This window comes from Candidatus Competibacteraceae bacterium (assembly GCA_016699715.1).
Taxonomy (GTDB): domain Bacteria; phylum Pseudomonadota; class Gammaproteobacteria; order Competibacterales; family Competibacteraceae; genus Competibacter.
This window is the reverse complement of sequence record CP065007.1, coordinates 2,982,672-3,444,044: the sequence shown is the minus strand read 5'-3', so window position 1 is coordinate 3,444,044 and position 461,373 is coordinate 2,982,672. Positions and strand designations below refer to the sequence as shown.

The 461,373-nt window shown below is 61.2% G+C and carries 418 protein-coding genes, 10 tRNA genes, 9 pseudogenes and 1 other annotated feature (2 of these 438 running past the window's edge); of the genes and pseudogenes, 270 read left to right on the top strand and 167 right to left on the bottom strand.

Features of this window, described 5'->3' with window-relative positions:
* The 3 genes in view from recA to alaS are tightly spaced (at most 52 nt apart) and all read left to right on the top strand, a layout consistent with a single transcriptional unit that may run on beyond the window.
* Positions 1-285 carry the 3' end of a recombinase RecA gene (recA, locus tag IPM89_15580; protein ID QQS54198.1) on the top strand. Its footprint begins 1,884 nt before the window's first position, so the window shows 285 of its 2,169 coding nt (coding positions 1,885-2,169); the start codon falls outside the window, past its left edge; it ends in the stop codon at positions 283-285.
* Entirely contained in the window at positions 263-772 is a 510-nt protein-coding gene (locus IPM89_15575) for a regulatory protein RecX (GenBank protein QQS55972.1), read from the top strand. The genes recA and IPM89_15575 overlap by 23 nt, the downstream gene beginning before the upstream one ends.
* Before the next feature lie 52 nt (positions 773-824).
* The gene (gene alaS / locus IPM89_15570) at positions 825-3,452 is read left to right on the top strand and encodes an alanine--tRNA ligase (GenBank protein QQS54197.1); all 2,628 of its coding nucleotides are present in this window, start codon (positions 825-827) and stop codon (positions 3,450-3,452) included.
* A 76-nt stretch (positions 3,453-3,528) separates the two neighbouring features.
* On the opposite strand, the gene IPM89_15565 is transcribed toward alaS, so the two are convergent.
* The 9 genes from IPM89_15565 to IPM89_15525 all read right to left on the bottom strand — a co-directional run bounded on the left by IPM89_15565 (position 3,529) and on the right by IPM89_15525 (position 13,178).
* A complete protein-coding gene (locus IPM89_15565; protein ID QQS54196.1) occupies positions 3,529-4,617 on the bottom strand; it encodes a hypothetical protein in 1,089 nt (362 codons plus the stop codon).
* A gap of 1 nt (position 4,618) precedes the next feature.
* Entirely contained in the window at positions 4,619-6,454 is a 1,836-nt protein-coding gene (locus tag IPM89_15560; GenBank protein ID QQS54195.1) for an ATP-dependent Clp protease ATP-binding subunit, read from the bottom strand.
* A gap of 60 nt (positions 6,455-6,514) precedes the next feature.
* Positions 6,515-6,784, bottom strand: a complete 270-nt coding sequence (locus tag IPM89_15555; GenBank protein QQS54194.1) for a PIN domain-containing protein — start codon at positions 6,782-6,784, stop codon at positions 6,515-6,517.
* A 67-nt stretch (positions 6,785-6,851) separates the two neighbouring features.
* Positions 6,852-7,811, bottom strand: a complete 960-nt coding sequence (locus IPM89_15550; GenBank protein QQS54193.1) for an IS1595 family transposase — start codon at positions 7,809-7,811, stop codon at positions 6,852-6,854.
* 155 nt (positions 7,812-7,966) lie between these two features.
* Positions 7,967-8,233: a hypothetical protein gene (locus IPM89_15545; GenBank protein ID QQS54192.1), complete on the bottom strand. Its 267-nt coding sequence runs from the start codon at positions 8,231-8,233 to the stop codon at positions 7,967-7,969.
* Between the two features lie 124 nt (positions 8,234-8,357).
* Positions 8,358-8,714 carry an endonuclease domain-containing protein gene (locus tag IPM89_15540; protein ID QQS54191.1) on the bottom strand — a complete coding sequence of 119 codons (357 nt, stop codon included), beginning with the start codon at positions 8,712-8,714 and terminating at the stop codon, positions 8,358-8,360.
* 79 nt (positions 8,715-8,793) lie between these two features.
* Positions 8,794-11,853, bottom strand: coding sequence for a serine/threonine protein kinase (locus tag IPM89_15535; protein ID QQS54190.1), 3,060 nt, complete (start codon positions 11,851-11,853; stop codon positions 8,794-8,796).
* Positions 11,854-12,015: 162 nt separating this feature from the next.
* Positions 12,016-12,537, bottom strand: a complete 522-nt coding sequence (locus IPM89_15530) for an FHA domain-containing protein (protein ID QQS54189.1) — start codon at positions 12,535-12,537, stop codon at positions 12,016-12,018.
* Positions 12,525-13,178: a radical SAM protein gene (locus tag IPM89_15525; GenBank protein ID QQS54188.1), complete on the bottom strand. Its 654-nt coding sequence runs from the start codon at positions 13,176-13,178 to the stop codon at positions 12,525-12,527. Before IPM89_15525 ends, IPM89_15530 begins: the two co-directional genes overlap by 13 nt.
* Before the next feature lie 965 nt (positions 13,179-14,143).
* Between IPM89_15525 and IPM89_15520 the strand changes: the two genes are divergently transcribed.
* From IPM89_15520 to IPM89_15505, 4 genes are all read left to right on the top strand, one after another.
* Positions 14,144-15,376 carry an aspartate kinase gene (locus tag IPM89_15520; GenBank protein QQS54187.1) on the top strand — a complete coding sequence of 411 codons (1,233 nt, stop codon included), beginning with the start codon at positions 14,144-14,146 and terminating at the stop codon, positions 15,374-15,376.
* Positions 15,377-15,512: 136 nt separating this feature from the next.
* On the top strand, positions 15,513-15,728 hold the full coding sequence (gene csrA / locus IPM89_15515) for a carbon storage regulator CsrA (GenBank protein QQS54186.1): 216 nt from the start codon (positions 15,513-15,515) through the stop codon (positions 15,726-15,728).
* 73 nt (positions 15,729-15,801) lie between these two features.
* Positions 15,802-15,894: transfer RNA gene (locus IPM89_15510), tRNA-Ser, on the top strand.
* A gap of 68 nt (positions 15,895-15,962) precedes the next feature.
* A tRNA-Arg gene (locus IPM89_15505) sits at positions 15,963-16,039 on the top strand.
* Positions 16,040-16,041: 2 nt separating this feature from the next.
* Here the strand turns inward: IPM89_15505 and IPM89_15500 are convergent.
* Together IPM89_15500 and IPM89_15495 are read right to left on the bottom strand one after the other, a co-directional pair.
* On the bottom strand, positions 16,042-16,449 hold the full coding sequence (locus tag IPM89_15500) for a hypothetical protein (GenBank protein QQS54185.1): 408 nt from the start codon (positions 16,447-16,449) through the stop codon (positions 16,042-16,044).
* Positions 16,450-16,539: 90 nt separating this feature from the next.
* The gene (locus IPM89_15495; GenBank protein ID QQS55971.1) at positions 16,540-17,826 is read right to left on the bottom strand and encodes an IS66 family transposase; all 1,287 of its coding nucleotides are present in this window, start codon (positions 17,824-17,826) and stop codon (positions 16,540-16,542) included.
* Positions 17,827-18,629: 803 nt separating this feature from the next.
* Here IPM89_15495 and rsmG point away from each other — a divergent pair.
* The 16 genes from rsmG to IPM89_15415 all read left to right on the top strand — a co-directional run bounded on the left by rsmG (position 18,630) and on the right by IPM89_15415 (position 31,426).
* On the top strand, positions 18,630-19,262 hold the full coding sequence (gene rsmG, locus IPM89_15490; GenBank protein ID QQS54184.1) for a 16S rRNA (guanine(527)-N(7))-methyltransferase RsmG: 633 nt from the start codon (positions 18,630-18,632) through the stop codon (positions 19,260-19,262).
* A 13-nt stretch (positions 19,263-19,275) separates the two neighbouring features.
* Positions 19,276-20,076, top strand: coding sequence for a ParA family protein (locus IPM89_15485; protein QQS54183.1), 801 nt, complete (start codon positions 19,276-19,278; stop codon positions 20,074-20,076).
* On the top strand, positions 20,073-20,939 hold the full coding sequence (locus IPM89_15480; protein ID QQS54182.1) for a ParB/RepB/Spo0J family partition protein: 867 nt from the start codon (positions 20,073-20,075) through the stop codon (positions 20,937-20,939). Before IPM89_15485 ends, IPM89_15480 begins: the two co-directional genes overlap by 4 nt.
* A 208-nt stretch (positions 20,940-21,147) precedes the next feature.
* The gene (locus IPM89_15475) at positions 21,148-21,528 is read left to right on the top strand and encodes an ATP synthase subunit I (protein QQS54181.1); all 381 of its coding nucleotides are present in this window, start codon (positions 21,148-21,150) and stop codon (positions 21,526-21,528) included.
* Positions 21,525-22,292 (top strand): F0F1 ATP synthase subunit A, encoded by a 768-nt coding sequence (gene atpB, locus IPM89_15470; GenBank protein QQS54180.1) that lies wholly within the window; start codon positions 21,525-21,527, stop codon positions 22,290-22,292. The genes IPM89_15475 and atpB overlap by 4 nt, the downstream gene beginning before the upstream one ends.
* Before the next feature lie 98 nt (positions 22,293-22,390).
* The gene (gene atpE, locus IPM89_15465; GenBank protein QQS54179.1) at positions 22,391-22,678 is read left to right on the top strand and encodes a F0F1 ATP synthase subunit C; all 288 of its coding nucleotides are present in this window, start codon (positions 22,391-22,393) and stop codon (positions 22,676-22,678) included.
* 52 nt (positions 22,679-22,730) lie between these two features.
* Positions 22,731-23,201 carry a F0F1 ATP synthase subunit B gene (locus IPM89_15460; protein QQS54178.1) on the top strand — a complete coding sequence of 157 codons (471 nt, stop codon included), beginning with the start codon at positions 22,731-22,733 and terminating at the stop codon, positions 23,199-23,201.
* Between the two features lie 17 nt (positions 23,202-23,218).
* Positions 23,219-23,794: a F0F1 ATP synthase subunit delta gene (locus IPM89_15455; protein QQS54177.1), complete on the top strand. Its 576-nt coding sequence runs from the start codon at positions 23,219-23,221 to the stop codon at positions 23,792-23,794.
* Positions 23,795-23,809: 15 nt separating this feature from the next.
* On the top strand, positions 23,810-25,366 hold the full coding sequence (locus IPM89_15450; protein ID QQS54176.1) for a F0F1 ATP synthase subunit alpha: 1,557 nt from the start codon (positions 23,810-23,812) through the stop codon (positions 25,364-25,366).
* A gap of 12 nt (positions 25,367-25,378) precedes the next feature.
* Positions 25,379-26,242: a F0F1 ATP synthase subunit gamma gene (gene atpG / locus IPM89_15445; GenBank protein ID QQS54175.1), complete on the top strand. Its 864-nt coding sequence runs from the start codon at positions 25,379-25,381 to the stop codon at positions 26,240-26,242.
* A 72-nt stretch (positions 26,243-26,314) separates the two neighbouring features.
* A complete protein-coding gene (atpD, locus tag IPM89_15440) occupies positions 26,315-27,691 on the top strand; it encodes a F0F1 ATP synthase subunit beta (protein QQS54174.1) in 1,377 nt (458 codons plus the stop codon).
* Between the two features lie 75 nt (positions 27,692-27,766).
* Entirely contained in the window at positions 27,767-28,195 is a 429-nt protein-coding gene (locus IPM89_15435) for a F0F1 ATP synthase subunit epsilon (protein ID QQS54173.1), read from the top strand.
* A 178-nt stretch (positions 28,196-28,373) separates the two neighbouring features.
* Positions 28,374-29,750, top strand: a complete 1,377-nt coding sequence (gene glmU / locus IPM89_15430) for a bifunctional UDP-N-acetylglucosamine diphosphorylase/glucosamine-1-phosphate N-acetyltransferase GlmU (GenBank protein ID QQS54172.1) — start codon at positions 28,374-28,376, stop codon at positions 29,748-29,750.
* 43 nt (positions 29,751-29,793) lie between these two features.
* Positions 29,794-31,191 carry a glutamate--tRNA ligase gene (gene gltX / locus IPM89_15425; protein QQS54171.1) on the top strand — a complete coding sequence of 466 codons (1,398 nt, stop codon included), beginning with the start codon at positions 29,794-29,796 and terminating at the stop codon, positions 31,189-31,191.
* 43 nt (positions 31,192-31,234) lie between these two features.
* Positions 31,235-31,310 (top strand) — tRNA-Ala (locus IPM89_15420).
* Between the two features lie 40 nt (positions 31,311-31,350).
* Positions 31,351-31,426, top strand: a tRNA-Glu gene (locus IPM89_15415).
* A gap of 243 nt (positions 31,427-31,669) precedes the next feature.
* Here IPM89_15415 and IPM89_15410 read toward each other — a convergent pair.
* Positions 31,670-31,819: pseudogene (locus tag IPM89_15410) on the bottom strand (PIN domain nuclease).
* 350 nt (positions 31,820-32,169) lie between these two features.
* On the opposite strand from IPM89_15410, the gene IPM89_15405 reads away from it, so the two are divergent.
* Complete coding sequence (locus tag IPM89_15405) at positions 32,170-33,276, top strand: IS4 family transposase (GenBank protein ID QQS54170.1); 1,107 nt, start codon at positions 32,170-32,172, stop codon at positions 33,274-33,276.
* 190 nt (positions 33,277-33,466) lie between these two features.
* On the opposite strand, the gene IPM89_15400 is transcribed toward IPM89_15405, so the two are convergent.
* The gene (locus IPM89_15400; protein QQS55970.1) at positions 33,467-34,021 is read right to left on the bottom strand and encodes an IS630 family transposase; all 555 of its coding nucleotides are present in this window, start codon (positions 34,019-34,021) and stop codon (positions 33,467-33,469) included.
* 194 nt (positions 34,022-34,215) lie between these two features.
* On the opposite strand from IPM89_15400, the gene IPM89_15395 reads away from it, so the two are divergent.
* Positions 34,216-34,767, top strand: a complete 552-nt coding sequence (locus IPM89_15395) for a hypothetical protein (GenBank protein QQS54169.1) — start codon at positions 34,216-34,218, stop codon at positions 34,765-34,767.
* A gap of 323 nt (positions 34,768-35,090) precedes the next feature.
* Positions 35,091-36,377, top strand: coding sequence for an IS66 family transposase (locus IPM89_15390; protein QQS55969.1), 1,287 nt, complete (start codon positions 35,091-35,093; stop codon positions 36,375-36,377).
* A gap of 114 nt (positions 36,378-36,491) precedes the next feature.
* Here IPM89_15390 and IPM89_15385 read toward each other — a convergent pair whose 3' ends face one another.
* Together IPM89_15385 and IPM89_15380 are read right to left on the bottom strand one after the other, a co-directional pair.
* Positions 36,492-38,144 (bottom strand): transposase, encoded by a 1,653-nt coding sequence (locus tag IPM89_15385; GenBank protein ID QQS55968.1) that lies wholly within the window; start codon positions 38,142-38,144, stop codon positions 36,492-36,494.
* A gap of 121 nt (positions 38,145-38,265) precedes the next feature.
* Positions 38,266-39,372, bottom strand: coding sequence for an IS4 family transposase (locus IPM89_15380; protein QQS54168.1), 1,107 nt, complete (start codon positions 39,370-39,372; stop codon positions 38,266-38,268).
* 177 nt (positions 39,373-39,549) lie between these two features.
* On the opposite strand from IPM89_15380, the pseudogene IPM89_15375 reads away from it, so the two are divergent.
* From IPM89_15375 to IPM89_15360, 4 genes and pseudogenes are all read left to right on the top strand, one after another.
* A pseudogene (locus IPM89_15375) lies at positions 39,550-39,765 on the top strand (haloacid dehalogenase-like hydrolase).
* Positions 39,766-39,793: 28 nt separating this feature from the next.
* Positions 39,794-41,053, top strand: coding sequence for a sulfatase-like hydrolase/transferase (locus IPM89_15370; protein QQS55967.1), 1,260 nt, complete (start codon positions 39,794-39,796; stop codon positions 41,051-41,053).
* A 287-nt stretch (positions 41,054-41,340) separates the two neighbouring features.
* Entirely contained in the window at positions 41,341-41,664 is a 324-nt protein-coding gene (locus IPM89_15365; protein ID QQS54167.1) for a hypothetical protein, read from the top strand.
* 23 nt (positions 41,665-41,687) lie between these two features.
* Entirely contained in the window at positions 41,688-42,395 is a 708-nt protein-coding gene (locus tag IPM89_15360) for a hypothetical protein (GenBank protein QQS54166.1), read from the top strand.
* Positions 42,396-42,775: 380 nt separating this feature from the next.
* Here the strand turns inward: IPM89_15360 and IPM89_15355 are convergent, their stop codons facing one another.
* Positions 42,776-44,392, bottom strand: a complete 1,617-nt coding sequence (locus tag IPM89_15355; GenBank protein ID QQS54165.1) for a putative DNA binding domain-containing protein — start codon at positions 44,390-44,392, stop codon at positions 42,776-42,778.
* Positions 44,393-44,826: 434 nt separating this feature from the next.
* Between IPM89_15355 and IPM89_15350 the strand changes: the two genes are divergently transcribed.
* The 3 genes from IPM89_15350 (at position 44,827) to IPM89_15340 (ending at position 49,946) form a co-directional block, all read left to right on the top strand.
* Entirely contained in the window at positions 44,827-45,705 is an 879-nt protein-coding gene (locus tag IPM89_15350; protein QQS54164.1) for a hypothetical protein, read from the top strand.
* A 103-nt stretch (positions 45,706-45,808) separates the two neighbouring features.
* The gene (locus IPM89_15345; GenBank protein ID QQS54163.1) at positions 45,809-46,828 is read left to right on the top strand and encodes an efflux RND transporter periplasmic adaptor subunit; all 1,020 of its coding nucleotides are present in this window, start codon (positions 45,809-45,811) and stop codon (positions 46,826-46,828) included.
* A gap of 19 nt (positions 46,829-46,847) precedes the next feature.
* On the top strand, positions 46,848-49,946 hold the full coding sequence (locus IPM89_15340) for an efflux RND transporter permease subunit (GenBank protein QQS55966.1): 3,099 nt from the start codon (positions 46,848-46,850) through the stop codon (positions 49,944-49,946).
* Positions 49,947-50,018: 72 nt separating this feature from the next.
* Here the strand turns inward: IPM89_15340 and IPM89_15335 are convergent, their stop codons facing one another.
* The 7 genes from IPM89_15335 to IPM89_15305 form a co-directional block, all read right to left on the bottom strand.
* Positions 50,019-50,381, bottom strand: coding sequence for a diacylglycerol kinase (locus tag IPM89_15335; GenBank protein QQS54162.1), 363 nt, complete (start codon positions 50,379-50,381; stop codon positions 50,019-50,021).
* A 5-nt stretch (positions 50,382-50,386) separates the two neighbouring features.
* Complete coding sequence (gcvPB, locus tag IPM89_15330) at positions 50,387-51,841, bottom strand: aminomethyl-transferring glycine dehydrogenase subunit GcvPB (protein QQS54161.1); 1,455 nt, start codon at positions 51,839-51,841, stop codon at positions 50,387-50,389.
* Positions 51,842-51,875: 34 nt separating this feature from the next.
* Positions 51,876-52,376 carry a thiol peroxidase gene (gene tpx, locus IPM89_15325; GenBank protein ID QQS54160.1) on the bottom strand — a complete coding sequence of 167 codons (501 nt, stop codon included), beginning with the start codon at positions 52,374-52,376 and terminating at the stop codon, positions 51,876-51,878.
* Positions 52,377-52,440: 64 nt separating this feature from the next.
* Entirely contained in the window at positions 52,441-53,796 is a 1,356-nt protein-coding gene (gene gcvPA / locus IPM89_15320) for an aminomethyl-transferring glycine dehydrogenase subunit GcvPA (protein ID QQS54159.1), read from the bottom strand.
* Positions 53,797-53,813: 17 nt separating this feature from the next.
* Positions 53,814-54,248, bottom strand: a complete 435-nt coding sequence (gene gcvH / locus IPM89_15315) for a glycine cleavage system protein GcvH (GenBank protein QQS54158.1) — start codon at positions 54,246-54,248, stop codon at positions 53,814-53,816.
* A 38-nt stretch (positions 54,249-54,286) separates the two neighbouring features.
* Positions 54,287-55,375, bottom strand: coding sequence for a glycine cleavage system aminomethyltransferase GcvT (gcvT, locus tag IPM89_15310; GenBank protein QQS54157.1), 1,089 nt, complete (start codon positions 55,373-55,375; stop codon positions 54,287-54,289).
* A gap of 340 nt (positions 55,376-55,715) precedes the next feature.
* Positions 55,716-55,792, bottom strand: a tRNA-Arg gene (locus tag IPM89_15305).
* Between the two features lie 341 nt (positions 55,793-56,133).
* On the opposite strand from IPM89_15305, the gene IPM89_15300 reads away from it, so the two are divergent.
* Positions 56,134-56,877 carry a cytochrome c5 family protein gene (locus IPM89_15300; protein QQS54156.1) on the top strand — a complete coding sequence of 248 codons (744 nt, stop codon included), beginning with the start codon at positions 56,134-56,136 and terminating at the stop codon, positions 56,875-56,877.
* Between the two features lie 77 nt (positions 56,878-56,954).
* Positions 56,955-58,775: an ABC transporter ATP-binding protein/permease gene (locus IPM89_15295; protein QQS54155.1), complete on the top strand. Its 1,821-nt coding sequence runs from the start codon at positions 56,955-56,957 to the stop codon at positions 58,773-58,775.
* 2 nt (positions 58,776-58,777) lie between these two features.
* On the opposite strand, the gene IPM89_15290 is transcribed toward IPM89_15295, so the two are convergent.
* Positions 58,778-59,026: a hypothetical protein gene (locus IPM89_15290; GenBank protein QQS54154.1), complete on the bottom strand. Its 249-nt coding sequence runs from the start codon at positions 59,024-59,026 to the stop codon at positions 58,778-58,780.
* Positions 59,027-59,066: 40 nt separating this feature from the next.
* The gene (locus tag IPM89_15285; protein QQS54153.1) at positions 59,067-60,038 is read right to left on the bottom strand and encodes a type II secretion system F family protein; all 972 of its coding nucleotides are present in this window, start codon (positions 60,036-60,038) and stop codon (positions 59,067-59,069) included.
* 183 nt (positions 60,039-60,221) lie between these two features.
* On the opposite strand from IPM89_15285, the gene IPM89_15280 reads away from it, so the two are divergent.
* Positions 60,222-60,554 carry a hypothetical protein gene (locus IPM89_15280; protein QQS54152.1) on the top strand — a complete coding sequence of 111 codons (333 nt, stop codon included), beginning with the start codon at positions 60,222-60,224 and terminating at the stop codon, positions 60,552-60,554.
* Here the strand turns inward: IPM89_15280 and IPM89_15275 are convergent.
* Positions 60,478-61,113, bottom strand: coding sequence for a hypothetical protein (locus tag IPM89_15275; protein ID QQS54151.1), 636 nt, complete (start codon positions 61,111-61,113; stop codon positions 60,478-60,480). The two genes, IPM89_15280 and IPM89_15275, sit on opposite strands and share 77 nt — an antisense overlap.
* 149 nt (positions 61,114-61,262) lie before the next feature.
* Positions 61,263-62,393 (bottom strand): helix-turn-helix transcriptional regulator, encoded by a 1,131-nt coding sequence (locus tag IPM89_15270; GenBank protein ID QQS54150.1) that lies wholly within the window; start codon positions 62,391-62,393, stop codon positions 61,263-61,265.
* Positions 62,394-62,576: 183 nt separating this feature from the next.
* Between IPM89_15270 and IPM89_15265 the strand changes: the two genes are divergently transcribed.
* The 5 genes from IPM89_15265 to IPM89_15245 all read left to right on the top strand — a co-directional run bounded on the left by IPM89_15265 (position 62,577) and on the right by IPM89_15245 (position 70,100).
* Positions 62,577-65,747: a hypothetical protein gene (locus tag IPM89_15265; GenBank protein QQS54149.1), complete on the top strand. Its 3,171-nt coding sequence runs from the start codon at positions 62,577-62,579 to the stop codon at positions 65,745-65,747.
* A 195-nt stretch (positions 65,748-65,942) separates the two neighbouring features.
* The gene (locus IPM89_15260; GenBank protein ID QQS54148.1) at positions 65,943-67,043 is read left to right on the top strand and encodes an AI-2E family transporter; all 1,101 of its coding nucleotides are present in this window, start codon (positions 65,943-65,945) and stop codon (positions 67,041-67,043) included.
* 9 nt (positions 67,044-67,052) lie between these two features.
* On the top strand, positions 67,053-68,393 hold the full coding sequence (locus IPM89_15255; GenBank protein QQS54147.1) for a cyclic nucleotide-binding domain-containing protein: 1,341 nt from the start codon (positions 67,053-67,055) through the stop codon (positions 68,391-68,393).
* 10 nt (positions 68,394-68,403) lie between these two features.
* Positions 68,404-69,192 carry an FkbM family methyltransferase gene (locus tag IPM89_15250; protein QQS55965.1) on the top strand — a complete coding sequence of 263 codons (789 nt, stop codon included), beginning with the start codon at positions 68,404-68,406 and terminating at the stop codon, positions 69,190-69,192.
* Positions 69,189-70,100 carry a RibD family protein gene (locus IPM89_15245; GenBank protein ID QQS54146.1) on the top strand — a complete coding sequence of 304 codons (912 nt, stop codon included), beginning with the start codon at positions 69,189-69,191 and terminating at the stop codon, positions 70,098-70,100. The genes IPM89_15250 and IPM89_15245 overlap by 4 nt, the downstream gene beginning before the upstream one ends.
* Before the next feature lie 48 nt (positions 70,101-70,148).
* Here the strand turns inward: IPM89_15245 and IPM89_15240 are convergent, their stop codons facing one another.
* The 4 genes from IPM89_15240 to IPM89_15225 all read right to left on the bottom strand — a co-directional run bounded on the left by IPM89_15240 (position 70,149) and on the right by IPM89_15225 (position 73,535).
* On the bottom strand, positions 70,149-71,285 hold the full coding sequence (locus IPM89_15240) for a hypothetical protein (GenBank protein QQS54145.1): 1,137 nt from the start codon (positions 71,283-71,285) through the stop codon (positions 70,149-70,151).
* A gap of 344 nt (positions 71,286-71,629) precedes the next feature.
* On the bottom strand, positions 71,630-72,067 hold the full coding sequence (locus IPM89_15235; protein ID QQS54144.1) for a CBS domain-containing protein: 438 nt from the start codon (positions 72,065-72,067) through the stop codon (positions 71,630-71,632).
* A gap of 142 nt (positions 72,068-72,209) precedes the next feature.
* Positions 72,210-72,404 (bottom strand): hypothetical protein, encoded by a 195-nt coding sequence (locus IPM89_15230; protein ID QQS54143.1) that lies wholly within the window; start codon positions 72,402-72,404, stop codon positions 72,210-72,212.
* Positions 72,405-73,459: 1,055 nt separating this feature from the next.
* Positions 73,460-73,535, bottom strand: a tRNA-Glu gene (locus tag IPM89_15225).
* Between the two features lie 80 nt (positions 73,536-73,615).
* Here IPM89_15225 and pcnB point away from each other — a divergent pair.
* The 4 genes from pcnB (at position 73,616) to IPM89_15205 (ending at position 77,276) form a co-directional block, all read left to right on the top strand.
* On the top strand, positions 73,616-74,968 hold the full coding sequence (gene pcnB, locus IPM89_15220) for a polynucleotide adenylyltransferase PcnB (GenBank protein QQS54142.1): 1,353 nt from the start codon (positions 73,616-73,618) through the stop codon (positions 74,966-74,968).
* 17 nt (positions 74,969-74,985) lie between these two features.
* Positions 74,986-75,483: a 2-amino-4-hydroxy-6-hydroxymethyldihydropteridine diphosphokinase gene (folK, locus tag IPM89_15215; protein ID QQS54141.1), complete on the top strand. Its 498-nt coding sequence runs from the start codon at positions 74,986-74,988 to the stop codon at positions 75,481-75,483.
* Between the two features lie 100 nt (positions 75,484-75,583).
* Positions 75,584-76,402 carry a 3-methyl-2-oxobutanoate hydroxymethyltransferase gene (panB, locus tag IPM89_15210; protein QQS54140.1) on the top strand — a complete coding sequence of 273 codons (819 nt, stop codon included), beginning with the start codon at positions 75,584-75,586 and terminating at the stop codon, positions 76,400-76,402.
* Positions 76,403-76,421: 19 nt separating this feature from the next.
* Positions 76,422-77,276: a pantoate--beta-alanine ligase gene (locus IPM89_15205; protein ID QQS54139.1), complete on the top strand. Its 855-nt coding sequence runs from the start codon at positions 76,422-76,424 to the stop codon at positions 77,274-77,276.
* Positions 77,277-77,717: 441 nt separating this feature from the next.
* Here IPM89_15205 and IPM89_15200 read toward each other — a convergent pair.
* Positions 77,718-78,599: pseudogene (locus tag IPM89_15200) on the bottom strand (IS1380 family transposase).
* Between the two features lie 151 nt (positions 78,600-78,750).
* Here IPM89_15200 and IPM89_15195 point away from each other — a divergent pair.
* The gene (locus IPM89_15195) at positions 78,751-79,131 is read left to right on the top strand and encodes a transposase family protein (GenBank protein ID QQS54138.1); all 381 of its coding nucleotides are present in this window, start codon (positions 78,751-78,753) and stop codon (positions 79,129-79,131) included.
* A gap of 10 nt (positions 79,132-79,141) precedes the next feature.
* On the opposite strand, the gene IPM89_15190 is transcribed toward IPM89_15195, so the two are convergent.
* Complete coding sequence (locus tag IPM89_15190) at positions 79,142-80,248, bottom strand: IS4 family transposase (protein QQS54137.1); 1,107 nt, start codon at positions 80,246-80,248, stop codon at positions 79,142-79,144.
* Positions 80,249-80,486: 238 nt separating this feature from the next.
* Between IPM89_15190 and IPM89_15185 the strand changes: the two genes are divergently transcribed.
* From IPM89_15185 to IPM89_15175, 3 genes are all read left to right on the top strand, one after another.
* Positions 80,487-80,825, top strand: coding sequence for a hypothetical protein (locus IPM89_15185; protein QQS55964.1), 339 nt, complete (start codon positions 80,487-80,489; stop codon positions 80,823-80,825).
* Between the two features lie 316 nt (positions 80,826-81,141).
* Positions 81,142-82,428, top strand: coding sequence for an IS66 family transposase (locus IPM89_15180; GenBank protein QQS55963.1), 1,287 nt, complete (start codon positions 81,142-81,144; stop codon positions 82,426-82,428).
* Positions 82,359-82,742, top strand: a complete 384-nt coding sequence (locus IPM89_15175; protein QQS54136.1) for a transposase — start codon at positions 82,359-82,361, stop codon at positions 82,740-82,742. Before IPM89_15180 ends, IPM89_15175 begins: the two co-directional genes overlap by 70 nt.
* Here the strand turns inward: IPM89_15175 and IPM89_15170 are convergent.
* Complete coding sequence (locus IPM89_15170) at positions 82,673-82,975, bottom strand: transposase (protein QQS54135.1); 303 nt, start codon at positions 82,973-82,975, stop codon at positions 82,673-82,675. The two genes, IPM89_15175 and IPM89_15170, sit on opposite strands and share 70 nt — an antisense overlap.
* A 444-nt stretch (positions 82,976-83,419) precedes the next feature.
* Between IPM89_15170 and IPM89_15165 the strand changes: the two genes are divergently transcribed.
* Positions 83,420-84,526 (top strand): IS4 family transposase, encoded by a 1,107-nt coding sequence (locus IPM89_15165; protein ID QQS54134.1) that lies wholly within the window; start codon positions 83,420-83,422, stop codon positions 84,524-84,526.
* Here IPM89_15165 and IPM89_15160 read toward each other — a convergent pair.
* Together IPM89_15160 and IPM89_15155 are read right to left on the bottom strand one after the other, a co-directional pair.
* Positions 84,518-85,063: a helix-turn-helix domain-containing protein gene (locus IPM89_15160; protein QQS54133.1), complete on the bottom strand. Its 546-nt coding sequence runs from the start codon at positions 85,061-85,063 to the stop codon at positions 84,518-84,520. The two genes, IPM89_15165 and IPM89_15160, sit on opposite strands and share 9 nt — an antisense overlap.
* A gap of 380 nt (positions 85,064-85,443) precedes the next feature.
* Positions 85,444-85,878 (bottom strand): annotated as a pseudogene (locus IPM89_15155) (transposase).
* A 649-nt stretch (positions 85,879-86,527) separates the two neighbouring features.
* Here IPM89_15155 and IPM89_15150 point away from each other — a divergent pair.
* Positions 86,528-86,914, top strand: coding sequence for an IS5 family transposase (locus IPM89_15150; protein QQS55962.1), 387 nt, complete (start codon positions 86,528-86,530; stop codon positions 86,912-86,914).
* On the opposite strand, the pseudogene IPM89_15145 reads toward IPM89_15150, so the two are convergent.
* From IPM89_15145 to IPM89_15135, 3 genes and pseudogenes are all read right to left on the bottom strand, one after another.
* A pseudogene (locus tag IPM89_15145) lies at positions 86,901-87,296 on the bottom strand (DUF2235 domain-containing protein). The gene IPM89_15150 and the pseudogene IPM89_15145 sit on opposite strands and share 14 nt — an antisense overlap.
* A gap of 51 nt (positions 87,297-87,347) precedes the next feature.
* Positions 87,348-88,409: a helix-turn-helix domain-containing protein gene (locus IPM89_15140; protein ID QQS54132.1), complete on the bottom strand. Its 1,062-nt coding sequence runs from the start codon at positions 88,407-88,409 to the stop codon at positions 87,348-87,350.
* A gap of 473 nt (positions 88,410-88,882) precedes the next feature.
* Positions 88,883-90,061, bottom strand: coding sequence for a linear amide C-N hydrolase (locus IPM89_15135; GenBank protein ID QQS54131.1), 1,179 nt, complete (start codon positions 90,059-90,061; stop codon positions 88,883-88,885).
* Between the two features lie 160 nt (positions 90,062-90,221).
* Here IPM89_15135 and IPM89_15130 point away from each other — a divergent pair, with 160 nt between their 5' ends.
* The 4 genes from IPM89_15130 to IPM89_15115 all read left to right on the top strand — a co-directional run bounded on the left by IPM89_15130 (position 90,222) and on the right by IPM89_15115 (position 94,294).
* Positions 90,222-91,763: an ISKra4 family transposase gene (locus tag IPM89_15130; GenBank protein ID QQS54130.1), complete on the top strand. Its 1,542-nt coding sequence runs from the start codon at positions 90,222-90,224 to the stop codon at positions 91,761-91,763.
* A 251-nt stretch (positions 91,764-92,014) separates the two neighbouring features.
* Complete coding sequence (locus tag IPM89_15125; protein ID QQS54129.1) at positions 92,015-92,539, top strand: transposase family protein; 525 nt, start codon at positions 92,015-92,017, stop codon at positions 92,537-92,539.
* A gap of 84 nt (positions 92,540-92,623) precedes the next feature.
* Entirely contained in the window at positions 92,624-93,730 is a 1,107-nt protein-coding gene (locus IPM89_15120; protein QQS54128.1) for an IS4 family transposase, read from the top strand.
* 36 nt (positions 93,731-93,766) lie between these two features.
* Positions 93,767-94,294, top strand: coding sequence for a transposase (locus IPM89_15115; protein QQS55961.1), 528 nt, complete (start codon positions 93,767-93,769; stop codon positions 94,292-94,294).
* A gap of 162 nt (positions 94,295-94,456) precedes the next feature.
* Here the strand turns inward: IPM89_15115 and IPM89_15110 are convergent.
* Positions 94,457-95,574 (bottom strand): annotated as a pseudogene (locus IPM89_15110) (helix-turn-helix domain-containing protein).
* A gap of 207 nt (positions 95,575-95,781) precedes the next feature.
* Here IPM89_15110 and hemF point away from each other — a divergent pair.
* From hemF to IPM89_15090, 4 genes and pseudogenes are all read left to right on the top strand, one after another.
* Positions 95,782-96,735, top strand: coding sequence for an oxygen-dependent coproporphyrinogen oxidase (hemF, locus tag IPM89_15105; GenBank protein ID QQS54127.1), 954 nt, complete (start codon positions 95,782-95,784; stop codon positions 96,733-96,735).
* Between the two features lie 102 nt (positions 96,736-96,837).
* Positions 96,838-97,568: pseudogene (locus IPM89_15100) on the top strand (IS3 family transposase).
* Positions 97,116-97,232, top strand: a sequence feature (AL1L pseudoknot). Its footprint overlaps the pseudogene before it by 117 nt.
* A 500-nt stretch (positions 97,569-98,068) precedes the next feature.
* Positions 98,069-98,503, top strand: coding sequence for an IS200/IS605 family transposase (tnpA, locus tag IPM89_15095; protein ID QQS54126.1), 435 nt, complete (start codon positions 98,069-98,071; stop codon positions 98,501-98,503).
* 123 nt (positions 98,504-98,626) lie between these two features.
* A complete protein-coding gene (locus IPM89_15090; GenBank protein ID QQS54125.1) occupies positions 98,627-99,172 on the top strand; it encodes a helix-turn-helix domain-containing protein in 546 nt (181 codons plus the stop codon).
* Here IPM89_15090 and IPM89_15085 read toward each other — a convergent pair.
* The gene (locus IPM89_15085) at positions 99,164-100,270 is read right to left on the bottom strand and encodes an IS4 family transposase (protein ID QQS54124.1); all 1,107 of its coding nucleotides are present in this window, start codon (positions 100,268-100,270) and stop codon (positions 99,164-99,166) included. The two genes, IPM89_15090 and IPM89_15085, sit on opposite strands and share 9 nt — an antisense overlap.
* Positions 100,271-100,464: 194 nt before the next feature.
* Here IPM89_15085 and IPM89_15080 point away from each other — a divergent pair, with 194 nt between their 5' ends.
* Positions 100,465-100,848: a transposase gene (locus IPM89_15080; GenBank protein QQS55960.1), complete on the top strand. Its 384-nt coding sequence runs from the start codon at positions 100,465-100,467 to the stop codon at positions 100,846-100,848.
* On the opposite strand, the gene IPM89_15075 is transcribed toward IPM89_15080, so the two are convergent.
* Complete coding sequence (locus IPM89_15075) at positions 100,836-101,897, bottom strand: IS1595 family transposase (protein ID QQS54123.1); 1,062 nt, start codon at positions 101,895-101,897, stop codon at positions 100,836-100,838. The genes IPM89_15080 and IPM89_15075 overlap by 13 nt on opposite strands.
* Before the next feature lie 28 nt (positions 101,898-101,925).
* Here IPM89_15075 and IPM89_15070 point away from each other — a divergent pair, with 28 nt between their 5' ends.
* The 4 genes from IPM89_15070 to IPM89_15055 all read left to right on the top strand — a co-directional run bounded on the left by IPM89_15070 (position 101,926) and on the right by IPM89_15055 (position 104,843).
* Positions 101,926-102,156, top strand: a complete 231-nt coding sequence (locus tag IPM89_15070) for a transposase (GenBank protein ID QQS54122.1) — start codon at positions 101,926-101,928, stop codon at positions 102,154-102,156.
* A 330-nt stretch (positions 102,157-102,486) separates the two neighbouring features.
* A complete protein-coding gene (locus IPM89_15065; GenBank protein ID QQS54121.1) occupies positions 102,487-102,741 on the top strand; it encodes a transposase family protein in 255 nt (84 codons plus the stop codon).
* Complete coding sequence (locus tag IPM89_15060; GenBank protein ID QQS54120.1) at positions 102,738-102,905, top strand: hypothetical protein; 168 nt, start codon at positions 102,738-102,740, stop codon at positions 102,903-102,905. Before IPM89_15065 ends, IPM89_15060 begins: the two co-directional genes overlap by 4 nt.
* A gap of 234 nt (positions 102,906-103,139) precedes the next feature.
* Positions 103,140-104,843 (top strand): DUF1254 domain-containing protein, encoded by a 1,704-nt coding sequence (locus tag IPM89_15055; protein ID QQS55959.1) that lies wholly within the window; start codon positions 103,140-103,142, stop codon positions 104,841-104,843.
* Between the two features lie 350 nt (positions 104,844-105,193).
* On the opposite strand, the gene IPM89_15050 is transcribed toward IPM89_15055, so the two are convergent.
* On the bottom strand, positions 105,194-105,700 hold the full coding sequence (locus IPM89_15050) for a beta-lactamase family protein (GenBank protein ID QQS54119.1): 507 nt from the start codon (positions 105,698-105,700) through the stop codon (positions 105,194-105,196).
* Positions 105,701-105,876: 176 nt separating this feature from the next.
* On the opposite strand from IPM89_15050, the gene IPM89_15045 reads away from it, so the two are divergent.
* From IPM89_15045 to IPM89_15000, 10 genes are all read left to right on the top strand, one after another.
* On the top strand, positions 105,877-108,492 hold the full coding sequence (locus IPM89_15045) for a type III effector HopL1 (protein QQS54118.1): 2,616 nt from the start codon (positions 105,877-105,879) through the stop codon (positions 108,490-108,492).
* Positions 108,493-108,602: 110 nt separating this feature from the next.
* Entirely contained in the window at positions 108,603-109,949 is a 1,347-nt protein-coding gene (locus tag IPM89_15040) for a hypothetical protein (GenBank protein ID QQS55991.1), read from the top strand.
* A gap of 492 nt (positions 109,950-110,441) precedes the next feature.
* The gene (locus IPM89_15035; GenBank protein ID QQS54117.1) at positions 110,442-111,494 is read left to right on the top strand and encodes a TAXI family TRAP transporter solute-binding subunit; all 1,053 of its coding nucleotides are present in this window, start codon (positions 110,442-110,444) and stop codon (positions 111,492-111,494) included.
* Between the two features lie 57 nt (positions 111,495-111,551).
* Positions 111,552-112,010, top strand: a complete 459-nt coding sequence (locus IPM89_15030) for a hypothetical protein (GenBank protein ID QQS54116.1) — start codon at positions 111,552-111,554, stop codon at positions 112,008-112,010.
* 61 nt (positions 112,011-112,071) lie between these two features.
* Positions 112,072-114,279 carry a hypothetical protein gene (locus tag IPM89_15025; protein QQS54115.1) on the top strand — a complete coding sequence of 736 codons (2,208 nt, stop codon included), beginning with the start codon at positions 112,072-112,074 and terminating at the stop codon, positions 114,277-114,279.
* A gap of 9 nt (positions 114,280-114,288) precedes the next feature.
* Positions 114,289-114,630, top strand: a complete 342-nt coding sequence (locus IPM89_15020; GenBank protein ID QQS54114.1) for a hypothetical protein — start codon at positions 114,289-114,291, stop codon at positions 114,628-114,630.
* Positions 114,631-114,714: 84 nt separating this feature from the next.
* Positions 114,715-115,167, top strand: coding sequence for an OsmC family protein (locus IPM89_15015; GenBank protein ID QQS54113.1), 453 nt, complete (start codon positions 114,715-114,717; stop codon positions 115,165-115,167).
* A 32-nt stretch (positions 115,168-115,199) separates the two neighbouring features.
* On the top strand, positions 115,200-115,547 hold the full coding sequence (locus tag IPM89_15010; GenBank protein QQS54112.1) for a type 1 pili tip component: 348 nt from the start codon (positions 115,200-115,202) through the stop codon (positions 115,545-115,547).
* A gap of 167 nt (positions 115,548-115,714) precedes the next feature.
* Positions 115,715-116,236 carry a L,D-transpeptidase gene (locus IPM89_15005; protein ID QQS55958.1) on the top strand — a complete coding sequence of 174 codons (522 nt, stop codon included), beginning with the start codon at positions 115,715-115,717 and terminating at the stop codon, positions 116,234-116,236.
* A gap of 129 nt (positions 116,237-116,365) precedes the next feature.
* Positions 116,366-116,602 carry a hypothetical protein gene (locus IPM89_15000; protein ID QQS55957.1) on the top strand — a complete coding sequence of 79 codons (237 nt, stop codon included), beginning with the start codon at positions 116,366-116,368 and terminating at the stop codon, positions 116,600-116,602.
* Between the two features lie 60 nt (positions 116,603-116,662).
* Here the strand turns inward: IPM89_15000 and IPM89_14995 are convergent, their stop codons facing one another.
* The 4 genes from IPM89_14995 to proV form a co-directional block, all read right to left on the bottom strand.
* A complete protein-coding gene (locus tag IPM89_14995; protein ID QQS54111.1) occupies positions 116,663-117,859 on the bottom strand; it encodes a L,D-transpeptidase family protein in 1,197 nt (398 codons plus the stop codon).
* Between the two features lie 208 nt (positions 117,860-118,067).
* Complete coding sequence (gene proX / locus IPM89_14990) at positions 118,068-119,099, bottom strand: glycine betaine/L-proline ABC transporter substrate-binding protein ProX (protein ID QQS54110.1); 1,032 nt, start codon at positions 119,097-119,099, stop codon at positions 118,068-118,070.
* Between the two features lie 79 nt (positions 119,100-119,178).
* Entirely contained in the window at positions 119,179-120,291 is a 1,113-nt protein-coding gene (gene proW / locus IPM89_14985; GenBank protein ID QQS54109.1) for a glycine betaine/L-proline ABC transporter permease ProW, read from the bottom strand.
* A complete protein-coding gene (gene proV / locus IPM89_14980) occupies positions 120,288-121,487 on the bottom strand; it encodes a glycine betaine/L-proline ABC transporter ATP-binding protein ProV (protein ID QQS54108.1) in 1,200 nt (399 codons plus the stop codon). Before proV ends, proW begins: the two co-directional genes overlap by 4 nt.
* A gap of 761 nt (positions 121,488-122,248) precedes the next feature.
* Between proV and IPM89_14975 the strand changes: the two genes are divergently transcribed.
* The 5 genes from IPM89_14975 to IPM89_14955 are packed head-to-tail and all read left to right on the top strand — an operon-like array spanning position 122,249 to position 127,389.
* Complete coding sequence (locus IPM89_14975) at positions 122,249-124,066, top strand: NAD(P)H-dependent oxidoreductase subunit E (protein QQS54107.1); 1,818 nt, start codon at positions 122,249-122,251, stop codon at positions 124,064-124,066.
* Complete coding sequence (locus tag IPM89_14970) at positions 124,063-124,803, top strand: (2Fe-2S)-binding protein (GenBank protein QQS54106.1); 741 nt, start codon at positions 124,063-124,065, stop codon at positions 124,801-124,803. Before IPM89_14975 ends, IPM89_14970 begins: the two co-directional genes overlap by 4 nt.
* Positions 124,799-125,338, top strand: a complete 540-nt coding sequence (locus tag IPM89_14965; GenBank protein ID QQS55956.1) for an NADP oxidoreductase — start codon at positions 124,799-124,801, stop codon at positions 125,336-125,338. Before IPM89_14970 ends, IPM89_14965 begins: the two co-directional genes overlap by 5 nt.
* 12 nt (positions 125,339-125,350) lie before the next feature.
* On the top strand, positions 125,351-126,865 hold the full coding sequence (locus IPM89_14960) for a Ni/Fe hydrogenase subunit alpha (GenBank protein QQS54105.1): 1,515 nt from the start codon (positions 125,351-125,353) through the stop codon (positions 126,863-126,865).
* A gap of 2 nt (positions 126,866-126,867) precedes the next feature.
* Positions 126,868-127,389, top strand: a complete 522-nt coding sequence (locus IPM89_14955; protein ID QQS54104.1) for a hydrogenase maturation protease — start codon at positions 126,868-126,870, stop codon at positions 127,387-127,389.
* 127 nt (positions 127,390-127,516) lie between these two features.
* On the opposite strand, the gene IPM89_14950 is transcribed toward IPM89_14955, so the two are convergent.
* Both IPM89_14950 and IPM89_14945 read right to left on the bottom strand, forming a co-directional pair.
* Positions 127,517-127,837: a DUF4102 domain-containing protein gene (locus tag IPM89_14950; protein QQS54103.1), complete on the bottom strand. Its 321-nt coding sequence runs from the start codon at positions 127,835-127,837 to the stop codon at positions 127,517-127,519.
* 50 nt (positions 127,838-127,887) lie between these two features.
* On the bottom strand, positions 127,888-128,094 hold the full coding sequence (locus IPM89_14945) for a hypothetical protein (GenBank protein ID QQS54102.1): 207 nt from the start codon (positions 128,092-128,094) through the stop codon (positions 127,888-127,890).
* On the opposite strand from IPM89_14945, the gene IPM89_14940 reads away from it, so the two are divergent.
* The 3 genes from IPM89_14940 (at position 128,093) to IPM89_14930 (ending at position 133,211) form a co-directional block, all read left to right on the top strand.
* The gene (locus IPM89_14940) at positions 128,093-128,692 is read left to right on the top strand and encodes a Spy/CpxP family protein refolding chaperone (protein ID QQS54101.1); all 600 of its coding nucleotides are present in this window, start codon (positions 128,093-128,095) and stop codon (positions 128,690-128,692) included. The genes IPM89_14945 and IPM89_14940 overlap by 2 nt on opposite strands.
* 185 nt (positions 128,693-128,877) lie before the next feature.
* Entirely contained in the window at positions 128,878-132,342 is a 3,465-nt protein-coding gene (glgB, locus tag IPM89_14935) for a 1,4-alpha-glucan branching protein GlgB (protein ID QQS54100.1), read from the top strand.
* A 257-nt stretch (positions 132,343-132,599) separates the two neighbouring features.
* Positions 132,600-133,211: a class I SAM-dependent methyltransferase gene (locus tag IPM89_14930; protein ID QQS54099.1), complete on the top strand. Its 612-nt coding sequence runs from the start codon at positions 132,600-132,602 to the stop codon at positions 133,209-133,211.
* Here IPM89_14930 and IPM89_14925 read toward each other — a convergent pair.
* The 3 genes from IPM89_14925 to IPM89_14915 form a co-directional block, all read right to left on the bottom strand.
* Complete coding sequence (locus IPM89_14925; GenBank protein ID QQS54098.1) at positions 133,208-133,849, bottom strand: DNA-3-methyladenine glycosylase I; 642 nt, start codon at positions 133,847-133,849, stop codon at positions 133,208-133,210. The genes IPM89_14930 and IPM89_14925 overlap by 4 nt on opposite strands.
* Positions 133,849-134,487, bottom strand: a complete 639-nt coding sequence (locus tag IPM89_14920; GenBank protein QQS54097.1) for a hypothetical protein — start codon at positions 134,485-134,487, stop codon at positions 133,849-133,851. Before IPM89_14920 ends, IPM89_14925 begins: the two co-directional genes overlap by 1 nt.
* Before the next feature lie 233 nt (positions 134,488-134,720).
* The gene (locus tag IPM89_14915; protein QQS54096.1) at positions 134,721-135,176 is read right to left on the bottom strand and encodes a hypothetical protein; all 456 of its coding nucleotides are present in this window, start codon (positions 135,174-135,176) and stop codon (positions 134,721-134,723) included.
* 250 nt (positions 135,177-135,426) lie between these two features.
* Here IPM89_14915 and IPM89_14910 point away from each other — a divergent pair, with 250 nt between their 5' ends.
* The 7 genes from IPM89_14910 (at position 135,427) to IPM89_14880 (ending at position 141,895) form a co-directional block, all read left to right on the top strand.
* A complete protein-coding gene (locus IPM89_14910) occupies positions 135,427-135,828 on the top strand; it encodes an HNH nuclease family protein (GenBank protein ID QQS54095.1) in 402 nt (133 codons plus the stop codon).
* 95 nt (positions 135,829-135,923) lie between these two features.
* Positions 135,924-136,247 carry a ferredoxin family protein gene (locus IPM89_14905; GenBank protein ID QQS54094.1) on the top strand — a complete coding sequence of 108 codons (324 nt, stop codon included), beginning with the start codon at positions 135,924-135,926 and terminating at the stop codon, positions 136,245-136,247.
* A 137-nt stretch (positions 136,248-136,384) separates the two neighbouring features.
* Positions 136,385-137,248, top strand: a complete 864-nt coding sequence (gene trxA / locus IPM89_14900; GenBank protein ID QQS54093.1) for a thioredoxin — start codon at positions 136,385-136,387, stop codon at positions 137,246-137,248.
* A 37-nt stretch (positions 137,249-137,285) separates the two neighbouring features.
* On the top strand, positions 137,286-138,428 hold the full coding sequence (locus IPM89_14895; protein QQS54092.1) for a hypothetical protein: 1,143 nt from the start codon (positions 137,286-137,288) through the stop codon (positions 138,426-138,428).
* A 7-nt stretch (positions 138,429-138,435) separates the two neighbouring features.
* Positions 138,436-139,953 (top strand): DEAD/DEAH box helicase family protein, encoded by a 1,518-nt coding sequence (locus IPM89_14890; GenBank protein ID QQS54091.1) that lies wholly within the window; start codon positions 138,436-138,438, stop codon positions 139,951-139,953.
* An 8-nt stretch (positions 139,954-139,961) separates the two neighbouring features.
* Entirely contained in the window at positions 139,962-141,140 is a 1,179-nt protein-coding gene (locus tag IPM89_14885) for a DUF790 family protein (protein ID QQS54090.1), read from the top strand.
* Complete coding sequence (locus tag IPM89_14880; protein QQS54089.1) at positions 141,137-141,895, top strand: FecR domain-containing protein; 759 nt, start codon at positions 141,137-141,139, stop codon at positions 141,893-141,895. The genes IPM89_14885 and IPM89_14880 overlap by 4 nt, the downstream gene beginning before the upstream one ends.
* A 32-nt stretch (positions 141,896-141,927) precedes the next feature.
* Here the strand turns inward: IPM89_14880 and IPM89_14875 are convergent, their stop codons facing one another.
* Both IPM89_14875 and IPM89_14870 read right to left on the bottom strand, forming a co-directional pair.
* Positions 141,928-144,150 (bottom strand): adenylate/guanylate cyclase domain-containing protein, encoded by a 2,223-nt coding sequence (locus IPM89_14875; protein QQS54088.1) that lies wholly within the window; start codon positions 144,148-144,150, stop codon positions 141,928-141,930.
* 26 nt (positions 144,151-144,176) lie between these two features.
* Positions 144,177-144,560, bottom strand: a complete 384-nt coding sequence (locus IPM89_14870; GenBank protein QQS54087.1) for a DUF2845 domain-containing protein — start codon at positions 144,558-144,560, stop codon at positions 144,177-144,179.
* Positions 144,561-144,964: 404 nt separating this feature from the next.
* Here IPM89_14870 and rarD point away from each other — a divergent pair, with 404 nt between their 5' ends.
* Positions 144,965-145,933, top strand: coding sequence for an EamA family transporter RarD (gene rarD / locus IPM89_14865; protein ID QQS54086.1), 969 nt, complete (start codon positions 144,965-144,967; stop codon positions 145,931-145,933).
* A complete protein-coding gene (locus IPM89_14860) occupies positions 145,930-148,866 on the top strand; it encodes an EAL domain-containing protein (protein ID QQS54085.1) in 2,937 nt (978 codons plus the stop codon). The genes rarD and IPM89_14860 overlap by 4 nt, the downstream gene beginning before the upstream one ends.
* Here IPM89_14860 and IPM89_14855 read toward each other — a convergent pair.
* A complete protein-coding gene (locus IPM89_14855; GenBank protein ID QQS55955.1) occupies positions 148,841-149,254 on the bottom strand; it encodes a DUF1499 domain-containing protein in 414 nt (137 codons plus the stop codon). The two genes, IPM89_14860 and IPM89_14855, sit on opposite strands and share 26 nt — an antisense overlap.
* A gap of 190 nt (positions 149,255-149,444) precedes the next feature.
* Between IPM89_14855 and IPM89_14850 the strand changes: the two genes are divergently transcribed.
* Together IPM89_14850 and IPM89_14845 are read left to right on the top strand one after the other, a co-directional pair.
* Positions 149,445-150,170, top strand: coding sequence for a TIGR00266 family protein (locus tag IPM89_14850; protein ID QQS54084.1), 726 nt, complete (start codon positions 149,445-149,447; stop codon positions 150,168-150,170).
* A gap of 4 nt (positions 150,171-150,174) precedes the next feature.
* Complete coding sequence (locus IPM89_14845) at positions 150,175-151,515, top strand: TIGR00266 family protein (GenBank protein QQS54083.1); 1,341 nt, start codon at positions 150,175-150,177, stop codon at positions 151,513-151,515.
* Positions 151,516-151,543: 28 nt separating this feature from the next.
* Here the strand turns inward: IPM89_14845 and IPM89_14840 are convergent, their stop codons facing one another.
* From IPM89_14840 to rplU, 4 genes are all read right to left on the bottom strand, one after another.
* Positions 151,544-152,674 carry a glutamate 5-kinase gene (locus tag IPM89_14840; protein QQS54082.1) on the bottom strand — a complete coding sequence of 377 codons (1,131 nt, stop codon included), beginning with the start codon at positions 152,672-152,674 and terminating at the stop codon, positions 151,544-151,546.
* A complete protein-coding gene (gene obgE / locus IPM89_14835; protein ID QQS54081.1) occupies positions 152,664-153,725 on the bottom strand; it encodes a GTPase ObgE in 1,062 nt (353 codons plus the stop codon). Before obgE ends, IPM89_14840 begins: the two co-directional genes overlap by 11 nt.
* A 75-nt stretch (positions 153,726-153,800) precedes the next feature.
* On the bottom strand, positions 153,801-154,061 hold the full coding sequence (rpmA, locus tag IPM89_14830; protein QQS54080.1) for a 50S ribosomal protein L27: 261 nt from the start codon (positions 154,059-154,061) through the stop codon (positions 153,801-153,803).
* Between the two features lie 4 nt (positions 154,062-154,065).
* On the bottom strand, positions 154,066-154,416 hold the full coding sequence (rplU, locus tag IPM89_14825; GenBank protein QQS54079.1) for a 50S ribosomal protein L21: 351 nt from the start codon (positions 154,414-154,416) through the stop codon (positions 154,066-154,068).
* A 172-nt stretch (positions 154,417-154,588) separates the two neighbouring features.
* On the opposite strand from rplU, the gene ispB reads away from it, so the two are divergent.
* A complete protein-coding gene (gene ispB, locus IPM89_14820) occupies positions 154,589-155,557 on the top strand; it encodes an octaprenyl diphosphate synthase (protein QQS54078.1) in 969 nt (322 codons plus the stop codon).
* A 13-nt stretch (positions 155,558-155,570) separates the two neighbouring features.
* Positions 155,571-155,647, top strand: a tRNA-Pro gene (locus IPM89_14815).
* 18 nt (positions 155,648-155,665) lie between these two features.
* Here the strand turns inward: IPM89_14815 and IPM89_14810 are convergent.
* Genes IPM89_14810 through IPM89_14800 form a run of 3 tightly spaced genes read right to left on the bottom strand, consistent with a single transcriptional unit; the run spans position 155,666 to position 161,156 of the window.
* On the bottom strand, positions 155,666-155,884 hold the full coding sequence (locus tag IPM89_14810; GenBank protein ID QQS54077.1) for a hypothetical protein: 219 nt from the start codon (positions 155,882-155,884) through the stop codon (positions 155,666-155,668).
* Complete coding sequence (locus tag IPM89_14805) at positions 155,860-157,734, bottom strand: DUF1998 domain-containing protein (protein ID QQS54076.1); 1,875 nt, start codon at positions 157,732-157,734, stop codon at positions 155,860-155,862. Before IPM89_14805 ends, IPM89_14810 begins: the two co-directional genes overlap by 25 nt.
* Positions 157,731-161,156 carry a helicase gene (locus IPM89_14800; protein QQS54075.1) on the bottom strand — a complete coding sequence of 1,142 codons (3,426 nt, stop codon included), beginning with the start codon at positions 161,154-161,156 and terminating at the stop codon, positions 157,731-157,733. The genes IPM89_14805 and IPM89_14800 overlap by 4 nt, the downstream gene beginning before the upstream one ends.
* A 144-nt stretch (positions 161,157-161,300) precedes the next feature.
* On the opposite strand from IPM89_14800, the gene IPM89_14795 reads away from it, so the two are divergent.
* Positions 161,301-161,564, top strand: a complete 264-nt coding sequence (locus IPM89_14795) for a hypothetical protein (protein QQS54074.1) — start codon at positions 161,301-161,303, stop codon at positions 161,562-161,564.
* A 10-nt stretch (positions 161,565-161,574) separates the two neighbouring features.
* On the top strand, positions 161,575-161,991 hold the full coding sequence (locus IPM89_14790; GenBank protein ID QQS54073.1) for a PIN domain-containing protein: 417 nt from the start codon (positions 161,575-161,577) through the stop codon (positions 161,989-161,991).
* Between the two features lie 26 nt (positions 161,992-162,017).
* Here IPM89_14790 and IPM89_14785 read toward each other — a convergent pair whose 3' ends face one another.
* From IPM89_14785 to IPM89_14775, 3 genes are read right to left on the bottom strand one after another with little or no spacing between them, the layout of a single operon-like run.
* Complete coding sequence (locus IPM89_14785) at positions 162,018-165,896, bottom strand: N-6 DNA methylase (protein QQS54072.1); 3,879 nt, start codon at positions 165,894-165,896, stop codon at positions 162,018-162,020.
* Positions 165,897-165,908: 12 nt separating this feature from the next.
* Positions 165,909-168,467 carry a UvrD-helicase domain-containing protein gene (locus tag IPM89_14780; GenBank protein ID QQS54071.1) on the bottom strand — a complete coding sequence of 853 codons (2,559 nt, stop codon included), beginning with the start codon at positions 168,465-168,467 and terminating at the stop codon, positions 165,909-165,911.
* A gap of 28 nt (positions 168,468-168,495) precedes the next feature.
* The gene (locus IPM89_14775) at positions 168,496-171,708 is read right to left on the bottom strand and encodes a DEAD/DEAH box helicase (protein ID QQS54070.1); all 3,213 of its coding nucleotides are present in this window, start codon (positions 171,706-171,708) and stop codon (positions 168,496-168,498) included.
* A 294-nt stretch (positions 171,709-172,002) separates the two neighbouring features.
* Between IPM89_14775 and IPM89_14770 the strand changes: the two genes are divergently transcribed.
* The 8 genes from IPM89_14770 (at position 172,003) to IPM89_14735 (ending at position 181,695) form a co-directional block, all read left to right on the top strand.
* Complete coding sequence (locus IPM89_14770) at positions 172,003-172,338, top strand: YfdX family protein (protein ID QQS54069.1); 336 nt, start codon at positions 172,003-172,005, stop codon at positions 172,336-172,338.
* Between the two features lie 227 nt (positions 172,339-172,565).
* Positions 172,566-175,772, top strand: coding sequence for a plasma-membrane proton-efflux P-type ATPase (locus tag IPM89_14765; GenBank protein ID QQS54068.1), 3,207 nt, complete (start codon positions 172,566-172,568; stop codon positions 175,770-175,772).
* 266 nt (positions 175,773-176,038) lie between these two features.
* A complete protein-coding gene (gene glnA, locus IPM89_14760; GenBank protein QQS54067.1) occupies positions 176,039-177,448 on the top strand; it encodes a glutamate--ammonia ligase in 1,410 nt (469 codons plus the stop codon).
* Between the two features lie 283 nt (positions 177,449-177,731).
* Positions 177,732-178,790 (top strand): nitrogen regulation protein NR(II), encoded by a 1,059-nt coding sequence (glnL, locus tag IPM89_14755; protein QQS54066.1) that lies wholly within the window; start codon positions 177,732-177,734, stop codon positions 178,788-178,790.
* Positions 178,787-180,184, top strand: coding sequence for a nitrogen regulation protein NR(I) (gene ntrC / locus IPM89_14750; GenBank protein QQS54065.1), 1,398 nt, complete (start codon positions 178,787-178,789; stop codon positions 180,182-180,184). The genes glnL and ntrC overlap by 4 nt, the downstream gene beginning before the upstream one ends.
* A 23-nt stretch (positions 180,185-180,207) precedes the next feature.
* On the top strand, positions 180,208-180,672 hold the full coding sequence (gene trmL, locus IPM89_14745; GenBank protein QQS55954.1) for a tRNA (uridine(34)/cytosine(34)/5-carboxymethylaminomethyluridine(34)-2'-O)-methyltransferase TrmL: 465 nt from the start codon (positions 180,208-180,210) through the stop codon (positions 180,670-180,672).
* A 70-nt stretch (positions 180,673-180,742) separates the two neighbouring features.
* Positions 180,743-181,225, top strand: coding sequence for a CYTH domain-containing protein (locus IPM89_14740; protein QQS54064.1), 483 nt, complete (start codon positions 180,743-180,745; stop codon positions 181,223-181,225).
* Positions 181,210-181,695 carry a L,D-transpeptidase gene (locus tag IPM89_14735; GenBank protein ID QQS54063.1) on the top strand — a complete coding sequence of 162 codons (486 nt, stop codon included), beginning with the start codon at positions 181,210-181,212 and terminating at the stop codon, positions 181,693-181,695. Before IPM89_14740 ends, IPM89_14735 begins: the two co-directional genes overlap by 16 nt.
* Before the next feature lie 28 nt (positions 181,696-181,723).
* On the opposite strand, the gene IPM89_14730 is transcribed toward IPM89_14735, so the two are convergent.
* From IPM89_14730 to IPM89_14715, 4 genes are read right to left on the bottom strand one after another with little or no spacing between them, the layout of a single operon-like run.
* Positions 181,724-182,233, bottom strand: coding sequence for an STAS domain-containing protein (locus IPM89_14730; protein QQS54062.1), 510 nt, complete (start codon positions 182,231-182,233; stop codon positions 181,724-181,726).
* Between the two features lies 1 nt (position 182,234).
* On the bottom strand, positions 182,235-183,416 hold the full coding sequence (locus IPM89_14725; protein ID QQS54061.1) for a SpoIIE family protein phosphatase: 1,182 nt from the start codon (positions 183,414-183,416) through the stop codon (positions 182,235-182,237).
* Entirely contained in the window at positions 183,413-183,802 is a 390-nt protein-coding gene (locus IPM89_14720) for a response regulator (GenBank protein QQS54060.1), read from the bottom strand. The genes IPM89_14725 and IPM89_14720 overlap by 4 nt, the downstream gene beginning before the upstream one ends.
* The gene (locus IPM89_14715; GenBank protein QQS54059.1) at positions 183,799-186,087 is read right to left on the bottom strand and encodes a PAS domain S-box protein; all 2,289 of its coding nucleotides are present in this window, start codon (positions 186,085-186,087) and stop codon (positions 183,799-183,801) included. Before IPM89_14715 ends, IPM89_14720 begins: the two co-directional genes overlap by 4 nt.
* A gap of 155 nt (positions 186,088-186,242) precedes the next feature.
* Here IPM89_14715 and nagZ point away from each other — a divergent pair, with 155 nt between their 5' ends.
* The 3 genes from nagZ to IPM89_14700 all read left to right on the top strand — a co-directional run bounded on the left by nagZ (position 186,243) and on the right by IPM89_14700 (position 188,700).
* Positions 186,243-187,289 carry a beta-N-acetylhexosaminidase gene (nagZ, locus tag IPM89_14710; protein ID QQS54058.1) on the top strand — a complete coding sequence of 349 codons (1,047 nt, stop codon included), beginning with the start codon at positions 186,243-186,245 and terminating at the stop codon, positions 187,287-187,289.
* Positions 187,290-187,329: 40 nt separating this feature from the next.
* Positions 187,330-187,884, top strand: coding sequence for a hypoxanthine-guanine phosphoribosyltransferase (locus IPM89_14705; protein ID QQS54057.1), 555 nt, complete (start codon positions 187,330-187,332; stop codon positions 187,882-187,884).
* A gap of 63 nt (positions 187,885-187,947) precedes the next feature.
* Complete coding sequence (locus IPM89_14700; protein QQS54056.1) at positions 187,948-188,700, top strand: S-methyl-5'-thioinosine phosphorylase; 753 nt, start codon at positions 187,948-187,950, stop codon at positions 188,698-188,700.
* A gap of 2 nt (positions 188,701-188,702) precedes the next feature.
* On the opposite strand, the gene IPM89_14695 is transcribed toward IPM89_14700, so the two are convergent.
* The 5 genes from IPM89_14695 to IPM89_14675 form a co-directional block, all read right to left on the bottom strand.
* Entirely contained in the window at positions 188,703-189,260 is a 558-nt protein-coding gene (locus IPM89_14695; GenBank protein ID QQS55953.1) for a Sua5/YciO/YrdC/YwlC family protein, read from the bottom strand.
* A gap of 14 nt (positions 189,261-189,274) precedes the next feature.
* Positions 189,275-191,638, bottom strand: coding sequence for a DNA topoisomerase I (locus IPM89_14690; protein ID QQS54055.1), 2,364 nt, complete (start codon positions 191,636-191,638; stop codon positions 189,275-189,277).
* A 146-nt stretch (positions 191,639-191,784) separates the two neighbouring features.
* The gene (locus IPM89_14685) at positions 191,785-192,255 is read right to left on the bottom strand and encodes a DUF494 domain-containing protein (GenBank protein QQS54054.1); all 471 of its coding nucleotides are present in this window, start codon (positions 192,253-192,255) and stop codon (positions 191,785-191,787) included.
* Between the two features lie 80 nt (positions 192,256-192,335).
* On the bottom strand, positions 192,336-193,418 hold the full coding sequence (gene dprA / locus IPM89_14680; GenBank protein QQS55952.1) for a DNA-protecting protein DprA: 1,083 nt from the start codon (positions 193,416-193,418) through the stop codon (positions 192,336-192,338).
* Positions 193,419-193,459: 41 nt separating this feature from the next.
* Positions 193,460-194,524: a LysM peptidoglycan-binding domain-containing protein gene (locus IPM89_14675; GenBank protein ID QQS54053.1), complete on the bottom strand. Its 1,065-nt coding sequence runs from the start codon at positions 194,522-194,524 to the stop codon at positions 193,460-193,462.
* Between the two features lie 249 nt (positions 194,525-194,773).
* On the opposite strand from IPM89_14675, the gene def reads away from it, so the two are divergent.
* The 11 genes from def to IPM89_14620 all read left to right on the top strand — a co-directional run bounded on the left by def (position 194,774) and on the right by IPM89_14620 (position 206,400).
* A complete protein-coding gene (gene def, locus IPM89_14670; protein QQS54052.1) occupies positions 194,774-195,286 on the top strand; it encodes a peptide deformylase in 513 nt (170 codons plus the stop codon).
* A gap of 91 nt (positions 195,287-195,377) precedes the next feature.
* Positions 195,378-196,325 (top strand): methionyl-tRNA formyltransferase, encoded by a 948-nt coding sequence (locus IPM89_14665; GenBank protein QQS54051.1) that lies wholly within the window; start codon positions 195,378-195,380, stop codon positions 196,323-196,325.
* Positions 196,322-197,635 carry a 16S rRNA (cytosine(967)-C(5))-methyltransferase RsmB gene (gene rsmB / locus IPM89_14660; GenBank protein ID QQS54050.1) on the top strand — a complete coding sequence of 438 codons (1,314 nt, stop codon included), beginning with the start codon at positions 196,322-196,324 and terminating at the stop codon, positions 197,633-197,635. Before IPM89_14665 ends, rsmB begins: the two co-directional genes overlap by 4 nt.
* Complete coding sequence (locus IPM89_14655) at positions 197,632-198,213, top strand: DUF4390 domain-containing protein (GenBank protein ID QQS54049.1); 582 nt, start codon at positions 197,632-197,634, stop codon at positions 198,211-198,213. The genes rsmB and IPM89_14655 overlap by 4 nt, the downstream gene beginning before the upstream one ends.
* 65 nt (positions 198,214-198,278) lie before the next feature.
* Positions 198,279-200,447: a HAMP domain-containing protein gene (locus IPM89_14650; GenBank protein QQS55951.1), complete on the top strand. Its 2,169-nt coding sequence runs from the start codon at positions 198,279-198,281 to the stop codon at positions 200,445-200,447.
* The gene (locus IPM89_14645) at positions 200,444-201,814 is read left to right on the top strand and encodes a sigma-54-dependent Fis family transcriptional regulator (protein QQS54048.1); all 1,371 of its coding nucleotides are present in this window, start codon (positions 200,444-200,446) and stop codon (positions 201,812-201,814) included. The genes IPM89_14650 and IPM89_14645 overlap by 4 nt, the downstream gene beginning before the upstream one ends.
* 9 nt (positions 201,815-201,823) lie before the next feature.
* On the top strand, positions 201,824-203,203 hold the full coding sequence (gene trkA, locus IPM89_14640) for a Trk system potassium transporter TrkA (protein ID QQS54047.1): 1,380 nt from the start codon (positions 201,824-201,826) through the stop codon (positions 203,201-203,203).
* Positions 203,204-203,316: 113 nt separating this feature from the next.
* On the top strand, positions 203,317-203,976 hold the full coding sequence (locus IPM89_14635; protein QQS54046.1) for a protein-L-isoaspartate O-methyltransferase: 660 nt from the start codon (positions 203,317-203,319) through the stop codon (positions 203,974-203,976).
* A 5-nt stretch (positions 203,977-203,981) separates the two neighbouring features.
* Complete coding sequence (locus tag IPM89_14630) at positions 203,982-204,302, top strand: sulfurtransferase (GenBank protein ID QQS54045.1); 321 nt, start codon at positions 203,982-203,984, stop codon at positions 204,300-204,302.
* Positions 204,303-204,409: 107 nt separating this feature from the next.
* Positions 204,410-205,822, top strand: a complete 1,413-nt coding sequence (locus IPM89_14625; GenBank protein QQS54044.1) for a TolC family outer membrane protein — start codon at positions 204,410-204,412, stop codon at positions 205,820-205,822.
* 50 nt (positions 205,823-205,872) lie between these two features.
* A complete protein-coding gene (locus IPM89_14620; GenBank protein QQS55950.1) occupies positions 205,873-206,400 on the top strand; it encodes an RDD family protein in 528 nt (175 codons plus the stop codon).
* Here the strand turns inward: IPM89_14620 and lptG are convergent.
* Positions 206,397-207,461: an LPS export ABC transporter permease LptG gene (gene lptG / locus IPM89_14615; GenBank protein QQS54043.1), complete on the bottom strand. Its 1,065-nt coding sequence runs from the start codon at positions 207,459-207,461 to the stop codon at positions 206,397-206,399. The two genes, IPM89_14620 and lptG, sit on opposite strands and share 4 nt — an antisense overlap.
* Entirely contained in the window at positions 207,458-208,564 is a 1,107-nt protein-coding gene (gene lptF / locus IPM89_14610) for an LPS export ABC transporter permease LptF (GenBank protein ID QQS54042.1), read from the bottom strand. Before lptF ends, lptG begins: the two co-directional genes overlap by 4 nt.
* Positions 208,565-208,812: 248 nt before the next feature.
* On the opposite strand from lptF, the gene IPM89_14605 reads away from it, so the two are divergent.
* From IPM89_14605 to IPM89_14595, 3 genes are all read left to right on the top strand, one after another.
* Complete coding sequence (locus tag IPM89_14605; GenBank protein ID QQS54041.1) at positions 208,813-210,339, top strand: leucyl aminopeptidase; 1,527 nt, start codon at positions 208,813-208,815, stop codon at positions 210,337-210,339.
* The gene (locus IPM89_14600) at positions 210,326-210,751 is read left to right on the top strand and encodes a DNA polymerase III subunit chi (protein QQS54040.1); all 426 of its coding nucleotides are present in this window, start codon (positions 210,326-210,328) and stop codon (positions 210,749-210,751) included. Before IPM89_14605 ends, IPM89_14600 begins: the two co-directional genes overlap by 14 nt.
* 205 nt (positions 210,752-210,956) lie before the next feature.
* Entirely contained in the window at positions 210,957-212,012 is a 1,056-nt protein-coding gene (locus tag IPM89_14595) for a ParA family protein (GenBank protein ID QQS54039.1), read from the top strand.
* A 188-nt stretch (positions 212,013-212,200) separates the two neighbouring features.
* Here IPM89_14595 and IPM89_14590 read toward each other — a convergent pair whose 3' ends face one another.
* Together IPM89_14590 and IPM89_14585 are read right to left on the bottom strand one after the other, a co-directional pair.
* Positions 212,201-212,977: a cobalamin-binding protein gene (locus tag IPM89_14590; protein QQS54038.1), complete on the bottom strand. Its 777-nt coding sequence runs from the start codon at positions 212,975-212,977 to the stop codon at positions 212,201-212,203.
* A gap of 28 nt (positions 212,978-213,005) precedes the next feature.
* Positions 213,006-214,022: an AraC family transcriptional regulator gene (locus IPM89_14585; GenBank protein ID QQS55949.1), complete on the bottom strand. Its 1,017-nt coding sequence runs from the start codon at positions 214,020-214,022 to the stop codon at positions 213,006-213,008.
* Positions 214,023-214,317: 295 nt separating this feature from the next.
* Here IPM89_14585 and IPM89_14580 point away from each other — a divergent pair, with 295 nt between their 5' ends.
* From IPM89_14580 to IPM89_14545, 8 genes are all read left to right on the top strand, one after another.
* The gene (locus tag IPM89_14580; protein ID QQS55948.1) at positions 214,318-217,557 is read left to right on the top strand and encodes a methylmalonyl-CoA mutase family protein; all 3,240 of its coding nucleotides are present in this window, start codon (positions 214,318-214,320) and stop codon (positions 217,555-217,557) included.
* A 218-nt stretch (positions 217,558-217,775) separates the two neighbouring features.
* Positions 217,776-219,329, top strand: coding sequence for a glucan biosynthesis protein (locus tag IPM89_14575; GenBank protein QQS55947.1), 1,554 nt, complete (start codon positions 217,776-217,778; stop codon positions 219,327-219,329).
* Positions 219,311-219,832, top strand: coding sequence for a hypothetical protein (locus IPM89_14570; protein QQS54037.1), 522 nt, complete (start codon positions 219,311-219,313; stop codon positions 219,830-219,832). Before IPM89_14575 ends, IPM89_14570 begins: the two co-directional genes overlap by 19 nt.
* Positions 219,829-221,907, top strand: a complete 2,079-nt coding sequence (gene mdoH, locus IPM89_14565; protein QQS54036.1) for a glucans biosynthesis glucosyltransferase MdoH — start codon at positions 219,829-219,831, stop codon at positions 221,905-221,907. The genes IPM89_14570 and mdoH overlap by 4 nt, the downstream gene beginning before the upstream one ends.
* 55 nt (positions 221,908-221,962) lie before the next feature.
* Positions 221,963-222,050 (top strand) — tRNA-Ser (locus IPM89_14560).
* A 387-nt stretch (positions 222,051-222,437) separates the two neighbouring features.
* Entirely contained in the window at positions 222,438-223,181 is a 744-nt protein-coding gene (locus tag IPM89_14555; GenBank protein ID QQS54035.1) for a hypothetical protein, read from the top strand.
* Positions 223,182-223,311: 130 nt separating this feature from the next.
* Entirely contained in the window at positions 223,312-223,458 is a 147-nt protein-coding gene (locus IPM89_14550; protein QQS54034.1) for a hypothetical protein, read from the top strand.
* A 196-nt stretch (positions 223,459-223,654) separates the two neighbouring features.
* Positions 223,655-226,276 (top strand): bifunctional DNA primase/polymerase, encoded by a 2,622-nt coding sequence (locus tag IPM89_14545; protein ID QQS54033.1) that lies wholly within the window; start codon positions 223,655-223,657, stop codon positions 226,274-226,276.
* 380 nt (positions 226,277-226,656) lie between these two features.
* Here the strand turns inward: IPM89_14545 and IPM89_14540 are convergent, their stop codons facing one another.
* Positions 226,657-227,544, bottom strand: coding sequence for an IS982 family transposase (locus tag IPM89_14540; protein QQS54032.1), 888 nt, complete (start codon positions 227,542-227,544; stop codon positions 226,657-226,659).
* Between the two features lie 556 nt (positions 227,545-228,100).
* Between IPM89_14540 and IPM89_14535 the strand changes: the two genes are divergently transcribed.
* The 12 genes from IPM89_14535 to IPM89_14480 all read left to right on the top strand — a co-directional run bounded on the left by IPM89_14535 (position 228,101) and on the right by IPM89_14480 (position 239,417).
* On the top strand, positions 228,101-228,442 hold the full coding sequence (locus IPM89_14535) for a hypothetical protein (protein QQS54031.1): 342 nt from the start codon (positions 228,101-228,103) through the stop codon (positions 228,440-228,442).
* Positions 228,426-229,754 carry a terminase gene (locus tag IPM89_14530; protein QQS54030.1) on the top strand — a complete coding sequence of 443 codons (1,329 nt, stop codon included), beginning with the start codon at positions 228,426-228,428 and terminating at the stop codon, positions 229,752-229,754. Before IPM89_14535 ends, IPM89_14530 begins: the two co-directional genes overlap by 17 nt.
* Positions 229,755-230,203: 449 nt before the next feature.
* A complete protein-coding gene (locus IPM89_14525; protein QQS54029.1) occupies positions 230,204-230,632 on the top strand; it encodes a hypothetical protein in 429 nt (142 codons plus the stop codon).
* 26 nt (positions 230,633-230,658) lie between these two features.
* Positions 230,659-231,003, top strand: coding sequence for a hypothetical protein (locus tag IPM89_14520; protein QQS54028.1), 345 nt, complete (start codon positions 230,659-230,661; stop codon positions 231,001-231,003).
* Entirely contained in the window at positions 230,993-233,020 is a 2,028-nt protein-coding gene (locus tag IPM89_14515; GenBank protein QQS54027.1) for a hypothetical protein, read from the top strand. Before IPM89_14520 ends, IPM89_14515 begins: the two co-directional genes overlap by 11 nt.
* A gap of 4 nt (positions 233,021-233,024) precedes the next feature.
* Positions 233,025-233,825, top strand: a complete 801-nt coding sequence (locus tag IPM89_14510) for a hypothetical protein (protein ID QQS54026.1) — start codon at positions 233,025-233,027, stop codon at positions 233,823-233,825.
* Between the two features lie 94 nt (positions 233,826-233,919).
* Positions 233,920-235,008, top strand: coding sequence for a N4-gp56 family major capsid protein (locus IPM89_14505; GenBank protein QQS54025.1), 1,089 nt, complete (start codon positions 233,920-233,922; stop codon positions 235,006-235,008).
* Between the two features lie 11 nt (positions 235,009-235,019).
* Positions 235,020-235,451 carry a hypothetical protein gene (locus tag IPM89_14500; GenBank protein QQS54024.1) on the top strand — a complete coding sequence of 144 codons (432 nt, stop codon included), beginning with the start codon at positions 235,020-235,022 and terminating at the stop codon, positions 235,449-235,451.
* Between the two features lie 159 nt (positions 235,452-235,610).
* Positions 235,611-235,859, top strand: coding sequence for a hypothetical protein (locus IPM89_14495; GenBank protein QQS54023.1), 249 nt, complete (start codon positions 235,611-235,613; stop codon positions 235,857-235,859).
* Positions 235,856-236,629: a hypothetical protein gene (locus IPM89_14490; protein ID QQS54022.1), complete on the top strand. Its 774-nt coding sequence runs from the start codon at positions 235,856-235,858 to the stop codon at positions 236,627-236,629. The genes IPM89_14495 and IPM89_14490 overlap by 4 nt, the downstream gene beginning before the upstream one ends.
* 9 nt (positions 236,630-236,638) lie before the next feature.
* Entirely contained in the window at positions 236,639-237,946 is a 1,308-nt protein-coding gene (locus IPM89_14485) for a hypothetical protein (protein QQS54021.1), read from the top strand.
* A 1-nt stretch (position 237,947) separates the two neighbouring features.
* The gene (locus tag IPM89_14480; protein ID QQS54020.1) at positions 237,948-239,417 is read left to right on the top strand and encodes a hypothetical protein; all 1,470 of its coding nucleotides are present in this window, start codon (positions 237,948-237,950) and stop codon (positions 239,415-239,417) included.
* A gap of 26 nt (positions 239,418-239,443) precedes the next feature.
* Here the strand turns inward: IPM89_14480 and IPM89_14475 are convergent, their stop codons facing one another.
* Positions 239,444-240,679 (bottom strand): hypothetical protein, encoded by a 1,236-nt coding sequence (locus IPM89_14475; protein ID QQS54019.1) that lies wholly within the window; start codon positions 240,677-240,679, stop codon positions 239,444-239,446.
* A 455-nt stretch (positions 240,680-241,134) separates the two neighbouring features.
* Positions 241,135-242,118: a site-specific integrase gene (locus IPM89_14470; protein ID QQS54018.1), complete on the bottom strand. Its 984-nt coding sequence runs from the start codon at positions 242,116-242,118 to the stop codon at positions 241,135-241,137.
* Between the two features lie 49 nt (positions 242,119-242,167).
* Between IPM89_14470 and IPM89_14465 the strand changes: the two genes are divergently transcribed.
* The 5 genes from IPM89_14465 to IPM89_14445 all read left to right on the top strand — a co-directional run bounded on the left by IPM89_14465 (position 242,168) and on the right by IPM89_14445 (position 246,512).
* Positions 242,168-242,298: transfer RNA gene (locus IPM89_14465), tRNA-Ser, on the top strand.
* Positions 242,299-242,386: 88 nt separating this feature from the next.
* On the top strand, positions 242,387-243,091 hold the full coding sequence (locus tag IPM89_14460; protein ID QQS54017.1) for a glutamine amidotransferase: 705 nt from the start codon (positions 242,387-242,389) through the stop codon (positions 243,089-243,091).
* A gap of 63 nt (positions 243,092-243,154) precedes the next feature.
* The gene (locus IPM89_14455; protein ID QQS54016.1) at positions 243,155-243,775 is read left to right on the top strand and encodes a class I SAM-dependent methyltransferase; all 621 of its coding nucleotides are present in this window, start codon (positions 243,155-243,157) and stop codon (positions 243,773-243,775) included.
* A complete protein-coding gene (locus IPM89_14450) occupies positions 243,772-244,689 on the top strand; it encodes a glycosyltransferase (GenBank protein ID QQS54015.1) in 918 nt (305 codons plus the stop codon). Before IPM89_14455 ends, IPM89_14450 begins: the two co-directional genes overlap by 4 nt.
* A 188-nt stretch (positions 244,690-244,877) precedes the next feature.
* The gene (locus IPM89_14445) at positions 244,878-246,512 is read left to right on the top strand and encodes an electron transfer flavoprotein-ubiquinone oxidoreductase (protein ID QQS54014.1); all 1,635 of its coding nucleotides are present in this window, start codon (positions 244,878-244,880) and stop codon (positions 246,510-246,512) included.
* A 134-nt stretch (positions 246,513-246,646) separates the two neighbouring features.
* Here the strand turns inward: IPM89_14445 and IPM89_14440 are convergent, their stop codons facing one another.
* Positions 246,647-249,487: a hypothetical protein gene (locus IPM89_14440; protein ID QQS54013.1), complete on the bottom strand. Its 2,841-nt coding sequence runs from the start codon at positions 249,485-249,487 to the stop codon at positions 246,647-246,649.
* Positions 249,488-249,752: 265 nt separating this feature from the next.
* Entirely contained in the window at positions 249,753-252,221 is a 2,469-nt protein-coding gene (locus tag IPM89_14435; GenBank protein QQS55946.1) for a sodium-translocating pyrophosphatase, read from the bottom strand.
* Between the two features lie 331 nt (positions 252,222-252,552).
* On the opposite strand from IPM89_14435, the gene IPM89_14430 reads away from it, so the two are divergent.
* Positions 252,553-253,017 carry a GIY-YIG nuclease family protein gene (locus IPM89_14430; GenBank protein QQS54012.1) on the top strand — a complete coding sequence of 155 codons (465 nt, stop codon included), beginning with the start codon at positions 252,553-252,555 and terminating at the stop codon, positions 253,015-253,017.
* A gap of 19 nt (positions 253,018-253,036) precedes the next feature.
* Here IPM89_14430 and IPM89_14425 read toward each other — a convergent pair whose 3' ends face one another.
* On the bottom strand, positions 253,037-253,534 hold the full coding sequence (locus IPM89_14425) for a copper chaperone PCu(A)C (GenBank protein ID QQS54011.1): 498 nt from the start codon (positions 253,532-253,534) through the stop codon (positions 253,037-253,039).
* A 110-nt stretch (positions 253,535-253,644) separates the two neighbouring features.
* Here IPM89_14425 and IPM89_14420 point away from each other — a divergent pair, with 110 nt between their 5' ends.
* The 9 genes from IPM89_14420 (at position 253,645) to IPM89_14380 (ending at position 262,546) form a co-directional block, all read left to right on the top strand.
* Positions 253,645-254,475, top strand: a complete 831-nt coding sequence (locus IPM89_14420; GenBank protein ID QQS54010.1) for a carboxylating nicotinate-nucleotide diphosphorylase — start codon at positions 253,645-253,647, stop codon at positions 254,473-254,475.
* 97 nt (positions 254,476-254,572) lie between these two features.
* Complete coding sequence (locus IPM89_14415; protein QQS54009.1) at positions 254,573-254,794, top strand: hypothetical protein; 222 nt, start codon at positions 254,573-254,575, stop codon at positions 254,792-254,794.
* Positions 254,795-254,910: 116 nt separating this feature from the next.
* A complete protein-coding gene (locus IPM89_14410) occupies positions 254,911-255,636 on the top strand; it encodes a DUF3108 domain-containing protein (GenBank protein ID QQS54008.1) in 726 nt (241 codons plus the stop codon).
* 85 nt (positions 255,637-255,721) lie between these two features.
* Entirely contained in the window at positions 255,722-256,144 is a 423-nt protein-coding gene (locus IPM89_14405; protein ID QQS54007.1) for an HIT family protein, read from the top strand.
* Positions 256,145-256,246: 102 nt separating this feature from the next.
* Positions 256,247-257,641 (top strand): nodulation protein NfeD, encoded by a 1,395-nt coding sequence (locus IPM89_14400; GenBank protein QQS55945.1) that lies wholly within the window; start codon positions 256,247-256,249, stop codon positions 257,639-257,641.
* Entirely contained in the window at positions 257,638-258,414 is a 777-nt protein-coding gene (locus IPM89_14395) for a slipin family protein (GenBank protein QQS54006.1), read from the top strand. The genes IPM89_14400 and IPM89_14395 overlap by 4 nt, the downstream gene beginning before the upstream one ends.
* Positions 258,415-258,657: 243 nt before the next feature.
* Positions 258,658-259,503, top strand: a complete 846-nt coding sequence (locus tag IPM89_14390) for an NYN domain-containing protein (protein ID QQS54005.1) — start codon at positions 258,658-258,660, stop codon at positions 259,501-259,503.
* Between the two features lie 44 nt (positions 259,504-259,547).
* Complete coding sequence (locus tag IPM89_14385; protein QQS54004.1) at positions 259,548-261,662, top strand: carboxy terminal-processing peptidase; 2,115 nt, start codon at positions 259,548-259,550, stop codon at positions 261,660-261,662.
* A gap of 5 nt (positions 261,663-261,667) precedes the next feature.
* A complete protein-coding gene (locus IPM89_14380; GenBank protein QQS54003.1) occupies positions 261,668-262,546 on the top strand; it encodes an ATP-binding protein in 879 nt (292 codons plus the stop codon).
* 5 nt (positions 262,547-262,551) lie between these two features.
* Here IPM89_14380 and IPM89_14375 read toward each other — a convergent pair whose 3' ends face one another.
* From IPM89_14375 to IPM89_14350, 6 genes are all read right to left on the bottom strand, one after another.
* Entirely contained in the window at positions 262,552-263,082 is a 531-nt protein-coding gene (locus IPM89_14375) for a TIGR00645 family protein (GenBank protein QQS54002.1), read from the bottom strand.
* Complete coding sequence (locus tag IPM89_14370; GenBank protein ID QQS54001.1) at positions 263,079-266,252, bottom strand: mechanosensitive ion channel; 3,174 nt, start codon at positions 266,250-266,252, stop codon at positions 263,079-263,081. The genes IPM89_14375 and IPM89_14370 overlap by 4 nt, the downstream gene beginning before the upstream one ends.
* Positions 266,253-266,283: 31 nt before the next feature.
* A complete protein-coding gene (locus IPM89_14365; protein QQS54000.1) occupies positions 266,284-266,739 on the bottom strand; it encodes a D-tyrosyl-tRNA(Tyr) deacylase in 456 nt (151 codons plus the stop codon).
* Positions 266,736-267,686 (bottom strand): prolyl aminopeptidase, encoded by a 951-nt coding sequence (gene pip, locus IPM89_14360; GenBank protein QQS53999.1) that lies wholly within the window; start codon positions 267,684-267,686, stop codon positions 266,736-266,738. Before pip ends, IPM89_14365 begins: the two co-directional genes overlap by 4 nt.
* Before the next feature lie 110 nt (positions 267,687-267,796).
* A complete protein-coding gene (locus tag IPM89_14355) occupies positions 267,797-268,549 on the bottom strand; it encodes a TIGR01458 family HAD-type hydrolase (protein QQS53998.1) in 753 nt (250 codons plus the stop codon).
* Between the two features lie 201 nt (positions 268,550-268,750).
* Positions 268,751-269,857, bottom strand: a complete 1,107-nt coding sequence (locus tag IPM89_14350) for a ferrochelatase (protein QQS53997.1) — start codon at positions 269,855-269,857, stop codon at positions 268,751-268,753.
* Between the two features lie 60 nt (positions 269,858-269,917).
* On the opposite strand from IPM89_14350, the gene IPM89_14345 reads away from it, so the two are divergent.
* From IPM89_14345 to IPM89_14300, 10 genes are all read left to right on the top strand, one after another.
* Complete coding sequence (locus IPM89_14345) at positions 269,918-270,877, top strand: 2-hydroxyacid dehydrogenase (protein ID QQS55944.1); 960 nt, start codon at positions 269,918-269,920, stop codon at positions 270,875-270,877.
* Positions 270,878-271,312: 435 nt separating this feature from the next.
* Positions 271,313-271,618, top strand: coding sequence for a hypothetical protein (locus IPM89_14340; GenBank protein ID QQS53996.1), 306 nt, complete (start codon positions 271,313-271,315; stop codon positions 271,616-271,618).
* Positions 271,594-272,169, top strand: a complete 576-nt coding sequence (locus tag IPM89_14335) for a hypothetical protein (GenBank protein ID QQS53995.1) — start codon at positions 271,594-271,596, stop codon at positions 272,167-272,169. The genes IPM89_14340 and IPM89_14335 overlap by 25 nt, the downstream gene beginning before the upstream one ends.
* A 100-nt stretch (positions 272,170-272,269) precedes the next feature.
* The gene (locus IPM89_14330; GenBank protein QQS53994.1) at positions 272,270-272,872 is read left to right on the top strand and encodes a MarC family protein; all 603 of its coding nucleotides are present in this window, start codon (positions 272,270-272,272) and stop codon (positions 272,870-272,872) included.
* Between the two features lie 67 nt (positions 272,873-272,939).
* Complete coding sequence (locus tag IPM89_14325) at positions 272,940-273,125, top strand: CcoQ/FixQ family Cbb3-type cytochrome c oxidase assembly chaperone (protein ID QQS53993.1); 186 nt, start codon at positions 272,940-272,942, stop codon at positions 273,123-273,125.
* A 188-nt stretch (positions 273,126-273,313) separates the two neighbouring features.
* The gene (locus tag IPM89_14320) at positions 273,314-273,724 is read left to right on the top strand and encodes a hypothetical protein (GenBank protein ID QQS53992.1); all 411 of its coding nucleotides are present in this window, start codon (positions 273,314-273,316) and stop codon (positions 273,722-273,724) included.
* A gap of 11 nt (positions 273,725-273,735) precedes the next feature.
* Positions 273,736-274,512 (top strand): hypothetical protein, encoded by a 777-nt coding sequence (locus IPM89_14315; GenBank protein QQS53991.1) that lies wholly within the window; start codon positions 273,736-273,738, stop codon positions 274,510-274,512.
* Between the two features lie 212 nt (positions 274,513-274,724).
* Positions 274,725-275,042 (top strand): hypothetical protein, encoded by a 318-nt coding sequence (locus IPM89_14310; GenBank protein ID QQS55943.1) that lies wholly within the window; start codon positions 274,725-274,727, stop codon positions 275,040-275,042.
* Between the two features lie 169 nt (positions 275,043-275,211).
* Complete coding sequence (locus IPM89_14305) at positions 275,212-275,691, top strand: hypothetical protein (protein ID QQS53990.1); 480 nt, start codon at positions 275,212-275,214, stop codon at positions 275,689-275,691.
* 137 nt (positions 275,692-275,828) lie between these two features.
* On the top strand, positions 275,829-276,281 hold the full coding sequence (locus IPM89_14300; protein ID QQS53989.1) for a DUF1134 domain-containing protein: 453 nt from the start codon (positions 275,829-275,831) through the stop codon (positions 276,279-276,281).
* A gap of 249 nt (positions 276,282-276,530) precedes the next feature.
* Here the strand turns inward: IPM89_14300 and IPM89_14295 are convergent, their stop codons facing one another.
* From IPM89_14295 to IPM89_14285, 3 genes are all read right to left on the bottom strand, one after another.
* Positions 276,531-276,797, bottom strand: a complete 267-nt coding sequence (locus IPM89_14295; GenBank protein QQS53988.1) for an RNA-binding protein — start codon at positions 276,795-276,797, stop codon at positions 276,531-276,533.
* Positions 276,794-278,137, bottom strand: a complete 1,344-nt coding sequence (locus tag IPM89_14290) for a DEAD/DEAH box helicase (protein QQS53987.1) — start codon at positions 278,135-278,137, stop codon at positions 276,794-276,796. Before IPM89_14290 ends, IPM89_14295 begins: the two co-directional genes overlap by 4 nt.
* A gap of 438 nt (positions 278,138-278,575) precedes the next feature.
* On the bottom strand, positions 278,576-279,046 hold the full coding sequence (locus tag IPM89_14285) for a protease inhibitor I42 family protein (protein QQS53986.1): 471 nt from the start codon (positions 279,044-279,046) through the stop codon (positions 278,576-278,578).
* Between the two features lie 204 nt (positions 279,047-279,250).
* Between IPM89_14285 and IPM89_14280 the strand changes: the two genes are divergently transcribed.
* Both IPM89_14280 and IPM89_14275 read left to right on the top strand, forming a co-directional pair.
* On the top strand, positions 279,251-280,516 hold the full coding sequence (locus IPM89_14280) for a sodium:proton antiporter (GenBank protein QQS53985.1): 1,266 nt from the start codon (positions 279,251-279,253) through the stop codon (positions 280,514-280,516).
* 39 nt (positions 280,517-280,555) lie between these two features.
* A complete protein-coding gene (locus tag IPM89_14275; protein ID QQS53984.1) occupies positions 280,556-281,023 on the top strand; it encodes a DUF4124 domain-containing protein in 468 nt (155 codons plus the stop codon).
* Between the two features lie 62 nt (positions 281,024-281,085).
* On the opposite strand, the gene IPM89_14270 is transcribed toward IPM89_14275, so the two are convergent.
* Positions 281,086-282,288 (bottom strand): VWA domain-containing protein, encoded by a 1,203-nt coding sequence (locus IPM89_14270; GenBank protein ID QQS53983.1) that lies wholly within the window; start codon positions 282,286-282,288, stop codon positions 281,086-281,088.
* A gap of 63 nt (positions 282,289-282,351) precedes the next feature.
* Here IPM89_14270 and IPM89_14265 point away from each other — a divergent pair, with 63 nt between their 5' ends.
* From IPM89_14265 to IPM89_14255, 3 genes are all read left to right on the top strand, one after another.
* Positions 282,352-282,918 carry an NUDIX hydrolase gene (locus IPM89_14265; protein QQS53982.1) on the top strand — a complete coding sequence of 189 codons (567 nt, stop codon included), beginning with the start codon at positions 282,352-282,354 and terminating at the stop codon, positions 282,916-282,918.
* A 23-nt stretch (positions 282,919-282,941) separates the two neighbouring features.
* Positions 282,942-283,142: a hypothetical protein gene (locus IPM89_14260; GenBank protein QQS53981.1), complete on the top strand. Its 201-nt coding sequence runs from the start codon at positions 282,942-282,944 to the stop codon at positions 283,140-283,142.
* Positions 283,143-283,216: 74 nt separating this feature from the next.
* A complete protein-coding gene (locus tag IPM89_14255; protein QQS53980.1) occupies positions 283,217-283,987 on the top strand; it encodes a hypothetical protein in 771 nt (256 codons plus the stop codon).
* A 65-nt stretch (positions 283,988-284,052) separates the two neighbouring features.
* Here the strand turns inward: IPM89_14255 and IPM89_14250 are convergent, their stop codons facing one another.
* Together IPM89_14250 and serC are read right to left on the bottom strand one after the other, a co-directional pair.
* Positions 284,053-285,216 (bottom strand): 3-phosphoglycerate dehydrogenase, encoded by a 1,164-nt coding sequence (locus IPM89_14250; protein ID QQS53979.1) that lies wholly within the window; start codon positions 285,214-285,216, stop codon positions 284,053-284,055.
* Between the two features lie 71 nt (positions 285,217-285,287).
* The gene (gene serC / locus IPM89_14245) at positions 285,288-286,367 is read right to left on the bottom strand and encodes a 3-phosphoserine/phosphohydroxythreonine transaminase (protein ID QQS53978.1); all 1,080 of its coding nucleotides are present in this window, start codon (positions 286,365-286,367) and stop codon (positions 285,288-285,290) included.
* 146 nt (positions 286,368-286,513) lie between these two features.
* Here serC and IPM89_14240 point away from each other — a divergent pair, with 146 nt between their 5' ends.
* Positions 286,514-287,365 carry a DMT family transporter gene (locus tag IPM89_14240; GenBank protein ID QQS53977.1) on the top strand — a complete coding sequence of 284 codons (852 nt, stop codon included), beginning with the start codon at positions 286,514-286,516 and terminating at the stop codon, positions 287,363-287,365.
* Between the two features lie 70 nt (positions 287,366-287,435).
* Here the strand turns inward: IPM89_14240 and IPM89_14235 are convergent, their stop codons facing one another.
* From IPM89_14235 to dusB, 12 genes are all read right to left on the bottom strand, one after another.
* Positions 287,436-287,780 (bottom strand): SUF system Fe-S cluster assembly protein, encoded by a 345-nt coding sequence (locus IPM89_14235; protein QQS53976.1) that lies wholly within the window; start codon positions 287,778-287,780, stop codon positions 287,436-287,438.
* A gap of 27 nt (positions 287,781-287,807) precedes the next feature.
* Positions 287,808-288,251: an SUF system NifU family Fe-S cluster assembly protein gene (locus IPM89_14230; protein ID QQS53975.1), complete on the bottom strand. Its 444-nt coding sequence runs from the start codon at positions 288,249-288,251 to the stop codon at positions 287,808-287,810.
* Positions 288,251-289,468, bottom strand: a complete 1,218-nt coding sequence (locus IPM89_14225) for a cysteine desulfurase (protein QQS55942.1) — start codon at positions 289,466-289,468, stop codon at positions 288,251-288,253. The genes IPM89_14230 and IPM89_14225 overlap by 1 nt, the downstream gene beginning before the upstream one ends.
* A 49-nt stretch (positions 289,469-289,517) precedes the next feature.
* Positions 289,518-290,825 carry a Fe-S cluster assembly protein SufD gene (gene sufD / locus IPM89_14220; protein QQS53974.1) on the bottom strand — a complete coding sequence of 436 codons (1,308 nt, stop codon included), beginning with the start codon at positions 290,823-290,825 and terminating at the stop codon, positions 289,518-289,520.
* 11 nt (positions 290,826-290,836) lie between these two features.
* Positions 290,837-291,607, bottom strand: coding sequence for a Fe-S cluster assembly ATPase SufC (gene sufC, locus IPM89_14215; protein ID QQS53973.1), 771 nt, complete (start codon positions 291,605-291,607; stop codon positions 290,837-290,839).
* Between the two features lie 41 nt (positions 291,608-291,648).
* On the bottom strand, positions 291,649-292,122 hold the full coding sequence (locus IPM89_14210) for a Uma2 family endonuclease (protein QQS53972.1): 474 nt from the start codon (positions 292,120-292,122) through the stop codon (positions 291,649-291,651).
* Between the two features lie 110 nt (positions 292,123-292,232).
* A complete protein-coding gene (gene sufB, locus IPM89_14205) occupies positions 292,233-293,681 on the bottom strand; it encodes a Fe-S cluster assembly protein SufB (GenBank protein ID QQS53971.1) in 1,449 nt (482 codons plus the stop codon).
* A gap of 33 nt (positions 293,682-293,714) precedes the next feature.
* Positions 293,715-294,191, bottom strand: a complete 477-nt coding sequence (locus IPM89_14200) for an SUF system Fe-S cluster assembly regulator (GenBank protein ID QQS53970.1) — start codon at positions 294,189-294,191, stop codon at positions 293,715-293,717.
* 162 nt (positions 294,192-294,353) lie between these two features.
* The gene (locus IPM89_14195) at positions 294,354-295,427 is read right to left on the bottom strand and encodes a 3-deoxy-7-phosphoheptulonate synthase (GenBank protein QQS53969.1); all 1,074 of its coding nucleotides are present in this window, start codon (positions 295,425-295,427) and stop codon (positions 294,354-294,356) included.
* A gap of 33 nt (positions 295,428-295,460) precedes the next feature.
* Positions 295,461-296,117 carry an HAD family hydrolase gene (locus IPM89_14190; protein QQS53968.1) on the bottom strand — a complete coding sequence of 219 codons (657 nt, stop codon included), beginning with the start codon at positions 296,115-296,117 and terminating at the stop codon, positions 295,461-295,463.
* 23 nt (positions 296,118-296,140) lie between these two features.
* On the bottom strand, positions 296,141-296,407 hold the full coding sequence (gene fis / locus IPM89_14185; protein QQS53967.1) for a DNA-binding transcriptional regulator Fis: 267 nt from the start codon (positions 296,405-296,407) through the stop codon (positions 296,141-296,143).
* Positions 296,404-297,390, bottom strand: a complete 987-nt coding sequence (gene dusB, locus IPM89_14180) for a tRNA dihydrouridine synthase DusB (protein ID QQS53966.1) — start codon at positions 297,388-297,390, stop codon at positions 296,404-296,406. Before dusB ends, fis begins: the two co-directional genes overlap by 4 nt.
* Positions 297,391-297,921: 531 nt before the next feature.
* Between dusB and IPM89_14175 the strand changes: the two genes are divergently transcribed.
* The 7 genes from IPM89_14175 (at position 297,922) to IPM89_14145 (ending at position 305,740) form a co-directional block, all read left to right on the top strand.
* Positions 297,922-298,050, top strand: a complete 129-nt coding sequence (locus tag IPM89_14175; GenBank protein QQS53965.1) for a transposase — start codon at positions 297,922-297,924, stop codon at positions 298,048-298,050.
* Positions 298,051-298,259: 209 nt separating this feature from the next.
* Positions 298,260-299,264 (top strand): MoxR family ATPase, encoded by a 1,005-nt coding sequence (locus IPM89_14170; GenBank protein QQS53964.1) that lies wholly within the window; start codon positions 298,260-298,262, stop codon positions 299,262-299,264.
* A gap of 64 nt (positions 299,265-299,328) precedes the next feature.
* Positions 299,329-300,360, top strand: a complete 1,032-nt coding sequence (locus IPM89_14165) for a DUF58 domain-containing protein (protein QQS53963.1) — start codon at positions 299,329-299,331, stop codon at positions 300,358-300,360.
* A 4-nt stretch (positions 300,361-300,364) separates the two neighbouring features.
* Positions 300,365-300,856, top strand: coding sequence for a DUF4381 domain-containing protein (locus IPM89_14160; protein ID QQS53962.1), 492 nt, complete (start codon positions 300,365-300,367; stop codon positions 300,854-300,856).
* Positions 300,853-301,896, top strand: coding sequence for a VWA domain-containing protein (locus IPM89_14155; protein QQS53961.1), 1,044 nt, complete (start codon positions 300,853-300,855; stop codon positions 301,894-301,896). The genes IPM89_14160 and IPM89_14155 overlap by 4 nt, the downstream gene beginning before the upstream one ends.
* Positions 301,893-303,905: a VWA domain-containing protein gene (locus IPM89_14150; protein QQS53960.1), complete on the top strand. Its 2,013-nt coding sequence runs from the start codon at positions 301,893-301,895 to the stop codon at positions 303,903-303,905. The genes IPM89_14155 and IPM89_14150 overlap by 4 nt, the downstream gene beginning before the upstream one ends.
* A complete protein-coding gene (locus IPM89_14145) occupies positions 303,902-305,740 on the top strand; it encodes a protein BatD (protein ID QQS53959.1) in 1,839 nt (612 codons plus the stop codon). Before IPM89_14150 ends, IPM89_14145 begins: the two co-directional genes overlap by 4 nt.
* A gap of 205 nt (positions 305,741-305,945) precedes the next feature.
* On the opposite strand, the gene prmA is transcribed toward IPM89_14145, so the two are convergent.
* The 6 genes from prmA to IPM89_14115 form a co-directional block, all read right to left on the bottom strand.
* Positions 305,946-306,851 (bottom strand): 50S ribosomal protein L11 methyltransferase, encoded by a 906-nt coding sequence (gene prmA / locus IPM89_14140; protein QQS53958.1) that lies wholly within the window; start codon positions 306,849-306,851, stop codon positions 305,946-305,948.
* A gap of 92 nt (positions 306,852-306,943) precedes the next feature.
* Positions 306,944-308,290 (bottom strand): acetyl-CoA carboxylase biotin carboxylase subunit, encoded by a 1,347-nt coding sequence (accC, locus tag IPM89_14135; protein QQS53957.1) that lies wholly within the window; start codon positions 308,288-308,290, stop codon positions 306,944-306,946.
* Positions 308,291-308,298: 8 nt separating this feature from the next.
* The gene (locus IPM89_14130; protein ID QQS53956.1) at positions 308,299-308,784 is read right to left on the bottom strand and encodes an acetyl-CoA carboxylase biotin carboxyl carrier protein; all 486 of its coding nucleotides are present in this window, start codon (positions 308,782-308,784) and stop codon (positions 308,299-308,301) included.
* 8 nt (positions 308,785-308,792) lie between these two features.
* Positions 308,793-309,245, bottom strand: coding sequence for a type II 3-dehydroquinate dehydratase (gene aroQ, locus IPM89_14125; protein QQS53955.1), 453 nt, complete (start codon positions 309,243-309,245; stop codon positions 308,793-308,795).
* 123 nt (positions 309,246-309,368) lie between these two features.
* A complete protein-coding gene (gene dsbD, locus IPM89_14120) occupies positions 309,369-311,258 on the bottom strand; it encodes a protein-disulfide reductase DsbD (protein ID QQS53954.1) in 1,890 nt (629 codons plus the stop codon).
* Positions 311,255-311,584, bottom strand: a complete 330-nt coding sequence (locus IPM89_14115) for a divalent-cation tolerance protein CutA (GenBank protein QQS53953.1) — start codon at positions 311,582-311,584, stop codon at positions 311,255-311,257. The genes dsbD and IPM89_14115 overlap by 4 nt, the downstream gene beginning before the upstream one ends.
* A gap of 272 nt (positions 311,585-311,856) precedes the next feature.
* Here IPM89_14115 and IPM89_14110 point away from each other — a divergent pair, with 272 nt between their 5' ends.
* Together IPM89_14110 and groL are read left to right on the top strand one after the other, a co-directional pair.
* Positions 311,857-312,147, top strand: coding sequence for a co-chaperone GroES (locus tag IPM89_14110; GenBank protein ID QQS53952.1), 291 nt, complete (start codon positions 311,857-311,859; stop codon positions 312,145-312,147).
* A gap of 62 nt (positions 312,148-312,209) precedes the next feature.
* The gene (gene groL, locus IPM89_14105; GenBank protein ID QQS53951.1) at positions 312,210-313,877 is read left to right on the top strand and encodes a chaperonin GroEL; all 1,668 of its coding nucleotides are present in this window, start codon (positions 312,210-312,212) and stop codon (positions 313,875-313,877) included.
* An 81-nt stretch (positions 313,878-313,958) separates the two neighbouring features.
* Here the strand turns inward: groL and IPM89_14100 are convergent, their stop codons facing one another.
* Positions 313,959-314,705: a class I SAM-dependent methyltransferase gene (locus IPM89_14100; GenBank protein QQS53950.1), complete on the bottom strand. Its 747-nt coding sequence runs from the start codon at positions 314,703-314,705 to the stop codon at positions 313,959-313,961.
* Positions 314,706-314,727: 22 nt separating this feature from the next.
* Positions 314,728-315,705 carry a hypothetical protein gene (locus IPM89_14095; GenBank protein ID QQS53949.1) on the bottom strand — a complete coding sequence of 326 codons (978 nt, stop codon included), beginning with the start codon at positions 315,703-315,705 and terminating at the stop codon, positions 314,728-314,730.
* Positions 315,706-315,898: 193 nt separating this feature from the next.
* On the opposite strand from IPM89_14095, the gene IPM89_14090 reads away from it, so the two are divergent.
* The 18 genes from IPM89_14090 (at position 315,899) to IPM89_14005 (ending at position 333,656) form a co-directional block, all read left to right on the top strand.
* Positions 315,899-316,168 carry an acyl carrier protein gene (locus IPM89_14090; protein QQS53948.1) on the top strand — a complete coding sequence of 90 codons (270 nt, stop codon included), beginning with the start codon at positions 315,899-315,901 and terminating at the stop codon, positions 316,166-316,168.
* Positions 316,169-316,297: 129 nt separating this feature from the next.
* Positions 316,298-317,182 (top strand): polysaccharide deacetylase family protein, encoded by an 885-nt coding sequence (locus IPM89_14085; protein QQS53947.1) that lies wholly within the window; start codon positions 316,298-316,300, stop codon positions 317,180-317,182.
* Positions 317,179-318,078, top strand: a complete 900-nt coding sequence (locus IPM89_14080) for a lipid A biosynthesis acyltransferase (GenBank protein ID QQS53946.1) — start codon at positions 317,179-317,181, stop codon at positions 318,076-318,078. The genes IPM89_14085 and IPM89_14080 overlap by 4 nt, the downstream gene beginning before the upstream one ends.
* A complete protein-coding gene (locus tag IPM89_14075; protein ID QQS53945.1) occupies positions 318,075-318,773 on the top strand; it encodes a YdcF family protein in 699 nt (232 codons plus the stop codon). The genes IPM89_14080 and IPM89_14075 overlap by 4 nt, the downstream gene beginning before the upstream one ends.
* A complete protein-coding gene (locus IPM89_14070; GenBank protein ID QQS53944.1) occupies positions 318,773-319,237 on the top strand; it encodes a hypothetical protein in 465 nt (154 codons plus the stop codon). The genes IPM89_14075 and IPM89_14070 overlap by 1 nt, the downstream gene beginning before the upstream one ends.
* The gene (locus IPM89_14065; GenBank protein QQS53943.1) at positions 319,234-319,794 is read left to right on the top strand and encodes an outer membrane lipoprotein carrier protein LolA; all 561 of its coding nucleotides are present in this window, start codon (positions 319,234-319,236) and stop codon (positions 319,792-319,794) included. The genes IPM89_14070 and IPM89_14065 overlap by 4 nt, the downstream gene beginning before the upstream one ends.
* On the top strand, positions 319,791-322,160 hold the full coding sequence (locus tag IPM89_14060; protein QQS53942.1) for an MMPL family transporter: 2,370 nt from the start codon (positions 319,791-319,793) through the stop codon (positions 322,158-322,160). Before IPM89_14065 ends, IPM89_14060 begins: the two co-directional genes overlap by 4 nt.
* Positions 322,161-322,175: 15 nt before the next feature.
* A complete protein-coding gene (locus tag IPM89_14055) occupies positions 322,176-323,366 on the top strand; it encodes a beta-ketoacyl-[acyl-carrier-protein] synthase family protein (GenBank protein ID QQS55941.1) in 1,191 nt (396 codons plus the stop codon).
* Positions 323,363-324,154, top strand: coding sequence for a beta-ketoacyl synthase chain length factor (locus IPM89_14050; protein QQS53941.1), 792 nt, complete (start codon positions 323,363-323,365; stop codon positions 324,152-324,154). The genes IPM89_14055 and IPM89_14050 overlap by 4 nt, the downstream gene beginning before the upstream one ends.
* Entirely contained in the window at positions 324,151-324,870 is a 720-nt protein-coding gene (gene fabG, locus IPM89_14045; GenBank protein ID QQS53940.1) for a 3-oxoacyl-ACP reductase FabG, read from the top strand. The genes IPM89_14050 and fabG overlap by 4 nt, the downstream gene beginning before the upstream one ends.
* Positions 324,871-324,879: 9 nt before the next feature.
* Positions 324,880-325,662 carry a glycosyltransferase family 2 protein gene (locus IPM89_14040; GenBank protein ID QQS55940.1) on the top strand — a complete coding sequence of 261 codons (783 nt, stop codon included), beginning with the start codon at positions 324,880-324,882 and terminating at the stop codon, positions 325,660-325,662.
* On the top strand, positions 325,659-326,048 hold the full coding sequence (locus IPM89_14035) for a hypothetical protein (GenBank protein ID QQS53939.1): 390 nt from the start codon (positions 325,659-325,661) through the stop codon (positions 326,046-326,048). Before IPM89_14040 ends, IPM89_14035 begins: the two co-directional genes overlap by 4 nt.
* Before the next feature lie 211 nt (positions 326,049-326,259).
* Positions 326,260-326,922, top strand: a complete 663-nt coding sequence (locus tag IPM89_14030) for a hypothetical protein (protein QQS53938.1) — start codon at positions 326,260-326,262, stop codon at positions 326,920-326,922.
* Between the two features lie 182 nt (positions 326,923-327,104).
* The gene (locus IPM89_14025) at positions 327,105-329,918 is read left to right on the top strand and encodes a valine--tRNA ligase (protein ID QQS53937.1); all 2,814 of its coding nucleotides are present in this window, start codon (positions 327,105-327,107) and stop codon (positions 329,916-329,918) included.
* Between the two features lie 42 nt (positions 329,919-329,960).
* Complete coding sequence (locus IPM89_14020) at positions 329,961-331,040, top strand: DUF2333 family protein (GenBank protein ID QQS53936.1); 1,080 nt, start codon at positions 329,961-329,963, stop codon at positions 331,038-331,040.
* 31 nt (positions 331,041-331,071) lie between these two features.
* Positions 331,072-331,827, top strand: coding sequence for a metal-dependent hydrolase (locus IPM89_14015; protein ID QQS53935.1), 756 nt, complete (start codon positions 331,072-331,074; stop codon positions 331,825-331,827).
* A gap of 102 nt (positions 331,828-331,929) precedes the next feature.
* Positions 331,930-333,120, top strand: coding sequence for a glycosyltransferase family 1 protein (locus IPM89_14010; protein ID QQS53934.1), 1,191 nt, complete (start codon positions 331,930-331,932; stop codon positions 333,118-333,120).
* Positions 333,117-333,656, top strand: a complete 540-nt coding sequence (locus IPM89_14005; protein ID QQS53933.1) for a phosphatase PAP2 family protein — start codon at positions 333,117-333,119, stop codon at positions 333,654-333,656. Before IPM89_14010 ends, IPM89_14005 begins: the two co-directional genes overlap by 4 nt.
* A 255-nt stretch (positions 333,657-333,911) precedes the next feature.
* Here IPM89_14005 and IPM89_14000 read toward each other — a convergent pair whose 3' ends face one another.
* From IPM89_14000 to IPM89_13980, 5 genes are all read right to left on the bottom strand, one after another.
* Positions 333,912-337,670, bottom strand: a complete 3,759-nt coding sequence (locus tag IPM89_14000; GenBank protein QQS53932.1) for a restriction endonuclease — start codon at positions 337,668-337,670, stop codon at positions 333,912-333,914.
* A 3-nt stretch (positions 337,671-337,673) separates the two neighbouring features.
* On the bottom strand, positions 337,674-339,302 hold the full coding sequence (locus IPM89_13995) for a hypothetical protein (protein QQS53931.1): 1,629 nt from the start codon (positions 339,300-339,302) through the stop codon (positions 337,674-337,676).
* Position 339,303: 1 nt separating this feature from the next.
* Positions 339,304-340,026 carry an OmpA family protein gene (locus IPM89_13990; protein ID QQS53930.1) on the bottom strand — a complete coding sequence of 241 codons (723 nt, stop codon included), beginning with the start codon at positions 340,024-340,026 and terminating at the stop codon, positions 339,304-339,306.
* A 6-nt stretch (positions 340,027-340,032) separates the two neighbouring features.
* Positions 340,033-342,684, bottom strand: a complete 2,652-nt coding sequence (gene zorA, locus IPM89_13985) for an anti-phage defense ZorAB system ZorA (protein QQS53929.1) — start codon at positions 342,682-342,684, stop codon at positions 340,033-340,035.
* 563 nt (positions 342,685-343,247) lie between these two features.
* Complete coding sequence (locus IPM89_13980) at positions 343,248-345,746, bottom strand: GNAT family N-acetyltransferase (GenBank protein QQS53928.1); 2,499 nt, start codon at positions 345,744-345,746, stop codon at positions 343,248-343,250.
* 217 nt (positions 345,747-345,963) lie between these two features.
* On the opposite strand from IPM89_13980, the gene IPM89_13975 reads away from it, so the two are divergent.
* Positions 345,964-346,383 (top strand): DsrE family protein, encoded by a 420-nt coding sequence (locus IPM89_13975; protein ID QQS53927.1) that lies wholly within the window; start codon positions 345,964-345,966, stop codon positions 346,381-346,383.
* A gap of 101 nt (positions 346,384-346,484) precedes the next feature.
* Here the strand turns inward: IPM89_13975 and IPM89_13970 are convergent, their stop codons facing one another.
* The 4 genes from IPM89_13970 to IPM89_13955 all read right to left on the bottom strand — a co-directional run bounded on the left by IPM89_13970 (position 346,485) and on the right by IPM89_13955 (position 350,692).
* On the bottom strand, positions 346,485-347,579 hold the full coding sequence (locus tag IPM89_13970; protein QQS53926.1) for an aminotransferase class I/II-fold pyridoxal phosphate-dependent enzyme: 1,095 nt from the start codon (positions 347,577-347,579) through the stop codon (positions 346,485-346,487).
* Between the two features lie 34 nt (positions 347,580-347,613).
* Positions 347,614-348,582, bottom strand: a complete 969-nt coding sequence (gene cobD, locus IPM89_13965; GenBank protein QQS53925.1) for a cobalamin biosynthesis protein CobD — start codon at positions 348,580-348,582, stop codon at positions 347,614-347,616.
* Positions 348,573-349,727: an adenosylcobinamide amidohydrolase gene (locus IPM89_13960; GenBank protein ID QQS53924.1), complete on the bottom strand. Its 1,155-nt coding sequence runs from the start codon at positions 349,725-349,727 to the stop codon at positions 348,573-348,575. The genes cobD and IPM89_13960 overlap by 10 nt, the downstream gene beginning before the upstream one ends.
* Before the next feature lie 221 nt (positions 349,728-349,948).
* Entirely contained in the window at positions 349,949-350,692 is a 744-nt protein-coding gene (locus tag IPM89_13955) for a phosphoadenylyl-sulfate reductase (GenBank protein QQS53923.1), read from the bottom strand.
* 304 nt (positions 350,693-350,996) lie between these two features.
* On the opposite strand from IPM89_13955, the gene IPM89_13950 reads away from it, so the two are divergent.
* The 7 genes from IPM89_13950 to IPM89_13920 all read left to right on the top strand — a co-directional run bounded on the left by IPM89_13950 (position 350,997) and on the right by IPM89_13920 (position 360,019).
* The gene (locus tag IPM89_13950; protein QQS53922.1) at positions 350,997-351,971 is read left to right on the top strand and encodes an ABC transporter substrate-binding protein; all 975 of its coding nucleotides are present in this window, start codon (positions 350,997-350,999) and stop codon (positions 351,969-351,971) included.
* Between the two features lie 5 nt (positions 351,972-351,976).
* Positions 351,977-353,875 carry a tRNA uridine-5-carboxymethylaminomethyl(34) synthesis enzyme MnmG gene (gene mnmG, locus IPM89_13945; protein ID QQS53921.1) on the top strand — a complete coding sequence of 633 codons (1,899 nt, stop codon included), beginning with the start codon at positions 351,977-351,979 and terminating at the stop codon, positions 353,873-353,875.
* 168 nt (positions 353,876-354,043) lie between these two features.
* Complete coding sequence (locus tag IPM89_13940; protein ID QQS53920.1) at positions 354,044-354,367, top strand: hypothetical protein; 324 nt, start codon at positions 354,044-354,046, stop codon at positions 354,365-354,367.
* A 49-nt stretch (positions 354,368-354,416) separates the two neighbouring features.
* Positions 354,417-354,791 carry a response regulator gene (locus tag IPM89_13935; GenBank protein QQS53919.1) on the top strand — a complete coding sequence of 125 codons (375 nt, stop codon included), beginning with the start codon at positions 354,417-354,419 and terminating at the stop codon, positions 354,789-354,791.
* Positions 354,792-354,799: 8 nt separating this feature from the next.
* Positions 354,800-356,896: a PAS domain-containing protein gene (locus tag IPM89_13930; GenBank protein ID QQS53918.1), complete on the top strand. Its 2,097-nt coding sequence runs from the start codon at positions 354,800-354,802 to the stop codon at positions 356,894-356,896.
* 89 nt (positions 356,897-356,985) lie between these two features.
* A complete protein-coding gene (locus IPM89_13925) occupies positions 356,986-357,294 on the top strand; it encodes a hypothetical protein (protein QQS53917.1) in 309 nt (102 codons plus the stop codon).
* Position 357,295: 1 nt separating this feature from the next.
* A complete protein-coding gene (locus IPM89_13920) occupies positions 357,296-360,019 on the top strand; it encodes a histidine kinase (GenBank protein ID QQS53916.1) in 2,724 nt (907 codons plus the stop codon).
* A gap of 41 nt (positions 360,020-360,060) precedes the next feature.
* Here IPM89_13920 and IPM89_13915 read toward each other — a convergent pair whose 3' ends face one another.
* Positions 360,061-360,876 (bottom strand): IclR family transcriptional regulator, encoded by an 816-nt coding sequence (locus IPM89_13915; GenBank protein QQS53915.1) that lies wholly within the window; start codon positions 360,874-360,876, stop codon positions 360,061-360,063.
* Positions 360,877-360,994: 118 nt separating this feature from the next.
* Between IPM89_13915 and thyA the strand changes: the two genes are divergently transcribed.
* Together thyA and IPM89_13905 are read left to right on the top strand one after the other, a co-directional pair.
* Positions 360,995-361,789, top strand: coding sequence for a thymidylate synthase (gene thyA / locus IPM89_13910; protein QQS55939.1), 795 nt, complete (start codon positions 360,995-360,997; stop codon positions 361,787-361,789).
* A 136-nt stretch (positions 361,790-361,925) separates the two neighbouring features.
* Complete coding sequence (locus tag IPM89_13905) at positions 361,926-362,279, top strand: hypothetical protein (protein QQS53914.1); 354 nt, start codon at positions 361,926-361,928, stop codon at positions 362,277-362,279.
* A gap of 32 nt (positions 362,280-362,311) precedes the next feature.
* Here the strand turns inward: IPM89_13905 and IPM89_13900 are convergent, their stop codons facing one another.
* From IPM89_13900 to xth, 3 genes are read right to left on the bottom strand one after another with little or no spacing between them, the layout of a single operon-like run.
* Complete coding sequence (locus IPM89_13900; GenBank protein ID QQS53913.1) at positions 362,312-363,070, bottom strand: M48 family metallopeptidase; 759 nt, start codon at positions 363,068-363,070, stop codon at positions 362,312-362,314.
* Positions 363,067-364,374, bottom strand: coding sequence for an AmpG family muropeptide MFS transporter (locus IPM89_13895; GenBank protein ID QQS53912.1), 1,308 nt, complete (start codon positions 364,372-364,374; stop codon positions 363,067-363,069). Before IPM89_13895 ends, IPM89_13900 begins: the two co-directional genes overlap by 4 nt.
* On the bottom strand, positions 364,364-365,137 hold the full coding sequence (xth, locus tag IPM89_13890; protein QQS53911.1) for an exodeoxyribonuclease III: 774 nt from the start codon (positions 365,135-365,137) through the stop codon (positions 364,364-364,366). The genes IPM89_13895 and xth overlap by 11 nt, the downstream gene beginning before the upstream one ends.
* An 89-nt stretch (positions 365,138-365,226) precedes the next feature.
* Between xth and pyrE the strand changes: the two genes are divergently transcribed.
* Positions 365,227-365,886, top strand: a complete 660-nt coding sequence (gene pyrE / locus IPM89_13885) for an orotate phosphoribosyltransferase (protein ID QQS53910.1) — start codon at positions 365,227-365,229, stop codon at positions 365,884-365,886.
* Between the two features lie 15 nt (positions 365,887-365,901).
* Here pyrE and IPM89_13880 read toward each other — a convergent pair whose 3' ends face one another.
* The 6 genes and pseudogenes from IPM89_13880 to IPM89_13855 form a co-directional block, all read right to left on the bottom strand.
* Positions 365,902-366,897, bottom strand: coding sequence for a zinc-binding alcohol dehydrogenase (locus IPM89_13880; GenBank protein QQS53909.1), 996 nt, complete (start codon positions 366,895-366,897; stop codon positions 365,902-365,904).
* A gap of 247 nt (positions 366,898-367,144) precedes the next feature.
* A complete protein-coding gene (locus IPM89_13875; protein ID QQS53908.1) occupies positions 367,145-367,774 on the bottom strand; it encodes an IS5 family transposase in 630 nt (209 codons plus the stop codon).
* Positions 367,775-368,310: 536 nt separating this feature from the next.
* Entirely contained in the window at positions 368,311-368,874 is a 564-nt protein-coding gene (locus IPM89_13870; GenBank protein ID QQS53907.1) for a helix-turn-helix domain containing protein, read from the bottom strand.
* A 225-nt stretch (positions 368,875-369,099) separates the two neighbouring features.
* Positions 369,100-371,904: an EAL domain-containing protein gene (locus IPM89_13865; GenBank protein QQS53906.1), complete on the bottom strand. Its 2,805-nt coding sequence runs from the start codon at positions 371,902-371,904 to the stop codon at positions 369,100-369,102.
* Positions 371,905-371,975: 71 nt separating this feature from the next.
* The gene (locus IPM89_13860) at positions 371,976-372,473 is read right to left on the bottom strand and encodes a prepilin-type N-terminal cleavage/methylation domain-containing protein (protein ID QQS53905.1); all 498 of its coding nucleotides are present in this window, start codon (positions 372,471-372,473) and stop codon (positions 371,976-371,978) included.
* 255 nt (positions 372,474-372,728) lie between these two features.
* A pseudogene (locus tag IPM89_13855) lies at positions 372,729-372,943 on the bottom strand (transposase).
* A gap of 112 nt (positions 372,944-373,055) precedes the next feature.
* Here IPM89_13855 and IPM89_13850 point away from each other — a divergent pair.
* The 3 genes and pseudogenes from IPM89_13850 to IPM89_13840 all read left to right on the top strand — a co-directional run bounded on the left by IPM89_13850 (position 373,056) and on the right by IPM89_13840 (position 376,072).
* Positions 373,056-374,441, top strand: a pseudogene (locus tag IPM89_13850) (IS1380 family transposase).
* Between the two features lie 380 nt (positions 374,442-374,821).
* Positions 374,822-375,265, top strand: coding sequence for a hypothetical protein (locus tag IPM89_13845; GenBank protein ID QQS53904.1), 444 nt, complete (start codon positions 374,822-374,824; stop codon positions 375,263-375,265).
* 48 nt (positions 375,266-375,313) lie between these two features.
* On the top strand, positions 375,314-376,072 hold the full coding sequence (locus IPM89_13840) for a CDP-alcohol phosphatidyltransferase family protein (protein ID QQS53903.1): 759 nt from the start codon (positions 375,314-375,316) through the stop codon (positions 376,070-376,072).
* A gap of 24 nt (positions 376,073-376,096) precedes the next feature.
* On the opposite strand, the gene IPM89_13835 is transcribed toward IPM89_13840, so the two are convergent.
* Positions 376,097-377,740: a hypothetical protein gene (locus IPM89_13835; GenBank protein ID QQS53902.1), complete on the bottom strand. Its 1,644-nt coding sequence runs from the start codon at positions 377,738-377,740 to the stop codon at positions 376,097-376,099.
* Positions 377,741-377,826: 86 nt separating this feature from the next.
* Here IPM89_13835 and IPM89_13830 point away from each other — a divergent pair, with 86 nt between their 5' ends.
* Positions 377,827-378,807 (top strand): cation transporter, encoded by a 981-nt coding sequence (locus IPM89_13830; protein QQS53901.1) that lies wholly within the window; start codon positions 377,827-377,829, stop codon positions 378,805-378,807.
* On the opposite strand, the gene gyrB is transcribed toward IPM89_13830, so the two are convergent.
* The 4 genes from gyrB to dnaA form a co-directional block, all read right to left on the bottom strand.
* Entirely contained in the window at positions 378,804-381,209 is a 2,406-nt protein-coding gene (gene gyrB, locus IPM89_13825) for a DNA topoisomerase (ATP-hydrolyzing) subunit B (GenBank protein ID QQS53900.1), read from the bottom strand. The genes IPM89_13830 and gyrB overlap by 4 nt on opposite strands.
* 36 nt (positions 381,210-381,245) lie before the next feature.
* Entirely contained in the window at positions 381,246-382,349 is a 1,104-nt protein-coding gene (gene recF / locus IPM89_13820) for a DNA replication/repair protein RecF (GenBank protein ID QQS53899.1), read from the bottom strand.
* A gap of 63 nt (positions 382,350-382,412) precedes the next feature.
* Positions 382,413-383,513 carry a DNA polymerase III subunit beta gene (dnaN, locus tag IPM89_13815; protein ID QQS53898.1) on the bottom strand — a complete coding sequence of 367 codons (1,101 nt, stop codon included), beginning with the start codon at positions 383,511-383,513 and terminating at the stop codon, positions 382,413-382,415.
* 572 nt (positions 383,514-384,085) lie between these two features.
* Positions 384,086-385,444 carry a chromosomal replication initiator protein DnaA gene (gene dnaA, locus IPM89_13810; GenBank protein ID QQS53897.1) on the bottom strand — a complete coding sequence of 453 codons (1,359 nt, stop codon included), beginning with the start codon at positions 385,442-385,444 and terminating at the stop codon, positions 384,086-384,088.
* 203 nt (positions 385,445-385,647) lie between these two features.
* Here dnaA and rpmH point away from each other — a divergent pair, with 203 nt between their 5' ends.
* From rpmH to IPM89_13765, 9 genes are all read left to right on the top strand, one after another.
* Positions 385,648-385,782: a 50S ribosomal protein L34 gene (rpmH, locus tag IPM89_13805; GenBank protein ID QQS53896.1), complete on the top strand. Its 135-nt coding sequence runs from the start codon at positions 385,648-385,650 to the stop codon at positions 385,780-385,782.
* 4 nt (positions 385,783-385,786) lie between these two features.
* Positions 385,787-386,149 carry a ribonuclease P protein component gene (gene rnpA / locus IPM89_13800; GenBank protein QQS53895.1) on the top strand — a complete coding sequence of 121 codons (363 nt, stop codon included), beginning with the start codon at positions 385,787-385,789 and terminating at the stop codon, positions 386,147-386,149.
* Entirely contained in the window at positions 386,134-386,364 is a 231-nt protein-coding gene (yidD, locus tag IPM89_13795) for a membrane protein insertion efficiency factor YidD (GenBank protein QQS53894.1), read from the top strand. The genes rnpA and yidD overlap by 16 nt, the downstream gene beginning before the upstream one ends.
* Complete coding sequence (yidC, locus tag IPM89_13790) at positions 386,364-388,151, top strand: membrane protein insertase YidC (protein ID QQS55938.1); 1,788 nt, start codon at positions 386,364-386,366, stop codon at positions 388,149-388,151. Before yidD ends, yidC begins: the two co-directional genes overlap by 1 nt.
* Before the next feature lie 89 nt (positions 388,152-388,240).
* On the top strand, positions 388,241-389,584 hold the full coding sequence (gene mnmE, locus IPM89_13785; GenBank protein QQS53893.1) for a tRNA uridine-5-carboxymethylaminomethyl(34) synthesis GTPase MnmE: 1,344 nt from the start codon (positions 388,241-388,243) through the stop codon (positions 389,582-389,584).
* Positions 389,585-389,609: 25 nt separating this feature from the next.
* On the top strand, positions 389,610-389,891 hold the full coding sequence (locus IPM89_13780; protein QQS53892.1) for a hypothetical protein: 282 nt from the start codon (positions 389,610-389,612) through the stop codon (positions 389,889-389,891).
* Between the two features lie 45 nt (positions 389,892-389,936).
* Entirely contained in the window at positions 389,937-390,248 is a 312-nt protein-coding gene (locus IPM89_13775; GenBank protein QQS53891.1) for a transposase, read from the top strand.
* Complete coding sequence (locus IPM89_13770; protein QQS53890.1) at positions 390,238-390,468, top strand: hypothetical protein; 231 nt, start codon at positions 390,238-390,240, stop codon at positions 390,466-390,468. Before IPM89_13775 ends, IPM89_13770 begins: the two co-directional genes overlap by 11 nt.
* Positions 390,469-390,477: 9 nt before the next feature.
* Positions 390,478-390,990: a DDE-type integrase/transposase/recombinase gene (locus IPM89_13765; protein QQS53889.1), complete on the top strand. Its 513-nt coding sequence runs from the start codon at positions 390,478-390,480 to the stop codon at positions 390,988-390,990.
* Between the two features lie 55 nt (positions 390,991-391,045).
* Here the strand turns inward: IPM89_13765 and IPM89_13760 are convergent.
* Positions 391,046-391,122: transfer RNA gene (locus tag IPM89_13760), tRNA-Met, on the bottom strand.
* 308 nt (positions 391,123-391,430) lie between these two features.
* On the opposite strand from IPM89_13760, the gene glyQ reads away from it, so the two are divergent.
* The 5 genes from glyQ (at position 391,431) to phoU (ending at position 396,722) form a co-directional block, all read left to right on the top strand.
* Entirely contained in the window at positions 391,431-392,354 is a 924-nt protein-coding gene (gene glyQ / locus IPM89_13755) for a glycine--tRNA ligase subunit alpha (protein ID QQS53888.1), read from the top strand.
* Positions 392,347-394,422, top strand: coding sequence for a glycine--tRNA ligase subunit beta (locus tag IPM89_13750; GenBank protein ID QQS53887.1), 2,076 nt, complete (start codon positions 392,347-392,349; stop codon positions 394,420-394,422). Before glyQ ends, IPM89_13750 begins: the two co-directional genes overlap by 8 nt.
* Positions 394,423-394,547: 125 nt before the next feature.
* Positions 394,548-395,219 (top strand): D-glycero-beta-D-manno-heptose 1,7-bisphosphate 7-phosphatase, encoded by a 672-nt coding sequence (gmhB, locus tag IPM89_13745; protein QQS55937.1) that lies wholly within the window; start codon positions 394,548-394,550, stop codon positions 395,217-395,219.
* A complete protein-coding gene (locus IPM89_13740; GenBank protein ID QQS53886.1) occupies positions 395,212-396,009 on the top strand; it encodes a 1-acyl-sn-glycerol-3-phosphate acyltransferase in 798 nt (265 codons plus the stop codon). Before gmhB ends, IPM89_13740 begins: the two co-directional genes overlap by 8 nt.
* A 23-nt stretch (positions 396,010-396,032) precedes the next feature.
* Entirely contained in the window at positions 396,033-396,722 is a 690-nt protein-coding gene (gene phoU / locus IPM89_13735; GenBank protein QQS53885.1) for a phosphate signaling complex protein PhoU, read from the top strand.
* 35 nt (positions 396,723-396,757) lie between these two features.
* On the opposite strand, the gene IPM89_13730 is transcribed toward phoU, so the two are convergent.
* From IPM89_13730 to IPM89_13720, 3 genes are read right to left on the bottom strand one after another with little or no spacing between them, the layout of a single operon-like run.
* Complete coding sequence (locus IPM89_13730) at positions 396,758-397,216, bottom strand: CopD family protein (GenBank protein ID QQS53884.1); 459 nt, start codon at positions 397,214-397,216, stop codon at positions 396,758-396,760.
* Positions 397,217-397,221: 5 nt separating this feature from the next.
* Positions 397,222-397,926, bottom strand: coding sequence for a nucleotidyltransferase family protein (locus IPM89_13725; protein QQS53883.1), 705 nt, complete (start codon positions 397,924-397,926; stop codon positions 397,222-397,224).
* Complete coding sequence (locus IPM89_13720; GenBank protein ID QQS53882.1) at positions 397,923-398,936, bottom strand: phosphotransferase; 1,014 nt, start codon at positions 398,934-398,936, stop codon at positions 397,923-397,925. The genes IPM89_13725 and IPM89_13720 overlap by 4 nt, the downstream gene beginning before the upstream one ends.
* A 73-nt stretch (positions 398,937-399,009) precedes the next feature.
* Here IPM89_13720 and lptD point away from each other — a divergent pair, with 73 nt between their 5' ends.
* Genes lptD through rsmA form a run of 3 tightly spaced genes read left to right on the top strand, consistent with a single transcriptional unit; the run spans position 399,010 to position 403,504 of the window.
* The gene (gene lptD / locus IPM89_13715) at positions 399,010-401,283 is read left to right on the top strand and encodes an LPS assembly protein LptD (protein ID QQS53881.1); all 2,274 of its coding nucleotides are present in this window, start codon (positions 399,010-399,012) and stop codon (positions 401,281-401,283) included.
* Between the two features lie 20 nt (positions 401,284-401,303).
* Entirely contained in the window at positions 401,304-402,719 is a 1,416-nt protein-coding gene (locus IPM89_13710) for a peptidylprolyl isomerase (protein QQS53880.1), read from the top strand.
* On the top strand, positions 402,716-403,504 hold the full coding sequence (rsmA, locus tag IPM89_13705) for a 16S rRNA (adenine(1518)-N(6)/adenine(1519)-N(6))-dimethyltransferase RsmA (GenBank protein ID QQS53879.1): 789 nt from the start codon (positions 402,716-402,718) through the stop codon (positions 403,502-403,504). Before IPM89_13710 ends, rsmA begins: the two co-directional genes overlap by 4 nt.
* A gap of 184 nt (positions 403,505-403,688) precedes the next feature.
* On the opposite strand, the gene ychF is transcribed toward rsmA, so the two are convergent.
* Entirely contained in the window at positions 403,689-404,780 is a 1,092-nt protein-coding gene (gene ychF, locus IPM89_13700; GenBank protein ID QQS53878.1) for a redox-regulated ATPase YchF, read from the bottom strand.
* Between the two features lie 22 nt (positions 404,781-404,802).
* On the bottom strand, positions 404,803-405,093 hold the full coding sequence (locus IPM89_13695; GenBank protein ID QQS53877.1) for a hypothetical protein: 291 nt from the start codon (positions 405,091-405,093) through the stop codon (positions 404,803-404,805).
* 127 nt (positions 405,094-405,220) lie between these two features.
* On the opposite strand from IPM89_13695, the gene IPM89_13690 reads away from it, so the two are divergent.
* Entirely contained in the window at positions 405,221-405,625 is a 405-nt protein-coding gene (locus IPM89_13690) for a hypothetical protein (GenBank protein ID QQS53876.1), read from the top strand.
* A gap of 24 nt (positions 405,626-405,649) precedes the next feature.
* Here the strand turns inward: IPM89_13690 and IPM89_13685 are convergent, their stop codons facing one another.
* Positions 405,650-407,755 (bottom strand): SEL1-like repeat protein, encoded by a 2,106-nt coding sequence (locus IPM89_13685; protein QQS53875.1) that lies wholly within the window; start codon positions 407,753-407,755, stop codon positions 405,650-405,652.
* Positions 407,756-407,922: 167 nt separating this feature from the next.
* Here IPM89_13685 and IPM89_13680 point away from each other — a divergent pair, with 167 nt between their 5' ends.
* The 6 genes from IPM89_13680 (at position 407,923) to IPM89_13655 (ending at position 413,052) form a co-directional block, all read left to right on the top strand.
* On the top strand, positions 407,923-408,525 hold the full coding sequence (locus tag IPM89_13680) for a TerD family protein (GenBank protein QQS53874.1): 603 nt from the start codon (positions 407,923-407,925) through the stop codon (positions 408,523-408,525).
* Positions 408,526-408,545: 20 nt separating this feature from the next.
* Complete coding sequence (locus IPM89_13675; protein QQS53873.1) at positions 408,546-409,772, top strand: TerD domain-containing protein; 1,227 nt, start codon at positions 408,546-408,548, stop codon at positions 409,770-409,772.
* A gap of 42 nt (positions 409,773-409,814) precedes the next feature.
* Entirely contained in the window at positions 409,815-410,270 is a 456-nt protein-coding gene (locus IPM89_13670) for a tellurite resistance TerB family protein (GenBank protein ID QQS53872.1), read from the top strand.
* A gap of 100 nt (positions 410,271-410,370) precedes the next feature.
* Complete coding sequence (locus IPM89_13665; protein ID QQS53871.1) at positions 410,371-410,946, top strand: TerD family protein; 576 nt, start codon at positions 410,371-410,373, stop codon at positions 410,944-410,946.
* 73 nt (positions 410,947-411,019) lie between these two features.
* Positions 411,020-411,598 carry a TerD family protein gene (locus IPM89_13660; GenBank protein QQS53870.1) on the top strand — a complete coding sequence of 193 codons (579 nt, stop codon included), beginning with the start codon at positions 411,020-411,022 and terminating at the stop codon, positions 411,596-411,598.
* A gap of 86 nt (positions 411,599-411,684) precedes the next feature.
* Positions 411,685-413,052 (top strand): TrpB-like pyridoxal phosphate-dependent enzyme, encoded by a 1,368-nt coding sequence (locus IPM89_13655; protein QQS53869.1) that lies wholly within the window; start codon positions 411,685-411,687, stop codon positions 413,050-413,052.
* Between the two features lie 66 nt (positions 413,053-413,118).
* Here IPM89_13655 and IPM89_13650 read toward each other — a convergent pair whose 3' ends face one another.
* Positions 413,119-413,718 carry a GNAT family N-acetyltransferase gene (locus IPM89_13650; GenBank protein QQS53868.1) on the bottom strand — a complete coding sequence of 200 codons (600 nt, stop codon included), beginning with the start codon at positions 413,716-413,718 and terminating at the stop codon, positions 413,119-413,121.
* A 96-nt stretch (positions 413,719-413,814) separates the two neighbouring features.
* On the opposite strand from IPM89_13650, the gene IPM89_13645 reads away from it, so the two are divergent.
* From IPM89_13645 to IPM89_13635, 3 genes are all read left to right on the top strand, one after another.
* Positions 413,815-414,252 carry a DUF4124 domain-containing protein gene (locus IPM89_13645; protein QQS53867.1) on the top strand — a complete coding sequence of 146 codons (438 nt, stop codon included), beginning with the start codon at positions 413,815-413,817 and terminating at the stop codon, positions 414,250-414,252.
* 324 nt (positions 414,253-414,576) lie between these two features.
* On the top strand, positions 414,577-415,446 hold the full coding sequence (locus IPM89_13640) for a squalene/phytoene synthase family protein (protein ID QQS53866.1): 870 nt from the start codon (positions 414,577-414,579) through the stop codon (positions 415,444-415,446).
* 36 nt (positions 415,447-415,482) lie between these two features.
* Positions 415,483-416,232 carry a YciK family oxidoreductase gene (locus tag IPM89_13635; protein ID QQS55936.1) on the top strand — a complete coding sequence of 250 codons (750 nt, stop codon included), beginning with the start codon at positions 415,483-415,485 and terminating at the stop codon, positions 416,230-416,232.
* Between the two features lie 26 nt (positions 416,233-416,258).
* Here IPM89_13635 and IPM89_13630 read toward each other — a convergent pair whose 3' ends face one another.
* The 6 genes from IPM89_13630 to IPM89_13605 are packed head-to-tail and all read right to left on the bottom strand — an operon-like array spanning position 416,259 to position 420,906.
* Entirely contained in the window at positions 416,259-417,125 is an 867-nt protein-coding gene (locus IPM89_13630) for a pseudouridine synthase (protein QQS53865.1), read from the bottom strand.
* Positions 417,118-417,720, bottom strand: a complete 603-nt coding sequence (gene scpB, locus IPM89_13625; GenBank protein QQS53864.1) for an SMC-Scp complex subunit ScpB — start codon at positions 417,718-417,720, stop codon at positions 417,118-417,120. Before scpB ends, IPM89_13630 begins: the two co-directional genes overlap by 8 nt.
* A gap of 9 nt (positions 417,721-417,729) precedes the next feature.
* Positions 417,730-418,515, bottom strand: a complete 786-nt coding sequence (locus IPM89_13620) for a segregation/condensation protein A (GenBank protein QQS53863.1) — start codon at positions 418,513-418,515, stop codon at positions 417,730-417,732.
* A gap of 48 nt (positions 418,516-418,563) precedes the next feature.
* A complete protein-coding gene (locus IPM89_13615) occupies positions 418,564-419,574 on the bottom strand; it encodes a tryptophan--tRNA ligase (GenBank protein QQS53862.1) in 1,011 nt (336 codons plus the stop codon).
* 27 nt (positions 419,575-419,601) lie between these two features.
* Positions 419,602-420,252, bottom strand: coding sequence for a site-2 protease family protein (locus IPM89_13610; GenBank protein QQS53861.1), 651 nt, complete (start codon positions 420,250-420,252; stop codon positions 419,602-419,604).
* 33 nt (positions 420,253-420,285) lie between these two features.
* On the bottom strand, positions 420,286-420,906 hold the full coding sequence (locus tag IPM89_13605) for a threonylcarbamoyl-AMP synthase (GenBank protein QQS53860.1): 621 nt from the start codon (positions 420,904-420,906) through the stop codon (positions 420,286-420,288).
* A 147-nt stretch (positions 420,907-421,053) separates the two neighbouring features.
* Here IPM89_13605 and IPM89_13600 point away from each other — a divergent pair, with 147 nt between their 5' ends.
* From IPM89_13600 to IPM89_13585, 4 genes are all read left to right on the top strand, one after another.
* Complete coding sequence (locus IPM89_13600; GenBank protein ID QQS53859.1) at positions 421,054-421,605, top strand: septation protein A; 552 nt, start codon at positions 421,054-421,056, stop codon at positions 421,603-421,605.
* Positions 421,606-421,608: 3 nt separating this feature from the next.
* A complete protein-coding gene (locus IPM89_13595; GenBank protein QQS53858.1) occupies positions 421,609-421,911 on the top strand; it encodes a YciI family protein in 303 nt (100 codons plus the stop codon).
* Entirely contained in the window at positions 421,908-422,186 is a 279-nt protein-coding gene (locus tag IPM89_13590) for a BolA family transcriptional regulator (protein QQS53857.1), read from the top strand. The genes IPM89_13595 and IPM89_13590 overlap by 4 nt, the downstream gene beginning before the upstream one ends.
* Before the next feature lie 66 nt (positions 422,187-422,252).
* The gene (locus tag IPM89_13585; protein ID QQS53856.1) at positions 422,253-423,263 is read left to right on the top strand and encodes a peptidylprolyl isomerase; all 1,011 of its coding nucleotides are present in this window, start codon (positions 422,253-422,255) and stop codon (positions 423,261-423,263) included.
* Between the two features lie 48 nt (positions 423,264-423,311).
* Here the strand turns inward: IPM89_13585 and ligA are convergent, their stop codons facing one another.
* From ligA to IPM89_13550, 7 genes are all read right to left on the bottom strand, one after another.
* On the bottom strand, positions 423,312-425,342 hold the full coding sequence (gene ligA, locus IPM89_13580) for an NAD-dependent DNA ligase LigA (protein ID QQS53855.1): 2,031 nt from the start codon (positions 425,340-425,342) through the stop codon (positions 423,312-423,314).
* Positions 425,343-425,357: 15 nt separating this feature from the next.
* Positions 425,358-426,188: a hypothetical protein gene (locus tag IPM89_13575; protein QQS53854.1), complete on the bottom strand. Its 831-nt coding sequence runs from the start codon at positions 426,186-426,188 to the stop codon at positions 425,358-425,360.
* A gap of 191 nt (positions 426,189-426,379) precedes the next feature.
* Positions 426,380-429,883, bottom strand: a complete 3,504-nt coding sequence (smc, locus tag IPM89_13570; protein QQS53853.1) for a chromosome segregation protein SMC — start codon at positions 429,881-429,883, stop codon at positions 426,380-426,382.
* Positions 429,884-429,912: 29 nt separating this feature from the next.
* Positions 429,913-430,389: a chemotaxis protein CheW gene (locus IPM89_13565; GenBank protein ID QQS53852.1), complete on the bottom strand. Its 477-nt coding sequence runs from the start codon at positions 430,387-430,389 to the stop codon at positions 429,913-429,915.
* 49 nt (positions 430,390-430,438) lie between these two features.
* A complete protein-coding gene (locus tag IPM89_13560) occupies positions 430,439-435,445 on the bottom strand; it encodes an Hpt domain-containing protein (GenBank protein QQS53851.1) in 5,007 nt (1,668 codons plus the stop codon).
* Positions 435,446-435,558: 113 nt separating this feature from the next.
* The gene (locus IPM89_13555) at positions 435,559-437,625 is read right to left on the bottom strand and encodes a type IV pili methyl-accepting chemotaxis transducer N-terminal domain-containing protein (GenBank protein QQS53850.1); all 2,067 of its coding nucleotides are present in this window, start codon (positions 437,623-437,625) and stop codon (positions 435,559-435,561) included.
* Between the two features lie 69 nt (positions 437,626-437,694).
* Positions 437,695-438,267: a chemotaxis protein CheW gene (locus tag IPM89_13550; GenBank protein ID QQS53849.1), complete on the bottom strand. Its 573-nt coding sequence runs from the start codon at positions 438,265-438,267 to the stop codon at positions 437,695-437,697.
* A gap of 269 nt (positions 438,268-438,536) precedes the next feature.
* Between IPM89_13550 and gshB the strand changes: the two genes are divergently transcribed.
* From gshB to IPM89_13510, 8 genes are read left to right on the top strand one after another with little or no spacing between them, the layout of a single operon-like run.
* Positions 438,537-439,487 (top strand): glutathione synthase, encoded by a 951-nt coding sequence (gene gshB / locus IPM89_13545; GenBank protein ID QQS53848.1) that lies wholly within the window; start codon positions 438,537-438,539, stop codon positions 439,485-439,487.
* A 21-nt stretch (positions 439,488-439,508) separates the two neighbouring features.
* Positions 439,509-440,573 (top strand): energy transducer TonB, encoded by a 1,065-nt coding sequence (locus tag IPM89_13540; protein QQS53847.1) that lies wholly within the window; start codon positions 439,509-439,511, stop codon positions 440,571-440,573.
* Positions 440,574-440,618: 45 nt separating this feature from the next.
* Entirely contained in the window at positions 440,619-441,182 is a 564-nt protein-coding gene (locus IPM89_13535) for a YqgE/AlgH family protein (protein QQS55935.1), read from the top strand.
* Positions 441,166-441,657 carry a Holliday junction resolvase RuvX gene (ruvX, locus tag IPM89_13530; protein QQS53846.1) on the top strand — a complete coding sequence of 164 codons (492 nt, stop codon included), beginning with the start codon at positions 441,166-441,168 and terminating at the stop codon, positions 441,655-441,657. The genes IPM89_13535 and ruvX overlap by 17 nt, the downstream gene beginning before the upstream one ends.
* On the top strand, positions 441,633-442,133 hold the full coding sequence (gene pyrR / locus IPM89_13525) for a bifunctional pyr operon transcriptional regulator/uracil phosphoribosyltransferase PyrR (GenBank protein QQS55934.1): 501 nt from the start codon (positions 441,633-441,635) through the stop codon (positions 442,131-442,133). The genes ruvX and pyrR overlap by 25 nt, the downstream gene beginning before the upstream one ends.
* Positions 442,130-443,110, top strand: a complete 981-nt coding sequence (locus IPM89_13520; protein QQS53845.1) for an aspartate carbamoyltransferase catalytic subunit — start codon at positions 442,130-442,132, stop codon at positions 443,108-443,110. The genes pyrR and IPM89_13520 overlap by 4 nt, the downstream gene beginning before the upstream one ends.
* Positions 443,110-444,393, top strand: coding sequence for a dihydroorotase (locus IPM89_13515; GenBank protein QQS53844.1), 1,284 nt, complete (start codon positions 443,110-443,112; stop codon positions 444,391-444,393). Before IPM89_13520 ends, IPM89_13515 begins: the two co-directional genes overlap by 1 nt.
* A gap of 2 nt (positions 444,394-444,395) precedes the next feature.
* Positions 444,396-444,905: a hypothetical protein gene (locus IPM89_13510; GenBank protein ID QQS53843.1), complete on the top strand. Its 510-nt coding sequence runs from the start codon at positions 444,396-444,398 to the stop codon at positions 444,903-444,905.
* Between the two features lie 20 nt (positions 444,906-444,925).
* On the opposite strand, the gene IPM89_13505 is transcribed toward IPM89_13510, so the two are convergent.
* On the bottom strand, positions 444,926-445,972 hold the full coding sequence (locus IPM89_13505) for a type IV pilus twitching motility protein PilT (GenBank protein ID QQS53842.1): 1,047 nt from the start codon (positions 445,970-445,972) through the stop codon (positions 444,926-444,928).
* A 139-nt stretch (positions 445,973-446,111) separates the two neighbouring features.
* On the opposite strand from IPM89_13505, the gene IPM89_13500 reads away from it, so the two are divergent.
* The 5 genes from IPM89_13500 (at position 446,112) to IPM89_13480 (ending at position 449,103) form a co-directional block, all read left to right on the top strand.
* Positions 446,112-446,798, top strand: a complete 687-nt coding sequence (locus tag IPM89_13500) for a YggS family pyridoxal phosphate-dependent enzyme (protein QQS55933.1) — start codon at positions 446,112-446,114, stop codon at positions 446,796-446,798.
* A gap of 92 nt (positions 446,799-446,890) precedes the next feature.
* Positions 446,891-447,277 carry a hypothetical protein gene (locus IPM89_13495; protein ID QQS53841.1) on the top strand — a complete coding sequence of 129 codons (387 nt, stop codon included), beginning with the start codon at positions 446,891-446,893 and terminating at the stop codon, positions 447,275-447,277.
* Positions 447,278-447,351: 74 nt separating this feature from the next.
* Positions 447,352-448,257: a pyrroline-5-carboxylate reductase gene (locus tag IPM89_13490; protein QQS53840.1), complete on the top strand. Its 906-nt coding sequence runs from the start codon at positions 447,352-447,354 to the stop codon at positions 448,255-448,257.
* Positions 448,258-448,310: 53 nt separating this feature from the next.
* Positions 448,311-448,808, top strand: a complete 498-nt coding sequence (locus IPM89_13485) for a YggT family protein (GenBank protein QQS55932.1) — start codon at positions 448,311-448,313, stop codon at positions 448,806-448,808.
* Between the two features lie 4 nt (positions 448,809-448,812).
* Positions 448,813-449,103 carry a YggU family protein gene (locus IPM89_13480; protein ID QQS53839.1) on the top strand — a complete coding sequence of 97 codons (291 nt, stop codon included), beginning with the start codon at positions 448,813-448,815 and terminating at the stop codon, positions 449,101-449,103.
* Between the two features lie 76 nt (positions 449,104-449,179).
* Here the strand turns inward: IPM89_13480 and IPM89_13475 are convergent, their stop codons facing one another.
* From IPM89_13475 to arsB, 5 genes are all read right to left on the bottom strand, one after another.
* A complete protein-coding gene (locus tag IPM89_13475) occupies positions 449,180-449,413 on the bottom strand; it encodes a TM0996/MTH895 family glutaredoxin-like protein (GenBank protein QQS55931.1) in 234 nt (77 codons plus the stop codon).
* An 18-nt stretch (positions 449,414-449,431) separates the two neighbouring features.
* On the bottom strand, positions 449,432-450,814 hold the full coding sequence (locus IPM89_13470) for a permease (protein QQS53838.1): 1,383 nt from the start codon (positions 450,812-450,814) through the stop codon (positions 449,432-449,434).
* Positions 450,815-450,829: 15 nt separating this feature from the next.
* Positions 450,830-451,213, bottom strand: coding sequence for a metalloregulator ArsR/SmtB family transcription factor (locus IPM89_13465; GenBank protein ID QQS53837.1), 384 nt, complete (start codon positions 451,211-451,213; stop codon positions 450,830-450,832).
* Positions 451,214-451,377: 164 nt separating this feature from the next.
* Positions 451,378-451,857, bottom strand: a complete 480-nt coding sequence (locus IPM89_13460; protein QQS53836.1) for an arsenate reductase ArsC — start codon at positions 451,855-451,857, stop codon at positions 451,378-451,380.
* 75 nt (positions 451,858-451,932) lie between these two features.
* Positions 451,933-452,979: an ACR3 family arsenite efflux transporter gene (arsB, locus tag IPM89_13455; GenBank protein ID QQS55930.1), complete on the bottom strand. Its 1,047-nt coding sequence runs from the start codon at positions 452,977-452,979 to the stop codon at positions 451,933-451,935.
* A gap of 301 nt (positions 452,980-453,280) precedes the next feature.
* Between arsB and IPM89_13450 the strand changes: the two genes are divergently transcribed.
* The 11 genes from IPM89_13450 to IPM89_13400 all read left to right on the top strand — a co-directional run.
* Positions 453,281-453,637, top strand: a complete 357-nt coding sequence (locus tag IPM89_13450) for a winged helix-turn-helix transcriptional regulator (GenBank protein QQS53835.1) — start codon at positions 453,281-453,283, stop codon at positions 453,635-453,637.
* Positions 453,638-453,908: 271 nt separating this feature from the next.
* Complete coding sequence (locus IPM89_13445; protein QQS53834.1) at positions 453,909-455,129, top strand: homoserine O-acetyltransferase; 1,221 nt, start codon at positions 453,909-453,911, stop codon at positions 455,127-455,129.
* Positions 455,119-455,712: a methionine biosynthesis protein MetW gene (gene metW, locus IPM89_13440; GenBank protein ID QQS53833.1), complete on the top strand. Its 594-nt coding sequence runs from the start codon at positions 455,119-455,121 to the stop codon at positions 455,710-455,712. Before IPM89_13445 ends, metW begins: the two co-directional genes overlap by 11 nt.
* A gap of 44 nt (positions 455,713-455,756) precedes the next feature.
* Positions 455,757-456,224: a type II secretion system major pseudopilin GspG gene (gspG, locus tag IPM89_13435; protein ID QQS53832.1), complete on the top strand. Its 468-nt coding sequence runs from the start codon at positions 455,757-455,759 to the stop codon at positions 456,222-456,224.
* Between the two features lie 27 nt (positions 456,225-456,251).
* Positions 456,252-456,791, top strand: a complete 540-nt coding sequence (gene gspH / locus IPM89_13430) for a type II secretion system minor pseudopilin GspH (GenBank protein ID QQS53831.1) — start codon at positions 456,252-456,254, stop codon at positions 456,789-456,791.
* Complete coding sequence (gene gspI / locus IPM89_13425) at positions 456,788-457,249, top strand: type II secretion system minor pseudopilin GspI (GenBank protein ID QQS53830.1); 462 nt, start codon at positions 456,788-456,790, stop codon at positions 457,247-457,249. Before gspH ends, gspI begins: the two co-directional genes overlap by 4 nt.
* The gene (gene gspJ, locus IPM89_13420) at positions 457,246-457,872 is read left to right on the top strand and encodes a type II secretion system minor pseudopilin GspJ (GenBank protein QQS53829.1); all 627 of its coding nucleotides are present in this window, start codon (positions 457,246-457,248) and stop codon (positions 457,870-457,872) included. The genes gspI and gspJ overlap by 4 nt, the downstream gene beginning before the upstream one ends.
* Positions 457,838-458,989, top strand: coding sequence for a type II secretion system minor pseudopilin GspK (gene gspK / locus IPM89_13415; protein ID QQS53828.1), 1,152 nt, complete (start codon positions 457,838-457,840; stop codon positions 458,987-458,989). Before gspJ ends, gspK begins: the two co-directional genes overlap by 35 nt.
* A gap of 6 nt (positions 458,990-458,995) precedes the next feature.
* Positions 458,996-460,192, top strand: a complete 1,197-nt coding sequence (gene gspL / locus IPM89_13410; GenBank protein ID QQS53827.1) for a type II secretion system protein GspL — start codon at positions 458,996-458,998, stop codon at positions 460,190-460,192.
* Positions 460,189-460,680, top strand: a complete 492-nt coding sequence (locus tag IPM89_13405; GenBank protein QQS53826.1) for a type II secretion system protein M — start codon at positions 460,189-460,191, stop codon at positions 460,678-460,680. Before gspL ends, IPM89_13405 begins: the two co-directional genes overlap by 4 nt.
* Positions 460,677-461,373: the 5' portion of a type II secretion system protein N gene (locus tag IPM89_13400; protein ID QQS53825.1), read on the top strand. The gene runs 65 nt beyond the window's last position; 697 of the gene's 762 nt are visible here — the first part of the coding sequence; its start codon is at positions 460,677-460,679; its stop codon lies off the right edge, out of view. The genes IPM89_13405 and IPM89_13400 overlap by 4 nt, the downstream gene beginning before the upstream one ends.

Below are 461,373 nucleotides of genomic sequence, written 5' to 3'. Positions count from 1 at the left end.
GGCGAGGGCGCCTCTCGGCTGGGCGAGATTATCGATTTGGGTGTCAAGGCGGCGCTGATCGAAAAATCCGGCGCCTGGTACAGTCGCGGCGGCACTCGCATCGGCCAGGGCAAGGACAATGCCCGTAACTATCTCAAGGAAAACCCGGAACTGGCTCGCGAATTGGAAAGCAAGATCCGCGATCATTTCCTGGTCCGTCCCGATGCGGTGCCGGTGACGGCCGAACGAGTCGAGGATGATGAGGCCCCTGGCGCGGCGACCGATGAACTGGACACGGATCTCTGAGCGGGCCGCCACCGACGACCCGGCGGCGGTTCGCGCCAAGGCGCTGGAACTGCTGGCCCGGCGCGAGCATTCCCGGCTGGAGCTGCGCCAAAAGCTAATCCAGCGTGGCTTTCCGGCCGATTGTATCGAACCGGCGCTGGACCAGTTAGTGGAAGAGCGCTGGCTCGATGAGGCCCGCTTCGCCGAACTCTACGCCCGCGGCCGGGCCGACAAGGGCTACGGACCGTTGCGGATCGGCCGCGAGCTACGCGAGCGCGGCGTGCCACGGGAACTGGTCGATACGGTGCTGGCGGAGCTGGAAGGCGACTGGCTGCCCAAGCTGCGGGAACTGCACCGCAAGCGCTTCAAGGCCCTCTTGCCCGCCGATGCCGCCGGACGGATGCGGCAAACGCGGGTGCTTCGCCAGCACGGCTTTACCCTGGACCAGATTAAGCTTCTTTTTGGAGGGTTCAGGGAACAGGGAACAGAAAATGCTCCCGAACCCTGATCTCCAAACCCCGAACCCTAAACCCCAAACCCTAGATTTTTGAAGCCCGACCATGACCAGCAGCGCCGAACTTCGCACCCTCTTTCTCGATTATTTCCGTGATCACGGCCACGAAGTGGTTGCCAGCAGCCCGCTGGTTCCGCTCAACGACCCCACGCTGCTGTTTAGCAATGCCGGCATGGTGCAATTCAAGGACGTGTTCACCGGCCGCGACCACCGCCCCTATCACCGGGCGGCCACCGCCCAGCGTTGCGTGCGGGCCGGAGGTAAGCACAACGATCTGGAAAACGTCGGCTACACCGCTCGTCACCACACCTTTTTCGAGATGCTGGGCAACTTCAGTTTCGGCGACTATTTCAAAAAAGAAGCCATTCATTTCGCCTGGGAATTTCTGGTCGATGTGCTGAAGCTGCCGCCGGACAAGCTGTGGGTGACGGTTTACCAAACCGACGACGAGGCTTATCAGGTCTGGGCCGACGAGATCCAGGTGCCCAGGAACCGCATCACCCGCATTGGCGACAAACCGGGCGGCAAGCGCCACGAAAGCGACAATTTCTGGGCGATGGGCGATACCGGCCCCTGCGGTCCCTGCTCGGAGATTTTCTACGACCACGGTCCCGGCATCGCCGGCGGTCCGCCCGGCTCGCCCGATGAAGACGGCGACCGCTACATCGAAATCTGGAATCTGGTGTTCATGCAATACGACCGCGACGCCGGCGGGGTGCTGACGCCGCTGCCGAAACCGTCGGTCGATACCGGCATGGGGCTGGAGCGGTTGGCGGCGGTCATGCAGGGTGTGCACAGCAACTACGAAATCGACCTTTTTCAACACCTGATCCAGGCGGCGGCGGTGGCGACCGGCGCGACGGATTTGCAGTCCAGCTCGCTGCGAGTGATCGCCGACCACATCCGCGCCACCGCCTTCCTGATCACCGATGGCGTGTTGCCCTCCAACGAAGGGCGTGGTTACGTGTTACGACGGATCATGCGCCGCGCCATCCGCCACGGCTATAAGCTGGGCGCCGAAGGCCGTTTTTTCCACACGCTGGTTGCGCCCTTGGTGGCGGAGATGGGCGGCGCCTATCCGGAATTGGCCCATGCCGAGGCGCAGGTCACGCGAGCCATCCAACAGGAAGAAGAACGCTTTGCCGAGACTCTTTCGCACGGTATGAAGCTGCTGGAGGAAGACATCGCCCGCTTGTCGGGCGCGACTCTTCCCGGCGAGACCGTGTTCAAGCTCTATGATACCTACGGCTTCCCGGTCGATCTCACCGCCGACATCGCTCGCGAGCGCGGCCTGCAACTGGATATGGCCGGCTTTGACCGGGAAATGGCGGCGCAGCGGGAGCGCGCCCGCGCCCATAGCCAGTTCGGCCAGCGCCAGACCGCTGACCTCGATGTTGCCGGCCGCACCGAGTTTCACGGTTACGACCGGCTGGAGGAGGAAACGACCGTGCTGGCGCTGTTCCGCGGCGGCACGGCGGTCGATCAATTGAACGCCGGCGACGAGGGTATGGTGGTACTGGACCACACCCCGTTCTACGCCGAATCGGGTGGCCAGGTCGGCGATAGCGGCTGGTTGCGCGCCGATGGTCTGGAGTTTGTGATCCGCGACACGCAAAAGCAGGGTGAAGGCGCTTTTATCCACATCGGCACGCTGCAACAGGGTCAACTGCGAACCGGCGCCACCGTGCTGGCGCAAGTGGACGCCGCTCAGCGTCAATCGACCGCGCTCCATCATTCCGCTACCCATTTGCTGCACGCGGCGTTGCGCCGGGTGCTGGGTCCGCATGTGACCCAGAAAGGCTCACTGGTGGACCCGCAGCGGCTGCGCTTTGACTTCTCCCATGCCGAGCCGGTGACCCCGGAACAATTGGAGACCATCGAGCGGCTGGTCAACGCGCAAATTCGCGGCAACGTGGCGGTGGACACCACCATCATGGCGCCGGAAGAAGCCATCGCCGCCGGCGCCATGGCGCTGTTCGGCGAAAAATACGGTGACCGGGTGCGGGTGCTGCGGATGGGCGATTTTTCCACCGAGCTGTGCGGCGGCACCCATGTCCGCCGGGTCGGCGACATCGGCCTGTTCAAGATTACCGCCGAAAGCGGCGTGGCCGCCGGGGTGCGGCGTATCGAGGCGGTGACCGGCGAACGGGCGCTGGATCTCGTCTCCGCCCTTCAGGATCGTGCCCGGCAAGTGGCGCAACTGGTCAAGGGCGACCGCGACAACTTTCCCGACAAGGTCCGGCAACTGGTCGAGCGTACCCGGCAACTGGAAAAAGAGATCGAGCAGGCCAAGGCCCGGCTGGCCAGTGGACAGGGCGCCGATTTGCTCGGCCAAGCGGTACAGGTGGACGGCATCAAGGTGCTGGCCGCCCGGCTGGATGGCGTGGACGCCAAGACCCTGCGCGAAGCGGTGGACCGCTACAAGAATCAGCTCAAGGTGGCGGCGGTGGTGCTGGCCACGGTCGAGGATGGCAAGGTGCGACTGGTGGCTGGAGTCACTTCGGCGGAAACCCGACGGCTCAAGGCCGGCGATCTGGTCAACATGGTCGCCCAGCAAGTGGGTGGTAAGGGTGGCGGCCGCCCCGACCTGGCCCAGGCGGGTGGCACCGACCCCTCGAAACTGGACAGCGCTCTGCAATCCGTGCCCGACTGGGTGCGCGGCCAACTTGCCTGAAATCCGCCATTCGGGGCTGGCGAACAACAACCGTTCGCTACCGGCGTGGGCGCGCCATACCAGCCAGCGCGCTGCCTTAAAGCTCTCGCTGTCGCCGGTGCAAGTCCTGCCGGCGATGTCGCGTCCGGCTCGGTTGCTGAATCGCGTCTGGCTGGACGGTCTGCACCGGTAATTCGCCGGCAGCGAGGGCGCGGGTTTGCCGGCTGGCGATGCCGCGTTCTTGCAGGCATTGCAGCAACTCCCGGTGCGCGGCGCACCACTGTTCTTCCATCTCCCGGTCGCGCTGAACCCGCTCGTTCGAGGCGGCGGCGCGGTCTTCGCTGACCCGGACGACGTTCAGGTTCAGGTCGCCGGCGTCCGGCTGGACCCGCAATCGCACGTAGTAGTCGCCCCAGTCCGGCTTTTGAATATGCGCGACGCCGCCTTCGACAAACAAGGTGGCAAAACCGGGTGCCACGTCGTAGCCCAGTTCCGCCAGGGTTTCGCCGATCACCTGTTGCGCGTAGCGGCGGGCCGCGTCCTGTTCTTCCTGTTGGCGATGCTGTTCGAGCGCCATCCGGTGGGCTTGGTTAAAAAGTTGAATCTGTTGGCGCAGTTCAACGGCCAGCACGTCAGCTTGCGGGGCGTGGGCAGTGGTCAGGAAGGCATCGCGCAGCTCGATCAAGGTCGCCGGAGGATGCAGTTGATCGGCGTCGTTCAGGCGGCTGAACAGGCGTTGCCATTCCGCCCGCCGGTCGTTGATGGGGAGTGGATCAAGGCGCGCTTGCAGAACCTCGGCGGCGCTGCGAATCGTGGCGGGTGCATCCTGACTGAGTTCCGCCAGCAGGGTTTTCGCGGCGTGGTTGGCAGCGGCGCGTTCGCTCAACCGTTGCAGATCGGCGTGGGCCTGGAGGAGTTGTTGATTCAGCCGGTCCCGATACGACCGGAGCACGTCCAGCGTGTCGTCGGTGGGCGATGCGGGCGGGATCAGGTCGATGGCGAAGGCTTCAGCGGGATAGCGCTGCTGGAGATCGGCCAGGGTCTGCGGCAGGGTGGACCATTCTGCGTGAATTTGGGCGATGGCCTGCCGGCATTGTTCCCGCTCCCGGTGCTGGCGTTCGGCTTCCAACTGTTGTTGCAATCGGGCGGAATCGACCGTGTAGCGATAGCATTTGGGGCCGCTCATCTCAGGTCAACTCCACGCGGTAAACATGGTCGTCAAGCCGCACCGCTATCACCGTGATCCGCCGGCGTTCAGGATCTTCTTCCAAATGGAACAGGGCGCGGGCCAGCGGGTTGACGAAGGTGGTTTCCAGACGGTTGCCGATACCGCGCCCGCCGTCGCTCAAATCCTGGGTACACCAGACCAGCAATTGTTGGCGCACCGGTTCCGGGATGAGCAGGATGAACTCATGCTCGTCGGCGATCCGCCGGGCGATGTGATCCAGCATCCCGGCGAAAATCTGTTCGGCGATGGCCGGTTGGATGAAGTCGAACACCACGATGTTGTCACCGATGCGGTTGAGGATTTCCGGGCGGCCCAAGGTGAATTTGAAGTAATCGGCGATGGCGGCGCGCACCTGGCGCTCGACCTGTTCATAGGGTTCGCCGGGTTGGACCCGCAGGCGGCGCTGGTCGGTGTCGTCCTGGACGGTGATGCCGAGATTGGAGGTGAAAATCAGGATCGCTTCCGAGAAATAGACGGTATCGCCGCGCCCGTCGGTCAAGCGCCCGTCTTCGAGGATTTGCAGGAATTTGTCGAGAATGCGCGGATGGGCCTTTTCGATCTCGTCAAACAGAATCACGCTGAACGGCCGGGCGCGGACCGCGTTGGTCAGTTCGCCGCCGGCGTCGTAGCCGACATAACCGGGCGGCGCGCCGAGCAGACGGGCGTCGGCGTGCTCGGCGGCGAATTCGCTCATGTCGAAGCGGATGTAGGCGCGTTCATCGCCGAACAGCAGCGCGGTCAGGGCGCGGGCCAGTTCGGTTTTGCCGACCCCGGTGGGACCGGCGAAGAACAGTACCCCGCGCGGGCGGCTGGAAGTTACGGCGGTGTGCGCGCCGGTCAGGCCCATCACTGAACGCATGAGGATGTCCACGGTTTTGATGATCGCCGGCTTTTGGCCCTTGACGCGCTGGCCGATGACCTCGGCGGCGTTCTGGATGCGTTCGCGCAGGTAGGCTTTCTTCCAGGGGTTGTCCAGCGCCCCGACCTGGAAACAGCGCACGGCGTCGCCGACCTCGGCCAGCGGCAGGTGTTGCGCCTCGGCCAGTTGAGCGATAGCGAACAGGCTGCGCAGGCTCAGCCCTTCGGTGAGTTGGGCGAAGCAGTCGGCGAACGTGCGCTGCTGTTCGGCGGTGGCCTGGGCGTGATCGGCGAAGGAGGACGCCAGCAGTTCGGCGGCGTGGCGACGCGCGTCGAAGTCGGGCGGTGAGAGCGTCAGGCGGTGGAGGGCTTCGTTGTCCAAGGTGAGCCAGGAAGGCAGATCGGTCTCGCGATGGCACAGCCAGAGCAGTGGATTGAACAGCGGAGGACGGTCCGGGGCGGCGATCACGGGATGCGCGACGTAGGCGAGTTTTTCGCAGGCGGTGAAGAATTCATGTTCGGCCTCGCTGAGTTGCTGGACGCTGACCGGCACCCGCGAGGCGTAGTCAATGACGGCGGCGGCGCGCACCGGGGCAGTGATCAGCGTGCGCAGGACGGTGGGCAGGCGGTTGAGACTGATGGGAACCGGGTGGCCCTGGAAATCCTGGTTGAGCGTGCGTTGCGCGAGTTGCCGAGTCGTGGGGGTGTCGGGATGGAGGCGCAGCCCGTCCACCCGGTCGTAGACCAGCAGGTATTGATAGCCATGAAGGGCCAGCCCTTCCCAGAGACCGTCCAGGATCGGCAGCAGGACGGTTTGCCCGTCGAGGGGCGTCAGGAACAGATCGCGGATCGGCCCGGCGAGCAGGAATTGCGGGCGAATGCCGAGCAGGCGGTGCAGGTCGGCGATCCAGCGGGGCCAAGGGGGCGCAGTGGTCATGGGAATGAGAGTCGGTGTGAACGGGTTTCCGTTCTTGTCTAAGGGAAAGATCAAAAGCGCCTACCGCGAGGGTTCTCCCGGTTCGAAGCGTTCGAGTCGAAGACCATCAACCGCGCTAAAATGCTTCGTATTCGCGGTCAGCAGGGTCAGTTGGTGTTCCAGTCCGGTGGCAGCAATCAAGGCGTCACCCAATTGTAAGCCATGAGATAGCCCTAACTGCTCCATTAAAACGATGGCGCGTTCGGTAATGGCCGGTGTGAGGGGTAAGCGTTCGGCTTTCCGTAAGGCAAGGCTTTTTTGCAAGGCCAGTAGCTCGGTGCGATTGCGCATCCCCTGTAACAATTCCATGTAGGTGACTGCCGATAAAGGGTTGTGTTCGCTTTAACCGTGTGAGGTATCACAGGTACGAGGTCCGGAGGGCGTGAAACAGGAATTGCTGAGGCGTGAGGGTATCCTTGAAGCGGTCGAGCAGGCGCCGCCAGCCCAGATAATTGGCGAGGTATTTGGTGGCGACGCCTCGGAAGCGGGTCATCCAGGTCTTGAGGCTGGAGTCGTAGCGGTTGACACTCTGCACGTGCCAGACGCCATCACCGCCGTGGCCGTGGTAGGCAGCGATAAAAGAGCCCGATGCCACGCCCAATTCCTGGGCCACGGTCCAGTAGGCCGCATTGCCATCCGTACTCAACACCGCGTCAGCGCTCAGTACCGGCCGCAACGCTTCGGTCAGCGCCACCGCCGTACCGTGGGCCAGCATCTGGTCGAACGCGATGGAGGTCCCGCGCTGCACCGCCACCACCACCGTGGTCTTCTCGGCGCCGGTGCCGTCCTGGGCCTTGCCACTCCGCTGCTTCGAGGGACGAGGCAGCCCTTGGCGTTGTCCTTTGTAAGAAACCGGGAAGACGGTTTCATCCACTTCCACGACGCCCGTCAGGAGTTCAGGCTTCTGCGTGCTCAAGAACTCCAGAAATTTATGTCGCCAGCGGAAGGCTTTTTGTGGAGAGATGGCCAAGCGCGCCGCCGTCTTGCGAACCGACAGGCCATCCACCATGCAAGCGGCGTTCTCCAGCAGCTGCGTTTTGCCTCGCAGCCGATGAAACGGCGTCCCGGTCAGCGCGGTGAAGGTCTTGCCGCAGCCTTTGCACCGGAATCGCTGCGATCCGAACTCGACGCCATGCTTGACCACCGTCGTACCCGCGCAGTGCGGGCAGCATTGGCGCTCCGCCAGGCGTGCCATCACCAGGCGCTGTACGCCGTCTGCGTCCTTCCGTTGCTGCATCGTCTCCAGCAGTGCTTCGAACTGCTCGTCCGTGAGCCCTTCCAGACGTGCAACGATCTGTTTGTATTCGGTTTGTTCCATGTTCAGCCTCCGGTTCGTTTCGCCATTGTACCGGATACACGGTTAACACGAACACAACCCGATAAAGTTAGCCCGGAAAGTTGATCGAGACGTTGTGTGGCTTTTGGATAACCTCGCAAATGCCAAATCAGTACATCGGTGTCGATGAGCATGGTTCAACCTGGATCACGCGAACCGTTACGGCGGTAGCGAGGAGCGCGTAGGCGTCTTACAAACGCGGCAACATCCGTGGTTGCATCGTAATCTCGCCAGATGCCAAAAGCCGGGTCGTCGGTCGTGAATGAAGGTTCTGGTTGAGTCGGCTTCCGATCTTCCATATCGATGCGCACGGTCACGGTTTGCTCTGGCTCTGCTTGGAGTCGTTGCGCCCATTCTGGTGGTAAGTCGCTGACTTGCAGATTTTCAATCGTTAAGGTAGTCATCGGTTAATCCTCATTCTGTTTTCAAAAATTGTATTATTTTGATTAAAATTATAGCCATCGATTTCAGTAATTCCCCTCCTTGGATAAGGAGGGGTGGCGCGCAGCGCCGGGGTGGTTCGATCTTTTACGCCCGTGCCCGCCGCCGAATCTCCGACAACACCCCCGCTAAATTCTCCATCACTTCACGATTTGCAAGCCGCACTACTCGCAATCCCAGGCTGACCAGATATGCTGTTCGTTCGGCATCCTGTTGTTGGGCAATTTCGCTATCGTGAACGGACCCGTCGAGTTCAATCACCAGTTTGGCGGCAGGGCAGTAAAAATCGGCGATAAAGGGGCCGATGCTGGGTTGGCGTCTGAATTTTAGACCGTCGAGTTGGCGGTGTTTCAAGGCTTGCCACAGGCGGATTTCGGCGGGCGTCATGGTCGAGCGTAATTCTTTGCGGTGCGGTTTGAGTGCTTGGACGTTGTGTAGCTGCATGATGTGGGCCTGTGCATCGAACCACCCCGGCGCTTCGCGCCACCCCTCCTTATCCAAGGAGGGGAAAAAGTCAGTACACTCACTCCACCAACCTAATCTCACTATATTGCCCGGCGTATTTCTTCTCCCAAGCAATCAATTCACCGATGGACATTTCAACAGAAACAGTCTGAAGGGGTTTCCATAAGAGCACTTCTCCTCTATCATTACTATAATAGTTTCTTCCTTTCCCTCCAGAAAAATTTGAATAACTGCCACTTACTATTAGTTTGCTATCGAAACTAATAGCAATAGTTCTTATTTCATTAGCATACCCCTGCAAGATCGCGACGCATTGCCGATCCTCCACCCGCCACAACCGCACAGTCTTGTCACCACTGCCACTCGCCAACAGCCGCCCGTCCGGGCTAAACGCCACGGCATTTACTGAACCCGTATGCCCCTGCAAGGTCGCGATGCATTGCCAGTCCTTCACCCGCCACAGCCGCACGGTACTACCATCGCCACCAACCAGCAGTCGCCCGTCCGGGCTGAACGCCACGGCATTGACCGAACTCGTATGCCCCTGCAAGGTCGCGACACATTGTCGATCCTCCATCCGCCATAGCCGCACAGTCTTGTCACCACTGCCACTCGCCAACAGCCGCCCATCCGGGCTAAACACCACGGCATTTACTGAACTCGTATGCCCCTGCAAGGTCGCGACACATTGCCGATCCTCCACTCGCCACAACCGCACGGTATTGTCACCACCATAATCACCACTGCCACTGGCCAGCAGCCGCCCATCCGGGCTAAACACCACGGCATTTACTGAACTCGTATGCCCCTGCAAGGTCGCGACACATTGCCGATCCTCCACTCGCCACAACCGCACGGTATTGTCACCACCATAATCACCACTGCCACTGGCCAGCAGCCGCCCATCCGGGCTAAACACCACGGCATTTACTGAACTCGTATGCCCCTGCAAAGTCGCGACGCATTGCCGATCCTCCACTCGCCACAACCGCACAGTCTTGTCACCACTGCCACTCGCCAACAGCCGCCCGTCCGGGCTGAACGCTACAGATAAAGTTTTCTGATCATATAATTTTGCCTTCTCGCACTCCCACTTGAATAACGCATCCGACTGTTCCCAACTTTCCGCAGTTATTTGCCAGCGGTAAGGCCGCACCAAATCTTCCTTCAAGAGCAACGTATCCTCATAGCGTGGGGTGGTCAAACGAGCTTGCCAGCGCTGCAATACTGGATAAACGGCGCTATTGGCTGGCGTCTGTTCCCACAGGGCGTAGTATTGCTTCAACACCTCAGCCAAGGCACTGATTCTTTCCCGCAAGGCGCTAAATGCCTGTTCCACCGCTTGCGTATTACCATAACCGCCTTCACGGATGTTGTTCTCAAAATCGTCCAAGTCTTTATTAAAATCCGGGCTGTGGTGCAAAATGGTAAATTCTTGCAACAGGGCTTGCAGTTGAGGGGTAATACATTGGCGAATTTCAGTGGCGATGGGCAACCACTGCATCACGATCCGCAACGCCAGCGCAGCGCCACCACTCAGCGGCAGTTTCAACAAATCCGCCAGCCACGTCGGGCAATGAATAAGTTGCTTCGCCAAGGTTTTTATTTCGGCTCGGAGTTCGACTGGCGACATCGCCGCCAACAGCAAACCAGGCATCACCACCGCTAATTCTGGCTTGAGCTTCTCCGGCACCCCATAGGCCAGCGCCGTTTGCCATGTCTTCTCATACTCCGTGATCATTCGCCACCAAGCGTCTTGTATCCGGCGGCATTCCGCATAATCGGCACTGGCGTAAATCCCCATTACATCAACCGGGCCTTGAGATAGCTCCCATAACAACTTCTGACTCACCGCATCACCGCGATTCGCCGCATGGGCCGCTGCCATCAAATCATCCTGCGCCAGACTCCACTGCTTCCACACGGGCGGCAAATCGGGCGCGAGCTTGAGCAACACTCGTAGCAACTGCTCATCGGCGCTCATGTTCTTGGCATCCAGCACATCCAGAACAGCCCGCGTTAAATCCTGATCGCCCCAATCATTGCGGAGCCAGTCGGTGATAAACCCTCGTTGCAAGTCCTTGCTGGCGGTCTCCCACTGCTTGGCCATTTGCGTCGCCAAATCGCGCGCCGTCCAACACTCCACCCCGCCCAAGCGATAGAACCGGCGAGCGCGGGACGCGCCTATTTCGGACAGCCCTGCATCCACCGGCAACCGCAACGTCGCATCCCCCGCCAGCCACCGTTCAATCTCCGCGTGGCCCCAGCGCTGTTTCGGATCGCGCAGCAACAACCCCCGGCACAGCGTCCGCCACGGTTCCGCCACCCCGCCGCAATCCACCGGCTGCGTCACCAACTGATAGCTCAACACCGCCTCCGACAGCCCGGCGAACGGATGCCGTCCGCTCACCGCCTCCAGCACCACCATCCCCAGCGACCAATAATCCGCCGCCATCCCAATCACCCCGGTCGCCGCCTCCGGCGCAGCATAGCGCAAGGTCCGCGCCGTGGTCGTGAAGTGCTGGGTCGCTTCCGTCACCGAGGCAATGCCAAAATCGGTCAAGGCAATCCGCAGCGGCTCCCACTGCCGAATCAGCACATTCTCCGGCTTGATGTCCCGGTGCAGAATGTCGTGTTGATGCAGCACCGCCAGCGCCGCGCTCAATTCCCGCACCAGCGCCCGCACCGATTCCTCCGCCAGCGGTCCCGCCGCCAGCCGTTGTCGTAACGACCCGTCCGCCACATACTCCAGCACCTCATAGCCGTGCCCCTCGGCCTGGCCATGCTCCACCAGCCGAATCACCTGCTCCGGGGCCACCGCGCTGATCCGCGCCAACACCTCGGGCTTAACCACGATCCCGTAGCGATAAATCTTGATCACGTACCGCTGCCCGTCGACTAACGCCTCGACCAGTAGCAAATCCGCCTCGCCGCCCGCCGCCGGCATCGGCTGCACGATCCGGTAGCGCGCCGCCAGCGTCGCGGGCAACTGCATCAGGGTGCGCGGCGACGGAGCATCATCGCGAACCGTCAGTGCGGGACCGTCCAAGCGGGTGACAGCCACATCATCATGCAAGGTCAGCGCGGGAAACGGTTGCGGGTCAGTGGGCTGCGACATGAAAAAAACTCCATGAATAATATTGAGACAGTGCCTTTCATTTTAGACGGTTTGCGCCATTCCAGAGAACGCTATAACCACTCAGACTGTAAAAATTCCCCTCCTTGGACAAGGAGGGGTGGCGCGCAGCGCCGGGGTGGTTCGATGGAGCGTCACCCAATACTATTTCATGATTATGACAGTCGCCACAAAATCCTTCGCCAACCGCAACCGCCCGCTTTCCGCCAGCAAAAAGGGTTGGTAAGGGATCAACCGAGTCTCGTTGACGAAAGTACCGTTGGTGGACCCCAAATCCTCGACCCACAATCCCTCGGCGGCGGGGCACAAGCGGGCATGGCGGCGCGAAAGGTTATCGTAACCCTGCACCTGCCCCGCCAGCGGCGAAGCGTCCGGGTCGCGGCCCAAGATCAACTCCCCGTCGAGCAAACGCGCCCCCCAGGGCCATTCCATGGTGATGCACGGGCCGGCGCGCAACGATTCGCCGCAGTACGGACACGCCGCGCGGTTCGAGGGAAGCATCGCCTCGCAATTCGGACAGGACGCGCCGGTCGCGGGGGATTCCGGAATTGGCGATACCGCTTCCGTGGGAGAAACAGCCGCGATGGACACCCCACATTGCGTACAGCGGATCATCGCCAGCACATTCTCAGCGCCGCAGGTCGGACAGACTCTCACCCGCGCCATGACACGCCTCCCAGCCGCAGGCCACGTTCGATGCAACGCTGCTCCAAGCGCTCCAGGTCACCCGCGCCCGGAATACCGATGGCCCAAACCCGCTCACCCTCCACCGCGATCTGAAACGGCCGATGTTCCGCTTCCCGATCCAGATAGGGCGCATAGCGTTCCTGGCCCAGCGGCGACAGGGGAATGAGGGGTTGGTTGGCTGAACCGCGCCAGAGCAGTCGGGTCGGACGCCGGGCCTGAAACGGTTCGGGAATGATGGCATCCAGCAAGGCCAAAATCGGCGCGAACTCGCTTTGCAAACGCCGCCAGGGCTGGCCGCTGTAACAAAGGATATCGAAATTTCGGCCGGTTTCATCCCGCCAGTCGCGCAAGGCTTCCAGCAGCGCCAACAGCGCCGCCGCTTGTTCGAACGGCTCGCCGCCGGAAATCGTCACCCCGTCCAGGCCGTCTTGCGCCATCTCCCGACACCAGGCCAGCAACACCGGCAGCGGCAACGCCCGGCCCGGCTCGAACGTCCAGGTATCCCGCGACACGCACCCGGGACAGGCCAGCGCACAGCCCTGTAACCACAGCCCGATGCGTCGTCCCGGACCTAATGTAGTCACAGGATAGTGCGCTTTGTTGAGGTATAACGTTCTCATATCGGTTATGAACGTTCCCCGCCTTGGCTAAGGCGGGGTGGCGCGCAGCGCCGGGGTGGTTCGCTTTCACCCCTCACCCCCGACCCCTCTCCCAAAGGGCGAGGGGAGACGTGGCATAAGAGGTGGTCTGGCCGGTCTTCGCCACCGGGAAGGGGCGGAGAAGCTTGCACCGGAGTAATACCCATTCTGAATAGGTGTTCGTCATTCCCGCGAATGCGGGAATCCAGGCCGCCGCCGAAAAACGGGAGACCCGCGTTCCCCGCGTTCGCGAGGACGGGCAGGACGAACAGGGTGGTTTTTGGCCTCCGAAAAGAACAAAACCGATCGGGAAACGGTATAACTGCCGGCCACGCCGAAGATCGTCGCCACGGATTCGATGTCGGTGGCGGTCAGGTCGGTATCAACTGTCGCCAAACCGAAGGCGGCGCAGGGTGTCCATGGCGCTGCCGGCGGCATTCGGCGCGGCGGGGACGTCGAGACTACCCGCCACCACCGGCCCCGCAAAAAGGTATGGTATCCACACGGCATTAACAGAGAGCGAGGGCTCATGCGACGTTCTCCATCCAGGGCGGATAACCAATAAATTTGCTGTAGTTATACGCCTTTTGGCCATACCAGAAAGATGCTCGGGGGGTTCTTGTGGAGCGGGTCTCCCAAGACGGATTTTGGCCCACCGAGCCGGCTCGTGGTTAGGTCGATGCCCTTGCAGATCAATCGATTATTGATGAGTCATTCATTGAACGTCTCTTTTATAATACATCGAACCCTGATTTCCACAAGACTCCTCGAACAACCCTCTTTTTTATTACAAATCCTGCTGGTGCGAGGGGCGTGCGCGTTGACGCATTGCGACACGGGAATTATTTGGAGATGGCCAGCCTTTCGTTATAATCGGCGGCCTTTAGACGACCCCGGCAGCCGCTACCGCCGTGGGCCGGATTCGCTTCTGAAAGGACGAGGGACACATGGGGCTTATCGTACAGAAATACGGCGGCACCTCGGTGGGCAACACCGAGCGGATCGAAAACGTCGCGGCTAAAGTCATCGATTGGCGCGGGCGCGGCCATCAGGTCGTGGTCGTCGTGTCCGCCATGAGTGGCGAAACGGATCGCTTGATCGGTCTGGCCAAGAGTATCGCCTCTCGTCCCGCCCCGCGCGAGCTGGACGTGCTGCTGTCCACCGGCGAGCAGGTTACGATTGCCCTGCTCTGCATCGCTCTGGAAAAACGCGGTTGCCCGGCCCGCTCCTACACCGGCGGCCAGGCCCGCATCCTCACCGACAACGCCCACAACAAGGCGCGTATTCAGGACATCAACGCCGATTCCATCCGCGCCGATCTCGACGCTGGTCGGGTGGTGGTGGTAGCAGGCTTTCAGGGTGTGGACGAGGACGGCAACATCACCACCCTGGGCCGGGGGGGTTCCGATACCACCGGCGTCGCGCTGGCCGCCGCGTTGAAAGCCGACGAGTGTCAGATTTACACCGATGTGGACGGCGTGTACACCACCGATCCCCGGGTGGTTCCCGAGGCACGCCGACTGGATCGCATCACCTTCGAAGAAATGCTGGAGATGGCCAGCCTGGGCTCCAAGGTGCTGCAAATCCGCTCGGTGGAATTCGCTGGCAAACACAATGTCCCACTACGAGTGCTCTCCTCCTTTCAGGAAGGTTCGGGCACCTTGATCACTTTTGAGGAAGCCAACGAGGCGAAACAGATGGAGAACGTGCTGATTTCCGGTATCGCCTTCAACCGCGACGAGGCCAAGCTCACGGTGCAGGGTGTCCCCGACCGGCCGGGCATTGCCTTCAGCATTCTGGGGTCGGTGTCCGCCGCCAATATCGAAGTCGATATGATCATCCAGAACATCGGTCGCGACGGCACCACCGATTTCACGTTTACGGTGCATCGCAACGACTACGAGCGGGCGCTGGAGATTCTAAACGAGCAGGCCACCCGACTCGGCGCGCGCGAAGTCTCCGGCGATGGCAAAATTGCCAAGCTTTCCCTGGTCGGCATCGGCATGCGCTCCCACGCCGGGGTGGCCAGCAAGATGTTCGAGGCGCTGGCGAGGGAAGGCATCAACATCCGCATGATTTCGACCTCCGAGATCAAGATTTCGGTGGTGATCGACGAAAAATATCTGGAACTGGGCGTGCGTGCCTTGCATGAAGCGTTCGGGTTGGAAAAAGCGGCTTGAAAACAGGCCCGTACCCGCGAGCCTCCGTGCTTGCGGGGTTGAATCCGTCGGACAAGTGGAGCGATTGCAGACGCGGACTGTTCAAAACCGCAAGATGCCCTGGGGGCTGTTGATGGAAAACAAGGAGTAGCTTGATATGTTGATTCTGACACGCAGAGTTGGAGAAACGCTGATGATCGGTGACGAAGTAACCGTGACCGTGCTGGGCGTGAAAGGTAATCAGGTTCGTATTGGGGTCAACGCCCCCAAGGATATTGCGGTACATCGCGAGGAAATTTACGAGCGGATCAAACGCGAGCAGGACGATTCCGCCCATGCGGTCGGCCAGCCGCAACCGGGTCAGGAAGCTTGAAATCGGGGCTTTACGCCGGTGGTTTCAACCGGTATCCTTAGCAATCCACGATGCCCGCTCGCGGGCATTCTTCGGAGAGATGGCCGAGCGGCTGAAGGCGCTCCCCTGCTAAGGGAGTATGGGGTTAAAAGCTCCATCGAGGGTTCGAATCCCTCTCTCTCCGCCAGTATTTTTCGAATCGTGCGAAAATTGACAAGGGTTGGCTCAGTCCGCATAATCCGCGTCCCTGCTTACGCGCCCGTAGCTCAGTTGGATAGAGTACCTGGCTACGAACCAGGTGGTCGGGAGTTCGAATCTCTCCGGGCGCGCCAATTCAAACAAAAAGCCCAGGCAATTTTGCCTGGGCTTTTTGTTTGAATCCTTGGATCTGGACGAAATGTGGACTTTGGCGGCCCATCCCCAACCGGGGATGGTTTAGCCATGACGGCCCTGTATCGACGTACCCGTCAGGTCGTGGTCCACGCACTGGAACCCGTGTGACGATGCCAGTAACCGTCTTTTCGTGACTCGCATCCTTCTTGCCCACGACCAAGAATCCTTTTACACCGAGCGCCAATGTGTCTTGGTTCTTGCTTAGTGGCAAGTCGCTTATTCGAGGCGCGACGGCATCAACCGCATTGGGCGGTTCAGCAACATCCTCTACCAGTGCCCGGACAGCGGGTCCGTAAAACGCTTTCATTTTCCAGAGATTCATAAAATTGTCATTCGTTTCTTCCTTCAATCATTAGAATTGAGAACGGTTGTTGTAATTCGATCCGCCACCAAAAATGGAGTTTGACGAGCTTCATCATTGGTAGCCGTTCTCCCCCCTCTACCGGGGCAAGGGGGCGAGAGGCAGTCCGGCGCGGCGGTCGGCGATGGCGCGTTCGAGAGTGCGCCAAGGGGAGTGGCCGCGCTGGCGGCAGGTATCGATGACGCTGGCGAGCAGAGCGAAGACCCGCGAACCCACCGGGGTGCGGGTACCGTGACTGATCTTGCGCGCGATCACCCAATGGCGTAGTGCCCGCTCTGCTACATTGTTGGTCAGTGGCAGTTCGGGATGACTCAGCACCTGGAAGATGGCTTCCCAGTCGTTGAGCAACTCCACCGCCAAGGCGTGGGTTTTGGCGTGGGCGTGACCCTGGCGCCGTTCGCAGGCCGCGCGCAACGCGGCCAGTACCATCATGTGTTGGGTCGGCGGCGCGACCGGCGGCGGACCTTCGCGGGCCGCGTAGACCGCCGCCATCAGCGCCTCCAAGGTCTCCAGCACGAACCGGCCAAAGACACGGGCCTCGCGGTCGCCACTCTCGGCCAAGCCCCGCGCCTTGCGAATCAGGTGTGCCCAACAGCGTAACCGGCGCGGGTGGTTGCGGTAGGCCATCCAGCCATCGCTCATCAGCCAGCCGCTAAAGCCGTCCAGCACGTTCTCGACCCGCTCCTTGCCGCGCCCGGCCACGTAGTACAGGGTCGCGGTCGCCGCGACAAACACCCACAGCCACAGCGGCCGGCCGTGTTCGGGCCAGGAGGTTTCGTCGGCGTGCAGCAGATGGCTGTCCAGAACCGCCTGGACGAGTTCGTCTTCCGCCGGCGCCACGGCCGCGCCGGCTTCGTGGAGCGTCCGATGGATCGTGCCGGTACTGAGCTTCAGGCCCAGCCACTCGTCCAGGAATTCGCGAATCCGCGCCCGCGACAGCCGGAACCGGAAAGCCAGTGCCACGATCAGCGCCGCCAACCCCGGCCCCACCAGCCGCCATTCGCTGAGTTCAATCCCCGCCAGCAGTGGGTCCACCACGCCCTGGCCGGCCACCGCCCGGGTCCGATGGCCACAGGCGCAGGGGGCTTCGTCATAGCGATGGTCCACGACCCACAGCGTCAACCCCGGCCGCGCCGGATCGCCCCAGTGCAGGTCGACCGCCTGAAACCCGGTGTAGGCCACCGCACCCACTGGGTCCAGCGGCCGGCCACAACCGGCGCAGGTGTCGGGGTAATGGGCCTGTTCGGCATTCGCCTGGAACACCTGAGTCCGGCCGATCCCCGGCGCCCCCGGCTGCTTACCCGGTTTACGGGCGGGTTTCGCGTCCGCCGGTTTCGCCTCGGCCGACGGCGGTTCCGCCGGCACCGGCTTCGCGTCTGCCGGTGCCGACTCGGGTCCCTCGTCCGCCGCATCGGCGGCATCCGATTCCGGCCCGTCACCCGGTCGGTCCCACGGCGCCCGACTGCTCGGCGGCCGCGAACTGTTGTCCGGTCCCTGATTCAACCGGTCCAGCGCCTCCTTCAAATCGTCCAGCAGCTTGCCCGACAGCGCACGCACCTCGGCCTCCCCAGCGAATCCAGGTAGGCGTGGTCTAATTGGCGCAGGCTATGTGGGCTGAGGTGCATGGCGGTTGATCGTGGGGCTGGACTCTAGTTTTCCATACCTACTCCCCGAGGGGAAGTTAGCCATTACCGGGAGGGGTGTGAAGAGTTACCATCATTGTTCTTCTTTTGTGGACTGTCTACATTAATATTGATGGATTCTTTGGTATTAAACATGCCACTCTATAAGTTATGTAAATCGATTTATCGATTACATTGAATACATGAGAAAAATTGCGGTAAGTTACCGAGGCATTCGATGATTGAAGTCTCGTTGAATTGAAAACGAAGCGGATCTGATTGAATCGAGCACGATAAAACCCTTGTCTACCATAAAATACCCGGTTTTTCGGTCTTTGTGGAAAGAGTCAGAACCGGATGGTCCAAGGCATGATTGGGTAAATCTTAGAAGGCGATGTCTGGGAGGACAGGCGTAGCGATGAGGATGAAGATTGTAGAATAGGGCTGGCCGGCACGTTTATTCCTGTAATGACCAATCAGCATGTTACAATAAACAACTCACTTTAAAACGGGCAGGCGCGCGGACAACGACGATAGCGGCGATTGATGAACATCGAACAATCCATCATTGAGGGGTGCGAGCGCTTGGAGGTGCGGTTGCTGGCGGGCGCTGGCGGGCGACTGGCGGTTTTTCTAAGCCTGCTGGAGCGCTGGAACCGCGCCTATAACCTCACCGCCGTGCGCGATCCAGAGGCGATGGTGGTCCGGCATGTGCTGGATAGCCTGTCGATTTTGCCCTGGCTGGAAGGCATGCGGGTGCTGGACGTGGGCAGCGGCGCCGGCTTGCCAGGTATCCCTCTGGCGATCGTCCGGCCGGATTGCGAATTTGTCCTGCTGGATAGCAACGGCAAACGTACCCGCTTCATGAATCAGGTCGTCGCCGAACTGAAGCTGGCGAACGTTAGCGTGGTACGCAGCCGGATCGAGGACTATCGACCGGCGATATTAATGAACAGCGTGGTGTCGCGCGCTTTCGCTACTCTGGCGGAGATGGTGGCGGAAGCCGGACGGTTGTGCGTGCCCGAGGGCCGATTGTTGGCGATGAAAGGCGTTTTCCCCGACGACGAGTTGGCCCGCTTGCCGCCCGGCTATAGTGTGGTCGGCGTTTACCCGCTGCGGGTCCCTGACCTGGATGCCGAACGCCATCTGATACATTTGACTCCCGTCCGCCGAGATTGAGTTCGCTACATTCATGGCTACCATCATTGCTATTGCCAATCAAAAGGGTGGGGTCGGCAAAACGACCACCGCCGTCAATCTGTCCGCTTGTCTAGCCGCGCTGCGGCAAAACGTGCTGCTGGTCGATCTCGACCCCCAAGGTAACGCCACCATGGGCTGTGGTGTGGATAAGCACACCGTCGCCGCCACCAGCTACGATGTACTGCTGGGCGAAGCCACCCTGACCGAAGCCCTGCGGTGGATCGAAAAAGCGCAGATACAACTACTACCGGCCAACGGTGACCTGACCGCCGCCGAGGTCAACCTGCTGAAAACGGATAATGCCCCGAACCGTTTGCGCGACGCTCTCGCCCCAGTGGCATGGAACTTCGATGTGATTCTGATTGACTGTCCACCGTCGCTGAACATGCTGACCGTCAATGCTCTGACTGCCGCTCAGTCAGTCATTGTCCCCGTTCAATGCGAGTACTACGCGCTGGAGGGCTTGTCGGCGCTGCTCGATACCATTGAGAAAGTACACCGCTCCACCAACCCCGGCTTACGCATTGAGGGAGTGGTACGAACCATGTTCGACCCACGCAACCGGCTGGCCAACGATGTTTCCGCCCAGATTGTCGAGCATTTCGGCGGGGCGGTGTTCGAGACGCTGGTTCCCCGCAATGTGCGCTTGGCCGAAGCCCCCAGCTACGGCCTGCCGATCATTCATTACGACGACAGCTCGCGCGGCGCGCAAAGCTACCGGGATCTGGCTCGGGAATTGAAAAAACGGTTGCGGCGGTCCGTCGCTCCCGCAATGAAGGGGGCGGGCGCATGATTAAGAGGAAAGGTGGCCTGGGTCGAGGTCTGGACGTCCTGCTGGGCGCGGCGCGCGGTGAAGCGCCGTCCGATTCGCCGCCAACCGAAACCCTGCGGCAGTTACCGGTCGAACGAATCTGCCGGGGTCGCTACCAGCCGCGATTGGACCTGCGCGAGGACACCCTGCGGGATTTGGCCGAATCCATCCGTGCCCAAGGAGTGGTGCAGCCGTTGTTGGTACGGCCGCTGGGAGAGGATCGTTACGAACTGATCGCCGGCGAGCGGCGCTGGCGGGCGGCGCAGCTCGCCGGTTTGCGCGAGGTACCGGCCGTGATCCGCGAGGTGCCGGATCAGGCGGCCATCGCCGTGGCCCTGATCGAGAACATCCAGCGCGAGGATCTCAATCCCCTAGAGGAGGCCGCTGCCCTCCAGCGGTTAGCCGCCGAATTCGCGCTGACCCACCAGCAGGCCGCCGAAGCGGTGGGAAGGTCGCGGGCGGCGGTCAGCAACCTACTACGGCTGTTGGAATTGACCGAGGAAGTGCAGCAGTTGGTGCGGGAGCGCAAGCTGGACATGGGGCACGCGCGCGCACTGCTGCCGCTGTCGCCCCCCCTGCAGCGGGAGGCCGCTCATCAAGTGTTGCTGCGCGGGCTGTCGGCGCGGGAGACCGAAAGTCTGGTGCGTCGCCTGCGGCAGTCCGTCATCGCGCCGTCCCCGCCGGCGAAGCCGTCCGATCCCGACCTGCGCCAGCTGCAAGACAATTTGTCGGAGCGGCTGTGCGCACGGGTGCAGGTGCGACACAACGCCTCTGGCAAGGGGCGCGTGGTAATCCACTACAACTCGCTGGACGAGTTGGATGGCATCATTACCCGCGTTAAATAATGTGGTAATTTTCGTTGACCCCGATACGGCAAATTCCCTATAATTCGTGCCGCTCCGCACTGTTGGGGAAAGGTTGGGGCAGCGGATGCCGAGAAGGCTGCGGTGCTGCGTGGAGAAAAGAATTTCATAATCAGAACAGACTAATAGCTGAATCACTAAAGATGCCCGGCGCACTGCGGTATCTAGACAATTAGAACCAATGCGAACCATGGGCGCAAAACAGGTCACCCGGAAAATTATTATCATCCAACTGCTCGTCACGCTGTTGGCCGCTGTTGTTTCATTTGCCTTCAACAGCCTTCAGGCCGCTTACTCCGCATTGGTCGGAGGCGGTATCAGCACTGTTGCCACCCTGTATTTTGCCAGTGCGGTCTTTGCGGTCCGTATTGGCGCACCCGCCGCTAAAATCGCCCGGGCGTTCTATGTGGGCGAAGTCGTCAAGATGCTGTTGACGATTGTTTTGTTGAGCGTCGCCTTGCTCTGGTTCGATGTTTCACCCCTTCCGCTCTTGCTGGCGTATATGGCGGCGCTGATGGCGTACTGGCTGGCATTACCCTTCACATACGACGCTTCGGTGAGGACGCTATGAGCGAAAGTGGTCATTCCGCAACAGGGTACATCGTTCACCATTTGACCAATCTCAAGGTTGGCGAAGGGTTTTGGGCGCTTCATATCGACACCCTGTTTTTTTCGGCCGGTCTAGGAGTGTTGTTCCTGTGGCTGTTTATGAAAGCCGCGAAATCGGCTACCAGCGACGTGCCGGGGCCGTTACAGAATTTCTGCGAAATCATGGTCGATTTTGTCGATACTCAGGTTAAGGATTCGTTTCACGGTCGTAATCCAGTGATTGCCCCGCTGGCCCTGACCATCTTTGTCTGGGTATTCTTGTGGAACGCCATGGATTTGGTGCCGGTGGATCTATTACCTTCCATCGCTAGTCTGTTCGGTATTCATTATCTGCGCTCGGTGCCGTCCACTGATCTGAATTCGACGTTCGGCATGTCGATCTCGGTATTGCTGCTGGTTTATTACTACAGCATCAAGGTCAAGGGTCCAATGCGTTTCACGATGGAAGTGTTGACCCATCCCTTCGGTAAGTGGCTTATGCCCTTCAATCTGTTGTTGCGGATTGTCGAGGATTTGGCCAAGCCCATTTCGCTCGGTCTGCGTTTGTTCGGCAACCTCTACGCCGGTGAGCTGATTTTTATTCTGATCGCACTGTTGCCTTGGTGGATTCAGTTTACGCTGGGCTGGCCGTGGGCGGTGTTCCACATTCTCGTCATCACCCTGCAAGCGTTTATCTTCATGGTGTTGACCATCGTCTATCTCAGCATGGCGCATGAGGATCACTAGACGGATCGTTCCGGAGCCGACCCCCCTGCGACAGGGCCGGTTTCGCCAACCAAAACTGGTTTTTTACCACACCCCAACCTCTAAACGGGAGACAATAAATGGAAGCTGCAAGCCTGATTGCTAACGTGCAGGGTATGACCGTTATCGCCGTGGCTCTGATTCTGGGCATGGGCGCGCTGGGAACCGCCATCGGTTTCGCCCTGTTGGGCGGCAAGTTTCTGGAAGGCGCCGCGCGTCAGCCGGAAATGATCCCCGCGTTGCAGGTCAAGATGTTCATCGTCGCCGGTCTGCTCGACGCGGTGACCATGATCGGCGTCGGTATCGCGCTGTTCTTCACCTTCGCCAACCCGTTCCTCGGCCCGGTGCAGCAGGCTCTGAGCCATTGATCTTCGGGGCTTTCCAACAATACGCCATCCGTATAGCTGAGGAGGTAACCGCGTGAACTTCAATGCCACGCTTATTGGGCAGATGATCACGTTCGGCCTTCTGGTGCTGTTTACCATGAAGTATGTATGGCCGCCGATCATCCAGGCCATGCAGGATCGCCAGAAGCGTATCGCTGACGGCTTGGCCTCCGCCGAGCGCGGTGTCCACGAGCAGGAACTGGCTCAGGCCAAGGCCGCGCAGATGCTCAAGGAAGCCAAACAGCAAGCCGCCGACATCGTTGCCCAAGCCAACAAGCGCGCCAACGAAATCATCGAGCAATCGAAACTGGATGCTCGTGCCGAAGGCGGTCGCCAGCTCGTCGCCGCCCAAGCGGAGATCGAGCAAGAGATCAACCGCGCCCGCGAGCAACTTCGCGGCCAAGTTGTCAATCTCGCCGTCGCTGGCGCTGGCAAGATTCTCAAGCGCGAGGTTGACGAAGCGGCCAACGCCGCCATGCTGGATGACCTGGTTGCGCAGCTCTAACCACACGGACCACGCCAATGGCTGAAACGACAACCGTCGTCCGACCCACCGCCGCCGCTCGGCCTTACGCCCGCGCCGCGTTCGAGGATGCTCAAGCCGCGCAGGAATTGCCGCTCTGGTCCGAGCTTTTGTGGGTGGCCGCCGCCATCGCGGCCGACCCCGCCCTGCATCGCCTGCTGGGGCCTTGGAACCCCGTGCTGCGCGGCGAGCAGAAAGCCGACTTGGTCGGGGGGTTATGTCGTGACGTTCGCGGCGGCGTGGAAGCGCCGGACGCATTCGTCACCTTCCTTAAGGTGTTGGCCGAGAACCATCGCCTGCACCAACTTCCCAGTATCGCCGTTCTGTTCGAGCGGTTGCGCGCGGAGGCGGAAAGCACCGTTCACGCCGAACTCGTCAGTGCCGCCGCCGTGACCGCCGCCCAGCGCAAGATCGTGATCAAGGCACTTAAGGCGAGGTTCAAGCGCGACATTGTGCTGGACTGCAAGCAAGATGAGTCGCTGATCGCGGGCGCGGTGATTCGGGTCGGCGATCTGGTGATCGACGGTTCGGCGCGCGGCCGGCTGGACAAACTCGCCACGGCCTTAAGCCAGTAGGGGGAAAACCGTTTTATGCAACTCAAACCATCCGAAATCAGCGATCTGATTCGGCAGCGTCTGCAAGGTTATCAGGCGACCGCCGAAGCCCGCACGGAAGGCACCATCGTCAGTCTGGCCGACGGCATTGCCCGGATTTATGGCCTCGACAACGCGATGCAGGGTGAAATGATCGAGTTCCCGTCACCACGGGAAGGCGACCCGGTTACTTACGGCCTCGCCATGAATCTGGAGCGCGATTCCGTTGGCGCCGTGATTCTGGGCGATTACGAGCACTTGGCGGAAGGCGACAAGGCGCTTTGCACGGGCCGCATCCTTGAGGTGCCGGTGGGCGAGGCGCTGTTGGGGCGCGTGGTCAATTCTCTCGGCCAGCCCATCGATGGCAAGGGGCCGATCAATGCCACGCAGACCTCGCCCGTCGAGGTCATCGCGCCCGGTGTTATCGAGCGTCAGTCGGTCAGCCAGCCGGTGCAAACCGGTTTGAAAGCGATCGACGCCATGGTGCCGATTGGCCGTGGTCAGCGCGAATTGATCATCGGCGACCGTCAGACCGGCAAGACCGCGGTGGCGATCGACGCGATCATCAATCAGAAGGGCACGGGCATCAAGTGTGTCTATGTGGCGATTGGCCAGAAGAACTCTTCAATCGCCAATGTGGTGCGCAAGCTGGAAGAGCACGGTGCGATGGATCACACCATCGTGGTCGCCGCCAGCGCCTCCGAGTCGGCCGCAATGCTGTATACCGCGCCGTACTCCGGCTGTGCGATGGGTGAGTACTTCCGCGATCGCGGCGGGGATGCCCTCATCGTCTATGATGACCTGTCCAAGCAGGCCGTGGCCTATCGCCAGGTCTCGCTGTTGCTACGCCGCCCACCGGGTCGCGAGGCTTTCCCCGGCGACGTGTTCTATCTGCACTCCCGTCTGCTGGAACGCGCTTCCCGCATCAATGCCGATGAAGTCGAGCGTCTGACTAACGGCGAGGTGAAAGGTAAAACCGGCTCACTGACCGCACTGCCGATCATTGAGACTCAGGCCGGCGACGTATCGGCATTCGTGCCCACCAACGTGATCTCGATTACCGACGGCCAGATCTTTCTGGAAACCGACTTGTTCAACGCCGGTATCCGGCCCGCCATCAATCCAGGCCTCTCGGTATCCCGGGTCGGCGGCGCCGCCCAGACCAAGATCATCAAAAAGCTGGGTGGCGGTATCCGGTTGGCCTTGGCGCAATATCGTGAACTGGCGGCCTTCGCCCAGTTTGCTTCCGACCTGGACGAGGCAACCCGCAAGCAGCTCGAACGCGGCCAGCGGGCGACCGAGCTGATGAAGCAGAAGCAGTACTCGCCGATGTCGGTGGCCGAGATGGGTATCTCGCTGTACTCGGTGGATCGGGGCTATCTGGACGATGTGCCGCTTAACAAGATCGGCGACTTCGAAGCCGGATTGCTGGCGTTCGCACGGGCCAACCACGCCGCCTTGATCGACCAGATCAACGCGACGGGCGACTACAACGATGAGATCGAAAGCGGCATTAAGAAGGTCGTGGAAGATTTCAGAGCCCACTTCGTCTGAACGGGGTGCAGCATGGCCGGTGCCAAAGAGATACGAACCAAAATCAAGAGTATCAAAAGTACTCAGAAGATCACCAAAGCCATGGAAATGGTGGCGGCGAGCAAAATGCGCAAGGCGCAGGAGCGCATGCGAGCGGCTCGGCCTTACGCGACCAAGATTCGCAACGTCATCTCGCACTTGGCTCATGCGCATACCGAGTACCGTAGTCCAGGACTGGTGGAGCGCGAGGTCAGACGTGTTGGGCTCATTGTGGTTTCGACCGACCGTGGTCTGTGCGGGGGACTCAATACCAACCTGTTCAAGACGACCATCGTCGCCATGCAGCAATGGCGAAGCCAAGGAGTCGAGATCGACATCTGTACGATCGGCACCAAGGCGTTTCAGTTTTTCCGTCGGCTGAAAGGCAACATTGTCGCCCATGTTTCCCATCTGGGCGATGCTCCCCGTTTCGAGGATGTGCTCGGTCCGGTCAAGGTCATGGCCGATGCGTTTGCCGAGGGGCGGGTGGACGCTATTCACCTGGTGTACAACGAGTTCGTAAACACCATGAGCCAGAAGCCCAAGATCGAGCAACTGGTGCCGGTCACCGCCGATGTGCAGGAAGCCGCGCCCGCTCATCGTTGGGATTACATCTACGAACCCGATCCCAAGGATCTCATCGAACTGCTGCTGCGACGCTACGGCGAATCCGTGGTTTATCAGGCACTGGTGGAAAATGTTGCTTGCGAGATGGCCTCCCGCATGGTGGCCATGAAGAGCGCGACCGACAACGCTGGCGCCCTGATTGATGAGTTGCAATTAATCTACAACAAGGCCCGGCAGGCGTCGATTACCCAGGAATTGGCCGAGATCGTGGGTGGCGCCGCGGCGGTGTAAGGTCACGGCGCGCGTCTGCTTCCGTTCTGGGGCGGACGCGCGGTGAAACAAGTTATAAGAGGAACCCAAAGCATGAGTTCTGGCAATGTTGTGCAAATCATCGGCGCGGTGGTGGACGTCGAGTTCCCCCGCGGGTCGGTGCCCAAAATCTACGACGCGCTGCGTCTCGATGAAAACGGGCTGATCCTGGAAGTGCAGCAGCAGTTGGGCGACGGCGTGGTCCGCACCATCGCCATGGGGGCGTCCGAAGGGCTGAAGCGCAACATGGTCGTCTCCAACACCGGGGCACCGATTTCGGTGCCCGTGGGTACGCCCACTCTGGGCCGGATCATGAACGTGCTGGGGATACCGATCGACCATAAAGGGCCGGTCGAGACCGATACTTACCGCGCCATCCATCAGCCGGCGCCCAGCTATGAAGATCAGTCGGGCGCGACCGAACTGCTGGAAACCGGCATCAAGGTCATCGACCTGCTCTGCCCGTTCGCCAAGGGCGGCAAGGTGGGTCTGTTCGGTGGCGCCGGCGTGGGCAAGACCGTCAACATGATGGAGCTGATCCGCAATATCGCCATCGAGCACTCGGGGTATTCGGTGTTTGCCGGCGTGGGCGAACGGACCCGCGAAGGCAACGACTTTTATCATGAGATGAAGGATTCGAACGTGCTGGACAAGGTGGCTCTGGTCTATGGTCAGATGAACGAGCCGCCGGGCAACCGGTTGCGCGTGGCCCTGACCGGTCTGAGCATCGCCGAGAACTTCCGTGACGAAGGCCGCGACGTACTGTTGTTCGTGGATAACATCTACCGTTATACCCTGGCCGGTACCGAGTGTTCCGCGCTGCTGGGCCGCATGCCCTCCGCGGTGGGTTATCAGCCGACCCTGGCCGAGGAAATGGGGGTGTTGCAGGAGCGCATCACCTCGACCAAGACCGGGTCCATCACGTCCATCCAGGCGGTGTACGTGCCCGCCGACGACCTGACCGACCCGTCGCCGGCCACCACCTTTGCTCACTTGGACGCCACGGTGGTGCTATCCCGCCAGATTTCCGAACTGGGCATCTATCCGGCCGTGGATCCGCTGGATTCCACCTCCCGGCAGTTGGATCCGCTGGTAGTGGGGCAAGACCACTACGATACCGCTCGCGCGGTACAGAGCACGCTGCAGCGCTACAAGGAACTGAAGGATATCATCGCCATTCTGGGCATGGACGAGTTGTCCGAGGAAGATCGGCTGGTGGTGGCGCGCGCGCGCAAGATTCAGCGTTTCCTGTCGCAGCCGTTCTTCGTGGCCGAAGTGTTCACCGGTTCGCCCGGCAAATACGTTGCGCTCAAGGACACCATTGCGGCGTTCAAGGGCATCGTGGCCGGCGAGTATGATCACTTGCCCGAGCAAGCGTTTTACATGGTCGGCTCGATTGACGAAGCCGTGGAAAAGGCCAACAAGCTGTAATGGAGTTGCGGCCCGGAGCGGCGTATCGTCTCCGGAACCGCCGTGCTCCATTCGCAACCGACAAGAGGACGCACCATGGCCATGACACTGCACGTCGATATCGTCAGCGCGGAGAAGGAATTGTTCTCCGGAGCCGTCGAGATGGTGACCGCGCCGGGTGAATTGGGTGAACTGGGCATCCTGCCGCGCCATAGCCAGTTGCTGACCCGGTTGAAGCCTGGTCAGGTTCGGGTTCGGCTGCTGGGCGGTGAGGAGCAGTTGTTCTACGTATCGGGGGGATTGCTGGAAGTCCAGCCCCATGTGGTAACTATCCTGTCCGACACGGCCGAACGGGCCAGGGATCTGGATGAGGTTGCCGCGCAGTCCGCCAAGCAGCGCGCCGAGCAGGTGATCGCCGATAGCCGGAGCGAGTTCGAGTTCGCCAGGGCTAAGGTCGAACTGGCCGAGGCGATCGCTCAGTTGCAGACCATCGCGAAGATGCGCAGGCAGCGCAAATCAGGTTAATTCCGGTTAACAACAACAATAAGTTCGACCCCCCTGGGCCGTGACGTTGTCACGGCCTTTTTTATTTTTCATCCACCAACGAGCGGTTCCGCCACCGGCGCGGTGGCCGGAACTGGCGATCTTAGGGACGACGTTCGCTACAATAGCCGGCAACCCGTTGATGAGAGGTCTACCCGTCATGCAGCAGCTTTCGGTCGTGATCCTTGCCGCCGGCAAGGGCAAGCGCATGGTTTCGGATTTACCCAAGGTGTTGCACGCGGTAGGCGGCAAGCCGTTGCTGGGCCATGTGTTGGCCACGGCGAGTGGCTTGGAGGCGGCTACCCGGATCGTGGTGTACGGCCATGGTGGCGAGGCCGTCAAGACCGCTTGCGCGGACGAGGAGGGAGTGCTCTGGGTCGAGCAAGCCGAGCAACTGGGCACGGGGCACGCGATGGCGCAAGCCTTGCCGCTGCTGGCCGAGGCTGATGTGGTGCTGGTGCTGTACGGCGATGTCCCTCTGACCCGCGCCGAGACCTTGCGGCCGTTGGTGGAAGCGGCCCGGCGCGGCCGGTTGGCGCTACTGACGGTCGAGTTGACCGATCCAGCGGGTTATGGCCGTATCGTTCGCGACGATGCGGGGCAGGTACAACGTATCGTCGAGGAAAAAGACGCGACTCCGGCGGAGCGCGATCTACGCGAGGTCAACACCGGGATTCTGGCGGCGCCCGCGGCGAAGCTGCGCGGATGGGTCACCGGGCTGGGCAACGATAACGCCCAGGGCGAGTATTATCTGACCGATGTGGTGGCCTTGGCAGTGCGCGACGGTGTGTCGGTCGAGCCGTTCACGGTGGCCGATCCGGCGGAGGTGCAGGGGGTCAACGATCGCCAGCAACTGGCGCAGTTGGAGCGTTGCTATCAGGCGCGGCAGGCCGAGGCTTTAATGCGCGGTGGCGCGACCCTGCTGGACCCGGCGCGCGTGGACGTGCGCGGTACGGTCAGCACCGGTCGGGATGTGGTAATCGACGCCAATGTGGTGTTCGAGGGAACGGTGCGTCTGGGCGACCGGGTTCGGATCGGGCCGTTTTGCCTGCTGCGGGATACGGTTATCGGCGACGATGTCGAAATCTTGTCGCATTGCCGGATCGAAGGCGCGGAAGTGGGTGCCGGGGCCCAGATCGGACCTTTCGCCCGGCTGCGGCCCGAGACCCAACTGGCGGCGGGCGTGCATATCGGTAATTTCGTCGAAACCAAAAAGACCCGCATCGGTCTGGGTTCCAAGGTCAACCACCTGAGCTATCTGGGCGATGCCGAGATCGGCACACGGGTTAATGTCGGTGCGGGCACCATTACCTGCAACTACGATGGGGCCAACAAGCACAAAACCCTGATCGGCGACGACGCGTTCATCGGTTCCAACAGTTCGCTGGTGGCGCCGGTGCGGATCGGCCAGGGCGCCACCGTGGGCGCGGGTTCCTCGGTCAGCCGCGACGTACCGGACGGTAGCCTGTGTCTGACTCGTGCCCCGCGCAAGGATGTGGCCCACTGGCAGCGGCCGGTTAAGCCGAAAAAGAGCTAGATCGCCCCTTTTCCCTTCGATTTCGCACCCTGGACAAGCCGCCATGGTTAAGACTCGCTTTGCTCCCAGCCCCACCGGCTATTTGCACATCGGCGGTGCTCGCACCGCCCTGTTTTCCTGGTTGTACGCCCGCCGGCATGGCGGCCCCTTTGTGCTGCGCATCGAGGATACCGATCTGGAACGCTCGACCCCGGAGGCGGTGAACGCCATTCTGGAGGGCATGAACTGGTTGGGGCTGGATTACGACGAGGGGCCGTTTTACCAGACCCAGCGTTTCGACCGCTACCGGGAGGTGTTGCGGCAATTGCTGCGCGAAGGCAAAGCCTACTACTGTTATTGCACCCGGGAAGAGTTGGATGCTTTGCGCGCCGAGCAGATGGCGCACAAGGTCAAACCGCGTTATGACGGCCGTCACCGTGATTATCAGGGGTCGCCGCGCGAGGGCGTGGAGCCGGTGGTGCGCTTCAAGAATCCTGTTGACGGCGAGGTGGTGGTCGAGGATCTGATTCGCGGCAACATCGTGTTCCAGAACGTCGAGCTCGACGATCTGATCATCGCCCGCGCCGACGGTACGCCCACCTATAACTTCTGCGTGGTGGTGGACGATATGGACATGGGTATCACCCATGTCATTCGCGGCGACGACCATATCAATAACTCGCCCCGGCAAATCAACATCCTCAAAGCCCTGGGCGCATCGCCGCCGCGGTACGGTCACGTACCGATGATTCTCGGGCCGGATGGCCAGAAGCTGTCCAAGCGCCACGGTGCCGCCAGCGTGATGGAGTACCGCGACATGGGCTATCTGCCGGAAGCGGTGCTGAACTATCTGGTGCGGCTGGGCTGGTCGCACGGTGATCAGGAAATTTTCTCACTGGACGAGATGATCGAATTTTTCGATCTCGATGGCTGCAACAAGGCGCCTTCGGCGATCAACCCTTCCAAATTGATCTGGCTTAACAAGCATTATCTGAAGACCTTGGACCCGATCCATGTTGCCCGCCATTTAAGCTGGCATCTGGGCCAGTTGGGCATCGATCCCAGTGAGGGGCCGCAACTGGCGGATGTGGTCCAGGCGTTCGCCGAGCGTTCCGATACGCTGCACGACATGGCCCAGGCCGCGATTTTTCTTTACCGGGAGTTCGAGCAGTATGACGCCAAGGCGGCAGGCAAGCATTTGACCGCCGCTGCCGGGGAGCCATTGCGGTGCTTGCACGAGGCGTTGGCGGCGCTGTCGGAGTGGCGGGCCGGATCGATCCACGAGGCGGTGAAGGCGGTGGCCGAGGCGGGCGGATTGGCGCTGGGCAAGGTGGCGCAGCCGTTGCGGGTGGCGGTGTCGGGCGCGGCGGTTTCGCCGCCGATCGACGTGACACTGGAGCTGTTGGGTCGGCACCGGACCCTGGCTCGAATCGCGCGGGCACAGGCGTTTATCGAGGGTTGACAGAATAGGGGAAGTGCTTTAAAGTTCGCGACCTTAGCCGATTGGGGCCATAGCTCAGCTGGGAGAGCGCCTGCATGGCATGCAGGAGGTCGGCGGTTCGATCCCGCCTGGCTCCACCATCATTATCCGTTACCTTTTATCGGCGGCATTTTTCTCTCTGTCCCCATCGTCTAGAGGCCGAGGACACCGCCCTTTCACGGCGGTAACAGGGGTTCGAATCCCCTTGGGGACGCCAAATTATCCAGTGGTCATCATTCAGCCCGTTCGGGTCTGGTGTCAATCTGGAATGCGTTTGCCGATTCGCCCCGCTGTTGTTGACTTCAAACCGGCATTCTTGCTGTTGCGCCGATCCGTTTGATCCAGATCGTTGTGGTCCGTCGCCCCCATTAGACACACAACTTCGCGCCTATCCCCACCCCCTCCAGTCGTCGTGTAGTTCTCTCCAGTTCGGTTTTGCCCAGCCAGTAGCACGCTGCGATCAGACCAGGATAATGGCATCGCTGTAGGATGCGACCCGCTCATCATGAGTGAGCAAGCGCATGGGTTCGGTCAGTGCCTGCGCCACCAGAAGGCGGTCAAAGGGATCCTGGTGATGGGGGGCGAGTTGTTCGACCGCCACCGCATGCTCGGCAATTCCCTCTCTCTGTTATTTAGAGCTATTTTTTAATAGAGTGATTAGTGATCATAGAATAGAGAAGTCCCCAAATAGTTATCTTTAATATTTTCAACCTGTTACGATTTAGTTATAAAAAATTATTTTATTTAATCAATAAGTTAGAGTTAATTTTTTTAAATTAGCCCATTGTACAGGACAAAAATAACTTGCTGAAAATTAAGATAAAAAATAACAGCTATTTTGAGGGTAGTAGGATCGCGAGGTTGCTGTTATCATAACTAATTGATTGATAACATTAATTCTAAAACAGGCGAGGTTAATTCCGTGAATTCCCCTTTTTTAATACCCGGCACTTTGCAGAAATGCTTCATCATCATTTTCACTGGAACCGAGCGCGTATCTCTTGCATTGTCTATTTAATTATCGGAATCATCCAGATGGGAACGGTCAATCTCGCAAAGATTGCTGTCACCTTTCCTGGGCGTGCGCAACCGGCCTCTCATTACAAACGCCTTCAACGACTTTTTTGTCAATTTTCTCTAGACCTGAATCAAGTCGCCCGGTTCATTGCCAGTCTCATTCCTGTGCTTCAGTTCAAATTGACACTCGATAGAACCAATTGGAAATATGGTGATGTCAATATCAATTACCTTGTTTTAGGAGTCGTCTATCGCGGATCTGCTTTTCCTATACTATGGGTTGCTTTAGATAAAAAAGGCAACTCAAATACCCAAGAAAGAATAGCATTAATGAATCGATTCCTTACGATTTTCGGCCCGCAAATGATCGCCTGCTTGTTTGCGGATCGCGAGTTTATTGGGATTCAATGGTTTGGTTATCTTATTGAAAATCAAATTAAATTCGTAATACGCATCAAAAAGAATACGCAAATCTCTAACTCCCGAGGGGTCCCCGTCTCCGCCGAAAATCTTTTTCGAGGCCTACCCCGTGGCAGCGCTCTGGTTTTATCGGGCCAACGAACCGTGTGGGGGCACTCTCTTTATGTGATTGGTCTGAAAATGGCCAACGGTGAATTCGTTATTCTCGCAACGCAAGAACAACCGGAAACCGCGTTGGAAAATTATAAGGAACGCTGGCCGATCGAAACGCTTTTCATTTGCTTAAAAACTCGGGGATTCGATCTGGAATCCACCCATATAACTGACCCCCAGCGACTTGAAAAATGGATGGCTTTTCTCGCTATTGCATTTAGTTGGGCGCATATTATTGGTGAATGGCGCCATGAAATTAAACCGATCAAGATCAAAAAACATGGCCGTCCCACCCAAAGTCTTTTTCGCTATGGATTAGATTATTTGAGAAGTTGTTTATTTCATCACCAAGAATCCGCCCGGCAATACGCTTTTCATCAGGCACTGGAGTCGCTCTTTAAACGGTTGGGATCGAGCCCTCAAAATCGCTGTTTTCTACCTCTAACCAATACGCCACCCGGCAGAATTTTAACGTAAATTCATTTGGTTAGATGATTTTGTCCTGTACAATGAAATTAGCCCCCATTTTGTTCAATGAGGATAGAATTATTAGGAGAACCGCCATGCGAAAATTTAAATTGATGACAGTCCGCAATGAAAGACAATTTAGAGCCTGTACTGGACTCTCTCAGAAAGAATTTGACCTTATACCGATTACTAATAAATTTTACTGCTTTAGTGCGGATAAGATAAAATCAAAACTGGTCAAAGAAACCACTTCGCTTGGGAGAAGCGATTGAATGAGTTCATCCACTTTTTTACGTAGTTCATCTAGGGTTTTTAAATTGATCCAACACAATTGATCTTTCATTGATTGCCAAACACGCTCAATGGGGTTCACATCGGGACTGTAAAGCGGTTGGAATAATAAGACGACATTATCGGGGATTACGAGTTTTTTGGCAGAATGAAAGCGACCGTTATCCAATTGAATTACGTTGAGGCTGTGCGGATAAGTTTTAGAAAATTCATTCAAAAACCACTGAAAGCAATCAGCATCTAAATGGGAAAATTCTAAAAAGAAGTTTTCGCCACTCAGTGGCTCAATGGCACCATAGAGCCAAAATGATTGAAAGGTCCATTGAACTGGACCAACTGGCTTAATCCCCAGTGCGGTGATGACCCGCCGGGTGATCGTTTTTAATCCAAAGCGACTTTCATCTTGGCACCAATACCGTAAAGGCCGGACCGCTTCATTTTCAACTTGCTGAAGAATATCAATTAATTCAAGTTGTCGTCATTGTACAGGACAAAAATAACTTGCTGAAAATTAAGATAAAAAATAACAGCTATTTTGAGGGTAGTAGGATCGCGAGGTTGCTGTTATCATAACTAATTGATTGATAACATTAATTCTAAAACAGGCGAGGTTAATTCCGTGAATTCCCCTTTTTTAATACCCGGCACTTTGCAGAAATGCTTCATCATCATTTTCACTGGAACCGAGCGCGTATCTCTTGCATTGTCTATTTAATTATCGGAATCATCCAGATGGGAACGGTCAATCTCGCAAAGATTGCTGTCACCTTTCCTGGGCGTGCGCAACCGGCCTCTCATTACAAACGCCTTCAACGACTTTTTTGTCAATTTTCTCTAGACCTGAATCAAGTCGCCTGGTTCATTGCCAGTCTCATTCCTGTGCTTCAGTTCAAATTGACACTCGATAGAACCAATTGGAAATATGGTGATGTCAATATCAATTACCTTGTTTTAGGAGTCGTCTATCGCGGATCTGCTTTTCCTATACTATGGGTTGCTTTAGATAAAAAAGGCAACTCAAATACCCAAGAAAGAATAGCATTAATGAATCGATTCCTTACGATTTTCGGCCCGCAAATGATCGCCTGCTTGTTTGCGGATCGCGAGTTTATTGGGATTCAATGGTTTGGTTATCTTATTGAAAATCAAATTAAATTCGTAATACGCATCAAAAAGAATACGCGTAACTCTTCACACCCCTCCCGGTAATGGCTAACTTCCCCTCGGGGAGTAGGTATGGAAAACTAGAGTCCAGCCCCACGATCAACCACCATGCACCTCAGCCCACATAGCCTGCGCCAATTAGACCACGCCTACCTGGATTCGCTGGGGAGGCCGAGGTGCGTGCGCTGTCGGGCAAGCTGCTGGACGATTTGAAGGAGGCGCTGGACCGGTTGAATCAGGGACCGGACAACAGTTCGCGGCCGCCGAGCAGTCGGGCGCCGTGGGACCGACCGGGTGACGGGCCGGAATCGGATGCCGCCGATGCGGCGGACGAGGGACCCGAGTCGGCACCGGCGGACGCGAAACCGGTGCCGGCGGAACCGCCGTCGGCCGAGGCGAAACCGGCGGACGCGAAACCCGCCCGTAAACCGGGTAAGCAGCCGGGGGCGCCGGGGATCGGCCGGACTCAGGTGTTCCAGGCGAATGCCGAACAGGCCCATTACCCCGACACCTGCGCCGGTTGTGGCCGGCCGCTGGACCCAGTGGGTGCGGTGGCCTACACCGGGTTTCAGGCGGTCGACCTGCACTGGGGCGATCCGGCGCGGCCGGGGTTGACGCTGTGGGTCGTGGACCATCGCTATGACGAAGCCCCCTGCGCCTGTGGCCATCGGACCCGGGCGGTGGCCGGCCAGGGCGTGGTGGACCCACTGCTGGCGGGGATTGAACTCAGCGAATGGCGGCTGGTGGGGCCGGGGTTGGCGGCGCTGATCGTGGCACTGGCTTTCCGGTTCCGGCTGTCGCGGGCGCGGATTCGCGAATTCCTGGACGAGTGGCTGGGCCTGAAGCTCAGTACCGGCACGATCCATCGGACGCTCCACGAAGCCGGCGCGGCCGTGGCGCCGGCGGAAGACGAACTCGTCCAGGCGGTTCTGGACAGCCATCTGCTGCACGCCGACGAAACCTCCTGGCCCGAACACGGCCGGCCGCTGTGGCTGTGGGTGTTTGTCGCGGCGACCGCGACCCTGTACTACGTGGCCGGGCGCGGCAAGGAGCGGGTCGAGAACGTGCTGGACGGCTTTAGCGGCTGGCTGATGAGCGATGGCTGGATGGCCTACCGCAACCACCCGCGCCGGTTACGCTGTTGGGCACACCTGATTCGCAAGGCGCGGGGCTTGGCCGAGAGTGGCGACCGCGAGGCCCGTGTCTTTGGCCGGTTCGTGCTGGAGACCTTGGAGGCGCTGATGGCGGCGGTCTACGCGGCCCGCGAAGGTCCGCCGCCGGTCGCGCCGCCGACCCAACACATGATGGTACTGGCCGCGTTGCGCGCGGCCTGCGAACGGCGCCAGGGTCACGCCCACGCCAAAACCCACGCCTTGGCGGTGGAGTTGCTCAACGACTGGGAAGCCATCTTCCAGGTGCTGAGTCATCCCGAACTGCCACTGACCAACAATGTAGCAGAGCGGGCACTACGCCATTGGGTGATCGCGCGCAAGATCAGTCACGGTACCCGCACCCCGGTGGGTTCGCGGGTCTTCGCTCTGCTCGCCAGCGTCATCGATACCTGCCGCCAGCGCGGCCACTCCCCTTGGCGCACTCTCGAACGCGCCATCGCCGACCGCCGCGCCGGACTGCCTCTCGCCCCCTTGCCCCGGTAGAGGGGGGAGAACGGCTACCGTCGAGGTAACACTTGAAAACCTTCGCCGGTTTTTTTCTTCTCAACGACTTCGAGTACACACATTGTACAGGACAAAATGTAACTTCTCAATAACTCACGGCACGGCCTCTGCCGCCGCCGCCCGTTCTCGAACGATCTCTGGCAAAGGGGGGATCGCACCAACCTGCCCGATCCGGTCGTTCAGGTAGTCCCAGAACGAGATCCCGAGTTTCCGGCAGGTCTTTTTCAAGCTGGCAAAGGTGTCGCGGCAGCGTCGCCCCAAGTCACTGCGCGTTCCGCCGCTGACCTTGCGCCATTTCACAAACCCCCGGATGTCGTTCTCGCTGCCATTGGTATGCAGCGGGACGTCGGGGCGCAAGAGCACCAGGAGCAACTCGGACTGATGGGTATACAGACGCTTGAGCGTGTTATTGAGGGTCGCAAAGGAGGTCTTCTGAGTGAAGAGGGCCTCGAAGCGCGCGCGCAGGGCGTCCATCGCCGCTGGATCGGGGTCGCGCTGGTACGCCTTGAGGTCGGCGTAGAGCGTCCAGAGTTCGTCGCGCACCCGTTCCTGGTCCTGGCGATGGTTCTCATCGAGCGGGATGAGTTTGTGAATCAGGCGTTCAGCATGCACCCAACACAAGGCATGCAGCAGAATGGCGAACTGCCCGGCACCGTCGCTCACGATCACCAAGTCGTGCGAGAGTCCTTTCGCGAACAGCCCGCCCACCAGGGCCCCTTCGGTGGCGATGCGGCGATGCCGTTCGGTGACCAGGCCCCAGTCGTCGAGCTGTTGCTCCCAGGCTGCGGTGGTGACCCCCTCCACCGTGGGATGCGCCATCAGGTTTTGGCAGAGCGCCTGGGGTAACCCCTGCTCGCGCCAATACGCCAACGCCTCGTCATTGAGCCGATAGACCGGTGTGCCCGCTTGTAGAAGTTGCAGAAAATTGATCCGGCTCTTGCTCTCGGTGCTGGAGAACCAGGCAAAGAAATCATTGCCAATCTGCGTGACGTAGCCGTTGCGGCCTTGATGGCGAGCCCCCGAATCATCGACCGAGATAAAGGAACTCACCGCTAGACCCACCGCAAGCAGCCGATCCTTTTCGGCAAAGAACGGCTCGTTGTGCCCGCTCAGCAGGGCATCGATCTGCCCCGCGGAGAGGTCGATGCCCCATTCCAGCAGTTGTTCGCGCAACAGCGGCTGGGTGACATGACACTGATGGTGCTGATAGAGCACGTAGGCACGTAACCCCGGACCAAAATGCCCGTCTTGCAGCGCCGGCGGCAGCTCGCCGTATAGATACTCGCCGTCGGGGGTCCGCCAAACTTCCAGCCGATAGCGGGTATTGTGCGGCTCGATCTTCAGATCCTGCACCACAAAATCCCGATACCCTTTAAAGCGGGCGCCCGCCGGCACGTCGCGGGGCGGAATCGGACACTCCTCGTGGATGATCAAGTCCTGGGTCTTGTGCCGCTTCGCCGAACCCGGCCGTTTGCCCTTCGATTCCCCGTCACCGTCACCGTCACCGTCACCGTCACGGCCGTCCGTCACGTTGGGATCGGTTTGCTTCTCCATCCCGCTCGGCTTGAACGTCGGCTTCGGCTTCTCGCCCTTGAGCACCGCAATCTCATCGCGCAACTGCTGAATCGTCTCTGCTTGACGATGGATGGTCTCGGCCATCGCTTCGATCAATGCCAACAACTGCTCGACCAGCGGGGTCCGTTCCGCGTCGGGGAGGTCGGGGAGTTGGATCGGGGGAGTCGGCATGCCGGGGGGTGATTCCAGGGTGAGGATGGGAGACTCGATGGGGTACTCTAACTGAATATCGTCAGCCAAGGCCGCCATGACTTATTGAGAAGTTACGACAAAATCATCTAACCAAATGAATTTACGTTAAAATTCTGCCGGGTGGCGTATTGGTTAGAGGTAGAAAACAGCGATTTTGAGGGCTCGATCCCAACCGTTTAAAGAGCGACTCCAGTGCCTGATGAAAAGCGTATTGCCGGGCGGATTCTTGGTGATGAAATAAACAACTTCTCAAATAATCTAATCCATAGCGAAAAAGACTTTGGGTGGGACGGCCATGTTTTTTGATCTTGATCGGTTTAATTTCATGGCGCCATTCACCAATAATATGCGCCCAACTAAATGCAATAGCGAGAAAAGCCATCCACTTTTCAAGTCGCTGGGGGTCAGTTATATGGGTGGATTCCAGATCGAATCCCCGAGTTTTTAAGCAAATGAAAAGCGTTTCGATCGGCCAGCGTTCCTTATAATTTTCCAACGCGGTTTCCGGTTGTTCTTGCGTTGCGAGAATAACGAATTCACCGTTGGCCATTTTCAGACCAATCACATAAAGAGAGTGCCCCCACACGGTTCGTTGGCCCGATAAAACCAGAGCGCTGCCACGGGGTAGGCCTCGAAAAAGATTTTCGGCGGAGACGGGGACCCCTCGGGAGTTAGAGATTTGCGTATTCTTTTTGATGCGTATTACGAATTTAATTTGATTTTCAATAAGATAACCAAACCATTGAATCCCAATAAACTCGCGATCCGCAAACAAGCAGGCGATCATTTGCGGGCCGAAAATCGTAAGGAATCGATTCATTAATGCTATTCTTTCTTGGGTATTTGAGTTGCCTTTTTTATCTAAAGCAACCCATAGTATAGGAAAAGCAGATCCGCGATAGACGACTCCTAAAACAAGGTAATTGATATTGACATCACCATATTTCCAATTGGTTCTATCGAGTGTCAATTTGAACTGAAGCACAGGAATGAGACTGGCAATGAACCGGGCGACTTGATTCAGATCTAGAGAAAATTGACAAAAAAGTCGTTGAAGGCGTTTGTAATGAGAGGCCGGTTGCGCACGCCCAGGAAAGGTGACAGCAATCTTTGCGAGATTGACCGTTCCCATCTGGATGATTCCGATAATTAAATAGACGATGCAAGAGATACGCGCTCGGTTCCAGTGAAAATGATGATGAAGCATTTCTGCAAAGTGCCGGGTATTAAAAAAGGGGAATTCACGGAATTAACCTCGCCTGTTTTAGAATTAATGTTATCAATCAATTAGTTATGATAACAGCAACCTCGCGATCCTACTACCCTCAAAATAGCTGTTATTTTTTATCTTAATTTTCAGCAAGTTATTTTTGTCCTGTACAATGTGGAATACACGAAGGCCGGCGATGGCGCGCGGCTGTCGATGCTGGTGCTGCACGACGATGCGACGCGCGAGTACGCCTACGGGCCGGCCCAGGGGCTACCCGACACCAAGGTCGGCGCCTTCACCCAGAAACTGTATGACGAGGCAAAGAAGCAGGGCTGGACGGTGATCAGCATGAAGAATGACTGGAGGAAGATCTTTGTGTTCGAGGAGTAGCGCCGGAGAGGAGGACTAAACGGGCAAGATTTTCATTGCATCCGCTGGCCCTGAGCCTGTCGAGTGGCCATTCATCGCTGAAAAACAGGGTTCGACAGACTCACTGGGCGACCGCGACTCGCACCTGCCGACCGTGCATGGCTTCGACGAATTCCTCGGCAACCTCTACCACCTGAACGCCCAGGAAGAGCCGGAGACCTACTATTATCCGAAGGACCCTGAGTTCAAGAAGAACTACGGTCCGCGTGGCGTGCTCCATACCTGGTCGGACGGCAAGGATGGACAGAGGATCGAGGATACCGGCCCGCTCACCCGTGAGCGGATGCAGACCGTGGACAACGAGATCTACGCCGCCGCGAACACGTTCATGAGCACCCAGGTGAAAGAGAAGAAGCCGTTCTTCGTCTGGTTCAACACCACACGGATGCACGTCTGGACCCATCTCAAGCCCTCGGCGCAGAGGCGGACCGGCATCGGCCTTTACCCCGACGGCATGGTGGAACACGACGACATGGTGGGCGCGCTGCTCAAACGGCTCGACGAACTCGGCATCGCCGACGACACCATCGTGGTGTACGGCACCGACAACGGGGCGGAGGAAGTGACCTGGCCGGACGGCGGCACGATGCCGTTCCGCGGCGAGAAAGGCACCACTTGGGAGGGCGGCTTCCGCGTGCCGATGCTTGTCCGCTGGCCGGGCGTGATCAAGTCGGGCACGATCGTCAACGACATCTTCTCTCAAGAGGACTGGCTGCCGACGCTGCTGGCGGCGGCGGGCGAGCCGAACATCGTCGAGAAGCTGAAGCAGGGCTATGAGGCCGATGGCAAGACCTGGAAAGTCCATCTTGACGGGTACAACTTCCTACCGTTCTTCAAGGGCGAGGTCAAGAAAGGCCCGCGCGAGGAAATCTTCTACTTCGGTCAGGGTGGCGACCTCAACGCCGTGCGCTGGAACGACTGGAAGGTCTCCTTCGCCGTCGAGGACGGCAACATCGCCACCGCCGTCCGCAACGTGACCGGCTGGCCGGTCATCACCAACCTCCGGGCCGATCCCTACGAGTGGGCATCGAGCCAATCGGGGATGTACATCCGCTGGTATGCGGACAACATCTGGCTCTTCATCCCGGTGCAGCAGCAACTCAAGGCATTTCTCGGCACCCTGTCGGAATACCCCTTCCAGCAGGGCAGTAGTCTGAACGCCGCTGGCATCAACTATAATTCCATCCAGGCGATGCAGGCCATGAAACGCCTGAAGGAATTGGAGAGTCTCCCGGCACCCAACAACTGATCTGAAGTTTGCAGGCCGGGTGTGCGAAGCGTAACCCGGTCATCGGTGCTGGGCTCGACCCAAAAGTTCATCGCCCAGCGCTATCACACGACCGCATCGAATCTGCACCACTGGCTCAAGAAGCATGGACTGAAGGCGGCCAAAACCGGCGCACGGGTGTAAGAATCGACGAGAAGCGATGGGATGAACGGATCAGAGCGGGATACCGGCGGCACTGCAGACAAGTACGACGAGATCGTCGCTCACGGATCTATTCTGCCAGCGGCATTTGACCGAAGCGTACCGGCTTGGCCTTGTACTTGATCATCGCCTGGCGGATTCAGTACCTGACCGTGCTGGGGCGGACCACCCCCGAGCTGCTCTGTGACGCCGTGCTGGACCCGGCCGAATGGCAGGCCGTTGACGTCGCCATCCACCGCCGGCCCCCGCCGGCGATCCCGCCGCCGCTGCCCGCCATGCTCGGCTGGATCGCCCGCCTGGGCGGCTATTTGGGGCGCAAGTGCGACGGTCCCCCCGGCCCCCAGGCCCTGTGGATCGGCTTGCAGCGCGCCCGCGACCTCGCTTGGGGGATGCACTTGGCTTCTGATCTCCATGCCCACTCAATCAGTTAGACGATGTGTGTAATGGACAGGTCTTGAACGCGGCGCAGGATGGAGATGAGGCTGCTCAAGACGTGGTGAACTTTGCCAACGCCTTGAGAGTTGTCAATATCGCGACCAAGGTCTTCGCGGTCGTGAGCATTCTGAGTGTGCTCGTGGACTTCTTTTTAGCCGTCTTCCACAAAATGACCTACACGTTCTCCATGTGGAACGAGACGGATGTCGATCTGGAGTGGTCCTTGACCTACACCGCGGATGATACGAGCTGGCTCAACAGTGATGGCAAGTCTGGTGGCAACTGGTATCCCTTCCCGAAAATGAACAATGTTGAGAGTGGTCTGATTCCGCTCGGAGGCGGCCTTGATTACGACAAGGTGGCGGCCGTAAACCTCTCGCTGGCGAACGGTAGCAAGTCGGCGGCTATATCGGCCGTGGGTATTCATGTCTGCATCGCGATACGCCAAAAAGGGGCCACCGAGAATGTGATGGTCGTGTTGATCGATGCACCATTGATCGGCGACAACAAGATGCTTTTAGATCAGGGAAAGGGTGATGAGTCCTATTATAACGACAACATCGACAGAGCGACGGAGAGCTTAAGTACAAGCTTCAAGTTCCAAGTGGCGGGTAAGACGCTTGAAGCGAAGTTATCGACGGACCAAAATTCCGGCGAGACCCATTATGGAGGGATTGGCGGATACAACTACAACGCGCTTTTGTATATCAAGAACGCCGGTAGTTGATCGAGAACTCTGTCGGATTTTCCTGATCGAAACCAGTAACAGGGGCAACACGCGAAAATGCCTGAGGGATGGTGTTCCTGATTGGATATACTGATACGCGACATGCTGAATAATATAATTAATTAACTTTATATCCACGTCTGAGGCACTACCGAGAAACCGTCAACCCGAGATGTTATTAACAGGCTCCCGCCTTCGGGCGGGGGTTGACTTAGCCGGTTACTCAACCGAAGTCCGAGAAGCCATCAAGGCGTTTTGGTACTGGGATACAAACCCGCGCCTTTCCGCTATTCACCGTACTGGTGACGACACGAATGCCAGCCGCCGGGTTGAAGCGACCGGAATCCGACTGAGCCCTGTTTTCTCGGATCACCCCCGGCTCAGTGCACGCTCAGATACTGCAACATCTGCCGGGGCGTGAGCTTGATGCTCGATGGCCCACTGCGGATATGAAACTCCTCGTTGCCACCGCCGACGATCAGAAACGCCGGTTCCCTGGCCTTTTCGCAGACCACCGCCACCAGTGTCTTGCCGGCGACAGGGCGGATTTCGGCGTGCAGATACTTGCTGAACTCGGCCCCGATGTGCTGATTGATCAGGTTCTTGAAGTGCAGCAGGCACTTGTCGTCATTCTCGAACTGGTCCGCCGCGATGCCGACCACCTCACCCTCGTCGTTGACGCCGATCAACAGCACGCCACCATCGGTGTTGAGAAAGCCCACCACGCTCTTGAGCCAGGCCAGTTCGATTTCCTTGCCCACCTTGCCGGTCTTGAGGTTGGTGCGCAGTGTGGATTTGAACTCCAGATTCGGGCTCTCGCCGTAACGGATCAAGGCCAGTACCTTTTCCTCGAATTCATCCGGATGGTCGGTCAGGGAGGGCAGCGCCTTGAATTGGCGGCCGTAGTGGCGGGTGAGCAGCAGGGTCATGAGCAAACCGGCGGCGAGCGCCAGCGCTCCCACCGTGAGCACCAGTGTCCAGCCACTTTGCAGGGCGCCGAGAAAATCCAGCTCGGGCACCGCGATACCTAGCCACAGCCCCTTGTCCGGATCGCCCAGCGGTTGCAACCAGGCCCACCAGTCGCCGTTGCTGCTCGGATAGGTCAGCGGTTGCCGCGCCGGGCGGCCGGCCGCCAGCCAAGCCTTCGCCGCGGCGAACACTGGTCCGGCATCCAACTGCTCGGGCGATAGGCTGACCGGGAAGGTGGAACTCGTACTCTCATCCATGGCCGGCGGCAACAGCACGGCGCCATTGGCTTCGGTGATGAACGCCGCGCCGCTTGAACTCACTTTCAATGCCGCCAACGCGCCGAGTACGTTACCCAGCGGCAGGTCCAACCCCAGCACGTAATTGCGGCCGGGTTCCTTCGGCTGTTGGAAGCGCACGGCCCCGGTGATGCCGGGCGCATGCTCGGTGAAAAACAGATAGGGACGGGTCCAGAAGACGCTATTGGCATCCGTCATCGCCAGCGCGCCCTTGAACCAGGGTCGGGCGCGCGGATCGTAGTCTTCCTGTCCCCGGCGTTCCTCGATTTGCACACCGGGACCGCTCCAGCGGTGCCAGACCGCGTTTCCCTGTGCGTCCACACTGCGGGAGAGCCACGCCTTGTCCTTCCGGGCCAGATAGAAAGACCGCCCGTCCGAATCGGCCAGCACCAGAGCGGATATCCGGGGCAGGTTTTCCAGGACCGGGATGAAGCGGTTGACCAGAGCCGGCGCGTCGTCCAGATCAAGAGCGCCCGCCGTACCCCAGCCCTGGGCCATGCGCAGGCTGTTTTCCGGGATTTGCAGAAAGCCGCTCAGATCGTTGCTGGTTTTCTGGGCCAGTGCCTGCAATTGTTCCTGGGCCAACTTGTCGCGTAGCGATTCACCGGCAACGAACACGGCGGCCAACAGGCTGCCGCTGGTCAGGACCAAAAGGAGCAACAAGTCGCGGAGCAGACGCTTGCGCGGACCGAGACGGGAAGATTTGCGGCGTTGGATGGAGGAGGTCCACATGGTGGTTGGCTGGTCCATTTTTGATGGAAACAAGACGGAAGGGACAACTTTCAGAATCGGTCGAACGCAACATGGAGTAAAATCACGGGAGATGCGTCGCCTTTCGTTCGATGAGCTGCTTGGCGCATGGCGATCAGACCCTTCGATCCAACGAGCTTATCCCGATGTGTATTCCCCAGCACTGCCCAAAACGCCACAGCGAGGAAGAGGATATCAAAGTCTGGCGTTGTGGCCGGTGTTGCCGGTCCAGCCTTCCTCATCCGAAACAGAGTGCTTGTCAAACCGAGCTTCCAAAACAAGGTATTGGCGAAACCGGGATCAAGATTCGGCGGCATTCCCGCCACCGGGCGGCCCAGCAACAGCCCGGCGGACGGTGTTCCAAAAACAGTTCACATTCTACTCCGGGAAGCGGGTAATCAAGGAGCCGTTGCCCAATGAGCGCGCCACTCGCTCAAGATTCTTCTCAACTTGATCGTTTGCTGAAAAAAACCTTGGAGCTGGCAACGGGCTATCTCGATTCGCTCGATAGCCGCCCACCGGCAACGGATGTTGCGCGAATCGATCCGTTAAATTTGCCGGACCATGGACTGGGCGCGGAATCGACGCTTGCGCTATTCGAGCACCGCTACGGTCAGGCGATGCCGGCCAGCAACGGTCCCCGGTTTTGGGGTTTCGTCACCGGCGGCGCCACCCCGGCCGCCCTGATGGGCGACTGGCTGAGCAGCGCTTACGATCTCAACCTGAGCAGCGCGGCAAACTCGATCGCGCCCAATATCGAACTCGAAGTCTTCCATCTGCTGCGTGAACTGTTCAGCTTACCGGTAGCCTTTGCCGGGACGTTCGTGACGGGCGCGACCATGGCCAATTTCACCGGCCTGGCGCTGGGGCGCGAATGGGTTGCGCGGCAGTTCGATCAGAGTATCGCCCAGGATGGCCTGCACGCGATTCCGCCGATTACCGTATTGAGCGGCGCCGCCCACAGCAGCATCTTCAAGGTCCTGGCCTTGCTGGGGCTCGGGCGCAATAGCCTGCGCGCCGTCGCCACCCAGCCCGATGATCGGGAAGCGGTCGATGTCGAAACCTTCCGCCTGCTGGCGCCGGTGCGCTTGAACGTGGTGTGCTTTACCCTGGCCGGCGAGGCGGATTCCGAGCGGGTACGGGATTTCCTGGCGCGAGTGCGCGATGACGGGCGCGTGTTCCTGACGCCGACCGTGTTTCGGGGAACGGCCGGGATTCGGGCGGCGTTCAGCAACTGGCGCACCCAGACGGAGGATATCGAAATCGCTTGGCGGGCGATGAACGATTGCCGGTAAATGCCACCGCAACCGCTTTCCAGAAGATAATCCGATCTGGATTGAGTGTTCTTGCCGTTCCTCGCAAAATTCGCCATTCGTCGCCATCTTGGAATACCTCTCCATGTCACGACTTTCCCTGCCAATCGTCGGCCTGCTCTTCTGCTCGATCGCGCTGGCCCAGGACGTCACGCCGGTCGAGGTCGGCGTCCGACTCGTGCGGGACGTCGCGTTACCCGATCGAGGCACCGCGCCGGCCCGCGTGATCGCCCCCAACGACAGCCGGATCGCCGCCGAGGTTACGGCCAAGGTGGCGCGGGTCCATGCCGAGGTCGGTGGCACGGTCAAGACCGGGCAACTGCTGCTGGAACTCGATGCCGCCGATTACCGGCTGGCGCTGGCCCAAGCCGACGCGCAGATCTCGGCGGCGCGGGCGCGGGTAGCGCTGGCCGAACAGCGACTCCGGCAGGCGCTATCGCTGCGCAAGAAACAGTTTGTATCCGACGATGCCGTGCTGGAACTGCAAACCGGGGTGCAAGCCGTCGAGGCCGATCTGGACGTGGCCCAGACGCAGCGAGCGGTCGCGGCGCGCAATGTCGAGAAATGCCGCATCCTGGCGCCGTTTTCCGGCGTGGTGCTGGAGCGTCAAGCTCAGGTCGGCGCGATGGCGACTCCAGGCATCATTTTGCTGCGGCTGGTGGATCTGGCATCACCCGAGATCGAGGCTCAGATCCAGGCAACCCAGGCCGACGAGCTACCGAAAGCACGCGAAATCGTGTTTGAGAATCAGGGCACATCCTACCCGGCGCGGCTGCTGCGACTGTCGCCAGTGGTCGATACCACGGCGCGCACCCGCGTTGCACGGCTGGCATTCACCGACCGAACGGCTCCAACCGGCAGCAGCGGCACCTTGCGCTGGCTTGCATCGCGTGTGTTGCTGCCGCCCGAACTGCTGGTCAAGCGCGACCAAACCCTGGGCGCGTTCATGGTGGAAAACGGCCGAGCCCGTTTCCTGCCGACACCCGCCGCCCAGGAAGGCCGACCCTTCGCCGTGGCCCTGCCGCCCGAAACGCCGGTGGTGGTGCGCGGCCAGCAAGGATTGACCGATGGCCAGCCGGTGACCGCGACCAACGGAACGCGCTGACGTGCGCTTCTTTCAGGCGCTGATCACCAACCACCCGCTGGCCAACATCGCCTTCGTGGTAGTGATCCTGATGGGCTTGCTGGCCTATACGCACATGCCACGCGAGCAGGACCCCGAAATCAACTTCAACTGGGTGAACATCTCCACCGTCCTGCCCGGCGCCTCCGCCGAGGATGTGGAAAAACGCGTCACCAACCCGCTGGAAGACTCGATCCGCAATGTCCAGGACGTGAAGTTCGTGGTCAGCTCCTCGCGCGAGGGCGTCTCCAACATCCTGGTGCGCTTCCGCGACATCCCGGCGCGGGTGTTCGACAAACGGGTCAACGATCTGCGCCGCGAAATCCAGAACAAGGCCAATGCCGAATTGCCGGTGGAGGCGCTGGACCCGGAAATCCTCGAAATCACCAGCTCCAACGGTTTTCCCACCGCCATGGTGGTGCTGAGCGGTCAGGCCGATGATGAGCCCCTGCGCTCCACCGCGCGCACGGTCAAGGAAGACCTGGAACAGATCCCCGGCGTCGATCAGGTACTGGCGCTGGGTTTTCAGGAACCGGAACTGCTGGTGGAATTCAGCCCGCCGGCGCTGGCCGCGCGCGGCTTGACCGCCACCGATCTGGCCGAGGCGCTGCGGCTGTGGTTTCGCGACGTGTTCGCCGGCAAGATCAAGATCGATGGTGGCGAGTGGCTGGTGCGGGTGAACGGCACCACCGCCGACCCGGAACTGCTAGCCGGTTTTTATCTGCAACCGCCGGGCGTGGCCGACGCCCGGGTGCCGCTGGACGCCGTGGCCAGGATACGACGCGGGCGCGACGATCCTCGGCAGCTTGCCAGCATGGCGGGCCGACCGGGGGTGATGCTGTCGGTAAGTAAGATCGGCTACACCAACACCCTGGATCTGGTGGGTAGCATCCGCGATTACATCGATCGCAAGAATGCGGTGCTGGCCGGTAGCGGCCTGAAACTGGTTCTGGCCGACGACCAGACCGTGGCAACTCGCTCGGCGCTGGGCATCATGCAGCAGAACGCCGCCATCGGTTTGCTGATGGTGCTGGGCGTGTGCTGGCTGTTCCTCGGCTCGCGCATCGCCACCATGGTGGCCCTGGGCGTGGTGTTTTCCGTCGCCGGCACCTTCGTGCTGCTGAACGCGGTCGGTTCGACGCTCAACGTCTCGGTGCTGCTGGGTATCGTCATCGTGCTCGGCATGCTGGTGGACGATGCGGTGGTGCTGGTGGAGGCCATGTATTTCCGCATGGAACGCGGAATGAAAGCCCTTGATGCCGCGCTGGATTCCATTCGCGAGGTGGGCTGGCCGGTGCTGGCGGCGGTGTCTACCACGATTGCGGCGTTCCTGCCGCTGATGTTGTTGCCGGGTATCGTCGGCAAATTCATGTTTGTGATTCCCTTCGTGGTGACGGTGGGACTCGTGGTCAGCCTGATCGAGGCGTTCTGGATGCTGCCGGCGCATGTCGTGGTGCTGGGGGATCGCGCCATCGGTCGCTCGCGCACTCAGGCGCTGCGCGAACGCTGGACGCACCGCATCCGGGTCAAGTACACCCGGCTGCTGATTCATGTGATGCGTTACTCGCTGCTTTATCTGGGATTGGCGTTTGTGCTGTTTCTCGGTGCGGCGGCCGCCGTGGGCGGTGGGCTGGTGAAATTCCAGTTCTTCGCCTTCGACCCGATCCGGCTGTATTACGTCAACGTGGACATGCCGCCGGACGCGCCCATCGAGGAAACCCTGCGCCAGACCCTGAAAGTGGAAGAGCGGGTACGCGCCGGGCTGCGTGCCGGCGAGGCGCGTTCGGTGACCTCGCTGGCCGGCATCAAATTCACCGAAATGGAACCGCTCTACGGCGACCAATACGGCCAGATCGCGGTCTCGCTCAACCCGGCCGCGCCGGGCGTGCGCGGGCTGGACGACATCATCGAAGACATGCGCGAGTCGGTGACCCAAACGCCGGGCCGGGCGGCGATTTCCTTTCTCAAGCTGTCCGGCGGCCCGCCGACCGCCAAGCCGATCAGCGTCAAGGTGCGCGCCGACGACCGCGCCGAGCTGCGCGCCGCCGCCGACGCGGTCAAGGCCATCGTGGCGAACATTCCCGGCGCCCGTGATGTAGTGGACAACGACACGCCGGGTCGCGACGAGCTAAATCTGCGGGTGGATGTGAACGCTGCTCGCAACGCCGGACTGGACCCCGGTACGGTGGCCCGGCTGGTGCGCTTGCATGTGGACGGCGAGGTGGTGGCCGACTTGCGCGACCGGGGCGAGAAGGTGGAACTGCGGGTCCGCGCGACCCCGCGCACGGTGGCGCGCGTGGGGAAGGTGTTGGACGATCCCATTGCCCTGCCCGGCGGCGGAACCACGACCCTGGGCGCGCTGCTGGTGACGGAGGAGCGCAAGAGTCTTGGCCTGATCCGGCATTGGAACCTGCGCCGCGCCATCACCGTGGAGGCCGATCTGGACAAGGAGGCGACCGATACCCTGGCGGCGAATAATCGGTTGCGCGCGGAGTGGGAAAAGATTCGGGCACGTTACCCCGCCACCAATCTCGATTTCTCCGGCGAACTGGACGATATCAACGAATCGCTGGAGGCGATGGGGCCGTTGTTTCTGCTTGGCGTGGGGCTGATCTATCTGATCCTGGCGACGCGGTTTCGCAGCTACTTTCAGCCACTGTTGATCCTGGTGACGGTGCCGCTGGCCTTTACCGGCGTGACGCTGGGCTTGTTGGTGTCGGGCAATCCGCTGTCGCTGTATACGCTGTACGGGATCATTGCCCTGACCGGCATCGCGGTAAACGCCGCCATCGTGCTGATCGATGCCGCCAACACTCGCCGCGCCGCCGGCATGTCCACTCTGCACGCCACGCTGTACGCCGTGCGCCGGCGGGTGATCGCCATCCTGATGACCACCGGCACCACGATTGCGGGGCTGTTTTCACTGGCGTTCGGGCTGGCGGGGAAATCGCTGCTGTGGGGTCCGGTGGCGGCCAGTATCGTCTGGGGTCTGGCCTTTTCCACCGTGCTGACGCTGTTTGTGATCCCGGTGCTGTACCGGTTCTTCATGCACCGGCGGCCAGCGGCTCGGCGGCGCTGGCCGTGGCGGCGCGGGTCGTAACGAACCAGGATCGCCGGGCTCGCCCCGAGACTCGGCATTCACGCCATGGGAAGTTCGTTCATGGACGCTGGCTTAGGTGAACAGCAGCAGCAGCCAGACCACGCCAGCGTTCAGCAGCGCCACGAACACCGCCGCCGAGCCGATATCCTTGGCCCGGCCCGACAGTTCGTGATGCTCCGAACCGATGCGGTCAATCGCCGCCTCGATGCCGGTGTTCAGCAGTTCGACGATCACGATCAGCAGCAGGCTGCCGATCAGCAGCACCCGCTCCACCGCGCCGTCGCCCAGCCACAACGCCAGCGGCGCGAGCACCGCGCACAGCAAACCCTCCTGCCGGAATGCTTCCTCGTTGCGCCAAGCCGCCTTCAGACCGGCCCAGGAATAGCCGGTGGCATTGACCAGCCGGCGCCATCCCCTATGGTTTTGAAAGGCCATCTCGATCAGGACTCGACCGGCCGCCAGGCCAGATCCATGTCGCGGGCGGCGCGCACCTCGTCCAGTCGCCGCACCGGCCGATGATGGGGCGCACCCTTGACCTGTTCGGGACTGTTCTCGGCTTCCTGCTGGATCTGGCGCATGGCGGCGACGAAGCCGTCCAATTCTTCCTTACATTCGGTTTCGGTCGGCTCGATCAGCAGGCATTCCGGCACCAGCAGCGGGAAATAGGTGGTCGGCGCGTGATAGCCGAGATCGAGCAGGCGCTTGGCGAAATCCATCGCCGTTATGCCGAGCGTCCTGGCCTGCCGCTTGAGGGTGATGATGAATTCGTGGCTGGCCCGCCGCTGTGGGAAAGCCGGATCGAAACCGGCTTTCGCCAGCTCCGCCAGCAGGTAGTTGGCGTTCAGGGTGGAATATTCGGCGACCCGGCCCATGCCGGCGCGGCCCAGCATCCGGGCATAGACGTAGGCGCGCAGGATGACGCCGGCGTTGCCCATGAACGCCGACAAGCGACCGATGCTCTGGGGCCGGTCCGCTTCGCTCAGCCAGCGATAGCGTTCGCCTTCCTTGCCGACGATGGGAATCGGCAGAAACGGCTCCAGCCGGGCGTTGACCGCCACCGGCCCCGCGCCGGGACCGCCGCCGCCGTGCGGGGTGGCGAAGGTCTTGTGCAGGTTCATGTGGATCACGTCGAAACCCATGTCGCCGGGGCGGGCCTTGCCGAGAATGGCGTTGAGGTTGGCGCCATCGTAATAGAGCAGGCCGCCGGCCTCGTGCACGATAGCGGCGATCTCGGTGATTTGACGTTCGAACACGCCCAGGGTCGAGGGATTGGTCAACATCAAACCGGCGGTCCGCGGCCCGACCGCCTGGCGCAGGGCAGCGAGATCGACATCGCCGTTGCCGTCGGTGGGAATCTCCCGCACGCTAAACCCGCACATGATGGCGGTGGCGGGATTGGTACCGTGAGCAGCGTCGGGCACCAGGATTTCGCGGCGGTCGCGGTCGCCGCGCGCCAGATGGTAGGCGCGGATCATCGCCACCCCGGCGAATTCGCCCTGCGCCCCGGCCATCGGCGTCAGCGACACCGCCTGCATTCCGGTTACTTCCCGCAACATCTCCTGCAACTCGTGCAGGCAGGCCAGAAAGCCCTGGCTGATGCGCTCCGGGGCCAGTGGGTGGCGAGCCAGCAAACCGGATAGCGAGGCCAGCCGATGGCAGATCCGTGGGTTGTACTTCATGGTGCAGGAGCCCAGCGGATAGAAGTGGGTATCGATGGAGAAATTCTTTTGCGATAGCCGGGTGTAGTGGCGCACCGCCTGGAGTTCCGATACTTCCGGCAACGGCGCGGCGCGGCGGCGGCGCAGGGCAGGGGGCAGGTCGGACAGGGCATCATCGGGCGCGGCGGCGGGGATGACCGCCTGCCGGCCGGGACGGGACTGGTCGAAGATCAGCATGAAGAGAGCACCGGGGCTTGAGGGATCGTCAGGATTATCCCAGCGCCGCCAGCGCCGCGTTGTAATCCGGTTCCTGGGCGATTTCCGGCACCAGTTCGGTGTGGCGCACGGTGTTGTTCCCGTCCAGCACCACCACGGCGCGGGCGGTCAAACCGGCCAGCGGCCCATCTTCCAGCAACACGCCGTAATCCTTGGCGAATTTGCGCGAACGCATCATCGACAGGGTCACCACGTTATCCAGACCCTCGTTGCCGCAAAACCGGCTCTGGGCGAAGGGCAGGTCGGCGGAAATGATCAGAACGACGGTATCGGGGTGGGCCTTGGCGTGTTCGTTGAATTTTTGGGTGGACAGCGCGCACACCGGGGTGTCCAGACTGGGTACGATGTTCAGCAGCTTTTTCTTGCCGGCGAAATCGGCCAGGGTGACATCGTTCAGATCGGCGGTCACCAGTTTGAGGTCGGGCGCGGTCGCGCCGGCGGCGGGCAGATCGCCGTTGGTGTGGATCGGGTTGCCTTTGAAGGTGATGATTGCCATGGGAAATTTCCTCCAGTTGCTGTCTTTTGGGATGGATTGTCGTTTGCCTGGCAATGGCTAATCTTTACACGATTTCCGCCAGTGCCGCCGCGTAACCTTGCAAGTCGGCTTCGTCCCGGGTTTCGGTGGTGCACACCAGCAGGGCGTTCCCCAATTCGGGGTAGTCGCCGCTCAGATCGAAACCACCGAGAATGCCGTGCGCCAGCAACCCGTCCAGCACCTCACCCGCCGGGCGCGGCAGGCGCAACACCGCTTCGTGGAACACCGGCCGCTCGAAAACCCGGCCGACCCCCGAAACTTGCGTCAGCCGCTCCATCAGCGCGCGGGTATTGGCATGACAGGCGGCGGCCACCTGCTCCAGGCCGCGCGGACCCAGCAGCGATAGATACAGCGTGGCGGCGGTGACCATCAGCCCCTGATTGGTGCAGATGTTGGAGGTGGCCTTGGAACGGCGGATATGCTGCTCGCGGGCTTGCAAGGTCAGGGTAAAGCCAGACCGACCATCCAGATCCACGGTGCGACCCACCAGCCGGCCCGGCATCTGCCGCACCCATTCCCGCCGGCAGCACAGAAAACCGAAGTAGGGACCACCGGACGATAGTGGCGAGCCCAGCGGCTGACCGTCGCCGCAGGCGATGTCGGCGCCAGCCTCGCCCCACTCGCCGGGCGGTTTGAGAATCGCCAGCGCGGTGGGATTGACCACCGCCACCGCCAGCGCGTTGTGCTGGTGCGCCCAGTCGGTCAAGGCGTCCACATCCTCCAGCACCCCGAAAAAGTTGGGTTGCGGGATGACCAGCGCCGCGAAATCCTGCCCAGCGTAGGGCGCGAGCGCCTCGACTGGAGTATGGCCGCCGCTCGGATCGTAGGGCAGTTCCACCAGTTCGATGCCCTGATTGTGCACGATGGCATGGGCGGTCCGTCGGTACAACGGATGCAGGGTCCGGGGGACCAGAACCCGTTTGGACTTGGATTTGCGGTTGGCGCGCACCGCCATCAGCAGCGCCTCGGCCAGCGCTGAACCACCGTCGTACAGCGAGGCGTTGGACACGGCCAGGCCGGTCAATCCCGCCATCATGCTCTGATACTCGTACAGCACCTGCAAGGTGCCCTGGCTGGCTTCCGGCTGGTAGGGCGTGTAGGCGCTATAGAACTCGCCGCGACCAACGATTTCCCACACCGCCGCCGGGATGTGATGCTCGTAGGCGCCGGCGCCCAGGAAGCACAGCGGATGGGGATAATCCGCCGCCCGTGCTTCCATCAGTTTCGTGACCTGCAACTCGTTCAGCGCCTTCGGCAGGGCCGGTAGCTCGCCGACTCGCAGCGCGGGCGGTATTTCCTCGAACAGCGTATCCAGATCGGGCGCGCCGATGGCGGCCAGCATCGCCCGGACATCGTCCGCGGTATGGGGGATAAACGGCATGACGATCTTACCCTGCCTTACTCGACCAGTCTGGGATTGGCCAGCGAACTGGCGTCTTCATCCTCGTCATCGGCGATGGCGATGGCTTCATAGGCGACCGCGTCCAACAGCCCATCCAGCACGGCGGCGGTTTTGAGCCGGAAAATCCAGCCATCGCCGTAGGGATCTTCATTGATCAGTTCGGGGGTGTCGGCCAGCGCTTCGTTGACTTCGACAATCACGCCTTCCAGCGGGCTATAAACATCGGAGGCGGCCTTGACCGATTCGACCACCGCGCAGCTTTCGGCGGCCGCCACGGCGCGACCCACTTCCGGGATTTCCACGAACACCAGATCGCCCAGCAGGTGCTGGGCATGGTCGGTGATGCCCACGGTAACGGTGCCGTCGTCGTTGGCGCGCACCCATTCGTGGGATTCGGTGTAACGCAGGTCGGTGGGGATATTGCTGCTCATGGGTTCGATTCCTCAACAACAATGGTTCGAAGGTGGGGTTATCCGATCAGGGCGCGGCCATGGCGGACGAACGGCGGCTGGACCACTCGCGCCGACAGGCGTTTGCCGCGGATTGCCACCTGGCAGCACGCGCCGGCGCCGGCTTCGACCCGTGCCAGGGCAATGGCGCGGCTCAGGGTGGGGGAAAAGGTGCCGCTGGTGATCTGACCGATCTCGCGTTCGCCGTCGAAGACATGCTGGTGGCCGCGCAGCACGCCGCGCTCCTCCAGCACCAGACCGACGAAGCTTTGCGGCGCGCCAGCCGCCCGTTGCCGTTCCAGCGCGGCACGGCCGATGAAGTCGCGCTCGGCCGGTTCCCAGGCCACGGTCCAGCCCAGTCCGGATACCAGCGGGGTGGTGCTTTCATCCATGTCGCTGCCGTATAGATTCATGCCGGCTTCCAGGCGCAGGGTGTCGCGGGCACCCAGCCCGCAGGGCGCGATGCCGGCGGCGACGATCCGGTCCCAGAGTTCCGGCACGGTGGTGGCGAGCGGCAGGATTTCCACGCCATCCTCGCCGGTGTAACCGGTACGGGCGATAAACAAGGCGTCGGTTTCCAGAGCATGAAACGGCTTGAGCGCGCGCGCGGCGGCCACGGCATCCACGCCCAGGACGCTTTCCAGCCGGGCTAGCGCTTCGGGGCCCTGCACCGCCAGCATCGCCAGATCGTCGCGCTCGCGCCAGGCAGCGCCGAAGCGTTCGGCGAGCGGCGCGATCCAGGCCAAATCCTTGTCGCGGGTGGCGGCGTTCAGGACCAGCCGGTAGCCGGCCTCGCCCCGGTCGTAGACGATCAAGTCGTCGATCACCCCACCGGCTTCGTTCAGCATGCAGGTGTACAGCGCCTTGCCGGGATACAGGCGGGCGACGTCGTTGGCCAGCAGGTGACGAAGCAGGGCGCGGGTCGGAGTGGGGTCGGCGAAATCGACCACCGTCATGTGCGACACGTCGAACACGCCGGCGACGCGGCGCACCCGATGATGTTCGTCGAGCTGCGAGCCGTAATGCAGTGGCAGGTCCCAGCCGCCAAAGTCCACTAGCTTCGCCCCCAGGGCGGCGTGGTGGGCATACAGGGGAGTACGTTTGGCCATGCGGAGAATCCCGGTGGGATTGGATGCGTCATGGTAGCCTGAAATCGTTCGGGCGGGGTATAGCGGAAACGATGAATCGTTCGATTGCATGGAGTTGGAATCGCGCCAAGCCGGTGCCAGCACGACCTGAAGCAGGCGACCATCCGATTAACGCATCAATGGCCGTTATGTTCCGGTCGATATGTTAACTAATTGTTTTAGCAACGAGGTTGATCGAAAAATCGGACCGGCGGAGACAGGAAAAACGGGGAGCAAGATCTGGCGGGATGGTTGGAGCAACGCAGCGCTTCGATACACTCTGGCGCAAGAGAAAGGTATTGGGGGTACGAGAGATAGTAATTGGCGCGCCCGGCGAGACTTGAACTCACGACCTTCGGCTTCGGAGGCCGACACTCTATCCAACTGAGCTACGGGCGCGTGGGGGATTGAGAACCGCCAAGATACCCCGATTGCGCACTCTCGTCTAGTGCTGGCGACGGTTTGGGTACTCGACCGACGTTCCAAGGGACTGGCTGCCCCGCTCTCTCCATCAGCCAACGATAACGTACCGGTTTCCAGGCAATTCCAAATAACATTATAATCGACATGCTTGGCCGTGCCCGAATCACAAGATAACAAACAAGCCCAAACCAAAACCTTCCCACCAACGGTGCTCCCGCGAAGACTCACACCTGGCAAACGGGTGACCGGTCGAATCGAGTCTGCCGCAACGCAGCCGGGGATGTGCAGGTTGACCATGCGTTCAATGAGGTGAGAGTGTGAACCCGCAAGTTGATAAATCCGTTATCACCACGACCGTCACCCTAGTTGCGGCATTAGTGCTGCTGGCAGCCGTGTTGTTCATGGCCGCCGCCCTTGTCGGCGTGGTCGACAACGTCGCCCCCGATGATGGCTCGCGAAAGCGATCCGCCGTACTCGAACGCATCAAGCCGGTCGCGCGGGTTTCCTTCGAACAACCCAAGCCGGTGGTTGCGGTGCAATTGTCCGCCAAGCAGGTCTACGACAAGGTCTGCGCGGCTTGCCATGCCACCGGTACGCTGGGCGCGCCCAAGACCGGCGACAAAGCGCAGTGGGAACCCCGCTTTGCTCAGGGGATGGATACTCTGGTGACTCACGCCGAGAGCGGCATCCGCGCCATGCCCGCCAAGGGTGGCGATCCGTCGCTGACCGAGGCCAATATTAAAGACGCCATCGTTTACATGCTGGAAGAGACGGGAATCAAGGTAGAAGCTGCTCCCGCCGCGCCCGCCGCCGAAGCCGCGCCCACCACCGAAGCCGCGCCCGCCGCCGAAGCCGCGCCCGCCGCGCCCGCCGCCGAAGCCGCGCCCGCCGCCGAAGCCGCGCCCGCCACCGAAGCCGCGCCCGCCGCCGAAGCCGCACCCGCCGCGCCCACCGCCGAAGCCGCTCCCGCCACCGAAGCCGCGACTGTTGAAGCTCCTTCGACAACCCCCGCTTCAGCATCTACTACTAAAACGGGCCCGGCGGCGCCCGAAGCCAAGTAATCCATCACGCTTCGGCATCGTTCCGATGCGAGGGCCATCCTGCTGGGATGGCCCTTAATTTTTTAGGCGAACCCGCCATGCCTCCCAACATCCGCTATACCGAAGCTCCTCACCGCGAGCGCCACGACTGGGACAATCTCCGTGCCCTGCTGCCGTATCTCTGGGAGTATCGTGATCGGGTGTTGATGGCGCTCGGTTGTCTGATCTTGGCCAAGGTGGCCAACATCGGCGTGCCGCTGGTGCTCAAACAGATCGTGGACAGTATCGACGGCAGCCGCCAAGTCATGATGGTGTTGCCGGTGACTCTTCTGCTGGCTTACGGCGCGCTGAAACTGGGCAACGCCCTGTTTAGCGAACTACGCGACGTGCTGTTCGCCCGGGTGCGTTACCGGGCCATGCGCCGGCTGACCCTGCGTACTCTGGAACACCTGCACAATCTGTCGTTGCGGTTCCATCTGGAGCGCAAGACCGGTGCGATCAGCCGCGATCTGGAACGGGGCGCGCGCAGCCTGAGCACCTTACTGAATTATCTGGCCTTCAGCATCCTGCCGGTGGTGGTGGAATTCCTGCTGGCGGCGGCGCTGCTGCTGAGTGGCTATCCACCGATTTTCACCCTGATCGTTTTTGGTAGCGTCGCCGTCTACGTCGTCTTCACCCTGGCGATCTCCAACTGGCGAATGGAGCATCGCCACCTCATGAATCGCCTGGAATCGCAAGCCGGCAACGAGGCGCTCGATAGCCTGATCAACTACGAAACGGTCAAGTATTTCGGCAACGAAAGTTGGGAATTGCGGCGTTGCGACTCGACCTTGGCGGGTTGGGAAAACAGCGCCGTGCTCAGCCAGACTTCGATGTCGGCGCTCAATTTCGGGCAGGGTGCGATCATCGCCGTCGGAGTCACCTTGATCCTGTTCGTCGCCGCCAGCCAGGTCGCCGCCGGGCAGATGACGCTGGGCGATCTGGTGCTGGTCAACGCCCTGCTACTGCAATTATTTATCCCCCTGAATTTTCTCGGCATCGTCTATCGGCAAATTAAATATGCCCTGGCCGACATGGATGATCTGGTACGCCTGTTCAAGCACATTCCGGAAATCCGCGATGCGCCCGCCGCGGCCAAACTGGCGGTGGCGCGGGGTGAACTGCGGTTCGAGCAGGTGGATTTCAGCTATCAGCCCGACCGACAGATCCTGTTCGACGTGAGCTTTACCGTGCCTCCGGGGCACAAGCTGGCGGTGGTCGGCGCGAGCGGGGCCGGTAAATCCACCTTGGCGCGGCTGCTGTTCCGCTTTTACGACGTGACCGGCGGACGCATTCTGATCGATGGCCAGGATATCCGCGACGTGACCCAGCACAGCCTCCGCGCCGCTATCGGCATCGTGCCGCAGGACACGGTGCTGTTCAACGATACGCTGTATTACAACCTGGCCTACGCCCGGCCCGACGCCAGCCGCGAGGAGATCGCCGCCGCCGCTCAGATGGCACAGTTGCACGATTTCATCGCCGCGCTGCCGGCCGGTTACGAGACCGTGGTCGGCGAGCGCGGCCTGAAGCTGTCGGGCGGCGAGAAGCAACGGGTGGCAATCGCCCGGACCATTCTCAAACGACCGCGCATTCTGATTTTCGACGAAGCAACCTCGGCGCTGGACAGCAAATCCGAGCGCGCGATCCTGCAAGCCTTGCGCGCGGTGGCCGCCGATCACACCACCCTGGTTATCGCTCACCGCTTGTCCACCATCGTCGATGCCGACCAGATTCTGGTGTTGGAGCACGGCCGGGTACGGGAGCAGGGCACGCATCGGGATCTGCTGCAACAGAACGGGCTGTACACCCAAATGTGGACCTTGCAGCAGCGGGAACAGGAAACGCAAGAAGAGGAACGGTTGCTGGGCTTGGTTTGAATTTACTCGTCGTCCCAGCCGTCCGTGCCAAAGGTCAACAGCACGCGCTCCGTTTCGCTCAGCACCACCAGGGCGCCAGCCTGTTGGCGTTGCAACCACATCAGGCGTTCGCGATGTTCGCTGTGTTGCTCGTCATCGATTTCCACCGATTCATGCAGAATCACCGTCAGTTCCGCGACCGCTTCTTCCAATTCATCCAACTCGTCCAGCAACTCCCGCCGCCGGAGCCGCAAATCGTGGAATGTCGCCATCGCCTTCTCCCGAGAAAACCATCCCCATCGTGAAACCGTTCTACGACGGTCTCGCTATTCCCAAAAAGCCGCTCACGATTCCCATGATCATGAACCCCGCCACCGCCACGTAAAACAGCCGGGGCGCCCATTCCGCCAGCGTATCCCATTGCAGTTCCAGCCGGGCATCCCACTGACGCAGTTGGTGACGGATGACCTCGTCCAGCCGGCCCGCCGCTTCGCCGCTGGCGAACAACGCCGTCGCGCCGGCATCGTCCACCACCCCATAGCGGTGCAAGGTTTCGGCGATTCCTGATCGGTCGTCGGCCAGCGCCGCCGCCGCGCCCGCGAATCGGGCGCGCAACAAGGGATCGGCGACGCTCTTGCCGGCCAATGGCAGCGCCTCCAGAACCGGCACGCCGGATTCCAGCAACAGCAGCAGGCTGAACAGTCCATCGCGTTGCTGCTGCCGGGCCAGCAACCCGCCGAGTACCGGTATGGCCAGCAGTAGCTTAGCCCATGCCGCGCCGGTTTCGCGGGCCAGTTGTTGGCGGTAGGCGAACGCCAGCAGGCGCAGACCGCCGTACAGCAACAGCGGTGGTGCAATGGCTCGCAGCAGATAGCCGCCCGCCCCGATGGCGCCTTGGAACAGCGCCGGAAAGGGCGCGACGAAGCTTGCCAGCGTCAAAATCAGGAACGGAAACACCAACCGCGACTTCAAGCGGCCAAACAACTGGGCGCGGCTGGCGTAGTGTTCGCTCAGACGGTTGAATAGGGATTCCAGCCGCCCACCTATTGCCGCTGGATGCACCAGTCGCGCTTCCCACGGCAGCAACACACCGCTGCTTTGCCCCGCTTTCGCCAGATCCACGCCCTTCGCGAGCGCGGCTGCGGTTTGCGCCAAGGCTTGCCGCGCATCGGCCGGCAAATCACGCCCGATCATGGTGAATGCTTGCGCCGGGAGAATGCCGGCGTGTTCCATCGTCGCCAGTTGCGAGAACAGTTGGGAGCGTTGGTGGGGGGTTAGCAGCATAGCGGTTGTTTCTCGCAGCTTATTTTTTTATCGAAGTTGTCCCGCAACCAGTCGGAGAGGTGCGTGCGCACCAGATTCTTTGAATTTGGTAACTACCTACTGTTCCACCCGACCTGAGTGGACTTTAAAGAGCGCCTGGATTTTCCTGGAGGGGTATCCTCGACCTGGAGCCTGATCATACCGTTGCCCAAACACAGAGTCCGTCTGACCGATGAAGAGCGCACCGAGCTGGAAGACCTGATTCGTACCGGGCAGCGGGCGGCGTCCGTGCTGACCCACGCCCGGATTTTGCGCAAGGCCGATGCCGGGGCAAACGGGCCGGGCTGGGATGACGACCGGATCGCCGAGGCGGTGGAGCCTGGGGCTTCGACGGTGTACCGGGTACGCCACCAGGCGTTCGTGGAGGACGGGCTGACGGCGGCGCTGTTTCGGAAAAAGCCTACGCACTTGTGGGATCCGATGGGCCGGTCTTTCTGGCGACCAGAACGATCGCTTGCCGCTGACTGGAAACCCTGACCTTGATGGACTCCAGAATGGTAAAGCCGCGGGATTCCAGCAGCGCGCTCAGTGCTTGTCGCGACCAGAACCGGGCATCGCTCCCATTCCAATAGTCCCACCAGGCGCGCGCGGTGATCCATAACATTTCCCAGGCGTCCCAGACCGGTAACGCGATCATCAAGATACCTTTGGGGTGGAGCGATTGGTCGACCGAATCGATCAGCTCGGATGCCTTCAGGTGCAGGTCGTTGACTTCGACGTCCACGACCAGATCGACGCCGCTCTCCTCGGCCAGGCAGGGACTGCCAAGCCGTCCTCCTGGGAATTCGTTCGCCGAGCTCCATTTAAACGAGTTGGCCGTGCCGTTCCCACTGCATTTCATGCCGACGGCACAGCCTGCCTCCTGCCTGTCATGGTCCGGTTTCTGGTTGCCGCACCTCAGGCAAAGAATACGGTGCGCTTGATAGCGGGCGCAGACATCCAAAATGACCGGCCGAATACAGAAATTTCCCTGAGGTTCTGGTCGACCGTGTCGGTTTGAGAAATTTACTCCCTTAACTACTTGGTTTAAAGCCATCTTGCCTCTCCCTCGTTGGTTAACCCACCCCGGTCACGCCACCGATGTGCTGGCGAGACCGCCAAGATGCTACTTTGGAAGCAAGGAATTTACAGATGGCTTACCCATTCGAGGATTTTCCACCGGAACACGGCGGAATCCGGAAGAAATCACGCCATCTTGATACTGGTCGGCGGGCGGGTTCGCAGTTTGTCGAGCAACTCCGCGCGATTGTGGACTTCGAGCTTGGCGTACAGGCGGCGCACATAAGTCACCAGGGTTTGAACGCTCACGTTCAACCGCGCCGCGATGGCGGTCTGCGAGAGACCTTCGGCCAGCGCCAGACCGACTTCCTGTTCCCGGGGGGACAGGCGCCAGCCTTGCAGCTTGCGATGGAGTTGCAGCCGCAGCGGTTCCTGATGCTCGATCAGCACACCCATCAAGCCGTCCTCGCTGGGAGGATGAGCCCGCGCATCCAGCCCCAGGTGAATCGTGGGTGGTTGCAGCCAGTAGGCACGGAAGACGAACCGACCGCTGCCGTTGGTGTGGGAAAAGCTCGGCGGAGGCGCATCCAAGCCCTGAAAAATTCCATCGAGATTGGCGCAGAGTTGCCGTAATACCGGCGGCACCGTGACCGCAAGGCCACCATGCTCTTGTCCTACCGGGACCGCGCCATAGGTGGCCAGGAATAGCAAGTGTCGGGCCGAATCACTGAGATGAACAACCGAACCGTTGCGCGTCAGGATCACTAACCCGGTTTGGCCACTATCCACATAATCCACAACTGGTTCGTTGCGCGCCCGCAAGCCATGTTCCACATAAGGCAGCAGACGCCTGAGTTGCTGGATATCTTCAGCGTCAAACGGTTGCTGGTGCTGGGAGCGGGCCAGTGAGATGCCACCGATCATGGCACCATAATCACAAACTTTCGCCTGCACTCTGTAATGGTGTTTATAGGGCCGGAACACTACATGATAAAAATCGCTTCGGTAAAACCGTTCGTCCAAGATGCGCATATCCGTCATCATGCGATGATGACGGTACCAATCGACCGACCGTGAGTGATAGGGCTTGACATAAAGCCGATTCCACTCGCTTTTGACGGCTTCCATGACCTCCGGGATCACATACTCGGGAATCACGAATGTCGGCAGTATGTGTTCGTTGACTCCTGTATACACATTACTTTCCGAAGGAATGAAGGCGTGCAAGGCGCGTAGCACTTCCGGAATCAGAATCTCCCGGCTCAGACCCAGGCAGCATAATTGACGCAGAGAGGCAAGGGCTTTGGCGCGTTTCATCGCCGACCTATTTAGTTACATTAGAATCATTAATATTGCATTATTATAAATGTCCCCTGTTAAGGGGACAGCATTCCCATAATTTTATAGTTAGCTTTTTAATCAGGTGCTCAAATTTTTTGAGTAGTTGATTGATTAGGTGGGATATCGCTGCCTACATTGCATCTGTCAAGGTGTCAGGTCGTGGAGTATCGAGAGGCAAACCGATTCATACCCTCCACCGCGTTGGCCAAACTGGACCAACCCTGGCTGCCACTGGTTTTCCCTCGTGGACGGTTGTTCGAGCGGCTGGACGCATTCGCCGATCGGCCCTGTGCCTGGATCGGCGCGCCGGGAGGTTACGGCAAGACCACGCTGGCGGCGAGTTACGTGGAGGCGCGTGGAATCCCCTGCTTGTGGTACCAGTTCGATGAAGACGATGCGGACCCGGCAACCTTCTTCTATTACCTTGGGATCGCGGTAACCGCGCAAGTCGCCAATGCAGCTTTACCGCTGCTCACCCCGGAGTATCAAGACAACTTACCCACCTTTACTCGCCGCTACGTGCAGGCGCTGGGTCAGTCGCTCCGTGCTCCCTTCGTCCTGCTGTTCGACAATTATCACCGTCTTCCGGCAGCGTCACCGCTGCATGCGGTCTGGGCGGAAGTGTTGGATCATCTGCCTGCCGGGGTGCGCTGCTTGATCACCAGCCGAGGAGAACCCCCGCCGGCACTGACGCGAGCCCGCTTGCACGGTCAATTGACAATCATCGCCGCCGAGGAATTGCGTCTCACCCAGGCGGAAGCTGAAGGGATTGCCGGGTTACAGACCGAACACCGCTTGACCGCGGCCGAGGTGCAATCGTTGAACGAACGGGCGCAGGGCTGGGCGGCTGGCTTGAATCTGCTGTTGCGGCGTTCCCACCCGACCCGGACCCCGCCGCCGCTGGCGACGACCGAACTGCTCTTCGACTACTTCGCCGTCGAGGTGTGGAACCAACTCGATCCAGCGCTGCAAAGCTTTCTCCTCAAGACTGCCCTGTTGCCAAAGATGACCGCCGCCATGGCCGAGCAACTGACCGGTGACGAGGGAGCAGAGACGCTGCTGGAGGCACTCGTGCGATGTCACTCTTTCACCTTCCGGGGTGAAATCGCTGGGTCCGATGCGGCGACCCGAATCACGACCTATCAGTATCACGATCTCTTTCGTGATTTCCTGCTGAATCGCGGACGCGAGGCATTCAGCGCCATGGAGCGCGAACAAGATCAGCGTCAGGCGGCGGTGCTTCTCGAAACGGCTGGCGAGATCAGCGCGGCGGTCGAACTTTGGCAGGCGCTGGGCGACTGGGAACGGCTCAGCCGACTGGTGATTCAACAGGCCGAACCGCTGCTGCGGCAAGGTCGCGGCCAATTGTTGGAAGTTTGGCTGAACCGTTTCCCGCCGGCGATTCGCGATCGGTCACCCTGGTTGCTGTTTTGGCTGGGGCAATGCCAGTTGCACCGCGATGCGGTCGCCGCCCGCACCACCTTGGTTCGGGCCTACCGTCGTTTCAAACACGCCGGCGACGTCGCTGGTCTGTGGCTGGCGTGGTCGGCCATCACCGATACCTACGGTTTGGCCTGGGATAATTTTCAGGCCGCCGGCGGTTGGATGGTGGAATTCGAACGATTGCGGACCCGCTATCCGAGCTTTCCCTCTACCGCCCTCGAAGCACGGGTCACCTGCGGGGTATTTAATCTCCTGGTCCACGCCCGGCCGGAGCACCCGGAATTCGCCGACTGGGAACGGCGCATCACCCGGCTGTTGCAAACCGACTGCCCGCCGGATTTGTATCTGGTCTCGCTAAATACGCTGTTGCTCCACTACATCTGGAACGTCGGCCAGCACGGTAAGGCCGCCTGGGCGCTGAGCATTCTACGCGCCGCCAACACGGATGCCACCCACGTCGAACCGGTACTGCGTTGCGCCTGGTATTGGGGAGAATTCTGCTATCAATACTGGTACGAAGGCGATTTGACGCAGTGTCTCGCCATTGCCGAGGTGGGGTGGTCCACCGCCGTCGAACACGGAGCCAACCTTTTTAAAGGCATCCTTTTATCGGCTTTTGTGCATGCCAACCTGAGTGCCGGACGGCTGGAGGCTAGCCGGGCGGCGCTGGAGCGGTACACGCGATTACAGAAGTCCTTCCGGCCTCTGGAACGTGTCCTCTACGATACTCTGACTGCTTGGGAAGCCTGGCAATCCGGACGCCTGCCCGAAGCCTTGGAGCTATTGGAGCAAACCCTGCGAGTGGCTCGTCGCATATTTTACCATACCACCGCAATCATCCATTTGGGCTTGGCGCAGGTACAAGCCAGCTTGGGCCATCGCTCGGACGCCTTGCGGCACTTGGCCGGCATGCGCCCCTGGATCAGGGCGACGCACAGCCAAGTCGCAACCTTCTTACGCGCCTTGGCCGCCGCGCAGTTTGCCCTGGCCTGGGGTCAGAAGGCCCGTAGCCTGCGACTGCTGCGCTTGGCGCTCGCGCTGGCGCGCGTGCAGGGCTACATTTTTTTCTCTTTCTTCAAGCCGGACGATGTGGCCCGGCTCTGCGCGGTGGCGCTGGACGCCGACATCGAAGTCGAATACGTCCAAACTCTGATCCGCAAGCGGGGATTGCTGCCCGATCTGACCGCCGCGATGTCGGAACGCTGGCCTTGGTCGGTGAAGATTTACACCCTGGGGCGCTTCGCGTTGCTGGTGGACGATCAACCGGTGACCTTCGGCCGAAAGGTGCAGCACAAGCCGCTGGAATTGCTAAAAATTCTTATCGCTTGGGGTGGGCGAGACGTCAGCCAGGCGCGCATTGCCGATGTGCTGTGGCCGGATGCGGAAGGCGATGCGGCCCAGCAAACCCTGGCCACCACGCTCCACCGGCTACGCCGCTTGCTAAGTCACGAACACGCCTTGAGCGTGCGAGACGGCCGCTTGTCCCTGGACTCGCGCTATTGCTGGGTCGACGTGTGGTGTCTGGAACGCCACATTAATCAAACCCTGGCGCGGGCTTGTGAAACGAATGGAGGAATTGCGCCAGCGGATTTAGCGACCGCGACCGATGTACTCCTTCGTGCCTATCATGGCCCGTTTCTAGGCCAGGACCCGGAGCCTTGGGCGATGCAGACTCGGGATCACTTGCGCAACCGGTATCTAAAGTGCCTGGATGAAATCGGCGACTACTGGGAAAAGATGGAGGATTGGTCAATAGCTCGGGCGTGTTATGAACGGGGCCTGGAAGTGGACGCTACGGTAGAGCGCCGCGCTCGGAATTTGAGGCGCTGTCACGAGCGATTGGGCCAACCCGCCGAAGCCGTGCGGCTTATCACGGGTTCTCAATAGCGTCGGGAAGTCCTGGCGACACATTGGGGGGCGTCTCCCTCAACACTTCACCAATACCCCCTTTACCACAACCCCGACCGACGAAGCCGCGCGGAACAGTGCTTATACTTACAAACTGTAATCCAACCCGTCGCCACCCGCGTGAACCGGCCGCAACCTCCCCTGCTTGCCGGTTCGCCGCCGGAGAGCCGCCGCATGAATACCGTCGATTCGTCCCCCGCCCTTTCCGAACCGGTTCGGACCGCCTTGCGGCTGGTCATCGTCGGTTCGCTGGTGCTTGCCGTGCTGTACATCCTGCGGCCGTTTCTGCCCAGCCTGCTGTGGAGCGCGTTCATCGTGATCTCGGCGTGGCCGGGGCTGGCGTGGTTGCAACAGCGTTTTCGCTGGAACCGGCTGGCGTGCACGCTGCTGTTGGCATTGATTCTGATCGGCGTGCTGATCGGGCCGCTGCTGGCCGGTATCGCCGCGCTCGTTACCCATGGCGAGACGCTGGTGGTCGATGCCAAGGCCGCCGTCGAAAAGATTCCCGACGAGCCACCGGCACTGCTGGCGGATCTGCCGCTGGTCGGTTCCGGGCTGGCGAAACAATGGCGGGAAGCCGTCGATAACACCCAAAGCCTGCGGGCGCGGCTCGCGCCGGAACTGCAAAAGAGCAGCCGCTGGCTGTTCCGGCAAGTGGGCACGATGGGCGCGCTGTTCCTGCAATTGCTGCTGGTGGTGGTGTTCTCGCTGGTGTTCCATGCCAACGGTACTGCCCTGGATGCGCTCACCGAACGGATCGCCCGCCGCATCGGCGGAGCACAGGCCCTCCAGGCCCGCGACCAGGCACGACAGGCCATCCGCTCGGTGGCGCTCGGGGTGGTGCTGACCGCTATTATTCAGTCGGCTCTGGCACTGGTGGGTTTGCTGCTGGTCGGCGCGCCGCTGGCGGTGCTGATCACCTTCATTTGCTTCTTGCTGGCCATCGCCCAGATCGGCGCGGCGCTGCCGTTGCTGGTGGTGGCGGGCTGGTTGTACTGGGGGCAAGGCGATACCGGTTGGGCGCTGTTCATGGCCGGCTGGAGCCTGGTGGTGGGTGGGCTGGACAACATCTTGCGCCCCCTGCTCATGACTCGTGGCATCCGCATGCCGCTGACGCTGGTGTTCGCCGGAGTGATCGGCGGCTTGCTGGCTTTTGGCCTGATCGGCATATTCCTGGGTCCGACCCTGGTGGTGATTGCCCACACGCTGCTGCTGGCCTGGCTCCAGGAGCCGAACTCCGGTCAGGGACCTTCCGTGCCGGCATCCCCCGAGTAAGCGCGACTCATGCCGTTCGATCCCTTCAGAATCCTCGGCGCCGCGCTGCTGGCCACGCTGGCGATGACCTCGTTGCTGATCGGCGTGGTGATCGGGCTGTACGGCCGACCGTCGCGGCGAACCAACGCCATCATCATGGCGTTCGGCACCGGCGCGCTGATCCAGGCCCTGGCGCTGGAGCTGGCGTTCGAGGGCGCGGAGCGCCTGATCGAGGAAAGCCACCTGAGCGGCCTCGTCAGTTGGTGTTGGGTCACGGCCGGCTTCGTGGCGGGCGGCGTGCTGTACTCCCTGGGCAACCGCTGGCTGGAAGGTTACGGCGCCGCCCTGCGTCACCCGGCGCTGACCAAGCTGTACCTGTTGCGCCAGAAACGGGAGCGGTCGGCCGATCTGCTGGGCCGGCTGGCGCGGGTGGATCTGCTGTGCTCGCTGCCGCCCGAGGAGATGGAGGAGGTACTGCTGTGCATCCAGCCGGTGCGGGTCGCGGCCGGTGAAACCCTCTTTCGGCAGGGCGATGCCGGCGATGCGCTGTATCTGATCGACCAGGGCGAAGTAGCGGTGCTAGTGGATTCCGAGCCTTCCAGCTCCGCTGTTCCCACCGCGATCCCGCTGGCGCGACTGGCGGCGGGCCAGTCATTCGGAGAAACCGCGCTGCTGACCGGCGAACCGCGCACCGCCACCGTCACCGCCATCACCGACGTCGCGCTGCTGAAAATCGACAAGGAGCATTTCGACGAACTGCTCGACGAATCGCCCCGCCTGCGCCAAGCGGTCGAAATCCTGAACTCGCAACGCCTGCTGCAAAACGTCGCCACCCTGCGCGAGCGGCCCGACGCCGCGGCCTGGCAAAAAATCGCGCTGGCCAATGTGCAGCGTCTAAGTCGCAAGGAGCAAGACCTGATGCTGGCCAAACAGGCGGCCACCGGTTCACCGCTGGCGCTGTTTCTCGGCGCCACGCTGGATGGCATCCCGGCATCGGTGGTTATCGGCGCCAATTTCGAAACACTGGACGCCTTTCGTTTCACCTTTCTGGTGGCGATCTTTCTATCGAGCGTACCGGAGGCGATCGGCAGCACGCTGGGCATGCGGCAGGCCGGTTTCAGTACGCGACGGATTTTTACCCTCTGGAGCCTGCTGGTACTGGCGGCGGCACTGACGGGGGGGCTGAGCAGCGCCTTTCTCGCCGAGGCGTCACCGGTGCTGCTGACCGTGATCGGCGCCATTGCCGGTGGCGGCATCCTGGCCATGGTGTCGTCGGTGATGATGCCCGAAGCCTATGAGGATGGTGGTCCGGCCGTGGGGTTGGCGACCATCGCCGGTTTTCTCGTTGCGCTCCTGTTCGCGTTCGTTTAGGACCGGTATGATGTCCAAAACCCGTTTCGTGCACCGCCTGGGGCTGTGGCGCTCCGTGCTGATGTACCACGCCATCCCGCTGCAGCGGCGTCGGCTGACCCGGTTCTACGCCCAGTTCATCCGGCCGGGCGATCTGTGCTTCGATATCGGCGCCCACGTCGGTAGCCGGCTGCGGGCCTGGACGCCGCTGGGCGCCCGCATCCTCGCCGTGGAACCGCAACCGGAATGCATGGCCCTGCTGCGCCGCTGGTACGGCGATTTGTCGCATATCACCCTGATCGAGCAGGCGGTGGGGGCCGCGCCCGGCATTGCCGAGCTGCTCGTCAGCGCCCGCACGCCAACCGTGACCAGCCTGTCACCGGCCTGGATCGCGGCGGTTCATCAGGATCGCGGGTTTGCTGGCGTGCGCTGGGACGAGCGGGTTCCGGTCACAGTGACGACATTGGATCGACTGATTGCCGAACACGGCTTGCCGGCGTTCTGCAAGATTGATGTCGAGGGATACGAACTGGAGGTGCTGAAGGGGTTGTCGCAAGCGATTCCGGCTCTTTCATTCGAGTACATCCCGGCCTGTCTGGATCTGGCGCGGGATTGCGTGACCTATCTGGCCCGACTCGGGCCGTACCGATTCAACGGGTCGGTCGGAGAGACGCAGCGCTTGCAGTCAGAGGAATGGCTGGATGCCCCGCAACTGCTGGAATGGCTGGATGCCGTGGCTCGGATCGGCCGGTCCGGGGATATTTACGCGCGCCTTGGCCCGACCATCGCGGGCAACGATATGGAGCCGGGCAGCGCATGACCGCTCAACAGCAAGACACCGAGACATCGCTCGGGCCGGAACGGATTTGGCTGCTGTTGCTGGAACTGCGCCGCGTGGTTCGAACACTGTCGGTGGTTCCCGGCTGCTTCGGTTTGGGGCTGGATGCCGGACAACCGGCCGTTCTGTCCGCCGACGATCCCGTCGCCTTGATCACCGTGAGCGCTGATGGTTTCTGGACCGCCAGGATTCCATTGAGCGAAACCGGCGCGGAATTACTGGATCTTTATCTGCCGGTTGCCTTGGCTGGCCGGAGCCGACCGCTGACGGTGGCACATCTCGGGCAAAGCCTGGACGGGCGCATCGCCACCACGAACGGCGCATCCTGCCCTATCAACGGTCCCGAAAACCTGACTCACCTGCACCGGATGCGCGCACTGTGCGATGCGATCATGGTCGGCGCCGGCACCGTGGAATGCGATGACCCACAATTGACCACTCGCCGGGTTGCCGGCCCGCATCCGGTGCGGGTGGTGCTCGATCCTCGCCGCCGCCTCGCCGCCGGATATGGTCTATTCCAGGATCGAACCGCTCCAACCCTGCTGATCTGCGACGAGGCGCTAGCCGAGAAACCGGGACCGGGCCAAGCCGAGGTCATCGGTGTGCCCCACGAGGGCCGCCGCCTGGATCTCCCGGAGATCGTGCGGCGGCTGCACGCGCGTGGCCTGTTCGGGATTTTCATCGAAGGCGGCGGCTTGACCGTGTCGGCTTTCTTGCAAGCGGGTTTACTGGACCGGTTGCAGATCGCGGTGGCGCCATTGATTATCGGTTCCGGCCGGCCGGGCATCACCTTGCCGCTCATCGAGGATCTGTCCCAGGGACTACGTCCGCGCCACCGCCGCTACGCGATGGGCGAGGACGTGTTGTTCGACTGCCGGTTGCCTTCCTGACCCTCAATCCCATTCTCGCTGGGGCGAGGGGACAAAACCGCGACCCACTCAGCGCGATTCCACCGGCACCCGGAAGTTGAAGCGCAGCAAGGCGCCGCGAGCCGTCGAATCCGTGCCTTGGGTGACCAGACCGGCCACGCTGCCCTCGACGCTGTCGGCGCTGGCAAAGCGGATCTTCTGGTTCTGGATTTCGCCGCTCAGCACGACTCCCTGGCGCGAGGCACTGGCGGACCCGGTGATTTCGGAACCGTCACCGGCCATCAGTTTAACCGGTTCGATAATGGAGCCCTCCGCCGAACCGTACACCACGAAGTGCGCGACCACGAACTGCGGCGCGTCTTGCGCACAGCTTTGAAAGCGCGCCACCACCACCAACTTGGCTCCAGCGGGTGAAGTGGCCCCGTCGCCCGGTTCGCCGAGGAGAGGCTGTCCCCAGTCGGTGGCGGAGGGCTGGTGCATCGCAACCCTGGAGAACCCGCTGCTTGTGCCGTCCGGGTCAACCTTGAAAAAAGCGACTACTTCGCTCACCACCGGTTGTTCGCTGCAAAAAGGCGAGCTCATGCCCGGCGGGTTATCGATTTGGATGGTGGCCATCCGCCCGGTTGGCGCGGCCAACGGGATGAGGTTCAGGGTGATGCCGGTTATCGACCGCAGATGATCCTCGGCGGCGGGGCACACCACCGGATCGTTATGGCAACCGGCATCGGTCGCAACCGAATAAAGCCGATCGAGGATTTGACGGCCGCGTTCCTCGCGCAGCGCGGCGCACACCGCCGGGCTGCTTTTGATCGTGTTGTCCTCGATATGTGCCTGTAGCGCGACCGGCGCGCTCGGCGCCGAATCGGCTGGATAGGTGAATGCCAGTGTGTTGTCGCTTTCCACCCGCGCGGCAATCCGCAGATCCTGCTCCAACCCCCGCCCGTTCCGCACCACCACGACCGGGTCCCCATAGCTCCGCAGGCCGATACCACGCACGACGACCTCCTGACCTGGGCGCACAAAGGTGGGCGCGGAGCCGGCGTAGAGTGCCGGACGGATGCCCATGCAGGCCGATGTATCCGCCGCCTGGGTCGGGACCGGCATCAATCCGACACCCGCCAGCATCAATCCGCCCAACAAGGCCGGCGGGGTACGCCACCAGGATGGCGGCGAAAGAAAGCGATGGGGGGCGTGGGCGGTGGTCATGGCAATCATTCTCCCGGAGTCGATGCGCGGCAACTCCAATTCTTTAGGAAAAATCATGCCATCATGTCCATACGGTTGTTTTTACGAATTTAATAATGATTGTTGCAACTACTGACCCGACTGATCGGGTCACCATGGCCGGCCTTCTGGCGCCATTCTGGTCCAAAGTCACCCGACAAGGCCCAAAGTGAACCGATCGAGTCTGGAAGAGGAAGTGGTCGCACGACCGGATGACGGAATTGTTTGCTGGGTCCCTTTCAGGACGGCACTAATAAAATAACCCCGGTGGGGCGTTGCGTCCCACCGGGGTTATTGTAGCAAAGCCTACAACATTGGCTGCTTTATCAGCCCAGAATCTCTCGCAGGTGTTCGCGTTGGTGCAAAGCCGCCTCGAATTCCTCCGCTTCCAGCGCCAGGGCGTCGCGAGCCGACACCATACCCAGCGGCCGGCCGTTCTCGGCCACCGGCACATGACGAAAACCGTTTTCGTACATCATGTGCAGGGCATGCGCGAAAGGTTTGTCCGGATGCACGGTCAATGGATCGGAGGTCATCACCTCGGACAATGGGGTGACATCGGGGTTAAGCCCTTCGGCGAGAACCCGAAAGAGTGCGTCGCGCTCGGTGAAGATACCCACCAGGCGACCGTGTTCCACCACCAGCAGGGCACCGACCCGGGTTTGTTTCATTAGCCGGGCGGCTTCGCTGACGGTGGTTTTGGTCGGCGCGGCAGTCAGAATTTTCTGGTTCTCGACAATCTTACGAAGCGTGCGATAAGGCATGGTATTTCTCCTGGTTACAAATGAAACTCAATGGACCTGTACTTCAAGAGTCATCGCATACACAAATTGTGCCATTGGAAAATAACTATTCCGGAAATAATTTGTGTTGCGTCGGTTATTATTGCTTTGTCAGTTTCACGCGTCAAAATGACGCATGTGGCAGTCGAAACGCCTTGAGTGCCGACGCGAACGGCCCGTTTCTCGATAAGGTGGCGCGCCAGCCATAGGAGCCGCAATGCGCGCAGCGCGCCTCGGCGGCGGTTGGCCACTGGCTGTGCGCCAGCACGGATTCCCGGGTGCAACTCAGGCACTGGATGATGGGGGTCAGTTTCAACATGGCTCGTATCCTCAAGGGTTGGTTGTGGGGATTGGGCACGCACCGTGCGCTTCCAATCGGCTAGCCGATCCAACCGCAATGTTCGGCAGGTTGAAAAAATCCCTTTGGAAGTGCGGAGTTGCAGATTGCCGAACGCATTTTGACCACATGACGATCGCAGATCTGGCACCAACCGTAGGCCGTCGATCCCTGATTGTCAGGATGCTCGGGCCTCAGTTCATAACGGCAATGAGGACAAACCAGAAATACGCGAGTACTCATACCACTTCTCCAAAATACCGCCTCTCCTCGAATTCACCGCCATCCTTGATGGCAAGATGGTTCCGCTCCTTATCTCTACTTCGGTGGAAAAAATCTTTATCATGGCCTTGCGAATCATTCAATTCCCGCGCCATTAAGACATGATGACTGAACGATGAAAAATTTGATCTTGGTTATTGCCTCATTTTTAGTGTGCGTTACTGATAATTTTTTTATTTTTTCGATGTACTAACTTGCTTTTAGTTCAATCCAGCCAATCGACACCGCTTATTCATGCCTATCATGAGCATCGATCTTTACGGGTTTTATCTGAACGGTAGATGAACGGTATCGCTGCGATAATATGCTCAACGATGATCGAAATACTGTATTTTTGCATTAATATGGAGCTGATCGATAATTTAGATGCACTCGATTAGAGCAATAACGCTCAGCATCTTACCGTTACAATTTAAAATCGACTCATATTATTAATAAGTTGCATCAAATGGCCGCCTAAAAATAAAGTGATTTCCACAATAGATCAGATTGTGGCAATGCGGGAGGAAAGCAGATGCGGAACCGCGGCCGGCGTCATACCAAGTGCACGGTTGATGGTTGTGATCGCCACCACGACCGGGCCAAAGTCGTCATGCCCAATTCGGGCAAAGATAGCTAGCAAGAATATGGCGAGAGAAACCCAGAAAACCCAGGATCAAATACCATCGCCTCGTGGCGGACGACGTCCGCTTCACAAGGATGCATGACCTGGAGAAATGGAGCATAACCTACTGAATTATTACGTAGGGCCATGCTGGCGCTCCCTAGGGGTTTCGAACCCCTGTTCCCGCCGTGAGAGGGCGGTGTCCTGGGCCACTAGACGAAGGGAGCGTAATGACTGGCGTCTTGGGAGGAAAGTAGTATTATACGAATGTTATAAATACATACAAGCAAGAGTTTGCGAACGTTCCTTGGAAGCAAGAAGCTCGAATTCCCAACCTGTCGTCATTCCCCGCCCCGCCCATAGTGTTTCGCGGGCTGATATCAGCCCCAGCGCGGTCAAGGTACTGTACCGGCTGCGCGACGCCGGCCATCGAGCCTGTCTGGTCGGCGGCGGGGTGCGGGATTTATTGCTCGGCCGCGAGCCCAAGGATTTCGACATCGCCACCGATGCCCGGCCCGAACAGGTTTATGCCCTCTTTCGCAATTGCCGGCTGATCGGCCGCCGTTTTCGGCTGGCCCACGTTCAGTTCGGCCGGGAAATCATCGAAGTCGCCACTTTTCGCGCCTGCGGCGAAATCGGCGATGAGGGCGACGGTCCCTCCGTGGAACGAGCCAAAGATGGCCGCATCCTCAGCGACAACGTCTACGGCAGCATCGAGGACGATGCCTGGCGGCGGGATTTCACCATCAACGCCCTGTATTACGACATCGCCGATTTCGCGGTGCTCGATTACGTGGGCGGCATGGCCGATCTCGAGGCCGGTCTGATCCGACTGATCGGCGATCCGGTCGAACGCTACCACGAGGACCCAGTACGGATGCTACGGGCCGTGCGGTTCGCCGCCAAGCTCGGGTTTCGGCTCGATCCCGCCACGGAGGCACCGCTACAGCGCTTGGGCCATCTGCTGGAGCAGATTCCGCCAGCTCGCCTGTTCGATGAGATCCTCAAGTTATTCATGAGCGGCAGCGCCATCCAGACCTTCGAACTACTGCGTCATTATCGCCTGTTCGGCTGGCTGTTCCCGGCGACCGAACGTTGTCTGAACCGCCAGCAGCACCATTACCCCAAAACCCTGCTGGCGCGCACGCTGGCCAACACCGATCAGCGGTTGGCCGAAAGCAAACCGGTCCATCCGGCATTCCTGTTCGCCGCCCTGCTATGGGAGCCTTTTCGGGAACGGCTGCAACATCTCGAAGCGGAAGATCCAGACGCGCAAGAGGCCCACCAGGTCGCCGCCGAAGCGGTGGTCCAGGCGCAAATCCGCCACACCTCCCTGCCACGCCGCTACAGCCTGCCGATGCGGGAAATCTGGGAAATGCAGCAGCGCTTAACTTGCATCACCGGCAAGCGCCCACTGCGGCTGCTGGCGCATCCCCGGTTTCGCGCCGCCTACGATTTTCTGCTGCTGCGGAGCGAGGCCGACGAATCCGCGAGAGAGCTGGCCGACTGGTGGACCCGGTTGCTGGCGCAGGACGAAAGCGGACGGAATCGGATGACTCAACCGACGGCCCAGGCGAAAAAAAGCAAACCCCGCCGCCGACGCAAGCCTCGCTCCGCCCGTAAGGGCGCACCGGCCGCGCCGCCGGTGCCAGAAGCCTGATCCCCGGCGGCAAACCCATGCGGCCGGCACGGGCCTATATCGGCATCGGCAGCAACCTGGGCCGTCCGCTCATTCAGATGCGCCACGCGTTTTTGGCCTTGCGCAAACTCCCCGCCAGCCACTGCATGGCCTGTTCGCCGCTATACCGCGGCGCGCCGGTCGGCGGTCCGTCGGGTCAACCCGATTACCTCAACGCCGCCGCCGCCCTGGACACCACGCTCGCGCCGGACGAACTGCTGACGGCACTGCAGGCGATCGAAGCCGCGCAGGGACGAACCCGAACCGTGCATTGGGGACCACGCACCCTGGACCTGGATCTGTTGCTGTACGATCAACTCGTTCTTGACGGGCCTCGGCTGACCCTGCCGCATCCTCGCCTGCACGAACGGGCGTTCGTGCTGTATCCCCTGTACGATATTGCGCCGGATCTGGAGATCCCCGGTCGCGGATTGTTGAGCGAATTGCTCATAAAATTCCCGCAAACGGCCCTTGTCCGTCTGGACAGCGCCGAATAAGCGATTACGATACTCCCGCCGGTTCTCCCGACAAAATCTCTCCCTTGAATTCGCCGTCGCCGCATTTTCCAAAGCGGCGCGGCCCCAGTCAGAGCACGTCATGTATAAAGACGCACCGACCCGAAAGCCGACCACAGTCACCACCCTGGCAAAGATGAAACGCGACCGGGAAAAATTCACGGTCCTGACCGCTTACGATGCCAGCTTTGCGGCGCTGCTGGAAGCGGCGGGCGTGGATGTTCTGCTGGTCGGCGATTCGCTGGGCATGGTCATTCAGGGCCAGCGCACCACCGTGCCGGTCACGCTGGAAGACATGATCTATCACACCCGCCTGGTGGCGCGTGGCTGCCATTCCGCCCTGCTGATGGCGGATATGCCGTTCGCCAGTTACGCCACGGTCGAACAGGCGGTCCACAACGCCGCCCGGCTGATGCGGGAAGGCGGTGCCCAAATGGTGAAGCTGGAGGGCGGTGGCTGGCTGGTGGAAACGGTGCGCCAGCTCAGCCGCAACGGCATTCCGGTCTGTGCCCATCTGGGTCTGCTGCCGCAGTCGATCCACAAGCTGGGCAGCTACCGGGTGCAGGGCCGCGAGGAAGCGACCGCCCGCCAGATCATCGACGAGGCGCTGGCCCTACAGGACGCCGGGGCCGACGTGGCGCTGGTGGAGTGCATCCCGGCCGAACTGGCGGCGCGGCTGGCCGAGGCACTGACGATTCCGCTGATCGGCATCGGCGCCGGGCCGGGCTGCGATGCCCAGGTCCTGGTCAGTTACGACATGCTGGGCATTACGCCCGGTCGCCGGCCGAGGTTCTCCAAAGATTTCCTAACCGGTCACGACAGCCTGCGGGCGGCGGTGGAAGCTTACGTGCACGCCGTTAAGAGCAGTGAATTCCCCGGTCCCGAGCACTGTCTCGCCTGATTCTCCAGGAGCGCGCGCCATGCAAAAAACCGCACACACCATCGCCGAGTTGCGCGTCCGGATAGCCACCTGGAAACGGGCTGGCGAGCGAGTGGCGTTCGTGCCGACCATGGGCAACCTGCATCGTGGCCATATCCATTTGGTCGAGCATGCCCGTGAGCTGGCGCCGCGCACTGTCGCCAGCATCTTCATTAACCCGATGCAGTTCGGCGCCAACGAAGACTATGCCGGTTATCCCCGCACGCTGGAGGATGACAGCCGCCAGTTGGAAGGCGTCGGCCTGGATCTGCTGTTTGCGCCCAAGCTGGCTGAAATCTACCCGCGCCCGCTGGCGGACATGACCCAGGTGACGGTGCCGGAACTATCCGAAATCCTGTGCGGGGTCAGCCGGCCGGCTCATTTCGGCGGTGTCACCACGGTGGTGGCCAAGCTGCTCAACATGGTGCGGCCGGATGTGGCGGTGTTCGGCGAGAAGGACTGGCAGCAACTGGTCATCATCCGCCGGATGGCGGTCGACCTCGACTTTCCAGTCGAAATCGTCGGTGTGCCGACCGTGCGCGAACCCGACGGATTGGCGATGAGTTCGCGCAACGGTTATCTGTCGGCCGAGGAACGGGCGCGGGCTCCCATGCTGTACTCGATCTTGCGGGCGACGGCGGAACGCCTGCGGGCGGGTGAGCGGGATTGCGCGGCGCTGGAGGCGGAGGCGAAGTCACGGCTGGCGGAGGCTGGCTTCCGTCCGGACTACTTTGAGATCCGCCGTTCCGACAATTTGCGGCGACCGACTGCGGAGGATGTGGATTTGCGGATTTTCGCGGCGGCTTGGCTGGGCCGGGCGCGGCTGATCGACAATCTGGCGGTGGCGCCGGCGTAATGCTCGGCCCAGGCTTCCGTTGCGCTGACGATTTGGCCAGTGTGGTTGAAAGGGCAGCCCTTTTAAGGTGTTTCAACACATTGTAAAATAAGCATAATTTTCACATCCAACCCGAAGGGTCGTCATGTTTGGTGAAATCTTACAGCGATTTGCGGAGAAGAGTCCCATCACGGTGATGGTTCGTGGGTTGTTGGAACATCTATTAACCCGAATGTTTCATAAATCTGTCATCGGTGCCAGAGGTCGCCCCTCTCGTAGTCAAATTCAAGGGATGACCGACCTGCTGGATGGGTGACCCGCACGTGGATCGGTGGCAGAGGCCGGTGTTGCCCGTGTTAACCAGTGTCGTGGCAGGTCATATGGGCGCGGTGGCGGCCAGACGGGCAGCCAGTTCCCTGTCCCGACGGGTGGGGTGTCCAGAATGGGGCTTGACCGCCAGGGTCAGGCGCGGAGCGGATGCGGCGGTCGCGTCAGGAACAGGATTTCCGTGATCCGGTGCAGGAGGTCTTTGACGGGACAACGGGTCGGCAAGTGCAGTTTGATCCGATCCTGATAGGCCACCACCCGCACGGCCAGCTTGAACAGCTTGAGGATGACGGTGACCGGTTGGGCCTTGGCCAGTTCGGTATGAACCCGCACCTCGGTCCGCAGCGCCTGATGCAAGACGTAGGCAGCGCAGGAAAAGAACAGGCGCAGGGGGTTGGCGAGGAAGCGGTGATCGGAGGTACGATCGCTGGCCCAGTCGTTCTTGACCATTTTGAGGAAATTTTCGTCTTGGCCGCGGGCGCTGTAGAGATCGCGGTACAGGCATTCCGAGGTGGGCAGGTCCAGCGAGGTGACCACGAACCGTGGGTTATCGCCCAAGGCCATCACCTCGGCCTTGAGGATCACCCGAAATGCCCGCGGCCAAGTAGCGGCGGCGTAGGCCACCTCATGATAGGTTCGGGTGTGGGTCGGCAGGGGTTGCCGGGCACGGCGGGCGTTCTCGATGCGTAACGCATGGCGTTGGCGATTGGCGACCAAGCAGGGCTCGGCCAAGGGCGAAAGCGCCCGGTTGCCGGCCAGCCCAAAGATAAAGTCGGTGTACGGATCGTCCAAGGCCAGTTGCATCAACTCGGGATTGGCGAAGTGGGCATCGCCGTGCAACACGAGGCGGGTCTGAGGCCAGGCCGCGCGCAGCCGCTCGACCACCCGCTTGACGATCATGGCGTTCTCCGCGCCGGTCGGGCGCTGGCCAGGGCGCAGCACGGCGGTGATGAACTTGCCCGAGAGCCCCTCGAAGAGGAACAGCGGTAGGTAGCAGTCATGGCCGTAATAGTGATTAGAGAAGTCCCCAAATAATTATCTTGAATATTTTCAACCTATTATGATTTAGTTATAAAAAATTATTTTATTTAATCAATAAGTTAGAGTTGATTTTTTTAAATTAGCCCCCATTTTATTCAATGAGGATAGAATTATTAGGAGAACCGCCATGCGAAAATTTAAATTGATGACAGTCCGCAATGAAAGACAATTTAGAGCCTGTACTGGACTCTCTCAGAAAGAATTTGACCTTATTCTACCTGAGTTTGCAAAGTGTTTGCAGTTGGCCCAACAACAGCGTTACCAAAAACACCGCTTGCAACGTCAAAGAAAGCCGGGTGGCGGTCGGAAAGGTGCATTATCCTCACCCGATTTAAAACTCTTTTTTATCCTGTTTTATCTCAAAAACTATCCGACATTTGATGTGCTGGGTTGCTTGTTTGACCTGAGTCCAGCCAAAGCCCAAGAAAATTTTGTTAAATTTATGCCTATTTTAAAGCAGGCTGAAAAACGCTTGCATATCTTCATTGTACAGGACAAAATCATCTAACCAAATGAATTTACGTTAAAATTCTGCCGGGTGGCGTATTGGTTAGAGGTAGAAAACAGCGATTTTGAGGGCTCGATCCCAACCGTTTAAAGAGCGACTCCAGTGCCTGATGAAAAGCGTATTGCCGGGCGGATTCTTGGTGATGAAATAAACAACTTCTCAAATAATCTAATCCATAGCGAAAAAGACTTTGGGTGGGACGGCCATGTTTTTTGATCTTGATCGGTTTAATTTCATGGCGCCATTCACCAATGATATGCGCCCAACTAAATGCAATAGCGAGAAAAGCCATCCATTTTTCAAGTCGCTGGGGGTCAGTTATATGGGTGGATTCCAGATCGAATCCCCGAGTTTTTAAGCAAATGAAAAGCGTTTCGATCGGCCAGCGTTCCTTATAATTTTCCAACGCGGTTTCCGGTTGTTCTTGCGTTGCGAGAATAACGAATTCACCGTTGGCCATTTTCAGACCAATCACATAAAGAGAGTGCCCCCACACGGTTCGTTGGCCCGATAAAACCAGAGCGCTGCCACGGGGTAGGCCTCGAAAAAGATTTTCGGCGGAGACGGGGACCCCTCGGGAGTTAGAGATTTGCGTATTCTTTTTGATGCGTATTACGAATTTAATTTGATTTTCAATAAGATAACCAAACCATTGAATCCCAATAAACTCGCGATCCGCAAACAAGCAGGCGATCATTTGCGGGCCGAAAATCGTAAGGAATCGATTCATTAATGCTATTCTTTCTTGGGTATTTGAGTTGCCTTTTTTATCTAAAGCAACCCATAGTATAGGAAAAGCAGATCCGCGATAGACGACTCCTAAAACAAGGTAATTGATATTGACATCACCATATTTCCAATTGGTTCTATCGAGTGTCAATTTGAACTGAAGCACAGGAATGAGACTGGCAATGAACCGGGCGACTTGATTCAGATCTAGAGAAAATTGACAAAAAAGTCGTTGAAGGCGTTTGTAATGAGAGGCCGGTTGCGCACGCCCAGGAAAGGTGACAGCAATCTTTGCGAGATTGACCGTTCCCATCTGGATGATTCCGATAATTAAATAGACGATGCAAGAGATACGCGCTCGGTTCCAGTGAAAATGATGATGAAGCATTTCTGCAAAGTGCCGGGTATTAAAAAAGGGGAATTCACGGAATTAACCTCGCCTGTTTTAGAATTAATGTTATCAATCAATTAGTTATGATAACAGCAACCTCGCGATCCTACTACCCTCAAAATAGCTGTTATTTTTTATCTTAATTTTCAGCAAGTTATTTTTGTCCTGTACAATGAATAGCTGTTATTTTTTATCTTAATTTTCAGCAAGTTATTTTTGTCCTGTACAATGGCATATCTTACCGCATCGCCATTTTAAGCCCGCCAATACTGATAAGCAACCTATTGATAATCATCAGAAGATTATTATTGATGCAACAGAAAGGCCTTGTTGCCGCCCCCACCATGCGCGTAAACAAAAACATTATTTTAGTGGCAAGAAACGCCACCATACTCTGAAAAACACGGTGATCGGGGACAGCAATAAAGGCATTCCAGTTGTTGGCCCAACAGTGGCCGGTAGCCGGCATGACTACGCGTTATTGAAAGAGGAATTAGATCCTCAGCAACCGGGTCTCTCCACCGTGGAAGCTTGGGTTGATGTAACTCTTCACACCCCTCCCGGTAATGGCTAACTTCCCCTCGGGGAGTAGGTATGGAAAACTAGAGTCCAGCCCCACGATCAACCACCATGCACCTCAGCCCACATAGCCTGCGCCAATTAGACCACGCCTACCTGGATTCGCTGGGGAGGCCGAGGTGCGTGCGCTGTCGGGCAAGCTGCTGGACGATTTGAAGGAGGCGCTGGACCGGTTGAATCAGGGACCGGACAACAGTTCGCGGCCGCCGAGCAGTCGGGCGCCGTGGGACCGACCGGGTGACGGGCCGGAATCGGATGCCGCCGATGCGGCGGACGAGGGACCCGAGTCGGCACCGGCAGACGCGAAGCCGGTGCCGGCGGAACCGCCGTCGGCCGAGGCGAAACCGGCGGACGCGAAACCCGCCCGTAAACCGGGTAAGCAGCCGGGGGCGCCGGGGATCGGCCGGACTCAGGTGTTCCAGGCGAATGCCGAACAGGCCCATTACCCCGACACCTGCGCCGGTTGTGGCCGGCCGCTGGACCCAGTGGGTGCGGTGGCCTACACCGGGTTTCAGGCGGTCGACCTGCACTGGGGCGATCCGGCGCGGCCGGGGTTGACGCTGTGGGTCGTGGACCATCGCTATGACGAAGCCCCCTGCGCCTGTGGCCATCGGACCCGGGCGGTGGCCGGCCAGGGCGTGGTGGACCCACTGCTGGCGGGGATTGAACTCAGCGAATGGCGGCTGGTGGGGCCGGGGTTGGCGGCGCTGATCGTGGCACTGGCTTTCCGGTTCCGGCTGTCGCGGGCGCGGATTCGCGAATTCCTGGACGAGTGGCTGGGCCTGAAGCTCAGTACCGGCACGATCCATCGGACGCTCCACGAAGCCGGCGCGGCCGTGGCGCCGGCGGAAGACGAACTCGTCCAGGCGGTTCTGGACAGCCATCTGCTGCACGCCGACGAAACCTCCTGGCCCGAACACGGCCGGCCGCTGTGGCTGTGGGTGTTTGTCGCGGCGACCGCGACCCTGTACTACGTGGCCGGGCGCGGCAAGGAGCGGGTCGAGAACGTGCTGGACGGCTTTAGCGGCTGGCTGATGAGCGATGGCTGGATGGCCTACCGCAACCACCCGCGCCGGTTACGCTGTTGGGCACACCTGATTCGCAAGGCGCGGGGCTTGGCCGAGAGTGGCGACCGCGAGGCCCGTGTCTTTGGCCGGTTCGTGCTGGAGACCTTGGAGGCGCTGATGGCGGCGGTCTACGCGGCCCGCGAAGGTCCGCCGCCGGTCGCGCCGCCGACCCAACACATGATGGTACTGGCCGCGTTGCGCGCGGCCTGCGAACGGCGCCAGGGTCACGCCCACGCCAAAACCCACGCCTTGGCGGTGGAGTTGCTCAACGACTGGGAAGCCATCTTCCAGGTGCTGAGTCATCCCGAACTGCCACTGACCAACAATGTAGCAGAGCGGGCACTACGCCATTGGGTGATCGCGCGCAAGATCAGTCACGGTACCCGCACCCCGGTGGGTTCGCGGGTCTTCGCTCTGCTCGCCAGCGTCATCGATACCTGTCGCCAGCGTGGCCACTCCCCTTGGCGCACTCTCGAACGCGCCATCGCCGACCGCCGCGCCGGATTGCCTCTTGCCCCCTTGCCCCGGTAGAGGGGGGAGAACGGCTACGGGTTGATTTAGGTTATCAAGGGATCAAAGATCACTATTCCTCGTTCCATAAAATTTATATTCCTCATAAAAAGCCTCGCCAGTCGAAAGCCAATCAATGCCCTGCATTAACTCCTCAGCAAAAGAGAGAAAATCGAGCGATCAGTCGCGTTCGTGTCGGAGTGGAACATTTGATTGGCGACCTAAAAATTTTTCAGATTCTTATACCGATTACTAATAGATTTTACTACTTTAGTGCAGATAAAATAAAATCAAAACTGGTCAAAGAAACCACTTCGCTTGGGAGAAGCGATTGAATGAGTTCATCCACTTTTTTACGTAGTTCATCTAGGGTTTTTAAATTGATCCAACACAATTGATCTTTCATTGATTGCCAAACACGCTCAATGGGGTTCACATCGGGACTGTAAGGCGGTTGGAATAATAAGACGACATTATCGGGGATTACAAGTTTTTTGGCATAATGAAAGCGACCGTTATCCAATTGAATTACGTTGAGGGCTGTGCGGATAAGTTTTAGAAAATTCATTCAAAAACCACTGAAAGCAATCAGCATCCAAATGGGAAAATTCTAAAAAGAAGTTTTCGCCACTCAGTGGCTCAATGGCACCATAAAGCCAAAATGATTGAAAGGTCCATTGAACTGGACCAACTGGCTTAATCCCCAATGCGGTGATGACCCGCCGGGTGATCGTTTTTAATCCAAAGCGACTTTCATCTTGGCACCAATACCGTAAAGGCCGGACCGCTTCATTTTCAACTTGCTGAAAAATATCAATTAATTCAAGTTGTCGTCATTGTACAGGACAAAAATAACTTGCTGAAAATTAAGATAAAAAATAACAGCTATTTTGAGGGTAGTAGGATCGCGAGGTTGCTGTTATCATAACTAATTGATTGATAACATTAATTCTAAAACAGGCGAGGTTAATTCCGTGAATTCCCCTTTTTTAATACCCGGCACTTTGCAGAAATGCTTCATCATCATTTTCACTGGAACCGAGCGCGTATCTCTTGCATCGTCTATTTAATTATCGGAATCATCCAGATGGGAACGGTCAATCTCGCAAAGATTGCTGTCACCTTTCCTGGGCGTGCGCAACCGGCCTCTCATTACAAACGCCTTCAACGACTTTTTTGTCAATTTTCTCTAGATCTGAATCAAGTCGCCCGGTTCATTGCCAGTCTCATTCCTGTGCTTCAGTTCAAATTGACACTCGATAGAACCAATTGGAAATATGGTGATGTCAATATCAATTACCTTGTTTTAGGAGTCGTCTATCGCGGATCTGCTTTTCCTATACTATGGGTTGCTTTAGATAAAAAAGGCAACTCAAATACCCAAGAAAGAATAGCATTAATGAATCGATTCCTTACGATTTTCGGCCCGCAAATGATCGCCTGCTTGTTTGCGGATCGCGAGTTTATTGGGATTCAATGGTTTGGTTATCTTATTGAAAATCAAATTAAATTCGTAATACGCATCAAAAAGAATACGCAAATCTCTAACTCCCGAGGGGTCCCCGTCTCCGCCGAAAATCTTTTTCGAGGCCTACCCCGTGGCAGCGCTCTGGTTTTATCGGGCCAACGAACCGTGTGGGGGCACTCTCTTTATGTGATTGGTCTGAAAATGGCCAACGGTGAATTCGTTATTCTCGCAACGCAAGAACAACCGGAAACCGCGTTGGAAAATTATAAGGAACGCTGGCCGATCGAAACGCTTTTCATTTGCTTAAAAACTCGGGGATTCGATCTGGAATCCACCCATATAACTGACCCCCAGCGACTTGAAAAATGGATGGCTTTTCTCGCTATTGCATTTAGTTGGGCGCATATCATTGGTGAATGGCGCCATGAAATTAAACCGATCAAGATCAAAAAACATGGCCGTCCCACCCAAAGTCTTTTTCGCTATGGATTAGATTATTTGAGAAGTTGTTTATTTCATCACCAAGAATCCGCCCGGCAATACGCTTTTCATCAGGCACTGGAGTCGCTCTTTAAACGGTTGGGATCGAGCCCTCAAAATCGCTGTTTTCTACCTCTAACCAATACGCCACCCGGCAGAATTTTAACGTAAATTCATTTGGTTAGATGATTTTGTCCTGTACAATGAGTTGTCGTGGAAGTTTTTTTTAAAAGAAACCACCGCCTCTTCATGGCGATGAACGCTCGTTGGCCGCGCCACTTTAAGTTTTGCTTTGAGTTGATAACGAACGACTTGATGCACTGTTGAATAAGGAATATCGACCTCGTATTCCTGGAGAAGCCACTGCTGGATTTGTCCGTAACTATGAAATCCATGAGTCGGATCGTCCAGACGGCGCTGGAGTGCCTCTCTCATAGCTTCGGTAATTCTCGAACGACGGCCGCCATGATAATTCCACTGCAATAGCCCGATTAAGCCTTGGGTACGATATACTTTGAGCCACTTGACAATGACGGATTTCGATCGCCCTAAATGATCGGCTAACTCTTGTAAAGAATGAAAAATCTCACTTTTAATCCAATATAGAATTTGTAATCGCTCTCGAAACTTGGCGTGAGTTTGTTCATTCATTATGCGCTTTAGTTCTTCGGAGGATTCGTGGATTTCGACTTGTAATGAGCGGCTCATGACTGGATCAATAAAAGTAGGTTAAATAAGTATGATAACAAAATCTAATCATAAATGGTATTACGAATAGATTCCGAAACCATTTCCATAATATGGCCGATCAGGTTATTTTATTGGTTGCCGGCTTGTGTAACCTTAAAAATAACTATGCTGTTCAATAGGTTATGAAATTTATTTGGGAACAGGTCTATTGTAGAAGCTGAACTCTTGCTGCCCGTGAGTGGGATCCTCGGAATGATCCAGATCCAGTACGATCACCGCCGGTGGCTTCGGGTAATACCAATTCCCGGTAGATTTTGACTTTTTAACTGGTGGGCCAGGATGAAGCGTAGCGCAATCCCAGCAGGCGCGTGGGAAGGTAAAACCTATCGAGAAACGGTATAACTGGCGATGAATTGATCGACAAAGGCTCGCGCCAGGCGATAGAGATCCTGGGTCGACACGGCGTTCTCCAGGCGGGAGAAGGTGGGGCCGCTGGCCAAATCCAGGGCGCGCGCCAAGGGATGACGGTCCACGCCGAGCTTAAACAGCGGGTCGGTCCGTAGCGTATTGGCGTCATGACCGTCCGCGTAGCCACAGGCGATCTGAAAGATCCGTTGGGCGAACAGATCGTGCAGGGGGTGCTCGATGTACGATGGATGGCGCCGGTCATCGACCGCTTGGGTGAGACGCTCGATCAGCCCGATCTGCGGGTCGACACCCCGCAGAATCAGGGGGCCAAAGTCCGACGACATCGCCCCACCGTCGAACTCGGCGCGCACGGTCAGGCCAGTGACCGGAGGAAATCGCAACTGCTCTGGGGTAGAATCGGACATGGGCGACCTCGTTTGGCTTCTCCGAAGCGTTATTGGAATAACACTCATTATATCAATGAGTTGAATGAGGTTCGCCCTTTTTTATGAATAATCCGGGCTAATTTGTATGCGAGACTGCTAGCTGTCATCCACGGCCAGAGACGTTGAGCATGGATCGTTTATATTCCCTCACGAACGAGCAATTTGAGCAGATCAACCGCCTGCCTGCTGCCGCCCGAACCGGGTCGCCGGGGACGACCACCGATGGTGAAGAACCGCGAGGCGTTGGAAGGGATTCTCCATGTACCGCGCACGGGCACACCTTAGCGGGATCTGCCGAACGCTTATACCGTTTCTCGATAGGTTTTACCTTCCCACGCGCCTGCTGGGATTGCGCTACGCTTCATCCTGGCCCACCAGCTAAAAAGTCAAAATCTACCGGGAATTGGTATTACGGTCCCTGGCACACGATCTACATGCGCTGGCAACGCTGGATCGCGCGAGGGGTCTGGGGGGACATTCTGGGGCTGCTGAAGCGACTCAAGGGCGTGGACCTGAGCCTCGTGTTTTTGGATTCCACCGTGGTGCGGGCGCATCAGCACGCGGCGGGCGCCGCTAAAAAAAAGGCGATCAGGCCCTCGGTCGCTCGCGGGGCGGATTCAGCACCCAAATTCATGCCGTGTGTGCCTCCGAAGCCGATGGGATCGAGATCCGCCTCACGGCGGGGCCGGCGGGAGACGCCCCGGTCGGCGAGGCGCTGGTCGATGCCCTCGATCCTTGCGACGGCATCCAGCACGCCGCCATGGACAAAGCCTACGACAGCAACGCCATCCGCGCCCAGCTCGACGCCAAGGGCATCACCCCGGTCATCCCGCCCAAGGCGCACCGCTGGGATCGTATCGGTTACGATAAGGAACGCTACCAACAGTGCAACAAAGTCGAACGCCTTTTTAATAAACTCAAACAGTTCCGCCGAGTCGCCACCCGCTATGAAAAACTCAAAGCCCACTTCCTGGCTTTCGTCACCCTCGCCCTCATCGTGATCATGCTCCGCTAGCAATTTTGTGAACACGACCTAGGCGCCCTTCGGAATCGATCTGACTCAGGTCGAGGATGCCGCAGTGGGCGATAAGGCCGGTGAGGAGGCGAACCGTAAAGGCGCCCCGACTGAAGCCAAAGAGGTAGATGCGGTCACCGGGCTCCCAATGACGCACGACAAAGGCGTAGAGGTCCCGCACGTTGCGACTCAGTCCTCATCCAAAGGCGCCGCCGACGGCCTTGATCAGCTTCAGGTCCTGGGAGCCGACACCGTCGTCGTAGCAGCAGAGCTGCTGATCGTCGTGGGCCAGCGCCCTGTACAGCCGCCAGACGTTGGTCTCGTATCCGACCCCACCACTCTGGCCTGTGCCGTCCGACAACAACACGATGTTCTTTCCCATCATCCACCCCCCGTTGGAACGTCATGGGACGCCAAAGCCCGGTAGTGTCCCTCAGTTTCCGTGATGAGCTTCAGGCCAACCGGGGAACAATTTTTCAAGATGGGGGCATTCTGCCCAATACAGCGGTGAGACCCGATACGATAACAGCTCCCGGGTGGTCCAGATGTGATGGGTCACGCCGGCCGCCATCGCAGGCGTGATGGAACACCATCGACGGGGAGAACCCGATCCGCGCGTCGGCTCGGTGACCGGCAACGAGCGGCGCAAGCTGTCATGGGGTAACACCAAATGGTAGTAGGCCAACGACAACCACAACTGTTTTTCGAACCAAGACAAGTTCTTGGAGAACCCGTTGGTGCGACGGGTCAGGCGGCGGTTCTGCTGCCGCTGGGTCAGGTTGTCCCGCTCGACGAAACTGGTATTGATGGTTTGACTGACGGGCGATTGGGCCAGTCGCGCCGCGACGGTCGCCCGGTCCCCAAAAACGACTTGAGTGGAGATCGCGGTGATACGCCCACCCCTTCGATGCTTGATCACTTGGGCATACAGCAGATCGGCATGCGGTCGCCGGCGGGGTTTGGGATGCGGGCCGCGCGTCCCGCAGCGGGGCGGACAGTACCATTCCCCATACATGTTCAACAACGCTTGCGTATAAGCAGGCCATTGATCGCTGGTAAAAAAGGGCACGGTTTCATCGGTCACCGACGCCACTTGTTCCACCAGCCGGTCGGCCTGGGTTTGATCATGTTTGCCGATGACAAACCCCAATATCAGGCGCCAGACCGGCGCAAACGCCAACCACACCCAAGCGTCGCCATAGGTCTCGACATACTCCTTGGCGCCAGGCAAGTTTTCTTGTTTGGTATGGATAAAGCTCCACAATTCATCCAATTGGCATTCGGTGACCGGCAAGTTTCGCCACAAGGACAGCACGACCGCCCGGCATTGCCGGGCACCTCGATCCAGCCAAGCGCAAACCGTGTCCTTATCCACTTCGACGATGCGCGCGGTGGCCCGCAGCGAATTCCCCTCGGCCAGCGCGCGCAGGGCGGTCTCAAATTGCACCGGATCGGCTTCCAGCCCATAGTAAGCCGTCCCATAACGCAAGGTCACCGTACTCCCGCAGCTCCGGCAGCGCGCCTGAGGTTCGCCTCGACTGCTGCCATTGCGTACTAACCCACCAGTTTTAAAAGGTTTTCCGTAGTGCTCGCACCGTTCATTCGGACAATACAACGTTTCCCAGTCCATGCCGACCTCCTCGATGGAACCATGACCGCCATCGAGAATGCCAACTTGTCACTAAAATGGGAAAGCTCATCACGGAAACTGAGGGACACTACCCAAAGCCCGATCCTGTACAGGAACTTAGCGGCCGGGCTCGGACCGGTCAAGGCCAGGCCCATGGAGCCGATATCCCGACGCCGACCCTTTAACGTAGAAACGGCAGTTGACCGCTTTATGAACTCTTCGCGCCTCCGCTTGGCTCGCACCTTGTAAAACCGATGCGCAACATCGTTCTCCGAAACCGCCACGGATCGGTTGCGGTGCTGTCGCAGCCTCTGGGGCAGCACTGCAGCCGGTTTCCGTCAGGGGGCCTTGGCTGCCGCCAACAATGCTTGGGTGCCGTCACCCACAAGCCCATTCAAAGTGTTCAGCGGAATCGAGGTTACAGCCGTCAGATCGGTCAGCCCGGTAATGTCGAACTTCGTATAGTTCATGCCATCGTAGGTACGCAGAAAGACATATCGCCGGTTCAGGTCCGACAGCGCGGTCCATGACGTGTACTCGCTGGTAAAAGCGGGCGCATCCTTTGATCTAGACACCTTGATGCCCTCATTGCCGCCACCGCTTTTGTCGATAGTGATGTCTTTCGGGCGGTCGAAGTTGTTCATGATGTGCGCCAGGGTCAGCACAGCATCATCGGGTTTGTCCACGACTTGGGCATATTGCGCGTAGTAAACGGCGCGGACAAAGCGGCCAACAGAGGTGTTGGAAGCGGGAAGCCCGGCCGTCGCAACGCCGGAATCCGGTTGCGCCACATCGAGGTTGCCGAATTTGCCGGTTGACTGATCAAGGTTGTTCAAAAACGTGTAATTGTTCAGGTTGGCCAAATGCCACGGCAACGCCGGACCATTGGTCATCACGCCAACCGGGTTGTCATAAACGGTTTGCGTCCCGTCAGAAAACTCGATCACGATAGATGCGCCGCTGCGATCATGCATCGCGTAGTGAAACGGCGATTTTGCGTTGCCAAGCGAGGCCAACGGCGACAGCAGAACCGGCTGATCGGCCAGCGCGGCCTTCACTTCGGCGACGGTGGAGAACTGTCCAAGGGTCCATGAGCCAAGATCAATGGCGGCAAGGGCGGCCTTGGTCTTGTTGAAGGAACCTTCCGGGCCAGAGGCATCGGCAAAAGCCAGCAGGCTGAAGGTCAGCCCCATTTCGTTCATGCCTTCAACGATTTTTAGGTCCTCTGGCGAGGTGTCCGGCACCGTCACGGCGAGAATGCCATAGCGGGTGGTCCAACCCAACGACGGACCACCCGCCGACGCTTTTGAAGCGTATTTCATACCCTTCGGGATGAAGGCGACCTGATAGGGCAACTCTGCCGCAAGTTCCAAAGTGCGCCCGAAGTAGATTGCGGCGGTGCTGTCATGGTAGATCAGCGAGGTGCACGCCTCTACCGGAAGGGCAAGGGCCGCTGCAAGGGTGATGCCTGCGGTAATAAGCGAGGTGCGCATCGATACAGTTTTGACAAGACGCATGATAAGTCCTTCTGATTTTCAGTTTGGGCGGAACGGGCGTAACCAGTCGAGCGCGGGGTAGCGCGCCGGGGTGGAAAGGGGCGGTGGGTCCCTTGCCCGGTTGACCCGGAGGTGGGTAGATTGATGTCACCCAACAAGCAATCACCCGAGGAACCCACCGATGTCGATGATGTGGCCGTTGACGACCGAAGGCAAGGGGTTGGACCTGTCGGCGCACTTGGCGGTGCTGACCGGGTTCGTGTACGACGCCGCCCGCGACGGCTTGCCGGCGCACGAACTGGAGCGCGGCCTGTGGTCGCGCCTGTTGCGACTGGGTCATGAGATGCAAGCGCAGTATTTTGCCTTGGTGGGCGACGGGGATTGCGGCAAAACCCTGACGCTGGCCGACGGGCGAGTGGTCAAGCGCTTGCCCGAACCCCATGGCCGACCCTATCGGTCGATCTTTGGCGACTTCACCCTGGTGCGGGTGGTCTACGGCACGCGGGAAGGCCAGGCGATCGAGGCGGCGCCGCTGGATGCCCGGCTGGGGTTGCCCGAGGGCCCGTTTTCCTATCTCTTGCAGGACTGGGATCAAGCGCTGGCGGTGGAGAATCCCTACGGTCAGGTCAACACGGTGCTGGCGCGCATCCTGGGTCTGAAACAGTCGGTGGCCAGCCTGGAGGCGATGACCCGGACCCTGGCCGGGGCGGTGGCCGGTCATGAAGCGGCCCGACCGCCGCCGGCCCCGGCGACGGGCCAGCAGCTCGTGGTGCTGAGCGCCGATGGCAAGGGGGTCCCGATCCGCAAGCCGGCCGACGCCCCGACCATCGCCGCCCACGACCACACCCGAGGGCCGAAGCCGGATCGTAAGAAGATGGCCGTGCTCGGTGCGGCCTATCAGATCGAGCCGCATCCGCGTACCGCCACCGCCGTGGTCGAGTCCTTGTTTCGCGATCCGACCGCCCCCACGGAACCCTCGGCGACGCCCCGACCGGCGCCTCGACAGAAACGGCTGTGCGCGGTGTTGCCGGTGGCCGCCGCCGTGGCGGCGGCGCTCGCCGCACCGCGCCCGGTCGAGGTGGTGTTCCCCTGGTTGCGGGCTGAGGCTCGCCAGCGCGACCCCGACCACCGGCAAACCTGGGTCCTGCTGATGGACGGTCAGCCGGCGTTGTGGGACGCCGCGGCGGACACCTTGGGCGACACCGCGCGGGTCGAGATCCTCGATCTGCTCCATGCGACCGGCTATTTGTGGGACGCCGTTCACCTGTTTCAGCCGTCCGGTAGCCCGCTGGCGACTAAACTGATGAAGGTGCTGGTGCATGCCCTGCTCGACGGGGTGGGGACCGGGGTGATTCGCTGGCTACAGGACCTGGCCGAGCAGGGCCACCTGTCCGCCGCCGCCCGCGCCCGGCTGGAACAGATTCACGGTTATTTCGACCGCCACCGCGACCGCATTCATTACGATCGGTATCTCGCCGCCGGCTATCCCATCGCCTCAGGGGTGATCGAAGGGGCCTGCCGCCATGCGGTCAAGGACCGGATGGAACGGGCCGGGATGCATTGGACCCTGCCCGGCGCCCAGGCCCTGTTGAACCTGCGCTGCGTGGCGCTCAACGACGAATGGGAGCCGTTCATGAACCATTACATCCAAACCGAAACGGCGCGCCTCTATGCGAACATCCCGAGCCAACCCCCATCCACCCGGCTTCGACTCGTCGCCTGAACCAAGGGCGCGCTCGACTGGTTACGCCCGGGCGGAACTAAAGTGGACCCCATGTCCAGGACAGTTTCGGCCTGAATTTAAAATGTTAACATTAGCTAAAAGAGAAGTCCCCAAATAATTATCTTGAATATTTTCAACCTGTTACAATTTAGTTATAAAAAATTATTTTATTTAATCAATAAGTTAGAGTTGATTTTTTTAAATTAGCCTCCATTTTATTCAATGAGGATAGAATTATTAGGAGAACCGCCATGCGAAAATTTAAATTGATGACAGTCCGCAATGAAAGACAATTTAGAGCCTGTACTGGACTCTCTCAGAAAGAATTTGACCTTATTCTACCTGAGTTTGCAAAGTGTTTGCAGTTGGCCCAACAACAGCGTTACCAAAAACACCGCTTGCAACGTCAAAGAAAGCCGGGTGGCGGTCGGAAAGGTGCATTATCCTCACCCGATTTAAAACTCTTTTTTATCCTGTTTTATCTCAAAAACTATCCGACATTTGATGTGCTGGGTTGTTTGTTTGACCTGAGTCCAGCCAAAGCCCAAGAAAATTTTGTTAAATTTATGCCTATTTTAAAGCAGGCTGAAAAACGCTTGCATATCTTACCGCATCGCCATTTTAAGCCCGCTAATACTGATAAGCAACCTATTGATCATCATCAGAAGATTATTATTGATGCCATTGTACAGGACAAAAATAACTTGCTGAAAATTAAGATAAAAAATAACAGCTATTTTGAGGGTAGTAGGATCGCGAGGTTGCTGTTATCATAACTAATTGATTGATAACATTAATTCTAAAACAGGCGAGGTTAATTCCGTGAATTCCCCTTTTTTAATACCCGGCACTTTGCAGAAATGCTTCATCATCATTTTCACTGGAACCGAGCGCGTATCTCTTGCATTGTCTATTTAATTATCGGAATCATCCAGATGGGAACGGTCAATCTCGCAAAGATTGCTGTCACCTTTCCTGGGCGTGCGCAACCGGCCTCTCATTACAAACGCCTTCAACGACTTTTTTGTCAATTTTCTCTAGACCTGAATCAAGTCGCCCGGTTCATTGCCAGTCTCATTCCTGTGCTTCAGTTCAAATTGACACTCGATAGAACCAATTGGAAATATGGTGATGTCAATATCAATTACCTTGTTTTAGGAGTCGTCTATCGCGGATCTGCTTTTCCTATACTATGGGTTGCTTTAGATAAAAAAGGCAACTCAAATACCCAAGAAAGAATAGCATTAATGAATCGATTCCTTACGATTTTCGGCCCGCAAATGATCGCCTGCTTGTTTGCGGATCGCGAGTTTATTGGGATTCAATGGTTTGGTTATCTTATTGAAAATCAAATTAAATTCGCAATACGCATCAAAAAGAATACGCAAATCTCTAACTCCCGAGGGGTCCCCGTCTCCGCCGAAAATCTTTTTCGAGGCCTACCCCGTGGCAGCGCTCTGGTTTTATCGGGCCAACGAACCGTGTGGGGGCACTCTCTTTATGTGATTGGTCTGAAAATGGCCAACGGTGAATTCGTTATTCTCGCAACGCAAGAACAACCGGAAACCGCGTTGGAAACTTATAAGGAACGCTGGCCGATCGAAACGCTTTTCATTTGCTTAAAAACTCGGGGATTCGATCTGGAATCCACCCATATAACTGACCCCCAGCGACTTGAAAAATGGATGGCTTTTCTCGCTATTGCATTTAGTTGGGCGCATATTATTGGTGAATGGCGCCATGAAATTAAACCGATCAAGATCAAAAAACATGGCCGTCCCACCCAAAGTCTTTTTCGCTATGGATTAGATTATTTGAGAAGTTGTTTATTTCATCACCAAGAATCCGCCCGGCAATACGCTTTTCATCAGGCACTGGAGTCGCTCTTTAAACGGTTGGGATCGAGCCCTCAAAATCGCTGTTTTCTACCTCTAACCAATACGCCACCCGGCAGAATTTTAACGTAAATTCATTTGGTTAGATGATTTTGTCCTGTACAATGTATTGATGCGACAGAAAGGCCTTGTTGCCGCCCCCACCATGCGCGTAAACAAAAACATTATTTTAGTGGCAAGAAACGCCATCATACTCTGAAAAACACGGTGATCGGGGACAGCAATAAAGGCATTCCAGTTGTTGGCCCAACAGTGGCCGGTAGCCGGCATGACTACGCGTTATTGAAAGAGGAATTAGATCCTCAGCAACCGGGTCTCTCCACCGTGGAAGCTTGGGTTGATTTGGGTTATCAAGGGATCAAAGATCACTATCCCTCGTTCCATAAAATTTATATTCCTCATAAAAAGCCTCGCCGGTCGAAAGCCAATCAATGCTCTGCATTAACTCCTCAGCAAAAGAGAGAAAATCGAGCGATCAGTCGCGTTCGTGTCGGAGTGGAACATTTGATTGGCGACCTAAAAATTTTTCAGATTCTTACGAATAGATTCCGAAACCATTTCCATAATATGGCCGATCAGGTTATTTTATTGGTTGCCGGCTTGTGTAACCTTAAAAATAAATATGCTGTTCAATAGGTTATGAAATTTATTTGGGAACAGGTCTAATGTATTATTTTTGTTAATGCCTCACTCAGTTCACATAAGAATATTAGACCAAGTGGACCTTCTCAGGATATATTCCCCTGAATTTTTCCTGTCATAGTTTTTTGACGAGAGCAGATATTCCGGTGGTGTCCCTCAGTTTACGTGGTGAACCTCATCATCCAATGCCGGGAACAAATGTTGGATGCCATCCAAGGTATCCAGCAATGGGGCGGGTACCCGATACCCGAGAAGTTCCGCCGTAGTCCAGACGTGATCCGTCATGCCCCCGGCCATGGCCGGGGTGACGGGCCGCCATCCGCGAGGCGATCCGTCACCCCGGGTCGGTGCCGGTGTGGGCAATTCCTGACGCAAGCTGAGGTGGGGCAAGCAGAAATGGGAGTAGGCCAACGACAGCCACAGCTGCTTTTCCATCCAGGGCAGCTCCTTGGAAAAAGCGGTCGTTTTGCGGGACAGCCGCCGATTGTGTTCGCGCCAGGCCAGATTATCCCGCTCGACAAAGCTGGTGTTGATCGTCGTGCTGGTCGGGGAGCGCGCCAAGCGCGCTTGAATCTCGTCCGCATGGCCCCAGACGAGCTGGCGGGTCACTTCCACCACCCGTCCTTTTTCACGTCGCTTGACCACTTGGGCATACAACAAGTTCGGTGGGGGCCGGCGTCGCGGGGCGGGAGGCCGGCCGCGCTTGCCCTGGCGCTCGGGCTGATACCATTCCCCATAGACATGCGGCAAGGCGGCGGGATAGCCCGGCCATGGCTCGCTGCTAAAGAAGGGGACGCGGCCATCGGTCACGCACACCACGCGATCCAGGCGCAGATTCGCCTGCGCCTGCGTGCGTTTGCCCACCACAAACGCCACCACCAAGCGCCATCCCGGCGCAAAGGCGACCCACACCCAAGCATCGCCATCGGTTTCGCACCACCGCCGGGCCACCGCCAGATTTTGGTCCCTGGTATGGACGAAACGCCACAATTCATCCAGTTGACATTCGGTCACCGGCAAGTCCCGCCAATGGGACAACACCACCCCACGACACTGGTGGGCGGCCCGGTTCAACCACGCACAAACCGTATCTTTGTCGATCTGGACGATCCGTGCCGTGCCCTGGATGGCATTGCCCTCCGCCAAGGCGCGCACCGTCAGTTCAAAAAGGGCCGGATCGGCTTCGAGATCAAAGTAGGCGGTTCCGTAGGTCAAGGACACCCTCCTCCCGCACGAACGACACAGCGCCTGTTTTTTCCCGTGACTGGAACCATTTTTGACCAACAACCCTTGACCAAAGGGCCGACCGTAGTGCGGACAGGAACGATTGGGGCAGTAAAGCGTTTCCCATTTCATGATATCCGCAGCCAGTGATCAACACCGCAATCACATTGAGGATATATGTTGTCGTCGTCACTGGCCTAGCTCATCACGTAAACTGAGGGACACCACCGGAAACATTGAGATCCCGTGGAACCGCCATGTCCAAACCTTCCGATATCGACGCCGTACTGAGTTACTTGCGCGAATTGCAGGATAGGCTGACTCGTGCCCTGGAATCGACCGACGGCACCGCGACGTTCCGGGAAGATGCCTGGGAGCGTCCCACTGGCGGTGGCGGCGGTCTGGCCGGCGGCGGCCGCACTCGCGTCATGCGCGACGGCGCGCTGTTCGAACAGGCCGGCATCAACTTTTCCCACGTTGCCGGTGCCCGTCTGCCGCCGGCGGCCACCGCCCAGCGACCGGAGCTGGCCGGGCGCGGTTTCGAAGCCATGGGCGTGTCGCTGGTGGTCCATCCCCGCAACCCCTACGTGCCCACTTCCCACGCCAATATCCGCTTCTTCAGCGCCGCGCGGGACGATGCCGAACCGGTGTGGTGGTTCGGTGGTGGTTTCGATCTCACGCCGTACTACGGCTTCGAGGAAGACTGCACCCACTGGCACCGCACCGCCCGCGCCGCCTGCGCGCCGTTTGGGCCGGAAGTCTATCCGCGCTTCAAACGCTGGTGCGACGAGTATTTCTTCCTCAAGCACCGCAACGAACCGCGCGGCATCGGCGGGCTGTTCTTCGACGACCTGAACGAGTGGGGATTCGAACGCTGCTTCGCCTTTCTGCGTGGCGTCGGCGACCACTATCTGCCCGCCTATCTGCCCATCGTCGAGCGGCGGAAGGATTTGCCTTATGGCGAGCGGGAGCGGGAGTTCCAGCTTTACCGGCGCGGGCGCTATGTCGAATTCAACCTGGTGTACGACCGGGGTACCCTGTTCGGCCTGCAATCGGGCGGGCGCACCGAATCGATCCTGATGTCGCTGCCGCCACGGGTACGTTGGGAATACGACTGGCGGCCCGAACCGGATAGCCTGGAAGCAAGGTTGTATGAGGTTTTTCTACAACCGCGCGACTGGCTGACGAACGCCCCCAGCTCCAAGCGATAAGCGCGCGCGTCATCAAGTTCGACGACGCAATCAAACGTCCCGCGCGGCTGTTTAAACCGCCCCGGGTTTTGAGGAGGCTCCATCACTTGAGAGAATGGAGCCATGAAGAAATCTGTAAAGTATTCGCCCGAGGTCATGGAGCGTGCTGTGCGCTTGCTGTTTGAAGCCAGGGCTCAGTATGAATCGCAGTGGGCAACGATGGTATCGATTGCGGCCAAGATCGGTTGTACCGTCGAGACACTGCGTCGGTGGGTCCGCCAGCACGAGCGTGATACCGGTCAGCGTGAGGGTCTCGGTACGGCTGAGCAGGACCGGATCAAAACCCTGGAACGTGAGGTTCGCGAACTCCGTAAAGCCAATGAGATTCTGCGCTTGGCCAGTGCGTTTTTCGCCCAGGCGGAGCTCGACCGCCGCTTCAAATCGTGAGGGCGTTCATCGATCAGTACCGGAATGCCTTTGGGGTCGAGCCGATTTGCAAGGTCCTGCAGGTTGCCCCATCGGGGTATTGGCGTCATATCGCGCGGCGACGCGATCCAGCAGCACGCCGCGCGCGGGCGCGGCGTGATGACACTTTGATGATCGACATCGAGCGGGTCTGGCAAGCGAACCTGCAGGTCTATGGGGCCGACAAGGTCTGGCGGCAGTTGCATCGGGAAGGCATCGCCGTGGCCCGCTGTACGGTCGAACGACTCATGCGCCGCCTGGGTCTGCGCGGCGTCATCCGCGGCAAGCTCATACGCACCACGGTGGGGGATCCGGCTACGTCGTACCCCGTGGCCCAGGTCAACCGACAGTTTAACGCCGAGCGGCCGAATCAGCTGTGGGTCTCAGAAATAGTCTTTACGCAAATGACAAAAACGGATGTGCTCGCTGCTCGGGTGGGTAGGGATGACATAACGAATTTCGACCTCGGCATCCGTCACGATAACCCGGTCGATCAAAAGCTCGACCAGCTGACGCTTTTGTTCGAAGGTGGCATTGACCAGCCCCCTTTGAACGCGGGCGCAGAACTCCTCAATGGCGATGGCCAGTCCGGCCACTTCCTCGTGGCGTTCGGCCTGGGCCGAGAGTTGGGCCTCCTGTTCCGCCAGCGCCTGGTCACGCTGCGCCAAGTCGCGGCGGCGCCGCTCATACTCGGGCAAGGGGATGATGGCTTGCAGGTAGGCTTCCGTTAGACGCTCCAGTTGCTGGCCCAGGCTGGCCCGCCCTTTCTGCAAGTTATACCATTTACGATTAGATTTTGTTATCATACTCATTTAACCTACTTTTATTGTCTCAGTTTGCTAGTAAAAACTATGGACTTTAGTCCAAAACTTTTAGTGTATGGTTTGCCATGAGATCTTATCGCAAAGGTTCACATACGGTTCATGAGCTGAAGGTTCACTTGGTCTGGATTACAAAATATCGGTACAACGTACTGACCAAGGAAGTAGGTATTCGGATACGCGAACTGATTCGTCAGGTATGCGATGCGAATGAAGTTGAAATTATCCAGGGACGAGTCAGCAAAGATCATATCCATCTCTATGTATCCTACCCTCCGCATCTGTCAGTGAGTGATATGGTACGACTCATGAAGGGGCGTTCTTCCCGCCGAATTCAAGAAGAGTTCCCCCAGTTAGGAAAGCGCTATTGGGGTAAGCATTTTTGGGGCATTGGTTATGCTGCTTTCAGTTCTGGTCATGTGACTGATGAAATGATCCAAGAGTATTTAAAAGGCCATGAAAATCATCCAAATCATCGGGATGATAATTTTTTGATCGAGTGACTTTCAGTCATCAAACACAAGCTATCAGCTTGCACCTTTCAGTCAGCTTTAGCTGAAACCGAGACTTTCAGTCTCTAAAGCATTCTATGCACTTTCAGTGCATAGTGGTTGAATGATCCAGTCATGAGCCGCTCATTACAAGTCGAAATCCACGAATCCTCCGAAGAACTAAAGCGCATAATGAATGAACAAACTCACGCCAAGTTTCGAGAGCGATTACAAATTCTATATTGGATTAAAAGTGAGATTTTTCATTCTTTACAAGAGTTAGCCGATCATTTATGGCGATCGAAATCCGTCATTGTCAAGTGGCTCAAAGTATATCGTACCCAAGGCTTAATCGGGCTGTTGCAGTGGAATTATCATGGCGGCCGTCGTTCGAGAATTACCGAAGCTATGAGAGAGGCACTCCAGCGCCGTCTGGACGATCCGACTCATGGATTTCATAGTTACGGACAAATCCAGCAGTGGCTTCTCCAGGAATACGAGGTCGATATTCCTTATTCAACAGTGCATCAAGTCGTTCGTTATCAACTCAAAGCAAAACTTAAAGTGGCGCGGCCAACGAGCGTTCATCGCCATGAAGAGGCGGTGGTTTCTTTTAAAAAAAACTTCCACGACAACTCATTGTACAGGACAAAATCATCTAACCAAATGAATTTACGTTAAAATTCTGCCGGGTGGCGTATTGGTTAGAGGTAGAAAACAGCGATTTTGAGGGCTCGATCCCAACCGTTTAAAGAGCGACTCCAGTGCCTGATGAAAAGCGTATTGCCGGGCGGATTCTTGGTGATGAAATAAACAACTTCTCAAATAATCTAATCCATAGCGAAAAAGACTTTGGGTGGGACGGCCATGTTTTTTGATCTTGATCGGTTTAATTTCATGGCGCCATTCACCAATAATATGCGCCCAACTAAATGCAATAGCGAGAAAAGCCATCCATTTTTCAAGTCGCTGGGGGTCAGTTATATGGGTGGATTCCAGATCGAATCCCCGAGTTTTTAAGCAAATGAAAAGCGTTTCGATCGGCCAGCGTTCCTTATAATTTTCCAACGCGGTTTCCGGTTGTTCTTGCGTTGCGAGAATAACGAATTCACCGTTGGCCATTTTCAGACCAATCACATAAAGAGAGTGCCCCCATACGGTTCGTTGGCCCGATAAAACCAGAGCGCTGCCACGGGGTAGGCCTCGAAAAAGATTTTCGGCGGAGACGGGGACCCCTCGGGAGTTAGAGATTCGCGTATTCTTTTTGATGCGTATTACGAATTTAATTTGATTTTCAATAAGATAACCAAACCATTGAATCCCAATAAACTCGCGATCCGCAAACAAGCAGGCGATCATTTGCGGGCCGAAAATCGTAAGGAATCGATTCATTAATGCTATTCTTTCTTGGGTATTTGAGTTGCCTTTTTTATCTAAAGCAACCCATAGTATAGGAAAAGCAGATCCGCGATAGACGACTCCTAAAACAAGGTAATTGATATTGACATCACCATATTTCCAATTGGTTCTATCGAGTGTCAATTTGAACTGAAGCACAGGAATGAGACTGGCAATGAACCGGGCGACTTGATTCAGGTCTAGAGAAAATTGACAAAAAAGTCGTTGAAGGCGTTTGTAATGAGAGGCCGGTTGCGCACGCCCAGGAAAGGTGACAGCAATCTTTGCGAGATTGACCGTTCCCATCTGGATGATTCCGATAATTAAATAGACAATGCAAGAGATACGCGCTCGGTTCCAGTGAAAATGATGATGAAGCATTTCTGCAAAGTGCCGGGTATTAAAAAAGGGGAATTCACGGAATTAACCTCGCCTGTTTTAGAATTAATGTTATCAATCAATTAGTTATGATAACAGCAACCTCGCGATCCTACTACCCTCAAAATAGCTGTTATTTTTTATCTTAATTTTCAGCAAGTTATTTTTGTCCTGTACAATGACGACAACTTGAATTAATTGATATTCTTCAGCAAGTTGAAAATGAAGCGGTCCGGCCTTTACGGTATTGGTGCCAAGATGAAAGTCGCTTTGGATTAAAAACGATCACCCGGCGGGTCATCACCGCACTGGGGATTAAGCCAGTTGGTCCAGTTCAATGGACCTTTCAATCATTTTGGCTCTATGGTGCCATTGAGCCACTGAGTGGCGAAAACTTCTTTTTAGAATTTTCCCATTTAGATGCTGATTGCTTTCAGTGGTTTTTGAATGAATTTTCTAAAACTTATCCGCACAGCCTCAACGTAATTCAATTGGATAACGGTCGCTTTCATTCTGCCAAAAAACTCGTAATTCCCGATAGGGGGTGTCCATCTGAGTGCGGTAATCCCTACCTGTTGTAGTCTCGCCACGGGCGAACTGACGAGGTGACAGCAAGCGACGCCGGGCTCAGCTGATGCGCTGACAGCGGGCACGGGGGGATGAGCTTCGGCGATGGGTTTGCCACCAGCGAGTGGTAGGTCATGGGACCTGTTTGCACGGCTTGTTCGAGGAGCCGCCGGAACAACAGTCCACGAAATGCAGAATGACGCCGATTGAATCGAAACGCAAACTCGTCAAGGTAGCCTTGCAGATGATCGGACTCGACGGCGCCTTGGTGGGTGCCGAGAAGCCATCGTTTGAGCAAGGCAGCCACCCTGTGGACACCGGGCATGGAGACGTGAGCAGGATCACCGCTATCGGAGACGATAGTCCGTCGATGAATCAATCCGTGAGTGGCGAGATCGTGGTAGCCACTCCAGCCATCGGTCAACACGGTGGCCCCGCGCGCCACGGCATCGCAGACGAATGGCACCAAACTTGCGCCCGACGCATCAGGAACACAAAGCATCCGTACCCGTCCGAAGCCCTTGGGAGATCGCAGCTCGATGGCGACCGCAACCAGCGACTTGCGTCCCGCACCACGGCCACGCTTGCCGCCATGTTCTTCACCGCCAACCAGGGTTTCATCAACTTCCACCTCACCGCTCAGGCGATCGCGATCTGGACGAACCATCGCCGTGCGAAAGCGGTGCAGCATCGTCCACGCCGTCTGGTAGGAGCCGAAGCCCAACAGGCGCTGAAGCGTCTTGGCCGAAACCCCATTCTTCGCCGAGGTCATGTACCAGGCAACAGCGAACCAAACCGTCAGCGGTGTACGAGTGCGGTGGAAGATCGTCCCCGTGGTCACCGACACACGACGCCTGCAGCGTTCACACCAAAACCGCCCGTCACTCATCCGCCAACTCTTGGTGGTTCCGCAGCGCGGGCAAACGAAACCGTCTGGCCAGCGCAGCCAATCAAGATAGTCGAGACAGGCGTCATCATCGGGAAACCACGCGCACAACTCGGCATAGTCACGCGGGTAATCGTGACCGCCCTGGAGAGCAGAGGCAGGAAGCTGCTTCGTCATCCCTACATTTTGTGCTTACCGCACTCAGATGGACACCCCCTTTCCCGATAATGTCGTTTTATTATTCCAACCGCCTTACAGTCCCGATGTGAACCCCATTGAGCGTGTTTGGCAATCAATGAAAGATCAATTGTGTTGGATCAATTTAAAAACCCTAGATGAACTACGTAAAAAAGTGGATGAACTCATTCAATCGCTTCTCCCAAGCGAAGTGATTTTTTTGACCAGTTTTGATTTTATTTTATCCGCACTAAAGTAGTAAAATCTATTAGTAATTTGTATAACGCGGGTCGCGCCATGCATAGGCACGGCGGATACGATCTTGATCGCGCGGCGCCCAGGGCGTTTTATGAGCACCGCGCGCTGGAGAGAAGCGATGAGAAGGGGGAGACACGGACGTATTCACCTGAATTCAAGGCCAAGGTTGCCTTGGCGGCTATTCAGGGTGAGTGGACGATGGCGGAGCGGGTCAAGAAGCTCGGCGGGCATGCCCATCAGATCAGTGACTGGCAGCAGCAGCTGAGCAATGCATCGACGGATATCACGGATATCCCGATGGCCCGGGGCGTTGTGCATTCGGGTCGCGGTCATGGACGGGTACTCGCGCAAGGTGCTGTCGTGGCTCGTGTCCAACACGCTGGATGCGAGCTGCTGTGTCGACGCCTTGGAGGCAGCGATCGAACCGCATGGCGTCCCGGAGATCTTCAATGCCGACCCAGGCAACCCGTTCACGAGCGAGGACTTCACCGACGCTCTCAAACAGCATGACCTCCGCAGCAGCATGGATGACAAGGGCTGGTGGGTTCGGATAACGTCTTCATCGAGCGCCTGTGGCGCAGTGTGAAGTACGAGGCGGTATACCTGAAAGCCGATGACCGCATCGCTGTTGCACGGGCGTCATTGGGCCGCCACTTCGCCTTCTACCACACGGAGCGACGACACCCGCCACTTGACCGGCGCACGCCGGACAGCGTGTACTGCGGGACCGCCGCCAGACCGGCGGCTTGACCCGAAGGCCCACTGATCGCGCTGTCCAATTTATAGGGTCCACTGCTATCCAAGGAGATACCACGAATGCAAATCAAAGAAACATTGCTCTTGAGAGCACCCCTTACAGGATTTAAAGCTGTCTTCTTGATTCTGGCATTGGCGGCCTGTCTGGTTGGCGGCGGCGCGCAGGCCGCCGACCAGGGACCGCGGAACCACGCCCGAGGTCTATACGACACCATCACCGCCACCTACATGGTGGTCGAGGGCGACGATCTGATCGCGATCGGTGAGCGTTTCGAGATCCCGGTGGATACGCTGAAGACGCGAAACAAGCTGTCATCGAACCAGATCAAGGTCGGCGACAAGCTGAGCATCGCCGCCGCGGGTACCCCGGCGGTTAGCGCGGAGGTCAACGACAAAACGCTCCAATCTCTCTCGGCCCCGGATTCGGTCGAGACCCGTATCGGCAAGCTGGAGTTCAAGGACGGTGTGCCGAGCGCGGAGACCGCCGAGAAGGTTTATGACACCCTGGACTTCACCCGCGCGCTGAACGTCTACAACAACAGCTTTCGCGGCGCCTCGGCCCTGGGACTCGTTAAGGGTTTCCAGAGCGTCGGCGCAAAGAGCGGCGACATCGTCATCTTCGAACAGCTGATGGATGCAAACTCGCTGTTCCTGACCGCGAATGCCGACACGGTCTATTACCTGGGCTGGATCGACCTGTCGAAGGGGCCGGTGGTGATCGACCAGCCGAGCGACGGGCTCGGCGCGATCAACGACATGTGGTTCCAGTGGGTGATCGACATGGGCAAGCCGGGACCGGATCGTGGTCTGGGCGGCAAGTACCTGATCGTCGGCCCGGAGTATGACGGCCCGCTGCCCGAGGGCGGCTATTTCGTGGCCCATGCCAAGACCAATACGATCCTCTATGCCCTGCGGGCCTTCATCAAGGACGGCAACGACCCCAAGCCCGCGGTCGAGAACATCAAGCAGAACCTGAAGATCTATCCCTATGTGCCCGGCAGCTATGGAACGCCCATCGCCGAGGCACTGGAAGGAAAGGTCAAGCTGGCCGGCGAGCCGAAGATCCCCGAGATGAAGTTCATCAATGCCAGCGGGAGGTCGTTTAACACCATCCCGCCCAGCGATTTCGGCTTCTTCGAGATGATCAACGAGAATGTCCAGAACGAGCCGGCCACCAGCTATGACGTTGAGCTTGCGGGTCAGCTTGCGGCCATCGGGATCGTGCATGGCAAGGCGTTCAAACCCGACGAGCGGATGAAGAAGGTTCTTGGCGACGCCGCCGCCGTGGGGCAGGCCGCCGGCCGGGCGCTGCAATGGCAGTTCGCCGATCAGCATCCGGACTGGGCCTATTACGAGGGCTCGCACTGGGGCAACATGCTCTTCGAAGGCGGCGCCCTGTTCGAGACCCCACCACCGCTGTTCGAAGACGGCATGTTCAAGCCCTTCCCGCCGACCGGGGCCCGCACACTCGACAGCCGCGCGGCGTTCTACTACGCCTATACGCTCGACAGCCCGGCGATGGTTATGCGCATCCCCGGTGTGGGCTCGCAATACCTGATGGGCTTCCTCGACCGCGACGGAAAACCGTTCGACGGCGCCAAGACCTACAAGGTGACGCTACCCAAGGATATCCCGGCGGCGGCGTTCTGGTCCTTCACGGTCTACGACAACCAGACCCGGTCGATGCTACTGACGCCGCAGAAATACCCGCGCGCGGGTTCCCAGAGCTATCCGACCCCGGCGGCGGTGACGACCGAAGACGGATCGACCACCGTGTTTTTCGCGCCAAAGAAACCCGAAGGCGTGGCAAAGGGCAACTGGATCCAGACCGACCCGAAGAAGGGCTGGTTCACCATCCTGCGACTCTACAGCCCGCTGCCAGCCTTCTTCGACAAGACTTGGCGACCGAGCGAGATCGAGCTGGTCAAGTGAGGCGAAAAACTGGACTTTGGCTATTTTGATGGTTTGAGGCGAGGCTAAAGTGGGCAGAAGCATCCTGGGAGTATCCTGCTCGGGCGGCCCAACCCAGAGGGCACCCCGATGAGGAGGCCTCCGCCGGCAGCCATGATAGCGATCTGGGCGCCATTCGCGGGGTACTGGTGGTCGATCTCACCGTCAGTACCCGCCGATGGCGGTCTTCAGTGCCGACTTGGATCTCCCCGTGGTCACCATCGTCGCGCGGTGGGTCCAACGCTGGGACGTGGAAGTCACCTTTGAAGAAACCCGGCGCCATCTGGGGGTCGAAACCCAGCGGCAATGCTCAGACCTGGCGACCACCCGGATCACGTCGGCGCTATTCGCAATGACTCACTCAATCGTTTTCCAGCAGGGAATCGTTGATAAAAATCGGTTGCTCGTCGCCGAAATCGCCCAGCAAATGACTTTCCCGAGCGGCGAGATCGAGGGTCGGTATCGAAATACCGGTCGAGCGTATCATCGATATTGAGCAACCCTTCATCGTGCAGTTGAAGAAGCAAGGTAACAGTGAACGTTTTGGTGACACTGCTGATACGCACATGCTGATCAAAGCGCATGGGCTCACCGGTCGCCCGATTCGAGACCCCATAAGCTTGTATCCACTGACCGACACCGGGCACCCATAACCCGACCAGCATTCCTGGCACATCAAGCTCTTGATGCAGCTGTCCGATCGTGGTTCGCAGTTCGCGCTGGGCGCGTTCGCTGAATTGCGCGGCATCATCGTCATCATTATCTTTCCCGCAACCACTCAGTCCTGAGCCTAGCAGCAACAAGATCCACACAATATAAAAATGGCGTCGGTTGTTCATGAAGAGTGCATTCTCCTGGGAGTGGTGTAATGCAATCTCGTGGTGTTACTGACAAGCCGCCCTCATCGGCCGCCGTGCCGGCCACGCCCGATAGGCATTTATTCCCCATAAACGATCCGGCTGGCTGCGCTACAATCGTCCACAAGGCCAACGACTCCACCGTCAGCGAACTCATCATGACCGCCAACGACGCCACTCTCAGCAACGCTTGCCAGACCCTGGACCGGGTCGGCGCCGAATTCCTGACCTGGTTGGAGAACCACTCCGAGCGAGTCCGTCAGGAAAAGGCCGGCTTGACCAAGGAATTCCGCCGCCTCACCGCCCAGGCCCGCCGGCTGGAGCAGGCCGTGCGGCGGCCGATGTGCGCGGGCGTATTCGGTCCCAGTCAGTCGGGCAAATCCTATCTGATCTCGGCTCTGGCCCGCAAAGGCACCGCGCCGCTACTGGCCGACTTCGCCGGCCAGAAGATCGACTTCATCCGCGAAATCAACCCGGAAGGCGGGCGCGAATCCACCGGCCTGGTGACTCGTTTCAGCCTGAAGCCGGGGTTCGAGGTGGCGTCGGCCGCGCCGGTGCAAATGCGGCTGCTGAGCCAGACCGATTTGGTCAAGATTCTCGGCAACACCTATTACGCCGATTGCGATCACAGCGAGGACGAACCGCTCGGCCAGGCCCAGTTGAGCGAATTGCTGGACGGACTGGTTCCGATGGCGCAGGCCCAAGCGGTCGATCCGCTGACCGCCGAGGACGTATTCGACCTGCAAGCCTATTTCGAGCGCTATTTCAAAGGCTACGAACGGGTTCGGCTACTGCGGCATGGCTACTGGGAGCAGGCGGCGCAACTGGCGCCCCGGCTGCGGATTCAGGATCGCGCCCGCCTGTTCGGCGTAATCTGGGGCGGGGTGGAGGCCTTCAGCCAACTCTATACCCGTCTCTACACCGGTTTGCAGGGGCTGAATTTCGCCGGCGAGGCCAGCGCCGGACTGGATGCATTGCTGCCGCGCGAACAGAGTCTGATCGATGTGCAGACCCTGAAGGGGCTGGGCTCGGGCGGCGGCGGTGCCCTGACCCTGAACGGCGCGGGCGGCGCGCGGGTGACCCTGCCGCGCAGCGAGGTGGCGGCGCTGATCGCCGAATTGCGCATCGTGATCGCCGAACAGCCCTGGGATTTCTTCGAGCACACCGACCTGCTCGACTTTCCCGGCGCCCGCTCCCGCGAACAAATCAAGGATCTGCCGGTTTTTCTCCAGGGCGGCGATGCGTTGCAGAGTCTGTTTCTGCGCGGCAAGGTCGCCTATCTGTTCGAGCGTTACTGCGCCGAACAGGAACTGACCAGCATGTTGCTGTGCATCGGTCCCAGCAATCAGGAAGTCAAGACCCTGCCGGAAATGGTGTACGACTGGATCGCCGGTACCCACGGCGCCACACCGGAACAGCGGGCGCAACAGCCGACCGCGCTGTTTCTGGTGCTAACCAAGTTCGACATGGAATTCGAGGAAAAAGCTGGCGAACGCTCACCCGAAAGCCGCTGGATCACCCGCATGGAAAGTTCGCTGCTCAACTTTTTCGGCAAGCAGTACCATTGGCCGCGACAGTGGGACACCGAGGGCGCGTTCCGCAACAGCTACTGGTTGCGCAATCCCAACTTCAAGGCCAAGCACATGTTCGACTACGACGAAGACGGTCGCGAAACCGGTATTCGTCCCGGCGAACGCAAGCGGATCGAAATGTTCCGGGAGGCGTTTCTGCAAGACGCCACCGCCAGCGCCCACTTCCGTGACCCGCAACAAGCCTGGGAGGCGGGCTTCGCGCTTAACGACGGCGGCATCACCTATCTGGCCGAAAACCTGCGCCCGTTGTGCAACCCCGAACTCAAGCGCCGGCAACTGACCGCTCAGGTGGCGCAACTGGGCGAGCAGATGATCGAGCATATCGGCCATTACTACGTCAGCGACAACCCGGAACAGGAAATGAACAAGCGCTTGGCCGCCGCCCAGCAGGTTGCCGGTCGTCTGATCGATTGCGCCGGAGAGCAGCGTTTCGGCGAGCTGCTGCGCGCCCTGCAAGCCGATAGCGACGAATTGGAAGGGATCTACTACCGCATCGAAACCCGCCTGCCGGATGAGAAACGGGCGGTCGGTGCTCCGACCATCGGGACGGCGGTGGACACCCAGAAGATGAAACTGCTGCTGGGTCTGGGAGGAGCCGCCGAGGAGCCGGCCGCGGCGCCTCGCCGGGACGACGCCGCGCTGTTCGCCCGCGAGGCGGTGGCGGAATGGATGCGCGACTTACAGGATCTGAGCGGCAATAAGGCATTGTGCGATTATTTCCGGGTGCCGGAAACGATGATGGTCGAGTTCGTCAAGGAATTGATTGGCGGGGCGCAGCGGCTGAAACTGGAAGAACGGATCGAGGCGCGGGTGCGCGAAGTAACCGGTTTCCGCATGAAGTTCGAACAAATCGTGGCGCTGCCAGCGCGGCTGACCGCCAACCTATTCAACCGGTATGTGGATTTTCTGGGCTACGACGCGTTGGCCCCGGAACAACGGCCGATGTTGCCGTTGGAAACCGGTCCTCGCCCGGTGTTTCCGCCGCGGGCGGTGCCGCGCGGTGGCCCACAATTGAGCGAGCGGCAATCCACCTACGATCAGGACTACTACACGGATTGGATTCGCGGTTTCCTGGACCTGGTGGAGCGCAATGCCCGGACTCGTGGCGGAGCCGAGGTGGATTTGGCCGCCAACCGACGCTTGGGCGAATTGCTGGCGAAACTGCAAACGGTCACGGCCTGAGCCAGGATTCCCGTCAACATGATGCATGTTCCAGCCTACAATGATTTGGAGAGGGGCGGGACGCCGGGCTTGTAGTGCCCGTCGCGCGCCCGATTCCCCGGAGGATGACGATGTCCACCCTTTCAGTCCGCGTTTCGGAAGATCCGGCCCGCCCGCTGGGGCACGCGATCGTAACCCTGGAAGGGTTGCCGCGCACGCTGGAGACTTTTGAATTCGCCTTGAGCCGCCACGGTTTTGCCGCCAACCATCTGGGCCCGGAGGGCTGGCAGGGAGCGGAATGCTGGCTGCAACCCGAGGAAGCCTGGTACAGCGAGGCGGTCCTGAAATTCGTCGTCCATCCCGATCTGGCGTTTCAGTTGGAAAACATGCCCTACCGCTTGGCGGTGCGCGGTCAGGGCCTGGATGAATCCGCCGCCGCGACCTTCGTCTGGCCGCTGGAGCTGGATATCGAGGAAGGCGGTGCTAGCGGCGAACGGCGAGTGGTCGGCGGCACGCGGGTCGATCCGGGACCGAAAGCGCGCCCGGAGCCGACAGACGATTCCGGGTCGGCCGAGCCATCGATGCCGGAAGTCAGCGAAGCCGAACTGGCGATTCCCGATATGCCGATTCCCGACATCGCCGCCGGTTCGGGATCGACGGAGGACGACCTGCCAACGCGGTTGGTGTCGCGCAAGCAGGCGGAAGCGCGGACGGCGGCAATGGAGCAGGAGCCGTTGCTCCCGGACGAGGATGCGCCGGCGGATGTGGAGATGACCCGCCGGGCACCGGGTCGCCTGATTCCCCCAACGGCGGGCGCCGGCCGCCGGACCGGTAGAGCCGGTGGCGCTGGCCCGGTCACGCCAACGGAGGAGCCGGCCCAGTCGGCGCCAACGGTTCCCGAGTCGGAATTGCCGACGCGGGTGGTGCCGCCCCGGATGGAACCGCGCTCGGAACCGCGGCCTCCGGCCTCGGCCGCGAGCACGGAACGGCGTGGCATGTCCGGCTTGCTGGTCGGGCTGTTGGGGTTGATGGTTTTGGTGGCGGTGGCGGCATTGGGTTGGTGGTGGTTCGGCCGGCAACCCGTCGGGTCGCCCGCGCCCGCCGGTATTGCCACGCCGGCCAGCGACGTGCCGGCCGATGATCGCATTGCGCCCGCGCCGGAGCCGGTGCCCGCGCCGGAGCCGGTGCCCGCGCCGGAGCCGGTGCCCGCGCCGGAACCAGTGCCCGCGCCGGAGCCGGTGCCCGCGCCGGAACCAGTGTATCGACCGAATGCGTGGGAACCGCCAAAGACCACGCTGGAACCGAAGCCCGCGCCGCCCGCGCCGCCCGTCGTGCCGACGGTTCCGCCCGCTCCCGCGCCGTCGCCGGTTCGCCCCTCCGGCCGCAGCTTGGAAGAGGAGTTGAAATCGCAGTTTGATCCGACCGTACAGGAACTGGAGAAGGGACTTCGCCATCATCAGCCGTCTGGGTCGCGCTAGCGTGGAACAGCGCATGATTCAGGCAAATTCAGCGCATCCGCATCCATAGCTAGAGGAGCCTTTTCATGAGCCGTCTTTCGAACAGCAGCTTGTCGGTATTGCTCGGACTGTTGGCCGGTTTGACGCGGATACCCCACATAGCGACTTCTCAACCACCGTCCTCATCGGGAGCAAGGTCGTCCGAAGCGCCCAGCGCGACCCAGCGCGGGCCAAGCGGTTTGCTACTCGGTTGGATTGTGATCGCCGCCATAGCTGGCGTAGCCGCCGTCGGGCTGTGGTGGTTCAGCCATCAAACGGCCGGAATGCCCGCCGCGCGACCGAGCACGACCCAGATCTCTCCGGCGCCTGGAACCGTGGTTCCCGAACCGGTTCCAGCTTCCGGGCCGAAGCCCGCCGGAACCCAATAGAACGGCCCGCCGCCCGTTCGGGCGGCGGCGTTCGAACGCGGATAGGAGGTATGTCCATCATGCTCAAGCACCGGGAGCGTTTCTCATGAGTCGTTCATCGATCGGCGCCCTACTGTTGCTATCGAGTCTGTTGAGTTGGGTACCGGCCATGGCCGAAGAGACCGATGCCAAGGAGATCGGCATGGTGACCGGTTCCAAGACCGGTACCTACATCCAGTTTGGCAACAACATCGCCGGAGTCGCCAAAACCGTCGGTTTGGATATCCTGGTCAAGGATTCCCAGGGTTCGATCGACAATATCAAGCGCATCAACAGCAAGGAAAACGCCACCTTTGGCATCGTGCAATCCGATGTGTTGGGGTTCCTCAGCCGTTCGGAAAGCCCGGAGATGCGCCAGCTCGCTGGCCGGCTGCGGCTGATCTTCCCGTTCTACAACGAGGAGGTGCATCTGTTCGCCAGCAAGTCGATCCAGTCGTTCGGCGACCTGACGGGTCAACGGGTGGTGGTGGGTCAGCAGGGCAGCGGCACATGGCTGACCGCCATGAATCTGCTGCAATTGACGGGCGTCAAACCGGCCGAGTTGCTCAACCTGCCACCGTTGCAGGGCGTGACCGCCGTGCTCAAGGGCGAAGCCGACGCCATGTTCTACGTGGCCGGCAAGCCGGTCAGCCTGTTCGCCAAACTGGACAGCCTGACCGACAAGCCGGAATTCGCCCCGCTGCTGGCGAACGTGCATTTCGTGCCGCTGGACGACCCACGCATGCTGCGCGAATATCAGGTGGCCGAAATCGGCCAGAGCGATTATGAATGGACGAGCGGTAGCGTGCCGACCATCGCGGTCAAGGCGGTATTGATGAGCTTCGACTTTTCCGGTAAGCAAAGCCCCTATTTCGCCCTGCGTTGCCAACAATTGGCCAAGCTCGGTCAGGTCATCCGCGCCAATATCGGCCAGCTCAAGCAAACCGGTCACCCCAAATGGAAAGAGGTCGACCTCGATGAAAAGGTTGGCCTCTGGCAACTGGATAGTTGTTCTCGCGGTGCCAAGAGCGGGGGCGCGAACGTGGATCTCTCCCGCGAATTGGAGAAGATGCTGTTGAACCAGTACGAGTGGCCCCGATATTCGATTCCGGCGGCCTGAAGCCGGGTCCGCCGGCCAGGTGACCGGATTTCGAAAGGTGTATGTGGGAGAAAGTCGATGCGATTCGTTCGAGCGGTTTTGATGGGGATGTGGGTTGCCGGGACGGTTCCGGTGTTGGCCCAGGATGCGCGGCCGGACGCCCGCATGGAGTTTTCCGGTTTCTCGGTGGGCTTGTTGTTCGGCTACAGCCAAGGGCAAGGCACGCTGGAGTTTCAGGACCGGCAATACCGGTTTTCGGTCTCGGGACTCAAGGTGGCGACGGTGGGCATCAGTCAATTGAGCGCGGTGGGCCAAGTCTATCGCCTGCGGGACGTGGCTGATTTTGCCGGGCGGTATGTCTCGGCCGAAGGCGGGTTGACCGTGTTTCAGGGTGGGGGTCCCGCCGTGCTGCGCAACGAGCGAGGTGTAACGCTGTACCTGCAAAACGCCCAACTGGGCCTGGATCTGACCCTCGGCGGCGGCGGGTTGTCGATCGTGCTGGACCCCACCGACGAGCCGACCCCACCGGCCAGTTGAACGACCCTGTCGTTGTTGGTACGGCGGGATAACGGTCGGCAATCGCAAGGCGAGTACACGCATGGTGGAACAAATCCTGCTCAGCAGCAGTTCCTTTGACGGATTGCGCGAGATTGGCGGTTTCGGTCAGCCCTTGCATACCTTGTACCCGCAGATCCGGACGGTGCTGGCCAGCGAACTGGAGCCGGATGCGGCCTGGCTGTTGGCCGAACCGGTGGTGGATCGGGCCAACAACCGGATCGACTGGTACACCGAGGGCGATCCCGAGGAGCAACCGGTTGCTCTGAATGACCTGCCCGAGGAGCAACGCCGGTTGCTTCGTACCAGGATCGACGACCTGCTTGGCCGGGGGCGGGAGCTGGCGGAGCGATACGCGACCGCCAAGGAAGTTCGTCAGAATCAACTGGGCGCGATTTTGCGAGCGGTGTTGGTCACGCCGGCGGAAACCGGAGTGTTTCTGGTCAATAGCCGGCCGGTGCTGACTGGCTGGGGTTTTACGCCGGATCGGCCCTGGTCGGAGCCAGCCGGCTCGCCTGATTCGGCGATGGCCGCGTCCAGATCGATCGAACCGCCTCGCAATGTGGCGGTGCCCGAAATCCCCATGCCCGAGCTGGCGACCGCCGAGCCACAACCCGTCCCGCCGCGCGCGCCCTCCGCCGCGGGCGAATTTCAGTCGGAACCCGCACCGCCGCCCGTGCCGTTGGAACCCGCACCGCCGCCCGTGCCGTTGGAGCCCGCACCGCCGCCCGTGCCGTTGGAGCCCGCACCGCCGCCCGTGCCGTTGGAGCCCGCACCGCCGCCCATGCCGTTGGAACCCGCACCACCGCCCGTGCCGTTGGAGCCCGCACCGCTGGAGCCACCGCCGGAATCGCCGCCGATGCCCCAGACCCAGTCGGTGCCTCCGGTCGCGGCCGTGGCAACCGCGTCGACACGGTCGGAAAAGGAACCGCCGCTTGAACCCGAACCCACGCCGGTTGCGACAGGGGTAGATTCGTTATCCGTGGAAAAGGCCGAACCGGCATCGCCGCTACGCTATGTGGTGGTGGGCTCCACGGGATTTTGGAGCGTGTTCGCGCTCGCTGTTTTATTGGCGCTGGGCGCGGCGATTCTCAGCCATTGGCGAAGCCCGACCTCGGATCAGGTTGCGATGACACCCGTTCCGTCCGCTGAAGAGAATACCGGCGCGCTCGCGGACGCACGGCGAGCTGAAGTGGCATTGCGTGCCCGACTCGAACAGGCGCTCGCACGGCTGGCCGAACGACACGGCCAATGTCTGCCGGCCGGGGCGAATACACCAGCGCCAACCGCCAATGCACAAGAGCAGGGCAACGCGGGTACGGGTTTGATTCCGCCCGCTGAATCACGGAGCACGGCGAGATCGTCACCCGATGTCGCGGTGGTGCCGGTGGTCGCGCCTGACACGGAAACCCGTCCCGCGCCCGATCGGACGGCGCTTCCATCCGGTCGCGAAGTCGCATCCACCGTCCCCGGTGGGGGCAATGCCGGGCGGAATCCGGTTGCCGCCATGCCAACCACCGAGCATGTGGCGGTTCGGGCTGGCGCGATTGCGGGAGAGCCCGGTGCGTTGGAAGCCGCGATCGCGACAGCGCCGGCCACGCCGCCAGGTGACGCGCAACCTCGCACGGCCACGCCGGCGCCGACCGGTTTCGCTTCCCCGGATGAGGGGGTTGCCGCCGCGCCGAACTCGTCATCCAGCAAGCCGGTACCGTGGACTGGAACCTTGGAAGAGGAACTGAACAGTAAACTGAGTGGTTCCGAACCACCGGCCCCGGTATCGCCGAGCCCGGCGCCGGCTGAGCCGCCGCCGGTCAAAAGCGCGCCAACCCTTGAGGAACGTCGAGAGTTCGATCAGCGCATGTCGGCGGCCGGCGCGGCCATGGGCGAGATTACCGTGACGCTACTGTGGAACAGCCACGGCGATCTCGATTTGGTGGTGGATTGTCCCGACAGCCGGCAGTTGGATTACCGCAACCCCGCCGAGTGTGGCGGCACCCTGGACGTGGATGCCAACACCGCCCGCGACAAGCTGCAAGACCGTCCGGTGGAGAACGTGTTCTGGCCGGCCGGCAAGGCGGTGCCTGGAACCTATCGAATCGCCGTCCGCTACGTTCCGCGAAAGGACGAGCAGGTTCCCCAAGAAACATCGTATCAGGTGCGGCTAAGTCGGGGTGGCCAGGAGTCGGTGTTCAAGGGCGCGATCCGCCCCGGCGCGACCGTGCCGGTAACCGGCTTCACGGTGGAGCGCTGAGGAAATCCCATGAGCGAGCAGGTCGAGCGGCAACACCCGCAGTTCACAATCCACGCCGCCGAGGCGACGATCCCTCGCTACCAGCGCGCCTGGGTCTGGGGGGTGGTGGCGCTGGCGATTCTGCTATGTGGCATCGTGGTCGGCTGGCTGGCGAGTGGTACGATACCCGGCCTCCGGCACGGCATTCAGCCGAACCCGCAACTGGCGATCGACGGCACCGCGCTGACTCGACAGCAAGCGCTTAACGAAGGCTTGCGCGCTCGCATCGTCCGCTTGGAGCAGGCGCTGGCCGGCGATGCCTGTGATCCCGAGGCGTTGGAGGCGCTGACGCGGAGTCGTCGGGAACCCTGATCGATGCGCCACTCGGACCGGAAAGCGCGGAGAGGGGAACGATGATGGTCATTTTTTCTGCTGTTCTTAGTTGAGGAACCGAACATGTCGATTTATTCGATCCAACTGGATTGGCGGCGCGCGACGCCCGATTTCGATTACAAAACCTTCAACCGTGGCCATCTCTGGCATCTGGCCGGTGGTCACCAGACCGTGCAGGGTTCATCGGCGCCGGAGTACTCGGGCGACCCCGAAATGAGCAATCCCGAGGAAGCGTTGCTGGCGTCGCTGTCCAGTTGTCACATGTTGACGTTTTTGGCCATTGCCGCGCTCAAGAAACTAGTGGTGGACAGCTACGAGGACGAGCCCTTGGCCGAACTCGGCAAGAACGAAAAGGGTAGGACGATGGTCAGCCGGCTGACCTTGCGGCCCAAGGTGACGTTCGGTGGCGCCGCTCCCGATCCCGCTGTCCTGTTGGAACTGCACCGCAAGGCCAAGGAAAATTGTTTTATCGGCAATTCCCTGTTGACTCCAGTTACTCTGGAGCCCCGTTTCTGATGGCTGACCGGCCTCAGCAAAGGTGATCATGCATGGATAACATCAAGGAGCTTTTGCGGGAATGGGACAAGACTGGCGTGGCGAAGCTGACCGCGCGGGAATATCGGGTGCGATTGCCGATTCACGATGCCGCCCGCATCGCTGCTCTGGCGGACATGTACCCACGCAAGACCATGGAGCAAATTATTACCGAGTTGTTGTCGGCGGCGCTGGATACCCTTGAGGCGGCACTGCCTTACGAGCAGGGCGAGCGAATCATCGCCGAAGATGAGTGCGGCGACCCGATTTACGAAGATGTCGGGCCGACCCCGCGCTTTCTGACGCTGGCCAAACAACACGCTGCCCGTTTGGCCGAGGAAAGCGAAAGCGGCAGCGATTGATATTGCATTGTTGCTTCGCCTGCCTTATATATTCAACCCTTCGAAATCGTTGGTGGAGGGAAGGACCATTGGGTATACGGCTGTTTAATAAACAGATAATTCTTCTTGGTATCCTGGTGGGGTTGCTTGGTGGCTGTGCCACGAACGAAGTGCAAACTCCTCCACCCATGCCGCCGCTGACGCCGCGCCATGCGACGGTTCCCAACGAGCCCTGGTTGTTGGTGGATACCAAGGCCGACAATCTGGTGATCATGCAGGGCCAACAACCGGTGCGGGTGTTCCACCAAGTCGCGCTGGGCAGCAGTGGCGCTGGCCTCAAGTTTCGTCGTGGCGACAATAAGACGCCGCTCGGTGTGTTTCGGGTAGGCTGGATCAACGATCATAGCCGGTTCAAGAAATTCATCGGCCTCGATTATCCCAATCTCGACTACGCCGAACAGGCTTTGCGCGAACATCGGATCGACCGGTTGACCTACGAGCGTATCCGCGCCGCCTGGGTCAGTGGTCACACGCCGCCACAGGATACGCCGCTGGGCGGGCAGATCGGTATTCATGGAATCGGATTCGGCGATCCGAGTGTCCACAGTGCCGGCATCAACTGGACCAGCGGTTGCGTGGCGCTGGATAATGGGCAGATCGATGCGCTCAGACCGTGGGTCAAGGTCGGGATGCGTGTCGAAATTCGTTGATGGTATAAAGGGAATTTCTGCAAGTGTGATAACTGTCCTATATAATCGACTTTGCAGTAGTCTCGCCGCCATTCATCGCCTTTCTCATCCACAACAATCTTTTTTATGCGTAAGGAGCTGATAATGTCCATGAAGAGTCTGACCAAAGTTTCCGCCCTGGCCCTGATCGCCGGTTTGACCGTTGGCTGCGCCAGCACCAGCGATCTGCAGAAGGTGCAGAACGACGCCAACGAAGCCAAGTCCATGGCCCGCAACGCAATGGATACCGCCAACGAAGCCAAGTCCATGGCCGGCGAAGCCAAGTCCATCAGCATGGCGACCGAGGAGAAGATCAACCGCATGTTCAAGAAGTCGATGTACAAGTAAGTCAGGCACCCGGGTGCGGAAAACCCCGCGATCCATGATCGCGGGGTTTTTTTATTGCCGCTAAAACCGGGTTGCCGCGCGAGGTTGCGTTGCGGTGCCCGGCACGTCGCCGGTCGGTGGGCGAGTACTGGGAACGGTGGAGCCTGGGTAGGGTGTTGGATTGACCGGAGCCGGCCGGTAAGCGGGTGGATCTCCAGCCGGCGGCATTCCCGGAGTCGAGTAGGCGTAGCCGGTTACGGGACGAGGGTAAGCGGGTCGGTATCCGGGAGGTGTGGTGGTGGATGTGGACGGATAGGCGGTGGCCGGCGGTGGCGCCGCGTGGCCGTAACCCGGTAAGGCGCTGACCGCAACGGGCATACCGCTGACCTGTTCGATCGCGGCTTCGAGCGCCGCCGGGTCCACGCCCGGCATATCGGGACCAATTTTAGCGATGATCGCCCGCTGCGCTTGTTCCAAGGTGACCTTGATCGGCAGGTTGTCTTCTTCCAGTGGTTCGTGCGATTCAACGTACAACTCGCCGTTGAAACGACCGACTTTGACCGGTTGGTCGACCAACCGCACCGGCGTTCCGACCGGCACCATGCCGAACAGTCGTTCGATGTCTTCCGGGTACATCCGCACGCAACCGTGCGTGACCCGCATGCCGATGCCGTAGGGTTTATTGGTGCTATGGATCAGATAGCCGGGCACGCCCAATCGCATGGCATAGCGTCCCAGCGGATTGTCCGGGCCGCCGGGGATCACATCGGGCAGGAAATCGCCTTCGGCGGCGTGTTCAGCCTTGATCGAAGCCGGCGGTCGCCATGCGGGATCGACGTTCTTGGCGACGATCTTGGTCAAGCCCATCGGCGTTTTCCAGTCCATGCGACCAATGCTCACCGGATAAGTGAGGACCACTTGCTGTCCATCGGCACCGGCTTTTGGATAGTAGTACAGCCGCATTTCCGCGATGTTGAGCACCAACCCATCGCGCGGGGTATCGGGCAGGACATAGCGGGTTGGCAGCACGATCGGAGTACCTACACCCGGCGCCCAGCGGTCTACGCCTGGGTTGGCATGGACGATTTCATCGTAGCCCAGACTGTAGCGGCGGGCGATATCGATCAGGGTGTCTTCCTTGGTGGCGTAGACGACCTTGACCTGACCGATGACGTCGATGTCCGGGGGCGGCAGGGGGTAAACGGTCGCCTGTGCGGTGCTGGCGGTCAGCCACCCCAGCAACAGCCAGTGAAAGCGTTTCAGGAAAGGGCTCGGCATGGAAGCGTCTCGTCTCCGGTGATATGGGCGGCAAAATTAAAAAATAGTGCCTGCAATTTCGCGGTAATGCCATAGTGACCACACAGTTCGATCGACAACCGGCTCGCGGAAAGCGCATCACGATTTTGCTGTTGCCGTTTTGACCCGATCCTGATCCATCCTGTTCCCATTTTGCTGGGAAGACCGTTTTTAGCCCACGATAAAAAACTCAACTTTGGCTTTTAGCCGCCTTGAGCGCTTCCTGAATCCAACCGTCGAAGGTTTTCTGGTGGCCCTTGATCCAGGCATCGGTGTGGCGTTCGATGTCGGCCATGCTCTTTTCACCATCGCGCATCCGCAGGTTCTGCGCGCTGATGTCGTTGGCGCTGATCTCCATGATCGAGAACAGCTTGGCGGCGGCGGGATTTTCCCGTGCAAACTTCAGGTTGGCGATGATCCGTTGATTGTTGGCCTCGAAACCGTAATTCTGGCCGCTTGGCAACGTCGTATCCACATCCTTGCGTTCGCCGGGCAACGAAGAAAACGGTACTTGCAGCCACACGACATCCTTGCCGGGAACCATTACGCCTGAAACCCAGTAGGGGGTCCAGGTGTAATACAGCACCGGCTCGCCTTTCTTGAAGCGGGTGATCGTGTCGGCGATGATCGCCGAGTAACTGCCCTGATTGTGGGTGACGGTGTCCCGCAATTTGAATGTATCCAATTGATGTTCGATCACTTTTTCGCAGCCCCAACCAGGATTGCAACCGGCCAGGTCGGCTTTGCCGTCACCGTTGGTATCGAATATTTTGGCCAGCTTCGGATCCTTGAGCTGATCAATATGGGTGATCTTGTACTGATCGGCGGTTTTTTTGTCGATCAGATAGCCCTGTAGCGCGCCCGGCGAGTAAACGCCTTCCCGGTAAATCTTGTCGGCGCCGCCGGCCTTGGTATAGAAATCCACATGCAGCGGGTCCCAATGATCCGCTAAAAACGTGCCGTCGCCGTTACCGATGGCGACATGCGCGGTGGCATACTCGACTTCCTTGATCGGTTTGACCTCATAGCCCAGACGCTCCAGCGCCTTCACCACCAGCAGGGTCTGGAAGGTTTCTTCGGCGATCGAACTCTGCAAGGGTTGCACGGTGACGCCCTTGCCGGGCAGATCGGCTGCTTGACTGCCCACGGACCACAGGCATAGCGTCAGTAGCGTGGCAAGGAATCCTTTCGCGCCAATCCAACCAGTCGTGAAATATCTCATGCATCTCTCCTTCTTTCCGAAGCAGGATTTAAGGACAGGGGTGCCGTGACACCCCGACGGGAGACGCGGTTTCGCGCCGTTAATGGCGACCCAGCAAGCGATAGACGAGACCTGCCGGACCCTGTTGATACCAGTGGCGGACTTCCCGGTGGCGGGTATCCGCGCCGAACGATTGCGTCAGTCGATCGAGGATGATGGCCAGCAATACGATGCCTACGCCGCCAACCGTCGCCAACCCCATGTCCAGGCGACCGATGCCGCGTAACACCATCTGGCCCAACCCCCCCACGGCGATCATCGAGGCGATCACCACCATGGACAGCGCCAGCATCAAGGTTTGATTGACGCCGGCCATGATGTTGGGCATCGCCAAGGGAATCTGCACCTTGTACAGCAACTGGCGTGGACTGGCGCCGAACGCCTGGGCGGCCTCCACCAGATCCGCTGGAACCTGGCGGATACCCAGGTTAGTGAGGCGGATCAGTGGCGGCAGCGCAAAGATAATGGTCACCACCACACCGGGGACATTACCGATCCCGAACAGCATGACGATGGGTACCAGGTACACGAAAGCCGGTGTGGTCTGCATGGCGTCCAGGATTGGGCGAAAGATCGCCAGCGCTCGATCATTGCGAGCCAGCCAGATGCCCAGCGGCAATCCAACCAATATGCAGAAAAATACCGAGGTCAACACCAGGGCCAAGGTCACCATCGCCTCGGACCAGGCGCCGATCAGTCCGACGATCACCAGCGAGATCAGTGTGCCCACCGCCAACCGGCGTCCGACCATCTGCCAAGCCAGCAACACGAAGATCAGAATGATCAGCAGAGCCGGCGCTGCCAGCAAAGTGGATTCAACGGAGGTCAGGATAGCGTCGATTGGCCAACGGATCGCCTGGAACACGGGGCGGAAGTTGTCCACTAGCCAGTCCAGACCTTGATCCACCCAAACATTCAACGGAATCAAGGTTTCCTGGAAGGGATGGAGCCAGTCGAATGTGGCCGGGTCCGCTGGGGCGGACGTCGTGGTGAGCCAATCCGTATTCGCTGGCGCGGGCGAGGAGACGGACTCACCGTCGCCCCAGGGGTTGGCCGCCGGCGCATCGCCGGTTGCTCCTGTGGGGGGCGCTGTAGAGGGTACTGAAGAAGGTGTCGATTCAGCCGGCGTGGCCCAGGGGTTGTCGGTGCTCATATCAATTCCTCCTCGCCGTTTAGCGCCAGTAACAGATTGGCTTTGGTAACCACTCCCAGGTAGCGCTTATTCTCGTCGACCACCGGTACGCCGCAGGGCGCCTGCGCGACTCTGCACAACAACTCATTCAGGGGCGTATCGACCGGAATAGGATCAAGATCCGGCAGGAAGGCTTGTTTGATCGGGATACCTTCGCCCCGGCCCGCCGCGCGCAGCGAATCGGCGGACACTACGCCATGAAACACCCGGTTAGGGCCGACCACGTAGCCATAATCCTCAAAACGGCTGGAAATTTGTTGCAGGGCGGCGCGGATGCCGGTGCCCTCGCGATCAATCAGCGTGGCGTGTTCGGTGCGCGCCACATCGCGAGCGGTGAGCACCTTGGAGGTATCCACGCCCCGGAAGAACGAACTGACGTAATCGTCGGCGGGGTTGCGCAGAATTTCTTCCGGCGTCCCCACCTGCACGACCCGCCCGCCTTCCATGATCGCGATGCGATCGCCGATGCGCATGGCTTCATCCAGATCGTGGGAAATAAACACGATGGTGCGCTTTTGTTGGGTTTGCAGATCCAGTAATTGATCCTGCATTTCCGACCGGATCAGAGGATCGAGGGCGGAGAATGCCTCGTCCATCAGTAAAATGTCGGGATCGTTGGCCAAGGCCCGAGCCAATCCGACCCGCTGTTTCATACCACCGGAGAGTTCGTCCGGATAGCTTTCGGCATAGGTTTTCAACCCGACCTGATCCAGCGCCGCCAAGGCGCGTTCGTAGCGGGTCGCACGCGGAACCGCCGACAGTTCCAACCCGAAAGCGGCGTTATCGATGACGTTAATGTGCGGCAGCAACGCGAATGACTGAAACACCATGCTCATCTTGCGTCGCCGGAGATTGCGCAACCCCTCCTCGGGCAAAACGGCGATGTCCTCGCCGTCAACCATGATTTGTCCCGAGGTGGGCTCGATCAACCGATTCAGCAAGCGCACCAGAGTGGATTTACCGGAGCCGGACAGGCCCATGATGACGAAAATCTCGCCTTCATGGATATCGAAGCTGGCGTTCATGACACCGACACTTTGGCCAGTGCGTTCGAAGATTTTCGCCTTGTCCACGCCCTGTTCCAAGAGCGGCAGGGCAGTTTTGGGATTATCCCCGAAAACCTTATAAAGCTTTCTGATCGCAATTTTGACATTCATTGGGGAAATTCGCTTTGCGATTGCGCTGAGATCGATATCTGCTCATGACCAATAAAATCATCGGCGGCGGCGCGTCCAAACGCGGTGCTGCCAAATGGGGATCAAACGGGTCAGAGAGGCAGCGTAATCAATGGCTTGTCGGTATCCGGTCGATCCAGCTAGACCCCGGACCAGTGGGCGGTTCATTCGTTGGATAAACAACGTTCGGGATGAGGAAAATCGAAATAAGTAACTAATAAATTACATTTTTCTTTTTCTATTTTTACAGCGCTCAAGCAAGTCATGCAAACCAATTTTGCTGATATTAAGGCCCGATTGAATTTATATTTTTGATTTAAAGAGTAAAAATTATTAAAGACAGCGGAGACGGTTCGGTCATCGGAGCGTCGCGCGCGCAGGTGGCGCCGCCGGTTTTGGCGGCTTTTTTTACCGTTGATGATCGACCACCAAGTACTTTGTAACTGATGGACGCGGTTTCGTGGTGACTGGCATCGCCCAGCCGACTCTGGAGGTTGATCATTGTTGAGGCGGATCTTCGGCGGCGTCCTTTTGAGACACCTCCAATGTGGTCATTGACTCCGCTCTGGGCGAGCTGTTCTCAACAGTCATGACTGGGAATGATCGTTTTCAACCCCATGGAAAACAAGTTTTTTGATGGGGTTTGGAGTATCCTGTAAATGTTATTGATCTGGATAAAACCGGTTTGAAAACAGGCTATCCATGCGCTGTGCTGGATCGGCCACGAACGACGGAGGTGGTCCATGGCGGAACCCATGACGTTTGCCCGGATGGTCCGCGATATCGTGCGGCGCCACGGCGGGTTGCCGACCCGGTTGCTGCAAGTATTGCGGGACGTGCAGGACCGCCTGACCTGGCTGTCGCCCGATGCGCTGGACCAAGTAGCCGAGGAGTTGGGTCTGTCCCCGGACAAGGTGCGTGGCGTCGCCGAGTTTTATTCCTTTCTGTACACCAACCCGCGCGGTTCCTACGACATCCTGTTCAGCGACAACATCACCGACCGGATGCTCGGCAACCGCGAGTTGCTCCATTACCTGTGCGAGCGGCTCGGCATCGAGATCGGCGAGACCCGCGCCGACGGGGTGGTCAGCGTCGGCGTCACCTCCTGCACGGGTATGTGCGACCAGGGTCCAGCCGCACTGGTGAACGGCTACACGCTGACCCGGCTCGACCGGCCCCGACTGGACCGGATCGTGGAACTGCTCAACAGCCGAACGGCGCTGGAGCAGTGGCCGCGTGAGTTTTTCGAAGTGACTAGCAACATCCGCCACGCGGATGTGCTACTGGGTCGGCATTTCGCCGACGGCGCGGCGCTGCGGGCGGCGCTGCGGCGGGGTCCGGGGGCGATGCTGGATGAATTGGTGAAATCCGGCTTGCGGGGTCAGGGCGGCGCCGGTTACCGGTCGGCCGCCAAGTGGATTGCCTGCCGTAATGCTCCCGGCGAAGTGAAATACGTGGTCTGCAATGCCGACGAGGGCGAACCGGGCACCTTCAAGGACCGGGTGCTGATGCAGGACTTCGCCGATCTGGTGTTCGAAGGCATGACCCTGTGCGGCCGGGTGATCGGCGCCCGTCAGGGCTTCGTTTACCTGCGTGGCGAGTATCGTTACCTGCTGGACGCGCTGCGGGCAACCTTGCAACGCCGCCGCGAGGTGGGACTGCTGGGCGAAGCCATTCTCGGCGATACCAGCTTCAACTTCGATATCGACATCCATCTCGGCGCCGGGGCCTACGTCTGCGGTGAGGAGTCGGCGCTGATCGAGTCGCTGGAAGGCAAGCATGGCGTGCCGCGCATCCGCCCACCGTTTCCGACCACCCACGGCTACCTGAACCGGCCGACCGTGGTCAACAACGTCGAAACCTTCGCCGCCGCCGCCAAGATCGCGGTGGAGGGCGGCGACTGGTTCGCCAGCCGCGGCACCGCCGAATCCAAGGGCACCAAGCTGCTCAGCCTCAGCGGCGACTGCGAGCGGCCAGGGATTTACGAATACCCGTTCGGCGTCACCGTGCAGCGGGTGTTGGAAGATTGCGGCGCGCGGGACACCCAAGGCATCCAGATGGCGGGGCCCGCCGGCCACATGATTTCCGCCCAACAGTTCGGGCGACGCATCTGTTTCGAGGATCTGGCCACCGGCGGTTCGTTCATGGTGTTCAACCGGAGTCGCGACATCCTCGACGGCATCCGCAACTTCACCCAGTTTTTCGTCCACGAAAGCTGCGGGTTTTGCACACCGTGTCGGGTCGGTACCTCATTGATGCGCGACCTGGTCGCCAAGGTGCATACCGGTCACGGCACCCGCTTCGATCTGGAGGAGATGCGCAAGCTGGGGCGGATTATGCAGGTCGCCTGTCATTGCGGGCTGGGCCAGACTGCCCCCAATCCGGTGCTCGACAGTCTGGATGAATTCCCGGAAGCCTACGAGCGGCGGCTGCGGTCCACCGCCTACGAACCGGCCTTCGATTTGAACGCGGCGCTGGAAGAAGCCCGGCAACTGACCGGTCGCCGCGATCCAGGGGCCTATTTGAACGAGCAGGATCTACTGCTGAGAGCGATGCCATGAGCGAGCAAGTGCATTTCACCCTGGACGGGCGGCCGGTGCCATTTCAGGACGGTCAGACGCTCATGGCGGCGGCGCTGGACGCCGGCGTCTACATCCCGCATCTGTGTTTCAATCCGGAGTTCACCCCGCACGGCAGTTGCCGGGTCTGTCTGGTCAAGGTCAACGGCCGGGTGCAGGCAGCATGCACCACGCCGGCGGCGGCCGGCCTGACCGTGCAGAGCGAGACCGAGGAGTTGCGCGAAATTCGTCGTGGCATTCTGCAAATGTTGTTTGTCGAGGGCAACCACGTCTGCCCGGCCTGCGAGAAGAGCGGAGCCTGCCAGTTGCAGGCGGTGGCCTATTACGTCGGGATGCTGGCGCCGCACTACACGCACTTTTACCCGCGCCGGCCGGTGGACGCCTCCCATCCCGAGGCGGTGATCGACTTCAATCGCTGTATCCTGTGCGAGCTGTGCGTGCGAGCCAGCCGCGATGTGGACGGTAAAAATGTCTTCGCGGTGCAGGGGCGCGGCATCCAGGCACGGTTGGTGGTCAACACGCCCTCGGGCCAGTTGGGCGCCACCCAGTTCAGCATCCACGACAAGGCCGCCCAGGTCTGTCCGACCGGAACGATCCTGATCAAGCACCGAGGCTACGAGACGCCCATCGGCCAGCGGCTGTACGACCGCAAACCGATCAGCGTGGTCGGCGATGTGGCGCAATTGCCGGAAAGCCGGGGAGGGCGCCGCCATGATTGAGCCGCGCCTGAAAGTCGCTACCTGTTCGCTGGCCGGCTGTTTCGGTTGCCACATGTCGCTGCTGGATCTGGACGAGCGATTATTCGATCTGGCCGAGCGGGTGGAACTGGACCGCAGCCCGTTGACCGATATCAAGGAGTTGGGCGAGTGCGATATCGGTCTGATCGAGGGCGGGGTCTGCAACGCCGAGAACGTCCATGTGCTGATGGAGTTCCGGGCACGCTGCAAGATGTTGATCGCGATCGGGGCCTGCGCGCTGAACGGCGGCATTCCAGCGATGCGCAATCAGTTCGCGCTCAAGGATTGCCTGGAGGAGTCCTACCTGCGTGGGGTCGGCCTGGTCAACCCGCAAATTCCCAACGATCCGGAAATTCCGCTGCTGCTCGACCAGGTGCATCCGGTGCATGAGGTGGTCAAAATCGACTATTTTCTGCCCGGCTGCCCGCCCTCGGCGGACACTATTTGGACTTTCGTCAGCCAGTTGCTGTCCGGCCAGCCGGTCGCGCTGTCCTATACCCAAATCCATTACGATTGAGCGAGGCGCGCCATGAGTACTCTGGAAACGGCCGCCCGGCCGGAATATTTGTGTCGGATCGCCATCGACCCGCTGAGTCGGGTCGAGGGGCATGGCAAGGTCACGCTGCTGATCGACAAGGAACATCACATCCGTCAGGCGCGCTTGCACATCGTTGAATTTCGCGGCTTCGAGAAATTCATCCAGGGCCGGCCATACTGGGAAGTGCCGGTGGTGGTGCAGCGGCTGTGCGGTATCTGTCCGGTCAGCCACCACTTGGCGGCGGCCAAGGCGGTGGATCAGTTGGTCGGGGTGGGGGAACTCACGCCGACCGCCGATAAAATCCGCCGGCTGATGCATTACGGTCAAACCCTGCAATCGCACGCCGTGCATTTCTTTCATTTGGCTTCACCGGATTTTCTGTTCGACTTTGACGATCCCGCCGCGCATCGCAATGTAGGCGGGGTGATGGCCGATTACCCCGACATCGCCCGCCAGGGTGTGCGGCTGCGCAAATACGGCCAGGAGGTGATTCGGGTCACCGCCGGCAAGCGCATTCACGGCACCGGGGCGATTCCGGGCGGAGTCAATAAGGCACTGAACCTGCAAGAGCGCAATTACCTGCTGGCCGATCTTGATCTGATGATCCAGTGGGGCCGCGGCATCCTCAAGCTGGTCAAGCAGGCCTACCAGGTGAATCCCGGCTATTTCACCTATTTCGCCACCATCCACTCCAATTACCTCGGTTTGGTGCGTGCCGATGGCGCGTTGGATCTCTATCACGGCGGCTTGCGGGCCCGGAACGAGCACGGCGAAATCCTGTTCGATCATCTGGATTACCGGCGCTATTCCCAAGTACTCCGCGAGCAGGTGAAGCCGTGGAGCTATATGAAGTTTCCGTTCATCAATTCGCTGGGGCCGGAGCAGGGCTGGTATCGAGTCGGACCACTGGCGCGAATCAACAATTGCGATTTTATCCCCACGCCGCTGGCCGAGGAGGAGCGGCGGGAGTTCATGGCGCTGGGCGATGGCCAGCCGGTCCATATGACCCTGGCGTACCACTGGGCGCGAATGATCGAGCTGTTGCACGCCACCGAGGCGATCAAGGATCTGCTGCTCGACCCGGATATCTTCGGCGAGGAACGGGTCGTGCGCGGCGAGATGGCGCGGGAAGGGATCGGTGTGATCGAGGCGCCGCGCGGCACCTTGTTCCACCATTACCGCATCGACGAGGATGGCTTGATCGAGAAGGCCAATTTGATCGTATCCACCACCAACAATAACCAGGCGATGAACGAATCCATCCGCCAAGTGGCGGAGCGTTATCTGGATGGTAAGGAACTGACCGAACCGCTGCTGAACCAGATCGAAGTGGCGGTGCGCGCCTACGATCCCTGCCTGTCCTGCGCCACCCATGCCTTGGGCCGGATGCCGCTGATCGTGGAACGGGTGGAAGAAGAGAGCGGGATGGTGGTGGATCGTTTGGTACGGGATGAGGATGGAACCGTCCGAAACGAAATGGGCGTGTTCCTTGGGGAAGCGGGCTAAGTTTGAGAGATCCTGGTTTGCTCATTCTTGCCGTCGGCAATCCCAGTCGGGGCGACGATGCACTGGGGCCGCTGTTCCTGGAGCGGTTGGCGATATTGCGGGAGCAGCACAGTGACTGGAAAGATGTCGAGTTGCTGACCGATTTTCAGTTGCAGATCGAACACGCGGTCGATCTGGAGAATCGGGCGCTGGTATTGTTTGTGGACGCCAGCGTTTCCTGTCCGCCGCCATTTCAATTTTCCCGCATTCAGCCGGTGCGCGACACCAGTTATACCAGCCATGCCCTGTCGCCCACCGCCGTGCTGTATGTCTACCAGCAGATTAATCATGCTTCGCCGCCACCTGCTTTTCAACTCGCGATTCGCGGCGAGCGTTTCGAGCTGGGCGAGGCGTTGAGTGTGGCGGCGGAAGCCAATTTGGTGCTGGCGTTGGATTTCGCCGGCCAGTTGTTGACGCGACAGGACGCCAAGGCATGGGAGCAGTTTGCGGTACTTGATGGAGGCAGTAATACCGTTTCCCGATAGGTTTTGTTCTTTTCGGAGGCCAAAAACCACCCTGTTCGTCATACCCGTCCTCGCGAACGCGGGGAACGCGAGTATCCAGTTTTTCAGCGGTGGCCTGGATTCCCGCATTCGCGGGAATGACGAAAACCTATTCAGAATGGGTATAACATCTAATCCGCCAGGGTCGCGCGCAAACTGACGGCTCGGGCGCGGGTTTCGCGGCGGGCTTCGATCGGATTGATACCACCGGCCAGTTCCCCAGCGGATTCTTGGCGCGGTGGCGGGTATCTTCCAGGGTGATGACCGTGAAGTCCCCGACCTTGATGCGGCGACCTTGGCGACCGATGCCTTTCAGCACGCAATAGGCCTTGTGGCCGGTCGGATAGACGCGCAACGCCAAGCCGGGTTGCCCGGTGTCGCGGACCTCGTACCGGTTGGGCGCGGGTTCCAGCGACTCCAGGCGCTTCATGGTAAAGCGCGATGTTCTATCGCCATCCAAAACGGGTCCCTCCTAAGGCGCTACACGGTGGCAATTTTCAGCGATACCTGGAAATCAGTGGAAACAGTAGCCCGTTGATTTTTCGCTTCATAGCGCTTTTCAGCAATACCGGGGAATACCGTTCGGCGATACAAACCGTTACAAATATCCCGCTCCGGCAAAACGCCGGTTACATGACTGCGGTTTAATGGCTCCCGAAGCAACCCAATAACGAGGAGTTCGAACATGAAAACGCTACGCAAACGTTTGCTGGTCGCCGCCACGGTCGCCGGTATCGGTCTGACCACCGCCGTTTTTGCCGGTCCTTGGGGCGGCCATGGCCCGATGATGGGCGGCGGCTCCGGCGACTGCCAGATGGGTGGCGGCCCGCGTGGAGGCAGTCCCGGTCACCGTTATGCCATGATGCGGCAGTACCACGCTGAACGGATGGAACTGCTGGCGGCGCGGCTCAAGCTCAAGCCGGAGCAGGAGAGCGCCTGGAAAGCCTTCCTCGCCGCCCAGGACACGAATCGTGCCACCATGATCAAGATCCGACAGGAGATGCGGAACCGGGAAACCACCGTGCTGGCTCACTTTGAGGAGCGGGTGCAGGGCATGGAACAACGGTTGGCCGGCATGAAGGCCATGACCAAGGCCGCCGGCGATCTGTATGCGGCCCTCGACCCCGACCAGAAACAGGTCATGGACAAGTTCTTCACCGAGCGGCCGATGTGGCGCGGGCGTGGGCAGGGACGCGGGCAGGGACGCGGGCAGGGACCGGCGGCGATGCCGGGTCAGCCGGCGGACGCACCGGCTGGACAAGCGGCCGATAGTGACGACGAATAGCAACTCCCTTATCCCATTAACGATTTGGAAGGGGCGGCACCCACGTGGGCGCCGCCCCTTTTCGTCGTGAAATCCCGTCGAACATCCTTCGTTTGCGTTCTGCGTTAGACTTGCCGCGATTCGAATTAAAACCGTAAATTTGATATGTTAATCGGCAAGGCGGGACAGCCAAAAAGGCGAGGGCTATGCTGGAAGAACACATCCAAAAGATCATTGAGTTGCGTCATGACACTCCCTATTCGATTTTGGGACCTCATTACGCCGAACGGGAACGAATACTGACGATCCGCGCCTTTTTGCCACGGGCCGAACGGGCCTACGTGCTACCGGCGGATGGCTCCGTCCGGCGGGAAATGCAGCGCGCGCATCCGGATGGATTATTCGTGACCCGGATTCCGGGGGTCAGGGCGCTGGAGTACCGACTCCTCGCCATCGACGCCGCCGGCCAGTCCTCCACCTTCCACGACCCCTACGCCATTCACGAACCCTCCTTCACCCACGCCGACGGCCAGGCGCTGCGAGCGGGAACGCTGGAAAACCTGTTCGCCAAACTGGGCTCGCACCTGCGAGTGAAGGAAGGCGTCATGGGGGTCAACTTCACGGTCTGGGCACCCCACGCCAGCCGGGTCAGCGTGGTCGGCACCTTCAATGAATGGGATGGTCGCCGCCATCCGCTGGAGCGGCACGAATCCGGAGTGTGGGAACTGTTCGTGCCGGATCTCGGCTTGGGCGAGTTGTACAAGTACGAAATTCGCAACGCCGAAGGCGCGGTGTTTCTCAAGACCGACCCGCTGGCCTTCCATACCGAGGCCTATCCCAAAACCGCCGCTTTCGTATACGACTGGCAACGTTGCCACGACTGGAGCGATGCCCCCTGGATGGCGCGGGCCATGGAGACACCCGGCTGGGAGATGCCGGTCGCCATTCACCGGGTCACGCTGAGCGAGTCCGCCGCCGTTGGCCCCGGACAGGTCGCCACCTATGGCCAGCTCGGGGAGATCGTCCTGCCCTGGCTGTCGGAACGGGGTTTCAGTCATGTCGAACTGGCGTTTTGGGCCGACGATGAGACGGTGGCCAGCTATTACACCCCCAACCCCCGTCATGGTCAGCCCGAAGAATTGATGGCTTTCGTCGATGCCTGTCACCAGCGGGATATCGGGGTGATCCTCGACTGGATTCCACCGCTACTGCCGCTTGAGGGGCAGGAACTGAGCTGGTTCGACGGCACACGGATTTACGACCGCGACGACGCCGAAGGAATGCTGGGGTTCGACCTGGAGCGGCCCGAGGTCCGTAATTTCCTGTGGGCCAACGCGCTGTTCTGGCGCCAGGTTTACCATGTCGATGCGCTGCGGACCGACGTCCGCACCTTCGCCGCGCGGCTGCAAGAACAGGCCGAGGTGGATGGATTGCGCTTCCTGTTGCGAGAGGAGCAGCCGCACCCCACCCTAACGGCGGCGGAATGCGCCGAGCTGATCGAGGGGTCTTCCACCGATCCTCACGCCCTGCTGGGACCGCATCCGCTGCCGGAGGAACCCGGCCTGAGCGTGGTGCGCGCTCTGTTGCCGGATGCGGAAGCCCCCTTCCTGCTGTGCGAAAACCAGCCACGGATGTTGTACCCGCTGCACTGGGTCCACGGCGGCGGTTTGTGCGAAACGCGGGTCATCGGCCAGCCGGAGTCGCTGCGCTATCGACTGAGCGCGACCGAGCACGGCCGGACCTGGACTTTCGAGGACCCCTATGCCTTTAGGTTCTCGATCTTCGGCGACCAGGACTGCCACCTGTTCGCCGAGGGCAATCACTACCGGATTTTTGAAAAATTCGGCGCGCACATCCAGATGGTTAAGGGTGTTTCCGGGGTCAACTTCGCGGTCTGGGCGCCCAATGCCCGGCGGGTTGGCGTGGTCGGCACCTTCAATGAGTGGGATGGCCGCCGCCACCCGATGCGCCTGCGGCCGGGTTCGGGGATCTGGGAGTTGTTCGTGCCCGGTCTGGGCGAAGGCGATCTGTACAAGTTCGAGATTCTGCCCCGCAAGGGTCCTCTGTTTCTGAAAACCGACCCCTATGCCTTCCACACCGAGACGCCACCTGGCACCGCCAGCGTGGTCTACGATCCGGCCGGCAAGCATCAGTGGCGCGATGGCGAGTGGATGCAACGGCGGGCGGGCGCCAAAGCCTGGGAACGGCCGGTGGCCATTTACGAGGTCCACGCCGGTTCGTGGCGGCACCGGCCGGACGGCAGCTTCCTGTCCTACCGGGAACTGGCCGAGCAGTTGATTCCCTATGTGCTGGAAATGGGGTTCACCCACATCGAATTCCTGCCGCTGGCCGAGCATCCCTACGGTCCGTCCTGGGGGTATCAGATTTCCAACTTCTACGCGCCGACCGCGCGCTTCGGCAAGCCGGACGATCTGATGGAGTTGATCGACCGCTGCCACCAAAACAACATCGGGGTGATTCTCGACTGGGTACCGGCGCATTTCCCCAAGGATGCCCATGCCATGGCCTGGTTCGACGGCACGCATCTATACGAACACGCCGACCCCCGCCAGGGCGAGCATCCGGACTGGGGCACGCTGATCTTCAACTACGGTCGCCACGAGATCGAAAATTTCCTGATCGCCAATGCGCTGTACTGTCTGGAAAATTTCCATTTCGACGGGTTGCGGGTCGATGCGGTGGCCTCGATGCTGTATCTGGATTACTCCAAGAAGGAATGGATTCCCAATAAGTACGGCGGCAACGAGAATCTGGAAGCCATCGAGTTCATCAAGCACACCAACGCGGTGGTTCACGCTCAACATCCAGGCGTCATGATGATCGCCGAGGAATCGACCGCCTGGCCGAACGTGTCGCGGCCCACCGATCAGGGCGGACTCGGTTTCGGCTTCAAATGGAACATGGGCTGGATGCACGATGTGCTGTTCTACCTGCAAAAGGCGCCGGTGCATCGCCGCCATCACCACGACAAGCTGACCTTCGGCATCGTCTACGCCTTCAACGAGAACTTCATCCTGTCGCTATCGCACGATGAAGTCGTGCATCTGAAAAAATCGCTGCTGGGCAAGATGCCCGGCACCGAGCGGGAGCAGTTCGCCAACCTGCGTCTGCTGTACGCCTTCATGTATGGCCATCCCGGCAAGAAGCTGTTGTTCATGGGCGGGGAATTCGGCCAGCCCAGCGAATGGAATCACGACGCCGAGTTGGAGTGGGGGCTGCTGCGCAAGCCGCCACACCAGGGCTTGCAGCGCTTCGTGGCCGATCTCAACCAGCTGTACCGCCGGGAACCGGCCTACCATCAGGTCGATTTTCGTGGCGCCGGCTTCGAATGGCTGGACGCTGGCGGCGCCGAGACCAACGTGCTCGTTTTCCTGCGCAAGGCCCGCGACCCGCGCGATACCCTGGTGTTCGTGCTGAACTTCTCCGATCAGCCGCGCAAGCACTATCGGATCGGGGTGCCGTTCCCGGTCGAGTATCGGGAGTTGTCGCACAGTGACTCTAGCGAGTACGGCGGCTCCGGCGAGACGCTGCCCGGCGGGCGCATCATGGCCGAAGAGGTTTCCAGCCATGGTCATGCCTTCTCGCTGGTTCTGAACCTGCCGCCGCTCAGCGCGGTGGTGCTGAAGCCGGCGCCGCTGGTGCTGAAGTAAGGTTAAGGTCGATGCCCGACGGATTCGCGGGTCGGCATGAGGTCGGGTACCTCTGCCCTTGTTGTGAAGGATCTCCACCCGATTTTCGCTCGGGACCAGCCGAAATTTAGCCCCGCCGTGGAAACTAATGATGCTCGGTCGCGGTCATAAATTCGTATTTCGAGTTTCTCCCTCGATCCTCTTGAGCCGGCGCCTAGCCGGCTTTTTTTTGGCCGATCACGGGACCGTGGGACAGTACGCACGATCAGGAGTGAACGATGGATTTCGACGTAAAAGCCAAAGAGTGGGACAACGATCCAGTCAAGCTGGAGCGAGCGGCCGCGGTGGCGGCGGCGATACGGAACCGGGTTCGGTTGTCGCCGGATCTGAGTGCCCTGGAGTACGGCTGCGGGACGGGGCTGTTAAGTTTTGCCCTGAGTCGGGAGTTGGGTTCCATCACGCTGGCGGACAGTTCGGCGGGGATGTTGGCGGTGTTGCGGGAGAAGATCGCGGCTAGCGGCGCGGATCACTTGCGGCCGATGCGCCTGGATCTGACGGTCGATCCGTTGCCGGCCGAACGCTACGACCTGATCTACACCCTGATGACGCTGCACCATGTGTCCGATGTGGATCGAATTCTGCGGGATTTCCATGCGCTGTTGCGGCCGGATGGGGTGTTGTGCATCGCCGATCTGGATCGCGAGGACGGTTCCTTCCACGGTGCCGGGTTCGACGGTCACCACGGCTTCGAGCGGGAGGCGTTGCGAGACCGGCTGGCGCGGGCCGGATTTGGCGAGATCCAGTTCGAGACCTGCTACATGATGCGCAAACCACAAGGCGAGGGTGCGCGGGAGTATCCGGTGTTCCTGGCGGTGGCCCGCAAGGGTTAGTCGGCCTGTCCCCCCAGTTCCCGGTGGCGAAAGCAGTCGGTGGTGTGATCGTTGACCATGCCGGTGGCCTGCATGAAGGCATAGCAAATGGTCGGCCCGACGAACCCGAATCCCAACCGCTTCAGATCCCGGCTCATCGCTTCCGCCTCCGGCGTGCGCGCCGGCACTTCGGCCAGCGAGCGCCAGCCGTTTTGCTTGGGGATGGAACCGACATAGCGCCACAGGAAGGCTCCAAACCCGCCGTGCCGTTCCTGAATCGCCAGAAAATTCTGGGCGTTGCGAACCGCCGCCGCGATCTTGAGGCGGTTGCGCACGATGCCGGAGTCGGCCAGCAGCCGGGCGGTGTCCCGGTCGTCGTAGCGGGCGATCCGTTCCGGGTCGAAGTTCTCGAAGGCCCGGCGGTAGCCCTCGCGCTTGCGCAGGATGGTCAGCCAGTTGAGGCCGGCCTGCGCGCCTTCGAGCACCAGCATCTCGAACAGCCGCCGGTCGTCGTGGAGCGGCACGCCCCATTCGTGGTCGTGATAGGCCAGGTACAGCGGATCGGTACCGCACCAGGCACAGCGTTCGCGAACTTGGAACTCGGCTGGATACGGCGGGGAAGCCGGTCGCGAGCCGGACCCATCGGCTTGGGACGCCATCAAAAGCCCGCCCAGAGAAACACGGTGTCCGCGATTTTGACCAGTTCCTCGCGAATGCGCCGTTCGCCACCCCCGCAGTAATCGCCCATCAGCCAATAGGCGTCTCGATAGGCCGCCTTCAAATCGTCCGCCGCCGCCTGCAAGTGGCTCGGATTCTCTTTCCGCAAGACGCTGTTGATCCGCTGGGCATGGGCGGCCTTGGGTAGCAACACACAGATTTGTTGCTCGTAGGGCGGAAATCGCTGCTGGACGCTCAGACGCTCCAGGTCCTGCGCTTCAACGATGTGATGTGCCTCCCAACCGGCATAATCGATGCTGGCTTGCCGAAATCTTCTCAAGTCGGCATAAGTCCCGATCAGCTGCTGGGCGGCGGTGAGGAAGATTCGCTCGCCCCGCGCCTTGGTGTAGGGTTCGTGGCGGACGCCCGCCGCCATGAGCAGTTGCGGGATGGTATACGCGGGCTGCTTTGCGGTCGGTTTTTGCGTGGCCGACTTCGGCGGGCGTTGCGGCGCATGGGGCCGCGCCCGATCCGCCAGGCCAAGGGCGCCGGGCGGAGAGCCGGTGCGGCTACCGGATGGAGCGACATCTGGCGCGGGCGCGGAAATGCCAGTGGGTCCGGGGGCTCGATGGATGGCCATGGGGAACTCCAGCAAAATGTCAGCATGAGAACGGATGGATCAAGCGGGGGCGGAGTACACTTTCAGTGTAGCAAAGCGGCGCTTTGGCGCGATGAGTGAGGGAAGGACGGTTCGAAAATTCCGGCGCTTGCGGAGGCGATCCGGGAGGCCGAAAAGCGATTATTCGTGCCCGGCGAATCGGCCCTTGTTTCCCGCTGTTGACCACGCTTATCGGGCAAGGCTCCGATCCGGCCTCAGTCTTTTTTGGTGACCATCATGGTCGTCTGGTATTCGATCACCTGCTGATTGCGCTGGTTATGGGTTTTGTTTTGGTAGATGAACAAGAACCTCTCCGGGTTTTTGGTGGCGCGAAGATCCACGACTTCGGCATCGGCCTTGAGCGTGTCCCCAAACAGCACCGGAGCAGTGATCTTTACGTTGTCTACCCCGATATAGGCATGGATTTCGTAGCCGTCCTGGGCCAAAAGCTCGGTGATATTGTCCGCCTGGTGAACCAGCCCGTCGGCGACGGCAAAAATGACTGGACCCGCCAGAGAGCGCTCCTTGAACCAGGTTCCCTTGGCATATTCGGAATTACTGTGAATCGCCATATTAAACCAGGTGAGTTGATGCAGGATGGAGAAGTCCCCGACATCCAGCGTCCTGCAGACCCGACAAGGAATTTTAGTACCCGCTGTTAGCTTAGCCATAAAACGATGCTTCCTCTTCAAATGATCAAGCGTAATGGAAAATCGCCGTGCCGGAATACCGTATCGTGAGATCGGTGTGTTGTGCCTTTCGGTCGTAGCGCAGAGGCGTCTTGAGCATAACCGAACGTAGTCGTTCACACTCCCTATCGTTGACTTCTCTCCGAAAGGGAAGCATGGGACACTAAGGGCCGGGCAGCTGAACCCAGCCTATCCTCGCTTGTGCATTCACTCTCCTTTCGAGGAACGACCGATGAAATCCAGAACCCCTTCCTCCAGCGGCGGCAAGCTGGACCAGATCGTGGCCGCCGCCCGGCGTGGCCGGGAACAGCGCGAGCGCGATTACCGCGAGCAGGCGTTGAAGCTTTATCCATGGATCTGCGGGCGCTGCGCGCGCGAGTTCAACCGCCAGAACCTGCACGAGCTGACGGTACACCACCGCGACCACGACCACGACCACAACCCGCCGGACGGCAGCAACTGGGAACTGTTGTGCCTCTACTGCCACGACAACGAACATCAGCGCCGCGAAGAGGCGCTGGCCCAGGATGGGAGCGGCGGCTCGGGCCACTCGGTCGGCGGCGGCGCGACCCACAACCCGTTCGCGAATCTGAAAGCCTTGCTGGGCGATAGCCAGGACGAAAAAACGAAATAGCCGGTCTCGCCATTGGCCTATTTTCCAGTGCCCAACTCGGTTGATCGCGGTTAAGATAGCGCCCCTGTATTTCCGGCCTTCTCAGGGGACTGCCCATGACGTTCGTCGTTACCGAAAACTGCATCAAGTGCAAGTACACCGACTGCGTGGAAGTCTGTCCGGTGGACTGCTTCCACGAGGGACCGAATTTTCTGGTCATCGATCCCGACGAGTGCATCGATTGCACCCTGTGCGAGCCCGAATGCCCGGCGCAGGCGATCTTTGCCGAAGACGATGTCCCGGCCGGCCAGGAACATTTCCTGGCGCTCAACGCCGAACTGACCAAACAATGGCCGGTGATCACCGAAAAGAAGGACGCACCGCCCGACGCGGCGGACTGGGACGGTAAGCCCGACAAGCTGCCTCATCTCGAACGCTGAGCCGGGCGCATAGTCTGACCTTTCCGTCGCACGACAGGTCGCGCCCGTGCTCCCGGCTCATGCTTTGCATCCCTTCGTCGCCGCCGTGCGGCCGATTGCGCGCCGAAGCCCGACATGGTTTTTACGGAAATCCAACGATGAGTGAATCGCCCTACGTTTTCGAAGTCACCCAACATAACTTTGCCGCGGTCGTGGTGGAGAATTCCCAGCAGGTACCGGTACTGGTGGACTTTTGGGCCGACTGGTGCCAACCCTGCAAGACGCTCACACCGATCCTAAGCAAACTGGCCCAGGAATACCGGGGCGGTTTCATCCTGGCCAAGGTCAACGCCGACGCCGAGCAGGCGCTGGCCGGACATTTCCAGGTCCGCAGCCTACCGACGGTGATGGTGGTCTGGCAGGGACAGATCGTGGATCAACTGGTGGGCGTACAGCCGGAATCGAGCTATCGGGAAGCCATCGACCGTTACCAAACCAGTCCAGACGAACTGATCATGGAGCAGGTGGAGCTGCTCTGGCAGCGTGGTCGCCAGCAACAGGCGGTCGAACTGCTGCACGAAGCGCTCAAGCAGGAGCCGGACAACGTCGAACTGAAGGTGGCGCTGGCGGACAAGCTGCTGCAGCTGGATCGCGGCGAGGAGGCGCGCACTCTGCTGCAAAGCCTGCCGGCCGAGGAACAGGACCGCCAGCCGGCCAGTGGCCTGTTGGCACGCCTGCGCTTCGCCGATCAGGCCCAGGGCACACCGGATCTTGCCGCACTGGAAGCGAAGGTACGCGCCGATCCCACCGACAGCGCCGCTCGCCGGCAACTGGCGGCCCACCATGTGCTGGCCGGCGCCCACGAAGCGGCATTGGAGCAGTTCATGGACCTCATGCGCCGCGACCCTCAGTTCGAGGACGAGGCCGGCCGCAAGGGTCTGATCGCGATCTTCGAGATGCTCGGCAACGAACATCCGCTGGTCATCACCTACCGGCGGCGGATGTTTTCGCTGCTGCATTGAGATCGGCCCGAACCCTGGCCGTGACGACCCACCGGCCATGAGCGCCAACCGACGATCGTTCGAACGGTTGCGCGATCATGCCCGGCAAGCCCGCGAAACCGGCGATTACGCCCAGGCCGCGCGGTTGGAGCGTCAGGCGGTGGAATGGGCCGGAACGCTGGGTTTAGCCGGCGAGCGGACCCGGGCGCTGCTGTGGGAAGGCTACAGCCTGCGACAGGCCGGCGAGGACGATCTGGCGCTGGCCGCGCTGTTGCAGATCGCTGGCGAGCGGGCCGCGGCCGCCGATCCGGCCGATGTGTTCGGCGCGCTGACCGCCATTGTCCACATCAGCCTGGAACGCAAGCCATTGCGGTTCTGCCGTGCGCTGCTGGATCAGGCGCGATGCTATCTAAACGATATCCGCCGGCCGTGGACCGCGCCACTGGATTATCTGGAAGGCGAACTGGCCCTGCGCCGGGGTGAATTCGCCGCCGCCTGGGACTGGTATTCCCGCGCCTGGGCTGGTTGGCGAGACGAACATCCCCGCCTGACCCCCGCCACCCATCTGTGGGCATTGTGCCGCACCGCTTTTCGCCGTCGCCATCTGGCGGAGTTGGAGCGGCTGAGCAAAGCACTGGTTGATCTCCGCCCAAGCGCCACGCTGGAACGGCAACTGGTCGAGCGGGCGCGGTTGCTGCTGTGGCGGGCACGGCGCACCGTCGATGTTTCCCGCCCCGCTCCCGACCCCACGGGGCCGGTCGAGACGGCCCTGGCGCTGCTGGCCAGCGTGGAGGGTGAAAATCACGATTTTGGCGCGCGGCTGGAAGTGCTGCGGGCGCTGGCGCTGGCGGACTGCTGGGATGCGGTGGATGAGGTGCTGGCCCGGCATGAACTCAAACCCGGCTGCTTTGAAAGCGCGCTGTTGCTGGGTGACCTGGCGTTGAACCGGGCGCGGGCAGCGCTGGGATTGCCGGTCGTGGATGACGATTATGGCGAAGACGCCGATGTCGCTTCCTCCTCGCTGGATCGGCCTGATCCCGAAGCTCGATCCACGCTGGAACGGGCCGGGCCGCATTATCAAGCGGCCCTGACCTTGGCCGAAGCCGAGGACGAACGGCTGGAGACTCCAGCGCGTGGCATGACCGTGCGGAATCGACTGCGGCAACTGGAAACCATGACCCTGTGCCTGCCTCATCGTTGAAGACGCCATGAAAAACCGCACCAAGGACACCGCCGGCCTGTACCGCACTGGCCGCGACGATGCCGAGCGCCAACTTCGTTTCGATCGGGGCACGCTGTTGCTGGAAGGCGTGACCGAACTGCCAGCTGGACTGGAAACCTGGTTCTGCTACGACCCGCGCGTGGACGCCTACCGCGCGCCGGCCAACCGCTATAACGAGATCATCGGCCCGCTGAAGCGCGAACTGGCCCGCAACAAGGCGCCACGTTACCAGGTTCGGCAATTGGCCTGTGCCCTGGAAATGACGCCCTACCCCCACCAACAGGAAGCGCTGGACGCTTGGCAGGCGGCGAAAGGGCGTGGCGTGGTGGTGCTGCCGACCGGGGCCGGCAAAACGCTGGTCGGGTTGCTGGCGCTGTGCTGGGCGCGACGCGACGGGCTGATCATGGTCCCGACCCTGGATTTGATGCAGCAGTGGTACGCGTTGCTGCGGGCGGCGTTCCCGGATCAGGACATCGGCCTGATCGGCGGCGGCTACCACGAACCGCAACCCTTGACCATTGCGACCTACGATTCCGCCGCCCGCCACATCGAACGGCTGGGCGACCGCTTCGGCCTGCTGATCTTCGACGAAGCGCACCACCTGCCTTCGGAGTTTTACCGGATCATCGCCGAATTCTCGCTGGCGCCCTACCGGCTGGGACTGACCGCCACCCCGGAACGCGGCGACGGCAAGGATGCCGACCTGCCCGAGCTGATCGGCCCCATCGTCTACCGCAAGCGCCCGGAGCAACTGGCCGGCGACGTGCTGGCGGACTATCAGGTGCGACAGATCCATGTGGATCTGTCCCCCACCGAGCGGATCGCCTACCAACAGGCGCTGGACGACCGCAACGCCTTTTTGCAGGCCAACCGGCTATCGCTGGGCTCGCTGGAGGGTTGGAACCGTTTCGTCATGCTGTCGGCGCGCAGCGTCGAGGGCCGCCGCGCCATGCGCGCCCACCGCGACGCCCGCCGCATCGCCCACGCCACCCCGGCCAAGTTGCGGGCGCTGGGTCTGATCCTGGCCAACCATCCCGGCGCCAAAACGGTGATCTTTACCGAGGATAACGCCACCGCCTACGAAGTCTCGCAGCGCTTTCTGATTCCCTGCCTGACCCACCAAACCGTCGTCAAGGAACGGCAGACGATCCTCGATCACTTCAAGAGCAGCGTCTTTACCGCCATCGTCACCAGCAACGTGCTCAACGAGGGCGTGGACGTGCCGGACGCCTCCATCGGCGTGATCCTGTCTGGCAGCGCCTCGGCGCGGGAGTTCGTGCAACGGCTGGGGCGCATCCTGCGGCGTGGCGACGGCAAACGGGCGGTGCTGTACGAAGTCATTGCCCGCGAAACCCGCGAGGAGCGGGTCGCCGACCGGCGCCGCGCGCCGCCGGACGCCGCCCGCAAGGCAGAGCGGATCGAGGCCACGCTGGCGCTGTTTGATTCACAACCTCCCTCGCCCAAAGGGGAAAGAGACGAGGCTAAAAGCGGCAACGGGACGTAAGCACCACGATGCTCCCCTCCGATCTGCTCTTTTCCCACAAGCGCGGCGCGCAGATCTACCCGCGTTTTCTGCGGCCCGAGCAATGCGTCTGGGCCGAGCGGGTGCTGGCCGTGATCCGCGAGCACCACCACCGCAGCCGCGGCGAATTGCAGGCGGCGTTGCGGGCGCTGGAGGGTGACTCGCCCGATTACCGTATCGTGCGCGGTTTCGCCCATCTGGCGCTGAACGCGGCCGAATTCGTTCTGGCCACCGGCGAACTGGAGCCGGAAGCGCTGCGCCGGGAAGTGTTCACCCTGGCGGCCGAACGCGGCGGTTACGGCGAAACCCAGGCCCGCGAGGTACTGGAAGCGGTCGCGCCGCGCTATCAGTTGGAAGCGGAAACCCTGTGCGAGGCGCTGTACGCCGACTTGCCGGAAAACCACCTGCTGGCCGTGCTGCCGGATTTCACTTCGGAGCAACTGGTGAACCGCTACAATCTGGCTCAGGCGCAAGGTTTGTTGTACTCGGCCCTGTGCCTGCGCCTCACCGCCCACCGCAACGTGCCGGGCGAATACCGCCGGCTGTTTCAGCACCTCAAGTTCCACGGGTTGATGTACGCGGTCGAGGGCAACCTCGACGACGGCTATCAAATCTATGTGGACGGCCCGGCCAGCCTGTTCAAGCAAACCCGCAAATACGGCCTGAAAATGGCCGTCTTTCTACCGGCCCTGCTGCGGGTCAGCCGCTGGGACATGGAAGCGGTGCTGCGGCGGGACGACCGGGACATCAGCTACCGGCTCGACTCGCAATCGCCGCTCAAGCCGCTGAGCGCCGCGCCGCCGGCCTACGACAGCCTGCTGGAGGAACGCTTCGCCCATCGCTGGGAAAAACTGGGCACACCCTGGATGCTGGAGCGGGAAGTGGAAATCGTCGATCTGAAAGGCACGGTCTTCGTACCGGATTTTGCCCTGCGCCATCCCGACGGCCGGGTGGTGCATGTCGAGATCATGGGGTTCTGGCACCCCGATTATCTGCGCCGCAAACTGGACAAGCTGCGGCGTGCCGCCATGCCCGATCTCATCGTGGCGGTTTCGGAACGACTGAATGTCGGCGCCGACGATTTTCGGGATGTTCCCGGTCCGGTGTTATTCTTCAAGGGAAAACTCGAGCCGCGTGCCGTACTAGCCAGCCTGGAGCAGGTATCATGACCAAATCCCATTCCACTCGGCATATCCAAGCGCTCATGACAAGCTTGGCCGCACTGCTCGGACTGCTCCTGAGCGTTGTCGCTTGGGCCGCTCCAGAAGCGATCGGCACCCTAGCCGAAGCACAAGGGCGAGTGGAAATCAACGGTGTGCCTACGCCGGCCGGCGCCGAACTGCGCTTGGGCATGCGTGTGGTCACCGGAACCGACAGCCAAGCGACACTGAAATTCCTGGACGGTCAAACCATCAATCTCGATCCCGAAACAGTGTTCTGGATCAAGAATTACCGCTATGCCAAGGATAAGCCCAAGAACAACCGTTCCTCCACGGCATTGGTCAAGGGCGGGATGCGTTTCATCTCCGGAGCCATGTCCAAGGAAAGCCCGCAAGCGATACGGATCGATACCCCGGTGGCCACCATCGGCATTCGTGGTACCGAATTCACAATGACGGTGGGCAGCGACGGTCTGTACTTGCATGTCATCAGCGGCGCGGTCATGGTCACGGCAGCCGGCCAGACGGTCACCGCCACCGCCGGTCAAGTCGTGACCGTGGACAGCGCCGGCAACCCACCCTCCGTGGGAGCCGCGCCACCTATCCTGGGCTCGACCGCAACATCCACCAGTGCGGCCGTAACCACCGCCACCATCTTCACCGAAAAAACAGCGGCGATAGCGGCGGCGGTGGCGGCGGCGGTCGGTACCACCATTGTGGTCCAACAAAACAACCAGGACGATCAGGACGCCTCGCCTCAATAACGCTTTCCCGAGCGAGAAGGAAGGCACCGGCCCTACTTGCTTTCCAGGTTGAACACGCCGTCCCAGTCCACGGGGAGTGGCTTGGCGCGCAGCGCGGCCAGCCGCTCCAGATACAGCGCATACAAGCGGTGGTCCGGCTGCCGTTCGCGCAGCCACTGGAACCCGGCCTCCGCCGGGTTCCAGTCCTGCCGCCGGTAGGCGCGCAGCGCCTCTTCGTACTCGGCCAATTCCGCGGCTTGTTGCGCGTCCAAATCGTTCGTCAACCCCAGCGGCTCGAAAATCGCCACTGGCTGGGTCCGACCCTTGACTCGAACCCGGTCCAGTTCGCGGCAGGCATAGTCGGGAACCAGCGCGCGAGTGTACTCGCTGATGACGATCTCCACGCCGTACTGTTTGGCGGCGCCCTCCAGGCGAGACGCCAGGTTGACCGCATCGCCCAGCACCGTATAGGACACCCGAAACTCCGAACCCATGTTGCCGACGCTCATCACCCCGCTGTTGATACCGGTGCGGGCACGCAGCGGCGGCCAGCCCCGGGCGCGAAAATCATCGTCCAGCGCCCGCAAGCCCCGCGCCATCGCCAGCGCGGCGGCCACCGCGTGCCGGGCGTGTTCGGGATCGGCCAGCGGCGCGCTCCAGAACGCCATGATGGCGTCGCCGATGTACTTGTCGATGGTGCCGCGATGCTCGTGGATGATGCGGGTCAGCGGAGTCAGATAGCACTGCATCAACTGGGTCAACTGGCGCGGTTCGAATCGTTCGGAGAGGGTAGTAAAACCAGCGATGTCGCTGAACAACACCGTCATTTGTCGGCTTTCACCCTCCAGGGAATAGCGTTCGCCGCGCCGGCTCATCTCCGCGACGATCTCACGCGGTACATATTGGCCGAACAACTGGGTGATCCACCGCTCCCGCCGCGACTCGACGAAAAAGTTGTAGCTGGTTTGCAGCACATACAAGATCAGCAACAACGTCAGTGGCGCGGCTAGTGGCGCGACCAGGGCTTGCGCCTGCCAGAGATAGCCATTGACGCCAAGCAGCACCCCACCCACCGTCAGGGTCAACAGTAGCGCCCACATCGGCGACAGCCAACCAATCAGGACCCCCAGCAAACCAACGATCACCAACTGCACGATTTCCAGACCGGCCGAGTAAACCGGCCGAGTCCTGAAACCCTGATCGAGGATGCCAGCGATCAGATTGGCGTTGATTTCGACACCGGGATAGACGTTCTGCACCGGCGTGGCGCGCAGGTCCAATAGAGCGGCCGCCGTGGTTCCCACCAGTACGATCGCTCCTTCCAGCAAGCGCGGGTCGGCGGTCCCCGCCAAGACTTCGGTCGCCGAAACATACGGAAAGCTGCCCTGGCGACCCCGATAGGGCACCAGTACCGCGCCCAGATCGTCGACCGGTACGGTAAAGCCACCAAATCGCAATGCCTCCAGGCGCCGGTCATGCGCATCCGCCCCGTAACCGGCCGCCATGACCAGTTCCATGGGCGGATTGTCCAGCAGGGCGCGAACCATGGCCACCGCGATTTGGGAATACAAATAATCGCGATAACGAATCAGTAACGGTATCCGGCGGAAAATCCCGTCCCGGTCCACCAACGGGCTGTTGAAAAAACCACCGGAATACGCATTGTCTTGCAACAAGGGCAGGTTGGCGCCATAGCCAACCGCTTCGATCAAAGCGGTGTTATTCACACCGAGATCCCGAATCGAGGCGATCGGCTTCGGTAGAAGTCCGAATTGAATGCTGGCATCGGGCGACGTTCGGGTATTGAAAAAATAACCGAGCACCACCGGATGGCCATGCATGGCGACGGCGAAGCGGCGATCCGGGTCCAGTTCACGGCGCAACCGCACCAGCTCAGTACGCTGGCCGGGGTCCTGACCCAGCGGGCCATGGATCAGGGCCTTGAAAATGGAATCGGTGGAATCCGGCTCGGCGAACACCACGTCGAAACCGAGCACGGCCACATGGTAGCGTTCGAACAATTGATCGACCAAGGCGGCCAACCGATACCGCGGCCAGGGCCACTGACCTTCCGCCCGTAGGCTGCGCTCGTCGATATCCACGATCACAATGCGGTTGTCCACCGTGCCCGGCAGCGTCAGGTTCAGGCGCGCGTCATAGGCGATGCTTTCAAGCTGATGCAGGAAGGAGAACGACCACCAGCCACCGGCATGCAGCACGAACAGGCTGGTGAGGGCGGTGCTGAGCAGCAGCTTGACGGCGTTGTGAGAGACCATGGACCCTGGCAAGCCTTGGGTGTGCGTTACTGCCGGGGGCCGTCGATGATCCGCACCAGGGTATCACCTTGGAACACCAGCGTTTTTAGCAAGGTTCCTCGCCCCAGACTGTACTCCCATTTGTAGACCGGAATGAGCCGCCGTGTTTCAGTTTCGTAGCCGGGCAGGTAAGGGTACGGTTGCGGTGTCGCGGACGGGTCGTAATAACCCTCGTTGTGGCGGATCACCTGTTCGATGAAACCATCCTGCCAGGCCCGTTGCGGCTCACCGCAAAGATCCAGCACGCGCGACTGGGAATCGCCGTCGCTGACGACATAACGACCGCAACGCAGGCTGTCGGCGACCACCGTGGCTGCGACCACGACCAGCGCCAGTGGGAATATCAGGACCACACGACTCAATCCGCGCATGAATTTGCTCCCGAAGAAAACCGGCCCAACCCAACCCAAATCATCGCTCAAATCGACCGGTCGCTACCCTCACTTGACCACACTCGCTGAAGCGCGCCATTGACTTCGCAAGTTTGACACAGCGCCTCCATTTCAACAGACGATAATTCTCTCTGGCCGGAAATCCACATGGCTTTTTCATGGCGTGGAGCCCGCTCAATCTATCGTTTTGGTGATATTGGCTTATAATTGATGCTATAAATAACCTTATCTATCATAATGTTACTCAGGCTGTTTGTTTGTTGCAATTCATCATTCATGGCGAAAATAGATGACTTTTTTGACTCTTTCCATAGCCATGGGTCCGATTGGGTCAGCGGGTGACGGCGGCCTGTCTGACTGGACCCACCTTGAGTAAGGCGCGGATGCCGCAACTCCCGCAACCGGTGTCGGCCCGCGTGTCCGATGGAGCCCTTGCGGGCGTGTTGAGTGCGCTGGGTTGTTTTGCATTATGGGGGCTTTTCCCCATTTATTTCAAACTGTTGCAGAATGTTCCGGCGCTGGAGGTACTGGCGCATCGGATTTTGGGTTCGGCGGTGCTGCTGCTGGTGCTGATGCTGGCGCGGAGACAGGGACCGCTCCTGCTGGCCACCTTCCGCACCGGGCGTCACCTGCGCTTTTACCTGCTGACCGCCCTGCTGATCTCCATCAACTGGCTGCTGTATATCTGGGCGGTGCAAACCGGCCGGATTCTGGAAGCCAGCCTTGGCTATTACATCAATCCGCTGGTCAATGTCGTGCTGGGCGTGCTGTTCCTGCGCGAGCGGCTGAACCCGCGCCAGTGGAGCGCGGTTGCCATCGCCGGCGCCGGGGTGTTGGTGCTGGTGCTCGGCCACGGCGTGTTTCCCTGGATTTCCCTGACCCTGGCACTCAGTTTTGGCGGTTATGGACTGCTGCGCAAGAAGGCCGGTCATGCCGCCATGCTGGGGCTGTGTGTGGAAACCCTGTTGATGGCTCCCATCGCCCTGTTGTTTCTCACGGTCTTTGCGGTGCGCGGCGCCGGCGCGCCCGGCATGCTGGACGGGCGCACCGACCTGTTGCTGCTGGCCGCCGGCCCAATTACCGTTGCCCCCTTGCTGCTGTTTCTCCAGGCCACCCAGCGCCTGCGCCTGTCCACCGTGGGTCTGATTCAATATCTGACGCCCACCCTGCAATTCCTGCTGGCGGTCGTGGTTTATCGCGAACCTTTTACCTACACTCACCTGATTGCGTTCGGCTGCATCTGGCTGGCCCTGGCGCTCTACAGCATCGACGCCTATTCCAGCCATCGCTCGCGTGGCCTCTGGATCGCCCGCCGCGCCACCACCACCCCACACCGGACCCCGCGCTCATGAAGCCCGGCCACGGCAAAATCCAGTTTCGCGTGTTCTGGTTGCTGTTTCTGGCGATGCTGCTCTCCGCGACGGGCCTGGCGATTCAGCAATCCCTTCTGTTTCTCGGCCTGAACCTGCTGCTGTTGGTCGCGCTGGCCGCCGCTTTGTTCCAATGGGTGAGCCGGCCGCTGTGGACCATCGCCCGCAGCCTGTCCCCGCGGGATTCGGCCATACTGGAACCGCTGTCCGGCGAAGATACCGAATTCGGCCGGATCGCCCGGCTGATTCTGGATTTTTTTCAGCAACAGGAACGGCTTACCATGGAAATCCAGGAACGGCGACAGGTGGAGCAGACGCTGCGAAAGTATTCGCGGGCGCTCGAACAAAGCGCCAACAGCGTGATCATCACCGACCGCAATGGCGTGATCGAGTACGCCAACCCGAAGTTCAACGAAACCACCGGCTATTCCCAAGCCGAGGTGATCGGCGCCAACCCGCGCATTCTCAAATCCGGTCGGACCTCGCGCGAGCAGTACCAGCGGCTGTGGCAAACCATCACCGACGGCGGTGAATGGCACGGTGAATTCCGCAACCGGCGCAAGGACGGCGCGCTGTATTGGGAATCCGCCACCATTGCCCCGATCCGCGACGAGCACGGCGTCATCACCCACTTCGTTGCCATCAAGGAAGACATCACCCAGCACAAAAAAGCTCAGGCGGCGCTGCACGCCAGCGAGCTGAAATACCGCAGCGTGTTCGCGACCGTCGGCGACGCTCTGTTTCTGGTGGACAGTCAGGACGGGCGCATCCTGTCGGTCAACCCGGCGGCCAGCAAGCTGTACGGCTATACCCGGGAAGAATTGCTGGGCATGCGCGACACCGATCTGTCCGTCACCACCAACGACGATGCCGAAGAACTGTCGCGCCTGATCTCAAAGCGCCTTAGCGATCAGCCGCACCGGCGCAAGGATGGCTCCGTTTTCCCCGCCGATCTGTTCGTCCGTCATTTCACCCACAAGGGACACAAGATCACTGTCGCGGCCGTCCGCGACATGACGCAGCAAAAACTGGCGGAACGCAGGATCCTTCGTCTGAGCCATTTTTACGCCGCCCTGAGCCGAACCAGCGCCGCCATCATCCGCCACGCCGAACCCCATGAGCTGTTCCAGCAGATCTGCCAAATCGTCATCGATCTGGAGCAGATGCGGGTGGTATGGATCGGTTTCGTCAACCCGGAAAACGACGGATTCCAATTAATGGCGCACGCCGGGATGGCACCCAATTATCTGCATTATCTGACCGACTCTCCCATCTCCAGCGACCCCAGTCAGCCGACACACTGGAGTCCGGCCGGGCGGGCGCTGCGGCAGGGGACTCCAGAGGTCGATAACGATTTCCAGGAGGATTCCAAGTCTCCCGCATGGCGGCGGACAACCCAGGCATTGGGCATTCGGTCGGGGGCCGCTTTTCCGCTGCGGCGCGACGGCCAGACGGTCGGCTGCCTGTGCGCTTATGCGGCCGAGCGCGATTTCTTCGACGCCGACATCACCGGTCTGCTGGCCAATCTGGCCGGAGAGCTGTCCTTCGCGCTGGATCTGTTCGACCGGGAATCGCAGCGCAAGATCGCCACCGAGCGCATCCACCATCTGGCCACTCACGATCCACTGACCGGGCTGCCCAACCGGTCCCTGCTGATCGAGCGCCTCAACCAGGCCATTCACCGCGCTCATCGCCGACAGGGTTACGTCGGCATTCTGTTCCTGGATCTCGACCGCTTCAAGACCATCAACGACTCGCTGGGCCACGGTATCGGCGACCAGCTGCTGCAAGCGGTCACCGAACGATTGCGCGCCTGCATCCGGCAAGAGGATATCCTGGCCCGACAGGGGGGCGACGAGTTTATCCTGGTGCTGCCGGAGATCGACGAGCCGGCCATCGCCGGTCGAGTCGCCGAACACCTGCTGCACGCATTGCGCGAGCCGTTCGCCCTGCAAGAGCATCGGCTGCACGTCAACACCAGCATCGGCATCAGCATCTATCCGCTGGATGCCGCCGACCCGCCGACCCTGATCCGCTTCGCCGACAACGCCATGTATCAGGCCAAGGAAGCCGGTCGTGCCGGCTATGTCTTTTTCACCTCCGAACTCAATGTCCAAGTGTCGGAACTGTTCACGCTGGGCAATGAGCTGAGGCATGCCCTGGAGCGGGAGGAGTTCGTGCTGCACTACCAGCCGCAGATCGATCTCAACACCCGGCAACTGATCGGCGTGGAGGCGCTGATCCGCTGGCAACATCCCAAGCGTGGCCTGATACCGCCGATCACCTTCATTCCGATCGCCGAGGAGATCGGGCTGATCAATGCGATCGGCGAATGGACCCTGCGAACCGCTTGTGCGCAAAACCACCGCTGGCAGGCCGCCGGACTACCAGCCATGCCGGTCGCCGTCAACCTGTCCGCCAAACAATGGCTGCAACCGCGTCTGGAAAATCAGGTGATCGATGCTCTCCAAGCCGCCGGTCTGGCGCCCCAGTGGCTGGAGCTGGAGATCACCGAAAGCCTGCTGATGCGCGACACCGAGAAAATGATCGAAACCATGCACCGGCTACAGGCGAGTGGAGTGCAGTTCGCCGTGGACGACTTCGGCATCGGCTACTCCAGCCTGAGCTATCTCAAGCGCTTTCCGGTCAACCGGCTCAAAATCGATCAGTCCTTCGTCCGGGACATTCCCGACGATCCCGACGATACCGCCATCGCCATCGCCATCATCCAGATGGGTAAAAGCCTGCGCTTGAACGTAGTGGCCGAAGGCATCGAAAGCACCGAGCAATTGAACTTTCTGCGCGAGAGCGGCTGCGACGTCGCACAGGGTTACTATTTCAGCAAACCGCTACCCGCTGAAGCATTCATCGAATATTACAATCACTTCGCTAGGGGTTTGCCATCGCCTCGTTAAAGCGGACGCGAATGCGCTCCACTCGCTCGTGATTCACGCCGAAGTCGTAATAGCCGCTTCGCGCGGCCGAGCGCACCTGAATGAAGCCCGGCGGGTCGAACAAAAATTCCACATCGTCCACGAAACCGAAGACCGCCGAACGGAACTGGGCATGAATGTAGTTTTCATCGGCCTGGACGATTTCAGCTCGATCCATGCCGTCGAGCACCGCCAGCAGTTGGGCACGCGCCCGTGCCCGCTCGGCTTCGTAGCGCAAGGGATGGACCCACTGTTGCTCGTCCGCCGCCTGCGACGATACGCAGTTGGGCGAACTGGGACACGGCGCCAGCCGGCCTTCGCTGACGCCGAAATTCACGGGTGGCTGCCCACCGGAACAGCCGCCGGCCATCAGAATCGCGATGGCTGCCAACCCACCGGTCCATTGCTTCATTCGCATGTATCATTCCTCGTTGATCGTTCCACGTTTTGACTGACTGCCCGGATAGCGAACGCTTGTATCCATGAAGGGCATTGTTTGGAGAAACCAGTTCGACTACCTTTAGTTGGCAAATCCCTGCCGAAATTTGTCGGACAATGCCATGGTTGCACCTTCGTCAGACCTGCAAACTCTTGAAGATCTCACTTTCCGGGTGCTCTATCGGGGTGCCTTCGCCCTGCTGGAGGTTCATCTCCAACCCGGCCAAACCCTCAAGGCCCAGTCCGACGCCATGGTGGCCATGGACCCCACCATCGACGTGGAAGGCAAGATGGAGGGCGGCCTGCTCGGCGGACTCGGGCGCATGTTCAGCGGAGAAAGCCTCTTCTTTCAAACGCTGAGAGCATCCCGCGGCGCCGGCGTGGCGCATCTGGCACCTGCCCAGCCGGGAGACCTGCTGCCGGTTCAACTCGATGGCCACCAAGCCTACATCCTGCAAAAGGACGGCTTCCTGGCGGCCAGCGAAGGCGTCAATATCTCCACCACCGCCCAAAATCTCACTCGGGGGCTTTTCAGTGGCGAAGGCTTCTTTGTGCTCAAGGCCAGTGGCCGGGGCATGCTGTTTGCCGAAAGCTACGGCGCCATCCATGAACTCGATGTGCCCGCCGGCCAGGAAATGATCGTCGATAACGGCCATCTGGTCGCCTGGCCCGAAACGATGCAGTACAAGATCGAGAAGGCCAGCGCGGGCTGGATTTCCAGCTTCACATCCGGCGAGGGCGTCGTGTGCCGTTTCAGGGGACCCGGTAAAATCTACATCCAAAGCCGCAATCCGGCTGCCTTCGGCGCGTGGGTTCGCCCGCTCCTGCCATCCAATCGAAGAGGCTGAGCGGATGGCAAGGTCACTCCAGCCGGGCGCCAACCTGCCCCTGCCCAGCGGCGCGGAGATTCGGATCAGCGTCGCCTGGGAACCCGAACGGCCCGGTGGCCACGAAGCCGACGCCAGTGCTTTTATCCTGCGCAAGGGCGATCGCGTCAGTGGGGATGCGGACTTCGTGTTCTACAACAACCCGCGCTCGGCCTGCGGTTCCTTGACGCTGAGCCAGGGCACCGAACCGGAGCGACAGGCATTCCACATCCGACTCGGCGATTTGCCCAGCGACGTGGCCAAAATCGCCCTCTGTCTGACGCTGCACGGTCATGGTTCTTTTGCGCAGGCTCGCCGGATCGATCTCCGGGTCTTCGATACGGCGCGGACCGAACTGATGAGCTTCAGTCCACCCACCACCGGCATGAGCGAGGCGGCGCTGATTCTCGGCGAGGTCTACCGGCGCAACGATCAGTGGAAGTTTCGCGCGGTGGGCCAGGGCTTCGCCGGCGGTCTGGGGCCACTGGCCACCTACTTCGGGGTCGATATCCGCGAAGAAGCGCCTGCCGCATCTCCGCCGCCGGTATCGCGCGCCACCGCCGCGCAAGCCGCGCCCGTCTCCATCGGAAAAGCACCCGCCACCGGGGCCTTGCCCACCGGGAGCATCGTCCGCCATTCCGCCACCGCCGATCTCGATTACGAGATTCTGTATCCGGGCGCGTATGCGCTGGCCCGCGTCGATCTGCCGCGCGGCCGTCACTTGAAAGCCCAGTCCGACGCCATGGTGGCCATGGCGCCGACCATCGACGTCGAGAGCAGAATGGACGGTGGATTGCTGGGCGGCCTCGGCCGGCTGATGAGCGGCGAGAGCTTTTTCCTGCAAACCCTGACGGCGGCGCGCGGGCCGGGCTCGGTGTTCTTCGCCCCGGCCGCGCCTGGGGAAGTAGCGGTGCTGGATCTTCAAGCCGGCGATGGGTACATCATTCAAAAAGACGGTTTTCTGGCATGCAGTGAGGCGGTTCAGGTCAGTACTCAGGTGCAAAACATCGCGCGGGGGCTTTTCAGTCAGGAAGGCTTTTTCATTCTCAAGGCCGAAGGTCGCGGGCTGGTTTTTCTGGAGTCCTACGGCGCGATCCATGAATTCAACCTCCAGCCGGGCCAACAAAAGATCGTCGATAACGGCCACCTGGTCGCCTGGTCCCAGTCCATGCGTTACGAACTGGAGATGGGTAATCCCGGCTTCATCGCCGCCTTTACCTCCGGCGAGAAAATCGTCTGCCGGTTTTTCGGTCCCGGCCGGCTGCTGGTGCAGACCCGGCAACCGCGACAGTTCGGCCTGTGGATTTCCCGCTTCCTGCCGGGATGAGGCCGCCGCGTCGAAACCGCCCCGCCCGCTACACCAGCACCAGATTATCCCGGTGGATCAGTTCCGGGTCGTCCACATGCCCGAGCAGTTCCTCGATGCGGCGGGTGGTCTTGCCGATCAGTAGCAAGGCATGAGTCACATCGTAGTTCATCAGTCCGCGCGCTACTTCGCCACCGGCGGGGTCCAGGCAGGACACCAGATCGCCACGCTCGAACCGCCCTTCGATCGCCGTCACGCCGACCGGCAGCAGACTCTTGCCGGCCGTGCGCAAGGCTCGCACCGCCCCGGCGTCCAAATGCAGCCGCCCGCGCACCTGCAACTGCACCGCCAGCCACTGCTTGCGCGCCGCCACCGGGCTCTGACTCGGCCGCAGCAGCGTGCCCAGCGCCTCGCCGCCCGCCACCCGCCGCAGCACCTCCGGTTCGCGCCCCCAGGCCAGCAGGGTAAAAGCGCCGGAGCGCGCCGCCCGCCCCGCCGCGTGCAGCTTGGTCAACATGCCGCCGCGCCCCAAACTGCCCGCCCCGCCGCCGGCCATGGCTTCCAGCGCCACATCGCCGGCCCGGCCCTCGCCGATCAGACAAGCTTCCGCGAACTGGCGCGGGTTGCGGTCGTACAGCCCCTGCTGGTCGGTGAGAATGACGTACAGCTCCGCTTCCACCAGATTGGCCACCAGCGCGCCCAGGGTGTCGTTGTCGCCGAAGCGGATTTCCTCGAAGGCCACCGTGTCGTTTTCGTTGATGACCGGCACCACCCGCAAGCGCAGCAGGGTACGCAAGGTATTGCGGATGTTGAGATAGCGCTGGCGGTCGGAGGCATCCTCGTGGGTGAGCAGGACCTGCGCGGTGCGGATGCCATGGCGTTCGAAGGCCGCCTCCCAGGCCTGCACCAGCCCCATTTGCCCCACCGCCGCCGCCGCCTGCAAGTCGGATAGCACGGTCGGCCGCTGGCTCCAGCCCAGTCGCCGCATACCCTCGGCCACCGCGCCGGAAGTCACCAGCAACAGTTCCCGGCCGGCCCGATGCAGTTCCGCCATCTGCGCCACCCAGGCGTCGATGGAGAAATTGTCCAGCCCCTGGCCGTCGTTGGTGATCATGGCGCTGCCGATCTTGACCACCCAGCGCCGGGCGCCGCCCAACTGCGCGCGCGTCTTATCGAGCATCGCCCGCCTCGTCTTCCAGCCGCGCCGCCGCTTCCTCTCGCCGCCGCTCCTCCAGCCGCGTCATGACCGCCTCGATCAAGGCATCCGTTCCCTCGCCATTGGCGGCGGAAATCCCGAATACCGGCCCGGTCCAGCCCAGCGCCGCCACGATCTCGGCCACCCGCGCCGCCCGTTCTTCGGGTGGCAACACATCCAGTTTGTTCAACACCAGCCAGCGCTCGCGTTCGGCCAGTTCGGTGCTGTACTTGGTCAATTCGCTCAGAATAATCTCGACATCCCGCAACGGATCACCGCTGTCGCTGTAGGGCGCGACGTCCACCAAATGCAGCAGCAAGCGGGTACGGGACAGATGGCGCAGGAACTGAATGCCCAGGCCCGAGCCCTCGGCGGCGCCCTCGATCAACCCCGGAATGTCGGCCATCACGAAACCGCGCAACGGTCCGACCCGCACCACGCCCAGGTTGGGATGCAGGGTGGTGAAGGGATAGTCGGCCACCTTGGGCCGGGCGGCGGAGACGGCGCGGATCAGGGTGGATTTGCCGGCGTTCGGCATCCCCAGCAGGCCGACGTCGGCGATGACTTTCAACTCCAGCCGCAGGTCGCGCGCCTCGCCCGGCGTGCCCGGCTTGAACTGGCGCGGCGCGCGGTTGGTGCTGCTCTTGTAGCGGGTGTTGCCCAACCCGTGAAAGCCGCCGCGCGCCACCAGCAGGCATTGGTCCGATTCGACCAGATCGCCGATTAACTCGCCGGTGCCGACATCGTAGGCCATGGTGCCCACCGGCACCATGATGGTCAGATCGGCGCCGCCGCGGCCGGTGCAGTCGCTGCTCATGCCGTTCTGGCCACGCCCGGCGCGGAACCGCTGGGTAAAGCGGTAATCGGCCAGGGTATTCAGTTCGGCATCGGCCCGCAGGTAGACACTGCCGCCATCACCGCCGTCACCGCCGTCGGGACCACCGAAGGGAATATATTTCTCCCGCCGGAAGCTGACGCAGCCGTTGCCGCCATCGCCAGCCTCGACCCGGATGATGACCTCATCAACGAATTTCATGGCGTCCTTCGTGAACCGTGGAAAAAACAAAAGCCCCGGACGGGGCTTTCGACGCGCTCGCTAAAGCCGGAGCCATTATTGCGCCGGCTGGATGCTCACATACTTGCGGTTGTGGGGACCCTTGACCGTAAACACCACATGGCCGTCGGCCTTGGCGAACAGAGTATGATCCTTGCCGCAACCGACGTTCTGGCCTGGATAGAACCGGGTGCCCCGCTGCCGGATGATGATATTCCCGGCGCGCGCCAGTTGGCCGCCAAACAGCTTGACGCCCAACCGCTGTGCTTGCGAGTCGCGACCGTTACGGCTGCTGCCACCTGCTTTCTTGTGTGCCATGATTTCAGCCCTCGAGGTTCGGCGCCGCCCAAGCGGTCGTCTGGAGGCCGCTGATGCCGCTGATGCTCAGCTCCGTAAAGGACTGGCGGTGACCCTGGGTCTTGCGGTAGTGCTTGCGGCGGCGGAACTTGACGATGCGGATCTTGGGGCCGCGCCCCTGGGATTTGACGGTGGCCGTCACTCGGGCGCCTTCCACATAGGGCGCGCCGACTGTAATCTGGTCGCCATCGGCAATCATCAATACCGTGTCGAACTCCACGGAGGCGCCTTCCTCGATTTCGAGTTTTTCGACCTTGAGGGTCTGACCCTCGGCTACCCGGTATTGTTTGCCTCCGGTTTTAATGACTGCGTACATAGCGAAATCTCCAGACGGCTCACCCGTCCCGACTAAAGGGACGTGATTCTAGCGATACCCCCCGGCAAGGTCAAACAAATTCCTGTTGACAGCGGCGCTTAGGCTCTCACCTTGACCCTGTCGCAACCAATCCGTAGCATTGCGAGCGTCTTCATCAAGGCGATCCGCCACCATGGAAATCGAACAAATCCGCGCGCCGGTCGCGGACGACATGCGCGCCGTCAACGCCCTGATCCGCCGGCAGCTCCATTCCGACGTGATGCTGATCAACCAGTTGGCCGGCTATATCATCGACAGCGGCGGCAAACGGCTGCGGCCGGCGACCGTGCTGCTGGCGGCGCGGGCCTGCGGCTATGCCGGCGACCGGCATATCGACGCCGCCGCCATCATCGAGTTCATCCACACCGCCACCCTGTTGCACGATGATGTGGTGGACGAATCCAGCTTGCGCCGCGGACGGGAAACCGCCAACGCCATCTGGGGCAGTCAGGCCAGCGTGCTGGTGGGCGACTTCTTATATTCCCGTTCGTTTCAAATGATGGTCGGCATCGGCAACATGCGAGTCATGGAGATTTTGGCCGATACCACCAATACCATCGCCGAGGGCGAAGTCCTGCAATTGCTGAATTGCCACGACCCCGATACCAGCGAAGAGCGCTACATGGCGGTGATTCACTGCAAAACCGCCAAGCTGTTCGAGGCGGCGGCGCAACTGGGAGCGGTGCTGGCCGGTCGGCCGGAGGGGGAGGAGCGGGCACTGGCCCACTACGGGCTACACTTGGGAACCGCTTTTCAAATGATCGACGATGTGCTGGATTACAGCGCTTCCAGCGCCGAACTGGGCAAGAACATCGGTGACGACCTGGCCGAAGGTAAGCCGACCCTGCCGCTGATTCACGCCATGCGCCATGGCACGCCCGAGCAGGTTCGGATCATTCGCGAGGCCATTGAGCACGGTGGACTGGAACACATCGATATCGTCACCCGTACTATTGAGTCCACCGGGGCGCTGGACTATACTTCGCGTCTTGCCGCGAGGGAAGCCGAACAGGCAGTCGCCAGCCTGGCGTCGCTGGCCGATTCAAGTGCCAAGGATGCCCTGGCTGGATTGGCCCGCTTTGCGGTGAATCGCCACTCTTAAAGTCCTTCCCCATCGGGGTGTAGCTCAGCCTGGTAGAGCGCTGCCTTCGGGAGGCAGAAGTCGCAGGTTCAAATCCTGTCACCCCGACCATCTTTTTTCTCTAATCTTTCAAGAAATTAGAGATACGTCATCAATCTTCCCCGCCGTACCGGCGTGACCGGATCGTGACGCGCTATCCAGAACCGCCACCACCGCCCGAATATTTTCCGCCGCCAGATAGCGTTGCGGGCCGACGGTGCTGAAGGGCAGCCTTAGCCGGCCGGCTTGCAAGGCGCCGCCCAGTTGCCGCACGTCGGCTTCGCTCAGCCGGGACCAGGGGTTGGGCATGGCGGATCGGGAAAAAAAGCGGCGGCGGCGCTATCCACGGTCGGCACGACCAGGGTGCGATCCAGAAAGTCGTTGCCCTGTTCACACGAGGTTTCGGCGATCAGCAGGCAGCCGTGACAGGCCGCGCCGTGCAAAAAGCGTCGTTCGTGAGGGTCGTCCGGTCGGTGTTGGGCACAGACCGGGTCGTTACTGCACAAGCGCCCCCACTCCAAGGCCGCTTGCAGGTGATCGTGGATGCGCTCGCCGGCTTTGACCAAGCCGCCCAAGGTGCCTTCGGCGTCGGGGGAGGCGGTGTAGAGCAGGATGCCGTAACCCAGATCGCTGGCGTAAATCCGCTCGCGGATCGAACTGGCTGGATAACCGCAGTCCAGAGCCATCACCGTCAGCAGGAGGTGGGACAAGGTGTGCAACAGCAGATAATCCGCCCCCGGGAATTCACGTTGGCTTTTCGGATGTTCCGTCAGCCACGCATGGAAGCCTTGCCGCAGTTGTTCATGGCGCTGGATCACCGCCGGTTGGCGCAGCCAGTGCTGGATCGCGTCGCGCTGAAAGCCGATGAAGATACCTTCGCCACGGTTGTCCACGCTGGGGAGCCAGTGGGCCTCCAACCCGAGGGCGGCCCGTTCGACGCCAATGTCCAGATCAGCCAGTTCACCGTCGGTTTTCGGGGCGACGGCTTCAAAGCGGGTAAAGCCGACTTGGGCGACCACTTCGCGCAGGCGGTGAATCAGCAGGATGCGTTCGATGGCGTGCGCGCCCGTACTCCGGCTTGTGCCCACCGGGAGGGCCGGGGTGAAGGCGCGGGCATAAAACACGCTGTCGGGGTGATCGCGGCCAATCGGGTCTTGCGAGGCGGTCAGAACTTCCAATTCCGCATCCTTGACCGTCAGGGACGACGGGCCGCTGCTGGCTTTGCCGGCGTTGCGGCGAGCGTGGATGGCGGTTAAAACAGCAGTGCTGTCTAATCCCTGTAAAGCGGTTTCCACATCGGGCAATAATTCACGCAATATGTCCAGCTTTTCAGTGGAATCGACCTTTTGCAGCGAGTTCCACACAGCAGCGATGGCATCCATCACCGGGTCGTCCTGTTCCAGCGGCAGGGAGATGACGCTGAGCAACTGCGCGAAATAGGCGTGGCTGGCGGAACGGATCAACAGGCGGTTGAGTTCGTCGCAGTCTTCTTTTTCCGCCGCCCGACCCAGCCAGGGCCGGCTGCCGTTGCAATAGCCCAGCGCCTTGAACTCCCGTTTCGAGGCGGCGGCCACCGAGCGACGGTTGCCACAGTCGCAGCGCACCCACAGGCTGGCCAGGTCGCCGCTGCTGCCCTGCTCTTCCAGCCACAAGGTCCGGCGACAGGGGCTTTTGGGGTCGTCATGCACGAAGGCATACCAGTCAATGTCGCCGATATGGCCCTTGGGACAGGCGCGGACAAAGCGCACCGGCACCACCGGGTGCTTTGTCCTTTTGTCGTCTTCGTCTTCAAGCTTGCCGCGGTTCAGCAAACGCCGATGCACCAGGCGACGGGCGCGGCCCCGGACGAAGTCCTGGGTGACGAACCATTCCGGGAATTGCCAGACGGTGACGCCGGTGTTGGGGCATCGGGGATCGGAATCGATCGGCGGTTCGCGCAGTTCGCGGATCTCGGGGAGGAATCGGCGAATTTTCTGCAACAGCCGGGGTTCGTCGATTAAGGTTCCGGTCCCGCGCCAATCATCGAGGCCACCGACCAGCGCGGAATGCTTCGGCAGGTCGATCAAGGCGCCGGGGCCATAGATGTTGAGCAATTGGCTACGACGGACTTGGCCATGTGGGTGCGCGTCGTTCTTGTCGTTCTTGGCCGGCTTTTTCATGGCGTCACGTCCTGGCCGTCGAGGGTTTTCAGCCATAAGTTGACACTCGGTTCGACGTCGCGCATGGAGCGGTTGGCGCGGAATTTCCAGGCGGGCGGCGCGTCGGTATTGAGAAATTCATAGAGCAGGCGGGCGACGCCGCCGGCTTCGTGCTGGTATTGCAGCATGCCGCCGTGCTGGGCGTGGTCGTGGGCGATGCGGCACCATTCGTCGAGCAGATCCTTGGCCCGGTCGCTGACGTTGTGTTGCAGCGCGCTGGTTTCGGCGGCGGGCAGGGCGGCGTGACCGGCCGCGCGGTCGCCAAGGACGCGCAACAGCGCGGTTTCCAGGCGCGGCCGTTGCGCTTCCAATGCCGCCGCGCCGTGCGGCGGGGTCAGGGTGGGGTCGGCATGGCGCATCAGGGCGGTGAGCACGGCGGGCAGGGCGCGATCCAGGGCGCGCGGGGCAAACGGGGTAACGCTGGTGGCTTCGACGCTGCGGTAGAAGGTTTGATGATAGGCGGCGAAATGTTCGTAGTGGGAGCGGTCGCGCGGGCGATGGATGTTGAGCAGGGTGACCACCAGTCCGGGGCGTTGCGGATCACGACCGACACGGCTGCTGGCCTGGATGTATTCGGCGCTGGTCTTGGGCTGGCCGAGCAGCACCATCAGGCCGAGGCGGGTGATGTCGAGGCCGACCGAGATCATGTTGGTGGCCAGGGCGATATCGACCCGGTCATCCTGGGTGAAATCGCGCTCCAGACGGCGTCTGGCTTGGGCCACGTCGGCGGTGCTGACCCGTGAGGTGAGTTCCAGTACGTCAAAGTGAATTTTGCGGTCGGCAAAACGGCCCGGCGGTTCGTTCAGGACATGGCGTTTCTCGTAGGTTTGCAGGCGGGTGGTGACTTCATCCTCGACGATGCGCCGGCTGCCGCCGAGTTCGCGCAGGCTGTTGAAGTAACCGAGCAGGGTCATATACGGATCGGCGGGATTCGGGACCGTCTTGGCGCCACCGGCCTCCTCATAAGCGCGTTGCGCGGCGGCCATCAGCGCCAGGTCGGTGCGCAACATGACCACCTTGAGACTGCGCCCCTGGGCGGCGACGCCCACATACAGGCGCGGCGGGGTTTGCGTCGGCGGGTGGGTTTCGGCAAAGAAACTGTCGCGGCGATCCAGGCCGGGCGGCGGAAAGATATCGGCGTCGCGGCGATTGAACAGGGCGCGAATTTGATGGGCGGCGCGGCGCACGGTGGCGGTCGAGGCGATGATCTTGGGCCGGGGCGCGTCGGCGTGGGGGACACAGAGCGTTTCCAGGGCGGTTTCGTACAGGCCGGCGATGGTGCCCAGCGGGCCGGAGATCAAATGCAGTTCGTCCTGGATGATCAGTTCGGGCGGCGGCAGGCGTGTTTCGGGCAACGGTTGGCCGCCGGTCTGGCAGGGACCGTAAAAGCCGTGTGCATCGTAATGATCGACCCCGCCGAATAACGCGCCGGTTTCGCCGGTCCACGGCAGGGCGGCGAATTTGTCCACCGTGGCGATGAGAAAGCCCGGCAAGCGCCGGTAAATCGGTTCGTCGACACTGAGCATCGGCAAGGTGCGCCCGGTGTGGCCGGCAAAGTCACAGGCGCGGTTGACGCAGATCACCCGCAAGTCGGTCGGCGTGTCGGGATTCGGTGTCAGTTGGAATGCATTCGGGGTGAATTTTTCGCCGCACCACGGGCAGTTTTCCAGAGGGATCGGGGGGATCGTGGTTTTACCGGCCTTGTAGGCCATGGTTTTATGGCGGGCGGTGTGGTCGTTATCGTCGCCTTTGCGGCCCATGCGATTCGGGGTGGCGGCTTGGCCGACCCACAGACCGATTTCAAACGGCCAGGCGCCGAGCGTTTTCGGATCGGCTTCGCGTTCCAGTTCCAGGGCGCAGATCAGGGCGGCGGCGCGGCCCAGTTGGTCGAGGGTCAGCAGGCGCAGGGTGTAGCGCATGAGTACCGTGAGACCAGCGGATTGAATGCCGGGATTCCGCAAGCGGCGCAGGATCAGGGTGAAGGCGGCCAGGCCCAGATAGGCTTCGGTTTTACCGCCGCCGGTGGGGAAGAACAGCAGATCGACCACGCCCCGGTCGTCATGGGTCGGTTTGCTCAGGCCGCGCAGATTGAGCAGGAGAAAGGCCAATTGGAAGGGCCGCCATGCCGGGGTTCGCGAAATGTGCTGTTGGGCGTCGCGCTGGCGGGCGGCGCGGGCCATGACCCGGTTCGTCAGACAAAACGCGCTGAAGATCGCCGGATCGCGCAGGGCGTTCAGACCGGCGTCGATGCGCTCGGCGGCCTGGGTGGCGCGGTTCAGCAGTTCCTGACCGATGGTTTGTTGTGAGGCGCGGAGGGTGGGGAGTTGCGCCTGTTGCTGAGCCAGCCAGGCGCGGTAGTCGGTAAGCAAGGGTTGCAAGGCGGTGTGGGCGGCGGCGGTGTCCGGCAAGGCGGCCAGGACCTCCATGCGTAACTCGACCGCCGGCATGTTCGACGGGGCGACGAAATCCACGGCGGCTTGAGGGATCCATTCGGTGCGCACGCTGTGGCAGATGCTCGCTGCCGACATGGCGCATTCAGTCCCCCCCTTTGGCAAAGGGGGGATTTCGGTGAAGAGGGCCTCGGTGGCGACGCCATGGCCGACGGCGTAGGCGGACACGTCGCGATAGTGCAGGTCGGCGATGCGCTCGTCCCAGTCGTTGCGGGCATCGCGCCCGCGCAGATTGGGTTGCGGCAGCAACGGGCGGGGACTGGTGACGGTGATCGTGGGCTGAAAGACGTAGTGTTCATCGCGGCGCTCGGCGGTGGGGGCATCGCCGCGTTCGTTGCTGAGGAAGATCGAGACGATGCGGGCGCCGGGCGGCAGGCGGTCGTCCAGACCGGCGGGCAGGGCGCGGACGCTGTAGGCGAGTTGGAGCCGGGGATCGCCGGGGACGGGTTGACTGTGCCGGGGTTGATGGCCGGTTGCGGGCAGCGTCAGGGTGAGGGGGTCGGGATGGCGCGGGGTGCGTTGCCATGTTTCGGTGGCGGGCGGGGTATTGTCGTCCTCGGTGGGTACGGCAGTGGCCGGTGGCGCAGCGAGCCGCTGGTAATCTCCCCAGTCGAGTTGCACGGTGAGGCTCGGGGTCTCGGCGCTGACCAGGACGCTCAGGCCCAGCGAGGCGGGAAACAGGGAGTGCCGGGCGGTGACCCGCTCCGGGCTGGCGTTGTCTTCGGCGGCGGGGGACGCCGGTTCGAGCAGATCGAGTTCGTCTTCGGCGTCGGGATCGCCGCGCTGCTCGACTTGGGCGTTGAGCGGGGCGAGAAAGCCGGTGAGATACCAGCGGACGGGGGGTTCATTGAGGATTTCATCAGCCAACGCCGGGCCGACCAGGTCGGTGCGCAGGGCGGCGATGAGGCGATCACGAACGTCGGCGGGGGTCATGGGGGTGGCGCTCTTTGATGGCGGATCATGAAGACGATTGGGTTGTCAGTTCAACGCTAAACCCACATTCTAGGGGCATCCGTTGTTGTGGATCGGATGATGGGCGCTGGGTGCGGGCCAGCGGATTGAAGAGGAGAGATCGACATGATGACGTTGACGATTCCGGCTGATTTGGAAGGGGCCTTGGCGCGGGCGGCACAGCGCGATGGCGTCGCGGTGGAACGGCTGGCGCTGGAGACCTTGCGGGAACGGTTTGCGCCGGAAACCCGTCCAGCGCCCGGCCACGCGACCTTGTTGGATTTACTGGGCGATGGCATTGGCGCGGTGGCGGGTTCGCCCGAGGCGTGGTCGGAACGGTGCGGCGAGCGCTTCGCGGAAGGGTTATCGACCGAGCGCCGCCCCGGATGAGGAGCAATGAGTGCTGACGGATACCGGGCCGCTGGTGGCGCTGATTAATCGGAACGATCCCCATCATGAACGGTGTAAGGCGGCGGTGCGGGAGTGGCCCGCCGTGCCGTTGTTGACGACGTGGCCGTGTTGGACCGAGGCCATGTATTTGCTGCATCGGGCGGGCGGCTATCCGGCTCAGGCGACGCTGTGGCGCTGGCGGGCGGGCGGTCAAGTGCGGCTGCAGGGGTTGACCGAGGCGGACATCGACCGCATGGCGGTGTTGATGGAGAAATACCGGGATCGACCGATGGATTTGGCCGATGCGTCGTTGGTGGTCGTCGCCGAGCGCCTGAGTCTCCGGCAGGTGTTTACGGTGGACGGGGATTTCCATATTTATCGCTTGGCGGATGGCTCGGCGCTGGAAAGTGTGCCGTATCGGGCATAGCCCCTGGTGATTCGGTGCGATTGACTTCATCGCAATCTCTGTTCTTCCCGTTCCGCTTCAACTTCCTCCGCATGGCGCTGATGGTTGAGGGCCAGCAGGCGGTCGAGCAGTTCGCGGCGGGCGGCTTCGGCGACGGTGAAGCGCAGGCCCTGTTGGGTGTCGTGGAAACCGTGATCCAGGGCGAGGTCTTGCCAGCCATACGCGGCGGCCACGGATTCATCCATTTCGATGTGCAAATCCCGCAACTGTTGAATATCCGGGGCGCGCTCGTGCGGGTTGTGAAAGCGGTTGTAGGTTTTGGTTAAGCCTTCCTGGCGGGTTTGCATGATGCTCTGGCGATGCGTGTAATAGCGTTCGCCGATGTTGTCCAAGCCGGAGAGATTCAGCGGGAAGGGGAAGGTTTCAAAGCAGTCGGAGGGAGAATAATTGATATCTCTACGCATGGTAGAACTATTATGCCAAGCCCAATGATAGTGAAAATTCGACTGCATTAAAGCGAAACCATACCAATCAAAAATAGGAAAAATAGCAAGTTTATGCGCAAAGACTTGGTTGTTTTCAACTAATCCAAATCCTAAATAGTTATTTACAAGACTTAACGCCAACACCCTCCCCATTCCCGCGATGGTGGAATAAAGTTTCATCGTCTGCCGCGCAAATTGCCACCAACGTCTTGCGCGATCCTTTGCTGTGGTATCGCCATTTGCCAGCTTATCCCTATCTGGCTTGGCTCTTTCTCTAACAATCGCCAGCAACTCCGGATAATCCGCCGCCACGGGATCGGGATAATCCGCCGGAACGATGCCTGACCGCAGCCATTCCCTTTGCTGTCGTGCATCAGCCTTTTGCCAAACGCCGTCCGCCTCCCGATTCAGCGGCCAGTCGTGAAAGTTAATCACCCAGCGGCTCGGCGACTGATCAAAGCGGCTGTTCAAATCCTCGCCGTTGAGATAGGGAAACAGGCAAACCTTGTTGCGCGGATTGCGGGCGATCAAGGCGTGCGCTTCATCCGGGGTCAGCACAAAGCCCATCCCCAACACAATCGAACCTTGAAACGATTGATCCGCATTCGCCGCCAGTCGAAACGGATTGCCGGCCACTTGCCCCGGCACCGTCAGAAACGGGGTAATCCCAGCCACCGCTTGCTCATTCAACACGAACGCGCCCGACCACGCGCCGCGAGTCAACCACACTTGCGCCACTTCCAAACTGGCCTCGCCGGGCCACGGCACACTGGAAACCGCGCGGGGAATGCTGAAACCGTGGGCGGTGAGTTGATCCAAACCGACTTCGCGGGTATCGCCCTGAGCGATGGTATTGGTCGCCAGCAAGGCCATCATGCCGCCGTCGCGTAGCAGTTGCCCGGCCCGCAGGAAGAAATAAGCGCACAGATCGGCGCTGCCCTTTTTGCCGTGGGCAATGCGCTCAATCAGATAATTCCGGTATTCCGTGCCCAATGCGCCGGTGATTTTCTGCCCGCCGACAAAGGGCGGATTGCCGACGATCACATCAAAACCGGGGTTCTCGCGCCCGAACACTTCGGGAAATTCGAGTTCCCAGTGGAAGCCGTGAATCCCCCCCTCCCTAACCCTCCCCCACGAGGGGGGAGGGGATTCAAATAGAGAGAGCGAGGGGCGTAACGAGGTGCTCAACCGTTGTTCAATCCGCACCCGCGCCGCCTTTTCCGCCTTGGTACGCGCCGCTTTCGAGCCGGGTTGCATCGCCGCCGCCACCAGTTCATCGCCGCTCCAGCGTAAATCCGCCGTGGCCGTCTCCGCCGCCCGCAACCAGCCGCGCAAGGTCGCCTCGTCCAGCGCCTCGGCCTCGCGAATCCGCGTCCGCGCCTGCAAGGCATCGCTGATCCGCTGTTCCAGATGGGAGCGCACCCAGTCGGTTTGACCCCTCCCGGCGGGGCGCAAGGCGTCCAGGTTCATCCCGATCAGCGAATCGCCGCACTTGAGGGCATGATCGAGAAAGGTAAACTCGTGATCGCGGGCCAGCGTCGCCAGCCACAACGACAATTGCGCCAGTTCCACCGCGCGCGGATTCTTGTCCACGCCATACAGAACGTGCAGCGCGATCAAGCGCCGGGCGTGCAACAGTTCATCGGCATCCGGCGGCAACTCCGGCATACAACGATGATCCCGCCACGCCTGCACCAGCGCCTCGGCCAACTGCTTCGCCGTTTCCACCAGAAACGCCCCGGAACCCATCGCCGGATCGCACACTTTCAGGCTGAGAATCTGCGCCGGGGTCGGCTGTTCCCCAAACCGCGCCAGGATCGGGCGCAACGCCTCCTGCACCATCGGGCGGGTCAAGGTCGGCGGGGTATAATGCGAGCCGGTCTTGCGCCGCTCATCGGTCGGCTGCAACACCAACGCCCCCGCCGGCGCGACGTCCGGGGTCGCAGCCTGATCAATCTTGCTCTCCAGCGCCGCCAGCAGGTCGGCCTGGGTCGCTGCCGCTTGCAACGCAGTCAACGCCGCCCCGGTCAAGACCTGGTCGGTCTCGTCCTTTAACACCTTCGCCCGATCCTTGGGCGCGGTCGCCACCAGCGCCGCCAGGTCGATCATCACCGGCGCCCCGTGGGCTTTGGCCGGTTTAATCGCAATCATCGGCCCCGGCGCCCGCAACAGGGTAAAGCCCATCATCGCCTCGTAGACCGAACCGATATGCTCCACGTCCAGACTGCGATACGACAGCCGTTCACCATTGAGCATCAGCAGATTGGCCAAGACGCGATAGATCACTCCATCACTGACGCGAGGCAGGATCGGTGTCCCGGTTCCCTCCAGAAACGGATAAATCGCCGCATCGAACAACCGCCCGCGCCGCGCCGTCAGCCGTAAATCGCCATGCCGCCCGCCGCCATGAATCAACCGAAACAGCGCCAACAGTTGCGCCCAGGCCCCAAAGCGCAAATCCATGGTATCGGGATATTGCCCGGCGTCGGCCCGCAGGCGTTCAAACAGGCCACTGACCGCATAATGGTTGACATAGACCGGATCGGTGGAAATCAACCCGCGATCTTCGGCGTACAGAATGAAAATCAACCGCAGCAACACGGTCAACAAACCGCCATACACCGCATCCGGGTCGCGCTTCGCCAAGTCGCCCAACAGCGCGCCATTGACCTGGGCATCCGCCGCCTGAAAGCCGCGTAACAACTCATACAACGCCGCCAGAACTTGCGCCGCCAGTTGCGTGGACACCGTATTCTGATACTTGCGGCTCTCCACCAGAATCGCCGGCAAGCGTTGCGCCTCGGGCAAGGTGAACCAAAGGTCCGCCGACAACAACAGATGCAACGCCGCGAACAGAATGCGCCCATCGGTATCGCGCATCGCCGCCACCGGAAAGGCCAGCGTCCCGGAACTCTCGCCGCGTGGGGCATAGACCAGGCGCAATTCCAAGCCGTTGGTCAATAAACCGATGGGAATCTGCATTTCCCGCAACAGCCGTTCAAAGCGCGCCTGGGGACTGACCGGCCAGCCCGCCGATAACAGCGGTTCATCCAAGGCCCGCCCCTCCGGCTCGATCTGCATCAACGCCTGCCAGGAGGACGCCGGGGTGGGCTGCAAAGCGGGCACGGCATGAGATGCGCGCAACACATCGTTGTATTCCGGCAAGGCGAACCACAAAGACGGCGGGCAAGATTGCACATCGCCGGCCTGCCAACCGAACTGCTCGACCAATAAGCGCGGCCAATCGAGGATCGCGGGCGCGGTCAGACCGTCGGGCAACGGCCATTCCCGCACCTCCGCCAGAAACGCCCGATGCTCCGCCGCGATGTTGCGGTTCAGATAGGCTTGCGCGTCCAGCAGCGCCGGCGGCGACACCACTAAACCCACCGGCTGGGCATAACCCAGCCAACGGCGATGATCGAGCAGAAGCGGATCGGTCATGGGATTATTCGATCATATTTCAAAATGTTGCTTAATTGCCCTGAGACTTTCAGGGCCAACAGCCTTGTTGACAGCCAGGGTATCTGTTGAATTTACTAATTCCCCAAGCGTTTTCCAGGAAGTTTGGAATCTACCTGAATGTCTAATAACTCCAGTAGCATGATTTATTAATTTATCTTGGAGTTCTATCGATAGATTGATTGCAGATCTCTTATAAAGTACTAACTTACCTGTTAAATCTAGTAAATTTTCTTTCACTCGCTCTAGATTTGTGGGTAAAGGTATTGAGAAACCATCAATTGCAAGTTCTTCTTGATAATCTCTCCATTCTCCTTGAGAAAAATGACTTAAATCTTTAATAAATGGAGAAACATTTTCTGAAAAACTCACAATAAGTTCTACTTTTGCTCTGGTCATTGCTACATATAGTCTAAATAATTGCCTATAAGATTCTTCTAATGGTAAATAACGGTCTGGCAAAACATTTTCTGTACAATTTAACAAACAAACTTTATCAAACTCGAATCCTTTCGTCTGTTCTAAATCAGATAAGAAAAGGTTGGAGTTTGTTAAATCAATATCTCCATTTAAAACAGGAATATTAAGTTTATTTCCAATACTCTCAATATCATTTAGTGTGTAACCACACAGAGCTATACAATACTTTTTATCTTTATTATCCTCCAACTCTTCTTTCAAGAAGTGAAAGGCTCCTGCAAATTCTTCATCTAAGGAATCTGCTTTAAGCAGTAGAGGCTTATGAGTTGAAAAATTTGCATATTCTGGTTCTAAAATTTCAAAATTAATGTTCCCCCTTTTAGCAGCATCACGAATATCGCAATTTTGGCTAAGAACATGATAGGCGGTTGTCAATATTTCACGACTGTTACGATAATTTTTTCTGATGGAAAAATTACGCCCTATAGTGTCCATATCAGCTTCTAGAAGCTTATGATGCTTCGTATAAACCTGTTGAGCAGCATCACCACAAAGAAAGATGTCATCTTCTGCTTTATTGACTAACTTTCTGATAATTCCAAGCTCAATCGTACCAAAATCTTGTGCTTCATCAATTAGAACACAGCGATATTCTGGTGTTATTTCATCTAAATGATTATACAAAGCCACAGATAACCCAAGGTAATCAATAACCCCAACAAAATTCATTTTTCTTTCCCACGCATCAAGACCTTTGAGTATTCTTTCACGAAATGCTTTATCAAAAGGAATAACTCGTCCAGCCCGTTCCATTTCAAGATAGTTCTGGCGTTCAGCTTTTCTAAGCGCACTGCGTACATAATCAAACTCTTGACGTATGTAGTCCTTTGGATGAACACCTCTAGCTAATAGTGATTGATGGATTGGAAAGAGAATATCAGCCTCGATGTTATTCTCTTCACAATGGTAAAATTCTTCCCAAATTTCATCTACATGTTCATTAGATTTCCAAGTAACATCATTGTACAACTTCCAGTTATTTGGTTCAAAACCAAGTAATAATTGTTGACAGAGTTGCCAAAAAGAAATCACAGTGATATTGGTACGTGTTTTTTCAGGTATTGCATAGATAACGAGTTCATTTATCAAACTAGCGAGAGCTTTATTTAAGGTTAATATTAAAATCTTATCTTGTGAATGGCGTTCTGCAAGACGTATTGCACGTTTGATTAAGACACTCGTTTTTCCTGATCCACTGACACCGGAAAGCCTAGTAGGACCATTAAATGTGCGGTCAACTATTTTTCTTTGTTCTGGGTGAAGAAACAGCATCCATTGTTGAAAAGATGTTGTTTTAATCAAGTGCTCAAGTATTTCAGGTTCAATTAAGCTGATATTGAAAAATTCTTCACCAGGCTCAAGTTGATCGACCAGGGTTGAAGGGATTTCCTCTAATCCAACTAGTTTATTTTTATAAAAATCTATTCTATTTTTCGCGGCGATAACATCGCCTGCTCTTAAATGACAAAATGTATCGAAAATAACATTTTGTTTTTCTTTACAAAGAATCGCTATCTCCAATAATTTATCTTCATCTGAGATTGATTCAAGCTTCTCAAGCTCTATTTGTATTGATCTTGGTAATCCTTCAACAAGAACATCATAGTAACGAGTAGGTAGTTTTTGATATAGTTTACCCATAGAAAGATCAGTGTTCCTACTTATCCTTTTTTCTTTATCGGCTGTGTCATCTGATACAAGAACTGAGGATATTGTAGGCGAATTTATATCTTGTAAAATAGCTGAAACCGTTCTATATCCTTTATGTTGATCTAACCATGTATCACTTGCATTATGATCGCCTACAAACATTAGAAAACAAATATCATTAGTTTGAATGGTAATTAATCTACAGGCACTAGGAAGTGCATATTTTACACAATTTTTTATACGAGATTCACCATGATTAGTTACCGAACAGCCATAAAAAATATCTTTTGGGTGGGCATTTATATTTTTTTTAATCTTTTCTTGGAATTCGAGAATTTTATTAACAGCTTTAGTAAATTTCATGCCTTTATTGTTAAGAATACGAATCGACTCCATAAAATCTCTATGTTCAATATACTGCATCTTTTTAATCCTCCATCAGATTATTAAATTATCCCGTCACCGGCCATAAATACACCAATCCGACCGGTTCCAACCGGGTCGCACGCACGGCATACACTTCCCGAATTCGCGCCGGTTCACGTTCCAACTCTCCGGCCAGCGCATTCAACCGCTTATCCCAATGGCGCCGGTTCGCCTCCATCTGGCGCTGCTCCTCTTCATTAAAACCCAGCGTCAACTGGGAATCGGCCTGATATTTCCGTGCTGTTTCCGTCAGACGCTTTTGCTGTTCCTCCAGAATCGTCCGCATCTCCCGCGCTTCTTTTTTTCCACGTTCTTGCAACTGGCTTTCCGTCTCCCGCGCCAACACCTCCCCGCGTTGCTGCAAATGCGGCAGTAAATCAGCCAAATCCTGGGGCAAGGTTTCCCGTAACCGCCCTTGCGTGGTGTCATGCACCGCGTCGGCTTGCGGCGAACTCAACGCCGCTTCCAGCAAATCCAGCGTCTTGCTTTCCGCCTCGCGGGCATAGGGCGTTAACGGACCTTGGCGTTGACTGGGTTCCAGCCAACGGGCCGTGACCGCTAACAGCTCCTCATGCAAGCGGGCGGCTTGTGGGCCATACAGGCATAACCGCCCGAGCAGAATGATCCGGGGGATCGCATCGCGGCTCTGCGCCAGACAGGCCCGCGATAAATCATGATGAATGAAGCCTTGCGCAGTGAACCGGCCCAACAACCGTTGCGCGACGCGATGCTCCAAATGCAGATGCACCACCGTGTCATCCAGGGTCGCCGGGGCGTCAAACACAACGGGCCGCAACGGTGCTTCCTTCCGCCATTGCCAGACTTTCTGCTCGCGGCTGCGCGGCGCCCGCAAGGTGTCCAACGTCGCCGCCCAGGTCGGGTCTTTGCGCAAGGATTCAGCGGGAACCGCAAATTGCCCGGGCGTCGCAGCCACTGGCTCCAAGGTCGACACGCCCTGCATCTGCAAAGCCGCCGACAGGGCGGCGCGGAACGGTTCCTCCTGGAAATTGATCTGCTTCTGCGAGCGTTCCAGGCGGGTGCGCAGGGTATTGATCTGCGCTTCCAGGGCCTGTTGCCGGTCGCGGGCCACATCCAGTTCCTCAGCCACCGTCAGGCGATCTGGCGTGGTTGAATCCGCCGTGTTGAGTTCGCTATCCAGTCGGGCCAGATCCCCATGGCGAATGCCGCCGCGCAACAATTCCGCCAGTCGGCCTTCCACCACCGGCGACAAACTGCCCAACTCCTGCTGAATGGTGGCGGTCTTGCGGATCAGCGTCGCCAGAATCCGATCTTCCGGGCGCTGTTGGTAATAAAAATAATGGCAATACACGACCGGTTGCGGTTGCAGCTTGCGGTCAATGCGCCCATTGCGCTGTTCCATCCGCCCCGGATTCCACGGCACGTCCAAATGAAACAGGTTGGCGCAATGCGCCTGCAAGTTCAGCCCCTCGCGGGCGGCGTCGGTCGCTAACAGAATTCGCACAGGATGCGCGTCCGGATCGCTGTTGAACGCGCGCTGGAGGATCTCGCGTTCCACGGCGGAGGTCGAGCCGCGATAAATCGCCAGCCGTTCCTCGGCGCGGTCGGTGCGCGCCAGGACGGGTTCCAACTGGTCGCGCACATAACGCAAGGTGTCTTCATACTCGGTGAACAGGATGACCCGCGTCGGGTTCCAGCGACCTCCCGGACACATCTGGCGCTGTATCCAGGCCCGCAGTTGCTGGAGGCGGGCGTCGGGTTGATGGCGGGCCAGGTCCGCGATGGCGGCCATGCGCTCCAGCACTTGCAACTCTTCGACAAACGCGGCTGAATCATCATTCGGGGTGGCGCTGGCCACGGTCGCCGCTTCGGTCTGCGCGTCTTCTTCGGCCTGTAATTCATCCTCCGGCAAGGTCGCCGCCTCGTCGTCATTACCCACCGGGGCCGCCAGCAGGTTCAGCCGTTCGGCCTCGGCCGCAGCGCGAGCGATCTGCGCGGCGTCCCACTGCTTTTGCACGGTGCGGCGATGCACTTTCAACGTGCGGGCAAAGGCTTCGATCGACGACAGCAGCCGTTGCTGCAAACCGACCAGCAATAACCCGGACGCGGCTTGCTGGCGGCGGTTCGCCTTTTGCAACCGCCGTTCCCGCAATTCCCGATACTGATTCAGCAGCCGCGACAGCGCCAATTCCGGGGCCTCTTGTGGCAAGCCGCCGATGTCAATCTGCTTCACCTCGCGTTGGCAAAAGCCCGGCACCCCGGCACCGCGTAAATCCTCCTTGAGTCGGCGCACCATCACGGCATCCAATTGCCCCTTGCGCACGGAAACGCCCCGGCAGAAGCGTTGCGGGTCGAGTAATTCCAACAAGGCGGAAAAGCTGTTGGAGTGGCCGTTATGCGGCGTCGCGGACAGAAACAGCCGATGTTCAAAGCGCGGGGCCAGGTCGCGAATGGCGCGGGTGATCTTGGAATCGATGGCGTAGCGGGCGCCGCTGGCCGGGGCGGCGTGATGGGCTTCGTCCAGAATCAGCAACGTCCCCGGTCGGAACTCGCCCAACCAGTCGCGCAACGGCGCGGTATAGGTTTCGTCAATTAATAGCCGCTGCGAGATGAGAAAGCGGTTATGCGTGGTCCACGGATTCACCCCAAAGCCGCGCGCCTGGCGGGTCTGGGTCAAATAGTTCTTATCGAGAATGCGGAAGGTCAGGCCAAAACGGGTTTCCAGCTCATCCTGCCATTGCAGCAACATGGATGGCGGACAGGCGACCACCATCTCGCGCACCTTTTTCCGCAACAGCAGCTCGCGGGCGATCAGGCCGGCCTCGATGGTCTTGCCGAGTCCCACGTCGTCGGCAATGAACAGATTGACACGAGGGAGTTGCAGCGCCTTGCGCAAGGGTTCGAGTTGATAGGCTTCCAGGCGAATTCCGGCCCGGAACGGCGCTTGAAAGCGGTTCGGATCGGTGGCGGTCAGGCAATTCCAGCGCAGGGTGTGCAGATAGGCGGAAAACTGTCCCGCGGGATCGAAGCCGCCTTGTCCGAGAGTGCTCCAGGCTTCGCCGCTGAGGATTTCCCCATCGAGTTCGGTTTCCCACAGCACCTGCAAGAACTGGCCTTGAGCGTCATCGTCCACGCCGGACAGACACACGAGGGTGGCATCGCCGGTTTGGGGGGGTGGCGTGACGTCCTCCACCAGATAACGTCGCTGACGGACGTGAACCAGTTGGCCGGGTTGGGGTAACACGGTGGCGGTCGTCATGGCGACTTATTCACCCCTCGGTTTGATTCGCACCACCCACGTTTCGGTCGGCAGACCCAAGGTTTCCAATGCCCGCTGGCAAAAGCACGGATCGATACGTGCCACGAGCGCGGCGGTTTGGCGGTTGACCATGACGGTACTTCGGTGGTTTTTCTTGTTACGCTTGTATGATCATTATAGAGTGCCCGTTAGTCACAATCACCTGTTCCTTGGTTAATACATTTTCGGGCGCGATTCGTCTTAATATTGTGAGTCCAGGAAGCGCACAAACTCCTGGATCAGGCGAAAAGCGCATTGGCCGTCGCCGCCAAGGATGCTGACAAAGTGGCGATCAAACCATCGAAGCACAGCGACATGAGACCGATGACTCCCATCAATGCCCGACTGACGATGGGTGAAGCCTATGTCCTGACGCCCGAAAAGAAGGCCGAAATCGACAACGTGGACGAGCATCTGAAAAAGGGCGAAGCCAAGCAAGCCCTCGAAGTGCCACGACCGCTTGACCTGCAATTGACGCTGGCCGCTGTGTTCATGCCGCTCGAACCGACGACCAAAGCGGTGGATCATGCCGAGAAACTGCTGGCCGTAAGGCAAGTACCACGAAGCCAACCTGGCGTTAAAGAAGGCTAAAGATGGCTGGGTGCTCAACTCGCGGCGCTTTGTGGATTATCTGGAAACATTGCCAAATTCCGGCAAGCAGGCCGCCAGCACAGCGTATTCGAAACAAGCGGAGGTCACATCGAAACAGCCGGAGAAGTAACCGAACAATCAGTACTCCTTAACCTCGCTACCCTTCCTGCCGGGAGGGGTTTTATTTTTATTGCTCAAGGAGCCAAGGGCTCTCACGGAGAATGCTGATGAACCCACGATTTATATTGCCCGGCGTCTTCCTCCTAGGAATGACCACCGCGTTGCCCACCTTGGCCCAGGATGCCTACGGTCCGGTTAGGCGCGGCGAAGACCTCTGGGACATCGCCAAGCACGTCTACTACGGTCAGGACGTCAGCCGCGACCAAGTCATGCTGGCCCTGTTCAAGGCCAATCCCCAAGCCTTCGATGCCCCCTGCAACGCTAACTCTCCCTTGAAGATTGGGGTGAAACTGCAAATTCCACCTTTGGCCCAGGTCACGGCGCTGAACCGCGAACAGGCTTCGCAAGAATTCGAGCGGCAGTTGCGGGAATGGGAAAATCATCGCGTATCCGGTGAAGCCCTGGTCTGCCCCCCCATCACCCCACTGGCCGCGGTTGCTCCCGCGCAACCGGTTGCCCCCACCCCCGAAGCGGCGATTCCAACCACGCCCGCCCCCGTGGCCACGCCCACGCCCGCGCCGGAAACCACCACGCCCGTCCCCGCCGCGGTAACCGCCACGCCCGCCGCGCTGGAAACTGCGTCGCAATCAAGAGCGACAGCGGCTGGACTGACGCTAAAACAACGCCTCTTTCGTGATGGAGAATGGGCCGGCATCCCGATTCTGCTGTTGCTGCTGGTCGGCATCGTGTGGTGGAAATACCGCCGCCCGTCCCCAGTCGCCGCGCCGGCTGAGGGTGTCGCTCCCGCCGAGGGTGTCGTGGACTACGCCCCGCTGACGGTGGAGGACACGCTCACCCAACTGAATACCGACCACACCCAGGGGCTCAGTGCCGCCGAAGCCGCGAACCGGTTACGGGAGATCGGCCCGAACGCCCTGGAGGAAAAGCAGGTCACGCTGTTACAGCGCATTCTGCCCTACTTCTGGGGACCGATTCCCTGGATGATCGAGGCGGCGGCGCTGCTGTCGCTACTGACCCGGGACTGGAACGATTTTCTGGTGATCACGGCATTGCTGCTGTTCAACGCGATCATCGGCTTCCGCGAGGAAGCCAGCGCCACCAGCGCCCTGGCCGCGCTCAAGGGCCAACTGGCGCTCAAGGCGCGCGTGCTGCGCGACGGCGAATGGCGGGAAATCGAAGCCCGCGACCTGGTGCCGGGCGACATCGTCCGCATCCGTTTGGGGGACATCATCCCGGCGGATGTGAAACTGCTCGAGGGCGACTACCTGAGCGTGGATCAGGCCGCGCTGACCGGCGAATCGCTGCCGGCGAGCAAAAAGGTGGGCGACACGGCCTTTTCCGGATCGGTCGCCAAACAGGGCGAGATGGTCGCGGTGGTAACCGGCACCGGCGCCAACACCTTTTTCGGTCGCACCGCCAAGCTGGTGGAAACGGCCGGCGCCAAGTCGCATTTGCAGGAATCGGTCTTGCAGATCGGCAACTTCCTGATTTTCTCGGCACTGGCGCTGATCGTGGTGCTGGCGGCCGTGGAATTGTACTGGGGCACCTCGTTCCTCCATCTGCTCAAGCTGGCCTTGATCCTGCTGGTGGCCTCGATCCCGGTGGCCATGCCGGCGGTGCTGTCGGTCACCATGGCGCTGGGCGCGCTGAAACTCTCCAAACTCAAGGCGATCGTGTCGCGCATGGAAGCCATCGAGGAAATGGCCGGCGTCGATATCCTCTGTTCGGACAAGACCGGCACCCTGACCCAGAACCAGCTGACCCTGGGCGACGCCCAACCCTTCGGCGTCACCGCGCAAGAGCTGATTCTGGCCGGGGCGCTGGCCTCCAAGGCGGAAAACAACGATGCCATCGACCTGGCGGTGATCGGTGGGCTGGGGGAAGCCAGCGCCCTGAAACCCTACCGGCAGACCCAGTTCACGCCGTTCGACCCCATCGGCAAGCGCACCGAGGCCACCGTCCAGGATGAAGGCGGCCAAACCTTCAAGGTCACCAAGGGCGCGCCGCAGGTGGTGATGCAATTGTGTCAGGTGGATCGTGAGACGCAGGTGCTGGCCGATCAGGCGGTGGATGAATTCGCCGCCAAGGGTTTTCGTACCTTGGGCGTGGCCCGCACCGACGCCGGCGGGAAATGGGTGTTCCTGGGCATCTTGCCGCTATTCGATCCGCCCCGCGAAGACTCCGCGTCGACCATCGCCGAAGCCGGTCGCTACGGTATCGCGGTCAAGATGGTCACCGGCGACAACCTCGCCATCGCCAAGCAGATTTCCGGACAGTTGGGCATCGGTACCCACATCCGGGCGGCCGAAGCGCTATTCGCCGGGGGCGTGGCGCATGGGGCGTTGCCAGCGACGGCCATCCGCCAGATCGAGGAAGCCGACGGTTTCGCCCAGGTGTTCCCGGAGCACAAATACGGCATCGTCAAGGCCCTGCAACAGGGTGATCACATCGTGGCGATGACCGGCGATGGGGTCAACGACGCCCCGGCGCTCAAGCAGGCCGATGTCGGCATTGCGGTCTCCGGCGCCACCGACGCCGCCCGGGCCGCCGCCGCGCTGGTGCTGACCGCGCCGGGTCTGTCGGTGATCACCCATGCGGTGGAGGAGTCGCGCCGGATCTTCGAGCGGATGATGAGCTACATCATCTACCGTATCGCCATGAGCATCGACATCATGGTGTTCGTGGTGCTGGCCAGTATCGTGTTCGGCTTCTTCCCGCTAACCGCGATCATGCTGGTGGCGCTGGCGCTGCTGGACGACGTGCCGATCATGAGCATCGCCTACGACCACACCGACCCCGATCCCCTGCCGGTCCGTTGGAATCGCGAACGCACCTTTGCGGTATCGATCACCCTGGGGGCGCTGGCGGTGGCGCAGAGCTTTGGCCTGCTGGCGCTGGGCATGGAGGTTTTGCACCTGGATGCCGCGCATCTGCAAACCATGATGTTCCTGCAACTGCTGGTCGGCGGGCATCTGCTGCTGTTGCTGACCCGCACCAAAAAGGCGTTCTGGGCCCGGCCGCACCCGTCCTGGCAATTGCTGGGGGCGGTGATCGGTACCCAGATCTTCGCGGTGCTGATGTGCGGTTTCGGCTGGCTGGTGCCGGTGCTGCCCTGGGATCTGATCGGCTGGGTCTGGGTGTACAACCTGGCCTGGATGGTCGTGCAGGATGGGGTCAAGCTGGGGGTCTATCGAGTCATCGATCACCGCGCCCGGCACCCGCAGGTCTTTGCGACCCATGCCGGCGCGTTCCTTAAACATGCGAATACCTCGGTACAGCCGGCCACCGAGTAGGCATTGTGCTCCGAACCACAAGCCCGAGCCGCCAAGGCGGAGCCGGTGTATTTGGCGCGAGGTTGTGCCCAATAACAGTGCAAAAAAGAATTGATCGCACTGTTATTGGGCGGCAAGTGCTATCGGTGCGTTTCGAAATACAGGGGGTTTGTGGTCAAGCTGGCGAATGTCCGCCATGGCATGGTTCGTGCTGATGACGGTTGTGTGTTTTGATACCCGATCGATCCCGATCGGATTTTTCCGAGAACCCCGAGGAATCAATGACAATGAATGCTGCTGAAGTGATGAAGTTGATCGAGGAAAAGGGCGTCAAGTTCGTGGATTATCGGTTTACGGACACCCGCGGCAAGGAGCAGCATGTCACCGTGCCCGTCAGCGCCGTGGATGAAGATGTGTTCGAGGACGGCAAGATGTTCGACGGTTCGTCCATCGCCGGTTGGAAAGGCATCCAGGAATCGGACATGATTTTGATGCCCGATCCGGTGACCGCCTGCATCGATCCGTTCTTCGAAGAGCCGACCCTGGTACTGACTTGCGATGTGGTCGAGCCCAACACCATGCAGGGTTACGAGCGCGACCCGCGTTCGCTGGCCCGCCGCGCCGAGGCGTATCTGAAATCCACCGGCATCGGCGACACGGCGTTCTTCGGACCGGAAAACGAATTTTTCATCTTCGACGACGTTCGCTGGGGCGCCGATATCAGCGGCTGTTCCTACAAGGTTGATTCCTCCGAAGCCGGCTGGAACTCCGAACGGGTTTACGAAGGCGGTAACTTCGGCCATCGCCCTGGTCTCAAGGGTGGCTATTTCCCGGTGCCGCCGGTGGATTCGCAGCAGGATATTCGCTCCGCCATGTGTCTGACCATGGAGGAGATGGGACTGATCCCCGAAGTGCATCACCACGAAGTGGCCACCGCCGGTCAGGCCGAGATCGGCGTTCAGTTCAACACCCTGGTGCGCAAGGGCGACGAAGTGCAGCGCCTGAAGTACGTGATTCAAAATGTGGCCGCCAGCTACGGTAAGACCGCGACCTTCATGCCCAAGCCGCTGGTTGGCGATAACGGCAATGGCATGCACGTTCACCAGTCCATCTCCAAGGACGGTGTCAACCTGTTTGCCGGCGACCAGTACGCGGGCCTGTCCGAGATGGCGCTGTATTACATCGGCGGTATCATCAAGCACGCCAAGGCGCTGAATGCCTTCACCAACGCCTCCACCAACAGCTACAAGCGATTGGTGCCGGGTTTCGAGGCCCCGGTGATGCTGGCCTACTCGGCCCGCAACCGTTCCGCTTCGATCCGCATTCCGTATGTCCAGAGCCCCAAGGCACGGCGCATCGAGGTGCGTTTCCCCGACTCGACCGCCAATCCGTATCTGGCGTTCGCGGCGATGCTGATGGCGGGCCTGGACGGTATCCAGAACAAGATTCACCCCGGCGATGCGATGGATAAGGATCTGTACGACCTGCCGCCCGAGGAAGAAAAGCAGATCCCCAAAGTCTGCTTCTACTTCGACGAAGCGCTGAGCGCCCTCAAGGATGACCATGAGTTCCTGCTGAAAGGCGGTGTGTTCACCAGCGACTTGATTAATGCCTATATCGAATTGAAACTGACGGAAGTGACCCGTCTGCGCATGACCACACATCCGGTCGAATTCGATATGTACTACAGCCTGTAACATTCCGGGCTGCGATTGCAGCCGGATTGCCTGGTCAGAGGAAACGCGACGCCCCCTTTTGGGGGCGTCGCCGTTTGAGCCGGCTGCGGCAACTCATCGAAGCGCCTCAACGCACCATTACGGTGCATAATAAGAACGATGGTTTGGGGTCGCGCGCAACAACGACGCGCCGACCATGCCGTGTCGGTGCCGTGAACATGGAATGCAATGCATGGATTTCGCCTATGTCAGATTGGCGTTGTTTTTGCTTAATGACTGACAGCGACCGGAAAACGAGGCAAACGTGCTGAAAGATTACCATCGTCGGGTTGTGGAAGGTTTGAGCATCGCCGTGTTGGTGCTGGACCGGCGGCTGCGGGTGCTGTTCATGAACCCGGCCGCGGAAACCTTATTCGAACTGAGTTTTCGCAAGGCGCACAAGTTGGCGCTTTCGGAGTTGATCGTCGGCACGGAAGCGTTCGTGGCCGGCTTGTGGCAGTGCCTGGAGAACGGTCATCCCTATATCGAGCGGGAACTGCAGTTGGTGGTGCAACCCGGCCGCGTCGTGACCGTGGATTGCATCGCCGCGCCGCTATTGGAACGCGACCCGCCCAACGACCTGTTGCTGGAGCTGCGGCAAGTGGACTGGCGGCTGCGCATCAACCGGGAAGAGCATATTTTGGCGCAGCACCACACGACCCGTGCGCTGGTACGCAATCTTGCCCATGAAATCAAGAATCCGTTGGGCGGGTTGCGGGGGGCGGCCCAGTTGCTGGAACGGGAACTGCCAGACCCGGCGCTGCGCGAGTACACCGGCATCATCATCGGCGAGGCGGACCGGTTGCGCAATCTGGTGGACCGGATGCTCGGCCCGAACCAGTTGCCCAGCCACGGCGAGGTCAGCATCCACGAAATTCTGGAGCGGGTTTGCACCCTGGTGGAAGCGGAAGCCGACCCCGGCATTCGCGTCGAGCGCGATTACGATCCCAGCATCCCGCCGCTGTGGGGCGATGCCGACCGGCTGATCCAGGCGGTGCTCAACGTGGTGCGCAACGCGGTGCAGGCCCTGAGCCGGCAAGGTGTCATTACCCTGCGCACTCGGGTGCAACGTCAATACACCATCGGTCCCCGGCGCTACAAGTTGGTGGCGCGGCTGGACGTGATCGACGACGGTCCCGGTATTCCGCTCGAACAGCAGGAACAAATCTTTTATCCGATGATCACCGGCCGCCCGGATGGAACCGGCCTGGGCTTGTCGATCGCCCAAAACATCGTCAACCAGCACGGCGGCCTGATCGAATGCGTCAGCCGGCCCGGCGAGACGGTTTTCACTCTGTTGCTGCCCTTGGACAAAACCGGATGAGCAGGAAAGAACACATTTGGGTCATCGACGACGACCATGCCATTCGCTGGGTGCTGGAGAAGGCGATGCAGCGTGACGGCATGACGGTTACTTCCTTCGATAGCGCGGTCGGAGCGATCGACGCCCTCCGCCAGGGTGTGCCGGACGCCATCGTCGCCGACATCCGCATGCCGGGCATGAGCGGTCTGGAGCTGCTATCCCACCTGCGCGAGCAGGCCCCGGATCTACCGGTCATCATCATGACCGCCCACTCCGACCTCGACAGCGCGGTTTCCGCCTATCAGGGCGGAGCGTTCGAATATTTGCCCAAACCGTTCGACGTGGACGAAGCCGCGGCGTTGATTCGTCGAGCCTGCCAGACACGCCGCCAGCGCGCCGACCCGCCGGAGCAGATCGAGCAACTGCCGGAGATCATCGGCGAGGCGCCGTCGATGCAGGAGGTGTTCCGGGCGATCGGACGGCTGTCGCGCTCCAACATCACCGTGCTGATCACCGGCGAATCCGGTTCCGGCAAGGAACTGGTGGCCCGTGCCCTGCACCGCCACAGCCCGCGCGCCGACAAGTCGTTCATCGCTATCAACACCGCCGCCATTCCTCGCGATCTACTGGAATCGGAGCTGTTCGGTCACGAACGCGGCGCCTTCACCGGCGCGCAGACGAGTCGGCAGGGCCGCTTCGAGCAGGCCAACGGCGGCACTCTGTTTCTGGACGAAATCGGCGACATGCCGGCGGAACTGCAAACCCGGTTGTTGCGGGTGCTGGCCGAGGGCGAGTTTTACCGGGTGGGCGGCCACACCCCGACCCGAGTGGACGTGCGAGTGATCGCCGCTACCCATCAGAACCTGGAGCAGCGGGTTCGCGACGGCTTGTTCCGCGAAGACCTGTACCACCGTCTGAACGTGATTCGCATTCAACTGCCGTCTCTGAACAAGCGCCGCGAGGATATCCCGTTGCTGACCCGGCATTTTCTGAGCCAGGCCGCTCTGGAACTGGGGGTCGAGTCCAAAGTATTGCGACCGGAAACCGAGGCTTATCTCGGCAAGCTGGATTGGCCAGGCAACGTTCGGCAATTGGAAAACCTGTGTCGCTGGCTGACGGTCATGGCCTCGGGCCGGGAAATCCATCTGGAGGATTTGCCGACGGATCTACGGGAGCGCGGACCGGCGGCGGTCGGCGGCGGCCCCGATTGGGAAGCGGCACTGCGTTTGTGGGCCAATCAGAGTTTGGCTCGCGGCGAGCAGAAATTATTGGATAGCGCCCTGCCCAGCTTCGAACGGGTATTGATCCGGGTGGCGCTGGAACAGACCGGCGGCCACCGCCAGGATGCCGCCCGGTTGCTGGGCTGGGGGCGTAACACCCTGACCCGCAAGATCAAGGATCTGCGGATGGAATGAGCAACCCAGTACCGTTCGCCCCCATGTTCGACGTGTTGCTGTTCGAACCGGAGATTCCGCCCAACACCGGCAACATCATCCGGCTGTGCGCCAATACCGGCGCGCGACTGCACCTGATCGAACCGCTCGGGTTCCGCTTGGAAGATCGCCGGTTGCGGCGGGCCGGACTGGATTATCACGAATGGGCGCGGGTGCGCGTTCATCCCGACCTGAGCGCCTGTCTGGCGGCACTGCGGCCGGCGCGCGTGTTGGCCTTCACCACCAAGGGCCGCCGCGCTTACAGCGACATCGGTTACCAAGCCGGCGACGCGCTGCTGTTCGGGCCGGAAACGCGCGGCTTGCCGGAACCGGTGCTGGCCGGGCTGCCGCCCGAATGCCGGCTGCGGATTCCCATGCGCGAGCGGGTTCGCAGCCTGAATCTCTCGAACGCGGTCGCCGTCGTGGTCTACGAGGCGTGGCGGCAAAGCGGATTTCCAGGCGCCGGTTGAATCGGCATACACAAAACCCGACGCTTGTCCTACCATGCGCGCTGAATTCCAAAATGACGGGATATAGATCATGGCGGTGGAGATCGAACACAAATTTCTGGTTCGCGATGAGCGCTGGCGGCGGGAGGTCGAGCGCTCGGTACGGATGCGGCAGGGCTATCTGACCAGCGATGCCCGTTGCTCGGTGCGGGTGCGGGTCGCCGGCGATCAGGGCCATTTAAACGTCAAGAGCGGGACGCTGGGCATCCAGCGCAGCGAGTACGAATATCCCATCCCGCTGGCGGAGGCCGAGGAAATCCTCGATACCCTGTGCGAGCAGCCGCTGCTGGAGAAAACCCGTCACCTCGTGCGTCGCGGCGGGCATCTGTGGGAGATCGACGAGTTCGAAGGCGACAACGCCGGTCTAATCGTGGCCGAGGTGGAACTGAGCCGGGCCGACGAGCCATTCGACCGGCCCGACTGGCTGGGCGCGGATGTTTCGCACGATATCCGCTACTACAACTCGCAACTGGCCCGCCATCCCTACCGGAGCTGGTCGTGTCCGAGCGGCTGATCCGGGTCAGCATCCCCGAGCAGCGGCTGACGCTGCTGGAAGAGAGCGGGGCGACGATGGTTTACCCGGTATCGACCGCTCGCAACGGCCCCGGCGAGCGGCGCGGCAGTGGCTGCACGCCGCGCGGCTGGCACCGTATCCGCATCCGCATTGGTGCGGAACAGCCGTTGAATACGGTCTTCGTCGGCCGGCGGCCGACCGGCGAGCTGTACGGTTCGGATCTGGCGGCTCGTCATCCGGAGCGGGACTGGATTCTGACCCGCATCCTGTGGCTGACCGGGCTGGAGCCGGGCCGTAACCGTGGCGGCGAATGCGACACTCTGCGCCGTTTCATCTACATTCACGCTTGCCCGGACACCGCGCCCATGGGCGTGCCCCTGTCGCACGGCTGCATCCGCATGCGGAACCAGGATTTGCTGGAGTTGTTCGAGCGGGTGGCGGCGGGCGACCGGGTGTTCATCGCCGACTGAATTGGCAAAGTCGGATGATGTTTCCAGCTCAGTCTGATTCCGGTTCCGAGTCCAGTTTGGAGCGCATGTTGTCGAGCACGCCCTGGAACGCTTGCTGGTTCTGGGGATTGATCTCGCTGAGCGTGCGGTGCGCTTCGAAAACGATACGGGTCAGATCTTCCTTGTTGCAGGGAATCTGGGACGTTAGTTCCTGTAGGGTCGCCGAGATGGTTTCGCCGGTGTCGCGAATATTGAAAATTTCATAGAACCCCATGGTGTCCAACACCTGGTTGACGTCGGGGTTGGTGGATAGCAGGGTGGTCTTGCGGGAAAAGTGCTCGCGGCTGAAGTTGGCGATCTTGGCCAACAGGCCCAGGCTGGTGCTGTCGATGGAGTCAGTTTCGGTCAAGTCCACGACGATGTCGTCGAAATCGGCGCGGGCGAACAGCTCGTCCAGGAAATCCCCCAGGGCGCAGCCCATGGTGTAGCGGATATCGCCGACCAGCTTGATCAGGTAAACAGTGCCCTGCTTGACGTAGAATGCCGTGCCCGCCTCCATCTCACTCCGTCCTCGTGATCAGCAACAAGGTGACATCATCCGGCAAAGGGCCGGCTTGATCCAGACCCAATTGCCGAATGAGATTGTCGATGGTGAGGTCGGTGCCGCCGATCAGTTCCAGCAGGAACGCCTGTTTGTCGCGCAGGCTGGCCTGCGGCAAGGTTTCGAGGATGCCATCCGAGATCAGCGCCATGGCGAACCGCGGCGGCAACGGCAGTGTTTCAGTCTGATAGTTGGCAAAGTCGAACAGACCGATTGGCAGGCTTTTCTTGCCGACATAACTCGCCTGCTGGCCGTCGAACAGGATCGGGAAGGGAAATTGGCCACCGCTGCTGTAGCGCAACAAATTGTTCGACCACTCGATAATGCCGTAGAACATGGTCAGGTACTTGTCCATGTGGCAACCGAAGATCTCCCGGTTCAAGCGGCTCAGCGTCTCCGCCGGGTTGAGAATCCCCCGGTCGCGGTTTTGCCGGTGCAGTTCCCGGTAGCGGCCGATGTAGCTTTTCAGCATCACCGTCACGAAGGCCGACGATACGCCGTGCCCGGACACATCGGCGATGTAGAAACCCAGGTGATCACCGTCGATAACGAAATAATCCACGAAATCGCCGCTGAGATACTGTGAGGTGAGCAGGTGGCGGCTAAAACGGTAGTGACGGTAAATTTTGTCGTTTTCCGGCAGCAACTGAAACTGGATGCGCCGTGCCGCCGCTTCGTCTTCCCGCAATTGCCGCACGGTTTGCCGCAACTGTTCGTTGACCCCCTCCAGGTGCTCGCGATGTTCGCGGTTTTCCCGCCGTAACCGGGCGCGCTCCAGGGCGTGATCAATGGCGTGTTCCAGCACCGCCATGTCCTCGATCGGTTTGGTGACATAGTCCCAGGCGCCGAGCTTGAGCGCCTGAATGGCGTCGCTCATGCCACCCATGCCGGACACCACCAGGATCGGCAGTTCGGGGAACTCGCGGGTCACCGTGGCCAACACCTGCAGGCCGTCCATGCCCGGCATCCGCAGGTCGCACAGCACCAGATCGGGTTGCTCGTCGCGAATCATCTCGACGCCGGTCCAGCCATCGCGGGCTTGCGTGACCTCGAACCCGCTGTCTTCCAGGTAGGCGGCGAGGATTTCGCGAACTATCTGCTCGTCGTCGATGGTCAGGATGCGCGCTGGTCTCTCGCTCATGACCGGGGCTCGCGCGTCGTCGCCAAGGTCCGCACCGCCGCCGCCAGCGGCGCCATGTCGTTCAGCGGTTTCTGGTAGATCCGGTCATCATCCAGACCCAGCGCTCGCAAATCGTCGGGCAGGCTGTAGCTGGAAGACCCGGTATGGATCAGGAATTCGATGCCGGGGTACAGGTGATTCAGGATGCGGATGGCGGTGTTGCCGTCCATGTCGGGCAGGCGCATGTCCATGATGCAGATTTGGCAGGAGGTGCCTTCCCGCAGCCAGCGCAAAGCCGGAGCAACGGCTTCAAACGCCGCCACCCGCCAGCCTTCGTCCTCCAGGTAGGCCTTCAGGTTTTCCCGAATCATTTCCTCGTCGTCGACAATCAAGACCCAAGCGCTCATGGTAGCGCCTCCCGGTTCGAAGGCAGGCGAATGCTGAAACAGGTGCCCTGGCCCGGTTTGGAGCTTACCGACAACCGGCCGTTGTGTTGCTCGGTGATGATGAAATAGGACACCGACAATCCCAAACCCGTCCCGGCCCCCACCTCCTTGGTGGTAAAGAAGGGCTCGAAGATTCGGTTAAGGGTTTTTTGGTCCATGCCGGGTCCGTTGTCAATCACTTCGAGCAAAACGGCGTCCGGTTCGCGGCGGGTGCGCAAGATGATGGTTGGCGACGCTGTACCGTCGTCGGCCATGGCTTGGGCGGCGTTCTTGAGCAAATTCAGGATCACCTGCTCGATTTCCGTCTTGTCGCAATACATCACGCGCAGCGCGGGGTCGTAATCGCGTTCGATGGCGATGCGCCTGAAGTCGTACTTTTTTTTCAGGTCGTAGTCGCTGGCGGCCAGCCGCAGCACGGTTTCCAGCATGTCTTCCAGGTCCACCAGGGCGAAGCGCGATTCGCTGCGTCGGCTGAACGACAGCATGTCGGCGACGATCTTGGCGGCGCGCGCGCCGGCTTCGCGAATGCCTTCGAGGAAATGCAGGATGCCCCGTTCCGCCAGATAACGGTTGATCCGATGCAAATCGGCGTCGATGGCGGCGGCGGCCTCGCGGTTCTGCGGCCTGTCCGGGTCGATGCGCCGCAGAATGTTCTGACTGCCCTGCAGGATCACGCCGAGTGGGTTGTTGATTTCATGCGCCATGCCGGCCGCCAGCCCTCCGACCGACAACATTTTTTCAGTCTGCACCATCATGGATTCGATTCGGACCCGGGCGGTGACGTCGTCCATGCGGATCACCGCCCCACCGGCGCTTTCCGCCATCAAAGGATAGACCATCACGTCGGCGTAGTGCAGTTCGCCGCCGACGTCGAAGGTCATTCGCGGCGTTTTGATCGGTCGGCCGAGATGGATCGCCTGCCGCACCTGTTCGAATTGGCTTTCCAGTTGTGGGAATACGTCACCGAAAAAGCGGCCCTGCGCGGTTTCCCACGACAGGCCGCTCACTTCCTCGGCCGGCTGATTCAGCACGGTGATGTAGCCCCAGGGGTCCACGCCGATCAGGATCGAGGGCATCGAATCGATGATATTCCTGAGATAGAGCCGCATGCGGGCCACTTCTTCCTTGGCGTGTTTCTGTTCGGTGATATCGATCGATACGCCCAACACCGCGGTTTCGTTCAAGCCCGGTTCGACGAAGGGGATTTTAATGGTCTGCATGGTGCGGGTGTGGCCGGTGTGATCGGTAAAGGCTTCCTCGGCGATAAGCTTGGAAACCCCGCTTTCGATGACCTCCAGGTCGTCGACCAACATTCGTTCCACCTCCTCCTCGTCGCCGTGAACGAGACGATGGGAGTGATTGGTCAGTGCTTCGATGCTCATGTCGTAGGCCGCGGCGGTGGCGCGATTGGCCAACAGGAAGTGCCCATAGCGATCCTTGGCGAAAATCATGTGTGGCACCAGATCGATGATGCGCCGCAACCGCAGCTCGCTTTCATGCAACGCCATCTCCGCCTTGACCTGTTCGGTGATGTCGGTGCCGGTGCCGCGGTAGCCCTGGAACTGGCCTCCCCCGTCATGAATCGGCTTGCCGCTGACTTTGAGATAACGGCCCTCGTCGTGAGCGTCGCTCAGCCGGGTTTGGTAGACGAAGTCGCGGAATGGCTGGCGTTGTTCCAGCAATTGCCGGTGCCGCCGCCACTTTTGCGGGTTGCCGGCCAGGTCCCCGCTTGCCAGTTCCCAGCGGGTGCGGCCAAGCACATGCTGCGGAGCGATCCCGGTCAGCGCGTAAAAACGTTCCGATAGATAGGTGAAGCGCAGGTTGTCGTTCATCTCCCAGATCCAGTCGCTGGCGGCTTCGGTCACGTCGCGGAAGCGCGCCTCGCTTTCGCGTAGAGCCGTTTCGGCTTGCCGGCGTTCGTTCAATTCCCGCTGCAATTGCCGGGTTCGCTGCGTCACTTGCCGTTGCAGCAGCGAGGACCACAGCAAGGTCGCGATCGCGATCGCCGCCAGCGACCCCAGAATCCAGAAGGCATAGCGCAGCACCGCCGCCAGCAGGCCGGTTTTCTGGTGCGCCGCGCTCGGAGGTGGCGCATCGGCGTTCCGACGAGTGGTGGCTATCTCGTCTGGAAGCGCTGCCGCGAGGTTGGGCGGTGGCGGGGTGGCGGCGCTGACCGATACCGGTGGCGACGGTTCGGCGATGCCGCCGCCAGGGGAGATGGCACCGATTGCGACCAGCGCGGCCAACAGGCAAATCCACAGCCTCCGGCATCGGTGGGGGACAAGTGACCGCGGGCTTGGGGGCATGGTGAAAGGTGCCGATATAAGGGATGGCGCGAGTGAAATTAATCGCTATGATAAAACCATTTGGGTGGCAACAGGCACGAATAAAGGTGCGGACGATGGCATTGGGACCGGTGATGCTGGGGTTGGACGGCCTGGAACTGAGCACGGAGGAGCGCGAGATCCTGTGCCATCCACGGGTGGGCGGCGTCATTCTGTTTGCTCGCAACTATCGGTCGCCGGAACAGGTGGCGGCGCTGACCGCCGCCATTCACGCCCTGCGCCAACCGCGGCTGCTGGTGGCGGTGGATCACGAGGGCGGCCGGGTCCAACGATTTCGCGACGGTTTCACCCGTTTGCCGCCGGTGCGTCGGCTGGGCGAGATTTACGACCGGGACCGGATGCGCGCCAAGCAACTGGCTCGCGTCACCGGCTGGCTCATGGCCGCCGAACTGCGGGCGGTGGGCGTGGATTTGAGTTTCGCGCCGGTGCTGGATCTGGATTACGGCATCAGCGGCGTGATCGGTGACCGGGCGTTTCACCACGATCCCGAAGCGGTGGCGGATTTAGCCCACGCCTATGTCAGCGGCATGCAGAAGGCAGGCATGGAGGCGGTCGGCAAGCATTTTCCGGGGCATGGCGGCATCGCCGCCGACTCGCATCTGGAGTTGCCGGTGGACCCGCGCGCCTACGCCGATCTGGAACACGCCGATCTGTTGGCCTTCGAGCGTATGATTCATTACGGCTTAGCCGCCATCATGCCCGCGCATGTGCTCTATCCTCAGGTGGACGACCGACCGGCCGGTTTTTCGGCGCGCTGGCTACGGGACATTCTGCGGCGGCGTTTGGAATTCCAGGGGACGATCTTCAGCGACGATCTGGACATGGCCGGCGCGGGCGAAGCCGGCGCGGCGCCCGAGCGGGCCGAAGCGGCGCTGACGGCCGGTTGCGACATGGTGCTGGCCTGCAACGACCGTCGTGCCGCCAGTGCCATTCTGGAGCGTCTGCGCCCTGTTTCGGAGCCGGTCAGCCAGTTGCGGCTGATCCGCTTGCACGGGCGCGGCCATCCCACCCTGGAACATCTGCGCCGTGGCCCGGTCTGGCAACGGGCGGTCCGCTTGGTGCACGATTACGATGCATTCCCGCTGCTGGACATGGATATCTGAAACCGCTGGGAGCATTTTTTCCACCTCAACGAAGTTCGCCATGTCCTCGATTACCGCCGAACAGGCTTCTATCGTATTGCGCGAGGCCGAACTGCTCCGCCCGCCGGAGCAGGTTGAGATCGCGCTGGACCGCCTGGCGGTCGCCATAACCGACCGGTTGGGAGACTGCAATCCGCTGGTGCTGGTGGTCATGAACGGTGCCTTTATTCCCGGCGCGCTGATCTTGTCCCGCTTGCGCTTTCCGCTGCAAGTCGGTTACTTGCATGCCACCCGTTATCGCGGCGGTATCCGCGGCGGCACGCTCGACTGGATCGCGCCGCCGCCGCCGGCGGTCGCCGGCCGAACCGTGTTGGTGGTTGACGATATCTTCGACGAAGGCAACACCCTCAAGGCGATTCTGGAGGCAGTGCGCCGGCGGGGCGCGACGACGGTCTACAGCGCGGTGTTGGCCAACAAGCGACATAATCGCAAGACACCGGGGCTGCATGTGGACTTTGTCGGGCTGGAGGTGCCGGATCGCTATGTGTTCGGCTGCGGCATGGACTACAAGGAATATTGGCGCCAGTTGCCAGCCATCTACGCCACCCGTGATTGAGTGGCCGCCGACCCGGCTTGTTAGCGTCTTTCCATGATCGTTTCCGACCGCGAGGTTACCGTTATGACACCCACCATCGCCATCATCGGGGGCACCGGCCTCACTACCCTGGACGCTCTGCGGACCGCACATCGGGAAACGCTGTCCACGCCCTACGGCGAGCCGTCCAGCCCCGTGATTCACGGTGAACTGGGGGGACGGGCCGTGGTTTTTCTGGCTCGCCATGGCCAACATCACACCTTGCCGCCGCACAAGATCAACTACCGAGCCAACCTCTGGGCGCTACACCGGCTCGGCGTCGAGCAGGTCATTGCGGTGGCGGCGGTGGGCGGCATTCGCGCCGATATGGCACCGGGCGTACTGGCGTTTCCCGATCAGATCGTGGATTACACCTGGGGCCGGCACTGTACCTTCTTCGAGGACAACCTGAGCCACGTCACCCATATCGATTTTACCGAGCCCTACTGCCCCGAATTGCGGGAACGGCTGATCCAGGCGGCTCGCGATCTGGGCCTTGAGGCGCGCGAGTCATGCACTTATGCGGCGATGCCGGGGCCACGGCTGGAGACGGCGGCGGAGATCCGCCGGCTGGAGCGGGACGGTTGCGACATCGTCGGCATGACCGGAATGCCGGAGGCCGCCCTGGCCCGCGAGCTGGGCATGCGCTATGCCACATGCGCGGTGGTGGCCAACTGGGCGGCGGGTAAGGTCGTCGGTGCGATCACCATGGCCGAGATCGAGGACAACCTGGCCGGTAGCATGGACAAGGTCAAGACACTGCTGGCGCAAGTCATCCCGACCCTGGATTCGCTCTAAGCTCACCCGCCGCGCACGATCCGGCCGGTCCGCAAGCTTCGGATGGTGGTCGGTTTGGCCGCGCCGCCGGTCGGGCCGGGCAGCAGGGCATCGAGATCTCGTCCCAGTTGCCGGCGCGCCGCCAGCGCGGTACGAGCCGGAGGGCGGCCGCTGAGGTTGGCGCTGGTGGACACCAGTGGATGGCCACAAACCCGGCACAGCGCCGCCACCGGCGGATGGGCGGTCACCCGCACCGCCAGGGTGTCGTGCCTGCCCCGTAGCCAGCGTGGGGTTCCGCGCCGGGCGGGAACCAGCCAAGTGTGAGGTCCCGGCCAGCTTGCCCGCAACCGCCCCAGCTCGGCCGAGCTCAGGAGGCGCAGAAAAGGGGCGAGCTGGGCGAAATCGGCCGCGATCAGGATCAAACCCTTATGCGCCGACCGGCGTTTGAGCGCGAGCAAGCGCCGCACCGCTCGTTCGTTGCGGGGATCGCAGCCGAGCCCGTACACCGCCTCGGTGGGGTAGGCGATCAGGCCGCCGGAGCGAACCGCGCGGGCGACGGCGCGCAAACGCAGCAGGTTGATGGCGGGGCTCCAGCTCAGGACGACTTGGCGGCGCGGCGGCGGGTGGCGGGCTTCTTGTCGGGCGCCTCGCGCACCAGCGTTTCGCACTCGGCCAGCCCCAGGCTGGCGGGATCGCGGTCCTTGGGCAGACGGACGTTTTTCTTGCCGTCGGTGATGTAGGGGCCGAATCGGCCGTTCAGGATGCGGATGGCGGAGTCGGGGAACTCGCGCAGGATCCTGTTGGCCGCCGCCTGTTGGTGCGCGGCGATCAGTTCCAGCGCCCGCTCGCGGCTGACGGTGTAGGGATCTTCCTGTTTCAGCGAAACGTAGCTTTTGCCATAGCGAACATAGGGTCCGAACCGGCCAATGTTGGCCTGGATCGGCTCGCCGTCGGCGGTGGTGCCGAGGTCGCGCGGTAGTTGAAACAGCGCCAGCGCCTCATCCAGGGTGAGGGTATTCATCCGCTGCTCCGGCCGCAGGCTGGCGAAGCGTGGTTTGTCGGCATCGTCCTTGGCGCCGATCTGCGCGTAGGGTCCGAACCGGCCCATCCGCACCGAAACCGGTTTGCCGGTCTTGGGGTCGCTGCCCAGCTCGCGGCTTTGCACCACATCCTGGCGCGAGACGTTTTCCGTTTTCTCCGCGACCCGCTGCTTGAACGGACCCCAGAAGCCCCGCATCAGCGGCAGCCAGTCCTCCTCGCCGCGAGACACCGCGTCCAGATTGTCCTCCAGCCGGGCCGTGAAATCGTAATCCACATATTGGGTGAAATGCTGAGTCAAGAAGCGGTTGACGATGCGGCCGATGTCGGTGGGTTTGAAGCGGCGATTGTCCAGCACCGCGTATTCACGGGCCAGCAGAGTCGAGATAATCGCCGCATAGGTCGAGGGTCGGCCGATGCCGTATTCTTCCAGCGTCTTGACCAGGCTGGCCTCGGAAAAGCGCGGCGGCGGCTCGGTGAAGTGCTGCTCCGGCCGCAGCGCCAGCAGATCGACCCATTCGCCCGTCCGCAACAGTGGCAGCATCCGTCCTTCGATCTCGTCGGCCTGGTCATCCACGCCTTCGCGGTAGACCGCCATGAATCCGGGGTCGGCAACGACCGAACCGGTGGCGCGGAAGCTGTTGCCGGTGCCGCAGGCCAGATCCGCCGCGACCGTGTCCAGGGTAGCCGGAATCATCTGGCAGGCGACGGTGCGCTTCCAGATCAACTCGTACAGTGCGTACTGGTCGGCGTTGAGGTGGGCGCGGATCGTTTCCGGCACGACCGCGACCGAGGTCGGACGGATCGCTTCGTGCGCCTCCTGGGCGTTCTTGGCCTTGGTCTTGAACAGCCGGGGGCTGGCCGGCACGTTGTGCGCGCCGTAGCGCTGGAGGATCAGCGCGCGGATCTCGGCGAGCGCGTCCTGAGCGAGGTTGACCGAATCGGTACGCATGTAGGTGATCAGTCCGACCGCGCCGCCACCGGTGTCGATGCCCTCGTACAATTGCTGGGCGACCCGCATGGTGCGCTGGGTGGAGAAACCCATCTTGCGCGAGGCTTCCTGCTGCAGGGTCGAGGTGGTGAACGGCGCGGCGGGATGGCGCTTGCGCTGCTTGCGTTCCACCTTGGCGACCCGCAACCGGCCGATAGCGGCGGGATCGGCCGCCGATTCCCCGGACTCGGCCAATTGGGCGCGCGCCGCGGCCAGCAGGGTTTGTTCCAGGACCAGCGCCCGCGCGCCGTCGGTGACGCTGAACTGCGTCAGTTTCTCGCCGGCGTACTCGAACAAGCGGGCGCTAAACGGCTGGTTGGTTTTGGTGGCGTCGGCTTCCAGGCTCCAGTACTCCCGGGTCTGGAACCGCTCGATTTCCTCCTCGCGCTCGACGATCATCCGCAGCGCCGGCGATTGCACCCGACCGGCCGACAAGCCAGGCCGGATTTTCTTCCACAGCAGCGGCGACAGGTTGAAGCCGACCAGGTAGTCCAGCGCGCGGCGGGCCTGTTGGGCGTTGACCAGGTCCAGCGACAGGTGGCGGGGGTGGTTGATGGCGTCCAGAATCGCCCGCTGGGTAATTTCGTGGAACACCACCCGCTGTACTGGTTTGTCGCTCAGCAGGTTGCGCTGCCGGAGGATTTCTTGCAGGTGCCAGGAAATGGCTTCGCCCTCGCGGTCCGGGTCGGTGGCCAGATACAGGGCGTCGGCTTTGGCGACCGCCTTGGCGATGGCTTCGACATGGCGCAGGTTTTTCTCGATCGCCTGATACTTCATGGCAAAGTCGTGCTCTGGATCGACCGCTCCCTCCTTGGGGACCAGATCGCGCACATGACCGTAGGAGGCCAGCACTTCGAAGTCCTTGCCCAGGTATTTCTTGATCGTTTTCGCCTTGGCCGGCGATTCCACGATGACCAAGTTCTTGCTCATGACAAATCACTGCGGGTGACTGGTGTAAAGGTGGCGCCGGATCGAACTCCGGCCCGAGAAGGCGATGCCCCCGCCACGACCGACCGGCGCGGCGGGAATTCAAGCGAACGACGGAAAGACCTAACGAACGCTTGGCGCGTTGGCGCTTAATGAAGGTAGCCGGGCGGACTGTCGAGCACCAGATCTTCCAGCCAGGCGCAGGCTTCTTCCTGACCGGGCTGGTTGAACAGCAGCATCAGAACGATCCACTTGAGTTGGTGCAGGCCGATATCGTCGGCCTCCAGCGCCATGACCCGGTCGATGACCAGTTCGCGGGTTTCCGAATTGAGAATGCCGCTCTGTTCCAGGAACAGCAGGAAGCCCTGGCATTCCACATCCAGTTTCGCCAATTCCGGCGCCACGTAAATGCGACAGGAGCTGGGATTGACCGGCAGGGTGATCGCTTGACGGTCGACCAGGCTGTCCAACCATTCGAACGCCTGTTGGATCTCCCGCGAGGGAAAACCGGCGGCTAGCAGTTCAGTCTGGATGGATTCACGGTCGGGGTCGGTATCCTCATCATCGCCCATGTAGTTCTGAAACAGGTACATCAGCACGTCCAACACGTTTTCTTTCATTCCAGCGCTCATCTGGGAAGGATAAAAACCCCCGCCGTCCGGCGTGGGCGCGGGCGACCGCCGGTTCGGGCGGCCGACTTTCAGGCTTTCAGGCGGCAGTACAGACCGCCGGGGACGGCTGCCACATAACCTTCCAATTCCAAAATCAGCAGCATGGAGGAAACCACTTCCGCCGTCAATCCGCAGCGTTCCACCAGCGAATCGACCGCCAGCGGTCCATCGCCCATCGCCGCCAACAGTTGCCGGTAGTCTTCATCCAGTACTTCCGAGGTTGGCGACGCGGCGGCTGGGGTTTCGGACCCGTCGCCGACGAACGCCGCAAGAGCACCCAACTCTTCCAGGATATCGGTGGCCGTTTCCACCAGCTTCGCGCCCTGTCGGATCAGTGCATGGCAGCCCTTGGCCAGCGGGTTGTGAATCGAACCGGGGATCGCGAACACCTCCCGGCCCTGGTCGAGGGCCTGGCGGGCGGTGATCAGCGAACCGCTCCGCAGGGCGGCTTCCACCACCAGCACGCCCAGCGCCAGCCCGCTGATCAGGCGGTTACGCCGGGGGAAGTTTTCGGCGATCGGCGGCGTGCCGACCGGCAGTTCCGATAGCAGGGCGCCCCGTTCGGCGATGGCGTGGGCCAGATCCCGATGTCTGGCCGGATAAACCCGGTCCAGGCTGGTGCCCATTACCGCGATGGTTGGGCCGCCACCGGCCAGCGCGCCCTGATGGGCGGCGGCGTCGATGCCGAGCGCCAGGCCACTGGTGATGGCCAGGCCGGCGCCGGCCAGATGGGCGGCGAAGTGGTAAGCGGTTTCCCGGCCGAGCGGGGTCGGGTTGCGGGTGCCGACGATAGCGAGTTGCGGTGCCCGCAAGCAGTCGGGGTCGCCGTGGACGAACAGCAGTGGTGGCGGATAAGTGATTTGTCGCAACAACGGCGGGTAGCGGGGGTCATCCAGTTGCAACAGATGATTATCGGGCCGTTCCAGCCAGGCCAGATCCTGTTCCACCCGCCGCCAGTCGGGTTGGCGCAACGCGTCGAGCGCGGCGGCCGGCAGATCCAGTTGCCGCAGTTCGGCGTGGTCGGCGGCGAAAACCGCCGCCGCTGAACCGTAGTGCGCCAGCAGCCGGGCAAAACGGACCGGTCCAATGCCTGGCGCCCGCAGCAGCGCCAGTAGCCAGGCCGGATCGGCGGCCGGAGGCGTGGCGTTACCGTTCAGGGGGTGGTTACCCGATCCTGCAAGTGGATGGCACGCTCGGCCTGCATCACCAATCCGTAGCTGAGCAGATCGTGGACTTTGTAAATCATCAACAGGCCGGCCCGTTCGCCCGGCAGCTTGACGCTGCCGCCGGAGACCGGATCCTCGACTTCCCGTCCCTTGCCGTAGATGGCGAGCACATGGCCGGGCTCAATGCCTTCCTGAGCGCCCAGATTGACGATGACGCTGCTGTACTGGGTGATCTGGGTAACGTCGGTGTCGAGTTCGGCGATGATGGAGCCTTCCGTGTCCGGCGGGACCGGATGCGGCTCGAAGCTGTAAAGCTCGCGTTCGGCCTCGATCGGCAGCAGCCGGTCGCCGGCCCGGATCGGGGCGATGGTGTTGGCCAGCGTAAATGTGGCCGGATCGGCGTCCTGTTCCAGGATCGCTTCGCCCAGATAGACGCCGGCGGTGCCCAGGTAGCGGTCGGAGCCCGGCTCGCGCAGTGCTTCGCCGGGGCGGAACACCTGATAGCGTGGCTGGTCGAAAAGAGAGCCGCGAGCGTATACCCGGTCGCGGTCGGTGTAAACGACCTGATCGTCGTCGTCGGCCACGATGTAGGGCGTCCCTTTCCACTGGGCGTCGCTCAGGATCACGGCGCGGATCAGGAACGATTCGACCGCGTCGCGCGGCACCGGCGGGATCGGTTGGCTCAACTCCTCGATTCGAACCTCGGGCGACAGTTTGATCAGCGGAACCTCGTCGCGCTCGGCGACCGCCAACTGAGGCTGACCGTCGGCATCGTGGCTGAACTGGAGTACGTCGCCGGGGTAGATCCGGTTCGGGTTGCGGAGCTGCGGGTTTTGCCGCCAGATCTCCCGCCACTGCCAAGGGTCCCGCAGAAACCGTCCGGCGATGCTCCACAGCGTGTCGCCGGGGGCCACGGTGTAGGTTTGGGGGTGATCCTGCCGCAGCACGACCGGTGCCGGCGCCGCGCCGGCGGTTCCCGCGGTTCCCGCCGCCGATCCCGAAATCAGCGGCGGTTCGGCGACGGTGGGGCCGGATTCGGGTTGGGAAGGCATTTGGGCGCATGCCCCGAGAAGAAGCGCCGCCGCCAGTGACAGGGTCGCCCCAAGCCGTTTTGAGGAACGCGTGACGTTCGAGGAACGCGAGATGTTCATGATCCTTGCTCATCCTCCGAAGAAACGGGCGGGAGTGTAGCGAATCACCCCCATCGCGCTAAAGTATAGCCCCCATGCCGGGGTTTCTCGTATGATTTCCGTATGCAAAAGCTAAGTGAGTCGACTGAACGAAGCATTCGTGGAGCTACCATGGCACGATTGACCATACTGTATTATCCCGATTCCCGGCTACGTAAACCGGCGCTGCCAGTGGAAATCGTCGACGACGGCGTGCGCGCGCTGGTGGCCGACATGCTGGAGACCATGTACGCGGCACCGGGCATCGGTTTGGCCGCGACTCAGGTCAACGTTCGAAAACGTATCGTGGTGATGGATATTTCCGAGGAGAAAAATCGGCCGCTGGTGTTCATCAATCCGACCCTGCTGGAGCGGGAAGGCGAAGGCGAGATGGAGGAGGGTTGTTTGTCGGTGCCGGGCTTTTACGAAACCGTCCGCCGCGCCGATCGGGTCCGAGTCAGCGCGCTGGACCGCGATGGCGAGCCGTTCGAACTCGACGCCAGCGGCCTGTTGGCGGTCTGCATCCAGCACGAGATCGATCATCTGGATGGCAAGCTATTCGTGGATTATCTGTCGGCGCTGAAGCGCGACCGCATCCGCAAGAAACTGGAAAAACAGATCCGACTGGAATCGCACGTGTCCTGAGCATGGATGCATTCGGCTCCGCGCCCGCCCCGCCAAATGGTGCCACCCGTCTCCGGAAAACGGGTGGCGCCTCCGCCAAACCGCTGACCGCATGACCGTTGCTTCGCTACGTTTGATCTTCGCGGGTACCCCCGATTTCGCGGTGCCCGCCCTGCAAGCCCTGATCGATGCCGAGCGTGCGCCCGTCGCCGTCTATACCCAACCGGATCGGCCGGCCGGGCGCGGCCGACAGTTGCGCGCCAGCCCGGTCAAGGTTTGCGCGCGGGCCGCCGGCATTCCGGTTCACCAGCCGGCCAGTTTGCGCGATCCCGCCGTTTGGACCGATCTGGCGGCCACGGCGCCGGATCTGCTGGTGGTGGCCGCCTATGGCCTGATCCTGCCGCCGGCGGTGCTGGCGATCCCGCGACTGGGCTGCATCAACATCCATGCCTCGTTGTTGCCGCGCTGGCGCGGCGCGGCGCCGATTCAGCGGGCGCTGCTGGCCGGTGACGACGAGACCGGCATCTGCCTCATGCGCATGGAAGCCGGCCTGGATACCGGGCCGGTGCTGGCGCGGGCCACCTGCCCGATTTCTCGGGGGATGACGGGCGGCGAGTTGCACGACCAATTGGCCGCGCTGGGCGCCGAAACGCTGCGGGCGGCGCTGCCGGATCTGCTGGCCGGACGACTGATCGCCGAATCGCAGAACGACGCCCTCGCCACCTACGCGCCCAAGTTGGACAAGGCCGAGGCCGATCTGGACTGGACCCGGCCGGCGCTGGAACTGGAGCGGCGGGTGCTGGCGTTCAACCCTTATCCCGTCGCCCGAACCTGGCTGGGTGGGCAGCCACTGCGCGTCTGGCGGGCGCGGGCCGAGCGGGAGTCGGTGGCCGCCGCGCCCGGCACGGTCCTGCGCGAAGACCCGGCGGGTATCGTGGTTGCGACCGGTTCCGGGGTGCTGTGCTTGACCGAAGTGCAACTGCCTGGCGGCCGGCCATTGCCGGCCGCGGCGTTTCTGAACGCCCACCGACTAGCCGGCCAGCGGCTGGGCGCGACATGAACGCCCGCGTCATCGCGGCTCAGGCGCTGGGTCGGGTATTGGGCGAGGGGGAATCGCTGGCCACGGTGCTGCCGTCGGCGCTGGAGCACGCTAATCCGGGCGAACGCGGTTTGCTGCAGGAGCTGTGTTACGGCGTCTGCCGCTGGCAGCCACGGTTGCAGTTTTTGCTCGACCGATTGCTGGCGCGACCGCTGGCGCCAGGTGAGCCGGTGGTTCGGGGCTTGCTGCTGGCGGGTCTCTACCAATTGTGGCACTTGCGCGTTCCCGAACACGCCGCGGTGGCCGAAACCGTCGCCGCCGTCCGCCCATTGCGCAAGCCCTGGGCGGCGGGTCTGGTCAACGCGGTGCTGCGAAACGCGCTGCGCCGCCGGGCGGAACTGGAGGCGCTGGTCGAGGCGGATGCGGAAGCCCGTGCCGCCCATCCGCGCTGGTTGTTGGACTGGCTGCGGCGGGATTGGCCGGACGACTGGCCGGCCATCGTCGCCGCCAACAATGTCCGCCCGCCTTTCACGCTGCGGATCAATCGTCTTCGGCTCGATCGGGAGGCGTACCGGCAACGGCTGGCGACGGCGGGTTGCGACACCAGGCCGGCGGCGGTCGAAACCGCGCTGACCCTGTCCACTCCCACCGATCCGGCGACATTGCCGGGTTTCGCCGAGGGTTGGGTATCGGTTCAGGATGCCGGCGCGCAACTGGCGGCGGCGTTGCTGGAGGCTCGACCGGGGCAGCGGGTGCTGGACGCCTGTGCCGCGCCCGGCGGTAAGACCGGGCATCTGCTGGAATGTGGGCCGGACCTCGATCTGACCGCGCTGGATTGCAATGCCGGCCGGCTGGAGCGGGTGCGCGATACCTTGGCCCGGCTGCGGCTGAGTGCTCGACTGCTTGTGGGCGACGCCCGGCGGCCGGCGGACTGGTGGGACGGCGCGCTTTACGATCGAATTTTGCTGGACGCTCCCTGTTCGGCAACCGGGGTGATCCGCCGCCATCCCGATATCAAGTTGCTGCGCCGCGAGAGCGATATCGCCGCGCTGGCCGAACGGCAGCAGGCGTTGCTGACCGAGTTGTGGCCGCTGCTGCGGCCGGGTGGCCGGCTGCTGTATGTCACCTGCTCGGTGTTGCGCGCGGAAAACGAGCGGGTGGTGGCGGCTTTTCTCACCGCCCATCCGGATGCCCACGAGCAGCCGATCATGGCGGACTGGGGACGCGCCTTACCGCATGGCCGTCAGATTCTGCCGGGCGAGGGCGGCATGGATGGTTTCTATTACGCCGTGCTATGCCAGCGGGCCACTTCCCCAGAGACGGAACCATGATGCCGGATGGCGTGCCGATCAAGACCCGGTCCCGTCTCGGACTGCTGGCACTGGCGCTACTGGTGCTGTTGGAGAGCGCCAGTAGTGCCCGGGCGGCTGGGTTCGACGTGATCAGCGCCAGTACCCGCTTGGAGAAAGGGGTCTACCATCTGAGCGCCCAGATTGAATACGACCTGAGCGAGCCGGCGCTGGATGCCCTGCAAAACGGGGTGCCACTAACCATCGAACTACTAATGGAGGTACGGCGGCGACGCTCGTGGGTGTGGGATGAAACAGTCTATTCGTTGGCACAGCGCTTCCGCCTCGAATACCATGCGCTGAGCCGGCAATATCTGGTCCACAATCTCAACAGCGGTGAGCGCCGCAATTTCTCCACCCGCCCGGCCGCACTGCGGTTCATGAGCCAGATTCACGAATTCCCCATGCTTGATCGCAGCCTGCTGGCGCCCGACCAGCGCTACGAAGGGGCTTTGCGGGCGCAACTCGCTCTCGATACCTTGCCGACGCCGCTGCGCTTGTTCGCCTATCTCTCCGAGGACTGGCAACTGACCAGCGAGTGGTATACGTGGCCGCTTTGATCCGCCGCCTCGCCCGTGGTCAAGGGCTATCCCCCGTGTTGCTGCTGCTGGGGTTGCTGTTGGTCATGTTGGTGCTGGTGGCGGGCGCCACCACCAACTCGACCCACTTCGAACAGCTGTATGCCTGGCTGTTGCTGGCCAGCGCCGTCGGGCTGGCGGTATTGGCGGCGCTGATTCTTTACAATCTGATCAGTTTGCTCGCTTTGTACCGCCGTCAGGTACCCGGCGCGCGGTTGATCTTGCGGCTGGTGGGGATCTTCGCCGTGCTGGCCATCACACCGGTGGCGCTGGTTTACGGCTTCTCGCTGAATTTCCTACAGCGCGGTATCGATAGCTGGTTCAATGTTCAGGTGGACCGCGGTCTGGAGGATGCCCTGGAACTCAGCCGCACCGCATTGGATCTGCGGATGCGCGACGTACTCAAGCAGACCACGCGGATCGCCAACAGCGTCGCCGAGAACGACGGAGAGCAGGTGGCCCGGCGTCTGGACGACTTGCTCGATTTCGGCGAGGCTTCCGAGCTGACCCTGTTCGGGCGCGGTGGTCGCATCATCGCCACCGCCACCGCCACCGCCACCGCCTATCCATCGTCGGCTTTGCCGGAACCGCCGCCGGATACAGTGTTGCTGCAAGTGCGGCAGGGTCGCGATTACGTTGGCCTGGAGCCAATCCGCGACAGGGGGTTCCACATCCGTGTGGTGGTGCGGGTCACCAACTTCGGCAACGAGGATCGGTTGCTGCAAGCACTGTTTCCGGTGACCGACCGGCTCAGCCTGTTGGCCGACGCGGTGCAGGCGGCCTTCGACAGCTATAAGGAATTAATCTTCCTGCGGGCGCCGCTGAAAGCCAGTTTTACGCTGATCCTGTCGCTGGCGCTGCTGCTGGCGGTGCTGGCGGCGTTCTGGGCCGCGTTCTACACCGCGCACCGCTTGGTGCGGCCGTTGCGCGAACTGGCCGATGGCACCCAGGCAGTCGCCGCCGGCCAGTTCGACAAACAACTGATGACACGCGCCGGTACCGACGAGCTGGGTTTCCTGGTGCAGTCCTTCAACCAGATGACCCGTAACCTGGCGCAGGCGCGCGACGCCGCGCAGCGCAGCCAGGAAGTGGTCGAAAGTCAGCGCGCTTATCTGGAGGCGATGCTGGCGCGATTGTCGTCCGGGGTCCTGACCATCGATCAGGCCGGCTGTCTGCAAACCTGCAACGAGGCGGCCAGCCAAATCCTGGGCGTGGACTTACAGGCGTTCGTCGGCACCCACAGCCAGATCATCGCGATCGAGCAGCCGGTATTGCAGGATTTTCTTGAAGCGATTGCGCCTCAGTTCGCCGAGACCGGCGACTGGCGGCAGGAGATTAGCTGGTTCAGTGGCTCTGGTCGGCGCATTCTGATGTGTCGCGGCAGTTCGCTGCCGGACACGGTCGGCCTGCGCGGCGGTCACGTCGTGGTTTTCGACGACATCACCCATCTAATGCAGGCTGAACGCGACGCCGCCTGGGCCGAGGTGGCACGCCGACTGGCGCACGAAATCAAGAATCCGCTGACGCCCATCCAATTGGCCACCGAGCGCATTCGTCACAAGTACCTCAAGCAGTTCGATGCGGAGCAAGGCCGGGTGCTGGATCGCGGTACCCACACCATCATCCAGCAGGTGCAGGCGATGAAGGAGATGGTGGACGCTTTCAACGAATATGCCCGCCCACCGCGCCTGCGCCTGGAGCCGGTGGAACTGAACGAATTCATTGCCGAGGTACTCTATCTGTACCGCGATTATCCGGCCGGCGTGGAGATCAAGCTGGATCTGGCCCCCGAGCCGCTGCCGATCAACGCCGACAAGGGGCGGTTACGCCAGTTGCTGCACAACCTGGTCAAGAATTCGATCGAAGCCATCGGCGACGGCCACGGTTCGACCTTGTGGATCGGTGCCGCCCGTGAGCATGTGACCGGCGCCGATTGCGCCCAACTGAGTTTACGCGACGACGGCCCCGGTTTTCCCGACAACATCCTGAACAGCGCCTTCGAGCCCTATGTGACTACCAAACCCAAGGGAACCGGACTAGGATTGGCCATCGTCAAGAAAATCGTTGAAGAACACGGGGGATGGATCCAGTTGGAATCGCCGGCGGATGGCGGCGCCCGGGTCGTGATCCGGCTGCCGCTACATGGCGCCGCCGGGTCTCCGGTCCCGCCCGCTGGTCCCACCGTGCCGTTAAATGCCGATAAGGAGGCCGGATGAGCGCATCTTATATTCTCGTGGTCGATGATGAGCCGGACATTCGCGATCTAGTGAAGGAAATCCTGGAAGACGAGGGTTATGGCGTCGCCATCGCGGAGAATGCCGCCGCGGCCCGCGAGGCCCGCCGCGCCCAGCGGCCCGATCTGATCCTGCTCGATATCTGGATGCCGGACACCGATGGCATCACCCTGTTGAAGGAATGGAGCGAGGGCGACCATCTGCCTTGTCCGGTGATCATGATGTCCGGTCACGGCACGGTCGAGACCGCGGTCGAGGCGACCCGACTGGGCGCCTACGATTTCATCGAGAAGCCACTGTCGATGGCCAAGCTGCTGCTGACCGTGGAGCGGGCGCTGGACGCGGACCGCTTGGCGCGGGAAAACCAGAATCTGCGTCGCCAGCAACGGATCGTGACCGAGCCGGTTGGCCGCAGCGAGGTGGTGCAGCGCTTGCGCGCCCAGGTGCTCAAGATCGCCCAGCACGATGCGCCGGTGCTGGTGTTCGGCGAACCGGGGACCGGCAAGGAAGTGTATGCCCGCTTTCTGCACGCGCACAGCCCGCGCCGCAACGGCCCGTTCGTGGATGTCGGGGTCGGTTCGATCGCCCGCGAAAACGCCAGTCTGGAACTGTTCGGTTCCGAGCAGGGCGAGCGGATTCACTACGGCCGCCTGGAGCAGGCCAGCGGCGGCACCCTGTTTCTCGACGAACTGGCCGACATGGACCTCGAAGCCCAGGCCAAGCTGGCCAGCGCCCTGGAAAACGGCGCCTTCCTGCGCATCGGCGGCAAGGAGCCGGTGCGAGTCAACGTGCGAGTGGCGGCCGCCACCCACCGCGATCTGGAGCAGGAGGTGGCGACCGGACGGTTCCGAGAGGATCTGTATTATCAATTGAACGTGGTGCCGATCAAGTTGCCACCATTGCGTGATCACATCGAGGATGTGCCGGAACTGCTGAACTACTACATCGGCTATTTCGTCGATCAGGAAGGGCTGACCTACCGCCATTTCACCCTGGCGGCCCAGAACCGGCTGCGCAACTACAACTGGCCCGGCAACATCCGCGAACTGAAGAATCTGGTGCAGCGCCTGTTGATTCTGGGCGGCGACGAGGAAATTGCGCTGGAGGAAGTGGACGCCGCCGTGCGCGGCGTCACCACCGCCAAATCCCAGGATGTCGGCAACATTCCCCTGAACCTGCCGCTGCGTGAAGCGCGGGAACAGTTCGAGCGAACCTATCTGATGCAGCAGTTCCGCGAATGCGAGGGCAACGTGGCGCGCTTGGCTGATCGGGTCGGCATGGAGCGAACCAACCTCTACCGCAAGCTGCGCGCCTTGGGCATCGATCCCAAGAAGGCGCTGGATGAGTAAGGACGGTTTATGAAGATCGTGATGCTCGGCGCCGGGCAAGTGGGCGGTTCGGTCGCCCACATTCTGGCGAGCGAGGCCAACGACGTCACCGTGGTCGACGCCAACGCCGAGCGGCTGCAGGCGCTGCAGGACCGGCTGGATATCCGCACCGTCTGCGGTCACGCCGCCCATCCGGGCGTGCTGGAGCAGGCCGGCACCGCCGACGCCGACATGCTGATCGCGTTGACCGACAACGACGAAGTCAACATGATCGCCTGTCAGGTGGCCCATACCTTGTTCAACACCCCGACCAAGATCGCGCGGGTTCGGGCGGGGGGCTATATTAGCTACCAGGATCGGTTGTTCAGCGACCAGGCGCTGCCGATCGATGTGCTAATCAGCCCCGAACAACTGGTGACGGACTACATCCGCCACATCATCGAGCATCCCGGCTCCTTGCAGGTGCTGGATTTCGCCGATGATCAGGTCCGGCTGATGGGTGTCAAAGCCTACGAAGGCAGTACTCTGGTGGGCCAGGCGCTGCGCACCCTGCCGGAGCACATGCCGGGCATCGATGCCCGGGTGGCCGCCATCTTCCGCCAAGGTAGGCCGATCATTCCGGAAGGCAACACCATCATTACGGCCGACGACGAGGTTTTTTTCATCGCCGCCCGCAAGAATACCCGCGCCATCGTCAGCGAATTGCGCAAGCTGGACAAGATGGTCAAGCGTTTGATCATCGCCGGCGGCGGCCATATCGGGGCGCGGCTGGCCCAGGCGCTGGAAGAGCGATTCAAGGTCAAGGTCATCGAGCGCAACGTCGCCACCAGCCGGCGTTTGTCGGAGCAGTTGAGCCGAGCCATCGTGTTGCAGGGCGATGCCGCCGACGAAAATCTGTTGCGGCAGGAAAATATCGAAAACATGGACGTGTTCTGCGCCGTCACCAACGACGACGAGGCCAACATCCTGTCGGCGATGCTGGCCAAGCGCATGGGCGCCCGCAAGGTCATGGCGCTGATCAACCGGGTGTCCTACGTGGACCTGGTGGAATCCTCCGGCATCATCGATGTCGCCATCTCGCCGCAGCAGGCCACCATCGGCAGCCTGCTGACCCACGTCCGCCGCGGCGACGTGGTCAAGGTCCACTCCCTGCGTCGGGGCGCCGCCGAAGCGATCGAGGCGGTGGCCCACGGCGACTACAAAACCTCGAAGGTCGTGGGGCGGCGTCTGGACGAGATCAAACTGCCGCCGGGCACCACCATCGGCGCCGTGGCCCGCCGCGACGAGGTCATCATCTGCCACCACGACACCATGATCGAGGCGGACGACCACGTCATCCTGTTTCTGGTCGACAAGAAGCGGGTGCCCGAAGTCGAACGGCTGTTCGCGGTGACGGCGACCTTTCTGTAAGCCCGCGCCGCGCGAAAAAGCCTTATGCTAGAATGGGTGTGCCTCGAATCCCGGCCGGGGGGGTGGCCCCCGCCAATATTCCAAAACCGCCAGGCGCTGACAGGACTCCGCACATGACCGCATTCAATTTCGAGCAGGCGCGCTTCAATATGATCGAGCAGCAGATCCGGCCCTGGGAAGTGCTGGATCAGCGAATCTTGGATACGCTCGCCAGTATGCCGCGCGAGGATTTCGTGCCGGAACGCTACCGTAATCTGGCTTTCAGCGACGTCGCCATCCCACTCGGCCACGGGGAGGTCATGCTAAAGCCCCCTATCGAGGGTCGCATCCTGCAGGCGCTGGCGCCGCGACCGGTCGATCAGGTGTTGGAAGTCGGCACCGGCAGCGCTTATCTGACCGCCTGTCTGGCGCGCCTGGCCGCGGGAGTGACCAGCGTGGACATCGTCCCCGAATTCATCGAAGCCGCCCGGCCCAAGCTCAAGGCGCATGGCATCGGTAACGTAAAGTTGCAGGTCGGCGACGCCAGCCACTCTTGGGGCGAGCACCGCTACGGCGTCATCGCCGCCACCGGCTCGGTGGCCATGCTTGACGACCGCTGGCGGCAAAGCCTGAGCCTAGGCGGTCGGCTGTTTGTCGTGGTGGGTCAGCCGCCGGTGATGGAGGCGCTACTGGTCACTCGAACCGGCGAGCGGGAATGGATCGAGGAAAGTCTGTTCGACACCGAACTCCCCCCGTTGCGCAACGCCGGACCCCATAAAACCTTCGAATTCTGAGCCTCATGCGGCAATTGACGCCCCTCGAACTCCAGGGGATGTTGGCGCGGGATCGAGATCCGCCGCTGTTGCTGGATGTCCGGGAACCCTGGGAAGTGGCGGTTGCCTGGATCGAGGGCGCACTCAACCTGCCGATAGATCGCGTCATGGACGGTTGGCATCAGCTCGATCCGGCGCGGGAGATGGCCGTGATCTGTCACCATGGATTCCGCAGCGCTCAAGTGGTCCTGTTCCTCGAGCACGCTGGCTTCGAGCGGGTCGCCAACCTGGATGGCGGAATCGATGCCTGGTCGCGCGAAGTCGATCCCACCGTGCCCACCTATTAGCTCGCGCTCCGCCTTTTGCCGATCCCGCAAGGGGTTTTCGCCGCGATGATCCGTTTGCTATATTAGTGATCGTTAAAGTACCCGTTATCCAAGGGAGTCCGTCAGCCATGCCCAAAGCGCACCGTTTGCTGTTGGCCGGAATGGTCGCCGCACTGTTCGGCCAGCCGGTAGGGGCGGAAGACCTGCTGCAAGTGTACCGTCAGTCCATGGAGAGCGATCCGACGCTCAAGGCCGCCGCCGCCAGCCGGCAAGCCTCCCAGGAAGCCAAACCGCAAGCTCGTGCCCTGTTGTTGCCGAGCGTGGGCGTTACGGCCTCGCAGGGCAACACCTTTGGGGTTGTGGGCGTATCGACCGGCAGTGATGGTGGCGATACCCACAGCTACGCGATCGGTTTGACGCAACCCATTTATAACCGTGCCAGCCAGGTCCAGCAACGACTGGCGGAAGAGGTGGTCAAGCAAGCCGATGCCGACTTCAGCAATGCGGAAGATGTTCTGATTCTGCGAGTTTCGCAGGGTTATTTCGGCGTGCTGGCGGCGATCGACAATCTGACTTTCGCCACAGCGGAAAAAAACGCCTTCGCTCGCCAGCTTGAACAGGCCAACCGACGGTTCGAGGTCGGGTTGGCTACCATCACTGACGTTTACGATGCCCAGGCCCGATTCGATGGCGCCGTTTCCTCGGAGATCGATGCCATCAATAAGTTGGCCGACGCCCGCGAACTGCTGCGGCAGTTGACCGGTCAGGACTATGCGCAACTCAATCTGCTCAGCGAGCGGATGCCACTGGCGCTGCCCAATCCCAAGGATCCCGAGCAGTGGGTGCGCATGGCACTGGACAATAATCTGACGCTGCGTAGCGCCGGCTTTGAGGTCGAGCAGGCTCGGGAAAATATCCGGTTGCAGAAGGCCGGCCACTATCCGTCCCTGGACCTGAACGCCAGCCGCGCCGACGTGGACACCGCGTTCAATCGCACCATCAGCAGTCAAGTCAACCTGCAATTGACCGTTCCCCTGTACAGTGGCGGCGCGGTATCTTCCCGCTCTCGCCAGGCAGCCTACAACTACGAAGCCTCACGCCAGAATCTGGAGAACCTGCAACGCGATGCGGTTCGCACCGTTCGTAACGCCTACCGAGGCCAGGAAACCGCCATCAGCCAGATCAAGGCATTGGACCAGACCCGGATATCCACTCGCAGCGCGCTGGAAGCCACCCAGGCCGGTTACGAGGTCGGCACCCGCACCATCGTGGACGTGTTGAACGCCGAACGTAACGTTTACCTGGCCGAGCGGGAGTACGCCGCCGCCCGCTATTCCTACATCGCCAATTACCTGGTGCTCAAACAGGCCGCCGGCCAGTTGTCGGCGGAAGATATGGTGGAGATTAACGGCTGGTTGGGCGGACCCGTGCCGACGAGCGGCATTCCCGTCGCGCCAGTACCCGGACCACCCGCCAAACCCGACGCCGGCAAAGGCAAGACGAACGGCAAGAGCGCCGCCGCCAAATCCGCTGGCAAGTGACTTGAACAAATCCGGCTGCATGCCCACGATGACCGCGTGACCGACCGATGATGCGCGCAGTCGAACCGCCGCCATCGAACCTCGCTTTCCCGTTGGCGCAATTGCCGCGCCGGCTGGCGGCGATGGGCTATGACGGGTTGTTGCTGACTGGAGTGCTGTTCGTTGCGGCCGCGCTGGCACTGGGTCTGACCGTGATTTTGATCGGCAGCGCCGTGTTTGAAACACATAATCCATTGCCGGGCAACCCGTTCTTTCGCAGCTACCTGCTACTGGTATGCTTCTTTTTCTACGGTGGATTCTGGGTCCACGGCGGCCAGACCCTGGGGATGCGCGCCTGGCGGGTACGGGTACAGCGGCGCGATGGCCGGGGCATCGGCTGGTGGCAAGCCCTGCTGCGGTTCCTGATCGCCAGTCTGTGGTTGGCGCCGGTGGCTTACCTGCACCAGGTCTTCAAGCTCGGCATCGGTTTCAGCCTGGGCGCCGGTTTTGCGTGCCTGCTGCTGCTGTTGGTATTGCGTCTGCCGGACCGTTTTTCGGAAACGGAACTGGTGCTGCTACCCAAAGGCGGCAACGGCTAACGCAGCCGGTGCAATGCGTAAAACCCGGCGCCCAGGAACAGCAGCGACGGCAGCGCGGCCCCCACCAGCGGCGGGTAGCCGTACAGCAGCACCACATTGCCGAGTAGATAATTGATCAGAAAGAACGCCAGCCCGAGCAGCAGACCGACCAGCAAGCGCTGGCCGACACCCGCCGAGCGCTGCGGGCCGAACACGAACGGCATGGCGACCACCAACATCGCCAGATAAGCCAGTGGCGCCAGCAACTTGCGCCATAAGGCCAACCGGTAGCTTTGGGCATCCAGTCCGTTGCGTTCCAGATAATCCACATAAATCAGCAGGTCGCGGATCGACAGTTGGTTGGGGTTGGCGGCCAGCACTTCCAGGATCTGCGGGCTGATGGCCGAGACTACCGTCAGACTGGGTAGTTGCTCGGTCAGCACCTGGTCGTCGTTGAAAACGCTGCGGCTCACGCCTTCCAGCACCCAGCGGCCGGCTTGATAGCGCGCGCCCTGGGCATGGGTAACGGTTTCGAGCCGGGCCTCGGGGCTGATCTTGAAAATATTGATGTCCGCCAGCCGGACGCCCGGCAGCACCCCTCGAACGTGAATGAAATAATCGCCGTCGCGCGCCCAGAAACCTCGGCCGCCGCGGATCGCCAGATTTTCGCCCTTGACGACGGCGCGCTGTTCGCGGGCGAACTGCTCCAGGGAAGGGGCGGCAAACTCGCCGATCAACAGTACCGCCAGGCTCAACAGCAGTCCGGCCTGCAGGACGGAGCGGGTTAGCCGGGTCAGCGACAGCCCCGCAGCCCGCATGACGATCAGCTCGCTGCCACTGGCCAGCGCGCCCATACCGAGCAATCCACCCACCAGCAGCGCCATGGGGAATAGTTCGTACAGCCGCTGGGGCTGGACCAGCACCAGATAGCGGAGCGCCGCCACGAAATCGTAACCGCCAGTGCCGACATCTTCCAGCTCCGCCAGCAGGCTCAGAAAGAATTCCAGCAGCAGCAGCGCCAGTAGCGCGACCAGGGTCGTCGTGGCGACGGTGCGAAAGATGTAGCGATCCAGCAGTTTCATGTGGTGCTCCGGCGCAGGACGCGCCGCAGCAGGCGAATGCCATGGCTGGCGGCGTAGTAGTGAAGCAGCAGTCCGGCGCCGAACAGCAGAAACAGGCCGTGCACCCACCACAGACCGACGCCACCTCCGACGATACCGTGGCTAAGCCAGGATTCGCCGACGCCGATCAGATTGAAGTTGATGGCGTAGATCAGCAGGGCCGCGACGATCCGACCGTAGCGGCCCTCGCGCGGCCGGGCACGGGCCAGCAGCGGCGCCCATAGCGCGATGACCAGTACTTGAAGTGGGTAGTTGAGCCGCATGTGTAGTTCGGCAACCCGAATGGGGTCGTTCGAACTCAGTAATTTTTGGGTGGGCAGCGTTTCCCGGTGTTTCCAGGCCTGCTGGGGCGCGCTGGCATCGACCCGCATCGCCGCCTGTTCGAAGCTGAGGATTTCGTAATCGCCGCGGCCGGGCGTGCCCCGGTAGCGGTAACCGTGCTCCAGCACGATATGGCGCAGGTCCTTCGCGTCGGTTTCCTGCCGTCCCCGCTCGCCGGTGGTAATGCTGATGTCGCCGTCGGGCTCGCGGCTTTGGATGAAGACGTTGTGCATCTCTCCTTCGTCCAGGCCGCCGATGTAGATCACATGTCGGCCTTCCAGCACTTCGCGAAAGGTACCCGGCGTGAACATGGAAATTTCGGCTTCCTTGCGGGCCTTGGCCAGCAGTTCGAACTGGAATTCCATGGTCACCGGCGACAGGAACAGCGAAAACCCGGCGGTGAGCAGGGCCAACGGCACCGCCAACAGGAACACCGCGCGGTAAGCCGACAGCGGGCCATAACCGCAGGCGGCCAGCGCGGTCATTTCATGATCGCGGTACAGGCGGCCCAAGGTGAGCACGATGCTCAGCAGAAACGCCAGCGGAATGAGCAGGCTCAAAATTTCGATCACCTGCAACCCGAGAAGAAGGAAAATGGAATCGCGAGCCAGCAGGCCGTTGGCGATCTGGCTCAGGTAATTGGCGAGCCGGTGGCTGAGGACCATCGCCAGCAGCACCAGCGCGGTCGCCAGCAGGGTCAGGCCGATCTCCCGCATCAGGTAACGGTCAATGGTGGAAGGCACGTTCGAGAGCGCTCCGTTGCGGGTCTGGCTGTGAGGCGTGGTGATTTCCGGCTAAACTCAACGCATTCAAGATGCTGTATCGCCCTTCATCATCCGGCGGTTCGGTGGAAATATTCTGTTTCGTTTTCCAGGCACCGGCGCATCCCCGCCCGCTCCGGCGGTTCGGCCGCGTTCCGCGGCTCCGCAACCTGCCTGGTCCTGGGTCCGGCAGGACCCATCACCCCTTCAAACTCGGAGGAAGTCCGCCGATGGAATTTACGGTCAAGAGCGGCAATCCAGAAAAACAGCGCACCGCCTGCCTGGTACTGGGCGTTTACGAATCCCGGCGACTGAGCGTTTCGGCCGAGCAGTTCGACACCGCCTGCGGCGGCTATCTCGGCAACCTGCTGCGCCGTGGCGACCTGGAAGGCAAGCCGGGCCAATCGCTGCTGCTGTTCAACGTGCCCGAGGCACTGTGCGAGCGAGTGCTGCTGGTCGGCTGCGGCCGGGAGCGCGATCTGGACGACCGCCGCTTCCAGCAGATTATGAGCCATGTCGCCACGGCTCTGAACGACACCGGTGCCACCGAGGCGGTGGTGTATTTGACCGACCTTGCGGTCAAGGGCCGCGATCTCAACTGGAAAATCCGCCAGATGGTTGAGGTGGTCGAGGGGTCGCAATACCGGTTCGACCTCCTCAAAAGCAAAAAGGACGCTCCGCGCCGATCCTTGCGCAAGATTATACTCAGCGTACCCGGCCGGCGGGAACTATCGGGTGGCGAACAGGCGGTGAGTGAGGGGATCGCGATCGGCGCCGGGGTCAAGTTGGCCAAGGATCTGGGCAATTTGCCGGCTAATCTGTGCACGCCGACTTATCTGGCCGAGCAGGCTGTGGCGCTGGCGCGGGAATTCCCGGCTCTCCAGGTCGAGGTGCTGGAAGAGGCCGACATGGAACGGCTGGGCATGGGCGCGTTGCTGGCGGTGACGCGCGGTAGTGCCCAGCCGGCCAAGCTGATTCGTCTGGACTACCGGCAGGGGCCGGCGGCGCACAAGCCCTACGTGCTGGTCGGCAAGGGCGTGACCTTCGATACCGGCGGTATCTCGCTCAAACCGGGCGAGAGCATGGACGAAATGAAGTACGACATGTGCGGCGCGGCCAGCGTGCTGGGAACCCTGCGCGCCTGCGCCGAACTGAAGCTGCCGCTCAACGTGACCGGTCTGATTCCGGCGGTGGAAAACATGCCGGGCGGGCAGGCCACTCGACCGGGCGACATCGTCACCAGCCTGTCCGGCCAAACGATCGAAATTCTCAATACCGACGCCGAAGGCCGGTTGATCCTGTGTGACGCCATGACTTACGCCGAGCGTGACGAGCCGGTGGCGGTGATCGATATCGCTACTTTGACCGGGGCCTGCATTATCGCGTTGGGTCGCCATCCGCATGGCCTGTTCAGCAACCATCCGCCGCTGGCGCACGCGCTCACCGCCGCCGGCCATGCCGCCGCCGACCGGGTGTGGGAGCTGCCGTTGTGGGAGGATTATCAGGAGGGGCTGGACAGTAATTTCGCCGATATGGCCAACATCTCCGGCAGCCGGGATGGTGGCGCGATCATAGCGGCCTGCTTCCTGTCCCGTTTTGCCAAGAAATACCACTGGGCGCATCTGGATGTTGCCGGTACCACCTGGAAGACCGGCAAGGCCAAGGGCGCGACCGGGCGACCGGTGCCGCTGTTGACCCAGTATTTGCTGGACCGGGCCGCCGAGGCGCAGCGGGAGGATGGGCGTGCCGCGCATTGATTTTTACGTGTTGCCCGACCAAAAGGAGACTGGCCGGGCACTGCTGGCCTGCCGGTTGGCGGACAAGGCGTATAGCCTCGGTCATACCGTCTACCTGTTCACTACCTCCGAGGCGCGGGCGGCGGCGCTGGACGATCTGTTGTGGACTTTCCGGCAGGATAGCTTCATTCCGCACGAGCGCTATCCGCTGGTGGGGGAGGAAGGCTCGCCGGTGCTGGTCGGCACGGTCACGCCGGCGACGGTGGAGGCGCAGGTGCTGATCAACCTAGCCGATGCCTTGCCCGAAGGTTTCGAGCGCTACGAGCGGGTGGTGGAACTGGTGGACCAGCATCCCGAGGTGCTGGCGCAATCGCGCGAACGGTTCCGGCAGTACCGGGAGCGGGGTTGTCCGCCGGAGACGCATAAGTTGTAGCAGCGAAATCGCAGGGTTTACACGGAATGGCCTGTGCTTTATTCAACAGGCTATCCGGGTTCGGGTTAGTGTGCTGCCGTATAACTCAACCGTTGGGAAGTTATACGGAAACTTTGAGCGGGGTGTCCAATAATTTTTGTAACATTAATGTCAGCAGCCACGCTAGGCTGTTAAGCGTTCAAATCAGATAGCCGAGGCATAAAACGTGGCTGTATATGCGATCTGGAATAACAAGGGTGGTGTTGGCAAAAGCTACCTAACCTTTCAAATAGCAAGCGAGTACGCTCGCACTCACTCGGCTAGGAGAATTTTGGTCGTGGATCTGTGCCCACAGGCCAACTCATCTGGAATGCTGCTTGGTGGCATGGTAGGTGGAGATCTGGCGCTTGATACGCTCAGTGGGCAAACACCAAGAAAAACAGTTGCTGGATACATTGAAGATCGGATACGGAGTCCATACGTTGACCCGCACAGTGGAGCAACCTACGTTATAAGGGTTGCCGATCACAACCATTATGCTCCTGGCAATTTGTATCTCGTGCCGGGAGATGAGCAGCTAGAAATTCAGGCATCAAGAGTACTTGGGGCTACCTTCCCCGGCCCCACCGACGCTTGGCGGGTTGTGCACACTTGGATTCGCGATCTTATGGACGATATTCAAAGAATATGGGATCAAGAAAACACAACGGTATTTATCGATTGCAATCCGAGTTTTTCGATTTACACCGAACTCGCACTTTCAGCATCCGATAGCCTCATTATCCCGTTCTCAGCGGACGGCTCTTCGAAAAGAGCGGTCCGGGCGGTTTTGGCCCTATTGTACGGAGTGATGCGCACTCCGGGTGCCCAGCAGTCGCAATTTTACATAAACTCCCAGCAGTTCAGGCTTCCAATTCCTAAAATTTACTGCTACGTCGGCAATCGACTGACGCAGTACATTCGATCTGCTCAAGCATTTCGCACCGTTGTCCATGAAATCGGCGATGAGATTTGGTCCACTTGGCAGAGAAACCCTAACGTCTTCTACATTCACCCAACGGGGTCTGGAAGTCCTCGCAATCGCAGTGGTTTCAACGCTATGTTCCAGTTTGAAATTGTTGATGCGAACACAGCTTCCGTAATATCCAGTTCTCTAGGAATTCCCATTGTCCGCCTAACGGCGGGGCAGTACACTGTGGCTGGACGCAGTGTGACGGTCAACCAGTCACAGTTAAACAATCAACAGCCAAATATCCAACAACTTGTGGCGGCGATTGAGTAACACAGCCCAACAATCGCTTCCAGCCGAACATCGTATTCTTGGCGCTTCGTGCCGTCGAACTCCTCGCTGGAGCGTCACCGCTACGCGGCGACTTCGTCGCCCTGCTTGGAGGTACTCAAGTCTTCTGGCTTTCGTACCTTACGCGCAGGCTGATGCTCTGTTAGGCTAACGAAAGGAATCACATGGGTTTAATTGCAAAAAATAAGATCACCGCGGGCCAATTGCCCCATATAACGCAATCCCTGAATCGCCCGGCTGCCGTACCACGAAGTCATTTCCCCGTCGATCAGCCGCAACTTCTCGGGCGGACAATCGTAATCTCGGGCGAAGCTTTCCAAATCCTCCGGCAAAAAATGGTACGGCTCACTGCTGAACAGGATCAAATCGGCGGCGTCCAGTAGCGCCCGGTTTATTTCCAGCTCCGGGTAGCGCGCCTCGCATTCCGCCGGCAGCGTTTCCCAGCCGACCAGCGCTAACATTCGGGCGATGTAGGTATCCCGATTGATGCCCATCCACGGCTTGCGCCAAATCAAATACAACACCTGTCGCCGGGGCCAGGCGACTTGACGCAGTTCCATCAAAGTCCGCTCGAACCGCGCCGCCAGTGCCTCCGCTTCCGCCACACGATTGAAAATGCCGCCGATCAATCGATACAGCGATACGTTGTCTTCCAGGGTCAGCGGATGGGTCACGATCACTTGTAAACCATCGGCCATCAGCCGTTCCGCCAGCTCGCGCGGGTTTTCGTCAATATTGACGATGACGTGAGTGGGGCGCAACGCTTGGAGCCGGGCATATTTGACTTTCTTGGTGCCGCCGACACGGGGAATGGTCGCAACGGCGGGTTGGGGATGGATACAGTAATGAGTACGGCCCACGATTTGATCTTCCAGCCCCAGCGCGAATAGCAGTTCGGTAATGCTGGGCACCAGCGAGACGATGCGGGCGGGCGCGGTGACGGGCATGTGCCGAACGCCAATGGCATCGATCAACTCAGGAAGCAAAATGTCGGCCCTTTTCTCTGATGGATTCCGGCGTCGCGCCCGTCCATTGCTTGAATGCGCGGGAAAAGCTCTTTTCGTTGAGAAATCCCACTCCCAGCGCGATTTGCTTGATGGGTCTGGACGTTCTGTTCAGCAACTCAACGGCCCGGTCCCGCCGAATTTCATTCTTCAGGGCCTGCAACGAGGTGCCTTCTTCTTGCAACTGCCGATGCAAGGTCCTGGGCGAAACATGGAGTTCCATGGCCAGCGACTCGCCAGTATGCGGGCTATCGGGTTGCATTCTCAAAAGTTCGCGCACCCGCTGCACCAGTAGCCGGTCCCGCCGATAGGGAAATATCGTGAGAGGAACCGCGTGCTGGAGCATCTTGTTCAAGGCTCGGTCATCCCGGCGAATCGACAGCGCCGCGTATTGAGGATCGAAACTGATCCTGGCGGACTCGGAACGGAAATGCAGTGGACCGGGAAAGAGCATCCGATAGACCTCGATATGCCCCAAGGCATCGACAGGGAAACAGGCTTCCAGCAAAGGTATCCGCGAATTCACCGCCCAACAGGCATAACCGAGAACATACCGAAAGAGCGTGGCGAAGCAGAACTCCTCCATTTCGCCCAAATCCCGATTGACCTGAATCGCGATGGACGCCGCCGATCGGGTTACGGTGAATTTCAGTACGATGTCATCCGTCAACAAGCCGTGATAGCGACACCATCTTTTCAGGGCAACTTCCAGGGTTGGCGATCCGAGGGCAGCCCGACATAACATCCCATAACTACCCCACGGCAGTCGGCGCGAAAACCATCCCAGCGCCTCGTCGTCCAATTCCTGGATGGCAATGCCGAACAGGGTTTGCATTTGCGAGCCAGTGACGCGGTTTCGCGGGTCCGACAGGAATTCTGGCGCAATCCGTGCCCGCCGCAGCGCATCACCCGGGTCTTTGCCGTAGCGCCGATAGGCCGCCACAATGGCTTGAACGAACGCCACGGGCGTTATCGCAACCTCAGTCATCACCGGCTACTCGTTTTGCGTCAAATCACAATACCATTCAAAGTGGCATGAATTGCAACCATATTGGCAAATCCCGCCTTCCAATTCTATTTACCATTGCACTCATCGAAAGCGGTGGGTTCCGATGCGATCATGCCGTGCCCACCGGCCCGCAGCGGCCGGCGAGTCCCTCGGTGTGGCGCGGCTTCTCGCCGCAGGAACCGCTGTAAAGGCGTATTATTCAGCGCATAAAGCGCATTACTTTTAAGGAGAATCCTTATCTATGTCCGCGGTCATCAGCTCGTTCAGACCCCCCATGCCCGGTGTCGATCAAGTTCGGCCCCGGCACAAGGTTCGCTTCGTTACCGCCGCCAGCCTGTTCGACGGCCACGACGCCTCGATCAACATCATGCGCCGCATCCTGCAGGCCAGCGGCGCGGAAGTCATCCATCTGGGCCACAACCGCTCGGTGGAGGACATCGTGACCGCCGCCTTGCAGGAAGACGCCCAGGGTATCGCCATCAGTTCCTATCAGGGCGGCCACGTCGAATTTTTCAAGTACATGATCGACCTGCTGCGGGAGCGTGGCGGCGCCAATATCAAGGTCTTTGGCGGCGGCGGTGGCGTCATCGTGCCCGAGGAGATCCACGATCTGCACGAGTACGGCGTCGCCCGCATTTTCTCGCCGGAGGACGGCCAGGCCATGGGCCTGCAGGGCATGATCGACCACATGATCACGGTCTGCGATATCGATCCCGCCCAGTACGCACCCCAGACCCTCGATGAGGTCCAGGCCGGTGACTGGCGGGCGCTGGCCCGATTAATCAGCGCGCTGGAAAATCAGGCGCTCGCCCCGGCGCTGCGCCAACAAGTGCTCGATCAGGCTCAGGCGCGCATCGTGCCGGTGCTCGGCATCACCGGCACCGGTGGTTCCGGCAAGTCCTCGCTGACCGACGAACTGGTGCGGCGCTTCCGGCTGGATCAGGACGACCGGCTGAAAATCGCGGTGATCGCCGCCGACCCCTCGCGCCGCAAGACCGGCGGGGCGCTGTTGGGTGACCGCATCCGCATGAACGCCGTGACCGGTCCCAATCTCTACATGCGTTCGCTGGCGACTCGCGCCGCCGGCAGCGAAGTCCCCGAAACCTTGGGCGATATTCTCGCCGCCTGCAAGCTGGCCGGTTTCGACCTGCTGATCGTCGAAACCTCCGGCATCGGCCAGGGCGACGCCGCCATCGTGCCGCTGGTGGATCGCTCGCTGTATGTGATGACCCCGGAATTCGGCGCTGCTTCGCAACTGGAAAAGATCGACATGCTCGATTTCGCCGACGCGGTGGCGATCAACAAGTTCGACCGCAAGGGCGCCGAGGACGCGCTGCGCGACGTGCGCAAGCAGGTGCAGCGCAACCATAAGGCGTTCGGCCAATCGCCGGACGACATGCCGGTTTACGGCACCATCGCCGCCCGTTTCAATGACGACGGCGTGAGCGCGCTCTATCACGGCGTGGTGGGGCTGCTGCGCGACAAGGGGCTGGAACTGCTGCCGGGCCGCTTGCCGCCGGTGGTGAACAAGGCATCCAGTGCTCAAACCGTGATCGTGCCGGCGGCCCGCGCCCGCTATCTGGCGGAAATCGCCGACACCGTGCGCGGCTATCACCGACAGGTGGAGGAGCAGGTTGGATTGATCCGCCAGCGCCAGCAGTTGCGCGCGGTCAAGGTGTTGCTGGAAACGACGGGTAAATCCAGCGCCGATCTGGACCCATTGCTGGAGCAGGTCGAAGCGCGGGTGGACCCGCACGCCCGCAAGCTGGTGGACATGTGGCCGCGGGTGCGGGAAAGTTACCTGGGTGACGAGTATGTGGTGAAGATTCGCGATAAGGAGATCCGCACGCCGTTGACCCATCGCTCGCTGTCCGGCACCCGCATTCCCAAGGTGGCGATTCCGCGCCTGGAGGAGCATGGTGAGCTGCTGCGCTGGATGATGCGGGAGAATCTGCCCGGCAGCTTCCCCTATACCGCCGGGGTGTTCGCCTTCAAGCGCGAAAACGAGGACCCGACCCGGATGTTCGCCGGCGAAGGCGACCCGTTCCGCACCAATCGCCGTTTCAAAAAACTGTCCGAGCACGCCGAGGCCACCCGGCTGTCCACCGCCTTCGATTCGGTGACGCTGTACGGTTGCGACCCGGACGAACGGCCGGACATCTACGGCAAGGTCGGCAATTCCGGCGTCTCCATCGCCACCCTGGACGATCTCAAGGTGTTGTATTCGGGCTTCGATCTGTGCTGCCCGACCACTTCAGTATCGATGACCATCAACGGTCCCGCGCCGATGATTCTGGCGATGTTTTTCAACACGGCTTTCGATCAGCAGATCGAGAAGTTCGAACGCGACAATCACCGGCCGCCAACCGACAACGAGATCGAGAAAATCAGGGAATGGGTGTTGGCTAACGTTCGGGGCACGGTGCAGGCCGATATTCTCAAGGAAGATCAGGGTCAAAACACCTGTATCTTCTCCACCGAGTTCGCGTTGAAGATGATGGGCGACATTCAGGAATATTTTGTCCATCACGGCATCAGGAATTTCTACTCGGTCTCGATTTCCGGCTATCACATCGCCGAAGCCGGCGCCAATCCGATTTCACAACTGGCCTTTACCCTGGCCAATGGTTTTAGCTACGTCGAATCCTATCTGGCGCGCGGGATGCACATTGATGACTTCGCCCCGAATCTGTCGTTCTTCTTCAGCAACGGCATGGACCCGGAATACGCGGTGATGGGTCGGGTGGCGCGGCGGATTTGGGCCGCGGCCATGCGCGACAAGTACGGCGCCAACGAGCGCAGCCAGAAACTGAAATACCACATTCAGACCTCGGGCCGTTCGCTGCACGCCCAGGAAATGGATTTCAACGACATTCGCACCACCTTGCAGGCCTTGATCGCCATTTACGACAACTGCAATTCCCTGCACACCAACGCCTACGACGAGGCGATCACTACCCCGACCGAGGAATCGGTGCGGCGAGCCATGGCCGTACAGTTGATCATCAATAAGGAGTGGGGTTTGGCGAAGAACGAGAACCCCAATCAGGGTGCGTTCATCATCGAGGAATTGACCGACCTGGTGGAAGAAGCGGTGTTGCGGGAGTTCGAGCGGATCAGCGAGCGCGGCGGAGTATTGGGGGCGATGGAAACCGGCTATCAGCGCGGCAAGATTCAGGAGGAATCGCTATATTACGAAACCCTCAAGCACGATGGCTCGTTGCCCATCGTCGGCGTCAACACTTTCCGCAACCCCAACGCCAAGGGTGATCAAATCAAGATCGAACTGGCCCGTTCCACCGAGGAGGAAAAACAGAGCCAGTTGCGGCGGCTGCGGGAATTCCAGGCGCGAAATCACCCGGAGGGCGAGCGGATGCTGGCGCGGCTGAAACAGGCGGCCATCGCCAACGAGAACCTGTTCGCGGTGCTGGTGGACGCGGTGCGCTGCTGCTCGCTCGGGCAGATTACCAACGCCCTGTTTGAGGTCGGCGGACAGTACCGGCGGAATATGTAAAGCCAAACGCAAAACCAGCCGGTCGGGACCGCCGATAAACGGGGAACCTCACCGGCTGGGACAGCCCCAATGATGGAAAATCTTTCTTCACCTTCAATGGCACTGGTGTCAAGGCATGGTCGGAACGATTCAATAACCATACAATACGACGCTTGGAAACGACTTTAAAACCTCATTGGATTACACGCCCAGGGAGCCGTAACACCGTGAACTTTCGCATGCTGCTGAGTCTGGTTCTGCTGACCGGCGTCTGGTTTTACCCGATGGCGAGTTTCGGCGCGCCCAACGTGCCCGAGTCCACCCAGGCCACGACGCCACCTCCCAAACGTTTCAATTTCGCCGATGTTCGCCGCCGCGCCGAAATGCTGGCGACCCAAGCCTTTCAAGAACAGAGCAACACGCTGCCCGATTTTCTCAAGCATCTGGATTACGACCAGTACCGTGACATCCGCTTCCGGGCGGAGAAGAGCCTGTGGCGCGACCAATCGCTGCCGTTCGAGATCCAATTCGCGCCGCTGGGCTTCCTGTTTTTCCAGCGGGTGGCCATCAATGTAGTCGATGAGGGCGAGAGCCGGCCTTTGGAATATGCCAACAATCTGTTCGATTATGGCAAGAACGAGGTGCCGGAGGAACTGCCCAAGGATTTGGGGTTCGCCGGCTTCAAGGTGTTGTATCCGCTGCATACCGACAGCCATTACGACGAGGTCGCGGTGTTTCTGGGCGCCAGCTACTTTCGCGCCGTCGGCCAGAATCAGAATTACGGTCTCTCGGCGCGTGGCCTGGCCATCGACACCGGCCTGACCAAACCCGAGGAATTTCCCTATTTTCGCGAGTTTTGGCTGGAGAAACCCGACAAGGACGCCACCGAATTAACCGTGTACGCACTGTTGGACAGCCAGAGTCTGACCGGCGCCTACCGCTTCGTCATCAAGCCGGGCGTCAATACCCAGATCGATGTCAAGGCCAATCTCTTTATCCGCGAAGGCGTGCGGAAACTCGGCGTGGCGCCGCTGACCAGCATGTTTTACCACGGCGCCTTGAACGAGCGGTTCTTCGACGATTTCCGCCCACAGGTGCACGATTCCGACGGTTTGCTGATGGCCACCGGCGACGGCGAATGGATTTGGCGGCCGCTCAACAATCCGACCCGGCTGCGTATCAGCGCCTTCCAGGATAACAACCCGCGCGGCTTCGGTTTGTTGCAGCGCGACCGCGATTTCGACGACTACCAGGATCTGGAGGCGCATTACCACACCCGGCCGAGCGTCTGGATCGAACCCGAGGGCGAGTGGGGCAAGGGTTCGGTGCACTTGATCGAAATCCCCAGCACCGCCGAACGCTACGACAACATCGCCGTGTTCTGGAATCCGAAAAAACCGGTCGAGGTCGGCCAGCAACTGGAGTTTAACTACCGCCTGTATTTCTCCCTCGACCTGCCGAGCCTTTCTCCGGGTGGTCATGTATTGACCAGCCGGGTGGGCGCCGGCGGCGCCGGCGATCTGGATGCCTCGCGGCGGCGCTTCGTGATCGATTTCGGCGGCGAGGCCCTGAGCAAATTGCCGGAAGAGACTCCGGTAAAGGCGATGGTCAACGCGTCCGCCGGCCAGATTCAGAACGTCGTGGCCCAGAAAAATGCCTACACCCAGGGTTGGCGCGTGTCCTTCGAACTGCTGCCGCAGGGAAACGACTCGGCTGAACTGCGCTGCTTTCTGAAGCTCGGCGACGACGTATTGACCGAAACCTGGAGCTACCAGTGGACCGCGCCCAAATGAACGCGGCGATGTTGTATCTGGCGCCGCCGGTGGCGCCGTTCCATGATGGGGTGTTGCTCGGCCGCTTGGGTGCCTACTGGCGGGCGCTGGGGGTGAGCGACCCCGATCAGATCGCGGCGCTGAGCGAACAGGCGCTGCGCCGCGGTCTGCCCGATCGGCTCGAATCCCCGGATCCGCTGACGGGAGCGTTGGTGGCGGCACGGGAGCTGCTGGACGATTGGCTGGCGCGGACGCTCGACCTGCCCCGGCAACCACGGGCACTGGCGGCGGCACGGGCGGCGCTGCTAAGCGGCGCGGTGCCGGATTGGCCGGCGGTGTTGTTCGCGCCACCCGACGCCGCGCGGGACGTAACCGATGCCTTGCGCGCGGCGGTGGCCGAGCCCGTTCCGGCGCCCGCTCCCGGCGCCATGCCGGTCCAACGGATCGAACTGTTCTCGCTGCTGGACCCACTGCGTCGCTGGCGGCGGGGCCTTTCCTCTCCTTCCGAAAAGACGCCTTCATGACCTCATCCGTTCGACCGCCGGCGAAGGGGTATGCCCTCCGGCGATCAGTATTCTTGCTGCTGACGAGCCTGACCACGCTGATCGCCCTGGGACTACTGGTCAGCGTGTTCCAAAGCAACGGTTTCAGCCCGATGGAACTGCTGCTGCTACTGCTGTACACGATTCTGATCGGCTGGATCTGCGTATCGTTCTGGACGGCGCTCATGGGTTTTTTCACGATCCTGTTCGGTCGCGACCGCTGGGCGATTTCCCGCCAGCCGCCAGCCGCGCCGCCCGACCCCACCGCGCCGCCGCCGCGCACCGCGATCCTGATGCCGATCTACAACGAGGATTCGGAGCGGGTATTCGCCGGCCTGCGCGCCATCCATCAGGCGCTGGCGGAAACCGGCCAGTTGGCGGGCTTCGATTTCTTCATCCTCAGTGATACCCGCGATCCCGACGTATGGGTCGAGGAGGAGCTGCGCTGGCAGGACATGGTGCGAGCGCTGGACGGCAAGGGACGGATTTTCTACCGCAACCGGCCGGAGAACACCGACCGCAAGAGCGGCAACCTGGAGGATTTCTGCACCCGCTGGGGCGGCGGATACCGCTACATGATCGTGCTGGACGCCGACAGCATCATGAAAGGGTCCACGCTGACGGACATGGTGCGGCTGATGGAGTGCCATCCGAAAGTGGCGCTGATCCAAACGCCACCGGTGCCGGTCAACCGCGAGTCGCTGTTTGCCCGCATCCTGCAGTTCGCCGGCAGCATCTACGGACGGATGTTCACCGCCGGACTGAACTATTGGCAGCTCGGCGAGAGCAACTACTGGGGCCACAACGCCATTATCCGGGTACAGCCGTTCCTGGAACACTGCGGTTTGCCGAAGCTGCCGGGCCGGGAGCCGTTCGGTGGCGCGATCCTCAGCCACGACTTCGTCGAGGCGGCGCTGTTGCGGCGGGCCGGCTGGGAGGTGTGGCTGGCCTACGATCTGGAAGGCAGCTACGAGGAAATTCCGCCAACCCTGATCGACTACGCCAAACGCGACCGCCGCTGGTGCCAGGGCAACCTGCAACATCTGCGGCTGGCGCTGGCCCACGGTTTCAACAGCTTGAGCCGACTGCATTTCTCGATGGGCGTCATGTCTTATCTGGCCTCGCCGCTGTGGCTGCTGTTCCTGCTCGCCACCGGCGTGGAGGCGTTCATCCAGACCCAGCAGGAGACGATCTATTTTTTCGGCGAGAACTGGATACCGGTATGGCCGGTGTCGTTCGCGGTGGAAATGACCACCGTGCTGCTGGTGACGCTGGTCATGCTGTTCCTGCCCAAGCTGCTGGCGTTGCTGCTGCTGCTGAAGGACGATCAGCTGCGTCGTAGCTACGGTGGGATGTTTGCGGCAACTCTGAGCGTGGTGCTGGAGACGGTGTTTTCGGTGCTGACGGCGCCGGTGCTGATGCTGTTCCAGACCAAGTTCGTGTTGGCGATCCTGCTGCGCCGCGCCGTCGGCTGGCCGACACAGCAACGCGGCGATCACATGACCAGCTTCAAGGAAGCAGCGCTGGCGCACGGCGGGCATACCCTGACCGGCGTTATCGCCGGTGTGCTGAGTTATCAATACATGCCGGCGTTTTTCTGGTGGTTCACGCCGGTACTGCTGGGTTTGCTGCTGTCGATTCCGGTTTCGATGCTATCCAGCAGCATTGCCCTGGGCCGCAAGTCGCGCGAGCTGGGCCTGTTCCTGACGCCGGAGGAAACCGATCCACCGCCGGTGCTGCGCTACCTGGATGAGAATCTGCGGGAGACCGATCCGGTGCTGCCGGTGTTGTGGGATCAGCCGACCAGCCGTTTCGTCCAGGCACTGACCGATCCCTACGTCAATGCGCTGCACTTGTCGCTATTGCCGGAGAGCGAGCCGCCTGGCAAGCGCCGCCGGCATTATCTGGAAGGCTTGATTCATCAACTGGAGGAAGAAGGTCCCGACAGTCTGAGCGCGGGGCAGAAGCGTGAGCTGATTTCGGACCCGGACACCCTGCTCTGGTTGCACGCGCTGTTTTGGAGCCGGCCGCCGGCCAACGCCGGGATGTTGCCGTAGCGGAGTCTTGGGCACTGGCGGGCTTGGAGACGCGCGGTTACAATCCCGATCACCCGGAGAGGTGGCAGAGTGGTCGATTGCGGCGGTCTTGAAAACCGTTGACCCGCGAGGGTCCGAGGGTTCGAATCCCTCCCTCTCCGCCAAGTTGCAATCCAGCCGCGCTGCATTCTCCCCGGCTCGTGGGCGGCAAGCGCGGGGTCGCCCGCACTGCCCAGCAATAAGCGCGTTTGGCCCACGGATTGTGCCAAATTTGCACCACGCTCGATGCCTCCAAAGTATAGATCGCCGAGACTGAACGCGCTCGATTTACCACCCGGCTCCAGGGCGTTTGGGCACGATCCAGTGTGCCAAATTGCTCCCTGACCCCGACCTGCCAGACTGCCCTCCCCATCCCCACGCCCGCTTGGCGGCGCGCGTCATTGCGCCCCTCCAACGAACCAGCGCCAGCGTCTACAAAAACTTTACAATAAAGTCGTTGACTCTATAATAGATTTTAAATATAATGAAAAAATCTATATAGGAGCAATTTCATGCAGGCATTTCGAATCAACCCCGATGCGCCCAGTTGGGCAAAACGCGCGAGCCAGATCATGTCGCGGCGCGGTGTCACGAAGAAAGATCTCCCAAAAGTGTTCGACCGAGCGTTGGTAACCACGGAGCACTATTTAGGGGGTCGGCTGAAGCCGTCGCCGGAGCAAATGTTTCGGCTAGCGGCATTTTTGAATACGACCGTCGAGAACCTTCTTGGTGACGCGGAGCTGACCTTCCCCAAGGAGGACCCCTCGATCCCGATCCGCGACATGCTCAGTTTGCGGGCCATGAACGACCCAATCGTGGACGAAGAGCTGCTGGGCCGCGAGCCGACCGCCGAGGAACTGACCGCGCTGGTGGCGCAGGTCAATGGCCCGTCGGACCCGGAAGACGCGGAGCGCATCGTGCCGCCGGGGGCTGTGAGCGAATACGCCTTCGGGGTTCGGGTTTTGGGCCGGGCTGCCGAACCCGAATTTCGGGACGGAGAAGTCCTGATTATCGACCCACTGCGCAACGACCTGAAAACCGGTGATTTTGTGCTGTACCAGCAAAGCACCGAGGCGTTGCCGACGATCCGGATGCTGGTCATCAGGGCGGGAAAGCGGTTCCTCTACCCTGTGCCGGATAGCGTGGCACACCCGCCGATGGAGGTGCCAAAAAACGCCTGGTTCCTGGAGAAGATTTTGGCGAAAGCGAAAATCTATGCTAAGCCGGAGTGCGACAATGACGACGCCCCACGTTGAGCTGCGCAAACGCCGATTCGAGGTTCTCGCACAGCGCGTTCAGCGCGTGGCCCGCTGGTTGCCGTGTGAGTTCAGCGCGGGCGCTGTCGATTGGCTAAGGATTGCCGGCGCCTCGGGATCGCCCGAGGCCATGTCGCGAGCCTTGCGTGGGCTCGACTACATGCGAGGGCGCGCGGCGGCGGAGCGTTGGCCGCTGACGGTACTGCAGAAGTGGGCGCTCAACGAGGTGCGGGCTGAGCTTGAGCGATTCCAGGCGGGGTCTCCCGTATTGAGCTGAGACCTTCCGACCTTCCGACCTTCCGACCTTCCGACCTTCCGACCTTCCGACCTTCCGACCTTCCGACCTTCCGACCTTCCGACCTTCCGACCTTCCGACCTTCCGACCTTCCAAATTCAAAAACTCACGCAGCGGATCAGGACACGGACGTTTGCAGGACGCAAAAAAATGCCCCACCCGGCCAGAGGTGGGGCTTGTGCAGACGCCTAGCGAAATGGACGGCGTCTTCGGCACGAAGGTACTAGGCAAGGATTATTTTATGGAAAACACTGCAATAAATCAAGAAGTTATTTCGCCTGCCGCCGCGCGCGTCGTCGCTCAATCCCCCCTGGAGGACGCCTTGCGCTACGCCAGCCAGTTCGGTTGGGCCGTAGTGCCTTACTACCCGATCCGCAACGGCCAGTGCGCCTGCGGAAATCCAGATTGCAACAGCCCAGGGAAGCATCCGATTTCGGCTTTAGCCCGCCACGGTTTCAAGGACGCCACTCATGATCCGAAGCGAATTCGGGGTTGGTGGTCAGGAGATTGGGCCGACGCCAATATCGCGATCGCCACGGGGTCTGTGTCGGGCGCGGGTCAGTCGCTCGTGGTGGTCGATGTCGATACCGGGTCCGGCAAGCGGGGCCGGGAGACCTTGGCCCAATTGCAATCCGAACACCCGGACGGCTGGGATACCTTGCAGGCCCAATCCGGGGGCGGCGGTGTCCACTACTACTTCAGATCCCCCCGTAAGCTGCGGGGGGGCAACAACAAACTCGGGGATCATATCGACGTCAAGACCGATGGCGGCTGCGTACATGTCGCTCCATCCAGCCACATCAGTGGCGGGCAATACACCTGGGTAAACGAGAAGCCCATTGCCCCCCTGCCGGAGTGGATGGCGGCCATACTGGAACCTCGTTCCAGCCCCAGGCCGCCCAGTGCGCCTGATGAGACGGCTGATGCCGCCACCATTGCCCGGGTGACCGAAGCCCTGACCCACCTCGATGCCGACGATTACGATCGGTGGCTACAGGTCGGCATGGCACTGAAACTGGCGGGCCTCCCATTGGAGGTTTGGGACTGCTGGTCGCGTGGCAGCGAAAAGTACGATGAGGCGGCCTGCGAGGCGAAATGGGAGAGTTTCCAGCGGGAGATGGAGGGCGAGGTGGTTCGGCTGGGGAGCATCTTCTATTGGGCCTGGGAGGCCGGTTGGGCGGGTGGCGGGACCTGGTGCGAAGCAGAGCTGGAACATGCTCAGGAAGCGGTATCGCAGGCGATCGCCCGGGTGGAAGCCGTGGACAGCGCGGAGGCTCGTAAAGTGGCGGCCCGGGAGATGCTCCGGCATGGGGCTCTCGCGCTTGCAGGCTTAAAGGATCACCGGCGAGCGGCTTACATCGAGGCGCGCGAGCGGCTGCAACCCCTGACCGGGCTCGGCAGACGAGATTTCGACGCTGTGGTAGTGCAGGAGGCGCAGGCGCACCGGCAGACAGTTCTCGGACAGGGGGAAGATGCCCGGACGGCGTTCCTGCGGCGTTTCGTTTATCAGACCAAGGACAATATTTATACCTGCCTGGAGACGGGGGTGTGTTTCTCACCGAAAGTCTTCCGAATGCTTGCCGAGCAAGCTTGCCCAGGGCTGTGGGAGGGGCGGGACCCGGAAATGGACTTCGCGGGACTCGATGGGAGCCTGTTCGTGCGCCACGATGTTTATGAACCAGGAGAAATCCGCATTATCGAGGCGGAGTCCACCGACGGGGTCGTCGCGCCATTGATTAACGTCTACAACGCCCCGGGCCTCCCGGAACCCCGCTATGGCGCAGCGCGGGAAGCACTATTCCTGGATCACCTCTATTACATCAGTGGGGGAGACCCGATCTTCGTCGAGTACCTGCTGAATTGGATGGCTACCTTGATTCAGAAACCAGGGCAGCGGATCAACAGCGCCCCCGTTCTTATCAGCGCGGCGCGAGGGACCGGTAAGTCCTTCATTGGCGACGTCATGACCCGACTGCTGGGGGAGAAGAACGTGGGGGTCCTCTCGAACCACGATCTGACCAGTTCTTTCCAGGACGGCCTGGGCTTCAAGCAATTGCTGATGGTCGAGGAGGTAAAAGTCTTCGAGAACCAGTACGGGCTGATGGACAGCCTGAAGGGGTACATCACCAATCAGCGGATACCACTCAACCGGAAAAACCGGGCCTCGATCACAGTAAAAAATGTTGGGAACTGGATCTTCTACAGTAACCACGAGGATGCGCTGCGGATCGACACCCAAGAACGCCGGTACGCTGTGGCGATCAACTACGAACAACCGAAATCGGAGGGGTATTACAACCAGTTGTTCGGGACGCTGCTGGATGCGGCTGACGAAGGCCCTGCCGCGCTGTTGTACCTGTTGCGGAATAGGGATCTGACGTCATTTAACCCTTACGCGCCCGCGCCACACACCAAGGCCCGCGACGAAATGATCGACAACACCCGCCCCGCCTTGGAGTCAGCGGTGATCGAGGGCTTCGAAAAACTGCTTGAGGGGAATCCACACATCGAACTCATGACTTTTGGAGAGGCATACCGCCACACCAAACAATTTGTCCAGTTCGCCCAAGGGATCAAAATCGGGTCGGGAGTTTCGCAGCACCGGGCAACCAAAGCTCTGGATGTGGCAGGGTTGGTGAGACTCAAGGGGCAGAAGCGCCTGACTCAGGGAGACGGATCGAAGCAAAAACACATAATCTACTGTGTGAGGAATCACGAGCGTTGGGCGGAAGCGTCCGAGAACGACATCGACGCCTATTTCCAGGCTACGCTGGCGGCAAGGATGGTCTTCAAGCACTGACATTCGTCCCAACCAAAAAGGGCTGCCTTCGGGTGGCCCTTTTTTCGTTGATCTTCCTTAGCGTTGCCTACGACTTTCGAGGCGCCCCTGTGGGAGCAAACGACCCCGCAGGGAGTGGGATCTGATCGATCCGATGCAGATACCAGGCAGTAGGGGGCGTTGCCTACGACTTGAGCCAATTTGCCTACGTTTGCCTACGTTCTGCCTACGACATTTTTCCTTATAAATCAACGGTGCCTACGATGCCTACGACTTTTACCCTATGAGGAATTGGGGGAAAAAATATAATTTAGCTGTGTACCTATAAAGCTACAGTAGCATCTAGGACATGGCGCACCACGAACTTAAATAATATTCTGTGAGACGCGATGTTCGACTTTTCAGGCGATCAGGCTCTCAAACTGCAGGTCTGACCGACCGATTTGCCGGTTCATGAAAATACCCAAGGTGTGCGCCAAGATTTTTCGGGCGATCCGACTCGTCAAGTGCCAAACATCCCGCGCCCGGATTTTCTCAAAATGAAACTGCTCGGTCAGTTGACCGATGACGGTTTCCACGAGGCGGCGGGTTCTCGTCAGTTGTTGGATGATCCAAGGCGCACGGGAATCGGCCATGTTCGCCCGCAAGGGGGTTTGCAAATCGATCCCCGTGGTTGCCAGTTCCGCCTGAAGACAGGCGCTCAGGTATCCCTTGTCGCCAATGACCAAGCCGTGAACGCCGTCCGTCAAATCCCAAAGCGCTTCGCGTTCATCACCGGCGGCGGGGGTCACCGTCCACGCCGTGATCACGCCATCGAATGTGATCATCAAGTGACCATGAAGTCCATAATAATACTGCTTTTTTGCCGCGCAATAGCCGAAGCCGGCCGCCTCGGGAAAACATCGGCATTGCGGGGCACGGGTCAGCATACACACCGGCATGGGGCAGCCATCGACGAGGTGAATAGGGTCCGTCACCGCCCCCAAGTCGATCAGCAGATGCCGATGCAGCCGCTGTTTGACGACCCAGAGATTGGCCGCTTGCTGGGCAAACGTGGTTCGCGATCCGAGTCTTGGAAACCACGACGGCCAATGACGACGGAAATACTTCCAGATGCCCACATCGGTATCCAAACCCAGAAACTCACCCACCACCTCCATGGTGATCACTTCGCTGTCCGCCAACTTCGGGGCAAAACCACGCTGGCGCAAGCGATGATCCCCCAGCAGGGCTTCCAGGTGTTCTTCTACCCAGCAAAACACCGTGATGATAAAGTCTTCAAGCGGCATGGCGGTCTCTCCGTGCGGTTGAGGTGGTTGGTTCCTCTCAGCTTAGCTCGCACCGTCATGCCGCATCGGTCTGCCCTCATCTCTCCTCGAAAAAGTCGAACATCGCGTCTGTGAGTGATGTGCGTACCCCCTCCGAAACGTAGGCATCGTAGGCACCGTTGATTTATAAGGGAAAAACTATGATTTAATCGTAGGCAGAACGAAGGCAAATGGCCCAAGTCGTAGGCAGCGTTGATTTATAAGGAAAAATATCGAGGCGAGTCTGAGGCAAACCTCCAGGGACCTCCAGACCGAGGGTGCCGGGACCTCCAGACCGAGGGTGCCGGGACCTCCAGACCGGAGGTGCCGGGGCCTCCAGACCGGGGGGGGGGGGTGGCAAAATACCAACCCGCGAGGCGGATTCCCGACCTATTTTTCTTGACAACTCGTTGAAAATAAAAGACAATGTGCCTCAGCCCTCCCCCACACGCTGCTCCCCCAGCGCCCTGGTCCTTGGTGGGTGGGGGGCTTTTTTCTTTACCTGTTAATTGAACAGTGCTTATTTATAGGTCCTTTGATGTCTGAAGATTCTCTCGTTAATCAAGAACTTGACCGCGATAGCAAGGGGCGCTTTGTGAAGGGCCGCCCTGGCGGTCCTGGACGGCCGCACGGTTATAAGCTGCGGCTGGTCTCCGCTTTCTATCAGACACTTTACGAAACATTTGAGGAACGCGGTAAGGACATCATGGTCCGGGCATTATCGGGGGAGGATCCCAAAGACGCCCTCGGCTTCTTGAAGATGATCTGCGCGTCTCTGCCCAAGCAAGTCGCGCTAACCGACGAAGAAGGCCAGACGCTGAGCCTCAATGCCATCGTAGTCCCCGCCAAGCAGCCGACCGCGAATGTGGAGTCCGACTGACAAGCAGGCGGCCTTCCTGAGTGCTCCCGAGGACGAAGTCCTGTTCGGCGGCAGCGCGGGGGGTGGCAAATCGCAAGCCTTGGTCGTCGATATTCTGGGGTTGCAGCAACACGCCGTCGCCAACCCTCATTACCGAGCAGTCTTGGTTCGGCGTTCCTTTGGGGAGCTCCGTGAGCTGATTGACCGCTCCAGGCAGCTTTACCCCGAAGTCGCACCCGGCGCGGTCTTTAAAGAAACCGAGAAGTTCTGGCGCTTTCCCTCGGGGGCTTTAATCGAGTTCGCCTATGTCGAACACGAAAAAGACAAGCTCCGATTCCAAGGTCGTGAATTCCAGTACCTCGGTGTCGATGAGCTGACACAACTCCCCAGCGAATCGATCTACGAGTATCTGGTCAGCCGGGTTCGTTCCACCGATCCTACCCTCCGCCCCTATGTGCGGGCCACCTGCAATCCGGGTGGCCCCGGTGGCGATTGGGTGCAGAAGCGTTTCCGCATCCCAGATGCCGGCGACGCGACGCGCTTCTCCCTGGCAACGGGCGAGCGGATTCTGACCCGCCGTTTCATCCCCGCCCGGCTCGACGACAACCCTTATTTGCGAGATTCGGGTTACCGCGAACAGCTCATGACCCTCAACGAGCGGGATCGCCGCGCCTTGCTCGACGGCCGCTGGGACCAGATTGAGGACCTGGAGGGTAGCATCTTCCGTAAGGAGCTGGCCGCCGCCTACGCCGAAGGGCGGGTTTGCTCCATCCCCATCGACCCCGCGCTTCCCCTGTGGACGGCCTGGGATCTCGGCCTCTCCGATCAGACCTACATCCTGGTTTTCCAAGCGGTCGGCCAAGAGATCCGCATCGTGGACACCCTCGCGGCCAGCAACGAGCCGCTGGGCTACTACGCCACGGCGTTGCAGCGGTTCAACCACCCGTTTGCCGGCCACTTGCTCCCCCATGACGTGGTGGTGCGGGAGCTATCGACCAACACTTCTCGTCAACAAACCTTGGAAAATTTGGGGGTGCGGCCGATCACCGTGGTGCCCCGCGTCCGGGACCTCGCGGAGGGGATCGAGGCCACCCGGCAACTTTGGCCCAAGCTCTGGATCGACAAAGATCGTTGCCAAGGCTTCCTACAGGCCGTCAGTCGCTACCGCCGTGCGTTTGACCCCCGGCTCCAGGTCTACAAATCCTCACCCGTTCATGGCCCTGAGAGCCACGCTAACGACGCCCTGAGGCAAATCGCCACTGGGTTCGATTTCACTGCCGGCCGTTTGGGCCGCCGCAAACCCCGCAACCCCATCTCGGCCATCCTGCGATGATCTTCTCCAGACTCTCTGAGCGCGGCGTCCGCTTCAAACCCGGACAACTGCCCCCGCATACCCGGAATTTGGCCGGCCAGCGCTTCGGGCACCTCACGGCCCTGGAACCCATCAGCAACCCCCCCGCGCCACGGACCTGGCGCTGCGCGTGTGACTGCGGCGGCTCCAAAATCGTCGCCACGTCGTCGTTGCTCACCGGCAGGTGCTCACACTGCGGCTGCCAGCGGCGGGGCAGGGACTTGACCGGCCAAACCTTCGGGCATTGGATCGTGTTGGGCTTTGCCGAGCGTCGGGGTACGACCTCTCGCTGGAACTGCCGCTGCGTCTGCGGTACCGAGCGAGCGGTGGTGGGCCGATCCCTCGCCACGGGTAGGTCCTCCAGTTGTGGTTGCTGCAAAGGTGATGCCCAGCGCGCCACCCGCGCCTTCGACCCGCCTGAGCGGGTTCGGTTGGCGCTGGATGACGCCGACCACCGCAGCCCCAATGTACGCGACCTCACCGGCCACCGGTTCCACGGCTGGCGCGTGCTGGCCTTCGTGGGCCGGGACACACGCCGCCAGTCCCGTTGGCTGGCCCGGTGCGAGACTTGTGGGACCCAGCGCGAATTTCTGCCCCAACGGATGCGCGAGGGCAAGCCCCTTTGCCGGTGCCTGCCGCCTCGCGCCCGGGATCTGACGGGCCAGCGCTTCGGTCGATGGACGGTGGTCCGTTATGCCGGGGGCACCGGCCACGGCGCGGCCTGGACCTGTCGCTGCGACTGCGGTACCGAGCGCACCAAGCGGGCAACCGCGCTGACCGAGGGCCGGTCGAAAAGCTGCGGATGCGCCGGAAAGACGTTGAAATCACTTGACTTTTCGGTGAATTCCTGCGTTAATTAAACCATGTTCAATTAATAGGATGCCTCGTGAATATCGAGATCGATTTCGGGTATCTGCCCACCGAACACCACGCCGAACCCGCCATGTTTCTCCGTCGCGGGGCCGCCCTCGTGGCGGTGGGCTTGTCGGTGGCGCACCGCTTCCTCGACGACGCCGAGGCCGTGCGCCGGGGTACTCAATACGCCGTCCAGTTGTACGGCGCGCACGGGTTCACACGCGGCGAGGTCCTGGCGCTCATTCGCAAGGTGACCAACGAATTCCGCACCCTGCTGGCGATGCCCCCGGCCCCGGTCCCCGATCTTATGAAGCAAGCCGAACGCGATCACCTCGTCGTCCGGGCCAACGGTGAGATTGTGTTCGATGCCCGCTAGCGTCACGTCACCCACTTGGGTTGCCCAGCCGTCGATCTTCACCGGCAACAACGCCGCCGACATCCAGCCCGACCAGAACGGCGAGCCGGTCGATGTCAAGGCCCTGGCGAACTGGTGGCACCAAGCCCGCGCCGCCCACGCGGACAACCGAGCCGAGCAGGCCACGGACGAGGATTTCAGTGACGGGATTCAATGGTCTCCCGACCAGCGGCAGATCCTGGAACAACGCGGCCAGGTGCCGCTGACCTTCAATGAAATCAAGCCGGCGATCAACTACTTGCTGGGACTGGAGCGTCGAAACAAGGTGGACTTCGCGGTTCACCCCCGCGAGCCGGGCGACGCCGATGCGGCCAACGCCAAGCAGCAGTTACTCAAATATCTGAGCGACGTCAATCGATTCTCCTTCGTGCGCTCGCAGGCCTTCAGCGACGCGGTTCGTGCGGGTGTGGGTTGGCTGGAAGTTGGGGTCCGCAACGATCCCACCGAGGAACCGATTTTCGTCCGAGCCGAGTCCTGGCGCAGCGTTTGGCTGGACCCGCATTCGGTGGCCCCCGATCTTGGCGACGCCCGCTACCTGTGCCGGTCCAAGATCCTCGATCTGGACACCGCCATCGCGATGTTTCCGCAGCACGAGGGTTTGCTCAAGCAGGAAGCCGGCGAATTCCAGCGCCTGCAAGCCGATGCCGAGTTCTACGACACCCTCGTCACGCCCTACCAGCAGCCCGAGTTCTTCCCGTTGGCCAGCGTCCTGCAAGGTTACGACACGCGCAAAGCCGTCCGGCTCATCGAGTGCTGGTACCGCAAGCCGATGGCGGTGCAGCGCATCACCGGTAAATTCACCGGTTTGTATGACCCCAACAATGCGGCCCATCAGCGTGCGGTGATCCAGGGCCTGGCTTCCCTGCACGACGCCATCGGCATGGTCATGCACGTCGCCTTCTTTACGCAGGGCGAGCAGCTACTGTTTCACGGCAAGTCGCCCTATCGGCACAACACCTTCCCATTTGTGCCGCTGTGGGCCTATCGCCGGGGCGCCGATTCCATGCCCTACGGAGCCGTGCGCAATGCCCGCGACGCCCAACTGGACTTGAACAAGCGGCGCTCCAAGGCGCTGTTCCTGCTCTCCACCAACAAGGTCATTATCGATCGGCAGGCGGTGGAAGATCCCGAGGCGTTTGAAGCCGACGCCGCCAGTCCCGATCAAATTGTTTGGATCAAGCCGGGTTCCCGCGTCGAGTTCCTCTCCAACGCGCAACTGGCCGATGGCCACGTCCAAATGGGTCTCCAGGACGGCGAATACATTCGCCAGATCACGGGTGTCACCGCCGAGAATTTGGGGTTGGAAACCAACGCCATCAGCGGCAAGGCGATTCTCGCCAAGCAGACGCAGGGCACGGTAGCCACGGCGGACCTCTTCGACAATCTGCGCCTCGCCACCCAATTGACCGGCGAGATTCTGCTGTCCCTGGTCGAGCAGTTCTACACCGACGCCAAGGTGTTTCGAATCCTCGGCGACAAGGGCGCTCCCGACTTCGTGGCCATCAACCAACCGGACGGTTACGGGCAGACGCTGAACGACCTTACCGCCAGCCAAGCGGACTTCGTGGTGGCCGAACAGGATTTCCACGAGACCCAGCGGCGGGCCAGCTTCGAGTTGCTGATGCAGACCGCCACCCAACTGCCCCCCGAAGTGTCGGTACAGTTGCTGGATTTGGTGATCGACAGTTCGGATCTTCCGAACAAAGCCACGCTGGTGGAGCGCATCCGCCGCATCACCGGCCAGACCGATCCGACCGATCCGCAAGCCGCCCAAGCGGCCCAGACCCAAGCCCAAGCTCAGGCGCAACAAGCCGAGCAAGACCGCCAACTGGCGGCGGATCGTCAGATGGCCGAGCTGCAAGAACTCTATGCCAAAACCCAGAAGCTGTTGACCGACGCCGCGTTAAGTCAGGCCAAGGCCGACGAACTCAATCAACCCGGTCAGCAGTATCGCGTGACCACCCCCTTGATCCGGTGACCCAATGACCGATGAAACCCAATTTTTGACCGCGTCCGAAGCGGAGATGCTGGCGGAAGTCGCCGCCGAGGGCGCCGAGACCGCCGAGCCCACGGAACCCGTGGAGCCCACCGTGGAGGCCGAAGCCACCGCGCCCGAACCGGCGCCGACGCCGGATGCGGTCGAGCCTGAAGCCGCCCCCAAGCCCGTGCCTGCGCCGGACCCGACGCAGCTCCAACAGGCCACCGAGGCGCTTCAGCGGATCGACACGCAGCGGGATGCCCTGGCCGCTCAGTACGAGTCGGGCGAGATCGGCTTCTCCGCCTACCGCGCCCAGGAACGCGCTTTGGAGCGCCAAGCGCGCGACGCCGAGGGTGTCCTGCTCCAATGGCAGATCGAGACCAAAGTCCAGCAGCGGCAGCTCCAACAGAACTGGGACGCCGCCGTCACCGAATTCCGCCAGGAGCCCGGCGCGGCGGCCTTCGAGTCGCCGGTCGTGCTGCCCATGATGCAGGCCGCCTTGGAGGCCATTCGCGCCAAGACCCCCGGCCTGGACGCCAAGAGCCAACTTCAACAGGCCAAGGATGCCGTGCAGGGCCAGCTCCGCGCCTTGCTGGGGGTTGACTCTCCCGTACCGACCTACACCGCCCAGAACTCGCCCGCCAGGCCCCGCGTGGCTATTCCCAGCCTGGGTAGTGTCCCGGTGGCCGAAGCCAATGATTCCGACCTGGAGTTCACCCACCTGGGCAAACTCAATGGGCTCGCTTTGGAGAAAGCCGTGGCCAAGATGAGCCCCGACCAGCGGGTTCGGTGGTTGCACAGTTGATTTTTACCCTGGATCGTCGGGAGACGACCCGTTTTCCATCTGAGTTGGATCGTCGGGAGACGACCCGTTTTTCCTTCGAATTGAGGACACGCAATTGAGCAACACTGTCATCGGCGTCAATGACGCCAAGGCCGTCCAGCGTTACAGCGCCGTACTGGCCACCGAGGCCACCAAGGCCAGCTATTTCACCAGCCGCTTCTCCGGAGTCGGCGCGGACGCCATGACTCCGATCCAGGTTTACAGCGAGCTGGATTCCGATGCCGGCGACCGGATCAACTACGACATTTCGGCCCAAATCGATGTCGAGGGTACGCAGTCCGACGACATTCTGGAAGGTTCCGAAGCGCCGCTGACGTTCTACAGTTCCAGCGTTTTCATCGACCAGGAGCGTATCGGTATCAACGCCGGTGGCGCCATGACGCGCAAGCGGACACTGCATGACTTGCGCTCGGTCGCCATGAAGCGGCAGGCGGATTGGTGGGCCAAGAACTTCGACGCCCAGTATTTCTGCTACCTGTCCGGCGCGCGCGGCGTCAATACCGACTACCCGTTCCCTACCACCTGGACCGGGCGGGCCAATAACGCCCTGACCGCTTTGGATTCCGACCACATCGTCTATGGTGGCGACGCGACGGTCAAGACCGATCTGGATTCCAGCGACGGGATCACCCTGAGCTTGGTCGACAAGATCGTGGCGAAGGCGAAGTCCATGGAAGACCTGCCGATCCAACCCGCCAAGGTGGATGGCGTCGAAGCCTTCGTCATGGTGATGGGGCCGTATCAGGAATGGAGCCTGCGAACCGCTACCGGTGAAGCGAGTTTCCTCGCTATTCAGAAAGCCGCCGCCGGAGCCGATGGCCAGGGCAATCCCTTGATGAAGGGCGCGCTGGGCATGTACGCGGGCGTGGTTCTACACGCGCACCCCCGCGTCGTGCGCTTCAGTGACTATGGCAATCCGGCCACCGTCACGGCGGCCCGTGCCCTGTTTCTGGGCTCCCAGGCAGCGGTGGCGGCGTTCGGGAGTGGGGATCGCAAGCAGCGCTGGTCCTGGAGTGAGCACCTGGACGACCGGGGCAACCAGTTGATCGTCACCTCCGGCGCGATCTACGGCATCCGCCGCAACGATTACAACTCCAAGGCGCTGGGCGTGATTGGTGTTGATACCTATAGCCCGGCTGCCTAAGGAGACCTGTCATGGCTACCGCATATACCGTAATTGACGCGTTCACCCCCGTCCCGGTCCCGCATCGCGTGGGCGAGGAGACCGCCGTTCGCGCTGAGTTCTCGCTGTCGGCCGCGCTGGTGATCAACGACACCATCGACCTGGTCACCATCCCCGCCGGTCACGCCGTAACGGACATCGTGCTGTTCGCCGATGACCTCGACTCCGATGGTTCCCCGGCCGTCACTTTGGACGTGGGGATCAAGGGCGGCGACACCGACGCCTTCTTCGCGGCCAGCACGGTCGCGCAGGCCGGCGGCGCGGTGCATCCGTCGGTCAAGACCGCCTTCCGCGATGTCGCCACCAGCGCTGACCGCGTGGTGCAGGCCCTGGTCAAGGCGGCGCCCGCCACCTCGGCCACGACCGGCAAGCTGGGCGTATTGATCCGCTACATGGCCAAGTAACCCCCGGCCCGGTGTGGGTGGGTCAGATATAAAAAGTGGTCCTAAATATATAGGGAACCCGTCGAATCTGACCCAGCCGCAACCTACTGATTCTGATGATGAAAGAGATCGTTTTTACGAACTCGACCGCCCCCCGCCCGGGGCCTCCCAGGAGCCCTCATGCCCAGACCATTGAAGCGCGTCGAACACCTTTCCAAGCCCCCCGAGCCCACTCCGGCCGAGTGCCCTGAGTTGTGGACGCACCGCCAGTGCCGAGCCTACGCTCAGGAGAAAGGGTTGATCTACAAGGACCGCGCCGCGCTTGAGCGTTATGCCCGCCGTTTGGGCATGGAGGTGCGACCGTTGATGGTGGCTCCCGCGTTGATTCGGGCCATAGCGATCCTTGAGTTGGAGCGGGGAGCCCCATGACGCTGCTCGATCTCGTGGTCACCCTGCGCCGCCGACTCGATGATTTTGGTGGAGATACCGGCCCCGCACCCCCGGGGTACACCTATTATTGGGAATACGACGACGGCGACTGCCTCTGGTCGAACGCGGATCTGGTCGACCTGATTAACGAGGCTCAGAACGAATTCTGCCGCCGCCGGCCGCTCCGTGGCGCCATGCAACTGGCCCTTACCGCCGGCACCACCGATTACGCCATCCAGGAGTCGGGTGGGCGGTTCGGGGCCAACGGCACCATCCTGTCCATTCAGGCGATCCATCGACAGGCGACCGGGCAACCGGTTCGGAAGATCGACAAGCGCCATTTGGACCCGGCGGTGGCCTACCCGCCGGTCAGCGTCTATCAGGAAGACGCTCCAGTTCTCAGTGACTATAGCCCGCCCTTCGGGGCCATCGTCGCCGAGCGCTCCATCCGCATTCTCGGGACACCCGAAGCCGCCGAAACCCTCGTGCTGACCGTCGAACGCCTGCCCGATGCGTGGTACGTCCCCGAATGGAGTGGCAGGAAGTTCGATGAGCCCGAGATCGCCCCTCAATTCCACCGGGTCCTGGTCGAGTACGCCGCGCATCTGGCTTTTCTGAAGCGTGATTTCGACACCTTCAACCCCGATCTCGCGGCCCAAGCCCTGGCGTTGTTCGACCGGACGGTCGGGCCACCGCAATCGGCCGTCGATTGGGAGTGGCGACGGCGGAAGGCCAATACCCGCCCTCGCGCCACCCCGCAATTCTTGTAGGAACCCCTCATGGCCATAAATCCTTACGAACCTGAATTCGAGTATGGCCCCGACGGGCGGCCCATTCGGAGACTTCCCTCTCGTGTACCCGTGGGTGAGCCACTGCCGGGCGCCGTGCCGTCCTTGGGGAATCCCACGCCCGCGCAACCGGCATCGCTGAACGCGCTGGCCCCGACCCCGACCCCGTCGGACGTGGGTTCCACGGTCCCGACATTCACCAACCGCTCAGTCCCTGATTTCGCCACTGCGCGGGGCGGTTACGTGGGAGCGACCACCGACGCCGAAGCCCTTAAATCCTTCCAGGATCGCACGGTCCAGGGTCAGGCGGCGGCTTTCAACGTCGCCCAACTCAATAAAGGCGCGGACGCGGAGCGTGACACGCGGGCGACTCGACTTGGGATCGACCGGCGGACCCTCGATGCCCTGGAAGGCCGTGGTCAGCCCAACACGCTGAACGCGCTCGCCCCCCAAGCCCCCACGTTCGATCCGTTGTCTCGACCGGGCGATTCGTTCCAGGACACTCGGGGTCGCAAGGCCGAGTTCGATACGATGCTCAAGGAAGCGGCTTCGGCTCGCGGTGGCTCGCGCAAGGCGCTGATCGACGGGGCCTTGGGGCTACTCGCACCCGGCGTGGCGCGAGATGCGGCGGCCACGAAGGTTTACGACACCCAGGTGACCGCGCAAACCGCCCAGGCCAAGAGCCTCAATGACCTCTTTCAACGGGACCGGTTGACCCCCTACCAGCAACAGACCCTCGACCTGCAACGGCAGCAATTGGGTCAGCGGCAGGTGCAAGGCCAGGTCAAGAGCCTGGAGGACCTGCGACAGGGGCTCTACGGCAGCCCGGAGTTCAAGAATTATAGCCTCTCGCAACCGATGCTGAAGACCGCCGAGGATCTGGCGGGGCAAAACACCGCCGCGTCGGGCAGTGCCCTGGCGGTCACCACCGCTAAACTGCGCGACCCCACCTCCGTGGCGATGCCCGGCGAAGTCGAGGCCGTCAAGAGTGGCTCGGGTAACGTGTTCCAGAAGGCCGCCGGTTGGTTCAATGAGAAAATCCTGGGTCGTTCGGCGTTTACGCCAGGCGTCACCCAGGACCTGCTCGCGGCTAACCGGGCTCAGGTTCGGAATTACGAGGAGGGGGCGATGCGGAAGATCGACTCCCTGGCGACGGAGGCGGCGCGGCGCGGCGTGAACCTTCAGGATATTCTGGACCCGTCCGATTACCAAAAATATCTGACCTATAAAGACCAACAACAGCCCGGCACGGCCTCCCAGTACCGCTGGGAGAACGGCCAGCTCGTGCCGGTGAATTGACATGCCCATCGTCGATTTCTCCGGTATCCGGGTCGAAGTCCCCGACACCCTGCTGAAGGACCCCGCCGCGCTGGGCAAAATCGCCGAGCAGGTGCGGTTCACCCACAACCTCGACACGACGACCGGCGCGGACGCCGCCACCCGGGCCGGACTGGCCGGCTTGGAGAAGCCCGCCGATCAGACCAACTTCCTACGGTCCAAGGGGTTCGAGGCGGCACAGACACCGGATGGCCCCGCGTTCATCAACCCGAAGACCGGGCGCCCGACGCTGGTCGATGAGCAGGGCCTATCCGCTCGGGATCTCATCGACTTGGCGCCCATGGGCGGTGAGCTGCTCGGCTCGACCCTGGGCGCTATCGGCGGGTTCGGCGTGGGCAACGTACCCGGTGCCGTGGTGGGCAGCGGCCTGGGCGCGGTGGCCGGGCGGGAGGCCGTCCAAGGGGCGCTGCGAACCTTCACCGGGGCGACCGATACCCGCTCCCTGGGTGAACACGCCCAGGATGCCGCCTACACGGGTGCCGTGGGGGCGTTGGGCGAAGGGGCGGGTCAGGTCGTGGGTGCGGGCGTGCGGGCTGTCAGCAGCCGCCTACGGCCGTCCGTGGCGGCTCTGGCCGACCAGGAGGTGGCGGATGCCATCCGCCTGCCTTTCACCGGCGGGATGCTCGGGTCGCGGGTCGGAGCGGCGGCGGAGCGGTCGGCGGGGGGCAGTCTGCTGGGACGCGGGACGCTGGAAGCCACGGCGGCGGCGCAGGATAAAGCCCTGCTGCAAGCCGTCCGGCCGAAGGCACCCTTCGTCCCCGGTACTCAGGATGATCTGCTGCGGGTGGCCGACGACCTGGGCCGGGAGGAGCGCCTGATCGATCGAATCCCCGACGCCGCCGACCTCGAACACCAGTTCGGGCAGGGTGGGATGGCGGATCATCTTCGCGCCGGGGGAGCGGACTCCCTGATGGCGAAACTCCACCTGGCGCAAGACGCGCCGCTGGAGGTTCGGCAGAACCTGGCTCGTAGCCACCTCGTAGAACTGGGGGGCGGCCAGGAGGCCTTCAACGCCGGGCGATTCCTGAAAAGTTGGGAACGCCTCGATCCGCGTGACAAGCACCTGCTCGGGGACGTCAGTTACGGTGGGCTGCGGGGAGAATTGAACGCCCTGGTGCCGCTGGTTCAACGCACCGCCGCGATGCAAGCCCGCGCCAAAGCCCCCAGAACCACACCCCTGGGCTCGCTGCTGCAAGTGCTGGGGGTCGGTGGCGGTTACGTCGCGGGTGGCCCGGTAGGGGCCGCCACGGCGGCGCTGGCCCCGGCGGCGGCGGCGAAGTTGATGACCTCACCGAGATTCGTGCGCTGGCTCACGAAAGTACCGGCGTCCGACGGAGCCCTGGCCCGCCACCTCACCCGCCTGGGCGCCATCGCCGAGGGCGAGGGGTTGAAGGACGAGATCGGCGGGTTGTTGGAGGCGGTGGGGCGGTAGTGTTGCCTGAAAATTAACCTCTTTGGCTAATCTTCAGAGTAGTACCAACCATCCTCTTCGGATCTTGCCGAATCTTCTCTATACGCCTCAATATCATCTAATAATTCCTGCTCCCATTCCTGATAGGGATTGTCGAAGGAGTAATCACTATCATAGTAAGGACTATAATCATAATCAGAAAGAGATCCAATCCTTAACCAGCCATCATACTTCGCGCGGAAACTATCCGATAATTTTAGTTGATTTATTTCCGGCCAGTCCACTTTTTTGAGTCCTTCAGTATCCAATGATGCAATAAATTCTTCGACAACACTAACAGGACCACGAAGAGAGTAACAATCTATATGATCCAAAAACTCTCTAATAAAATTTTCTGGCAATAACTGATATTTTACTAATGCATTCCAATTAACCTTATCTGAAAATTCTCTAATAAAACCTTCCGATAAGGTTTGGTATCTAGATATAGCCCCCCAATCGACATGGGTTGAAAATTCTCTAATAAAACCTTCCGATAAGGTTTGGTATCTAGATATAGCCCCCCAATCGACATGGGCTGAAAATTCTCTAATAAAACCCTCCGATAAGGTTTGGTGCGTAGAAATTAATCCCCAATTAACCTTATCTGAAAACTCTCTAATTATGCTTTCTGATAAGGTATTTCTAGAAAGGGTCTCCCAACAAAATTTATCAGAAAACTCCCTAATAAAACCATCTGATAAAATATATTCCTCAGGAAAAGCGTATCCCAAAGAGAAGTACGGAAACCTACGATATAGATCCTCTGTCAATACTTGGGGATCGGAAATAATACTCCAGTTTTCTGAGTCCAACCACTCCCAATAAAAGCTCTCTGAAACCGTTGCAATATCTTTTCTTCGCAGGAAACAAATACCAAACACACGCATTGTCGTATTTGGGACATTGCTTAATCTAAACATGCACGGTAAAGCACATACTGTCATATCAGGATGACCCTGATGAGTTTCAACAATTAAATCGTGGTAATAATCACGAAATTCAAAATATCTATTATCTTCATCTCTAATAAGTTTATCTTTATATGACTTACACAGGTCGATCGGTAATTCTAATGCATTATTGATAATTATTTCATAATGGCCATCTCTTTCCAAATATTTTTCTAATTGCGCAGCCTCAGTAGAAGTAAAATATATGTTAATATAATCTATCAACTCTTTAGTATGGGAAGCTAGCCCTACTACCTCTTCTTCTGTATAATAATCTGTAGTTGGCTCCAAAAAGAAATCCTTATCAGGTATGATTGTTTTTTCCCTGTCTATGAACCAAAAAATTTCAAGATAAATTGGGAATTGCTCACCATCAGGCGAAAGAATTTTTTTTTTGATTTAACGCTGTAAATCTTTTCAACTCCAAGCTGTAGGAGTCTTAATGTGATCTGTTCACGGCCTCTCAGATGCCTATTAGACAATTCATCAATATCGCATTCTTCATTATACTGCATCTTTAATATGGCATCTTCAGATTTTGTCCATGCGCAAAGATCTCTTGATTTAGCTGACATGACGCATACCTCTCTATTAATACATAGCTATAATCAGGAATTATTATCTATTTAAGTTTTGTTATTTATCCATAAATCATAATATTTTTAATTTTATCACCAAACAGGCGTGTTAAATCAAGTACACGTTTCCGAGGAGGAAACAAGGGCTTGTAGTGACAGGATGTCAGTTTAGAGGGTCACTTCGGGGGGTACTCCCAACTTCTCCGCCAACAACCGTGCGTCGAGCTGGGTGTAGCGCTTCAAGACGGCCCAGGTCTTGTGGCCGGAGATGGCGGCGACCTCGGCGACATTCAGCCCACGCTCGAACAGCCGCGAGACCGCTTCGCGACGCAGATCGTGGAAGCGCAGGCCCTCGATGCCCTCCTTCAGGCACAACGAGTGAAAGGCGTGGGAGAGCCCGCTGGCGGTCAGCCCCACGACCCGCCCTTCCGTGACCCCCAACGCTTCCAACGCGCGAGGTGACAGCGGGACCCACCGGCTCTCGCCATTCTTCGTGTCGGCAAGCCGCGCCACCCGGGCCTGCGGATCAATATCGGTGGCGGTCAGGCTGACGAGTTCTCCGGCGCGCATCGCGGTCTCCACCGCCAGTATGATGGCGCGGCGCAGGTGGGGCGATGCGGTGGCGAGAAGTCGCTCCTCTTCACCGGGGAGCAGACGCCGATCCCTCGGGCGGGGCAGCTTGGGGCGACGGATCAGGGCGACGGGGTTGGCGAGACTCTCCATCCGCCACTCCTTGCGGGCGATGGTGAAGAGGTGGCTCAGCACGATCAGATCGTTGTTGACGGTGAGGGGCGACAGCCGGCGCCCCAGTTGTTCGTCACGGTAGGCCGCAAGATCCGCCCCGCGCAGGGAGGCGAGGACCCGGCGGGCCAGGGGGTGCTTCAACAGCCGGCCGATGCGCTCGGCCTCACGCCGCGCGCCCTTTTTCGCGGGGGTGATCTCCCGACGGTAGCGCTCCAGAGCTTCACCCAAGGTGGTGCGTTCGGCCTCGGCATGGTCCACGAAGATCCCACGATCCATGGCGCTTTCCACGGCGCGCGCCCATGCCTCAGCTTCCGCGCGGGTTGAAGCCGTCCGGCTTTGTAGGGGAAACCCCTTGCGCCGAACCTGCGCGCGCCACTGCCCGGCGGCCCGTTTGGTGATCGTAGCCATGCCCTCTCCCTAGTGAAAAAGAGAGCGTGGTGTGCCAAAATTGCACCGTGGGGCGATGAGTAGCGGAACGCTGTAAGGCTAACCCATTGAAGCGACAGGAAGAGAATCCGACATCGACAACGGTCTTGAAAACCGTTGACCCGCGAGGGTCCGAGGGTTCGAATCCCTCCCTCTCCGCCAAGTTGCAATCCAGCCGCGCTGCATTCTCCCCGGCTCGTGGGCGGCAAGCGCGGGGTCGCCCGCACTGCCCAGCTACACGAGTACACCCATGAAGACCGTTCTCGCCATCCGTCATGTGGCCTTCGAGGATCTCGATGCCTTCGCCCCAGTACTGGCCGAGCGCGGCTATGCCGTGCGCTATCTGGAGGCCGGTTACGACGATCTGGCCGCGCTGGACCCATCGGCCGACGATCTGTTGGTGATCCTGGGCGGTCCCATCGGAGTCTACGAAGACGACGCCTATCCCTTTATCCACGATGAACTGCGCGTGCTGCGGGCGCGGTTGGATGCCGGCCGGCCGACGCTCGGCCTCTGCCTGGGTTGCCAAATGATCGCCCAGGTATTGGGGGCGCGAGTCTATCCGGGCGGACGGAAGGAGATCGGCTGGAAACCGCTGACGCTGACCGAAGCCGGTCGGAACGACCCGCTGGCGACATTCGCTGACGGCGCGCCGGTGCTGCACTGGCATGGTGACACCTTCGATCTGCCCGAAGGCGCCGAATTGCTGGCCTCCACCGACCTGTATCCGCATCAGGCGTTTGCGTGGGGCAACCACGCGCTGGCGCTGCAATTTCATATCGAAACCACCGCCCGGGGACTGGAGCGCTGGTTCATCGGGCACGCCTGCGAGATCGGCCAGACATCGGGCCTGAGCGTGGCGGCGCTGCGAGCCGACACCACCCGTTATGCCGCCGACGCCGCTGCGCTGGGCCGGCAGTGTTTCGCCGCCTGGCTGGACCGGGTTGGTCTGTGATCAGCCCGCGCCAGTCCGGTTATCCACGCGCCGCCGAGTAAGCGTCGGTCGCAAACGGAGATCATGAGCCGCTATTACACCGCCGACCGGCGGGATCTGGTGGATTTTCTGCGTCCCCATGGCCGCTTTGGGGCCGTGCTGGACATCGGTTGCGCTGGCGGTCGCTTGGGTCGGCAACTGCTGCAAGCCGGTCTGGCCGAATGTTGCGACGGGATCGAGCCTAACGCGGCAGCGGCGATCCGGGCGACGGATTTGCTTCACCGGGTATGGGTGGCCGACCTGGCGGCCATCGCGGAGCAGGTGCCCTGGACCGATTACGATCTGCTGATCATGGCCGATGTACTGGAACACCTGATCGATCCCTGGCAAGTTCTGGTGGAATTGCACCGTCGCGCCCGGCCCGGCGCGCGGTTGTTGTTGAGCGTGCCCAACGTGCGCCACAAGAGCGTCGTGCTGCCGCTGCTGTTCCAGGGCCGCTTCGACTACGCCGACGCCGGCATCCTGGATCGCACCCACCTGCATTTTTTCACCCGCTCCAGCCTGCTGGACGCGGTCGGTCGGGCCGGTTGGCGGGTAGAGGTCATCGCGCCCTACATCAAGCCCAAATACCGCCGCTGGTGGTATCCACACCGCTTACTCGGCGAGTTCCTGGCGGTGCAGTATTTTCTGCTGGTGGAAAAATGAGCCTGCCGCTGGTCAGCGTGGCGGTGCCCGCCCACAATCACGCCGCTTTCCTCGGCGCCTGTCTGGAGTCGGTGAAGAGTCAGAGCTATCCCCGGCTGGAACTGGTGGTGGTGGACGATGGCTCCACCGACGCCACCCTGGCGGTGGCTGAGCGCTTCGCCGCAACGCATGCCGAGCGTTTCGAACATCTGAGTGTGATCCATCAAGCCAATCGAGGAGTGAGCGCCGCTTCCAACCGCGCCATCGCAACCTGCCGGGGCGAATGGGTGCATCTGCTGGGCTCCGACGACCTGCTCTACCCGGACAAGATTCGGCTCCAACAGCAGGCCATCGAGACCTGGAGTGATCCCCGTCTGGCCCTGGTCTATGCCGATGTGAACTTTATCGACGCGGCGGGGCGGATATTATCCTCCGCGACCCGGAATCGTCGGCCACCCGGCCCCGATCACCGCGCCTATCTGTGGCTGCTGCGCTATAACGACATCGCCAATCCGACGGTGGCCTTGCGCCGGGAGGCATTTCTGGCTATCGGGGGATTCGATGAGTCTTTGCCCCTGGAAGATCTGGATTGCTGGCTGCGTTTGTCCGCGCGGCACGCCGTGGCGCGGGTGGTTGGCCTGCTAGCGGCGTATCGGCGGCACGACGGCAATGCCAGCCGTCGCCAGTTGATGATGTTCGAAGCCAACTGGGACACGCTGGCCAAGTTCGCCGAGCAACACGGAGATTTGATTCCACCCGCGCTCTGGCGGGCCTGCCTCCGCCGTCGGCTGCGCAGTTTTTTGCGCTGGGCGCGTAAACATGCACCTGCCTTGGTCCCGACGATTCTGGGCGACGCCTTGCTCGGTTTGATTCGTACCCCGGAACCCGCCGTCTGGCGCCGCTACGCCGCGCGCTGTCGTGCGCTGCAAGCCTGATATTTCCCCATCATGTAGTATGCCTTTTCGAAAAAACCGTCTTTAATTAAAATGTTATAATTTTAGCGATCATTGATTTGAACGAGACCGCCCCCAACGGCCCAATCTAGAACCCCGACCATTGCGAGAATCCTGCCCTCGGGGATGGTTCCCGCCACTGCCAACCAAAACTTGATAAGGAGTGACCGGTGGAACGCGAAAGTATGGAATATGATGTGGTCATCGTCGGTGCCGGCCCTTCCGGCCTATCGGCGGCCATTCGCCTGAAGCAACTGGCGGCGGAACAGGATCATGAAGTGAACGTCTGCGTGCTGGAAAAAGGTTCCGAAGTCGGCGCGCACATCCTGTCCGGCGCGGTGGTGGAGCCACGAGCCCTGGACGAATTGATCCCGGACTGGAAAGAACGAGGCGCGCCGCTGAATACGCCGGCCACGGAAGACCGTTTCCTGCTCCTGACTCGCGAGACCTCGTACCGCTTGCTGACGCCGCCGCAGATGAACAATCACGGCAACTACATCATCAGCCTGGGCAATCTGTGTCGCTGGCTGGCCACGCAGGCCGAGGAACTGGGCGTGGAGATCTACCCCGGTTTCGCCGCCGCTGAAGTGCTTTACGACGACAGCGGCGCGGTGGTGGGTGTCGCCACCGGCGACATGGGCGTCAGCCGGGAAGGCCAGCCGACCGATCAGTTCGCGCCGGGCATGGAGTTGCGCGCCCGCTATACGATCTTCGCCGAGGGCTGCCGCGGCTCGTTGACCAAGACCCTGTTCGAGCGTTTCAACTTGCGCGATGGCGTGGACCCGCAAACCTACGGCATCGGTATCAAGGAACTGTGGGAAGTCGATCCCGCCCAGCACCAGCCGGGCAAGATCGTCCACACGGTTGGCTGGCCGCTGGATACCAACACCTACGGTGGCTCCTTCCTGTATCACATGGAGGACAACCAGGTGGCGGTGGGCTTCGTGATCGGCCTGGGCTACGAAAACCCCCATCTGTCGCCGTTCGACGAGTTCCAGCGTTTCAAGACCCACCCCGACCTCCGTTCCACCTTCGAGGGTGGCCGGCGCATCGCCTACGGCGCCCGCGCCATTTCGGCCGGCGGCTTCCAGTCGATTCCCAAACTGACTTTCCCCGGCGGCCTGCTGATCGGCGACACCGCCGGCTTCCTCAACATGCCCAAGATCAAGGGCACCCACACCGCGATGAAGTCCGGCATGGTGGCGGCCGAGGCGGTGTTTGGCGCGGCGACGGCCGGCCAAGGCGCCGACGAGGTGACGGAGTATCCCGAACGGCTTCGTCAGAGCTGGCTGTGGGAGGAGCTTTATAAGGTCCGCAACGTCAAGCCGTCGTTCAGTTGGGGGTTGTGGGCGGCGATCGCCTATTCGGCGCTCGATACCTACCTGCTCCGGGGCAAGGCGCCGTGGACCTTCCACCACAAGCCGGATCACGCCAAGCTGAAGAAAGCGTCCGAATGCCCGAAGATCGAGTATCCCAAGCCGGACGGCGTGATCAGTTTCGACAAGCTGTCCTCGGTGTTCATCTCCAACACCAACCACGAGGAAGACCAGCCCTGCCATTTGACCCTGAAGGATCCGAGCGTGCCGATCCAGGTCAACCTGGCGCTATACGATGCACCCGAGCAGCGCTACTGCCCGGCGGGGGTGTACGAAATCATCCGCGACGGCGACGGTGGCAATCCACGCTTGCAGATCAATGCCCAGAACTGCGTGCATTGCAAAACCTGCGACATCAAGGACCCTACTCAGAACATCAACTGGGTGACGCCGGAAGGCGGCGGCGGGCCGAATTATCCGAATATGTAGTCCGGGATCAAGCGATCCCTCCCGCGCCCTCTTCCCGCTGAGAAGAGGGCGCTTGCTTTCCGACCTGTGTTTGCGTGCCAAGCGGCCACCTCCTCAGAATGAGAGGGGGTGGCCGTTCGCCAGCGCTTTCCGGATCAGGGTGAAGAACTCTTCATGCTAATGTCTTCCCGAAAATCAATGGTGGCCGATTGTTCGTTCGACAAGGTAACGCCATAGCGAGTTGAGCCCGATGCGGATAGGGAAGAGTCGCTATAGGAACCCTGCATGTTGAGAGTAGCCACAGCGGTGCCGCCGCTGTATATGGAGTAGGAATACGAAAAGCTGCCATTCGCCACGTTTGGGGTGTAGGAAACATCCCCGCTACGGGTCAGTGTCGCCTCTGTGCAACTCCCTCTTGAGTCAAAGTTATAGGTAAATGAAAAAGACGTCCGCGTAAGGGTTAGCGATTCGTTTTGCAGGGTTGCCGAGGCGCCCGCGGACGCGCAACGTTGGGGGCAGGATCCTTGAGCACCGTAATTCGCGGTCGCCGTGAAGCAGATTTCGCTTGAGCCAGAATACGACCTCACTGCATCTTCGTGTTTGGCATATCCATCGTCGGGGTTGCTGAAATCGCTGCACCCGGCGCTGTTGCAGGCTTTTACCCGATAGGCGTAGGTGGTGCCTGGTATGGCGGAGATGTCGTCAAACTGGGTTCCCGAAGTCGTGCCGATTCGAGTCTCCCGGCTGCTCGACGAATCGGAACGATACACTTCGTAGGTGGTGGCGTCAGCCACCGTCCGCCACACGATGCGAACCCGGTCAGGATAGGCGCCGTCGCTAGCGCTTACACCCGTTGGTGTACTTGGGATGCTTACCTGCGCTTGGGCGTAACCGCTATCCGGACTGCTAAAATCGCTGCACCCGGCGCTGTTGCAGGCGCGGACAGTGTACCAATAGGTGAGGCCAGGGTCTGGGGTAAAATCGTCGAAGCGGGTGGTGGTCACGTTGCCGTCGAGCAGGTCGCCGGCGGCGGTTGAGGCGGTCGAGCGGTACACCTCGTAGCGCGTGGCGCCCTCGACAGCATTCCAAGTGAGCACGACCCGGTTGGCGTGGTCGCCGTCGCTGGCGGTCACCGTGCGTGGCGCCTCCGGCGGGGTGGTGGGCTCCACCGGCGGTTCCGGCGGTTCCTCCCGAGGCAAGACCGGGGTTTGTTCGTCCTCGTCCTGACGGGTTTGCAACTGGCTGGCGACCGGTTCCAGGCAGGACACGCCGCCGCCGGCCGGACCACAGGGTGCCTCGACGACATCGGCGTCGGCCCGCAAGGCCTGCTGCACCAGCGGATCGATGCCGGACACGGGCGGTGCGGCCGCCGTGCCGCGCCGGGTGGCGGCCCGGGCCAGGAAGGCGGTGATCAGCGGCGACTGGCAAGCCGCCGGGGCGACCAGGCCGCTCACCCCGGCCTGATCGGCGGCGGCGCGCACGGCGCACAGGGTCTCGCCGGCGGCGACGCTGCCATACCAGTAGCTGTTGACCAGCAGCGCGCTCAGGGTAAAGCGCGACAGGGGGGTGTCTTGCGGCTGCCGGGCGGCTGCCGTGCTCACCGCGGGCGCCACTTGCCGGCCGGTGCTGGCCGGTGTGCTTTGCAGCGCCAAGCGCACCCGCTCGGCCATGGTTTGCAGCGCGCGCAACCCGGCGCCCTCGACCGGCACGGTCGCGGGGGTGCCCTGGGCGGCGCCGTTGCGGAAAAAACTCACCGTCACGCTGGACGCGGCATCGGTCAGCTGGTAATCGCTGAATCGCGCCTCGACGCCACTGGAATCGATATAGGCGTCGGGCAGACCATCGTCGGCCAATGACAGATCGGCGGACTGGCCGGTGGGACGGCTGGCCCAGGTGATGCCCTCCAGCCGCGTGGGCACGCCGTCGCCGCGCTTGGTGGCGATCACGCCGGTGCTTTCCCCCAGCGCCGCGCCGGTGCCGTTGCCGGCCACGGCCATCGGATTGAGCACATCGGTAATGGCGGCGATCAACGCCAGCCGGGAGGGCGTGGCGGTGCTGCGGGCCACGATGAAGTTCTGCTGCGGTTCGGACCATTCGGCGGTGGTGGTCTGGCCGGTCTCGGGGAAATTGTCGAAGACGTATTGGCGACGGAGCCCGGTCAGGTATTCCGCTCCCAGGGTGGTGACGGCGAAGTTGACGTTGGCGAATTCCACCCCGTCGAGATACGCGCGCAGGTTGTGGGTGCCCTCGCCGAGCCGGTTCCAGTTATAGGTAAAACCGAAACCGTTGTTGGTGTCGCCGCATACACTCTGGGTGTCGGGTCGGTCGGTGCCGTAGGCGATGGCTTGCCGCGCGCCGCCGTCGAGGCTGAACTCGACCCGCTGCCCTTCGCAGGCCCAGCCCCGGATCAACTCGACCCCGCTTTGGTACGAGCCTTGGGCCGGCGCTTCCAGCGCCGCCCGGGGATGGGTCGACGGCGGGGTGTTGGCCGGGATCGTCGCTTGGCGGGCGAACACGAAGTTCTGCTGCGGTTCGGACCAGCGCACCTGGGGTTCATTGCCGGCGGCGGGGAAGTCGCGCAGGGTGTATTGCGCCCGCAGGCCGGTCAGAAACGCCCGGCCCAGGGTGGTGACCGTGAAGTTGACGTTGGCGAATTCCACTCCGTCGGCGAAGGCGCGCAGGTTGTGGACGCCGTCGCCGATTTCGCCCCAGTTCTGGGTGAAGCCGAAGCCGTTGTCGCTGTCGCCGCAGAGGGCGGCGGTGTCCGGCCGGTCGGTGCCATAAGCGATGGCTTGCAACGATCCGCCGTCGAGGCTGAATTCGATCCGTTGCGCCGCGCAGGCCCAGCCCCGGATCAGCCCCACTCCGCTTTGTACGAAGGCTCCCGCCGCGGGGGATTCCAGCACGGCCAGGGATTGTGCGTTGGCAACCGAGCCAAACGCGGCAACCGCGATTGCCAGAATAAGACCTGGCAACGTTAAGGTTTGATGTTGCATAACTACCTCCCGACCAAATCGTCTATTACAGGTACGGCAATATACTTTCCATCTCTGCTTTTCGATGGGCATGGTTTATTAGATGCAACATATGAATATTAGCACAAAATAGCCACACTAAATTTACTGGATAGGCGAGGAGGCATGGGCTCAAACTATTTCTAATGCATTGTTTATAAATGAAATACCAAAAAGAAAAAGCCTTCGCTCACGCGAAGGCTTTTTGCTCGATCTCGATCCGCCTCGGATGGCGGGAGAATGCCGCTTAGACCGACTCTGTGGCGGTTTCGCCTTCCGGTTCGTTGTCGTCGTCGGGCACCGCAACCGTGATCCGCATGCCGTAAAAACTGCGGAACACGAACACCAGGTTGAGGACCAGGAACAATGCCGCCAGATTCAAAGTGAGAACCTGTTGACCCTGCGCGGCGAGGCCAACCGCCATCTCGACCGCCAGCAAACCGAACAGAGTGGTGAACTTGATGATCGGATTCATCGCTACCGAGGAGGTATCCTTGAATGGATCGCCGACGGTATCGCCCACCACGGCGGCGTCATGCAGATCGGTACCTTTGGCGCGTAGTTCGGTTTCCACGATCTTCTTGGCGTTATCCCACGCCCCGCCGGCGTTGGCCATGAACACCGCCTGGTACAAGCCGATGATCGCCAGCGAGATCAAATAACCGATGAAGAAAAACGGCTCGATGAAGGCGCAGGCCAAGGTGCCGAAGAACACGGCCAGGAAAATGTTGAACATGCCCTTCTGGGCGTAGATCGTGCAAATCTCGACCACCTTCTTGCTGTCTTCGGCGGACGCTTTGGTTACGCCGTCGAGTTTCATATGCCCCTTGATGAATTCCACCGCGCGATACGCACCCGTGGACACGGCCTGCGTGGAAGCGCCGGAGAACCAGAAGATCGTGGCGCCACCGGAAATCAGACCGAGCAGGAACGGTGGGTAGAGCAGCGAGAGCTTATCGAGATTTTCGGTCAGACCGCCGGTCAGCAGCATCACGATCGAGAACACCATGGTGGTGGCTCCGACCACGGCCGTGCCGATCAACACCGGTTTGGCGGTGGCTTTGAAGGTGTTGCCGGCGCCGTCGTTCTCTTCCAGCAAATCCTTGGCGACCTCGAAGTTGGGACTAAAACCGAAATCACGTTGCACCTCGGTCTCGATGTCGGGCCACTGCTCGATAGTGGACAGTTCGTATACCGACTGCGCGTTGTCGGTCACCGGGCCGTAGCTGTCCACCGCGATGGTCACCGGACCCATGCCGAGGAAGCCGAAGGCCACCAGGCCGAAGGAGAACACGGCGGCCATGATGGTGGCCTTGGCCGGATCGGGGTTGATGATGGCGGCCAGCTCGTACTGCGACACGATATTGGCGCCAGCCATCAGGCCGACGATGACCACGCCGATCCAGAAGGCGGAGAAGTTGCCGGCGGTCAGGCCCGCGAGGATGTTCAGGCTGGCGCCGCCCTCTCGCGAAGCGGTCACCACCTCGCGGACATGAGCCGAGTTGGTCGAGGTGAAGATTTTGACCACTTCCGGAATGATGGCGCCGGCCAGCGTACCGAAGGTAATGATCAGTGACAGCTGCCACCACAGATGGGTGTAGACCGTGCCGCCGATATCAATGCCGCCGATCAACAGGTACGACACCACGAAAGTGAGGACCAGCGACACGGCGGAGGTGATCCACACCAACGAGGTCAGCGGCGCCTCGAAGTCGAAGCGGGGTTGCCCGCCGTAGCGGCGTTTGGCGAGCGCTTCGTTGCCCAGGTAGGAGGCGCCGGAGGCGACCACCATCATCACCCGCATCACGAAGATCCACACCAGCAGTTGCACCTGCACGGCGGCTTCCGGCACCGCCAGCATGATGAAGCTGATCAGCGCCACGCCGGTGACGCCATAGGTCTCGAAGCCGTCGGCGGTCGGGCCGACCGAATCGCCGGCGTTGTCGCCGGTGCAGTCGGCGATCACCCCCGGATTGCGGGCATCGTCCTCCTTGATCTTGAAGACGATCTTCATCAGGTCGGAACCGATGTCGGCGATCTTGGTGAAGATACCGCCGGCAATACGCAGGGCGGCCGCGCCCAACGACTCGCCGATGGCGAAGCCGATGAAGCACTTGCCGGCCAGCATCGGCGGTACGAACAACAAGATCGCCAGCATGATCAGCAGTTCGGTGCAAATCAGCAGCATGCCGATGGAGATGCCGGATTGCAGCGGAATCGCGTAAACCGGATAGGCCTGGCCCCGCAACGCGGCGAAGGCGGTGCGGCTGTTGGCCAGCGTGTTGATGCGGATACCGAACCAGGCGACGCCCAGCGAACCGGCGATGCCGATCAACGAGAAAGCCAGAATCAGCAGCACCTCCGCCACATTCATCTGTTGGACCCAGCCGAAGTAGGCGACAATGATGACCGCGACGAACGCTTCCAGGATCAGCAGGAACTTGCCCTGCGTGAACATGTAGGTCTTGCAGGTCTCGTAAATCAGCTCGCTGACCTCGGCCATCGAGCTGTGGACCGGCAGCCGGCGGATCCGGGCCTGGATGACCGCGCCGAACACCAGACCGCCGACGCAAATGAGCAGACCCCAGGCAAGCAGGGTCCAGCCCGAGATGCCACCGGCAAAGCGGGCCAGCGCCGTATCGTTGAGATTGGGTAGCGTCAGATTGGCTTCACTGACGTGATGAACCGTTTCGGCGAAAGCGGGGAATGTGCTCATGCCGAGGGTGAACAGCAGTAGCAGCAACAGCGGACGTGCCGCACCCTGACGCCCTGCGAGTGCAAAGACTGAACTTGCAAATATCATACAATCCTTCCTTCAATGGCGACCTGAGCAGTGAACTCGTCAAGGGCGGACCGTGATCCGCCACCGTCCGGAAACGGACGACACCACCGCTACAAGCAACCGCCGTGCCTGAAGGAAAATAACTATAACCAATTATAAATAATCATAATTTTTATGCCGGCAATGACAAACTGTCGCAGATATCACCGGCTGGAGGCGGCAATTGTCAGCAATGACACAAGCCAACCTGGAGGAGGAGGCTCACATGAAGCAGCCAGCGCCCGCCCCCGAATCGGGAACCTACACGCTGCTGCTGCGCATCGACGCGGTGGGAGAAATCGCGGTCGGACGGCGCCGCCAACTGCGGCTGGAACCCGGTTGGGTGGTGTACGTCGGCAGCGCCTTCGGACCGGGCGGGACGGCGGCGCGGCTGGCCCATCATCGCCGGCCGGCGACCCACCCGCACTGGCACATCGATTACCTGAGAAGTCGTGCCGTCTTGCGGGCGGTCTGGTTCAGCCATGATCCGATCCGCCGCGAGTGCCTGTGGGCGACGGTGTTGCGGGAGGATTTGGGCGGCGCGCCGCCGCTGTTTCGCTTCGGCGCCTCCGACTGCCGCTGTCCCGCCCATCTCTATCGGTTCCCGGATCGGCCGGCGCTGGCCACGTTCGTAGCCACGCTGCGCGCTCGTTGCCCCGCTCACGCGGCGGTACTGGAACAGGCCGGGTAGAGACGAGGACGATGGAGGTTCATTCCATCTTCATTTTCTGCCCGTCGCCGTGGCCATGGCCATGCATGGGTGGCGACGTCGAAGGCTGCATCTCTTCGCGCTTGCGGATCGGAACCCGCACTTGCATCGCCCCGGCTTTTTCGAACTCCAGAGTCAGCGGGACGCTTTGGCCGGCGCGCAGCGGTTGCTTCAGGTCGATCAGCATAATGTGAATACCGCCGGGTTCCAGCACGGTGGTCGCGCCGCCCGGTACGTCGAGCACCCCGACCTTGCGCATTCGCATCACGCCGCCGTCCATGGTCGTCGTATGCAGTTCGACATGACCGACTCCCTCGGCCTTGGCGCCGAGCAGGCGATCGGCTTCGCCGCCGTTGACGATACTCAGGTAGGCGGCACCGGTATGGGCGGCCGGCGGCGTTTCGGCCGCCCAGGGCTGCTCGATACGCAGGGGATTGCCATCGGCCGCGAACACCGCGGCGGCGAATGCCAGCAGCAGGCCAAACAGAAAGGCTCGCATGGTTTTGCTCCTCACAGGGGTTCAATGGAGCCTATAGTTTATTCCTCGCCGCGCGATATCGCGCCCCGCTGCGCCATCGTTGCGCCAAAACCGTTTTCCGAGGAGCTGCCATGACTCTGCCCGATCTCAATCCCAATGTCGCCCTGGCGCTGGCCGAGGATGTCGGCGACGGCGATTTGACCGCCGCGCTGATCCCGGAGCACGCCCAGGCCGAAGCGACCGTCATTAGCCGCGAAACCGCGATTCTGTGCGGCACCGCCTGGTTCGACGCCGTGTTCCGCCAGCTCGATCCGCGTATCGCCACCGACTGGCGAGCGGCCGACGGCGACCGCGTCGAACCCGAGCAATTGCTCTGCACCCTACGCGGCCCGGCTCGCCCTCTGCTGACCGGCGAGCGCACCGCCTTGAATTTCCTGCAACTGCTGTCCGGCACCGCCACGCTGGCTCGCCGCTATGCCGATGCCGTGAGCGGTACCCAGGCCGTCATTCTCGATACCCGCAAGACCTTGCCGGGCCTGCGGCTGGCACAGAAATACGCCGTGCGCCGCGGCGGTTGCCGCAACCATCGCATCGGTTTGTTCGACGCCGTGTTGATCAAGGAAAATCACATCATGGCGGCCGGATCGATTGGCAACGCCATCGCCACCGCTCGCCGTTTGCATCCCGGCATCACCGTCGAAGTGGAAGTGGAGAATCGCCCCGAACTGGAAGAGGCGCTGGCCGCCCGACCCGATATCGTCATGCTCGACAACTTCGATCTGACAGCCATGGCCGAGGCGGTGCGGATCGTTGGTGGCAGCGTCAAGCTGGAAGCCTCCGGCAACGTCAATTTCGATACCGTGCGCGGGATCGCCGAAACCGGAGTCGATTACATCTCCATCGGCGGCCTGACCAAGGACGTGCGCGCGGTCGATCTATCCATGCGGTTCCGTACCTGGTGAAACGCGGATTTCACGCCGGTGTCATGCGGAGTTCACCCACTCGAAGTACGCTATGTTCGAATCGCGAAAATGACAACCAAATGAGGAGAAGCAAGCCATGTACGCCGATTTTGCCCTGAGCACCCGCCAAGGGAGCCGTGGCCATCCGATGGCCGATTATCGGGCCGTCGACTTTCTGCGCCAGGAAATCGCCTTTTTCGAGGCGCGTCTGCACGAAATGGGCGAAGCCGGCGACTGTGCCTACGAACATGCGCTCAGCCGTGCCTATGAAACGCTGTTGCGCGAACGTCGCGGCCAACTCACCCAACTGCAAGCCTGAACCCCGCCTAACGTGGCGATCCGTGGGCACGCGGTCGCCGGGAATGGTCTATCATGCGCGGTCATTATCCTTGAAATCGATTGCCGACCGTCGGGTCGGCGAGGATGCGCCGTCGCATGAAACGATCATTCCGCGCCATCATGCTGGCCGCTGGGCTGGCGCTCGGTCTCTCAACCTCCGCTGGCGGCGAATTGCCCGTCGCACCCTTTCAGACCCATTACGAAGTGTATGGCCAGGGATTCTCGCTGGGCGAAGCGGTCATGAGCCTGGCCGCGGACGGTTCGGGTGGTTACCAGATGAGTTCCGATGTCCGCCCCAACGGGCTGGTGGCGCTGCTGGCGTCGGCCAGTGTCCGCGAGCGGGCCAGCGGGGAAATCCGCGATGGCCGGATTCAGCCGACCCGTTACGAACGGCGGATGGAAACCGGCAAGAAATCCGGTGACGTGCAACTGCGCTTCGACTGGCCAGCCGGTCGGGTCGAAGCGCGCAGCGGTACGCGCCAGGCCACCCTGCCGCTGTCGCCTGGCGTGGTGGACCCCCTGAGTCTCAACATGGTGGTGATGCGGGATTTGCAACGCGACCGTCTGCCCGAACAGTACACGCTGGTAGACGAGACCGCGCTCAGAACCTTCCAGATTCGCAACGAGGGCGAGGAGATACTGGATACTCCGCTCGGCCGGCTCCGCGCGCTACGCATCAGCCACTCCAAACCGGGCAGCACCCGAATCACCACCTTTTGGTTCGCGCCCGAATTGCGCTATCTGCCGGTGCGGATTGCCCAGCACAAGAAAGGCAAGGAAGTGATGCGCATGGAGATTCGGACGGTCGAGCGCCAACCCTGAAGCTGGGTGCGCCCCGCGCCGGAACCACCCCATACACGGAAAAGACTTTCCCGCCCAACCGCCTGCCGCTCAGGAGGCCAACCGCATGAACCCCAGCGAAAGCTGTATTTTTTGCAAAATCATCCGGGGCGTCATCCCAGCCATCAAGGTTTGCGAAGACGAGCACACCCTGACTTTCATGGATATCCAGCCAGCCAGTCCGGGTCATGCGCTGGTGATTTCCAAGACACATGCCGCCAACCTGCTGGAGATCGCCGAATCGGACCTGTTGGCCGTGACCAGGACCACCCAACGCATCGCCCGTGCCGTGCATAAGGCGCTGGCGCCCGACGGGTTGCGCATCAGCCAGTTCAACGGCGCCGCCGCCGGTCAAACCGTACCCCATTACCATGTCCACATCGTGCCGATGCGGGAAGGGCAGCGCGCCGGCGCCCACGGTCGCGCACCCGGCGATCCCGGGGAACTCAAGGCGCTGGCGGCCCGGATTCGGGAAGCGCTGGAAGATTGAGCGCATGGTCGTCGCACCGTACCCGTGTCCGACAGTCTAAAATGATTGTTAGGTGACACGGTGATCGACGGAGGCTGTGGAATGCGCGTGTGGCGGGCGGTGATGGTGCTGGCATGGCTGGCGGCATGGGCGGGAAGCGCGCTGGTCGCCGCGTCGGCATCCGGCTCGGCGCTGCTGCTGGAGGTGCAAGGCGCCATCGGTCCAGCCAGCCGCGATTTCATCCTGCGCGGTCTTGGCCAGGCGCGCGAACGCGGCGCGATGGCAATCATTCTCAAGCTCGACACGCCCGGCGGCCTGGACAGTTCCATGCGTGACATCATCCAGGCGATCCTGGCTTCACCGATACCCGTGATCGGCTATGTCGCCCCGGAAGGCGCTCGCGCCGCCAGCGCCGGCACCTACATTCTCTACGCCTGCCACATCGCCGCCATGGCGCCCGCCACCAACCTGGGCGCGGCTACCCCGGTGCAAATCGGTGGCCTGCCGCTACCGGCACGGCCGACCGACCGGGATCAAGCCCGCGAACCCGACACCGACAAGTCCGCCGATAAACCCGCTGACAAACCCGCTGACAAACCCGCTGACAAACCCACCCCATCTGGTTCCGACATGGAGCGCAAGGTGGTCAATGACGCTCGGGCCTACATCCGCTCGCTGGCCCAGTTACGAGGCCGCAACGTCGAATGGGCCGAGCAGGCCGTGACCGAGGCGGCCAGCCTCAGCGCCCAGGAGGCCCTGCAAAAAGGCGTGATCGACCTGATCGCCGTCAACGTCTCCGATTTGCTGCAACAGGCCGATGGCCGATCGGTGGAGATCGCCGGTGACAAACGACCGCTGTCCACCCGCAATCTGACTGTCGAAACCCTTGCGCCCGACTGGCGGAACCGGCTGCTGGCGGTGGTGGCTCACCCGATGGTGGCCTACGTGCTGCTATTGATCGGGGTCTATGGCATTTTCTTCGAGCTGGCCAATCCCGGCACGGCGCTGCCCGGCGTGCTGGGCGGCATTTGCCTGCTGCTGGCGCTGTTCGCGTTTCAGGTGCTGCCGGTCAACTACGCCGGTCTGGCGCTGCTGTTACTCGGTCTGGCCTTCATGATCGCCGAGGCATTCGTGCCCAGCTTCGGCGCGCTGGGGCTGGGCGGGATCGTTGCTTTTGTCGCCGGCTCGCTGCTGCTGTGGGACGAAACCGGCCCAGGTTACGAGATTCCCATCGGTCTGATCGTCGGCTTCGCCCTGGCCAGCGCGGTGGTGCTGATCGGTCTGGCGACGCTGTTCGCCCGGCAGCGCCACCGGCCGGCGGTCAGCGGGATGGAAACCTTGCTGGGCGCGGTGGGCACGGTGATGGCGGACGACGACCGGGCGTGGATTCGCGGCGAATCCTGGCGCGTCCGCGCCGACCGACCGTTGCGGCAAGGCGACCGGGTCCGAGTCGCCGGCCGCGAGGGATTGATGCTGTGGGTGCAAGCGCTGGATTCCGACAAAGGGGAACCGTCATGATCTTCAATCCGATCTTTATCGCGCTGCTGGTACTATTGGCGCTGGTCGCCGCCTCGATCAAGGTGCTGTACGAATACGAACGCGGCGTGGTGTTTTTCCTGGGGCGCTTTCAGGCGGTCAAGGGACCGGGTCTGATCATTTTGGTGCCGGTCATCCAGAAAATGAGGCGGGTGGACCTGCGCACCATCGTCATGGACGTACCCAGCCAGGATGTGATTTCCCGCGACAACGTCTCGGTCAAGGTCAACGCCGTCATCTACTTCCGGGTGATCGACCCCGAGCGGGCCATCATTCAGGTCGAGGATTACTACGCCGCGACCGGCCAACTGGCGCAGACCACGCTGCGCTCCGTGCTTGGCCAGCACGAACTGGACGAGATGCTGGCCGAACGGGAGAAGCTGAACCGGGACATTCAAAATATTTTGGACAGCGAGACCGACATCTGGGGCATCAAGGTGTCCAACGTCGAACTCAAGCATGTGGATATCGACGAAAGCATGATCCGCGCCATCGCCCGCCAGGCCGAGGCCGAGCGCGAGCGGCGGGCCAAGATCATCAACGCCGAGGGCGAGTTTCAGGCCGCCGACCGGATTCGCCAGGCCGCCGCGATCATCGCCTCCCAACCGCAGGCCCTGCAATTGCGCTACCTGCAAACGCTCAACGACATCGGCATCCAGAACAACACCACCATCGTATTTCCGGTGCCGATGGATCTGCTCAGGCCGCTGCTGGATGCGGAACGGTTGTCGGCGGGAAGCACCGACAACCATTGAGCCGGTCGGTCCGGCGCGCGCGGCGCGTCGGATCACGCTTGCGGGATCGGCCGGGCGGTCGGCGAGCTTGGCACCGTCGCTCGAACCAGCAGTCATCGCCATGTTTCGCCATTCGTGGCGAGGCCGTAAAAATGTAGCGGATCCACACAAGATTTATGATAAAAATATCATGCAATTCGTCTCCCTTAGGTACAGTTCATTCCCTCCAGTAATGACGCTCTCAATTTACATTCAAATAAGCATATGACCATCGATATCAAATCTCATGCCAAGGTTGGCGTTTACGTAGACGCCGCTAATATTTCACGCAATGGCGGGCAACGCATGCAATACGATATCCTGCGTGAATTCGCCTGCCGCGATCACGCCGAGCCACTGCGCCTGAACGTTTACCTGTCCTACGACGAGGAACGCGCCGAAACCAACACGGTCTATCGTGACAAGGCCCGCGCCTACCAATCCGCCCTGCGCGAACTGGGGTACAAGGTCATCGAAAAGCGGGTCAAATGGTTTCAGGACGAAGCCGGCAACCGCTACGGCAAGGCCAACGCCGATCTCGACATGGCCGTGGACGTACTGTTGCAATCGGAAAATCTGGACCGGGTGCTGCTGGCAACCGGCGATGGCGATTTCGTGCAGGTGGTCCGCGCCCTGCAGAACAAGGGCTGCCGGGTCGAAGTGCTGGCGTTCGACAACGTGTCGGAGGAACTGCGCCGGGAAGCGGACATGTACGTGTCCGGCTATCTGGTGCCGGGTTTGTTGCCGACTCGCGGCGATGATTACGCCGCTCCCATGTGGGGCGCGATGGGTTCGCGGGTTCGCGGCTACTGTTATCATCACGACGACAACAAAAGTTTTGGCTTCATGCGGTTTCTGGTCAAGCTGTCGCAGTATCTATGGAAAACCGATTCCCGCGACCCCGACTCTCCTTACCGGACGGCGTTTTTTCATGACTCCAGCTTGCCGGAAGGTTTCAACGTCATGAAGCTGCCGTCCCGCAACCACCTGTTCGAGTTCACCCTGGCCGAACCGAACGGCAAGCAACCGGTCGCCACCGACATCATTCTGGTCCATCCCATCTCGTCCTGATGAGGAAGCATGGCGTTCGAGGGCCGTTTTCGTCGAGAGATAGCATGCACAACATTCGCGCTCTGAAGTTTCTGATCCTGCTGCCGCTGGTTCTGTTGCTGGGTTCTCCGGGGGCGTTCGCCAAATCGGCCGCTCCCAGCGGGGCCATCGCCATCGGCGACCTGATGCCGGCGGCCCGTCATGCCTCGCTGGACCGGACCATCGCCGAACTGCTGTCCCAGCACCATTACCGGCAAAGCAGCCTGGACAACCGGTTGTCCGCGCTCATCCTGACCACGTATCTTGATGATCTCGACTTCAGCCGTTCCTATTTCCTGGCCAGCGACATTGCCGGTTTCGAGCGGTATCGCGATACCCTGGACGATGCCTTGAAGAAAGGCGACCTGCGCCCGGCCTACGCTATTTTCAACGTCTATCTGCGCCGGTTGGCGGAGCGGACCACCCGCATCCAGTCCCTGCTGGAGCGGGGGTTTCGTTTCGATGTGGACGAATCCCTGAACGTGGATCGCAAGGACGCACCCTGGGCCGCCAACCCGGCCGATCTGGATGAAATCTGGCGTAAAAAACTGAAGCACGAGATGCTGACTCTGATCCTGTCCGGCAAGGATCAGGCTGCCGCCCGCGAACTGCTGAGCAAGCGCTACGACAACCGCTTGCGCCAGGCGCAACAATCCAGCAGCGACGACGTATTCCAGTTGTACATGAACGCGGTTGCGCAGGCCTTCGACCCGCACACCGCCTACTTCTCGCCACGCAACACCGAGAATTTCAACATCCAGATGCGCCTGTCGCTGGAAGGTATCGGCTGCGTGCTGCGCATGGAGGATGAGCAGGTGACGGTGGTCGAACTGGTGGCCGGCGGCCCGGCCGATCTCAGCCAGCAAATCAAGGCGGCCGACAAGATCGTCGGCGTGGCGCAGGGCGACAAGGGTCCCTGGGTGGATGTGGTCGGCTGGCGGCTGGACGATGTGGTCGAGCGCATCCGCGGCCAGCGCGGCACGGTGGTGCGTCTGAAGGTACTACCCGGCAAGGCCGGCGTGACCGCGGCCGAGAAGACCGTGCGCTTGGTCCGCGACACCATCAAACTGGAGAAACAGGCCGCCAAGAGTGAAATCAAGACGATACGGGGTCCCGATGGCCGCGAGCTGCGGATCGGCATCATCACCGTGCCGGCGTTCTACAGCGACTTCGAAGCCGCCCGGCGCGGAGTCGAGGATTACCGCAGCACCACCCGCGACGTCCGGCGGTTGCTCAAGGACCTGGATGGCAAGATCGACGGACTGGTGCTGGATCTCCGCGAAAACGGCGGTGGCTCCCTGCAGGAAGCGGTGGATTTGACCGGTCTGTTCATCGGCGATGGGCCAGTGGTGCAGGTCAGAAACGCCAGTGGTCGAGTGGAAGTCGAGCAGGACAGCGAAGGCAACCGGCTGTACGGCGGGCCGCTGGCGGTACTGGTGGATCATGCCAGCGCCTCGGCTTCGGAAATCTTCGCCGGCGCCATTCAGGACTACGGTCGCGGCGTCGTCATCGGCGATCCGACCTTCGGCAAGGGCACGGTGCAAACCCTGGTCGATCTGAACCGCTTGACCCGGGCCAAGGATCCGCAGGGCCAGTTGAAGCTGACCATCGCCAAGTTCTATCGCGTCAACGGCAGCAGCACTCAGCATCGTGGAGTCCGGCCGGATCTCGCCATTCCCTCGGTGGTGGACAGCGAGGAAATCGGCGAGAGCGCCCAGAAGAACGCGCTGCCTTGGGATGAAATCGCCGCCACCCGCTATCGGGCTGACCGGAATCTGGCGGTGCTGGTGCCGGAACTGGCGCGGCGGCATCAGGAGCGCGCCACCAGCGACTCGGATTATCAGGCGTTTCTGCGCGACCTCGATTTCACTAAGGAGCAGCAGGACAGAACCACCGTTTCGTTGCAGGAAAAACAGCGTCGGGCCGAGCACGAGCGCATCGAGAATTGGCAGCGCGACCGGGAAAACCGCTACCGCGTCGCCAAGGGCTTGCCGCCGCTCAAGGCGGATGACGAGATCCCGGCCGGCAAGGACAGCGCGATTCCAGACGCGGCCCTGGACGAAAGCGCGCGCATCGTCGCCGATCTGGTCGTGCTAGCCAGCGCGCCTCCTGCACAGAGTGCCGTGGTCATGGGACACTAGCGCCCATGCCGTCGGTGACGCTATCGCTTGAGCGGGCGCTGGCTGAACGGCTGGCGTCCGCGCTCGAACGGTTGGAGCAAGGCTTGCCGGCGATGCCAGCGCCGCCGGACTGGAAATACGACCGGGCATTCCGCTGGCGGCGACTCGGCCAGCGTGGCGCCCTGCGACCGGTACGGCATCCTCATCGCCTGCGGTTAGCCGATTTGCAGCGAATCGACCGGCAAAAGACGGCACTGGATCTAAACGTGCGGCAATTTCTGGCCGGACGGCCCTGCAACAACGTGCTCCTGTGGGGCGCGCGCGGCACCGGTAAATCGTCATTGATCAAGGCCCTGCTCAACGAATACGCCGAGCGCGGCCTGCGCCTGATCGAAGTAGACAAGCAGGATCTCATCGACCTGCCCGATATTGTCGATCCCCTGTTCGAGCGGCCGGAGCGGTTCCTGCTTTATTGCGACGATCTGTCGTTCGAAGCCGACGACCCCAGCTACAAGGCGCTCAAGGCGATGCTGGACGGTTCGATCAGCACCGCGCCCGACAACGTATTGCTCTGCGCCACCTCCAATCGTCGCCATCTGCTGCCCGAATACCGGCGGGAAAACGAGGACGCCCGTCTCGTCGACGGCGAGTTGCACCACGGTGAAGCGGTGGAGGAAAAAATCTCGCTATCGGAGCGGTTCGGGCTGTGGCTGTCGTTTCACCCATTCAGCCAGGATGATTATCTGGCCATCGTCGGCTACTGGCTGGAGCAGTTGAGATGGCCGACGGGCTTGAACGAGGCCGCCCGCCAGCAGGCGTTGCAATGGGCGTTGCAGCGCGGCTCGCGTAGCGGCCGAGTGGCTTGGCAGTTCGCCCGCGACTGGGTCGGTCGGCACAGTCTCTGAGCCGCTCAGTGGCTACGGTGCGGAGCGAAGGCGATACGGTCGATCACCGCCATCAGTAGCGCCGACAGCACGAAGGTCATGTGGATAACCACCAGCCAGAATAATTGATGGTTCCATACAGGCTGATCGCCATTCTGGGGTGGGACGGTCATGAACGCCTTGAGCAGATGAATGGACGAAATGGCGACGATGGCGACCGCCAGCTTGATCTTGATGGTCGCCGCGTCGATCTTGCCCAGCCAGGGCGGTTTTTCCTGCCCTTCGCGCACGTCGAGATTGGATACAAAAGTCTCGTAGCTGCTGAGCACCACCATCACCAGCAGGTTGGCCACCAGGGCCAGATCGATCAATGCCAGCGCCGCCAATACCAGATCGCTTTCGGTAAGCGTGGCAATGGTGGCGAACAGATGGATTACCTCCTGGTAGGCCTTGACCGCGAATAGAATCAGGATGGCGATCAGCGCCAGATACAGCGGCGTCAGCAGCCAGCGGCTGAGCAAGATGAAGCGTTCGAGAAGCAATTCAATCGTTTTCATCGAGTGATGTCGGTATGGTGGGTAATGGGGCCGGCGCCACCGGATGACGGGCCGGAACTGAATGGGGCTGGTATCAAACCGGCCGGGCTGGATGCCGGCCACTCCTTAAGGTAGAGATCCTGTTGCGGGTAAGGAATGCGGATTCCAGCCTCCTTGAACCGATCCCAGACCGTGAACAGAATCTCGTTGTGAGTTTTCAGCAGATGATCCCGGCCCAGATCGATGAAATACTGGACGCGGAACTTTACCGATGAATCGGCGAAATCCCAGAGCAGGGCCAGCGGTTCCGGCTCCGCTAGTACCGCCGGATGTTCCCGCAGGATCCGTTCGATGATTTTCTGCGCCTGATGAGGGTCGGCGTCGTAGCTGATGCCAACCCACAGGATGGTGCGGAGCACCCGGTCGCCGTGCGTCCAGTTGGTGAAGGCGTTGCCGATCACCTCGGCGTTGGGAATGATCACCGACTCGTTGTCGAAAGTCTGCACGGTCAGCGAGCGCATGCCGATGCTGGTCACTTCGCCCAAGTGAGTGCCGACCTGGACGATATCCCCGGTGCGCAGCGGCCGCTCGATCAGCAGCAGCAGGCCGCTGACGAAATTGTTGGCCAGACTCTGCATGCCCAGCCCGATGCCGACGCCCACCGCCCCGGCGAACACCGCCAAGGTGGTGAGATCGATGCCGACCACCCGCAGGATGAACAGCAGCCCGACCAACACCACGGCATACTGGGTGAAAACCGACAGGCTGTGGCGCACGCCCAAATCGCTGATGTGGGAGAGCACCCAGCGATAGCTGATCGCCCGACTCCATTGCCCCAGCCAGATCACCACCAGCAGGATGGTGATGGTGATCAGAATGCGCCAGGTGGTGATTTCCGCCGCGCCCATGGTAAACAGCGGCCGCTCCAGGAAGGCCCAGATGGAGGTGACCACCGCGGATTCGCCGGTCCAGCCGTAGGCGCGGAACAACACGACCCATGCGCCCAGGAAAAGCAGTAGGTTCAAAATCCGGTGCAGGGGGGTGATGATGTCCTGAGTCCACAGCAAACCGTAGCCGGAATGGGTCACGGCAAAGTTTTTCAACGCCACCACCAGATCGTTCAGCAGGCTGCGCGCCAACAGCCAGCCGACCAGCACGGCGATGAAGACCAGCAGGTAGCCGGCGACCAGCCAGGCCAGTTGCAGGTAGCCGAGCAGCCCCAGCACGGCGGCGCCCAGCAGCGACAGCGGCAGCAGCAGGCTGCCAAAACGCAGTACCACGAACCACAGCCGTCCCTCCTGCCGGGCGCCGAGCAGGTCCATGACCAGCCGGCGAATACGCAGCACGGGTAGAAACGCCCAAAACCAGTACAGCATGAACAGGCGATCAAAGGCGTTGACCACGATGGCGGATAAATCGCTCAGATGCGCCAACACCACCAGGGCGACCAGCGCACCACCGCCGATCAGAGTCCAAAACAGTTGGCGGTACAGCGCCGGTTGCCGCTGTTCGGCCAGCAGGCGCGGCGAAACCAGCAGCAGCCAGGCCAGGCTGACCGGCAGCTTGATCGCCAGCCACGCCAGGGCCAGCGTCATCAGGATACCAAACCCCGGCTGGGGGACCTCGACCAGCCACAGCAGCCACAGCAGGGCGGCCGCGAAGCCGGTACCCCCCAGGTTGGCTCGGGCCAGCAGCAGCGCGCTGGCGACCAACTGGCGCAGAAAGCTGTCGCCCTGTACCCGCTGCTCGCCGAGGCGGCGCGAGGCCCGCCGCAGACCGCGCACGGTCGCCACCAGTCCCCAGAGCAGCATACCCTCCAACGCCACCAGAATGGCCCAGCGCAGCACGGTCGCATCCAGCAGGGCCCGAATGGTCGATTCCAGGCTGAGCCGGATCTGGTAGAACAACACCTGGGGCGCGGCGGCCATGGCCTCCAGGAGTTGCCGCCAGGCCTCGGTCGTATCTGGGTAGGGTTTGCGGGTGAACAGATCCCGCCGCAGACGTTCCCGGTAATCGTGGTCGAGCTGTGCCGCGATCCTGTTGACTTGGAGCGACTGGTCCTGCGCCTGGCCGGCGCGCTGACTCAAATCGTCCAGCAACTGGCCGGTCAGTTGCAGTTCCTCGCCGCGCAGCCGCCGGTCGTTCGCCGTCGTCGCTTCGCGCCGTTCGATCACCTGGCGCTGTTGCTCGTAGACGGCGCTTTTTTGTTGTAGCAGATCTTCGGTGCGGCGCAGGTCGTCGCGCATCGCGGCAAGCTGTTCGAGCGCGTCCCGCAGGTCGTCCGGGTCGACGCTGGCGTTGTTCGGCAGATCCTTCAGACGGGCCAACATATTGGCGGTCTCCGCCAGATGGCGGTCCAGGCTCAACAGGTTGATGTGCTCCTCGACCGTTTGCAGCTCGGTGACCAGGCGTTGCCAGAGCACCAGCGGCAGCGTGCCCTGATTCTGAGACAGTCGCTGGCGCAGCGCGTTGGCTCGGTCCTGTTGAGTGACAAGGTCCGCTTGCAGCCGGCCAACCAGTTCGGCTTGGGCGCTCTGCCGGCCTTGCTCCTGGCGCTGCTGGAAGCGCTGTTCGATCCATTCCCGCCACTGTTCGGCCAGTTTCAAACGCAGCTTGGCAATTTCGAACTGGTCGCGCAGATTAGCCAGATTGAGATTTTCCAGCTCCAGATCCGCACGCTGCTGGGTCAGAGCCTGGCTGGTCCGCCGCAGTTGCTCGGCGCGGTCAGCCGCCCCCTCGGTGGCCTCCTTGGCGGGATTTTTCAGCAATTGCTCGCGTGCTTCCAGTTCGCCGATCCCCTTTTGGAGATCTTCAATACGCCGCCGACTGTTGTTCAGTTCCGACAGCGCGCTTTCCTGGCGCAGCCGCGCCGATTCCGCATCCACCCGGGTCTGTTCCAGCATCGCCTCGTCGATCTGTTCCGGGCGCGGCGTCTCCATCTGCCGCGGCAGATCGGCGAGCCGCGCCTGCAAGTCCTGGCGGGTGCGTTCGATGGACTGCCGGTCGTGCTCCAGAGACTGCCGGCGCGCCGCCTGCTGCTCGGCGATCTTGGCGGGATCGACCGGTGGCGTCACCGGCGCGGTCGGCTGCGCTCGGACGACCGTCGCCAGCATGATCGATAGCAGCAGAATAAGGGTGAAATTTCCGGCACGCGACGCAATGCCGGAGGAAGACAGAAAATACGGGATCATACGGATGGTGGGGATCCGAAGGAGAAATGGGTCAGGTACCGGTGGTTGGGGTCACGCGCAGCCAGAAAGTCACCGGGCCGTCGTTGCTCAGGCCGACCCGCATGTGAGCGCCGAAGCGGCCGGTGGCGACTGGCGTATGTTGGCGTTGCGCCCGTTCGACCAGATAGCCGAACAATCGTTCGCCTTCGTCCGGCGGCGCGGCCGGGGTGAAGCTGGGACGCAGTCCCTTGCGGGTATCGGCCGCCAGGGTGAACTGTGGTACCAGCAGCAGTCCACCGCCGACCTCGCGCAGGCTTCGGTTCATTTTGCCGTCGGCGTCGGCGAATACCCGATAGCCAAGCAGGCGCTCCAGCAGCCGGTCGGCCTGGATCTCGGTATCACCGCGCTCGACCCCGATTAGCACCAGCAAGCCGGCGTCGATGGCGCCCACCGTGTCGCCGCCGACCGCGACCCGTGCCTCGGTCACCCGTTGCAACAGCCCAATCATCCCAGCCGATCGGCGAACGCCTGGGTGGCGGTGATCAGCGCATCGACGATGCCCGGTTCGCTGGCGGCATGCCCGGCCGGCGAGACGATCCGCAGATCTGCTTCCGGCCAGGATTGGTACAGCGCCCAGGCATTGTCCAGCGGGCAAACCACGTCGTAGCGGCCGTGGACGATGACGCCGGGCATGGTCCGCAGCCGGTCGGCATCGCGCAGCAACTGCTCGGGTTCCATGAAGCACTGATTGACGAAGTAATGGCACTCGATGCGCGCCAGGCTCAGCGCCCGGTGAGCTTCGCTGAAGTGCTCGACCATGGTCGAGTTGCTTTCCAGGGTCAGGGTAGCGCCTTCCCACACCGACCAGGCTCTGGCCGCGCGCAGTCGCTCCAGTTCGTTGGCACCAGTCAGCCGCCGGTGGTAGGCGTGGATCAGGTCGTGCTGTTCCGCCGCCGGAATCGGTGCCAGAAAATGTTCCCACAAATCGGGGAACAGGCGGTTGGCGCCGTGCTGGTAGAACCAGTGGATATCCTGGTCGCGGCACAGGAACACTCCGCGCAGGATCAGACCCAGTACCCGATCCGGGTGGGTTTCGGCGTAGGCCAACGCCAGAGTCGAGCCCCAGGAACCACCGAAGACCACCCAGCGGTCGATGTTGAGGTGTTCGCGCAGTTTTTCGATGTCCGCCACCAGGTGCCAGGTGGTGTTGTCGCGCAGTTCGGCGTGCGGGCTGGATTGACCGCTGCCGCGCTGGTCGAACAGCACGATACGGTAGCGTTGCGGGTCGAAGAAACGCCGATGCATCGGTTCGCAACCGGCACCGGGGCCGCCGTGCAGGAACAGGACCGGCAGGCCATTGGGGTTGCCGCATTCCTCAATATATAGAGTATGCAGTGAGTCCACCGCGAGGCGTTGAGTAGCATAGGGTTTGATATCGGGAAACAGGACGCGCATGAAAACTCCGATTCGGTGCGAAAGGGGGCGAGTCGGCCAATGATTTTCCGGAACCGCCAGCAGAAAAGGGGTTGAAAACGAGGGCGGATTTTACCCGCAATAGCGGCGCTTCAAAGAATGTAATCGATTACCGCATCAAGGTCGTCGAGTACCCGGCCGCCGTGAGGCACGACCTTGGCCTCGTCGCCCGGACGGTACTTGCCGGTGCGCACCAGTACCCCGCGCAGACCGGCCGCCAGCGCGCCGCATACATCCATTTCGGCGTCGTCGCCGACCATCACCACATCCTGGGGCGGCAGGTTGAGGCTGTTGACCGCCGCCAGGAAGAACTCGGGCGAGGGTTTGCCCAGCACCACGGCTTCCATCTCGGCGGCGTACTCCAGCGCGGTCATGAACGGACCGATATCCAGGCTCAACTGACCGTTTTCGCGGAAATAGCGATTGGAACCCATCGACAGCAGTGGCAGGCCGCCCAACAGCAGCCGGAAGCATTCGTTGAGCGTCCCGTAACCGAAAGCATTGCCGGCGTCGCCGAGCAGGACCGCGCCGGGCGGTCCGCCCAGCAGGTCGGCGAACTCGCCCTGGATGTCGGCATGCACCAGCAAATGCGGCGTCAGTTTCCGAGCGATCAGATAGTTGCGCGCCGCGACCACCGGGGTAAACAGGTGTTGGAGCGAAACCTCCAGTCCGATCCGCGCCAAGCGGTTAATGATCGCGCCGCGCGTCAGGCGGGTGGAGTTGGTGACGAAACGGGCCGGAATGCCGGCCGCGCGCAAGCTGAGCAGGGCTTCGCGGGCACCGGGCAGAGGGTGTCCGCCGACGTATAGCACGCCTTCCAGATCAAATAACACACCATGAATCATGCTGCCCTCACCGGATCGATTTCGCGACCGTGCCGTGGGTCGTTGTGGCGCGGAGGACTCCTAGACACCGCATCTACCGAGTCAGTATAGAAGGCGTCAGGTCCGATGGAGGGCGAAATCGCCGGCAGGCCGGACCCATGAATTTCCCGCGACTTGGCGCGTCCGGCGTGGCGGACCGTGGCGGTCCGCTGGCGACTCGGGTTAAACCCTCGCACCCATGGCCAAGGCGCGGGCCTGCCTGGCGACCCGTTCGGCGGCGGTGGCGACCGGGTCATGGTCGGGGTCGAATTCCGGCCAGCCGGCCGCGTGCCGGACGATCAGTCGGGCCAGCGCTTCGATGTGGGCCGGCGCGTCGTTCAGAGCCGGGATATAGCGGTAGTACTCGCCGCCGGCCGCCAGAAACACTTCCCGGTTTTCGAGAGCGATTTCTTCCAGCGTCTCCAGACAATCGGCGGCGAAACCGGGGCACACCACATCCACCCCCTTGACCCCGGCCCGCGCCCAAGCGGCCAGCAGCTCGCTGGTGTAGGGTTGCAGCCATTCGGCGCGGCCAAAGCGCGACTGAAACGCCACCGCCCACTGATCCTTTTGCAAGCCCAGCCGTTCGGCGACCAGCCGGGCGGTTTTGTGACACTCGCAGTGGTAGGGATCGCCAGCCAGCAGGTTGCGTTTGGGCAGGCCGTGGAAGGAGAACAGCAGCCGTTCGCCGGACTGTTCGGCGCGGGCGGCGCGGATGCTGGTGGCCAGCGCCTCCAGATAAGCGGGATCGTCGTGATAGTGGGTGATCAGCCGCAGGTCCGGTAGCCAGCGCCAGCGTCGCAGTTCGGCGGCAACCGCGTCGAAGGTCGAGGCGACCGTGGTGGCGGAGTATTGCGGGTACAGCGGCAGCACCAGCAGCCGGCGCGCGCCGGCGTCCCGCAGGTCGGCCAGCGCCGAGGCGATGGAGGGATTGCCGTAGCGCATTCCCAACGCCACCTGTACCGGACCCAGGCACTGTTGGCGCAGCGCCGCCGCCACCGCCATCGCCTGCCGGCGGCTGATCGCCAGCAGTGGCGAGCCGTCCTCGGTCCAGATGGTCTGGTACTTACGGGCGGACCGGGCCGGACGGATGCGCAGGATAATGCCGTGCAGGATCAGCCACCACAACGGCCGGGGCAATTCCACCACCCGCGGGTCCCAGAGGAACTCGGCCAGATAACGACGCAGGGCGGCGGGAGTGGGGGCGTCGGGGGTGCCGAGATTGGCCAGCAGTACACCGGTGCGGGTGGGCTGATCGTGGGAGAAGCAGGTGAGGGTCGCTTGCATCATGATGCGGTCATGCCTCGGTGTCTTATAATGAAACGAATCGTCCTCAAGGGGTTCATCGCCATGCTGGGTGTCTTTCTCGACCGGGATTCGCTCGATTGCGGCGATCTCGATTTTAACGGCATCGACCGCATCCTGCCGGATCTGCGCTATTACCCCGCCACCGTGCCCGATCAGGTCGCCACGCGCATCGCCGAAGCTGAAGTGATCATCAGCAACAAGGTGATGCTGGACGCGGCCGCGCTGCGCCATGCTCCCCGACTGCGGCTGATCTGCATCGCCGCCACCGGCCTGAACAACGTCGATCTGGCGGCGGCGACGTCACGGGGCGTAACGGTCTGCAACTGTCGTGGTTATGGCACCGCGGCGGTGGTGCAGCATGTATTCGCGCTGCTGCTGACGTTGGTCACCCGGCTGTCCGACTACCGGCGGGCGGTGCGCGACGGTCGCTGGCGGCAAGCCAACCAGTTTTGTCTGCTGGATTTTCCAATCCGCGAGCTGGCTGGCAAGACGTTGGGCATCGTCGGCCATGGCGAGCTGGGCCGGGGCGTGGCCCGGGTGGCCGAGGCGTTCGGCATGCGGGTGCTGATTGCCCAACGCCCCGGCGTGGTGGAGGAGGAGCAGGAGGGGCGAGTGCCGCTGCCGCTGCTGCTGCCGCAGGTGGACGTGCTCAGCCTGCATTGTCCGCTGACGCCGGAAACCCGGGGCCTGATCGGTGCCTGGGAACTGGCGCTGATGCGCCGCGACGCGATCCTGATCAATACCGCGCGTGGCGGCTTGGTGGACGAGGCGCTACTGGCCGATGCCTTGCGCCAGGGTGCGTTGGGTGGGGCCGGCGTGGACGTACTGAGTCTGGAGCCACCCGTGGCGGGCAACCCATTGCTGGCACCCGATATCCCCAATCTAATCGTCACTCCGCACTGCGCCTGGGGTAGCCGCGAATCGCGCCAGCGGCTGGTCGGGCAACTGGCGGAGAATATCGCCGGATTTTTGAGTGGTGCGCCGGTGCGGGTGGTGGGATGACGCCGTGAATGCTGAATATCCCTGTCCGATCCGTCCAACGCCACCCTGTCGGTCATCCATGAAAATAAGGTTAACGATGCAGTAATAGAACTGCGTGACCCGGTACTGAAAGGCGACGAGCTGAGCTACAACGTGCGAGTGCTGGAGGGTGAGATGCCCGCCAAGGGCGGATCGGTCTCGCTGTTCATCGATATCATTGGCATGCCGCTGCCCCCGCCGTCCTACGCTGGTGTCGCGCGCCGGTCATACCGTCGGGCGTTTTACCGCTAGTATACCTGCCGTTTCCCAACAGTGCTTGAACCGCGGAGCCCTCTTTTTTTAAAGGGAGAGATGCTATAGTAGCATTGCTAGCAAAATCGTTCAGCCTGTCAAAACGCTTGGTGAAACAGGCCGACGTGGTTTTTAAGATGGCAACATTTACTTAGGAGAGACAATATGAAGAAGTCTTTTATTGCCGCGAGTGGCTTGGCTTTATTGATGGGGTCCGGTATTGCCATGGCGCAATGGAACAATGAGAGCTTTCCTCCTTTTGAGGAAGTCGATGCCAACCAGGACGGCATGGTCAGCATGGATGAAGCGAAAGCGCATCCGGGCACGGTCGCCGCGGTGACGAAAGGAAACTCGGCCACCGTCGAGGATTCCATGAAGAGTTTTTTCAGCGCGGCCCATGAAAAAGACAAGAATAAGCCCTACGACTCTCCCATGACCAAGGAGGAGTGGGAAGGCGTAACCGGCAATTAAGCAAACATTGGCGGCAGGGAAGCCGCCGTCATTCGAGCACGGTCGGTCACGCTGGCACTGAGATCAAGCCGCTGCAAGCCACCTTTCTACCCACAGAACTCGAGCAGTCGTTTCGTGGCCAACATTTCGAAGGCGCGCTGATTACGGCGGCCGTTGCCCTCGTCATCGCCAACTTGGTACCGCTGGAGGCAATAGCGACCATGGGCAGCGCCGGTTTCCTGCTACTCTTCATAGCGGTCAATATCGCCAACCTACGGCTGGCTCGTGATACCGGGAGTCGTTCCTGGATATCCGGACTGGCGGCACTGAGTACGGCCATCGCCCTGATCGTGCTGTGTGTCGAGGTAGACGAAAATCCAGCGACCCGCAACCATCCGTGGATCTTGGTGGGTATGATTCTGCTGTCGGCCGGAATCGAGTTTATCTATCGCTGCTTCACGGGCCGAAGCCCGCATCTGGTCCGGAACGGTGTGAAAGATCGCGCCGAAACCAGCGGTGCTGATCACCAGTACAACATCGAGCATCTCCCGCGAGCCCCCATGCACGGTTGACCCTGATCGGTAAGCCCCGCTGTCTTGCCACGCAAGAATGGGGCGGAGGGTGAGGACCGCGCAACTTGGCCTCAATCTTCCAACACGAGGATAAATACAGTTGAAAGAACAACTTCAGGCCATCGTGACGGTGCTGTCCCTGGTGAACCCCGCGATCTGTGCGATGATATTCGTGCAAGCGGAGGCGGGGCGTTCTCTTGGCGGGCAGTTGATCGACGCCACGAAGGCGGGGCTGGCCATACTGGTAATTCTGGTGGGTACCGCCCTCGTGGGGACCCAGTTGTTGCATTTGTTCGGCGTATCTCTGGACGCCTTCATGGTGGCGGGCGGCGGTGTGCTGGCTTGGATGGGATTCTCCATGCTCAGCAGTCAGTCGGCCGCATCGACCTCAACTGTTGCGCATGCGAACTCGGAGCCATCGCTCACGCCTTTGATCCTTTTCGCCGCCAGCCCAGGGACCATCACCGGAGTGATCACCCTCTCGGCCGCCCACACACAATTGAAACCGCCGGTCACAGCCCTGGTAGCCATCGCCGTGGCGGTCATGGCTACATGGCTCGTTATGTTGCTCTTCGCTCGTTTCTCCGGCAAACAAGACGGTGGCGGATTCATTCGGGACACAATGACACGCCTGATGGGATTAATTGTCCTTTCCATGGGAGTTCAGTTTGCCCTCACGGGATTCCACGCATTCACGATCTAAGAATCAAGCCCTGCTCGATCCCGTTTGATTCAACATTGGAACAGATTAATGCAAGAGGAATAGGCTCATGCAGGATTTATTCGATGTACTAAAGAACCTGGAAGGGACTGGCCTGCTTTATATGCTCATCTTGGCGATAGGTTTTTTGGGGATTGTCATCTATGTGTTCACTGGAAAACAGCGAGCCAAACGCTTTAACCAAGATGCTGGGATACCATTTCTTGATGATGAGAGTAAAGGGTCCAAGCGGTAATTCGAGCAGTTGGCGATTCGATCCTGAGCGACTTGCAAGAATCGACACTCTTACGGGTTCAGCAGCAAAAATATCAACCTGAGAGTGCAAACATGCTGAAGCGACAAGCGAGTCAATTGACGGACGAACGATCCAAAAAAACCATTTATTACAGCCAAGCCAGAAAACGCTAACAAAACGCTAACGCTATGGACGAGATTGTCGCCATCTTCACGCGCGTATGGACCGATATCACCAGTGGCGCACACGCACCACTATCATTCCGCTTGATTATCCAGCCATTGGTCGCCGTTTTCTTTGCGATCCGCTCCGGGATACAAGACGCAAGAGCTGGTCGGCCGCTGTTCTTTTGGGCTGTCGTCATGAGCGATCCAGCGCACCGGCGAGATCTCCTGCAAGAAGGCTGGAAACATGTGGGGAAGGTCTTCATCGCAGCTGTCGTGGTCGATGTCATCTACCAAATGATCGTGCATCACTGGATTTATCCGTCCGAAGCATTGATGGTTGCCGTGATTCTTGCCGTATTGCCCTACTTGGTGATGCGTGGTCTCGTGAACCGCATCCTTCGCCGCGGGCGTGGCGGCAATGGGGCAGCATAAAACTTAAAAACATGGACGAGATTACTCACTATCCTTTTCTGGTTTTCGCGCTCTCTCTCGTCGTGCTATGGTTTTCGGCATGGATCGGAAGATTCTTTCTCAGGCACAGAAAGCAAGGCAAACTGGACCCTGAGGTACGTGAAGATCTTAATATTATCTTGGCCGCAACGCTGACCTTGCTTGGACTGATTATCGGATTCAGTTTTTCGATGGCGATAGAGCGGTATGATCAACGCAAGAACTATGAGGAGGCAGAGGCTAACGCGATCAGCACCGAATACGTCAGGATCGACCTACTGTCTGCGGCGGATGCGGTAAAAATACGCATACTGCTACGGAACTACCTCGATCAGCGGGTCTTGTTTTATAGGACTCACTATGATCGACTACTTCAACAGAAGGTCAATATCCGTACCGCCCAATTACAGAACGAGCTGTGGTCCGCAATTCAGGCGCCAGCGGCGGCGCAGCCGACACCCATTGTCGCCTTGGTCGTTTCGGGCATGAACGATGTGTTGAACTCACAGGGATACACCCAGGCGGCCTTTTGGAATCGAATTCCCACTGAGGCATGGGGTCTGATGGCGGTGATCGCCATCTTTTGCAACGTATTGGTCGGTTATGGTTTACGAGACGCTACAGAGAAAGCCAAATTGCTTCCGATTCTCCCGCTGGTGGTCTCCATCGCGTTCATGCTGATCGCGGATATTGACGCTCCACGCCACGGCATCATTCATGTAGCCCCCCAAAATCTGATCAGTCTTGCCGAATCCATGCATGCACATTGAGTGGGCAGTTTGCCTTTTCCAACTGAGATCTGCCACGAAGCCGAGAAAGACGGCTGGACGGTCACCCGCATGAAGAACATCCAAGAATTAAAATAGGATGTTGATTTTTAAGTATCGATAATCAACAAAAGGAAAACCACATGACAGATAAAGCCTTGCCTTCCTGGTTATTCGCAGCACTGTTCACCGTAGTGCTGGTCGGGTGCGCCGCGATGCAGAAAGATAATACTCAAACGACCGAACAAACCCTGTCTGCCGCTGGATTTCAGATGAAACTGGCTGATACGCCAGCAAAACTGGCTCAGTTGCAGAGTCTGCCACAGCGCAAACTGGTACCGCAACAGCAAAATGGCGCTATCCGTTATGTCTATGTTGACGCCCAATATTGCCAGTGTGTGTATGCGGGAACTGAGACTAATTATCAGGAGTACCAGAAATTGGCTTTGCAACGCCAAATTGCTCTGGAAGAGGTGTCGGCGGCGCAGATGAATACCATGGACTGGGGAATGTGGGGACCGTGGGGCTGGTAATGGTAGTACTCAGTGTTTAGACCTATCTCCTCAGTGAGAATGGAGAAAGGAAAAGTCTCAAACCCCATTTATCGACGAGGCCGGACCGATGTTGAGTATAGTCTATCTTGTTTGACCAACGGCTGAAGCAGGTCCAGCGAATATGAATGCCTTTCCACTGAGAGTAACGATGATGAATATCTGTTTTGGTCGACGCAGTCGCCTACGTTCGGCGCTTGTGGCAGTCAGCCTTCTTGGCTTTTCCGCGTGCGGCACCATGCAAGCGCCCCCAACAGCGCAAAACATTGCCGGTTTAACACCGGTCGGCACTGTGACCATGACCGAGACCGTTGCGGTGGGCATGACGGGAGGCAAAGGCTCATTGACCTTCCAGGGGCGTAGCTATCCGTTCATTCTTATCGGCAGTGTCGTCGGTCCGGGCGGCGCATCCGAGATCAATGCCGTAGGCAAGGTGTACAAGCTGAACAAGCTGTCGGACTTCGAGGGCCTCTACTCCGAGGGAACCGGGCAAGCTGGGCTGGATACGTCGAATCAAGCCGATCTGTGGCTGCAAAACGAGACGGGTGTGATTATGCATCTGACCGGCACCAGTGAAGGGGCCGTACTCTCGCTGGGGCGTAGTGAAGTTGAGATCAAGCTGAGCAACTGACGCTTATGGCAGGAAACAGTCAACAAAAGCTGGTTGGGCGTAGTGAAGTTGAGATCAAGCTGAGCAACTGACCCCCTTGCATTAGGGGCGCATGGATAACCAAGCAGCACGCTGTTTCTAACCCGAGGAGAAATCTGATGATGAAGAATATTTGCAAAATAACCGGTCACACCCTGCTGGCCACGACGCTCTTGGTGGGTAGTCTGGCGTTGGCGGCGGATGTGAAACAGCCGGTCGGCAAGGTCTCGATTGAAGAGAAACAATTCGGATTAATTCTGGGCGGTAGCACCGGCAGCGGGACGCTGACGTTCCACGGCAAGAAATATCCGTTCAAGCTCAAGGGCCTGAGCGCCGGCCTCAACGTGGGTGTTTCGAAGATGAGCGCCGTCGGTGAAGTGTACGATCTGCGGAAGACTGCCCAATTCCCCGGCACCTTCACCAAGTTCGAAGCGAGCGTCGCCTTGGGCGGTGGCGTGGGTGGCCTGCGCTTGCAGAACGAAAACGGGGTGATTATGAACCTTCGCTCGCGAACCAAGGGATTGGATCTCAATCTCGGCAACGTGACCGGCATTACAGTCACGATGGAGTAGTGATTTGCACCTATAGCTCTCCTCAATCAGTTGTGGTCGACTCAAGAACGGAAATCCCCCAAGCCTCCCTTTTTTCAAAGGGGGGCGCCGCGTCAGCGGCGGGGGGATTGATCTCGGAAGTCCACGCTTCCATAACTCAAAGAGGGTTGCCATAGGTTCCGGCAAGCCTGACTATCCCGGCCTCCACCGGCTGGCGGAGGCGCTGGATTCAGCCGGCGCGATAGAGCCCCGGCTCAGCGTGAATACCCGCTAGCGGTGGCGGCCGCCGCGCGCGCCCTGCGCCCGCTCCTCGTTGACCTTCAGGCGCTGGCCGCGCAGTTCCTGGCCGTTGAGCGCGCTGATCGCGGCGCGCGCCTCGTGGCCTTCCATTTTGACGAAGCCAAAACCGCGGCACAGGCCGGAAAAGACATCCCGCGTCAGCCGGAGTCCGTGAACCCGCCCGTAGGCTGTAAACATATCAGTGACTTCTTGATCGGTGGTATCCGAGGGTAGATTACCGATGAAGACGGTTTTCATGCACGGTCTCCTGTAGTTGCGACCCGCCGGGTCTGATGGTGAGCTTTATTTCGCCGCCGGGACGCATCATGCGCCGCCGTTTCCGGGCGAGCGGGCCGGTGAGCGGGTCGTTCTCCGGCCGGCGCGGCCCCAGCGGCGCGGTGGGCGTGGTGGTGACGCGCACCGGCCGGGGATGCCGCCGGCGCCCGCGACCGCTTCGCGGCGCTGGGCTCGAACCCTTCGACCACCGACGACGGCAATTTACGGCCCAGCAGCCGCTGAATGGCGTGCAGACGCGACATCTCGTCCTCGCTGACCAGCGAGATCGCCAGTCCGGCGCGGCCGGCACGACCGGTGCGGCCGATGCGATGGACGTAGTCCTCGGGCACATGCGGCAATTCGTAATTCACCACTCGCGGCAACTGGACGATGTCCAGACCACGGGCGGCAATATCGGTGGCGACCAGCACCTGAATCCGACCCTGCTTGAAATCGTCCAGGGCGCGGGTGCGGGCCGACTGGCTCTTGTTACCGTGCAGGGCGGCGGTGCGGATGCCTTCGCGTTCGAGCTGGCGGCTCAGTCGGTCGGCGCCATGCTTGGTGCGGGTGAACACCAGGGTCGCATCCCGCTCACCGGCGCTCAGCAGGCGCCCAAGCAGCGCGGCTTTATCGGTCTGCTCCACCGGATGCACCTGCTGCTCCACCAGGTCGGCGGGCGCGTTGCGCGGAGCCACGTCGATCACCACCGGCTCGCGCAGGAAATCGCCGGCCAACTGGCGGATCGGATCGGCGAAGGTGGCCGAAAACAACAGCGTTTGCCGCTGCCGGGGCAATAGCGCCAGCAGGCGACGGATCGCGGGCAGGAAGCCCAGATCCAACATCCGGTCGGCCTCGTCCAGCACCAGAATTTCGACACCGGCCAGGCTGACGGTCTTCTGACTCAGGTGGTCCAGCAGCCGCCCCGGCGTGGCCACCAGAACATCCACCCCGCGCCGCAGCGCGTCCAACTGTGGTTTCATGCTGACGCCGCCGACCACCAGCGCGGTACGAGGCGCGATATGGCGGCCGTAGACGCGCACGCTATCGGCAACCTGGGCGGCCAGTTCGCGGGTTGGGGCCAACACCAGGGCGCGCGGCCGGCCGGCTGGCATCCGTGTTTCGGGGCGAGTTTGCAGGCGCTGCAACAACGGCAGGGTGAACGCGGCGGTCTTGCCGGTACCGGTCTGAGCGGCGGCGAGCAGGTCGCGCCCCGCCAGAATGACGGGAATCGCTTGAGATTGAATGGGGGTTGGCGTGGTGTAACCGCGGGCAGCAACGGTGCGCGCCAGGTCGTCGACCAGGCCAAGAGAAGCAAACGGCATTGAATACTCCTGAATCCGCCTGCCCATGCGTGGCATGGAACCGGTCCAGGCAGAATGAAATGAGATTGAGGGTGATCGAGGCGCGCCCAGCCAAAGGGTGGAACACGACAGGTTTGCGGGAGGAACGGGAATCGGAAAACCCGCGGGCGACAATTCCGAGAGGAACGGCTGGAACCTCGGGGCGCGCACCGGACCGCGCCGCGACAAACTTACCCATGACTTTAACACGATCCGCACGGTTTGACTAATTCGCGCCTCGGTCGGCATCCCTGCCCGCCATGTGGCGTCGTTCAGCCGCCCACCAGCACCACGATATGTATGTCCAGCAAGAAATTCAGCGTGGTCGGACTGTGCGGAACACGCCCACTAGACAGGTGACGAACCGGCCAACCCGAGGATTGGAAGGACAGGATGGCGTTGCGTTCATCACAATTCTCCCTATTCTTCCTGAATGCGCAGGGTAACGCTGAACCGTTCGGTCACCGAGCCGTCGCCTTCCCAAAGCCGCCAGTGCTTGAGCTTGAGAACAACCTCGCCGGGTTGGCGGGCGGTAAAGGTGAAGGTGCGCATGCCGCGCGCTCCGATGAAACCCTCTGTTGAGTCTTCGAAGTCAGTGCCGTCCAGCGCCAGCAATTGTCGATTGGTTTCATCGATGGCCCAGACATAACCGGTGCCGTGGCTTTCCGGCAAGCGCACCCTGATTTGTTCCCCAACCCGGACTTCGGCGGTGCGCTGGTCATCGACGCGGGTGAGTACCAGCACGCCGTCCTCCCGCGTGCCGGCAGGGATGGCCGGGGCTTCACTGTCGGGTTTGGAGGCGCAGCCGACCACCAGCAGCACGGCCAGTGCCAGTAGCGCTGACGTGAGACGCGCGAGGAGGAAAAGGCGCGGTTTAGGCGTTAAGGGCATGCGATTTCACCGGTTCGTTGGCGGGCGGGAGTAATTGAGAATGGATGTCGCAAATTGTAGGCGAGGCGCAACCAGGTCGGAAAGTTTCAAACGATGTCCCAGCCTTCGCCGGTCGTTTCATGCCCGCATCGCCGCTCCCCGGCATGACAGCATCCCGTTTCGCAGCCATACTTTGGCCTGAATCCGATTGTTGGGACCGTCATAATGCTGGATATTGTCGCGCTATTGGTTACGTTGACCGCTCTTTTCAGTTACATCAACCACCGCTTCATTAAACTCCCCACCACCATCGGGGTCATGGTGCTGGCCATGTTGCTCAGCCTGATCCTGATGAGCCTCGGCGAACTGGGATATGCGCCGGTCGAGCAACGGGCCGAAGCCATTATCGGCGGTATCGACTTCAATCAGGTGCTGATGCAGGGCATGCTCTCCCTGTTGTTGTTCGCCGGCGCCCTGCACGTCAATCTGGAGGATCTGGCCCAGAAAAAATGGCCGATCGGCATCCTGGCGACCGTCGGCGTGGTGGCGTCCACCTTCCTGGTGGGCATCGCTTCCTGGCTGGTGCTCAACTTCTCGTTCGGCATCTCGATCTCCCTGCTGTACTGCCTGCTGTTCGGCGCCCTGATTTCGCCCACCGATCCGATCGCCGTGCTCGGCATTCTGAAATCCGCCAAGGCACCCAAGAGCCTGGAGATCAAGATCGCCGGGGAATCGTTGTTCAACGACGGTATCGCGGTGGTGGTATTCGCCATCCTGCTCGGTCTGGCCGCGGGTGGCGCGGAGGTGACACTCGGTGGCGTCGCCCTGCTGTTCGCCGAGGAAGCGCTGGGCGGCATCGTGTTTGGCCTGGCGATCGGTTATCTCGCCTACCAGTTGCTGAAAAGCATCGATAGCTACAATGTCGAGATTCTGATCACCCTGGCGCTGGTGCTGGGCGGCTATGCGCTGGCCATTCACCTGCATGTTTCCGGACCGATCGCCATGGTGGTGGCCGGCCTGATGATCGGCAATCACGGCCGCAGTCTGGCGATGTCGGATACCACAAGAGAGCATCTGGATACCTTCTGGGAACTCATCGACGAGATTCTGAACGCCATGCTGTTCGTGCTGATTGGTCTGGAAATGATCATCCTGACCTTCGAGCGCGATCATCTGTTGGCTTCCCTGCTGGTGATTCCGATCGTGCTGCTGGCCCGGCTGGCGTGCGTGGGCGTGCCGGTGAGCCTCATGCGGCGCTGGTTCGGCTTCACGTTTTCGCCCCATGCCATCAAGATCATGACCTGGGGCGGGTTGCGCGGCGGTATTTCCGTGGCCCTGGCGCTGTCGCTACCGCTGGGACCGGAACGTCAGATCGTACTGGTGTTGACCTATATCGTGGTGCTGTTCTCGATTTTGGTGCAAGGTTTGACGGTGGGCAGGCTGATCAAAGCGACGGTGGCCCCCGCCAGCGCTGGCGCGAATGACCCGTGAACCAATCGGTTCGTCGTCGTGCTTTCGGGAGGATCGAACATGAAACCCGCGCTGACCTTTGCTGTTGTGCTGACACTGGTCCTGCCGGCTCGGGCGCAGGTCTATAAGTGGACTGACGCCAAGGGGCAAGTCCATTATGGTGGGGCGCCGCCCGCCACGGATCGACCGGCGCAAACCCTGGATATCCAGTCTCAACCCACGCCGGACGGCGAGGTGGATAACGTCGGGTCGATGCGGCGGGCCACTCGGGAGTTGCGCGAACTGCGCGCGGTGAATCGAGGCATCCCCGTGCGTGAACTCGATCGCCCCAAGACCTCGCGCCGTAAGAAGAATACACCCGTACACATTGGCCATGGAGATCAAGCCAGGATCGATAATCTCAACAGCGACATCCGGCGTCTGTCTTCCTCGACCCTGGGCAGCGCGCGCGGTCGCGCCCGGGAACTCCGCGCGGCCAAGCGCGAACTGCGGCAGATTTATCGCAAGTACGGTATCAAGCCGCCGTAAATCAAAGCCGGGGTTGGCGGAACCCGTCCCGGCCACGACGGCGACCGGCGGAGTTTCCACGATCAGGCGGCGCGGCCCGCCGTGACGATGCCGCGCGCCGCCGCCCATTGAGCGAGATCGCGCCGCGCAACGGCGGCGGCCATCAGATCGGGAAACTGGTCCGGCGTACAGGCGAATGCCGGCGCACCCATTTCGGCCAGCGTGCCGGCAATGCCGTGATCGTAGGCGGGCGCGCCCTGGTCGGACAACGCCAGCAGCACGATCAGATTGACCCCGGCGGCGACCAGGCTGGCGGCGCGTTTGAACAGTTGCTGGCGGTCGCCGCCTTCGTACAGATCGCTGATCAGCACCAGGATGCTGTCGTTGGGCGCGCGCACCAGCCCCTGACAGTAACCCAGCGCCTGCTGGATGTCGGTCCCGCCACCCAGTTGGGTACCGAACAGCACCTCGACCGGATCAGCCAACTGCTCGGTGAGATCCACCACGGCGGTGTCGAACACCACCAGCGACGTGCGCACCGATCGGATCGAAGCCATGACCGCCGCCATGATGCCAGCGTAAACCACCGAGGCGGCCATCGAACCACTCTGATCCACGCAAAGAATGATGTCGCGCAGGGCGGCGCTACGGCGACCGAAACCAATCCGGGTGGCGGGAATGACGGTGCGATACGCGGGCTGGTAATGGCGCAGGTTGGCGCGAATGGTGCGATCCCAGTCGATCTCGTGGTGACGCGGCCGGCGGTTGCGGGCGCTGCGGTTGAGGCTGCCGGTAATCGCCTGCCGCAAGGGATTGGCCAGCTTGCGCTCCAGTTCGGCGACCACCTGGCGCACCACTTGGCGCGCGGTGTCGCGGACCTTGGCCGGCATAACCCCGCGCAGCGCCAGCAGGGTGGCGACCAGATGCACGTCCGGCTCGACCGCCGCCAGCATCTCCGGCTCCAGCAGCATGCGCCGCACGCCATGACGGTCCAGGGCGTCTTTTTGCAACACCCGCACCACCGAGCTCGGAAAGTAGCGGCGGATGTCGCCCAGCCAGCGGGCGATCTTGGGCGCGGACCCACCCAGCCCGCCCGCGCGCTCCTCATCGTAGAGATTTTCCAGGCAGCGATCCATGCCCAGATCGGCCGCCGCCAACTCGCAGCCGGTACCATCGGCCGCGCCGCCGCCGAGAATCAGCCGCCAACGGCGCTGGCGTTCGTCGCCGGATTCGGATTCGGATTCGGATTCGCCGGCGGATGAGACATCGAAAGATAGGGTTTTCATACCGGAAATGGTCAAATAGTTCGTTGTCAGAATCAAGAACCCGTTGAACAAGGAGCCCGTTCCATGAAATTCTGTAGCCAATGCGGCGCCCCGGTCATCTTGCGCGTCCCCTCGGGCGATAACCTGCCCCGGCATATCTGCGACGCCTGCGACACCATCCACTATCAAAATCCGAAAATCGTCGCCGGCTGCGTTCCCGAATGGGGCGACCGGATCTTGCTGTGCCGGCGGGCCATCGAACCTCGTTATGGATTGTGGACCCTGCCGGCGGGATTTATGGAAAACGGCGAATCAGCAGTGGCGGCGGCGGCACGCGAGACCTGGGAAGAGGCCAACGCCATGGTCGAAAACCTGACTCTGTACGGTCTATACTCTTTAACTCATGTCAATCAGGTTTACCTGATGTTTCGCGGCCAAATCAAGGATGGCGCGGCCAGTCCCGGCGAGGAAAGCCTGGAGGTCGGATTGTTCGCCGAGGAAGAGATTCCCTGGGAGCAACTCGCTTTCACCGTGGTCCACGAAACCTTGCGCCAATACTTCACCGAGCGGCGAACCGGTGTGTTTCATTCTCATGTCGGCGATATCATCCGTGAATCCGACAACCGGTTTCGTATCCATCGCTACTATTGAATGCCAAGCCCGAAGGAACACTCATGAAACCCTATCTCATCGTCGTGGAAGATCCGAGTTCCGACCATCTGATCGACGTGGCGCTTATCGAGGCCGAGAGCGAACAGCAGGCGGAAACCACGGCCCAACGGCTTTTTCCCCACTTACCCGGTCAGGATCTGTGTGTATACGACGTCCATGACTTGAACCACGACCATCCCGACGGTTGGACTTATCGGGATTGAACAAACACCCGTCGCGCCACCGCTCGTTGGTCCGCGCGGTGGGTTGAGAAAAAACCCCTTCGGAGCCCCGCCGCGTGGAGACCAGTCGCCCCCCTCAACTTGACGAAGCCATGCTCGCTGGCATGTCGCATGTCCTCAAGGAAGAAGATCTGTTGGCGAAAACCTGGAGCGCTCAAGATCGCGCCGAACATGCACAGAGCGTGAGGGAAAGCGTCGAGCAGACCGGTAACCTGCGCCAACGCCTGGGAAAGCTGCGCGCGCGAACCGACAGTGTCTGGGAACGGTTCGTCACGCTGACACTGGAGCGGGCGCTGTCCGGGCAACTCCGTCAGTTTCTCGATGAGATCGACCTGGAAACGCAGGAATCGAACCAGCAACTGGTGGAATTGGATTGCGAGATCGACCGGTTGCGGGCTCGCGTGCAGGAGCGGCGGCGGTGCTTGGAAGAAAAGATCACGGTGTTGGAACCGCTGGCGCATCGTACTTCCACTCAGAACCATCTCAGCATGATGCTGGCCCGGGTGGAGGGTTTGGAAGCCTATTTATTGGGTAAACAAGACGTGGCGCCGGAAGCCGGCGAAACCCATGGCAAGCGCCAAACCAATGTATCCAGCGACTTGCTGTATCTGCGAGTGCGCCTGCTGACGACCCGCATCGCCATTTTCGCGTCCAGCCGCGGCAAGCAGATCAGTGACTGCGATACCGAACTGGTCACCCTGCTGCCCGAGATCGAACGGCTCAAGGCCGATTTCGCCGCGCTGGCCGCCCGGATCGACAGCATGAACGAACTGTCCCGCTACTGGCTGGCGTATCTCGATATCGCGGTCCCGGAACGGGAGCCGTAAAATCCGGAGTTCGGGGGACTCGCTGGAAAACCTGTCCCCCGAACCCTGAATCCGCTGCATCCTTTCTACAAGACCCGCACGCTCAACACACCCTGGACACCGGCGATCTGCGCCATCACCTCGGTCGACACCGTACTGTTGGTATCCACCAGGGTACAGGCGATCTCGCCGCGCGATTTGTTGAGCATATCCAGGATATTGATGCCCGCTCCGGAGATCGCCTTGGAAATACGCTCGATCATGTGCGGGACGTTGGCGTTGACGATCACCAGGCGCGGGCCGCCGTTGCGCGGCATGGCCACTTCCGGGAAATTCACCGAGTTGTGGATCGTGCCGTTTTCCAGATAGTCGCGCACCTGATCGGCCACCATGATGGCGCAGTTGTCCTCGGCCTCCGCCGTGGAGGCCCCCAGATGGGGCAACATGATGACGCGCGGGTGATCTTTCAGCCGGTTGGTGGGAAAGTCACAGACGTAGGTTTTGAGCTTGCCGACTTGCAGTGCCTCGAACAGCGCTTCTTCATCCACCACCCCCTCGCGCGAGAAGTTCAACACGGTCAATCCCGGCCGGATGTTTTTTAGAAACTGGGCATTGATCAGGTGGCGGGTGGCGTCGTTCAGCGGGACATGCAACGTGACGAAATCAGCCTGCGCGGCCATTTCGTTGACGCTCAGCACCTGTTCGACCTGCGAGGAGAGCTGCCAGGCGTTGCTGACGGTGATGTGCGGATCGTAGCCGATCACCCGCATCCCCAGCGCGCGGGCGGCATTGGCGACCCTGACGCCGATGGCGCCCAAACCGATCACGCCCAGGGTGCGGTTGGGCAGTTCGATACCGACGAACTGCTTCTTGCCGGATTCGACCTGCTTGGACAATTCGGCATCGCTGCCTTGCAGCTTGCGGGCATAGTCCCAGGCGGTGCAGATGTTGCGCGCCGACAGCAACATACCGGCGACAACCAGTTCCTTGACGGCGTTGGCGTTGGCACCGGGCGCGTTGAACACGCAAATACCCTTGGCGGTCATCTGGGGCACGGGGATGTTGTTGACACCGGCGCCGGCTCGGCCCACCGCCTTGAGGCTGGTGGGAATGGGCCAGTCGTGCATCTTGAAGGAACGCAGCAGCACGGCGTCGGGGTTCTGGATTTCCGAAGCGATCTCGTAACGATCGCGCGGGAGGCGTTCCAGGCCGGAAACGCTGATGTTGTTCAGGGTCAGGATCTTGTACATCGTCTTGCTATCAGGTTGGATAAAAAAACGCCCTCCCCCTGGTGGGGAAGGGTGGAGGCGGGGGGTGTAAATCAGCCGTGCCGCTTTTGGAAATCGGCCATGAACGCCACCAGTGCCTTGATGCCTTCCAGCGGCATGGCGTTGTAAATGCTGGCGCGCATCCCGCCGACCGAACGATGGCCGGCCAGGGTCAGCAGACCGGCGGCCTTGGCCTCGGCCAGGAACGGTTTGTCCAATGCCGGATCGGCCAGGGTAAACGGTACGTTCATCCACGAGCGATAAGCGGGATCGACCGGATTCTTGTAGAAGCCGGACTCGTCGATGCTTCGGTACAACAGCTCGGCCTTGGCCTGATTGCGGGCCGCCATCGCATCCAGCCCACCCTGCGCCTTGATCCACTGGAACACCAGTCCGGCGATGTACCAGGCGTAGGTCGGTGGGGTGTTGTACATCGAGCCCTCCTTGGCCATTGCCGCATAGTCCAGCAAAGTCGGCGTGCCGGTCAGGGTCTGACCCATGAGGTCCTCGCGGACGATGGCGATGGTCAGGCCGGCGGGGCCGATATTCTTCTGGGCACCGGCGTAGATCACACCGAATTTGCTGACATCAATCGGCCGCGACAGCAGGGTGGACGACAGGTCCGCCGCCAGCGGTACGCCGACATCGGGAACCCGGTGCATTTCGACGCCGTTGATGGTCTCGTTCGGCGTGTAGTGCAGGTAAGCCGCTTCCGGGTCGCACTTCCAGCTTTCGTGCGCCGGCACCGTGGTGAAATTAACCGCCTCGGAGCTGGCGACCACATTGACCTGACAGAATTTTTTGGCCTCGGCAATGGCCTTTTTCGACCATTGTCCGGTGTTCAGATAGTCCGCCTTGGTCTTGCCGCGCAGCAGGTTCATCGGGACCATGGCGAACTGCGCGGAAGCGCCGCCCTGCAGGAACAGCACCTTGTAGCCGGCGGGAATGTTCAGCAGCTCGCGCAGATCGGCCTCGGCCTGCTCGGCGATGGAGACGAACTCCTTGCCGCGATGGCTCATTTCCATCACCGACATGCCGGAACCGCGCCAGTCGAGCATTTCGGCCTTGGCCTGTTCCAGAACCGCCTCGGGCAGCATGGCGGGACCTGCGCTAAAGTTGTATGGGCGTGGCATCTTGGACATCCTTCGTGACCGCACTGAAATGCGGCGCATAGTAGCAGAAACGCCCTTTTCGGATAATGGATAAAGTCGCCACGACCCAAGCCATATCGACTCCAGCGCCTCCAAACGACCCTCCACCAGCGAAACCAGAATCTTTCATGAAACGCATCTATCCGTTTCTATTCGTTTTTTTGTGGAGCACCGGCTTTATCGGCGCCCGGTTTGGCCTGCCGTATTCCGAGCCTTTGTCCTTTCTGCTGGTCCGTTATCTTTGCGTTATCGTCCTGATGACCACGATTGCCGTGCTGAGCCGCGCTCCGTGGCCGAAACAGTCAAGTCAATGGTGGCATATCGGCATATCTGGATTGTTGATTCATGCCATTTATTTGGGAGGCGTGTTTCTGGCGATCAAGCACGGCTTGCCGGCGGGCATCACCGCTTTGGTGGTCGGCATGCAGCCACTGCTGACCGCCGTCAGCGCCGGTTGGTTGCTTGGAGAACGGGTGAGCGCGCGGCGCTGGGCCGGGTTGGCGCTGGGCTTCATCGGGCTGGTGCTGGTGGTGTCCGGCAAGTTCGGGGTCGGCGCCGAACTCGGACCGATGCTCGTTCCGGCTCTGGTGGCGTTATTGGGGATTACCGCGGGGACTTTGTATCAGAAGCGGTTTTGCACCGGATTCGATCTACGTACCGGCTCGGTCATTCAATTTGTCCCGAGTGCTATCGTCACCGCCATCGCCATCGCCCTGTTTACGGAATTCCAGATTAGCTGGACCGGCCAGTTCATGTTCGCGCTCGGCTGGCTGGTGCTGGTGCTGTCCATCGGCGCGATCAGCCTGTTGAATCTGCTCATTCACAGCGGTAGCGCCGTGAACGTCGCCAGCTTGTTTTACCTGGTGCCCTTGAGCACCGCACTGATCGCCTGGGCGGTGTTTGGCGAGACGCTCCCCCCAATCTCCCTGGTCGGCATGGTGTTGGCGGTGGGGGGCGTCTATCTGGTGGTCAAGCGTTAGGGAACGACAGCCCATGGATTGGAGAGCCGTCCTCTCCGCGTGGGCACCAGGTTCGAATCATCGTTCCCCATCACACCATGTTCAGTTCCAGCTTGGCGCGCATGGACATCCGCTCCGGTGTCCACGGCGGTTCCCACACCAGTTCGACATTGACCGATTCCAGCCCGGAGGCGTGGCGGGCGGCGTTTTCCACCCATTCCGGCATTGAGCCGGCGACCGGACACCCCGGAGCGGTCAGCGTCATCTGAATGTCGGCGTGATTGCCCAGCGGATCGACATTCACATCGTAGATCAAACCCAGGTCGTAGACGTTGACCGGAATCTCGGGGTCGTAAACGGTTTTCAATGCCTCGATGATTCGGGCTTCCAGTTCACCGGCGTCCGGCAGATCGGGGGATGTGGGAATTGCGCTCATGTTCACGCCTCCTGAAGGGAGAAAGGGTTATTCGCTCGCCACGGGTTCCTGGCGTTGTTCCAGGGCGGCGCGCACGGCGTGCCAGGCGAGAGTGGCGCATTTGACCCGGCTCGGATAGTCGCGCACCCCGGCCAGCACGCCGAGCTTGCCCAACCCGCGCGGGCATTCGCATTCGGTGGTGACCACGTTGTGGAAGGCTTCGAACAAATGTTCGATTTCCTTGACCGGCTTGCCCTTGAGTGCTTCGGTCATCAGCGAGGCCGAGGCGCTGGAAATGGCGCAGCCGGCGCCTTGAAAAGCGATGTCCTTGATCACCCCGTCATCGATATCCAGAAAGACGCTGATCCGATCGCCGCACAAGGGGTTGACACCGTCGGCGTGATGGGTCGGTTGTGGCAGAACCCGAAAATTGCGGGGCCGCTTGTTGTGATCCAGGATCACTTCCTGGTAGAGATCGCGTAAGTCGCTCATTACTCGAACAACTCCTTAACTTTCCAAAGGGCCGCGACCAGGGCATCCACCTCGTCGCGGGTATTGTAGACGGCGAACGACGCCCGCGCGGTGGCGGGTACGCCGTAGCGCTGCATGACCGGCTGGGCGCAATGATGGCCGGCGCGGATGGCGACCCCCTCGCGGTCGAGGATGGTGCCGATATCGTGAGGATGAATCCCCTGCATGGTGAACGCCGCCAGCGCCGCCTTGTCGCGGGCCGTGCCCATGATCTTCAGGCCGGGAATCTCGGAGAGCCGGGCGGTGGTGTGTTCCAGCAGCTCGTGCTCGTGCGCGGCGACTGCGTCCAGGCCAATGGCGTTCAGCCAGTCCAGCGCCGCGCCCAAACCGATCACGCCGGCGATATTGGGGGTACCGGCCTCGAACTTGTTGGGCAAATCGGCGTATTCGGTCTTTTCGAAGGTCACCATCTGGATCATGTCGCCGCCGCCCTGATACGGCGGCATCGCTTCCAGCAGCGCCTTCTTGCCGTAGAGCACTCCAACCCCACTCGGCCCGTAGATCTTGTGGCTGGAGAAGGCGTAGAACTCGCAATCCAGTTCCCGCACATCCACCGCCAAATGCGGAACCGATTGCGCGCCGTCCACCAGCACCGGGATGCCGCGGGCGTGCGCCAGTTCGATCATCGTCTTGATCGGGTTGATGGTACCGAGGGCGTTGGACAGGTGCACGAACGCCACCAGCTTGACCCGGCCACTATCCAGCAGTCGCTCGTACTCCTCCAGGATCAACTCGCCGGCGTCGGTGAACGGCACGACTTTCAACGCCGCGCCGCTGCGCTCGCACAGCAGTTGCCAGGGCACGATGTTGGAGTGGTGCTCCATGCCGGTGATGACGATCTCGTCGCCGGCCTTGATCCGCTGACCGCCGAAGCTGCTGGCCACCAGATTGATGCTTTCGGTGGCGTTGCGGGTGAAGATGATTTCCTGGACGCTGGCGGCGTTCAGAAAAGATCGTACTTTCTCCCGCGCGCCTTCGTAGGCGGTGGTGGAGCGTTCCGACAGCAGATGGACACCGCGATGGATGTTGGCGTAATAGCCGCTGTAACACTCGTCGATAGCGTCGATCACCGCCTTGGGTTTCTGCACCGAAGCGGCGTTGTCCAGATAGACCAGCGGCTTGCCGTGGACCCGCTGGCGCAGGATGGGAAAATCGGCGCGGATGCGGGCAAGATCCAGCTCCGACGCGGCCACCGGGGCGGCGGAAAGCGCGAGCGGGGCATTCATGTCACTGTTCCTCGATGTTGCCCAGCGCCAGACGGGCGGCCAGAGAACTGGCCAATCGTTCGCGCAGGGGCGTTAGCTGAATCCGGTTGAGGCTGTCGTTGGCGAAGGCATGCACCAGCAGGGTCCGCGCCTGCGCGGCGGGAATGCCACGAGCGCGCAGGTAGAACAAGGCGTCGGGATTCAGAAAGCCGGTGGTGGAGCCATGGCCACACTTGACGTCGTCGGCCAGAATTTCCAAGCGCGGGTTGGCATTGGCCTGGGCCTGTTTGGACAGCAACAGGTTGCGGTTGGTCTGGCGGGCATCGGTCTTCTGGGCGTGCGGACGGACATGGATCATGCCGTCGAACACCGAACGCGCCCGACCGTCCAGTACGCTCTTGAACAGTTGTTCGCTGCTCCCATGCGGCTGGGCGTGCTCGACCCGGACATGGTAATCACCCATCTGCTGGTCGTGCGCCATAATCAGGCCGTTGAGCGTGCAACTGGCGCCCTCGCCATCCAATAACGCGTCCAGATCGGTGCGCGCCAGTTGGCCGCCGAACGACACCAGGTTCAGCTTTGCCTGACTATCGCGATTCTGGCGAAGCCGGATACCACCGAGATGAAAGGCTTGCGACGCCTCTTCCTGAATCTGGTGGTAGTGCAGCACCGCGCCCGCGCCCACTTGCAATTCGGCAACCGGCGCGTTCAGGTAACGGCCTTCGCCGCGCTGCTCGACCACCACCGTCGCCTGGGCGCCGTCCTCCAGCACCAGCAGCAGGCGCGGATAAACGGCGATGTCGCCGCCGGTGGCATGGAAGATCAGATGAATCGGCGTTTCCACCACGGTTCCGCGTGGCAGATACACGAACGCGCCATCTTCCCAGAACGCGGTGTTGAGCGCGGCGAACGGGTGTTGGCCCAGGCCCGGCAGCCGTTCCAAATGTGGCTCGATCAATTCGGGATGGGTGAGCAGAGCCTGGCCGAGGCTGGCGATCAGCGCTTGGCCAGGCAGTTCCCGCAACCGCGACAAGCCCGGCGCGAAACGGCCGTTGACGAAGGTCAGCCGGTGCGCTGGGAGATCGAGCGTCGGCAAGGCTCCGGCATCGACCGGCGCATCGGTGGGCCGCTGCAAGTCGATCTGGGTAAGCGCGCTCAGGTCGGTCAGGCGCCAGGCTTCCCGCTGGCGGGTCGGCAGGCCGAGTGTCTCGAAGCGGGTGAACGCTTCGCGGCGCAGGCGGGCGATGGCGTCCGGTTCGCGGCGATTGGCCGTAAACTCGATGAAGGCCGGGCGGTAGCGATCCTGGAACACAGGGGCGGCGGCGGTCATGGCATCGCCTCTCAGGCCGCGGCCCGGCGGGCACGGCCGGGCTCCTCGTTGTACAGCGCGTAACCCTGTGCTTCCAATTCCAGCGCCAGTTCCTTGCCGCCGGAACGAACGATGCGGCCATTGAACAACACATGCACATGATCCGGCACGATATAATCCAACAGGCGCTGGTAATGAGTGATGACCAGGAAGCCGCGTTCCGGGCCGCGCAGGGCGTTGACGCCGTCGGCGACCACTTTCAGGGCGTCGATGTCCAGGCCGGAATCGGTTTCGTCCATCACCGCGAAACGGGGTTGCAGCACGGCCATCTGGAACACTTCGTTGCGCTTCTTTTCGCCGCCGGAGAAGCCTTCGTTGACCGAACGCTTGAGCATGGATTCATCCATCTTTACCAGGCTCATGCGCTCCTGCACCAGTTCCCAGAAATCCATCGCGTCCACCGGCGGCTCGCCGCGATACTTGCGCACGGCGTTGACGGCGGCTTTCAGGAAGTACAGGTTGGCGACGCCGGGGATTTCCACCGGATACTGGAAGGCCAGGAACAGGCCCTCGCAGGCGCGGATTTCCGGGTCCATTTCCAGCAGATTCTTGCCATCGAACAGGATCTCGCCCGCGGTGACTTCATAGCCTTCGCGGCCGGCGATCACATTGGCCAGGGTGCTTTTACCGGAGCCGTTCGGCCCCATGATGGCGTGGGTTTCACCGGGGCGAACAACGAGGTCGATGCCCTTGAGGATCTCCCGGCCTTCGACGGTGGCGTGCAGGTTGCGAATTTCCAGCATGGTTCGTGTTTTCCTATAGCCAATAGCCTGTGATGCTTACGTCAGGTAATGATTTTTACCTTGTGAGGAAACTCAGGGATCAAAATAGATGCTTTTAACTGCCCGTTTTCATCAAAAAAAGCCATGTTTCCGTTTTCATTGCAAACCCAGAATTCGATAGCACCCGCCGAGATATACAGCGCTCCCTTTTCTTCCATTTCACTGCTCGTGTTACTGGATGAAAGCACTTCTATACAAACTTCCGGGGCGACGGAGCACTCCGCTTCTCGTTCGATCCTTGCGAATCTCTCCTCTGAGCACCAGGCAATATCGGCGACCTTGGTTCCTTTTGAAGTTTTGATGGCACATTCAGCTAAAACAACGCCTTGCTTCGGTAATAATTGAGTAATTTTCCCCTGAAAAGCGGAGTGATGGACTTTTACAGGAGACATTAAAATTTGTCCCTTTTCGTTTAGCTCAATCTTAAAGGGCAAATCCTGCAAACTGGGATGTTCGCAAACTTCTTGCCATTGCATAAGACCATCTTTCCTTGCAGACTGGGCAGTTAAGTTGAGGAGTCACGGTTGTAGGGCATGCCTTGTGTATTTTGCGTCCACCACACTCAGATGGACGCCCCGCTTTTTTATTAACCCACGCTGCCTTCCAGCTTCAGTTCGATCAGCTTCTGCGCCTCGACGGCGAACTCCATCGGCAGTTCCTTGAACACTTCCTTGCAGAAGCCGTTGACGATCAGGCTGACCGCGTCTTCGGCGCTGATGCCGCGCTGCTTGCAGTAGAAGATTTGGTCTTCGCTGATCTTCGAGGTGCTGGCCTCATGTTCCACTTGGGCGCTCGGGTTCTGTACCTCGATGTAGGGGAAAGTGTGCGCGCCGCAACGGTCGCCCATCAGCAGCGAATCGCATTGCGAGTAATTGCGGGCGTTCTCGGCGGTCGGCAGCACTTTCACCAGTCCCCGGTAGGCGTTCTGGCCGTGGCCGGCGGAAATACCCTTGGAGACGATGGTGCTACGGGTGTTCTTGCCGATATGGATCATCTTGGTGCCGGTGTCGGCCTGCTGATAATCGCGGGTCAGGGCCACCGAGTAAAACTCGCCCACCGAGTTTTCGCCGCGCAGCACGCAGCTTGGATATTTCCAGGTGATGGCCGAGCCGGTCTCGACCTGGGTCCAGGAGATCTTGGAGTCGCGGCCTTTGCACAAACCGCGCTTGGTCACGAAGTTGTAGATCCCGCCCTTGCCCTCGGCGTCGCCCGGATACCAGTTCTGCACCGTGGAGTATTTGATGGTGGCGTTGTCCAGCGTCACCAGTTCCACCACCGCCGCGTGCAATTGATTTTCATCGCGTTGCGGCGCGGTGCAGCCTTCCAGGTAGGAGACGTAGGCGCCTTCGTCGGCGACGATCAGCGTCCGCTCGAACTGGCCGGTGTTGCTGGCGTTGATGCGGAAGTAGGTGGATAGCTCCATCGGGCAGCGCACGCCCGGCGGGATGTAGACGAAGGAGCCGTCGGAAAACACCGCCGAATTCAGGGTGGCGTAGTAATTGTCGCGATACGGCACCACCGTACCCAGATACTTGCGCACCAGTTCGGGATGCTCGCGCACCGCCTCGGAGAACGAGCAGAAAATGATGCCGTATTCCGCTAACTTGCCCTTGTAGCTGGTCGCCACCGACACCGAGTCGAACACCGCGTCCACCGCCACGCCGGCCAGGATGGCCTGTTCCGCCAGCGGAATACCGAGCTTTTCGTAGGTACGAAGCAACTCCGGATCAACTTCATCCAGACTTTTCGGGCCGTCGCTCTTCTGCTTGGGCGCCGAGTAAAAGGAAAGCGCCTGATAATCGATGGGCGGATAGTGAACCCGTGCCCATTCGGGCTGTTTCTGGGTCAGCCAGTGACGATAAGCTTGCAGCCGCCATTCCAGCAGCCAATCCGGTTCCTCCTTTTTAGCCGAAATCAGCCGGATGACCTCCTCGTCCAACCCCGGCGGCACGGTGTCCTGTTCGATGTCGGTGACAAAACCGTACTTGTAGTCGCTGGTGGCGAGTCGTTCGAGGGTTTGGGTGCTGTCGGTCATGATGGGGATTCCTCTTCCAGAAATGCTGGCAACTCAAACGGGTCGGCCGACGATACCGGCGGTCGCTGTCCGCTGCGACGGGTGAAAGTGCAGCGGGCGTGGCGGGTCGGGATGACTCATTTCTTCCAGACTGATGCTCTGCAACGCGGCATAAATGGCTTGATTGATGCGTGGCCAGTGGCTACTGACCTCGCAATGATCCTGACGCGAACAGCCGTCGTGCATGTCGGTGCTGCATTCGGTGATGGCGAGAGGACCTTCCAGCGCGCCGATGATGTCGGCCGCGGAAATGTGTGTCGCGGGCCGCGCCAGGTTGTAACCGCCCTGCGCGCCGCGCTGCGAATTCAGCAAGCCGGCCCGCGCCAGAGCCTTGAGAATCTTGCTGACCATGGGTAGCGGCAGCCGGCGTTGCCGCGCCAAGGCGGCGGCGCTGCACGACTGGCCATCGGCACGGGCCAGACAGCTCATGAGCACGATGCCGTAATCGGCTTCCCGGGTAATACGAATCATGAACGCTCCACAAGACTCATCTAATCAGTACTGTATTGGTTCTATTTGTGGGTAGGATAGTTCCAAACGCGGCGCTTGCCAAGAGGGAAGCGCCGCGCGCCGACTGGAAGCTGGGGGCGAGAATGGAATCGCGAGGGCGCCGCGGCGCCCTCGTCGGAGAGATCAGGCCGTGAGCCGGGCTGGCAGCACGCCCTTCAGTTTAGCGTGAGCCTCGCGCAGCGTGGTTTCGGTGGTTGCCCAATCCACGCAGGCATCGGTGACCGACACGCCATATTTGAGCTGGCTCCGATCCGCGGGGATGGATTGGTTGCCCGCGCCCAGGTTGCTTTCGATCATCACCCCGACGATGGAACGATTGCCTTCCATGATCTGATGCACGCAGTCCCGCATCACCAGCGGTTGCATGGCTGGGTCCTTGAAGGAGTTGGCATGACTGCAATCGACCACGATATTGACCGGCAACTTCTTGTCGCGCAGCGCTTTCTCGCACAGGGCGATGGATACCGAATCATAATTCGGCCGGTCGCCACCGCGTAGCACCATGTGGCCGTAGCGGTTGCCCAAGGTACGGATCACCGCCGACTGGCCGAATTGATTGATGCCGAGAAAACTGTGAGGGCTAGCCACCGATTGCAGGGCGTTGATCGCCACTTCCAGGCTGCCGTTGGTGCCGTTCTTAAAACCGACCGGGGTGGACAGGCCACTGGCGATTTCGCGGTGGGTTTGCGATTCGGTGGTGCGGGCGCCGATCGCGGTCCAGGCGATCAGGTCGTGGATGTACTGCGGAATGATCGGGTCCAGCGCCTCCGTGCCGGCCGGCAGGCCCAGTTCGGCCAGCTCCAGCAGCAAATCGCGAGCGACCTGCAAGCCTTCGTCGATGCGGAAGGTGTCGTCCATGCGCGGATCGTTGATCAATCCCTTCCAACCGACGGTGGTGCGCGGTTTTTCGAAGTACACCCGCATGACCAGGAACAAAGTGTCCTGAACCTCATCAGCCAAGGCTTTCAAGCGCTGAGCGTAGTCGCGTGCCGCCACAACATCGTGGATGGAGCAGGGGCCGACCACCACGAACAGTCGGGGGTCCTGACGGTCGAGGATGTGCTTGATCGTTTCTCGCGCCTGGAATACGGCGTTCGCCGCCGTTTCGCTCAGCGGCAAACGCTGCTTGATCTCCTCCGGCGTGGGCAGAACTTCCAGGGCGGCGACATTGATATTGTATAAGTTGGGCATGGGCATGGCACCGACGGTGATAAATGGAATGGATTGAGTTCAGTCCCGTAGACTGATGATTGGCCAGCCGCGTTCGCGCGCGTGCCGGGCCAGGGTGGCGTCCGGGTCCACCGCCACCGGATGGGCGACCCGGCCAAGCAACGGCAGATCGTTGTGCGAGTCGCTGTAAAACCAGCTATCGGCGCAATCATGGCCGGTTTCCGCCAGCCAGGCCTCCAGCCGTTCGACCTTACCATGCTGGAAACAGGGAATCCCGCTCGGTCGGCCGGTGTAGCGCCCATCGGCAAACTCGACTTCAGTGGCCAGCAGATGCGGCACACCCAGCCGTTCGGCGATGGGTCCGGTGACGAAGCGGTTGGTGGCGGTGATGATCAGCAGGGTATCGCCGGTCCCACGGTGCCGCTCCAACAGATCCGCCGCTTTCGGCAACAGGATCGGTTCGATCTTTTCCGCCAGGAACCGTTCCCGCCACGCCAGCAGCTCGGCCAGCGGCTTTTCCGCCAGTGGCCGCAAGCCGAAGGCCAGAAACTCCTGGATGTCCAGCGTACCAGCCCGATACTCGTCGTAGAAGCGCTGGTTTTCGCGCTCGAAGGTTTCGTCGTCGACCAGTCCCCGCTCGACCAGGAATCGGCCCCATAGGTAATCGCTGTCACCGGCCAACAGAGTATTATCGAGATCGAAGATCGCCAGGCTCATGTCATCGTCATCCGTCCGGGCATTCAATCCAGGCCGTATCGCCGGAGTTTTTTGCGCAGAGTGCCGCGGTTGATGCCGAGCAGCTCGGCCGCCTTGGTTTGATTGCCGCGAGTACGCTGCATCACGATCTCCAGCAACGGCGGTTCCACTTCCCGCAGTACCAGATCGTACAGATTGCTGGGTTGCTGGTCGCCAAGATTGTGAAAATAAATGCGCAAGGCTTCGTAGACCTGATCGCGCAGCGGGGTGGCGGGTAACAGATCGACGGGGGGTTCGATGTTCGTGCTCATGCGGCCAGAGGCTCCTCATTGGCCAGGCGCTCGAAAAAATCGCGGACCAGCATCAGTTGCGCGCGACCGCTTTCAGCCGCGTTCGCCCGTGCCCGGAACCCCGCGCTCTCGGGCCAATGCTGGCTGTACCAGATCAAATGCTTGCGGGCGATGCGCACACCGGCGGTTTCGCCGTAAAACTCATACAGTTGGGTCAGATGCGCCGCGACCCAGTCGCTGATTTGCAGCGGGGACGGTGGCGCCAGCCGCTCGCCGCTGGCCAGGAAGTGGGCGATTTCGCGGAAGATCCACGGCCGGCCCTGAGCGCCGCGGCCGATCATCACCGCATCCGCGCCGGTGTAATCCAGCACACGACGGGCTTGTTCCGGGCTGTCGATGTCGCCATTGGCGATGACCGGAATCGTCACCGCCTGCTTGATGGCGCGGATGGCGGCATGGTCCACCGGGCCGCTGTAGCCGCAGGCGCGGGTGCGCCCATGCACGGCCAGCGCCTGGATGCCGGCCTGTTCGGCGATGCGGGCGACGGCGGCTCCGTTGCGCTGCGTCAGATCCCAACCGGTGCGGATTTTCAGGGTGACCGGAACGGAAACCGCCCCGACCACCGCTTCCAGGATGCGCTCGACCAGCGTCTCGTCGCGCAGCAGCGCAGCGCCCGCTTGCGCGCCGCAGACCTTTTTGGCCGGGCAGCCCATATTGATGTCGATGATCCGGGCACCCTGCTCAACGTTGAAGCGAGCCGCCTCGGCCATGGCGCGCGGATCGGCGCCAAGAATCTGCACGCTGCGCGGGTCGGGTTCGCCAGCGTGATCCAGCCGCAGCCGGGTCTTGCGACTGTCCCACAGTCGCCGGTCGGCGCTGACCATCTCCGAAACCGTCAGCCCCGCGCCCAGCCGCCGGCACAATTGCCGGAACGGCCGGTCGCTGACGCCGGCCATCGGTGCCAGCACGACGGGCGAAGAAACCAGGTAGGGACCGATGTGCATGAATGGAAACTGTGTGGGTAAAAAAGGCGGTTATGATACCGGAATGTGGCAGTTGGATGAAGCACCATTATATTTGCACGGATTTTGTAACCAGCCCAGGCACCCGCCGAAAAAATGACTTGACAGAGCAAGAAGCCGTCTAAAAATTAACTTATTGATTATAATAAACAACTTGCCGACAATGATCGACCAAAATCGTCCGCGAGCATGTTCCTGCGTCAACAAGACCTTGATTTTAATCGGGCAGTTTTTCGACAGCCGCTAAAACCCAGCCTCATGCATCGGTTCCAGCATCGAGGCTGGTCTTTGTTCTCTCCACGAGCCTGTAGATCAGGAACGAATTGAAGTGGACCTGGATCAGGATGGGATGGAGCCCGAGGGCAACGGGCTATTCATGCAACAACGCCCCGATAGTCCTTAAGATTCGCTTAAGCTAAGCACTCTATCATTCTCGATATGCTGAGGTCGTGATCCCGAAAGACACTGGATGCTCGACGAAGAGAAGTCAAACTATCCAGTGAGGTGGTTCCGATGGGCGAACATAGACCGTTTTCACCTCAATTCAAGGTGGAGCGGGTGTTGGAATTGCTGAACGGGACCCACCCGGCGACGGAAGTGTGCCGCACACACGGGATCACGCCGTCGCCGCCGTTGGCGTGACGGAAGCGACGGGTGGAACAGGCCGCAAAACTGTTCGAGCGAGAAAGCGAGCGGGATCCGGCCCAAACCCGGGGTGGTTCACGAGTTCAAGCTGAAGCAAGAGAGCATCCACTCGATTAAAGCTTGAACTCGCCGTTTCCAAACCACATCGAACGCCGGCATTTTGCGAATCGAGCAGGTACTTTATATTTCAAACCACGAAGGACGCCATGAACGCCGACCCACCGCCGCAAGCTTCGACAACTTCTTCGGTTCTCTCGGATATCAGAGACTTACTTGATTACCTGAACCGACGAATTCTCGGCCAAGAGGCATTGAACACGCGGCTGTTGATTGCCTTGCTGGCCGACGGGCATCTACTGGTCGAGGGTGCGCCCGGGCTGGCCAAGACGACGGCTATCAAGACCTTGGCCGCGGGATTGGAGGGCGATTTTCATCGCGTCCAATTCACGCCGGATCTGCTCCCGGCGGATTTGACCGGTACCGAGATTTATCGGCCACGGGAGGCCTCGTTTCAGTTTCAGAAGGGACCCATCTTTCATAACCTGCTGCTGGCCGACGAGATCAACCGGGCACCGGCCAAAGTACAATCCGCCCTTCTGGAAGCCATGGCTGAACGCCAGGTGACGGTCGGTCGCACCAGTTATCCGCTGCCCGAGCTGTTCCTGGTGATGGCCACGCAAAACCCTATCGAGCAGGAAGGCACCTACCCGCTGCCCGAAGCGCAACTGGATCGCTTTCTGCTGTATGTGCGTATCGGCTATCCCGATTCGCAAACCGAGCACGCCATCCTGCGGCTGGTTCGCGAGCAGGCGTTACAAAACGGGACCGCCGCCCTCGAAAAAACGGTGCGAGTTTCCCAGCAGCGCGTGTTCGCGGCGCGACGCGAGGTGCTGGCGCTGAACCTGGCGCCGGCTCTTGAGTCGTACATCGTGGCTTTGGTGATGGCGACCCGCAATCCGGCGCCTTATGGCGCGGAACTATCCGGTTGGGTTCGGTATGGCGCCAGCCCACGGGCAAGTATCGCGCTGGACCGCTGCTCCCGCGCCCATGCCTGGCTGCATGGCCGCGATTACGTCAGTCCCGAGGACATTCAGGCCATCGCCCCCGACGTGCTGCGCCACCGCGTGTTGCTGACTTTCGAGGCGGAAGCCGATGGTATCGATACCGAGCGATTCATCGCCGAACTGCTCGATCACGTGCCCGTGCCTTGAGAAGCGCCAACGCCGCAAATCGAGCCAGCGACCGCGCTTCCCTTTCCGCCTCCGGTTATTTCCGATGTTAAGAGCAATCCGCAAACGCATTCAGCAAGGTTTCGTATCGAACGGTTCGACATCTTCGCAATCCCCCGTTCCGCCATCGCCGAGCGAAACCCGAGGATTCGCCGTTTCCATCGAAGAACTGCTGCGACTGCGCGCGCAAGCCACCGGACTCGGTTTTTCTCCTCAGCGCCGAGTGCTATCGACTCAGGCGGGGGAGTATGTCTCGCCGTATCGGGGTCGCGGCATGGAATTTGAGGAAGTGCGTGCCTATCAACCCGGTGACGACATCCGCAACATGGATTGGCGGGTGACGGCGCGTACCGGTCGGCCGCATACCAAATTATTTCGGGAAGAGCGCGAACGACAGGTGTTGTTCCTGGTGGATCTGGGACCGAGCATGGCTTTTGGGACTCGGGTTGCCTTCAAATCGGTGGTGGCGGCCCGAGCCGCCGCTCTGTTGGCCTGGGCCGCCTGCGACAACGGCGATCGCATTGGCGGGATCGTGTTTGCCGGGAAGCCGCATCGGGAATTGCGACCTGCCGGGCGGGAACGGGGTTTGTTGCCTTTTCTCAAGGCACTGGTCGACATGCAGCCCACTGATCTCATGCCCGCGGAGACGGAGAACGGCCAATGGGTAGAAATTCTGCGGCGGCTGACCCGTACCGTTCGCCCCGGCAGTCTGATCTTTTTGCTGAGCGATTTTCGCGGACTGGCGCAACAGGCCGCGCAATCCTTCGCTCGTCTGGCCGCTCACAACGATGTGATCTCCATTCTGATCTTCGATCCCATCGAAGCCGCCGCGCCACCGGCCGGTCGTTACCCGTTAAGCGACGGTCAACGTTTTGCCGTCCTGGACACCGGCGATCCAAGCCTGGCCGATGCGTATCGTGACCGCTTCGCTTCCCATCGCGATGCGGTTCGCGCCTTGTGCCATCGTCACGGTGGTCATTTCCTGACCTTGGCCACCAACCAGCCGGTGCCCGAAACGTTGCGTCGTGGTTTGATCGTCCATCATCGGCGGCCCGGCGCCCGCGCGACTCGCCCCTAATCCCATGCCTGCGCCAAACCCTTTAGCGGATTTGCGGGATATTCATCTCCCGGAACCGGTTTCCTGGTGGCCACCCGCTCCGGGGTGGTGGCTGCTGACCGTGCTGTCGCTGCTCGTCGTCGCTGGCTGGCTGTGGTGGTGGCGCCATCATCGGCGGCAGACACCCCGGCGAGCGGCATTCGCCGAACTGGCGCGGCTTCGAGACGATTTTCAGCGTCATGGCAATGGAGCTGCCGTCGCCGCCGGAGTCTCCATATTATTGCGCCGTTTGGCACTGGCCCACTTTCCCAGAAACGAGGTGGCGGGTCTGGTCGGCGATGCCTGGTTGCAATTTCTGGATCGAAGCGGTGGCGGTACCTCGTTCAGCGCCGGACCTGGACGCGCGTTGACCCAAGCGCCCTATCGGCTTGCCGAAGCGTTCGAAATCGAGGAATTGCTGAACGTGGCCGAGACCTGGATCAAACGCGTCAGCAAACGGAGGACGATCGCCTCATGATTCATCTGGAATGGCCTTGGGCATTATGGGCCTTGCCCTTGCCCTGGTTGGTGATGCGATGGTTGCCACCCGCTCCCGCTAATGAGGGTTCGGCGCTGCGCGTTCCATTTCTGGACGAGGTTTTAGCACTAGACGCCGGATTCGGCGAACGTAAAGCCTCGCGGCGCCGCTGGCTGAAAATGGCGCCGTGGCTGGCGTGGCTGCTGCTGGTGCTGGCGGCCACCCAACCCCAGTGGCTGGGCGAACCGGTCGCCTTGCCGGTCAGCGGGCGCGATCTGCTGTTGGCGGTCGATGTCTCGGGCAGCATGGCGTTGGAAGATTTCATGCTCGACGGGCATTCGGCCAACCGCCTGCAAGTGGTCAAGGCGGCCGCCAGAAGCTTCATCGAACGACGCGCGGGCGACCGACTGGGTTTGATTCTGTTCGGCACGCAAGCCTACCAGCAAACTCCATTGACCTTCGATCGCCATACCGTCGCCACCTTGTTGAACGATGCGGTGGTCGGGCTGGCGGGCGAGCAAACCGCTATCGGTGATGCGATCGGGTTAGCGTTGAAGAGGCTGCGGGCGGCCGATGCCAAGGACCGGGTCTTGATTCTATTGACCGATGGCGCCAATACCGCCGGTGAGGTGACGCCGCGCCAGGCAGCCAAATTGGCCGCCGCCGAGGGTTTACGCATCTACACCATCGGGCTCGGCGCCAAGGCGATGCGCCAAGACAGCTTTTTCGGTTCCCGGATCATCAATCCTTCGGCTGATTTGGATGAGGCGACGCTGAAAGACATCGCCGAAATCACTGGCGGTCGCTATTTCCGCGCCACCGACACGGATTCCCTGGAATCCATCTATCAGGAATTGGATCGCTTGGAGCCAGCCACCCGCGATAGCGAGTATTTCCGTCCGCATCAATCACTGTTCGTCTGGCCATTAGCCCTTGCTTTAGTCATTTCAGTCTTCCTTGCCGCCCGCCGTTTGCCCTGGTGGATCAAGGCGCGAGTCAGCGACGACGAAAGTCAACTCAAAGGTGGAGTCAGTCGATGAATGCCTTGTCGGATTTTCATTGGCTACGCCCGGAGTGGTTGTGGGCGTTGTTGCCGTTGGCTGTTATCGTCTGGCGCTTGCTGCATCAGGCGAAAAAAGCGTCTGCCTGGGAAAAGCAATGCGATCCCCATCTCTTGGAGAAACTGTTGATCCGGCGCGCTCGCCATCAACGCTGGCCACTCGTGTTATTGGCGGTCACTTGGATCTTGGCGGTGATCGCCTTGGCCGGCCCAGTTTGGCAAAAACTGCCCGAGCCGGTTTATAGGACTCAGGCGGCTCGTGTCATCGTGCTCGACCTTTCGCCGTCCATGAATGCGCCCGATCTTCGTCCATCGCGGATCGCCCGTGCCCGTTTCAAGGTATTGGACCTGTTGACTCGCTATCGAGAAGGGCAAATGGCGCTGGTGGTCTTTGCCGGCGAACCCTTCGTCGTGTCGCCCCTGACCGACGACACCAAAACCATTGCCGCCCTGGTGCCGGCGCTCAGCCCCGATCTCATGCCAGACCCCGGCGATCACGCGCACACGGCGTTGCGGATGGCCGACGAATTACTGCGTCAAGCCGGCATTCAGAATCAGGGGGAGATCGTCTTGGTCACCGATGGCTATGACGACCCGGCCGCAACTCTGGAAGCCGTGACCACCTTACGCGCCCACGGGCGGCGGGTCTCGGTACTGGCGGATGGTACCGAGGAAGGCGCGCCGATTAGGCTATCCAACGGCGGATTCCTGAAAGATTCCACGGGCGCCATTGTCGTACCGCGCCTCGACTTCGCGGCTTTAAGCGAAGTGGCCCGTCAAGGTGGCGGACATTTCGCCCGTCTCAGCGCGGACGACCGCGACATCGATTCCTTGTCGGCCGACACGATGGCCCGACCTCGCGAAGTTCGAACCGAATCATCCCATCAAAGATCGATGGATCGCTGGCGGGAAGAAGGGCCGTGGCTGCTGCTGATCCTGTTGCCGTTAGCGGCTCTCGCTTTTCGGCGCGGGTGGCTGGCGGTGGTGGTGCTCGGGGTATTGACGGCACCGGACCCGGCCGCGGCCTTCAGTTGGCAGGATTTATGGGCGCGTCCCGATCAGCGGGGAGTCCAAGCCTTGCAGGCGGGTGAAGAAAAAAAGGCGGCTGAACTGTTTCAAGATCCCGCCTGGAAGGGCTCGGCGCATTATCAGGCCGGCGATTATGAAAAGGCCCTGGAAAATTTCAGTCAGTCGGACGGCGCCGATGCCCTTTACAACCGTGGCAATGCCTTGACCCATCTGGGACAACTGCAAGAGGCGATCGCGGCCTACGATCAGGCCTTGAAAAAAGACCCGACCAACACCGACGCACGTAACAACAAAGCCGTGGTGGAAAAATTGCTCAAGCAACAGCAACAGCAACAGCAACGGCAGCAATCGAAGAATGACTCGCGGAAGAATCAGCAAGGCCAGAATGGCGAGCAGGATAAGCAAAGCTCGAAGGACTCATCTACCGATTCACCCAAACCATCGCCGGCCGATCAGAAAAACCATCCGGAATCTCAGAACCATAAGCAGCAGGCGGGTCAGCAGAAACAACCCGAGAGTGGAAAATCCGCAAACGGCAGCTCACCGGAGAACCAGGCCAACGCCCATCAATCCCAGCCTGAATCGGAACAAAAGCAGTCGAAACAAAATCAGTCCCGATCACAGGAAAAGCCATCAGATTCCACGCCGTCCACTGCACGATCGGAACCACCGAAAGCGGACGAGAATCTGCCGGAACAGCCTGCCACTCAGTCGAAACCGGACGAAAATTCGCAAGAAAACTCAGCGGCGACCGCCCAGACCGAATCGCAAACCCCACGGAATTCCGATCAGCAAGCCGCTGCCGCCCGCGCCGCGGAATCGCCGGAGCAATCGGAAGACCAGCAAGCCATGGATCAGTGGCTGCGGCGCATACCGGACGATCCGGCTGGCTTATTGCGGCGAAAATTCTTGCTGGAACATCTACGTCGCCAACAACAGGCCGCGCGGAGAGGAGAATGATGATGAAGCGCTGGATTTGTATCCTGTTGCTGGGTTTGGTCCAGGGTTTGTGGGTGTTTCCGGCCTTGGCGCAGGACGTCAATGCCTCCGTGGATCGCGATACGGTCGCCGAAAACGAAACCTTGCGCCTGGTCATCGAAGTATCCGGATCCGCTCCCAGCAGTGACCCTGATCTGTCGCCGCTGTCGCAAGATTTCCAGGTTCTGGATACGGCCAAGAGCAACCAGTTCAACATGATCAACGGCACGATCGATGCCAAGACCCGCTGGACCGTGAGGCTGGCGCCACAAAAAGCCGGATTGCTCACCATTCCAGCGTTGACGGTGGGCGATCAACAAACACAACCGATCGTGATCAAGGTCACCGAAGCGGGTACGGCTTCCTCGACCGGCGCGACCCCCGACATCTTCATCGAGTCGGAAATCAAACCGGATACGGCTTATGTGCAGCAACAATTGACTTATGTGTTGCGGATTTATTATGCGGTGACGCCACATGGCCCTCAGCTTAGCGACCCCAAGGCGGCGGATGCGCTCATCGAACGTTTGGGTGATGATCGGCAATACACGACTCAGCGTGGTGATCGGCGCTATGGAGTCATCGAACGGCAATACGCCATCTTCCCGCAGAGCAGTGGCACACTCAGCATCGAATCGCCGATTTTCTCCGCTCAGGTTCCGGACAGTCGCCAGCAATCGGCCAACCACCATTTCTTCGGGCAAGGCGGTTTTCTTGGTCCAGACCCGTTCAACTCCCTGTTCCAAACCATCCGCCCGGTACAAGTTCGTGGTCAGTCATTCCAGATCACGGTGAAGCCGCGTCCACCAAAATCCGGTACGGGAGCCTGGTTGCCAGCGCAAAATCTGACGGTCACCGAATCCTGGTCGCCCGATCCACCGACTTTTCGGGTGGGCGAACCGGTCACCCGCACCTTGAGCCTGAAAGCCCAGGGATTGACCGGCGCTCAGCTTCCAGAGTTGCCGTTGCCATCATCAGCGGATTTGAAACTCTATCCGGATCGCTCGGCGACCGATACCCAAGCCAATACCGGCGTCGTGGTGGGACAGCGCGAACAGAAGATCGCCCTTGTTCCCACGCGCCCCGGTACGTTCCCGTTGCCGGAGATCCGCATTCCCTGGTGGGATACCCAAGCCGATGCACCGCGCGAAGCCATCGTCCCCGCCCGTAAGATCACCGTCACCGGTGCGCCGACCCCATCGACTCCAGCGCAATTGGTTCCAACGCCGCAAGCGTCGAAAACGCCCGCCATCCCCGTGGAGCCAAGCGCGGATGCCAAGCCCACGCCTCAAAAATCGCCATCGCCGGTCTCCAAGGAGCCGTTGCCGCAACGGCTATCGAGCGGCGCATTGTCCGGCGGCGCTTCCTATTGGCCTTGGATCGCGCTGGCGCTGTTGGTCGCTTGGATCGCGACGTTGCTGCTCTGGTGGCGGACGCGTAGTCAGGCGCGAACCGTCGCGCCGGCGGCGGACGAACGCGACATCAGCATCCAATCACAACGAGAAGCACTGCGCGCATTGAAACAGGCTTGCCAGGCCAATGACGTGGAGCGGACGAAAAAAGCTCTTTTACACTGGGCAAAAAGACAATGGCCGAAACATCCGCCGCGATCGGTGTTGGGCGTCGCCAAACGGATCGACCATCAGAACGCCTGTCATGCGCTGGAAGCGTTCGATCGCTGCTTGTATCAGGATGGCGGGCATTCTTGGAAGGGCGAGGTGTTTTATCGGGAAATTGCAAGTGTGTTGAACGCAAAGACAGAGCGGATGAAGAGTGGACCGAAAGGACAGGCATTGCCGGAATTGTATCCGGCATAAATCCTCGCAGAGATACCGGCGTTTCAGCGCTTGGCGGACACCAGGATAAATCCAGTGCTTCAAGCCCATTGCCCCTGGGCAGTTACCGGATTGTATGGCAAGACGTTTCCGCCCGTTCCGGCCACGGCACCGTGGATTCGACCCTGGCCCGCGCCGATCTTGCTTTGCTATTCCGATGCGAAGGCGAGGCGCGACGGGGAACCGTTCAATCCGGTCGGCGCACGCCTTCGAGTAACATCCAGTCTTCTCGCTGCCTGGAAGGCTCAAAGCTGAAATCGGCACTGAAGGCGGCCCGCACCGCCTCGGCGTGCGGTTCGAGAATGCCGGACAGCACCAGCCGGCCACCGGACCGGACCCGCCGACCGAATTCCGGCGCCAACCGTACCAGCACGCCGGCCAGAATGTTGGCCAGCAAAATATCCACGCTCAGCTCGGCCGGCAGTTCGGTGGGCACGACCAGATCGATGCGATCCTCGACCCCGTTCTGGTCGGCGTTGTCGTCGCTGGCCAGCAGCGCCTGCGGATCGATATCCACCGCCCAGACCTTATGCGCGCCCAATTTGGCGGCGGCCACCGCCAGAATCCCCGATCCGCAGCCGTAATCCAGGACGCTCCGGCCGTTCAGATCCGCGCCGTCCAGCCACTCCAGGCACAGCGCCGTGGTCGGATGGGTACCGGTGCCGAAGGCCAGTCCCGGGTCCAGACGGATGTTGACGCCGGCCGGATCGGGCGGCGTCTGCGTGGTCGGGCAGATCCACAGCCGTCGGCCAAAGCGCATCGGGTGAAAATTCTCCATCCAGGCCCGCACCCAATCGCGCTCTTCCAATTCGGTGAGCCGGCATTCCGGCAGGATGGGCGCGTGCAGGAACCGCCGCAACTGCCCCTTGATCACTTCGATATCGGTCTGGGCGTCGAACAGCCCGGTGACGCGGGTATGGGTCCACAACGGGGTTTCGCCGGGCGCCGGCTCCAACACTGGTTGATCGCCGGCATCCTCCAGCGTGACCGCCAGCGCACCGGACAGCAGCAGGGCGTCTTCCAGTTGTTCGGGGCTGTGATCGATGGCTTCCAGGGTCAGTTGCAGCCAGGGGGCGGTTGCGGCGTCGCTCATGGGATGGATGTCTTTGCGCGGTCGGCGGAGATAATCAAACAGCCTAGCGTATCCATCGCCGGACCGCCAACGACCCGCTGGAATCGCTGCCGTCAGCGGGTACCCAGCAGATGTTTTTCCAGATAGTGAATATCGGTGCCACCGTCCAGGAAGCGGGCGTCGCCGAGGATACGTCGGTGCAGGGGTGCGTTGGTTTTAATGCCGTCCACCACCAGTTCGGCCAGCGCCCCACGCATCCGGGCGATGGCGGCTTCGCGGGTTTCGCCGTGGGCAATCAGCTTGCCGACCATGGAATCGTAGTTGGGCGGCACCCGGTAGCCGTTGTAGATATGGGAATCCACCCGGATGCCCGGCCCACCCGGTGCATGATACTGGGTAATGGTGCCGGGCGAAGGGGTAAAGGTATCTGGGTCCTCGGCGTTGAGCCGGCATTCCAGGGCGTGTCCCCGGACGTGGATGTCGTCCTGACGGTAGCCCAGCGGCGCGCCGGCGGCAATGCGCAACTGTTCCTTGACGATGTCCACCCCGGTGATCAGTTCGGTGATCGGGTGCTCGACCTGGATGCGGGTGTTCATTTCGATGAAGTAGAACTCGCCATCCTGATAAAGAAACTCGAAGGTGCCGGCGCCGCGATAGCCGATACGCTGGCAGGCCTCCACGCAGGCTTGCCCGATCCGGCGGCGCTGCGCCGGCGTGATGCCGGGCGCGGGGGCCTCCTCGATGACTTTCTGGTGACGGCGCTGCATGGAGCAGTCGCGCTCGCCCAGATGAATGGCGTGGCCGTGGGTATCGGCCAGCACCTGGATCTCGATATGGCGGGGATGATCCAGATACTTTTCCATGTACACGGTCGGATTGCCGAACGCCGCATTCGCCTCGCTGCGAGTCAGATCCAGGGTAGTGAGTAGCGCGGCCTCGCCGTGAACCACCCGCATGCCGCGACCGCCGCCACCGCCAGCCGCCTTAATGATGATGGGGTAGCCGATGCCGCGGGCGATCCGCAGGATCTCCGGCTGGTCGTCGCCCAGCGGGCCGTCCGAACCGGGTACGCAGGGTACGCCGGCTTCCTTCATCGCCCGGATGGCCGAGACCTTGTCACCCATCAAACGGATGGTTTCCGGCCTGGGACCGATGAAGATGAACCCGCTCTGCTCGACCCGTTCGGCGAAATCGGCGTTTTCGGACAGGAAGCCATAACCGGGATGAATCGCCACCGCGTCGGTGACCTCGGCGGCGCTGATGATCGCCGGCATGTTCAGATAGCTTCCGGCGGCGGGCGGCGGGCCGATGCAAACGGTTTCGTCGGCCAAGCGGACGTGTTTGAGGTCACGGTCCACGGTGGAATGCGCGGCCACGGTGCGGATACCCAGTTCCCGACAGGCACGCAGGATGCGCAGGGCGATTTCCCCACGATTGGCGATGACGACTTTTTCGAGCATGGCGAGGGTTATTCGATGATCAGCAGCGGCTGGTCGAACTCGACCGGTTGGCCGTTCTCGACCAGGATGCGGGTAACGGCGCCGGCGTGGTCGGCCTCGATCTGATTGAACATCTTCATCGCCTCGATGATGCAGACCGGGTCACCGACGTTGACGCGCTGACCGATCTCGACGAACGGCTTGGAGCCGGGCGCGGCCGAGCGGTAGAAGGTGCCGACCATCGGCGAGCGCAGCACATGGCCATGGGGTGTTTCCGCTTCGGCGGCGGGCGCGGGCGCTAAGGGAGTTGGCGCGGCGGCGGGCATTGGACCGGACTGGGGGCCGTAACCGTAACCGTGCCCGGCCCAGATCGGCGGCATCGTCAGCGGGGCACCGCCGTGCGCATGGCGGCTGATCCGTACCGAATTCTCGCCTTCCTTGATTTCGATTTCGGCGATGCCCGAGGTTTCGAGCAGCTCGATGAGTTTCTTGATCTTGCGGATGTCCGTGGGCATGACGGTGGCTACCGGCGTGGGGTGGCGAGGTGGCGGTCGGCGGCGCGCAGCGCCAGTTCGTAGCCCTGTGGGCCTAATCCGCTGATGACCCCGACGGCAATGTCGGACAAGTAGGAATGGTGGCGGAACGGCTCGCGGGCGAACACGTTGGACAGATGCACCTCAATAAACGGAATGCCGACACCGAGCAGGGCGTCGCGCAGCGCCACGCTGGTGTGGGTGAAGGCGGCGGGATTGATGACGATGAAGGCGATGCCTTCCAGAACGGCGGCGTGGATGCGGTCGATCAGGGCGTGTTCGGCGTTGCTTTGGAAACAGGCCAGGTCGTGCGGCCCCAGTTCCTGGGTCAGCGCCACACAGCGCTGCTCGATATCGGCCAGGGTGTCGGCGCCGTAGATTCCCGGTTCGCGGGTACCGAGCAGGTTCAGATTCGGTCCGTTGAGTAACAGCAGTTTTGCCATGGTTCAGGCAGGGTCCTCATAAAGGGCGCGATTTTGCGTGAAGGTCCATCGGTTGTCTAGCCAGAAATACCCTTGTTCTATCACTGATAGGGTGCGCGGACGACGGATTTCGGGTACCTCGCGTCAACCCCGCGCGGTCAGCAGCGCCCGCAGATGCGCGTCGAACGCTTCGGCGCTCAGGAATCCCACCACCCGGTATTCGCGACGCTCCCGCCCATCCGGGCCGAAAAACAGGATGGCCGGCGGGCCGATAATGCCGAATTTTTTCATCAGAGTTTGATCGTCGTCATCATTGGCGGTCACGTCGGCCCGCAGCGTCACCATCCCGGCCAGCGCCGTCCGCACTGTGGGATCGGCGAAGGTTTCGCGCTCCAGTTCCTTGCAGCTCACGCACCAGTCGGCGTAGAAATCCAGCAGCACCGGCCGCCCGGCCGCCCGTAGCAGCGCCTGATCGACATCGACCGAAGTCTTGACCGGGCGGAACAGCGGGCTTTGCGCCTCGGTGGCCGCCTGCGCGACAAACCCGACCCCACGCAGCGGTTGCCAGGGATCGCGACCGCCGGCGGCGACGCCGATCAGCAGCAGCACGCCGTAAATCAGCAGCACCATGCCCAATCCCTTGACCAGCGTGCGCCAGGCCGGAGCGCCGTGCGTCACCGCTTGCAAGGCGCCCATGTAGGTGGCGGTGACGATGAACAGCGTCGCCCACAGCACCATGATGGCCGCGGCCGGCAGAATCCGCTCCAGCAACCACAGCGCCACCGCCAGCAACAGCACGCCGAACACCGTCTTGATCCGCTCCATCCAGTGACCGGCGCGCGGCAGCCAATGTCCGGTGGAGGCACCAATCACCAGCAACGGTACCCCCATGCCCAGGCTCAGCGCGAACAGCGCCGCCGCGCCCAGCGCCAGATCGCCGGTCACGGCGATGAAGGTCAGCGCGCCGATCAACGGCGGCGCCACGCAGGGTCCGACGATCAGCGCCGACAGGAAGCCCATGACCGCCACCCCGGCGAGCTGGCCGCCGCGCTGGCGGTTGCTCAGCTCCGCCAAGCGGTGTTGCAGGTAGGCGGGCAACTGCAAGTCGTACAGGCCGAACATGGACAGCGCCAGCAGTACGAACATGCCGCTGAACACGGCGATGACCCACGGATTCTGGAACCACGCCTGGATGTTCTGCCCCAGCAGTGCCGCCAGTACCCCGGCCACGGTGTAGGTCAGCGCCATCGCCAGCACGTAAACCAGCGACAGCAGGATCGCCCGCCGGCGGGTCAGCTTCGCGCCTTGCCCGGCGATCAGGCTGGACAGAATCGGCACCATCGGAAACACGCAGGGGGTAAACGCCAGCAACAGGCCGAAGCCGAAGAAGGCGGGAATCGCCAGAAACCGCTGCTCGCCCAGCAAACGCGCCAACCGGTCCTGCTCCGGCTCCGGCGCGTTGAGGGCGGGAACCGGCGTTGCCCGCCTCTCCGAAACTCGCTCTCCAGCCGGGGCCGGCGGAGTGGACACGGGCTGGTCGGCGGTCAGCGCCAGCGAGCTCAGCGCCGGCAAGGCGACAACCACGGTCTGGCTCAGCGGCGGATAGCAGACCCCGACTTCGGCGCAACCCTGGTAGTCGGCCTTGACCCGCACGGTTTGCGAGCCACCCGGTTCGCGCCGCAGGTGGGCAACCAGCACCGCTTCGTGGTGAAACACCTCTTGGCGACCGAAATACGGGTCTTCCTTGGGCTCGCCGGCTGGGATATCGGCACGGGCGATGGTCGTTTCCCCGCCATCCATCAGAGTGAGCTTGAACTTGTCGCGATAGAGGTAGTAGCCAGGCGCGATAATCCAGCGTGCTTCCAGGGTGACGGGATCGCTGGCGCCGATGGTCAGTTGGAACGCCTGATCGGCGTCGAGAATCCGCTCCTGCGAAGCACCGCCGAAACGGTCGAACAGCCCGGCGGTGACCGGACCGACCAGCAGCGCCAGCAACAATACCAGCCAGGACCTGGCCCATCGGCGATGCCTCATGCCGATGCTTCCGTGTTGGCCGCGATCCAGTCCAGATACGCCGACGATCCCATCCGAACCGGCAAGGCGATCACTTCCGGCACATCGTAAGGATGCAGCTCGCGGATGCGAGCCTCCAGTAGCGAATAGACCGCGCCCTGGGTTTTGAGCAGTAGCAGCAGTTCGGTATCTCGTTGCACTTGTTCCCGCCAACGATAGACCGACGTCAGGCCCGGCAAAATATTGACGCAGGCAGCCAGCCGCTCCTCGACCACGGTCGCGGCGATGCGCTCGGCACTGGCTTGATCCGGGCAGCTGCAAAAAACCACCAGCGGTTGGCTGTCCATGACGGCTCCTGTTCGAAAAAGCTGAAGGTGAGAAAACTCGCCGCAAGGGCGGTTCGGACCCGCATTGCTCCGGTGAGCCTAACGATAGACTCCGGTCACGGCAATTTTCTTCCCACCGCGCTCTTGAAATTTCCCTACGCCGCCCCACTTCAGCGACAAGCCCTTGACAGGGTGTTTTCGCTGACTATGATTAGCACTCATTCAAGTCGAGTGCTAACAAAGCAGCGTTAGCCTCAAGTCACCGAACCTTAAATCCCCAGGAGATTTCATCGATGAACATTCGTCCGCTGCACGATCGGGTGCTGATCAAGCGTGTTGAAGAGGAAACCAAGAGTCCGGGCGGCATCGTCCTGCCGGGCAGCGCCGCCGAGAAGCCCTCGCGCGGCACGGTGATGGCGGTGGGCCGCGGCAAGATGCTGGAAAATGGCGACGTGCGGCCGCTGGACGTCAAGGCCGGCGACCTGGTCCTGTTCGGCAAGTATTCGGGCAGTGAAGTGAAGGTGGACGGCGAAGATCTGATCGTCATGCGCGAAGACGAAATCATGGCGATCATCGAGAAGTAAGCGTCTCCCTTCCCGAATTTCCGCATTCGAATATCTCAAACCGGTTTCAGAGGAATTAGAAAATGGCTGCAAAAGAAGTCAAGTTCGGTGATGACGCCCGCTCGCGCATGGTGCGCGGCATCAATGTGCTGGCCAACGCCGTCAAGGTCACCCTGGGTCCCAAGGGCCGCAACGTGCTGCTGGACAAGTCCTTCGGCGCCCCCACCGTCACCAAGGATGGTGTGTCGGTCGCCAAGGAAATCGAACTGGAAGACAAATTCGAGAACATGGGCGCGCAGATGGTGAAAGAGGTCGCGTCCAAGACCTCCGACGTGGCTGGCGACGGCACCACCACCGCCACCGTGCTGGCCCAGGCCATTGTCCGTGAAGGCATGAAGGCGATCGCCGCCGGCATGAACCCGATGGATCTCAAGCGTGGTATCGACAAGGCGGTAGCCGCCACGGTCGAAGAGCTGAAGAAGCTGTCCAAGCCCTGCACCGACGACAAAGCCATCGCTCAGGTGGGCACCATTTCCGCCAACTCCGACGATGCCATTGGCCAGATCATCGCCAACGCCATGAAGAAAGTCGGCAAGGAAGGCGTCATTACCGTCGAGGAAGGCAAGAGCCTGGACAACGAACTGGATGTCGTGGAAGGCATGCAGTTTGATCGCGGCTATATCTCGCCCTATTTCATCAATAACCAGCAGAGCATGAACGCGGAGCTGGAAACCCCGTACATCCTGCTGTACGACAAGAAGGTTTCCAACGTCCGTGACCTGCTGCCGTTGCTGGAAGGCGTGGCCAAGGCCAGCAAGCCGCTGCTGATTGTCGCCGAGGATGTGGAAGGCGAAGCACTGGCGACTTTGGTGGTCAACACCATTCGTGGCATCGTCAAGGTCGCGGCCGTCAAGGCGCCTGGCTTCGGCGACCGCCGCAAGGCCATGCTGCAGGATATCGCCATTCTGACCGGTGGCCAGGTCATCTCCGAAGAAGTCGGGCTGACTCTGGAGAAAGCCACCCTGTCCGATCTGGGCACGGCCCGCAAGATCGTGGTCGGCAAGGAAAACACCACCATCATCGACGGCGCCGGCAAGACCGACGAGATCCAGAGCCGGGTCGAGCAGATTCGCCGCCAGATCGAGGAAGCCACTTCCGATTACGACAAGGAGAAGTTGCAGGAGCGGGTGGCCAAGCTGGCCGGCGGCGTGGCGGTGATCAAGGTCGGCGCGGCCACCGAGATCGAGATGAAGGAAAAGAAGGCCCGCGTCGAAGACGCGCTGCACGCAACCCGCGCGGCTGTCGAGGAAGGCGTGGTGGCTGGCGGCGGCGTCGCGCTGATTCGCGCCCTGCAGACGATCAAGGGACTGAAAGGCGACAATGCCGATCAGGATGTGGGCGTATCCATCGCGTTGCGCGCCATGGAAGAACCCGCGCGCCAGATCATCGGCAATGCCGGCGACGAGCCTTCCGTCATCATGGACAAGATCCTGCAGCAGTCCGGCAATTACGGCTATAACGCCGCAACCGGCGAATATGGCGACATGATCGAGATGGGCATTCTGGACCCGACCAAGGTGACCCGCTCGGCGTTGCAGAACGCGGCTTCCGTGGCGGCCCTGTTGATCACCACCGAGGCGATGATCGCCGAACTGCCGAAGAAGGACTCCGGCGGTGGCATGGGCGACATGGGCGGCATGGGCGGCATGGGCGGCATGGGCGGCATGGGCGGCATGGGCGGCATGATGTAAATCAGCGCCTCACGCGTCCGGCTGAAAAAAGCCCCGCTTCGGCGGGGCTTTTTTATGCGCGGACCGGCGGCGGGACGACCGTTACCTCTTATGGCCGAAATAGGCACGGAACAGGTCGAATTCCACATCGCAGCCCGCTTCGGCGAAGCCGGCGTCGCGGATAGCCTGGACGATGGTGTCCGGGGGGACGCAATGTTCGATGGTGTCCCAGTAATAACGCATTAAGGTTTGCATCTCCCGCTGGCCGGTGCTCAAGCGGCCAAGCAACGGAATCACCCGACCGAGATAGAACTTGAGCGCGGCGCGCTTGAGCGGCGCGGTGGGCCGGGCGATTTCCAGGATGAGGAGCACGCCGCCCGGCTTGAGCACGCGCTGAAATTCGCGAAAGGTGGCATTGAGATCGACGACGTGGCGCAGCGCATAGCCCATGCTGACGAAATCAAACTGCTCATCGGCGACCGGCAATTGCTCCATTTGCCCCTGCACCAGTGGAATATCCAGCAGGCGACGCACTTGCTCCAGCATCCCCGCGCTGACATCGAGTCCGACCACCGCCCGCCGGTCCTGGGTAATCGCCAACGCTTGCCGGGCCACCAGGCCAGTGCCGATGGCGACGTCGAGCACGCTCATGCCAGGCCGCAGGCCGGCGCGGGCCAGCGCGTGGCGGCGATACCAACTGCCCGATCCCCATGACAGCAAGCGGTTGACCCGATCGTAATAGCCGGCGGTACGGTCGAACAGCCCGCGCACGAAAGCGGGGCGCTGGGCCAAATCCGGATAGTACTCGGGCAGCACCGGATGCGGTTTCAACGGTTGGTCGGGTTTCACAAGGCATCGTCCTGGAGCGGATTTACGGGGTGGGGCTGACCGCCAGCCCTTCGATTTCGATCAGCAGATCCCGGCGGCAAATCTCGGCTTGCAGGAACAAGGTCGGCGGATCGGCGTCGAGCGCCTGGGCGATCCGCTGTCGCAATGCCGCCAAGTCGAGATCCGGTCGGCAGTAGACCTTCAGCAGCGCCGGGCACAACGGTTCCGGCGTCAAACGGTTGGCTTGGGCGAGCAGCGCTTGCAGATTGAGCAGCGTCTCGTCCAGTTGCGCCATCAGGTCGAAATGTTGGCTGGCGTGGCCGACGATGCTGGCCGTGCCGGAAAGATAGAGATGGTGGTATCGCTCTCCCCAGGCTTTCAGCACGGCGCGCGAGAACGAGGGACTGCGCGGCCCGTACTGGCGTGGGTAGTGAAAGGCGCTGGTTTGTCGCGGATTTTCAATCTGGATTCCCGCTGTCCGGCCGGCCAGCGCGTACAATCGCAATCCAGGCTGGTCGGTGCCGATGGCGCAAGCGGCCGGCAGGTGCGTCTCGAATTCCGTCAGTTCCGCCACCAGCGCCTGATGCCGGCCAGCACAAAACGCGCGATAGCGTTCCAGGCCACTGCATTCCCGGTTGATGGCGGGAAAATAATTCCAGACCCGCAGCAGGTATGGGTAGCCCAGTTCGCGCGCCGCCGCGAACAAGCGCCGGTAGAGCATGGCGGTCAGGGGCTGCAAGGCGTCGGGAGCGTACTCGTCCAGGTGGCACTGGAGAAAAAGCACGGTATCGTTGCCGGCGTGGCTGACACCGTGGGTGACCCCGGTGCGCACCGGCTCCGCGCTGAGCCAGACCTCGGCGGTCGAGCTTCCGCCCAGTTCGGACAGGGGGATGACGCCGGATCGCGGATCGATCATGGGGGCGGCCGGCTCCCGAAACCGGATCAGCGCCAGCAATCGCTCGCCGTCCAACAAGTGGGCGACTTGAGTTTCGTCGCGATAGACGACCTGGAAAGGAAACATGCGCGTCGTCTTGCAAGCGCTACAAATATAAGAGGTTATCGCTGCTCATCAATGCGAGAGACCGTGTTGGGTTCGAGCCGTTCGGGTTTTGGGAAAGAAGTTTTTTGGGTAAGCCATGGTATAGTTTATGCTCGAATTCACAAGCTTCGATAGCGCCGTTGCGCCCACATCCCCCATCTTGACGAGGTCACCCATGGATGTTCTCTCGCCGTTCGAGTTGGAGGTGGCTCGGCTGTTGGTCGAGACCCTGCACCTGGAAGATATCCGTCCGGAGGAAATCGCTCCCGAAGAACCGCTGTTCGGCGAAGGGCTCGGCCTGGACTCCATCGACGCTCTGGAACTGGCGCTGGCGATTTCGAAAACTTATGGCTTTCAATTGCGTTCCGACGACAAGGAAAACCAGCGTGTGTTCGCCTCGCTGCGTGCCCTGAGCGCGCATATCGCGCAATGCCGCGCCCGTTAAGAATCGATCGCCGCGAGGAACGCTGTTTCCGCACCCGTCGGTCCGGACCGATGGGCAAGTAAAATCATCCGGTTGTTGCTGATCTGATCGGTAGCGATGAGTCGATTTGCGTGGAGTACCGCCTGGGTCATGAGCGCGTTTGGCCTGACCCTGGCCTTGGTGGACGCCAGTCCGGGCCGAACCTGGTTGCTGACCGGGCTGGCGGGATTCTACATCGTGCTGCTGGCGGTCGGCGCGTTGGTGCCGTGCCTGGATTTCTACCTGCGGGCGGTGTGCCGCGGTTCGGCTGAGCAACCCTGGGTGGCCTTGACCTTCGACGATGGCCCCGATCCCGCCATCACTCCACTGCTGCTCGAACTGCTGCGACGCGAACGAATCCGCGCCGTGTTTTTCTACGTGGGCGAGGCGGCCCGACAATATCCGGCCCTGGTGGCGCAAGCCGCCGCCGACGGTCACCTGATTGGCAATCATTCCAACCGGCATGGCCATGATTGGGCGTTTTCATCCACCCAGCGGATCATCGCCGAATTCGAGGCGGCCAACCGCGCCTTCACCGAAATTCTGGGTTATGCCCCGCGCTTCGCGCGGACGCCGGTCGGGGCATCGTGCCCGGGTTTGGCCAAGGCACTGGCGCGTCTGCGCCTTGGCAACATTGCCTGGGACGTGCGGGGTCTGGAAGGGCTGTACCGCGACCCGACGCGCATCGCGACCCGTATCGTCCGCCGGGCACGCAACGGTTCGATCATTCTGTTGCATGAACTCTACTATGGCGTGTCGCGCTTCGATCCCCAGCAGGTGCTGGAGACCGCGCAACTGACGATCGACGGGCTGCGCGCGCGGGGCTTTTGCTTCGTTCGTCTGGATCGCTTGCTGGCACAGCCGGAGAGCGCGCCTTGGCCGGACGGCTGGGAGTCGTCGCCGGAAACCGGCGCGCTCCTGACCGAAAATGGCGCGAGGGAATCGATGATGGAGGAACGCGCCGCGCCCGTCGTGTCGAGAGCGGGTCGTGCATGAGCCGGCAGTGGGCACGGTTGCCGGAACGAGGCAATCCGCTGGCACTGCGACTGATTTGCTGGATCGCTCTGCATATCGGCCGATCCGTGGGAGGTGTTCTGCTCTATCCCATCACCCTGTATTTTCTGGCGACCGCCACGGCGGCGCGGCGTAGTTCCCGGCATTACCTGCGGCGGGCACTGGGTCGCGAGCCGGGCTGGCGGGCGTTGTTTCGCCACATCCACTGCTTCGCCGCCACCATTCTGGATCGGGTCTATTTCCTGACCGGGCGCCTGGAGCAGTTCGAGATCGAGATTTTCGGTGGCCAACGCATTCTGGATCAGGCGGCGTCCGGGCAGGGTTGCCTCCTGCTAGGATCGCACCTGGGCAGTTTCGACGCCTTGCGAGCGCTCGGCGTAAGCTTGCGCCACCTTCCGATCAAAATCTTGATGAACACCACGCACAATCGGGCCATGACCCAGTTGTTGGATGCCTTGAATCCGGCGCTGGCGCAAACCATCATCCCCATCGGTACGCCCGATACCCTGTTGAAAGTCCAGGAAAGCCTGGAGCAGGGCTATATGATCGGCGCATTGGGGGACCGGGTGGCGCGAGGCGAGAAAACGGTGCGTTGCCGCTTCTTCGGCCAGGAAACCGCCTTGCCGATCGGACCCATCCTGCTGGCGGCGCTCATGAACTGCCCGGTGATGCTGTGCTTCGGCCTGTATCGGGGTGGCAACCGCTACGACATCCATTTCGAACCGTTGGCCGAGCGCATCGTTCTGGACCGGCGCCAGCGGCGGGAGCAACTCGGCGTTTGGGTACAGCGCTATGCCGACCGACTGGAGCATTACGCGCGCCTCGCGCCCTATAACTGGTTCAATTTTTACGACTACTGGGAAGAGGACGGATCATGAAGCCGGCCGCGACACCGGCCCGGCGCTTCGTCCGCCAACGCGGCATGGGTTGGGACGGCCTGACCACCCTGCTACTGTCCAACCTGCTGCTGCTGGCAACCCTGGGCCTGAGCGGGCTGTGGTGGCTGCATCGAGTCTGGCGTGTCGCCCGCGATACCCCGTGCACCCCCGCAGGCACCGGCGGCGATTGGGTGGTGGTGCTGGGCGCGCGCCTGCAAGGCGACCAGGTAGCTCCCGGTTATGCCCGCCGGCTGCACCGCGCCGCCGCCTTGTACCGGGCCGATCCCCGGCGACGTATCCTGCTGGTCGGCGGCCGCACCGGCGGTCGCGTCAGCGAAGCGGAACGCGGCCGGGAATGGCTCCTTGAACTCGGCATTCCCGCCTCCCGCCTGGCGATCGAGGATCAATCCCTGAACACGCTCGACAACCTGCGCCACGCCCGGCAACTGCTGGTCGATCTGCGCGAACGCCCCTTCGTGCTGGTGACCAGCCGCTACCACCTGGCCCGCGGTCAGGTACTGGCGCGCGGTCTGGGTCTGCAAGCGGTGTTGTGCGCCGCCGAGGAGCGCCTGCGCCGCGATCCCTGGACTTTCTGGCGCTTGGCGCTGGAGACGTACTACCTGCATTGGTACGCGGTGGGCAAGACCTGGTCGCGCTGGACCGGCAACCGCCACAGTCTGGCCCGGATTACCTGATGCATTCCGAAACCCCGTTGATCGACAAGAGCCAAATTCAAACACTGATTCCGCATGCCGGCGCCATGTGCCTGCTGGAGACAGTGACCGCCTGGGACGAGCAATCCATCACCTGCCTGACCCAAACGCATCGCGATCCCGTCAATCCCCTGCGGCGACAGGGTCGGCTACCGGCCGTGATGGCCTTCGAGTACGGCGGCCAGGCGGCGGCGATTCACGGTGGCCTGCGCGCCCGCGCGGTCGGCCAGACGGCGACGCCCGGCTATCTGGCCGCGCTGCGCGACGCCCGCTGGTTCGTCGCCGACCTGGATGGCATCGCCGAACCCCTGGAAGTCGCCGCCCACCTGTTGCTGGGCGACGGGGCTCATTGCCTCTATGCGATTCAGGTCAGCGCCGCCGGCCGCTTGCTGGCGGAAACCCGCATCACCATCGTGCCGCAAGCGACGGCTGGAATGGCGTCATGAAGCGCTGGGCATGGTTATGGTTACTGTGGTGGCCGCTGGGGCTATCGGCCGCCGATGAGGCCTTGGATCAGGTCATGCGGGCGCTGGCGGCGGTACCGACGGTGAAAGCGGTCTTTCGCGAGGAAAAAACGCTCGCCATCTTGCAGGAACCCTTGGTGAGCAGCGGGGTGTTGACCTACCGCGCGCCGGCCTATCTACGCAAGCAGACCTTGCGGCCACAGCCGGAGGAATACGAGGCCGACGAGCATTGGCTAACGGTGGAAACGCCGACCGACGGCCGCCGGCAATTCGATCTGAACGGTTACCCGCAACTGCGTCCCTTTGTCGAAGCGATTCGCGCCACCCAGGCCGGTGACCGGGCAACGCTGGAGCGCCACTATCGGCTGGATTTCCAGGGAACGCCCGCTGAATGGAGCCTGCGCCTTACTCCGCGCGAGCCGGGATTCGCCCGATATCTGACCGCCATCGTCATCCGGGGCCGCGCGGCCTGGATCGACAGCGTGGAGACGCTGGAAGCCGACGGCGACCGTAGCCTGATGACGGTGAGTCCACGGTGAATTCCCTTCCTTCCGGGGGTGTTCCCGCAAGCGAAAAGAAGAACCGACACCGCGGGTGGATTCCGCTGGTCTGGCTGCTGGCCGCGCTAGGCTGCGGCTGGATCGTGGCGACCACCCCAGTGACCGCCGACCTGACCGTCTTCGTGCCCCGCGCCGATCCGGTCGCGGATTTGTTGCTGGAACAATTGCGCAGCGGCCCGACCACCCGCCTGATTCTGGTCGGTCTGGCCGGCGACTCCGAAGCGGCGCGCGCCACCGCCAGTCGCCGGCTGGCTGAAAATTTAAGAGATAACAAGTTGTTCGCGCGGGTCGCCAACGGCGCGGACGCGCTGCCCGAGACGGAATTGCAAGCATTGTTCGCCCACCGCTACCGGCTCAGCCCGACCGTCGCGCCGGAACGCTTCACCGCCGAGGGTTTGCGCGCCGCGCTGGAGCAGCGGTTGCGGGAATTGCAATCGCCGCTGGCGGTGCTTCAGAAACGCTGGTTGCCGGGGGACCCGACCGGCGAATTGCTCACCCTGCTGCGGGTGTGGCGGGGAGGGGTCGGCGAGCCGGCCAAACGGCTGGGAGTGTGGTTCTCGCCCGACGGCGCGCGCGCGCTGTTGCTGGCCGAAACCCGTGCCTCCGGCTACGACCTGGCCGGCCAGCGCGAGGCGGTGGCGGCGATTCGCGCCGGCTTCGCCGCCGCCGGCGTCGGAACCGGCGTGACTGTCACCATGAGCGGTCCCGGCGTGCTGGCGACGCTGGCCGAGGACCAGATCAGCGCCGAGGCGGAACTGCGCAGCACGCTGGCCATGGCGGCGATGGTCCTGATCCTGATTGGGGTCTACCGGTCGCCGCGCACGGTCTGGGCCGGCGCGCTGCCGATGCTGGCCGCCCTGCTGGCCGGCGCGGCGGCGGTGGATCTGCTCTTCGGCAAGATGTACATGATCACGCTCGCGTTCAGCGTGACCCTGCTGGGCGAAACGCTGGATTATCCCACCTACCTGTTCAGCCACCGGCGTGCCGGAGAAACCGTCGAAGAGACCCAGCGCCAGTTGTGGCCAACCCTGCGGCTGTGCGCGGCGACCACCCTGCTCGGCTGCCTGGCGATGATTACCCCGGATTTTCCCGGCCTGAGTCAGTTGGGCGTGTTCACCATCGCCGGTATTGCCGCCGCCGTGGCGACCGCGCGCTGGCTGTTGCCGGCCCTGCTGCCACCGGACTGGGCACCGCCGCGTCCCGGCGAGGTCGGCGCCTGGGCGGACTGGCTGCTCGAACCACGGCCGAAACTGGCGCTGGCATTCGGCGCCCTGGGTCTGCTGTTACTGGCGGCTTTGATCATCCGGGCGCCGCCGCTGTGGGAGGACAATATCGCCGCGCTCAGCCCGGTGCCGCGCCAGTTGCTGCAATTGGATCAGGAATTGCGCGCCGCCCTGGGTGCCCCGGAGGTCGGCCGCCTGATCGTCATCACCGCGCCCGACGCCGAAACGGCGTTGCGCCACGGCGAAAGGGTCGCCGCCTGGCTCGACGCCCGCCAGGCGGAAGGCGCGCTGGACGGCTACGACGGCCCCATGCGCTATCTGCCCAGCCAACAGACCCAGTGGCAACGGCAGGCCCAGCTACCGGCGCCGGAGACACTGGCAGCCCATCTGGCCACCGCCACGATGGAATTGCCGTTCAAGCCGGGCTTGTTTCAGCCTTTTCTCGACGCCGTCGCCGCCGCGCGCACCGCGCCGCCGTTGCGTCCCGAGGATCTGCGCGGCACCCTGCTGGGCGCGCGGGTCGATGCCCTGCTGTTGGCCGGCGCACGCGGTTGGACCGCGCTGTTGCCGCTGAGCGGGGTGCGGGACGCGCGCGCCTTGATTGCCGACCTGCCGCAAACCGCCGACAGCCAGGCGTATTACCTGGACCTGCGAGCCGAAACCAGCCGGCTGGTGGCGGATTTCCGCGATACCGCCCTGCTCCGGTTCGGCTGGGGCGCCGCGCTGATCGTGGCGGTGGTCTGGATCGGACTGCGGTCCTGGCGGGGTGTCGCCGCCGCGCTGCTGCCGGTGCTGCTGGCGCTGGTCGTGGTGGTGGCGGCGCTGCTGGCGTTGGGTGAACGGCTGTCGCTGTTCCATCTGGTGTCGCTACTGCTGGTATTGGGCATCGGTGTCGATTATGGTTTGTTCTTCAGCCGGCCCGGCACCGATCCGGCCGCGCGCCGCCGCACCCTGCACGCCCTGCTGGTGTGCTGCGGTTCGGCGCTGACCGTGTTTGCTCTATTGTCCACGTCCGCGCTGCCGGCGCTGCATGCCATCGGCCTGACGGTCAGTCTGGGCGTGGTGGCCAGTTTCGCCGCCGCCCTGGCGCTGGCGCGGCCGTTGCTAACCCGGATGAGTTGAAGTCGAACCATGGCCATCAAGCCGCTGGCGATTGCCGCCTATACCGTGACCAATGCCCTGGGGCGGGGCGTCGCCGCCGCGCTGACGGCGCTGCGCCGTGGGGAGAGCGGGCTGCGTCCCTGTGATTTCGAGGACGCCGCCCTGTCCACCTGGATTGGGCGGGTCGCCGGCCTGGAAGAGGCGCCGTTGGCGGGGGAATTCGCGCCGTTCGATTGCCGCAACAACCGCCTGGCGCGACTGGGGCTGGAGCAGGACCGCTTCGGCGCGGCGGTGCGCGCGGCCCGTGAACGCCATGGCGCCGACCGGATCGGCGTCTTCATCGGCACCAGCACCTCCGGCATCGGCGCCACCGAACACGCCTACCGCCAACGTGATCCCGCCACCGGCCGCCTGCCGGATCACTTCGATTACCAACATACCCATAATCTGTTTTCGGCGGCGGATTTCACCCGCCGCTGGCTGGCGCTGAGCGGCGTGGCGCTGGCGGTTTCCACCGCCTGCTCGTCCAGCGCCAAGGCCTTCGCCTCCGCTTATCGGCATCTACGGGCGGGGTTCTGCGACGCAGCCGTGGTGGGTGGGGTGGACAGCCTGTGTCTGACCACGCTATACGGCTTCAACGCCCTGGAGTTGGCCTCTTCCCAGCGCTGCCGGCCGTGGGACGCCGACCGCGACGGTCTCAACCTCGGCGAGGCGGCCGGATTCGCGCTGCTGGAATGGGCCGAACCGGACGACGCGCGCCCCCTGCTGCTGGGTTATGGGGAAAGCAGCGACGCCCACCACATGAGCGCCGCCCATCCCGAGGGCGCCGGCGCGGCCCTGGCCATGCAACAGGCGCTGGCGCGGGCGGAACTCCGTCCCGAGCAGGTGGATTACATCAACCTGCACGGCACCGCCACGCCGTCGAACGACGCCGCCGAGGACCGGGCGGTACTGCGAATATTCGGCCCGGATACGCCGTGCAGTTCCACCAAGGGCTGGACCGGACATACTCTGGGCGCGGCCGGCATCACCGAAGCGGTTTTCGTCTGGCTATGCCTGGAGCACGGGCTGATTCCCGGAACGCTCAACACCCGCCGGATCGATCCGAATCTGGGCGCGGGCGTCGTGCTGGACAATCGGGAACAACCGCTGCGCGTGGCGCTTAGCAACTCCTTCGGTTTCGGCGGCACCAATTGCAGCCTGTTGTTCGGACGGAGGGTCGCGTGAATACACTTCAGGTGGAAGGCGTGGGCCTGATGGCGCCGGGGCTGGCGGGCTGGCCGAATGGTCGGGCGGTGCTGGCCGGCGAGCGGCCGTATGCCGCCGAGCCGATGCCCGCCGCCAGCGCCGCGCTGCTGCCGGCCAACGAACGGCGCCGCACCACCGCCACCGTCAAACTGGCGCTGCACGTTACCCAGGAAGCGGCCCTGCAAGCGGACATCGATCCAGGCATCTTGCCAACGGTGCTGGCCTCCTCGGGCGGAGACAGCGAGGTGGTGGACAGGATCTGCGCGGCACTGACCCTGCCCGAACGGCCGGTCTCGCCGACTCACTTCCATCACTCGGTGCACAATACACCCGCCGGTTACTGGTCGATCGCCACCCGCTGCACCGCGGCCTCGCTCAGCCTCTCCGCCTACGACGACAGCTTTGCCGCTGGTCTGATGGAGGCGGCGGCACTGGCCTGGACGGATCGGACACGGGTGCTACTGGTCGCCTACGATCTGCCGCCGCCGTTTCCGCTGTCGGAACGCCGGGTGATCGTCGCCCCGTTCGCCGTGGCGCTGGTGCTGAATCCGGCGCCGACCGAGCGGCGACTGGCGACACTGCGGCTGGCACGGCGCGCGGACCGGCCGGCAAGCCGCTTGGACGATCCTCAACTCGAAACCTTGCGGCTGGGCAATCCGGCCGCTCGGAGTCTGCCGCTGCTGCGGGCCATCGCCCGCTCGACCGCCAGCCGGGTGACTGTATCCACCGGCGCAAGCGGATGGCTGGAACTGGAGATCGAACCATGAAACGGGCGCTAGTGACCGGCGGCAGCGGCGATCTCGGTCGGGCCATCTGCCAGCGCCTCGGGCGCGACAGCCTGCACGTCATCGTCCATGCCCGCCGGCATCCCGAACGGGCGGCGGCGGTGGTCGATGCCATTCGAGCGACGGGCGGTTCGGCGGAGGCGGTCGCCTTCGACGTCGCCGATGAGGATCAGACTCGCCAGGCACTGATGCGACTGCTGCAAGCCGGGCCGATTCAGGTGCTGGTCAACAACGCCGGCGTTCACGCCGACGCACCGATGGCCGGCATGTCGAGCATGCAGTGGCGGCAGCCGATCGAGGTGTGCCTGCACGGCTTCTTCAACGTGACCCAACCGCTGCTGCTGCCGATGCTCGGCACGCGCTGGGGTCGCATCGTCAACATCTCCTCGCTGACCGGCGTCACCGGCAACCGTGGCCAGACCAACTACGCCGCCGCCAAGGCCGGGCTGCACGGGGCGACCCGGGCGCTGGCGCTGGAACTGGCCTCGCGCGGGATCACCGTCAACGCCATCGCGCCGGGCATCATCGACAGTCAGGTCGCCGAGGCGGCGTTCGACGCGGCGACCATCCGGCGGCTGGTGCCGATGCAACGGGCGGGAACGCCGGACGAAGTGGCCGCCCTGGCCGGTTTTCTGGCTTCCGAAGAGGCGGGCTATCTGACTGGGCAAATCATTGGCCTCAACGGCGGGATCGCCTGAGTGCCGATCATGCCGGTCGCCATCGTCATTCCCGCCTATAACGAAGCCACCACCATCACCGGCATCGTCCGCCGCGCCCGGCGGCAAGTGGAGACGGTGATCGTGGTGGATGACGGCTCCAGCGACGACACCGCGCCCCAAGCCGAAGCAGCGGGGGCACAATTGCTGCGCCAGCCGGCCAATCAAGGCAAGGGCGCGGCCTTGTGGCGCGGGATGGGGGAGGCGCTGGCGCAAGGCGCGGACGCGGTTATCACTCTGGACGCGGACGGTCAGCACTGTCCCGAGGATATTCCGAAACTGCTGGCCGCCGCCCGGTGCCAGCCTGACCGTCTAATCATCGCCGCCCGGCTGGAACGCCGCGAGCGCGCGCCCGGCTTGCGCCGCTTCGCCAACGGCATGGCCGATTTCTGGATTTCCTGGGCGGCTGGCTATCCGATCCGCGACACCCAATCCGGATTTCGGCTGTATCCGGCCGCATTCCTGCACGCCGCCGCCGCGCCTGGCAACGGACGGCGCGGTTTCGCCTTCGAGAGCGCGCTGCTGATTCAGGCCGCCCGGCTGGGCTGCTATCCGGCGACGGTGGCCATCGAGACGATCTATCACGCGCAGGGCCGTCCCAGCCATTATCGGCCGTGGCGCGACACCCTGCGCATCGTCGCCATGGTGGCGTGGGAACTGCTCGGACGCGGCCTGTATCCGACAGGTTTACTCCGGTCGCTGCGGCTACTACCCTTACCGGTATCCGATCATGAAGCTTTGCTTAAACAACAGGATACGGGGGGAAAGACATGATTTTTAGAGTGTTGGTCCCGCTGGTGGTCCTCTTGGCCCTGGTCTTGGTGGGCTGCCGCGGCAACCCGGTCTACGACGTCGCGAACATGCCGGTGACAACCAGCACCCGCGGCTATTCGCTGGGCGATGTGCGTGGCGCCATCCTGCGAGCGGGAGCGGCACAAGGCTGGCGGATGAAAATCGTCCGGCCTGGCCTGATCATCGGCACGCTCTACCTGCGCAGTCACATGGCGCAGGTCGAAATCCCCTATGACCGGGTGACCTACAGCATCCTGTACCGGGACAGCAACAACCTGGATTACGACGGCGTCAATATTCACAGTAACTACAACGCTTGGGTGCAGCGCCTGAGCGCCGAGATCAACGCCCAGCTTAGCGCCCTGTGACGCCGGGTGACGCTTCGCGTGGGTCGGGTTACGCCGTCCCACCCCGCGCAATCCCAAGCCAGGCTAATGCCGTACCGCTATACTCCGCGCGAGTTTTGCTTGCAATCGCGCCAGGCGACCGCAACACTCTCCAGGCAAGCGATCAATCCGCTTTGATTTCCCAACAGTGTTTATTCGAGGGAACCAACCCCTCGTCAAGGAGAAAAGCATCATGAAAGAGCGCATCGTGGCCATCTTGGGCATGGTGAGTCTACTAACGACCGTGGGCTGCGCTAACTTCAACAACCTGCTGGGCCATGACAAAAACAAGGCGGAGATGGAGAAAACGGCCGCCGCCCAGCAGGAAACAGCACCGGCGCCGGCGCCGACGATCGCCGACAGTGAAACGACTACCATGACCGCGAGGGTACAGGCGGTCGATCTGAAAAGCCGGACGGTGACGCTCAAGCAGAAAGGTGGCGAACCCTTTACCATTCATGTAAGTGAGGAAGCACGCAACCTGCCCCAGGTCCGGGTGGGTGACCAGGTCGTGATGAAGTACACCGAAGCCATGGCGGTACAGATTAGTCGAGATACCACCGGTGGGATCACCTCGCGCAAGGAAACCCTGAGCGGCGACCGCGCCGCGTTGGGACAAAAACCGGCGGGCAGCGTGCGCAACACCGTCGAAACCATTGCCAACGTCTTGGCCATCGACCGTCAAACCCGCAAGATCACCTTTCAGGGTCCATACAAGGCGTTGACCGTAAAAGCGCCCGCCGACGTCAACATCAGTCGGCTCGATATCGGCGATCAAGTCAAGCTCACCTACGTCGAAGAACTGGCACTTTCCGTGGAACCGGCCTCGTCCAGGAAGTCCGCCAAAAGAAAATAGACGCCACTCGTCTGGGCGTTCCTTGAAAAACCCGCCGGCCGGCGGGTTTTTCTTTGCCATCGGGCACGGGTCTCACCGCCGACAAGCTGGGTTATACTGCTTTCCTCAAACATCCAACATCCCGACTCCGTGATTCCTGGCGGCTACGTGCCCGCCGACCCTCCGAACAACCGATGACAGCCATGGACAAGACCTACGAACCGCACGCGATCGAACCGCGCTGGTACGCCTTCTGGGAGGAACGGAACTATTTCGCCCCCAGCGGCCAGGGCGCACCCTACTGCATCATGATCCCGCCGCCGAACGTCACCGGTACCCTGCACATGGGGCATGCCTTCCAGGACACCATCATGGACGCGCTGACCCGCTATCACCGAATGAAGGGCCACAACACTCTGTGGCAGCCCGGTACCGATCACGCCGGCATCGCCACTCAGATGGTGGTCGAACGGCAACTGGCTGGCGAGGGCCGAACCCGCCACGATTTGGGCCGCGAAGCATTCATCGAACGGGTCTGGACCTGGAAGGCGGAATCCGGCGGCACCATCACCCGCCAGTTGCGGCGGATGGGCGCCTCGGTGGACTGGAGCCGCGAGCGCTTCACCATGGACGATGGCTTGTCCGCCGCCGTGCGCGAGGTGTTCGTCCGCCTGTACGAGGAAGGGCTGATCTATCGCGGCCAGCGGCTGGTCAACTGGGACCCGGTGCTGCACACCGCCGTCTCGGATCTGGAAGTGGTCAGCGCCGAGGAAAGCGGATTCATGTGGCACATTCGCTATCCGCTGGCCGAGGGCGGCGGCGATCTGATCGTCGCCACCACCCGCCCGGAAACCCTGCTCGGCGACGCCGCCGTGGCGGTTCACCCGGACGACGAGCGCTACCAGCATCTGATCGGCCTGCATGCCGTTCTGCCGCTGACCGGACGCCATATTCCCATCATCGCCGATGAGTACGTGGACCCGACTTTCGGCACCGGCTGCGTCAAGATCACCCCGGCCCACGATTTCAACGACTACGCGGTCGGCCAGCGCCATAAGCTACCGCTGATCAATATCTTCACACCCAGCGCCCGCATCAACGAGAACGGCCCGGAACCCTATCGCGGTCTGGATCGCTTCGAGGCCCGCCGGCGCATCGTCGGCGATCTGGAAGAACTGGGGCTGCTGGAAGAGACTCGCTCCCACAAGCTGATGGTGCCGCGCGGCGACCGCAGCCATGCCGTCATCGAGCCGCTGCTGACCGATCAATGGTATGTGAAAACCGGACCGCTGGCCGGCCCCGCCATCGCCGCGGTCAAGACCGGCAAGATCAAATTCATCCCGGAAAACTGGGAGAAGACCTATTTCGACTGGCTGAACCGCATCGAGGACTGGTGCATCAGCCGGCAAATCTGGTGGGGCCACCGCATCCCGGCCTGGTACGACGCCGAAGGCAAAGTTTACGTCGGCCGCGACGAGGCGGAGATCCGCGCCAAACACTGGCTTGGCCCGGATGTGGCGCTCGAACAGGACCCCGACGTGCTGGACACCTGGTTCTCCTCGGCGCTGTGGCCGTTCTCGACCCTCGGCTGGCCGGAAAACACCGACGCGCTCAAGACCTTCTATCCCACCAGCGTGCTGGTCACCGGCTTCGACATCATCTTCTTCTGGGTGGCGCGGATGATCATGATGGGCCTGAAGTTCATGGACGACGTGCCGTTTCGCGAGATCTACATCCACGGCCTGGTGCGCGATCAGGACGGCAACAAGATGTCGAAATCCAAGGGGAACGTGCTGGACCCGCTGGACATCATCGACGGCGTCGATCTGGATGAGCTGGTGGCCAAACGCACCAGCGGGCTGATGCAGCCGCAGATGGCGCCGCGCATCGAAAAGGACACCCGCAAGCAATTTCCGGCCGGTATCCACGCCCACGGCACCGACGCGCTGCGCTTCACCTTCGCCGCGCTGGCGACGACCGGGCGCGACATCGTGTTCGACATGGGCCGGGTCGAGGGCTACCGCAACTTCTGCAACAAGCTGTGGAACGCCGCCCGCTACGTCTTGATGAACACCGAGGGCAAGGATACCGGACTGAACGGCGGCCAGATCGAACTCAGCCAGGCCGACCGCTGGATTCTGGCCCGCCTGCAACGCACCATCGACGAAGTCAACATCGCGGTGCGGGGCTACCGTCTCGATCAAATGGCGCAGGCGATCTACGAGTTCACCTGGAACGAGTTCTGCGACTGGTATCTGGAGCTGTCCAAACCGGTACTGACCGATCCCGCCAGCTCCGAGGCGGCGCAACGCGGGACGCGACAAACACTGACGCGGGTGCTGGAAACCCTGCTGCGCCTGCTGCACCCGCTGATGCCATTCATCACCGAGGAAATCTGGCAACGAGTCGCGCCGCTGGCCGGAAAAATCCCCCCCAACCCCCCTTTGTCAAAGGGGGGTGCGAACGACGTGAGCGGAGGGATTTCCATCATGTTCCAGCCCTATCCCGAAGTGGACAGGACGCTGATCGATGAGGCGGCGGTCGCCGACATCGAATGGCTGCGGCAGTTTCTGCTGGGTGTGCGCCGCATTCGCGCCGAGATGAACATCGCGCCGGGCAAACCGCTGCCGGTGCGGCTGCAACACGGCTCGCGCGACGACCGCGAGCGGCTGGAACGGCATCGCCGGGCGCTGAGCACCCTGGGCCGGCTGGAAACGATCGACTGGCTGGACGATGGCGCGCCGGCCCCGGAAGCCGCCACCGCGCTGGTCGGCGGCATGAACATCCTGATCCCGATGGCCGGCTTGATCGACAAGACGGCGGAAATCGCCCGCCTCGACAAGGAAATCGTCAAATTACGCAAGGAGGAGGAACGTGGCGCGGTCAAACTGGGCAACGCCGATTTTCTCGGCCGCGCCCCGGCCACCGTGGTCGAAAAAGAACGCACCCGCCTGGCGGAACTCCAAACAGCTATCCTCAAGCTGGAGGAGCAACGAACCCGAATCCGGCAGATGTGAACGCCTGGAACCCATTCCGACTAGCGAACCAAGGAATACGAAATGGACCCGCAAGACTCCGCATCCGCGAAAAAATCGAACCTGGGCAGCAAAGTCACCAAGGTGGCGACGTACTACAATCCTCGCACCTGGAAGGAAAAAGGGCTGTGGTGGACCCTGGGCCTGTTCGTGGTCACCTACCTCATCGTGGTGATCGTGCTCGGCTTTATCTGGTCGCGCTCGCCCGGCGAGTTCGATGTGCGCGAAAGCGCGCTGGCCATGGCCAACAAGGACGAAAAAAAGCTGGTGCCGGGCTACGTAACCACCGCCACCGCCATTCGCATCGCCGAAACCCTGCTGGACAAGCCCGGTGGCTACCTCAGCAACGACGTTACACCGCCGGGCATTTATCTGGACAATATCCCCAACTGGGAATTTGGCGCCTTGACTGAGTTGCGCGATCTGGTGCGCTCAATGCGCAACGATTTCAGCCGTTCGCAGACCCAGTCGGTCGAAGACAAGGACTTGCAAGTTGCCGATCCGCAATTCAGTTACGATTCGGAATCCTGGATTCTGCCATCCAGCGAGTCGGAATACCGTAAGGGAACCATGGCGTTGTACCGCTATCTCGAACGACTGGCTGACGACAAGGTCTATGACGGCCAGTTTTTTGCCCGTGCCGATAATCTGAGCGCCTACCTGCAAGTGGTCGAGAAGCGGCTGGGCAGTCTGGCGCAGCGGTTGGCGGCCGGCGTTGGCCAGGTTCGCTTTAACTTGGATCTGGCCGGCGATCCCAACGCCCGCCAATCGACACCGACTCCAGCGCAATCTCAGATCAAGACGCCCTGGACGAAGATCGACGACAACTTCTTCGAGGCGCGCGGCTATTCCTGGGCGCTGCTGCATACCCTGCGAGCGCTGGAGGTGGATTTCGCCAGCGTCCTGGCGGACAAGAACGCCGTGGTTTCACTCAAGCAAATCATCCGCGAGTTGGAAAATACCCAGGCATTCATCTGGAGTCCGCTCATTCTCAACGGCACCGGTTTCGGGCCGATGGCCAACCATTCGCTGATCATGGCGTCCTATATCTCCCGCGCCAACGCCGCCATCATCGACCTGCGCAACTTGCTGTTGCAGGGTTAAAAACGTGAGGCGTGAGAGCTAAGGCGCAGGGATGGCGAATTTCAACACCCACCTGATGGGGGCGGCGGTGGTCAGCGGTGTGACCGCCACCGCGCTGGTGATGACCGGGATGTTCCCCCATCAGGCGGTGATCGGCTATTTCGTGCTGGGCGTGATCGGCGGCCTGCTGCCCGATATCGATTCGCCGCATTCGATCCCGGTCCGCATCGCCTTCATGGCGCTGGCGGTGATAACCGGGTTCCTGCTGGTCTTCGCCTTCGGCCGGCGCTATTCGCTGGTGGAACTGCTAGCGCTGTGGCTGGGCTGTTTTCTGCTGCTCCGTTACGGCGTGTTCGTTCTGCTCGACCGCCTCACCGTCCACCGCGGCTTGATCCATTCGATTCCGGCGAGCATCGGTTTTGGTCTGACCACCACCCTCATCGCCTATTACGCCTTCAATGCGTCCGTGATCCATGCCTGGCTTTGCGGTGCCTTCGTCACCCTGGGTTTCATCGTCCATCTGCTGCTGGACGAGTTCTACAGTGTCGATCTGTTCGGCAAGAAGTTGCTGAAAAAATCCTTTGGCACCGCGCTCAGCCTGGGCAGCCTCAATCAGCCCATCGGCACGGTGATGCTGTATCTAACCGTTGTCGGACTGTTCCTGCTCTGCCCATCGCCTCGACCTTTCGTCGCACTGGTCCTGGATGGCGCCACCTACCAAGGCGTGACCCAGCGCCTGCTGCCCGGCGAGGTGTGGTTCCCAGGCTTGTCGCGCCACTTGTCACCGCCGAGTCTGCCCAGCCGTTAACTGCGGCGAATCTGGGGCGAAAAGCTCCAGATTTTGCTCGCTGTCATCGGACGATCATCCCGGCTTCACAAAAGTTTTGCGCGAACCGGCCATAGTGCCGGCATGATCGCTATTCCTTCCCCACTGTTTCCCAGCGCTGGTTCACGCCGGCTGCGGGTCGGCATCGTCACGGAAACCTATGGCCCCGAGGTCAATGGGGTGGCCATGACCGTCGGCCGGTTGGTCGAGGGTTTGCTCGCGCGTGGCCATTCCGTGCAGTTGATCCGCCCGCGCCAGCATCCGCGCGACGATCCCCGCCGCGACGGAGCGTTGGACGTATGGCCGGTGGCCGGCGCCGCCATCCCGTTCTACCGGGAAATGCGCATCGGGTTCCCCGCCGGTCGCCTGCTGCTGGAGCGCTGGCGCCAAGCGCCACCGGACATGGTGCATATCGTGACCGAAGGTCCGCTGGGCCATTCGGCGCTGGCGGTGGCCCGTCGTCTGCGCCTGCGGGTCTTTTCCGGCTTTCACACCAACTTTCACGCCTACAGCCGGCATTACGGCATGGGCCTGCTGGCGCGCCCCATCGTTGCCTACCTGCGCCGTTTCCACAACCGGACCGACTGCACGCTGGTGCCGACCGAGGAGCTGGCGACGGAACTGCGGACCCTGGGCTTTCATCGACTGCGGGTGCTGGCGCGCGGGGTGGATACCCGACTGTTCGATCCAGCTCATCGTGATCCGGCGCTGCGCCGGAGTTGGGGGGCGAGTCCGACCGATCCGGTGGCTTTGTACGTGGGCCGGCTGGCGGCGGAAAAAAACCTGCAACTGGTATTGGCGGCATACCGGGCGTTGCGCGCGATTCGCCCCACTACACGCCTGGTGCTGGTCGGCGACGGCCCCCTGGCGGCGCGGCTGCAAGCCCGTCATCCCGAAATCGTGTTTTCGGGCACCCGCACCGGCGCGGATTTGGCGATGCATTACGCATCGACCGATCTCTTTCTATTCCCCAGCCTGACCGAGACCTTCGGCAACGTCACCCTGGAAGCCATGGCCAGCGGGCTGGCGGTGGTGGCCTTCGACTACGCCGCCGCTCACCGCCACATCGTCCATGACCAAAGCGGTCTGCTGGCACCGTGCGACGACCAGGCCGCGTTCATCGAGTCGGCGAGCCGGCTGGCCAGTGACCCCGCGCTCCGCCGGACCTTGGGGCAGGCCGCCCGCCAGGCGGTGCTGGCATTCGACTGGGAGCGCATTTGCCAGCGGTTGGAACAATGGTATCTGGAGTCGGCCTACGAGGAGCAAGGTCCATGAACAGAGCCCATGAAGCAATGCCGCTGCGGTGGTTGGCGGAACTGGATCTGGCCTGGTGCCTGCGGTTCAACCGGGCCAGCCAGCGCCGTGGCTTGGAACGGCTGTTCGCCGTGGTCAGTCGCCTGGGCGACGGCGTGTTCTGGTACACCTTGATGCTGGTATTGCTGTGCGTTCTGGGCGAAACGGCCCTGCCGGTGGTGACACGGATGCTGGTGGCCGGAGGATTGGCGTTGGCGCTGTATAAGTGGCTGAAATCCCGTACTACCCGCTTACGGCCCTGCGCCCGCCACGATGATCGCATTCGGACTTCGGTGGCGCCACTGGACGAGTACAGCTTCCCCTCGGGCCACACCCTGCACGCGGTGTCGTTCAGCATCGTGGCGGTTTGCGCCTACCCCGCGCTGGCCTGGCTGGTGGTGCCGTTTACCGTGCTGGTGGCGCTGTCGCGGGTGGTGCTGGGCCTGCACTACCCCAGCGACGTGCTGGCCGGGGCACTGCTGGGCAGCGGCCTGGCGACGCTGGTCTTGCAGTTCTAGCCGGCCAGCGGCAGGGTGACAATCGTCACGCCGGGATCGTCGGGGCAGGCCCGGACGGTGAAGCCCATCGCCCGGCACAGTTTCAGCATCGGCTCGTCGATTCCTGCTCGTCCTGACGCTCAAGTACCATCCGAACCACCCGATCCTGTACTTCAGAGGAACACTTTGTCGATATTCATGGTTCCATCCTCTCAAGAGTTGGAGCCTCCGAGAAAGTCGAGGTGGTTCAGGCGCCTGATGTTTAGCCCGTAAAAACTACACCTGATTCCATTCGGTATACAGGAATCGCTCCACATCCAATAACCGTACCGGGTAATCCTTCAAGAGCTGCGCAAGGTGCTGCTGATCATAGAGAGCGACATGGTTGTTCTCTGCATGGCGTTGGGTTGTGGCATTGAAAAACTGATTGGTCACACAGACTCTTTTGAACGTGACATCCGGGTGGCGTCGTTCATAGGTCGCTGCACCGGTGACCACATCCTTGATCGCGTCCCACCCGAGTCGCGCATTTTCAAGGGAAGAGGTCTTGCACTGGATCAGCTCGCCCTGTGGCCGGCGAATGGCCACCACATCAATTCCATGATCGCCACTGGTTGGAGTGCGCTGAACCTCCAGAAACCCCCGCTGTTGCCAGAGCGCCGCAACCAAGCCCTCGAAGTAGTCCGGGCGCATTTGTAACGCATCATCCAGTGTTAATTTGGCATCAAAGGGAAGGCCATCGCCTATCGGGATTACGTCGGCAAGATCAAAATCACTGGGGGTAATTTCCCCCGTGCCATTCAACATATCCCGCGCCAGTTCCCGTTTACGCTGAAGCAGTTCATGCAACTTCATATCGAAGGTCGTGAAATCGCCGGCATGGATCACCGGGTAGTAAACATGCACATCTTTGGTCGCGCCAATTCGATAGGCCCGATCGGTGGCCTGATCCTCTTTAGCGGGGTTCCAGTGCCGCGTATAGTGGATAACATGATTCGCCGCCTGGATGTTCACACCGAAGCCGACCGCGACCGGCGATAGAATGATGGCGCCAAACCCGGTTTTGGCCTGAAAAGCCTTGAGACGTTTTTGCCGACTATCCATCGCCTTACTGGAGGCTTTCGTATCGCCATTGATGATGTCTGGGGAAAAGCCAAACATCTGCTCAATGTAGTATTTGAGTAACCGCTGGATCGTTCGGAATTCGCAGAAAATGATGACTTTCTCGGCGTGTTGCTGAATGGGTAATAAGGTTTCCAGTAACCAATGTAATTTAGGTGCTTTGTCGCGATATTCCGCCAAAGGTTCTGGTTTGAAGACATCCATTCCATGACGACGTGGATCGGTGCAAATCAGTCTCAGGTAGTGGAGCAAACCCAAGTGATTCTTGAAGGGTACGACAACATTGGGGTTATCGCGCTGGCGGAACAAGTCTATTGCATTGGCGTACAACGCCCGTTGGTGGGTCGAAAGTGGAATGCGGTAATCCCGTTCGATCTTTTGAGGCAGATCTTTAGCAACTTGTGCTTTGGTGCGTCGGATGACTTGTGGATCGATCCGTGTTCGCAACTCCTCAACCCGCGCCAATTCTTCGTCGGTTTTTGCCTCAATGGGCCGGCGATAACGGCGACCAAAGTCATTGAGCGCTCCGAGCAAGCCCGGTTGAATAAAGTCAAATAGGCACCAGAGATCAGCCAAGGTGTTTTCTACTGGGGTACCGGTGCAGGCGATTTTGAAGCGGACCTTCTGCTTTTTAGCAGAGCGGGTCATCAGAGTATTAGGATTTTTAATCTTCTGTGCTTCATCACAGACCATGATCGACCAGTCTTCTTCGGCAAACGAAAATTCAAAGTCGCGCAAGGTTTCATAAGTGGTCAATACCAGTCGTGCACCTTGCCGCCAACCGGGCCGCAGAAACCTCACCAGTCCCTCTTCTGCCAGTTGGATGTCGATGCTGGCGCGGGGGACCCGCAGCGCCTGGATGGATGATCCATACAACGTCAGCACTGGCAAACCGTTGGGCTTAAAGAATTTCTGGGTCTCTTCTTCCCAGTTTTCCAGCAAAGACACGGGGGCTACGATCAGAGCTGGTTCCAAATCAACTTGTTGTTCAAAGGCCCATGCGATGAGCGTTAAAAGTTGCAGCGTCTTACCCAAGCCCATATCGTCGGCCAGAATCACCCCCCGGCAGTATTCGGGCGACTTCTGAAACAGATGTTGAAGTCGGGCCACGCCCTCACACTGGTGATCGAGGAGTCGGATATCCTCACGCAATGCTTTGGGGAGTGCTGGAAGTGTTGAATAAGCCTGCAAAATATCCCGACGCGCCTCTTCATAATCAATCCCTTGAATGTTGCCCTTGAGGATAAGCCGCCTTTCTTGGCGTTCACTGGAAGGCCGTTTGACTTGGGTCGGATCGAAGCTTGCTTGGCGAGCATCACTCAATACTTCGGTGAAGGTTTGCAGAATAGCCTCGGCTTCGCGGACCGGGATCGGTTGTGGAAAGCCCTTGATCTGGAAGCTGGTCTGACCGCTGGCCTTGGTTTCTTGAAGCTTGGTTTCAAACAGTTCCCGTACTTGCGAGGTCAACGGGATAATCACCGGCTCGCTGGCGCCCTCCGGCAGAAATGAGAGCAGCGGAAGAATGTTGTCGGGAAACCAACCTTCATCGTCGTTCTTTTTGGCGATATAAGGCGAGTAATAAGGCTTCTCGATGCCAATATCCTCGATGCGGGCGCTGTAGCGGCTCAGATCATAAATATGGGCATAGTTCACCAAAATCCGCGGGGTTTGCCGCTCCATCAGGGCCGCACGCAGCCGTGCAATCTCGCTGGGCGTATCGCCCAACAACTCGAACTCAAAGCCGCTCCAGGCGCAGACTTGGCGTTGCTGGTTCAGCGCCTGCTCAACAGTGCTGATAAAGGCTGCGAGTTCGGCATCATCGCGGAACAGGCGGGTTTCACTCTCGGTGGCGTTGGTGCGCTGTGCAGCTTCAATACGCAACCCTACTTGTTCGGGATAGCCCACGGCATCCGTATGGATGTCCGCAAAGAAGCGGTCGAACACCAGTCCCGCACGTTCGCGTTCACGCTCGAACTGTTCGGGATCGATGACGCGGGCGGCGTCTTCGCCTAGCGCCGCAAACGGATTGACGACAAAGGCTTCGGCCCGACTGCCTGTCACTCGTCGCCGGTCCAACCGTTTGATCTGACTCAGTACGGTTTTGACTTCGGGCATGACCAGTACCTGAAGGATGCCTTCCGGGGTGGGGAAATCGTACCGGTTGGGAACTTCCCGGTAGGTGTCAAAAACTTCCAACCAGTTTTCTGGCGCCCCGAAAAAACTCGGCGAGACTTCCACGACCCGCGTACCGCTGACGTCGGTGTGCCGCAAGCCAATGTCGAGCTTTTCCGGGGTGATAACGACGGTTCGGTAGAGAAAGTCATCGAGTCGCGCGTTCGCTGCCAAGGCCGCTTGGCGAATGATGCCCCATTGCCGCCGATGAAACAGGTCGGTGCGCTCGGTTTCCGCCCGATGTTGGAAGGTGCTGATGTGATGGAGCGTAACCCAGGCGGCTTGAGACAAGAATCCCTCGCCGTCCGTGGTTTGAATGACGGCACCGTGAACCTTTTTGATGGGGAGGGTGCGCCCGAAACCGTCGTGCCAACCGCCCACGGTGATGGCGAAATGTGGATCGGCCAGGGAATGGTGCGATTTCAGGACTGGACTGGCAGAGGTCGCCGGCGGAAGTTCGAGTAGGGGGAGGCTGTCAGCAAAACCCTGATGTGCCTGGAGAGCGTAAACCTGTTCCCAAGAAATCAGCACTCCGCCCTCCATCGGCCAAGCGAAGCCTTCATCTTCCAGTTGCTCAAGCAAGCCTGCCAAATCGGGCGCATCCAGCGATTGTGCGGTTTCCAGCCCTGAAGTCAGTGTTTGCCGGTCGCGCACCACGGCGACGCCATCCGCTGTCCAGGCGCGATACCAGAACCTTACCGGTTCATGAGGGGCTTTGCGGCGAAACCAGGGTAGTTTCATGGCTTATTCTCCGATGCGAAACCAGCCGCGACCGGCACGATAGCTAAAACCCCAAGCCCGAAGTTGTTGATTGATAATCGAGGTTTGGTCATTGGCTTTAATCCACAAATAACCGCCAAGCGGTCGGGCCTCTTCTGTCGTGAGCTTGAATGCTTGGCAAAAAATTTGAAGGGTAGTGTCGTTGCGGGTCGTGTAATAGGAACCGGATCGCCATGGTTCGGGAATCTCTCCAGGACTTGAAACACGGATGCCAAATTGCTGATAGAGATGGGCATTGAAACGTTGCTCCCAATGCTTGTAATTATGCACGTTATCCTTGTGATAAAGTCGATCACCTGCATGGGTATCCTTCAGTGCTTTCAAATGGATGTCACGCACACCGTCTAATTCAAAAGGAAGCTCTGATAAGGGGTAGACATAGGCGGCATTTCCTTGCATTCCAAACTCGACAAATACCGTGTTACCCATCGTCATAATGAAGGCGTTATTCTCCCGCCCCGTGCCGGATAAACGCAGCAAACGTCCGGCCATTTTTTTACGAATAGCGACAAACGAAGCTTCCTGATTTTTGGTCGCATAACGTCCCAGCGCAAAATACATATCGTTAATTTCATCGATATAGCGAATCCAGAAATCGAGCCGTCGGCTATCATTGCTACCGTCAGCAGAAAGTAACTCAAAAAAGCTTTTCATCAAATCGAGCTTGAGCCAACTGCCAACCATCTTTCGGGTCAATTCGGAAACCAGCGCCCAGCGGTTTTCATTGATTGGGAGCCAGGGGTTTTTCCAGTGTTCAACCGCAAAGTTACGTAATTCGTGGTGGATCACCACGGGTTGCGTATGTGCATAGCGCTCAAGCAATTGGGCCAACCTGGCATTTAGTAAGGAGGCATGGCGGGGTTCATTCAGCAACTTGAGCAATTCCGGCAAATACGCTTTGAATTCGTGATCAGAGCGACGGACAGCAGCCTCGATACGGGCAGCGACGACCGCACGGGTCACCCATGAGGTTCCCGAAAAGCCGAGTTGTCGCCCCGCTTCCTCGAACGCATCGCTGGCCCCATCCAACAATGCTTCGCCGTAACGGCTGCACGGATCATCGGTCAGCAGATTGCGGTGCTCTTGGAGAACCGCAATCCAGTCGGGGTCGATCCCTGCTGTCTGCAAGCCGTCGATATGATCATTCAGATACTGGCGCAGGCGCTTCCAGTGATTAGGGCCGGCGTCTTTGGCATAGGGGGCTTGTGGGTCATACTGAAAGTAACTCGCCAGCAGGCCACGATAGAGCCGTCGAAAGGCTCTCGGTCGGTCGCGATAGTGATCGATGCTGTTTAACAACTTCGGAAAATGATCTTTTTTTTCGATCAGGCGGATTTGATAGGTTCCCAATGGCGTGGCAGCGCCGAAACTGATAACGCGAAGATCACGAAAGTCGTCCAAATGCCCCGTCGAAAGTAACTTTGCCATCGCTTCTGCGATTCGATCCAGTGGTGGACTGGCATCGGGCTGGTTAACCCGTGATTCCAGCTTTTTGACTTCCTGCTGAATCGGGCGATGATCAAAATACAGACCTTGAAATGCAGTATCGTTGATAGAGCGTAACGCTTGCCGGAGGTCTTCGATGGGTTCCATGTTAATTTCCCAAGGCGCAAGGACCGAAATTGCCACGGGCAATCCCTTCGTTGGAGGGACGCTCCTCGCCGATACTCAGAAATTCCAGTCGCAGTTCAATACGACGGCTTTCCTCGAAAGAGGCTTTGGCCGAATTGAAGGAATAACCGCCCACCAGAAACAGTTCGCGAATCTGCTCCAATTGGTCTGGCGTCATGGGGACTTCATCGGGAAACGGGGGTGCCAGCAGGACGCACAACACGCGCTGGCTGCGTTGCAACGAAAGGTTGAGGTTGTAAAGATAAGTGCCCCGTTGGTCGGTAAATCCCTCGGCCACGATGCGTTTGAGCCAGCGGCGGCCCAAGTCATCCTGGGCGATGGCCAACACTTCTGGCACAAAAGCGCGCAGGAGTCGGGCCTGTTCCGGATTGAGCTGATGGCTGGCGGTATCGAAGCGGGCGCGGTCGCCAAAGTCAATGACATTGCGGTTCTTATCGACCATGACCCCCGGATAGCGATCGGTGGCCTGTTTCACTTTTTCCAGCAGGGCGTTGATGTCGCGCTCCCGTTGCGCCTTGAGGCGTTCGATTTCGCTGACGGTCTTGGTGACGGAAAGCAGTGCGACGCTCATCACCACCAAAAACAACACCATCAAGGCCGTCATTAAATCGGCGAAGGAAATCCAAAAGGGTTTTTCCGCCTCATCCCGTCTGCCCTTTTTGAGGACGATGCGTGCTCCCAGCATGGTCGGTTATTTCCGGGTGGAGACGTTGCCCAACACGAGATCGAGTTCCTCAATGGAACCTCGCAGCAGCGCGGTGGCATCGGTCAGATGTTGGAAGAATTGTTGGTTAGCCTCTTTAAGCGTACCGCGCATACTGGAAGCAAATGTTTGATGTGTTTCTTCCAGTACTTCACTCACTTGGCCGAGATAGTGATCTGCCTGATTTTGTGCGGTCGCCAGCTTCTGGGTGGCGTGATCAATCCGACTCAAAATATCGGCGGTCAAGGAGGCTTCCTTGCGGGCCGCTTCGACGGTGCCTTTCAACGCCTGGAGCATGTCGTTCAATTGCTGGCGCACTGCGCTGTAATCGCCCATCAGGGTTTCAATCCCCTCCGTTGCGGTCGAGAGGGCGTCTGCGGATTGCGCCAGTTGGTGGGTGATGTTTGCGGCTTTGTCTAATACGCCTGCGACACTTTGCCCGGCTTGGCTAAAGTCGCGGGTGGCGTGGATCAAATTTTCAGCGCCCTGGTTCATCCCGGTCAGAGCGGAGGTGGTGACTTCGCTCATTTGGGTAATGACGGTCTGGATGGAGTGCACCGCGTCAGCGGCGGCCTGTTGGTGACTTTCGACCAAAGCGGTTAGCTTGATGAGCATCCCGGTCGTTTCAATCGAGACTTTGCCTAGCGTGTCATTGACGCTAGCGGTTAAGGTTTCAATCGCCTTTTGTTGATGTACGGTTAACTCGCGTTGTTGCTGCTGTTGATTAGCCGTGGTGTTCTGGGTCTGCTGTTCCAGATGATCCAGCATCCCGGTCAATTGCCCCTGCATGGTTTGCAACGAAGTCTCAACCCCGCTAGATAACCGGGTGATCGCGGCAATGGTCGCTTCGGCCATCTGCTGTTGCCGGCCTTGGTGATCGTCATTGGCCGCCCGACTTTGTGCTTGGAGTTCCGCCATCATCTTGGTCACTACATCGGCAATCGTGGCTTGCTGGCTTTCCACGGTGCTCGCCAATTTCGCCAACATATCGGCGGTCTGTTCAGAAACCTTGCTGACGGTCTGATCGACGCTACTGGTTAAAGCTTGCACAGCCTGTTGATTCTGTTGCGCCAATTGCCGTTGCTGTTCGGTATTTTGGGCCGTGGTGTTCTGGGTCTGCTGTTCCAGATGATCCAGCATCCCGGTCAATTGTCCCTGCATGGTTTGCAACGAAGTCTCAACCCCGCTAGATAACCGGGTGATCGCGGTAATGGTCGCTTCGGCCATCTGCTGTTGCCGGCCTTGGTGATCGTCATTGGCCGCCCGGCTTTGTACTTGGAGTTCGGCCACCGTGCGAGTCATTTGTTGGCCTAAATCATCGAGTAGTGTCTGAAGTTTTTGCTCGGTCTCAGCTTGACCCGTCTGGCTCATCGTCCGGATCTGTCCGATAAACTCCATCATGCGTTCATTCATCGCTTGTTGACGCGATTCCATCGCCTTCATCGCTTCGGCCAATGTTTCAGTCATGGTGCTGGTTGTATTGCGACCGGCCGCATCAATTTGAGTGGTCATCTGTTGAAACTGCTGCGCCGTCGCTTGCAGGGTTTCAACTGTTTGCTGTTGTAGCTCGTAGATGCCGGTCGTTTGTCCGCCAAACAGATCTTGTAAGCGCTGCGTGAAAGCAGCAAATACGTCATTTAGGGCGCTACTGAGATCATCGCCCGTCCTCTTATGTTGATTATTGAAGCCATCAGCAATTTTCTGGAGAGGTTGGCTGATACCTGCTTCAATGCTTTCCTTAAATTGGTCATTTAATTGTTGCTGGCTAATCAGAATGCTTTCTCTAAATTGCTCGCTTAATTGTTGCTGATTGGTCAGAGTAGATTGAATTTGTTGTTGAGTAATTTCACTCAAGATTTCTTTGAGGTCTTTAACCAAAGCATCTTTAATGATGCTTGCTTGGCTGGCAGAATTTTCAGAAGATTTAACAAGTCGTTCAAGATATTCTTCGCCAGATCCTGATGCATAGAAGCTATCAATAAGAAAACAAAGATCTTCAGTTTTTCGGTAGAGTGTAGAAAGCAGCAATTTTTCAAAGAGTGTTACGATCATTGCTAAAGCAATAGCTGCCATCGAAACCATGAATGCTTCATAAACTCCACGCAACAATTGATCAAGGCTTTGACGAACGATTTCAGTGTCTTTGTCAACATGAAAAGCTTGCAGACCGTGGATGAGACCAAGAAAAGTACCAATAATACCCAAACCCGTTAGAATTCCTGGCAAATGCTTGAAAAATTCAGTATGTAATTGTCCATCCACTAAAGTGGTTGAGCCAAAAAATACCTCTGCGGGGGTCGTGGAACGAATGGCTGCGATTTCTTCAATGCCTGTTTGAGGGTTGATTGTGCGTTGTTCATGTAGAGTTTCTTGATACTCAGCCCATAGATGCTCGAATAGACTACTTTGTTTGAAAAACTCAACTGGATACTCTAATAAATTGTTCTTTTTGAATAGCATTAAATTTTTTCTTAATCGCCATAATCTAAACCATAGCAATAATGCAGGGACACAATAAAAACTAATAAATGCTAAAAAAAGAACAATAATAAAAATAGCAATAATGATTGCATGAAATGGAAGCTGAATTCCAAAGCTCGCATTCGTATAGGAATTAATGTATTCAAAAAAACTGGGCATAGCTTATAGCCTTTTTTGGTTTTTATCTGGGTAAAGGGTATCGGGTTCGAACAGTCCCAATAATGACCTGTACCCGAACTTCAGGTCGTCGTGAGGGCTTCCTATTAGGCAAAACAGGCACTCAACCAACGCGACAGATGACACCACACCAGTCGTCCAGTGAGGACACACAAAAGGGTGTTCTTGTACACATTCAGCACGCACGCCGTGGCGCGCAACCCCAGTCCTTCATCGCGACCGTCGCCACTTTGCTCAGTGGCGACTTCAGTGCCGCCATCGGCGGCCCCGTGGTTTTAGAGAACACCAGCCCACAGCACTGACGCTGATGGAGGAGCCGGGAACCGTTGTAGACGGTTGCTCGAATTTAGTGGCGCTAGAGATTGCCCGTACTTCGGGCAAGACCGTGGTGAGGGTGGTTTCATGCCCTTAGGATACCCGTTTTCGGTGGTCGAGCGACTTGCTTTGGAGCCGTTGAAGCCCAGCACCGCTCAAGCTAACGCTTTAAAAAAACAGATAACCTTCAATTTGACGCAGATCAAACCGATCAGCGCTCCAGACGGCGGTCATGCGCCGGCCAGCGGCAGGGTGACAATCGTCACGCCGGGATCGTCGGGGCAGGCCCGGACGGTGAAGCCCATCGCCCGGCACAGTTTCAGCATCGGCTCGTTGTCCCGCAGGACTTCCCCGAACAGCTCGCGGATACCTTGACCGCGGGCATGCTCGATCAGCCGGCGCAACAACAAGCTACCGAGGCCGATGCCGGTGGCGTCACGCAACAGTACGATGGCGAATTCCGCCCGCGCGCGATCAAAGCCGTGGCTGAATCGCGCCACGCCACAGATCCCAGGCGCTTCCCCAACTCGTTGACGCAGCGCCACCAGCGCCATTTCCCGATCGTAGTCGATCCGGGTCAAGCGGGCAGCATCGACATGGGTTAATTCCTTGACCACATACATGAACCGCATCCGTACCTCTTCACGCGACAACCGGGCGAAGCCGGCGATAAAGGTCGATTCGTCCTCCGGTCGCACCGGGCGAATCCATAGCGTGGAGCCGTCCGGCAACGACAGGGTTTCCTCCAATTCCCGAGGATAGGGTCGAATCGCCAGCCGGTCGTGAGTTGGTGGTGCCGTGGCTGTCGCGATGCGGACCCTGGCGGTGCCCACCGTCACGCCGACGGCGGTGACCGAGATCGGGTTCAGTTCCCATTCGACGATCTCGGCCAGATCCACGATCAGTCGCGCCACCTTGACCAACAACAGGACGACACCGTCCAACAAGCCATCCTTGCCCGCGTCGGCGCTTTGCAACAATCGCTGGACTCGAGTGTGCGCGATTGCTGCCTGTGCCAATACCGGATCGAGCGGTGGCAGCACGGCGACGACCTCGTCGGACAAAGCGGCGGCGCTGCCGCCCAGTCCCAGCAGCAGCACCGGCCCGAACACCGGATCGACGACCACATGCACCGCCAGATCCAGCAGTGCTGGCACGGTGGGCTGAGCAGTCGAACCCGATTCCGCCGTTTGCGACGAGATGCCATACATCGTCAGCAACGCCGAAGTTTCCGCAGCGCTCAGGCTTTCGCGACCTTCCGCCAGCGCTTGCCGAAGAATCCGGCGCGCGGTGGTGGGGTCGGCATCGAACAGCTCCGAGCGATCCGGTGGCGTCTCCAGCAACGCAATCCGGTTTTGCTCGTAATGCCAGTGTTGCATGAAAGCCCGGATCGCATCGTTCGGCGTGTCGTAGGCGGGAATGCGCGCCGCCCGCAGGCGTCGTCGAGCGGCGTGGGCACTGTCGCTACCCAAGCAGCAGGCCAACACGCCCGGCCCTTGGCCGCCGCCGGCACGGTACCGGTCGATGGCCTCGATCACGGCGGCGGCGGCGTCATCGGCCGAAACCAGGGCGTTCGGCGCGTGTAGCACCAGCACACCGTCGATCTCCGCTGTGTCCAGCAGGATGTCCAGAGCGGCGGCGAACCGGGAACGGCCCGCATCGCGGCCCAGATCGAGTGGGTTATCGGGCGTGGCGCCGGCCGGCACGATCGGGCGCCACGCCGCCTCGGCCGCGCTCCCGAACCGGGCCAGTCGCCCGCCTTCCGCCAGCAGGGTATCGGCAGCCAGTAAACCCAACCCTCGGCTATTGCCGACGATTGCCAGCCGGTCGCCGCGCACCGGCAGCTCGAACGCCAGCGTCTCGGCGGCCCAGCACAGCTCGCGCAACGATTGCACTCGTGACATTCCGGCCCGGCGAAAAGCGGCGTCGTACACGGCGTCGGTCCGATGCGAGGCCGTATCGTCGCCGCGACCGGCGCGCACCACCAGCACCGGTTTGACCCGCGCCACCGCCCGCGCCGCCGACAGGAAGGATCGGGCGATTTCCACTCCCGTTCCTGTTGCGCCCACGGGGAAGCTTTCCAGATACAGCAGGATGGCCCGAGTATCGGGGTCGTCGGCGAATCCATCCAACAATTCGGCGAAACCGACATCGATGCCGGCGCCCAGCGCGACCATGCTGGAGATACCGATGCCTCGGTTGGCCATCCATTCCAGCACCGGCGTCAACACCATCCCCGACTGGGCGACCAGGGCTAGATGACCGGACGGCGGGAAGCACTGACCGAGCGAGGCGTTGAGGCCGACGCGCGGCGCCAGGAGGCCGAAGCTGTCCGGGCCAAGCACGCGCAGTCCATGCGGCTTGGCCGCCGCGAGCAGGGCGGAATGCGGGTCCGCCGCCCTATGGGTTTTACCCGAATCGGCGGCGCTGACGACCACCGCGACCCCGGTGCCGCGCCGGCCCAACTCGGCCAGTAGCGCGGGAAAAGTGCTCGCGGGCGTGGCGAGGATCGCCAGTTCCGGGGCGCGCGGCAGCTCGGACAGATGCCGGAAGGCCGACACGCCCTGCACGCGCCGATGCCGGCGATTGACCAGGAACAGATCGCCCTTGAAGCCGCCGGCCAGCAGATTGCGGGTCAGGGCCGCAGCCGGCGAGCCGGGCCGCTCGCTGGCGCCGATCAGCGCAACCGAGGCGGGTTCGAACAAATACCGTGAAAGATGGGTCGGCATCGTCGTAACTCCTGGCCTGGATGGTCCGGGTATACGGCGTGGTTACGCGAAATGCAACGGTGGCGGATGCTCATCCCGGTAAGCGGCCGGACGGCGGTGGAACCCTGATGAAATCCCGCAAGGTGAGCGAGGGTTTCGTTCAATGGATATAATCGTTGCCGACAGACATGAGTCTGTCATGACTGTTTATCCAAAATCATTCAATGAGGAGGCATGGATGAAAGCGTTACAAAATCTGCTGGTCGTCGTGGCGCTGCTGGTCGGCGGTATCGCCGCGCCGGCATTCGCCGGAGACACGGACCCACTGTTCGTGAACATGACCACCGACGACGCTCATCGCGCCAACATGGCGATCACCTTCGGCAAGGCGCAAATGGAGCGAGGACACCCGCTGACGGTTTTTCTGAACGATAAGGGCGTTTTCGTCGGCGCCAAGGCCAACGCCACGAAATACGGCGAACCACAAAAGAAGCTGGGCGAAATCCTGAGCAAGGGCGGCGTGGTCATCGCCTGTCCGATGTGCATGAAACATTACGGCGTCGCGGAAGCCGACCTGCTACCGGGAATTCAGGTGGGCAAGCCCGAGCTGACCGGCGGCGCCCTGTTCAAGGACGACACGAAAACCCTGACCTGGTAATCCTGGCCAGCGCTTGCCGTAGCCAGTTGCGCGGAAGGATCGAGCCAAACCATTCGATCCTTCCGCCGCCGTCCGCGAACCATTTCCCATTGAACACCGCCTCACGGCAGGCCGTCGCGCAGAGCGGCGAGCAGCCGGGCATTATCGGCGGACCGGCGCACCGCCACTCGGAAGAAGCGGCCCGGCGCCAGTCCGTGAAACGAATCGCCGCAACGGATCAGGATGCGCCGCGCGGCCAGGCGCTCCGCCAGCTCGGCGACCGGCGGCCCGGCCATGATCTCGACCAGAATGAAATTGGCGGCGCTGGGATACGGTCGTAATCCGTCGATCATATTGAGTCCGGCAAGCAGGCGCACTCGCGCTCCGGCGAGGCGGCGCAACCCTTTTTCCAACGCCATCCGCGAGTCAGCGGCCAGCATGATCTCGCCCCAGGTTTGAGCCAGACTGCTTACGCTCCAGGGTGCTTGCAGGTCCGCCAGGCGTTCCAGCCAGGGGCGCGAAGCCGTGGCGAGAAAGCCGATCCGCAGGCCCGGCATGGCGAAGCTCTTGGTCAGGGAACGGGCGATCAGCAGACGAGGCAGCGCCGCCAGTTGCGGCAGCAGGGAATGCGGCGGGTCCGCGCCGGCAAACTCGCTGAAGGCTTCGTCCACGATCCAGGCGCAGTCATGAGCGTGGATGAGTTCACCCAGTTCGCGGGCGGAAATACCGTGACCGGTCGGATTGTTGGGGTTGCCCAACAGCACGCAGGCCGGGCGGTGGACGGCGATGGCGCGATCAAGCCGGGCGAGGATGGCCGCGGGAGCGCCGTTGGCGCGCGGGTGAAAGAGATCGTGAAGAACGGTCACTCCGCCCGCCGCCGCCACCGCCCGGGCGTAATCGCTAAAGCCGGGTTCGGCCACCAGCACGGTTTCGCCCGCGAACAGCCGCGCCGCCAGATACAGCGCCTCGCTGCCGCCGGCCGTAGGCAACACGCAACGAGGGGGCACTGCATAATACCGGCCCAGGCGCTCGCGCAGTTCACGCGCCGCGGGATCGCCGTAGCAACCGGCGGCGGCGCCGATCCGCCGCCAGTTTTCCGCGCTCAGCGGCGGCGCGTAGGGATTGAGGTTAACGCTGAAATCGAGCCAGTCCCGCGCTTCGCCGCCGTAGGTCCGGCACGCCAGGTCGATTCTGCCGCCGTGCGCGGCCTGACTCACAAGGCACCCCCCTTAAGCGGCATCGGTCGTTCGCTCACCACGGCAGCAACACGCGCAGCGGAACCAGTGTCAGACCGATGGCCACCGCCAGCAAATCGCAGACCCGAATCAACCGCAAGGCCCGACGCAGATCGGCGCCGTCCAGGTCGGCGGGCCAGGCGGGATCGCCCATGTACACCTCGGTAACCAATATTCCCCCGTAGCGAATCGGCCCGAGCAGCCGCACCCGCAGAGCGCCGGCGCAAGCGGCTTCGCTCCAACCCGAGTTGGGACTGGGCAGCAGGGCGTGATAGCGCCACGCGGCCCGGAACGCCGATCCTGGATGCAAGCGCAGCAAGGCCGCCGCCGCCGCGACCAGCGGCACCGACAGGCGGGCCGGCAGCCAGTGCGCCAAATCGTCGGAACGCGCCCCGGCCCAGCCAAAGCGCTGGTAACGGGCATTCTTATGCCCAACCATGGAATCGAGACTGGACACCGCCTTGACCACGATCAGCCCCGGCAGGCCGAACAGACACAAAGCCCACAGCGGGGTCAGCACGCCGTCGGTCAGGTTTTCCGACAGGCTTTCGATGGTGGCGCGCACGATGCCGTCGCGCGGCAGCGCCGCCGTATCCCGGCCCACCAACATACCCAAGCGTCGCCGGGCGGTGGGAAGATCCTCCAGGGCATCGAGCACCCGCCGGCCGTGAACCAGCAAATCGCGCATGCACAACAGACTGTAGGCCAGGAACACATCCCAGACCCAGGCCAACCAGGGATGAAACCAGCCCAGACCACACCGCACCCCCCACCAGGCCACCAAGGCACCGCCGACCACCAGCAACCAATGCAGGAGGCCGCCCAGATAGCCGTTCAGGCCGGCGGCGAACAGTCGTCGCTCCCACGCCAGGCTCCAAACTCCCAGCAAGCGGATCGGGTGCAGCGGGTAAACCGGATCGCCGAACCCGGCATCGAGCAGGCAAGCGATCAGGACGAGCGCGAAGTGGGCGCCTACTAGGTCCATTTACGCGCGAATCCCCGCACCACCGCCAACGCCGCCAGCGTGCCCGGCTCGGCGTCCCGCCGCCCGCGCAGTACCTCGCGGAACTCGGCGAATCGCTCCGGTTTCACCGCCACCGTCGCGGCGAGTAGCGCGGCCTGATTGAGAATCGCTTCCCGCGCCACTTCCAGGTGCAGCACGCCGGCCCGCGCCAGATCCACGCTTTCGGCCAGACCATACGCGGCGGCGGCGCTCTGCGGGTCATGCAGCAGCGCCGGCAGATTATCGGCGAACAGTTGGGCCAAACCGGCGTCCAGTTCGGCCACGGCACAGGCGCGCAGGGTGGTTTCGTCGCAACCATGGCGGCTCAGGGCGCCGCAGATCGTGCGCCGCAGTTCCGGGCACAGCCCGTTCTGCAACAACAGGCAGCGAGTGACCGCATCGTGGGTGGCCCGCCCCAGCAGTTCGCCCAAGGTGTTGTGCCCGCTGGCCCAGTGCCGCTCCCACTCGCCGGCGCGCGCCAGCGGCGCGGCGATGGCCAGTTGATCGGTGCCGGTGCCGGTGGCCAATCCCGGCGATTGCAGGCTGGGCATTCGCAGGTCGAGCAGGGCCGTACTTTTGCCCTCGGTGACCACGGATACCGCCTTGACCAGACAGGCCGCCGTGCAGGGTTGGTTGATCAACACCAGGGTGACGATGGTGCCGGAACCGGCCTCGGCGGGCGGCGCTTCGGTGACGGCCCGTTCCACCCGCACGCTGCCGTCCGGGCATTCGTGCCAACCGGCTGGGTCGCCGGCGCGGGTGGCGTTGCCGAGCACCCCGGCGGTGGCGGCGACATGCACCGCCAGCTCCGCGTGGGCGGCGCGCGCCACCACCGCGCATTGCATGTTGGCGGCGGTGCTCATCAGTGCCGTGGTGGCGGGGGGCAAATCGGCTTCGGCGCAGGCCAGGTCATGGTAGGCGTCCGGACCCTGGCCGAGCACCGAGACATGGCGGACGGTGTGGGCGACAGCCTCGCAGCTTTGGTGATTGGCGATGTGGGTCAGGTCTTCGCGCAGCCCGCCGTTGATCCGGCAGGTGCTCAGCACCCGGTGCGGTTGCTTGAAGGTGGCGAACAGGAAGCGGCCTTGCCGGCGCAGGGCATGGCGGTCGGTTTCGTTGAGCAGCATCCCGGGTCTCAAGCGCAAAGGCGGGGCGGAAAGCGTCACCCTTGGGTGATCGGATCACCGGTGCCCGTCAGGCCCGGCAAGCCGTTATGTTCGCCGATCCGCGGATGGAAATGCCAGCGCGAAAGCCATGCTCAAGGAAATTTCGGCGCCGATGGCCAAAGCGCAGCTGTTCGGCTTATCGTGATCGAGTTCGGTGATCCAAGCCGCGTAAACATGATCCGTCAGACATGCTCGTGCAGACCGCATTCGCGCTTGAGGCCGAAGAAGCGGGTTTCTTCCTCGCTCATGCCGTCCAGCAAGCGTCGGGTGGTATGAGTGTCGCCGATAGAGACATAGCCCTGATGCCACAACGGGTGATACGGCAAATGGTGCTGGCTCAGGTAGCGGTAGACATCGCGGTCGGTCCAATCGATCAGGGGATGGAGCTTGCAGCGGCCGTTGCGCCATAACAGCACGTCGAGGTGCTGGCGGCTCTTGGCCTGCTGCCGGCGCAGCCCGGAAATCCAGGCCGCCGCCTCCAGTTCCCTGAGCGCCCGCTGCATCGGCTCGACCTTGTTGAGCCCGTTATAGCGCTCGATCCCCTCCAAGCCCTGTTCCCACAGCTTGCCATAACGGGCTTCCTGCCAGGCCGCGCTGAGTTCGGCACGGTAGATCTGGAGATTCAATGACAAGCGTTCGGACAATTCATCGATAAATTGGTAGGTTTCCGGGAACAGGTAACCGGTATCCACCAATACGACCGGAATATCGGGCTGCTGACGGGTGACCATGTGCAGGCAAACGGCCGACTGGGCGCCGAAGCTGGAAGTCAACACGACGCGGCCGGGAAAGTTCTCCAGTACCCAGGCAACCCGCTGCTCGGCGGGCGCGGCGGCCAGTTCGCGATTCATTTCCGCTAGATCGAACCACGGGTGCGCGGCAGTTCCCTGAACATGAACGTCCGTCTGCTCCTGTGCCTGATTCATCGCGTGTTTCCTTGTTCGTTCCGACTAAGGATAGGGAAGCGCTTGCTCGCATGCCCGACTTTTCGTCGATAAATTAGCAACAAACTCTATAAATCCAAAAGGAATTAATATCTATATATTTATTCCCTTTTTTTATAATGAGTCGCGCCGGTGATCACGCCACGGCCAAGATTTTCTGAACCCGACCGCACACCTTGACCGCCTTACAAAACAAGTTGAAGAATGACCGGTCCGCGCCATGGCTCGCATCTTGCGAGCCCTCCTGAATACTGGAATCGATCAATGATTGGATGGGATGAATGACATGTCAAAAGCTGTTCGCGCCTTGCTGTTATTGCTTGGGTTGACTGTTCTAGCACTAGCCGCCCGAGCCGCAGACCCACCCAGCGCCGCCAAGAACAAGCTCATCGTGATGCTCGATCAGTTGGTGAATCCCGACCATGCCGCACTGGTGGTGGCGCTGGAAAAAGGCTTTTTCGCCGCTCAGAATCTGGAGGTCGAACTACAAACGCCGATCGACCCCAACGACCCGTCCAAACTGGTCGCCGCCAACAAGGCGGATCTGGCGCTGAGCTCCCAACCGCAGTTGCACATCCACGTCAACGCCGGCCTGCCGCTCAAACGCATCGGCACGCTGGTGGCCACGCCGCTGAACGCGCTGGTCGTGTTGCAAAAGGGTCCAATCAAAACCCTGGCCGAGCTCAAGGGCCGCAAGCTCGGCTATTCGGTAACGGGATTCGAGAAGGCACTGCTCAAGACGTTGCTGGCGCAAGCGAAGCTCCAACCGGAGGGGGTGACCCTGGTCGATGTCGGCGCCTCGCCGTCGTCGGCGCTGCTGTCGGGACAGGTGGATGCGGTGATCGGCGTATCCCGCAATGTCATATTGAACCAAATGGACCTGGCCAAAAAACCGGGTCGGGCCTTCTATCCGGAGGAAGAAGGCGTACCCTCCTACGACGAACTGGTGCTGGTGGCCGCCCGCGACCGGCTCAACGACCCTCGGCCGCGGCGCTTTCTGACCGCGCTGGAGCAGGCGACGCTCTACATCGTCAACCACCCCGACGACGCCTGGCACGCATTCATCGCCAACCATAAGGACTTGGACAACGAATTGAATCGACGTATCTGGCGCGATACCTTGCCGCACCTGGCGCGCCGGCCAGCGGCGCTGGACGAAGTCCGTTACAAGCGCTTTGCCCACTTTCTCGCCAAGGAGGGCGTGATTACCGTGGCGTTGCCGGTGTCCAATTACGCCGTGCAACTACCACTGCCGGAGTGACCGTCATGCATTACCCCGAACCCTTCGACGTCATCGTGATCGGCGGCGGCCACGCCGGCACCGAAGCCAGCATGGCCGCGGCACGGATGGGCCTGCGCACCCTGCTGCTGACCCACACCATCGAAACCGTAGGCGCGATGAGCTGCAACCCGGCCATCGGCGGCATCGGCAAGGGTCACCTGGTCCGGGAGGTCGATGCCCTCGGCGGCGTCATGGCCCACGCCGCCGACCGGGCCGGCATTCAGTTTCGCATCCTTAACAGTCGCAAAGGGCCGGCGGTGCGCGCCACCCGCTGCCAGGCCGACCGGGCGCTGTACCGGGCGGCGGTGCGGACCCTGATCGAGAACCAGCCGAACCTGCATGTCTTCCAGCAGGCCGCCGCCGACCTGACGCTCGAAGGCGAACGGGTGACCGGCGTGATCACGCAGACCGGCATTCGCTTTGCCGCCGGCGCGGTGGTGCTCACCGCCGGCACCTTTCTGGCCGGACGCATCCACGTCGGGCTGACGAACTACGAGGGTGGCCGTGCCGGCGATCCGCCAGCCAACGCTTTGGCGGCCCGGCTGCGCGAACTGCCGCTGCGGGTCAGCCGACTCAAGACCGGCACCCCGCCGCGCCTGGACGGGCGAAGCATCGATTTCTCGCCATTGACCGAACAGCCGGGCGATGACCCTTGCCCGGTGTTTTCCCATCTCGGCACGGTGGACGAACACCCGCCGCAGGTGTCCTGCTGGATCACCCAAACCAACTCGCGCACCCACGACATCATCCGTGGCGGCCTGGATCGCTCACCGATGTACACCGGCGTGATCGAAGGGGTCGGGCCGCGTTACTGCCCGTCGATCGAGGACAAAATCCACCGCTTCGCCGACAAGGACTCGCACCAGATCTTCCTGGAACCGGAAGGCTTGCAGACTCACGAGATCTATCCCAACGGTATCTCCACCAGCCTGCCGTTCGACATCCAGCACGCTCTGGTCCGCTCGATCCGGGGCCTGGAAAACGCGCATCTCACCCGGCCCGGCTACGCCATCGAGTACGATTTTTTCGACCCGCGCGACCTCGACCATTCGTTGCAAACCCGTTCCATTCAAGGTCTGTTCTTCGCCGGCCAGATCAACGGCACCACCGGTTACGAGGAAGCCGCCGCGCAGGGGCTGCTCGCCGGCCTCAACGCCGGCCTGTTCGCGCGCGGCGAAGCGCCGTGGTGGCCGAACCGCGACGAAGCCTACCTTGGTGTGCTGATCGACGATCTGATCACCCGTGGCGCCAGCGAACCGTACCGGATGTTCACCAGCCGCGCCGAATATCGCCTGCTGCTGCGCGAGGACAACGCCGATCTGCGCTTGACCGCGATCGGCCACCGCTTGGGTTTAGTGGATGACGTGCGCTGGCGAGCCTTCGAAACCAAACATGAAGCGATCGAACGGGAAAGCCAGCGGCTGCGCGAAATCTGGGTGCGGCCTGGCCAGCTTGCCGAAACCGATGCCGAATGGCTGCTGGGCGGGCCGCTGGCCCGGGAAAGCCGCGCGGCCGAACTGTTGCGCCGACCCGAGGTGAGCTATGAAAACCTGATGCGCCTGCCCGGTATCGGTCCCGGCGAACCTGATCCCCAGGTCGCCGAACAGGTGGAGATCCAGGCCAAGTACGCCGGTTATATCGAGCGGCAACGCGAGGAAATCGAACGCCAGCGCCGCCAGGAGCACCTGAGCTTGCCACCGACGCTCGACTACGCCGAGGTGCGCGGCCTGTCGCGGGAGGTGCGGGAGAAACTGGAGCGCCACCGGCCTCACACCTTGGGCCAGGCCGGCCGGATTCCGGGCATGACCCCCGCCGCCGTTTCCCTGCTGCTGGTGCACCTCAAGCGTGGCCGGGGCCGCCAAAATGCCGCTGGCGACGGCTGAGAGATCGACTTCGCTCTGTGGGACCCAACGGAAAGTTGCCCGCGCCTCGTCCGACCGGAAGACCGGGAACGCTATTCCTGCTATTCTTTCCCAGAATTCAGTAGTCCGCCTCCATACTCAGCCTTCGGTGGCGAGACCCGCGATCCCGATGCACGAGGAAGCCTCTCGATGAAAGTCAATGTCAGCGTTGAAGCCACCGCCCAGGAAATGCGCGAGTTTCTGGGCTTGCCCAACGTCCAACCCCTACACGACGAGATGATGCAGGTCCTGCGCGACAACGTGCAGCGTGGCGTGATCAACTTCGACTCCCTCGGCCTGTTAAAACCGCTGTTACCCGCCCAGTTCCACTCGATGGAAATGGTGCAGAAATTCTGGGAAGCGGTTGCCAAGGCCAGCGCCGTTCCAAGCAAGGACGAACCCAGCAAGAAGACCGACCCATCGCCGGCGACCCGAGAGAGCGGCGTGACGCGTGGCGGCGCGGAAAAGCCATGAATTTGGCGATGGCGAACTGAAAAAGTCCTGGTTGCTCAGGGGAGCGGATATGGCGAACAAGATTTTGGTGGTGGACGATGAGCCAAACATCGTCCTCTCGTTGGAATTCCTGATGAAACAGGCGGGGTTCCAGGTACGGACCGCCGCGGACGGCGAGGCCGCGCTAGCCGCCATCGCCGCCGAGCAACCCGATCTGGTGTTGCTCGATGTGATGATGCCGCGCAAGAACGGCTACGAAGTCTGCCAGGCCATTCGCGCCAACCCGGACTGGAAGAGCGTCCGCATCGTCATGCTGACCGCCAAGGGCCGCGAGGTCGAACGGGAAAAAGGGCTGGCGCTCGGCGCGGATGACTACATCACCAAGCCCTTCTCGACCCAGGAAGTGGTGGAACGCGTTCGCGAGTTGCTGGCGGAAGCAGGCTAAAAATCATCATGCGCTATCGGACCAAGCTCTGGCTGTTGTGGCTGGTTCCGGTCGTCCTGACGCTGGCCTCCCTGACTTGGCTGGGCTGGCAAATTCATCAAGTAGTGCCGGACCCCGGCCAGCGCGATCAGACTCTGCTATGGCTGATGCTGGCCGTCTTCGCCATCGTCGGCGTGATCACGACGATTTGGGCGATGCTCGACTGGTATTGCTTTATCCCCCTCGGCGCCATGGCCCGCGGTGCCCGAATCATCACCCGCAGCAATCCCGGTTATGTGCTGGAACTGCCGCGCCAACACTGGTTGGGCGCTTTTCCGACCATGCTGCTGGAACTGGGCGAGGCGCTGCACAAGGCCCGGCGCGAGGTCGCCGCCGCCACCGCCATCGGCACCCAGGAAATCGAAGAGCAAAAAGCCCGACTGGAAACCGTGCTACGGGAATTGTCCGAGGGCGTGCTGGTCTGCGACGGTGAGGCGCGCATCCTGCTTTACAATCCAGCGGCGGTGAAACTGCTGCCCAACCGCGAGGCGCTGGGGCTGGGCCGGCCGCTGTACGACCTATGGACCCGCGCGCCGCTCGAAAGCACCCTGCAACTGCTGCGCTTCCGCCAACAGAACAGCAGCGACGGCAAACCGCCCGGCGACGCCGAATTCGTGTGCGCCACCGTCAACGACGAGACCCTGTTCCACTGCCGGATGAGCCTGCTGCCGGGCGCCGGCGAGCGGGGCGCCGCCTTCGTTATCACCTTCCGCGACATCACCCAGCAGATGGACCGCTCGCTGCTCAAGACCCGCACCGAGGACCTGCGCCAGCCACTGGCCAACCTGCGGGCGGCGGCGGAAAACGTCATGAATTTCGCCAGCATGGGCCCGACGCAGCGGGAAGCTTTCCAGCGGGTGATCGTCGAAGAGAGCGAGCGCCTCAGTCAACGCTTGCAGGAGCTGACGCTTGACCTGCGCAAACTTTATGCCAGCCGCTGGCCGATGAACGACGTCTATTCCGCCGATCTGATCGGGGCCGTCATCCATCACTTGGAGCAGTGCGCGGGTCCGAAGGTCAAGATGGTGGGCATACCGCTGTGGCTGAACGTGGACAACCACTCGATCATGCTGCTGCTCGAACACCTGCTCGAACAATTGCGCACCCACGAACTCGGCGATGATTTCGAGATTGAATGTCTGCTGGGCAACCGCCGCGTCTATCTGGACATCATCTGGCCGGGTCAGCCGGTGCCCACCAATCGGCTGGAAGACTGGCTGAACGAGCATGTTCAGGATCTGGTGGGCGAAACCACGGTCGGTGAAGTGCTGCGGCGGCACAACAGCGACCTGTGGAGCCAATCCCACCGCCGGGCGGGCCACGCCCTGCTGCGGATGCCGCTGCCGGCATCCTCGCGCCAGTGGCGGGAACCGGCCGAAGCCCTGCCGGACCGGCCGGAGTTCTATGATTTCTCCTTGGCCGAGAACCTGGAAGAATGGGGCGACTTGGTCAATTATCCGCTGGCGGCCTTGACCTACGTGGTCTTCGACACCGAAACCACCGGGCTGTCGCCCTCCAAGGGCGACGAGATCATCCAGATCGCCGGCGTGCGCATCGTCAACCGCCGGATGCTGGCGGGCGAGCACTTCGACCAATTGGTCAACCCCGGCCGGCCGATTCCCAAGGCCTCCATCCGCTTCCACGGCATCACCGACGACATGATCACGGACAAGCCCGGCATCGAGATCGTGCTGCCCCAGTTCCGCTCCTTCGTCGGCGACGACCGCACCGTGCTGGTGGCGCACAACGCCGCCTTCGACATGAGGTTCCTCAAACTGAAGGAACGGAAAACCGGCGTGCGCTTCGGCAACCCGGTGCTGGACACTTTGCTGCTGTCCGGCTACCTGCACGATTACACCGACGATCATAATCTGGACGCCATCGCCGACCGGCTGGGGGTGGACATACACGACCGTCATACCGCGCTGGGCGATTCGCTGGTGACCGCCCAGGTGTTTCTCAAGCTGCTCGATCTACTGGAAGCACAGGGCGTCCAAACCCTGGGTCAAGCGCTGGAAGCCTCCGACAAGATGGTGGAAATCCGCAAGACCCAGGCGAATTTTTAACAGTCACCGGGGACGGGCGCGGGGTGCGAAAACGCCATCCTCCAACGTCCGCCTCCAAACCCTGAAACCCTGAAACCTGTCCCCTTACCATGCGACAACAATCCAGGGAACACATCGTTATCTTGTTCGTCGGTGGAGTGATCGCACTCAACTATCCGCTATTGGATCTGTTCGATCGGGCGTGGGCGCCGTTCGGCATCCCGCTGCTGTATTGCTATCTGTATCTGGCGTGGCTGGTTATCATCGTCCTGCTGATCGTGGTGGTGGAACATTCGGAAATCCGCGAACCGGGCGAACCGCCCAAACCCCTGCCCCCCTCGCCGAAAAATACCCCGTCGTCGGATGCCGCCGCTCATTCGCGGGATTCCGGTGGCACCGGAGTGAAGGAGCCACCCTGACATGCTAGGCGACGGGATCATCATCGCCAGCGCGCTGGCCTATATGGGCATACTGTTCGGGGTCGCCTATTACGGCGACCAGCGCGCCGATAGCGGCCGTTCGATCATCGCCAACCCCTATATCTACACCCTGTCCCTGGCGATTTACTGCACGGCCTGGACTTTTTATGGCAGCGTCGGCCTGGCGGCCACCAGCGGCGTGGATTTCCTGCCGGTTTATCTGGGTCCTACCCTGATGGCGGTGCTGTTCTGGTTTGTGCTGCGGCGCATCGTGCGTATCACCAAGGTCCATCGCATCACCTCCATCGCCGATTTCATCGGCTCGCGCTATGGCAAGAGCGGCCTGCTGGCCGGGATGGTGACGGTGATCGTCATACTCGGCATCCTGCCGTACATCTCCATCCAGTTGAAAGCCATCGCCGCCAGCTTCAGCCTGTTGCGCCAGTATCCGGAAGTCACCCGGTTGGCCGCCTCGGCTCAGCATCCGGTCTGGATGGACACCACGTTGTACGTGGCGCTGGTGCTGATCGTGTTCAGCATCCTGTTCGGCACCCGGCATATCGACAACACCGAACGCCACGAGGGAATGGTGGCGGCGGTGGCGTTCGAATCCCTGCTCAAACTGTTGGCCTTCATGCTGGTCGGCGTGGTAGTGACTTTCGTCATCTTCAGCGGCCCCGGCGATCTGTTCCAGCAAGCGGCGGCGCAACCGGATTTGGCGACGTTGCTGCGCTTCGAGGTAGTGCCAGGCGGTTACGGCGGCTGGCTATCGCTGACTTTTCTGTCGATGATGGCGTTTCTGTTCCTGCCCCGGCAGTTCCAGGTGCTGGTGGTGGAAAACGTCAACGAAGCGCACATTCGCAAGGCGATCTGGCTGTTTCCGCTCTATCTGTTCGCCATCAATCTGTTCGTGCTGCCAATCGCCCTGGGAGGACGACTGATTTTCAGCGACGGTAACGTGGACGCCGACACCTTCGTGCTGGCGCTGCCAATGGCCGAACACATGCCCACTCTGGCACTGCTGGTGTTTCTCGGGGGGCTGTCGGCCGCCGCCAGCATGATCATGTTCGAAACGGTCACCCTGTCCACCATGGTCTGCAACGATCTGGTGATGCCGATCCTGCTGCGCGCCAATCCCCGCTGGCTGGCCGGTCGCACCGATCTGTCCGGTCTGCTGCTCGGCATCCGCCGTGTCGGCATTGCCGTGATCATCTTGCTCGGCTACCTGTATTTCCGCTTTATCGGCGAGAGCTATGCGCTGGTCGCCAGCGGGCTGGTGTCCTTTGCCGCCGCCGCCCAGTTCGCGCCGCCGATTCTGATCGGCCTGTACTGGAAGCGGGCCAATCGACTGGGGGCACTGATCGGGTTGAGCGGCGGTTTCCTGATCTGGGCCTACACCCTGCTATTGCCCGCCATGGCCCGCTCCGGCTGGTTCGATACCGGTTTTATCGAAGCCGGACCATTCGGTATCGAACTGCTCAAGCCCTACGCGCTGTTTGGCCTCGAGAACCTGGATGAGTACATGCACGCGGTGTTTTGGAGCATGCTGGTCAACATCGGCGGGCTGGTGACCGGCTCGCTGCTGAGCCGGCCGGACCCGCTCGAACAGGTGCAGGGCAGCCAGTTCGTCGACGTGTTCAAGCGCGAGCGCCACGACGGCGACGCGCTGCTGTGGCGAGGCGTGGTGGAAACCGCCGAGCTGTACGATCTGTTGGCCCGCTTCCTGGGTCCGGCGCGCGCCAGCGAAGTGTTCGACCGTTACGCCCGCGATCACGGCGGTTACCCGCTGCAAGCGGATTCCCGGTTGATTCACTACACCGAACGCTTGCTGGCCGGCGCGATCGGCGCGGCGTCGGCCCGGGTGATGATCTCGTCGATCGTGATGGGCGAGGTGCTCAGCATCGAGGAGGTGATGACCATCCTCGACGAGAGCACCCAGGTCATCGAATACAGTCGCCGGCTGGAACAGCAATCGCGGGAGCTGGAAGCGGCCTCGGCCGAACTGCGGGAAGCCAACAACCGGTTGCGGGAACTCGACCGCTTGAAAGACGAGTTCATCTCCACCGTCACCCACGAACTACGCACGCCGCTGACCTCGATTCGCGCCTTCTCGGAGATCCTGCTGGCGAACCCCGGCATGGAGGTGGAGCAGCGCAGCAAATTTCTCAGCATCATCGTCAAGGAGAGCGAGCGCCTGACCCGCTTGATCAACCAGGTGCTGGACATGGCCAAAATCGATTCCGGCCGAATCGACTGGTCCATCGACGAAATCGACCTGCGAGGCCTGATCCAGGACGCCATCAACTCCACCAGCCAGCTGTTCAACGACAAGGGCGCCACCCTGCACGAGGACTTGGGTAATGAGGAGGTCATCATCGCCGGCGATCATGACCGGCTCACCCAGGTATTGATCAACCTGCTGTCGAACGCCGTCAAGTTCTGTCCGGAACAGGGTGGCGAGGTCGCCATCCGCCTGCGGGCGGTGGTGGACCGCTGGCGCATTGAGGTGATCGACAACGGCCCTGGCATCGCGCACGACCAGCACAAGCTGATTTTCGAAAAATTTCACCAGGTGAACGACGCGCACGCCGGCAAGCCGAAAGGCACCGGCCTGGGGTTACCGATCAGCCAGAAGATTGTCGAGCACCACGGCGGCCATATCTGGGTGGAAAGCGAGATCGGCCAAGGCACGACCTTTATCGTGGAGTTGCCCAAGAAAGTGTAAAACGGGACCAGGCGACCGAGGACCGGCCACGACCGGTTGCCTCAACCCAGCGAGTTGGCCTGAAGCAGCGTTTGCGTGGTTTCGATGTGGACGACGGGCTGCGGGCAATAACCCAAGCGGGCGGAAATCTCGGCGGCGGCTTGCAGGACCCAGGGAATCCAGGCATCCCGACGGCGCTTGATGGGCGCGGATACCGACAGCCCCGCCACCAAGCGGCCGCTGGCGTCGCGAACCGGTGCGCCGATGCAACCGACCCCCAGTTCGGCTTCCTGGTCGTCCAGCGCATAACCCTGGCGGGAGATGTCGCGCACCGACCGGCACAGCCGATCCGGGTCGGCGATGGAGCAGGGGGTACGGGCCGACAACCCGGTGCGCTCGATGTAGTCGCGACAGGCCGCGACACCGTCGTCAGCCAGGAAAAGCTTGCCGGCGGCGGTAACATGCAGCGGCGTCCGTCCGCCGATGACCTGTTCGACCCGCATGATTCGCGGCGTGGTCGCCCGTTCCACGTCAACCACCTCGTCGCCCTCGCGCACGCTCAGGTTGACGGTCTCGCCGGTCTGATCGCGTAATCGTTCCATGATCGGGCGGGCTTCGCGGCGCAGGTCGAGCTGACCGTGCACCCGGCTGCCCAACTGCAGCAGCCTGACTCCCAGCCAGTAGTGACCGGCCGTGCTGCGCTCGACGAAACCATGTTTGATCAGGGAAGCCAGAATGCGGAACGCGGTCGAGGGATGCAGGCCGGTGGCGTCGGCCAGCGCCTTGAGATTGACCGGTCCGTCATGAGCGGCCAAGCTGTCCAGCAGTCTGGATACTCGGGCAATCACTTGAATCGAAGAGGTCGCTTTGGCGGCCATTTATTATCCTGATATGTGCTAACTCATTAATAAAAAATGAAATTGAGTCTACTATATTGCATTGCACAATAAATTTCCATTATTTTGGAGAAGGATTGAACCTGGGAGCGCGTCGGTGATGAGAACCTACCTCGATTTATTGCGACGCGTGTTGGACGAGGGAACGCGCAAGCAGGACCGCACCGGCGTAGGGACTTTGAGTCTCTTCGGCGCGCAACTGCGTTTCGATTTGCGAGCCGGGTTTCCGCTGGTGACCACCAAGAAACTACACTTGCGTTCGATCGTGCATGAACTGTTATGGTTCTTGCGCGGCGATACCCACCTTCGCTACCTGCACGAGCAGGGCGTGACCATCTGGGATGAATGGGCCGACGCCAATGGCGATCTGGGGCCGATTTACGGCCAGCAGTGGCGGAGCTGGGAAGCGGCCGACGGCCGTCGCATCGACCAGCTCGCCAACGCCGTCGAGCTGTTGCGACGCGACCCGGATTCGCGGCGGATCGTGGTGTCGGCGTGGAACGTCGGCGAGCTGGAGCGGATGCGATTGTTGCCCTGCCACCTGCTGTTCCAGTTCTACGTGGCCGATGGTGAACTGTCCTGCCAGCTTTATCAGCGCAGCGCCGATCTGTTTCTCGGGGTCCCCTTTAACATCGCCAGCTATGCCCTGCTGACCCATCTGGTCGCCCAGCAGACCGATCTGGCGGTGGGCGAGTTCATCTGGACTGGCGGCGACTGTCATCTGTATCTGAACCATCTGGAGCAGGCTCGCACACAGCTTGGCCGCGAACCGCATCCGCCACCACGACTGGCGATCCGGCGCCGGCCGGAAACCTTGTTCGAGTACCGTTACGAAGATTTCGAGATCATCGACTATCAGGCGCATCCAGCCATCCGGGCTCCAGTGGCGATTTAGCCGATGGACCGGTCGTGCGGCCAAGACGCCGGATAAGCGTTTGGCGGCGTGACTTCCCATTCATCCAATCGGCTTGACGGGCTACCCAGATTGTGTTGCGATGCACAATCATAGAGATTGGCGTGGGGTTTTCGAAATGAACATCGACGAGGTCATCGGGCGGAATCAGGCGGTGGGTTTGCTGGCATGGCAGTGCATGCTGCGCGCGAGCGGGTTGATGAGTCTTGGCGCCATCAGTTCGGCGCGCAAGGCGATGGACACCTATCTGTTATGTTTGCGGCACGGTGCGGAATATGCCGAACAGGCCCGGCTGAGCGATCCCCCCGAGAAACTGGTGGTGGTTTACGTGGATGCCCTCAGCGACTTCGTCGAGAAGTCCTGGCAGGACTTTCGCAACAGTCTGCAAATCCTGCTACTCACCCAGGATGAGATATTGATCTGGGTGGCCAGGATCGACAGGACGCTGGACGAACGGGGTAGGAAGCAGTAGTGGACCGGCGCCCACGACTCGCCGCCGCCCGATCATGCGGTCGCGGGTTGCAGCACCCAGGCTGGTAGATACGCCCGCGCGTTGCGGAGTGCCGTGCTGATTTCTCGAGCCCGCGGTTCGAAGCGCTGGACCAGGTCCCAGAACCGAAGAGAGTGGTTCAGTTCGACGGTGTGGCACAACTCGTGGACCAACACGTAGCGAACCCACTCGCGCGGCAGAAACAACAGCTTGTAATTCAAGTTGATGCCGCCCTTGGCCGAACAACTGCCCCAGCGGGTCCGCTGCCCCTTGATGGCAACCCCGCCATACCGCAGCCCAGTCTCGCTGGACATCCGCTCCAGCCACGGAATCAGCGTGTCGCGGCCTCGGCGGGCCAGCCAGCGATGCAAGGCGGCGTGACAGGCCGCCGCATTCTCCACTGGGCCAGCCACGACAATCCGACCGGGGCCGGCGTCTCGGGCGATCATGACCTTGGCCGGCGCTGCCTGATACTCGACTCGCCAGGTTTCCGCCAGCGCCAGCAGTCTGAATTCCCGAGGAGGCGCGGGCGCGGTGCTGGCCGGCGGCGGGTTGGCCGCTTCGAACCGCTCAAGATGATGGGCCACCCAGTCCCGCTTGCCGTCGATGATCGCACCCAGACGGGATCGATCAAACCCACGCGGAATGGTCACGACCAGCCCGCTCCGCGCGCTCAGCCGGAACTGAATGCCCTGGCTGCGAGACGAGACGGCGACACGGTAGGGAAGCCGCCGCCCGTCGGCCAGTTCGAGCACCGCGACGGCCCTGTTCAATCCTTGCCGGTTCCCGGCGCCGCCGGCGCTGGTTCCGCAACCATCGCTTCCCGCGCCGGTTCCATCCACGCCCGAAATCGGGTCAGCAGCCACAAGCCGGGCACGGTGGCCACCATGCAGAACAGGAAGAAGCCTTCCCAACCCAGCCACTCGGCCAGATAGCCGGTCGGGGTGTTGACGATCACTCGCGGAATGCCCATCAGGCTGCTGAGCAGCGCGTACTGGGTAGCGGTGAATTTCCGGTTGGTGAGAGTGGCCATGAAGGCCACGTAGGCGGTGGTCGCCATGCCGCTGAACAGATTTTCGCTGGCGATGGCCAACGCCAAACCGGGCAAACTGTGCCCCAGTCGGGCCAGGATAACGAAACCGATCAGCCCGATGGCTTGCAGCACCCCGAAGGTCCACAGCGCGCGGTACATGCCCAGCCGCAGGATCAATACGCCGCCCATCAGACCGCCGATCACCGTCGCCCAGAAACCGAACAGTTTGACAACCGTGCCGATCTCGCTCTTGCTGAAACCGAGGTCCAGGTAAAAAGGCGTGGTCATCTGGCTGGCCATCATCTCGCCGACCTTGTAAAGCAGCACGAACAGCAGGATCAAGCTGGCATCCTGGCGCGAGAAATACTCCACGAAGGGCTGCACCACCGCCTCGCGCAAGGTGCGGGGGGTGCCGACCGCCACCAGTGGTTCGACGCAAAACAGCGTGGTGATCAGGCCGGGCAGCATCACCGCCGCCATCACCCCGTACACGGCGGAAAAGGGAATGAGGTCGGCGAGAATCAAGCCACCGCCGGAAGAGATCAGCAAACCCACCCGGTAACCGTTGACGTAGAGCGAGGCGCCCAGACCCTGCTCGTCGTCGGCCAGTGACTCGCGCCGATAGGCATCGATCACGATATCCTGCGAGGCGGAGAAAAACGAAACCAGGAGCGCCGCCAGCGTGACCAGTGGCAGACTCCGCGTCGGATCGGTCAACCCCAATCCCGCAATCGCCGCGATCAGCGTGACCTGAATCAGCAGCAGCCAACCGCGCCGCCGGCCCATGCCGGCGATGGGCGCAAAACGGTCCAACAGCGGCGCCCACAGGAATTTCAGGGTGTAGGGCAGACCGACCAGGGCGAACAGGCCAATGGTGCCGAGATCCACGCCGGCTTCGGTCAGCCAGGCTTGCAGCACCGAACCGGTGGCCAGCAACAGCGGCAAACCGGAGGAAAAGCCCATCAGCAGCGCCGTCAGCATCCGGCCGCTGAAGAAAACGCGCAGGATGTCCCGACCGGAGCGGTGGGCGGGGTCAGAAGGCATAATCGTAATCCAGGGTCAGGGGCGCGTGATCGGAAAAGCGCTGCTCGCGGTAGATGGCGGCGGAGCGCGCCTGCTTCGCCAAACCGGGCGTGACCACCTGATAATCGATCCGCCAACCGACATTCTTGTCCCAGGCCCGGCCGCGATTGGACCACCAGGTGTATTGATCGGGATTGGGATTCACCGCCCTAAAAGCGTCCACCCAGCCGAGCTTCCCAAATAACTCATCCAGCCAGGCCCGTTCCTCGGGCAGAAAGCCGGAATGGTCGCGATTGGCGCGCCAGTTTTTCAGGTCGATTTCCCGGTGAGCGATGTTCCAGTCGCCGCACAGGATGACATCGCGGCCGCTGGCGCGCATCGCCCGCAACGGTTCCGCCAACCGCGCCATGAAATCAAATTTCACCCCCTGCCGCTCCGGCTTGGCGGAACCGGAAGGCAAGTACAGGGACACCACGCTGAGCGAACCGAAGCGCGCTTCCAACCAGCGGCCCTCGCGGTCGCATTCCGGCCAGCCCAGCCCGGTTCGCAGCTCGTCCGGCTCGCGGCGAGCGTACAGTGCCACGCCGCTGTAGCCTTTGCGTTCGGCGTCGTGATAATGGCAATGGTAGCCGAGCGGACGATAGACCTCGGGCGGCAACTGGTGCAATTGGGCCCTGGTTTCCTGAAGGCAGACCACATCGGCGTTTTGTTCGGCCAGCCAGGCGAAAAAACCCTTGCTGGCGGCGGAACGGATGCCGTTGGCGTTGAAGGTGATGACACGCATGGTCGGGGGCAACTCTCCGGCGGTCGGATGGGTCTCGAAGCGCGTTATGATACCGGCATTCATCTTTTTCACAGCCGGAATCTCGAACCATGCGGGACTATCAACGGGAATTTCTCGACTTCGCCATCGGCCGGGGCGTGCTGCGTTTCGGTGAGTTCACCCTCAAATCCGGGCGCGTCAGTCCGTACTTCTTCAACGCCGGACTGTTCGACAGCGGCGCGGCATTGGCCCGGCTGAGCCGCTATTACGCCGCCGCGATTGTGGAGGCCGGACTGGAATTCGACATGCTGTTCGGGCCGGCCTACAAGGGCATTCCGCTGGCGGCGGCGGTATCCATCGCCCTGGCCGATGGATATAACCGCGATCTGCCCTGGTGTTTCAACCGCAAGGAAGCCAAGGACCACGGCGAGGGCGGGATGATCGTCGGCGCGCCGCTCAAGGGCCGGGTGCTGATCGTGGACGATGTCATCACCGCCGGCACCGCCATCCGCGAGACGATGGCCATTCTGGCCGCGCATGGCGCGCCGCCGGCCGGGGTAGTGATCGCCCTGGACCGGCAGGAACGCGGGCAGGGCGCGCTGTCGGCGGTGCAGGAAGTCGAGCGCGCCCACGGCATCGCCGTGACCGGTATCGTGACCTTGGGCGATGTGGTGACCTATCTGGCGGAACGACCCGAGTATGCGACGCATCTGGAGGCGATGCGGATTTATCGGGCGCGGTATGGGGTTGATGCAATGCTTGCGGTTTGAGCGTTCCCCATCCGTTCAACCGGCACCGGTATAAACGATCCGCTGGCACAGCACACCCGCCGGATTCTGGCTCAATTCCGCCAGCACCCGCGGCAGATCGGTGAACGCACATTCGCCACTGATCAGATGGTCCAGCACCGGGTCGTCCAATAGATCCATCACCGTGGACAAGCGCCGCCGATGATCCCAGCGTCCGCGCTGCGCGGCGGCCACGGCGCCGACCTGGGAACTTTGGATGCGCAAGCGCTTGGCATGGAAATCCTCGCCCAGCGGCAGGCTGACCGGCCGCGCGCCGAACCAGCTCGCCTCCACCACCGTCGCCTCAAACCCGGCCAGACGCAACGCCACCGCCAATCCGGCGGGCGCGCCGCTGGCGTGAATCACCACATCCTGTTCGTCCGCCGCCTGGTCTGGCGTGGCAAAGCATACCCCCAATCGCGCCGCGACCGCCGCCTTGCTCGTATCCACGTCCAGCAGTTGCACCGCGCAGCCTGGCAAGCGTCCGGCCAGCCGGGCGATCAGACAGCCGACCGTGCCGGCGCCGATCACCGTAATCCGGTCGCCCAAGCGGGGCGCGGCGTCCCAAAGCACGTTGAGCGCCGTTTCCAGATTGGCGGCCAATACTGCCCGGCCAGGCGGAACGCACGCCGGCACCGGCGTCACCGCCGCCGCTGGAACCACGTAGCGATCCTGGTGTGGATAGAGACAAAACACGACTCGACCCCGCAGCGTCGCCGGACCGGCTTCGACCACCCCGACATTGCAGTAGCCATACTTCACCGGCGCGGGAAAATCGCCTTGCTGGAACGGGGCGCGCATGGCCTGATGCTGGCTGGGCGGCACCTCACCGCGAAAAACCAGGCTTTCGGTGCCGCGGCTGATGCCGGTGTAGAGCGTGCGCACCCGCACTTCGCCCGGACCGGGAGGCGGCAGGGATTCATCGAGAATCTCGCCGTGGCCGGGCGTTGTCAGCCAAAAGGCGCGTGCCGTGAGGACTTGATCGACTTGCATGGACTTGGAAGATGGACGGATGGATGGGCGCAAGCTCTTCGGCTTAAAACCCCTGGTGGGGATCGCATTTTCGCCAAAGGCTAGGTCGTGTTCACAAAATTGCTAGCGGAGCATGATCACGATGAGGGCGAGGGTGACGAAAGCCAGGAAGTGGGCTTTGAGTTTTTCATAGCGGGTGGCGACTCGGCGGAACTGTTTGAGTTTATTAAAAAGGCGTTCGACTTTGTTGCGCTGTTTGTCGCGTTCCTTATCGTAACCGATACGATCCCAGCGGTTCGCCTTGGGCGGGATGACCGGGGTGATGCCCTTGGCGTCGAGCTGGGCGCGGATGGCGTTGCTGTCGTAGGCTTTGTCCATGGCGGCGTGCTGGATGCCGTCGCAAGGATCGAGGGCATCGACCAGCGCCTCGCCGACCGGGGCGTCTCCCGCCGGCCCCGCCGTGAGGCGGATCTCGATCCCATCGGCTTCGGAGGCACACACGGCATGAATTTGGGTGCTGAATCCGCCCCGCGAGCGACCGAGGGCCTGATCGCCTTTTTTTAGCGGCGCCCGCCGCGTGCTGATGCGCCCGCACCACGGTGGAATCCAAAAACACGAGGCTCAGGTCCACGCCCTTGAGTCGCTTCAGCAGCCCCAGAATGTCCCCCCAGACCCCTCGCGCGATCCAGCGTTGCCAGCGCATGTAGATCGTGTGCCAGGGACCGTAGGCGTTCGGTAAATCCCGCCACGGCGTACCCGTGCGCAGGACATGGAGAATCCCTTCCAACACCTCGCGGTTCTTCACCGTCGGTGGCCGTCCCCGGCGACCCTGTTCGGGCGGCAGCAACCGGTTGATCTGCCCAAATTGCTCGTTCGTGAGATAATACAAACGATCCATGCTCAACGTCTCTGGCCGTGGATGACAGCTAACAGTCTCGCACACGAAGCATGATTTTGTGAACACGGCCTAGCACTCGGGCCGTCGCCCGCGGCCCCAGCCCTTCGCCGCGCAATCGCAGCGCGGCCGCGACCTTGCTGATCGGCGTCTTGATATCCTGCATCGGGGTGCCCGTCGTTTCCGAGAAGACCGTCCCACAGCTCGTGCAGGCGCGAAGGCTTCGGGTCCCGTTGTGAACGGTCTCGTAGTGACCTTGGCCCGTGGTGTCAGGGGAACCGCAGGCTGGACCAATCAGCGTCGTTGGCGTCTTCATCGTTCCAGTAAAACGCGCTAAACCATCGGATGCAAGAGTAAATTCAGTGGGTTGAGCCCAGTGCCTTAACGGTCCCCCCGGATATACTCATGCGGGTAGCAGACCGGTTCGCCGATCGGTTGCCAACTGGCACCGGGTTGCGGAATCGCTTGATACGGCCCGGCTTCATCCGCGCACCAGACCGCCAATCCCCACTGGCTTCCCTCCCGATAGGCCTGCTCGATCAGTTTTTTTTGGCCTCGATATCGGGATCGGTCACCGTCACCACGACGGTCTGACCTCCCTTCTTTCGCGGCCGCTGAGCCGTACCCGTGTCACACCACGACCGATGCTTTTGCCAGCTCAAGCCCGCATCGACCAAGACGCGCCAGATCGTATACGTGCTGACTTGGGGTAACCCCTGCCGGCGCAAGGTCCGCCGCAAGGTCGACAGCGACCACACTGCCGTCCCATCCCGCTCGCGATCCGGGGGCCGACGCGCTTCCGCCAGAATCCGTTCTCGCTCCACGGGCGTATAATCGCGCGGGTGACCACCCCCATGCCGGGGGACCACCGCCGCCAGACCTTCGGCATTGAAGCGCGCCACCAAGGCCGCCACTGCATCGCCCGATTGGCGACCCGCCGCCCGGGCCGCTTCGGTATAACTGTCGCCATCCGCCACCGCCAGCACCGCTTTAGCGCGCGCCACTGTGCTGGCCGCAATCGCTTGGCCTCGACTCAAGCGGATTAGTTGTTGACGCTCCTCTTCAAGGAGCGGCCGCAGCGGGTTCTTGGGACTGCGGGCCATGGCTACCTCCTTCTTCGCTATCAACTCATAGCTTATCCCTCTTGAATCAGTAATGGCGACAAGCAAAGCAAGTGACCCACTAGCGTTGAACAGCCCTGGTACCAAGTCAAGATACTACTCATTACACGTATCCTGATCAGACCCGTATTTTATTCCGTTCTTATCTAAGAATCAGCAGCTTGCTGCGGGGCAATCGAGCAGAGAAATATTGAGTAACAAAATGCATCATGTCGTATAAAACCTGGTTTGTGAACCCAGCAACTTTGTAAATTCATTTGCCGAGATGGGAGGACTAAATAAATAACCTTGAATCTCATCACATTCATGATTGCACAGGTAATCAAATTGTTCTCTTGTCTCCACTCCTTCAGCGACGACATTCAATTTCAGGCTGTGTGCCAAAGTGATAATCGATTTCACAATAGCGGCATCTTCAAAACCGATATTGAGATTACGAATGAATGATTGATCAATCTTGAGAGTGTGAATAGGAAAACGTTTTAAATAGCTTAACGAAGAGTAGCCTGTCCCAAAGTCATCAATACTGAGATGGAGCCCCATACCTTTAAATATATTCAGTGTTGCAATGGTTTTATTAATGTCTTCCATTGCAGCGCTTTCCGTAAGTTCGAGTTCTATTTTGCTAGAGCTAAGCCCTATGACATTTAGTGCATTCTCGACCTGCCTGATCAAATCAGGCTGCCGAAACTGTAAAGGAGAAAGGTTGACAGCGATACGACATGACGAAAAACCTTGATCTTGCCAGATTTTGGCCTGCATGCACGCGGTATGAAGTATCCATTCCCCAATCGAGATGATTAAACCAATTTCTTCGCAGAGAGGAATAAACTGCGCCGGCGAAACCCGTCCTTTTTGTGGATGATTCCAACGTATAAGGGCTTCAGCTCCACAAATCCGTCTACTTCGAGTTTCTATTTTTGGCTGATAATATAGCTCGAATTCGCACCGCTCTAATGCATGGCGAAGACTATTTTCCATATCTAATCTTTCCAAAGCCGCGGCGTTCAATATCTTCGAATAAAATTGATAATTATTCTTGCCAACGGATTTTGCGTGGTACATAGCAGAATCTGCATTCTTAAGAAGCTCGTTGGTTGTTTGCCCATCAGTTGGATAACAAGCAATGCCAATACTAGCCGTTGAATAAATATCACGATTATTAACATCGAACGGCGTTGATAAATCGACCATAATTTTTTTAGTAATTGTAGTCGTTACTGATAATGATTCTTGAATATTGTTATAGTGCGAGATAACAATAACAAATTCATCACCTCCAAGTCTGGAGATCGTATCTTCACTCCGTAAATTCCTACTTAGCCGTTGCGCCACTTGGCATAATAATATATCACCCGCTATATGTCCTAGGGAATCATTAACATGTTTAAAGCGATCTAAATCAATAAATAAAACGGCCACAAAAGACTTTTGCCGTTCAGCCTTGACTAGAGCTTGCTGTAATCGATCCTTGAGTAGCAGTCGGTTAGGTAGTCCTGTCAAAGCATCATAATGCGCCATATAGTACAGTTGTTTTTCCCAACTTGCATTGGATAACGCAACGGCCACACGATTCGTAAAATCGCGAGCTAGAAGGATATCTTCTTCCGCAAGGGTTAATACCTTTCGATATCCAAGACATATCATCGCAGACACTTCATTCTTTAGTACAATAGGAAGTATCAAGAACGAAAGAGTGCCTAGTTTTTGCAAAGACAAAAGATAACCTGGAAGATTTTTTTGATGAGTTATAAATATATAATTTTGATTTTCCAAGAGAGCTTGATGCTCCAGTAACGTTATTTCTAGCACACTTACGGTTATCTTTTCTCTAAATAGCTCATTGAGGGTATAAGTACGACCTAAGTTGTTATGATTGCGATCGATAACTGTCATGCTTATATAATCGCAAGGAACAATTTCATGTGTTCGGGTCAGTACGATTTTAATGATATCCTCGATTTTCAAGGTCGATAAAATAAGCTGATCGATATCCGCCATTGTGGATAAGGTGTGAAATTGCTTATCTATTTGAACCGCCATATTGTTAACAGAAGTAGCCAACTCTTCAAATTCATCACCACTGCTCACCTCTATGGGTTTATTAAATTTTTTATTAGAAATATACTGAATTCCCTCCATTAGTTTTTCAAGTGGAATTAGGTTTCTACGAATTTGATAAACACTCAGCAAGGCCACGATGGCGAGCGTTAACGTAATAACAAAAGCAAAGATATTTCTGAAATCAGCTATAGGTACTAATATATTGGCCTTCGACTGGCTAGTAATTATCGTCCACTTTGATATTAGGAAGTTAGGTGCTAGAAAAAGAGACCAGTAGTTGATCAAAAACTCTTCATGATTATGATCGTACCACGTAAATTTCCCTGAAGATGATGTATTCAGTTTAACTAATTGATCAGAACTAAGTTCGTATTCCTGGTACGAACAAAATAATGCTCTGTTTGATTGATAAAAAACACATAGTTGTGTTTCTTGCTCAAGTAAATCAGTATTTCCCCACAAATAAGATTGGTCAATTTCTCCAATTAATATACCTTCTTTCGGATGCTGTGGATCAAGCATCCGAAGTAGAAATATTCTTAATAAAAAACGGGATTGATAGTCGATTTTAATAATACTATTGCCTGCTTGGAGATGGTTTTTTTCTGCTTGAGTAAATGTTGCCATTTTTTCAATATTTCCCCATGAAAATGTAAGTTGGTTCGTATTATTAATCAATCTTATTTGTTTAAATCCTTGACTCGTTTTTAAATTAAATTTATCATTTCCTATCGAGTTAATCGACAAATTATCTTGGCGAAAACTTTGAGCAATCCAGCTAATTTTCATTTTTAGAAATAACAAGCGGTCAAGCACTGCTATACCGTATTGCTTACTCGTATATCTGAGTTGTTCATATTGCTGATTTAAGAGCAGATTGTTTATCTGCCAAAAGGATAAGAGCGTTAATAATATAATAGGAATTGCAGATGAAATAATGAACAGCAAGAATGTTCTTTGTGCTACTTTACTCCGGAGAAAAACCATTTCTATTTTCATGAGTTAAGCGGTTTTATCTATCAGTATTCGGAAGCTAATCCAATAAATCCCCCATTATTGGCTCTGACAATATCATCTCGACTTGCCTTGGCCGTTAGTGGAGATACACTTTTCCCATCTTTACCCATGCTGTATAGATCATAATCGGTATTTAAAGGAACCAAATTGTGATCTTTACGTATCTTACCTTTTCCTTTCGTAGTGGTAATGTTCAAGTATTGATAGGGATTTCCCCATGGATCTAACTGAGGAATTTGCTCTGTCAATTCACCAAGAGATTCAGGATGCTTAAACTTAACAGTATAATAACGCTGGATCACTAATTGAATATGTAGAATATCATTCCTTGCCTGCATTGTTTTTAAACGATCCATGTATCTACTGTATGTGTTTAATGCAAGAGTTGCTAAAATTCCACTTACAACAAGCGCTAATAATAGTTCGACTAGCGTAAATCCGCAGTACTTTCTTGTCACTTTTTGTGTGTCTTCTATTAACCGAGCAGTATAATTAACCATGATTCTTAAGTTGCTATTTATTTATATTAGGAGTATTTGACGATGGGCGTAACCCGTCGAGCGCGCCCCTGGGTCAAGCCACGAGGCGGAGCCGAGCAGATTGGAATTGGACTGGGTAATGGGCATGGAGCCGAGTGGTTTCCTGTTGGATGGAGTGGTTCATGAAGTAGCCGTTCATTCCCCTCTACTCTACTGGGGTAAAGGGGCGAGAGGCAGTCCGGCGCGGCGGTCGGCGATGGCGCGTTCGAGAGTGCGCCAAGGGGAGTGGCCGCGCTGGCGACAGGTATCGATGACGCTGGCGAGCAGAGCGAAGACCCGCGAGCCGACCGGGGTGCGGGTGCCCAGACTGATCTTGCGCGCGATCACCCCATGCCGCAGGGCGCGCTCGGCCTCGTTGTTCGTTAAGGGGTGTTTCGGGTACCGCAGTACCTGGAAGATGGGTCCCAGTCATTGAGCCACTCCACCGCCAAGGCGTGGGTTTTAGCCCGAATTATTCATAAAAGAAGGGCGAACCTCGTTCAACTTATTGATATAATGAGTGTTATGCCAATAACGCTTCGGAGAAGCCAAACGAGGTCGCCCATGTCCCATTCTACCCCGGAGCCATTGCGTTTTCCCCCGGTCGCCGGCCTGACCGTGCGCGCCGAGTTCGACGGCGGGGCGATGTCGTCGGACATTGGCCCGCTGATTCTGCGCGGCATCGATCCGCAGATCGGGCTGATTGACCGTCTCACCTCAGCGGTCGATGACCAACGCCATCCGTCGTACATCACGCACCCCTTGCGCGACCTGTTGGCCCCACGGATTTTTCAGATCGCCTGTGGCTACGCCGACGGCAATGACGCCAATACGCTACGGACCGACCCGCTGTTTAAGCTCGGCGTGGACCGCCATCCCTTGGCGCACGCCCTGGATTTGGCCAGCGGCCCCACCTTCTCCCGGCTGGAGAACGCCGTCTCGACCCGGGATCTCTATCGCCTGGCACGGGCCTTCGTCGAGCCGTTCATCGCCAGCGACCCCACGCCCCCGGCGGTGATCGTGTTGGATCTGGATCATTCCGAGGATCCGACGCACGGGCAGCAGGAATTCAGCTTCTACAACCCCTATTACCGTCATCACTGTTATCTGCCGCTGTTTCTCTTCGAGGGGCTCTCGGGCCAATTCATCACGGCCGCGCTGCGCCCCGGTAAGCGCCCAACCGGCGCCGAAAACGCCATGATGGTGAGGCGGGTCATCAAGCGGCTGCGCGCGGCCTGGCCCCAGACCCGCATCGTACTGCGGGGCGATGCCCACTTCGCCAATCCCGAACTGATGCAACTGGTGGTGGCGGATCCGCAACTCGACTTCATCTTTGGGCTAGCCGGCAACCGGACCCTGTCGCCCTTGGCCGAGCCGTTCCTGGCCGCTCACCGCCGCCGCCTTGAGCACGCCCGCCGGGTCGGGTTGCTCCCGCCGACCCCGACCCGAACCTACCATGAAATCGCCTACGGGGCCGACACCTGGCCGCAGGCGTTTCGGGTCATCCTCAAGGCCGAGGTGATGACGCTGGGCGATAACCCGCGCTTCGTCGTCACCTCGCTGAACCTGCCCACCCCGGAATGCCTGTACCGCGATCTCTACAGCGCGCGCGGCCAGGACGAAAATTTCATCAAAATGGTCAAGAACGACTGGGCCAGCGATCGCACCTCGGACCACCGTTTCCTCGCCAACCCCCTGCGCCTGTTCTTCTCCTGCGCCGCTTATGTCCTGCATCAGGCCCTGCGGACCGAGGTGCGGGTCCATACCGAACTGGCGAAGGCCCAACCGGCCACCGTCATCCTCAAGCTGTTCAAGTTGGCGGTGCGAGTGGTGGCCTATAAGGACCGGATCAAACTGCACTGACCCACGAGTTGCCCGGTCAAGACCCTGCTGCGCCGGGTCACCAACCTCCTGTTCTTGACCCGACCGCCACCACCGCTCCCCGCTTGACTCCGCGCGGTCAACCTCCACGCCGGTAGATACTCAGGCTCGTCGGGGTCGGTGGCGTGCCGCCCGTCTGGCGGCCACTGCCCCAGTAGGCGTACCTCGATACCCCATCAACCGGCGTAACCTCGATTCCGTCACCGATTTCCCTATGGATAACCGGTCCATCCACCCAGTCACGCCCTGAATCTGATTACGCGGGGTAACCTCTGGCGCCAATCACAGTTTTATGAAACATTCGGGCTAACAGTCTCGCACACGAAGCATGATTTTGTGAACACGGCCTAGTGTAGCGCCGTTTCAAGCAACATGGCGTTTTCATGGGGATTGGCCTTAAATAGCCAGGATGAAAGATTCGATGTGTGTCACCCATTGAGGAAGCTATTATGGCGACCGCCCCGACAACGGTGCCCTCCCTGCTGCACGAATTAAGCTCCCCGCTGACCGTTTTGATCAGCACCGGCGATCTGCTGCGCGATAAAGTGCCCGATACGATAGAGCCCTGCATTCGCCGCCTGGGTGAGATAAGCCATCAATTCGGGCGGGAAGTCGTGGATCTGCGCACAAGCCTGGAGGGGAAAATCGATCTGCAATCGCCCACCAGGGCAGCGGCGCAAATCCGGCAACTGGCGGCGGATTGGCGGCGCTATCAAGCGGAGTTGTCCGATTTGGTCGTTGCGATTCAGGTGGCGCGGGTCAGCCTGGAAGATCCGCTGTTGGATCGGATTCTGAACCAGAACCTGTCGAACGGTCTGAGCGGACTCACCCGCAACCTTGCCCGCCTGGAAGCCATCCAGCCCGAAGATCTGGCCCTTCCAGAACAGGGATAAGCGCGCGTTGAGAGCCACCGCTTTTTCACCGCGCGGCGATGGCCCGTCATGACCGATACCGCCGAATCTCCGCTCCAGCCGCTGCTGGCCAGCACCCTGCGCAGCCTCGTCCCGGCGCTATTATTGGTGGCGGGGCTGGCGTCGCTCGCCACCGACGCGCTTCGTCTCCCCAACGGCTATATCGTCCAATGTCTCGCCGTATTTACCGGACTGCTGCTCGCCCTGAGCCCGTTTTTGCCCCAGCATTTACCGCTGCTCACCTTCGGCGCGGCCAACCAGGTGACCCTGTCACGCGCCGGCATGGCGGCGCTGGCGGCGGGTCTGATTGGTCGACCCGAGATGACGCCGGACCAAAGCTGGTTCGTCGCCGCGCTGGCCGGGCTGGCCCTGGCGCTCGATGGCATCGACGGTTGGCTGGCGCGACGTGGCGGCCTGCAAAGTCGGTTCGGGGCCCGCTTCGACATGGAAGTGGACGCCTTCTTCATTCTGATCCTGGCCGCTCTGCTCTTCCAGTCGGGCAAGGCCGGTGCTTGGGTGCTGCTGTCGGGCCTCCTGCGCTACGGTTTCGTCGCGCTGGGTTACGCCTTGCCCTGGCTGAACCGGCCGCTGCCGCCGCGCTGGCGTCGGCAGGCTGTCTGCGTGCTTCAGACCGCCGTGCTGGCGCTATGCCTGGCGCCGCCGCTGATTCCCCCCTGGACGACGGCGCTGGCCGCCGCCGCGCTGGGACTGCTGGCGCTCTCGTTTGCGGTGGACGTTCGTTGGCTGTGGCGGACCCACCGCTCTACCCTGGAGGAGGATGCTCGATGAACCGTCGTCGAGCCTGGCTTGCCCTCATCGAGTTCGCGGCGCGGCGACCGTAAGCGGCGCTGGTTCCGACGAGCCATGCGACCGGCTATCCAGCGTCCGCAGCAACAGCGGTCCCAGCGCCTCAATGCCACCCAGCGCGGCTGGACCCGGCATGATGCCCGGCCGAAACCCCGCCTGCTCGAACGCTTCGATCAGCGCCGGGTCGCGCGAGAACAGATGAACCGGCACCTGCCAGGGAATTCCTTGACCACCGACCACCGCCGGCGGCTGGTGATCGCCCAGCACCAGCAGCAGCGCGTTCGCCGGCGCGTACCGGCGCAGATAGCCCCCCAGCACCTCCAGGTTGTAGCGAATGCTTTGCAGGTAGGCCGAAGCCAGTTCCCGACCATCCAGTCGATGATTCAACTCCACCGCCTCCGCGACCACGGCGGCGGTGGGAGCCGCGTCGAAAACGCTCCAGTCCGGCTGGTACGGCGGTAGCGGTGCGAACGGCGCATGGCTGTTGATGGTCGGGTAAAACACCAACAGCGGCGCACGGCCGGCCGGCGCGACCTCGGTCTGGTGAATGTGGTACAGGCTGTATTGATCGGGAATGACCCACCAACCGTAAGCGGGACCGGGGTAATTCAACCGCCCGGCGTTGTGGATTTGATCGAAGCGATAAAATTGTCCTTCCGGCCAGGCGTACTTAAGGCCGGGCATCACCGAGATCGTGCGATAGCCCACGGCGGCCAGGCGGCTGGCGAGCGTGGCCCGGTCGGAGGCCAGCAAGTCCTGGTAGTCTCCCTGATCGGCGATGCGCAACCCGGACAACAGGCTGGAATGCGCCAGCCAGGACGACCCGCCGAAGGTGCTGGACTCCACCCGCGCCGAGGCCACTCGCCAGCCGGAAGCGTCCAGCGAGTGCTCGAAAGCGGCAAAATCGCCGGCGAGCGGAACAGCGAAGCGGGGATCGTCGAACACCAGCGCGCCGTAGGACTCGAAAAAGATCAGGAACAGATCGCCCCCACCCAGACGCCCCAGATCCGAGACGGGCAACGGCGACTGGGCGGCGATCCGACCATGATCCCTGAACAGCGTGGCGTCCAGTACCAGCCTAACCTGCTCGACCAGCATCCTGCTGACCGGCAAGGCAAACTCATGTTCCACCGGCAGGCGCGGGCTCAAGCGGCCGGCGCCGTACACCATCAACAGCGCCAGCCCCAGCGCGCCGAGCCCGCGCCTGCCCGCCGGTTGTCCCAGCGCGGCCACGACCGTATGAAACGCCCAGCGCAGCACGGCGACCAGGGCCAGCAACAGCGCCAGCAGCGCCAGCAGCGCCAACAGCCATTGCCAACCGGCAATGCTGTCCAGAAACATGGCGGCTACCCGCGGCAGATGCTGGCTATCCCAGTACAGATTGATGGACCGTCCCATCAGCGCCGGCACGGTAACGTCCAGATAGCGCCCCAGCACCAGCAGCAGGAAGCCCCCGAACAGGATGTTTCGCACGGTGCGTCCCGGCACACCCCGCCAGGCGGCGAGCACCGCCAGCGCCAACAGCAGGATCGCCAGTTCGAGGGACAACTCCGGCACCCAGCGCACGCCGACGGTCGGCCAGCGGTTCTGAAAGGTCAGCGCCGAGTTCAACAGCAGCAGCGCGAGGAATATTCTTAGCAAGTTCGGCATCAACGATTCCTAAACCGTCAAACACAACCTCCCGTCGCGGTTTCCAGCGCGAATGGCACGGAACGATCACGGACCCTACATCCCCCATGCATGATCATCCCCATACTCACACGCACACCCATCACCACCACTCCGAAGCCACCGGCCGCATGCTGTGGATCGCGGCCGCCATCACCCTGGCGTATGCCGGGGTGGAGGCCGGGGTAGGCTGGTGGGCGGGATCGCTGGCACTGGTGGCCGACGCGGGCCACATGGTCAACGACGCCGGCGCGCTGGTGTTGGCCGCCGCCGCCGCCTGGTTGGCCCGGCGACCGGTCTCGACCCGACACAGCTACGGATTCGGTCGCGCCGAATTTCTGGCGGCGCTGATCAATAGCGGCGCCATGCTGGCACTGGTGGTCTGGCTGGCCGTCTCCGCGACGCAACGACTACATGATCCCCAAGCCGTCATCGGCGAGGCCGTCTCGCTGGCCGCCGCTGTCGGGCTGGCGATCAACCTGCTGGTGGCCTGGCTGCTCAGTCGCGGGGAGCGGAGTCTCAACACTCGCGCGGCGCTGCTGCACGTCCTGGGAGACTTGCTGGGCTCGGTGGCCGCCCTGCTGTCCGGCATCGTGATCGCCTTCACCGGTTGGACGCCCATCGACCCGCTGCTCTCGCTGGGCATCGGCGCGCTGGTTCTGCTCTCCAGCCTGCGCCTGCTGCGCGAAGCCCTGCACGGACTGATGGAGGGCACACCGTTCGATCTGGCGCTGGAGGATGTGGGCCAGTCCCTGGCCCGCCTGCCCGGCGTGATTTCGGTGCATGACCTGCACATCTGGAGCGTGGCTCCGGAAAAGGTCATGCTCTCCGCTCATCTGGTGGTGCGGGATCTGTGCCAATGGGAGACGGTGCTCGATGCCTGCCTCGTCCTGCTCGACGAACGGTTCGGCATCCACCACGTCACCTTGCAACCGGAACCCATGACGCGGACGGTGCACTGGCTGGACGCGCGGGGCAGGCAAGCCGCCGTCTCCGGTGGTCCGGGAAAAAACCACCATGCCGTCCAGCCACCCGCCAGCGCCGGCTAGATATCCAGATTGAGCACGTCCAATGCGTTCTGCTCGATGAAATCCCGCCGTGGCTCGACCTGATCGCCCATCAGGGTGGTGAACACCTCGTCGGCGGCGACGGCGTCCTCAATGCGCACCCGCAGCAGACGGCGGGTCTCCGGATTCATGGTGGTTTCCCAAAGCTGATCCGGGTTCATTTCACCCAGACCCTTGTAGCGCTGGATGTGCTGGCCACGTTTGGCTTCCTCCTGTAACCAGGCCATGGCCTGGCTGAAACTCCGCACCGACTGGCCGCGCTCGCCGCGCCGCACTTCCGCGCCCCGCTCGAACCCCCCCGCCAGCTTGGCACCGAACCGGGCGAGACTGGCGTACTCGTGGGAAGCAAAGAATTCCGCGGTCAGCGGGATTCGCCGTTCCAGACTATGGGTGCGACGGGTGATGGTCACACTGTGAGTCCCGTCCTCCTCCGGCGCTTCGATGGTGGCTTCGTAAACCGAGCGGACTCCCGACCCGTCGTTCAGCCGCGCCACCAGCCTTTCGGCCCATTCCCGCAAGGAATCGCCGTCGCGCAACCGCTCGCCGTCCAGCGCCGGCTGGTAAACCAGTTGCTCCAGCAGCGCGCCGTCGTAGCGCCGGGACAAGCGCTGGATCAACGCCATGACCCGCATGTGGTCGCGAGCCAGTTCTTCCAGCGCACCGCCGTCCAGCACCGACGCATCCGATCCGACCGTCAGCGCCGCGCCATCCAGCGCCGTTTGCAGCAGGCTGGTCGAGAGTTCCCCCTCGTCCTTGACGTATTGCTCCTGCTTGCCCTTCTTGATCTTGTACAGTGGCGGCTGGGCGATGTAGATGTGCCCGCGCACGATCAATTCGGGCATCTGCCGATAGAAAAAGGTCAGCAACAGGGTACGGATGTGAGAGCCGTCCACATCGGCGTCCGTCATCAAAATAACACGATGGTAACGGAGCTTATCCGGATTGAACTCCTCGCGGCCGATGCCGCAGCCCAGCGCGGTGATCAGCGTGCCGACCTCCACCGAAGCCAGCATCTTGTCGAATCGGGCCTTTTCCACATTCAGGATCTTGCCCTTCAGCGGCAGGATCGCCTGGAAGCGCCGGTCGCGACCCTGCTTGGCGGAACCGCCGGCGGAATCGCCCTCGACCAGAAACAGCTCCGACAGCGCCGGGTCCTTTTCCTGGCAGTCGGCCAATTTCCCCGGCAGGCCGGCGATGTCCAGCGCACCCTTGCGCCGGGTCATCTCGCGGGCGCGGCGGGCGGCCTCGCGGGCGCGGGCGGCGTCGATGATCTTGCCGGTGATGGCCTTGGCCTCGCTGGGGTTCTCCAGCAGAAACTCTTGCAGCTTTTCCGCCACCACCGCCTCGATCACCGGCTTGACCTCGGACGACACCAGTTTGTCCTTGGTCTGCGACGAGAATTTGGGGTCGTGCAGCTTCACCGACAGCACGGCGGTCAGTCCCTCGCGGGCATCGTCCCCGCTGGTCTCGACCTTGGCTTTCTTGAGAATCCCTTCCGCGTCCATGAACTGATTCAGGGTGCGGGTCAGCCCGCCGCGCAGGCCGGCCAGATGGGCGCCGCCATCGCGCTGTGGAATGTTGTTGGTGAAGCAGAACACGTTTTCCTGGTAGGAATCGTTCCACTGCATCGCCAGTTCGACCTGGATCTCGTCGCGGGAGGTGTTTAGATAAAATACATCGTCGTGCAGCGGTGTCTTGTTACGGTTCAGATGTTCGACGAAAGCCTTGATGCCGCCCTGATACTCGAAGCTGTCTTCCTTGCTGGTACGCTCGTCGCGCAATCGGATGCGGACGCCGGAATTCAAAAACGATAGCTCGCGCAGGCGCTTGGCCAGCACGTCGTAGTGGAAGTCGATGTTGCTGAAGATGGCGCTGGGCTTGAAACGGATTTCGGTGCCGGTCTGGTCGGTCTCGCCGATCACCCGCAGCGGCGCCAGCGGCACGCCGAGGTGGTAGTCCTGCTGGTGGATTTTGCCGTCGCGACGGATGGTCAGACGCAGCGACTCGGACAGGGCGTTGACCACCGACACACCGACCCCGTGCAGGCCACCGGAAACCTTGTAGGAGCGGTCGTCGAACTTGCCGCCGGCATGCAGCACGGTCATGATCACTTCGGCGGCGGAGCGACCCTTCGAGTGCTCGTCGGTGGGAACGCCGCGGCCGTTGTCCGTCACCGTGACCGCTTCGTCGGCGTGAATCGTCACGCTGATCTCGGTGCAATAGCCGGCCAGCGCCTCGTCGATCGAGTTGTCCACCACCTCGAACACCATGTGATGCAAACCGGTGCCGTCATCGGTATCGCCGATGTACATGCCGGGCCGCTTGCGGACCGCGTCCAGCCCTTCCAGGACCGTGATGCTCGATGAGGTGTACGACTGATTCATGACTCCCGCTTCCCGAATGCCGCAAAAGACGCGGGATTATATCATTTCGCGTACTTCCATTTCGCGTACTTCGCCGCCCACCAGACCGAAGGTCTTTGCCGCGCGCCAAGGCGCGATATCCAACAGTCCCGGCTCAATGGCGGTGATGAACAACTGCGTGTCCAGTTCCGCCAGGGCCCGCGACACCCGCGCCCGGTTGCCGGGGTCCAATTCCGCCGGCAGATCGTCGATCAACAAAATGCAGGCATCGCCGAGGTGGCGGCGGTACAGCTCCGCCTGCGCCAGCAGCAGCGCGATCACCAGCAGCTTCTGTTGGCCGCGGGAAAGCGCCGCGCCGGGTGGATGACCGGCGACCCGGAGCACGAAATCAGCCCGATGTGGCCCCGACCGGGTATGGCCCTGCTGGCGATCCGAGCCGCGCCCCACCCGCAACCATGCCGCGAAATCCCGCTCTAACGGCTCCAGAGGCCAGCCACGGCGATAATCGACCTCCACCCCTGCCTCACCCAGGGTCCGGGCCGCCAACGGCTCCAGGACGCCTTCCAGGGCCGTACAGAAGGCATCGCGCAGCCGGTCGAGAGTCGCGGCCGCCGCCACCAGTTCGCCATCCCAGGCATCCACCGCCCGGTCGGCGGCTCCGGCCCGCAAGGCGGCGTTGCGGTGGCGCAGGGCCGTCTCGTAGCGCCGCCAGGCGTCGATGAAGGTCGGTTCGGCGTGAAACAGCCCCCAGTCCATGAAGCGTCGCCGCTGACGTGGCCCGTCTTCCAGCAGCCGGTGGCTGTCTGGATTGAGCAGCAATACCGGCACCTGCCGGGCCAGCTTCGCCAGCGAGCGGGTCGGCGCGCCGTCGATGCGGAGGGCCAGCTCGCGCGGGCCGCGTTCGATGCCGACCGGCCGCCGCCGCCCGTCGCCGCCGTCCAGCATCGCCACCACTCGAAACCAGGGCGCGTCGGTTTGAATCAACTCTCGCGGCTGGCGGGCACGGAACGAACGGCCACGGCCCAGAACGTACAACGCCTCCAGCAGGCTGGTCTTGCCGGAGGCGTTGGGACCGACCAGCAGGTTCAGGCCGGGCGAACAGTCGATCCGAACCGGCCGCAGGTTGCGAAATCCGGTAATGTCGAGGGTGGCGACCCGCATGGCTGGCCTTAGCGCGCCGCTCCAGGAGCGGCGCTCACCGGCCCCTGACCCCGATACCCTGCATCAGAGCCGCATCGGCATGATGACATGCTTGCCACCGCGGCCGTCGGCTTCCTCGATCAGACAACTGCTGGCCGAGTCGGAAAAGGACAGCTTGGCCAGCTCGCCGCCCAGCGCGCCCAGCGCGTCGAGCAGATACGTCACGTTGAAACCGACCTCCAGCGGGCCACCACTGTAGTTGATTTCGACGTCCTCCTCGGCCTCTTCCTGCTCGGAATTTTGCGCCTGCGCCCGCAGGATCCAATCTTCCAGTTGCAGGCGCACGCCCTGGGTCTTGTCGTTGAGCACGATACCGGCCCGCGCCAGCGCGCCGCGCAGCACCAGCCGGTCGGCGATCACCACCCGATCGCCCTCGCTGGGGATCACGCGCTGGTAGTCGGGGAACTTGCCCTCGATCAGCTTGGAGGTCAGGCAAACGTCGCCCAGCACCAGCCGGATGTGGTTGGCGCCGATCCGGATCCTCGCTTCGAGCTCGTTGTCGCCCAGCAAGCGCAGCAATTCCAGCACGCCCTTGCGCGGCACGATCACCTGGCGGGTTTCCGCCACATCGACTTCGGTTCGCAATTCCTGGAACGCCAGCCGGTGGCCGTCGGTGGCGACCAGTCGTAGCACGCCGGGGCTGACTTCCAGCAGCAGGCCGTTGAGGTAGTAGCGCACGTCCTGCTGAGCCATGGCGAAATGGGTGCGCTCGATCAGGCCACGCAGGATGCCCTGCGGCAAACGGATATCGCCTTCGAACGGCAAGTCCTCCAGGGTGGGGAAATCGCCGGCCGGCAGGGTGATCAGGGTAAAACGGCTGCGGCCGCAGCGCACGGTGGCCTTGTCGCCCTCGACGCTCAGCGTCACGGTGGCCTCGTCCGGCAGGGCGCGCAAGATGTCGTGTAGCCTGCGGGCCGGGAGGGTGGTCTCGCCTGGCGTCTCCACTTGCAGTTCGACCCGGACCGACAGTTCCATTTCCAGATCGGTGGTGGTCAGGGTCAGTTCCCGTTCCCGCGCCGACACCAACACATTGGTCAGGATCGGCAGCGTCTGCCGACGTTCGACCGCGCCGATCACATGCTGCAACGGTTTGAGCAGTTGCTCGCGCTTGGCTTCCAGTTTCATCGAAGTTCTCCGATAGGCCTGTTCGTTCGGTCTTCACCGTGCTTGGGTGGGTAGCCCCAATTTCCTACTTGAGTGTATGGTAAATAAAATTTTGTCTGTCGGCACGACCTGCTTTTCGCGTCGCCCCAACAATAAAAGAAGATCTTATATATATTAAAAGATTATTATTATTAGGGAGGCCGTTTTCTGTGGATAACTTTTTTTTATTGTTAAAAATAAATAAGATACATCGGTTTTTCCTGTGGATAAGTCTGTGGATGAAATGTGGATAAGTCCATTTTCCTGTGGATAACTTTTTGAGGGTCAAAAGTTATCCACAAAGTTATCCACAGATTTTGCCGACTTATCCACAGAAATGGCCGACTTATCCACAAAGTTATCCACAGGCTATTTTCCGCTTTTATAGGCAGTTCGTGGTGAAATTATCAGTCATATGGGTTTAATCCACTAAATAACTTTTAATAATTTGATTTTCTGAAAATTATTGCGAGTAATTATTTAAGTTAACTCGCCAGTCGCCGAGCGTTTGAAAGTTATTCAACTTATCCACAGAGCTTATCCACAGGGATTTTCTAGTTAGTCAGCGTCGACAGCAAATTAGTATAATCGTCGCGGATCTGCGGGTCACTGTGCCGGAGTTCCCGCACCCTCCGACAGGCGTGCAGGACGGTGGTGTGATCCCGCCCACCGAACGCCTCGCCGATCTCCGGCAGGCTGAGCACGGTCAGTTCCTTGGTCAGCGCCATCGCGATCTGCCGGGGGCGGGACAGGACGCGCAGCCGACTGTTGGACAGCAGCTCGCCGATGCTGATTTTGTAGTAATCCGCCACGGTTCGTTGGATATTTTCGATGGTGACCAGCTTGTCTTGCAGCGTCAGCAGGTCGCTCAAAACCTCCTTGGCAAAAGCCAGGGTAATGGGCCGGCCGGTGAACTGGGCATTGGCATAGACTCGCCGCAGCGCGCCTTCCAGCTCGCGGACGTTGGAGCGGATACGCTGGGCGATGAAGAAGGCGACTTCGTCGGGCAGACCAAGCTGGATCTGTTCGGCCTTGCTCTTGAGGATCGCCACCCGGGTTTCCAGTTCCGGCGGCTCGACCGCCACGGTCAGACCGGAGCCAAAGCGCGACTTGAGCCGGTCTTCCAGGCCGGCGACTTCCTTGGGGTAGCGGTCGCAGGTCAGGATCACCTGCTGGCGGCTTTCCAGCAGGCTGTTGAACGTGTAGAAAAACTCTTCCTGCGAGCGCTCCTTGCCAGCCAGAAACTGTACGTCGTCGATCAGCAAGGCATCCAATACCCGATAGCGGCGCTTGAACTCGTTGATGGCGTTGTGTTGCAGGGAGCGCACCATGTCGGCCACGAAATACTCGCAATTTTGGTAGACCACCTGGGCGCTGGGGTCGCGTGCGCGCAGCATGTTGCCGACGGCGTGGATAAGGTGGGTCTTGCCCAGGCCGGTGCCGCCGTAGATGAACAGTGGGTTATAAGCCTTGCCGGGATTTTGCGTGACTTGCAGGCAGGCGGCCCGGGCAATCTGGTTGGAATTACCCTCGACGAAGGTGGTAAAGGTGAAATCCGGGTTAAGCGCTCCGCTCTTGAGCAGCTCGCTGGCGTCGATGGCCGGTCCGGCGGACGGCTCGGCCGGAGGCGCTTTCTCGTCTTGAGTCGCCGCCGGCTCGACCTGGGCGGCGCCGCTGCCGATTTCCAGCAGCACTTCCGGCGATTGTTCGGGTCGTAGCTGTTCCAGCACGGTCTTGATCTGTGTCAGATGGTGTTTCTTGACCCAGTCGAGTACGAAGCGATTCGGCGCGAGCAGGTGTAGGCCGCCGTTGTCCTCTCGGGCATGCAGCGGTCGAATCCAGGTGTTCAACTGGGGTTCCGATAATTCGCGTTCCAGACATTTCAGGCACGCTTTCCACAACTCATGGTCCACAGGCAGTCCTCCCGGCGGCACCTTAGGCGGAATTGCTCAGTCTAGTGGCTCGCCGATGGCTTATCCACCACTTATCCACAGGCGCGGCGCTGATGGCAGGCTGCGTAGTGCTTGACAAATTTATCTCTTGATCAGTAAGTTTCGCGTTTGCGATAAAAATCGCAAACCGGTTTGCCTCGCAAGCACCTTTAAGGAACCACGACATGAAGCGGACTTTCCAGCCCAGCAATATCCACCGCAAGCGTACCCACGGGTTTCGCGCCCGCATGGCCACCCGGGGTGGTCGTCAGGTTATCAGGGCACGCCGCGCCAAGGGCCGCGCCCGGCTGGCGCCCTGACTCCATGGCTGGTGGCGCGCGCTTTCCGCGCCGCGCCCGGTTGACCGGCCGGCAAGCCTTTACCGGCGTGTTCGCCCGGCCGGTCAAATCCAGCGACCGCTATTTTACCGTGCTTGCCCGCCCCAACGATTTGCCTCATTCCCGCCTGGGCCTGGCCATCTCTCGTAAGGTCGCGAAATCCGCCGTGGCGCGCAACCGCCTCAAGCGGGTGGTGCGTGAAAGCTTCCGACACCACCAGCCAGGGATCGGCGGGTTGGACTGCGTGGTGATGGGCCGCGCCGGCGCGGCGGAGCAGGGCAATGCGATCCTGTTTGCCTCGCTGCAACGGCACTGGCGGAGGTTCGCGCGGCCATGCGCGCCATCCTGATCGTCCTGATCCGCGGCTACCAACTCTTGCTCAGCCCATTATTGGGCAACCACTGCCGTTTTTATCCGAGCTGTTCCCAGTATGCCCGCGAGGCCATCGAACGCCATGGCGCCCTGCGCGGCGGTTGGCTGGCGATCCGGCGCGTGCTGCGCTGTCATCCCTGGCATCCGGGTGGCGTCGATCCTGTTCCCGAACCTGTCCCGAAGGACCGATGATGGAAAACCAACGTTTGTTGCTGATCGCCGCCATGGCGTTCGTGCTGTTTCTGCTATGGCAGAACTGGCTGGAATTTCAGGCCAAGAAACATCCGCCGCCGGCCCCGCCGGTCGCTTCGGCGCCGGCCAGTTCAACCGTCCCGGCCGGCCCCTCATCCGTCCTGCCGGCGCTGAAGCCCGGTGAGGACGTGCCGGCCGCCGCGCCGGCGATAAGCGCGGGACCCCAGGCCCTGGGCGGCGGCCAGCGGGTGCGGGTCGTCACCGACGTATTCGAGGCCGAGATCGATACCCTGGGCGGCGACCTGCGCCGGGTCGGGTTGCGTACTTATCCGGAATCGGTGCAGCAGCCGGACCAGCCCTTTCAGTTGCTCAAGGATAGCGGGGCGGACATTTTCATCGCCCAGTCCGGGCTGCTGGCGCTGAACGACGCGCCCGCCCCCAATCATTACGCCCAATTCAGCGTCGAGCAGGACGAATACCGGTTGGCGGATGGTCAGGATACGCTGGAAGTGCGGTTGAACTGGTCGGACCCGTCCGGCCTGAAGGTGATCAAGACCTACACGTTCCGTCGCGGCAGCTTCCTGGTTGAACTGAACCAGCGGGTGGAAAACGGCAGCGCCGCCGACTGGCAGGGTAGTCAGTACCGCCAGTTCCAGCGCACCCCGCCGCATGTCAGCCACAGCTTTTTCGGCAGTGGCGTCATCACCTATACCGGCGCGGTGATTTCCACGCCCGAACAGCGCTACGAAAAAATCTCCTTCGACGATATCGCCAAAAAGGAGCTGAACCAGCCGGTCAAGGATGGCTGGGTGGCCATGATCCAGCATTATTTCCTCGGCGCCTGGGTGCCGAATCCGGGTGAGACCGACGATTTCTACACCCGGGTGGTCGGCGGCAACCGCTATATGGTGGGGATGCGCGGGGCGGCGCAGGCCGTGCCGGCCGGCGCGACCGGCGATTTTCGCACCCGCCTGTACGTGGGTCCCAAGTTGCAGGGTGTGCTGGCGGACATCGCTCCCAACCTGCAATTGACCGTGGACTACGGCATGTTGACCATCATCGCCGAGCCGCTGTTCTGGCTGCTGAAATGGATCCACAACATTATCGGCAACTGGGGTTGGTCGATCATTATCCTCACCCTGTTGATCAAGCTGGCGTTCTACAAGTTGTCGGAGACCAGCTACCGTTCGATGGCCAACATGCGCCGGTTGGCGCCGGAATTGACCCGGCTCAAGGAACTGTACGGCGACGACAAGCAGAAGATGAACGAAGCGATGATGGGCCTGTACAAAAAGGAAAAGGTCAATCCGCTGGGTGGTTGCCTGCCGATTCTGGTGCAGATTCCGGTGTTCATCGCCCTATACTGGGTGCTGGTGGAAAGCGTGCAGTTGCGCCAGGCACCGTTCATGTTCTGGATCAGGGACATGTCGATCCCGGACCCGTTCTACGTGCTGCCGCTGGTCATGGGCGTCACCATGTTCGTCCAGCAGAAGCTGAGCCCGGCGCCGCCCGATCCGATCCAGGCCAAGGTGATGATGGCGCTGCCGATCGTGTTCACCTTCATGTTCCTGTGGTTCCCGTCCGGGCTGGTATTGTACTGGGTGGTGAACAACATGCTATCCATCGCCCAGCAGTGGGTCATCACCAAGCGGGTGGAGTCGGGCGCCGACGCCGCGGCGCTCAAGGCCAAGGCCGGATCGGGTCTCGGCGGACAGGCCAAAAAGCTGTTGACGCTCGCCAAGCAGGCCTTGCCCGATTCGAAGAACTCCGGCAAGCGCAAGAAGTAATGGTGGCGTAACCCTTTGCTTCTTACCCTAACCCTTCCTCGCAAGGAGGGAAGGAGTGCCGTTTCCTCTCTCCCTGAGGGAGAGGGTGCATGACCGATACCATCGCCGCCATCGCCACCCCGCCCGGTCGGGGTGGCATCGGCGTGATTCGGGTGTCCGGGCCGGCGGTTCCCGCCATTGCCATGACCGTGTGCGGCATCGTGCCCGCTCCGCGGCAAGCTGCCTTTCGCCGGTTCCACGCGGGCGATGGCGCGGTGCTCGATGAAGGCATTACCCTCTATTTTCCCGCGCCCCATTCCTTCACCGGCGAAGATGTGCTGGAACTTCAAGGACACGGTGGGCCGGTAGTCATGGATTTACTGCTGGCGCGGGTGGTGGAACTCGGCGCGCGGCCAGCTCGACCCGGCGAATTTTCCGAGCGCGCCTTTCTCAACGACAAGCTTGACCTGGCCCAGGCCGAGGCGGTTGCCGACCTGATCGCCAGCGATACCGCCGCCGCCGCTCGCGCCGCCCTGCGTTCGCTGCAAGGCGCGTTTTCCCAGCGGGTGCAAAGCCTGGTCGAAGGCTTGATCGAGTTGCGCATCTACGTCGAGGCGGCGATTGACTTCCCCGAGGAGGAGATCGATTTTCTCGCCGATGGGATCGTTGCCGGGCGCTTGCGGGATCTGCGGGAGCGCTTGGGCGAACTGCAAGCCGCCGCCGGCCAGGGCCGCTTGCTGCGCGACGGGATGACCGTGGTGATCGCCGGTCGGCCGAACGCCGGCAAGTCCAGCCTGCTCAATCATCTGGCCGGGCGCGAGGTGGCCATCGTCACCGCCGTGCCCGGCACCACCCGCGACGTGCTGCGCGAGCAGGTCAGCATCGACGGTATGCCGCTGCACGTCATCGACACCGCCGGTTTGCGCGACAGCGATGACCCGGTCGAACGGGAAGGCATCCGCCGCGCCTGGAACGAGATCGCCGCCGCCGACCGGATTCTGATGGTGGTGGATGATCGCCTGGGCCTGGCGGCCGAGGAACGGGTGTTGCGGGCACGGTTGCCGGCGGACACGCCGCTGACGGTGCTTTACAACAAGATCGATCTGAGCGGTCGGCCGCCGGTGGTTCGGGACGGTGAGTGGGGCAGTGAAATTCTGCTGTCGGCCAAGACCGAGGTGGGTCTGGATCTGCTGCGCGAGCATCTCAAGACCTGCATGGGTTATCACGGTGGCGGGGAGGGGACGTTCATGGCCCGCCGCCGCCATCTGGAGGCGCTGGAGCGGGCGGCGGCGGCATTGGCGCGGGCGATGGATCAGTTGGAGATTTATCGCGCCGGCGAATTGGTCGCCGAGGAGTTGCGCGAGGCCCAGAACGCGCTCTCGGAAATTACCGGGGCGTTTAGGTCCGAAGATTTGCTGTCGCGGATTTTCAGTAGTTTTTGCATCGGAAAATAGCGAGACTTCCGATCGGGGCGCGGATTTGTTCGAGCCGGAACAGGCCCGACGGGTGGTGGGACAACTGCATCGCTTCAGCCATGCCATGGTGTCGGGCGATGAGGGTCGGATTCTCGAATTGATGCCAGACGGCCACCTCCGCCATCGGGTGTTGTTCTGTCTATCCGCGCTTAGTCCTCCACCGGGTAGCGGTTATCGCTATGAAATGGCTCCCGGCGCGGGACCGGAAATCTCTCTGGATGAAACCTTGCCCGCGCGTATCGAGGCATGGCTAACAATGACCTATATGGTGCTCCCCATATTCTAGACCGACCTTTAAGATAGAAGGCCACAGCGAACGGCAAGGTGCGATATGGCAGGAGTACGTAAAAAGCACACGGTCGAGTTCAAGGCCAAAGTCGCCCTGGAGGCGATCCGTCAGCAGAAAACCAGCAACCAACTGACGGCGGAGTACGGAATTCACGCTACCCAGATCAACACTTGGAAGAAGCAGGCACTGGCGGCAATTCCAGGCGCGTTCTCTGGCAAACAGGCGCAGACGCAGGCGAGCCAACAAGGGCAAATGGATGAGCTGCACCGCCAGATTGGGCCACTGATTGCCGAGCGGGACTGGCTGAAAAAAAGTCTTCAGCCAGGCATTAGGGGTCAGGAAAATGCTCGTTGACCCTCACGACCCGACCTTCAGCCTGCGGCAACAAGGCCGGCTGCTGGGTCTCAACCGTTCCAGCGTGTACTACCAACCCATCGGTGAGAACGCGGAAAACCTGGGCCTCATGCGCCTGCTGGACGAGCAGTATACCCGAACGCCCTACTACGGGGTTCTGCGCATGGTCGCTTACTTGCGCAGTCTCGGCCATCCAGTAAACGTCAAGCGTGTCCGGTGATTATTACGCATGATGGGCCTGGACGCGGTATACCCACAGCCCAATACCAGCACGTCTAACCCCGCGCACGCGGTCTATCCCGACCTGTTGCGTGGCTTATCGATCGAGCGATCCGACCAGGTGTGGAGCACGGACATTACCTACATCCCGATGCGGAAGGGGTTCGTGTACCTGGCGGCGGTGCTCGACTGGGCAACCCGGCGGGTGTTGTCCTGGCGGCTGTCCAACAGCATGACGACCGACTTCCGCATCGAAGCCGTCGAGGAGGCCATCCGCTCCCATGGGACGCCTGGGATCTTCAACACCGACCAGGGCAGCCCGTTCACCAGCGCGGAGTTTGTCGGCCTGATCCAAGGGCACGGCATCCAGGTGAGCATGGACGGCAAGGGCCGCTGGGTCGACAACGTGTGGATCGAGCGGCTCTGGAAAAGCGTGAAATACGAAGAGGTCTACCGATACTCTCCGAATGCCGGTGGATTTCCACGGGCTTTCCAGGAACGCTACGGACAGTTGCGCCATTGAAAACCAGTGCTTGAAATCAGGGTCGGATGCTCTTGGACATCCTGGAATCTTGATGTGGTGGCTATGGGTGGACTCGAACCACCGACACCGGCATTATGAGTGCCGTGCTCTAACCGGCTGAGCTACATAGCCATTATGGAAAGGATTCAGATGAGGGCCAGTGATTATCCAGACTCGACACAACAGTGTCAATAGTGTTGTCCCAACGTCCAGGTAGCGGAAGCCGGAAGCATGTCCGTCTCTTGCGCTATCGAGCAAGGAATCTTCCGAAAAAAACCATTATAACCACGCTGCTCGGAAAGACCGGCACTGCCCGAACGCTTGAGACGGGTCTGGGCGATGAATCCCGTCTTGCGTCCAAGCTATACTTGGCACCATTCATTCTCATCAAGCAACACCTGGGGACGGCCTACCGTCCCCTTCGAATTTTGGAGGCACTTGTGCGCGATGTCTCGACCTTCCAGGGGCTGATCCTGGCTCTGCAAGATTACTGGGCCCGCCAGGGTTGCGTGCTGCTGCAACCCTATGATATGGAGGTGGGCGCGGGGACTTTCCATCCCGCCACCTTCCTGCGCGCCATCGGTCCAGAACCATGGAGCGCCGCCTACGTGCAGCCTTCCCGCCGGCCCACCGATGGCCGCTACGGCGAAAACCCCAACCGCCTGCAACACTATTATCAATACCAGGTGGTCATCAAACCTTCGCCGCTCGATTTGCAGGATCTGTATCTCGGTTCGCTGGAGAATCTTGGCCTCGACCCTCTGATTCACGACATCCGCTTCGTCGAGGACAATTGGGAATCCCCCACCCTGGGCGCTTGGGGGTTGGGCTGGGAGGTCTGGCTGAACGGCATGGAAATCACCCAGTTCACCTATTTTCAGCAGATCGGTGGACTGGACTGCAAGCCGGTCACCGGAGAAATTACCTACGGCCTGGAACGCATCGCCATGTACCTGCAAGGCGTGGAAAGCGTCTACGACCTGGTCTGGACCGACGGGCCGTTGGGCCGGGTCAGCTACGGCGACGTGTTCCACCAGAACGAGGTGGAAATGTCCACCTACAACTTCGAGCACGCCGATACGACCGCGCTGTTCGTCTGGTTCGATACCTGTGAGTCGGAAAGCAAGCGCTTGATCGAACTGGGACTGCCCCTGCCCGCCTACGAAATGACGCTGAAAGCCTCCCACACCTTCAACCTGCTCGACGCCCGCAAAGCCATCTCCGTTACCGAGCGCCAGCGCTACATCCTGCGGGTCCGCACCCTGGCGCGAGCGGTGGCCCATGCCTACCATGATACTCGCGCCGCGCTGGGCTTCCCCATGTGCGCCCGCGCCGCTGCCCGCCTGGAGGTGGCCCATGGCTGATACCCACGACCTGCTGATCGAAATCGGCACCGAGGAATTGCCACCCAAGGCACTGGCCAAGCTGTCCCTGGCGTTCGAGCGAAGCATCGCCGACGGCCTGGAAAAAGCCGGCTTGGCCAGCAGCGCGATTCACCGCTTCGCCACGCCGCGCCGCTTGGCGGTGCGGGTCGATCAGTTACCCGCGCGGCAGCCCGACCGCCAGCTCGAACGGCGCGGCCCGGCGCTGGGCGCCGCCTTTGGCCCGGACGGCCAGCCCACCAGGGCTGCCGAGGGCTTTGCCCGCTCTTGCGGGGTGACCGTCGCCGAGCTACAACGGCAGGAAACCGACAAGGGCGCTTGGCTGGTGCAGATCAGTACCGAGCCGGGCGCGCTGACCGCCGATCTGATTCCACCCATCGTCGAGGCCGCGCTCGCGGCCCTGCCCATCCCCAAGCGGATGCGCTGGGGTGATCGCGACGATGAATTCGTGCGGCCGGTGCATTGGGTGGTGCTGCTGTTCGGCACCGAAGTGATCCCCGCGACGATCATGGGTGTCCACACCGGCCGGGAGAGCCGTGGCCATCGCTTCCACCATCCGCAACCGATTCAGTTGACCGCGCCCGCCGACTATGCCCGGCAACTGGCCGACGAGGGCAAGGTGATTGTCGACTTCGACCAGCGCCGCGACGTGATCCGCGCCCGCGCCGAGGCGGTGGCGACCGAACTGAAGGGCGTGGCGGTCATCAAGCCCGAACTGCTGGACGAGGTCACGGCATTGGTGGAATGGCCGGTGGCGCTGGCCGGCAATTTCGAACAGCGCTTTCTGGAGGTGCCGGCCGAGGCCTTGATCAGCACCATGCAGGATAACCAGCGTTACTTTCCGGTGGTGGACGCGCACGGTCGGCTGCTGCCGCATTTCATCACGCTGGCCAACCTGGAAAGCCGCGATCCCGCTCAGGTACGGGCTGGCAACGAACGGGTGATCCGCCCACGCTTCAGCGACGCCGAATTTTTCTGGAACCAGGATCGCGGCAAACCGCTGGCGGCACGGCTGGATCTGCTGAAGCATGTGGTGTTCCAGCAGCGGCTCGGTACCGTGGCCGATAAGAGCGTGCGGGTGGCGACGCTGGCACGCTTCATCGCCGGACAAAGACACGGTAACGCGGACTGGGCCGACCGGGCGGCGCGGCTGGCCAAATGCGATTTGATGACCCAGATGGTGCAGGAATTTCCCGAATTGCAGGGCATCATGGGCCGCTACTACGCAGGCCACGACGGGGAAGCGCCCGAAGTAGCCCAAGCGCTGGAGGAACAGTATCTGCCGCGCTTTGCCGGCGACCGGTTACCGGCGACCGCCACCGGCCAGAGTTTGGCGTTGGCCGACCGGCTGGATACGTTGCTCGGCATCTTCGCCATCGGCCAGGCGCCGTCGGGCGCCAAGGACCCGTTCGCGCTGCGCCGCGCCGCCCTGGGGGTGCTACGCATCCTGATCGAGGGGGGGCTGGACCTCAACCTGTTGACCTTGCTGGAGCGCGCCGCCAGCCAGTTCGAACCGGCGATTCGAGCCAAAGGCGCGGTGGAAGCGGTTTTTGACTTCATCGTGGACCGGCTGCGCGGTTACTATCTGGATCAGCAGGTGCGTTCGGATACTTTCGACGCGGTGCTGGAATGCCGGCCGCATCGGCCGCTGGATTTCGATCGGCGTGTGCGCGCGGTCGGTGCCTTCCGCGACCGGCCGGAAGCCGCCAGTCTGGCCGCCGCCAACAAACGTATCCGCAACATCCTCAGAAAAGTGGATACGGTGCTGCCGTTCGAGGTGCGACCCGACCTATTGACCGAAGCAGCGGAACAAGCACTGGCGGGGCGGTTGGTGGAATTGTCCTCCGAGGCGATCCCACTGATGGACGTCGGCCTGTACGGCGATGCCCTGAACCGACTGGCCAGCCTGCGCGAGCCGGTGGATGCCTTTTTCGATCAAGTGTTGGTGATGGCCGAAGATCCTGCCGTTCGCGACAATCGCATCGCCCTGCTGAACGAATTGGGCAGCCTGTTTCTGCGCGTGGCGGATTTCTCGCGCTTGCAGGATTGAGGAAGGATGAAAATCGGCGGTGGGCCGCGATATTGGGCGGGCGGTTTTCCATCGCGGCCCGGAAGCCAACGAGGTTTCACGTGAAACAAAGTCCGATGGCGAAAGTAGCCGAGGTGACTATCGGGATGGAGACCAAATCGTCGTTTCATGTGAAACGAAGTCCGGCGACGCTACCTGTGGTCAGTGTTGCCGGTCGGACGGTTTCACGTGAAACCTACACGCTGGCTTGCGCGAGCGAAAAAACACGACTCACCATGAAGCTGATTATTCTGGATCGCGATGGCGTCATCAACGAAGATTCCGATGCCTACATTAAATCGCCGGAGGAATGGAACCCGATTCCCGGTAGCTTGGAGGCGATTACCCGCCTGAATCACGCCGGCTATCGAGTAGTGATCGCCACCAATCAGTCCGGGATCGGACGCGGGCTGCTGGATCTGGAAACCCTCAATCAGATCCATCGCAAAATGCATCGGATGGTGCAGGAAGTCGGTGGTCTGATCGAGGCGATTTTCTTCTGTCCGGATGTGGACGAAGCCAACCCCTTCCGTAAGCCAAACCCTGGCATGTTGCTGGAGATCGGCCGGCGCTTGAAATGCAACCTGCAAGGAGCGCCGGTGGTGGGCGACAGCGTGCGCGATGTCCGGGCGGCGCGAGCGGCCAACGCCTGGCCCCTGCTGGTGCGGACCGGCAAAGGCGCTCGGACCCTGGAACAGGAAGCGGAAAGCTGCGCCAACGTGCTGGTGTTCGACGATCTGGCCACGGTGGCCGAGTATCTGACTACTGACCATGAATGACCTTCGATCCGATTCGCTGCCCACGCGCGCAATTGCCAAGTCCTCGCTTGTCGATTTATGGATGCGCTCGCTGCTCTTTTCGCTCGGTATGCTGCTTTCGACCGTGGTGTGCGGGTTGGTGATCATTCTCGGTTTTGCCTTGCCTTTCAACCGGCGTTACCGGCTGTCGCAATCCTGGAGCCGCTTCAACATTTGGTGGCTGCGGCTCACCTGTCGGATCGATTACCAGGTGAGCGGAACCGAGCATATTCCCGACCGAGCGGTCATCGTGATGGCCAAGCATCAGTCCACCTGGGAAACCTTGTTCCTGCAACAGTACCTGCAACCGATGGCGTGGGTGGTTAAGCGCGAGTTGCTGTGGCTGCCGTTTTTTGGCTGGGCGCTGAAGTTGTTGCGACCAATCGCCATCGACCGTCGGGCCGGTACTTCGGCGGTCAAGCAGGTGATCCGGCAGGGTATCGAACACTTGCGGCAAGGCCAGTGGGTCCTGGTCTTTCCCGAGGGTACGCGCACTGCCCCCGGCGTCCGTAAACGCTACGGCATGGGTGGCGCGGTGCTGGCCGCGCGCAGCCGCTGCCCGATTCTGCCGGTGGCCCACAATGCCGGGGAGTTTTGGCCGCGACGAGGCTTTCTCAAGCGTCCGGGCACTGTACAGGTGGTCTTCGGTCCCCTGATCGCCAGCGAGGGCCGTTCGCCGCAGGAGCTCAACTGGATGACCGAAACCTGGATCGAAACCACCATGACGCGTATCGGGCGCGCGGCGCGCGTGGTGCGCTCAACCGATGAGTGATTCAACCGAAGGGGCGATCTGGCATGGCTTTCACCAATAACCGACATACCGTCAAGCGTTTTGATGCGGAAATCGATAGCCTGATCGAACAGGTGCTGGAGATGGGGCGGGCCGCTGGGCAACAGGTCGAGCAAGCGGTGACCGCATTCAGGACCGGCGATATCGATCTGGCGCAAGCGGTTGTGGCCGGCGACGATGTGCTTAACCGACGCGATCTCGATATCGATCGGGCTTGCATTCGGCTGCTGGCCCGCCGCCAGCCGGTCAGTACCGACATGCGTCTGGTGATGTCCATGAACAAGGCCGTCGCCGATTTGGAACGGGTTGGTGATGAAGCCAAGAGCATCGCCGAGAAAGTGCTGGCGATTCAGGCGCGCGGCGGCGAGTTGCATAAAGGTGTTGCTCATGACATGGACCGCCTGGCCCAGGCCGCCATCCAACGCTTCGTGACGGCGCGGGACGTGTTGGCCCAGTTGAACATCGAGCAGGCCTGGCGGCTGGTGCATCAGGAGGAAGATCCGGTGGAGGAGGCCTTTCAGGATAGCCTGCGTTCGCTCAGCGTGCTCTCGCTGGAGGGCGGGTCGATGGTGGCGACGATCATTGACGTGGTGCTGGCGTTCAAGGCACTCAAGCGGGTTGCCGATCACGCCGACAATCTGATCGAATATACGATCTACATCGTCGAGGGACAGGATATCCGGCACGCCGACTGAGCGAGGCCGACGCCCATGTGGGGTTTCTCGCCGGCCTACAATCCGCCGCGAGCACCCAGAGCCGCGGTCAGTACGACCAGCACTCCCAATAGCAGATTGGTCCACAGCAGCCGGCGTACCCACTCCAATCGTCGGCCGGCCACGGCCCAATCGCCGGCGGCCACCGCCTGCCGCAACGGCAGAAACACCGCCAGAAAGAGCGTCAGGTAGATCAATACCATCACGATCCCGACGCCGGTCATCAGATGAATGTGCCAGCCCAAGCTCGCCATGCCGCCGTAGCCGGCGATCAGCCAGAAGCCGGTCAGCGGCAGGATAATGACCGCGGCCCAGACCAGCCAGAAGAACCGCCCCAGCACCGCCGTCAGGAAGGCGATCCGCCGGGGCGGTTCCAACTGCGCCACCGCCACCGGCCGCAACGCCAGTTGGGCAAAGATCATGCCGCCGACCCAGACGACGGCGAGTAGAACATGCAATGCGTAGGCAAAAGCCATGGTATTCAGTCTCCTGTCGGGAATGAAGTTGGCTGCTGTTCCTTCCGTCGCCGCAACTCACAATCCAGTTCGGCCAACCGTTGCGGCGTTCCGATGTCCCGCCAGCCGCCGCGATAATGTTCGCCGGTCACCTGCCCTTCCGCCATCGCCCACCGCAGCAGCGGACCCAGCGGAAAGCGGCCTGGCGCGCAGCCGGCAAACAGTTCCGGCCGCAGCACGCTGATCCCGCTGAAGGTCAACCGCGCCGCGCCGACCTCCTCCACTTGCCCATTCACCCGCAAGGCAAAGTCGCCTCCGGGATGGTGCGGCGGATTGTCCACCAGCACCAGGTGCGCCAGTCCAACGGTCGCCGCCGGCAGGCAGGCGAAAGGATAGTCGGTCCAGAGATCACCGTTGACCACCAGAAACGGTTGCGGGCCGAGCAGCGGCAGCGCCCGCAAAATACCGCCGCCAGTTTCCAAGGCATCGGGCGGTTCCGGGGAATAGACGATACGCAATCCCCATGCCCCGCCGTCACCCAGCGCCGCCGCCAGTTGCGCGCCCAAATGGCCGGTGTTGATGACCAGCTCGGTGATGCCCGCCGCCCGCAGCGCGGTGAGTTGGTGGACAACCAACGGTCGGCCGGCGATCGGCAACAGCGGTTTGGGCGTGTGATCGGTCAGCGGCCGCATCCGTTCGCCGCGTCCGGCGGCGAGAATCATCGCCTTCACGGTGCGGGCTCCCAGCGGTCCACCCGCCGCGCCCGCAGCAACTCATGCAAGCCGGCCAGTTCGGCATGGCGGCCCGCTACCTCCAGCACATAACCCAGGGTTCGGGGGATGTCGCGCAGGTAGCCGGATTTGCCATCGCGCAGGTTTAGGCGGGCGAAGATGCCGATGGCCTTGAGATGGCGTTGCACACCCATCAGATCGAACCAGCGCAGGAACTGCCCGGCGTCGTCCAGTCCGCTCATGCCCAGCGCCCGCAGCCGCGCCCGGTAATCCAGCACCCAGCGTTCGACCTGCTCGCGCGGCCAGGCGATATAGCAGTCGCGCAGCAGCGAAACCAGGTCGTAGGTCACCGCGCCCACTACCGCGTCCTGAAAATCCAGTACGCCGGGGTTGAGCGGATCGGTGACCATCAGATTGCGGGAATGGTAATCGCGATGGACCCATACCCGCGGTTGTTCCAAGGCGTTGTCGGCCAGCAGGGCGAAGGCTCGATCGAGTGTTTGCCATTCGTCCGCGTGCAGATTCAGGCCAAGCAGTCGCTCCAGAAACCAGTCGCGGAACAAGTCCATTTCCCGGTGCAACAGCGCCGAGCCGTAGGGTGGCAACAATGGCGAGTCGGAATCGCCACCGATTTGCAGGCACGCCAGTGCCGCCAGCGCATCGTCGTACAGCCTGGACACACTCTTTTCGTTGAGTTCGGTCAGGTACTGGCGGCTGCCAAGATCGGTCAAGAGCAACAGCCCCTGGTCGAGATCGCCAGCCAACACTTCGGGCGCGTTCAGGCCCAAACCACGCATGGCCTGGCCGATGGCGACGAACGGCCGGCAGTCTTCCTTGTCCGGCGGGGCGTCCATCACGATTCGGGTCTGGCCGTCGTACCAGACCCGGAAATAACGACGGAAGCTGGCATCGCTGGATGCCGGGGCCATACGGTCCGGTGCTACCGGCAAGACGGTGTTCAGCCATTCCAGCAGCAGGTGTTCACGGTCGCTCACGCAGATTCGCTCCATCTGGGTAAGATTGCAGCCATAGTCAATCTATGCGATGTTAGGGCACTTTAATCGACACGTAAAATCCTGCTCCGTGACGCCGTATTTCCGAGTGCTGGCGACCGGCGCCGTGCTGGCGGTACTGCCGCTGGTCGGCGTCCAGGCGCAATCCACCTTCAATCCATGGCTCCAGTGCGAAGCCGACGAACTGGCTCAAGAGATCGTGCCGGTCACTCCGAACGCACCGTTGCCGGACGATCTGCCGGTGCGGGCCGAAGCCGGCCGGATCGAATCCTCAGCCACCTTGTCCGTGCTGGAAGGCGGCGTCAACCTGTCTCGCGGCGACCAGCGTTTGCGCGCCGAGCGGATGACCTTGGAGCGCCCGGCCAACCGAGTTCGAGTCGAGGGAGGATTCACCTACGGCGATCCCAACCAGGCCTTGCGTGGCACCCAGGCGGAGGTGGATCTGAACGCCGAGACCGGCTGGTTCAAGGATGCGGATTACTATTTGCCGGGACGCAATGCCCAGGGTTACGCCGAGGCAGTGAACGTGGACCGTGCCCAACAGAGCAGTCAACTGGAAGACGCCACCTATTCAACCTGCCCGCGCGGTCGGGAAGCGTGGGAATTGCGGGCACGCCGACTCAACCTGAACGCGGCGAGCGGCCGCGGCACGGCCCATGATATCGTGCTGGCGTTCAAGGATACGCCGGTGTTCTATTTTCCGTATCTGTCGTTTCCCATCACCGAGGAGCGGCAGTCCGGATTCCTGTTTCCACTTCAGGGCTACGATAGCGAGACCGGCCTGGATCTCTCGGTTCCTTATTATTGGAACATCGCGCCGGATCGCGACATGACCTTCACCCCCCGGCTGATGTCCGCGCGTGGGTTGCTGTTGGGCGCGGAGTACCGCTATCTATACCCCGATCGGCGGGGGGAAATCGACGCTGAGTACATCCCTTATGATCGTCGTTTCGGCGGCGACCGTGGTTCCTTCAATATCGTCGACCGCGCCACGCCGCTACCCAACCTCTACACCAATCTGCGGTTCGAATACGTCTCCGACGATAGCTACATCCGGGACTTAAGCAACAATCTGGATTTCCTGACGGTCAACTACCTGGAACGGTATCTGGATGTGCGCTACCAGGGAGACTGGTGGCGGGCGCTGGCGCGGGTGCAGGGTTATCAGATTCTGAATCCGGCGCTGTTTGCCCTGACCGGGGACCCCTACGAGCGCCTGCCACAATTGGTGTTCGACGGTGCCTGGCCAACCGGAGTCGGCGGCTTCAACTACCGTTTGCACGGCGAAGTGGTGCGCTTCCAGCAATCCGACTCCGAAGTAGTGACCGGCGCCCGCCTGGATCTGTGGCCGACCGTGGGTTGGGCGTTGGAAAAACCCTGGGGATACCTGAAACCCCAGGCTGGATTTCGCTACACCGGCTATCAGCTTGACAACACCGCATCGGGCGCCAACGATGCGCCCTCGCGCGCCGCGCCGCTGCTCGGTCTGGACAGCGGCTTGATCTTCGAGCGGCCCTTGCAGGCCGACTGGCTGGGCGTAACGGCCGGGACGCAGACGCTGGAGCCGCGGCTGTTCTATCTCTATGTGCCTTATCGCGACCAGAACGACATTCCTCTCTTCGACAGCAACTTCATGGATCGGGATTTCGACTGGCTGTTTCGCTGGAACCGGTTCGTCGGCGCCGACCGATTGGGCGACGCCAACCAATTGACCGCCGCGTTGACTACCCGGTTGATCGATGGTCCAAGTGGTCGCGAACGGTTGCGTGCCAGCATCGGCCAGATCCAATATTTCGAGGATCGTCGGGTAACTTTGTACCCCGAGCTACCGCCGGATACCGAGGCGAATTCGGGAGTGATCGCTCAGGGGGCGTTAAATCTGTCAGGCCGCTGGTCGGTTCAAGGCGGTGTGCAACTGGAGCCGGACAACAGCGATTTACTACGTACCGCGCTCGACCTGCGTTACTACGCCAATCCACGCCAGTTCGTCAATTTGTCCTACCTGCGGGACCGCAATCCGGTCAACCTGGGATTGAGCGATCAAATCCACTCCGTGGATGCATCACTGATATGGCCGTTGAGCTCGCGATTTCGGGTGTTGGCGCGCTGGAACCAGGCTCTGAACATCGACCGCAATCTGGAAACCCTGGCTGGGCTGGAATATGAGGATTGTTGTTGGGCGCTGCGGGCGGTCGCGCGCCAGTACCGAGACAGCCCGCTGGAAGTCGATGCGCAAACCGGTTTTTACCTGGAACTGGAGTTGAAGGGACTGTCTCGATTGGGCGGTGGTCTGGAGACCGTGCTGCAAAGTTCCATCTTCGGCTATCAGCCGATCCGTTACTAGCATTCATCCCGATGATACGTATGAACAAACGCTTGCTTTCTGTTTTACTGTATTTGCTGCTGCTTGTCCCGCCGGTTGCCGGCCAAACCCAACTGGTGTTCGGTCCCGGACCCGAAGGATCGGGCAGCGCGCTGGATGCCATCGCGGCGGTGGTCAACGACGACGTCATTACCCACCGGGAACTGGAGGCGGCGACGGCCGCGATCAAAATCCAGTTGCGGCAGCAGAAGGTGCCGATCCCGCCCGATTCGGTGCTGGAGAACCAAGTGCTGGAGCGCTTGATTTTGTCCCAACTGCAACTGCGCGCCGCCGAACGCAACGGTATCACCGTGGATGACGCCACCTTGAATGCAGCCATCGAAACCCTGGCCCGGCGCAACAACATGAATCTGACGCAGTTGCGGCAAATGATCGAGAAAGATGGCACCGATTTCGCCAAGTTCCGCGATGACGTGCGTCGGGAAATCATGGCGGCGCGGTTGCGCCAGAAGCTGGTGGACAGCCAAATCCAGGTTTCCGATCAGGATGTGGACAGCCTGCAAGCCCAGTTGGCCGGCGGTGGCGGCGAGTTTGGCGGTGGCGGCAACAGCGGCGCCGGCGGCGAACGCGAATATCATTTGGCCCAGATCCTGATCGCGGTGCCGGAAGGCGCTACGCCGCAGCAGGTCGAAACCGCAAGGAACGAGGCCGACAGGGTGTTGGCACGGTTGCGGCAAGGTGCGGATTTTCGTCAAGTGGCGGTGAGTGTTTCCGCCGGTCGGCAGGCGCTGGAAGGCGGCGATCTGGGCTGGCGGCGCGCCGATCAATTGCCCACCCTGTTCGCCGAGGTGATCCCGAAGTTGCGGCCCGGACAGCTGAGCGAACTGATCCGCAGCCCTAGTGGATTTCACATTGTCAAGCTACTGGAAGTCAAAGGTGGCGGTGAAGCACATTCGTCCGCGCCCTCCAGCCTGGTGACACAGACTCACGCCCGCCACATTTTGCTCAAGACCTCGCCGCAACTGTCCGACGACGAAGCTCGCCAACGTTTGGTACAACTACGTCAGCGCATTCAGAACGGCGAAGATTTCACGGTCGTGGCCCGCGCCAATTCCGAAGATAGCGCTTCCGGCGAGCGTGGTGGCGATCTGGGTTGGGTGACGCCGGGAATGTTGGTGCCACAGTTCGAGCAGGCGATGAACGAACTACAGCCCGGCGAAATCAGCGCGCCATTCAAGACGCCGTTCGGCTGGCATATCGTTCAGGTACAGGAACGGCGTCAAGGTCCGGCTTCGACTGAAATCGAACGCACCCGAGTGCGTGAGGCGTTGCTGCGGCGGCGTGCCGACGAAGAATGGGATCTGACCTTGCGCCGCTGGCGCGAGGAAGCTTATGTGGAAATCCGCCTGCAGTCGGCGGCGGCTTCGGCGGAGAATCCCGCTCCACCAGCACAATGAACCTGACTGTGGCGCATCGTCCCCGCAAGCGCTTCGGCCAGCATTTCCTGCGCGATCCCAGCGTGCTTGAGCGCATCGTCGCGGCGATCCGACCGGTGCCGGGCGATCATCTGGTGGAAATCGGCCCTGGCCTGGGGGCGCTGACCCGGCCGTTGCTGGCCGTCGTCGGCGAGTTGGACGCAGTGGAGCTGGACCGCGATCTGCTGGAGCCGCTGCGGGCTCATTGCGCCGGTGCCGGTACATTGCGGCTTCATCACGCCGACGCGCTGAAATTCGATTTTGCCGGATTGCGCGGCGCGGGTCCCCGCTTGCGGGTGGCTGGCAACCTGCCCTACAACATTTCCACTCCCTTGCTTTTCCATCTACTGGATCAGGCCAGTCACCTGCGCGACCTGCATTTTATGCTGCAACAGGACGTAGTGGAGCGAATGGCGGCGGGTCCGGGCGATAAGGCTTACGGTCGATTGTCGGTGATGCTGCAATACCGCTGCCAGGTCGAGCCGCTGTTCACGGTTGGACCGGAAGCGTTCCTGCCGCCGCCCAAGGTTCGGTCGGCGGTGGTGCGCTTGGTTCCACATGAAACATCGCCCGTTGCGGTACGGGACGAACGATTATTCGCCGAGGTGGTGCGGCGAGCCTTCGCCCAGCGCCGCAAGACCCTGCGCAATGCCTTGCGCGGCTGGTTGGACATCGCCCAGATCGAAGCGGCGGGCGTCGATCCCGGCGTCCGGCCGGAAACACTGGACTTGGCGGCATTCGCGGCGTTGAGCGCGGTCGCTCCCTGAAGTCGATCCGACGACCAAAATTTGCGGGGCTATTTGAAATGCCGCCCCAGCAGGTCACACGGCGCCAGAGTGCTGGGGATCATTGGGGAAGGCATGCCAGTGCGTGTTGGTCCGGCCATTCATGGGCGGGGCGGCGATGCGGACCCGGAAGCGATCATTCCTCGGTCTCCTCCATGCCCGCCGCCTAAACGTTGAAGCGGAAGTGCATGATGTCGCCTTCCTGGACAATGTAGTCCTTGCCCTCCAATCGCCACTTGCCTGCCTCCCGGGCGCCGGATTCGCCTCCACAGGCGATGTAATCGGCATAGGCGATCACCTCGGCGCGAATGAAGCCACGCTCGAAATCGGTGTGAATCACGCCCGCCGCCTGCGGCGCGGTAGCGCCGGCCCGAACGGTCCAGGCCCGTACTTCCTTGGGGCCGGCGGTAAAGTAGGTTTCCAGCCCAAGCAGCTTGTAGGCAGCGTGGATCACTCGATCCAGACCCGGTTCGGATAGGCCGTAGTCGGCCAGAAATTCGGCCTTGTCAGCGTCCTCCAGTTCCGCTAATTCCGCTTCGATCGCCGCGCACACCGGCACCATCTCGGCGCCTTCCCGCTCCGCAATGCCTCTGACCTGATCCAGCAACGGGTTACCGACGAAGCCGTCTTCGGCGATGTTGGCGATGTATAGCACCGGCTTGGCGGTCAGCAGGAACAATTCCCGCAGTTGCTCGCGTTCCGTCGCGGCCAGCGCCAAGGTCCTCAGTGGTGCGCCTGTATCCAGATGGGTTTGCACCCGTTCCAACAGCGCCTTGCGTTCCAGCGCCTCCCGTCCACCGGCCTTGGCCGCCTTCTCGGCGCGCAGCAGCGCTTTTTCCACGGCCGCCAGATCGGCCAGCGCCAGTTCGGTGTTGATGGTCTCGATATCCTCGCGCGGATCGACCCGTCCAGACACATGAATCACGTCGTCGTTCGCGAAGCAGCGCACCACTTGGGCGATTGCGTCGGTCTCGCGGATGTGGGCCAGAAACTGGTTGCCCAACCCTTCGCCCTTGGAGGCGCCCGCCACCAGGCCGGCGATATCGACGAACTCGACCGTGGCCGGCAGGATCTTCTGCGATTTCGCGATGGCGGCCAGTGCCTCCAATCGCGGATCGGGCACCAACACCACCCCAACATTGGGGTCGATGGTGCAGAATGGGTAATTCTCGGCCTGAATACCGGCTTTGGTGAGCGCGTTGAACAGCGTGGATTTGCCGACGTTCGGCAAACCAACAATACCGCATTTGAGAGACATAATGACCTTTCAGTTGAATTTCTTATGGCGGATTTGCCAAATGCTCGCCCGCGTACTCGGTGGGCAACTTCATCCCGTCGACCAGGGCCATTGCCGTACTCGAACGGTCATTGAAGAAAAATTCGGCATCTGACCTCATCCCTGGCTGTTGCAAGGGCAACATGATAAGACTTTTGTCGGCAAACGAGGAAAAGTGCGCCGACTTCGATTTTCCGGACACTCGAATCGGGACAAAGCAATCCGCATCCGTGCCATCTTCATGCCCCGACAAACCGGCCGCTGTTCCATTCAATGTGCATGCCGGCGCGGCCATGAGGTGGGCTCGCCGGCTCCGTCCACGCTGGCGGCCCACGGTGAATTACCGTATGATTCTGAACCTTATGGAAAACCGATCATCGCTTTGAATCCATGCGCGGCCCCGACGACAGGAGGCGATCCAAATGAGCAGGGTAGACGAAAAAGGGGATGTCTTGAGCGAGGGTGAAATTCTGCGCGCCAGCGAGCGGCCCAGCGAGGAAATGCAGCGTTGCCTGGATGAAGTCTTGACGACACTACGCAAGTACAATGTCGGCGTCACGCTCTGCCTGGCCAACGAGCGGGAATCGATGCTGATGTACCGCATTCCCGAATGGTGCGCGGTCATGCTGGGCGAAGGTGGACCTGAAATCAACCCGGACAAACTGTGGCAGTCCAATAACCTGGAACAACTGTTATCCCGCACCTACCGGCTGGCGACCGCCCTGCGCCATATGAACGAACACCTGCATGCCGAATCGTCGCGGCTGGAGGATTTCGTCAGGGATCTGGGACAACACATGCTCGACCCCAACCGCAAAAGCCATTGAGCGATTGCTCCGGACGAAAAATACTCAGTTCCGTTGGAAAAACCGAGCGTTGGCCTGCCGCCAATCGCTAGCCAGTTGTCTGGCACGCGCCAGATCTTCTTCGCTCAACTGACGGGCGATGGAATCCAGCGGTCGGGCCGCGCCCACATAACCGGCGGAAACCGCCAAATCCAGCCACAGATAGGCATTGACTTCATCCTGTCCGATCCCCCGACCTTCGTTGTACATCATGCCCAGGCCGTACTGGGCCAATGGCAGCCCACTGCTGGCGGCCTGCTCAAACCAATTGAAGGCCTGCTGATCGTCACGGGGTACCCCACGCCCGGTTGCGTAGGCCACGCCAAGCAGCAATTGCGCAAGCGGCTGTTTCTGTGCCGCCGCTTTGCGGTACCAGGCCACGGCTTCCGCCTCGTCGCGCCGTACCCCGCCCCGGCCTTCCGCGTACAGCAAGCCCAGATTCAGCTCCGCCGTGGCCAAACCTTGCTCAGCCGCCTTGCGGTACCAGATCGCCGCCTGCGCCTCGTCGCGCGGGGTCCCCTGACCTGTGGCATACAGTACCCCGAGATTGAATCTCGCCACGGCATCGCCCTGCTCGGCCGCCTTGCGAAACCATTGCAACGCCTGTCGGGCATCCGGCGACACCCCGACACCCTGGGCGTACATTTCGGCCAGCCGGGCTTGACTGGCGGCATCACCCTGCTCGGCCGCCTTGCGATACCAAGTCACCGCCCGCGTTTCGTCGCGCCCGACCACTTCGCCCTCGGCGTAGATCTGTCCCAGCCGCCGCTGGGCTTCGATGAGCCCCTGCTCGGCCGCCTTGCGTAGCCAATCCACTCCGAGTTGCTCGTCGCGCCGCACCCCGCGGCCGTCGAGATAGTGCCCACCCAATCGTACCTGGGCTTCGGGGTTGCCGCCCTTGGCGGCCTGTTCCAGCAACTGCACGCCCTTGGCTTCGTCCAGCACCAACCCACGGCCGCTTAAATAATCGTCGGCCAATTCCAGTTGCGCCAGCGGCAGGTTCTGATCGGCGGCGCGCCGATACCAGAGCAGCGCCGCGCGCTCGTCACGCGGCAGCCCGCGGCCAGCGTCGTACATGCGCCCCAAGTAATACTGCGCCAGCGGCAGATTCTGGTCGGCGGCCAACCGGTACCATTTTACCGCCGCGGCATCGTTGCGGGCCGTACCCTGACCGTCGGCGTACATCCGCCCCAGTTCCTGCCGCGCCAGCCCTAAACCCTGTTCGGCCGCCTTGCGAAACCAGTTGAACGCATCCACCGTGGAGAGCGGTACACCGCGCCCGCTCAGGTAGCGCACGGCCAGATTGTACTGGGCTTCGGCATGGCCTTGCTCGGCCGCCTTGCGATACCAGCGCACGGCGTCTTGGTCACTACCAATCACGCCGCGGCCGCTGGCATACAACGCGCCCAAGGCAAACTGAGCGCCCGGATGCCCCTGCTCGGCGGCTTGCTGGTACCAGCCTACCGCTTCCTTGTCGTTGCGCGATACGCCACGGCCGCTGGCGTAGATGTTCCCCATTTCGAACAGAGCGTCGGGGTGACCCTGCCGGGCCGCCTGCCGGTACCAGTTGGCCGCCTCCCGGTCGTCCCGGTTCACGCCCCGGCCGGCGGCGTAGCGGCTGGCCAGCGTGTATTGCGCGTCGGCATTACCATGCACCGCCGACCGGCTTAGCCACAGCAGTGCTTCCCGCGCGCTGGGCGCCGCTTCGGGATTGGCCACATACAGCATCGATAATTGGAACTGCGCTTCGTCGTTGCCCTGCAAGGCTGCCCTGCGCAACCACTCAATGGCGCTGCGCTGGCTCTGCGTCGTGCCTTCGCCGCGCAGGTACATCAAACCGATCATGGTCTGCGCCTTGGGGTCGCCCTGCTTGGCCCAGACCATGTATTCCTGGAAAGCGGCGTTGTAATCGCCACGCTGGTAGGCGTCGGCGGCGCTGTTGGTGGCGGCGTCGGGCGCCGTGGGGCGGGAGTCGCCAAAATGCCAGACTCCCTTGTTATCCCGCCATTTCTGGAAGCCGGACTCGGGCGCGGCCCCGGCCACACCGGCCACACCGGCCACACCAGCCACACCGGCCAGGATAACAAGCGGAAACAATGCGAGCACGCGCACGACTACCTCCTTCGGGAACTATTCGGATCCTCTTGAATTCCCGTGATTGATCTCAATGTAATGCTCGGAACAGCCACTCGTCCGAGCCGTCGGCATCTACACTTGACCTGAAACGGTTTACAGTCATCATTGGCTTGTTACCCCTACAATGCAACGAGGAAATCCGAATGGCTATCAACCTGCAAAAAGGCCAGCGCATCAGTCTGGAAAAAGAGGCCGGACGCGGTTTAAGCCGGGTCGTCATGGGTCTGGGCTGGGGCATGAAGCAAGTCCAGACCCGCGGCTTTCTGGGCTTCGGCGCCGGCGAACGCCAGACGGCGGTGGACTTGGACGCGTCCTGCCTGTTGTTCGACGCCAGCGGCAATCTAGTGGATACCGTATGGTTCAGACAACTAAAAAGCCGTTGCGGCTCCATCCGCCACAGTGGCGACGATCGCTCCGGCGGCGGGGAGTCCGGCACCGAGAACGAACGGATCAGCATCGACCTGAATCAGGTGCCGGCAACGGTGCAGGTATTGATTTTCACTGTCAACAGCTTCAGCGGCGAGGACTTCACCGGTATTCCCAACGCGTTTTGTCGGTTGGTGGACGGGGCCAACGACGGTGAGGTCGCCCGCTTCGATCTGTCGCTGGAAGGCGGTCAGCATACCGGTCTGATCATGACCAAGCTTTACCGCCACAATAATGAGTGGAAAATGCAGGCTATCGGCGAACAGGCTGATGGCCGCACCTTCCACGATTTGTTGCCGGCGCTTCGTCCCTACCTGTAAAACCTGTGAGGGATGCCGTCATGGATTTGCAGCCCGGCCAGAATTTTTCCATCACCCAACAAAGCCCCGCGCCGGCCGTGGTCGAGATCGCGCTCGACTGGCAGCCGGCCAGCACTCCGCTAAGCATCGATTCCAGCGCCTTCGCGTTGAGCGCGCAGGGCAAGGTGCGCGGCGACGGCGATTTCATCTTCTACAATCAGACGACGCTGACCGGCGGCGGCATCCAGCGTGCCAGCAACGGCCGGACCTTTAGCATCAATTTCGCCGCGTTGCCGGCGGCCATCGAACGGATCGTCATCGCCCTGACCATTGACCAGGGGCAGCAGCGCGGCCAATCGTTTGCTCAACTGAGCCAGGTGCGGGCGGAAATGCGCGCCACCGGCAACCAGACGCCGCTGGCGGTCTTCCCGCTGGCCACCAAAATGATGCCGGAAACCGCGCTCATCGTTGGCGAGTTGTACCGGCGTGGCGGCGAATGGAAGTTCCGCGCGGTGGGCCAGGGTTTCGTCGGCGGGCTGGGGCCGCTGGCTCAGCAGTATGGCGTGGATGTGGCCGACGATTCGGGCGCTGGCGCCGTACCGTCGCCATCTCCCGCCGCGCCACCGCCTGCCGCCCAACCCGCGCCACCGGCCAAACCGATCCGGCTGGAAAAAATCACGCTGGAGAAAAAGGGGAGCAGCATTTCCCTGGAAAAAACCGGTCAGGGTTTCGGTGAGCTGGTCGTCAACCTGAACTGGCATCAGGGCGGCGGCGGCACGGGTTTCTTCGGTCGCTTGACCAGCCGCAAGATCGATCTCGACCTGGGTTGCCTGTTCCGGCTGCGGGATGGCCGGGCCGGCGCGGTCCAGGCACTGGGCGACAGTTTCGGTAGCCTGCAAGAACCGCCCTTCATCCAGCTTATGGGCGACGACCGCAGCGGCGCCAGCGCCCAGGGCGAGTTTCTGCGCATCAATGGCCGTCACTGGGATCAAATCGACCGGGTGGTCGTCTTTGCCCTCATTTACGAAGGTGCGCCCAATTGGGCGGAGACCGATGCGGTGGTCACCGTTCAAACCCCCAACCAGCCGACGCTGGAGGTCCGGCTCGACAGCCACGGCAACAACCAGCGCATGTGCGCCTTGGCCATGTTGGAGAACCAGGCCGGTAATATCAAGGTCACAAAGCTGGTCGAATATTTTCAGGACCACCGCGTCCTGGATCAGGCTTACGGCTTCGGCCTGCGCTGGGTTGCCGGGTCCAAGGACTGATTTTTTCGTGTTTTTCACTCGTATAACTGAAGGAATCCACTCATGGCTCTCGAATGGTTGAAACAGCGTTACAGCGAAGTCTCCGCCAACCTGAAATCCGAAGTGACCAAACTGCGCAACAAGAGCTTTCTGGAAGCGGTGGTGGCCGGCTGCGCGCTGGTGGCCAACGCCGACGGCGTGGTCCGGCCCGAGGAAAAACAAAAGATGATGGGCTTTCTGCGCAATTCCGAAGTGCTATCGGTGTTCAGCACCGACGAGGTGATCAGCATCTTCGACAAGTACGCCAAGCAGTTCGAGTTCGACCATCAGATCGGCCAAGCCAGTGCCCTGCAAGCGGTCGCCAAGCTGAAGGACAAGGAAGCCGAAGCGCGATTGATGGTCCGGGTCTGCTGTGCCATCGGCGCCGCCGACGGCAATTTCGACGACGATGAGAAGGCCGTCGTTCGCAAGATCTGCGCCGAACTGAGCCTGAATCCGAAGGACTTCGATCTGGTCTGAGATCGCGGAGCGTCGTGGCTTTTCGCCCGGCGCTGCTTAAAGAAGCGCCACCCTTGCTGACGGTGCGCGCGTGTACGACAACACAGGGGAGGATCGACGTATGGCTATTTCCCTCAATAAAGGCGGCCGGCTGTCTCTAAACAAGGAGGCGCCGGATCTCAAGAAAGCGCTGATTGGTTTGGGCTGGGATCCGCGTGCCACCGACGGCGCCGCTTTCGACCTGGACGCCTCGGCGTTCCTGCTGGGCGCCGATGGCAAGGTCCGCTCGGAGGCGGATTTCATTTTCTACAATCAATTGAAATCCGCCTGTGGCTCGGTTCAGCACACCGGCGATAACCTCACCGGCGCCGGCGAAGGCGACGACGAGGTGATCATGGTGGATCTGGCGCGCGTGCCGGCGGATGTACAGAAGATCGCCTTCACCGTCACCATCCACGAGGCCGAGCAGCGCCGACAGAATTTCGGCCAGGTTGGCAACGCCTACATCCGCGTGGTTAACGCCGACACCAACAACGAAGTCGCCCGCTACGACCTGGCCGAAGACGCCTCGACCGAGACGGCGATGATTTTCGGCGAACTCTACCGGCACAGCGGCGAGTGGCGCTTCACCGCGGTCGGCCAAGGCTACGCCGGCGGGCTGGCGGCGATGTGTCGTCAGTACGGCGTCAGTATTTAAACTGGCGCTTCGCGCGACCCCTCCCTGGTCAGGGAGGGGGAGACTGGTATCCAATACAGAGGAGATTGAAGAAATGGCGGTATCCCTGCAAAAAGGCGGCAACGTGTCGCTGAGTAAACAAGCCCCCGGCCTGAAGAAGATACGCTTCGGCCTGGGCTGGAGCGCGCGCAAGACCGACGGCGTCGATTTCGACCTGGACGCCTCCGCCTTCGTGCTGGATGGCGGCGGCAAGGTGCTCAGCGACCAGCATTTCGTGTTTTACAACAATGCCCTGGACCCATCGGGCGCGGTCTCTCACAAGGGCGATAACCGCACCGGCGAGGGCGAAGGCGACGATGAGGTGATTGAAGTCGATCTGGGCCTGATGACCCCCAACGCCGCCAAAGTAGCGTTCGTGGTCACCATTCACGACGCCGAGGCGCGCAAGCAGAATTTCGGTCAGGTCAGCGATGCCTATATCCGGGCGCTGAACGCCGACGGCGACCAGGAAATTGCCCGCTACGACCTGTCCGAGGATGCCTCGACCGAAACGGCGATGGTCTTCGGCGAGCTTTACCGCAACAACGACGAGTGGAAGTTCAAGGCCATCGGCCAAGGCTACGCCGGCGGATTGGCGGCGGTCGCCCGCGATTTCGGCGTTCATCTCGGTTAAAATCAACGGCGCTTCGCGCACCGCACTGGCCACACCCGGCCCGCCGATGCACCGGCGGGCCTTTATTTTTCCGCAAAGAGAACCTTATGAGCGAATCCGTCAAATACTTGCTCGACGAAAACCGGATGCCAAAATATTGGTACAATCTGGTCGCTGATCTGCCGACGCCGCCACCACCGGTGCTGCATCCCGGCACCTTGCAAGCGATCAGCCCGGACGATCTGGTGCCGCTGTTCCCCATGACGCTGATTCAGCAGGAAGTGGCCACCGAACGGGATATCGAAATTCCGAAACCGGTACGGGACATTTACCGGCAATGGCGGCCCAGCCCGCTATACCGCGCCCGCCGGCTGGAAAAGGCGCTCGGCACCCCGGCACGCCTCTACTACAAGTACGAGGGCGTCAGCCCGGCCGGCAGCCATAAGCCCAACACCGCCGTGGCCCAGGCGTTCTATAACAAGGAAGCCGGGATCACGCGTATCGCCACCGAAACCGGCGCCGGACAATGGGGTTCCTCGCTGGCTTTCGCCGGCGCACTGTTCGGCATCGACGTGCAGGTGTTCATGGTACGGGTTTCATACAACCAGAAACCCTATCGCCGGGCGCTGATGGAAACCTACGGGGCGCGCTGCGTGGCTTCGCCGTCCGAGGAAACCGCATCCGGCCGGGCAATTCTGGCCCGGCGGGCGGATCACCCCGGCAGCCTGGGCATCGCGATTTCCGAAGCGGTGGAAATCGCCGCGCAACGCGACGACACCAAATACGCGCTGGGTTCGGTGCTGAACCATGTGTTGCTGCATCAAACCGTGATCGGACAGGAAGCACTGGCGCAATTGGAGATGGCGGATGACTATCCTGATGTCATCATCGGTTGTGCCGGCGGCGGTTCCAATTTTGCTGGCATCGCCTTTCCATTCATCGGCGCGCAACTGCGCGGCGGCCGGCAGGCTCGTATCATCGCTGTCGAGCCGGCGGCCTGCCCGACCCTGACCCGTGGTCCCTATGCTTACGACTTCGGCGACACCGCGCATCTCACTCCACTCACCAAGATGCACACTCTGGGTTCGACCTTCACCCCGCCCGGCTTCCACGCCGGTGGCCTGCGCTATCACGGCATGGCGCCGCTGGTCAGCCACGTCAAGCAACTGGGTCTGATCGAAGCACGCGCCTATCACCAGACTGCTTGTTTCGAAGCGGGCGTGCTGTTTGCTCGCGCCGAGGGCATTCTGCCGGCACCGGAAGCCAATCACGCGGTGCGAGCCGCACTCGATGAAGCGTTGCGTTGCAAGGAAGACGGCGTGAGCCGGGCGATTCTGTTTAACCTGTCCGGCCACGGCCATTTCGATATGCAGGCGTATATGGATTATTTCGCCGGCAAACTGGTGGATCAGGACTACGACGAGGCCGAACTGGCGATGGCGCTGTCCGGCTTGCCGTCGGTGACGACGGTCTGAATCCGCTCCGCCGCTGAGAGCGAGAGCGAGAGCGAGGGCCGTCGGAGCCGGGGCAAGAACTGGAAATCAGGCCAGATGTTTCAACCAGAACGCCATCGGTTTGGGGGATTCGGCATCCTCGTCCAGGTCCCGCCACGAAAACATGGTCCGCAATTCCGGGTGCTTGACGAAGCCGTACCGGTTCCAGAACGCATCCAGCGGCCGGTATGCCGCCGGCCGGCGCGGATGGTCGGCGGGCCGCTCCACCGCGCAGAAGCCGGCGAGATCAAAGCGGCCCAGGCTGCGAATATGCGCTTCCCGTTCCTCGAAAAACCGCTTCCCGAGCCCCCGGCCCCGGTATTCGGGCAGCAGTACCGACTCGCCGTAATAAAAAATCCGCTGGGAATCGTAGCCACACGCCGTAAACGGCTGGATAACGTCCGGCGGCTCAACCACCAACGGCAGGCCGCTGGACGCGCCCACCACCCGCTCCCCATCCCGAACCAGCACCAGTACGCTATCCGGCGTGCTGGCATAGGTCTTCAGGTATTTTTCTTCATAAGCCGCGCTGCCCTGGTAGAGATACGGGAACTCGCGGAATACCTGGATGCGCAGCCGGGCCAGTTCGGGGAGATAGGGGTCGATGGCGCTGCCGGACAATCGTTGAACGTTCAAGGATGCGGACATGGGAGAGCGATACCCAGGGTTGCGGTCGCGACCGGAAGAGGCGGAAGATGAGCCCATGTCCGGCGGCGGTACGGCATTGGACCGACGGACCAAACCGTGGGCATTATTATCTTGATGAACGTGGAGGCGGATATGTTCAATCAGATCAAGATCATGCGGATCACGGGTGGGCGTGGGGCGTGGGTCCTGCTGGGCTTGTTACTGCTATGGCAGCCCGTTCGAGTCGTGCTGGCCGAGGGGGAAGCCTACACTTGGAAGGATGCTGCCGGTCGTGTGCATTACGGCAATCGCCCGCCCGAAGGCCAAGCCGCGGATCTGGTCCCGCTCAACGCTCAGCCCGTTTCCGTTCAACCCACCGAACGGATCTACACCTGGACCGATACCGAGGGCGCGGTGCATTATGGCGCCCAGCCGCCTTCCGATACCGAGGCCAGGGAACTCAAGGAAGAGGACAGTGCGCTGTCCACCATTCGTTCCGGCAAGCTGCGGCCCGGCGAGCAACAATTGCTGCGGGAACTGCCGGGTCACGAGTGAACGCCGACATGCCTTGATCTCGAACCGTTGCGGGAATGTGCCGGAGAACTTGGCGTCCGGCATCATTCATCTCCAAGTGTCCGGCCAGCGGCGCTGCAATTCGACCATCCACAGGCTGCGCAAGTGCTGACGCCTTGCATCAGACGCCCCTTGCAACACGGCGCGATAGTATCGATAGGACGCACGCGTCACGGCCTGTTCGGATTCACGAAGTTTATTGATATCACGCATAGTCATTATGGCAAGTCTCCTGCCCTGTGAAAATGACAAAGCCTAAGCAATTTAAGGCAATATTCACGCCATCTCCACTAAATAGCCCTCACCATGACCCCGGAAGATTACTGTCATAACCTGGCTGCCCCGCAGATCTCGAATTTCCGCTACAGTCTACTCGGTTTATCGCTCGCGCGACGTCAAGCCTTATGCGCGATCCAGGCTTTTTGCCTGGAAACCGCTCAAGTAATCGCGGAATGCCGGGATCCGGGCGTTGCCCGGACCAAACTAGATTGGTGGCGCGCCGAATTGGACAAACTATTCGTCGGTGAATCGCGGCACCCGGTTACGCGCGCCCTACAGCCGCACTTGCACCTCTTTAACCTGCCCGAAGAATACTTTAGGGAGATCCTCGACGGGGTCGCCATGGATCTCGACTACGACGCCTACCCCACGTTCAACGAACTCATGCTCTATCTCCATCGGCGTGGTAGCGTGACGGCGCTGCTGGCTGCCGAGGTATCGGGCTACCGCGACCGGCGGGCCACCCCTCGCTTCGCGCATGAGGCTGGTGCGGCACTGCTGCTGTTCGAGCAGCTCCACGATGTGCGCATCCATGCTCAACACGGCCGTTTTTATTTACCCGAGGCTGAAATGCGTCAGTTTGGTACCCATCCGGGCGACTTGTTGGCCGCGCAAACCACAGACCGGGTCCGACAACTGTTCGCCTTCCAGGCCGGGCGGATCCAGGAGTACCACCGCCGGGCGCTGGAGTATCTGCCGGATGTGGATCGTCTGGAGCAATGTCCCCTGCTGATTCGTCTGGATCTGGCGATGGCGCTGCTGGCGGAAATCGCCGAGGACGGTTATCGGCTGCTGGAGCAACGTATCAGCCTGACGCCGCTGCGCAAGCTGTGGCTGGCCTGGCGGCGGCGGCGCGGCGAACGGCGGCGCTTTCGACGCCTGCCGGCAAGGGAGTAAACTATGTTCAGTTCAACCCTGCCGGACACACTTGCCATGAAGGATTACCAAGCTGCCACCGACCTGCTGAAAGACCGGGTCATTCTGGTGACCGGCGCCGGGGACGGCATCGGCCGCGCCGCCGCCCATCGGCTGGGCATGCACGGCGCCACCGTGATCCTGCTCGGACGGACGATCCGCAAGCTGGAGCAGACTTACGACGAACTCGAACAAGCGGGTGCCTCCAAGCCGGCCATCTACCCGATGAATCTGGAAGGGGCTACCCCCAAGGACTTCGCCGATCTGGCGCAAGTGCTGGAAACCGAGTTCGGCCGCCTGGACGGGCTGCTGCACAATGCCGCTCTGTTCGAGGGGCTGACGCCGATCGCCAATTTCGATATCGAACTCTGGTATCGGATCCTGCAAGTCAACCTCAACGCCCCGTTCATGCTGACCCAGGCGATGCTGGGCGTATTGAATTGTTCCGCCGACGCTTCGGTGGTATTTACCGCCGATCGGGTCAGCGAAGTCGGCCAAGCGTATTGGGGCGCCTATGCGGTGGCCAAGGGTGGCGTCCAGACTTTGATGAAACTACTGGCCAGCGAGCTGGAAACCAACACCCCGATCCGGGTCAACAGCGTCGATCCGGGCCGGGTTCGCACCGCGATGACGCTGAAGATCTATCCGGGCCGCGAACCAGAGGAATGGCCAACGCCGGAAACGGTGCTGGACACTTATCTCTATCTGCTGGGTCCGGACAGCAAGGGCGTCACCGGCCAGACTTTCCAGGCCCAGGATCAGGCGTAACGGCGCGATTCGGCCCGCCTGACGCATCACCGATCAGATCGTCCCGGCTTCGGCGGGCGACGCGGACCGGACGCCGGGCCACGCCCACCGCGCGGCCGATCCGGCCAGACCCGCCCGGACGCTGGGGGTCGACGCGGCGCCGGTTTAGGTGTGTGCCGCGGCGCGTAACCCACGGCTTGCAGCAACTCCGCCATTCGTGCCTCGTCCAGCTCATCCCAATGCCCTGGATACAAGCCTCGTCGCAAGGTCACCGGCCCGAAACGTACCCGGGTCAGCCGGCTGACCGCGACGCCCTGCGATTCCCACAACCGCCGCACCTCGCGGTTGCGCCCCTCCTTCAGAACGACGTGATACCAGTGGTTTGCACCCTCGCCGCCCGCTTCCCGGATTTCGTCGAAGCGTGCCAGCCCATCCTCCAGCGGCACGCCTTCCCGCAGCCGCTTCAGCATCTCCGGCGTCACTGCGCCCAACACCCGCACCGCGTATTCCCGCTCGATTTGGGACGAGGGATGCATCAACCGATTGGCCAGTTCGCCGTCGTTGGTCACCAACAGCAATCCCTGGGTGGTGAGGTCGAGCCGGCCCACCACGATCCAGCGCCCGTCGCGCAAGGGCGGGAGCTGCTCGAAGATCGTCGCCCGGCCTTCGGGATCGTGACGGCTGGCGATTTCGCCGACCGGTTTGTAATAGGCCAATACCCGCCGCTGTTGCCCGAAGGCGCGCACCTGGATCAGTTTGCCGTCGATCCCGATCTTCTCCGCGCCGTTGACCGATGCGCCCAGTTGCGCCGGCACGCCGTTCACGCTAATGCGGCCTTGGCGAATCCAGTCCTCGATCTGGCGGCGGGAACCCAGTCCCATGCGGGCGAGAAATTTCTGCAGGCGTTCAGCCATCGGGCGATTCCGTTGAAGTGGTGGAGTCCAAGGGCAAGGACGCGGTGCGGCGCTCCAGTTCGGCGCCAATCACATCCAGATCGCGCGGGGCCGCCAACGGCGGCAACTCGCTCAGGCTCTTGAGATTGAAATAATCCAGGAAGGCGCGGGTGGTGGCGTACAGGGCCGGACGACCGGGCACCTCGCGGTGACCGATCACCTTGATCCAGTCGCGTTCCTGGAGCGTTTTCATAATGCTACTACTCACGCTGACGCCGCGGACTTCCTCGATTTCGCCGCGGGTGACCGGCTGGCGGTAAGCAACCAGCGCCAGGGTTTCCAGTAGCGCGCGCGAGTAGGTGGCGGCCCGCTCTTCCCACAGCCGCGACACCCAGGGCGAAAACGCGCCGGGCACCTGCACGCGGAAGCCGCTGGCGACTTCGATCAATTCCAGCCCGCGCCCGGCATAATCGATCGCCAGTTCGGCCAGCGCGGCGCGCAACACTTCCCGCTCGGGCCGTTCCGCCTCCGGAAAAACCCCCTGCAACCGTTCCAGCGAAAGTGGTTCGCCAGCGGCCAGCAACACCGCTTCCAGGATGGTTTTCAGCGCCGGCATCGCGTTCGCTCAAGCTTGCCGGCGGAGATAAATCGGTGCGAACGGTTCGGACTGCACCAGTTCCAGCATCGCCTCACGCAACAGCTCCAGCACCGCCAGAAACGTCACCACGATGCCCATCCGGCCCTCTTCCGGTCGGAACAGCTCGGTGAAGGCGGTAAACCGCAGCGCATCCAGCCGTTCCAGCACCTGGATCATCCGTTCGCGCACCGACAAGGTTTCGCGCCGGATCGGGTGGCGATCGAACAGTTCGGCGCGGGCCAGCACCTCGCGCAGGGCGTTCAGCAGATCGGCCAGGCCGACCGGCGGTGGCGGGCGAACGCTTTCCCGGCAGGGCGGTTCGGCGCTGGCGATGAAGGTTTCGCGCTCCAGTCGCGGCAAGGCATCCAGCGCCCTGGCCGCCTGCTGAAAACGTTCGTACTCCCGCAGGCGGCGCACCAGTTCGGCGCGCGGGTCTTCTTCCTCCGCCTCGGCCAGGGTCGGCTTCGGCAGCAGCAGGCGCGATTTGATTTCCGCCAGCCAGGCCGCCATTAGCAGATACTCCGCCGCCAGTTCCAGCCGCATTTCCTGCATCAGCGCCAGATAATCCATGTACTGCCGGGTAACATCGGCGATGGGAATGTCCAGGATGTTGAGATTCTGCCGTCGGATCAGATATAGCAGCAAATCCAGCGGCCCCTCGAAGGTCTCCAGAAAAACTTCCAGGGCGTCGGGCGGGATGTAGAGATCCCGCGGCAATTGCGTATAGGGTTCACCGCCGACTCGGGCGAGCGGCGGCTGGGCGATGGTATCCATTCAACCGGGGATCGGCGGCGATTCGCCGGGGCGCGGCATACCGCGTCCCTACCTTTGATCCAACGGCAGGATGCCGACGGCACGCCGCAGTTCTTGCAAAAATGGTGCGCTGTGTTCGCGCGCCCGCGCCGCGCCGCGCTTGAGGATCTGCTCGATGTGAGCGGGTGCTTGCAACAATTCCTGGTAGCGCTGGCGCGGTTCGCTTAAGCGGGCGTTCAGATATTCGAACAGGAACTGCTTCATTTCGCCCCAGCCGATACCCTGAGCGTAGCGGGCGCGTATCGCCGCGGCTTCCTCGGCCGTGGCAAGGGACTGGTAGATCTGGAACAGCGTACAGGTATCAGGGTCTTTCGGTGCTTCCGGCGGCAGCGAGTTGGTCTTGATCCGCATGATCAGCTTGCGCAGAGCCTTTTCCGGTTCGAACAGCGGGATGGTGTTGCCGTAGCTCTTGCTCATCTTGCGCCCGTCCAGTCCGACCAGAATCGCCGCCTTCTCATCCACCACCGCCTCGGGCAAGACGAAATGCTCGCCGTACAGGTGGTTGAAGCGGGCGGCGATGTCGCGGGCCATTTCCAGATGCTGAATCTGGTCCTTGCCCACCGGCACCTTGCTGGCCTTGAACATGAGGATGTCGGCGGCCATCAGGATCGGGTAGCAGAACAGCCCCATGCTGATGCCCTTGTCGGGGTCTTTGTCGGGATCGGCCATGTTGTCGGCCACCGCCGCCTTGTAGGCGTGGGCGCGGTTCATCAATCCCTTGGCGGTCACGCAGGTGATGATCCAGGTCAGTTCCAGGATTTCCGGGACGTCGGTCTGGGCGTAGAAGATGACGTTCTCGATATCCAGGCCCAGCGCCAGCCAGGTCGCGGCGACTTCCAGCCGGGAACGATGCACCAGCGCCGGGTCCTGGCACTTGACCAGGGCGTGATAGTCGGCCAGGAAGTAGAATGATTGCACGTCCCGCCGGCGGCTGGCCTCGATGGCGGGCAGAATCGCGCCAACGTAGTTGCCAAGATGCGGGGCGCCAGTGGTGGTGATGCCGGTGAGGGTGATTTCCATGATGACCGCGAGGTTTTGAGTTCAGAATCAGAAGAAGAACAGCGTCAGGATGAAATGACGGATGCCGTTGACGATCGGCATCAGGGCGTTGAACAGACCGAGCGCCAGCAACGCCACCAGGATGATCAGACCGTAAGGTTCGATCCGCGCCATCGCCAGACCGAAGCGATCCGGCAGCACGCCGGCCAGCACCCGCGAGCCGTCCAGCGGCGGAATCGGCACCAGATTGAGCACGCCCAGCATGATGTTGATATTGATCCCGTAGCCCCCCATCAGCAACAGCGGCTCCCCCAGCCATGGGATTCCGGCTTGCAGGTGGTAACCGATCACCATCATCAACCCCCAGCCCAGGGCCATGAGCAGATTGGCGCCCGGCCCGGCCAGCGCCACCAGCGCCATGTCGCGCTTGGGCTGACGCAGGCGGTGGTAGCTGACCGGCACCGGCTTGGCCCAGCCGAAGATGAAACCACCGAATACCGCCAGCAGCGCCGGAACCAGCACCGTGCCGACCGGGTCGATATGCCGCAGCGGGTTCAGGCTGAGCCGGCCCTGGGCTTTGGCGGTGGTGTCGCCGCAACGCCACGCCACCCAGCCGTGCGCCACTTCGTGCAGGGTGATGGCCAGCAGCAGCGGCGGCGCCAGTACGATGAGCAGTTGAACCACGGTCAATTCTTGCATGACCCGATTATACGCAGCCTGTCCGGGTACCGACTAGAGAAACGGGCTGATGTCGCCCAGCCCCTGCCGGACAAGCTGCGGCGCCTCTTCGGTCAGGTCGAGCACGGTAGTCGGCTCGCGCTGGCCGGGGCCGCCGTCGATGATCAGATCGACCATATTGGCCAGACGTTCCTCGATCTCGTCGGGGTCGGACAGTGGCCAGTCGTCGCCGGGCAGGATCAGTGTGCAACTCATGATCGGCTCACCCAGTTCCGCCAGCAGAGCACTAACGATGGCGTTGTCCGGCACCCGGATACCGATGGTTTTGCGCCGGGGGTGTTGTAAGCGACGCGGCACCTCGTGGGTGGCCTGCAAGATAAAGGTAAACGCCCCCGGCGTGACGGCCTTGAGCAAGCGGTAGCGTTGATTGTCCACCTTGGCGTAGGTGGCGATTTCGGATAGATCGCGGCAGACCAGGGTGAAATTGTGATGGCGGTCGGTCTGACGGATGACGCGGATGCGCTCCGCCGCCGCCTTGTCCCCCAGTTGGCAACCCAGCGCATAGCTGGAGTCGGTGGGATAGACGATCACGTCGCCCTCGCGCAGTCGTGTTACCGCCTGCGCGATCAGACGCGGTTGTGGATTGGCGGGATGGATTTGTAAAACGCGGCTCATGGCCCTACTATTTCCAATTTGTGGATGATAATCGGTCAAGCAACTTGCCAGCCTGGCGTTGCCTGGTCAAGATGGCGGCGGTGAAGCCGTCTCTTTTTTTTACCCCTCACCGCCGCTGCCCGCACTCAATGGAACCTCGCTGCCGGCATGAAACTGCTATTCGATTTTCTGCCCATTCTGCTGTTTTTCGTCGCCTACAAGCTGACGGATATCTATGTCGCCACCGGCGTGCTCATTGGCGTTACCCTGGCCCAGGTCGGTTGGATCTGGCTGCGGCAACGCCGGGTCGAGAAACTACCGCTATTCACCGCCGGGCTGGTACTGGTACTGGGCAGCCTGACGCTCATTCTGCACGACCCGGTCTTCGTCAAATGGAAACCCACGGTGGTGAACTGGCTGTTCGCCCTGGCCTTTGTCGGTAGCCGTTTCATCGGCCGGCAAACGCTGCTGGAGCGAATGCTGGGCGGTCAAATGGAACTTCCGGCCCCAATCTGGGTCAAGCTGACGTTCATGTGGGCCATTTTTTTCTTCGTCATGGGCGTGGTTAATTTGTATGTGGCGTTCACGTTCGACGAAAACACCTGGGTCAATTTCAAACTGTTCGGGATGCTGGGTTTGACTCTGGTGTTCGTGCTGGCGCAGGCGGCCTACATGAGTCGCTATATCAAAACCGACGATGCCCCGTCAAAGGAGTCCTGATCCATGCTATACGCTATCATCGGCCGCGATGTGCCGGGTACTCTGGAACAGCGGTTGGCGGCTCGTCCGGCTCATCTGGAACGCCTGAACGCCCTGCTGGCCGAGGGCCGGCTGGTTTTGGCCGGACCGCTGCCGGCCATCGACAGCCCCGATCCCGGCCCGGCCGGTTTTCAAGGCAGTCTGGTGGTCGCCGAATTCGCCACGCTGGAACAAGCCCGAGCCTGGGCCGATGCCGATCCCTACATGGCCGCCGGCGTGTATGCGGCCGTCGAGATTTACCCGTTCCGCAAGGTGCTGCCGGCATGACCGACCGCATCGCCCTGATCGAGGAACGGTTGCGTGGCGCGCTGGCGCCCGAGCGTCTGCAAATCATCGACGACAGCGCCGCCCATGCCGGTCACGCCGGCGCGCGCGAGGGTGGCCATTTTACCATTCACATGGTTTCAGCGGCCTTTACCGGTAAGACTCTGATTCAGCGCCACCGCCTCATCAACGCGGCGGTGGCCGACCTGATGCGTCGGGAAATCCACGCCTTGAGCATCAAAACCGCGATTTCTCCGGCGGAGCAAGGTTTGCATTAACCAAGGTACGCGACCCCGGTTGAATAGTCCTCTCCTGGAAACAACCCAACCCCTGGAAACCACGAAATGAATAAACCGAACAAGCTGACTCTTCCGCTACTGGCGCTGTCCTCCAGCCTGCTGCTGTCCAGCGTGGCTCTGTCCGCCGACGACAAAAAAGCCGAGCCAGTTCCCGCCACCACGCCCACCGCCGTCAAGGCCGCGCCCGCCGCGCCCGCCGCGCCCGCCGCGCCGCAAGCTGCGTTCACCATCCCCGATCCAGTCGCGGTGGTCAACGGCACGGCGATTTCCAAGGCGGCCTTCGAGCAATATGCCCAGCAGTTGCGCGGCAAGGCCAAGGTCGATTCGCCGGATGCCAGCAAGTCGCTGGTCGACCAACTGGTCATGGAAGAACTGCTGGTTCAGCAGGCCCACAAGCAGAAGCTGGAAGATGACCCGCAAATCAAGCAACAGCTGGAAATGATCCAGCGTAGCCTGCTGGCCAGTACCGTGGTGCGGCGGATGCTGAGCGAAAATGCCCCCAGCGAAGAGGCCATCAAGAAAGAGTATGAAACCGCCGTCGCGGCGATGAAGGGCAAGGAGTACAAGGCCAGCCACATCCTGGTGGACTCCGAGGATAAGGCCAAGGAGGTTATCGCCGAACTCAAGAAAGGTGGTAAGTTCGCCGAACTGGCCAAAGCTAAATCCAGCGATAGTTCCGCGGCCAACGGCGGCGATCTGGGCTGGTTCACGCCGAGCATGATGGTGCCACCGTTCGCGCAGGCCGTCGCCAAGATGGAAAAGGGCAAGTACAGCGAGGAACCGGTGCAGACGCCGTTCGGCTGGCACGTCATCCTGCTGGAGGATGTCCGCGACGCCAAGCCGCCGACCCTGGACGAACTGCGGCCACAGATCGCTCAGATGTTGCAGAGCCGGATGGTAAACGACTATCTGGAAAAGCTGCGCGCCGGCGCCAAGATCGAAGTCAAGGAAATCCAGGTCAACGCGACCGCGCCCGCCAAGGCCGAGCCCGCCAAGGCCGAACCCGCCAAGGCTGAACCCGCCAAGGCCGAGCCCGCCAAGGCCGAGCAGAAGTAACTGCCCGAGTAACCCTTGAGATAGCAGCCGGTAAGTAAGCCCCGGCTGCTATCTCTCCAGCAGCTCCAGCAGCCCCACCTCATCCAGCACCCGCACCCCCAATTCCCGCGCCTTGTCCAATTTGGAACCGGCGTCGTGACCCGCCACCACGTAATCGGTTTTCTTCGACACGCTGCCCGCCACCTTGGCGCCCAGCGCCCGCAATCGTTCGGATGCCTGATCGCGAGTTAGCGACTCCAAGGCACCGGTCAGCACGAAGCTTTTGCCCGCCAGGGATTCCCCGGCACTGGTTTGCGCGACCGGCGCTGGCCACCGTACCCCAGCGGCCAGTAACCGAGCCAGTACTTCCTGGTTGTGAGGCTCCTGAAAGAAGGCAAGAATGGCGGCGGCAATCACCGGACCGACGTCTGGCACTTGCAGCAAACGGGTTTCATCGGCCGCCAGCAGTGCTTCCAGCGTACCCAAATGCCGCGCCAAAGCCCGCGCCGTGGCTTCCCCAACCTCACGGATTCCCAACGAATACAGGAATCGTTCCAGCGAGGTGACCTTGCTGAGTTCCAGTGCTTCGATCAGATTGGTGGCGGATTTGGTGCCCATCCGTTCCAGACCGGCCAGCATCGTCGCATCGAGCGCGTACAAATCGGCGGGATCATGCACCAGGTCCCGCTCGATCAGTTGCTCCACCAACTTGTCGCCCAGTCCGTCGATATCCATCGCCCGGCGCGAGGCGAAATGACGGATCGCCTCCTTGCGCTGGGCACGGCAATACAGACCGCCAGCGCAGCGAGCGACCGCTTCTCCTTCCGGGCGGATAATCCGCGACCCGCATACCGGGCAGATGGCTGGCATCGCGAATGGTTGCGTGTCGGGCGGCCGGCGCTCCAGCACCACGCCGACAATTTCGGGAATGACGTCGCCAGCCCGGCGCACGATGACGGTATCGCCTACCCGCACGTCCTTGCGCGCCACCTCATCGGCGTTGTGCAGCGTCGCATTGGTGACGGTGACGCCACCGACAAACACCGGTTTGAGCCGCGCCACCGGGGTGATCGCGCCGGTGCGGCCAACCTGTAGCTCAATGGCCTCGACCACGGTCAGCTCTTCCTGAGCCGGAAATTTGTGTGCCACCGCCCAGCGCGGTTCGCGGGTGCGAAAACCCAGTTGCCGTTGCCAGCCAAGGTGGTTGACCTTGTACACCACGCCGTCGATATCGAAGGCTAACGAGTCGCGTTGCTCGGCGATGGCCCGGTGAAACGCGATCAGGCCGTCCGCGCCCCGCGTCACCACACGTTTTTCACACACGGGCAATCCCAGCGCGGCCAGTGCGTCAAGCATCGCGCCATGCGTGGTCGGGATATCCCAAGCTTGCACCTCGCCCAACCCGTAGGCAAAAAAAGACAGCGGCCGTTTCGCGGCCAGATTCGGGTCGAGTTGCCGGATGCTGCCCGCCGCGCCGTTGCGGGGATTGACCAGGGTGGGTAACCCGGCGGCGCGCTGCCGGGCGTTGTAGCGTTCGAAATCCGCGCGGCTCATGTACGCTTCACCGCGTACTTCCAAGACCTCGGGCGCGGCGCCTTGCAGCCGGAGCGGCACGGCCTTGATGGTGCGCACATTCTGAGTGACGTCCTCGCCAGTCTCGCCATCGCCGCGGGTGGCCGCCAGCACCAGTACGCCCTGTTCATAGCGCAGGCTGATGGCCAGGCCGTCGAATTTCAACTCGCAGGCGTACTCGACCGGTTCCGCATCATCGCCCAGGTGCAGCTCGCGCCGTACCTGGGCATCAAAGGCCGCCGCGCCGTCCGGGCCGGTGTCGGTTTCGGTACGGATGGACAGCATCGGTACCCGATGCCGCACCGGTACGAATGCAGCCAGCGGTTTGCCACCCACCCGCCGGGTCGGAGAATCGGCGGCGCTCAACTCCGGATGGGCGACTTCCAACTCCTGGAGTTCTCGAAACAGCCGGTCGTACTCGGCGTCGGGAATTTCCGGATCGTCCAGCACGTAGTAGCGGTAGCCATGCCAGTTGAGCCGCTCGCGCAACCAGGCGGCCCGATGTTGCGGATCGGTGAAAAGCGCCATGTCGCTCTCGCGCCATCAGAGCGGCTGTGCTTGCCGCTGCCGCTCCAGCTCGGCGACTTCGTCGCGCAAGCGCGTGAGGGCCTGATTGGTCATCCGGTTGCGTTGCTCGTCACAGATCAGCCCGCCCAATTTTTGCGCCAGTTGGTCGGCGGTGATCACCAGCAGTTCCAGCGCCTTCATTTCCTCGAGCGGGCCGGGTAGCTTCATGAAGAGCAGCAGGCCCGGCGTATGCAGCTCTTGCAAGGTTTTCGGCTTGAACGAGCCGGGCTTGCGCAGATGGGCGAGACCAAGGATCGGGACATCGGCGGCTTCCGTCTCCGGGAACAGTTCGTACAGCCCTTCGGGATTTAAACGAAATCGTAGCGCCTCGGCCACGGCCTGTATCTTGGGGCCGTGAAAGAGTTGGTGGCGCGCCGCCATCACGGTCAGCACCAATGTCATTTTTGGCGAGCGCGGCGCGGTGGATTCCTGCCGCGACTCCCGCGGCGGGGGCGCTAGCGCGGTGGGCGGGCGCGCTTCGCTATCGTCAACCGGCGCATCCGTCCCGACCGAGGCAGTGGGCTCCTGGCGATTGATGGGCCGGATTTCCACATCCACCAGTACCTTGTCGGCCAGATGGTGATCAGGGGTGATGCGGCCCAGCTCGCCAAAAACATACCCGTCGGCCTCTTCATCCGGCGGTGGCTCTTGCGTGTCGCCCAGTACCGGTTCCTTGGAAGTCCGAGACCGGCGGATGCCGATTTCTTCCCTCAGATGCGAGCGGATGCCCCAGAGGTAAATCAGGATAACGACGACAGCCCCAATGCCCGCCAGCAACCACTGTAATTGTGTTTTGTCCAATTCCATCAATCGAAAGCCTCAGATTGCGTCTGTCGCAATAATGAGATTATGTCGCGATAAGAGATCGCAGTGTCAAACCTCCATTGCCGCCATCGGCGGACTGGGGGTTGCAACCATCGTTTATACTGTAATCCCTAGGCTTTCACAAATGACATCCACCGCGTCCAGCCCGGACGCGACCCGCGCGTCGAGAGCGGCTAGCCGGCCACCGCCAGTCGCGCCGCCGCCGCGACATCGACCGCGACCAGCCGCGACACCCCAGGCTCCTGCATGGTCACACCGGCCAGGTACTCGGCGATCTCCATGGTCGCCTTGTTATGGGTAATGAAAACGAACTGTACCCGCATCGACATATCACGGACCAGCGCGCCGAACCGGCCGACATTGGCTTCGTCCAGCGGTGCGTCCACCTCGTCCAACAGGCAAAATGGAGCCGGGTTGAGCTGAAAAATGGCGAATACCAGGGCGACCGCGGTCAGTGCCTTTTCGCCGCCGGACAGCAGGCTGATCGACCCGACCCGCTTGCCCGGTGGTTTGGCCATGATCGCCACGCCGGCGTCCAGTACATCCTCGCCGGTCAGTTCCAGATGGGCTTGGCCGCCGCCGAACAGCCGGGGAAACAATTCGCTTAAGCCAGCGTTGACCCGTTCGAAGGTGTCCTGGAAGCGGGCGCGGGTCTCGCGGTCAATTTTGCGAATGGCGTTTTCCAGAGTGGTCAGCGCCTCCAGCAGATCGGCGTTCTGGGCATCGAGGTACTGTTTGCGCTCGGACAATTGGGCAAACTCCTCGATGGCCGCCAAATTGATGGGACCCAGCCGCCGGATGCGTCGCTCCACCTGTTCCAGCCGCGCCAGCCAGTCATTTTCGGCCGCGGCTTCCGGCAGGGCGGGCAGCACCGTTTCCGGTTCGGCGGCCAGCTCCTGCAATTGCTCGCGCAGATTCTGTCGGTGTACCCGTGCCTCGCCCAGTGCCAACCGTTGCTCCTCGATCCGCTGGCGCTGGGTTGCGGCCTGCCGCTCGCGGTGGGTACGGGATTGCTCGCCGGCTTCCAATGCCGCGTCCTGGGCTTCGAGAGCGTGGCGGGCCTCGCGTAGTTCCGCCTCGACCGTGAGCCGGGTTTCCAGCCAGCCCTCCAGTTCCTCCTTGATGGTGACTCGTGCCGCGCTATCGTCGCCGGCGCGTTCCTCGACCAACCGCGCCCGCCGTGCCTGCAATTGTTGCCGCTGGATGTCCAGCCTGTCCATGGCCTGGCCGGCGGCACTCGCCCGCACCCGTAGGGTTTCGATGGCCGCCGTCTGGCGGGCCGCCGCCTGGCGGGCGGTATCCGCCCGGATGCGGTGCTGTTGGAACTGTTCGCGCAGCCGTTCCTGACCCTCATGCAGCTCCATCTGTTCGCCCCGCAGCTTCTCCAGTGCCAACAGCGCCTCTTCCAGCCGCAGTCGAGCCAGTTGCACCCCCTCCCGACCCTGTTCACACTGAAAATCCAGTTCGGTGAGTTCCTCGGTCAGCGCGGCGCGGCGGGCACGGGCTTGCTCCCAGCGTGCCTGCACGGTGTTGCATTCTCCCTGCAAGCGAGCATGGTCGCGATGGTCTTGATTGACGGCCTGCTGGAGATCGCGGCGCTCGCGCTCGAGTTCGCGCTGCCGGGCGCGGAGTTGCTCGATCCGCGCGGTTTGCCGTTCCAATGCCATCGCGTCTGTCTCGAGCGCGGCGACGAGCCGGTGGATTTCCCGCTCGCGCGCCAGCACTCCGTCACCTTCCCCGCGCGCCAGCCGCAGCCAGCGACGCCCGCATAGTACGCCATCCGGCGTCACCAGGGCCTCGCCGTCGCGCAGCCCCGCGCGCCGCGCCAGGGCCTCCGTCAGCGTGGTGGCGGTATCGACCCCAAGTAGACCAGCAAGCGGCCACGGCGCGCGCACTCGCGCGGCCAAGCCCTCCGGCGGCGCTTCGTCCCCGAGTTCGGCCGGGAAGGTTTCCAACAGAGTCAACCGGCCTTGCGGCAGTTCGGCGGCGGCGTGCGCCAGCGGGTCCAGGTTCGGCAGGCAGACTGCATCCAGCCAGCCGGCCAGCACCGTTTCCACCGCCGCTTCCCAGCCGGGTTCCACTTCCAATCGTTCCGCCAGTCGCGGCGCCTCGGCCAGTCCCTGGGCGCGCAGCCAGGTATCCGGCCCGCTTTCATGCCGGCCCAGCGCCGCTTCCTGCAAGGTTTGCAGCGAGGCCAGCCGGCCGCGTCCGGCCAGCAGCCGCTCCTGCAATTCCCGCAGCGGCGGTTCGGCCTGTTGCTGGGTTTCGCGGTTGGCGCTCAAGTCGGCCTCGACCCGCGCCTGTTGCTCCTGACGGCGTTTCAGATCGGCGGCGGCCGCTTGTTCGGCCGAGCGGAGTTCAGCGAGTTCCACGTGCAGGTCGGTCTCGGCCAGTTGCTCCCATTCGAGCCGCAACCGCTCCAGCCGCCGCTCGTTCTGTAGCAGTTGCCGCTCCAGATGTTCGATCCGGGTCCGTTCCACTTCGGCCTGCCGCAGCACTTCGCCATGGCGTCGATTGAAGGTTTCCCAGGCTGCTTGCCTCTCGCGCAGCGCGGCCTCGACGGTGGTCAGCGCGGCGTCGGCGTCGGTTTCGTCGGTCAGCCGCCGCGTCAGTTCCGGCTCAGCGGCGGTCAGCGCCGTCACCAGTTCGTCCCGCTGCTCCCGATCCAGCCGCCACTGTTCGTCCACCTGCGCCAGCGCCGCCGCGACCTGGTCCCATTCCTCTTGGCGCCGCTGGCTCAGCTCGCGTTGGTGTTGCAACGCCTGTTCGAGCCGGCTGATTTCCGCGCCGGCCTGGTAATAACGGCCTTGACGGTCATTGAACGCATCATTCAACTCCAGGCGCCGGGCGCGGCCGCTTTCCAACTGGGCTTCCAGTTGGCGCTGCTCGGCCAGCAGCGCTTCCAACGCGATTTCCTCCCGGCGCAGCGCGTGTTCGCGGTCGCGGCTGTCGGCTTGCAGGTTGCGCCAGCGCAGCGCCAGCAATTCGGCGCGCAACCGGCGTTCCTCGGCGCGATAGTCGCGATACTGCTCGGCGGCCCGAGCCTGCCGCTGCAAATGGTGCAGCTGCCGGCCCAACTCCTCGCGCACGTCGGTGAGCCGGTCGAGGTTTTCGCGGGTGTGGCGGATCCGGGTTTCGGTCTCGCGGCGGCGCTCCTTGTACTTGGAAATGCCGGCCGCTTCTTCCAGGAAGATGCGCAGTTCGTCGGGTTTGGATTCGATTACCCGCGAAATCATGCCCTGTTCGATAATGGCATAGCTGCGCGGCCCCAATCCGGTGCCGAGGAAGATATCGGCGATGTCCCGGCGGCGGCAGCGCGTGCCGTTGAGGAAGTAGCTGGATTGGCCATCGCGGCCGACCAGCCGCTTGATCGCGATCTCGCCGTAGCTGGCCCAAGGGCCACCCAGACGGCCCTGGCTGTTGTCGAACACCAGCTCGACGGCGGCCTGTCCGACCGGTTTGCGACTGGCCGAGCCGTTGAAGATCACATCGCTCATGCTCTCGCCGCGCAGGCTGCGGGCCGAGCTTTCCCCCATCACCCAGCGCACCGCGTCGATGATGTTGGACTTGCCGCAACCGTTGGGACCGACAACGCCCAGCAGGTTGCCGGGCAAATGCAATACGGTGGGGTCCACGAACGACTTGAACCCCGCCAGCTTGATCTTGCTTAGCCGCATAGGTGCGTTGGACGCGGGTTCCGCACCGGTCAGGCCCGGCGGACCAGCGGTTGCAGCACCGCTTCGATGGCGTCCAGATCCGGAATGATGATCGGTTGGTCCTGATAGCGCGCCCAACACAGAGCGCCCGGTCGACGCAGATCGTCCGCCGAAACCTCCGGGTCCAGCTTGATATCGTGGCGCACCAAGTTAAGCGGCCTGGGCGCCGCGGTGCCCAGGATGCCGAAATACGGCAATTTGGTGTCGGTGCCCAAGGTATTCAGGATAATGATGCGGGAATTGAGATCGGCCTCGGGCGTCACCCGGAAAATCAGTCGCCCCAGGCTGATGAGCGGTGTGGTCAGATTCCGCCACAACATGGCGCCGACCACCCAGTGCGGCGCCGATTCGATCCGCAAGGGCGTGGCGAATGGCAGGACTTCGACCACGAGGCTGTTCGGCAGGAGAACCTGGCCGCCTTGCAGGGCGACCAACAAGCAACGCAGGTTCGCGGAGGCTTCTTCCATTACGGTATCCATGCAAGGTGCGGAGGCGCCCGGACTTGGTCCACGCGCCTCAGGTAATCAGCTCCAAGGCGTGCTCGCCGAGAATCTTGCGGATCGACTGCATCAACTGTTCTTCCTGATAAGGCTTGGTCAGGTAGTCGTTGACGCCCAGTTTCATCGCTCGCTCGCGGTGTTTCTCTCCGCCGCGCGAGGTGACCATGATGATGGGCATCTGCTGCAGGCGTGCCTGATTGCGAACATGGGCGAGCACTTCGAAACCGTCCATGCGTGGCATTTCGATGTCGAGGATCGCCAGATCCGGCACTTGGGTCTGCAGCATCGCCACCGCGTCCAAACCGTCCTTGGCCGTGACCACCTGAATGTTATGACGTTCCAGGATGCGGGCGGTGACCTTGCGCATGGTGATCGAGTCGTCGATGACCATGACGCTGATTTTCTCCAACCGGGCTTCCTGACGCGCCATCCGCAGGGCACGGCTTTCCGCCTGCTTCTGCTGTTGCGAGCCGATATTGCGCACCAGTGCCGCCAGATCCAGCACCACCACCACCCGACCGTCACCCAGCACGGTCGCTCCGGAAATACCCGGCATGTTATTGAACTGAGGGCTGACCGGTTTGACGATAATTTCCTGATTGCCCAGCACGGCTTCGACTTGCAGGGCGGCGCTGGCCTCGGCGCTGCGGAACAGCAAGGTCGGTGGCCGGCGATCCTTGACTTCCTCGAACGGTAGCATATGTTCGCTACCGGCCAGAATACCCAGGTTATGGATCGGGTAACCGCGCTCGTTGTGCTGGTGCTGTACCTGTTCGCCCGTCAGATAAGCTTGGAACGCGCGCTCCTGAATTCGGGTCACCAATTCGATGCTGAGCAGAGGAATGGCGAAGGTAGCGTTGCCGGCCTTGGCCAACAGCGCCTGGGTCACCGCCAGCGAAAACGGCAGGCGAACGATGAAGCGCGATCCCTGACCCGGTTCGGTCTGGATCAGCAAGGCGCCGCGCATGGCCCGAATCGCCGCGTTGACCACGTCCATGCCGACGCCACGCCCGGAAATCTGGGTGACCGCCTTGGCGGTGGAAAAGCCAGGGCGCAGCAACAGCGCGATCAGCTCTTCCTGACTGGCTGGCTGCTCAGGCAGCAAAAAGCCTTTTTCCTCGCCCTTGGCGCGGATGGCTTCGAAATTGAGGCCGGCGCCGTCGTCGCCCAGTTCCAGCACCAGTTCCGCGCCTTCCCGATGCAGGCTGAGAGTAATGGTGCCGATTTCGGATTTTCCGGCCGTCCGGCGTTGTTCCGGTGCCTCGATGCCATGCGCCAGCGAATTGCGCAGCATGTGTTCCAACGGAGCGACCATGTTTTCCAGCACGGTGCGGTCGACTTCCGCTTCCTCGCCGCCGACCAGCAGCTCGGCGCGTTTACCCAACTCTTGGGCCGCCTGCCGCACCACTCGCCGCAGCCGTGGGACGATACTGCCGAACCGCACCATGCCGGTGCGCATCAAACCTTGCTGGATTTCCTTGTTGACCTTGGCCTGCTGGTCGAGCAGCGAGCTTACCTCGTGGGTCTGTTCGCCCAAGGTATTGCCCACGTTGCCCAAGTCGTCGGCGATTTCCATCAGCGAGCGGCTGAGCTGCTGCAGCTCGGTGAAACGATCCAGTTCCAGCGGATCGAATTCCAGTTGGTGCGCCTTGGCACCCGTATCCTGCCGCGACTGAATGCGGGCTTCGGCTTGCGTGGCGAGATGGCTAACCTGCCGGCGCAACCGGATGACGGTTTGCTCCAACTCGTTGAGGTTGAAGCTCATCGCGTTGACGCCCTGATCGATCCGGGCGCGGAAAATACTGCTTTCGCCCATCTGGTTGACCAGGGCATTGAGCAGCGCGGCGCTGACGCGGATGCTGTCGGTGGGCGCGGCGGCGGCCAGTTTTTCCGTGGGCTGCGCCATCGCCGCGACCCGGGTGGCGGCGATGGTGGCGGCAAGGGGTTTGGGCGGTGTCACTGGTTTGCCGCCCAGTACACCGTGCAGCTCGTCGATCAGGCTCCTCGCGTCTGGCACTGGTTCGCCGCCACCCCGCAGCATGCGGTGCAGGCCGTCCAGGGCATGCTGGACGGCGTCCAGGATGGGCGGCGCGGCTTGCAGCGTTCCCTTGCCGAGCGCGTCCAATACCGATTCGGCGGCGTGGGCCAGATCGCCGACCGTCATGAAGCCGGCCATGCGCGAGCTGCCCTTGAGCGTATGCATTTCCCGGCGCAGGTCGTTCAGCAGTTCCGCGCTATCCGGCTCGCCGCGCAACTGCTGCAGGATGGCATCGCTGGAATCGAGAATTTCGCTCGCCTCGGACTGGAAAACCTGTGCCAGTTCCTGATCCAGCTCGGTCATGGCCTTGAGCGCGCTGGGTTCCGGCGCCGCGGTCGGCTCAAGAGATGCGGCCGGCGCCGTGGGCGGCAGTTCCTCGACCGGCCGGCCGGCGGCGGCCGCCTCGGCCAAACGATGCAAATCGCCGATCAAATCGGTCGCGGGTGCCGGTTCCAAGCCGCCGCCAGCCTCCGCCAGCATTCGGTTCAGCCGATCCAGTGCTTGCTGCAGGATATCCAGCACGACCGGCGTCGTACCTCCCGCCTTGCCAAGAACGTCCAATACCGATTCGGCGGCGTGAGCCAGATCGCCGACCGTCATGAAGCCGGCCATGCGCGAGCTACCCTTGAGCGTATGCATGCCCCGACGCAGGTCATTCAGTAGTCCGGGCTGATCGGGCTCGCTACCCAGCCGCTGCAGGATGGCATCGCTGGCATCGAGGATTTCGGTGGCTTCGTATTGGAAGACCTGGGCCAGTTCCAAATCCATCGCCGGGGGTGCGCCCGATTCCAGTTCGGCGGCGACGGGTTTGGCCTGCGCCACGGGCGGTGGCAACTCGATCCTGATCGGGCCGGCCGGCGCAACCACAACCGGCGGCGGCTCGATCTCGACCGGTTTGGCCGGTTTGGCCGGTTTGGCCGGTTTGGCCGGTTCGACCGCCGGCGGGACGACTTCGTCCGGCGCGCCTTGCAACAGCGTGTCGGCGCGCGCCGACAGCGCCGCCAGCACCGCTAGCGCCTCTTCCGTTACCGGCGCTTCACCGATCAATGGTTCCAGCGCGCTGGCGGCTTCCTCGACCAGTTCGGCCATGGCCATGGACGCCGATGCCGTGTTGTTCAGTACGTGGGCCAGCAGATCCTCGAAACACCAGGCGAAATCGCCGATCGCGGTTGCGCCGACCACGCGCCCACTGCCCTTGAGGGTATGGAAAGCCCGGCGCAAGCTGCCCAATGCCTGACGATCGGCCAGGTTTCGCTTCCAGAGGACCAAATTCTCACGAACAGCAGCCAGTTCGCCGCGCGCTTCCTCAAGAAATACCTCCATAAATTCCGGATCGATCGCTGACGCGGCCGCGCGCTCCGACGGCGGCGTGGTGACCGACTCTACCCGGAGCGACGGCGGCGCGGTGACCGACTCTACCCGGAGCGACGGTGGTGCGGTGACCGGTTCCACCCGGAATGATGGCGGCGCGGTGACCGGCTCCACCCGGAATGACGGCGGCGCGGTGACCGGCTCTACCCGGAATGACGGCGGCGCGGTGACCGGCTCTACCCGGAATGACGGCGGCGCGGTGACCGGCTCTTCAATTTCGGCTTCTTCACTTCCAGCGGCCAAGGTTTGTGCCCGCGCCACCAGTACCGGCAAGGCATCCAGCTCACCTCCTCGCGGTGGGGTTTCACCCACCAGCGGCTCCAACGCCGCTACCGCCGCGGCAATCGCCGAGATGATGGTCTGACTGGCGGATACCTCACCGGCTAGAATCTGATTCAGTAACTTTTCGTATTCCCAGGCGAAATCGCCGATTACGGTCGCACCGACCATGCGCCCACTGCCTTTGAGGGTATGGAAAGCGCGGCGGATGATGGCCAGCGCGTCACGATCCTGCAAATTTTCCTGCCAGCGGAGCAATTGCTCCCGCACGGCGGCCAGCTCGCCGCGTGCTTCCTCTAAAAAAACCTCGATGAATTCAGGATCGGCATCCGTTAGTCCGAGCAAGGTCTCAAACCCGGTGACACCGGTTGCGGCCTCTGGCGTGGACGGTGCGATCCTGTCGATCTCGGACACACCCTGCCTCGTATCCGGCCCCCCGGATACGGGGCAGGGCGGTGGAAACGCCGATGTTTCAGTCAACGCCGGCAAATTGAGCAGGGTCTCCATCTGGGCCAGCTGTTCTTCCGCCGCGAGCAAAATCGTCTTCGGTGCCGGCCCTCCGCCGCTCAGAGGTTCCAGGCAGTGGCCCAGCCCAGTCAGGATTTCGGCGCAGATCCCGTTAACCAGCGGGCCATAGTGCTCGGCGGCACCGGCGGCCAGCACCTCGACGAGCCGGTTCAGCCGGCCGAGCACTGCGGTGGCGCGGGTCCATTTTCGTTCGGCCAGCACCTGATGGAGTGTCCGCAGATCGTCTTGTAGTGCCGCCCAGGATTCCGGTTGGTCGGCGGCATTTTCCAATTCGGTGGCGACGGTTTGCCGCAGTCGCTTCAGAATATCCATGATCGCGTGCAGCGCCGTGAATGCTTCCATGGGATCGACGGCTGGTTCGGTATCGGTATCGGTATCGGTATCGGTATCGGTATCGATGTCGGCGGCTGGCGCGCTTGATCGCGCCAGCCGTAGGGTATCCGCCATCTCCAGCAATTTGTCATCCGGACGCTGGTCGTGGGGAGACAGGCAAGCATTCAGATAGCCAATCAGATGTTCGGCGGCCTGCTGTAGCATCGCCAGGTCGCGGAGATGAAACGTTCCCTTCATCAGCGCCAAGCTCGTCGAACGCATTTCATCCAACAGGACGACCGCCTCGCGATGCTCCAGCATCGCCAACGGGTCGTGGATCCGATCAATGGTGCCGAGCATCGCTTCCAGCGATGCCAGATCGGGGCCATCCTCGCGATATGGATCCAGATTGGGCCGGATCCGGCTCAGAGCGAGTAGCAGGTCATCTTTAAGGCGCGTCAAAGGGTTACCGGCGTCACGATCCGGAGAGGCCATTACGCTGCCTCCGCGCCGGATACCCGGTCCGACCGGTTGTTGCCATTCGGCCCCAAGCTTTTCGGGACAACCGTGCGTTTTTGCATCCCCGAACCCCGTTTCGCCAACCAACCTCAACCAGGCAGCCTGAACCCGGCCACCGATTGCCGCAGTTCCTGCGCCAACTGGTTCAATTTACCGATGGCGGATGCGGTCGCCACGCTGCTCTCGGCGGTCTGCCCGGTAATTTCGTTGATGGAAGTCATCGCACCCGATACCCGCGAAGCCATCTCCGAGACCCGGCCGGCGGATTTGGAGATTTCGTCGATCAGTTCGGCCAGGTTGGCGGATACCTTTTCAATCTCTTCCAGTGCCTCGCCGGCTTTTTCCGCCAATCCCGCGCCGCCGACCACCTCGGTGGTGCTCTTTTCCATGGAGATCACCGCCTCGTTGGTGTCGGCCTGAATGGTCTTGACCAGGGTTTCGATGCGTTTGGTGGCGTTACTGGAGCGCTCCGCCAACCGCTGCACTTCGTCGGCGACCACCGCAAAACCGCGACCGGCGTCGCCCGCCGCCGAGGCTTGAATCGCGGCGTTCAACGCCAGGATATTGGTCTGGTCCGCGATGTCGTTGATCAGCGCCACGATGTCGCCGATTTCCTGCGAGGATTCGCCCAGCCGCTTGATGCGCTTGGAGGTGTCCTGGATGTGCTCGCGGATGGTGTTCATGCCGTTGATGGTGCGTCGCACCCGGTCGCCGCCTTCGTGGGCGATGCCCACCGATTTCTCGGCCACTTCGGCGGAGGCGGCGGTCTTCGACGACACCTCGTCCATGGATTGCGCCATCTGCATGACGGTGGCGCTGGCGTTTTCGATTTGCCGGGCCTGGATTTCGCTGGACTTGGCCAATCGATCGGCGATGGCGCTGGTTTCCTGCACGGCGGCGGCAACCAATCCCGAGGTGCTGTTGATCGTGGACACCAGATCGCGCAAAGCCTCGATGGCGTAGTTGACCGAATCGGCGATGGCCCCGGTGATGTCTTCGGTCACGCTGGCTTGCACGGTCAGGTCGCCTTCGGCCAGATTGCCCAGTTCGTCGAGCAGCCGCAGGATGGCGTCCTGGTTGCGGCGATTTTGCTCCTCGGTTTCCTGTTTGCGCAGTTCGGCTTCGATCAAACGGCTTCGGCTTGCGTTGTTTTGGACGTAGAACAGTACGATCAGCAACACCAGGGCGATCACCCCCAGGATGTAGGCAATCCGGTAGTTGAGCGGAATGCCAAACAGGTTTGCCTGGCGACTGCCACCGGCATAGGCTTCGAGCAACTTGCTGGCCGCTTCCAGCAAGGCGTCGCCCTTGTCAGCGATGCCTTGCGCGGCGCTCTGGACCTTCACCAATTCCGATGCCTTGTCGACGATGCGGGTGGTTTCGGCTTCGGTCGTTTTAAACAGCTCGGCCAGCTCGGCCAGCTTGCCGGCGCTGTCGGGGATATTCACGCGGTCGACCCCGAGCCGGGTATCGCCTTCCCGCATGCCCTTGAGGACTCGGCCAAACAAGTTCACGTTGCGGCTGAATCGGTCGGCGGTGGCGGCGGCGCTCAAGCCGCCCTCGGTCAGCATGCGCCTGAGGTCGCTTTCGACCCGCTGTATCAGTTGCAGTTGGTTGGTGGCCAGATAGACCTGCCGAGGATCGACCCGGCTATTGGCCATGCTTTTGGCGATTTCATCGGACAAGGTACTCATCTGAGTCAGGGAGCTTTCCAGCAACGGCTGGAAATTACTGACCGAGATCACCGATTCGCGCCCGGCCAGAATGGTGTCGCATTCGTTCTTGACCGGACTCCAACGGTTGCCCAGCTCCTCCAGAAATGGTTTGAGTTCGGCCGGTGGCGGTGGCAAGTTCAACGCTTCGCTGCCGCTTTTCTGATCGTTGAGTATCTGTTCGAAGCGGTCCCGGCTTTGCTTGAGCTTGGCGAACGCGGCTTCCTTGCCGCGAGCGGCCCCCAAGGCTTCCGTGACGATCGAGCGTGACAGCAGGCGCTGTTCGCTGGCCAGCTTCAACTGAGTTTCGTTGCGCTCGTCCTGCCGCTCCAGCAGGAAAAAGGTAACGCCCATCAGCACGACAGACAGCACCAATGCACCCAGCAGCGCCAGGTAAGTGATGGAAAATCCTTTCAGCGCCGAATGATCTCGCGAGTCACGCATTTCAATTTCTCGTTGAACTTAACCCTGACCGACCCCGTCCGATCTTACCGCGGGGAAACTCTCGAAAACCTAGCTGGCCGCATTCAGAAATCTGGGGTCGGCCAGCAGCTTGCCGGTATCGAAAACCAACCAGTGCTGGTTGTTGTTCGAAAAACCCTCGGAAACATAGGGGCGCAATCCCTCGTCGACGTTATCCAGCGAAGGTAGACGGTGCTGTGGGCCAAAATGCCGCATTCCGATAATCTCGTCGGCCAGCAAGCCATAATCCCATTCTCCGGCACGCACGACGACGATTTGACTGCCCGGCAGCCGCGCGGTGGGCCGGCCAGTCAGAAAATCCCGCAAATCCGTCACCGAGATGACCTTACCGCGCAGGTTGGCGATCCCCAGCAGCCAGCGCTTGACGCCAGGCACCCAAGTAATGTGGGGAACCGGGATGATTTCGGCTACATCGTCCATGGAGAATAGCAGGTTCCATGCACCGAGGCGCAGCGCCAACCGTCCGCGAATCTCCGATTGCTGCGCGCCGGTCGTGGCGACTGGCGCGCGCTCGCGGATACGCTTGTCGAGTTGCAGCAGAACGTCGAACGGATGCAACGGATGAGGGGGTGCCGCAGGGGTGGTTATTGCCGCATCTGCCACAAATAGGGTCCTCTGAGCGGGATTGGAGCCGGGCAAACAGCCTCTCGGGGCTCGGATCGCCGGATCAATAGATCGTCTTCAGTTCCTGATGGCGTGCCCGACCGTACCACAACACATTGGTTTTTTTATTGTGATTTTTAGCATACTACTGACCACGATGCCATGACAGAATCCGTATCCGTCCCTATTTCGCACCCCATGGATGCGGCCCGACCGTCCCGCACGGATGGTTCGGATCGCATCCGCGCAACCTCACGGACCCGCCGGCCATGACGATCAAACTCGGTGTGGTGATGGACCCCATCGCCACCATCACCATCAAGAAAGACACCACCTTCGCCATGCTGCTCGCCGCCCAGGCCCGCGGCTGGGAGCTGCATTACTTCGAACAGGCCGATCTGTACGCCCGCGCCGACACGGCGTTCGGCCGCACCCGTCTACTGAGCGTGCGGGACGATAAAAGCGGTTGGTTTTCCTTCCACGGCGAGCGGGAACTGCCGTTGGCGCAACTGGATGTCATCCTGATGCGCAAGGATCCGCCGTTCGATATGGAGTACATCTACACCACCTACCTACTGGAACTGGCGGAAACGGCTGGGGTACTGGTGGTCAACAAACCGCGCAGCCTGCGCGACGCCAATGAAAAATTCTTCGCTCTGAATTTCCCGCGATGCTGTCCACCGACCTTGGTCGATCGGGAGCCGACCCGGCTCAAGGCCTTTCTGAGCGAACACGCCGACATCGTGGTCAAACCGCTGGACGGCATGGGTGGCGCCTCGGTATTTCGCCTGCGGCGAGACGATCCCAACCTCAACGTGATTCTGGAAACCCTCACCGCTCATGGCCGGCGACTGACCATGGCGCAGCGCTATCTGCCGGAAATAACGGCCGGCGACAAACGTATTCTGCTGATCGACGGCGAACCGGTGCCGTATGCGCTGGCGCGGATTCCACAAGCCGGCGAGACCCGCGCCAATCTGGCGGCCGGCGGCCGCGGCGAGGGCCGGTCGCTTAGCGACCGTGACCGCTGGATCTGCGCCCAGGTCGCTCCGCGCCTGCGCGAAATGGATCTGCTATTCGTCGGTCTGGACGTGATCGGCGACTTTCTGACCGAAATCAACGTCACCAGCCCGACCTGCGCGCGGGAACTGGATGCCCAGTTCGGGCTGGATATCGGTGCCGATTTGATGGCCGCCATCGAACGGCGCTTGCGGCGCTGACAACCACCGGTTCGGTAATGAATGAGCGGAATCGCGCGCGACACCGAGATTACCGGCCGACTGCTGCTGGCGTTGCTGCTGGCCTCCGGTCTGCACCTCGCCCTGCTGTTCGGCATACCGGCCGATTGGTGGACAATTCGTCATTCCAAGCCACCGCGCTTCGAAGTCGTGCTGCTGCCACCCGCCCCGGTACCGGTGGAACCCGCCAGGACGACTTCTATCCCGGAACCTGCCACCCCGGCCGCTGCCGCCCCGCCGTCACCGGTCGCTCAGCCCCCGGAGTCCGCCGTCCTCGCCGAGCTGCCCCCACCCGTATCGAAACCGATGCCCAAGCCGGTTGAACCGGCTCGATCCCCCACCCCGGTAACCCAGATCAAGCCGATCATCGCAGCCAAGCCCGCCAAGCCCGCCAAGCCCGCCAAGCCAAAGCCGCCCTCTTCTCCAAAACCGGCTCGGAAGGTTGCAACAAAGCCGCCCGCCAAGCCAAAGCCGCCCTCTTCTCCAAAACCGGCTCGGAAAGTCGAGGCAAAACCGCTCGCCAAACCGCTTCATCCCGCCCAATCACCCGCGGCAAAACCGGTCGCGCCGAAACCGACTCGACCCAGCCGCGTTGCCAAGCAGCCCTCTGCTCCTGGCGGAACCCGTGCTCGCGGTCCGCTGAACAGCGCCACCCTACTGGGACAGATTGCCAGCCTGGACACGGAAATCCAGCAACGAGCGAACGCCGGGCTACGCAGCCGGCGGGTTAACTTGGCTGACACGCGGTCGATGGCCGGTTTTTACGCCGCCGACTGGGCGCGCAAGGTCACGCGCGTCGGCGAGATGAACTTTCCCGACACGGCTCGGCGATTGAATCTCAGCGCTGGTCCTCTGTTGGAGGTCGCGATCCGAGCCGACGGTGGCTTGCGGGAAGTCCGCATCCTGCGTTCCTCCGGCAATGTTGAACTCGACCGGGCGGCCCGGCGCATCGTCGAACTGGCCGCGCCCTATCCCCCCTTCCCGGCCGAACTGCGCCGACAGGTTGACCTGCTGCGGATCGAAAGCCCCTGGCGCTTCGACCCCGGCGGTCGGGTTCGTGCGCGCTGAAGCCGGCGACTTGTCAAGGTCGGGCCGAATCCCGATACTATGAATATGACCGAGCCCACCTACCTGAGCAATCAGTTTCTGATCGCCATGCCGACGCTGGCGGATCCGAACTTTTTTCAGACAGTGACTTATCTCAGTGAACACAACGACAGCGGAGCGCTGGGACTGGTCATTAACCGACCGCTGCAACTGACGCTCGGGCAGTTGTTCGAACATCTACAGATCGTCACCGACCGACCCGAGATCGCGGGGCTGCCGGTTTACCACGGCGGCCCGGTCCAGCCGGAGCAGGGTTTCGTCATCCATAGTCCGCTCGGTCAATGGGGCGCCACCCTACGGGTCACCGAGCGGATCGGCATCACCACTTCCCGCGATATCCTGCAGGCGGTGGCGCGTGGCGAAGGCCCGGATCTACTGCTGGTCGCCCTTGGCTATGCCGGCTGGGGGCCGGGACAATTGGAACAGGAAATGGCGGAGAACGCCTGGCTGTCGGGTCCCGCCGATCCCGACATTCTGTTTCGCGCGCCCAGCGACCAACGCTGGCTGGCCGCCGCCGCTCTGCTGGGGATCGATCTGACCCTGCTGTCCGCCGATGCCGGCCACGCCTGATCCGCCGTCGTCGACCACACGCCAATCCCCTCAGGTGGTGTTGGGCTTCGATTTCGGTCGGACTCGCATCGGCGTCGCGACCGGCGTGGTGGTCACCGGCACGGCACGGCCCCTGCGGGTGTTGTCGACGCGCCGGCAGCGCCCCGACTGGGATGCCATCGACCGGCTGCTCGCTGAATGGCGACCGGACCTGCTGGTGGTCGGAGTGCCGCGCCACGCCGACGGTAGCGCCAACGCCATGACGGTGGCCGCGCTGCGCTTTAGCCGCCAGTTGCACGGTCGTTTTCGCCTGCCGGTGGCGACCATCGACGAACGGCTGTCCTCCTGGGAAGCCGAACAGCGCTCTTTCGAGCCGGCCGCCGGCCGTCGGCGCGGTGACGGCGCGGCACTGGACGACTGGGCGGCGGCGCTCATTCTGGAAAGCTGGTTCAACCAACAACGGAGCCTCGCATCGTGCATGACGCCGAATTCCTGATCGAAGTGATGGCGGGGCAACTGCAAGACCTGCTCGCCCGACGCGGCATCGCCGAACCAGCGCTGGTGGGGGTTCACACCGGCGGCGTCTGGGTCGCCGAGCGCCTGCACCAGCGGCTCGGCATCGCCACGCCGCTCGGCCGACTGGATATTTCCTTCTACCGCGACGACTTTAGCCGGATCGGCGTCAACCCGCAGGTCCGCCCCTCGGAACTGCCGTTCGACGTGGACGAGCGTCATGTGGTGCTGATCGACGACGTGCTTTATACCGGTCGTACCGTGCGCGCCGCGCTGAACGAATTGTTCGATTACGGCCGCCCGGCTTCGGTGCTGCTGGCGGTGCTGGCCGACCGCGGCGGCCGGGAATTGCCGGTCGAAGCCAATGTGGTCGGTACCCGGCTGAAGCTGCCGCCCGGCCAGCAGATCCAGCTCGTCGGTCCCGAACCCCTGCAACTGCTGATTCAAACCGTGCCATGAGCGCCGCCAACCTCCAGTTGGACCGCCAGGGCCGGTTGCTGCATTTCCTGACCGTGGAAGGGCTGAGCCGTCGCCATCTGACGGAAATCCTCGACACCGCCGAATCGTTGCGCGGCGTGGCCGAGCGGCGAGTCAAGAAGCTGCCGACCCTGCACGGCAAGACCGTGGTCAACCTGTTCTTCGAGGCCAGCACCCGGACTCGCACCACTTTCGAACTGGCGGCCAAGCGGCTGTCGGCCGACGTGCTGAACCTCAACATCGCCACCTCGGCCACGACCAAGGGCGAAAGCCTGCTCGACACCCTGCGCAACATCGAGGCGATGCAGTGCGACATGTTCGTGGTGCGCCACCCGCAAAGCGGCGCGGCGGAATTCATGGCCCGCCACGTCAAGCCACACATCGCGGTCCTCAACGCCGGCGACGGCTGCCACGCCCATCCCACCCAGGGGATGCTGGATGCGTTCACCATCCGTCGCCACAAACCGGATTTTCCCAGCCTGCAAGTCGCCATCGTCGGCGATATCCTGCACTCGCGGGTGGCCCGTTCCCTGATCCACGCGCTCAACATCCTCGGCGCCGGCGAAGTTCGGGTGATCGCCCCGCGCACCCTGTTGCCGGCCTGGGTGGAGAGCCTGGGCGTGCGGGTCTTCCACAGCCCGCAAGCCGGGCTGCGGGAGGTCGATGTGATCGTCATGCTGCGCCTGCAACGGGAACGGATGGAGCGGGCGCTGCTGCCGACCGAACAGGAGTTTTTCCAGCAGTACGGCTTGACCGAGGAACGGTTGGCGCTGGCCAAACCGGATGCCATCGTCATGCATCCCGGTCCGATCAACCGCGGCGTGGAAATCGACTCGCGGGTGGCGGACGGGCCGCGTTCGGTGATCCTGGAACAAGTTACCAACGGCATCGCCGTGCGCATGGCGGTCATGTCGATCACGCTGGGCAACCACGCCCGACCGCTTGAGGAGGATGCTTGATGCGTATGGCCATCGAGGGCGGCCGAGTGATCGATCCGGCTCACCAGACCGACGCGGTCACCGATCTTTTCATCGCCGATGGCCGCATCGCCGGGTCCGGTCAGCCGCCGGCCGGGTTCGTGCCGGAGCGACGGATCGACGCCCGCGACCGGATCGTCTGCCCCGGTTTGATCGATTTGTGTGCCCGGCCGCGCGAGCCCGGACAGGAGCACAAGGCGACCATCGCCAGCGAAGCCCGCGCCGCCGCTGGCGGCGGCATCACCACCCTGGTCTGTCCGCCCGACACCGATCCGGTAATCGACGAGCCGGCGGTGGTGGAGCTGATCCGACGGCGAGCCAAAGCCGCTGGCCGGGTTCGGGTACTGACGCTAGGCGCGCTGACCCATCGCCTGCACGGTGAGCGACTGGCGGAAATGGCGGCGCTCAAGGAAGCCGGTTGCGTCGGCGTCGGCGACGGTGGTCGCACGGTCGCCAGTAGCCGGGTACTGCGACGGGCGCTGGAATACGCCGCCACCTTCGATCTGACCGTGTTCCTGACCCCGCTCGATCCCGAACTGGGCCATGGTCTGGCTCACGAAGGGCGGGTCGCTACCCGGTTTGGCTTACCCGGCATTCCAGTGGCGGCGGAAACCGGTGTCATCGCCCGCGATCTGGAATTGATCCGCGACCTGGGCGTGCGGGTACATTTCGGTCGGCTGTCCAGCGCCCGGGCGGTGGAACTGGTGGCGCGCGCTCAGGAGGAAGGGTTGTCGGTGACGGCCGACACCGCCGTCCATCATCTGTATCTGAGCGAAATCGATTTGAGCGGTTTTGACAGCCGCTGCCATGTGCTTCCGCCGCTGCGTGGCCTTCGCGATCTGGACGCGCTGCGCACCGGGCTGGCCGAGGGGGTATTGGGCGCGCTCTGCTCCGACCATCAGCCGCACGAGCCGGATGCCAAGCAGGCGCCGTTCGGTGACACCGAACCCGGCATCTCCGGGCTGGACACCCTGCTGGCGTTGAGCCTGCGACTGGCACGGGACGGCATACTGCCGTTGTCGGCACTGCTGGCACGGCTGACCTGGGGACCGGCGCGGATTCTGGGACTGGACAGTGGCCATCTTGGTACCGGCGCACTGGCCGATATCTGCGTTTTCGACCCCGATGCCGAATGGCGGGTGGAAGCGGACGCCTTGCGGAGCCGCGGCCACAATAGCCCGTTTCTGGGTTGGGAACTGCACGGGCAGGTCACGCACACCCTGCTGGAAGGGCAGGTGGTCTACGCGCGTGAGGCGCGAGAGTGAAAATGAAAACGGACGCTTCGCTCGTCAGCATGATCGATCCGCTGGCTTCGGCGCCGGCCGACGAACCGTTCGACCTGGGCACCGCCACGGCGCGCGCCCTGCTATTGGCGGACGAGAGCGGTATCGCCCCCATCGTTGCGCTGGCCCGGACGCTGCGTGGCCGGCAGCCTCGGGTCAAACCGTTCGCGCTGTTCGAACTGATGCCGCCGCTGCCGTTCCGGCCGCAACCGTCGCGGATCATGATTCCTGGGTTGCCCGTGGCCATCATTGCCGCGCTACCGCTGCTGGAGGATTGGAGCATCCCCAGTCGCATCGCCTGTCCGGCTGGAGACCAGCCCGGCTGTTTCGAGGGCACCGCGACGGATCTGGCGCGCGGCTGGCTGGACATTTCGCAGGGCGTGGCCGATGTCACCGTATTTGCCTGTGGCGGCGAAGCGCTACTGGCCACCGCCCAGGTTTTGGCCGACACCTATCGGCTGGCCCGCCAGACGCGCGCCGCTGCGCTACCGTAATTGGCGGAGGGTCGGCTTCCTTAGATTTGCTGTTTGAACGAGGCCTTGTTCTGGGCGTAATTCAAGGCTTCGTCGCGGGCGATCAACCCTTTCTTGACCAGATCCAGCAGACCTTGGTCGAGTGTCTGCATGCCGAAAGCCGCGCCGGTCTGAATCGACGAGTACATCTGCGCCACCTTGTCCTCGCGGATCAGATTGCGGATGGCCGGCACGCCGACCATGATTTCATGGACCGCCATCCGGCCACCGCCTTTCTTCTTGAGCAGCGCCTGCGAGATCACCGCGCGCAGCGATTCGGACAGCATCGAGCGCACCATCGGCTTCTCGCCGGCCGGGAACACGTCGATGATGCGGTCGATGGTCTTGGGCGCCGAACTGGTGTGCAGGGTGCCGAACACCAGATGGCCGGTCTCGGAGGCGGTCAGCGCCAGACTGATGGTTTCCCGATCGCGCATTTCGCCGACCAGGATGATATCGGGGTCTTCGCGCAGCGCCGAACGCAGCGCTTCGCTGAACCCGAGGGTGTCACGGTGCACCTCGCGCTGGTTGATCAGGCAGCGCTGGCTCTGGTGGACGAATTCGATCGGGTCCTCAATGGTCAGGATATGGCCGTACTCGTTCTTGTTGATGTGGTCGATCATCGCCGCCAAGGTGGTGGATTTGCCCGACCCGGTCGGACCGGTCACCAGAACCAGGCCGCGCGGTACGTTGATCAGGTCCCGAAACACCGGCGGACAGCCCAGTTCCTCCAAGCTCATGATCTGGGTGGGAATGGTGCGGAATACACCGGCCGCGCCCCGATCCTGGTTGAAGGCGTTGACGCGGAAGCGGGCCAGCTTGGGAATTTCGAACGAGAAGTCGCATTCCAGGAACTCATCGTAATCCTTGCGCTGCTTGTCGTTCATAATATCGTAGATCAGCCCGTGCACCTGCTTGTGCTCAAGTGGCGGCACATTGATGCGGCGGACATCGCCATCCACCCGGATCATCGGCGGCAAACCCGCCGACAGATGCAGATCCGAAGCCTTATTCTGTACGGAAAAGGTCAACAGTTCGTCAAGGGTCACGATGATCGCTCCTGCCAAGAGATTGTGAGGGATGTTCCGCTGGGATGGTCCCGTTCGGGTCGGTTTCCGCATAGTATTATAGTGTTGATCGTTAGACCTTCTTGGCCGTATGCCAATCCGTCAGGGTAATCCCACCATGATGACCGCCGATTACGCCGCTCGCCTGCATGTCGTGCTGGACCGGATTCGCGCCGCCGAGCAACGCTTCCAGCGCCCACCGGGCGCGGTGCGGCTGCTGGCGGTCAGCAAGACCCAACCGGCGGCGGCCATCGCCGCGCTGGCCGCCGCCGGCCAGCGTGGTTTCGGGGAGAACTTCCTCCAGGAAGCGCTGGATAAAATGACCGAACTGGCCACGCTGGATCTGGAATGGCATTTCATCGGGCCGGTGCAAGCCAATAAGACCCGTGGCATCGCCGAGCATTTCGCCTGGGTCCACAGCGTGGACCGGCTGAAAATCGCCGAGCGACTGAGCGCGCAGCGACCTGAGCACCTGCCGCCGCTGAACGTCTGCCTGCAAGTCAACATCGACCGGGAACCCACCAAACACGGTCTGGACGAAGCAGCGCTGATCGAGGTCGCCCGCGCGGTCGCCACGCTACCGCGTCTGCGCTTGCGAGGCTTGATGGCCATTCCGAGCCCGGCGACGGAGTTTGCCGCCCAACGGCGGCCCTTCTCCCGGCTGCGGGAACTGCGGGAACGACTGGCCGAGGCCGGACTGGTGCTGGATACGCTCTCCGCCGGCATGTCCGACGATCTGGAGGCCGCCATCGCCGAAGGCGCGACACTGGTCCGCATCGGTACCGCGCTGTTCGGCCCCCGCCCTTGAACAACGGCTTTGCAGTATGCTAGCGGTGACCACAACTTCGAGATGCCCGAACAACGATCCCGACAATCGCTTCAAGACCCGAAAAAACGACCATGCCGTCAACTACTCTCCGGTTCTCCGCCCGCGCGCACGGCCGCGTGACCGGCCTATTGCTGCTCGTGCCGTTGCTGCTCGGAACGGACGATTACTTGCACGAGATCGAGGAGGAAGCCAAGCGGCAGGCGGCAAGCCTCGTGATCGACCCATCCCAGCCCGCGCTAGGCACGGCCGCGATCGGCGACACAACCAACCGACTGATGGCGGGTTTGGATCAGGTGGCATTCGAGCGAGTCCTGCGCGAAAACCTGCCGGGAACCTACGCGTTCTACCAACAACTCGGCCCTGACCAACAGAGACTGGTTTACGAGACCTATCGGAACGATAACCGCTTTGCCAGCATCAGCGAACAGGTCGCTCGACTGCTGAGCGGCAAGTACTGAGACGATTCCCGCGCCATCGCGAATCGGCGCCCCAGAGCTTCGGGCGTCACGAACATTCACAATACGAGGTGGAGATGAAAGACATCCCCATAGGCTTCATCGGCGGCGGCAACATGGCCCGCAGCCTGATCGGCGGGCTGCTCGCCAGCGGTGGCGATCCTGATCACATCTGGGTGGCCGAACCCGACGCCGGCCACCGGGAACTGCTGCGCGGCCGCTTCGGTGTCCACACCGGCGCCGACAACCGGGAGATCGCTACCCGGTCGGAGGTGATCGTTCTGGCGGTCAAACCGCAGGTGCTGTGCTCGGTCGCCGAAGAATTGGCCAATATCGTCCAGGCGCGCCAGCCGTTGATGATCTCCATCGCCGCCGGCGTGCGCGAACCGGATATCCGTCGCTGGCTGGGCGGCGAGGCCGCCATCGTCCGCACCATGCCCAACACGCCCGCGCTGGTCGGCAGTGGTGCCACCGCGCTGTTCGCCAACCCCCAGGTGAACGACGAGCAACGCCAACTGGCGGAATCGATCATGCGCTCGGTGGGGCTGACGGTCTGGGTGGAGCAGGAGCGGATGCTGGACGCGGTCACCGCGCTGTCCGGCAGCGGACCCGCCTATTTCTTCCTGCTGATGGAGGCGTTGGAGAAAATCGGCGTTCAATTGGGCCTGGACCCGGAGGTGGCGCGATTGCTGACCCTGCAAACCGCCTTTGGCGCCGCCAAGATGGCGCTGGAAAGCCCCGAGAATCCAGCCGCGCTGCGCGCCCGGGTCACCTCGCCGGGTGGCACCACCGAACGGGCAGTCAGCGTTTTCAAGGACGAAAAACTCGACAACCTGATCGCTCGCTCGCTGGCCGCCTCGCTGGCGATCCTGGAAGCGCCGGAGCTGCTGACCGAGGAACTGGACGCCGTGGTGGCCAAGGCGCTGGAAGCGGCCCGCCACCGCTCCGAAGAACTGGGCAACCTGCTTGGAGGGCAGCCGTGACCGCCACCGTTTTCCTGATCCAGACCGTTTTCGGTTTTTATATCCTGGCGGTGATGTTGCGCTTCCTGCTGCAATGCGTGCGCGCCGACTTCTACAACCCGCTGGTGCAGTTCCTGGTCCGCATCACCAATCCCCCCCTACTGCCATTACGCCGGTTCGTGCCCGGCTATCGGGGGCTGGATCTGGCTTCGGTGGTGCTGGCTTTTGCGCTGCAACTGGTCGAAGTCGTGCTGGTGTCCGCGCTGTTCGGGCGGTCCCTTGACATCGGTGGCGTGCTGCTGGTGACGGTGATGGAATTGCTCAAGCTGCTGATCAACATCTATCTGTGGTGCGTGATCATCCAGGCGGTGCTGAGCTGGGTCAACCCCGATCCCCATCACCCGGCGGCACGGGTGATGGCGCAACTGACCGCGCCGCTGCTGCGCCCGGCCCGCCGGTTGATCCCGCCGGTTTCCGGGGTAGATCTGTCGCCGGTGCTGGTGGTGGTGGCGCTGATTTTCATGAGCCTGCTGCTGCAGGATTTTCTGGGGATGTGGAGCGGGTTGCGCTGAGGCGATGGACGCTGGCGGGTATTGCTGGGAGGGCAACGATCTACTGCTGCGGGTACGGGCACAGCCCCGCGCCAGCCGCGACGAATGGGCGGGATTGCAAAACGACCGCTTTCGGGTCCGCATCACCGCCCCGCCGGTGGACGGGCGGGCCAACATCCACTTGCGCGCCTTTCTGGCCGAGCTGTTCGGGGTGGCAAAAAATCAGGTCACCCTGCTGGCCGGCGAAACCGGCCGCGACAAGCGCTGGCGTATCGCCGCACCCAAGCAGTTACCGCCGGGCGTGACAGGTCCATAAAAATCACGCCCGCCCACGGTTCCGTCGCGACCGGTGTGCGTGGGGCGAATTCACGACCCAGATCGGGCAAGCGGCGTCAGGCGCTCAACAACGTTTTGATCTCCTCGACCGACAACACCTTACCCACGCTCCTGATCTCCCCATCCACCACCAGCGCCGGCGTGCTCATCACCCCGGCGTCGATGATGGCGTTGATGTCGGTCACTTTCTCCAACTCATACTCCAGGCCCAGCGCTTGAGCGGCATCAGTGGCATGTTGGCCGAGCGTCTTGCATTTCGCGCAACCGCTACCGAGAATTTGCAACTTCATCATGATATTAGCTCCTCACTATGGATAGAACATCCCAAACACGACACCGGAGAAGGTCGCCATGACCACCACCAGCGCACAATAAACCAGGGTCTTTTGAGTGCCGAGAATGCCGCGAATGACCAGCATGTTCGGCAAGGACAGTGCCGGTCCGGCCAGCAGCAACGCCAGCGCTGGCCCCTTGCCCATGCCGGCGCCGAGCAGACCTTGCACGATGGGCACCTCGGTCAGGGTGGCGAAATACATGAATGCGCCGACCAGCGCGGCCAGAACATTGGCCGCCAGTGAATTACCGCCCACCGCCGCGCCGACCCATTCCGACGGAATAATGCCTTCATGACCGGGCCGACCCAGCAGGAATCCGGCCAACAGCACTCCGCCCAGCAGCAGCGGCAAGATCAGCTTGGCAAAACTCCAGGTCTGGCTTAGCCATTCCTCACCGTCGCCCGGTTGCATCGCGGCGGCCAGGGTCAAACCGATCAAGCCGGCGCTGAACGCTAGTTCGGGATGTTGCGGAACCAGTATCGACAAGACGGCGACGACGGCGGCGGTTGCGGCCAACGGCGGCCAGCGCCAATGCCAGCGCCAGATCAGCAACCCCGCCAGGCCCAGAGCCGCCAGCGCGGTCAGTGGCCATTTCCAGGCGAAGATCGTGTGCCACGCCGCGCTGTCCTCCACGCTGGCCGGCGCCCAGTTGGCCAACACCAGCACCGCCACCTGCAAGGCAAAAAACACGGCCGTATCGCCCAGCGGCCGGCCCTGATCAGCGCCCGGCGCAAACCCTTTCTGATTCACCGCCCGCGTTTGCTCCTCGCGGCGGTAAATCCAGTGCATGATCAGTCCGATCACCAGCGCGAAACTCACCGCGCCCACCGCTCGCGCCACACCCAGTTCCACGCCAAGAATCTTGGCGGTCAACACGATGGCCAGCACGTTGATCGCCGGGCCGGAATAGAGAAACGCAATGGCTGGCCCCAGTCCCGCGCCACGCCGGTAAATGCCGCCGAACAGCGGCAGCACGGTGCAGGAACACACCGCCAGAATCGAGCCGGACACCGAGGCCACCCCGTAAGCGGCCACCTTGTGCGCGGCGGGGCCGAGATATTTCATCACCGCGTCCTGGCTGATAAAGACCGCGATGGCCCCGGCGATAAAGAACGCCGGGACCAGGCAGAGCATCACATGCTCGCGGGCGTACCAGTTCAGCAGCGCCAGCCCTTCCAGCACGGCGTTATCGAAGCGCGTTGAGCCGACCGGCATGAAAAAGACCAGCAGGAACACGGCGACGATGCCGCCCAGCCATTTCAGTTCGCTTGGGTAGTCCCGCGCCACGGTGCGTAGCCGATTCACTGTGTCGGCGAACGCATTCATTGATGTGGGGGAGGTGGATAGAGTAGCCATGGCGGAATTCCTCATTCAGGCCGCGCAGCGCCGCTGGGGCCGATTGGGCATACTCGCCAGCGCGGCGTGGTCGGTGCAAAACGGCGTTTGCCCGGCCAGCGCTCGCCGGCAGGTCAAGAGAATCTCCCGCATCCAGTCGGGAAGGTCGGGATGCAGGCGGTAGTAAATCCACTGGGCTTCCCGGCGATCGAGAACGAAACCGGCCGTGCGCAACGCCGCCAGATGCCGCGACACCTTGGGTTGGATTTCGCCCAAGGCATGAGCCATTTCGCAAACGCAGACTTCGTCTTCCGCCACCATCAACATCAGGCAGCGTAGCCGCGTGGTATCGGCCAAGGCTTGGAAAAACCGGTGGGCATGAGGCATTAGGCTTGTTAATCCGTATATTCGTATATCCATATATAACAAGATCCAGAATAATTGCAAGCAAATGTCGCTGCTCTTGCGCAAGGTCTGGTGGTACTTCCGGGCGTTTGAATGCGACGAGGGTAAATCGGCGCGATGAAGCCCGCGTCGGGCGGGTTGGCGGACACCGCCCGCGCGGCGAATCTCGGAGAAGGCGATTACGGTGACAGCATACCGATGCGATCCAATTCCACTTTCAGGCGAGCGCGATCATTCCGCAATTCAGTCAGCGGCAGCGCGAAAAAAGCCTCGATACGGGCGCGCAGTATCCGATAGGCTTGCACGAAAGCCGCATCGATCTCCGCGTCGCTGCCGGTGGCGTGGGCCGGGTCGTCCACACCCCAGTGGGTACGCAGCACGGGCCCCAGGTAGGCTGGGCAGGTTTCGCCCGCCGCGCTGGCACAGACGGTGATCACGATGTCGGGCGTGACTGGCAGATCGTCCCAGGATTTGCTGCGGTAACCCTCGGTGGAGATACCCTCGCGCGCCAGCAGGGCCAGCGAACGCGGATGAACCTGGCCGGTCGGGTGGCTCCCGGCGCTCAGCGCCTTCCAGCCCGACGGCGCCAGATGGTTGAAGGTGGCTTCGCCCAGGATCGAGCGGCAGGAATTACCGGTGCAGAGAAATAGAATGTTCATCGAGATTCAACTTTTCAATTTGGGTATTGAGGGAGCCGATGTGGAAAGCATCTTCATGCGAGATCCCATGACAACTTAACGCGCCGCCGCCGGAGCATCGAGTGCTCGTTCGTACCAACCGCGACTGCGATTAACGATGCCGGCCACTACCAGCATCACCGGCACCTCGATCAACACTCCAACCACGGTGGCCAGCGCCGCGCCGGAGTCAAAGCCGAACAAGGCGATCGCCGTCGCCACCGCCAGTTCGAAGAAATTGCTGGCGCCGATCAGCGCCGAGGGACCGGCCACGCAGTGCGGCGATCCAACTTTTCGATTGAGCCAATAAGCCAGTCCCGCGTTGAAGAACACCTGAAACAGGATCGGAATCGCCAGCAGCAGGATCACCACCGGCTGTTTCACGATTTGTTCGCCCTGGAAGCCGAACAGCACGACCAGGGTAGTCAGCAGCGCAATCAACGAGGTTGGAGCAAGTACCTCAAGTAAGCGTTGCAACCCTGTCGCGCCCTGTCGCTTGAGGATGGCGCCGCGCACCACCTGGGCAATCATCAAGGGAATGACGATATACAGCACCACCGACAGCAACAGGGTTTGCCACGGCACGGTGATCGAGGTTAATCCCAGCAGCAGGCCGACGATGGGGCCGAAGGCGAACACCATGATCACGTCATTGAGCGCCACCTGGCTCAGGGTGAAATGCGGCTCGCCACGGGTCAGGTTGCTCCAGACGAAGACCATCGCGGTGCAGGGCGCGGCGGCCAGCAGGATCAATCCGGCGATGTAGGATTCGATTTGCTCGGGCGGCAGCAGCGGCGCGAATAGCCCGCCGACGAACAGCCAGCCCAGCAGCGCCATCGAAAACGGCTTGATCCCCCAGTTGATCAGCAAGGTCACAGCGATGCCTCGCCAGTATTGGCCAACCTCGCGCAGCGCGGCGAAATCGATCTTGACCAGCATCGGAATGATCATCAACCAGATCAGTATCGCCACCGGTAGGTTGACCTGGGCGAGTTCCAACGTGCCGATGATCTGAAACATTCCGGGCAAAAAGTGCCCCAGCACGATGCCGGTCCCGATGCACAGCGCCACCCATAGCGTCAGGTAGCGCTCGAAAAATCCCAGTGGTACGCCTTCCGTCGTTTTAGCGGTCACTTCACAAGCCGCGCTCATGCATGGTTCTCCAGTAAGGTTCGGCCGATTTGGTCTAACCGGATCTTCCGCTTGATCCCGTCTCACGAACGGATGGACCCACTTAAATTTTATATTTCCATAATAATAGAAATTATAAATCGAATCAACGCCACCGAACCGAAGGGCCGTGACCGGAGCACACGCCCTGAATCGGGCCACACGATGCCTTGCCCAAGAAGTGTTTAATTGCGGATCTTGACAGCGCGGCATTTGCTCCCAAGATGACAACATCATGAAAAAATCAGACATATTGGCCGCGCTTGGCGCGCTGGCGCAGGAAACGCGCCTGGATATTTTTCGCTATCTGGTGGAGGTAGGTTCCGCCGGCGCGCCGGCCGGTCAGATTGGCGAGCGTTTCGGTTTGCCGCCGCCAACCCTGTCGTTTCACCTAAAGAGGCTGCAACACGCCGGGTTGATACAAAGAGTCCGGCAAAGCCGTTCGTTGATCTATTCCGCCGATTTCGCCACGATCCAGGCCGTGTTGGGGTATCTGACCGAGAATTGCTGCGCCGGGCATCCTGAAATTTGTGCAATCCCGAGCCGTGAAGAGGAAATGCCCAGGAACAATCCTGCCAATAAACCGTCTTGAAAAACAATTTTTTGCAATCCATGGGCAAGGGTCCAACGCGACGCGGTAAATCAGCCTCCCATGGTGACCCAGCGTCCAACTCCAAACCAGTTCGAGTAGACCCGACACTCGCTTGACCTTTCGGCTCGCCAATATTTTCATGGACACCGCGTTGTTTCCTGGCTGCTTACACACCAACCCTCGTTTGGTTGCCGCTAAACTCCGGGCCGATTAGACTGGATCTTTTCATGACACTATCCGCCAAGGACATTACCGCAACGGTCAGGAGCTTATGCCGCACCACTTTCCCCCGGATTCCGTCGGTCTGGTCACCCCCCAGAGCCTCCAGTTCGAAGAACCGCTGGCCCTGGATTGCGGCCGGTCCCTGGCGGAATACGAACTCGTCTATGAAACCTACGGCACGCTGAACGCCGACCATGGCAACGCCGTGCTGATTTGCCACGCCCTTTCCAGCGACCATCACGCCGCTGGTTGCCACGAGGGCGCCGATCCAAATAAGCCGGGCTGGTGGGACAACTGCATCGGCCCCGGCAAGCCGTTCGATACCCGAGAGTTCTTTGTGGTGTGCTGCAACAACCTGGGCGGCTGCAAGGGTTCCACCGGTCCCACCTCGATCAACCCGGAAAACCACAAACCCTACGGCCCGGATTTTCCCATCGTCACCGTCAAGGATTGGGTGCGCAGCCAGGCGCGCTTGGCCGACCGGCTCGGCATCCAGCGGTGGGCGGCGGTGATCGGCGGCAGCCTGGGCGGAATGCAGGCCATGCAGTGGGCCATCACCTATCCCGACCGGGTGCGGCACACGCTGGTCATCGCCGCCGCGCCGCGGCTGTCGGCGCAGAACATTGCCTTCAACGAAGTAGCGCGTCAGGCGATCGTCTCCGATCCCGACTTCCATCACGGTCACTACTACGAATTCGGGGTGGTGCCGCGTCGCGGATTGATGATTGCCCGGATGCTCGGCCATATTACCTATCTGTCCGACGAAGGCATGCGCGCCAAGTTCGGCCGCGAATTGCGCGAAGGGACGCCCAATTTCAACTTCAATTTCGACACCGAATTCCAGGTGGAAAGCTATCTGCGCCATCAGGGCAAAGCCTTCGTCGATCGCTTCGACGCCAACACCTATCTGCTGATGACCAAGACCCTGGATTATTTCGACCCGGCGGCGGATTTCGATCAGGATCTGTCGGCGGCTTTCCATCGAACGCAGGCGCGCTTCCTGGTGATTTCCTTTACCAGCGACTGGCGATTCGCGCCGGCCCGCTCGCGCGAGATCGTGCGGGCACTGGTCCGGGCCGGTCGCGAGGTCAGCTACAGCGAAATTTCCTCGGAGTCCGGCCATGACGCCTTTCTGATGCCGATCCCGCTGTATCATGAAGCGCTGCGTGGCTACCTGAGTCGGGTCATCCGCGAGCTGAACGGCCGAACCTCCGAACCCGCCCACGCCGCCGTGCCCGCCGCGACCGGGATCAACGCCCATGCGGCCTGAACTGGAACTGATCAGCGAATGGATCCGTCCTGGCGCGCGGGTGCTGGATTTGGGTTGCGGCAACGGTGCGCTGCTGGCCTATCTGCACGAGCGCCGGCAGGTCAGCGGCTACGGCCTGGAAATCGACAGTGCCAACATTGTCAAATGCATTCAGGCGGGGGTGAACGTGATTCATGCCGATCTGGAAGCGGGCCTGGAGGATTTCGGCGATGGCAGCTTCGATTATGTCATCATGACCCAGACCCTGCAGGCCGTCCGGCACACCGAACGGTTGTTGGACGAAATGCTGCGGGTGGGCCGGCAGGGCATCGTGACTTTTCCCAATTTCGGTTTCTGGCGCGGCCGGTTGCAGATCGCCTTGCAGGGCTTGATGCCGGTGGGCAGAACCTTGCCTTATCAGTGGTACGACACGCCCAACGTGCATCTGTTTACCATCCGCGATTTCGAGGCGCTGTGCCGGCGCAAGCACATCGACATCTTGCAGCGCATGGTGCTGGACCACGCCCACCAACCCCGATTGGGATCGCGGCTGTGGCCCAACCTGCTGGGTGAAATCGCCCTGTACCGGTTGGGCCGCGCCTGATGCGCCCGCTAACCAACATCGGGACCGGATTTCGGAGAGACCCCATGCTCGTAACCGCACTCGCAGCCCGCCGCCTCCGGCGGCAAGACCGGCCCGCCCGCCGGCGCGGCTTCACCCTGATCGAAGTCATGGTCGTGGTGGTGATCCTCAGCATCCTGGCCGCCGTGGTGGTGCCTCGTATCATGGACAACCCCGACAAGGCCCGGATGGTCAAGGCGAAGCAGGATATCCGGGTGATCAAGAATCAGCTCGACTTGTACCGGCTGCACAATTTCCGCTATCCGACCACCGAACAGGGGCTGGAAGCGCTGGTGCAAAAGCCGGCCGAGGCGGCGCACTGGCAGGAAGGCGGCTATCTGGACAAGCTGCCCAAGGACCCCTGGGGCAAACCCTATCAATACCTCAGTCCCGGCCAGCACGGCGACCTCGATATCTACTCGCTCGGCGCCGACGGCCAGCCGGGCGGCGAGGGCGTGGACGCCGATATCGGCAACTGGAACCTGGACGAATAGCCGCCTCGCCAGCAACGAGGCGGCGGGATGTCGAGTGTTGCGATGCCAGCCGTGCAAATGACTGTGCCGCCGCGCGGTTTCACCCTGCTCGAAGTCATGGTTGTGATGCTGCTGGTCGGCATCATGACCGGTTTCGCCCTGTTGTCGGTGGGCGGTGGGCCGAGGGAACGGTTGGTGGAGGAAGGGCAACGGTTGGCGGCGCTGGTGGAGCTGCACCAGCAAGAGGCCATCCTGCGCGCTGAGGTGCGCGGCATCCGTTTTACCCGCACCGGTTACGCGATTCTGAGCCTGAACGAACAGGGCGAATGGCAGCCGCCGGTCGCCGCGACCACCCTGGTTCAGCGCGAACTGCCCGAGGACATCGTTCTGGGGCTTTGGGTTGACGATCAGCCGGCGGCACTCGCCGCCACCGACCAGTTGCCGCAGGTGCTGCTGCTGGCCAGCGGCGAAGCCACCGAATTCGTCGCGGTATTCGGTTTCGCCGACACTCAGGGAGCGGATGTGTCCCTGTACCGGGTTGCCGGCGACGCTTTGGGTCGGCTGACGGCGGGCGTGGTGGCGCGATGAAGCGCGCGGCTGGCTTTACCCTGCTGGAAGTGCTGGTGGCGCTGGCGGTATTGGCCATCGCCATGGGCGCGGTCATCGGTGCGACCACCCAGAGCGTCAATACCGTCGGCGTGCTGCGCGATCGAACATTTGCCAGCTGGGTTGCCCTCAATAAGATCAACGAACTGCTGCTCACCCCCACCGCTTGGCCCGATGAAGGCTCGCGCAAGGGCGAGTCCGAACTCGCCAATCGTGTCTGGCGCTGGGAAGCCCGCTTCGACAAGACCGACGATCCCGACATGCGTCGCCTTGAAGTCACGGTGTGGTCCGGCGAAGGCGGACCAACCCTTGGCAAGCTGGTGGCGTTCAAAGGCCGAGCACCGAAAAAGCCCGCGGCGGATCAGACCCAGCCCGAGGGCCAGACTCCCGAGCGAGCGCGTCCCTCGCCCGCGTCGCCAACAGTGGCTACCCCATCATGAAGATCGCAACGCGCGGCTTTACCCTGCTGGAACTGCTGGTCGCCCTGGCGGTGTTCGCCATCATGGCCATTGCCGCCTACAGCGGGTTGCGCAACGTGTTGTTTACCCGAGCCGCCGTGGAAGAGCAAAGCCACCGGCTGGCGGCGGTCCAGTTGGCGGTTTACCGTATGGAACAGGATGTCGAGCAAACCCTGGCGCGCGGTATCCGTGACGAATACGGCGATCCCCAGCCTGCCCTGCATGGCGGCGCATTGGCCAGCGACACGCTGACCCTGACGCGCGCCGGTTGGGATAACCCGCTCGGCCAGTCGCGCGCGACCCTGCAACGGGTCGCCTACCGGCTGCGCGAGGGCCGGCTATGGCGGTTGCACTGGCAGGTCTTGGACCGAGGGGGGTTGGTCGAGCCGCGCGAGACCTTATTGCTGGACCGAGTGCAAGAACTCAAGGTGCGGTTTCTGGATGCGGACGATGCTTGGCAAGACGACTGGCCACCACCCGCCGCCGACAGTGACGACGGTGAAACCGGACGACGCGGTTCCGTCATCTTGCCCCGAGCGGTGGAAGTGAGCCTGACGCTGGAGGACTGGGGTGAAATCACCCGGCTGTTCCCCTTGGCTGGCTGATCCCGGCAACCGTGCCGCGAGCATCGGCCATCAAGCCGGTGTGGCGCTGATCACCGTGCTGCTGATCGTTTTCCTCGCCAGCGTCACCGCGACCAGTCTGGCCACCTTGCAGCAATTGGCGATCCGTCGCAGCACCGTGCTCCAGCACCAGCAGCAGGCTCGGCTGTACACGCTCGGCCTCGAACAGTGGGCGATGGTCATTCTGGCGCGTGACCGCCAGGAGAACAAAATTGACCATCCGGGCGAGGAATGGGCCAACCTTCCGATGATGCTGCCGGTCGAGGGCGGCGAGCTTTCCGGTCGGCTCAGCGACCTGCAAGGCTGTTTCAACCTCAACAACCTGTGGCAACCGGTACCGGGTGGAGCGCCGCCCGACCCCGACGCGAACGATCGGGAGCGCCCCGCCGATGGAGGCGAAGAGCAGGAGACGGAATCGCAAGCGGCGACGGAGGACCCCGCCGCGGAATCGTCATCCGCCAAACCCAAAACGCCCGCCAATCCTGAGCAACCGCAATCCAAACAAGGGCAGATCGACCAACCGCAGGTGCAAGCGCTGCAACGTCTGTTGGAAAGCCTCGAATTGAAACCGGAACTGGCCCAGGCGATCGTCGATTGGATCGATCCCGATCGGGACCCGTTGTTTCCAGACGGGGCCGAGGACAGCGATTACACGGTATTGAATCCAGCGTACCTGGCCGCGAATCAGCCCTTCACCAGCGTTTCGGAATTGCGGCTGGTCAAGGGTGTGGACCGGGAAACTTACGATAAACTAGCCCCCTATGTCTGCGCCCTGCCGCCAGGCACCGCGCTGAACGTCAACACCGCGCCGGCGCCGGTGTTGGCGGCGCTGAGCGACGACGGCGCGGACGCGACCGAGCTGGAGAGCCTGCTGGAAACCCGACCCGACGAGGGTTATGAGAAGGTGGACGATTTCCTGAACGCGGCCAACCTTAGCGTGAACGCGGAGCTGAAAGCCCAGCTCGGTGTCGCCAGCCAGTATTTTCTATTACGGGCCGAGGCGCGAGTGGGCGACGGCCGAGCCATGCTATACAGTATGTTATTCCGCGACGAAAATGGCGTCCGTGTCCTGCGACACGGTTTTGGCAACCAGGATTGAGACGACGTGCCTGCCCCACTCTGTTTTTTCCGCTTCGTTGCCGCCAATGAGGCTGAATGGCTGCATCCCGACGGCGAGGTCCAGCGCGGTTCGTTGGCGGACCTGTCCAGCCAGAGCGACGGCGCGCGCCAGATACTGGTCGCGCCGGGCGAAGCGGTCACTTTGCATCGGTTGGTGCTACCCAGTCGCAAGCGTTCCACTTGGGCTCGGGCCGTGCCGTTTGCCCTGGAAGATTATCTGGTCGAGGATATCGAGACGCTGCATTTCGCGCTGGGCGGCGGGGTGGATAGCGGCTATCTGCCAGTGGCGGTCATCGATCGGACGTTGCTGAGCGCCTGGCTGGAGAGCTGCGAAGCGGCTGGCCTGACGCTGGTCGCTATCGTTCCGGACCCGCTGCTGCTGCCTTGGCAAAGCGACGAGTGGAGTGTGCTGCTGGAAGCGCGACGGGCGTTGGTGCGTACCGGTCGTTGGGAAGGCTTCGCCACCGAGCGCGACAATCTGGCGCTGCTGCTTGCGCAGGCGCTGGCCGAAGCCGGCGAGGCCAAGCCTCAGCGCCTGCGCGTCTGGGGATCTCCCGCAATCGAACTGGCTGAAATCGGGATCGAACTCAGCATCGAACTCAGCCTGGAAGACACGCCAATCGAGCCGCTGGCGCTGTTCGCGTCGGGTTACCAGCCAGCCTCCGTTCTGAACCTGTTGCAGGGTGGTTACAGCCGGCAGGCGCATTGGGGCCGCTGGCTGCGGCCCTGGCGAGCGGCGGCGGCGTTGGCGGGAATGATGCTGTTGGTGCAGATCGCCGCGCAGGTGTACGAACACTGGCGGTTACAACGGGAGCTTACGGCGCTGCGGACCGCGATCGAACGGACCTTCAAGGACGCCTTGCCCGAGGCAACCCGGATCGTCAACCCCAAGATTCAGATGGAAACCCGCCTGCGAGAGCTGGCGCCCAGCGGTGGCGGTGGCTTCCTGACGCTGCTCTACCAAGGCGCACAGCCACTGGCCAATTTTCCGAACGTCGCTTTGCGCGGCCTCGGCTACCGCGACGGGCAATTGGACCTGGCGCTGGAAGGAGGCGATCCGGCGGTGCTGGATCGGCTCCGGCAACAATTCGACCGGCAACCGGGGCTACGCATGGATATGCGCACTACCCAGCGGGAAGGCCAGATGGAGAGCAAGATCACGCTGAAAAGAGCGCCCTCATGAAAACCTGGTGGGAAACCCTGAGCGCTCGCGAGCGCCTGCTGGTCATCGGGGGGCTGGGGCTGACGCTGGCACTGCTGGGCTACGCGCTGGTGTGGGAGCCGTTTCGGACCAGCCATCGTCAGCTCCAGCAGCGCGTCGCCGAGCAGCGCGCCGACCTGATCTGGATGCGGCAGGCCGCGCGGGAGGTCAAGCGTCTGAGCGGCAATGCCAGTACAAGCTCCACCAGCGACGGCCGCTCCCTGCTCACGCTGGTGGATCAGACCGCGCGGGAGGCGGGGCTGGCAAGCGCCCTGAAACGGGTTGCGCCCCAGGGCGAGGACAAGCTGAGCGCCCAACTGGATGAAGTCGAGTTCGACAAGCTGATTCCCTGGCTGGGGTCGCTGGAACGCGAACATCGCATCGTCATCGTCAATCTGAGTGTGGATCGCACTGCCACCGCCGGGCTGGTGAATGCTCGCGTCATCCTGCAGGGAGTCGCCAGGCCATGAAGCGTGTGCTAGGTTACGGCCTGCTGGGTTTGCTGGCGTTTTTGCTGTTTCTGCTGCTGCTGGCTCCGGCCGGTTTGGTAGTCGATTTGCTCGACGAGCGATTGCCCAACCTCGACGTGCGGTCGGTGGACGGGACGCTGACCGAAGGTTCGGCCTTGGGAGTAAACTGGCGTGATACACTGATCAGGCGGCTGAATTGGGACTGGCGGCCGTTCGCCCTTTTGGGGGGATGGCTGGAATTCAGGCTGGACACTGACGATCCTGAAGCTAAACTGACAGGAAACGCTGCGATAGGATGGGGTGGCCGGCTGCGGTTTCGCGATTTCAGCGGCCGGCTGCTGCTGGCCAAGCTGAACAAGTTGGCCGGCCAGTCCAAACTACCACTGCGGGGGGTGGTGGAATTCAGCCTGCGAGAACTGTATCTGAGCGCCGCCGGGCTGCCGCAATCGGCCTATGGCGTGGTTTATTTGTTGAACTTGCGCGCCAGACTCGGCCAACCGCTGAATCTTGGCGATTTCATAGTACAACTGAGCCCGGCCCCGCCGGGAGGCATCCAGGGCGCAATCAAGGACAACAACGCGCCGCTGGAGCTGGAAGGCACATTGAGCGTGTCACCCGACGGCCGCTATCGTTTTAGCGGATCGGCCGCCGTCCGCGATGCCGGCAACCAAGCTTTGCGCCAAGCGCTGAATC

Coding starts and splice junctions, on each gene's coding strand:
- IPM89_15575 (QQS55972.1), top strand. CDS start 263: ATGAACTGGACACGGATCTCTGAGCGGGCCGCCACCGACGACCCGGCG.
- alaS (QQS54197.1), top strand. CDS start 825: ATGACCAGCAGCGCCGAACTTCGCACCCTCTTTCTCGATTATTTCCGT.
- IPM89_15565 (QQS54196.1), bottom strand. CDS start 4,617: ATGAGCGGCCCCAAATGCTATCGCTACACGGTCGATTCCGCCCGATTG.
- IPM89_15560 (QQS54195.1), bottom strand. CDS start 6,454: ATGACCACTGCGCCCCCTTGGCCCCGCTGGATCGCCGACCTGCACCGC.
- IPM89_15555 (QQS54194.1), bottom strand. CDS start 6,784: ATGCGCAATCGCACCGAGCTACTGGCCTTGCAAAAAAGCCTTGCCTTA.
- IPM89_15550 (QQS54193.1), bottom strand. CDS start 7,811: ATGGAACAAACCGAATACAAACAGATCGTTGCACGTCTGGAAGGGCTC.
- IPM89_15545 (QQS54192.1), bottom strand. CDS start 8,233: ATGACTACCTTAACGATTGAAAATCTGCAAGTCAGCGACTTACCACCA.
- IPM89_15540 (QQS54191.1), bottom strand. CDS start 8,714: ATGCAGCTACACAACGTCCAAGCACTCAAACCGCACCGCAAAGAATTA.
- IPM89_15535 (QQS54190.1), bottom strand. CDS start 11,853: ATGTCGCAGCCCACTGACCCGCAACCGTTTCCCGCGCTGACCTTGCAT.
- IPM89_15530 (QQS54189.1), bottom strand. CDS start 12,537: ATGGCGCGGGTGAGAGTCTGTCCGACCTGCGGCGCTGAGAATGTGCTG.
- IPM89_15525 (QQS54188.1), bottom strand. CDS start 13,178: ATGAGAACGTTATACCTCAACAAAGCGCACTATCCTGTGACTACATTA.
- IPM89_15520 (QQS54187.1), top strand. CDS start 14,144: ATGGGGCTTATCGTACAGAAATACGGCGGCACCTCGGTGGGCAACACC.
- csrA (QQS54186.1), top strand. CDS start 15,513: ATGTTGATTCTGACACGCAGAGTTGGAGAAACGCTGATGATCGGTGAC.
- rsmG (QQS54184.1), top strand. CDS start 18,630: ATGAACATCGAACAATCCATCATTGAGGGGTGCGAGCGCTTGGAGGTG.
- IPM89_15485 (QQS54183.1), top strand. CDS start 19,276: ATGGCTACCATCATTGCTATTGCCAATCAAAAGGGTGGGGTCGGCAAA.
- IPM89_15480 (QQS54182.1), top strand. CDS start 20,073: ATGATTAAGAGGAAAGGTGGCCTGGGTCGAGGTCTGGACGTCCTGCTG.
- IPM89_15475 (QQS54181.1), top strand. CDS start 21,148: ATGGGCGCAAAACAGGTCACCCGGAAAATTATTATCATCCAACTGCTC.
- atpB (QQS54180.1), top strand. CDS start 21,525: ATGAGCGAAAGTGGTCATTCCGCAACAGGGTACATCGTTCACCATTTG.
- atpE (QQS54179.1), top strand. CDS start 22,391: ATGGAAGCTGCAAGCCTGATTGCTAACGTGCAGGGTATGACCGTTATC.
- IPM89_15455 (QQS54177.1), top strand. CDS start 23,219: ATGGCTGAAACGACAACCGTCGTCCGACCCACCGCCGCCGCTCGGCCT.
- IPM89_15450 (QQS54176.1), top strand. CDS start 23,810: ATGCAACTCAAACCATCCGAAATCAGCGATCTGATTCGGCAGCGTCTG.
- atpG (QQS54175.1), top strand. CDS start 25,379: ATGGCCGGTGCCAAAGAGATACGAACCAAAATCAAGAGTATCAAAAGT.
- atpD (QQS54174.1), top strand. CDS start 26,315: ATGAGTTCTGGCAATGTTGTGCAAATCATCGGCGCGGTGGTGGACGTC.
- IPM89_15435 (QQS54173.1), top strand. CDS start 27,767: ATGGCCATGACACTGCACGTCGATATCGTCAGCGCGGAGAAGGAATTG.
- glmU (QQS54172.1), top strand. CDS start 28,374: ATGCAGCAGCTTTCGGTCGTGATCCTTGCCGCCGGCAAGGGCAAGCGC.
- gltX (QQS54171.1), top strand. CDS start 29,794: ATGGTTAAGACTCGCTTTGCTCCCAGCCCCACCGGCTATTTGCACATC.
- IPM89_15405 (QQS54170.1), top strand. CDS start 32,170: ATGCTTCATCATCATTTTCACTGGAACCGAGCGCGTATCTCTTGCATT.
- IPM89_15395 (QQS54169.1), top strand. CDS start 34,216: ATGCTTCATCATCATTTTCACTGGAACCGAGCGCGTATCTCTTGCATT.
- IPM89_15385 (QQS55968.1), bottom strand. CDS start 38,144: ATGCCGACTCCCCCGATCCAACTCCCCGACCTCCCCGACGCGGAACGG.
- IPM89_15380 (QQS54168.1), bottom strand. CDS start 39,372: ATGCTTCATCATCATTTTCACTGGAACCGAGCGCGTATCTCTTGCATC.
- IPM89_15355 (QQS54165.1), bottom strand. CDS start 44,392: ATGTGGACCTCCTCCATCCAACGCCGCAAATCTTCCCGTCTCGGTCCG.
- IPM89_15350 (QQS54164.1), top strand. CDS start 44,827: ATGAGCGCGCCACTCGCTCAAGATTCTTCTCAACTTGATCGTTTGCTG.
- IPM89_15345 (QQS54163.1), top strand. CDS start 45,809: ATGTCACGACTTTCCCTGCCAATCGTCGGCCTGCTCTTCTGCTCGATC.
- IPM89_15335 (QQS54162.1), bottom strand. CDS start 50,381: ATGGCCTTTCAAAACCATAGGGGATGGCGCCGGCTGGTCAATGCCACC.
- gcvPB (QQS54161.1), bottom strand. CDS start 51,841: ATGCTGATCTTCGACCAGTCCCGTCCCGGCCGGCAGGCGGTCATCCCC.
- tpx (QQS54160.1), bottom strand. CDS start 52,376: ATGGCAATCATCACCTTCAAAGGCAACCCGATCCACACCAACGGCGAT.
- gcvPA (QQS54159.1), bottom strand. CDS start 53,796: ATGCCGTTTATCCCCCATACCGCGGACGATGTCCGGGCGATGCTGGCC.
- gcvH (QQS54158.1), bottom strand. CDS start 54,248: ATGAGCAGCAATATCCCCACCGACCTGCGTTACACCGAATCCCACGAA.
- gcvT (QQS54157.1), bottom strand. CDS start 55,375: ATGGCCAAACGTACTCCCCTGTATGCCCACCACGCCGCCCTGGGGGCG.
- IPM89_15295 (QQS54155.1), top strand. CDS start 56,955: ATGCCTCCCAACATCCGCTATACCGAAGCTCCTCACCGCGAGCGCCAC.
- IPM89_15290 (QQS54154.1), bottom strand. CDS start 59,026: ATGGCGACATTCCACGATTTGCGGCTCCGGCGGCGGGAGTTGCTGGAC.
- IPM89_15285 (QQS54153.1), bottom strand. CDS start 60,038: ATGCTGCTAACCCCCCACCAACGCTCCCAACTGTTCTCGCAACTGGCG.
- IPM89_15275 (QQS54151.1), bottom strand. CDS start 61,113: ATGGCTTTAAACCAAGTAGTTAAGGGAGTAAATTTCTCAAACCGACAC.
- IPM89_15270 (QQS54150.1), bottom strand. CDS start 62,393: ATGAAACGCGCCAAAGCCCTTGCCTCTCTGCGTCAATTATGCTGCCTG.
- IPM89_15260 (QQS54148.1), top strand. CDS start 65,943: ATGAATACCGTCGATTCGTCCCCCGCCCTTTCCGAACCGGTTCGGACC.
- IPM89_15255 (QQS54147.1), top strand. CDS start 67,053: ATGCCGTTCGATCCCTTCAGAATCCTCGGCGCCGCGCTGCTGGCCACG.
- IPM89_15250 (QQS55965.1), top strand. CDS start 68,404: ATGTCCAAAACCCGTTTCGTGCACCGCCTGGGGCTGTGGCGCTCCGTG.
- IPM89_15245 (QQS54146.1), top strand. CDS start 69,189: ATGACCGCTCAACAGCAAGACACCGAGACATCGCTCGGGCCGGAACGG.
- IPM89_15240 (QQS54145.1), bottom strand. CDS start 71,285: ATGACCACCGCCCACGCCCCCCATCGCTTTCTTTCGCCGCCATCCTGG.
- IPM89_15235 (QQS54144.1), bottom strand. CDS start 72,067: ATGCCTTATCGCACGCTTCGTAAGATTGTCGAGAACCAGAAAATTCTG.
- IPM89_15230 (QQS54143.1), bottom strand. CDS start 72,404: ATGTTGAAACTGACCCCCATCATCCAGTGCCTGAGTTGCACCCGGGAA.
- folK (QQS54141.1), top strand. CDS start 74,986: ATGCGGCCGGCACGGGCCTATATCGGCATCGGCAGCAACCTGGGCCGT.
- panB (QQS54140.1), top strand. CDS start 75,584: ATGTATAAAGACGCACCGACCCGAAAGCCGACCACAGTCACCACCCTG.
- IPM89_15205 (QQS54139.1), top strand. CDS start 76,422: ATGCAAAAAACCGCACACACCATCGCCGAGTTGCGCGTCCGGATAGCC.
- IPM89_15195 (QQS54138.1), top strand. CDS start 78,751: ATGCGAAAATTTAAATTGATGACAGTCCGCAATGAAAGACAATTTAGA.
- IPM89_15190 (QQS54137.1), bottom strand. CDS start 80,248: ATGCTTCATCATCATTTTCACTGGAACCGAGCGCGTATCTCTTGCATC.
- IPM89_15170 (QQS54135.1), bottom strand. CDS start 82,975: ATGAATTTTCTAAAACTTATCCGCACAGCCCTCAACGTAATTCAATTG.
- IPM89_15165 (QQS54134.1), top strand. CDS start 83,420: ATGCTTCATCATCATTTTCACTGGAACCGAGCGCGTATCTCTTGCATC.
- IPM89_15160 (QQS54133.1), bottom strand. CDS start 85,063: ATGAGCCGCTCATTACAAGTCGAAATCCACGAATCCTCCGAAGAACTA.
- IPM89_15135 (QQS54131.1), bottom strand. CDS start 90,061: ATGCGTCTTGTCAAAACTGTATCGATGCGCACCTCGCTTATTACCGCA.
- IPM89_15130 (QQS54130.1), top strand. CDS start 90,222: ATGTCGATGATGTGGCCGTTGACGACCGAAGGCAAGGGGTTGGACCTG.
- IPM89_15125 (QQS54129.1), top strand. CDS start 92,015: ATGCGAAAATTTAAATTGATGACAGTCCGCAATGAAAGACAATTTAGA.
- IPM89_15120 (QQS54128.1), top strand. CDS start 92,624: ATGCTTCATCATCATTTTCACTGGAACCGAGCGCGTATCTCTTGCATT.
- hemF (QQS54127.1), top strand. CDS start 95,782: ATGTCCAAACCTTCCGATATCGACGCCGTACTGAGTTACTTGCGCGAA.
- tnpA (QQS54126.1), top strand. CDS start 98,069: ATGAGATCTTATCGCAAAGGTTCACATACGGTTCATGAGCTGAAGGTT.
- IPM89_15090 (QQS54125.1), top strand. CDS start 98,627: ATGAGCCGCTCATTACAAGTCGAAATCCACGAATCCTCCGAAGAACTA.
- IPM89_15085 (QQS54124.1), bottom strand. CDS start 100,270: ATGCTTCATCATCATTTTCACTGGAACCGAGCGCGTATCTCTTGCATT.
- IPM89_15075 (QQS54123.1), bottom strand. CDS start 101,897: ATGACGAAGCAGCTTCCTGCCTCTGCTCTCCAGGGCGGTCACGATTAC.
- IPM89_15070 (QQS54122.1), top strand. CDS start 101,926: ATGGACACCCCCTTTCCCGATAATGTCGTTTTATTATTCCAACCGCCT.
- IPM89_15065 (QQS54121.1), top strand. CDS start 102,487: ATGGACGGGTACTCGCGCAAGGTGCTGTCGTGGCTCGTGTCCAACACG.
- IPM89_15055 (QQS55959.1), top strand. CDS start 103,140: ATGGTGGTCGAGGGCGACGATCTGATCGCGATCGGTGAGCGTTTCGAG.
- IPM89_15050 (QQS54119.1), bottom strand. CDS start 105,700: ATGAACAACCGACGCCATTTTTATATTGTGTGGATCTTGTTGCTGCTA.
- IPM89_15045 (QQS54118.1), top strand. CDS start 105,877: ATGACCGCCAACGACGCCACTCTCAGCAACGCTTGCCAGACCCTGGAC.
- IPM89_15040 (QQS55991.1), top strand. CDS start 108,603: ATGTCCACCCTTTCAGTCCGCGTTTCGGAAGATCCGGCCCGCCCGCTG.
- IPM89_15035 (QQS54117.1), top strand. CDS start 110,442: ATGAGTCGTTCATCGATCGGCGCCCTACTGTTGCTATCGAGTCTGTTG.
- IPM89_15030 (QQS54116.1), top strand. CDS start 111,552: ATGCGATTCGTTCGAGCGGTTTTGATGGGGATGTGGGTTGCCGGGACG.
- IPM89_15025 (QQS54115.1), top strand. CDS start 112,072: ATGGTGGAACAAATCCTGCTCAGCAGCAGTTCCTTTGACGGATTGCGC.
- IPM89_15020 (QQS54114.1), top strand. CDS start 114,289: ATGAGCGAGCAGGTCGAGCGGCAACACCCGCAGTTCACAATCCACGCC.
- IPM89_15015 (QQS54113.1), top strand. CDS start 114,715: ATGTCGATTTATTCGATCCAACTGGATTGGCGGCGCGCGACGCCCGAT.
- IPM89_15010 (QQS54112.1), top strand. CDS start 115,200: ATGGATAACATCAAGGAGCTTTTGCGGGAATGGGACAAGACTGGCGTG.
- IPM89_15005 (QQS55958.1), top strand. CDS start 115,715: ATGCCGCCGCTGACGCCGCGCCATGCGACGGTTCCCAACGAGCCCTGG.
- IPM89_15000 (QQS55957.1), top strand. CDS start 116,366: ATGAAGAGTCTGACCAAAGTTTCCGCCCTGGCCCTGATCGCCGGTTTG.
- IPM89_14995 (QQS54111.1), bottom strand. CDS start 117,859: ATGCCGAGCCCTTTCCTGAAACGCTTTCACTGGCTGTTGCTGGGGTGG.
- proX (QQS54110.1), bottom strand. CDS start 119,099: ATGAGATATTTCACGACTGGTTGGATTGGCGCGAAAGGATTCCTTGCC.
- proW (QQS54109.1), bottom strand. CDS start 120,291: ATGAGCACCGACAACCCCTGGGCCACGCCGGCTGAATCGACACCTTCT.
- proV (QQS54108.1), bottom strand. CDS start 121,487: ATGAATGTCAAAATTGCGATCAGAAAGCTTTATAAGGTTTTCGGGGAT.
- IPM89_14975 (QQS54107.1), top strand. CDS start 122,249: ATGGCGGAACCCATGACGTTTGCCCGGATGGTCCGCGATATCGTGCGG.
- IPM89_14970 (QQS54106.1), top strand. CDS start 124,063: ATGAGCGAGCAAGTGCATTTCACCCTGGACGGGCGGCCGGTGCCATTT.
- IPM89_14960 (QQS54105.1), top strand. CDS start 125,351: ATGAGTACTCTGGAAACGGCCGCCCGGCCGGAATATTTGTGTCGGATC.
- IPM89_14950 (QQS54103.1), bottom strand. CDS start 127,837: ATGAAGCGCCTGGAGTCGCTGGAACCCGCGCCCAACCGGTACGAGGTC.
- IPM89_14940 (QQS54101.1), top strand. CDS start 128,093: ATGAAAACGCTACGCAAACGTTTGCTGGTCGCCGCCACGGTCGCCGGT.
- IPM89_14945 (QQS54102.1), bottom strand. CDS start 128,094: ATGTTCGAACTCCTCGTTATTGGGTTGCTTCGGGAGCCATTAAACCGC.
- glgB (QQS54100.1), top strand. CDS start 128,878: ATGCTGGAAGAACACATCCAAAAGATCATTGAGTTGCGTCATGACACT.
- IPM89_14930 (QQS54099.1), top strand. CDS start 132,600: ATGGATTTCGACGTAAAAGCCAAAGAGTGGGACAACGATCCAGTCAAG.
- IPM89_14925 (QQS54098.1), bottom strand. CDS start 133,849: ATGGCGTCCCAAGCCGATGGGTCCGGCTCGCGACCGGCTTCCCCGCCG.
- IPM89_14920 (QQS54097.1), bottom strand. CDS start 134,487: ATGGCCATCCATCGAGCCCCCGGACCCACTGGCATTTCCGCGCCCGCG.
- IPM89_14915 (QQS54096.1), bottom strand. CDS start 135,176: ATGGCTAAGCTAACAGCGGGTACTAAAATTCCTTGTCGGGTCTGCAGG.
- IPM89_14910 (QQS54095.1), top strand. CDS start 135,427: ATGAAATCCAGAACCCCTTCCTCCAGCGGCGGCAAGCTGGACCAGATC.
- IPM89_14905 (QQS54094.1), top strand. CDS start 135,924: ATGACGTTCGTCGTTACCGAAAACTGCATCAAGTGCAAGTACACCGAC.
- trxA (QQS54093.1), top strand. CDS start 136,385: ATGAGTGAATCGCCCTACGTTTTCGAAGTCACCCAACATAACTTTGCC.
- IPM89_14895 (QQS54092.1), top strand. CDS start 137,286: ATGAGCGCCAACCGACGATCGTTCGAACGGTTGCGCGATCATGCCCGG.
- IPM89_14890 (QQS54091.1), top strand. CDS start 138,436: ATGAAAAACCGCACCAAGGACACCGCCGGCCTGTACCGCACTGGCCGC.
- IPM89_14885 (QQS54090.1), top strand. CDS start 139,962: ATGCTCCCCTCCGATCTGCTCTTTTCCCACAAGCGCGGCGCGCAGATC.
- IPM89_14880 (QQS54089.1), top strand. CDS start 141,137: ATGACCAAATCCCATTCCACTCGGCATATCCAAGCGCTCATGACAAGC.
- IPM89_14875 (QQS54088.1), bottom strand. CDS start 144,150: ATGGTCTCTCACAACGCCGTCAAGCTGCTGCTCAGCACCGCCCTCACC.
- IPM89_14870 (QQS54087.1), bottom strand. CDS start 144,560: ATGCGCGGATTGAGTCGTGTGGTCCTGATATTCCCACTGGCGCTGGTC.
- rarD (QQS54086.1), top strand. CDS start 144,965: ATGCCGCAACTCCCGCAACCGGTGTCGGCCCGCGTGTCCGATGGAGCC.
- IPM89_14860 (QQS54085.1), top strand. CDS start 145,930: ATGAAGCCCGGCCACGGCAAAATCCAGTTTCGCGTGTTCTGGTTGCTG.
- IPM89_14855 (QQS55955.1), bottom strand. CDS start 149,254: ATGGCCGGCGGCTGTTCCGGTGGGCAGCCACCCGTGAATTTCGGCGTC.
- IPM89_14850 (QQS54084.1), top strand. CDS start 149,445: ATGGTTGCACCTTCGTCAGACCTGCAAACTCTTGAAGATCTCACTTTC.
- IPM89_14845 (QQS54083.1), top strand. CDS start 150,175: ATGGCAAGGTCACTCCAGCCGGGCGCCAACCTGCCCCTGCCCAGCGGC.
- IPM89_14840 (QQS54082.1), bottom strand. CDS start 152,674: ATGCTCGATAAGACGCGCGCGCAGTTGGGCGGCGCCCGGCGCTGGGTG.
- obgE (QQS54081.1), bottom strand. CDS start 153,725: ATGAAATTCGTTGATGAGGTCATCATCCGGGTCGAGGCTGGCGATGGC.
- rpmA (QQS54080.1), bottom strand. CDS start 154,061: ATGGCACACAAGAAAGCAGGTGGCAGCAGCCGTAACGGTCGCGACTCG.
- rplU (QQS54079.1), bottom strand. CDS start 154,416: ATGTACGCAGTCATTAAAACCGGAGGCAAACAATACCGGGTAGCCGAG.
- ispB (QQS54078.1), top strand. CDS start 154,589: ATGGAAATCGAACAAATCCGCGCGCCGGTCGCGGACGACATGCGCGCC.
- IPM89_14810 (QQS54077.1), bottom strand. CDS start 155,884: ATGCCCAACCCCTGGTCCCGGCTGAGCGAAGCCGACGTGCGGCAACTG.
- IPM89_14805 (QQS54076.1), bottom strand. CDS start 157,734: ATGAAAAAGCCGGCCAAGAACGACAAGAACGACGCGCACCCACATGGC.
- IPM89_14800 (QQS54075.1), bottom strand. CDS start 161,156: ATGACCCCCGCCGACGTTCGTGATCGCCTCATCGCCGCCCTGCGCACC.
- IPM89_14795 (QQS54074.1), top strand. CDS start 161,301: ATGATGACGTTGACGATTCCGGCTGATTTGGAAGGGGCCTTGGCGCGG.
- IPM89_14785 (QQS54072.1), bottom strand. CDS start 165,896: ATGACCGATCCGCTTCTGCTCGATCATCGCCGTTGGCTGGGTTATGCC.
- IPM89_14780 (QQS54071.1), bottom strand. CDS start 168,467: ATGCAGTATATTGAACATAGAGATTTTATGGAGTCGATTCGTATTCTT.
- IPM89_14775 (QQS54070.1), bottom strand. CDS start 171,708: ATGACGACCGCCACCGTGTTACCCCAACCCGGCCAACTGGTTCACGTC.
- IPM89_14765 (QQS54068.1), top strand. CDS start 172,566: ATGAACCCACGATTTATATTGCCCGGCGTCTTCCTCCTAGGAATGACC.
- glnA (QQS54067.1), top strand. CDS start 176,039: ATGAATGCTGCTGAAGTGATGAAGTTGATCGAGGAAAAGGGCGTCAAG.
- ntrC (QQS54065.1), top strand. CDS start 178,787: ATGAGCAGGAAAGAACACATTTGGGTCATCGACGACGACCATGCCATT.
- trmL (QQS55954.1), top strand. CDS start 180,208: ATGTTCGACGTGTTGCTGTTCGAACCGGAGATTCCGCCCAACACCGGC.
- IPM89_14740 (QQS54064.1), top strand. CDS start 180,743: ATGGCGGTGGAGATCGAACACAAATTTCTGGTTCGCGATGAGCGCTGG.
- IPM89_14730 (QQS54062.1), bottom strand. CDS start 182,233: ATGGAGGCGGGCACGGCATTCTACGTCAAGCAGGGCACTGTTTACCTG.
- IPM89_14725 (QQS54061.1), bottom strand. CDS start 183,416: ATGAGCGAGAGACCAGCGCGCATCCTGACCATCGACGACGAGCAGATA.
- IPM89_14720 (QQS54060.1), bottom strand. CDS start 183,802: ATGAGCGCTTGGGTCTTGATTGTCGACGACGAGGAAATGATTCGGGAA.
- nagZ (QQS54058.1), top strand. CDS start 186,243: ATGGCATTGGGACCGGTGATGCTGGGGTTGGACGGCCTGGAACTGAGC.
- IPM89_14705 (QQS54057.1), top strand. CDS start 187,330: ATGTCCTCGATTACCGCCGAACAGGCTTCTATCGTATTGCGCGAGGCC.
- IPM89_14700 (QQS54056.1), top strand. CDS start 187,948: ATGACACCCACCATCGCCATCATCGGGGGCACCGGCCTCACTACCCTG.
- IPM89_14690 (QQS54055.1), bottom strand. CDS start 191,638: ATGAGCAAGAACTTGGTCATCGTGGAATCGCCGGCCAAGGCGAAAACG.
- IPM89_14685 (QQS54054.1), bottom strand. CDS start 192,255: ATGAAAGAAAACGTGTTGGACGTGCTGATGTACCTGTTTCAGAACTAC.
- IPM89_14675 (QQS54053.1), bottom strand. CDS start 194,524: ATGCCTTCCCAACCCGAATCCGGCCCCACCGTCGCCGAACCGCCGCTG.
- def (QQS54052.1), top strand. CDS start 194,774: ATGGCACGATTGACCATACTGTATTATCCCGATTCCCGGCTACGTAAA.
- IPM89_14665 (QQS54051.1), top strand. CDS start 195,378: ATGACCGTTGCTTCGCTACGTTTGATCTTCGCGGGTACCCCCGATTTC.
- rsmB (QQS54050.1), top strand. CDS start 196,322: ATGAACGCCCGCGTCATCGCGGCTCAGGCGCTGGGTCGGGTATTGGGC.
- IPM89_14655 (QQS54049.1), top strand. CDS start 197,632: ATGATGCCGGATGGCGTGCCGATCAAGACCCGGTCCCGTCTCGGACTG.
- IPM89_14650 (QQS55951.1), top strand. CDS start 198,279: ATGTTGGTGCTGGTGGCGGGCGCCACCACCAACTCGACCCACTTCGAA.
- IPM89_14645 (QQS54048.1), top strand. CDS start 200,444: ATGAGCGCATCTTATATTCTCGTGGTCGATGATGAGCCGGACATTCGC.
- trkA (QQS54047.1), top strand. CDS start 201,824: ATGAAGATCGTGATGCTCGGCGCCGGGCAAGTGGGCGGTTCGGTCGCC.
- IPM89_14635 (QQS54046.1), top strand. CDS start 203,317: ATGACCGCATTCAATTTCGAGCAGGCGCGCTTCAATATGATCGAGCAG.
- IPM89_14630 (QQS54045.1), top strand. CDS start 203,982: ATGCGGCAATTGACGCCCCTCGAACTCCAGGGGATGTTGGCGCGGGAT.
- IPM89_14625 (QQS54044.1), top strand. CDS start 204,410: ATGCCCAAAGCGCACCGTTTGCTGTTGGCCGGAATGGTCGCCGCACTG.
- IPM89_14620 (QQS55950.1), top strand. CDS start 205,873: ATGCGCGCAGTCGAACCGCCGCCATCGAACCTCGCTTTCCCGTTGGCG.
- lptG (QQS54043.1), bottom strand. CDS start 207,461: ATGAAACTGCTGGATCGCTACATCTTTCGCACCGTCGCCACGACGACC.
- IPM89_14605 (QQS54041.1), top strand. CDS start 208,813: ATGGAATTTACGGTCAAGAGCGGCAATCCAGAAAAACAGCGCACCGCC.
- IPM89_14590 (QQS54038.1), bottom strand. CDS start 212,977: ATGCCCGTCACCGCGCCCGCCCGCATCGTCTCGCTGGTGCCCAGCATT.
- IPM89_14585 (QQS55949.1), bottom strand. CDS start 214,022: ATGACTGAGGTTGCGATAACGCCCGTGGCGTTCGTTCAAGCCATTGTG.
- IPM89_14580 (QQS55948.1), top strand. CDS start 214,318: ATGCCCGGTGTCGATCAAGTTCGGCCCCGGCACAAGGTTCGCTTCGTT.
- IPM89_14575 (QQS55947.1), top strand. CDS start 217,776: ATGCTGCTGAGTCTGGTTCTGCTGACCGGCGTCTGGTTTTACCCGATG.
- mdoH (QQS54036.1), top strand. CDS start 219,829: ATGACCTCATCCGTTCGACCGCCGGCGAAGGGGTATGCCCTCCGGCGA.
- IPM89_14555 (QQS54035.1), top strand. CDS start 222,438: ATGCAGGCATTTCGAATCAACCCCGATGCGCCCAGTTGGGCAAAACGC.
- IPM89_14550 (QQS54034.1), top strand. CDS start 223,312: ATGTCGCGAGCCTTGCGTGGGCTCGACTACATGCGAGGGCGCGCGGCG.
- IPM89_14540 (QQS54032.1), bottom strand. CDS start 227,544: ATGCCGCTTGAAGACTTTATCATCACGGTGTTTTGCTGGGTAGAAGAA.
- IPM89_14535 (QQS54031.1), top strand. CDS start 228,101: ATGTCTGAAGATTCTCTCGTTAATCAAGAACTTGACCGCGATAGCAAG.
- IPM89_14530 (QQS54030.1), top strand. CDS start 228,426: ATGTGGAGTCCGACTGACAAGCAGGCGGCCTTCCTGAGTGCTCCCGAG.
- IPM89_14515 (QQS54027.1), top strand. CDS start 230,993: ATGCCCGCTAGCGTCACGTCACCCACTTGGGTTGCCCAGCCGTCGATC.
- IPM89_14510 (QQS54026.1), top strand. CDS start 233,025: ATGACCGATGAAACCCAATTTTTGACCGCGTCCGAAGCGGAGATGCTG.
- IPM89_14500 (QQS54024.1), top strand. CDS start 235,020: ATGGCTACCGCATATACCGTAATTGACGCGTTCACCCCCGTCCCGGTC.
- IPM89_14495 (QQS54023.1), top strand. CDS start 235,611: ATGCCCAGACCATTGAAGCGCGTCGAACACCTTTCCAAGCCCCCCGAG.
- IPM89_14490 (QQS54022.1), top strand. CDS start 235,856: ATGACGCTGCTCGATCTCGTGGTCACCCTGCGCCGCCGACTCGATGAT.
- IPM89_14485 (QQS54021.1), top strand. CDS start 236,639: ATGGCCATAAATCCTTACGAACCTGAATTCGAGTATGGCCCCGACGGG.
- IPM89_14480 (QQS54020.1), top strand. CDS start 237,948: ATGCCCATCGTCGATTTCTCCGGTATCCGGGTCGAAGTCCCCGACACC.
- IPM89_14470 (QQS54018.1), bottom strand. CDS start 242,118: ATGGCTACGATCACCAAACGGGCCGCCGGGCAGTGGCGCGCGCAGGTT.
- IPM89_14460 (QQS54017.1), top strand. CDS start 242,387: ATGAAGACCGTTCTCGCCATCCGTCATGTGGCCTTCGAGGATCTCGAT.
- IPM89_14455 (QQS54016.1), top strand. CDS start 243,155: ATGAGCCGCTATTACACCGCCGACCGGCGGGATCTGGTGGATTTTCTG.
- IPM89_14450 (QQS54015.1), top strand. CDS start 243,772: ATGAGCCTGCCGCTGGTCAGCGTGGCGGTGCCCGCCCACAATCACGCC.
- IPM89_14440 (QQS54013.1), bottom strand. CDS start 249,487: ATGCAACATCAAACCTTAACGTTGCCAGGTCTTATTCTGGCAATCGCG.
- IPM89_14435 (QQS55946.1), bottom strand. CDS start 252,221: ATGAGCACATTCCCCGCTTTCGCCGAAACGGTTCATCACGTCAGTGAA.
- IPM89_14430 (QQS54012.1), top strand. CDS start 252,553: ATGAAGCAGCCAGCGCCCGCCCCCGAATCGGGAACCTACACGCTGCTG.
- IPM89_14425 (QQS54011.1), bottom strand. CDS start 253,534: ATGCGAGCCTTTCTGTTTGGCCTGCTGCTGGCATTCGCCGCCGCGGTG.
- IPM89_14420 (QQS54010.1), top strand. CDS start 253,645: ATGACTCTGCCCGATCTCAATCCCAATGTCGCCCTGGCGCTGGCCGAG.
- IPM89_14415 (QQS54009.1), top strand. CDS start 254,573: ATGTACGCCGATTTTGCCCTGAGCACCCGCCAAGGGAGCCGTGGCCAT.
- IPM89_14410 (QQS54008.1), top strand. CDS start 254,911: ATGAAACGATCATTCCGCGCCATCATGCTGGCCGCTGGGCTGGCGCTC.
- IPM89_14405 (QQS54007.1), top strand. CDS start 255,722: ATGAACCCCAGCGAAAGCTGTATTTTTTGCAAAATCATCCGGGGCGTC.
- IPM89_14400 (QQS55945.1), top strand. CDS start 256,247: ATGGTGCTGGCATGGCTGGCGGCATGGGCGGGAAGCGCGCTGGTCGCC.
- IPM89_14395 (QQS54006.1), top strand. CDS start 257,638: ATGATCTTCAATCCGATCTTTATCGCGCTGCTGGTACTATTGGCGCTG.
- IPM89_14390 (QQS54005.1), top strand. CDS start 258,658: ATGACCATCGATATCAAATCTCATGCCAAGGTTGGCGTTTACGTAGAC.
- IPM89_14385 (QQS54004.1), top strand. CDS start 259,548: ATGCACAACATTCGCGCTCTGAAGTTTCTGATCCTGCTGCCGCTGGTT.
- IPM89_14380 (QQS54003.1), top strand. CDS start 261,668: ATGCCGTCGGTGACGCTATCGCTTGAGCGGGCGCTGGCTGAACGGCTG.
- IPM89_14375 (QQS54002.1), bottom strand. CDS start 263,082: ATGAAAACGATTGAATTGCTTCTCGAACGCTTCATCTTGCTCAGCCGC.
- IPM89_14370 (QQS54001.1), bottom strand. CDS start 266,252: ATGATCCCGTATTTTCTGTCTTCCTCCGGCATTGCGTCGCGTGCCGGA.
- IPM89_14365 (QQS54000.1), bottom strand. CDS start 266,739: ATGATTGGGCTGTTGCAACGGGTGACCGAGGCACGGGTCGCGGTCGGC.
- pip (QQS53999.1), bottom strand. CDS start 267,686: ATGCGCGTCCTGTTTCCCGATATCAAACCCTATGCTACTCAACGCCTC.
- IPM89_14355 (QQS53998.1), bottom strand. CDS start 268,549: ATGATTCATGGTGTGTTATTTGATCTGGAAGGCGTGCTATACGTCGGC.
- IPM89_14350 (QQS53997.1), bottom strand. CDS start 269,857: ATGATGCAAGCGACCCTCACCTGCTTCTCCCACGATCAGCCCACCCGC.
- IPM89_14345 (QQS55944.1), top strand. CDS start 269,918: ATGCTGGGTGTCTTTCTCGACCGGGATTCGCTCGATTGCGGCGATCTC.
- IPM89_14340 (QQS53996.1), top strand. CDS start 271,313: ATGAAGAAGTCTTTTATTGCCGCGAGTGGCTTGGCTTTATTGATGGGG.
- IPM89_14325 (QQS53993.1), top strand. CDS start 272,940: ATGCAGGATTTATTCGATGTACTAAAGAACCTGGAAGGGACTGGCCTG.
- IPM89_14320 (QQS53992.1), top strand. CDS start 273,314: ATGGACGAGATTGTCGCCATCTTCACGCGCGTATGGACCGATATCACC.
- IPM89_14315 (QQS53991.1), top strand. CDS start 273,736: ATGGACGAGATTACTCACTATCCTTTTCTGGTTTTCGCGCTCTCTCTC.
- IPM89_14310 (QQS55943.1), top strand. CDS start 274,725: ATGCAGAAAGATAATACTCAAACGACCGAACAAACCCTGTCTGCCGCT.
- IPM89_14305 (QQS53990.1), top strand. CDS start 275,212: ATGATGAATATCTGTTTTGGTCGACGCAGTCGCCTACGTTCGGCGCTT.
- IPM89_14300 (QQS53989.1), top strand. CDS start 275,829: ATGATGAAGAATATTTGCAAAATAACCGGTCACACCCTGCTGGCCACG.
- IPM89_14295 (QQS53988.1), bottom strand. CDS start 276,797: ATGAAAACCGTCTTCATCGGTAATCTACCCTCGGATACCACCGATCAA.
- IPM89_14290 (QQS53987.1), bottom strand. CDS start 278,137: ATGCCGTTTGCTTCTCTTGGCCTGGTCGACGACCTGGCGCGCACCGTT.
- IPM89_14285 (QQS53986.1), bottom strand. CDS start 279,046: ATGCCCTTAACGCCTAAACCGCGCCTTTTCCTCCTCGCGCGTCTCACG.
- IPM89_14280 (QQS53985.1), top strand. CDS start 279,251: ATGCTGGATATTGTCGCGCTATTGGTTACGTTGACCGCTCTTTTCAGT.
- IPM89_14275 (QQS53984.1), top strand. CDS start 280,556: ATGAAACCCGCGCTGACCTTTGCTGTTGTGCTGACACTGGTCCTGCCG.
- IPM89_14270 (QQS53983.1), bottom strand. CDS start 282,288: ATGAAAACCCTATCTTTCGATGTCTCATCCGCCGGCGAATCCGAATCC.
- IPM89_14265 (QQS53982.1), top strand. CDS start 282,352: ATGAAATTCTGTAGCCAATGCGGCGCCCCGGTCATCTTGCGCGTCCCC.
- IPM89_14260 (QQS53981.1), top strand. CDS start 282,942: ATGAAACCCTATCTCATCGTCGTGGAAGATCCGAGTTCCGACCATCTG.
- IPM89_14250 (QQS53979.1), bottom strand. CDS start 285,216: ATGTACAAGATCCTGACCCTGAACAACATCAGCGTTTCCGGCCTGGAA.
- serC (QQS53978.1), bottom strand. CDS start 286,367: ATGCCACGCCCATACAACTTTAGCGCAGGTCCCGCCATGCTGCCCGAG.
- IPM89_14240 (QQS53977.1), top strand. CDS start 286,514: ATGAAACGCATCTATCCGTTTCTATTCGTTTTTTTGTGGAGCACCGGC.
- IPM89_14235 (QQS53976.1), bottom strand. CDS start 287,780: ATGAGCGCAATTCCCACATCCCCCGATCTGCCGGACGCCGGTGAACTG.
- IPM89_14230 (QQS53975.1), bottom strand. CDS start 288,251: ATGAGCGACTTACGCGATCTCTACCAGGAAGTGATCCTGGATCACAAC.
- sufD (QQS53974.1), bottom strand. CDS start 290,825: ATGACCGCCGCCGCCCCTGTGTTCCAGGATCGCTACCGCCCGGCCTTC.
- sufC (QQS53973.1), bottom strand. CDS start 291,607: ATGCTGGAAATTCGCAACCTGCACGCCACCGTCGAAGGCCGGGAGATC.
- IPM89_14210 (QQS53972.1), bottom strand. CDS start 292,122: ATGCAATGGCAAGAAGTTTGCGAACATCCCAGTTTGCAGGATTTGCCC.
- sufB (QQS53971.1), bottom strand. CDS start 293,681: ATGACCGACAGCACCCAAACCCTCGAACGACTCGCCACCAGCGACTAC.
- IPM89_14200 (QQS53970.1), bottom strand. CDS start 294,191: ATGATTCGTATTACCCGGGAAGCCGATTACGGCATCGTGCTCATGAGC.
- IPM89_14195 (QQS53969.1), bottom strand. CDS start 295,427: ATGCCCATGCCCAACTTATACAATATCAATGTCGCCGCCCTGGAAGTT.
- IPM89_14190 (QQS53968.1), bottom strand. CDS start 296,117: ATGAGCCTGGCGATCTTCGATCTCGATAATACTCTGTTGGCCGGTGAC.
- fis (QQS53967.1), bottom strand. CDS start 296,407: ATGAGCACGAACATCGAACCCCCCGTCGATCTGTTACCCGCCACCCCG.
- dusB (QQS53966.1), bottom strand. CDS start 297,390: ATGCACATCGGTCCCTACCTGGTTTCTTCGCCCGTCGTGCTGGCACCG.
- IPM89_14175 (QQS53965.1), top strand. CDS start 297,922: ATGGGCGAACATAGACCGTTTTCACCTCAATTCAAGGTGGAGCGGGTG.
- IPM89_14170 (QQS53964.1), top strand. CDS start 298,260: ATGAACGCCGACCCACCGCCGCAAGCTTCGACAACTTCTTCGGTTCTC.
- IPM89_14165 (QQS53963.1), top strand. CDS start 299,329: ATGTTAAGAGCAATCCGCAAACGCATTCAGCAAGGTTTCGTATCGAAC.
- IPM89_14160 (QQS53962.1), top strand. CDS start 300,365: ATGCCTGCGCCAAACCCTTTAGCGGATTTGCGGGATATTCATCTCCCG.
- IPM89_14155 (QQS53961.1), top strand. CDS start 300,853: ATGATTCATCTGGAATGGCCTTGGGCATTATGGGCCTTGCCCTTGCCC.
- IPM89_14150 (QQS53960.1), top strand. CDS start 301,893: ATGAATGCCTTGTCGGATTTTCATTGGCTACGCCCGGAGTGGTTGTGG.
- IPM89_14145 (QQS53959.1), top strand. CDS start 303,902: ATGATGATGAAGCGCTGGATTTGTATCCTGTTGCTGGGTTTGGTCCAG.
- prmA (QQS53958.1), bottom strand. CDS start 306,851: ATGAGCGACGCCGCAACCGCCCCCTGGCTGCAACTGACCCTGGAAGCC.
- accC (QQS53957.1), bottom strand. CDS start 308,290: ATGCTCGAAAAAGTCGTCATCGCCAATCGTGGGGAAATCGCCCTGCGC.
- IPM89_14130 (QQS53956.1), bottom strand. CDS start 308,784: ATGCCCACGGACATCCGCAAGATCAAGAAACTCATCGAGCTGCTCGAA.
- aroQ (QQS53955.1), bottom strand. CDS start 309,245: ATGGCAAAACTGCTGTTACTCAACGGACCGAATCTGAACCTGCTCGGT.
- dsbD (QQS53954.1), bottom strand. CDS start 311,258: ATGAGGCATCGCCGATGGGCCAGGTCCTGGCTGGTATTGTTGCTGGCG.
- IPM89_14115 (QQS53953.1), bottom strand. CDS start 311,584: ATGGACAGCCAACCGCTGGTGGTTTTTTGCAGCTGCCCGGATCAAGCC.
- IPM89_14110 (QQS53952.1), top strand. CDS start 311,857: ATGAACATTCGTCCGCTGCACGATCGGGTGCTGATCAAGCGTGTTGAA.
- groL (QQS53951.1), top strand. CDS start 312,210: ATGGCTGCAAAAGAAGTCAAGTTCGGTGATGACGCCCGCTCGCGCATG.
- IPM89_14095 (QQS53949.1), bottom strand. CDS start 315,705: ATGTTTCCTTTCCAGGTCGTCTATCGCGACGAAACTCAAGTCGCCCAC.
- IPM89_14090 (QQS53948.1), top strand. CDS start 315,899: ATGGATGTTCTCTCGCCGTTCGAGTTGGAGGTGGCTCGGCTGTTGGTC.
- IPM89_14085 (QQS53947.1), top strand. CDS start 316,298: ATGAGCGCGTTTGGCCTGACCCTGGCCTTGGTGGACGCCAGTCCGGGC.
- IPM89_14080 (QQS53946.1), top strand. CDS start 317,179: ATGAGCCGGCAGTGGGCACGGTTGCCGGAACGAGGCAATCCGCTGGCA.
- IPM89_14075 (QQS53945.1), top strand. CDS start 318,075: ATGAAGCCGGCCGCGACACCGGCCCGGCGCTTCGTCCGCCAACGCGGC.
- IPM89_14070 (QQS53944.1), top strand. CDS start 318,773: ATGCATTCCGAAACCCCGTTGATCGACAAGAGCCAAATTCAAACACTG.
- IPM89_14065 (QQS53943.1), top strand. CDS start 319,234: ATGAAGCGCTGGGCATGGTTATGGTTACTGTGGTGGCCGCTGGGGCTA.
- fabG (QQS53940.1), top strand. CDS start 324,151: ATGAAACGGGCGCTAGTGACCGGCGGCAGCGGCGATCTCGGTCGGGCC.
- IPM89_14040 (QQS55940.1), top strand. CDS start 324,880: ATGCCGGTCGCCATCGTCATTCCCGCCTATAACGAAGCCACCACCATC.
- IPM89_14035 (QQS53939.1), top strand. CDS start 325,659: ATGATTTTTAGAGTGTTGGTCCCGCTGGTGGTCCTCTTGGCCCTGGTC.
- IPM89_14030 (QQS53938.1), top strand. CDS start 326,260: ATGAAAGAGCGCATCGTGGCCATCTTGGGCATGGTGAGTCTACTAACG.
- IPM89_14025 (QQS53937.1), top strand. CDS start 327,105: ATGGACAAGACCTACGAACCGCACGCGATCGAACCGCGCTGGTACGCC.
- IPM89_14020 (QQS53936.1), top strand. CDS start 329,961: ATGGACCCGCAAGACTCCGCATCCGCGAAAAAATCGAACCTGGGCAGC.
- IPM89_14015 (QQS53935.1), top strand. CDS start 331,072: ATGGCGAATTTCAACACCCACCTGATGGGGGCGGCGGTGGTCAGCGGT.
- IPM89_14010 (QQS53934.1), top strand. CDS start 331,930: ATGATCGCTATTCCTTCCCCACTGTTTCCCAGCGCTGGTTCACGCCGG.
- IPM89_14005 (QQS53933.1), top strand. CDS start 333,117: ATGAACAGAGCCCATGAAGCAATGCCGCTGCGGTGGTTGGCGGAACTG.
- IPM89_14000 (QQS53932.1), bottom strand. CDS start 337,670: ATGAAACTACCCTGGTTTCGCCGCAAAGCCCCTCATGAACCGGTAAGG.
- IPM89_13995 (QQS53931.1), bottom strand. CDS start 339,302: ATGGAACCCATCGAAGACCTCCGGCAAGCGTTACGCTCTATCAACGAT.
- IPM89_13990 (QQS53930.1), bottom strand. CDS start 340,026: ATGCTGGGAGCACGCATCGTCCTCAAAAAGGGCAGACGGGATGAGGCG.
- zorA (QQS53929.1), bottom strand. CDS start 342,684: ATGCCCAGTTTTTTTGAATACATTAATTCCTATACGAATGCGAGCTTT.
- IPM89_13980 (QQS53928.1), bottom strand. CDS start 345,746: ATGCCGACCCATCTTTCACGGTATTTGTTCGAACCCGCCTCGGTTGCG.
- IPM89_13975 (QQS53927.1), top strand. CDS start 345,964: ATGAAAGCGTTACAAAATCTGCTGGTCGTCGTGGCGCTGCTGGTCGGC.
- cobD (QQS53925.1), bottom strand. CDS start 348,582: ATGGACCTAGTAGGCGCCCACTTCGCGCTCGTCCTGATCGCTTGCCTG.
- IPM89_13960 (QQS53924.1), bottom strand. CDS start 349,727: ATGCTGCTCAACGAAACCGACCGCCATGCCCTGCGCCGGCAAGGCCGC.
- IPM89_13955 (QQS53923.1), bottom strand. CDS start 350,692: ATGAATCAGGCACAGGAGCAGACGGACGTTCATGTTCAGGGAACTGCC.
- IPM89_13950 (QQS53922.1), top strand. CDS start 350,997: ATGTCAAAAGCTGTTCGCGCCTTGCTGTTATTGCTTGGGTTGACTGTT.
- mnmG (QQS53921.1), top strand. CDS start 351,977: ATGCATTACCCCGAACCCTTCGACGTCATCGTGATCGGCGGCGGCCAC.
- IPM89_13940 (QQS53920.1), top strand. CDS start 354,044: ATGAAAGTCAATGTCAGCGTTGAAGCCACCGCCCAGGAAATGCGCGAG.
- IPM89_13935 (QQS53919.1), top strand. CDS start 354,417: ATGGCGAACAAGATTTTGGTGGTGGACGATGAGCCAAACATCGTCCTC.
- IPM89_13930 (QQS53918.1), top strand. CDS start 354,800: ATGCGCTATCGGACCAAGCTCTGGCTGTTGTGGCTGGTTCCGGTCGTC.
- IPM89_13925 (QQS53917.1), top strand. CDS start 356,986: ATGCGACAACAATCCAGGGAACACATCGTTATCTTGTTCGTCGGTGGA.
- IPM89_13920 (QQS53916.1), top strand. CDS start 357,296: ATGCTAGGCGACGGGATCATCATCGCCAGCGCGCTGGCCTATATGGGC.
- IPM89_13915 (QQS53915.1), bottom strand. CDS start 360,876: ATGGCCGCCAAAGCGACCTCTTCGATTCAAGTGATTGCCCGAGTATCC.
- thyA (QQS55939.1), top strand. CDS start 360,995: ATGAGAACCTACCTCGATTTATTGCGACGCGTGTTGGACGAGGGAACG.
- IPM89_13905 (QQS53914.1), top strand. CDS start 361,926: ATGAACATCGACGAGGTCATCGGGCGGAATCAGGCGGTGGGTTTGCTG.
- IPM89_13895 (QQS53912.1), bottom strand. CDS start 364,374: ATGCCTTCTGACCCCGCCCACCGCTCCGGTCGGGACATCCTGCGCGTT.
- xth (QQS53911.1), bottom strand. CDS start 365,137: ATGCGTGTCATCACCTTCAACGCCAACGGCATCCGTTCCGCCGCCAGC.
- pyrE (QQS53910.1), top strand. CDS start 365,227: ATGCGGGACTATCAACGGGAATTTCTCGACTTCGCCATCGGCCGGGGC.
- IPM89_13880 (QQS53909.1), bottom strand. CDS start 366,897: ATGCAAGTCGATCAAGTCCTCACGGCACGCGCCTTTTGGCTGACAACG.
- IPM89_13875 (QQS53908.1), bottom strand. CDS start 367,774: ATGGATCGTTTGTATTATCTCACGAACGAGCAATTTGGGCAGATCAAC.
- IPM89_13870 (QQS53907.1), bottom strand. CDS start 368,874: ATGGCCCGCAGTCCCAAGAACCCGCTGCGGCCGCTCCTTGAAGAGGAG.
- IPM89_13860 (QQS53905.1), bottom strand. CDS start 372,473: ATGGTTAATTATACTGCTCGGTTAATAGAAGACACACAAAAAGTGACA.
- IPM89_13845 (QQS53904.1), top strand. CDS start 374,822: ATGGCGACCGCCCCGACAACGGTGCCCTCCCTGCTGCACGAATTAAGC.
- IPM89_13840 (QQS53903.1), top strand. CDS start 375,314: ATGACCGATACCGCCGAATCTCCGCTCCAGCCGCTGCTGGCCAGCACC.
- IPM89_13835 (QQS53902.1), bottom strand. CDS start 377,740: ATGCCGAACTTGCTAAGAATATTCCTCGCGCTGCTGCTGTTGAACTCG.
- IPM89_13830 (QQS53901.1), top strand. CDS start 377,827: ATGCATGATCATCCCCATACTCACACGCACACCCATCACCACCACTCC.
- gyrB (QQS53900.1), bottom strand. CDS start 381,209: ATGAATCAGTCGTACACCTCATCGAGCATCACGGTCCTGGAAGGGCTG.
- recF (QQS53899.1), bottom strand. CDS start 382,349: ATGCGGGTCGCCACCCTCGACATTACCGGATTTCGCAACCTGCGGCCG.
- dnaN (QQS53898.1), bottom strand. CDS start 383,513: ATGAAACTGGAAGCCAAGCGCGAGCAACTGCTCAAACCGTTGCAGCAT.
- rpmH (QQS53896.1), top strand. CDS start 385,648: ATGAAGCGGACTTTCCAGCCCAGCAATATCCACCGCAAGCGTACCCAC.
- rnpA (QQS53895.1), top strand. CDS start 385,787: ATGGCTGGTGGCGCGCGCTTTCCGCGCCGCGCCCGGTTGACCGGCCGG.
- yidD (QQS53894.1), top strand. CDS start 386,134: ATGCGCGCCATCCTGATCGTCCTGATCCGCGGCTACCAACTCTTGCTC.
- yidC (QQS55938.1), top strand. CDS start 386,364: ATGGAAAACCAACGTTTGTTGCTGATCGCCGCCATGGCGTTCGTGCTG.
- mnmE (QQS53893.1), top strand. CDS start 388,241: ATGACCGATACCATCGCCGCCATCGCCACCCCGCCCGGTCGGGGTGGC.
- IPM89_13775 (QQS53891.1), top strand. CDS start 389,937: ATGGCAGGAGTACGTAAAAAGCACACGGTCGAGTTCAAGGCCAAAGTC.
- IPM89_13770 (QQS53890.1), top strand. CDS start 390,238: ATGCTCGTTGACCCTCACGACCCGACCTTCAGCCTGCGGCAACAAGGC.
- IPM89_13765 (QQS53889.1), top strand. CDS start 390,478: ATGATGGGCCTGGACGCGGTATACCCACAGCCCAATACCAGCACGTCT.
- IPM89_13750 (QQS53887.1), top strand. CDS start 392,347: ATGGCTGATACCCACGACCTGCTGATCGAAATCGGCACCGAGGAATTG.
- gmhB (QQS55937.1), top strand. CDS start 394,548: ATGGAGACCAAATCGTCGTTTCATGTGAAACGAAGTCCGGCGACGCTA.
- IPM89_13740 (QQS53886.1), top strand. CDS start 395,212: ATGAATGACCTTCGATCCGATTCGCTGCCCACGCGCGCAATTGCCAAG.
- phoU (QQS53885.1), top strand. CDS start 396,033: ATGGCTTTCACCAATAACCGACATACCGTCAAGCGTTTTGATGCGGAA.
- IPM89_13730 (QQS53884.1), bottom strand. CDS start 397,216: ATGGCTTTTGCCTACGCATTGCATGTTCTACTCGCCGTCGTCTGGGTC.
- IPM89_13720 (QQS53882.1), bottom strand. CDS start 398,936: ATGGAGCGAATCTGCGTGAGCGACCGTGAACACCTGCTGCTGGAATGG.
- IPM89_13710 (QQS53880.1), top strand. CDS start 401,304: ATGAACAAACGCTTGCTTTCTGTTTTACTGTATTTGCTGCTGCTTGTC.
- rsmA (QQS53879.1), top strand. CDS start 402,716: ATGAACCTGACTGTGGCGCATCGTCCCCGCAAGCGCTTCGGCCAGCAT.
- ychF (QQS53878.1), bottom strand. CDS start 404,780: ATGTCTCTCAAATGCGGTATTGTTGGTTTGCCGAACGTCGGCAAATCC.
- IPM89_13695 (QQS53877.1), bottom strand. CDS start 405,093: ATGGCCGCGCCGGCATGCACATTGAATGGAACAGCGGCCGGTTTGTCG.
- IPM89_13690 (QQS53876.1), top strand. CDS start 405,221: ATGAGCAGGGTAGACGAAAAAGGGGATGTCTTGAGCGAGGGTGAAATT.
- IPM89_13680 (QQS53874.1), top strand. CDS start 407,923: ATGGCTATCAACCTGCAAAAAGGCCAGCGCATCAGTCTGGAAAAAGAG.
- IPM89_13675 (QQS53873.1), top strand. CDS start 408,546: ATGGATTTGCAGCCCGGCCAGAATTTTTCCATCACCCAACAAAGCCCC.
- IPM89_13670 (QQS53872.1), top strand. CDS start 409,815: ATGGCTCTCGAATGGTTGAAACAGCGTTACAGCGAAGTCTCCGCCAAC.
- IPM89_13665 (QQS53871.1), top strand. CDS start 410,371: ATGGCTATTTCCCTCAATAAAGGCGGCCGGCTGTCTCTAAACAAGGAG.
- IPM89_13660 (QQS53870.1), top strand. CDS start 411,020: ATGGCGGTATCCCTGCAAAAAGGCGGCAACGTGTCGCTGAGTAAACAA.
- IPM89_13655 (QQS53869.1), top strand. CDS start 411,685: ATGAGCGAATCCGTCAAATACTTGCTCGACGAAAACCGGATGCCAAAA.
- IPM89_13650 (QQS53868.1), bottom strand. CDS start 413,718: ATGTCCGCATCCTTGAACGTTCAACGATTGTCCGGCAGCGCCATCGAC.
- IPM89_13640 (QQS53866.1), top strand. CDS start 414,577: ATGACCCCGGAAGATTACTGTCATAACCTGGCTGCCCCGCAGATCTCG.
- IPM89_13635 (QQS55936.1), top strand. CDS start 415,483: ATGAAGGATTACCAAGCTGCCACCGACCTGCTGAAAGACCGGGTCATT.
- IPM89_13630 (QQS53865.1), bottom strand. CDS start 417,125: ATGGCTGAACGCCTGCAGAAATTTCTCGCCCGCATGGGACTGGGTTCC.
- scpB (QQS53864.1), bottom strand. CDS start 417,720: ATGCCGGCGCTGAAAACCATCCTGGAAGCGGTGTTGCTGGCCGCTGGC.
- IPM89_13620 (QQS53863.1), bottom strand. CDS start 418,515: ATGGATACCATCGCCCAGCCGCCGCTCGCCCGAGTCGGCGGTGAACCC.
- IPM89_13615 (QQS53862.1), bottom strand. CDS start 419,574: ATGGAAATCACCCTCACCGGCATCACCACCACTGGCGCCCCGCATCTT.
- IPM89_13610 (QQS53861.1), bottom strand. CDS start 420,252: ATGCAAGAATTGACCGTGGTTCAACTGCTCATCGTACTGGCGCCGCCG.
- IPM89_13605 (QQS53860.1), bottom strand. CDS start 420,906: ATGAGCCGCGTTTTACAAATCCATCCCGCCAATCCACAACCGCGTCTG.
- IPM89_13600 (QQS53859.1), top strand. CDS start 421,054: ATGAAACTGCTATTCGATTTTCTGCCCATTCTGCTGTTTTTCGTCGCC.
- IPM89_13595 (QQS53858.1), top strand. CDS start 421,609: ATGCTATACGCTATCATCGGCCGCGATGTGCCGGGTACTCTGGAACAG.
- IPM89_13590 (QQS53857.1), top strand. CDS start 421,908: ATGACCGACCGCATCGCCCTGATCGAGGAACGGTTGCGTGGCGCGCTG.
- IPM89_13585 (QQS53856.1), top strand. CDS start 422,253: ATGAATAAACCGAACAAGCTGACTCTTCCGCTACTGGCGCTGTCCTCC.
- ligA (QQS53855.1), bottom strand. CDS start 425,342: ATGGCGCTTTTCACCGATCCGCAACATCGGGCCGCCTGGTTGCGCGAG.
- IPM89_13575 (QQS53854.1), bottom strand. CDS start 426,188: ATGGAATTGGACAAAACACAATTACAGTGGTTGCTGGCGGGCATTGGG.
- smc (QQS53853.1), bottom strand. CDS start 429,883: ATGCGGCTAAGCAAGATCAAGCTGGCGGGGTTCAAGTCGTTCGTGGAC.
- IPM89_13565 (QQS53852.1), bottom strand. CDS start 430,389: ATGGAAGAAGCCTCCGCGAACCTGCGTTGCTTGTTGGTCGCCCTGCAA.
- IPM89_13560 (QQS53851.1), bottom strand. CDS start 435,445: ATGGCCTCTCCGGATCGTGACGCCGGTAACCCTTTGACGCGCCTTAAA.
- IPM89_13555 (QQS53850.1), bottom strand. CDS start 437,625: ATGCGTGACTCGCGAGATCATTCGGCGCTGAAAGGATTTTCCATCACT.
- gshB (QQS53848.1), top strand. CDS start 438,537: ATGACGATCAAACTCGGTGTGGTGATGGACCCCATCGCCACCATCACC.
- IPM89_13540 (QQS53847.1), top strand. CDS start 439,509: ATGAGCGGAATCGCGCGCGACACCGAGATTACCGGCCGACTGCTGCTG.
- IPM89_13535 (QQS55935.1), top strand. CDS start 440,619: ATGACCGAGCCCACCTACCTGAGCAATCAGTTTCTGATCGCCATGCCG.
- ruvX (QQS53846.1), top strand. CDS start 441,166: ATGCCGGCCACGCCTGATCCGCCGTCGTCGACCACACGCCAATCCCCT.
- IPM89_13520 (QQS53845.1), top strand. CDS start 442,130: ATGAGCGCCGCCAACCTCCAGTTGGACCGCCAGGGCCGGTTGCTGCAT.
- IPM89_13515 (QQS53844.1), top strand. CDS start 443,110: ATGCGTATGGCCATCGAGGGCGGCCGAGTGATCGATCCGGCTCACCAG.
- IPM89_13510 (QQS53843.1), top strand. CDS start 444,396: ATGAAAACGGACGCTTCGCTCGTCAGCATGATCGATCCGCTGGCTTCG.
- IPM89_13500 (QQS55933.1), top strand. CDS start 446,112: ATGACCGCCGATTACGCCGCTCGCCTGCATGTCGTGCTGGACCGGATT.
- IPM89_13495 (QQS53841.1), top strand. CDS start 446,891: ATGCCGTCAACTACTCTCCGGTTCTCCGCCCGCGCGCACGGCCGCGTG.
- IPM89_13490 (QQS53840.1), top strand. CDS start 447,352: ATGAAAGACATCCCCATAGGCTTCATCGGCGGCGGCAACATGGCCCGC.
- IPM89_13485 (QQS55932.1), top strand. CDS start 448,311: ATGTTGCGCTTCCTGCTGCAATGCGTGCGCGCCGACTTCTACAACCCG.
- IPM89_13480 (QQS53839.1), top strand. CDS start 448,813: ATGGACGCTGGCGGGTATTGCTGGGAGGGCAACGATCTACTGCTGCGG.
- IPM89_13475 (QQS55931.1), bottom strand. CDS start 449,413: ATGAAGTTGCAAATTCTCGGTAGCGGTTGCGCGAAATGCAAGACGCTC.
- IPM89_13470 (QQS53838.1), bottom strand. CDS start 450,814: ATGGCTACTCTATCCACCTCCCCCACATCAATGAATGCGTTCGCCGAC.
- IPM89_13465 (QQS53837.1), bottom strand. CDS start 451,213: ATGGATATACGAATATACGGATTAACAAGCCTAATGCCTCATGCCCAC.
- IPM89_13460 (QQS53836.1), bottom strand. CDS start 451,857: ATGAACATTCTATTTCTCTGCACCGGTAATTCCTGCCGCTCGATCCTG.
- IPM89_13450 (QQS53835.1), top strand. CDS start 453,281: ATGAAAAAATCAGACATATTGGCCGCGCTTGGCGCGCTGGCGCAGGAA.
- IPM89_13445 (QQS53834.1), top strand. CDS start 453,909: ATGCCGCACCACTTTCCCCCGGATTCCGTCGGTCTGGTCACCCCCCAG.
- metW (QQS53833.1), top strand. CDS start 455,119: ATGCGGCCTGAACTGGAACTGATCAGCGAATGGATCCGTCCTGGCGCG.
- gspG (QQS53832.1), top strand. CDS start 455,757: ATGCTCGTAACCGCACTCGCAGCCCGCCGCCTCCGGCGGCAAGACCGG.
- gspH (QQS53831.1), top strand. CDS start 456,252: ATGTCGAGTGTTGCGATGCCAGCCGTGCAAATGACTGTGCCGCCGCGC.
- gspI (QQS53830.1), top strand. CDS start 456,788: ATGAAGCGCGCGGCTGGCTTTACCCTGCTGGAAGTGCTGGTGGCGCTG.
- gspJ (QQS53829.1), top strand. CDS start 457,246: ATGAAGATCGCAACGCGCGGCTTTACCCTGCTGGAACTGCTGGTCGCC.
- IPM89_13405 (QQS53826.1), top strand. CDS start 460,189: ATGAAAACCTGGTGGGAAACCCTGAGCGCTCGCGAGCGCCTGCTGGTC.